General features: G+C 68.4%; 418 protein-coding genes and 6 tRNA genes (2 of these 424 running past the window's edge). 191 read left to right on the forward strand and 233 right to left on the reverse strand.

The features are described 5' to 3' along the window. From AncyloWKF20_RS14140 to AncyloWKF20_RS14170, 7 genes are all read right to left on the reverse strand, one after another. Window positions 1-548, reverse strand: the beginning of a protein-coding gene (locus AncyloWKF20_RS14140) for an amino acid adenylation domain-containing protein (RefSeq protein ID WP_279314657.1). 3361 nt of this gene lie to the left of the window's left edge; only the first 548 of its 3909 coding nucleotides appear in the window; it begins with the start codon at window positions 546-548; its stop codon lies beyond the left edge, outside the window. Window positions 549-550: 2 nt separating this feature from the next. Next, window positions 551-835, reverse strand: coding sequence for a phosphopantetheine-binding protein (locus AncyloWKF20_RS14145; protein WP_279314658.1), 285 nt, complete (start codon window positions 833-835; stop codon window positions 551-553). Continuing rightward, window positions 835-1479 (reverse strand): isochorismatase family protein, encoded by a 645-nt coding sequence (locus AncyloWKF20_RS14150; protein WP_279314659.1) that lies wholly within the window; start codon window positions 1477-1479, stop codon window positions 835-837. Before AncyloWKF20_RS14150 ends, AncyloWKF20_RS14145 begins: the two co-directional genes overlap by 1 nt. Continuing rightward, window positions 1476-3113 (reverse strand): AMP-binding protein, encoded by a 1638-nt coding sequence (locus tag AncyloWKF20_RS14155; protein WP_279314660.1) that lies wholly within the window; start codon window positions 3111-3113, stop codon window positions 1476-1478. Before AncyloWKF20_RS14155 ends, AncyloWKF20_RS14150 begins: the two co-directional genes overlap by 4 nt. A 21-nt stretch (window positions 3114-3134) precedes the next feature. After that, the gene (locus AncyloWKF20_RS14160; protein WP_279314661.1) at window positions 3135-4397 is read right to left on the reverse strand and encodes an isochorismate synthase; all 1263 of its coding nucleotides are present in this window, start codon (window positions 4395-4397) and stop codon (window positions 3135-3137) included. A 31-nt stretch (window positions 4398-4428) separates the two neighbouring features. Next, window positions 4429-5679 carry a YncE family protein gene (locus tag AncyloWKF20_RS14165; protein WP_279314662.1) on the reverse strand — a complete coding sequence of 417 codons (1251 nt, stop codon included), beginning with the start codon at window positions 5677-5679 and terminating at the stop codon, window positions 4429-4431. Between the two features lie 62 nt (window positions 5680-5741). Next, window positions 5742-6890 (reverse strand): ABC transporter substrate-binding protein, encoded by a 1149-nt coding sequence (locus AncyloWKF20_RS14170; protein WP_279314663.1) that lies wholly within the window; start codon window positions 6888-6890, stop codon window positions 5742-5744. Between the two features lie 360 nt (window positions 6891-7250). On the opposite strand from AncyloWKF20_RS14170, the gene AncyloWKF20_RS14175 reads away from it, so the two are divergent. Further along, window positions 7251-8573, forward strand: coding sequence for a UDP-glucose/GDP-mannose dehydrogenase family protein (locus AncyloWKF20_RS14175; RefSeq protein ID WP_279314664.1), 1323 nt, complete (start codon window positions 7251-7253; stop codon window positions 8571-8573). 21 nt (window positions 8574-8594) lie between these two features. Here the strand turns inward: AncyloWKF20_RS14175 and AncyloWKF20_RS14180 are convergent, their stop codons facing one another. From AncyloWKF20_RS14180 to AncyloWKF20_RS14235, 12 genes are all read right to left on the reverse strand, one after another. Next, window positions 8595-9890, reverse strand: a complete 1296-nt coding sequence (locus tag AncyloWKF20_RS14180; protein ID WP_279314665.1) for an O-antigen ligase family protein — start codon at window positions 9888-9890, stop codon at window positions 8595-8597. Between the two features lie 12 nt (window positions 9891-9902). After that, entirely contained in the window at window positions 9903-10997 is a 1095-nt protein-coding gene (locus tag AncyloWKF20_RS14185; RefSeq protein WP_279314667.1) for an acyltransferase, read from the reverse strand. Next, window positions 10994-12085, reverse strand: coding sequence for a glycosyltransferase family 1 protein (locus AncyloWKF20_RS14190; protein WP_279314668.1), 1092 nt, complete (start codon window positions 12083-12085; stop codon window positions 10994-10996). Before AncyloWKF20_RS14190 ends, AncyloWKF20_RS14185 begins: the two co-directional genes overlap by 4 nt. Further along, the gene (locus tag AncyloWKF20_RS14195) at window positions 12082-13221 is read right to left on the reverse strand and encodes a glycosyltransferase (protein ID WP_279314669.1); all 1140 of its coding nucleotides are present in this window, start codon (window positions 13219-13221) and stop codon (window positions 12082-12084) included. The genes AncyloWKF20_RS14190 and AncyloWKF20_RS14195 overlap by 4 nt, the downstream gene beginning before the upstream one ends. A gap of 48 nt (window positions 13222-13269) precedes the next feature. Then, window positions 13270-14262 carry an NAD-dependent epimerase/dehydratase family protein gene (locus AncyloWKF20_RS14200; protein WP_279314670.1) on the reverse strand — a complete coding sequence of 331 codons (993 nt, stop codon included), beginning with the start codon at window positions 14260-14262 and terminating at the stop codon, window positions 13270-13272. Between the two features lie 205 nt (window positions 14263-14467). Continuing rightward, on the reverse strand, window positions 14468-15640 hold the full coding sequence (locus tag AncyloWKF20_RS14205; protein ID WP_279314671.1) for a hypothetical protein: 1173 nt from the start codon (window positions 15638-15640) through the stop codon (window positions 14468-14470). Between the two features lie 799 nt (window positions 15641-16439). After that, entirely contained in the window at window positions 16440-18125 is a 1686-nt protein-coding gene (locus AncyloWKF20_RS14210; protein ID WP_279314672.1) for a hypothetical protein, read from the reverse strand. A 428-nt stretch (window positions 18126-18553) separates the two neighbouring features. Continuing rightward, window positions 18554-20038, reverse strand: coding sequence for a hypothetical protein (locus tag AncyloWKF20_RS14215; RefSeq protein WP_279314673.1), 1485 nt, complete (start codon window positions 20036-20038; stop codon window positions 18554-18556). A 628-nt stretch (window positions 20039-20666) separates the two neighbouring features. After that, window positions 20667-21398 (reverse strand): Rha family transcriptional regulator, encoded by a 732-nt coding sequence (locus tag AncyloWKF20_RS14220; protein ID WP_279314674.1) that lies wholly within the window; start codon window positions 21396-21398, stop codon window positions 20667-20669. A gap of 259 nt (window positions 21399-21657) precedes the next feature. Continuing rightward, window positions 21658-21858: a hypothetical protein gene (locus AncyloWKF20_RS14225; RefSeq protein ID WP_279314675.1), complete on the reverse strand. Its 201-nt coding sequence runs from the start codon at window positions 21856-21858 to the stop codon at window positions 21658-21660. Between the two features lie 51 nt (window positions 21859-21909). Next, window positions 21910-22905, reverse strand: a complete 996-nt coding sequence (locus tag AncyloWKF20_RS14230; RefSeq protein WP_279314677.1) for a site-specific integrase — start codon at window positions 22903-22905, stop codon at window positions 21910-21912. A 105-nt stretch (window positions 22906-23010) separates the two neighbouring features. Next, window positions 23011-23086, reverse strand: a tRNA-Ala gene (locus tag AncyloWKF20_RS14235). Between the two features lie 266 nt (window positions 23087-23352). Here AncyloWKF20_RS14235 and AncyloWKF20_RS14240 point away from each other — a divergent pair. Both AncyloWKF20_RS14240 and AncyloWKF20_RS14245 read left to right on the forward strand, forming a co-directional pair. Next, window positions 23353-23631, forward strand: coding sequence for a YggT family protein (locus AncyloWKF20_RS14240; RefSeq protein WP_279314678.1), 279 nt, complete (start codon window positions 23353-23355; stop codon window positions 23629-23631). A 16-nt stretch (window positions 23632-23647) separates the two neighbouring features. Beyond that, window positions 23648-23974 (forward strand): DUF167 family protein, encoded by a 327-nt coding sequence (locus AncyloWKF20_RS14245; protein ID WP_279314679.1) that lies wholly within the window; start codon window positions 23648-23650, stop codon window positions 23972-23974. A 258-nt stretch (window positions 23975-24232) separates the two neighbouring features. On the opposite strand, the gene AncyloWKF20_RS14250 is transcribed toward AncyloWKF20_RS14245, so the two are convergent. The 3 genes from AncyloWKF20_RS14250 to AncyloWKF20_RS14260 all read right to left on the reverse strand — a co-directional run bounded on the left by AncyloWKF20_RS14250 (window position 24233) and on the right by AncyloWKF20_RS14260 (window position 27063). After that, window positions 24233-24742, reverse strand: coding sequence for a GNAT family N-acetyltransferase (locus tag AncyloWKF20_RS14250; protein WP_279314680.1), 510 nt, complete (start codon window positions 24740-24742; stop codon window positions 24233-24235). A gap of 124 nt (window positions 24743-24866) precedes the next feature. After that, window positions 24867-26696 (reverse strand): translational GTPase TypA, encoded by a 1830-nt coding sequence (gene typA, locus AncyloWKF20_RS14255; protein ID WP_279314681.1) that lies wholly within the window; start codon window positions 26694-26696, stop codon window positions 24867-24869. Between the two features lie 133 nt (window positions 26697-26829). Then, entirely contained in the window at window positions 26830-27063 is a 234-nt protein-coding gene (locus tag AncyloWKF20_RS14260; RefSeq protein ID WP_279314682.1) for a hypothetical protein, read from the reverse strand. A 211-nt stretch (window positions 27064-27274) separates the two neighbouring features. Between AncyloWKF20_RS14260 and AncyloWKF20_RS14265 the strand changes: the two genes are divergently transcribed. Next, window positions 27275-27589: a hypothetical protein gene (locus AncyloWKF20_RS14265; protein ID WP_279314683.1), complete on the forward strand. Its 315-nt coding sequence runs from the start codon at window positions 27275-27277 to the stop codon at window positions 27587-27589. 18 nt (window positions 27590-27607) lie between these two features. Here AncyloWKF20_RS14265 and AncyloWKF20_RS14270 read toward each other — a convergent pair whose 3' ends face one another. Next, window positions 27608-28720 (reverse strand): site-2 protease family protein, encoded by a 1113-nt coding sequence (locus AncyloWKF20_RS14270; protein WP_279314684.1) that lies wholly within the window; start codon window positions 28718-28720, stop codon window positions 27608-27610. A 136-nt stretch (window positions 28721-28856) separates the two neighbouring features. Between AncyloWKF20_RS14270 and AncyloWKF20_RS14275 the strand changes: the two genes are divergently transcribed. The 4 genes from AncyloWKF20_RS14275 (at window position 28857) to AncyloWKF20_RS14290 (ending at window position 37776) form a co-directional block, all read left to right on the forward strand. After that, on the forward strand, window positions 28857-29360 hold the full coding sequence (locus AncyloWKF20_RS14275) for a pyridoxamine 5'-phosphate oxidase family protein (protein ID WP_279314685.1): 504 nt from the start codon (window positions 28857-28859) through the stop codon (window positions 29358-29360). Window positions 29361-29717: 357 nt separating this feature from the next. Beyond that, the gene (locus AncyloWKF20_RS14280) at window positions 29718-30164 is read left to right on the forward strand and encodes a MarR family transcriptional regulator (protein WP_279314686.1); all 447 of its coding nucleotides are present in this window, start codon (window positions 29718-29720) and stop codon (window positions 30162-30164) included. Then, window positions 30161-31483 carry a multidrug effflux MFS transporter gene (locus AncyloWKF20_RS14285; RefSeq protein WP_279314687.1) on the forward strand — a complete coding sequence of 441 codons (1323 nt, stop codon included), beginning with the start codon at window positions 30161-30163 and terminating at the stop codon, window positions 31481-31483. Before AncyloWKF20_RS14280 ends, AncyloWKF20_RS14285 begins: the two co-directional genes overlap by 4 nt. 230 nt (window positions 31484-31713) lie before the next feature. Continuing rightward, a complete protein-coding gene (locus tag AncyloWKF20_RS14290) occupies window positions 31714-37776 on the forward strand; it encodes an autotransporter domain-containing protein (RefSeq protein WP_279314688.1) in 6063 nt (2020 codons plus the stop codon). A gap of 135 nt (window positions 37777-37911) precedes the next feature. On the opposite strand, the gene AncyloWKF20_RS14295 is transcribed toward AncyloWKF20_RS14290, so the two are convergent. The 4 genes from AncyloWKF20_RS14295 to AncyloWKF20_RS14310 all read right to left on the reverse strand — a co-directional run bounded on the left by AncyloWKF20_RS14295 (window position 37912) and on the right by AncyloWKF20_RS14310 (window position 41995). Further along, window positions 37912-39138 carry an argininosuccinate synthase gene (locus AncyloWKF20_RS14295; RefSeq protein ID WP_279314689.1) on the reverse strand — a complete coding sequence of 409 codons (1227 nt, stop codon included), beginning with the start codon at window positions 39136-39138 and terminating at the stop codon, window positions 37912-37914. Window positions 39139-39261: 123 nt separating this feature from the next. Beyond that, the gene (locus AncyloWKF20_RS14300) at window positions 39262-39777 is read right to left on the reverse strand and encodes a hypothetical protein (protein WP_279314691.1); all 516 of its coding nucleotides are present in this window, start codon (window positions 39775-39777) and stop codon (window positions 39262-39264) included. Between the two features lie 8 nt (window positions 39778-39785). Then, window positions 39786-41024 carry a 23S rRNA (adenine(2503)-C(2))-methyltransferase RlmN gene (gene rlmN / locus AncyloWKF20_RS14305; protein ID WP_279314692.1) on the reverse strand — a complete coding sequence of 413 codons (1239 nt, stop codon included), beginning with the start codon at window positions 41022-41024 and terminating at the stop codon, window positions 39786-39788. 227 nt (window positions 41025-41251) lie between these two features. Next, window positions 41252-41995, reverse strand: a complete 744-nt coding sequence (locus AncyloWKF20_RS14310; protein WP_279314693.1) for a GyrI-like domain-containing protein — start codon at window positions 41993-41995, stop codon at window positions 41252-41254. Window positions 41996-42202: 207 nt separating this feature from the next. Between AncyloWKF20_RS14310 and dapF the strand changes: the two genes are divergently transcribed. The 4 genes from dapF to AncyloWKF20_RS14330 all read left to right on the forward strand — a co-directional run bounded on the left by dapF (window position 42203) and on the right by AncyloWKF20_RS14330 (window position 46527). After that, window positions 42203-43069 carry a diaminopimelate epimerase gene (gene dapF / locus AncyloWKF20_RS14315; protein ID WP_279314694.1) on the forward strand — a complete coding sequence of 289 codons (867 nt, stop codon included), beginning with the start codon at window positions 42203-42205 and terminating at the stop codon, window positions 43067-43069. Window positions 43070-43082: 13 nt separating this feature from the next. Continuing rightward, window positions 43083-44357, forward strand: coding sequence for a tRNA (N(6)-L-threonylcarbamoyladenosine(37)-C(2))-methylthiotransferase MtaB (mtaB, locus tag AncyloWKF20_RS14320; protein ID WP_279314695.1), 1275 nt, complete (start codon window positions 43083-43085; stop codon window positions 44355-44357). Beyond that, window positions 44354-45307, forward strand: a complete 954-nt coding sequence (ftsY, locus tag AncyloWKF20_RS14325) for a signal recognition particle-docking protein FtsY (protein ID WP_279314696.1) — start codon at window positions 44354-44356, stop codon at window positions 45305-45307. The genes mtaB and ftsY overlap by 4 nt, the downstream gene beginning before the upstream one ends. Before the next feature lie 179 nt (window positions 45308-45486). Further along, window positions 45487-46527, forward strand: coding sequence for a hypothetical protein (locus AncyloWKF20_RS14330; RefSeq protein WP_279314697.1), 1041 nt, complete (start codon window positions 45487-45489; stop codon window positions 46525-46527). A gap of 34 nt (window positions 46528-46561) precedes the next feature. Here AncyloWKF20_RS14330 and rpe read toward each other — a convergent pair whose 3' ends face one another. The 8 genes from rpe to AncyloWKF20_RS14370 all read right to left on the reverse strand — a co-directional run bounded on the left by rpe (window position 46562) and on the right by AncyloWKF20_RS14370 (window position 55828). Beyond that, window positions 46562-47233 carry a ribulose-phosphate 3-epimerase gene (gene rpe / locus AncyloWKF20_RS14335; protein WP_279314698.1) on the reverse strand — a complete coding sequence of 224 codons (672 nt, stop codon included), beginning with the start codon at window positions 47231-47233 and terminating at the stop codon, window positions 46562-46564. Window positions 47234-47387: 154 nt separating this feature from the next. Next, window positions 47388-48335 (reverse strand): CbbX protein, encoded by a 948-nt coding sequence (gene cbbX / locus AncyloWKF20_RS14340; protein WP_279314699.1) that lies wholly within the window; start codon window positions 48333-48335, stop codon window positions 47388-47390. Between the two features lie 309 nt (window positions 48336-48644). Beyond that, a complete protein-coding gene (locus AncyloWKF20_RS14345; RefSeq protein ID WP_279314700.1) occupies window positions 48645-49064 on the reverse strand; it encodes a ribulose bisphosphate carboxylase small subunit in 420 nt (139 codons plus the stop codon). 147 nt (window positions 49065-49211) lie between these two features. Further along, window positions 49212-50681, reverse strand: coding sequence for a form I ribulose bisphosphate carboxylase large subunit (locus AncyloWKF20_RS14350; protein WP_279314701.1), 1470 nt, complete (start codon window positions 50679-50681; stop codon window positions 49212-49214). A 104-nt stretch (window positions 50682-50785) separates the two neighbouring features. After that, a complete protein-coding gene (gene fba / locus AncyloWKF20_RS14355) occupies window positions 50786-51871 on the reverse strand; it encodes a class II fructose-bisphosphate aldolase (protein ID WP_279314702.1) in 1086 nt (361 codons plus the stop codon). Between the two features lie 14 nt (window positions 51872-51885). Then, window positions 51886-53901 carry a transketolase gene (tkt, locus tag AncyloWKF20_RS14360; protein WP_279314703.1) on the reverse strand — a complete coding sequence of 672 codons (2016 nt, stop codon included), beginning with the start codon at window positions 53899-53901 and terminating at the stop codon, window positions 51886-51888. Between the two features lie 14 nt (window positions 53902-53915). After that, window positions 53916-54791 carry a phosphoribulokinase gene (locus AncyloWKF20_RS14365; RefSeq protein WP_279314704.1) on the reverse strand — a complete coding sequence of 292 codons (876 nt, stop codon included), beginning with the start codon at window positions 54789-54791 and terminating at the stop codon, window positions 53916-53918. A gap of 11 nt (window positions 54792-54802) precedes the next feature. Continuing rightward, window positions 54803-55828, reverse strand: a complete 1026-nt coding sequence (locus AncyloWKF20_RS14370; protein ID WP_279314705.1) for a class 1 fructose-bisphosphatase — start codon at window positions 55826-55828, stop codon at window positions 54803-54805. A gap of 182 nt (window positions 55829-56010) precedes the next feature. On the opposite strand from AncyloWKF20_RS14370, the gene AncyloWKF20_RS14375 reads away from it, so the two are divergent. Beyond that, window positions 56011-56925, forward strand: a complete 915-nt coding sequence (locus AncyloWKF20_RS14375; RefSeq protein WP_279314706.1) for a LysR family transcriptional regulator — start codon at window positions 56011-56013, stop codon at window positions 56923-56925. On the opposite strand, the gene AncyloWKF20_RS14380 is transcribed toward AncyloWKF20_RS14375, so the two are convergent. Continuing rightward, on the reverse strand, window positions 56881-57900 hold the full coding sequence (locus tag AncyloWKF20_RS14380) for an NAD-dependent epimerase/dehydratase family protein (protein WP_279314707.1): 1020 nt from the start codon (window positions 57898-57900) through the stop codon (window positions 56881-56883). The genes AncyloWKF20_RS14375 and AncyloWKF20_RS14380 overlap by 45 nt on opposite strands. Before the next feature lie 92 nt (window positions 57901-57992). Between AncyloWKF20_RS14380 and AncyloWKF20_RS14385 the strand changes: the two genes are divergently transcribed. After that, window positions 57993-58883: a LysR family transcriptional regulator gene (locus AncyloWKF20_RS14385; protein ID WP_279314709.1), complete on the forward strand. Its 891-nt coding sequence runs from the start codon at window positions 57993-57995 to the stop codon at window positions 58881-58883. Between the two features lie 124 nt (window positions 58884-59007). On the opposite strand, the gene AncyloWKF20_RS14390 is transcribed toward AncyloWKF20_RS14385, so the two are convergent. The 3 genes from AncyloWKF20_RS14390 to AncyloWKF20_RS14400 form a co-directional block, all read right to left on the reverse strand. Then, window positions 59008-61227: a xanthine dehydrogenase family protein molybdopterin-binding subunit gene (locus tag AncyloWKF20_RS14390; RefSeq protein ID WP_279314710.1), complete on the reverse strand. Its 2220-nt coding sequence runs from the start codon at window positions 61225-61227 to the stop codon at window positions 59008-59010. A gap of 5 nt (window positions 61228-61232) precedes the next feature. Further along, window positions 61233-61685: a 2Fe-2S iron-sulfur cluster-binding protein gene (locus tag AncyloWKF20_RS14395; RefSeq protein ID WP_279314711.1), complete on the reverse strand. Its 453-nt coding sequence runs from the start codon at window positions 61683-61685 to the stop codon at window positions 61233-61235. 138 nt (window positions 61686-61823) lie between these two features. Then, window positions 61824-62486 (reverse strand): TetR/AcrR family transcriptional regulator, encoded by a 663-nt coding sequence (locus tag AncyloWKF20_RS14400; RefSeq protein WP_279314712.1) that lies wholly within the window; start codon window positions 62484-62486, stop codon window positions 61824-61826. Between the two features lie 145 nt (window positions 62487-62631). Here AncyloWKF20_RS14400 and AncyloWKF20_RS14405 point away from each other — a divergent pair, with 145 nt between their 5' ends. The 13 genes from AncyloWKF20_RS14405 (at window position 62632) to AncyloWKF20_RS14465 (ending at window position 76845) form a co-directional block, all read left to right on the forward strand. Continuing rightward, window positions 62632-63714, forward strand: a complete 1083-nt coding sequence (locus AncyloWKF20_RS14405) for a putative urea ABC transporter substrate-binding protein (RefSeq protein ID WP_279314713.1) — start codon at window positions 62632-62634, stop codon at window positions 63712-63714. Between the two features lie 276 nt (window positions 63715-63990). Continuing rightward, window positions 63991-64809 carry an ABC transporter permease gene (locus AncyloWKF20_RS14410; RefSeq protein ID WP_279314714.1) on the forward strand — a complete coding sequence of 273 codons (819 nt, stop codon included), beginning with the start codon at window positions 63991-63993 and terminating at the stop codon, window positions 64807-64809. Window positions 64810-64812: 3 nt separating this feature from the next. After that, window positions 64813-65682: an ABC transporter ATP-binding protein gene (locus AncyloWKF20_RS14415; protein WP_279314715.1), complete on the forward strand. Its 870-nt coding sequence runs from the start codon at window positions 64813-64815 to the stop codon at window positions 65680-65682. Next, on the forward strand, window positions 65669-67009 hold the full coding sequence (locus AncyloWKF20_RS14420; RefSeq protein WP_279314716.1) for an NtaA/DmoA family FMN-dependent monooxygenase: 1341 nt from the start codon (window positions 65669-65671) through the stop codon (window positions 67007-67009). The genes AncyloWKF20_RS14415 and AncyloWKF20_RS14420 overlap by 14 nt, the downstream gene beginning before the upstream one ends. 182 nt (window positions 67010-67191) lie before the next feature. Continuing rightward, window positions 67192-67653 carry a flavin reductase gene (locus AncyloWKF20_RS14425; RefSeq protein ID WP_279317981.1) on the forward strand — a complete coding sequence of 154 codons (462 nt, stop codon included), beginning with the start codon at window positions 67192-67194 and terminating at the stop codon, window positions 67651-67653. 408 nt (window positions 67654-68061) lie between these two features. Next, window positions 68062-69048, forward strand: coding sequence for an ABC transporter substrate-binding protein (locus tag AncyloWKF20_RS14430; RefSeq protein ID WP_279314717.1), 987 nt, complete (start codon window positions 68062-68064; stop codon window positions 69046-69048). A gap of 79 nt (window positions 69049-69127) precedes the next feature. Then, window positions 69128-69931, forward strand: coding sequence for an ABC transporter permease (locus AncyloWKF20_RS14435; protein WP_279314718.1), 804 nt, complete (start codon window positions 69128-69130; stop codon window positions 69929-69931). A 34-nt stretch (window positions 69932-69965) separates the two neighbouring features. Beyond that, complete coding sequence (locus AncyloWKF20_RS14440) at window positions 69966-70820, forward strand: ABC transporter ATP-binding protein (RefSeq protein ID WP_279314719.1); 855 nt, start codon at window positions 69966-69968, stop codon at window positions 70818-70820. A 274-nt stretch (window positions 70821-71094) separates the two neighbouring features. Then, window positions 71095-71874 carry a glucose 1-dehydrogenase gene (locus tag AncyloWKF20_RS14445; RefSeq protein WP_279314720.1) on the forward strand — a complete coding sequence of 260 codons (780 nt, stop codon included), beginning with the start codon at window positions 71095-71097 and terminating at the stop codon, window positions 71872-71874. 122 nt (window positions 71875-71996) lie between these two features. Next, entirely contained in the window at window positions 71997-73325 is a 1329-nt protein-coding gene (hisD, locus tag AncyloWKF20_RS14450; RefSeq protein ID WP_279314721.1) for a histidinol dehydrogenase, read from the forward strand. Window positions 73326-73328: 3 nt separating this feature from the next. Continuing rightward, the gene (locus tag AncyloWKF20_RS14455; RefSeq protein WP_279314722.1) at window positions 73329-74348 is read left to right on the forward strand and encodes an alcohol dehydrogenase catalytic domain-containing protein; all 1020 of its coding nucleotides are present in this window, start codon (window positions 73329-73331) and stop codon (window positions 74346-74348) included. Continuing rightward, window positions 74345-75655 (forward strand): hypothetical protein, encoded by a 1311-nt coding sequence (locus AncyloWKF20_RS14460; protein ID WP_279314723.1) that lies wholly within the window; start codon window positions 74345-74347, stop codon window positions 75653-75655. Before AncyloWKF20_RS14455 ends, AncyloWKF20_RS14460 begins: the two co-directional genes overlap by 4 nt. Window positions 75656-75702: 47 nt before the next feature. Then, window positions 75703-76845, forward strand: coding sequence for an alpha-hydroxy acid oxidase (locus AncyloWKF20_RS14465; RefSeq protein WP_279314724.1), 1143 nt, complete (start codon window positions 75703-75705; stop codon window positions 76843-76845). Here the strand turns inward: AncyloWKF20_RS14465 and uraD are convergent. The 5 genes from uraD to pucL are packed head-to-tail and all read right to left on the reverse strand — an operon-like array spanning window position 76842 to window position 83439. Next, entirely contained in the window at window positions 76842-77729 is an 888-nt protein-coding gene (uraD, locus tag AncyloWKF20_RS14470; RefSeq protein WP_279314725.1) for a 2-oxo-4-hydroxy-4-carboxy-5-ureidoimidazoline decarboxylase, read from the reverse strand. The two genes, AncyloWKF20_RS14465 and uraD, sit on opposite strands and share 4 nt — an antisense overlap. Before the next feature lie 9 nt (window positions 77730-77738). Next, window positions 77739-79085: a guanine deaminase gene (guaD, locus tag AncyloWKF20_RS14475; RefSeq protein ID WP_279314726.1), complete on the reverse strand. Its 1347-nt coding sequence runs from the start codon at window positions 79083-79085 to the stop codon at window positions 77739-77741. Next, a complete protein-coding gene (locus AncyloWKF20_RS14480) occupies window positions 79082-81778 on the reverse strand; it encodes a molybdopterin cofactor-binding domain-containing protein (protein ID WP_279314727.1) in 2697 nt (898 codons plus the stop codon). The genes guaD and AncyloWKF20_RS14480 overlap by 4 nt, the downstream gene beginning before the upstream one ends. Next, a complete protein-coding gene (locus AncyloWKF20_RS14485; RefSeq protein WP_279314728.1) occupies window positions 81775-82593 on the reverse strand; it encodes an FAD binding domain-containing protein in 819 nt (272 codons plus the stop codon). Before AncyloWKF20_RS14485 ends, AncyloWKF20_RS14480 begins: the two co-directional genes overlap by 4 nt. Before the next feature lie 6 nt (window positions 82594-82599). Further along, the gene (pucL, locus tag AncyloWKF20_RS14490; protein WP_279314729.1) at window positions 82600-83439 is read right to left on the reverse strand and encodes a factor-independent urate hydroxylase; all 840 of its coding nucleotides are present in this window, start codon (window positions 83437-83439) and stop codon (window positions 82600-82602) included. A gap of 217 nt (window positions 83440-83656) precedes the next feature. Between pucL and AncyloWKF20_RS14495 the strand changes: the two genes are divergently transcribed. From AncyloWKF20_RS14495 to AncyloWKF20_RS14540, 10 genes are all read left to right on the forward strand, one after another. Next, the gene (locus AncyloWKF20_RS14495; protein ID WP_279314730.1) at window positions 83657-84433 is read left to right on the forward strand and encodes an SDR family oxidoreductase; all 777 of its coding nucleotides are present in this window, start codon (window positions 83657-83659) and stop codon (window positions 84431-84433) included. Window positions 84434-84533: 100 nt separating this feature from the next. After that, entirely contained in the window at window positions 84534-85178 is a 645-nt protein-coding gene (locus AncyloWKF20_RS14500; protein ID WP_279314731.1) for a TenA family protein, read from the forward strand. Between the two features lie 353 nt (window positions 85179-85531). Next, window positions 85532-85990 carry a MucR family transcriptional regulator gene (locus AncyloWKF20_RS14505; protein ID WP_267584763.1) on the forward strand — a complete coding sequence of 153 codons (459 nt, stop codon included), beginning with the start codon at window positions 85532-85534 and terminating at the stop codon, window positions 85988-85990. 291 nt (window positions 85991-86281) lie between these two features. Next, window positions 86282-87478 carry a glycosyltransferase family 4 protein gene (locus AncyloWKF20_RS14510; protein ID WP_279314732.1) on the forward strand — a complete coding sequence of 399 codons (1197 nt, stop codon included), beginning with the start codon at window positions 86282-86284 and terminating at the stop codon, window positions 87476-87478. A gap of 64 nt (window positions 87479-87542) precedes the next feature. Next, on the forward strand, window positions 87543-88265 hold the full coding sequence (locus tag AncyloWKF20_RS14515) for an inositol monophosphatase family protein (protein ID WP_279314733.1): 723 nt from the start codon (window positions 87543-87545) through the stop codon (window positions 88263-88265). Then, the gene (locus AncyloWKF20_RS14520) at window positions 88189-89727 is read left to right on the forward strand and encodes an N-acetylneuraminate synthase family protein (protein WP_279314737.1); all 1539 of its coding nucleotides are present in this window, start codon (window positions 88189-88191) and stop codon (window positions 89725-89727) included. The genes AncyloWKF20_RS14515 and AncyloWKF20_RS14520 overlap by 77 nt, the downstream gene beginning before the upstream one ends. A 27-nt stretch (window positions 89728-89754) precedes the next feature. Further along, window positions 89755-90486 (forward strand): acylneuraminate cytidylyltransferase family protein, encoded by a 732-nt coding sequence (locus AncyloWKF20_RS14525; protein ID WP_279314738.1) that lies wholly within the window; start codon window positions 89755-89757, stop codon window positions 90484-90486. Window positions 90487-90567: 81 nt separating this feature from the next. Further along, the gene (locus AncyloWKF20_RS14530) at window positions 90568-93327 is read left to right on the forward strand and encodes a hypothetical protein (protein WP_279314739.1); all 2760 of its coding nucleotides are present in this window, start codon (window positions 90568-90570) and stop codon (window positions 93325-93327) included. Window positions 93328-93341: 14 nt separating this feature from the next. Then, window positions 93342-95183, forward strand: a complete 1842-nt coding sequence (locus tag AncyloWKF20_RS14535; RefSeq protein WP_279314740.1) for an ABC transporter ATP-binding protein — start codon at window positions 93342-93344, stop codon at window positions 95181-95183. Window positions 95184-95248: 65 nt separating this feature from the next. Further along, complete coding sequence (locus AncyloWKF20_RS14540) at window positions 95249-96316, forward strand: hypothetical protein (protein ID WP_279314741.1); 1068 nt, start codon at window positions 95249-95251, stop codon at window positions 96314-96316. Between the two features lie 134 nt (window positions 96317-96450). On the opposite strand, the gene AncyloWKF20_RS14545 is transcribed toward AncyloWKF20_RS14540, so the two are convergent. From AncyloWKF20_RS14545 to AncyloWKF20_RS14570, 6 genes are all read right to left on the reverse strand, one after another. Beyond that, window positions 96451-97197 carry a glutamine amidotransferase gene (locus tag AncyloWKF20_RS14545; protein ID WP_279314742.1) on the reverse strand — a complete coding sequence of 249 codons (747 nt, stop codon included), beginning with the start codon at window positions 97195-97197 and terminating at the stop codon, window positions 96451-96453. 132 nt (window positions 97198-97329) lie between these two features. Beyond that, complete coding sequence (locus AncyloWKF20_RS14550) at window positions 97330-97794, reverse strand: TerB family tellurite resistance protein (protein ID WP_279314743.1); 465 nt, start codon at window positions 97792-97794, stop codon at window positions 97330-97332. 422 nt (window positions 97795-98216) lie between these two features. Continuing rightward, the gene (locus AncyloWKF20_RS14555; RefSeq protein WP_267584750.1) at window positions 98217-98948 is read right to left on the reverse strand and encodes a GntR family transcriptional regulator; all 732 of its coding nucleotides are present in this window, start codon (window positions 98946-98948) and stop codon (window positions 98217-98219) included. Between the two features lie 338 nt (window positions 98949-99286). Then, window positions 99287-100798, reverse strand: a complete 1512-nt coding sequence (locus AncyloWKF20_RS14560; RefSeq protein ID WP_279314744.1) for a tripartite tricarboxylate transporter permease — start codon at window positions 100796-100798, stop codon at window positions 99287-99289. Window positions 100799-100848: 50 nt separating this feature from the next. After that, the gene (locus tag AncyloWKF20_RS14565; RefSeq protein ID WP_279314745.1) at window positions 100849-101352 is read right to left on the reverse strand and encodes a tripartite tricarboxylate transporter TctB family protein; all 504 of its coding nucleotides are present in this window, start codon (window positions 101350-101352) and stop codon (window positions 100849-100851) included. Window positions 101353-101599: 247 nt separating this feature from the next. Then, the gene (locus tag AncyloWKF20_RS14570) at window positions 101600-102610 is read right to left on the reverse strand and encodes a tripartite tricarboxylate transporter substrate binding protein (protein ID WP_279314746.1); all 1011 of its coding nucleotides are present in this window, start codon (window positions 102608-102610) and stop codon (window positions 101600-101602) included. Between the two features lie 762 nt (window positions 102611-103372). Here AncyloWKF20_RS14570 and zwf (AncyloWKF20_RS14575) point away from each other — a divergent pair. The 3 genes from zwf (AncyloWKF20_RS14575) to edd all read left to right on the forward strand — a co-directional run bounded on the left by zwf (AncyloWKF20_RS14575) (window position 103373) and on the right by edd (window position 107697). Then, complete coding sequence (gene zwf / locus AncyloWKF20_RS14575; protein WP_279314747.1) at window positions 103373-104848, forward strand: glucose-6-phosphate dehydrogenase; 1476 nt, start codon at window positions 103373-103375, stop codon at window positions 104846-104848. 234 nt (window positions 104849-105082) lie between these two features. After that, window positions 105083-105781 (forward strand): 6-phosphogluconolactonase, encoded by a 699-nt coding sequence (gene pgl / locus AncyloWKF20_RS14580; RefSeq protein ID WP_279314748.1) that lies wholly within the window; start codon window positions 105083-105085, stop codon window positions 105779-105781. 77 nt (window positions 105782-105858) lie between these two features. Beyond that, complete coding sequence (gene edd, locus AncyloWKF20_RS14585) at window positions 105859-107697, forward strand: phosphogluconate dehydratase (protein ID WP_279314749.1); 1839 nt, start codon at window positions 105859-105861, stop codon at window positions 107695-107697. 16 nt (window positions 107698-107713) lie between these two features. On the opposite strand, the gene AncyloWKF20_RS14590 is transcribed toward edd, so the two are convergent. Beyond that, window positions 107714-108772: a DUF2125 domain-containing protein gene (locus AncyloWKF20_RS14590; protein ID WP_279314750.1), complete on the reverse strand. Its 1059-nt coding sequence runs from the start codon at window positions 108770-108772 to the stop codon at window positions 107714-107716. A gap of 223 nt (window positions 108773-108995) precedes the next feature. Here AncyloWKF20_RS14590 and AncyloWKF20_RS14595 point away from each other — a divergent pair, with 223 nt between their 5' ends. Further along, on the forward strand, window positions 108996-109532 hold the full coding sequence (locus tag AncyloWKF20_RS14595; protein WP_279314751.1) for a gamma-glutamylcyclotransferase: 537 nt from the start codon (window positions 108996-108998) through the stop codon (window positions 109530-109532). A gap of 23 nt (window positions 109533-109555) precedes the next feature. Here AncyloWKF20_RS14595 and AncyloWKF20_RS14600 read toward each other — a convergent pair whose 3' ends face one another. From AncyloWKF20_RS14600 to ftsE, 4 genes are all read right to left on the reverse strand, one after another. Next, on the reverse strand, window positions 109556-109882 hold the full coding sequence (locus tag AncyloWKF20_RS14600; RefSeq protein ID WP_279314752.1) for a hypothetical protein: 327 nt from the start codon (window positions 109880-109882) through the stop codon (window positions 109556-109558). Between the two features lie 206 nt (window positions 109883-110088). After that, window positions 110089-110778 (reverse strand): YdcF family protein, encoded by a 690-nt coding sequence (locus tag AncyloWKF20_RS14605; RefSeq protein WP_279314753.1) that lies wholly within the window; start codon window positions 110776-110778, stop codon window positions 110089-110091. 113 nt (window positions 110779-110891) lie between these two features. After that, window positions 110892-111893, reverse strand: a complete 1002-nt coding sequence (locus AncyloWKF20_RS14610) for an ABC transporter permease (protein ID WP_279314754.1) — start codon at window positions 111891-111893, stop codon at window positions 110892-110894. Further along, complete coding sequence (gene ftsE, locus AncyloWKF20_RS14615; protein ID WP_267584738.1) at window positions 111886-112545, reverse strand: cell division ATP-binding protein FtsE; 660 nt, start codon at window positions 112543-112545, stop codon at window positions 111886-111888. The genes AncyloWKF20_RS14610 and ftsE overlap by 8 nt, the downstream gene beginning before the upstream one ends. Window positions 112546-112778: 233 nt before the next feature. Here ftsE and hpt point away from each other — a divergent pair, with 233 nt between their 5' ends. Continuing rightward, window positions 112779-113372, forward strand: a complete 594-nt coding sequence (gene hpt / locus AncyloWKF20_RS14620) for a hypoxanthine phosphoribosyltransferase (protein ID WP_279314755.1) — start codon at window positions 112779-112781, stop codon at window positions 113370-113372. 951 nt (window positions 113373-114323) lie between these two features. Here the strand turns inward: hpt and AncyloWKF20_RS14625 are convergent. The 11 genes from AncyloWKF20_RS14625 to AncyloWKF20_RS14675 all read right to left on the reverse strand — a co-directional run bounded on the left by AncyloWKF20_RS14625 (window position 114324) and on the right by AncyloWKF20_RS14675 (window position 128422). After that, window positions 114324-117080: a TIGR02302 family protein gene (locus AncyloWKF20_RS14625; RefSeq protein ID WP_279314756.1), complete on the reverse strand. Its 2757-nt coding sequence runs from the start codon at window positions 117078-117080 to the stop codon at window positions 114324-114326. A 152-nt stretch (window positions 117081-117232) separates the two neighbouring features. Next, on the reverse strand, window positions 117233-118501 hold the full coding sequence (gene lysA / locus AncyloWKF20_RS14630) for a diaminopimelate decarboxylase (RefSeq protein WP_279314757.1): 1269 nt from the start codon (window positions 118499-118501) through the stop codon (window positions 117233-117235). Window positions 118502-118558: 57 nt separating this feature from the next. Next, window positions 118559-118816, reverse strand: a complete 258-nt coding sequence (locus tag AncyloWKF20_RS14635; RefSeq protein ID WP_347710377.1) for a lipoprotein — start codon at window positions 118814-118816, stop codon at window positions 118559-118561. Window positions 118817-118855: 39 nt separating this feature from the next. Beyond that, entirely contained in the window at window positions 118856-119350 is a 495-nt protein-coding gene (locus AncyloWKF20_RS14640; RefSeq protein WP_279314759.1) for a hypothetical protein, read from the reverse strand. 50 nt (window positions 119351-119400) lie between these two features. Next, a complete protein-coding gene (locus AncyloWKF20_RS14645) occupies window positions 119401-120219 on the reverse strand; it encodes an exodeoxyribonuclease III (protein ID WP_279314760.1) in 819 nt (272 codons plus the stop codon). A 135-nt stretch (window positions 120220-120354) separates the two neighbouring features. Continuing rightward, window positions 120355-121059 (reverse strand): outer-membrane lipoprotein carrier protein LolA, encoded by a 705-nt coding sequence (locus AncyloWKF20_RS14650; protein ID WP_279314761.1) that lies wholly within the window; start codon window positions 121057-121059, stop codon window positions 120355-120357. 113 nt (window positions 121060-121172) lie between these two features. Then, window positions 121173-123788 carry a DNA translocase FtsK gene (locus AncyloWKF20_RS14655; RefSeq protein WP_279314762.1) on the reverse strand — a complete coding sequence of 872 codons (2616 nt, stop codon included), beginning with the start codon at window positions 123786-123788 and terminating at the stop codon, window positions 121173-121175. 48 nt (window positions 123789-123836) lie between these two features. Next, complete coding sequence (locus AncyloWKF20_RS14660; RefSeq protein ID WP_279317982.1) at window positions 123837-125120, reverse strand: aminotransferase class I/II-fold pyridoxal phosphate-dependent enzyme; 1284 nt, start codon at window positions 125118-125120, stop codon at window positions 123837-123839. 220 nt (window positions 125121-125340) lie between these two features. Then, the gene (locus AncyloWKF20_RS14665) at window positions 125341-126813 is read right to left on the reverse strand and encodes an ammonium transporter (protein ID WP_279314763.1); all 1473 of its coding nucleotides are present in this window, start codon (window positions 126811-126813) and stop codon (window positions 125341-125343) included. 51 nt (window positions 126814-126864) lie between these two features. Beyond that, window positions 126865-127203 carry a P-II family nitrogen regulator gene (locus tag AncyloWKF20_RS14670; RefSeq protein WP_267584729.1) on the reverse strand — a complete coding sequence of 113 codons (339 nt, stop codon included), beginning with the start codon at window positions 127201-127203 and terminating at the stop codon, window positions 126865-126867. A 316-nt stretch (window positions 127204-127519) separates the two neighbouring features. Beyond that, window positions 127520-128422 carry an acyl-CoA thioesterase II gene (locus AncyloWKF20_RS14675; RefSeq protein WP_279314764.1) on the reverse strand — a complete coding sequence of 301 codons (903 nt, stop codon included), beginning with the start codon at window positions 128420-128422 and terminating at the stop codon, window positions 127520-127522. Window positions 128423-128636: 214 nt separating this feature from the next. Here AncyloWKF20_RS14675 and AncyloWKF20_RS14680 point away from each other — a divergent pair, with 214 nt between their 5' ends. After that, entirely contained in the window at window positions 128637-129869 is a 1233-nt protein-coding gene (locus AncyloWKF20_RS14680; protein WP_279314765.1) for a ubiquinone biosynthesis hydroxylase, read from the forward strand. Between the two features lie 25 nt (window positions 129870-129894). Here the strand turns inward: AncyloWKF20_RS14680 and AncyloWKF20_RS14685 are convergent, their stop codons facing one another. Continuing rightward, window positions 129895-130134 (reverse strand): Trm112 family protein, encoded by a 240-nt coding sequence (locus tag AncyloWKF20_RS14685; RefSeq protein ID WP_267584726.1) that lies wholly within the window; start codon window positions 130132-130134, stop codon window positions 129895-129897. A 137-nt stretch (window positions 130135-130271) separates the two neighbouring features. Between AncyloWKF20_RS14685 and AncyloWKF20_RS14690 the strand changes: the two genes are divergently transcribed. After that, on the forward strand, window positions 130272-130946 hold the full coding sequence (locus AncyloWKF20_RS14690) for a GntR family transcriptional regulator (RefSeq protein ID WP_279314766.1): 675 nt from the start codon (window positions 130272-130274) through the stop codon (window positions 130944-130946). A 108-nt stretch (window positions 130947-131054) separates the two neighbouring features. On the opposite strand, the gene AncyloWKF20_RS14695 is transcribed toward AncyloWKF20_RS14690, so the two are convergent. Further along, entirely contained in the window at window positions 131055-131858 is an 804-nt protein-coding gene (locus AncyloWKF20_RS14695) for a gamma-glutamyl-gamma-aminobutyrate hydrolase family protein (protein ID WP_279314767.1), read from the reverse strand. 245 nt (window positions 131859-132103) lie between these two features. On the opposite strand from AncyloWKF20_RS14695, the gene AncyloWKF20_RS14700 reads away from it, so the two are divergent. The 3 genes from AncyloWKF20_RS14700 (at window position 132104) to AncyloWKF20_RS14710 (ending at window position 134388) form a co-directional block, all read left to right on the forward strand. Further along, window positions 132104-132652: a prolyl-tRNA synthetase associated domain-containing protein gene (locus AncyloWKF20_RS14700; protein ID WP_279314768.1), complete on the forward strand. Its 549-nt coding sequence runs from the start codon at window positions 132104-132106 to the stop codon at window positions 132650-132652. 102 nt (window positions 132653-132754) lie between these two features. Then, on the forward strand, window positions 132755-133678 hold the full coding sequence (trxA, locus tag AncyloWKF20_RS14705; RefSeq protein ID WP_279314769.1) for a thioredoxin: 924 nt from the start codon (window positions 132755-132757) through the stop codon (window positions 133676-133678). A gap of 29 nt (window positions 133679-133707) precedes the next feature. After that, window positions 133708-134388 (forward strand): LON peptidase substrate-binding domain-containing protein, encoded by a 681-nt coding sequence (locus AncyloWKF20_RS14710; RefSeq protein WP_279314770.1) that lies wholly within the window; start codon window positions 133708-133710, stop codon window positions 134386-134388. A 50-nt stretch (window positions 134389-134438) separates the two neighbouring features. Here the strand turns inward: AncyloWKF20_RS14710 and AncyloWKF20_RS14715 are convergent, their stop codons facing one another. The 12 genes from AncyloWKF20_RS14715 to AncyloWKF20_RS14770 form a co-directional block, all read right to left on the reverse strand. Continuing rightward, on the reverse strand, window positions 134439-137600 hold the full coding sequence (locus tag AncyloWKF20_RS14715; protein ID WP_279314771.1) for an efflux RND transporter permease subunit: 3162 nt from the start codon (window positions 137598-137600) through the stop codon (window positions 134439-134441). Then, window positions 137600-138859, reverse strand: coding sequence for an efflux RND transporter periplasmic adaptor subunit (locus AncyloWKF20_RS14720; RefSeq protein ID WP_279314772.1), 1260 nt, complete (start codon window positions 138857-138859; stop codon window positions 137600-137602). The genes AncyloWKF20_RS14715 and AncyloWKF20_RS14720 overlap by 1 nt, the downstream gene beginning before the upstream one ends. Beyond that, window positions 138856-139440 carry a TetR/AcrR family transcriptional regulator gene (locus tag AncyloWKF20_RS14725; protein WP_279314773.1) on the reverse strand — a complete coding sequence of 195 codons (585 nt, stop codon included), beginning with the start codon at window positions 139438-139440 and terminating at the stop codon, window positions 138856-138858. The genes AncyloWKF20_RS14720 and AncyloWKF20_RS14725 overlap by 4 nt, the downstream gene beginning before the upstream one ends. Before the next feature lie 310 nt (window positions 139441-139750). Next, on the reverse strand, window positions 139751-140260 hold the full coding sequence (locus tag AncyloWKF20_RS14730) for an RNA pyrophosphohydrolase (RefSeq protein ID WP_279317983.1): 510 nt from the start codon (window positions 140258-140260) through the stop codon (window positions 139751-139753). Window positions 140261-140367: 107 nt separating this feature from the next. Continuing rightward, a complete protein-coding gene (locus tag AncyloWKF20_RS14735; protein ID WP_279314774.1) occupies window positions 140368-140775 on the reverse strand; it encodes a hypothetical protein in 408 nt (135 codons plus the stop codon). 148 nt (window positions 140776-140923) lie between these two features. Further along, the gene (locus AncyloWKF20_RS14740; RefSeq protein WP_279314775.1) at window positions 140924-142273 is read right to left on the reverse strand and encodes a S41 family peptidase; all 1350 of its coding nucleotides are present in this window, start codon (window positions 142271-142273) and stop codon (window positions 140924-140926) included. Beyond that, window positions 142270-143607, reverse strand: coding sequence for a peptidoglycan DD-metalloendopeptidase family protein (locus tag AncyloWKF20_RS14745; RefSeq protein ID WP_279314776.1), 1338 nt, complete (start codon window positions 143605-143607; stop codon window positions 142270-142272). The genes AncyloWKF20_RS14740 and AncyloWKF20_RS14745 overlap by 4 nt, the downstream gene beginning before the upstream one ends. A gap of 144 nt (window positions 143608-143751) precedes the next feature. Further along, a complete protein-coding gene (rlmH, locus tag AncyloWKF20_RS14750; protein ID WP_279314777.1) occupies window positions 143752-144234 on the reverse strand; it encodes a 23S rRNA (pseudouridine(1915)-N(3))-methyltransferase RlmH in 483 nt (160 codons plus the stop codon). Window positions 144235-144243: 9 nt separating this feature from the next. Beyond that, a complete protein-coding gene (rsfS, locus tag AncyloWKF20_RS14755; RefSeq protein ID WP_267585615.1) occupies window positions 144244-144681 on the reverse strand; it encodes a ribosome silencing factor in 438 nt (145 codons plus the stop codon). Window positions 144682-144776: 95 nt separating this feature from the next. After that, a complete protein-coding gene (locus tag AncyloWKF20_RS14760) occupies window positions 144777-145445 on the reverse strand; it encodes a nicotinate-nucleotide adenylyltransferase (protein WP_279314778.1) in 669 nt (222 codons plus the stop codon). A 55-nt stretch (window positions 145446-145500) separates the two neighbouring features. Next, window positions 145501-148854, reverse strand: coding sequence for a helicase-related protein (locus tag AncyloWKF20_RS14765; protein WP_279314779.1), 3354 nt, complete (start codon window positions 148852-148854; stop codon window positions 145501-145503). A gap of 148 nt (window positions 148855-149002) precedes the next feature. After that, window positions 149003-149845, reverse strand: a complete 843-nt coding sequence (locus AncyloWKF20_RS14770) for a DUF3108 domain-containing protein (RefSeq protein WP_279314780.1) — start codon at window positions 149843-149845, stop codon at window positions 149003-149005. 293 nt (window positions 149846-150138) lie between these two features. Between AncyloWKF20_RS14770 and rpmB the strand changes: the two genes are divergently transcribed. Continuing rightward, window positions 150139-150432: a 50S ribosomal protein L28 gene (gene rpmB / locus AncyloWKF20_RS14775; RefSeq protein WP_267584710.1), complete on the forward strand. Its 294-nt coding sequence runs from the start codon at window positions 150139-150141 to the stop codon at window positions 150430-150432. A gap of 62 nt (window positions 150433-150494) precedes the next feature. Continuing rightward, a complete protein-coding gene (locus AncyloWKF20_RS14780) occupies window positions 150495-151067 on the forward strand; it encodes a queuosine precursor transporter (RefSeq protein WP_279317984.1) in 573 nt (190 codons plus the stop codon). Between the two features lie 15 nt (window positions 151068-151082). Here the strand turns inward: AncyloWKF20_RS14780 and AncyloWKF20_RS14785 are convergent, their stop codons facing one another. Both AncyloWKF20_RS14785 and AncyloWKF20_RS14790 read right to left on the reverse strand, forming a co-directional pair. Continuing rightward, window positions 151083-152084: an esterase-like activity of phytase family protein gene (locus AncyloWKF20_RS14785; protein WP_279314781.1), complete on the reverse strand. Its 1002-nt coding sequence runs from the start codon at window positions 152082-152084 to the stop codon at window positions 151083-151085. A 14-nt stretch (window positions 152085-152098) separates the two neighbouring features. Beyond that, window positions 152099-152581 (reverse strand): cytochrome b, encoded by a 483-nt coding sequence (locus tag AncyloWKF20_RS14790; RefSeq protein WP_279314782.1) that lies wholly within the window; start codon window positions 152579-152581, stop codon window positions 152099-152101. Between the two features lie 123 nt (window positions 152582-152704). Between AncyloWKF20_RS14790 and rutR the strand changes: the two genes are divergently transcribed. After that, window positions 152705-153457, forward strand: a complete 753-nt coding sequence (gene rutR / locus AncyloWKF20_RS14795; protein ID WP_347710378.1) for an HTH-type transcriptional regulator RutR — start codon at window positions 152705-152707, stop codon at window positions 153455-153457. A 25-nt stretch (window positions 153458-153482) separates the two neighbouring features. Beyond that, entirely contained in the window at window positions 153483-154133 is a 651-nt protein-coding gene (locus AncyloWKF20_RS14800) for a DsbA family protein (protein WP_279314783.1), read from the forward strand. Window positions 154134-154197: 64 nt separating this feature from the next. Here the strand turns inward: AncyloWKF20_RS14800 and AncyloWKF20_RS14805 are convergent, their stop codons facing one another. From AncyloWKF20_RS14805 to AncyloWKF20_RS14815, 3 genes are all read right to left on the reverse strand, one after another. Then, window positions 154198-155640, reverse strand: a complete 1443-nt coding sequence (locus AncyloWKF20_RS14805) for an NAD-dependent succinate-semialdehyde dehydrogenase (RefSeq protein WP_279314784.1) — start codon at window positions 155638-155640, stop codon at window positions 154198-154200. Between the two features lie 157 nt (window positions 155641-155797). Then, entirely contained in the window at window positions 155798-156178 is a 381-nt protein-coding gene (locus tag AncyloWKF20_RS14810; RefSeq protein ID WP_279314785.1) for a DUF1428 domain-containing protein, read from the reverse strand. 31 nt (window positions 156179-156209) lie between these two features. After that, the gene (locus AncyloWKF20_RS14815; RefSeq protein WP_279314786.1) at window positions 156210-156635 is read right to left on the reverse strand and encodes a VOC family protein; all 426 of its coding nucleotides are present in this window, start codon (window positions 156633-156635) and stop codon (window positions 156210-156212) included. An 80-nt stretch (window positions 156636-156715) separates the two neighbouring features. On the opposite strand from AncyloWKF20_RS14815, the gene AncyloWKF20_RS14820 reads away from it, so the two are divergent. Beyond that, a complete protein-coding gene (locus AncyloWKF20_RS14820; RefSeq protein ID WP_279314787.1) occupies window positions 156716-157417 on the forward strand; it encodes a winged helix-turn-helix transcriptional regulator in 702 nt (233 codons plus the stop codon). Window positions 157418-157502: 85 nt separating this feature from the next. Beyond that, window positions 157503-157769 (forward strand): hypothetical protein, encoded by a 267-nt coding sequence (locus AncyloWKF20_RS14825; protein ID WP_279314788.1) that lies wholly within the window; start codon window positions 157503-157505, stop codon window positions 157767-157769. An 81-nt stretch (window positions 157770-157850) separates the two neighbouring features. Here AncyloWKF20_RS14825 and AncyloWKF20_RS14830 read toward each other — a convergent pair whose 3' ends face one another. From AncyloWKF20_RS14830 to AncyloWKF20_RS14840, 3 genes are all read right to left on the reverse strand, one after another. Further along, entirely contained in the window at window positions 157851-158636 is a 786-nt protein-coding gene (locus AncyloWKF20_RS14830; RefSeq protein WP_267584700.1) for a Bax inhibitor-1/YccA family protein, read from the reverse strand. Window positions 158637-158785: 149 nt separating this feature from the next. After that, on the reverse strand, window positions 158786-161386 hold the full coding sequence (locus AncyloWKF20_RS14835; protein ID WP_279314789.1) for an FtsX-like permease family protein: 2601 nt from the start codon (window positions 161384-161386) through the stop codon (window positions 158786-158788). Next, the gene (locus tag AncyloWKF20_RS14840; RefSeq protein ID WP_279314790.1) at window positions 161383-162111 is read right to left on the reverse strand and encodes an ABC transporter ATP-binding protein; all 729 of its coding nucleotides are present in this window, start codon (window positions 162109-162111) and stop codon (window positions 161383-161385) included. The genes AncyloWKF20_RS14835 and AncyloWKF20_RS14840 overlap by 4 nt, the downstream gene beginning before the upstream one ends. Before the next feature lie 148 nt (window positions 162112-162259). Between AncyloWKF20_RS14840 and AncyloWKF20_RS14845 the strand changes: the two genes are divergently transcribed. The 3 genes from AncyloWKF20_RS14845 (at window position 162260) to AncyloWKF20_RS14855 (ending at window position 164425) form a co-directional block, all read left to right on the forward strand. Further along, on the forward strand, window positions 162260-162853 hold the full coding sequence (locus AncyloWKF20_RS14845; RefSeq protein WP_279317986.1) for an arylesterase: 594 nt from the start codon (window positions 162260-162262) through the stop codon (window positions 162851-162853). Then, the gene (locus AncyloWKF20_RS14850) at window positions 162850-163296 is read left to right on the forward strand and encodes a DUF2267 domain-containing protein (RefSeq protein WP_279314791.1); all 447 of its coding nucleotides are present in this window, start codon (window positions 162850-162852) and stop codon (window positions 163294-163296) included. The genes AncyloWKF20_RS14845 and AncyloWKF20_RS14850 overlap by 4 nt, the downstream gene beginning before the upstream one ends. Before the next feature lie 82 nt (window positions 163297-163378). After that, window positions 163379-164425, forward strand: coding sequence for an aldo/keto reductase (locus AncyloWKF20_RS14855; RefSeq protein WP_279314792.1), 1047 nt, complete (start codon window positions 163379-163381; stop codon window positions 164423-164425). A 44-nt stretch (window positions 164426-164469) separates the two neighbouring features. On the opposite strand, the gene AncyloWKF20_RS14860 is transcribed toward AncyloWKF20_RS14855, so the two are convergent. Next, a complete protein-coding gene (locus AncyloWKF20_RS14860; protein ID WP_279314793.1) occupies window positions 164470-165069 on the reverse strand; it encodes a septation protein A in 600 nt (199 codons plus the stop codon). A 5-nt stretch (window positions 165070-165074) separates the two neighbouring features. Beyond that, entirely contained in the window at window positions 165075-166463 is a 1389-nt protein-coding gene (gene argH, locus AncyloWKF20_RS14865) for an argininosuccinate lyase (protein WP_279314794.1), read from the reverse strand. A 27-nt stretch (window positions 166464-166490) separates the two neighbouring features. Between argH and AncyloWKF20_RS14870 the strand changes: the two genes are divergently transcribed. Next, on the forward strand, window positions 166491-167318 hold the full coding sequence (locus tag AncyloWKF20_RS14870; protein ID WP_279314795.1) for a TlpA disulfide reductase family protein: 828 nt from the start codon (window positions 166491-166493) through the stop codon (window positions 167316-167318). A gap of 200 nt (window positions 167319-167518) precedes the next feature. Next, the gene (locus AncyloWKF20_RS14875; RefSeq protein ID WP_279317987.1) at window positions 167519-168418 is read left to right on the forward strand and encodes a DMT family transporter; all 900 of its coding nucleotides are present in this window, start codon (window positions 167519-167521) and stop codon (window positions 168416-168418) included. 582 nt (window positions 168419-169000) lie between these two features. On the opposite strand, the gene AncyloWKF20_RS14880 is transcribed toward AncyloWKF20_RS14875, so the two are convergent. The 10 genes from AncyloWKF20_RS14880 to AncyloWKF20_RS14925 form a co-directional block, all read right to left on the reverse strand. Then, entirely contained in the window at window positions 169001-169882 is an 882-nt protein-coding gene (locus AncyloWKF20_RS14880) for a 3-hydroxybutyryl-CoA dehydrogenase (RefSeq protein WP_267584691.1), read from the reverse strand. Between the two features lie 46 nt (window positions 169883-169928). Next, window positions 169929-170876: an FAD-binding protein gene (locus tag AncyloWKF20_RS14885; RefSeq protein ID WP_279314796.1), complete on the reverse strand. Its 948-nt coding sequence runs from the start codon at window positions 170874-170876 to the stop codon at window positions 169929-169931. A gap of 2 nt (window positions 170877-170878) precedes the next feature. Further along, window positions 170879-171628: an electron transfer flavoprotein subunit beta/FixA family protein gene (locus AncyloWKF20_RS14890; RefSeq protein WP_279314797.1), complete on the reverse strand. Its 750-nt coding sequence runs from the start codon at window positions 171626-171628 to the stop codon at window positions 170879-170881. A gap of 178 nt (window positions 171629-171806) precedes the next feature. Beyond that, window positions 171807-172526, reverse strand: coding sequence for a rhomboid family intramembrane serine protease (locus AncyloWKF20_RS14895; RefSeq protein ID WP_279314798.1), 720 nt, complete (start codon window positions 172524-172526; stop codon window positions 171807-171809). A gap of 90 nt (window positions 172527-172616) precedes the next feature. Then, window positions 172617-173243, reverse strand: a complete 627-nt coding sequence (locus AncyloWKF20_RS14900; RefSeq protein WP_279314799.1) for a glutathione S-transferase family protein — start codon at window positions 173241-173243, stop codon at window positions 172617-172619. Between the two features lie 5 nt (window positions 173244-173248). After that, window positions 173249-173842, reverse strand: coding sequence for a cob(I)yrinic acid a,c-diamide adenosyltransferase (locus AncyloWKF20_RS14905; RefSeq protein WP_279314800.1), 594 nt, complete (start codon window positions 173840-173842; stop codon window positions 173249-173251). A gap of 72 nt (window positions 173843-173914) precedes the next feature. Next, the gene (locus AncyloWKF20_RS14910) at window positions 173915-174118 is read right to left on the reverse strand and encodes a twin transmembrane helix small protein (RefSeq protein ID WP_279314801.1); all 204 of its coding nucleotides are present in this window, start codon (window positions 174116-174118) and stop codon (window positions 173915-173917) included. A gap of 55 nt (window positions 174119-174173) precedes the next feature. After that, a complete protein-coding gene (locus AncyloWKF20_RS14915; protein WP_279314802.1) occupies window positions 174174-174650 on the reverse strand; it encodes a tryptophan-rich sensory protein in 477 nt (158 codons plus the stop codon). A 151-nt stretch (window positions 174651-174801) separates the two neighbouring features. Then, window positions 174802-175260 carry a host attachment family protein gene (locus tag AncyloWKF20_RS14920; protein ID WP_279314803.1) on the reverse strand — a complete coding sequence of 153 codons (459 nt, stop codon included), beginning with the start codon at window positions 175258-175260 and terminating at the stop codon, window positions 174802-174804. Window positions 175261-175363: 103 nt separating this feature from the next. Next, window positions 175364-176194 carry a YihY/virulence factor BrkB family protein gene (locus AncyloWKF20_RS14925; protein ID WP_279314804.1) on the reverse strand — a complete coding sequence of 277 codons (831 nt, stop codon included), beginning with the start codon at window positions 176192-176194 and terminating at the stop codon, window positions 175364-175366. A gap of 328 nt (window positions 176195-176522) precedes the next feature. Between AncyloWKF20_RS14925 and AncyloWKF20_RS14930 the strand changes: the two genes are divergently transcribed. The 4 genes from AncyloWKF20_RS14930 (at window position 176523) to AncyloWKF20_RS14945 (ending at window position 180585) form a co-directional block, all read left to right on the forward strand. After that, window positions 176523-177764: a glutamate-5-semialdehyde dehydrogenase gene (locus AncyloWKF20_RS14930; RefSeq protein WP_279317988.1), complete on the forward strand. Its 1242-nt coding sequence runs from the start codon at window positions 176523-176525 to the stop codon at window positions 177762-177764. Between the two features lie 162 nt (window positions 177765-177926). Further along, window positions 177927-178262, forward strand: a complete 336-nt coding sequence (fdxA, locus tag AncyloWKF20_RS14935) for a ferredoxin FdxA (RefSeq protein ID WP_279314805.1) — start codon at window positions 177927-177929, stop codon at window positions 178260-178262. A 419-nt stretch (window positions 178263-178681) separates the two neighbouring features. Further along, window positions 178682-179281, forward strand: a complete 600-nt coding sequence (locus AncyloWKF20_RS14940; protein ID WP_279314806.1) for a CarD family transcriptional regulator — start codon at window positions 178682-178684, stop codon at window positions 179279-179281. A 434-nt stretch (window positions 179282-179715) separates the two neighbouring features. Continuing rightward, window positions 179716-180585, forward strand: a complete 870-nt coding sequence (locus tag AncyloWKF20_RS14945) for an RNA polymerase factor sigma-32 (RefSeq protein WP_279314807.1) — start codon at window positions 179716-179718, stop codon at window positions 180583-180585. A gap of 20 nt (window positions 180586-180605) precedes the next feature. Here the strand turns inward: AncyloWKF20_RS14945 and AncyloWKF20_RS14950 are convergent, their stop codons facing one another. Together AncyloWKF20_RS14950 and AncyloWKF20_RS14955 are read right to left on the reverse strand one after the other, a co-directional pair. Continuing rightward, on the reverse strand, window positions 180606-182090 hold the full coding sequence (locus tag AncyloWKF20_RS14950) for a M48 family metalloprotease (RefSeq protein ID WP_279314808.1): 1485 nt from the start codon (window positions 182088-182090) through the stop codon (window positions 180606-180608). Window positions 182091-182125: 35 nt separating this feature from the next. After that, window positions 182126-182944 carry a thermonuclease family protein gene (locus AncyloWKF20_RS14955; RefSeq protein ID WP_279314809.1) on the reverse strand — a complete coding sequence of 273 codons (819 nt, stop codon included), beginning with the start codon at window positions 182942-182944 and terminating at the stop codon, window positions 182126-182128. Window positions 182945-183255: 311 nt separating this feature from the next. On the opposite strand from AncyloWKF20_RS14955, the gene AncyloWKF20_RS14960 reads away from it, so the two are divergent. Both AncyloWKF20_RS14960 and AncyloWKF20_RS14965 read left to right on the forward strand, forming a co-directional pair. Continuing rightward, window positions 183256-183332: transfer RNA gene (locus AncyloWKF20_RS14960), tRNA-Arg, on the forward strand. Between the two features lie 227 nt (window positions 183333-183559). Then, window positions 183560-184246 (forward strand): DedA family protein, encoded by a 687-nt coding sequence (locus tag AncyloWKF20_RS14965; protein WP_279314810.1) that lies wholly within the window; start codon window positions 183560-183562, stop codon window positions 184244-184246. A gap of 18 nt (window positions 184247-184264) precedes the next feature. On the opposite strand, the gene AncyloWKF20_RS14970 is transcribed toward AncyloWKF20_RS14965, so the two are convergent. From AncyloWKF20_RS14970 to AncyloWKF20_RS14980, 3 genes are all read right to left on the reverse strand, one after another. Then, the gene (locus AncyloWKF20_RS14970; RefSeq protein ID WP_279314811.1) at window positions 184265-185236 is read right to left on the reverse strand and encodes a sodium-dependent bicarbonate transport family permease; all 972 of its coding nucleotides are present in this window, start codon (window positions 185234-185236) and stop codon (window positions 184265-184267) included. Window positions 185237-185650: 414 nt separating this feature from the next. Continuing rightward, on the reverse strand, window positions 185651-186652 hold the full coding sequence (locus AncyloWKF20_RS14975) for a TerC family protein (RefSeq protein WP_279314812.1): 1002 nt from the start codon (window positions 186650-186652) through the stop codon (window positions 185651-185653). Between the two features lie 209 nt (window positions 186653-186861). Further along, window positions 186862-187098, reverse strand: coding sequence for a hypothetical protein (locus AncyloWKF20_RS14980; protein ID WP_279314813.1), 237 nt, complete (start codon window positions 187096-187098; stop codon window positions 186862-186864). A gap of 93 nt (window positions 187099-187191) precedes the next feature. Here AncyloWKF20_RS14980 and AncyloWKF20_RS14985 point away from each other — a divergent pair, with 93 nt between their 5' ends. From AncyloWKF20_RS14985 to AncyloWKF20_RS14995, 3 genes are all read left to right on the forward strand, one after another. Further along, window positions 187192-188112: a hydrogen peroxide-inducible genes activator gene (locus AncyloWKF20_RS14985; protein ID WP_279314814.1), complete on the forward strand. Its 921-nt coding sequence runs from the start codon at window positions 187192-187194 to the stop codon at window positions 188110-188112. A 130-nt stretch (window positions 188113-188242) separates the two neighbouring features. Further along, entirely contained in the window at window positions 188243-189382 is a 1140-nt protein-coding gene (locus tag AncyloWKF20_RS14990; RefSeq protein WP_279314815.1) for a TRAP transporter substrate-binding protein, read from the forward strand. Then, window positions 189382-192144 carry an EAL domain-containing protein gene (locus AncyloWKF20_RS14995; RefSeq protein ID WP_279314816.1) on the forward strand — a complete coding sequence of 921 codons (2763 nt, stop codon included), beginning with the start codon at window positions 189382-189384 and terminating at the stop codon, window positions 192142-192144. Before AncyloWKF20_RS14990 ends, AncyloWKF20_RS14995 begins: the two co-directional genes overlap by 1 nt. A 22-nt stretch (window positions 192145-192166) precedes the next feature. On the opposite strand, the gene AncyloWKF20_RS15000 is transcribed toward AncyloWKF20_RS14995, so the two are convergent. Beyond that, the gene (locus AncyloWKF20_RS15000) at window positions 192167-193456 is read right to left on the reverse strand and encodes an MFS transporter (protein ID WP_279314817.1); all 1290 of its coding nucleotides are present in this window, start codon (window positions 193454-193456) and stop codon (window positions 192167-192169) included. Between the two features lie 169 nt (window positions 193457-193625). Beyond that, complete coding sequence (locus tag AncyloWKF20_RS15005; protein WP_279314818.1) at window positions 193626-194519, reverse strand: hypothetical protein; 894 nt, start codon at window positions 194517-194519, stop codon at window positions 193626-193628. A 205-nt stretch (window positions 194520-194724) separates the two neighbouring features. Between AncyloWKF20_RS15005 and AncyloWKF20_RS15010 the strand changes: the two genes are divergently transcribed. Then, entirely contained in the window at window positions 194725-195423 is a 699-nt protein-coding gene (locus AncyloWKF20_RS15010; RefSeq protein ID WP_279314819.1) for an SDR family NAD(P)-dependent oxidoreductase, read from the forward strand. 19 nt (window positions 195424-195442) lie between these two features. Then, window positions 195443-195622, forward strand: coding sequence for a DUF2256 domain-containing protein (locus AncyloWKF20_RS15015; protein WP_279314820.1), 180 nt, complete (start codon window positions 195443-195445; stop codon window positions 195620-195622). On the opposite strand, the gene AncyloWKF20_RS15020 is transcribed toward AncyloWKF20_RS15015, so the two are convergent. Continuing rightward, entirely contained in the window at window positions 195607-196173 is a 567-nt protein-coding gene (locus tag AncyloWKF20_RS15020; protein WP_279317989.1) for a tyrosine-protein phosphatase, read from the reverse strand. The genes AncyloWKF20_RS15015 and AncyloWKF20_RS15020 overlap by 16 nt on opposite strands. Window positions 196174-196366: 193 nt before the next feature. Between AncyloWKF20_RS15020 and AncyloWKF20_RS15025 the strand changes: the two genes are divergently transcribed. The 4 genes from AncyloWKF20_RS15025 to AncyloWKF20_RS15040 are packed head-to-tail and all read left to right on the forward strand — an operon-like array spanning window position 196367 to window position 199320. Continuing rightward, window positions 196367-196651 (forward strand): PepSY domain-containing protein, encoded by a 285-nt coding sequence (locus AncyloWKF20_RS15025; protein ID WP_279314821.1) that lies wholly within the window; start codon window positions 196367-196369, stop codon window positions 196649-196651. Continuing rightward, window positions 196651-197235: a cytochrome b/b6 domain-containing protein gene (locus tag AncyloWKF20_RS15030; protein WP_279314822.1), complete on the forward strand. Its 585-nt coding sequence runs from the start codon at window positions 196651-196653 to the stop codon at window positions 197233-197235. Before AncyloWKF20_RS15025 ends, AncyloWKF20_RS15030 begins: the two co-directional genes overlap by 1 nt. Window positions 197236-197257: 22 nt before the next feature. Beyond that, complete coding sequence (locus AncyloWKF20_RS15035) at window positions 197258-197932, forward strand: response regulator transcription factor (protein ID WP_279314823.1); 675 nt, start codon at window positions 197258-197260, stop codon at window positions 197930-197932. Continuing rightward, window positions 197929-199320 carry an ATP-binding protein gene (locus tag AncyloWKF20_RS15040; RefSeq protein WP_279314824.1) on the forward strand — a complete coding sequence of 464 codons (1392 nt, stop codon included), beginning with the start codon at window positions 197929-197931 and terminating at the stop codon, window positions 199318-199320. Before AncyloWKF20_RS15035 ends, AncyloWKF20_RS15040 begins: the two co-directional genes overlap by 4 nt. 3 nt (window positions 199321-199323) lie before the next feature. Here the strand turns inward: AncyloWKF20_RS15040 and AncyloWKF20_RS15045 are convergent, their stop codons facing one another. From AncyloWKF20_RS15045 to AncyloWKF20_RS15065, 5 genes are all read right to left on the reverse strand, one after another. After that, window positions 199324-200886: a glycosyltransferase family 39 protein gene (locus AncyloWKF20_RS15045; RefSeq protein ID WP_279314825.1), complete on the reverse strand. Its 1563-nt coding sequence runs from the start codon at window positions 200884-200886 to the stop codon at window positions 199324-199326. Beyond that, window positions 200870-201160, reverse strand: a complete 291-nt coding sequence (locus AncyloWKF20_RS15050; RefSeq protein WP_279314826.1) for a lipid-A-disaccharide synthase N-terminal domain-containing protein — start codon at window positions 201158-201160, stop codon at window positions 200870-200872. Before AncyloWKF20_RS15050 ends, AncyloWKF20_RS15045 begins: the two co-directional genes overlap by 17 nt. Continuing rightward, on the reverse strand, window positions 201157-201888 hold the full coding sequence (locus tag AncyloWKF20_RS15055; RefSeq protein ID WP_279317990.1) for a glycosyltransferase family 2 protein: 732 nt from the start codon (window positions 201886-201888) through the stop codon (window positions 201157-201159). The genes AncyloWKF20_RS15050 and AncyloWKF20_RS15055 overlap by 4 nt, the downstream gene beginning before the upstream one ends. A 107-nt stretch (window positions 201889-201995) precedes the next feature. Then, window positions 201996-202511, reverse strand: a complete 516-nt coding sequence (locus tag AncyloWKF20_RS15060) for a hypothetical protein (protein ID WP_279314827.1) — start codon at window positions 202509-202511, stop codon at window positions 201996-201998. A 24-nt stretch (window positions 202512-202535) separates the two neighbouring features. Further along, window positions 202536-204446, reverse strand: coding sequence for a heavy metal translocating P-type ATPase (locus AncyloWKF20_RS15065; protein ID WP_279314828.1), 1911 nt, complete (start codon window positions 204444-204446; stop codon window positions 202536-202538). A gap of 232 nt (window positions 204447-204678) precedes the next feature. On the opposite strand from AncyloWKF20_RS15065, the gene AncyloWKF20_RS15070 reads away from it, so the two are divergent. After that, window positions 204679-205128 (forward strand): Rrf2 family transcriptional regulator, encoded by a 450-nt coding sequence (locus tag AncyloWKF20_RS15070; RefSeq protein ID WP_279314829.1) that lies wholly within the window; start codon window positions 204679-204681, stop codon window positions 205126-205128. Between the two features lie 122 nt (window positions 205129-205250). Beyond that, the gene (locus AncyloWKF20_RS15075; RefSeq protein WP_279314830.1) at window positions 205251-206354 is read left to right on the forward strand and encodes a lytic transglycosylase domain-containing protein; all 1104 of its coding nucleotides are present in this window, start codon (window positions 205251-205253) and stop codon (window positions 206352-206354) included. A 7-nt stretch (window positions 206355-206361) separates the two neighbouring features. Here the strand turns inward: AncyloWKF20_RS15075 and AncyloWKF20_RS15080 are convergent, their stop codons facing one another. Genes AncyloWKF20_RS15080 through AncyloWKF20_RS15095 form a run of 4 tightly spaced genes read right to left on the reverse strand, consistent with a single transcriptional unit; the run spans window position 206362 to window position 209669 of the window. Next, on the reverse strand, window positions 206362-207318 hold the full coding sequence (locus tag AncyloWKF20_RS15080; RefSeq protein ID WP_279314831.1) for a sulfonate ABC transporter substrate-binding protein: 957 nt from the start codon (window positions 207316-207318) through the stop codon (window positions 206362-206364). Between the two features lie 13 nt (window positions 207319-207331). Then, complete coding sequence (locus AncyloWKF20_RS15085) at window positions 207332-208144, reverse strand: ATP-binding cassette domain-containing protein (RefSeq protein WP_279314832.1); 813 nt, start codon at window positions 208142-208144, stop codon at window positions 207332-207334. Window positions 208145-208158: 14 nt separating this feature from the next. After that, window positions 208159-209031, reverse strand: a complete 873-nt coding sequence (locus tag AncyloWKF20_RS15090; protein ID WP_279314833.1) for an ABC transporter permease subunit — start codon at window positions 209029-209031, stop codon at window positions 208159-208161. Next, window positions 209031-209669: an NAD(P)H-dependent oxidoreductase gene (locus AncyloWKF20_RS15095; protein ID WP_279314834.1), complete on the reverse strand. Its 639-nt coding sequence runs from the start codon at window positions 209667-209669 to the stop codon at window positions 209031-209033. Before AncyloWKF20_RS15095 ends, AncyloWKF20_RS15090 begins: the two co-directional genes overlap by 1 nt. Window positions 209670-209824: 155 nt before the next feature. Here AncyloWKF20_RS15095 and AncyloWKF20_RS15100 point away from each other — a divergent pair, with 155 nt between their 5' ends. The 9 genes from AncyloWKF20_RS15100 to AncyloWKF20_RS15140 all read left to right on the forward strand — a co-directional run bounded on the left by AncyloWKF20_RS15100 (window position 209825) and on the right by AncyloWKF20_RS15140 (window position 219182). Beyond that, window positions 209825-210808 carry an aliphatic sulfonate ABC transporter substrate-binding protein gene (locus tag AncyloWKF20_RS15100; protein ID WP_279314835.1) on the forward strand — a complete coding sequence of 328 codons (984 nt, stop codon included), beginning with the start codon at window positions 209825-209827 and terminating at the stop codon, window positions 210806-210808. A gap of 1 nt (window position 210809) precedes the next feature. Beyond that, window positions 210810-211667: an ABC transporter permease gene (locus tag AncyloWKF20_RS15105; RefSeq protein WP_279314836.1), complete on the forward strand. Its 858-nt coding sequence runs from the start codon at window positions 210810-210812 to the stop codon at window positions 211665-211667. Between the two features lie 4 nt (window positions 211668-211671). Then, window positions 211672-212445 carry an ABC transporter ATP-binding protein gene (locus AncyloWKF20_RS15110; RefSeq protein ID WP_279314837.1) on the forward strand — a complete coding sequence of 258 codons (774 nt, stop codon included), beginning with the start codon at window positions 211672-211674 and terminating at the stop codon, window positions 212443-212445. A gap of 13 nt (window positions 212446-212458) precedes the next feature. Continuing rightward, on the forward strand, window positions 212459-213637 hold the full coding sequence (ssuD, locus tag AncyloWKF20_RS15115) for an FMNH2-dependent alkanesulfonate monooxygenase (protein WP_279314838.1): 1179 nt from the start codon (window positions 212459-212461) through the stop codon (window positions 213635-213637). After that, on the forward strand, window positions 213634-215175 hold the full coding sequence (locus tag AncyloWKF20_RS15120) for an FAD/NAD(P)-binding protein (protein ID WP_279314839.1): 1542 nt from the start codon (window positions 213634-213636) through the stop codon (window positions 215173-215175). The genes ssuD and AncyloWKF20_RS15120 overlap by 4 nt, the downstream gene beginning before the upstream one ends. 305 nt (window positions 215176-215480) lie before the next feature. Continuing rightward, window positions 215481-216500: a taurine ABC transporter substrate-binding protein gene (tauA, locus tag AncyloWKF20_RS15125; protein WP_279314840.1), complete on the forward strand. Its 1020-nt coding sequence runs from the start codon at window positions 215481-215483 to the stop codon at window positions 216498-216500. A gap of 206 nt (window positions 216501-216706) precedes the next feature. After that, a complete protein-coding gene (locus tag AncyloWKF20_RS15130) occupies window positions 216707-217480 on the forward strand; it encodes an ABC transporter ATP-binding protein (RefSeq protein WP_279314841.1) in 774 nt (257 codons plus the stop codon). Then, entirely contained in the window at window positions 217477-218376 is a 900-nt protein-coding gene (locus AncyloWKF20_RS15135; protein WP_279314842.1) for an ABC transporter permease subunit, read from the forward strand. Before AncyloWKF20_RS15130 ends, AncyloWKF20_RS15135 begins: the two co-directional genes overlap by 4 nt. An 80-nt stretch (window positions 218377-218456) precedes the next feature. Continuing rightward, window positions 218457-219182, forward strand: coding sequence for a DUF2161 family putative PD-(D/E)XK-type phosphodiesterase (locus tag AncyloWKF20_RS15140; RefSeq protein WP_279314843.1), 726 nt, complete (start codon window positions 218457-218459; stop codon window positions 219180-219182). On the opposite strand, the gene AncyloWKF20_RS15145 is transcribed toward AncyloWKF20_RS15140, so the two are convergent. Genes AncyloWKF20_RS15145 through AncyloWKF20_RS15180 form a run of 8 tightly spaced genes read right to left on the reverse strand, consistent with a single transcriptional unit; the run spans window position 219149 to window position 226521 of the window. Further along, window positions 219149-220078 carry an acyltransferase domain-containing protein gene (locus tag AncyloWKF20_RS15145; RefSeq protein ID WP_279314844.1) on the reverse strand — a complete coding sequence of 310 codons (930 nt, stop codon included), beginning with the start codon at window positions 220076-220078 and terminating at the stop codon, window positions 219149-219151. The two genes, AncyloWKF20_RS15140 and AncyloWKF20_RS15145, sit on opposite strands and share 34 nt — an antisense overlap. 10 nt (window positions 220079-220088) lie before the next feature. Continuing rightward, on the reverse strand, window positions 220089-220730 hold the full coding sequence (locus AncyloWKF20_RS15150; RefSeq protein ID WP_279314845.1) for a malonate decarboxylase holo-ACP synthase: 642 nt from the start codon (window positions 220728-220730) through the stop codon (window positions 220089-220091). Next, window positions 220721-221527: a biotin-independent malonate decarboxylase subunit gamma gene (gene mdcE / locus AncyloWKF20_RS15155; protein ID WP_279314846.1), complete on the reverse strand. Its 807-nt coding sequence runs from the start codon at window positions 221525-221527 to the stop codon at window positions 220721-220723. The genes AncyloWKF20_RS15150 and mdcE overlap by 10 nt, the downstream gene beginning before the upstream one ends. Then, a complete protein-coding gene (locus AncyloWKF20_RS15160) occupies window positions 221527-222369 on the reverse strand; it encodes a biotin-independent malonate decarboxylase subunit beta (RefSeq protein WP_279314847.1) in 843 nt (280 codons plus the stop codon). The genes mdcE and AncyloWKF20_RS15160 overlap by 1 nt, the downstream gene beginning before the upstream one ends. Further along, window positions 222366-222653 (reverse strand): malonate decarboxylase subunit delta, encoded by a 288-nt coding sequence (locus tag AncyloWKF20_RS15165; protein ID WP_279314848.1) that lies wholly within the window; start codon window positions 222651-222653, stop codon window positions 222366-222368. The genes AncyloWKF20_RS15160 and AncyloWKF20_RS15165 overlap by 4 nt, the downstream gene beginning before the upstream one ends. A 3-nt stretch (window positions 222654-222656) precedes the next feature. After that, the gene (locus AncyloWKF20_RS15170; RefSeq protein WP_279314849.1) at window positions 222657-223505 is read right to left on the reverse strand and encodes a triphosphoribosyl-dephospho-CoA synthase; all 849 of its coding nucleotides are present in this window, start codon (window positions 223503-223505) and stop codon (window positions 222657-222659) included. A 3-nt stretch (window positions 223506-223508) separates the two neighbouring features. Beyond that, window positions 223509-225167 (reverse strand): malonate decarboxylase subunit alpha, encoded by a 1659-nt coding sequence (gene mdcA / locus AncyloWKF20_RS15175; RefSeq protein ID WP_279314850.1) that lies wholly within the window; start codon window positions 225165-225167, stop codon window positions 223509-223511. Between the two features lie 10 nt (window positions 225168-225177). After that, window positions 225178-226521, reverse strand: coding sequence for an SLC13 family permease (locus AncyloWKF20_RS15180; RefSeq protein WP_279314851.1), 1344 nt, complete (start codon window positions 226519-226521; stop codon window positions 225178-225180). Window positions 226522-226869: 348 nt separating this feature from the next. On the opposite strand from AncyloWKF20_RS15180, the gene AncyloWKF20_RS15185 reads away from it, so the two are divergent. Together AncyloWKF20_RS15185 and AncyloWKF20_RS15190 are read left to right on the forward strand one after the other, a co-directional pair. Then, entirely contained in the window at window positions 226870-227571 is a 702-nt protein-coding gene (locus AncyloWKF20_RS15185; RefSeq protein ID WP_279314852.1) for a GntR family transcriptional regulator, read from the forward strand. A 700-nt stretch (window positions 227572-228271) separates the two neighbouring features. Then, a complete protein-coding gene (locus tag AncyloWKF20_RS15190; RefSeq protein WP_279314853.1) occupies window positions 228272-236827 on the forward strand; it encodes a glucoamylase family protein in 8556 nt (2851 codons plus the stop codon). Between the two features lie 276 nt (window positions 236828-237103). Here AncyloWKF20_RS15190 and AncyloWKF20_RS15195 read toward each other — a convergent pair. Next, a tRNA-Ser gene (locus AncyloWKF20_RS15195) sits at window positions 237104-237193 on the reverse strand. A 146-nt stretch (window positions 237194-237339) separates the two neighbouring features. Beyond that, window positions 237340-237666, reverse strand: a complete 327-nt coding sequence (locus tag AncyloWKF20_RS15200; RefSeq protein WP_279314854.1) for a CsbD family protein — start codon at window positions 237664-237666, stop codon at window positions 237340-237342. 294 nt (window positions 237667-237960) lie between these two features. Here AncyloWKF20_RS15200 and rplU point away from each other — a divergent pair, with 294 nt between their 5' ends. The 5 genes from rplU (at window position 237961) to proB (ending at window position 242186) form a co-directional block, all read left to right on the forward strand. Beyond that, complete coding sequence (gene rplU / locus AncyloWKF20_RS15205) at window positions 237961-238266, forward strand: 50S ribosomal protein L21 (RefSeq protein ID WP_267584641.1); 306 nt, start codon at window positions 237961-237963, stop codon at window positions 238264-238266. 33 nt (window positions 238267-238299) lie between these two features. After that, the gene (gene rpmA / locus AncyloWKF20_RS15210; RefSeq protein ID WP_267584640.1) at window positions 238300-238569 is read left to right on the forward strand and encodes a 50S ribosomal protein L27; all 270 of its coding nucleotides are present in this window, start codon (window positions 238300-238302) and stop codon (window positions 238567-238569) included. Between the two features lie 146 nt (window positions 238570-238715). Continuing rightward, a complete protein-coding gene (locus AncyloWKF20_RS15215; RefSeq protein WP_279314855.1) occupies window positions 238716-239384 on the forward strand; it encodes a GNAT family N-acetyltransferase in 669 nt (222 codons plus the stop codon). A 69-nt stretch (window positions 239385-239453) separates the two neighbouring features. Then, window positions 239454-240488, forward strand: coding sequence for a GTPase ObgE (obgE, locus tag AncyloWKF20_RS15220; RefSeq protein WP_267584638.1), 1035 nt, complete (start codon window positions 239454-239456; stop codon window positions 240486-240488). 465 nt (window positions 240489-240953) lie between these two features. Next, window positions 240954-242186, forward strand: a complete 1233-nt coding sequence (gene proB, locus AncyloWKF20_RS15225; protein ID WP_279314856.1) for a glutamate 5-kinase — start codon at window positions 240954-240956, stop codon at window positions 242184-242186. A 31-nt stretch (window positions 242187-242217) separates the two neighbouring features. On the opposite strand, the gene AncyloWKF20_RS15230 is transcribed toward proB, so the two are convergent. After that, window positions 242218-243159 (reverse strand): hypothetical protein, encoded by a 942-nt coding sequence (locus tag AncyloWKF20_RS15230; RefSeq protein ID WP_279314857.1) that lies wholly within the window; start codon window positions 243157-243159, stop codon window positions 242218-242220. A 266-nt stretch (window positions 243160-243425) separates the two neighbouring features. On the opposite strand from AncyloWKF20_RS15230, the gene AncyloWKF20_RS15235 reads away from it, so the two are divergent. The 20 genes from AncyloWKF20_RS15235 (at window position 243426) to AncyloWKF20_RS15330 (ending at window position 265529) form a co-directional block, all read left to right on the forward strand. Beyond that, window positions 243426-244472, forward strand: coding sequence for a serine hydrolase (locus AncyloWKF20_RS15235; protein WP_279314858.1), 1047 nt, complete (start codon window positions 243426-243428; stop codon window positions 244470-244472). A 280-nt stretch (window positions 244473-244752) separates the two neighbouring features. Beyond that, window positions 244753-245928, forward strand: coding sequence for an extracellular solute-binding protein (locus AncyloWKF20_RS15240; protein ID WP_279314859.1), 1176 nt, complete (start codon window positions 244753-244755; stop codon window positions 245926-245928). Window positions 245929-246147: 219 nt separating this feature from the next. Further along, window positions 246148-247230 carry an ABC transporter ATP-binding protein gene (locus tag AncyloWKF20_RS15245; protein WP_279314860.1) on the forward strand — a complete coding sequence of 361 codons (1083 nt, stop codon included), beginning with the start codon at window positions 246148-246150 and terminating at the stop codon, window positions 247228-247230. After that, a complete protein-coding gene (locus AncyloWKF20_RS15250) occupies window positions 247227-248243 on the forward strand; it encodes an ABC transporter permease (protein ID WP_279314861.1) in 1017 nt (338 codons plus the stop codon). The genes AncyloWKF20_RS15245 and AncyloWKF20_RS15250 overlap by 4 nt, the downstream gene beginning before the upstream one ends. Then, window positions 248240-249121, forward strand: coding sequence for an ABC transporter permease (locus tag AncyloWKF20_RS15255; RefSeq protein ID WP_279314862.1), 882 nt, complete (start codon window positions 248240-248242; stop codon window positions 249119-249121). Before AncyloWKF20_RS15250 ends, AncyloWKF20_RS15255 begins: the two co-directional genes overlap by 4 nt. Before the next feature lie 218 nt (window positions 249122-249339). Beyond that, window positions 249340-250227 carry an MBL fold metallo-hydrolase gene (locus tag AncyloWKF20_RS15260; protein ID WP_279314863.1) on the forward strand — a complete coding sequence of 296 codons (888 nt, stop codon included), beginning with the start codon at window positions 249340-249342 and terminating at the stop codon, window positions 250225-250227. A gap of 10 nt (window positions 250228-250237) precedes the next feature. Beyond that, window positions 250238-250573 (forward strand): metalloregulator ArsR/SmtB family transcription factor, encoded by a 336-nt coding sequence (locus tag AncyloWKF20_RS15265; RefSeq protein WP_279314864.1) that lies wholly within the window; start codon window positions 250238-250240, stop codon window positions 250571-250573. Then, entirely contained in the window at window positions 250570-251013 is a 444-nt protein-coding gene (locus tag AncyloWKF20_RS15270) for a YeeE/YedE thiosulfate transporter family protein (protein ID WP_279314865.1), read from the forward strand. The genes AncyloWKF20_RS15265 and AncyloWKF20_RS15270 overlap by 4 nt, the downstream gene beginning before the upstream one ends. A 15-nt stretch (window positions 251014-251028) precedes the next feature. Next, on the forward strand, window positions 251029-251442 hold the full coding sequence (locus AncyloWKF20_RS15275) for a DUF6691 family protein (protein ID WP_279317991.1): 414 nt from the start codon (window positions 251029-251031) through the stop codon (window positions 251440-251442). Window positions 251443-251676: 234 nt separating this feature from the next. Next, window positions 251677-253329, forward strand: coding sequence for a thiol reductant ABC exporter subunit CydD (gene cydD / locus AncyloWKF20_RS15280; protein ID WP_279314866.1), 1653 nt, complete (start codon window positions 251677-251679; stop codon window positions 253327-253329). Further along, window positions 253326-255038, forward strand: coding sequence for an ATP-binding cassette domain-containing protein (locus AncyloWKF20_RS15285; protein WP_279314867.1), 1713 nt, complete (start codon window positions 253326-253328; stop codon window positions 255036-255038). The genes cydD and AncyloWKF20_RS15285 overlap by 4 nt, the downstream gene beginning before the upstream one ends. Window positions 255039-255145: 107 nt before the next feature. After that, entirely contained in the window at window positions 255146-256126 is a 981-nt protein-coding gene (gene tehA, locus AncyloWKF20_RS15290) for a dicarboxylate transporter/tellurite-resistance protein TehA (RefSeq protein WP_279314868.1), read from the forward strand. Window positions 256127-256177: 51 nt separating this feature from the next. Beyond that, on the forward strand, window positions 256178-257116 hold the full coding sequence (locus tag AncyloWKF20_RS15295) for an alpha/beta hydrolase (protein ID WP_279314869.1): 939 nt from the start codon (window positions 256178-256180) through the stop codon (window positions 257114-257116). Between the two features lie 91 nt (window positions 257117-257207). Further along, window positions 257208-258821 (forward strand): methyl-accepting chemotaxis protein, encoded by a 1614-nt coding sequence (locus AncyloWKF20_RS15300; RefSeq protein WP_279314870.1) that lies wholly within the window; start codon window positions 257208-257210, stop codon window positions 258819-258821. Window positions 258822-258835: 14 nt separating this feature from the next. Next, a complete protein-coding gene (locus tag AncyloWKF20_RS15305; RefSeq protein WP_279314871.1) occupies window positions 258836-259315 on the forward strand; it encodes a chemotaxis protein CheW in 480 nt (159 codons plus the stop codon). After that, window positions 259312-260613: a protein-glutamate O-methyltransferase CheR gene (locus AncyloWKF20_RS15310; RefSeq protein WP_279314872.1), complete on the forward strand. Its 1302-nt coding sequence runs from the start codon at window positions 259312-259314 to the stop codon at window positions 260611-260613. The genes AncyloWKF20_RS15305 and AncyloWKF20_RS15310 overlap by 4 nt, the downstream gene beginning before the upstream one ends. After that, a complete protein-coding gene (locus AncyloWKF20_RS15315; RefSeq protein ID WP_279314873.1) occupies window positions 260613-261227 on the forward strand; it encodes a chemotaxis protein CheW in 615 nt (204 codons plus the stop codon). Before AncyloWKF20_RS15310 ends, AncyloWKF20_RS15315 begins: the two co-directional genes overlap by 1 nt. Beyond that, window positions 261224-263473 (forward strand): hybrid sensor histidine kinase/response regulator, encoded by a 2250-nt coding sequence (locus AncyloWKF20_RS15320; protein WP_279314874.1) that lies wholly within the window; start codon window positions 261224-261226, stop codon window positions 263471-263473. Before AncyloWKF20_RS15315 ends, AncyloWKF20_RS15320 begins: the two co-directional genes overlap by 4 nt. Window positions 263474-263487: 14 nt before the next feature. Then, entirely contained in the window at window positions 263488-264513 is a 1026-nt protein-coding gene (cheB, locus tag AncyloWKF20_RS15325) for a chemotaxis-specific protein-glutamate methyltransferase CheB (protein ID WP_279314875.1), read from the forward strand. Beyond that, on the forward strand, window positions 264510-265529 hold the full coding sequence (locus AncyloWKF20_RS15330) for a diguanylate cyclase (protein WP_279314876.1): 1020 nt from the start codon (window positions 264510-264512) through the stop codon (window positions 265527-265529). Before cheB ends, AncyloWKF20_RS15330 begins: the two co-directional genes overlap by 4 nt. Window positions 265530-265543: 14 nt before the next feature. Here the strand turns inward: AncyloWKF20_RS15330 and AncyloWKF20_RS15335 are convergent, their stop codons facing one another. The 10 genes from AncyloWKF20_RS15335 to AncyloWKF20_RS15380 all read right to left on the reverse strand — a co-directional run bounded on the left by AncyloWKF20_RS15335 (window position 265544) and on the right by AncyloWKF20_RS15380 (window position 275047). Beyond that, complete coding sequence (locus AncyloWKF20_RS15335; RefSeq protein ID WP_279314877.1) at window positions 265544-266890, reverse strand: MATE family efflux transporter; 1347 nt, start codon at window positions 266888-266890, stop codon at window positions 265544-265546. Beyond that, window positions 266891-267493: a peroxidase-related enzyme gene (locus AncyloWKF20_RS15340; protein ID WP_279314878.1), complete on the reverse strand. Its 603-nt coding sequence runs from the start codon at window positions 267491-267493 to the stop codon at window positions 266891-266893. It abuts the gene before it with no gap. A 2-nt stretch (window positions 267494-267495) separates the two neighbouring features. Further along, on the reverse strand, window positions 267496-268011 hold the full coding sequence (locus AncyloWKF20_RS15345; RefSeq protein ID WP_279314879.1) for a CMD domain protein: 516 nt from the start codon (window positions 268009-268011) through the stop codon (window positions 267496-267498). A 3-nt stretch (window positions 268012-268014) separates the two neighbouring features. Next, window positions 268015-268605 carry a 2-hydroxychromene-2-carboxylate isomerase gene (locus tag AncyloWKF20_RS15350; protein WP_279314880.1) on the reverse strand — a complete coding sequence of 197 codons (591 nt, stop codon included), beginning with the start codon at window positions 268603-268605 and terminating at the stop codon, window positions 268015-268017. A 5-nt stretch (window positions 268606-268610) separates the two neighbouring features. Further along, window positions 268611-270083 (reverse strand): NAD(P)/FAD-dependent oxidoreductase, encoded by a 1473-nt coding sequence (locus AncyloWKF20_RS15355; protein ID WP_279314881.1) that lies wholly within the window; start codon window positions 270081-270083, stop codon window positions 268611-268613. Window positions 270084-270163: 80 nt separating this feature from the next. Continuing rightward, window positions 270164-271234 (reverse strand): ABC transporter ATP-binding protein, encoded by a 1071-nt coding sequence (locus tag AncyloWKF20_RS15360; RefSeq protein ID WP_279314882.1) that lies wholly within the window; start codon window positions 271232-271234, stop codon window positions 270164-270166. A gap of 3 nt (window positions 271235-271237) precedes the next feature. Next, window positions 271238-272041: an ABC transporter permease gene (locus AncyloWKF20_RS15365; RefSeq protein ID WP_279314883.1), complete on the reverse strand. Its 804-nt coding sequence runs from the start codon at window positions 272039-272041 to the stop codon at window positions 271238-271240. A gap of 10 nt (window positions 272042-272051) precedes the next feature. Next, a complete protein-coding gene (locus AncyloWKF20_RS15370; RefSeq protein WP_279314884.1) occupies window positions 272052-273017 on the reverse strand; it encodes an ABC transporter permease in 966 nt (321 codons plus the stop codon). 129 nt (window positions 273018-273146) lie between these two features. Next, entirely contained in the window at window positions 273147-274247 is a 1101-nt protein-coding gene (locus tag AncyloWKF20_RS15375) for an extracellular solute-binding protein (RefSeq protein ID WP_279314885.1), read from the reverse strand. 62 nt (window positions 274248-274309) lie between these two features. Further along, window positions 274310-275047, reverse strand: coding sequence for an aspartate/glutamate racemase family protein (locus tag AncyloWKF20_RS15380; RefSeq protein ID WP_279317992.1), 738 nt, complete (start codon window positions 275045-275047; stop codon window positions 274310-274312). A 334-nt stretch (window positions 275048-275381) separates the two neighbouring features. Here AncyloWKF20_RS15380 and AncyloWKF20_RS15385 point away from each other — a divergent pair, with 334 nt between their 5' ends. Beyond that, window positions 275382-275843: an Lrp/AsnC family transcriptional regulator gene (locus AncyloWKF20_RS15385; protein WP_279314886.1), complete on the forward strand. Its 462-nt coding sequence runs from the start codon at window positions 275382-275384 to the stop codon at window positions 275841-275843. Window positions 275844-275933: 90 nt separating this feature from the next. Then, on the forward strand, window positions 275934-277034 hold the full coding sequence (locus tag AncyloWKF20_RS15390; RefSeq protein WP_279314887.1) for an NAD/NADP-dependent octopine/nopaline dehydrogenase family protein: 1101 nt from the start codon (window positions 275934-275936) through the stop codon (window positions 277032-277034). A gap of 3 nt (window positions 277035-277037) precedes the next feature. Here AncyloWKF20_RS15390 and AncyloWKF20_RS15395 read toward each other — a convergent pair whose 3' ends face one another. From AncyloWKF20_RS15395 to AncyloWKF20_RS15440, 10 genes are all read right to left on the reverse strand, one after another. Beyond that, window positions 277038-278642: an FGGY-family carbohydrate kinase gene (locus AncyloWKF20_RS15395; protein ID WP_279314888.1), complete on the reverse strand. Its 1605-nt coding sequence runs from the start codon at window positions 278640-278642 to the stop codon at window positions 277038-277040. 2 nt (window positions 278643-278644) lie between these two features. Next, window positions 278645-279373, reverse strand: a complete 729-nt coding sequence (locus AncyloWKF20_RS15400; RefSeq protein WP_279314889.1) for an SDR family oxidoreductase — start codon at window positions 279371-279373, stop codon at window positions 278645-278647. Window positions 279374-279459: 86 nt separating this feature from the next. Beyond that, window positions 279460-280494 carry an NAD(P)-dependent alcohol dehydrogenase gene (locus AncyloWKF20_RS15405; protein ID WP_279314890.1) on the reverse strand — a complete coding sequence of 345 codons (1035 nt, stop codon included), beginning with the start codon at window positions 280492-280494 and terminating at the stop codon, window positions 279460-279462. A 30-nt stretch (window positions 280495-280524) separates the two neighbouring features. After that, window positions 280525-281607 (reverse strand): sn-glycerol-3-phosphate ABC transporter ATP-binding protein UgpC, encoded by a 1083-nt coding sequence (gene ugpC, locus AncyloWKF20_RS15410; RefSeq protein ID WP_279314891.1) that lies wholly within the window; start codon window positions 281605-281607, stop codon window positions 280525-280527. 49 nt (window positions 281608-281656) lie between these two features. Continuing rightward, window positions 281657-282628, reverse strand: coding sequence for a sugar-binding domain-containing protein (locus AncyloWKF20_RS15415; protein WP_279314892.1), 972 nt, complete (start codon window positions 282626-282628; stop codon window positions 281657-281659). Window positions 282629-282638: 10 nt separating this feature from the next. Next, window positions 282639-283565, reverse strand: a complete 927-nt coding sequence (locus AncyloWKF20_RS15420; RefSeq protein ID WP_279314893.1) for a TIM barrel protein — start codon at window positions 283563-283565, stop codon at window positions 282639-282641. Then, the gene (locus AncyloWKF20_RS15425; RefSeq protein ID WP_279314894.1) at window positions 283562-284374 is read right to left on the reverse strand and encodes a carbohydrate ABC transporter permease; all 813 of its coding nucleotides are present in this window, start codon (window positions 284372-284374) and stop codon (window positions 283562-283564) included. Before AncyloWKF20_RS15425 ends, AncyloWKF20_RS15420 begins: the two co-directional genes overlap by 4 nt. After that, the gene (locus AncyloWKF20_RS15430) at window positions 284374-285276 is read right to left on the reverse strand and encodes a sugar ABC transporter permease (RefSeq protein WP_279314895.1); all 903 of its coding nucleotides are present in this window, start codon (window positions 285274-285276) and stop codon (window positions 284374-284376) included. The genes AncyloWKF20_RS15425 and AncyloWKF20_RS15430 overlap by 1 nt, the downstream gene beginning before the upstream one ends. Window positions 285277-285384: 108 nt before the next feature. Next, the gene (locus AncyloWKF20_RS15435; RefSeq protein ID WP_279314896.1) at window positions 285385-285939 is read right to left on the reverse strand and encodes an SIS domain-containing protein; all 555 of its coding nucleotides are present in this window, start codon (window positions 285937-285939) and stop codon (window positions 285385-285387) included. A gap of 120 nt (window positions 285940-286059) precedes the next feature. After that, a complete protein-coding gene (locus AncyloWKF20_RS15440; protein ID WP_279314897.1) occupies window positions 286060-287409 on the reverse strand; it encodes a sugar ABC transporter substrate-binding protein in 1350 nt (449 codons plus the stop codon). A 314-nt stretch (window positions 287410-287723) separates the two neighbouring features. On the opposite strand from AncyloWKF20_RS15440, the gene AncyloWKF20_RS15445 reads away from it, so the two are divergent. Then, window positions 287724-288548, forward strand: a complete 825-nt coding sequence (locus AncyloWKF20_RS15445; protein ID WP_279314898.1) for an inositol monophosphatase — start codon at window positions 287724-287726, stop codon at window positions 288546-288548. Window positions 288549-288572: 24 nt separating this feature from the next. On the opposite strand, the gene AncyloWKF20_RS15450 is transcribed toward AncyloWKF20_RS15445, so the two are convergent. The 8 genes from AncyloWKF20_RS15450 to AncyloWKF20_RS15485 form a co-directional block, all read right to left on the reverse strand. Beyond that, a complete protein-coding gene (locus tag AncyloWKF20_RS15450) occupies window positions 288573-288881 on the reverse strand; it encodes a hypothetical protein (protein ID WP_279314899.1) in 309 nt (102 codons plus the stop codon). A 127-nt stretch (window positions 288882-289008) separates the two neighbouring features. Further along, window positions 289009-289266 (reverse strand): hypothetical protein, encoded by a 258-nt coding sequence (locus AncyloWKF20_RS15455; RefSeq protein WP_267584593.1) that lies wholly within the window; start codon window positions 289264-289266, stop codon window positions 289009-289011. A 9-nt stretch (window positions 289267-289275) separates the two neighbouring features. Beyond that, a complete protein-coding gene (locus AncyloWKF20_RS15460) occupies window positions 289276-289401 on the reverse strand; it encodes a hypothetical protein (protein ID WP_267584592.1) in 126 nt (41 codons plus the stop codon). Window positions 289402-289571: 170 nt separating this feature from the next. Beyond that, entirely contained in the window at window positions 289572-289784 is a 213-nt protein-coding gene (locus tag AncyloWKF20_RS15465) for a cold-shock protein (RefSeq protein WP_279314900.1), read from the reverse strand. A 240-nt stretch (window positions 289785-290024) separates the two neighbouring features. Next, window positions 290025-290837: a transglutaminase family protein gene (locus AncyloWKF20_RS15470; protein ID WP_279314901.1), complete on the reverse strand. Its 813-nt coding sequence runs from the start codon at window positions 290835-290837 to the stop codon at window positions 290025-290027. Window positions 290838-290864: 27 nt separating this feature from the next. Next, window positions 290865-291137, reverse strand: coding sequence for a DUF1488 family protein (locus tag AncyloWKF20_RS15475; protein ID WP_267584590.1), 273 nt, complete (start codon window positions 291135-291137; stop codon window positions 290865-290867). Further along, window positions 291134-291394, reverse strand: coding sequence for a hypothetical protein (locus AncyloWKF20_RS15480; RefSeq protein WP_279314902.1), 261 nt, complete (start codon window positions 291392-291394; stop codon window positions 291134-291136). The genes AncyloWKF20_RS15475 and AncyloWKF20_RS15480 overlap by 4 nt, the downstream gene beginning before the upstream one ends. 34 nt (window positions 291395-291428) lie before the next feature. Then, window positions 291429-291731 carry a hypothetical protein gene (locus AncyloWKF20_RS15485; protein WP_279314903.1) on the reverse strand — a complete coding sequence of 101 codons (303 nt, stop codon included), beginning with the start codon at window positions 291729-291731 and terminating at the stop codon, window positions 291429-291431. Between the two features lie 560 nt (window positions 291732-292291). Between AncyloWKF20_RS15485 and AncyloWKF20_RS15490 the strand changes: the two genes are divergently transcribed. Both AncyloWKF20_RS15490 and AncyloWKF20_RS15495 read left to right on the forward strand, forming a co-directional pair. Beyond that, on the forward strand, window positions 292292-293218 hold the full coding sequence (locus AncyloWKF20_RS15490) for a hypothetical protein (RefSeq protein ID WP_279314904.1): 927 nt from the start codon (window positions 292292-292294) through the stop codon (window positions 293216-293218). Between the two features lie 168 nt (window positions 293219-293386). After that, complete coding sequence (locus AncyloWKF20_RS15495) at window positions 293387-294562, forward strand: PHB depolymerase family esterase (protein WP_279314905.1); 1176 nt, start codon at window positions 293387-293389, stop codon at window positions 294560-294562. A 210-nt stretch (window positions 294563-294772) separates the two neighbouring features. Here the strand turns inward: AncyloWKF20_RS15495 and AncyloWKF20_RS15500 are convergent, their stop codons facing one another. Beyond that, window positions 294773-295414: a helix-turn-helix domain containing protein gene (locus tag AncyloWKF20_RS15500; RefSeq protein WP_279314906.1), complete on the reverse strand. Its 642-nt coding sequence runs from the start codon at window positions 295412-295414 to the stop codon at window positions 294773-294775. A 94-nt stretch (window positions 295415-295508) separates the two neighbouring features. Between AncyloWKF20_RS15500 and AncyloWKF20_RS15505 the strand changes: the two genes are divergently transcribed. Genes AncyloWKF20_RS15505 through AncyloWKF20_RS15515 form a run of 3 tightly spaced genes read left to right on the forward strand, consistent with a single transcriptional unit; the run spans window position 295509 to window position 300768 of the window. Beyond that, window positions 295509-296588 (forward strand): efflux RND transporter periplasmic adaptor subunit, encoded by a 1080-nt coding sequence (locus AncyloWKF20_RS15505; protein WP_279314907.1) that lies wholly within the window; start codon window positions 295509-295511, stop codon window positions 296586-296588. Then, window positions 296585-297673, forward strand: a complete 1089-nt coding sequence (locus tag AncyloWKF20_RS15510; RefSeq protein WP_279314908.1) for an efflux RND transporter periplasmic adaptor subunit — start codon at window positions 296585-296587, stop codon at window positions 297671-297673. Before AncyloWKF20_RS15505 ends, AncyloWKF20_RS15510 begins: the two co-directional genes overlap by 4 nt. Next, a complete protein-coding gene (locus AncyloWKF20_RS15515; RefSeq protein WP_279314909.1) occupies window positions 297670-300768 on the forward strand; it encodes an efflux RND transporter permease subunit in 3099 nt (1032 codons plus the stop codon). Before AncyloWKF20_RS15510 ends, AncyloWKF20_RS15515 begins: the two co-directional genes overlap by 4 nt. A gap of 78 nt (window positions 300769-300846) precedes the next feature. On the opposite strand, the gene AncyloWKF20_RS15520 is transcribed toward AncyloWKF20_RS15515, so the two are convergent. Together AncyloWKF20_RS15520 and AncyloWKF20_RS15525 are read right to left on the reverse strand one after the other, a co-directional pair. Further along, entirely contained in the window at window positions 300847-301239 is a 393-nt protein-coding gene (locus tag AncyloWKF20_RS15520; RefSeq protein WP_279314910.1) for a DoxX family protein, read from the reverse strand. Window positions 301240-301287: 48 nt separating this feature from the next. Continuing rightward, complete coding sequence (locus AncyloWKF20_RS15525) at window positions 301288-301896, reverse strand: NAD(P)H-dependent oxidoreductase (RefSeq protein ID WP_279314911.1); 609 nt, start codon at window positions 301894-301896, stop codon at window positions 301288-301290. A gap of 210 nt (window positions 301897-302106) precedes the next feature. On the opposite strand from AncyloWKF20_RS15525, the gene AncyloWKF20_RS15530 reads away from it, so the two are divergent. After that, a complete protein-coding gene (locus tag AncyloWKF20_RS15530; protein WP_279314912.1) occupies window positions 302107-303048 on the forward strand; it encodes a LysR family transcriptional regulator in 942 nt (313 codons plus the stop codon). A 74-nt stretch (window positions 303049-303122) separates the two neighbouring features. Here AncyloWKF20_RS15530 and AncyloWKF20_RS15535 read toward each other — a convergent pair whose 3' ends face one another. From AncyloWKF20_RS15535 to AncyloWKF20_RS15555, 5 genes are all read right to left on the reverse strand, one after another. Continuing rightward, on the reverse strand, window positions 303123-303491 hold the full coding sequence (locus tag AncyloWKF20_RS15535; RefSeq protein WP_279317993.1) for a cupin domain-containing protein: 369 nt from the start codon (window positions 303489-303491) through the stop codon (window positions 303123-303125). A gap of 207 nt (window positions 303492-303698) precedes the next feature. Beyond that, the gene (locus AncyloWKF20_RS15540) at window positions 303699-304082 is read right to left on the reverse strand and encodes a c-type cytochrome (RefSeq protein WP_279314913.1); all 384 of its coding nucleotides are present in this window, start codon (window positions 304080-304082) and stop codon (window positions 303699-303701) included. 135 nt (window positions 304083-304217) lie between these two features. Next, window positions 304218-305462 carry an NAD(P)/FAD-dependent oxidoreductase gene (locus tag AncyloWKF20_RS15545; protein WP_279314914.1) on the reverse strand — a complete coding sequence of 415 codons (1245 nt, stop codon included), beginning with the start codon at window positions 305460-305462 and terminating at the stop codon, window positions 304218-304220. 112 nt (window positions 305463-305574) lie between these two features. Then, a complete protein-coding gene (locus AncyloWKF20_RS15550) occupies window positions 305575-306270 on the reverse strand; it encodes a RibD family protein (protein WP_279314915.1) in 696 nt (231 codons plus the stop codon). Between the two features lie 60 nt (window positions 306271-306330). Continuing rightward, complete coding sequence (locus AncyloWKF20_RS15555; RefSeq protein ID WP_279314916.1) at window positions 306331-307398, reverse strand: NAD(P)-dependent alcohol dehydrogenase; 1068 nt, start codon at window positions 307396-307398, stop codon at window positions 306331-306333. A gap of 359 nt (window positions 307399-307757) precedes the next feature. On the opposite strand from AncyloWKF20_RS15555, the gene AncyloWKF20_RS15560 reads away from it, so the two are divergent. Continuing rightward, the gene (locus tag AncyloWKF20_RS15560; protein ID WP_279317994.1) at window positions 307758-308933 is read left to right on the forward strand and encodes an MFS transporter; all 1176 of its coding nucleotides are present in this window, start codon (window positions 307758-307760) and stop codon (window positions 308931-308933) included. 112 nt (window positions 308934-309045) lie between these two features. On the opposite strand, the gene AncyloWKF20_RS15565 is transcribed toward AncyloWKF20_RS15560, so the two are convergent. The 4 genes from AncyloWKF20_RS15565 to AncyloWKF20_RS15580 form a co-directional block, all read right to left on the reverse strand. Next, the gene (locus AncyloWKF20_RS15565; protein ID WP_279314917.1) at window positions 309046-311283 is read right to left on the reverse strand and encodes a xanthine dehydrogenase family protein molybdopterin-binding subunit; all 2238 of its coding nucleotides are present in this window, start codon (window positions 311281-311283) and stop codon (window positions 309046-309048) included. 11 nt (window positions 311284-311294) lie between these two features. After that, window positions 311295-311741: a 2Fe-2S iron-sulfur cluster-binding protein gene (locus tag AncyloWKF20_RS15570; RefSeq protein WP_279314918.1), complete on the reverse strand. Its 447-nt coding sequence runs from the start codon at window positions 311739-311741 to the stop codon at window positions 311295-311297. 181 nt (window positions 311742-311922) lie between these two features. Beyond that, window positions 311923-312225, reverse strand: coding sequence for a hypothetical protein (locus tag AncyloWKF20_RS15575; RefSeq protein WP_279314919.1), 303 nt, complete (start codon window positions 312223-312225; stop codon window positions 311923-311925). A gap of 112 nt (window positions 312226-312337) precedes the next feature. After that, the gene (locus AncyloWKF20_RS15580) at window positions 312338-312688 is read right to left on the reverse strand and encodes a cyclophilin-like fold protein (protein WP_347710379.1); all 351 of its coding nucleotides are present in this window, start codon (window positions 312686-312688) and stop codon (window positions 312338-312340) included. Window positions 312689-313076: 388 nt separating this feature from the next. On the opposite strand from AncyloWKF20_RS15580, the gene AncyloWKF20_RS15585 reads away from it, so the two are divergent. From AncyloWKF20_RS15585 to AncyloWKF20_RS15595, 3 genes are all read left to right on the forward strand, one after another. Beyond that, window positions 313077-313970, forward strand: a complete 894-nt coding sequence (locus AncyloWKF20_RS15585; RefSeq protein ID WP_279314920.1) for a LysR family transcriptional regulator — start codon at window positions 313077-313079, stop codon at window positions 313968-313970. A gap of 293 nt (window positions 313971-314263) precedes the next feature. Further along, on the forward strand, window positions 314264-315382 hold the full coding sequence (locus tag AncyloWKF20_RS15590; protein ID WP_279314921.1) for an alpha/beta hydrolase: 1119 nt from the start codon (window positions 314264-314266) through the stop codon (window positions 315380-315382). A gap of 231 nt (window positions 315383-315613) precedes the next feature. Continuing rightward, the gene (locus AncyloWKF20_RS15595; RefSeq protein WP_279314922.1) at window positions 315614-316171 is read left to right on the forward strand and encodes a flavodoxin family protein; all 558 of its coding nucleotides are present in this window, start codon (window positions 315614-315616) and stop codon (window positions 316169-316171) included. A gap of 137 nt (window positions 316172-316308) precedes the next feature. Here the strand turns inward: AncyloWKF20_RS15595 and AncyloWKF20_RS15600 are convergent. The 10 genes from AncyloWKF20_RS15600 to AncyloWKF20_RS15645 form a co-directional block, all read right to left on the reverse strand. Continuing rightward, a tRNA-Gly gene (locus AncyloWKF20_RS15600) sits at window positions 316309-316383 on the reverse strand. 143 nt (window positions 316384-316526) lie between these two features. Continuing rightward, window positions 316527-317414, reverse strand: coding sequence for a Pnap_2097 family protein (locus AncyloWKF20_RS15605; RefSeq protein ID WP_279314923.1), 888 nt, complete (start codon window positions 317412-317414; stop codon window positions 316527-316529). Continuing rightward, window positions 317411-318676 (reverse strand): MSMEG_0569 family flavin-dependent oxidoreductase, encoded by a 1266-nt coding sequence (locus tag AncyloWKF20_RS15610; RefSeq protein WP_279314924.1) that lies wholly within the window; start codon window positions 318674-318676, stop codon window positions 317411-317413. Before AncyloWKF20_RS15610 ends, AncyloWKF20_RS15605 begins: the two co-directional genes overlap by 4 nt. A gap of 24 nt (window positions 318677-318700) precedes the next feature. Then, on the reverse strand, window positions 318701-318988 hold the full coding sequence (locus tag AncyloWKF20_RS15615) for an MSMEG_0570 family nitrogen starvation response protein (protein WP_279314925.1): 288 nt from the start codon (window positions 318986-318988) through the stop codon (window positions 318701-318703). Continuing rightward, window positions 318981-320159, reverse strand: a complete 1179-nt coding sequence (locus AncyloWKF20_RS15620) for an MSMEG_0565 family glycosyltransferase (RefSeq protein WP_279314926.1) — start codon at window positions 320157-320159, stop codon at window positions 318981-318983. Before AncyloWKF20_RS15620 ends, AncyloWKF20_RS15615 begins: the two co-directional genes overlap by 8 nt. Beyond that, on the reverse strand, window positions 320156-321169 hold the full coding sequence (locus tag AncyloWKF20_RS15625; RefSeq protein WP_279314927.1) for a sll0787 family AIR synthase-like protein: 1014 nt from the start codon (window positions 321167-321169) through the stop codon (window positions 320156-320158). The genes AncyloWKF20_RS15620 and AncyloWKF20_RS15625 overlap by 4 nt, the downstream gene beginning before the upstream one ends. Next, window positions 321166-321723 (reverse strand): MSMEG_0567/Sll0786 family nitrogen starvation N-acetyltransferase, encoded by a 558-nt coding sequence (locus AncyloWKF20_RS15630; RefSeq protein ID WP_279314928.1) that lies wholly within the window; start codon window positions 321721-321723, stop codon window positions 321166-321168. The genes AncyloWKF20_RS15625 and AncyloWKF20_RS15630 overlap by 4 nt, the downstream gene beginning before the upstream one ends. Beyond that, window positions 321720-322871: an MSMEG_0568 family radical SAM protein gene (locus AncyloWKF20_RS15635; protein WP_279317996.1), complete on the reverse strand. Its 1152-nt coding sequence runs from the start codon at window positions 322869-322871 to the stop codon at window positions 321720-321722. Before AncyloWKF20_RS15635 ends, AncyloWKF20_RS15630 begins: the two co-directional genes overlap by 4 nt. After that, complete coding sequence (locus AncyloWKF20_RS15640) at window positions 322789-323862, reverse strand: Nit6803 family nitrilase (protein WP_279314929.1); 1074 nt, start codon at window positions 323860-323862, stop codon at window positions 322789-322791. The genes AncyloWKF20_RS15635 and AncyloWKF20_RS15640 overlap by 83 nt, the downstream gene beginning before the upstream one ends. A gap of 127 nt (window positions 323863-323989) precedes the next feature. Further along, window positions 323990-324472, reverse strand: a complete 483-nt coding sequence (locus AncyloWKF20_RS15645) for an MSMEG_0572/Sll0783 family nitrogen starvation response protein (protein ID WP_279314930.1) — start codon at window positions 324470-324472, stop codon at window positions 323990-323992. Between the two features lie 353 nt (window positions 324473-324825). Between AncyloWKF20_RS15645 and AncyloWKF20_RS15650 the strand changes: the two genes are divergently transcribed. Continuing rightward, complete coding sequence (locus AncyloWKF20_RS15650) at window positions 324826-326211, forward strand: PLP-dependent aminotransferase family protein (RefSeq protein ID WP_279314931.1); 1386 nt, start codon at window positions 324826-324828, stop codon at window positions 326209-326211. Between the two features lie 192 nt (window positions 326212-326403). On the opposite strand, the gene AncyloWKF20_RS15655 is transcribed toward AncyloWKF20_RS15650, so the two are convergent. Next, window positions 326404-327456, reverse strand: coding sequence for a low specificity L-threonine aldolase (locus tag AncyloWKF20_RS15655; protein WP_279314932.1), 1053 nt, complete (start codon window positions 327454-327456; stop codon window positions 326404-326406). A 186-nt stretch (window positions 327457-327642) separates the two neighbouring features. Here AncyloWKF20_RS15655 and AncyloWKF20_RS15660 point away from each other — a divergent pair, with 186 nt between their 5' ends. Next, a complete protein-coding gene (locus tag AncyloWKF20_RS15660; RefSeq protein WP_279314933.1) occupies window positions 327643-329202 on the forward strand; it encodes a bifunctional aminoglycoside phosphotransferase/ATP-binding protein in 1560 nt (519 codons plus the stop codon). Here the strand turns inward: AncyloWKF20_RS15660 and AncyloWKF20_RS15665 are convergent. Beyond that, a complete protein-coding gene (locus AncyloWKF20_RS15665; RefSeq protein WP_279314934.1) occupies window positions 329199-331487 on the reverse strand; it encodes a heavy metal translocating P-type ATPase in 2289 nt (762 codons plus the stop codon). The genes AncyloWKF20_RS15660 and AncyloWKF20_RS15665 overlap by 4 nt on opposite strands. A 76-nt stretch (window positions 331488-331563) precedes the next feature. Here AncyloWKF20_RS15665 and AncyloWKF20_RS15670 point away from each other — a divergent pair, with 76 nt between their 5' ends. From AncyloWKF20_RS15670 to AncyloWKF20_RS15680, 3 genes are all read left to right on the forward strand, one after another. After that, complete coding sequence (locus AncyloWKF20_RS15670; RefSeq protein WP_279314935.1) at window positions 331564-332028, forward strand: helix-turn-helix domain-containing protein; 465 nt, start codon at window positions 331564-331566, stop codon at window positions 332026-332028. Between the two features lie 65 nt (window positions 332029-332093). Further along, entirely contained in the window at window positions 332094-333140 is a 1047-nt protein-coding gene (locus AncyloWKF20_RS15675) for a galactose mutarotase (RefSeq protein WP_279314936.1), read from the forward strand. A 150-nt stretch (window positions 333141-333290) separates the two neighbouring features. Next, window positions 333291-334223, forward strand: a complete 933-nt coding sequence (locus tag AncyloWKF20_RS15680; protein ID WP_279314937.1) for a tripartite tricarboxylate transporter substrate-binding protein — start codon at window positions 333291-333293, stop codon at window positions 334221-334223. A gap of 14 nt (window positions 334224-334237) precedes the next feature. Here the strand turns inward: AncyloWKF20_RS15680 and AncyloWKF20_RS15685 are convergent, their stop codons facing one another. Then, on the reverse strand, window positions 334238-335149 hold the full coding sequence (locus AncyloWKF20_RS15685; protein WP_279314938.1) for a LysR family transcriptional regulator: 912 nt from the start codon (window positions 335147-335149) through the stop codon (window positions 334238-334240). Between the two features lie 128 nt (window positions 335150-335277). Here AncyloWKF20_RS15685 and AncyloWKF20_RS15690 point away from each other — a divergent pair, with 128 nt between their 5' ends. Next, window positions 335278-336768: a CoA-acylating methylmalonate-semialdehyde dehydrogenase gene (locus tag AncyloWKF20_RS15690; protein WP_279314939.1), complete on the forward strand. Its 1491-nt coding sequence runs from the start codon at window positions 335278-335280 to the stop codon at window positions 336766-336768. 656 nt (window positions 336769-337424) lie between these two features. On the opposite strand, the gene AncyloWKF20_RS15695 is transcribed toward AncyloWKF20_RS15690, so the two are convergent. Genes AncyloWKF20_RS15695 through AncyloWKF20_RS15705 form a run of 3 tightly spaced genes read right to left on the reverse strand, consistent with a single transcriptional unit; the run spans window position 337425 to window position 340452 of the window. Further along, a complete protein-coding gene (locus AncyloWKF20_RS15695) occupies window positions 337425-338360 on the reverse strand; it encodes a prephenate/arogenate dehydrogenase family protein (protein ID WP_279314940.1) in 936 nt (311 codons plus the stop codon). Next, window positions 338350-339468: a histidinol-phosphate transaminase gene (gene hisC / locus AncyloWKF20_RS15700; RefSeq protein ID WP_279314941.1), complete on the reverse strand. Its 1119-nt coding sequence runs from the start codon at window positions 339466-339468 to the stop codon at window positions 338350-338352. The genes AncyloWKF20_RS15695 and hisC overlap by 11 nt, the downstream gene beginning before the upstream one ends. Window positions 339469-339519: 51 nt before the next feature. Continuing rightward, complete coding sequence (locus tag AncyloWKF20_RS15705) at window positions 339520-340452, reverse strand: chorismate mutase (RefSeq protein ID WP_279314942.1); 933 nt, start codon at window positions 340450-340452, stop codon at window positions 339520-339522. 172 nt (window positions 340453-340624) lie between these two features. Between AncyloWKF20_RS15705 and AncyloWKF20_RS15710 the strand changes: the two genes are divergently transcribed. Then, window positions 340625-341794, forward strand: coding sequence for a homoserine O-acetyltransferase (locus AncyloWKF20_RS15710; RefSeq protein ID WP_279314943.1), 1170 nt, complete (start codon window positions 340625-340627; stop codon window positions 341792-341794). Between the two features lie 50 nt (window positions 341795-341844). Beyond that, window positions 341845-342477 carry a methionine biosynthesis protein MetW gene (metW, locus tag AncyloWKF20_RS15715; RefSeq protein ID WP_267585601.1) on the forward strand — a complete coding sequence of 211 codons (633 nt, stop codon included), beginning with the start codon at window positions 341845-341847 and terminating at the stop codon, window positions 342475-342477. Window positions 342478-342490: 13 nt separating this feature from the next. Here the strand turns inward: metW and AncyloWKF20_RS15720 are convergent, their stop codons facing one another. From AncyloWKF20_RS15720 to AncyloWKF20_RS15730, 3 genes are all read right to left on the reverse strand, one after another. Next, window positions 342491-342814 (reverse strand): type II toxin-antitoxin system RelE/ParE family toxin, encoded by a 324-nt coding sequence (locus tag AncyloWKF20_RS15720; protein ID WP_279314944.1) that lies wholly within the window; start codon window positions 342812-342814, stop codon window positions 342491-342493. 15 nt (window positions 342815-342829) lie between these two features. Next, window positions 342830-343102, reverse strand: coding sequence for a type II toxin-antitoxin system Phd/YefM family antitoxin (locus AncyloWKF20_RS15725; protein WP_213755292.1), 273 nt, complete (start codon window positions 343100-343102; stop codon window positions 342830-342832). Window positions 343103-343182: 80 nt separating this feature from the next. Continuing rightward, window positions 343183-343944, reverse strand: a complete 762-nt coding sequence (locus AncyloWKF20_RS15730) for a class I SAM-dependent methyltransferase (RefSeq protein ID WP_279314945.1) — start codon at window positions 343942-343944, stop codon at window positions 343183-343185. 243 nt (window positions 343945-344187) lie between these two features. Here AncyloWKF20_RS15730 and AncyloWKF20_RS15735 point away from each other — a divergent pair, with 243 nt between their 5' ends. Beyond that, window positions 344188-345651 (forward strand): DEAD/DEAH box helicase, encoded by a 1464-nt coding sequence (locus AncyloWKF20_RS15735; RefSeq protein ID WP_279314946.1) that lies wholly within the window; start codon window positions 344188-344190, stop codon window positions 345649-345651. A 138-nt stretch (window positions 345652-345789) separates the two neighbouring features. Continuing rightward, window positions 345790-346071, forward strand: coding sequence for a translation initiation factor IF-1 (infA, locus tag AncyloWKF20_RS15740; RefSeq protein ID WP_183188718.1), 282 nt, complete (start codon window positions 345790-345792; stop codon window positions 346069-346071). A gap of 98 nt (window positions 346072-346169) precedes the next feature. Here the strand turns inward: infA and AncyloWKF20_RS15745 are convergent, their stop codons facing one another. From AncyloWKF20_RS15745 to ccmA, 9 genes are all read right to left on the reverse strand, one after another. Then, window positions 346170-346895: a GntR family transcriptional regulator gene (locus tag AncyloWKF20_RS15745; RefSeq protein WP_279314947.1), complete on the reverse strand. Its 726-nt coding sequence runs from the start codon at window positions 346893-346895 to the stop codon at window positions 346170-346172. Between the two features lie 101 nt (window positions 346896-346996). Further along, complete coding sequence (gene tenA / locus AncyloWKF20_RS15750) at window positions 346997-347677, reverse strand: thiaminase II (protein ID WP_279314948.1); 681 nt, start codon at window positions 347675-347677, stop codon at window positions 346997-346999. An 82-nt stretch (window positions 347678-347759) separates the two neighbouring features. Continuing rightward, the gene (locus AncyloWKF20_RS15755) at window positions 347760-348176 is read right to left on the reverse strand and encodes a F0F1 ATP synthase subunit epsilon (protein WP_279314949.1); all 417 of its coding nucleotides are present in this window, start codon (window positions 348174-348176) and stop codon (window positions 347760-347762) included. A 71-nt stretch (window positions 348177-348247) separates the two neighbouring features. Then, window positions 348248-349681 carry a F0F1 ATP synthase subunit beta gene (gene atpD, locus AncyloWKF20_RS15760; protein WP_279314950.1) on the reverse strand — a complete coding sequence of 478 codons (1434 nt, stop codon included), beginning with the start codon at window positions 349679-349681 and terminating at the stop codon, window positions 348248-348250. A gap of 32 nt (window positions 349682-349713) precedes the next feature. Continuing rightward, complete coding sequence (locus AncyloWKF20_RS15765) at window positions 349714-350595, reverse strand: F0F1 ATP synthase subunit gamma (RefSeq protein ID WP_279314951.1); 882 nt, start codon at window positions 350593-350595, stop codon at window positions 349714-349716. 26 nt (window positions 350596-350621) lie between these two features. After that, window positions 350622-352154: a F0F1 ATP synthase subunit alpha gene (gene atpA / locus AncyloWKF20_RS15770; RefSeq protein WP_279314952.1), complete on the reverse strand. Its 1533-nt coding sequence runs from the start codon at window positions 352152-352154 to the stop codon at window positions 350622-350624. Beyond that, a complete protein-coding gene (locus AncyloWKF20_RS15775; protein ID WP_279314953.1) occupies window positions 352154-352708 on the reverse strand; it encodes a F0F1 ATP synthase subunit delta in 555 nt (184 codons plus the stop codon). The genes atpA and AncyloWKF20_RS15775 overlap by 1 nt, the downstream gene beginning before the upstream one ends. A 398-nt stretch (window positions 352709-353106) precedes the next feature. Then, the gene (ccmB, locus tag AncyloWKF20_RS15780; protein WP_267585598.1) at window positions 353107-353778 is read right to left on the reverse strand and encodes a heme exporter protein CcmB; all 672 of its coding nucleotides are present in this window, start codon (window positions 353776-353778) and stop codon (window positions 353107-353109) included. Then, a complete protein-coding gene (gene ccmA / locus AncyloWKF20_RS15785; RefSeq protein WP_279314954.1) occupies window positions 353778-354425 on the reverse strand; it encodes a heme ABC exporter ATP-binding protein CcmA in 648 nt (215 codons plus the stop codon). Before ccmA ends, ccmB begins: the two co-directional genes overlap by 1 nt. Before the next feature lie 216 nt (window positions 354426-354641). On the opposite strand from ccmA, the gene acnA reads away from it, so the two are divergent. Further along, the gene (gene acnA / locus AncyloWKF20_RS15790) at window positions 354642-357326 is read left to right on the forward strand and encodes an aconitate hydratase AcnA (RefSeq protein ID WP_279314955.1); all 2685 of its coding nucleotides are present in this window, start codon (window positions 354642-354644) and stop codon (window positions 357324-357326) included. Between the two features lie 263 nt (window positions 357327-357589). Then, window positions 357590-358531, forward strand: coding sequence for a DUF1223 domain-containing protein (locus tag AncyloWKF20_RS15795; RefSeq protein ID WP_279314956.1), 942 nt, complete (start codon window positions 357590-357592; stop codon window positions 358529-358531). Between the two features lie 620 nt (window positions 358532-359151). Here the strand turns inward: AncyloWKF20_RS15795 and AncyloWKF20_RS15800 are convergent. Then, entirely contained in the window at window positions 359152-359955 is an 804-nt protein-coding gene (locus AncyloWKF20_RS15800; RefSeq protein ID WP_279314957.1) for a pyrroline-5-carboxylate reductase dimerization domain-containing protein, read from the reverse strand. 805 nt (window positions 359956-360760) lie between these two features. On the opposite strand from AncyloWKF20_RS15800, the gene AncyloWKF20_RS15805 reads away from it, so the two are divergent. The 5 genes from AncyloWKF20_RS15805 to aguA all read left to right on the forward strand — a co-directional run bounded on the left by AncyloWKF20_RS15805 (window position 360761) and on the right by aguA (window position 365432). Beyond that, a complete protein-coding gene (locus tag AncyloWKF20_RS15805) occupies window positions 360761-361465 on the forward strand; it encodes a glutathione S-transferase N-terminal domain-containing protein (protein WP_279314958.1) in 705 nt (234 codons plus the stop codon). Between the two features lie 122 nt (window positions 361466-361587). Beyond that, window positions 361588-362676 (forward strand): ferrochelatase, encoded by a 1089-nt coding sequence (gene hemH, locus AncyloWKF20_RS15810; RefSeq protein ID WP_279314959.1) that lies wholly within the window; start codon window positions 361588-361590, stop codon window positions 362674-362676. A 394-nt stretch (window positions 362677-363070) separates the two neighbouring features. Continuing rightward, window positions 363071-363409: a DUF2794 domain-containing protein gene (locus AncyloWKF20_RS15815; protein WP_267584541.1), complete on the forward strand. Its 339-nt coding sequence runs from the start codon at window positions 363071-363073 to the stop codon at window positions 363407-363409. Window positions 363410-363446: 37 nt separating this feature from the next. Further along, window positions 363447-364337 carry an N-carbamoylputrescine amidase gene (aguB, locus tag AncyloWKF20_RS15820; protein WP_279314960.1) on the forward strand — a complete coding sequence of 297 codons (891 nt, stop codon included), beginning with the start codon at window positions 363447-363449 and terminating at the stop codon, window positions 364335-364337. A 3-nt stretch (window positions 364338-364340) separates the two neighbouring features. Next, window positions 364341-365432, forward strand: a complete 1092-nt coding sequence (gene aguA / locus AncyloWKF20_RS15825; protein ID WP_279314961.1) for an agmatine deiminase — start codon at window positions 364341-364343, stop codon at window positions 365430-365432. 15 nt (window positions 365433-365447) lie between these two features. Here aguA and AncyloWKF20_RS15830 read toward each other — a convergent pair whose 3' ends face one another. Further along, a complete protein-coding gene (locus AncyloWKF20_RS15830) occupies window positions 365448-366488 on the reverse strand; it encodes an aldehyde reductase (protein WP_279314962.1) in 1041 nt (346 codons plus the stop codon). Between the two features lie 152 nt (window positions 366489-366640). Continuing rightward, on the reverse strand, window positions 366641-367336 hold the full coding sequence (locus tag AncyloWKF20_RS15835) for a GntR family transcriptional regulator (RefSeq protein ID WP_267584537.1): 696 nt from the start codon (window positions 367334-367336) through the stop codon (window positions 366641-366643). Between the two features lie 147 nt (window positions 367337-367483). Between AncyloWKF20_RS15835 and AncyloWKF20_RS15840 the strand changes: the two genes are divergently transcribed. From AncyloWKF20_RS15840 to AncyloWKF20_RS15880, 9 genes are all read left to right on the forward strand, one after another. Beyond that, on the forward strand, window positions 367484-368089 hold the full coding sequence (locus tag AncyloWKF20_RS15840; RefSeq protein ID WP_279314963.1) for an amino acid synthesis family protein: 606 nt from the start codon (window positions 367484-367486) through the stop codon (window positions 368087-368089). After that, the gene (locus tag AncyloWKF20_RS15845) at window positions 368082-369872 is read left to right on the forward strand and encodes an alpha/beta fold hydrolase (protein ID WP_279314964.1); all 1791 of its coding nucleotides are present in this window, start codon (window positions 368082-368084) and stop codon (window positions 369870-369872) included. The genes AncyloWKF20_RS15840 and AncyloWKF20_RS15845 overlap by 8 nt, the downstream gene beginning before the upstream one ends. Window positions 369873-369893: 21 nt before the next feature. After that, window positions 369894-370952: an LLM class flavin-dependent oxidoreductase gene (locus AncyloWKF20_RS15850; RefSeq protein WP_279314965.1), complete on the forward strand. Its 1059-nt coding sequence runs from the start codon at window positions 369894-369896 to the stop codon at window positions 370950-370952. A gap of 10 nt (window positions 370953-370962) precedes the next feature. Next, window positions 370963-372444: an aldehyde dehydrogenase gene (locus AncyloWKF20_RS15855; protein WP_279314966.1), complete on the forward strand. Its 1482-nt coding sequence runs from the start codon at window positions 370963-370965 to the stop codon at window positions 372442-372444. Window positions 372445-372451: 7 nt separating this feature from the next. Continuing rightward, window positions 372452-372781, forward strand: coding sequence for an NIPSNAP family protein (locus AncyloWKF20_RS15860; RefSeq protein ID WP_279314967.1), 330 nt, complete (start codon window positions 372452-372454; stop codon window positions 372779-372781). Between the two features lie 131 nt (window positions 372782-372912). Then, entirely contained in the window at window positions 372913-373941 is a 1029-nt protein-coding gene (locus tag AncyloWKF20_RS15865; protein WP_279314968.1) for an ABC transporter substrate-binding protein, read from the forward strand. A 212-nt stretch (window positions 373942-374153) separates the two neighbouring features. Next, the gene (locus tag AncyloWKF20_RS15870) at window positions 374154-375032 is read left to right on the forward strand and encodes an ABC transporter permease (protein ID WP_279317997.1); all 879 of its coding nucleotides are present in this window, start codon (window positions 374154-374156) and stop codon (window positions 375030-375032) included. Window positions 375033-375038: 6 nt separating this feature from the next. Beyond that, a complete protein-coding gene (locus tag AncyloWKF20_RS15875; RefSeq protein ID WP_267584530.1) occupies window positions 375039-375839 on the forward strand; it encodes an ABC transporter permease in 801 nt (266 codons plus the stop codon). Next, complete coding sequence (locus AncyloWKF20_RS15880) at window positions 375836-376909, forward strand: ABC transporter ATP-binding protein (protein WP_279314969.1); 1074 nt, start codon at window positions 375836-375838, stop codon at window positions 376907-376909. Before AncyloWKF20_RS15875 ends, AncyloWKF20_RS15880 begins: the two co-directional genes overlap by 4 nt. 52 nt (window positions 376910-376961) lie before the next feature. On the opposite strand, the gene AncyloWKF20_RS15885 is transcribed toward AncyloWKF20_RS15880, so the two are convergent. From AncyloWKF20_RS15885 to AncyloWKF20_RS15895, 3 genes are all read right to left on the reverse strand, one after another. Continuing rightward, window positions 376962-377048 (reverse strand) — tRNA-Leu (locus AncyloWKF20_RS15885). A gap of 71 nt (window positions 377049-377119) precedes the next feature. Next, on the reverse strand, window positions 377120-377590 hold the full coding sequence (locus AncyloWKF20_RS15890; protein ID WP_279314970.1) for a hypothetical protein: 471 nt from the start codon (window positions 377588-377590) through the stop codon (window positions 377120-377122). Window positions 377591-377629: 39 nt separating this feature from the next. Then, on the reverse strand, window positions 377630-377905 hold the full coding sequence (locus tag AncyloWKF20_RS15895; RefSeq protein WP_279314971.1) for a hypothetical protein: 276 nt from the start codon (window positions 377903-377905) through the stop codon (window positions 377630-377632). Window positions 377906-378073: 168 nt separating this feature from the next. On the opposite strand from AncyloWKF20_RS15895, the gene AncyloWKF20_RS15900 reads away from it, so the two are divergent. Both AncyloWKF20_RS15900 and AncyloWKF20_RS15905 read left to right on the forward strand, forming a co-directional pair. Continuing rightward, a complete protein-coding gene (locus tag AncyloWKF20_RS15900; protein ID WP_279314972.1) occupies window positions 378074-378994 on the forward strand; it encodes a sensor domain-containing diguanylate cyclase in 921 nt (306 codons plus the stop codon). Between the two features lie 132 nt (window positions 378995-379126). Continuing rightward, window positions 379127-379480 (forward strand): hypothetical protein, encoded by a 354-nt coding sequence (locus tag AncyloWKF20_RS15905; protein WP_279314973.1) that lies wholly within the window; start codon window positions 379127-379129, stop codon window positions 379478-379480. Between the two features lie 110 nt (window positions 379481-379590). Here AncyloWKF20_RS15905 and AncyloWKF20_RS15910 read toward each other — a convergent pair. Beyond that, a tRNA-Thr gene (locus AncyloWKF20_RS15910) sits at window positions 379591-379666 on the reverse strand. Window positions 379667-379802: 136 nt separating this feature from the next. Next, a complete protein-coding gene (gene htpX, locus AncyloWKF20_RS15915) occupies window positions 379803-380801 on the reverse strand; it encodes a zinc metalloprotease HtpX (protein ID WP_279314974.1) in 999 nt (332 codons plus the stop codon). 168 nt (window positions 380802-380969) lie between these two features. Between htpX and AncyloWKF20_RS15920 the strand changes: the two genes are divergently transcribed. Further along, complete coding sequence (locus tag AncyloWKF20_RS15920) at window positions 380970-381194, forward strand: DUF1674 domain-containing protein (protein WP_279314975.1); 225 nt, start codon at window positions 380970-380972, stop codon at window positions 381192-381194. Between the two features lie 261 nt (window positions 381195-381455). On the opposite strand, the gene arfB is transcribed toward AncyloWKF20_RS15920, so the two are convergent. The 3 genes from arfB to AncyloWKF20_RS15935 form a co-directional block, all read right to left on the reverse strand. Continuing rightward, the gene (arfB, locus tag AncyloWKF20_RS15925; RefSeq protein WP_279314976.1) at window positions 381456-381887 is read right to left on the reverse strand and encodes an alternative ribosome rescue aminoacyl-tRNA hydrolase ArfB; all 432 of its coding nucleotides are present in this window, start codon (window positions 381885-381887) and stop codon (window positions 381456-381458) included. Window positions 381888-381907: 20 nt separating this feature from the next. After that, window positions 381908-382399: a cyclic nucleotide-binding domain-containing protein gene (locus AncyloWKF20_RS15930; protein WP_279314977.1), complete on the reverse strand. Its 492-nt coding sequence runs from the start codon at window positions 382397-382399 to the stop codon at window positions 381908-381910. Window positions 382400-382468: 69 nt separating this feature from the next. Continuing rightward, window positions 382469-383155, reverse strand: a complete 687-nt coding sequence (locus AncyloWKF20_RS15935; RefSeq protein WP_279314978.1) for a response regulator transcription factor — start codon at window positions 383153-383155, stop codon at window positions 382469-382471. A gap of 181 nt (window positions 383156-383336) precedes the next feature. On the opposite strand from AncyloWKF20_RS15935, the gene AncyloWKF20_RS15940 reads away from it, so the two are divergent. Next, window positions 383337-383903, forward strand: coding sequence for a L,D-transpeptidase family protein (locus AncyloWKF20_RS15940; RefSeq protein WP_279314979.1), 567 nt, complete (start codon window positions 383337-383339; stop codon window positions 383901-383903). A gap of 3 nt (window positions 383904-383906) precedes the next feature. Here AncyloWKF20_RS15940 and AncyloWKF20_RS15945 read toward each other — a convergent pair whose 3' ends face one another. Beyond that, window positions 383907-384587 carry a YggS family pyridoxal phosphate-dependent enzyme gene (locus AncyloWKF20_RS15945; protein ID WP_279314980.1) on the reverse strand — a complete coding sequence of 227 codons (681 nt, stop codon included), beginning with the start codon at window positions 384585-384587 and terminating at the stop codon, window positions 383907-383909. Window positions 384588-384743: 156 nt separating this feature from the next. Between AncyloWKF20_RS15945 and AncyloWKF20_RS15950 the strand changes: the two genes are divergently transcribed. From AncyloWKF20_RS15950 to holA, 4 genes are all read left to right on the forward strand, one after another. Then, window positions 384744-386531, forward strand: a complete 1788-nt coding sequence (locus AncyloWKF20_RS15950) for a diguanylate cyclase (RefSeq protein WP_279314981.1) — start codon at window positions 384744-384746, stop codon at window positions 386529-386531. 135 nt (window positions 386532-386666) lie between these two features. Further along, complete coding sequence (leuS, locus tag AncyloWKF20_RS15955) at window positions 386667-389279, forward strand: leucine--tRNA ligase (RefSeq protein WP_279314982.1); 2613 nt, start codon at window positions 386667-386669, stop codon at window positions 389277-389279. Beyond that, window positions 389266-389841, forward strand: a complete 576-nt coding sequence (locus AncyloWKF20_RS15960; RefSeq protein ID WP_279314983.1) for an LPS assembly lipoprotein LptE — start codon at window positions 389266-389268, stop codon at window positions 389839-389841. The genes leuS and AncyloWKF20_RS15960 overlap by 14 nt, the downstream gene beginning before the upstream one ends. Before the next feature lie 4 nt (window positions 389842-389845). Continuing rightward, window positions 389846-390871, forward strand: a complete 1026-nt coding sequence (gene holA / locus AncyloWKF20_RS15965) for a DNA polymerase III subunit delta (protein WP_279314984.1) — start codon at window positions 389846-389848, stop codon at window positions 390869-390871. 24 nt (window positions 390872-390895) lie between these two features. Here the strand turns inward: holA and AncyloWKF20_RS15970 are convergent, their stop codons facing one another. The 5 genes from AncyloWKF20_RS15970 to mnmE all read right to left on the reverse strand — a co-directional run bounded on the left by AncyloWKF20_RS15970 (window position 390896) and on the right by mnmE (window position 396843). Continuing rightward, window positions 390896-391813 (reverse strand): ParB/RepB/Spo0J family partition protein, encoded by a 918-nt coding sequence (locus AncyloWKF20_RS15970; protein ID WP_279314985.1) that lies wholly within the window; start codon window positions 391811-391813, stop codon window positions 390896-390898. A gap of 12 nt (window positions 391814-391825) precedes the next feature. Next, window positions 391826-392683 (reverse strand): ParA family protein, encoded by an 858-nt coding sequence (locus AncyloWKF20_RS15975; RefSeq protein ID WP_279314986.1) that lies wholly within the window; start codon window positions 392681-392683, stop codon window positions 391826-391828. A gap of 31 nt (window positions 392684-392714) precedes the next feature. Then, a complete protein-coding gene (gene rsmG, locus AncyloWKF20_RS15980) occupies window positions 392715-393368 on the reverse strand; it encodes a 16S rRNA (guanine(527)-N(7))-methyltransferase RsmG (RefSeq protein WP_279314987.1) in 654 nt (217 codons plus the stop codon). Between the two features lie 47 nt (window positions 393369-393415). Then, the gene (gene mnmG / locus AncyloWKF20_RS15985) at window positions 393416-395272 is read right to left on the reverse strand and encodes a tRNA uridine-5-carboxymethylaminomethyl(34) synthesis enzyme MnmG (protein ID WP_279314988.1); all 1857 of its coding nucleotides are present in this window, start codon (window positions 395270-395272) and stop codon (window positions 393416-393418) included. 200 nt (window positions 395273-395472) lie between these two features. After that, window positions 395473-396843, reverse strand: a complete 1371-nt coding sequence (gene mnmE, locus AncyloWKF20_RS15990) for a tRNA uridine-5-carboxymethylaminomethyl(34) synthesis GTPase MnmE (protein ID WP_279314989.1) — start codon at window positions 396841-396843, stop codon at window positions 395473-395475. Window positions 396844-396916: 73 nt separating this feature from the next. On the opposite strand from mnmE, the gene AncyloWKF20_RS15995 reads away from it, so the two are divergent. After that, window positions 396917-398935 (forward strand): thioredoxin domain-containing protein, encoded by a 2019-nt coding sequence (locus AncyloWKF20_RS15995; protein ID WP_279314990.1) that lies wholly within the window; start codon window positions 396917-396919, stop codon window positions 398933-398935. Between the two features lie 331 nt (window positions 398936-399266). On the opposite strand, the gene AncyloWKF20_RS16000 is transcribed toward AncyloWKF20_RS15995, so the two are convergent. The 4 genes from AncyloWKF20_RS16000 to hemE form a co-directional block, all read right to left on the reverse strand. Further along, window positions 399267-399731 (reverse strand): hypothetical protein, encoded by a 465-nt coding sequence (locus AncyloWKF20_RS16000; protein ID WP_279314991.1) that lies wholly within the window; start codon window positions 399729-399731, stop codon window positions 399267-399269. A gap of 58 nt (window positions 399732-399789) precedes the next feature. Further along, on the reverse strand, window positions 399790-401055 hold the full coding sequence (gene rho / locus AncyloWKF20_RS16005) for a transcription termination factor Rho (protein ID WP_267584506.1): 1266 nt from the start codon (window positions 401053-401055) through the stop codon (window positions 399790-399792). Between the two features lie 249 nt (window positions 401056-401304). After that, a complete protein-coding gene (gene hemJ, locus AncyloWKF20_RS16010; protein ID WP_279314992.1) occupies window positions 401305-401730 on the reverse strand; it encodes a protoporphyrinogen oxidase HemJ in 426 nt (141 codons plus the stop codon). Window positions 401731-401772: 42 nt separating this feature from the next. Further along, window positions 401773-402801 (reverse strand): uroporphyrinogen decarboxylase, encoded by a 1029-nt coding sequence (gene hemE / locus AncyloWKF20_RS16015; protein ID WP_279314993.1) that lies wholly within the window; start codon window positions 402799-402801, stop codon window positions 401773-401775. Window positions 402802-403123: 322 nt separating this feature from the next. Between hemE and AncyloWKF20_RS16020 the strand changes: the two genes are divergently transcribed. Genes AncyloWKF20_RS16020 through dnaQ form a run of 5 tightly spaced genes read left to right on the forward strand, consistent with a single transcriptional unit; the run spans window position 403124 to window position 406777 of the window. Continuing rightward, entirely contained in the window at window positions 403124-403993 is an 870-nt protein-coding gene (locus AncyloWKF20_RS16020; RefSeq protein ID WP_279314994.1) for a kinase/pyrophosphorylase, read from the forward strand. After that, the gene (locus AncyloWKF20_RS16025) at window positions 403986-404618 is read left to right on the forward strand and encodes a Maf family protein (protein ID WP_279314995.1); all 633 of its coding nucleotides are present in this window, start codon (window positions 403986-403988) and stop codon (window positions 404616-404618) included. Before AncyloWKF20_RS16020 ends, AncyloWKF20_RS16025 begins: the two co-directional genes overlap by 8 nt. Then, entirely contained in the window at window positions 404615-405460 is an 846-nt protein-coding gene (locus AncyloWKF20_RS16030; protein ID WP_279314996.1) for a shikimate dehydrogenase, read from the forward strand. The genes AncyloWKF20_RS16025 and AncyloWKF20_RS16030 overlap by 4 nt, the downstream gene beginning before the upstream one ends. Beyond that, complete coding sequence (gene coaE, locus AncyloWKF20_RS16035; RefSeq protein WP_279314997.1) at window positions 405457-406068, forward strand: dephospho-CoA kinase; 612 nt, start codon at window positions 405457-405459, stop codon at window positions 406066-406068. The genes AncyloWKF20_RS16030 and coaE overlap by 4 nt, the downstream gene beginning before the upstream one ends. Continuing rightward, window positions 406061-406777, forward strand: a complete 717-nt coding sequence (dnaQ, locus tag AncyloWKF20_RS16040) for a DNA polymerase III subunit epsilon (RefSeq protein ID WP_279314998.1) — start codon at window positions 406061-406063, stop codon at window positions 406775-406777. The genes coaE and dnaQ overlap by 8 nt, the downstream gene beginning before the upstream one ends. Window positions 406778-406784: 7 nt before the next feature. On the opposite strand, the gene secB is transcribed toward dnaQ, so the two are convergent. Then, window positions 406785-407252: a protein-export chaperone SecB gene (gene secB / locus AncyloWKF20_RS16045; RefSeq protein WP_267584498.1), complete on the reverse strand. Its 468-nt coding sequence runs from the start codon at window positions 407250-407252 to the stop codon at window positions 406785-406787. A 373-nt stretch (window positions 407253-407625) separates the two neighbouring features. On the opposite strand from secB, the gene AncyloWKF20_RS16050 reads away from it, so the two are divergent. From AncyloWKF20_RS16050 to AncyloWKF20_RS16065, 4 genes are read left to right on the forward strand one after another with little or no spacing between them, the layout of a single operon-like run. Beyond that, window positions 407626-408348: a Tim44/TimA family putative adaptor protein gene (locus AncyloWKF20_RS16050; protein WP_279314999.1), complete on the forward strand. Its 723-nt coding sequence runs from the start codon at window positions 407626-407628 to the stop codon at window positions 408346-408348. A 12-nt stretch (window positions 408349-408360) separates the two neighbouring features. Further along, window positions 408361-409638: an MltA domain-containing protein gene (locus tag AncyloWKF20_RS16055; RefSeq protein ID WP_279315000.1), complete on the forward strand. Its 1278-nt coding sequence runs from the start codon at window positions 408361-408363 to the stop codon at window positions 409636-409638. Beyond that, window positions 409635-410285, forward strand: a complete 651-nt coding sequence (locus AncyloWKF20_RS16060) for a Smr/MutS family protein (RefSeq protein WP_279315001.1) — start codon at window positions 409635-409637, stop codon at window positions 410283-410285. Before AncyloWKF20_RS16055 ends, AncyloWKF20_RS16060 begins: the two co-directional genes overlap by 4 nt. Beyond that, window positions 410282-410647: a helix-turn-helix domain-containing protein gene (locus AncyloWKF20_RS16065; protein WP_279315002.1), complete on the forward strand. Its 366-nt coding sequence runs from the start codon at window positions 410282-410284 to the stop codon at window positions 410645-410647. The genes AncyloWKF20_RS16060 and AncyloWKF20_RS16065 overlap by 4 nt, the downstream gene beginning before the upstream one ends. A gap of 69 nt (window positions 410648-410716) precedes the next feature. Here the strand turns inward: AncyloWKF20_RS16065 and hslU are convergent, their stop codons facing one another. The 3 genes from hslU to AncyloWKF20_RS16080 form a co-directional block, all read right to left on the reverse strand. Then, entirely contained in the window at window positions 410717-412027 is a 1311-nt protein-coding gene (gene hslU, locus AncyloWKF20_RS16070; RefSeq protein ID WP_279315003.1) for an ATP-dependent protease ATPase subunit HslU, read from the reverse strand. 47 nt (window positions 412028-412074) lie between these two features. Beyond that, window positions 412075-412623: an ATP-dependent protease subunit HslV gene (gene hslV, locus AncyloWKF20_RS16075; RefSeq protein ID WP_267584492.1), complete on the reverse strand. Its 549-nt coding sequence runs from the start codon at window positions 412621-412623 to the stop codon at window positions 412075-412077. 104 nt (window positions 412624-412727) lie between these two features. After that, window positions 412728-413924 (reverse strand): MFS transporter, encoded by a 1197-nt coding sequence (locus AncyloWKF20_RS16080; protein ID WP_279315004.1) that lies wholly within the window; start codon window positions 413922-413924, stop codon window positions 412728-412730. Window positions 413925-414085: 161 nt separating this feature from the next. Between AncyloWKF20_RS16080 and hisB the strand changes: the two genes are divergently transcribed. The 9 genes from hisB (at window position 414086) to AncyloWKF20_RS16125 (ending at window position 420516) form a co-directional block, all read left to right on the forward strand. Then, window positions 414086-414679 carry an imidazoleglycerol-phosphate dehydratase HisB gene (gene hisB, locus AncyloWKF20_RS16085; protein WP_279315005.1) on the forward strand — a complete coding sequence of 198 codons (594 nt, stop codon included), beginning with the start codon at window positions 414086-414088 and terminating at the stop codon, window positions 414677-414679. 2 nt (window positions 414680-414681) lie between these two features. Then, entirely contained in the window at window positions 414682-415164 is a 483-nt protein-coding gene (locus AncyloWKF20_RS16090) for a DUF2628 domain-containing protein (protein WP_279315006.1), read from the forward strand. Further along, window positions 415164-415823 (forward strand): imidazole glycerol phosphate synthase subunit HisH, encoded by a 660-nt coding sequence (gene hisH / locus AncyloWKF20_RS16095; RefSeq protein ID WP_279315007.1) that lies wholly within the window; start codon window positions 415164-415166, stop codon window positions 415821-415823. The genes AncyloWKF20_RS16090 and hisH overlap by 1 nt, the downstream gene beginning before the upstream one ends. Next, window positions 415820-416554, forward strand: coding sequence for a 1-(5-phosphoribosyl)-5-[(5-phosphoribosylamino)methylideneamino]imidazole-4-carboxamide isomerase (hisA, locus tag AncyloWKF20_RS16100; RefSeq protein WP_279315008.1), 735 nt, complete (start codon window positions 415820-415822; stop codon window positions 416552-416554). Before hisH ends, hisA begins: the two co-directional genes overlap by 4 nt. Window positions 416555-416580: 26 nt before the next feature. Then, complete coding sequence (gene hisF / locus AncyloWKF20_RS16105) at window positions 416581-417375, forward strand: imidazole glycerol phosphate synthase subunit HisF (RefSeq protein ID WP_279317998.1); 795 nt, start codon at window positions 416581-416583, stop codon at window positions 417373-417375. Continuing rightward, window positions 417372-417707, forward strand: coding sequence for a phosphoribosyl-ATP diphosphatase (locus AncyloWKF20_RS16110; protein WP_279315009.1), 336 nt, complete (start codon window positions 417372-417374; stop codon window positions 417705-417707). The genes hisF and AncyloWKF20_RS16110 overlap by 4 nt, the downstream gene beginning before the upstream one ends. 132 nt (window positions 417708-417839) lie before the next feature. Further along, entirely contained in the window at window positions 417840-418799 is a 960-nt protein-coding gene (gene coaA / locus AncyloWKF20_RS16115) for a type I pantothenate kinase (RefSeq protein WP_279315010.1), read from the forward strand. A 1-nt stretch (window position 418800) separates the two neighbouring features. Further along, a complete protein-coding gene (locus AncyloWKF20_RS16120; RefSeq protein WP_279315011.1) occupies window positions 418801-419445 on the forward strand; it encodes an alpha-ketoglutarate-dependent dioxygenase AlkB in 645 nt (214 codons plus the stop codon). A gap of 108 nt (window positions 419446-419553) precedes the next feature. After that, entirely contained in the window at window positions 419554-420516 is a 963-nt protein-coding gene (locus AncyloWKF20_RS16125; protein WP_279315012.1) for a hypothetical protein, read from the forward strand. A gap of 7 nt (window positions 420517-420523) precedes the next feature. Here AncyloWKF20_RS16125 and grpE read toward each other — a convergent pair whose 3' ends face one another. Both grpE and hrcA read right to left on the reverse strand, forming a co-directional pair. Next, a complete protein-coding gene (gene grpE, locus AncyloWKF20_RS16130; protein ID WP_279317999.1) occupies window positions 420524-421132 on the reverse strand; it encodes a nucleotide exchange factor GrpE in 609 nt (202 codons plus the stop codon). Between the two features lie 79 nt (window positions 421133-421211). After that, window positions 421212-422312: a heat-inducible transcriptional repressor HrcA gene (gene hrcA, locus AncyloWKF20_RS16135; protein WP_279315013.1), complete on the reverse strand. Its 1101-nt coding sequence runs from the start codon at window positions 422310-422312 to the stop codon at window positions 421212-421214. A gap of 148 nt (window positions 422313-422460) precedes the next feature. Between hrcA and rph the strand changes: the two genes are divergently transcribed. Genes rph through hemW form a run of 3 tightly spaced genes read left to right on the forward strand, consistent with a single transcriptional unit; the run spans window position 422461 to window position 424995 of the window. Beyond that, window positions 422461-423174, forward strand: coding sequence for a ribonuclease PH (gene rph, locus AncyloWKF20_RS16140; RefSeq protein ID WP_279315014.1), 714 nt, complete (start codon window positions 422461-422463; stop codon window positions 423172-423174). A 2-nt stretch (window positions 423175-423176) separates the two neighbouring features. Next, window positions 423177-423827, forward strand: a complete 651-nt coding sequence (gene rdgB / locus AncyloWKF20_RS16145; protein WP_279315015.1) for an RdgB/HAM1 family non-canonical purine NTP pyrophosphatase — start codon at window positions 423177-423179, stop codon at window positions 423825-423827. After that, on the forward strand, window positions 423820-424995 hold the full coding sequence (gene hemW, locus AncyloWKF20_RS16150) for a radical SAM family heme chaperone HemW (protein WP_279315016.1): 1176 nt from the start codon (window positions 423820-423822) through the stop codon (window positions 424993-424995). The genes rdgB and hemW overlap by 8 nt, the downstream gene beginning before the upstream one ends. 23 nt (window positions 424996-425018) lie before the next feature. On the opposite strand, the gene AncyloWKF20_RS16155 is transcribed toward hemW, so the two are convergent. Then, window positions 425019-426269 carry a penicillin-binding protein activator gene (locus tag AncyloWKF20_RS16155; protein ID WP_279315017.1) on the reverse strand — a complete coding sequence of 417 codons (1251 nt, stop codon included), beginning with the start codon at window positions 426267-426269 and terminating at the stop codon, window positions 425019-425021. Window positions 426270-426436: 167 nt separating this feature from the next. Here AncyloWKF20_RS16155 and rsmI point away from each other — a divergent pair, with 167 nt between their 5' ends. The 3 genes from rsmI (at window position 426437) to gshB (ending at window position 428752) form a co-directional block, all read left to right on the forward strand. Then, on the forward strand, window positions 426437-427339 hold the full coding sequence (gene rsmI / locus AncyloWKF20_RS16160) for a 16S rRNA (cytidine(1402)-2'-O)-methyltransferase (protein WP_279315018.1): 903 nt from the start codon (window positions 426437-426439) through the stop codon (window positions 427337-427339). Continuing rightward, the gene (locus AncyloWKF20_RS16165) at window positions 427305-427706 is read left to right on the forward strand and encodes a YraN family protein (protein ID WP_279315019.1); all 402 of its coding nucleotides are present in this window, start codon (window positions 427305-427307) and stop codon (window positions 427704-427706) included. The genes rsmI and AncyloWKF20_RS16165 overlap by 35 nt, the downstream gene beginning before the upstream one ends. 104 nt (window positions 427707-427810) lie before the next feature. Beyond that, window positions 427811-428752: a glutathione synthase gene (gene gshB / locus AncyloWKF20_RS16170; protein WP_279315020.1), complete on the forward strand. Its 942-nt coding sequence runs from the start codon at window positions 427811-427813 to the stop codon at window positions 428750-428752. Window positions 428753-428864: 112 nt separating this feature from the next. Here the strand turns inward: gshB and AncyloWKF20_RS16175 are convergent, their stop codons facing one another. The 4 genes from AncyloWKF20_RS16175 to AncyloWKF20_RS16190 all read right to left on the reverse strand — a co-directional run bounded on the left by AncyloWKF20_RS16175 (window position 428865) and on the right by AncyloWKF20_RS16190 (window position 433588). Beyond that, on the reverse strand, window positions 428865-429149 hold the full coding sequence (locus AncyloWKF20_RS16175) for a DUF1150 domain-containing protein (protein ID WP_279315021.1): 285 nt from the start codon (window positions 429147-429149) through the stop codon (window positions 428865-428867). 47 nt (window positions 429150-429196) lie between these two features. After that, window positions 429197-429619, reverse strand: a complete 423-nt coding sequence (locus tag AncyloWKF20_RS16180) for an Hsp20 family protein (RefSeq protein WP_267584475.1) — start codon at window positions 429617-429619, stop codon at window positions 429197-429199. Window positions 429620-429791: 172 nt separating this feature from the next. Continuing rightward, window positions 429792-430880: a GNAT family N-acyltransferase gene (locus tag AncyloWKF20_RS16185; protein WP_279315022.1), complete on the reverse strand. Its 1089-nt coding sequence runs from the start codon at window positions 430878-430880 to the stop codon at window positions 429792-429794. 1175 nt (window positions 430881-432055) lie between these two features. Further along, window positions 432056-433588, reverse strand: a complete 1533-nt coding sequence (locus AncyloWKF20_RS16190; protein WP_279315023.1) for a YifB family Mg chelatase-like AAA ATPase — start codon at window positions 433586-433588, stop codon at window positions 432056-432058. Between the two features lie 238 nt (window positions 433589-433826). On the opposite strand from AncyloWKF20_RS16190, the gene AncyloWKF20_RS16195 reads away from it, so the two are divergent. From AncyloWKF20_RS16195 to AncyloWKF20_RS16220, 6 genes are all read left to right on the forward strand, one after another. Then, on the forward strand, window positions 433827-434300 hold the full coding sequence (locus AncyloWKF20_RS16195) for a formate dehydrogenase subunit gamma (protein ID WP_267584472.1): 474 nt from the start codon (window positions 433827-433829) through the stop codon (window positions 434298-434300). After that, window positions 434297-435853 (forward strand): NADH-quinone oxidoreductase subunit NuoF, encoded by a 1557-nt coding sequence (locus tag AncyloWKF20_RS16200; RefSeq protein WP_279315024.1) that lies wholly within the window; start codon window positions 434297-434299, stop codon window positions 435851-435853. Before AncyloWKF20_RS16195 ends, AncyloWKF20_RS16200 begins: the two co-directional genes overlap by 4 nt. An 11-nt stretch (window positions 435854-435864) precedes the next feature. Further along, a complete protein-coding gene (gene fdhF, locus AncyloWKF20_RS16205) occupies window positions 435865-438720 on the forward strand; it encodes a formate dehydrogenase subunit alpha (protein ID WP_279315025.1) in 2856 nt (951 codons plus the stop codon). A 13-nt stretch (window positions 438721-438733) separates the two neighbouring features. After that, window positions 438734-439582 (forward strand): formate dehydrogenase accessory sulfurtransferase FdhD, encoded by an 849-nt coding sequence (gene fdhD / locus AncyloWKF20_RS16210; RefSeq protein WP_279315026.1) that lies wholly within the window; start codon window positions 438734-438736, stop codon window positions 439580-439582. Then, window positions 439572-439862 carry a formate dehydrogenase subunit delta gene (locus AncyloWKF20_RS16215; RefSeq protein ID WP_279315027.1) on the forward strand — a complete coding sequence of 97 codons (291 nt, stop codon included), beginning with the start codon at window positions 439572-439574 and terminating at the stop codon, window positions 439860-439862. The genes fdhD and AncyloWKF20_RS16215 overlap by 11 nt, the downstream gene beginning before the upstream one ends. Window positions 439863-440136: 274 nt before the next feature. Continuing rightward, window positions 440137-441972, forward strand: a complete 1836-nt coding sequence (locus tag AncyloWKF20_RS16220; protein ID WP_279315028.1) for a monovalent cation:proton antiporter-2 (CPA2) family protein — start codon at window positions 440137-440139, stop codon at window positions 441970-441972. Between the two features lie 69 nt (window positions 441973-442041). Here the strand turns inward: AncyloWKF20_RS16220 and AncyloWKF20_RS16225 are convergent, their stop codons facing one another. The 3 genes from AncyloWKF20_RS16225 to gnd are packed head-to-tail and all read right to left on the reverse strand — an operon-like array spanning window position 442042 to window position 445416. Beyond that, entirely contained in the window at window positions 442042-442884 is an 843-nt protein-coding gene (locus AncyloWKF20_RS16225) for a Cof-type HAD-IIB family hydrolase (protein ID WP_279315029.1), read from the reverse strand. After that, a complete protein-coding gene (zwf, locus tag AncyloWKF20_RS16230) occupies window positions 442881-444422 on the reverse strand; it encodes a glucose-6-phosphate dehydrogenase (RefSeq protein WP_267584465.1) in 1542 nt (513 codons plus the stop codon). The genes AncyloWKF20_RS16225 and zwf (AncyloWKF20_RS16230) overlap by 4 nt, the downstream gene beginning before the upstream one ends. A 13-nt stretch (window positions 444423-444435) precedes the next feature. After that, window positions 444436-445416, reverse strand: coding sequence for a phosphogluconate dehydrogenase (NAD(+)-dependent, decarboxylating) (gene gnd, locus AncyloWKF20_RS16235; protein WP_279315030.1), 981 nt, complete (start codon window positions 445414-445416; stop codon window positions 444436-444438). 225 nt (window positions 445417-445641) lie between these two features. Here gnd and AncyloWKF20_RS16240 point away from each other — a divergent pair, with 225 nt between their 5' ends. Next, complete coding sequence (locus tag AncyloWKF20_RS16240; protein WP_279315031.1) at window positions 445642-445860, forward strand: hypothetical protein; 219 nt, start codon at window positions 445642-445644, stop codon at window positions 445858-445860. A gap of 149 nt (window positions 445861-446009) precedes the next feature. Further along, window positions 446010-449696, forward strand: a complete 3687-nt coding sequence (locus AncyloWKF20_RS16245; RefSeq protein WP_279315032.1) for an autotransporter domain-containing protein — start codon at window positions 446010-446012, stop codon at window positions 449694-449696. A gap of 42 nt (window positions 449697-449738) precedes the next feature. On the opposite strand, the gene AncyloWKF20_RS16250 is transcribed toward AncyloWKF20_RS16245, so the two are convergent. Then, window positions 449739-450956, reverse strand: coding sequence for a cyclopropane-fatty-acyl-phospholipid synthase (locus AncyloWKF20_RS16250; protein ID WP_279318000.1), 1218 nt, complete (start codon window positions 450954-450956; stop codon window positions 449739-449741). Then, window positions 450949-450968, reverse strand: partial view of a DUF1365 family protein gene (locus AncyloWKF20_RS16255; RefSeq protein WP_279315033.1) — the end only. It continues 886 nt past the right edge of the window; the window shows 20 of its 906 coding nt (coding positions 887-906); its start codon lies beyond the right edge, outside the window; it ends in the stop codon at window positions 450949-450951. The genes AncyloWKF20_RS16250 and AncyloWKF20_RS16255 overlap by 8 nt, the downstream gene beginning before the upstream one ends.

Below are 450968 nucleotides of genomic sequence, written 5' to 3' on the forward strand. Positions count from 1 at the left end.
TCCTCATCAAGCGCCACACGCACGGAGGGCGGGGGATTGCCGGGGGCGTTCCCGGCGCAAGCGGCGTTGTAGAGCTCCGCGACGCGCTGGGTGAGCAGGATCATGCCATAGCCGTCAATGGCGAGATGGTGGACGCGCTGCTGCCAGATATGACGGTCAGGACCGAGCACGAACAGCCGCTCGGCGGCGAGCCTGTCGCGCACCGGGTCGACCGGGGTCGCCATGTCGCGGGCGATGTCGGCCGTCGCCGCGGCGAAGGGATCGGGGGCGGCGGAGAGGTCGATCACCTCCAGCACGGGGCGGCGGGCGGGGTCGATCATCTGGTGCGGGCCGGCGGGATCGTCGATCAGCGCCAAAGCGAGCGCATCCGCCTCGACGACCGCCTGCGCCAGCGCGGCCTCAAAGGCGGCGCGGTCGAGCGGGCCGGTCAGTTCGATGTACTGGCCGGTGTTGAACAGCGGATTGGCCGGGTCGAGCCGCTGCGCGTACCACAGCCCCGCCTGCGCCTCGGCGAGCGGGAAGGTCTCGCCCTCGGTGCTCCCGCTCATGCTCAGGCCCGAGCCGCCTGTTTCGCGTCGACCAGCGCCCACCAGCCGTTGAGCGTCGGGGTTTCCGCGAAATCGGAGAATTCCAGCTCCAGCCCGCCCTCGCTCCAGGCCAGCACGAGATTCATCGCCCGCATGGAATCGAGGCCGAGATCCATCAGGCTGTCATCGCCGCCGATCTCGTCCGGGTCTTCATGCAGCATGCGGGCAATGTCGGCGCGCATCCGCTCGCGGGTGATCGGGGCCGCGGGGGTGACGATGCGGCGGATATCGCCGGGCTCGATGGCCATCACAGAACCTCCAGAACATCCGCGCTCATCAGCGGCACCGCGCACACATCCGCCGCATAGGCGAGGGCGAGGTCGTGCTTGGCGCGGGAGAAATCGGCGAGCGCGTCGGCCACCAGGAAGGGCTCGATGTCGCGCATGAAGGCATCCGCCGCGGTCAGCGTGCAGCCAATATGGGCGTAGACGCCGCAGATGATCAGCTGGTCGCGCCCGCGCGCGCGCATCAGCGTCTCCAGATTCGAGCGCTGGAAGGCGCTGTAGCGGTGCTTCACCAGGACGAAGTCGCCGGGCTGGGGCGCCAGCGCGGGATGGACCGGCTGATGCTCGGGCGCCGCGCTCATGCCGGGGCCCCACAGATCAGCCTGAAGCCCGCGGTCGCGCCGGTCCTGATTGCCCTCCTGCGCGGTGTAGAACACCGGCACGCCCGCCGCTCGCGCCGCCTGCGCCAGCTGCGCGATATGGGCGATCACCGGCACGAGCGGGGAGGCGTCGGGAGCGAAGACGCGCAGGAAATAGTTCTGCATGTCGTGGATCAGCAGCGCCGCGCGGTCGCGCTCCAGCGTCCACGGCCCGCGCGGGGTGGGCAGTTCCTCGCGGCGCGGCAGGTCGTAGGCGGGAATGGTGGGAAGACCGGGTTTCGCGCTCATCGGGCGGCCTCCTGTTCGAGGAAGCGGCGCCGCAGGCTCGCGCGCAGTTCCTTGCGCGAGACCTTGCCGACCGCCGTGGTCTCGAAGGCATCAACGAAGACGATCTGGTCCGGCACCTTGAAATCGGCGAGTCCGCGCGTGCGCATCCACGCCTTCAGCGCCGCAGCTTTCGGCTTCTCGCCGGAGGCGATGATGAAGGCGCAGGAGCGTTCGCCCAAAAACGCGTCTGGCAGCGACACCACCGCCGCGTCGAACACGCTGGGATGGCCGAGCAGATGGTCCTCGATCTCCTCGGCGGAAATCTTCTCGCCGGCGCGGTTGATGTGGTCGCTGGCGCGGCCCTGCACCACGAGATAGCCCTCAGGCGTGCGCTTCACCACATCGCCGGTGCGGTAATAGCCGTCGGGCGTGAAGGAGCGGGCATTCGCCCCGTCGTTGTTGTGGTAGGCGCGGATCGTGTAGGGCCCGCGCGTGAGCAAATTGCCAGCCTCGCCCTCGGGCACGGGATGGCCGGCATCGTCGAGGATCAGTACCTCGTCGGCGGCGCTGATCGGCCGGCCCTGCGTGTCGGTGATGATGTCTTCCGGGTCGTCGAGGCGGGTGTAGTTCACCAGCCCCTCGGCCATGCCGAACACCTGCTGCAGCGTGCAGCCGAGCACCGGGCGCACGCGGCGGGCCGATTCCGGCAGGAACTTCGCCCCGCCGACCTGCAGCACCTCCAGGGACGACAGGTCGTGCGCGGTCCCCGGTGCCGCCTGCAGCCAGAGCAAAGCGAGCGGCGGCACGAGGCCGGTGATGGTCACGCGCTCGCGGGCGATCAGCGGAAAGGCGACTTCCGGGCTCGGCGAGGGGGCGAGCACGACGCGCGATCCCGCATGGAGCGCGCCGAACACGCCGGGCGAGCTCATGGGGAAATTATGCGCGACGGGCAGCGCCGCGAGATAGACGCTGTCGGGCGTCAGGCCGCAGATCTCGGCGCTCGCCCGGAACGAATAGATGTAGTCGTCATGGGTGCGCGGAATGAGCTTGGAGAGCCCCGTCGAGCCGCCGGAAATCTGCAGGAAGGCAACCTCCGAGGGGTCGGCATCCTCGGGGAGCACCACACCTTCACCGGAGGGCAGCGAGGCGAGCGAGGGGAACTCACCGCCCTCCCCGCCCTCCCCGACCACCACGACATGTTCCACGGCCGGCACCTCGGCGACGACCTGCGCGGCCAATGCGCGGTAGTCGAAGCCGTCATGGCTGGCGGCGATGAGGTAGCCGCGCGCCTCGGCCGTGCGGGCGAAATGGGTGATCTCAACATGGCGATGGGCCGGCAGCGCATAGACCGGGACCAGCCGGGCGCGAAACAGGCCGAACACGACGGACAGGAATTCCGGGATGTTGGGGATCTGCACCACCACCCGGTCGCCGGGTTGAAACCCGATCGCCAGCAGGCCACGGGCGATGCGCTCGGCGCGGGCTTCCAGCTCGGCGAAGCTCCAGCGCTGGTCGCCGCCGACCACGGCGATATGCGCGGGCATCTCCCATACGCGCTGGCGCAGGAAGGAGGTGAAGGTTTCCCCGCGCCAATAGCCGGCGGCGCGGTAGCGCGCGGCAAATTCCGGCGGCCAGACCTGTCGAAGCGGGATCACGCGAAACTCTCCCAAACGCCCTTACGCGCCCGCGTCCAGCGGGCGGCCATCCTCGTCGATGCCGAAAGCCTGCAGCAGCGCGGCGAATTTGGCGGAGGTCTCCTCCCCCTCGGCGGCCGGATCGGAGCCCGGCACGATTCCGGCCCCGGCATAAAGCCGGGCTTCGCCGCCGGCAATGCGCGCGCAGCGAATGGCGACGTGCCAGGCGCCGTCGCCCGCCGCGTCACACCAGCCGACCGCGCCGGCATAAAAGCCCCGGTCATAGCCTTCGAGCGCGGGAATGGCGCGGGCCGCCACCGCGCGCGGCGCGCCGCAGACGGCGGGCGTCGGGTGCAGCAGCGCGGCGAGTTCGAGGCTCGACATGGCGGGATCGCGCAACCGGCCGGCGATGCGCGTGCCGAGGTGCCACATGGTGGCGGTGGAGGTGATCTGCGTGCCCTCCGGCGTGCCAAGCTCGGCGCAATAGGGCGCGAGCTGATCGAGGATGGCCTCCACCACGGCGCGGTGCTCCCGCCCGTCCTTCTCGGAGACGGCGAGCGCCTCAGCCGCCGCGCGGTCATCGCCCGCATCGGCACGGCGGCGGGCCGAGCCGGCGAGCGGGTGGGAGAGAAGGGCCGCGCCGGTCTTGGATATCAGCAGTTCCGGCGTCGCGCCGATGAACACGCCGCCCTCCTCCGTGCCGGCCAGCGGCACGCAGAAGGTGGTGACGCTTTCATCGCGGGCGAGCGCCTGAAGCAGCGCCCCGGCGTCGATCGGCCGGTCGGCGGCAAGCCGCAGGCTGCGCGAGAGCACGATCTTGCGCAGACGCTCGCCGCTCGCATCCGTCTGGCCGCGCGCCATGGCGTCGAGCGCGGCCGTCACCGCCGCGCGATAGGCGGGCAGCGTCGGCTCGGCCATGACCCGCCATTGCGGAGCGCCGGCCGGCGCCAGCGGGCGCGGACCGCTTGCGCGCGGCAGCAGCCCGGACAGGTCCGGACGGCCGGCCTGGCGCGTGAGTTCCGCCGGCTGCAACAGATGGGCCGGCGCGTCCATGTCATAGGGCAGCGCGCCGACCAGCAGGCGCGGACCTTCCGGCCGCGCGGCGAAGTAAGCGCGCACCCGCGCCTCGACCGGCGCCGGGCCTGCCTCCAGCCGCCCAAGGCAGCCCTGCCCGATCAGCGTGTCCTCCCGGCCTGCCAGCACGAAGGGCAGGGCCGGGGCGGACATCGCCGCCGGGCGGATCGCAGATGCCACGCGCTCAGGCCGCGCGGCATCGGTGAGACGGGCATTCATCGGCAGACCCATTGACGGTCCATCCATGCGAGGTGGGCGCCGCTCAGGGCTTGATGAGGGTGACGGTGTCGCCGAAGGGATCGACCATCGGCACCGGACGGCCACGCTCGCCGCCGGGACCACCCGCAGGCGGCGCACCAGCCGGAGCACCTGCCGGAGCACCTGCCGGGGAAGCACCGGCCGGCGCGGCGGCAACCGGCGTCGCACCCGCCGGGGGAGCACCCGCCGGAGGAGCGCCCGCCGGCGCGGCGGCGCCCTCGGGCGGACGCGGACGCGGCACGCTCTTCACCTTGTTCGACACATAGACATTGCCGCTCTCGGCATCGACCGCGATGGTCTGCGGCATGGAGCCGGTGACGACATTGGCGATGGGGTCGAGCGTCTTGGTGTCGATCAGGCTGACGAAACCGCCGGTGCGGTTGGCGACATAGAGGATGCTGCGCTTGGCATCGAGCGCCACGCTCAGCGCGCCGCCGCCGGTCGGGATTTCCTTGATCAGCTTGCCGTCCTTGGCGTCGAGCACGGTGACTTCGCCCGAGCCCTGATTGGCGACGAAGACCTGATCGCCGCTGGCGTCATAGACGAGGTTGATCGCGCCCTCGCCGCCGGTGGGGTAGCGGTTCGTCACCTTCTTGCTGGCGAGATCGACCACCACGACCTCATTGGCCTGCAGCGCGGAGAGGAACAGGCGGTTGTTCTTGGCATCAAGCGCGATGCCGGCAATGCCGCCGGTGAGGTCGTCAATGCTGTCGACGATCTTGTTGGTGGCGCCGTCGATGATCCACACGGCGCTCGGCGTGTCGCGCATGCCGAGGACGGTGACATAGGCGCGGTTCTTGGCCTCGTCGACCGCGACCTCGCGCACATGCGCCTTCTCGCCCTTGGCAAGCTTGGCGACGACCTTGCCGCTGGCGAGGTCGATCACGCCGACCGAGCCGTCGCGGGTCTGCGTGCCGTAGAGCGTCTTGGTCTTGGTGTTGATGCCGAGCCCGAACATAGGGTCATCGCCGGTGGGAATGGTCTCGCGGGTTTCCAGCGTCGCCGGATCGAGCGCCAGAACGCTGGTCTCGGTGGCGCCGCGCGCGCCGGCGGCGGCGACATAGACGCGGTTGGTCGAAGCGCCGAACACGATCTCGTAGAGGCCCTGGCCGGGCTTCACCTGCTTGACGAATTCCGGGTCCGCGAGCGCCGCGCCACCGAGCGCCACCAGCGCCGTGGCGGAAAGCAGGGCCGAGCCCAGAAGGCGGAAGGACAGGCGGGCTTTAGGCCGGGAGGGCGTCGCGTCGATGGTCATGGCGGTACTCCGTTGAGGATGTCGTTGGCGGCGTGCGAAGCTCCCGGCGAGCGACGCAGGTTTCAGTCGAGCGCAACCCAGTTCGGGCCCTCGATGGGCACGGCAAGGAAGCGGGCATTGACCTCGGCGACGGTGGCGTCGACATCGAGGGCGCCGAAGCGCTCGGGGTGGATCCATTTGGCGAGGATTTCGACCGCGAACAGGTCGAGCGCGGAATTCAGCATCTGGTGCGACAGGCCGTAGACCCGCTTGTCGCGCACCGCCGCCAGCCCTGCGAATCCCGGCCGGGCGATGACGCGGGCCAGCGTCTCGCGGGCGCGCTCCGCGGTGTATTCCGGCCCGATCAGCAGCCCGCCCGTGCCTTCCATATGGCTGCCGCCGGTCGCGATATAAACCTGCGGATCCTGGGCGATGACATATTCGAGGTTGAGCTTGCCGAAGGCGCGGGGAATGACCGCCGCGCCGATATTGGCGCCGCCCACCAGGTCGATGATCTCGCCGACATTGCCGCGCCCCGGCGAATTGCAGCAATCCGCCGTCATCGCCGCGTGCGGCTCGAGGAAGACGCGCGGGCGCTCGGCGGGGGACAGGTTGGCGAGTTTGCTGGTCACCGCCTCGAGATGGGCGCGGCGATAGGCCAGGAAGGCCTCGGCCTTCTCGGAGGCGCCGGTGGCGGCGCCGAGAAGGCGCAGGCTCGGCTCGGTATTGGTCAGCGGGTGGGTGAAGAAGTCGATCACCACCACCGGGATGCCGGCGGCCTCGATGCGGGCGCGCTCCTCCTCGCTCGGCTGGGAGCCGAGGGAGAACACGGCGAGGTCCGGGCGGGCGGCCACCACCTGCTCGACCGAGAGCGAGCCGGCCGAGCTCGCGACCTTGGCCAGCGTCTCGATGGCGGGGAATTTCGCCCGATAGGCGTCATAGGTGTTCTTGCCCAGCCGGTTGATGTCGCGCGGCCAGGCCGCCAGCACGCTCACCGGATCGGGCTGGATGAGGGCAAGGGCGACGAGGAAGCGGCCATCGTCGATCAGCAGGCGTTTGGCGGGGGCGGTGAGCGTCACCTGCCGGCCGGTGAGGTCGGTCAGCTGCACCTCCGCCCGCGACGGCAGCACCAGCGTCGTCCATGCCAGCAGGCCGGTCACCAGCGCGACCAGCAGCCGGGCGGGAGCGAGGCGCGGGCGGCGCGCCGGAAGGGCCGGAAGAGTGAAAGCCATCGCGAGGTCTGCTTGGATCAACGGGCATCGGATGCTGGCGTCATCCGCCTCGGGGACAGACGTGTCAACTAAACAATTTGTAACAGCTTGTTTTTAATTACTCTAAATAAGAATAAATACGGTAATTGTCGCGATACTTCCGAAACTATACGCGACATTACTGCCCCTGCGTCATCACGAGTGGGTCAACCGCGCGCGCTTCTCGGCAGGCTTGGCACGCCCGTCCAAAATGCCGCAGTGCAACCAGAAACGGTATCAGATGGGTGTGCCGCTCTCGCCGCCCGGCAGCGAATTTGCTAGGTACGCCACGCGCCGCCCTGCGGGGCCGGTGCTTCGGCATCTGGGGGATGGGATCACTTCATGCGCGTTGCAATGATCGGTACCGGCTATGTCGGCCTTGTTTCCGGTACGTGCTTTTCGGACTTCGGCCATCACGTGACCTGCATCGACAAGGATGCCGGCAAGATCGAGCGGCTGAACCGCGGCGAGATTCCGATCTATGAGCCGGGCCTCGACGATCTGGTGCGCCGCAATGTCGAGGCCGGCCGGCTCGACTTCGCCACCGACCTCACCCAGGCGGTGAAGGAAGCCGAGGTGGTGTTCATCGCCGTCGGCACGCCCTCGCGCCGCGGCGACGGCCATGCCGACCTGTCCTATGTCCACGCCGCCGCGCGCGAGATCGCGCAGGTCGCGGAAGGCTTCACCGTCGTCGTCACCAAGTCGACCGTCCCGGTCGGCACCGGCACCGACCTCGAGCACATCATCCGCGAGGCGGCGCCCGAGGCGGACATCGCCGTGGTGTCGAACCCGGAATTCCTGCGCGAGGGCGCGGCGATCGAGGACTTCAAGCGCCCCGACCGCGTGGTGATCGGCACCAGCGACCCGCGCGCCCGCGAGGTCATGGCCGCGCTCTACCGCCCACTCTCGCTCAACGCCGCGCCGATCCTGTTCACCGAGCGCAACACCTCCGAGCTGATCAAATACGCCAGCAACGCCTTCCTCGCGATGAAGATAACCTTCATCAACGAGATGGCGGACCTGTGCGAGAAGGTCGGTGGCAATGTGCAGGAAGTCGCGCGCGGCATCGGACTCGACGGGCGCATCGGCTCGAAGTTCCTGCACGCCGGCCCCGGCTATGGCGGCTCCTGCTTCCCGAAGGACACGCTGGCGCTGATGCGCACGGCGCAGGAGGCCGGCTCCCCGGTGCGCCTCATCGAGACCGTCACCACGGTCAACGAGACGCGCAAGGCCGCCATGGGCCGCAAGGTGCTGGAAGCGCTGGAAGTGGCGCCGCGCGGGGCCACCGTCGCCGTGCTCGGCCTCACCTTCAAGCCGAACACCGACGACATGCGCGACAGCCCGGCGATCAACATCGTGCAGTCGCTGGTCGATCGCGGCGTCACCGTGCGCGCCTATGACCCGGAAGGGATGCACGAGGCCCGCAAGGTGCTGCCGCCCAGCGTAGTCTACACCGCCGGCGCCTATGAATGCGCCGAGGGCGCGGACTGCCTGGTCATCGTCACCGAATGGGACGCCTTCCGCGCCCTCGACCTCGACCGGCTGAAGGCCGTGCTCAAGAGCCCGATCGTCGTCGACCTGCGCAACATCTACCCGCCCGTCGACCTCCTCAGCCGCGGCTTCAAATACACCGGCATCGGCCGGGGGAATGTCGTTCAGGAGTGAGGAAGGCGGATGCGGTGCTTGTTACTTGGAACGAGCAACAGGCACCGCATTACGATACCTAACAGGCATCGGAGCCGCCGGGCGGACGCGAACCGGCGGCTGTGACGGCTGAGCCAGGAGAGCAAATCCTCCGGCGGCGGACAGCCAGAAGATCGGCGCGGTGGCGAGACCGAACGAGTCGCTCATCTGGTTGAGGATTATGTAGAGCGCCGCACTCAGAAAGAGCCCAAGAGCGACAATCGACCCGCCCGTTGGCCGCAGCCAGAAACGTATCGCCGCGCTGACCAGACCTGTCAGAACACAAAGAAAAACGCCCGTAATACCGATGACTCCCCAGAGCCCCATCCCCCGCGCATAATCAAGAAAGACATTATGCGAGTGGGTAAGCCCGTCGACCATCGACCCAGCACCTACGCCTGTGAGGGGATGCTCTAAGAAAAGCTCAATCGAAATGTCCCACACCACCATTCGAGACTCGACCGATTGATACTCAGCAATATCGGTTGCAAAAAGAATTGCATTAATCTTATCGTAGAGTAGAGGATTCCAGCTATCCAGCGAATTGTACACATACAATACAACAAAAAACGCAACAACAGACATACCAAAAATCTTAACTACAGCAATAGCCCCATCGCGACGTAGTAGCACAAAACAAAAAAGAGCAAAAGAAACAACCGGCGCAACACCAAGCGCGAATTTTCCGCCGCTAGCTAACAGCGAATACATCAAACCAAAAACGCCTAGGGCAGTAATTAGCTTACTCCCGGATTTTATATCGTTTTTTGCAAGTAACAGACTAACCAAAAATGGCACCGGCGTAGCCGACAGGATCGCCATCTGGATCGGTCCATCGAGAAATCCTTTGAACCGATACGATCCGTAAAACATAGCTGCGATCTGGGAACTAAGCTGCGAACCGATGATCAAGGCCATATTTATGGCCACGCCGATGAGCACCACGCGCCGTACAAACATGATGCAAAAAATGCTTCCATAGAGGCGCTGGGCAACGAAGAAAAACGGAACAAGCACGAGGCCAAAAGCCTGCGCCAGAACGACGCGAAATATTCGAAACGGCTCAGGTGACTCGATCAGCGAGATCACAGCAGCTAGCACCACGAAGCTCGACGCAAACAGCGCGACGAGCGGCAGAACCGGCATGCCGTCAGCCAGGATATGGCGCCCATTATAGCGCATTAGCAAAATCGGCGCCGCCATGAGAGGCAGGCAGATGACCATAAACGGAGCGGGGCCGACCTGGAGAAGGCCAGACATCCACAGCAGTGGCCCGAGAATGAATGCCAAAGCCGACACGGCGCCCCCCCCTTATCTGCCAGCGCGCGAGGCGCGGTCCGAACGCCGGAACCACCTCAGCAACGGCCGCTCAAGGAGAAGATATACCACATGACCAGCCGAGATCGCCGCGATCACAGCGCACCCCGCATACGCCCAGCCAACCCAACTAGCGGAAGGCAGAAAATGCGTGAAGGCGATCTGCAGTGGACGCTGAACGAAGCGATGCGACAGATACAGCGAGTACGAACTATTTCCGAGTTCAACGAGTATGCCGGGCAACCGCTCTTCACGATCCGCTGGCCACAAGAGCACGCCCGCTCCAACAATCAGTAAGGCCGGCAGGCCAGCGGTGATGAAGCGACTCAAGTCGAAGGGCAAAGGGGGAGTATTCAGCCACAGGAGAAGCCCGATACCCACGGCGAAACAGCCTAGCGCCATACCGACATTGGCAAACGACTTCCCGACCCGCTGGTAAACCATTGCCAACGCAACGCCCATGCCAAACTCGATGATGATGCTATTCGTGATAAAATGCAGGGGGCTCGTCGGATCCGGGTCAATAATCTGACCGATCACAGACACTGAGACCAAAGCTCCAATAACGGAAGCGCCGAGATACCGCGGCGGCACCGCGACAAGAAGAATACCGAAAAGCAGATAAAACTGCATTTCATAGTTCAGCGTCCACCCCAGCGCCAACAAAGGAGCCAAGGCGCCCTCAGGGTTCGGATATGGAACGAATAAGTACGATGATATTATATGAGCTACACCATTAACCCCCTTATTGAGGGTTTTAGGAGAAATAATTGCAGTAAACAAATATATTGTCGTAAAAATATAGTACAGAGGAACAACTCTTACAATGCGCAGATAAGCAAACCTGCGCACACCTAAGAGATACTGACCACGAGAAACGCTGGAATAGTATATAATAAATCCACTTATTACAAAAAAGATATCAACCCCCTTGCCGAGGGCGACAAGACTGATGGGCAGGGCGAGGTGAAAAACCGATATCGCTTCCTCAAAGCCATGCGCGATTGTTACCATAATGGCGGCCAAGGCTCTGAGGCATTGAACCGAAAGAAGTTGCTTGCTTGGCATCGGAAGATCGCGGCTTTTCATAAGACGAATATCTGGCACAGGGTGCCCGCGCCCTGACGCCAACTGAAGCCAGCGTTCCGCGCGAGGCCCTTGTCGACCAAAGACTCGCGCGCCACGCTGCCCGACAGAAAGCGCCGGATCTGCGCCGCGCAATCCCCCTCATCGTCGCTGCGAAAATACAGCGCCGCGTCGCCGAGCACTTCCGGCATGGCGGAGGAGTCGGAGGACAGCACCGGGCAGCCCAGCGCCATGGCTTCCAGCGGGGGGACGCCGAACCCCTCATAGCGCGAGGGAAAGAGGAACAGCCCGGCATTCTCGTAGAGCGCGCGCAGTTCGCCATCGCTCACCCGGCCGAGACGGGCGACGGAGGGGTGATCCTCCACCACGCCACCGGCGAAGATCCGGTCCGAGCCGCCGCCGGCCACGGCGAGGCGCCAGCCTTCGGGAGCGGCGCGCACGAAGGCGCGGATGGCGAGGGCGATGTTCTTGTTCGGCGTCTGGTTGCCGACGGTGAGGCCGTACTGGCCGGGCGTCAGCCCATGCCGGGCAAGGATCGAGGCGTCCGGCTCGACCGAGAGGATGTGCTCGGCGCTGTCGGGAATGATGGTGAAGGCGCTCTCCGGCACGCCGCAATAGCGCGCCAGCTCCCGGCGGGAGAATTCCGAGATGGTCACGAGCCGGCGCGCCCGGCGCGCGAGGCGCGGGCGCAGGAAGCGGTGCAGCGCGCGATAGGCGCGCGAGAAATGCTCGGGATGGGCGAACACCGCCGCGTCGTGCATCACCAAGATGGACCGGGAATGAGCCAGCGGGCCGGCGGAGATGAGGTTCAGCAGCACCCCGCCCCGCGCGGCGAGGGCGAGCTCGATCTGCTCCCAGGCATGGCCCTTGAGCCGGCCAACCTCGCGCACCGGGATATGCCGCCAGCCCGGCGCGCGCCGTTCGCCCGGCGGCACGAGGGCGACGGGGCGCAGCCGGGCGCGCAGCTCCGGCTCCGCGTCGAGCTTGGCGTCGAGCGCCCCCACCAGCTCCTGCGCATAGCGCTGCATGCCCGACAGCGGCTGCGTCAGGAAGCGGCCATTGATGAAGACGGGAAGACTGCCCGCGCTCATGCCGCAAGCTGCCGATAGACGCGCTCGATGCCGGCGCACATGTTCTCGACCTGCCAGCTGCTCATGTCGGAGGCACGCGCCCCCTCGGTCAGCCGGGCGAGCAGCGCCTTGTCCTCGATCAGCCGGATCGCGGCCTCAGCGGCGCCCACCATGTCGTCGGCGCCGGTGACGATGCCGTTGCGCCCGTCCTGCACCACCTCGTCGAGACCGGGAATATCAGAGACGATGCAGGCGCGCCCCGCGGCGAGATACTGCATGACGACGCGCGGCAGCCCCTCGCGGGTGGAGGTGAGCATGCAGAAATCGGCGAGCGCGATGAGCTTTTCCGGGTCGGTGCGGTAGCCGAGCAAGAGGGCATTACGGCCAAGGCCGAGCGCCGCGATCTTCGCCTCGACCTCGGCCCGGTGCGGCCCCTCGCCGGGCATGAGCAGGCGCACCTGCGGGAAGCGCGCGACCACGGCAGGGAAGGCTTCGAGGAACTCGCAATGGCGCTTGCGCGGCTCCAGCGCCGCCATCATCACGATGACCGGCGGCTTCTCCTCCTCCGGCCCGATGCCGAGGAGCGCGCGCCAGTCCTCCGGCGGCTCGCCGCCGGCGAAGCGCTTGAGGTCGAAGCCGGAATGGATGACGTGGTGCTGGTCGGGTCGGCCGACCTTGGCCTCGACGCAGACATCGCGCATGCCGCGCGAGACGTCGATGAAGGCATCCGTCACCCGCGCCGCCGCGCGCTCGGCGGCCAGATAGATCAGCCGCTGGGCTTTGCCGACATTGATGAAGGGCACGATGTGCACGCCATGCACGATATGCTTCACCCCGGCCGCGCTGGCGGCGAACCGCCCGACAATGCCCGCCTTGCTCTGATGGGTATGGACGATGTCCGGCCGGATGGTACGGAAAAAGCGGCGCATCGCGGCGAAGGCCTTGGCGTCGGCGACAGGATCGAGCGGATGCACCAGCGAGTCGATCTTCACCAGCTCAAGGCCCGGCATCGGCGCCGCGTAATAGCGCGGGTCGAAATCCCGGCCGTGCACGAGATAGACCTGATGCCCGGCCTCGATCTGCCCGCGGCAGGAGGCCAGCGTGTTCTCCTCGGAGCCCGCGCGCAGCAGGCGTGTCAGAACGTGAACGATGCGCATGCCGCCCCCCTTACCCCAACCGAACCATGTCATTCCCTGGCAGCGGGCTCATGTAAAACGCCCTTCGCTCGCCTGCTTCCAGGCGACCAGCGCGCTCTCAATGTCGGTCTGGTAGGTGTAGCCGGCCTCCACCAGCGCGGTCGGCAGGATGTTAGTGGAGCGCACCAGCTTCCAGACCCGCTCGCGGTTGATCGAGGTCTTGAAGCCGAACTTGCCGAGCACCTCGAAGCCGAAGCCGGCGAGTAGCATCAGCTTCAGCGGCACCACGCGCGTCGGCGCGGCAAAGCCCGCCACCTTGGCGAAGGCCTGACAAATGGTCTCGGAGGTCGTGCGCTCGGGATAGGAGAGATTATAGGTGAACTCCCGGCGGCCGAGGCCACGGGCGAACTCCATCGAATTCACCAGCTCGCCGACATAGCCGCACGACTTGATGGTGTCCTTGCGGCCCGGATAGACGAAACGCTTCTTGGCGAGCAGACCCGCGAGGCGGGTGAAATTGCCCCCCTCCCCCGGCCCGAAGATGACGGCGGGACGGACGATGACCAGCCGGCGGTCGGCGCCGTTCTCCAGCCAGCTCCGATGGATGCCTTCTGCCTGGAACTTGGAGCGGCCATAGGCCGAGACCGGGGCGGGCGGGGTGCGCTCGTCCACCGGCTCCTCGGTCGGGCCATAGACCGAGATCGAGGCGGTGAAGAGCAGGAATGAGGTGCCGATACGGCTGGCGAAATCGCACACATGGGTGGCGCCCAGCACATTGGTCCAGAAATATTCCCAGTCCTCATGGCCCGGCGTCGTGTGCACCGCGGCGAGATTGTAGATTTCCGCGCCCGCCAGCTCACCCGCCAGACGGATCGGCTCGCGCACGTCGCCGATTATGTAGTCCACTCCGGCAACCGGGCGCTGCGGCGCGCGGATATCGTAGGAGATGAGCCGGCTATAGCGGCTGGTGGCTTTGAGATGGGCCAGCAGATGCGTGCCGATAAAGCCCGCACCGCCAAAAACAATGGCACAAAGACCATGACCATGAACGTCAGTAGGCACTCAATTGCCCTCGAAAAAGTCAGCGCAACGCTGAAGGATTAAGGTGGGGAAGGCCGCGATATCTTTGGATTCCGGTTGAAAGCCGAACATCCGTCACTCCGATGACAGAGCCGAGACGGCATCCGGGCGAGCCAATCCATGCGACTCATCGAACACCCTCCTTCGATGGGCATTTTAGCCACCTGTGAAAACGAATTGGCAACATTCATGCCAGCCGCGTTGAACGCGGCCGTTCCGGGGCGCTTCCCCCGCGCGGCAGGTTCAGGGCGTCGGTGATCATGTCCCGCACCTGCGTCCAGCGGGGCGGGGGCGCCACAGGCTGGGTCGCGAGATCCATCTCGAACGCAGTAGCGTAGGCCGCCGCGATGGAGGCCTCATCGTCGGGATCATAGGGGATGATGTGCGCCATCCCGGCCCGTTGCTGGATGTGGCGTGGCGCGATGATCTTCTTGCCGAAGTAAGTATACTGGATGATCTTGTTGCTTGTTTCCGCCAGATATTCACTGCCGATACGCGGAATATAGGGCGCCAGGGCGATGTCGCAAAATGCCGAATAGGCGGCCGCCTGCTTAAACGGCAATTCTCCATGATAGATGATGTTGGCCAGCGCCACCCGGCTGGCGGCGCCGACATCGCCAATGACATGGAAATCCAGATCGGGGCGCACCTTCGCCGAGATGTGGATGAAGTTCGCATCGAACAGCGTCGATCCCACGGACACCATCTTGGGGCGGGCCCGATCCGGGAAGGGATCCTGGAAGACGCCATCCGCAATCGCGCCGGGAATACCGTGACGGTGATGGCGCGCCTGCGGGAAGGCGGAAAAGCGCCCCTGAAGCATGATGTTGGAGGGCAGGCTGATCAGATCGAAGCGGGAAATGATCCGGTCTTCCTGCCGACGGATGACATCGCTGACGGGAATGACGCGCAGATCATCGGATACGCGGTAAACGGTTTTCGCCGCCGGGGCGATCTTCCTGACGCGATCGAAGAACATCAGCGCCGCGCTCGATTCGAAGATCACGACATCGGCGCGTGCAAGGGTTTCCTCGACATCCTGGCTGAGACGCCGCCCATAGGATGCAAAGGCAATCGGCTCGAAAGCGGCCAGCTTGGGATGCGTCCGCACCGGGTGAACCAGCGGCATGAAAATGTGCGAGCGCACGCCATCGGCGCAGACCGTCGTGCGGTTGAGGTCCTCCTGCGCGACACCCAGGAGGCGGCGGTCGCGGCGCAGCTTCGACAGCCAGCTCAGCCCGGTGGTGACGAATGTCACCTGCCAGCCGCCCTGCACGAAGGCGTCGGCAAGTTCATGGAACCCAGCACGCCGCCGGCTGGTGTAGAGCTGGTTCGATAGGAATACGACTTCGCCCGCCATCGTGCCCTTCCAGCCCCCCGACCTGAGCGCGAATGGTGGCGCGTCGAGACCGTGAACGTTGAATGCACGAGATGCAGGGTCGTCGCAACCGGCTACCGCCCGACCGCTCCGAGCGACACTCTTACCGCCCTGTCGAAGTTTGGTTATGTTGCGAACGGGCAACTAGCCACCGCGATGAGGGGTGGGCTTACCCCCCCCGAGGACGCCCGCGGGCAGCGCGCGCGTGCGTTCAGGATAGCAAGCATGGCCGGACGGTCGACATCGCCGGCGGCGACGCGGCTTTCCCGCTCGCGGTGACGCGGCTGGAATGATCGGACGGAGAGAAAAGCCAGCGCGGTGGGATGGTGGAGCCGAGGGGATTTGAACCCCTGACCTCTGCAGTGCGATTGCAGCGCTCTCCCAACTGAGCTACCGAACGCTAAGCAGAAGGGTCGACCACCCGAAGACCAACTAAACCCTGTCAAACCAACGGTTTACGCCGTGTATATAGCGCCGGCCGGCCGGTGTGACAAGACTGTTTCCGCTTCCGCTTTCGTCCCCGGCACCCGCCCCGGTGTGACCAGAGTGTGACAAGAGCGGCATGGGGGCACCCCCGGCTTCATTCAATAGGCGGCGGGAGGGGCACGGGGGGACACCAGTGAGGGCGGTCTAGAGATTGGGCCTCTCAGATTTTTTCGCCAAATTTGGACGGCGCAGACGCGGATATCCGACACGTCGTTCATTGCGCTTTTCCGCAGGTCTCCGCATACGCCGGCAACGGCTGCAGGCGTGTCGTTCGTAATTGCCTACTCAGGCGGCCTCAAGCCTCATCATCTGCCGAGAGCCATCGATCTCGAATCCTTGTAATTTCCCGCTGATAAAAGTCCCGTACCGCTTCGCTTGTTCGCCGTGCCTCCTGCCCAGAAGCATCGCCGGAGTCCGCCAAGTTCCACAGCTTCGATGCTCGCGTCAGTTCGGCAAGAATACGTTGAGGGACAGGCTCTGGGGTCACCCGTAAGCGCTGAGGATATACACCCGTGATAACGTAAGGACGGCGGTTGCTGTTACCGTATACAGCGGACTGTGCAGCCCAAAGGGCGTGCGGCATCATTTTGCCGAACTGTTTTCCGAGTAGCTGAACGGCAACCGCTTCAGCTTCTGCATCTGTGACGGGGAACAACGTACCGACATATACCCGAGCACCGGCAAAAGTCAGCCGTTGGGCCAATTCATGCCAAGAGACGCAGGCATTATTAATGATAATAGGGGTGCCTGTTGAAGCTAAGGAGCGATGCAATGCCAAATAATTATGGTCCGCCATACGCATAGCCGCTGAACCAACTACGCGTGAAACGCTATCCTTTCTGACGGGTTTAATTGCGTCCGCCTCTATAAGAGACATGAAGTCGACTATAGCATTACCAACGTTGTAATTTTTCTTGGCTTCAGAATCAGTCCAATCTATGCCATCTAGAGAGTGAAACCGCATGAACTGATGAACTTTGACAATATTTGTTTCGTCCGTGTCAGACAAGCCTATAGCGATATCAACAACTAGCTCTCGCTCATATCCATCACTATCTTGAAAATTATAGGTCCATCTATGGCCACTAGCATCCCCACAGTGCGTAGAAATAATTAGTATATCGTACGGAAAATATTCAACCATGTCGCTAATGTTACGCACTGTCGCTACTTGACCACTATATCCTCGCACGAATATTCGCCGGCCTGATAGTAACGTCGCCGCCGTTTTGATTTCTGGTGCGCTGACCTGCTCTGGGTCCACCAAGACCGCAATATTGGTACCTCTAGCCCCTTCCCGCTCTGCGGCAAAGCCATTTGCGATACTAACCCCTAGGGCCGGGTAGCTAAAAAGGTGCGTCGATGGCAACTCAGGGAACGCGACACCAAATGGAAGCGACCTGCTGATGAAGGTAAGTGAACCACCCGCCGGCAATTCAACGTCTCCGCACATCTCCCTTAGCCGAGAGCCCAGCCGTGATCTAAGTTCAGTAGGGTTCTTGTTAGGATCGTCAATGCTATAATACGCCTCCAACATTTCTTCGCACTCGGCATCATCCACTTTATTTATGATGTGAAGGCCCGCGCCAAGTGAGAACGCGTAATTAGCGGCTATTATCTCTGAAAGCGGCTCGCCAGCCTCGCATATAACAAGGTGATTTGACTTCGGCTTCACACTATAACTTGGCGAAACCTTATCAGTGAAGTCAATAATTTCCTTCTCATAGAGCGCTTTTAGCAGACCAACTCCAATATTGTCTCGACCCCATACTAGCTTTCTTCTTGATTTATCATTGTTCGACATAAATAAACTTGGAATATCTCCTCGCGAGACATGCCGCACTCGCCTATTGGGGAGAGCTTCAACTAAGGCGTTGCGCCCATCAGCATCCAGTTCTCCGATAATTATTTCTTGAACATTTGAGCGAACGATCGCATTGCGCCTCTGCACAACCTCGCTGACGTGGTCTTGGCGTGTCATGCGTGGGCCGTCGAATATTGGTAGATAAACCCCGCGTTGGGCTAGGGCGCATGAAAGGCCTGCAGCAAGCCACTCGCTGTCTGTAACGATGGCAACACTTGCTATGGCTGGACAGCGAAGCTTCATGTTCACAAAAACCGCAGGTGCTTAAGATCCGGGATAGAGTGATATATTCCGCATGGTACGGATTATTTAGGTCAGGTTGAGGGGCTGGCCGTGTTTTTCACCGCAAGAATTACAGCCCTCGACAAATTGCATCTCCGATTCGTCTCCATGCCTCATTGACTTGCAGGGATGAGCCGGGCCGCACCGTGCTCCCCGAAGGCATGACATTGCGTTTCCGCCTGTGAGCGGATTTGCATGGCGATGGGGTGTGTCGGGGGAGGCCCGGCGTTCCGGGGGGTCTCAGGGATAGAAGCTAAAGGGCGTCAGAAGTCGTAAGGGTCGGGGGCAACCGCTTCGCTCGCGGCAAGGGCGAACTCCTGCATCACCTCGTCGAACAGCATCGCCGGAGACACCCAGCGACCATGCTCTGATGGCTCGCTCGGCAGATAGTAAACTGGGCCGGTGTCATCCTCTGCCAATGACGGCTCTTGGAAAGCATCGGGATCAGCCTCAGGCGGCGCCTCAGGGGCCAAGCTGATGTGGGGCGTGAGGTGGTCAGCCGTTGGCGCCTTAGCCGCAGGGGCTGATCTGGCTGCCTCCCTGCGCTGGATCATTTCCGCCGCGCTCGCGCAGTCGAGCCACTCTTCAAGCAGCCCCCGCATCCGCTCTGAAGGGAGAAGCAGATTGATGGGCAAACCGTCCCTGATCCGGCTGCGCCAAATCCACTGCAGCATTTCGGAGAGGGCAAAGAGGTCTCCGTGCAGGGATATACCCTTATCCTCAAAGTAGCCTGCAATGTAAGGGTTGTAGTGTATGTTACACATATACGCTAAGGAGGCCTTGTGCTTGTGGTCATTCGTGGCCTTAGCGTTGCACGGTATGAACCCCTTAGCGTAGCCGGCACCACTTAGTTTCGGCCTATAGTCCTTGTATGTGGTCCATGCGTTTAGCTTAGCCTCTGTCTTAGCGTGTTTTTTAAACCAGTTTTGGATTGTTGCTCTAATTGCCTTTAATTCTTCGTCAGTTTGACGCTTGTACCAAGCCGATGACAGCGGCTGTTCCTTGCTGGCGATGCGGCCGATATTGTTAGCACTACCCTTATAGACATTAATGAGTGACCTCAGTTGTTTTTTGTATTCGAGCTCATTGCTAAATAGGTGCCAGTTCTTAATCTCCCCCTCATGGATCGTCAGTAGCTGATAATTGACACCCTTAGACTTGAAATAGGCCGCCATAGGTTGACCCTCAAACATGTAGGTCAGGACATAAGCATCACCTAGGATTCGAAAGAAATCTGGGGGTAGTGTCCAAAGTATGGTCTTGTTTCGATACATGAAGAGATTGCCGTTATCGCAAAACGACTTGATGTCAGCTAGCCGACCTCGATAATCCTCACCCTCAGTAGCTGCCCAGCGTAGACGCTTAGACTCATCATCAACGCATAAGATGCCGCGCTCGATGAGCATCGTACGGTCACGTTTGGTCAGGCCTTCGAATATTCGGACACATTCCATAGCCTCATCAATGATGACCACATACCCCTTCTTCCGAATAGAAAGCAGTGTCTCTGTGGTGATGGCCTCAAACAAGACGTGGGTAGTTGCTATGTTCTGCCCCTCATCAACAAGAGCTTTGAAATGGTTAGCCTTAGACCGTATCACCTTAGGTAGACGAAAATGGAGGTCGGGGCAGGCTTCAGCGATACGATCAGCTTCAGACAATAGCGGCGTAACGAATATGAAGCGGGGAGGTTGGACCTCAGGCTGGCTGAAAGATTGACCAACATAGTTAGTGTACGCGTCATTCATCAGTTTAATGATAGCATTAGTCTTTCCTGACCCCATGACAGAGTCGATAACCTTTATACACATCGTTTAACCTTGTTGTTGCTTGTGTTGGTGATACCTCCCCCTGTGAGACCTAGCCGTCTGGCGACTATGGGGTGTGACCGTCAGGCTTGACGCTATGTGCCACACACCATCCACCCTATCCTCTCTCTAAGGGAGGAGGCTAGAAACCTAGGTTTTACAAAGGCTTGCGGAGGGTTTGGTCCAATTTTTCTGGCTCTGGATTTGGACCCGAGCGACTAACCACCGGCTTCTCGGACCTGAAGCGGACGGGGTAGATGGAGTGTCTGAGGAGCCAAGGGGCTCAGGTAGGGTCTCAGCAGTTGGTGTTACAAGGCGTCACCCCGAAGGGTTAGGCGTGAAGGCCTCTGACCCAATCGCGTCACTCTAGGTGGGGGCCTTAAAGCTGTGTCACGTTCGGCTGTTTGATCGCGTCACGCAGCGGATCGGATGTGAATGATTACCGCACTAGCTAGGATAGCACTACCTTAGTCCATAAGCAGTTGTGGCCCGATACTAAGTCAGCTTAGGAGGATGTCGCGACCTCTGTTATTGGTGCACTTTTTTCGACGATTAGCTGTTTGCTTAGTCATCGGGTTCCCGCCTCTTCCATAGTGGGAGCCATAACGCATGGATGAGACCTGCTTGTCGGTGGCCTTACCCTGCTTACGCATAGGGGAGCTGGAAGCCGTGACGCTGTCGTTCTTAGTGGGGCACTTTTTTCTAGGCTGATTGCAGGGCACCACTTGTGGGGCGTGTCATGAGCGAACTGAAAGGTGAGGCGACTGCTCATGATCGCTAGGATGGTCGCTAGGGCCGCTTTCTGTTGTCTGACCCAAGAACCCAGCCTGACGAGTGCCGGGCGCTGGCGGGCTCTGTGGGATGCTGAAAACGATGATGTTTGCCAGTCGAAGAGCGCAGGCTTGGCCGGGGCCTTAAGCCGGGCCTCCATCCGGTTGAACTGGTCGATGTAGCGGACCTTGAAGGCGAGCGCGGTCTTCCCGGCGAGACCCATGGCAAGCAGCGTGAAGCCATCGCGGGTCATTTCGTAGGCGGGGAGTGTGCGGCCGGTGCTGTCCTGATATTCACTCGATCCAAAATTGGATGCAGTGGACGGGGCGTCCGCGATTAGCGCTCGGATGTCGCGGAGGACGTGGGTGTGCTGCTTCCCGAAGAACGCCGCAACGTCCCGGCTGGAAGCGAACACGGTGCCATCCCGTGAGTAGACGCGGATAACGTCGGCCCGAACCTGCTTTGCCCATTCGGTGCGGGACAGGAGACACACCAGCAAAGCCTGTTCCTCATTGAGGTAGTAGGCCATGCCGGGGCGTCCCCGCTTCCCGGTATTAATCTGGCGGCGGCAGACTATTCCGAACGCTTCCAACTCGCCCATGTTCGGGCGGATCACATGGGTACGGATGTTTTACGGCTTTGCCATCCCGAGCTTTTCGGCAAGGTCCGTGTCCAGAACGCGGGGTTCATCGTCAATCTGGGTGATAGTGAGGGCGCTGGAAAGGCTGAAGCCTAGCATCAGCTAAGACCCCAGCCCGTCATGAACGTATCCCCAGCCTTCACCTGACTTACTGCATGTTTTTCAGCAGGTTTAACGCCTCCACATCAACAGTTGTCTCATCAATAAGCTCAGCTATAAGCTCATTGGCTCGCTCACGGCTCGCCTCAATGATCTCAGACAGGGTGTTGATGAGCTGCACCTTGGTAAGGCCGTGGTTCGGATCGACGTGAATCCGCTGACCGTCGAAGCTAAACATCAGCTTGGACATGAGTTTTTACTCTCAGTTCTAAGGGGTAATGGCGTGGTGGGTGATAGTGGGTTAGCCGGTAATGGCCTGCGCCAGCTTCTCAGCCACTCTCTCAGGGCGAAGATGGGTGTACCGGCTCAGCATCCGGGTATCGCGATGGCCACTGATCAGGGCGACCTCAGGCACGGATAAGCCGTACTCAAAGAAGCGGGACACGGCTTCATGCCTCAGGTCATGCATCCGCAGACCCTCAAGCCCAGCACGTTTCCTCAGCCGAACCCATGCAAGCCGGACCGCATTGGGAGAGATTGAAAATACCCGCTCACACGAACGATCAAGTGTGGCGAGCAACTCAACCGCCTTGGGTGTCAGCGGGATCGTGCGGGGGTATCCGTTCTTGGTCTTGGCGATGTGGATCGTACGTGCCTTGAGGTCCACGTCCTTCCACCGAATTGACAGCAGTTCCCCCCGGCGCATACCCGTCTCGATCAGCAGCAGCACGAAAGGACGCAGATAGGCCGTAGCTGGGGTTGTCATGGCGTTCAGTAGGGATGCCCCGTCTCCGTCCTCCAAGCGCCTATCCCGGCCCTTCGAATCAGGTGGCATCGTGACCTGCTTAATCGGGTTGGTCTTGAGAGAGACACCCCATTCCTTCATGGCGGTATCGAAGCAATGGCGCAGGATGCTGAACTCGCGCCGGATGGTCGCGCCCCTCACCCGCTTAAGGCGTTCATCACGATAGGCGGCAAACTCGGCTGTGGTCGCCTTGGACAAAACCAGCTGACTAAGCCTGTGCCTCAGGAAAGCCCCAAGCACCAAAGCCTCAATGTGGCCGCCCCGCTTCCTCGGGACAATCTCCGCGATATAGCGCTGAACGATGTCGGCAACCGTCGTCTGATTCGCCACCTTGGCATTGACCGGCAAATCGCCTCGGTCAGCTTCTAGCTCAACCTGCCGTGCCCATGCTTGGGCGTCTGACTTCTGGATGAATGAACGGGCAAGGGGCGGGCATCCTTTACGTCGGACTTGGACCTGCCATTTCGCACCGCGTTTGCGGATAGTGGCCATCTCGCGAACCTCGACTGTGACCAGTGAGTGACGAGTTGGTCTGCAACGGCTTTGGATGGTGCCCGACGAACTAGGCTAAGCCTTTGAGCTTAAACCTGTTCTGAATGGTGGAGCCGAGGGGATTTGAACCCCTGACCTCTGCAGTGCGATTGCAGCGCTCTCCCAACTGAGCTACGGCCCCACGCGTCAGGCCGCGCCTTGTACGGTTGCCGCCGCCCCGCTGTCAAGGCGCCCCGCCAAGGATCGTCACGAAGCTGTGCGACGACCGGCCGGGCTGTTGAAAACCCCGGTCAGACGCGCCCCGGCGAGCCGTCGCCCCACGCCGGGCGCACGCGCGCGGGCCCGCGTCACTGGATGGGGTTGCCGCCGGGCGGCGGCGCCTTTAAGCATCGTGCGACACGTATCGTCCCGACACGTCCTGCCCTGCGCCCCGCTTCGAGGCTCGCGATGTATTCGCTTCTCTGGCTTTTCGACACGATCATCACGCTTTACGTCTGGATTCTCATCGCCTCGGCCATCCTGTCCTGGCTGGTGGCGTTCAACGTCGTCAACCCGCACAACCAGGTCGTGCGCAGCATCGGCGAGTTCCTGTGGCGCGCCACCGAGCCGGTGCTGGCGCCGCTGCGCCGTATCCTGCCCAATCTCGGCGGCATCGACATCTCGCCGGTGGTGCTGATCATCGGCCTCTATTTCATCCGCAATCTGGTGTTCGAGCTGTTCGTCTGAACGGCCGGCACGCCCCGTGAGCGCCGGATCGCCATCCGCCTGGTCGGTGGCGGCGGATGGCCTCCTCGTGACCGTGCGGGCAACCCCGCGCGGCGGGCGCGACGCCATTGACGGGCTAGTGGACCTCGCTGACGGGCGGCGGGCGCTGAAGGCCCGCGTCAGCGTCGCGGCGGAGGACGGCAAGGCCAATGCGGCGCTTGCCCGGCTGCTCGCCAAGGGCGCGGGCATCGCTCCTTCCAGCGTCGAACTGGTGAGCGGCGCGACGGCGCGGCTGAAGACCTTCCGGCTCAAGGGCGACCCCGCCACCCTCACCGCCCGGCTTCAGGCTCTAGTCGGGGCGTGAGGGGCGGCTTGCCGCGTCTCCGCCGCCGCACAACGTCATCCCGGACGGCCGAAGGCCGATCCGGGATCGCATCCCATTCGACGACGCCCCTCTGCCACAACGGCCGACGATCCCGGCTCTCCGCTACGCTACGGCCGGGATGACGGGAGGGGTGCCGGGAAGCATTGGGGCGGCGTGCCGTGTTTGCGAAAACGGCGCTGGGATGACGTCAGCGATGCCCCCTCGGCGGGGCCGTCGTCAGCGCGAGAAAATAAAGCCTCAGCCGTTCCAGCCGAAGGCGAGCTTTTCCAGCGTGCGGCCGCCGAAACTCTCGGACGAGCGGGCCACCCGCATGCCGCCCAGTGCCTTGTAGAAGCCGAGCGCGGGCTCGTTGTCGGCAAGCGCCCAGACGGCGAGCCCATCAAAGCCGGCGCTCACCAGCTCCTTGCGCGCATCCTCGAACAGGCGCCGGCCGAAGCCCAGCCCCTGATATTCCGGCCGCAGATAGAGCTCGTAGATCTCGCCCTCATAGGGCAGGCCGCGCGCGCGGTTGCGCCCGACATTGGCATAGCCCGCCACCGCGTCGCCGAAGGTCAGCACCAGCACGCGCGAGCCGCGCTTGATCGCGGTCTCCCACCAGAGCGGGCCACGGCGCTGGACCATCTTCTCCAGCTCCATGCCCGGTATCAGGCCGCGATAGGTCGCGCGCCACGCCGCATCATGGATATCGGCGATGTCCGCGGCGTGGGCCGGGCGCGCCCGGCGGGTCTCGATAAGGAGCGTGCTCATCCCCCCGATGGGAGCAAAACCGCTCCTCCGGATCAAGGGGCTTGACGCGTGAATGCACGAAGCATTTGCGTGAGCGTGGCGCGGGCGCCACGCCGGCACCGCCGGAGCGGGGAAAGAGAGGGCGTCAGACGCCCTCGGCCTCCTTGCGGCGCTCCTCGCGCTTGCGCTCGTTCGGGTCGAGGAAGCGCTTGCGGATGCGGATCGACTTCGGCGTCACCTCGACCAGCTCGTCGTCCTGAATCCAGGCCAGCGAGCGCTCCAGCGTCATGCGGATCGGCGGGGTGAGGCGCACGGCCTCGTCCTTCGAGGTGGTGCGGATGTTGGTGAGCTTCTTGCCCTTGAGCACGTTCACCTCGAGGTCGTTCTCGCGGTTGTGCTCGCCGATGATCATGCCCTGATAGACCTTCCAGCCCGGCTCGATCATCATCGGGCCGCGATCCTCGAGGTTCCACAGCGCATAGGCCACCGCCTCGCCCGCCTCGTTCGAGATCAGCACGCCGTTGCGGCGGCCGGGGATCTCGCCGCGGTGCGGCTGATAGGCGTGGAACAGGCGGTTCATGATCGCCGTGCCGCGCGTGTCGGTCATCAGCTCGCCCTGATAGCCGATGAGGCCACGGGTCGGGGCGTAGAAGACGAGACGCTGGCGGCTGCCGCCCGACGGCTTCATCTCCACCATCTCGGCGCGGCGCTCGCTCATCTTCTGAACGACCACGCCGGAATATTCCTCGTCGACGTCGATCAGCACTTCCTCGATCGGCTCGAGGATCTCGCCGGTCGCCTCGTCCTTGCTGAACACGACGCGCGGGCGCGAGACGGCGATCTCGAAGCCTTCGCGGCGCATGGTCTCGATCAGCACGGCGAGCTGGAGTTCACCGCGGCCGGACACGAAGAACGAGTCCTTGTCGCTGGATTCCTCGATCTTCAGCGCGACATTGCCCTCGGCCTCGCGCAGCAGGCGGTCGCGGATGACGCGGCTGGTGACCTTGTCGCCCTCGGTGCCGGCAAGCGGCGAATCGTTGACGATGAAGGACATGGTGACGGTCGGCGGGTCGATCGGCTGGGCCTTGAGCGGCGCATCGACCGAGAGGTCGCAGAAGGTGTCGGCGACGGTGCCCTTGGAGAGGCCGGCAATGGCGATGATGTCGCCCTGCACGCCTTCCTCGATCGGCTGGCGCTCGATGCCGCGGAAGGCGAGGATCTTGGACACGCGGCCCTGCTCGACCAGCGAGCCGTCCTGCGCGAGGACCTTGATCGACTGGTTCGGCTTGATCGAGCCGGAGGTGATGCGCCCGGTGATCATGCGGCCGAGGAAGGGGTTGGCTTCCAGCAGCGTGCCGATCATGCGGAACGGGCCGTCATCGACGGTGGGCTCGGGAACGTGCTTGAGCACGAGGTCGAACAGCGGGGCCATGCCCTCGTCCTGCGGGCCCTCGGGCGAATGCGCCATCCAGCCATTGCGGCCCGACCCGTAGAGGATCGGGAAGTCGAGCTGCTCGTCGCTCGCGTCGAGCGCGGCGAAGAGGTCGAACACCTCGTTGATGACTTCCTGCGCGCGGGCGTCGGAACGATCGACCTTGTTGATCGCAACGATCGGGCGCAGCCCGACCTTGAGCGCCTTGCCGACCACGAACTTGGTCTGCGGCATCGGGCCCTCGGCGGCGTCGACCAGCACGATGGCGCCGTCCACCATGTTCAGGATGCGCTCGACCTCGCCGCCGAAATCGGCGTGGCCGGGGGTGTCGACGATGTTGATCCGGGTATCCTTCCAGACCACCGAGGTGGCCTTGGCGAGGATGGTGATGCCGCGCTCCTTTTCGAGGTCGTTCGAATCCATCACACGCTCGGCGACGCGCTGGTTCTCACGATAGGAGCCGGACTGCTTCAGCAGCTCGTCCACCAGCGTGGTCTTGCCGTGGTCGACGTGGGCGATGATGGCGATGTTGCGCAGCTTCATGAATAACACCAAAAAGCGGGCCCGAAGGCAGTTCGGACCCGCGCCAGAATTTTGCGGCGCACTATACTCAGAACCGCCCGGATATCAATGTCGCTGGGCCAAACGGCCCGCGAAGGGCCGCGCGGACGCGAGGTCAGCCCGCCGCGCGCAGCTCCCACAGGCGCCGAATCTGCGGCAGCTTCAATATGTTGCCCTCGCTGTCGCGCAGCCAGGCGAGTTCGCGATCGGCCGGCGACTGGGTCATCGCGAAGGCCACCGCGTCTTCCACGCTGTCGAATTCATAGCTGTCGGGCCACGGGTCGGGCGCATCCACGGTGCGGGACGGCGGCCAGTACTGCAAGCGGACGGGTTCCTGATCGGGGGTCATCAGCCTACCTCCTCGGTTGCGGGACGGTTGACCGGCCTTCGCGACCGGTCGGAACCGGCGCGCCGCGCGCGCTTGGCGCGGCGTGTGCGGGGTAACGCCGACGCAACGTTACCGGTTCCCACCGTGCGAAACGCGGAGCTCGGCGCCTCGGCGGCTTGAACCCGGAGGCAGGTTGCCCAGTTGTCTCGGTACAGATGAGGGAGATTGCACGATGAGCCATCCGCGCGACGGCGAGCCACGCCCCGCCCCGGCCTCCAACCCGAGGCCGGGCGAGAGCACCGATTATTCCGACCGCGAGGTCGACACGACCATTGAGGACACCTTCCCGGCGAGCGACCCGCCCTCCTTCAGCGGCACCACGGGGGATGTCCCGCCCTCCGATGGCGGCGTGCCCGGCGGCACGCAGGTGATCCGGCCGGGAGAATCTCAGCCGAATGAGGCGGATGTCGACGAGGCGCTCGATGAGAGCTTCCCCGCCAGCGACCCGCCTGCCTTCACCCGGGTTACCGGCGTCCGGGAGAGCTGACCTGCCCTCCCTTCCGCCTCAAGCCGTGGGCTTGCGGGCCCACGGGCCGAAGCGGCCCTCCGGTTGGGCGGCGCGCAGCATCATCATCTCGCCGACATTCTCCGGCGAGAGCAGCCCCGCGAGCCGCCCCTCGCCATCGACCACACCCACCAGCGGCGCGCCGCTCTGGGTGATGAGCTTCAGCGCCCGGTCGAGCGGGGCGCGCATCGGCACGGTCGGCACTTCGCCCATCGCCTCCAGCACGGAGGAAGCCGGCCCCTTCGCCTGCAGCGCCCGTATCATCGCGTCGCGCGTAAGCACGCCGCGAAGATGCCCGGCGCCATCGACGATGGGGAATTCCTTCTGCGTGGTGCGGATCAGCGCCTCGGCGGCGTCCCCGACGCTCGATTGCGGGCCCAGCGTCTCGAACTGGGTGATCATCGCGTCCTGCACCAGAAGGCCCTGCGCCACCTGCTTCATCTGCACCTGCCCGGCCTCGCCCGAAGCGGCGAGGAAGACGAAGACGGCGATGATGATCAGCATCGGGTTGCCGAAGATGCCGAGCAGGCCGAGGCCGACCGCCAGCGCCTGACCGATCGAGGCGGCCGCCTGCGTCGCCTGGGCATGGCCCATCTTCATGGCGAGCAGCGCGCGCAGCACCCGCCCGCCATCCATCGGAAAGGCGGGGATGAGATTGAACACGACGAGGAAGATGTTGGCGGCGGCGAGCTTGGCCATCAGGCTCGACTGCGGGTTCTCGATCTTCTCGATGTGCTCCATGCCGACATCGCCGCCGAGCAGCACCAGCAGCACCAGCGCGATCACCACATTCACCGCCGGCCCGGCGAGCGCCACCACCAGTTCCTCGGACGGCTTCTCCGGGATGCGCTCCAGCCGGGCGATGCCGCCGAACGGCCAAAGCGTCACTTCCGGCGTCTTCACGCCGTAGCGCCGCGCCGCAAAGATGTGGCCGAACTCGTGCAGCAGCACGCAGAGGAAGAGCAGCGCGACGAAGGCAACGCCGTTCCACGCCGCCCCAACCCCGCCCTGCTGGTAATAGGCGGCCCAGATCCAGATCAGGAACAGCAGGAAGGTGACGTGGATACGCACGGCCGTGCCATAGACATAGCCGACGGTAAGCGACCAGGGCATGCGGGAACTCCTCCAAGTATTGCCCCAACAATAGCCGGGCCGTGCCAGAACACCATGACATCGCGCAGCGATGACTGGCTCCGGCCGGAACCCTCGCCCCCGCCACGGGTTGCCTCTTCCGAAACAGGAGGCATTCATGGACCACAGCGACAAGACGACATCGGAAGCCATCGACACCGTCTGGGCGATGATGACGGAGATCCGCACCTGCATGCTGGTGACGAAGCAGGGCCTGACCCTGCGCGGCCGGCCGATGCACGCCTTCCCCTCGCGCGAGGAAGGCTGCATCTGGTTCCTCACCGACCGGCGCGGCCATGTCGATGACGAGCTGGCGCGCGACCCGCAGGGTTGCCTGAGCTTCGCCAAATCGTCGAGCGCCGACTTCCTCTCGGTCTCCGGCGAATGCGAGGTGCTCGACGATCGCGCCAAGGTGGATGAGCTGTGGAACGACGCCGCCCGCGCCTATTGGCCCGACGGGAAGGACGACCCGAACATCCGCGTGCTGCGCTTCCTGCCCTCCGACGCGGAATATTGGGACGGCACCGGCTCCTCGATCCTCATCACTATCAAGATGCTCGCCGCCCGCATGACCGGCGAGCGCGCCAATCTCGGCGAGAACCGCAAGGTGCCGCTGGACTGAGGACGACGGGGAGGCCCTCCCCGCCCCTCCCTCCGGCCCCTTACGCGTCATGGCCGGGCTTGGCCCGGCCATCCACGCCTTCCCTCACGCCGCGCGCCCAAAGTCGTGGATCCCCGGGCACGCCCGGGAATGACGTGGCTCTGGGAGGTAACAGCGCTCCCCTCGCGTCATCCCGGCCGAAGCGTAGCGGAGAGCCGGGATCGTCTGCGACAGCGGCCGAGGCGCGACGTAGGACGGGACACGATCCCGGATCGGCCTTTGGCCGTCCGGGATGACGCACTCGCCCTAACGCGAACACCTCCCACACCAAAAGTCGCAGTTGATAGTAAGCCTACCTTACTATATGTCCGACTTATCATGATGGACATTCCTCTCGGCTTCATCCTCGTCGACGCCGCCCGACTCTACCGGGCGCGCATGGACCGCGCCTTCACCGACGCCGGTCTCGGCATCACGGCGGGCGAGGCGCGCACGCTGCTCCACCTCAAGATCAATCCCGGCCTGCGCCAGGGGGCGCTGGCCGAGCGCATGAGCATCGAGCCGATGACCATGGTCGGCTATCTCGACCGGCTGGAAGCGCTGGGCGTGATCGCCCGCGATCCCGACCCGAGCGACCGGCGGGCCAAGATCGTGCGGCTCACGCCCGACGCCGCGCCCTTGCTGGAGCGCATCCTTGCCGCCGCGGCGACCGCGCGCGAAGAAGCGCTGGACGGCGTCGCCCCCTCCGCGCGCGACGCGCTGCGCCACGCGCTCCAGCTCATCCGCGCCAATCTCTGCGCGCCCGGTCGGGGAGAAAGCGCATGAACGCCCCCCTTCGCCCCGAGGCCGTGCCGGTGATGAGCGAACGGCGCACCGCCATTATCGGCGCGCTCATCATCGTCATTGGCCCCTTGAGCATGTCGCTCTACACCCCGGCCATGCCGGAGCTGGTGACCGCCTTTGGCAGCACCGCCTCGACATTGAAGCTGACACTCTCCGTCTATTTCGGCGCCTTCGCCTTGGCCCAGCTGCTGTGCGGGCCGCTGTCCGACGCCTATGGGCGACGCCCCGCCGCCATCGGCTTCTTCACCCTCTATGTCGCCGGCAGCCTGATCGCCGCCACGGCGCCCAGCGTCGGCTGGCTGATCGCCGGGCGCGTCCTACAAGGCATCGGCGTCGCCGCCGGGCCGGCCATCGCCCGCGCCATCGTGCGCGACCAGTTCATCGGCCAGCCCTCGGCGCGCATCCTCAACCTCATCGGCACCATGCTGGCGGTCGGCCCCGCGGTCGCACCGACGCTGGGCGGGGCAATCCTCGTGGCCTTCGGCTGGCAGCCCATTTTCTACGTGATGGTGCTCTATGGCCTCGCCGCGCTCGGCCTCATCCTGCTCGCCGTGCCGGAGACCAACCCGCAGCCCGACCCGGCGCAGGCGCGTCCCCGGCGCATCCTCGGCAATTACGCCACGCTGCTGCGCAACGCCGGCTTCATGCGGGCGAGCCTGACCATCGGCTTCTCGGTCGGCGGCATCTACGCGCTCGGCGCCATCCTGCCCTTCGTGCTGATCGACGCGGTCGGCCTCACGCCCACCCAGTTCGGCCTCGCCATGATCTGCCAGACCGGCGCCTATATGGGCGGCACGATCCTCGCGGGGCAGGCGATGAAGCGCATCGACGCCAACCGGCTCATCCCCATCGGGCTTGGCATGGTGACACTGGCCGGCGCGGCGATGGCGCTGTTCCCGCTCGTGCTGCCACTCTCCTTCGCCACGGTGATGGGGCCGGTCGCGGTCTGGGCCTGCGGCATGGCGCTGGTGATGCCGGGCGCGACCACGGCGGCGCTCTCCGGTTCGCCGGCCATTGCCGGTTCGGCGGCGGCGCTGATGGGCTGCCTGCAGATCGGCGGCGGCTTTGCCGGCTCGGCGGCCGCGAGCCTCTTTCCCTCGCCGACACTGGCGATGAGCGTGGTGATGCCCGGCATGGCGCTGATCGCGCTCGCCGCGCAGCTGCTGATGCGCCCGGCGCCGCGCCTGAACGCGCCTGCCGCCATCGACGAGACCGACCTCGAACTCGCCAACGACCCCGCCGGCATCATCGGCGCGGCGGGCGACGAGATCGAGGTGGGGGTCTTCAGAAAGTCGGCGTGAGGCCGTTCGGATCGCTCCAGCGCCTTATCGGGCCGGCGCTTTCCGGCCTCTGGCTCCGCCTCACCAAAACCCTGCCACCAAGGGATTTTACGGTGGATCGCGAGGCTGCGTGCGCAGGGGGGCGGAGGACAATCCAACCAAAAATCGACACCTGGGTACCATAAATATGGCACCCACGGTTTGCGGCCCCGCTGCTAGGTGTAACCAGTGGTAATACCTGGGGGATTGGCGTGAGTCTGGGGCATCGCATCGGGGGCGAAAGCTCTCTCATTCTGTCGTGCAACCTTAGCACTCCGGGCGGCCGGCGCCGCGCCGCGCTCCTTGGCTCCCTCGCCGGCACGCTGGTTGTCGCCGCGCTGCTCGCGCCCCTCGCCCCCGCCCGCGCGGCGGATGGCGATGGTGGTGCGGGTGGCGTCTCGGTTTGGGTCGGCGCGGGCGTCGGCGGTTCGTCCAGCAGCACCGCGACGGGCGGCGATGGCGCCGCCGGATCGGATGCGCAACAGACCACCGGCGGCGGTGGCGGCGGTAGCGGCATGTTCGGTGGTGACGGCGGCGCCGCCTCGCCGGGCGGCGGCGCTGGCGGCGGCGGTGGCGAGTGGGAAGGCGCCGGCGGTAACGACGGCGAGTCCGGCGGCGACAACAATTCCGGCGGCGGCGGCGGTGGCGGTGCGCATGGCTTCGTCGGCTTAATTGGCGACCTGACCAATTCCGTCACCGGCGGCAATGGCGGCAATGGCGGCGAGGCCGGCTTTGCCGGGGCGGGTGGCGGTGGCGGCGGCGGCGGCTTCGGCGCGGTGATCACCGGCCTCACCGGGACGACGGCCACGATCGACGCGGCCAATGTCAGCGCGATCACGGGCGGCACTGGCGGCAACTATGGCTGGGCGGCAACAGGCGGCAATGGCGGCAGCGGCCTCGTCATCTATCAGCCGACGGGCGACAACACGCTCACCATCGGCGCGGCGCTGGCCGGCGGTAATGGCGGCTCCGGTATTGGCAGCGCCTCGAATCAGGGCGGCAACGGCGCGAGCGGCTTTGTGCTCAACGGCGCCACGGGCGACAACAGCGTCATTTTTGAAGGCACAGTGACCGGTGGCGCGGCTGGTGCGGGCGACTTTATTGGTGCGAATGGCGGCGCGGCCATCCTCCTGACCGGCACCAGTGGCGATACCACGCTGGTCATCAAAGCCTCCGTCACCGGCGGGTCGGCCACGGACGGCTTTTTCACCGGCGGCATCGGCGGTGCCGGCATCGACGCCACGGGCAGCACGGGGGCGACGACGATCCTCGTCCAGTCCTCCATCACCGGCGGCGCGAGCGGCACGGGGGCGAATCCGCAAGGGGGCGCCGGCATCACCGGCGCCAACCTCGGCATCATCCTCGACGGCGCTGCGGGCTCCATCATCGGCGGCACGCAGGGTTCGGGTAACGGGGCAGCCATCGCCTTCACCGGCGGCACCAATGTGCTGGAAATGCGGGCCGACAGCTCCGGCGACCTCGGCACGATTACCGGCGCCATCACCGGCGCCGACGGCAATGACATCCTGGTGCTCGCCGGCAGCAACAACGCCTCGGTGGACTTCACCGGCGCGCACGGCACCATCGCCGCCAGCGGCTTCGGCACGCTGGAGAAGGCGGGCACCTCGACCTGGACCGTCACCGCTGGCGATGTCGGCAACGGCATGTCGGTCCTCGTCAGCGAGGGCACGCTGGCCCTGACCGGCGGTGCCTCACTGGCGGGCGCCACCCGCGTCACGGTGAACGACACGCTGGACCTGTCCGGCCTCACCAGCGGCACGACGCTTAACAACCTCTCCGGCGCCATGAGCGCGACCATCGACGCCGGCGCGACCGATCTCACCCTCAACCAGGCGACGGCCGGCACTTACACCGGCAGTATCACCGGCACCGGCACGCTGACCAAGACCGGCAGCGCCACGCTGACGCTGGGCACCGACCTCGGCTACACCGGCGGTGTCGTCATCAGCGAGGGCACGCTGAAGGTGACCAAGGCGACCACGCTCGCCGACGCCTCCAGCGTCACCGTGAACGGAACCTTGGGTCTCGACACCAATGGTGAGAATGTGACGATCGCCAACCTGTCGGGAACCTCGACCGACGCGGTGATCGACTATTACGGCGTCTTGACGGTCGCTCAGTCCGTCGACGGCACCTATGCCGGCGGGTTCAGCGGCTACGTCCAGCTGACCAAGACCGGCAGCGCCGAGCTGACGCTCACAGGCGACCTCACCAGCGTCAGCTATGTCTCCGTGCGCGAGGGCGAGCTTGCCGTGCGCTCCAGCGCGAATGCCGCCGATGGCACCGGCATCGGAACAAACGGGGCGACGGCCACGCTGACGGTCGGTCTGCCCGAGGGCGCCACCGCCGGCGATACCGTGACCTATTCGACCTACTCCATGAGTATGGATGGGAACGGCGCCACGAACACGGTCAACATCGAGGCCGGCGCCACGTTCGAGGTCGAGGATACGTTCTACCTGGACGGAAATGGCTCGACCCGCCATGTCTTCAACATCAGCGGCGATGCAACCTATGGCAGCGGCGTGCTGGAGACGGCGGGCCTCGCTGTTTTCGGCGGCGTCGCCACGATGAATCTCGACGGCGGCACCCTTCGCGCCCGCGCCGACACCGAGGGTTTCCTGTACGGCTTCGGCACCGGCAGCGTCACGCTCGGCACCGGCGGCGGCACGATCGACACCAATGGCTTCAACATTGGCATTGACGGCGTGTTCACCGGCAGCGGCGCGCTGGTGAAGGATGGCGCGGGTACGCTCACCCTCTCCGGCACCAACAGCTACACCGGCGGCACCGTGATCGAGGCGGGCACGCTGGCCATCGCCGAGGCCACGGCGCTGCCCTCCTCGGGTTCGGTGGCGCTGAACGGCGAGACGGCGGTGCTCGATATCTCCGGCGTTCCCGGAACGCCGGCGTCGGTTGCGTTCGGCTCGCTGTCCGGCACGGCGTCCGGCGCGGTGGTGACGACGGGTCTCACCAATTTCACCGTCAACCAGAGCACCAACGCCACCTATGCCGGCAGCTTCTCGGGCGAGGGCGATTTCAACAAGGCGGGCAGCGGCACGCTGACGCTCACCGGCACCTTCGACTATGACGGCTATCTCGTCTCGAGCGGCGGCGGCATTGAGATCCGCACCACGGACGGCATCTCCTTCAAGGGCATTTCCCTTGGTGCCACCAGCGGCGTCGCGTCGCTGACCGTCGGCTCCAAGGACGGCGGCAACGTGGTGTCCGAGCTCAGCACCAGCTTTGCCGGCATTGATGTCGGACTCAACGGTGCGGGGTCGCTGACCATCGAAAAAGGCGGCCTTGTCACCACCTCGGCGGTCGTCGTCACGTCCTTCGAGACGGATACCGGCACGCTCACCCTTGAGGGCAACGCGACGGACGGCCGCGGCGTGCTGGCGACAGGCATGCTGATGGGCGGTGACGGCACGATGAACGTCACCTTCAACGGCGGCGTGCTGCGCGCCACGCGCAGCGAAGATTATTTCATCTATCTGTTCGACGCCGACAGCATCACCCTGGCAGCGGGGGGCGGCTATATTGACAGCAATGGCTACGACATCGGCACCACCGGCGTGTTCACCGGCGTTGGCGCGCTGGTGAAGCAGGGCGAGGGCACGCTTACCCTCTCCGGCGCCAACAGCCATTCCGGCGGCACGGAAGTCGCCGGCGGGACGCTGGAGGTGACCGATGGCGGCGCCCTCGGCACCGGCGCGGTGAACCTCTCCGCCAGCACGGCGGTGCTGGAGCTGAACAATGTCGCGACCGACATTTACGGCCTCAACGGCGTCGCGGGCAGCGAGGTCTCGCTGGTGCTGGCCGGGTCGATCCACCTGATGGCGGACAGCGGCACCTATGACTTTGCCGGCTCGATCACCGGCGGCGGCGGGCTGAGCCTGCTCGGCTCGGTGCTGCAGATGGGGACGGGCACGCAGATCCTCAGCGGCGTCAACAACTTCACCGGCTATATCGGCGTGACCGCCGGCACGCTGGTGCTGGCCAATGATGCCGCCGCCACGGCCAATAATCTGGTCATCCTTGCGACGGGCACGCAGCTGACCATCGACAATGTCGACGTCACCATCGCCGGTCTCCAGGGTGACGGGGACGGCTTCGCCAACGTGCTGATCGATGGCGGCAGCCTGACGCTGGGCGGCGCGGGGCCGGCGGTCTTCGCCGGCACGATCACCGGCACCGGCGCGCTCATTGTCGATAGCACGACGACGCAGACCCTCACCGGGGTGAGCGACTATACGGGCGGCACGACCATCCTCGCCGGCACCCTGGCTCTCGCCGGCAATGGCGCGCTCGCCAGCAGCGGCGCGCTGGCCCTCAACGGCGACACCGCCGTGTTCGACATCGCCAACGCCGCAAATCCCGTCACCATCGGCGCGCTCTCCGGCACCGCCACCGGCGCGACACTCGCCCTCGGCAACCAGATCCTCACCACCACGGTGGATGTGGCCAGCGTCTATGCCGGCGCCATCACCGGCACGGGCAGCTTCACCAAGCAGGGCGACGCCACGCTGACGCTGAACGGCATCTCCAGCTTCGACGGCCTCGTCACCGTGGCCGCCGGCAAGCTGGTGGTCGGCGATGCCAGCCATGCCGATGCGAGCATCGCCGGCGCGGTCTTCGTCGCCGACGGCGCGACGCTCGGCGGCATCGGCACCACCGGTGCGGTCACCGTCGCCAGCGGCGGCACGCTGTCGCCCGGCAACTCCATCGGCACCATTCACGTCACCGGCGACGTCACCTTCCTGACCGGCTCGACCTATCAGGTGGAGCTGGCGGGCGACGGGACGAGCGACCTGATTGCCGCCACGGGCCAGATCGCCATCAATGGGGCGACGCTGAACCTCGTCGCGCTCGACCCGGAGGTGAGCTATGTCGCCGGCCAGAGCTACACCATTCTGGAAGCCACCGGAGGCGTGACCGGCTCCTTCGCGGCGGTGACCACAGACTCCCTCTTCCTGCGGGCGCAGGCCGAGGACTTCGCCACCGGGGTGAATGTCGTCATCGCCGTGGCCTCGCCCGATGCCTTCACCAGCGTCGCGGTGACGCCGAACCAGATCGCCACCTCGGCGGCGCTGGGCACGCTGCCGCAGACCGGGGCGTCGCTCGCGCTGTACAACTCGGTGCTGTTCCTCACCTCGGCCGGCGAGGCGCAGTGGGCCTATGACCAGCTCTCGGGCGAGGTGCATGCCTCGACGCAGAGCCTGTTCATGGAACAGTCCTCGCTCATTCGCGGCGCGCTGAATGACCGCCTGCGGGCGGCGCAGGGCGGCGTCGGGGCCTCCGCCGGTACGGTGGTCAATGTGGTCGAGACGTCATCGGGGGCGCTCGCCTATGCGGCGCCCTCGCCCGTGAAGGTGGCGGCGGATCTCAGCATCCCCGTCAAGGCGGCCCCCGCTCTGGCCCCGGTCGAGCGCTTCGCGCTGTGGTCGACCGCCTTCGGCAATTGGGGCGACATGGACGGCAACTCGAACGCTGCCGGCGTCTCCGATTCCACCGGCGGCTTCCTGATCGGCGCGGACACATTGGTGGGTGACGGCTGGCGCGTGGGTGTGGCCGGTGGCTACAGCTACACCGACTTCTCGATCTCGGGCCGCAACTCCTCCGGCTCGAGCGACAACTGGCATATCGGCGTCTATGGCGGCAACGCATGGGGCCCGCTCGCGCTGCGCACCGGCCTGGCCTATACGTGGCAGGACATCTCGACCAACCGGAGCGTGGCCTTCACCGGCTACACGGACAGCCTGTCGGCCGATTATGACGCCGGCACGGTGCAGGCCTTCGGCGAACTCGGTTACCGCATTGACGCGGCCGGCATCGCCTTCGAGCCCTTCGCCAACCTCTCTTATGTCAGCCTGCACCAGGACGGCTACACGGAAGAGGGCGGCGCGGCGGCGCTGACGGGCGACTCGCAGACCATGGACACGACCTTCACCACGCTGGGCGTGCGCCTCGCCAAGGAGGTGGCGTTCGGCTCGGTGGACGCCACGCTGCGCGGCGCGCTGGGCTGGCGGCATGCCTTCGGCGACATCGACCCGACGGTGACGCAGGCCTTTGCGGGCTCCGACGCCTTCACCGTCACCGGCGCGCCGATCGCCGAGGACGCGGCGGTGGTCGAGGCCGGGCTCGACGTGCTGATCAGCGCCACCGCGACGCTCGGCATCGCCTATACCGGGCAGTATGGCGACGGGGTCAGCGAGAACGGTTTCAATGCGCGGCTGAGCGTCAGGTTCTGAGCATCCGGTTCTGAGGGGAGGGCCTGTCGCCCTCCCCTCACCGTCCCGCACAAACGAAAACCGCCCCGCATCGCTGCGGGGCGGTTTGTTTTTAGGTGACGCTGAGGCCGAGCGATCAGCCGGCGCGCCCGGATCTCAGCGGCCGACCTTGCGGTCGCGATTGGCGAGGGTGCGCAGGCGGAGCGCGTTGAGCTTGATGAAGCCCGCCGCGTCGCGGTGGTCATAGGCGACCGCGCCTTCCTCGAACGTCACGAGATCCTGATTGTAGAGCGAATAGGGGCTCTCGCGGCCGACGACGGTGACATTGCCCTTGTAGAGCTTCAGCCGCACCCGGCCGGTGACCAGCTCCTGGCTCTTGTCGATCAGCGCCTGCAGCATCTCGCGCTCGGGCGAGAACCAGAAGCCGTTATAGATCAGCTCCGAATAGCGCGGCATCAGTTCGTCCTTGAGATGCGCCGCGCCGCGGTCGAGCGTGATGCTCTCAATGCCGCGATGGGCCGCGATCAGGATGGTGCCGCCGGGGGTCTCGTAGACGCCGCGCGATTTCATGCCGACGAAGCGGTTCTCGACGAGGTCGAGCCGGCCAATGCCGTTCTCCTTGCCGAGCGCGTTGAGCCGCGTCAGCAGGCTGGCCGGAGACAGCGCCTCGCCGTCAATGGCGACGGCATCGCCCTTCTCGAAGTCGATGGTGATGTAGGTCGCCTTGTCCGGCGCGTCCTCGGGCGCGATGGTGCGCATATAGACCATCTCGGGCGCCTCAAGCGCCGGGTCTTCCAGCACCTTGCCCTCGGAGGAGGAGTGCAGCAGGTTCGCGTCGACCGAGAACGGCGCTTCGCCGCGCTTGTCCTTGGCGATCGGGATCTGGTGGCTCTCGGCGAAGGCGATGAGCTGCTCGCGCGAGCGCAGATCCCATTCGCGCCACGGCGCGATGATCTTGATCTCCGGCTCCAGCGCGTAATAGCTCAGCTCGAAGCGCACCTGGTCGTTGCCCTTGCCGGTGGCGCCGTGGGACACGGCATCGCCGCCGACCTTGCGGGCGATCTCGATCTGCTTCTTGGCGATCAGCGGGCGGGCGATGGAGGTGCCCAGCAGATACTGGCCCTCATAGAGCGCGTTGGCCCGGAACATCGGGAACACGTAGTCGCGCACGAATTCCTCGCGCACATCCTCGATGAAGATGTGCTCGGGCTTGATGCCGAGCATCTCCGCCTTCTTGCGCGCCGGCTCCAGCTCCTCGCCCTGGCCGAGATCGGCGGTGAAGGTCACCACCTCGCAGCCATAGGTGGTCTGCAGCCATTTCAGGATCACCGAGGTGTCGAGACCGCCCGAATAGGCGAGGACCACGCGCTTGACGTCAGCCATGTCGAAGGATTCCGCACGAGAGAGAGGCATGAGCTTTAAAGGCGCGCGGACTATAGGCATGGCGCGCCCGCGCGCAAGTACCGCGCGCCGTGACCGGTGGCCTGGCAGGGCAAGCCGCCGGGCTCAGTCCTGCGGCGGGATGCGCGGCGGCGGGGCACCGGAAATGTCGTGCGGCGAGGCCACGGGATAGGCGCGCCCGATCGGCTTCCAGAAACCGGCGCTCCAGCCTGCCACCGCCCAATAGGCAAGGCCGCCGGCCAGCCCCGCGCCGACAATGTAGAGCAGGCCGTCAAACGGCACCGGCGTATCGGGGAAGGGCGGGAAGATCTGCGAAGCGATCCAGGCCGAGAGCGCGCCATTGGCGGTATGGAAGATCCACGAGCGCACCGCGAAGGCTTCGGCGAACAGGATGCCGATCAACGCGATGCCGCCCATCACCAGCACCACCGCCATCATCACGAAGGCGGCGGCAGAGAGAGCCTCCATCAGCGCGAGGAACTCCACCTCGGGCGAACCGGAGAGCACATCGCCCAGCTGCCAGTAGCCGACCATGATGACGATCAGCGCCGCCGTCATGCCGACAACACCGCCGAGCGGCACGAGGACGAGGCGCAGCAGGAGCCGCAGCAACGAATCCATGCGCCCGCCTATTCCGCCGCCGCCGCCATCGCCCTAAGGGCAAGGCGCTCACGGGCGGTGAGCTTCTCGGTCTCGCTCTTGAGCTGGCCGCAGGCGGCGAGGATGTCGCGCCCGCGCGGCGTGCGCACGGGGCTGGAATAGCCGGCGCGGAACACGATGTCGGAGAAGGTCTCGATCGTCTCCCAGTCCGAGCACTCATATTTGGTGCCCGGCCACGGGTTGAACGGGATCAGGTTGATCTTGGCGGGGATGCCGGCGAGCAGCTTCACCAGCGCCTTGGCGTCGGCCGGTGAATCGTTCACGCCCTTGAGCATGACGTATTCGAAGGTGATGCGCTTGGCGTTGGAGGCCGGCGGATAGGTCCGGCAGGCCTCCAGCAGCTCCTTCAGCGGGTACTTCTTGTTGATCGGCACCAGCACGTCGCGCAGTTCATCATGCACCGCGTGCAGCGAGATGGCGAGCATCGGCCCGACCTCGCGGCCGAGCTTTTCAATTTCCGGCACCACACCGGAGGTGGAGACGGTGATGCGGCGCTTGCCAATGCCGAGGCCCTCGCCATCGGCCAGCACCTCAATGGAGGTCGCCACCGAGTCATAGGCATAGAGCGGCTCGCCCATGCCCATGAAGACGATATTGGTCACCAGCCGGTCGCCCTCGGTCGGCAGGCCGGGGCCGACCGCGCGGGCCATGCCGGGATAGTCGCCAAGCCGGTCGCGCGCCACCATGACCTGCGCGATGATCTCGGCCGCCGTGAGGTTGCGCACCAGGCGCTGCGTGCCGGTATGGCAGAAGGAGCAGTTCAGCGTGCAGCCGACCTGAGAGGAGACGCACAGCGTGCCGCGGTCGCTCTCGGGGATATAGACCATCTCGACATCATGCGGCTTGTCGCCGGCGATGTCGGGGGGCAGGCGCAGCAGCCATTTGCGGGTGCCGTCATTCGACACCTGCTCGACCACCACTTCCGGCCGGGCCAGCGTGAAGGCGTCGGCGAGCTGGGTGCGCAGGCCCTTGCCGACATTGGTCATATCGTCGAACGAGGTGACGCCGCGCAGATAGATCCAGTGCCAGAGCTGGGCGACGCGCATCTTGCGCTCGCGCTCGGGCACGCCGATCTCGGCCAACGCCGCGCCAAGGCCGGCGCGGTCGAGCCCGGCGAGGGAGCGCTTGGCAAGCGGGCGGTCGGCGGGAGCCGTCGTCGCGATGCCGGCCCCGGCGGCAGCGGCCGCTGTGGTATCGATCAGGTTCATGGCTTTATCGAAGGTGTCCGTTTGCGCGCCTCATAGCACAGGGGAGCCGGCATGGCGACTGCGCCCCGCGCGGGGTGGCTGTGCAGCGATGGCGGCGAGCGTCATCCCGGCCGAAGCGCAGCGCAGAGCCGGGATCGCTGACCCGTATCGCCGTACGCGATCCCGGATATGGCCTGCCGGCCATTCCGGGATGACGATCTCCGCGGAGCAACGATCTCGTCAGATCCTCACTTCAGCGGCACCCAGATGTCGATCACCAGATCGTCCGGCGGTGTCGTGCGGGGGTCGGAGCGGTATTCCTCGACATAGAGATCCTGCGCTTCCAGATCCTTGGCGTCGAGCAGGTTGGCGATCTGCTCATAGGTCGGGTCCATCGCGTCATAGGGTCCGCGATGGGTGAAGCGCAGCGCCTTGCCGGCGGGCGAGGCGGAGAACACCACGCCATTGCCGGGCTTTTCCGTCGTCGCCCCGGCGAAGGGTACGGCAACCTCGTAGTCGAAGCTCTCCTCGCCGGTCGCGGTGTAGATGACGAAGGGCGCGCCGTTCGGCTTCAGGCCGAGCCGCGTCACTTCCGCGTCCACCTGCTTGAGCGTCGCGACAATGCTGGTGAAGGCGTCGTCCCAGCCGCTCTTGGAAGCCTTCATCAGCACCGGCACGGGCTTGAGCTCGGCGACGTCGCCAAAGCCATCCGGGCGCTTCAGCGGATCGTCCGCCGGGACGACGGCCTGCGTCTCCACCGATTTGGGATCGATCACCGGCGGGGCCACCATGTCGTCATCGTCGAGCGGCGCGCTGTCGGTCCCGCCGGTCGCCGGCGGGGTCGCGGGAGCGGCCGGCGGAGTGGAGGGCGCGGGGCTTTGCGCCTGCAGCGGTGCGAGGGGCGCGGCGGCCAGAATGAGCACCAGCAGCACCGCCAGCATCGAGACGAGCCGGCACGGCCGGGCGCGGGCGGAGAGAGGCGAGAACGTCATCGGATCACCGGGGCGCGAGAGCCCCTCCTTCTAGCATCCCCGCCCCCGCTTCGCGACGGGCGCAACGGCGCCGAGCGCATGTCGCACGCAAACGTGGCCGTTTCGCCGCACCGGCCCGCGCGCCCCGATGCGGGCATTGCCGCTGGCCATTTCCCGGCGCTTCGCCATATAAGAGCGGCACTCCGTCCACAGACGCTGACCAGCCCCATGCCCGCGCTCGACAACCGCCCCTTCGTGAAGATGAACGGCCTCGGCAACGAGATCGTGGTGCTGGACCTGCGCGACGCGCCGGTCGCGGTGCCACCGGAGGAAGCGCGCGCCATCGCCCGGCCGGAGGTGGTGCCGTTCGACCAGATGATGGCGCTCTACCCGCCGAAGACGCCGGGCACGAGCGCCTTCGTGCGCATCATCAATTCGGACGGCTCGGAATCCGGCGCCTGCGGCAATGGCACGCGCTGCATCGCGCTCTATGAGGCGGGCCGCACCGGGGTGGACCATCTCGTCTTCGAGAGCGTGGTCGGCCCGCTCGACTGCCGCGTGAGCGGGGCGACGGTGACCGTCGATATGGGCGTGCCGCGCTTCGGCTGGCACGATATTCCGCTCGCCGGCCCGGTGGACGACACCCGCGCCATCGAGCTTCAGGCCGGCCCGCCTGAAGCACCCGTGCTGCGCGGCCCTTCCGTCGCCAATGTCGGCAACCCGCACGCGATCTTCTGGGTCGAGGACATCGACGCCATCGACCTCAGCCATTACGGGCCGGAGCTGGAACATCACCCGATCTTCCCCGAGCGCGCCAACATCTCGGTGGCGCAGCTTGTCGGACCCGATCACATCCGCCTCAAGGTCTGGGAGCGCGGCGTCGGCCTCACCCGCGCCTGCGGCACCGCCGCCTGCGCCACCGCGGTCGCCGCCGCCCGCAGCGGCATTACCGGCCGGCGCGTCACCATCACGCTCCCCGGTGGCGATCTCGTCATCGACTGGCGCGCCGACGACCATATGCTGATGACCGGCCCGGCCGAATTCGAGTTCGAGGGCCGTCTCACCGCCGCCATGCTGGGCGCGACCGCCGGGTGAGGCGGGTGCGATCATGACGCTGGACGTCGTCTCCTTCGGCTGCCGCCTCAACGCGCTGGATGCCGCCACGGTGAAGGCCCTCGCCCGCGACGCGGGGGTCGAGCGCGCCGTGGTGGTGAACACCTGCGCTGTCACCAGCGAAGCGGTGAGCCAGGCGCGCCAGACCATCCGCCGCCTGAAGCGCGAAGATCCGGCCCGCCGCATCCTCGTCACCGGCTGCGCGGCGCAGACCAGCCCGGCCGACTTCACCGCCATGGCGGAAGTCGACCGCGTGCTCGGCAATGAGGAAAAGCTGTCGCCAGCCGCCTGGGAGGCTACCCGCGCGGCGCTGGATTTCGGACTCAGCGAAAGCCCCAAGGCGCTGGTCGGCGACATTATGAGCGTGCGCGAAATGGCGCCGCACCTTCTCGACGGCGCGGGCGAGAGCGTCGAGGGCCATAGCCGCGCCTTCGTGCAGGTGCAGACCGGCTGCGACCACCGCTGCACCTTCTGCATCATCCCCTATGGACGGGGAAACTCCCGCTCCGTGCCGATGGGCGCGGTGGTGGAGCGTGTGCGGGGGCTGGTGCAACAGGGTTTCGGCGAAGTCGTGCTGACCGGCGTCGATCTCACCTCCTATGGCGCGGACCTGCCCGGCGCGCCGCGCCTCGGGGCTCTGGTGCGCGCGCTGCTCCGCCACATACCGGACCTGCCCCGGCTGCGGCTTTCCTCCATCGATTCCATTGAGGCCGATGGCGACCTCATCCGCGCCTTTGCTGAGGAAGAGCGGCTGATGCCGCATCTGCACCTCTCGCTTCAGGCCGGCGACGACCTCATCCTCAAGCGCATGAAGCGCCGGCATTTGCGGGCAGACGCCATCCGCTTCTGCGGCGAGATGCGCCGGCTGCGGCCGGACATGGTATTCGGCGCCGATCTCATCGCCGGCTTCCCGACCGAGACCGAAACGCAGTTCCGTGCCTCGCTCGATCTCGTCGACGAATGCGGGCTGACGCATCTGCACGTCTTCCCCTACTCGCCCCGTCCGGGCACGCCGGCCGCGCGCATGCCGCAAGTGGCCGGCCCGCTGATACGCGAGCGCGCCGGCCGGCTGCGCGCCAAGGGCGCGGATGCGCTGCGCCGTCACCTCGCCGGCGAGATCGGTACGCTGCGCGACGTGCTCGCCGAGCGCGGCGGCATCGCCCGCACCCCCGGCTTCACCCCCGTGCGGCTCGCCCGCCCCCTCGCTCCCGGCGCGCGCGCCCTCGTGCGCATCGCCGGCCATGACGGAACAAGGCTGCTCGCCGCATGAACGACACCCCTGACGACACGACGGGCTCCAGGCCCGGCTTCTGGAAGCGGCTGACGCAGGGGCTCACCCGCACCGCGTCCAGCCTCTCCACGGGGATCACCGACCTCTTCACCAAGCGCAAGCTCGACGCGACGACGCTGGAGGATCTCGAAGACATCCTCATCCGCGCCGATCTGGGCGTGGAGACCAGCGCCCGCATCGCCGAGGCGGTCGGCAAGGGCCGCTATGAGAAGGGGATTGACCCGGAAGAGGTGCGCGCCCTCGTCGCCGCCGAGATCGAGGCGGTGCTGACGCCCATCGCCACGCCGCTGAGCTTCGAGACGGCCAGCAAGCCCTTCGTGCTGCTGATGGTCGGCGTCAACGGCTCGGGCAAGACCACCACCATCGGCAAGCTCGCCTCGACGCTGCGCGCGCAGGGCAAGAAGGTCGTGCTGGCGGCGGGCGACACCTTCCGCGCCGCCGCCATCGAGCAGCTCAAGGTCTGGGCCGACCGCACCGGCGCCACCATCGTGTCGCGCGAGCCGGGCGCGGATGCCGCCGGCGTCGCCTTTGACGGCCTTGCCAAGGCCCGTGCGGACGGGGCCGACGTGCTCATCATCGACACCGCCGGGCGGCTGCAGAACCGCGCCGAGCTGATGGCGGAGCTGGAAAAGGTGGTGCGCGTCATCAAGAAGCAGGAGCCGGGCGCACCCCATGCGGTGGTGCTGACGCTCGACGCCACGGTCGGCCAGAACGCGCTGTCGCAGGTCGAGGCGTTCACCCGCGTCGCCGGCGTCACCGGCCTCGTCATGACCAAGCTCGACGGCACGGCGCGCGGCGGCATTCTGGTGGCGATCGCCGCCAAGCACCGCCTGCCGGTGCATCTGATCGGCGTCGGCGAGGGCATTGACGACCTCCAGCCCTTCGCCGCGCGCGACTTCGCCCGCGCCATTGTCGGGCTCGACAGCTAGGATCACGGACGGGGTCAGCCGGCGGGCGTTAACCGGAACGAGGGAAAATGACCCCGACGCCGCCGCCGCAAGCCCCGCACGCCGCCGGACTGCCTTATATTTTCCCTCGGCACGCCCCGCGTGAGGGTGCAGGGTCATCCGGCCGGACCATCGGACGGGCCGCGTCTCGGGAGTGAAGCATGGACAAGCGCGAACCTTCATTGGACGAGGCTCGGGACAATGCGCGGCCGGCGGACGCCCCGACCGAGGGGCGCGAGGGCGCGGCCCCGGAGGTGCGGCACAACCCGGCCGGTCCCTCCGCCCCGCCCCGCGCACCGGCCGCCTCGCCCCAGCCGGCCGCCGCCGCTCCCGCCGCACGCGCCAAGGGGCCGCCGGCTGATCCGGTCGAATTCGAGCGCTGGCTCGGCATCGAGCAGCTCAAGGTCAACATGCGCCGGCTCGAGGTGGAAAGCCGCCGGCTGGAGCTGGAGAACCGCCGCGCCGCCGGTGCCGTCGAGCCGCCCGGCCCGACCGCCGCCGCGCCGGAAGCACCCGCCCGCGCCAGCGCCGGGCGCCTGATGACCATCATCGTCGGCATTCTCGCGCTGGTTCTCGGCGCGCTCGCCGGCATCAGCGCGCAGCAGACCGCCGCCCAGCGCACCGAGGTCGCGGCGCTGCGCGGCGAAGTGACGACCTTGCGCAGCGCGCTCGCCTCGCTGGAGAACCGCGTGGCGGATGCCGAGACGCGCGCCGCCGAGCTGGCCGCCGCCCCGCCCGCCGCGCCGCAGCCCGCCCCGGCGGCACCCGCGCCCGAAGCGCCCGCCGCCGCGCCGGCCGACCCCTCGGCGGCGAGCGCGCCCGCGCCGGTCAATGGCACGACGCCCGCACCGGAGACCGCCGCCGGGCCGGAAGCGCCGGCCCGCCCGGCGCTGATGGGCAGCGGTTACACGGTCCGCCTGTTCGCGCCGGTGAAGAACCTGCCGGCGGCGCGGATCGACGCGATCACCAATATTCTCAAGGGCGCGGGCTTCGAGGTGATGGTGTCCGACACCGGCATCGCCGCGCCGACCTCCAACACGCTGTCCTATCACGCGGCGAGCACGGACGAGGCGAACAAGCTGGCGAGCCTCATCCAGTCCAAGCGCCCCTCGCTCGACATCGAGCTGCGCGCCTCGCCCTCCATTCCCGCCGCCGCGCGGCAGGTGCTGATCCTGAACCTGACCGAGGACGCGCTGCGCTGATCGCGCCGCAAGTCTAGGCCGCCGCCCGGGAGTCTTACGCCGCTGCGCGCACGTGCGCGCAGGCGCTGCGGATCGCCTGGATATTGGCGCGGTAGCCTTCCACGCCGCCCTTGAACACGGCGGAACCGGCAACCAATACATTGGCGCCCACCGCCACGCATTGCGCGCCGGTCTGCGGGTTCACCCCGCCGTCGATCTCGAGGTGAATGGGCCGCTCGCCGATCATGGCGCGCAGCCGCGCCACCTTGGGCAGCACGTCGGGGATGAAGCTCTGCCCGCCAAAGCCGGGATTGACCGTCATGGCGCAGATCAGGTCGCATTTGTCGAGCACATAGGCGACCGTGCTCTCGGGCGTCGCCGGGTTCAGCGCCACGCCCGCCTTCTTGCCGAGCGAGCGGATGAGCTGGAGGCAGCGGTCGAGATGGCGGGTGGCCTCCGCCTGCACGGTGATGACATCGGCGCCCGCCTTGGCGAAGGCCTCGATATAGGGCTCCACCGGCTCGATCATCAGATGCACGTCGAACACCTTGTCGGTGTAGGGGCGGATCGCCTTGATGATGTCCGGCCCGAAGGTGAGGTTCGGCACGAAGTGCCCGTCCATCACGTCGAGATGGATCCAGTCGGCACCCGCGCTCACCACATCGCGCACCTCCTCGCCGAAGCGGGCGAAGTCCGAGGCCAGCATGGAGGGGGCGATGACGGGCATGGGAGGTCTCCTTGCTAAAGATCGGTGGGTCCTGGCAGGCCACTTGGCGCGCCGTCATCCCCGGGCTTGGCCCGGGGATCCACGACTTTTGTGTGTGCCCGGCCAAGACGTGGATGGCCGGGCCAAGCCCGGCCATGACGGGCGCTTCTAGCTGTCACCGCGCCGGCAGCGGCGGGTAGCTGTCGATGCCGCCGGAGAACACCCGGCTCGCCAGAATGTCCTCGGCCTCGATGGTGCTGAGGTCATCAGCCGTCACCGGCTTGTCCCCGGCGAAGAGCCGGTTGGCCTGGCGCAGGCGGGCGCGGTCGAGCGCGTTGCGCACCGAGCGACCATTGGCGAAATGCGGCTGCACCATGCGCAGCGCGACATAGCGGTGGAACGCCTCCTGCGCCGCTGGGCTCAGGCGGTAATTCATCTGGCCGAGAATGCGTCCGCCAATCGCTTCCAGCTCGCCGCCGGAATAGTCAGGGAAGTCGATGTGATGGGCAACGCGCGAGCGGAAGCCGGGATTGGCGGTGAAGAAGCGCTCCATCCGGTCGGCATAGCCGGCGAGGATGACGACGAGATCGTCGCGCTGGTTCTCCATCACCTGCAGCAGGATCTCGATGGCCTCCTGCCCGTAATCGCGCTCGTTCTCCGGCCGGTAGAGATAATAGGCCTCGTCGATGAACAGCACGCCGCCCATCGCCTTTTTGAGGATTTCCTTGGTCTTCGGCGCGGTGTGGCCGATGTACTGGCCGACCAGATCGTCGCGGGTGACGGTGACGAGATGGCCTTTGCGGACATAGCCGAGCCGGTGGAGGATCTGCGCCATGCGCAGCGCCACCGTGGTCTTGCCGGTGCCGGGGTTGCCGGTGAAGCTCATATGCAGGGTCGGGCTCACCGCCTGAAGCCCGAAGCGGGCGCGGGCGCGGTCGACCAGCAGCAGCGCGCCGATCTCACGCAGGCGGCCCTTCACCGGGCCAAGGCCGACAAGATCGGTGTCGAGCTCGTCCAGCACCTCGGCGAGGCCGCTGGTGACGAATTCGGCGCGCAGATCAATGGCCTCGGGCGGCGCGAGCGGGGGCGCGGCGGCAAGAGGTTCGTCGGTCATGGCATCCATGAGGCCCTCCATTCATTCGTCATCCCGGAGGCGGCACAGCCGCCATCCGGGATCGCGGAAAAGTCCACCTGGCGGCTTGCTATCCCGGATCACGCCGTCGGCGTGTCCGGGATGACGACCCGAAGGGTGGAGAGAAAGGAAAGGGGACCGGTTCCGGGCGCGGCATTCCGGAACCGGTCCCTCGCGGCCGGGGAGGAAACCGAGGCGGCCGCGATAGTTCCGTCGGGGGAGTAGTAGGGAGACCGACGGATGGGGGTGCGCCAGCGGCGGGAGGATGTCAGGAGGCGGCCGCCGCCGGCGCGAAAGGCATCAGTAGCGCGCGCCCTCCGGGCGGTTCGCCGCATAGGCGCGCGTGGTGTAGCGCACCGAGCGCCCGTCGATTTCCTGACGCTCCAGCGTGAAGCCGGGCTCGTCCGCGGGGCGGTCGGTGATGAAGGACAGGCGCAGCGATTCCCACGTATGGGTCGCGTCGAAGGCGCTGATGCGGATGTAGTGCCGGCCCGCATAGGCCTTGCGGCACTCGTTCAGCTCGAACAGTACGCCGGCGGCGTCCTTCACGTCGAACATCGGCATGCCCCACATCTCCCAATAGGTGTTGCGGGGGTGCGGATCGTCGGTGAACTCGATGTTCACCGCCCAGCCCTTGTCGATGCAGTACTGCACCTGGCTGGCGATCTGCGCATCGGTGAGGTCGGGCAGGAAGGAGAAGGCTCCCTGGGTCAGGCGCATGGTGGTGTCTCTCTCTTCGTCATCCCGGACGGCCGAAGGCCGAGCCGGGATCGGGTCCAGAAGGAGGGCGCCCCTGTCGGCTTGCGATCCCGGATCACGCCGCTAGCGTGTCCGGGATGACGCCCTTGATTGGGTTCAGCCTTCAGTTCACTCCGCCGCGGTGGCCTGCGGCACGAAGTCGGGCGTGTCGGTGGAGGAGTAGTTGAAGGTCACGTCCTTCCACGTCTCCAGCGCCTGCTTGAGCGGCAGGCAATGCCGGGCGGCCGCCTTCAGGATTTCCGGCCCTTCATGAACGATGTCGCGGCCCTCATTGCGGGCGAAGATCATCGCTTCCAGCGCCACGCGGTTGGCGGTCGCGCCGGCCTGGATGCCCATGGGGTGGCCGATCGTGCCGCCGCCGAACTGCAGGACGACATCCTCGCCGAGCAGGTCGATGAGCTGGTGCATCTGGCCGGCATGGATGCCGCCCGAGGCGACCGGCATCAGCTTGCGGGTCGAGGCCCAGGGCTGGTCGAAGAAGATGCCGTGGGCGAGGTTCTGCGGCACGAAATCCTCGCGGCACAGGTCGTAATAGCCCTTGGTGGTGTGGGGGTCGCCCTCCAGCTTGCCCACCACCGTGCCGGCATGGATGTGGTCGACGCCGGCGAGGCGCATCCACTTGGTGATGACGCGGAACGACACGCCATGCGACTTCTGCCGCGTGTAGGTCGAGTGACCGGCGCGGTGCAGATGCAGGATCATGTCGTTGCGGCGCGCCCACTTGGCCATGGACTGGATCGCCGTGTAGCCGATGATCAGGTCGATCATGATGATCGAGGAACCGAGGTTCTTGGCGAACTCGGCGCGCTCATACATGTCTTCCATGGTCGCGGCGGTCACGTTGAGATAGGTGCCCTTGATCTCGCCGGTCTGCGCCTGCGCCTTGTTCACCGCCTCCATGCAGTAGAGGAAGCGGTCGCGCCAATGCATGAAGGGCTGCGAGTTGATATTCTCGTCGTCCTTGGTGAAGTCGAGACCGCCCTTCAGCGCCTCATAGACCACGCGACCATAATTGCGGCCGGACAGGCCGAGCTTGGGCTTCACGGTCGCGCCCAGCAGCGGGCGGCCGAACTTGTCGAGCCGCTCGCGCTCCACCACGATGCCGGTGGCCGGGCCGTCGAAGGTCTTGATGTAGGCGACCGGCATCCGCATGTCCTCAAGGCGCAGCGCCTTGAGCGGCTTGAAGCCGAACACATTGCCGATGATCGAGGCCGACAGGTTGGCGATGGAGCCCGGCTCGAACAGGTCGAGGTCATAGGCGATATAGGCGAACCAGGAGCCGGGCGTGTTCGGCACCGGATCGACGCGGTAGCACTTCGCCCGGTACTTGTCGCAGGCGGTCAGCCGGTCGGTCCACACGACCGTCCAGGTGGCCGTCGAGCTTTCGCCCGCCACGGCGGCGGAGGCCTCGATCGGGTCCACGCCATCCTGCGGGGTGACGCGGAACAGGGCGATGACGTCCGTGTCCTTCGGCTCGTAATCGGGCTGCCAGTAGCCCATCTTGCGATATTCCATGACGCCCGCGCTGTAGCGGTCGCGCGTCTTCTCGCCGGTGGTGGTCTTGTCGATGGCGTTCATCGCTCGCTCCTGTGGCGTTGCCGGGGGACGCGCCGCGCATTCGGCGCGCGCCGGTCGAGTTCCCTCTGGGTTGTTTCCTGTTCCCGCGACCCGCGCGGGTTGGTTCATTCCGCCGCTGCGCGGGCGCCGCCGATCACCGGATCGAGCGCGCCGGAGGCGTAGCGCTTGGCCATGGCCGCGAGCGGCAGGACCTTGATCTTGGAGGCCTGGCCGGCCGTGCCGAACTCTTCGAAGCGTTCGCGGCAGAGGTCGCGCATCGCGTCCATGGCCGGCTTGAGGAATTTGCGCGGATCGAATTCCGACTTGTTCGCCTGCGCCACCTTGCGGAACTGCGCGGTCATGGCGAGGCGGCAATCGGTGTCGATATTGACCTTGCGCACGCCGTGACGGATGCCGCGGACGATCTCCTCCACCGGCACGCCCCAGGTTTGGGGCATCTCGCCGCCCGAGGCGTTGAACAGATCCTGCAACGCCTGCGGCACCGAGGAGGAGCCGTGCATCACCAGATGCACGTTCGGTAGCCGGCGATGGATCTCCTCGATGATGGTCATGGCGAGGATGTCGCCGTCCGGCTTGCGCGAGAATTTATAGGCGCCGTGCGAGGTGCCCATGGCGATGGCGAGCGCGTCGACCTTGGTACGGGCGACGAAATCCACCGCCTGGTCGGGGTCGGTGAGCAGCTGGTCGTGGCTCAGCGCGCCTTCCGCGCCGTGCCCGTCCTCCTGCTCGCCGGCGCCATGCTCGAGCGAGCCGAGCACGCCGAGCTCGCCCTCCACCGACGCCCCCACCCAATGCGCGGCATCGACCACGCGGCGGGTGATGGTGACGTTGTAGTCGTAATCGGCGGGGGTCTTGGCGTCCTCCTTCAGCGAGCCGTCCATCATCACCGAGGTGAAGCCGTGCTGGATCGCCGAGAGGCAGGTCGCCTCGTTGTTCCCGTGGTCCTGATGCATGCAGAGCGGGATGTGCGGGTACATCTCCGCCAGCGCCTCGATCATCTTGGCGAGCATGATGTCGTTGGCGTAGGAGCGCGCGCCGCGGCTTGCCTGCATGATGACAGGCGCGTCCACCGCATGGGCGGCCTCCATGATGGCGAGGCCCTGCTCCATATTGTTGATGTTGAAGGCGGGGACGCCGTAGCCCTGCTCGGCCGCATGGTCGAGGAGCTGGCGAAGGGTGATGCGGGCCATGATCGCTCTCCGGCTCAGGCGCAGGTCAGAAGCTCGCAGGTCGCATCGACCACGGCTTCCGGTGTGATGTTGAACTGCTCGTAAAGGGCGGACGCCGGCGCGGAGGCGCCGAAGCCGGTCATCCCGACGAAGCGGCCACGCTCGCCGATCCAGCGGTCCCAGCCGAGCCGGGCGGCGGCCTCGATAGCCACGCGCGGGGCGGTGCCGAGCACGGCGCGGCGATAGTCCGGGCTCTGCTTCTCGAACAGCTCCCAGCAGGGCATGGAGACGATGGCAGCATCGACCCCGCGCGCTTCCAGCAGCGCCGCCGCCTTGAAGGCGATCTCGACCTCCGAGCCGGTGGCGAGCAGCGTCACGTCGCGCCGGCGCTTCGGCTTCTTCGCCACATAGGCGCCGTAACCGGTGAGGTTCTCTTGCGCGTGCTCGGTGCGGAAGGTCGGCAGGTTCTGGCGGGACAGAGCGAGCACCGAGGGCGTGCCCTCCGCATGCAAAGCGAGCTGCCAGGCTTCCAGCGTCTCGACCGCGTCGGCGGGGCGGAACACGTTGAGGTTCGGCGTCGCCCTGAGCATGGCGAGATGCTCGACCGGCTGGTGCGTCGGCCCGTCCTCGCCAAGGCCGATGGAGTCGTGGGTCAGCACATAGACCACACGCTGGCCCATCAGCGCCGAGAGCCGCATCGCCCCGCGGGCATAGTCGGAGAACACCATGAAGGTGCCGCCATAGGGGATGAAGCCGCGATGCAGAGCGAGGCCGTTCATCACTGCGGCCATGGCGTGCTCGCGGATGCCGTAATGCAAATAGCGGCCGGCATAGTTGCCGGGGCTCACGGAGACCAGACCCTTGGTATGGGTCAGGTTGGAGTGGGTGAGGTCGGCCGAGCCGCCGAGGGTGAGGTCGGTCGCGGCATTCACCACGCCCAGCACCATTTCGGAGGCCTTGCGGCTGGCGACGCTCGGGGCGGTGTCGCTCAGCTCCTTCTTGTAGGCGACCAGCTTCTCGTCGAAATCGGCCGGCAGTTCGCCGTCGATGGCGACCTCGAAGGCGCGGCGCTGGGGCGAGGCGGCAAGCCGTGCTTCCCAGGCCTCGCGGGCAGCGCGGCCACGCTGGGCGACGCTTGCCCAGGCGGCGCGCACGGTCTCCGGCACCTCGAAGGGCGGGTGGTTCCAGCCGAGCCGGGCGCGGGCGCCCTCGATCTCCGCGGCGCCGAGCGGGGCACCATGCACGGCTTCCGTGCCCGCCTTGGTCGGCGCGCCGAAGCCGATGGTGGTGCGGCAGGCGATCAGAACGGGACGCTCGCTCTCCCGCGCCTCGGCAATGGCGTCGATCACCGCATGGGGCGCGTGGCCGTCCACCGCGAGCGCGTCCCAGCCGGCGGCGCGGAAGCGGGCGAGCTGGTCGGTCGAGGTCGAGAGCGTGGTGCGCCCGTCGATGGAGATGCCGTTATCGTCCCACAGCACGATGAGCTTCGACAGCTTCAGGTGCCCGGCGAGGTCGATCGCCTCCTGCGAGATGCCTTCCATCAGGCAGCCATCGCCGGCGATCACATAGGTGTAGTGATCGACCAGTTCGTCGCCGAAGCGGGCATTCATCATGCGCTCGGCGAGCGCCATGCCGACCGCCGTGGTGAGCCCCTGGCCGAGCGGGCCGGTGGTGGTCTCCACCCCCAGCGTGTGGCCATGTTCGGGATGACCGGCGGTGATGGCGCCGAGCTGGCGGAAGCTGCGGATCTGCTCGATCGGCATGTCCGCATAGCCGAGCAGGTGATGCATGGCGTAGAGCAGCATCGAGCCATGGCCGGCCGAGAGAATGAAGCGGTCACGGTCGGGCCAGTCGGGCCGGCTCGGGTCGATGGTCATGAAGCGGCTGAACAGCGCGGTCGCGACATCGGCCATGCCCATGGGCATGCCGGGATGGCCGGACTTGGCCTTCTCCACCGCATCCATGGAGAGGGCGCGCAGGGCGTTGGCCATCTCGTGCAGCGGGGTCTCGCCGAGCGCGTCGGGCGTGGTCTGGGTCTGGCTGGTGAGCATGGTGTCCTCCCGGATCAGGCGGCGCGCCGCTTCTTCTCGACGAGGTTGAGGATCATCGGGGTGAGGATGAGCTGCATCGCGATGTCGAGCTTGCCGCCGGGGATCACGATGGAATTCGCCCGGCTCATCCACGAGCCCTGGATCATCGAGAGCAGGTACGGGAAGTCGATGCCGCGCGGGCTCCTGAAGCGGATGACGACGATGGATTCGTCCGCCGTCGGGATCCACCGCGCGATGAACGGGTTGGAGGTGTCCACCGTCGGCACGCGCTGGAAGTTGATGTCGGTGTGGGCGAATTGCGGGCAGATGTAGTTCACGTAATCCGGCATGCGGCGCAGGATCGTGTCCGTCACCGCCTCGGTCGAATAGCCCCGGTGCGAGCGGTCGCGGTGGATCTTCTGGATCCATTCGAGATTGATCACCGGCACGACGCCGATCTTCAGGTCGGCATAGCGGGCGACGTCGATATTGCCGCTCACCACCGCGCCGTGCAGGCCCTCATAGAACAAGAGGTCCGTCGGCTTCGGGATCGCCTCCCATTCGGTGAAGGTGCCGGGCGCGCTGCCATATTCCTCGGCTTCCTTGTCGTCGTGAATATAGTGGCGGGACTTGCCGGTGCCGGTCTTGGAATAGGAGCGGAAGGTCTCCTCCAGCTCCTCGAACAGGTTCGAATCGGGGCCGAAATGGCTGTAATGGTGGTTGCCCCGCCCGGCCTCCTCGGCCATGACGCGCCGCATCTCGAAGCGGTCATAGCGGTGGAAGGCGTCGCCCTCGATATAGGCGGCGGTGACGTTCTCGCGCCGGAAGATCTGCTCGAAGATGCGGCGGACCGAGGTTGTGCCCGCGCCCGAGGAGCCGGTGACGGAGATGATCGGGTGATGGATCGACATGCCCGTCTCCTTCAGGCGCGCAAGAGGCCGCGGCGCCCGAACAGCGGCGAGCGTTCGGGCATGGCGGATGCGTTGTGGTGATAGCGGGCGATGCACTCGACCTCGCTGCGCGAGCCAAACACAAGCGGCACGCGCTGGTGCAGATGGGTCGGCTGAAGCGCGAGGATCGGATCGTGACCGTCGGTCGCCGCGCCCCGGGCCTGCTCCAGCAGGAAGGCGACGGGGTTCGCTTCATAAACGAGGCGCAGCCGGCCGGTGTGGTAGCCCTGGCGCGCATCGCCCGGATAGAGATAGACGCCGCCGCGCACGAGGATGCGGTAGACATCGGCCACCATGGAGGCGACCCAGCGGGTGTTGAAATCCTTCGCCCGCGGACCGTCGGCGCCCGCCCGGCAATCATCGACATAGGAACGGATCGCCGGATCCCAGTGCCGCTCATTCGAGCCGTTGACCGCGTACTCGCCGGTCTCGGGCGCGACCTGCGCCTGCGGCTCGGCCAGCAGGAACTCCCCGCTCGCCCGCTCCAGCACGAAGATCTGCGTGCCCGCGCCCACGGTGAGCACCAGCGAGGTCTGCGGCCCGTAGATCAGGAAGCCAGCGGCGAGCTGGGCGCTGCCGGGCTGCAGCAGCGCGTCCGGGCCGACATGCGGCAGGATCGAGAAGATCGTGCCAACGGTCATGTTGGCGTCGATGTTGGAGGAGCCGTCCAGCGGATCGACCGCGACGGCCAGCGTGCCGGCCTCGTTCAGCGGCTCGGCCGCCTCGGCCTCCTCGGAACCGTATAGCGCCACCGGCGCGGCGCGCAGCGCCTCGCGCACCAGATCGTCGGCGATGACGTCGAGTTCCTTCTGGCTGTCACCGTCCTCGTGATAGCCGCGCACGGTCGCAAGCTGCCCCGCGAGGGGACCGGCGGCGAGAAGCTCGGAAATTCGGATACCAGCGCCGGCAAGGGCGCGGATCGCGGCCGCGACGTCGCGGCGCAGGGCGTTCGTCTGCGACCACCCCTCAAGGTGGTCGTGCAACGTCGGGCGTGTCATTGGCGTTTCCCCAGTGTTGTGAGGGCTTTTTGCCCTTTGGCGTGTCGTTTCCGTTGAGCCTTCGAGTGGGGGACCCGAAGCGGCGGACGCCTCTTGTTGCTGACACACTGCCCGAGTTGCTGGGCTAAGGAAATTCGAATATTCTTTGATGTCTTTTCAATTTAGCTGAAGTGTAATGTTGCATGCGTAATGCCACGCTCAAGCAGCTTCGCGCCCTCGCCGCCATCGTCGAGACCGGCACGGTCACCGGCGCGGCGCGCAAGCTCAATGTCACGCCACCGGCGGTGACCATGCAGGTGCAGCAGCTCGAGGAGCATCTCGGCCTGCCGCTGCTTGACCGCGCGGGCGACCGCTTCCAGCCCAGCGCCGCCGGGCGCGAGGTGCTGGCCGCCGTGTCGCGCATCGAGGCGGCGATGTCCGATTGCGGCGCCGCGCTCGACGCCATGAAGGGGCTGCGCTCCGGCCGCGTCTCCGTCGGGCTGGTGTCGACGGCCAAGTATTTCGTGCCGAGCGCGCTCGGCGCCTTCGCCCGGCTGCACCCCGGCATCGACGTTGTGCTCAGCGTCGGCAATCGCGAGGAGATCATCGCGGCGCTACGCGGCGATGCCATCGACCTCGCCATCACCGGCCGTCCGCCGGTCGATATGGAGGTCGACAAATACCCGATCGGCGAGCACCCGCATGTCATCATCGCCCCGACCGACCACCCGCTGCTCGGCCGGCGCATCGCCCCGGCGGCGCTCGCCAGCGCCAGCTTTCTGGTGCGCGAGCCGGGTTCGGGCACGCGCGGGCTGATGGAGCGGTTCTTTCAGGATGCCGGCATCGAGCCGCGCATCGCCATGGAGATCGGCTCCAACGAGACCATCAAGCAGGCGGTGATGGCGGGGCTCGGCCTCGCCTTCCTCTCTGCCCACACCATTGCCGCCGAGATCGCCGACCACCGGCTGGCGACACTCGACGTCGAGGGGCTGCCGGTGGTGCGGCAATGGTTCGTGGTGAAGCGCACCGCCAAGCGGCAGACCCCGCCGGCGGCCGCGCTCACCGAGTTCCTGTCACGGCGCGGTGCCGAGTTCCTCCCCGACGCCGGCACGGCCTGAGACCTGCGGCGCCGTGAGGCAGCCAAGGCCGATGAGGCTCGCCCGCACCGCCGGATCGAGCGGGGTGTGCGGCTCCGTCCCCAGCGTGGCGCGCAGCCGGGCATTGTCCAGCCGGACCGGCTCCTGCCAGAGATAGCGCATCTCCATCAGCTCGCGGAACAGCGGCACCACGGGCGAGGCGAGGCGCGCCAGCATCCAGGGGAACGCCGTCACCGGCAGATCCGGCACACGGAGCACCCGGCGGATGGCGCCGATCATCTGCGTGCCGTCCCCGTCCCAGTGCCCGTCCATGTGGAAGCGCGCGAAATCGGGCAGGTCGTCGCGCTCGACCAGCTGCGCCATGGTCTGCGCGACATCGGGGAGATAGGCCCATTGATGACCGATCCCGGCGCGGCCGGGATACTGGATCGCGCGCGGGGCCTGCCCGGCCTTCACCAGCACCTGGCTGAACCAGTTATTGGCGGCGCGCGGGCCGAAATAATCGCCGGCCCGCACGATCAGCGCCCGGCACGCGCCGCGCGCCGCCGCCTGCTCCATCTGCCACTCCAACGCCACGCGAATCCGCCCCTTGCGGGTCAGCGGGGCCTGCGGCGCGTCCTCATCAATCGAAGGCTGGCCGGGAGCGACGACGTCCGGTCCGTAATTATAGACCGTTCCCGGCAGCAGGACCCGCGCCCCGCCCGCCGCCTGCGCCGCCGCGAGCGTGTTTGCCATCATCGGCACGACCAGCTTGTCCCAGTGGCGATAGCGGGGCGGGTTCACGGCATGGACGATGACCGACACGCCCTCCGCCGCGTGCCGCACGGATGGCCCGTCCATCGCATCGCCGCGCACCCACTCGATCCCCGCGCGCAGACCGGTCGGCCCCGAGCGGGTGAGCGCGCGCACCTGCCAGCCGCGGGCGAGCAGCGTGCGCGCCATTTCCCCGCCAATCCCGCCCGTCGCCCCCAGCACCAGAACCATCTTCGCCGCCATCGCGACCTCCTCTTGGCTTGATGGGGCGATGATCGGCCGGCAAAGAGCTCAACGGAATTGTCGAAATCCGTGGCGGTGCTATACGTAAATCTATGACTGACGAGCCGGGCTGGGATCTCTATCGCTCCTTCCTCGCCGCGCTGGAGGCGGGCTCGCTCTCCGGCGCCGCCCGCCGGCTCGGGCTGACGCAGCCAACCCTCGCCCGCCATCTCGACGCGCTGGAACAGGCGCTGGGCGCGCAGCTTTTCCTGCGCTCGCCACGCGGGCTCATCCCGACCGACCTGGCCCGTGAGCTCGGCCCCCATGCCCGCGCCCTCGCCGCGCAGGCCGCCGCGCTGCGGCGCGCCGCGACGGGGGCGGCCGGGGAGATACGCGGCACGGTGCGGATCAGCGCCTCGGAAGTGGTCGGCGCCATCCATCTGCCGCCGGTGCTGGCGGGCTTGCGGGCGCGCCATCCCCGCCTCGTCCTCGAGCTGGTGTTGACCAATGCGGTGGAGAATGTGCTGGAGCGCGCCGCCGATATCGCCGTGCGCATGGCCCCGCCGGCGCAGCAGGCGCTGCTCGCCCGCCGCCTGCCGCCGCTGCGCGTCGGGCTGCATGCCCACCGCGCCTATGTCGCGCGCAAGGGCCTGCCGGCGACGCTCGACGACCTCGCCGGGCATGATCTGATCGGCTTCGACACGGAGACGCCGGCGATCCGCGCGGTGCTGGCGCGCTTTCCCATGCTGGGGCGCGCCGCCTTCGCGCTGCGCACCGACAGCGACCTCGCGCAGTTGGCGGCCATCCGCGCGGGTCTCGGCATCGGCTTCTGCCAGGCGGTGATCGCCGCGCGCGAGCCGGACCTCGTGCCGGTGCTGGCCGACGCCTTCGCGCTCGACCTGCCGGTGGCGATCGTCATGCATGAGGATCTAAAAGCCAGCGCGCCGCACCGGGCGGTGTTCGACGCGCTGGTCGAGGGCATGCGGGCGGTGGCGGGGGGCTGACCGCCACAACCCATCCCGTCGTCATCCCGGACGGTCCACAGGACCGATCCGGGATCGCGCCGTACGGAGGGCGCTCCCGGATCGCCGCTTTGCGGCGTCCGGGATGACGAGGGTGCCGGCGTGGCTACGCCTTGAAGTCTTCGAGCTTGAAGGGCAGCGAGCGCAGCCGCTGGCCGGTGGCGTCGAAGATGGCGTTGGACAGCGCCGGGGCGACGCCCGGCACGCCCGGCTCGCCAATGCCGGTGGGGGCGTTCGCGGAGGGCAGGATATGCACCTCGACCTTCGGCATTTCCGACATGCGCAGCGGGATATAGGTGTCGAAATTGGCCTGCTCGACCACGCCCTTGTCGAGCGTGATCTCGTCATGCAGCGCCGCGCCGAGGCCGAAGCCGACGCCGCCCTCGATCTGCGCCGCCACCACATCCGGGTTGATGGCGATGCCGCAATCGACCGCGCAGATCACGCGCTCGACCTTGATCTGGCCGTTCACCACCGAGACGTCGATGACGCTGCCGACCACCGAGTTGAAGCTCTCGTGGAGGGCGATGCCGCGCCCCTTGCCCTGCCCGGCCTTCGGCCCCCAATTCGCCTTCTCGGCGAGGAGCTTGAGCACGGCGGTATGGCGCGGCTTGTCCTTCAGCAGCTCCAGCCGGAACTCCACCGGGTCGCGCCCCGCCGCATGGGCGAGGTCGTCGATCATCACCTCCACCACATGGGCGGTGTGGGTGTGGCCGACCGAGCGCCACCAGAGCGTCGGCACTTTCACCTTCGGCGTGTGCAGATCGACCGCGAAGTTGCCGATGGCGTAGTTGGTGTCCGCGGCGCCCTCCACCGAGGTGCCGTCCACCCCTTCCTTCACCATGAACGCCTCGAAGGGCGTGTCGATGATGAAGGACTGGCCGACGATCCGCTGTTCCCAGCCGGCGATCTTGCCGTCGGCGGTCACGCCGGCGCGCACCGTGTGCAGGAACATCGGCCGGTAGAAGCCGCCCTTGATGTCATCCTCGCGGGTCCAGACGAGATGCACCGGGGCACGCCCGTCCGTCGCCTTGAGGATGGTCGCGGCCTCGGCGATGTAGTCGGCGGGGATGTTGGCGCGCCGGCCGAAGGAGCCGCCGGCCCACACCGTCTCGATCTTCACCTGTTCGGGCTTGAGGCCGAGAATGGCCGCCGTCACGCCCTGCTCGATGGTCTGGAACTGCGAGCCGGTGGTGATGGTCACGCCATCCGCCGTCTTCTCGATGACGCAGTTGAGCGGCTCCATCGGCGCATGGGCGAGATAGGGGAAGGCGAACTCGGCCTCGATGGTCTTGGCCGCGCCGGCCAGCCCCTTGGCCGCGTCGCCCCGGCGCGACGCCGGCTTGCCGGGCGTCTTGGCAAGGGCGCGGTACTCCGCGAGCAGCTCCGTGGTGCCGCGTGTCTCCGCAGTGGCCTCATCCCAGACGATGCCGGTCAGCGCCTCGCGGCCCTGCATCGCCGCCCAGGTATTGGTGGCGAGCACGGCGATGCCGCTCGGCACCGCCACCACATCGACGACGCCCGGCACCTTCTTCGCCGCCGCGGCGTCGAAGCTCTTTACCGTGGCGCCGAAGCGGTCCGGGCGGCGCACCACGGCGGTGAGCATGCCCGGCCGGCGCACATCGAGCGCGTAGATCGCGGTGCCGTCGGTCTTGGCGACGGAATCGAGGCGCGGCAGCTTGGTGCCGATGAGCTTGAAGTCCTTCGGGTCCTTCAGCGTTACCTCGGTCGGCACCGGCCGCTTGGCGGCGGCCTCGGCGAACTCGCCGAAGGAGCCGGACCGGTTGCCGCTCTTCAGCACACCCTTCTCGATGGTGATGCTGGAGGCCGGCACGCCCCATTTCTCGGCGGCGGCGGCGATCAGCATCTGGCGGGCGGCGGCGCCGGCCTTGCGCAGCTGCTCCCAGCTATTGGCGGTCGAGGTCGAGCCGCCCGTGCCCTGGATCGGGCCGAACAGCAGGTTGTTATAGACCTGCGGATTGGCCGGGGCGAAGGCCGCGCGCACCTGGCTCCAATCGGCGTCGAGTTCCTCGGCGACGATGGTGGCAAGGCCGGTGGTGACGCCCTGGCCCATGTCGAGATGCTTGACGAGAACCGTCACCGTGCTGTCGGGCGCGATGCGCACGAAGGCATTCGGCGCCGGCGGGATGGCCGGCGCGGCGGCGGTGGTGTTGGCGAAGGCCTTGCCGGCCTGGAAATGCACGCCGATCACCAGCGCGCCGCCGGCGGCGGCGAGACCCTTGATGAAGTTGCGGCGCGAGGGAACCGTCGCCGGCGCGAGGCTCGCCAGCATCTGGCGGTATTGATCCGGTGTGATGAGGTGCATGGCGCTCACGCGAGGTTGGAGGCAGCGTCGTGAATGGCGGCCCGGATGCGCTGATAGGTGGCGCAGCGGCACACATTGCCATCCATCGCGGCGTCGATATCGGCATCGCTCGGCTTGCGGTTCTCGCTGAGCAGGCCGATGGCGGACATGATCTGGCCGGACTGGCAGTAGCCGCACTGCACGACGTCGAGCTTGCGCCAGGCGGCAACCACCGCCGTGCCGACCTCGCCGCCCACGCCCTCGATGGTGGTGACGCTCTTGCCTTCGACATCCGCCAGCGAGGTCTGGCAGGAACGGACGGGCGCCCCGTCCACATGCACGGTGCAGGCGCCGCACAGCGCCGCGCCGCAGCCGAATTTGGTGCCGGTGAGACCGACAATGTCGCGGATCGCCCAAAGCAGCGGCATGTCGCCCGCCGCCTCGATCGTCCGCTCGGTTCCATTGAGTGTAAATTTCATGTCGCCCTCTCCTTGGGGGATGAGGACGCAGCAAGGGGGAGCCGTCGGGCATCCCGGCCCGCGGCGACTCCCGAATGTGCGCTCCCGTGCGGAAGCTAGGATATGATGACAGCCATCATCTAATCACCGTTCGGTGAGCTATATCCGAGCGTTTACAAGACCTTCCGCATTCGCACGCACCGGCACCGTTATCGGCGCGACGCCCAGCATGACCGGCACGAAATCGGCGAGATCGCGCACATCCTCGATGATGCGGTCATCGCCGCGGCTGGCCGAAGCGAAAAAGATACCGTCGAGCACGAGGCCGATGCGCCGCGCGGTCTTGGCCGTGTCGAGCGGGGGAAAGGCGCCGCTGGCGACGCCGCGCTCCAGCGCGTCCTCAAGCAGGATTTTCTCGCGCGCATAAAAGCCGGCGATCAGCGTATCGAGCTCCGGGTCGCGCAGGCCGGAGGTGGCGTAGTCGGCCATCAGCTTCACCATGCGGGTGATGGTGGGGGTGATGGCGGCGTGCGTTTCCACCCAGGCGAGGATCTGCGCCAGCGGCTCGCCGCTCGCCAGCCGGCGTGCCTCATAGCCCGCCACCAGCTCGTCAATGGCGTGGGCAAGGGCGCGGCGGACGAGGTCCTCCTTGTTGTCGAAATAGTGGTAGAGCAGCCCAACATTGATGCCGCAGACCTGCGCGATGTCGCGCACCGCCACCGTCGCGAAATGGCGCTCGGCGAACAGCCGCAACGCTTCGTCGAGGATCATGGCGCGCCGTTCGCTCGGCTGGAGGCGCTTGCGCGCGGCCTTGGCGGTCATGCTCTCTCCCTCCGTAATTCTACGGAATTTTTTGCCTCGCCCATATGCTAGGCGTGCTCAATTGTTAGGCTTGCAGGCCTAATTAAGTCAACGTTTAATAACCTGGTCCCGCCCGCCCCGCCTAGAGCGACCAGGAGCCGTCCCCATGAAGCGCATGTTTAGGGCCGCCGTGCTGTTCGCCGGCCTGACCGCCGCCCTCACCGGCGCCGCCCAGACCCCGGCCGACGCCGCCCCCAAGAAGAGTTTCAAGGTCGCCTACACCGTCTATATCGGCTTCATGCCCTTCGCCTACATGAAGCAGTCGGGCATCATGAAGAAGTGGGCCGACAAATACGGCATCGAGGTCGATCTGCTGCAGACCAATGATTATGTCGGCGGCGTCAACCAGTTCATCGCCGGCGATATCGACGCGGTCGGCGTCGCCTCGATGGACGGCCTGACCATGCCGGCGGCCGGCGGGGTGGACACCTCGGTGTTCCTCATCACCGATTATTCCAACGGCAATGACCTCATCGTCTCCAAGACCGCCAAGGACGTGAAGGAACTCGCCGGGCAGGACGTGTACCTGCTGCAATATTCCGTCTCGCACTACCTCCTCAACCGCGCGCTGCAGAAGGCCGGCATCGAGGATCCGGCCGCCGCCAAGGCGATCAACATTTCCGACGCCGAGATCGCCGCCGCCTTCATCTCGCAGGACGCGATGAAGCACGCCGTCTCGTGGAAGCCGCTCACCGAGGACATGCTGAAGGTGAAGGGCGCCACCAAGCTCTTCGACAGCGCGCAGATTCCCGGCGAGATCATGGACGTGTTCATCGGCAAGACCGATGTGCTGAAGGACAACCCGGACTTCGCCAAGGCGGTGATCGGCGCCTGGTATGAGGCGCTCGGCATCCTCAAGGCCGGCGGCGCCAAGGGCGAGGAGATGCGCTCGGTGATGACCAGCGCCATGGGCACCGATGCCGGCGGCCTGCAGGCGCAGCTCGACACCACCCATTTCTTCTACACCCCGGCGGAAGCCTATGACTTCCTGACCGCGGCCGAGAACGCCAAGATCTGGGACAGCATCCGGACCTTCTGCTTCCAGCAGGGCCTGTTCGGCCAGGGCGCGACCAGCGTCGATTCCATCGGCATCGAGGTCGCCAGCGGCGCCGTGCTCGGCGACAAGGGCAATATCAAGATGCGCATCAACCCGAGCTTCACCAAGCTGGCGGTCGACGGGAAGCTGTGAGCTGGCCGGCGGCACGCCGTGCCGCCCGCGCCCCGGACAAGCGACGCGCAGCGGAGCGATGATCCGGGGCCCAGGGTAAAGCTCGGCGAAGCCGGCAATCCCGGAGCGTGACGGCCTGATCCACCGCCAGAGGCTTTGCCGAAGAATTTTACGCTGGATCCCGGCTCGGCGCTCCGGCTTCGCCTCCGCTGGGCCGGGACACGAAAGCAGCCCCCTCACCGACCCGCTTCGCGGGCCACCTCTCCCCGTCGGGGAGAGGGAAGTAGAGGCCACACCATGCGTCGCATCATCAATTACGCACCCCGGCCCGGCGTGAAGCTGATCCTCGCGGCCCTGCCCTTCGTGGCGGTGATCGCGATCTATCTCATCGCCTCGAACGCCCGGCTCGCCATCGAGCCGAACGACAAGCTGATGCCGGGCTTCGCCTCCTTCTATGCGGCGATGCTGCGGCTGGCGACGACGCTGGATATCGCCACCAAGCAGTATTTGCTGTGGTGGGACACCTGGCTCTCGCTCTGGCGGCTGTTTGTCGGGCTCGGCATCGCCGCCGTGCTCGGGCTGGTGCTCGGCGTCACCGTCGGCTTCGTCCCTTACCTCCGGGCGATGTTCGAGCCGTTCTTCGCCGCCTTCTCGCTCATCCCCCCGCTCGCCGTGCTGCCGATCCTGTTCATCATCTTCGGCCTGGGCGAAGCCTCGAAGATCGTGCTGATCGTCTTCGGCATCGCGCCCTTCATTATTCGCGACGTGATGCTGCGCGTTGCCGCCATCCCGACCGAGCAGATCATCAAGGCGCAGACGCTGGGCGCCTCGACCTGGCAGATGGTGACGGGCGTGGTGCTGCCGCAGGTCATGCCACGCCTCATCGATTCCGTGCGGCTCTCGCTCGGCGCGGCCTGGCTGTTCGTCATCGCCGCCGAGGCGATCACGGCGGAGGGCGGGCTCGGCTACCGCATCTTCCTGGTGCGCCGCTATCTCGCGATGGACGTGATCCTGCCCTATGTCGTCTGGATCACGCTGCTCGCCTTCCTGATGGATTGGGGCCTGCGCAAGCTCGCGGCCGCCGCCTATCCCTGGGACCGGATCAAGGCGGCCTGACCCATGACCACGATCCTCTTCGACAATGTCTGGAAGGAATATGACGAGCGCATCGTGCTCGAGCAGGTCAACCTGTCGCTCGACGACCACGAATTCCTCGTCATCATCGGCCCCTCGGGCGTCGGCAAGACCACGCTGCTGCGCCTCCTGCTCTCCCAGGAAGTGCCCACGCGTGGAAGAATCCTGATCGACGGCGAGCCGATCGCCGCCGAGCCGACCGCCGATCGCGGCGTGGTGTTCCAGCGCTACTCGGTGTTCCCGCACAAGACCGTCTTGGAAAACGTGATGCTCGGCCCGCAATGGGCGGGGTCGCCGATCCTCGGCCGGTTCTTCGGCGCGAGGCGCCGGACGCTGGAGGCGCAGGCCATGGCACTCCTTACCCGCGTCGGCCTTGGCGAGCACGCCGACAAATACCCCGCCCAGCTCTCCGGCGGCCAGCAGCAGCGGCTTGCCTTGGCGCAGGCGCTCATCATGAAGCCCAAGGTGCTGCTGCTCGACGAGCCCTTCGGCGCGCTCGACCCCGGCACCCGCAAGTCGATGCATCAGCTGGTCAGCGAGCTCTGGGAAGAGAACCGCATGACCATCGTCATGGTCACGCATGATCTGCCCGAGGCCTTCCTGCTCGGCACCCGCGTCATCGCGGTGGACCGCCCACGCAAGGACCCGCAGGCGCCGGAGCGCTTCGGCGCCACCATCGTCTCCGATTACGAGGCGAAGTGCCGGATCGTGCGCGAATCCCGCGAATTCGAGGCCGAGCGCGAACGCGTGCGCCTCACCCTCGTTTCCTCCACCCCCACTCCCGCGTCACCGATCCCGTGCCGCCCCCGCGCCGGCGCGGCTTCTCGTGAAGGACTGAACGATGTCTGCCTCTGACACGGCCCCCATCCCCGCCCCCAAGCCTTTCCACCTCGCCTGGTTCATGAACTTCACGCCCGACGAGTGGCGCGAACCCTTCGGCCAGGGCGGCAATCCGTGGGACGGCCAGTTCTATATCGAGATGGCCCAGGCCATGGAGCGCGCCTGCTTCGATCTCATCATGATCGAGGACAAGCTGATGGTGCCGGAGACCTATGGCGGCTCGCGCGACATTTCGCTCAAGCACGCCATGATGGTGCCGAAGGCCGATCCCGCCCCGCTCGCGGTCGCCATGGGCATGGCCACCAAGCATCTCGGCGTGGTCGCCACCATGTCCACCATGGCCTACCCGCCCTTCATGCTGGCGCGGCTGTCCTCCACGATCGACAGCCTGACCAAGGGCCGTTTCGGCTGGAACGTCGTCACCTCGGCCGAAGACCTGATGGCGAAGAATTTCGGCATGGACAAGCTGCCTCAGCGCGAGGACCGCTACGCCATGGCCGAGGAGTATCTGGAAGTCTGCGACAAGCTGTTCAACAGCTGGGAGCCGGACGCCGTGGTGCTCGACCGCAAGAACGGCATCTATGCCGACGGCTCCAAGGTCCACACCATCGACCACAAGGGCACCTATTATCAGGTGCGCGGCCCGCTCAACACCGTGCCCTCGCCGCAGCGCCGCCCGGTCTACCTCCAGGCCGGCGCCTCCCCGCGCGGGCGTGACTTCGCCGCGCGCTATGCCGACGCCATCGTCTCGGTCGCCAATGGCGTCGAGGGCATGAAGGCGTTCCGCTCGGACATCCGCGCCCGCGCCGAGAAGCTCGGCCGCAACCCTGACGACATCAAGGTGTTCTTCTGCATCTGCCCGAGCCTCGGCGAGACCGAGGAGGAGGCCCATGCCCGCTACCGCAACGTCACCATGTCGGACAATTTCGTCACCGACGTGCTGATCTCGATTTCCGCCATCACCGAGATCGACTTCTCGCAATACCCGCTCGACAAGCCGCTGCCGGAAAAGCTCGTCACCAACGGCGAATCCGGCACGCTCGACAAGTTCCAGCAATGGGGGTCGGGCAAGACGCTGCGCGAGCTGGCGGCGGCGGGCGGCGGCGGCCTCGTCTCCTCCATGGAGCTGATCGGCACCCCCGCGCAGGTCGCCGAGAAGATGGGCGCCGCCATGGCCGAGGTCGGCGGCGACGGCTTCCTCATCACCACGCCGGTGCTGCGCGTCTCGCGCCGCTACATCACTGAAATCTGCGACGGGCTGGTGCCGGAGCTGCAGGCCCGCGGCCTGACCCGCAAGGAATACAAGCACCAGCTCCTGCGCGACAATCTGCGCGAATTCTGAGCCGCGTCGCGATTCAAGGGAGGGACGGCACCGCCGCCCCTCCTTAGTCGGCTTACAACCCATAATGCCGAAGGAGGCGCTTCATGGGACAGTGGCAGCCGGCGGGCTCCGCCGAGACGATCATTCCGGTTCCCGCAGCGGAACCGGCCCCCGCGGTGACGCGGCAGGAGTACCGCGACGCCATGGCACGCCTCGGCGCCGCCGTGAACATCGTCACCACCGACGGCCCGGCCGGGCGGCACGGCTTCACCGCCTCGGCGGTGTGCTCGGTCACCGACCAGCCGCCGACGCTGCTGGTGTGCCTCAACAAGGGCTCCTCGGCGAGCGCCGTGGTCCACGCCAATGGCGTCATCTGCGTCAACACGCTGGCGCCGGGCCATGAGACGCTCTCCAACATGTTCGGCGGCGGCAAGCCGGTCGAGGAACGCTTCGCCGCCGGCGAGTGGCGCACCTCCGCCACCGGCGCGCCGATGCTGGTAGGCGCGCTCACCGCCTTCGACTGCCGCATCACCCGCACCGTCGAGGTCGGCACCCATGACGTGCTGTTCTGCGAGGTGGTGGGCCTCGCCCATGGCGACGCGCGCGAGGGGCTGATCTATTTCAGCCGCCGCTACCACGCCATCAACGGCGCGAGCCCGGACTAGGCGCGCGCCGGCGGGCTGAACCGGCGCTCGCTTTGCGTGCATCCGGCGAGGCGCGCCGCGCGCGGACCGCAGGGCGCAGGTGACGCGGATCGCGCGCGACCAAAGCAAAGGCGCGGGGATTCATGGCCCAACGCCTTACCTGCGGCGCCCGGGCGCTGATACAGAAACAGGCGCACGCCGCCCAAAACATAGGCGTGCCTAAGAAAGCGTTTCGGCATAGCGTTTTTGCCACTTCCCTAAGCTGGCGAATGCCGTCTCACGGAAGCTAACTGTTTGCCGCTAGGCCGGTTTCGCGGTGCTAAAGATAGACACTCCCGATCCCGACCCAGCCGAGTTCACCACCGGGTGCCGCCAGCCTCATGGCCCGGCGTCGGCCCCGGAGAGTACCGGATCCACAGGGAGACCATCATGCTGACCACTGCCTTCCGCCGGTGCCTTGCCGGCGCCGTCACCGGAGCCGTTCTCGCGGTTGCCGCCGCCCAGCCGGCTGCGGCCGGCAAGATCTCCATCGGCCACACGGTGTGGGTCGGCTACGGCCCGCTCTACCTCGCCAAGGAGCTCGGCTTCTTCAAGGAGAACGGCGTCGACGTCGAGCTTCAGGTGGTCGACGATTCCGCCCTCGCCATGGCCGCCCAGGCCGCCGGCAAGCTCGACGGCACCGCCACCACGCTGGACGAGATCCTGAAGTACCGCTCGGAGAACTTCTGCTTCAAGGCGGTCGCCCTGTTCGACGAGAGCCATGGCGGCGACGGCATGGTCTCGCTCAAGGAGATCAACTCGCTGGCCGACCTCAAGGGCAAGACGGTGGCGCTGAACGAGGGCTCGACCTCGCAGTTCTGGTTCTCCTACCTGATGAAGAAGCAGGGCCTGCCGCTCAAGGATGTCGAGGTGCTCAACATGAGCGCCGACGCCGCCGCCGCCGCCTTCATCGCCGGCCAGGTGCCCGCCGCCGTCACCTGGGAGCCGAACCTCACCCTGGTGAAGACCAAGAATGTCGGCAAGGTGCTGACCGACAGCGCCGCCACGCCCGGCGTCATCGTCGACGTGCTGGAAATCTCCTGCTCGGTCATCAAGGACCGCCCGAAGGACGTGAAGGGCTTCGTGGTCGGCCTGCAGAAGGCGGTCGACTACATCAAGACCAACCCGGAAAAGGCCTATGCCATCATGGCCAAGGGCGTGGGCGGCTATCTTTCCGAGCCCAAGGACTTCGCCGACGCCGCCTCGGGCGTGAAGTTCTACGACAAGGCGATGACCATTGATTACCTCGGCACGCCCGACAAGCCCGGCAAGGTCACGGAAGTGATCGCCCTCGGCAACGAGATCTGGACCGACCTCGGCAAGATCAAGAAGCCGATCACCTATGCCGAGATCATCGACCCGTCCTTCACCCAGTGATGCCCGAGGGGGCGCCCCCTGAGGGCGCCCCTTCCTCCGCCCGCGTCCCCGACCGTTCGAGACAGCCTGAGACAGCCCTATGGCCCGCAAGCGTTCCACCCTTGATCTCTGCCTCACCCCCAAGGAGGAGGTGCCGGCGGGGCTGCGCTATCTCGTCTCGACGCTGGTCTGGATCGTGGTCATCGGCCTGTGGTCGTTCGCCACCTATGGCGGCTTCATGCAGGAGATCTTCCTGCCCTCGCCCACCGCCGTGGTCAGCGCCTTCTTCCGCCTGCTGGATGACGGCACGCTCGCCCAGCACATCTGGGCCAGCCTTCAGGTCGTCGTCATCGGCTTCCTCGTCTCGTCCGTCCTCGCCGTGCCGCTCGGCCTGCTCATGGGCACCTTCCGCGTGGTGCAGGCGGGCCTCGAGCCGCTGGTCAACTTCATCCGCTACCTGCCGGTGACATCCTTCGTGCCGCTGTTCATCCTGTGGATCGGCATCGGCATCGAGCAGCGCATCATGGTCATCTTCTTCGGCACCTTCTTCCAGCAGCTGGTGATGATCGCCGATGTCTCGCGCGGCGTGCAGAAGGACCTGCTCAACGCCTCCTACACGCTCGGCGCCTCGCGCCGCGACGCGCTGCTGCATGTGCTCACCCCCGCCGCCCTGCCCGGCATCGTCGATACGCTGCGCATCACCATGGGCTGGGCCTGGACCTATCTCGTCGTCGCCGAGCTCGTCGCCGCCTCCTCCGGCCTCGGCTACATCTCGATGAAGGCGATGCGCGGCTTCCAGGTCGATGTGATCTTCCTCGCCATCGCCGTCATCGGCCTGCTCGGCCTGTTCACCGACACGGTGTTCCGCCTCATCCGCCTGCGCCTCGTGCCGTGGGCGAGCTGAGCAACCGGGCCAACTGAGAACGAAAGGGCCTCCCATGAGCGCCGCCGAAATCCTGCGCGTTCCCGCGCCCGCCACTCCCGCCGAAGCCTCTCCCGCCGAGGCCTCCCCAGCCGTGGAGCCGAGCCTGCGCATCAAGGATGTGCGGCTGGAATATTCCACCCGCGGCAAGACCGTGGTGGCGATCGACAACATCTCCATCGACGTGCCGGACAACCAGTTCGCCGTCATCGTCGGCCCGTCCGGCTGCGGCAAGTCGAGCCTGCTCTATCTCGTCGCCGGCCTGGCCCAGCCGACCTCGGGCGAGATCCTGCTCGGCGAGGAGGAAGTGGACGGTCCCGGCCCCGATCGCGGCATGGTGTTCCAGTCCTACACCCTGTTCCCCTGGCTCACCGTGCGCGAGAATGTCGAATTCGGGCTGAAGCGCCGCAAGGTGCCGGCGGCCGAGCGCGAGGAGATCGTCAACCGCTACCTCAACGAGACGGGTCTGGCCGCCTTCCACGACGCCTACCCCAAGCAGCTCTCCGGCGGCATGATGCAGCGCGTGGCCATCGCCCGCGCCCTCGCCAACGACCCGAAGATCCTGCTGATGGACGAGCCCTTCGGCGCGCTGGACAGCCAGACCCGCAACACCATGCAGAAGCTCCTGCTGCGGGTGTGGGAGGAGAACCGCAAGACCGTCCTCTTCGTCACCCACGACATTGACGAGGCGATCCTGCTCGGTGACCGCATCTATGTGATGACCGCCCGCCCCGGCCGGCTGAAGGAGGAGATCATAGTCCCCATCGCCCGCCCGCGCTCCATGGACATGGTGATGGACCCGGCCTTCATCGCGGTGAAGCGGCAGATCCTCGAGCTCCTGAAGAACGAGATCAAGGACGACGAGCACTGAGGGGCGGGGTCAAGGAGGCTGCGTGCTTCGAGGCCGTCATCCCGGCCGAAGCGAAGCGGAGAGCCGGGATCGTGACGTGTTTCACGTCGGGATCCGATCCCGGATCGGCCTTTGGCCGTCCGGGATGACGGCCTTTGAGGGGTCGCGCGCGACGCTCCGAAACGCCATCATCCCGTCATCCCCGGATCAAGTCCGGGGATGACGGTGTTCTTTGGGCTGACCGCAGCCCAGAATGACGCTTCCTTGCGACAACGCCGACCCGAGTGAACCACCGATGACCCAGCCCCTGTTCGACCTCACCGGCCGCACCGCCCTCGTCACCGGCGCCAGCCGGGGGATCGGCGCGGCGTTGGCGACCGCGCTGGCTTCCGCCGGGGCGGATGTGGCGATCACCGCGCGTGACACCGCCGCGCTCGCCGCAACCACGGCCGCCATCGAAGCCCTCGGCCGGCGCGCCATCCCGCTGGCGCTCGACGTCACCGATGTCGCCGGCATCCGCTCAACCGTCGCGGCGGCGGCCACCGCGCTGGGCGGGCTTGATATCCTCGTCAACAATGCCGGCATGGAACAGGTCTGCCCGGCGCTGGAGGTGGAGGAGGCGCTGTGGGACGCCATTCTCGACACCAATCTCAAGGGCGCCTTCTTCTGCGCGCAGGCGGCCGCCAAGGCGATGCGCGCGGGCGGCGCAGGCAAAGGCGGCGGCGCCATCATCAATCTCTGCTCGCTCACCTCCGAGGTCGGCATTCCCACCGCCGTGCCCTATGGTTCGTCCAAGACCGGACTGCTCGGCATGACGCGGGCGCTGGCGACGGAATGGGCGCCGCTCGGCATCCGCGTCAACGCCATCGCGCCCGGCTATTTCCGCACGGCGATGACGGAAGTGTTCTACGCCGATCCGGCCTGGCAGGCGGCCATGCTGCCGAAAATCCCGCTCGGCCGCTTTGGTGAGCTCGGCGATCTCGCCGGCCTCACCATCTTCCTCGCCAGCGACGCCTCCGGCTACATCACCGGCCAGTGTTTTCCGGTCGATGGCGGCTTCCTGGCTTCCATCTGAACCCAACCGGCGGCCCCACCCGCCCGCGAATTGGGCAGGTGGCGCGAAAATTTTGGTCTCACGGGCGAGCTAATATGTATGTACATATTGCCCCGCGACACGTGATGTTGAGGGCCTGAACCATGGCGGATTCCATCTGCAACCTTCACGAGCTGGCGACGCTGGACGCGGCCGGCCGCGCCGCCCTGCTCCGCCGCTCGGAGACCGATCTGTCGGGCTTCATCGACAAGGTGCGCCCGATCATCGAGGCGGTGCGCACCGAGGGTGATGCGGCGCTGGCTCGTTTCGCCCGCGATTTCGACAAGGCCGATCTGTCGCCCGACCGCATCAAGGCAACCGAGGCCGAGTTCGACGAGGCCTTCACCAAGGTCGCCCCCGAGGTGATCGACAGCATCCGCTTCGGCATCTCCAACATCCGCACCTTCCATGAGGAGCAGGCGCCCGAGCCGATGTGGCTGAAGGAGGTGCGCCCCGGCGCCTTCGCCGGCGACCGCTGGACGCCGATTTCCTCCGTCGCGCTCTATGTGCCGCGCGGCAAGGGCGCCTTTCCCTCGGTCACCATGATGACCGCCGTGCCGGCCACCGTCGCCAAGGTGCCGAACATTGCCATCGTGACTCCCCCGACTGAGGATGGCGGCGTGGATGCGGCGACCCTGGTCGCCGCCCGGCTCGCCGGTGTCGAGACGGTCTATAAATGCGGCGGCGCGCAGGCCGTGGCGGCGGTCGCCCATGGCACGCAGACCGTCGGCAAGGCGATCAAGATCGTCGGCCCCGGCTCGCCCTGGCTGGTGGCGGCCAAGCGGCTGCTCTCCGACATCATCGACACCGGCCTGCCCGCCGGACCGTCGGAGGCCATCATCTTTGCCGACGGCACGGTGAATGGCGCGGTGGCCGCGCTGGACCTGCTGATCGAGGCCGAGCACGGGCCGGATTCCTCCGCCTATCTCGTCACCCATTCGCGCGAGGTGGTGGAACAGGCGCTGAAAGCCCTGCCCGAGCATTGGGGGCGGATGACCGAGCAGCGCGTGGCCTTCTCCAAGGCCGTGCTCACCGGCAAGTGCGGCGGCATCGTGCTGACCTCGTCGGTCGAGGAGAGCATCGACTTCATCAACGCCTATGCCCCCGAGCATCTGGAAATCCTCTCCACCGACCCCTTCGCCCATCTCGGCCGCATCACCGAGGCGGCGGAAGTGCTGATGGGGCCGCACACGCCAGTCACCATCGCCAATTTCGTGCTTGGCCCCAACGCCGTGCTGCCGACCAGCCGCTGGGCCCGCACCTATGGCCCGCTCTCGGTGACGGATTTCCTCAAGCGCTCCTCCATCGGCTACGTCACCGGCGGCGCCCACCCGGAATTCGCCGCCCATGCCCGCCGCCTCGCCCGCTATGAGGGTTTTTCCAGCCACGAGAACGCGGTGTCGGAAATCCGCGACGAATTGCTGAAGGGGTGAGCGGTGAAGGCCGTCCGCCTCCATGCCGCCGGTGATCTGCGCGTGGAAGACATCCCCGCCCCCGGCACGCCCGCGCCCGGCTGGGTGCGGCTCACCGTGACCGCGGCCGGCATTTGCGGCTCGGACCTGCATAATTTCCGCACCGGGCAATGGATCACCCGCGCGCCCTCCGTCGCCGGCCATGAACTTACCGGCATCGTCGCGGAGCTGGGCGAGGGCGTTGAGGGGCTGGGCGTCGGCCAGAGCGTCGTCGCCGATTCCCGCTTCTGGTGCGGGGCGTGCACGGCCTGCCTCGGCCAGCGCCATCATCTGTGCGAAAAACTCGGCTTTGTCGGCGAGGCCTGCGATGGCGGCTTCGCCGAACAGGTGAACCTGCCCGCGCGTCTGCTGCTGCCCGTCGATCCCGCCATCGACCCGGCGGTCGCCGCCATGGCCGAGCCGCTGGCGGTGGCCCTGCACACGCTGCGCCGCCTCGCTCTCCAGCCCGGCGAGCCGGTGCTGGTGCTGGGCTGCGGCACCATTGGCGGGCTCTGCGCCCTCTTGCTCGCCCGCCAGCATGACGGGCCCCTGCTGGTCGCTGACCGCAACGCCGCCCGCGCCCAAAGGGTGGCTGAGGTGACCGGGGCGACCATCGTCCCGCTGGAGGCGGAAGCGATCCGTGCCGTGCTCAAGGGCGGCCTGCCCATGGCCGCGATCGAGGCGACGGGCAGTACGGCGGCGCTCGCCCATCTGCTCGGCTGCCTGGAGGGCGGCGGGAGGATCGGCCTCGTCGGCATCTTCCATGGCCGGCTCGACATCGACCCCAATCATCTGGTCGAACGCGAGGTGAGCCTGATCGGCTGCCACGCCTTCACCGATGAACTCCCCACTGCACTCACTGCACTGACCGTCCACCACACTGCACTGAACGGCCTCGTGGATCAGCAGGTGGAATTGGACGCCGTGCCTGCCGCCTATGCCCGGCTTCTCGCCGGCGAGGCGACCGGATTGAAGACGATCCTGCGCCCGCAAGGGGTATCATGACACCCCAGAACCCGACGCCGAGCCGCACCGCCCATATCCGCGCTCTGGCGCTGCGCGATCCCGCGGCGGCGGAGGCACCGCTGGCCGCGCTGCTGGCCGATCTCTTCGCCATCAAGCCTTTGAATCTCAATATCAATCTCGACCAGTACAGCCTCAATTCGCTGAACGGCTTTTTCGACACGCCGGATGGTGCCTTCTTCTTCAAGTTCCATCAGGAGGAAGGCGAGGAAGGCATGGCCGGCGAATATTACCGCGCCGATATCCTCGCCCGCGCCGGCCTGCCGGTGGACCAGCCGGTGCTGATGTCCACCTTGCCGGGCGAGCAGATCCTGATCTATCGCCGCCGCGATGAGCCGCGCTTTTCCGACGTGCTGCGCACCCTCGACCTCGCCGACGACACGGCCCAGCGCGCCATCGCCGTGGCAGCGGAACGCCAGCTTTCTCAAAGACTTAGCGCCACCTATCGCGACACGCTGCACCCGATTTCACCCGAACAGGCCGCCGCCGAGCCGATCCACCGCCTGTTCCATGAGCGGCTGATCGACCGCGCCCCCTACGCCTTCCCCGGCGGGCGCTACCGCGACTTCTATGTGGGCCAGCGCTTCCCCCTGCCCGGTCATGTGCTTGAGTGGGCAGACCTTTCCACCCGCCGCTTCACCGTGAACGGCGCCACCTATGCAAGCACGCTGGGCGAACTCTTCACCGCCGCCGAAGAGCGCCTGCGCCCGGAGCATCTCGCGGATGCCGGCGGGGTGGTTGCCCATGGCGACGCGCACAATGCCAATGTCTGGTTCAGCCGGGAAGGCGACGGGGCGCGGCTCTCCTATTTCGATCCGGCCTTTGCCGGCGAGCATGTGCCGAGCCTGCTGGCGGAGATAAAGACCAGCTTTCACAACATCTTCGCCCATCCGTTCTGGCTCTATGAGCCGGCGCTGGCGAGCGAGTGGTTCAGCGCCGAAATGGCGCTGGAGCCCGGCCGCCTCATTGTCGAAACCGACTGGCGGCTCTCGCCCATCCGCGCCGAACTCCTCGCCGTGAAGGCGCGCGAGGTCTGGCGCCCGCTGCTGGCCGATCTCAAGAGCCGCAACATGTTACCGCCGGACTGGCGGCAGGTGATCCGCCTCGGCCTGTTCCTGTGCCCGACGCTGGTGATGAACCTGCGCGCCGGCGTACGCGCGCACACGGAAATCTCTTCGCTGATAGGGCTTTGCGTGGCGGTGATGGTCGGCTCCGCGCCGGTGGAGGGCGATGATACCGTCACCCGCTTCCTTGAGGCCATCGACCCCGACCGCCGGCCGGGTCTATAGGACAGCGCCCCGCCGCCGTGAGATTCTGCCGCCGTGAGACCCCGCCCATGATCGTCAATGTCGAGGATGCCCGCGCCGCCGCCAAGGCCCGTCTGCCGCGCATCTTCTTCGATTATGTCGATGGCGGCGCCTTCGGCGAGGAGACGTTGGCGGCCAACCGGGCCGATTTCGCCCGCTGGACGCTGGTGCAGCGCGTGCTGAACGATGTCTCCGCGCGCGACCTCACCACGCACTATCTCGGCGCCTCCCACCCCCTGCCCTTCATGCTCGGACCCGTTGGTTTCCTTGGGCTTTATGCCGGCAAGGGCGAGATCGCGGCGGCCCGCGCCGCCCATGCGGCCGGGGTGCCGCTGTGCCTGTCCACCTTCTCCATCGCCTCGCTGGGCCAGCTGCGCGCCGCCACCGCCGGCCCGCTCGCCTTCCAGCTCTATGTGCTCTCCGACCGCGCCATTGGCGACGAATTGCTGGCGCAGGCGGAAGAGGCGGGCGTGGAGACGCTGTTCCTCACCGTCGACACCGCCATCACCTCGGTGCGCGAGCGCGATGTGCGCAACGGTTTTCGCGCGCTCACCCGTATATCCCCCGCGCTCGGCCTGCGCCTGCTCACCCGCCCCGCCTGGTGCCTCGACATGCTGCGGGCGGGCATGCCGGAGGTGGGCGCCGTCGCGCACCGCCCGGAATTCGGAAAAGGCGTGCTGGAACAGGCCAGTAACCTCTCCCGGCGGATCGACACGCGCCTCTCCTGGGCAGATGTCGAGCGCCTGCGCGCCCGCTGGAAGGGGCGCCTCGTGCTCAAGGGCATCCTCTCGCCGGAGGATGCGCGCCTCGCCCAAACGGCGGGGGCGGACGGCATCGTCGTCTCCAACCATGGCGGCCGCCAGCTCGATGGCGCCGCCTCCACCATCGCCGCTTTGCCCGGCATCGCGGAGGCGGTTGATGGCGGTATAGAAATACTGTTCGACGGTGGGATAAGGCGCGGCGCCGACATCATCAAGGCGCTGGCGCTCGGCGCCTCCGGCGTGCTGCTCGGCCGCGCCTATGTCTATGGCCTCGCGGCCGCCGGCGAGGCGGGCGTCGCCCGCATCATCGCCCATCTCACCGAGGAGGTGAGCCTGACGTTGGGCCTGATGGGGCTGACCTCCATCGACCAGCTCAAGAAGCTCGGCCCGGCGGCACTCCGTCCCCGCTAACTCCCGCGATAAGTCGAGTAACTCCAGGGGGTTGCGACCAGCGGCACATGGTAGTGCCCTTCCGGCTCGCTGATGGAGAAGCGGATCGGCACCTCATCGAGGAACGGCTTTGCCGGCAGGTCGAGCCCGCGCGCGGCGAAATAGGCGCCGATCCCGAACACGATCTCATAGGTGCCGATGCGCAGCGGCGCGCCGCCGATCAGCGGCTCATCGGTGCGCCCATCCGCATTGGTGACGGCCTCCTTGAGCCGCGCCCGCCCGGAGGCGCCGACCTCATAGAGCGTGACGGCAACCCCTTGCGCCGGCGCGCCCTTGTGGGTGTCGAGCACATGGGTGGAGAGCCGCCCCGTAGTCTTCGGCACGCCGGCGCCGGTCACCCGCTCCACCAGCCGGAGACGGGTGATATGGCCGATCTCATCAAGCGCCATCGCCAGTTCGGCGGAGCGATCATGGGCCAGCCGGGCCTCGAAGGCATCGAGAATGGCGTCCCGCGTCTGGCGCCGCACGCAGATCACGAAGGGAAAGCCGAAGCGCGCGCGATAGGCGGCGTTCAGCCGCTCGAACCGCTCGAACTCCGCGTCGGGCAGCCGGTCGAGCCCGAGCCCCGCCTGTTCGGAGACGGAAGCTGGTGCAATATTACCCGCACGCGCCGCCTTGCCGGCAAGGTCCGGATGGGCGGCAACGAAGGCGACGCGCTCCTCCTCCGGCCGCGCCAGCACCGCCTGCATCAGCGCCTCGTGCAGCGCCGTCACGGTAGTGAAGGGGCGCCGGGCAGAGGCCCCCGCCGCCACCCAGGGCGCGTGCTCGAAAATGCCGTCCAGTGCGGCGATGAAGCCGGCCTCGTCGAGCGCGTTAAGCTGTTGCAGCGAAAGGGTTTCGGTCACGTGGCCTCCTCACGCCTCGGCAAAGACGCGAAACGGATCGCCCGCCCGCGCGCGGTCATAGACAGGGGCGCCCGCGACATAGGTCGCCCGCACCGCCCGGTCATCGCCCAGCGTCATCAGCATGAACAGCAATTCCTCGATGGAGGCGCAATAGCCGGCGCGGAAATCCATCAGCGGCGTGGCGTGCGGGTCGAGCACGCAAATATCCGCCTCGCGGCCCGGTGCCAAAATACCGATGCGGTCATCCAGATGCAGCGCCCGCGCCCCGCCGAGCGTCGCCAGATAGAAGGCCTGCACCGCGTCGAGCTTGTGCCCGGCCATGGCTGCGACCTTGTAGGCCTCGTTCAGCGTCTGCAATTGCGAGAGGCTGGTGCCGCCGCCGACATCCGTCCCAAGCCCGACCTTGACCGGCCGGCGCGGGTCAACCGCTTGAAACAACGGAAACAAACCGCTGCCGAGAAAGAGGTTGGAGGTCGGGCAATGGGCGAGGCCCGCCCCGCTCTGGTGGCAGGTGCAGAAATCGCCCTCATGCATATGGATGGCGTGGCCGAACATGGCGCGCGGGCGCACCAGCCCGGCATGGGCGTAGACGTCGAGATAGCTCTGCCGCGCCGGGAAAAGCTCGCGCACCCAGGCGATCTCGTCGGTATTCTCGCACAGATGGGTCTGGAGAAAGAGGTCGTCGCGGGTCTTGAGCAGAGCGCCCGCCGCCTCCAGCTGGGCGTCGGTCGAGGTCGGGGCGAAGCGCGGGGTGACGCAATAGAGCTGCCGCCCGCGCCCGTGCCACCGTTCGATCAAGGCGAGGCTCTCATCATAGCCGCGCTGGGCGGTGTCGAGCAGCGCCGCCGGGGCGTGCCGGTCCATCAGCACCTTGCCGGCGATCATGCGGGTGTTGAAGCGCTCGGATTCGGCAAAGAACGCCTCCACCGATTGCGGATGCACGGTGCAATAGACCATCGCCGTCGTCGTGCCCGCCCGCAGCAATTCGCGCAGGAACAGCTTGGCGACACGGGCAGCATGGCCTTCATCGGCGAAGCCCTGCTCGGCCGGGAAGGTGTAGGTGGTCAGCCAGTCCAGCAACTGTGTGCCATAGGCGCCGATCACCTGAAGCTGCGGGTAATGCACATGCGCGTCGATGAAGCCGGGCACGATGAGGTGGTGCGGGTAATGCACCGGCTCCAGCCCGTCCGGCAGGCTTGGAGCCAGCTCGGCATAGGGGCCGAAGGCGCGGATGATGCCATCCTCGATCAGCACCAGCGCGTCCTCGTGATAGGCGAGGCAGGCGCGCGAGGGCTTGTCGAAGGGATCGTCCGTCAGCGTCGCGGCGGGCCCGCGCAGGGCGGTGAGCGCGCTCATGCCGGCTCCTTCTCGATGAGAAACCTGTAGAGCCGGTCGGCGGTGAAGGGCGTCGCCCGCAGCCGCACGCCGGTGGCATTGAAGATCGCGTTGGCAAGCGCGGGCGCCACCGGGTTGAACGGGCTCTCGCTCATCGACTTGGCGCCGAGCGGGCCGATGCGGTCATGGGTGTCGGCGAAGAACACCTGCGTCACCGGAACATCGGCGAAGGCGGGGATATGGTAGCCGCGAAAGCTCGGATTGCTCACCGCTCCCTGCCCGTCCATGCGCAGCTCCTCATAGAGCGTCGCGCCGATGGCCTGGGCGACGCCGCCCTCCACCTGCCCGCGGCACTGCATGGGGTTGATGACGGTGCCGGCATCCGCGCCATGCACCGAGCGCAGGATGCGGATCTCGCCCGTGCGCCGGTGCACCGCGACCTCGAAGCCCTGCACGTTGAAGGCGACCGAGCGCGGGGTGCCATTCGCCTCGCCCACCGCCTCGAGCGGCGCGAGATCGCTGAGTGGCAGGCGCACCTCGCCCGCGATCACCTGATCGCCCGCGATCCGGCACGCCTCCACTGGCACGCCGAGCCGGGCGGCTGCCGCCTGCCGGATCATCAGGGCGAGCGCCTGAGCCGCCCTCAGCGTCGCGGCGCCCGCCACCACCGCGCCGGTCGAGCCATAGGCGCCGGTGTCATGCGTCACATGGTCGGTGTCGGACTGGCGGATGCTGATCTGACTGAGCGCTGCGTTCAGCGCACCGGCGGCAATCTGCGCGTGGACGGTGGTGGTGCCATTGCCGAATTCCGCCGTGCCGGTGGCAAGTTCGTACCGCCCCTCATGGGTGAGGCGCAACCGGGTCTGCCCGACATGGCCGCGCGGGGGAATGGTGTCGATCATCGCCGCTGCCATGCCGCGCCCCACCGCCCAGTGCGGGCCGAGCGCGGGAAGCGGCCCGCGCAAGCCCGCTTCGACGGCATCAAGGCACTGGTCGAGCCCATAGCTGCCGATCTCCACATCATCATGCCCCGTGTGGTCATCGGGGGTGATGACGTTCAGCCGGCGCAGCGCGAACGGGTCGATGCTGAGCCTGTGCGCCAGCTCGTCCAGCGCCGATTCCACCGCGAAGATGGTCTGGCTCAGCCCATAGCCGCGAAAGGCGCCGCTCGGCAGGCTGTTGGTATAGACGCTGCGCCCGTCCACTCGCTTGTTCGGGCAGCGATAGAGCGCGACGCACTCGCCCGCGCCATGGAACAGCACGCCCACCGCGTGATTGCCGTAAGCCCCGGTGTTCAGGAGCATGTCGAGCTGGATGGCGGTCAGCCGCCCGTCCCGCGTCGCGCCGAGCTTCACCGTGACCCGCATCGGGTGGCGGCTGGTGGAGGCGGCGAACTGCTCGGCGCGGCTATATTCCAGCTTCACAGGCCGGCCGGTCTTCATGACGGCGAGTGCGACGATGTCCTCGACCAGCATTTCCTGCTTGCCGCCGAAGCCGCCGCCGACGCGGGCGGCGAAAACCCGCACTTTCTCGCGCGGCAAACCCATCAAATCCGCGAGGGCGTCGCGGGTCAGGAACGGCGTCTGGGTGGAACTGCGGAGCGTGAGGCGCCCGTCGCCATCCAGCCAGCCAATGGCGCCATGGGTTTCCAGATGCGCATGCTGGAGGCGCTGGCTCTGATAGCTCGCCTCGTGGATGACATCGGCCGACGCGAAGCCCGCCGCGACATCGCCGGTCTCGCTGGAGAGCCGGGCGACGATGTTGCGGGCGGGGTCGGCAATGCGTGATTGCGGCCCCTTCTCGCCATGCAGCGCCGGCGCGCCCTGTTCCATAGCGAGCTCGGGGTCGAACACCGCCGGCAGCGGCTCGTAATCGACACGGATCAGCCCGCAGGCCGCTTCCGCCACCGCCTCGCTTTCCGCCACCACGGCGGCGACGCGCTGGCCGATATGGCGGATGACCGGATCGAGCACGCGGGTGTCGTCCACATCGTCGGTCGGGTGATGATGGCGCGCGGTGGAGAACAGGCGCTCAGGCGCGTCCTCATGGGTGAGCACGGCGACGACGCCCGGCAGCGCCCGCGCCGCCGCCGCGTCAATCGCGCGGATGCGGGCATGAGGCACCTCCGCGCGCAGGATCTTCATGTGCAGCAGCCCGGCGAGTTCCCCCTCCGGCGCGACATCCATGGTGTAGCGCGCCGCACCGGTCACGATGGCCGGCCCGGCGGGGGCGGGCACGTTGCGCCCGACCGCGCCACCCGCCGCGTCCGCATGGCAATGAGCGACGCCCGCCACCGCATCGGCGATAGCGCGGTAGCCGGTGCAGCGGCACAGATTGCCCTTCAGCGCACTGGCGAGATCATGCGTCTGGCTCTGGTCGAGCGCGGCGGCGGTCATCACCATGCCGGCCGTGCAGAAGCCGCACTGGAAACCCTGCGCGTCGAGAAAGGCCTGCTGCATCGGGTGCAGGCCGGGTTCGGGCGCAAGATCGGCCAGCCCCTCAATGGTCGTCACCGCCGCGTCCTCGGCCCGGAAGGCCGGGTAGAGGCAGCTATGCACCGGCGCACCGTCGACATGCACGGTGCAGGCGCCGCAATCGCCGGCGTCGCAGCCCTTCTTCACCCCGAACCAGCCGAGCTCGCGCAACAGCGTGCGCAGGCACTGGCCGGGACGCGGCGCGGCCTCGAACGGGCGGCCATTGACGGTGAGCTTCATGGCGCGGCTCCCGCCAGTTCGTCGCGGATTTCCTGCGCGAACAGAAAGGTCATGTGCCGCCGCCAGTCGGGCCGGCCATGGATGTCATCATAATAGAGCGCGTCGGGGATCGCCGAGCCGAGCCGAGCCGCGAGTTCGTCCCAGCCCGGCAGGTGATCGAAAGCCAGCACCACCGGGTGGCGCGTCGATGCGGTGATGGTAATATGAAACCCCTCCGCATCCCGCGTACCGATCAGCAGCACGCCCGAGCGGCCGAGCGGGGTAAGCGAGGCCCGGCGGAAGGCGGCGGCCCGGCGCAGCGCGCGGGCGGGAATGTCGATGGCCCGCAGCACCTCGCCCGGCGCCAGCGCGACATCGAGCGGCCCGCGCACGAAAGCGGCGACCGGCATCCGCCGCTCCGCCCCGTCCGGTCCCCAGATCAGCGCCTCGCCCTCCAACGCGCTGGCGAGCGAGGTCATCGGCCCGGCGGGCAGGCCGAGGCAGATATTGCCGCCCACCGTCGCCATGTTCCAGATCTTGAAGGAGGCAAGAAAGGCCCGGCAGCATTCACGCACCAGCCACCCCGCCCGCCAGTCGGCCGGGAGTTCCAACGCATCGAGCCTTGCTACCGTGGAGGTCGCGGCGATGGTGAGGCCCGCCTCGGTCAGTTCCAGCGGCGTCCAGCCGAGGCGCGTGAGGTCGATAAGGCGCCGCGCCGCCGGCTGCGGCTCAGAGAACAGCCAGGTGCCGCCGGCGAGACACACATCGCCCGGCGCCGGCGCGAGTTCATCGCGCGCGCGGGGCTTTAGAACCGCCTGTACCGCGTTGAGATCCACCCGCGCTCAGCCCCGCCCCACCGTGCATTCGATCTGGCCATGCGGCTCGTCGGTGGGCGTGAACACCTGCCCGTCGAAAGAGCGGCCAAAGGGCGAGAGGTCGATCGGCAGATAGTGCTTGTTCGGGCAGGCGAGCGAGATTTCCGCGATCTCCGGCACGGCGGCGAGTGCCGCCTGTCCCATCAGATACATGGTGTTCTGCACGCCGGGGCTGTAGGTGGTGGCGAAGACCTTGAGCGCCGCCGCGATGATGGCCGCATTGGCCGCCTCATAAGAAGCCGGCACGCCCGCCCAGAGCCAGCCCGCCTCCATGGCGGTGGCGAAAAGCCGGTCGGCGGTCGGCTTCAGCGTGGTCGCCTCGTCGAACCAGTAATCCTCCCAGCCCGATTCCGTGGTCTTCAGAAAGGTGAAGCCGCTGACGCCGGAGGTGAGCGTGCGGGCTTCGCGGGTGGCGGCGAGCTTAACAAAGGGCCGGCCATTGCCGTCGAGGGTAAAGGCGTGGTCATGGGCGGCCCCGTCGACGAGGATGCGGCTCCACTTCGTCTCGCTCGCGCTCACCTCGACGCCCGACACATGGTCGTAGCGCGCGAGGAAATGATCGGCGATGACGCCGGCGAACACCTCATTCTCCGCCCCGACATGGTCGCGGGCGAGGAAGTTGACGATGTTCTTGACCGAATCCGTGGCGACGACGGAGCGGTTGTCGCCTTCGGTATAGGCGGCATCAAAAGCACCGGTGAGCATGACCTGCACATTCAGCTCGCGCACCTCGTGCCGCGCGCTGTCGCGCTTCACCCGCATCACCCTCACGCGGCCCTTGCCATAGCTGTTGCGGATCAGCGTCATGCTCGTCTCCCCTCGGGCTCACCGCCCGCCCCTGTCCGGCCGTACCATGCGAAAGCGATGCCAGCGCCCCGGCACCGTCCCCGGCTGGCGTCGGCGCGCCCTTTGCGCCATTAGGCATGAAGCGCCGGGACGAGAAAAGCGGCCCCATTCCGAAAGCGGGTGGCGCCGCCCCCGCCGGCGCGGCACGATGCGTCCTCACCCCCCAAGGAGCTGCCCGATGTCAGACGCCCCCCGCCTCTTCGCCCTCGATGGCCGTGTCGCACTGGTGACCGGCGCCGGGCGCGGGCTGGGCTTCGAGATCGCCAAGGCGCTGGCGCAGGCCGGGGCAACCGTCATCATCAATGGCCGCGACGCCGGGCGGCTCGATACGGCCGCCGCCGCGCTCCGGGACGCGACGGGCGGCGTGGTGGAAACCTCCGCCTTCGACGTTGCCGACAGCGACGCCGGGCGCGCCGCCATCGGCGAGCTCGACCGCCGCTTCGGCCGGCTCGACATTCTCGTCAACAATGTCGGCATGCGCGACCGCCGCCCGCTGAAGGATTTCACCGACACCGAGATGCAGGCGCTGTTCGGCGCCAATCTCGTCGCCCCGGCCCTTCTGGCGCGCGAGGCGGCGGAGCTGATGGCGCGCCACCGCCATGGGCGCATCATCAACGTCTCCTCCATCGCCGCCGACGTGGTCTATGGCCATGACCCGGTCTACAGCACCGCCAAGGCCGGGCTGAACGGGCTGACGCGGGCGCTCGCCATCGACTATGCCCGCGCCGGCATCACGACCAACGCCATCGCGCCGGGCATGTTCGCCACCGAGACCAACGCCGCGATGGTCGCCAATCCCGAGATCACCGCCTTCGTCGACCTGCGCATTCCCATCGGCCGCTGGGGCCGCCCGCAGGAGCTGGGCCCCGCGGCGGTGTTCCTCGCCTCGGATGAAGCGTCCTTCGTCAACGGCCATGTGCTGGTGGTCGATGGCGGGCAGACCGTGCGGATGTAAAGGCGACGTCGAAAAAGCCAGCACCGTTTCGGAACGGAAAGTCCAAGAAGTTTGTCGCGAAATGCTCTAGAGCGGTCCCCGCCAGACCAGGGAGGACCGGATGAGCTTCAGCGAGGCACTGCGCGAGACCAACGCGGACGATTGGGACGCGGCCAAAAATCACCGTTTTGTCGACGATATCTTCGCCGGCGCGGTGCCGGAAGCGGTGATGCGCCGCTATCTCGTGCAGGACTACCAGTTCATCGACCGTTTCGTCGCCCTGCTCGGCACCGCCATCGCCACCGCTGACCGGTTCGAGGCGCGGGTGCGCTTCACCCAATTCGCCGCGATGATCACCAGCGACGAGAACACCTATTTCCTGCGCGCCTTCGACGCGCTCGGTGTGCCCGAGGCCGAACGGCACGCCCCCACCATCACCACGGCGACGGCCGGCCTGCAGGCGCTGATGCAGGAGGCGGCCGCCAGCCGCGACTATGCCAACGCCCTCGCCGTGCTCACCGTCGCCGAATGGCTGTATCTCGACTGGGCCGACCGCCCCGGTGCGGCGCTGCCCCCCAGCTTCGTCCATGCCGAGTGGATCACCCTGCATAATAATGATGGTTTTCGCAGCTTCGTTACCTGGCTGCGCGGCGAACTCGACCGTGTCGGCGCGGCGAGCGATCCCCTGCGCCGCGAATCAGCGGCGGATTTCTTCTCGCGCGCCGTGGTATTTGAGCGCGCCTTCTTCGATCACATCTACGCCTGAGGGGCGTTTTTGAACGCCGGCCACGCATCCCAAGGGTGGCCGGCGTATTCAGTCATCGCTACCTCTGGATGCAGTAGTTCAGCTTTGGACATAATTCGCCACTGCATCCGTTTTTTTTATGCTTAGCGGCGAGCGCCGCCCGGACCCGCTGGAAAAGCAAGGCGGCTCAAGGCTTCTGCGACGAGGTGTCCTCGCGGAAACCGGCGATGGAGCGAATGAGCACAGTTTCGAAGGGGATCTTGTATGCCAGGCACGATGTTTTTATCTTGACCGCGACAACTATTTTTTTTGATTACTTATTGACCTGCGCCGCGATGGTGTTACACCGATGACGTTCGCGATGGAGGAAATATATGTCGGAACAGGAAAGCTCGTCGGTCGACTATCTCGGCCTTACCGCTGATGTGGTTGCCGCCTTTGTCGGCAACAATAGCGTCCCGGCGACAGAGCTCCCCGATCTCATCGCCAAGGTGCATGGCGCTCTGCTTCGCCTCACGGCCCCGGCGCCGGCAGCGGTGGAAGAAGTGCTGAAGCCCGCGATCCCGGTCAAGAAGTCGGTGACGCCGGAATATATCATCTGTCTCGAGGACGGCCTGAAGTTCAAGTCGCTGAAGCGCCATCTGCGCACGAAGTACAACATGACGCCCGAGGAATACCGGGCGAAGTGGGGCCTTCCCAACGACTATCCGATGGTCGCGCCGAGCTATGCGGAAGCGCGCTCCAACCTCGCCAAGAAGATGGGCCTCGGCCAGCAGCGCAAGAAGCCCGTCGCCCCGGCGCCGAAGCCCCGCACCCGCAAGAAGGCCGCCTGATCGGGCGACGCCCCGTCCGGCGCCTCAAGACCCATAAAAAAGCCCCGACAGGTCCGCCTGCCGGGGCTTTTATGTTTGGGCGGCACACGCGGCGCGGCCGGCGTTACTATGATTTTCGCGGCGCTGTGGCCGCGCCATGTTCCCAAACAGCACATTCCCCGCTAACAGTCGCACTCTACCTTCCTACCTCGCACGGGCGGGCCACGGCCGCATTCGCGGCGTCGACCCGCGCGCTTCGCGGCTCCCGACCACGCGCCGCCGCCCGCCTGCGACGTCCAACGGATACGCGCCATGAAGATCCTGATGGTGTCCCCGACTCCCGCCTGCCCGCCCACGGCTGGCAACCGGGCGCGCATCCTCGCTTTGGCGCGCGCCGTGCGCGAACTCGGCCATGACCTGCATTTCGCCTATCTCGCCCCCCGCGGCGCGGACCCCGTCACCCGCGCGGCGCATATGGCGGAGTTTGGCGCGGACCATTTCCATTCGCTCGATCTCGACGGCAGGGACGCGCTCCAGCGCCGCCTGCAGGAGAAATGGCGTGCCGTGCGCCGACGCCTGCGTATCGGCGATCCGCACCTCTATCGGCTCGATGAGTGGTATTTTCGCAGCTACCATGTCGCGCTGCAGCAGCTCGACGCCGTGCATGGCTTCGATGCCGTCATCTGCGAATATGTGTTCATGTCCCGCGCCCTTGAGGCCTTCGACCCCCGGGCCCTGAAGATCCTCGACACCCATGACGCCTTCGGCGACCGCCACCTCGAATTCCTCAAGGTTGGCCGCCCCCCGCAATGGTACTCCACCTCGAAGGCTGAGGAACTGCGCGGCTTCCGGCGCGCCAATGCCGTCATCGCCATCCAGCCGAGCGAAGCCGAGAGGTTCGCCCGCGACCTCGGCAGTGCGCCGCCGACATTGCACACGGTCAGCCACTTCCTGGATCTCTCCCGGCGTGCCCCCGCGAGCGCAGCCCCGGCGGCCGCCTTCGTCGGGTCGGGGAACGACATCAACATCAGCGCACTCGATCATTTGCGCCGCAACATCCTGCCGCGCATCCTGGCGCGGCGACCGGACTTCCGGCTCGTGGTGGCCGGCAGCATCTGCGAGCGCGTCATGGACCAGCCGGAGATCCTACGGCTCGGCCGTATCGACCACATATCCGACGCCTTCGCGCAGGCGCCGATCGCCCTCAACCCGACGCTGTTCGGCACGGGCATCAACATCAAGCAGCTCGACGCCATGGCCGCCGGCGTGCCAAGCGTCAGCACCGAGACCGGCAGCAGGGGCTTTGCGGCGCCTGAACGCGACGGCTATATCGCCACCGTCCCCGACGAGGATCCGCAGGCTTTCGCCGATGCGGTGGTCGACCTCCTCGGCCAGCCTGACCGACGCGCCGCCATGGCCGACAACGCCTTCAGCGCCGCGCAGGCCTGGAATGCCCGCCAGACCGATGCGCTGAAGTCACTGCTGCTTTCAAAATCTGTGGTGAATTAACTTCACATCCTTCTCGTCACACGGTTTCGTGTAGAGGTGCGATGTTGCGGTGCAGTGAGACAACATGACCAACGTCCGAGACCTGCTGGCGAACGTGTATGAGATGGTCCGGCTGGACCTGCCGACCATCCTCTCCATGCGCCAGAACATCACATGGAAGGACGATGGCAGCCCGGTCACGGAGGCGGATCTGCGCGTGGAGAAGAACGTCCACGCCTATCTCGCCCAGCATTTGCCCGACCTCACCTTCATCTGCGAGGAAAGCTACACGCCCGGCGCGGAGGGCGAGGCGGCCGAGACTGCTGCGGGCTGGACCGCCGTGCTCGACCCGATCGACGGCACCGAGAATTTCTGCTCCGGCTTCAAGGAATGGGGCGTCTCGCTCTCCATCTGGCGCGACGGGGCGCATCAGGGCAGCGCGATCTTCCTGCCGGAGCTTGGGGACCGGCTGATGAGTGGGGAGGCCATTCCCTATCAGCGCTCGCGCATCATCGGCTTCTCCTCCTCGATCACCGACGAGTTGGCCGCGCGCGTGGCGCGGGCCGGCGAAGCGCGGATCATGGGCTGCGCGGCCTATAATCTGTTCAACGTCACGCGCGGGGCGCTGGCGGGGTTCTCAAATCCGGCTGGCGCCAAGAGCTGGGACATTCTTGCAGGTCTCATGCTGGCGCGCGAGCACGGCTGTGACATCGACGTGGAGGGGGCAAGCTATGGCGGACACTATCTCCGACCTGATCGCAAATATCGCTTCGACATACGCCACCGATACGATCTTCATCCTCGGTAAGGGGCCCTCGGCCGACCTGATCGACCCGCAGGTGTTTTCCTCGGCGCTGGTCATCGCGCTGAACGATGCCGAACAGATCGCCCCGGCCGACATCACTGTCTTCCATGCCGGCTGGGCCAAGGCGGGCATCGCCGCCAATGGCTACCGCTCGCGCGCCTATCTCACCTCGGCCGACTTCACCGCGCCGCAGCGCGAGGTGGCTTATGTCGAGCATGTGCCGCTGACGCAGGAATCCACCGATCTGATGATGCAGCGCTTCCAGGCGGGCGTGCTGAAGATCGAGGACGTGCTGTTCATGACCGCGCTGCAGGTGGCCCGCAAGGTCGCCGCCATTCGCGGGCGCCGGCAAACCGTCTACATGGTCGGCTTCGATTTCAACTTCGAGGCCGGGCACACCTATAGCGAGCGGGTGGAGCGTGACTTCACCGGGGCGACCGATGCCGACAAACGCCTCGTCTTCACCATGCAGGAATTCTTCTTCATCAACGCGCTCTACATCCTCAAGGGATCGGAGCTGGAGGTGAAGCATGTCGGCGCCAAGCCGTTCAGCGTGCTCTCCCCGACCGAGCTGAACCACATGTTCGGCCGGCAGCTGGAGCCGGCCAATGACGGGCGCCCGAACAAGGTCTCGGTGGTCGCCGAGCTGACCACCAACCATTTCGGTGATCGGCTGCGGCTGGAGCGGATGATCCGCTCCTCCAAGGCGTCGGGGGCGGACTACATCAAGCTGCAGAAGCGCGATGTCGCCAGCTTCTATGCGCCCGAGCAGCTCTCGGCCCCCTATGTCTCGCCCTTCGGCAAGACCTTCGGCGAGTATCGCCAGCAGCTCGAACTCTCGCGCGACGATTTCGCCTTCGTCGACAAGCTGTGCCGCGACCTCAATATCGGCTGGTTCGTCTCGGTTCTGGACCAGCCCTCCTTCGAGTTCCTGCGGGAATTCGACCCGCCGATCATCAAGCTGCCCTCGACCATTTCCGAGCACCGCGACTATCTCGACCATGTCTCGAAGAATTACCGCCGCACGGTGGTGCTCTCGACCGGCATGACCGACGACGCCTATGAGCGCTGGGTGCTGGAGACCTTCACCGCCTGCGAGAAGCTGGTGCTGATGCAGGCGAACTCGGCCTATCCCACGCCGCTGGAAGATTGCGGCGTCGGCATCGTCCGGCACTATCACGAGCTGTCCAAGCAGTACCCGCACCTCATGCCGGCCTATTCGAGCCATGATTTCGGCTGGCTCGGCTCGGCGCTGGCGGTGGCGGCGGGCGCGCGCATGGTCGAGAAGCATGTGAAGCTCGGCAACACCGAGTGGGCGCACTTCGACGCCGTCGCCGTCGACCTCACCACGCCGGCCTTCAAGGAGTATGTCGACCGCATCCGCGAGGCAGAGCGCATCGTCGGCGAGGAAGAAAAGAAGGTCAATTCAAGCGAGCACCACAAATACCGCCGCAAGGCGGGGTGAGTGCGGGGGCATTAGCAGGAGCGAAACGTGACTGAGTCTCTGGCGAATAATGGGCGGCGTGTCTGGGCGGTGGTCGCCGCGCGTTCGGGGTCGAAGGGACTGTCCAACAAAAATATCCGGTCTCTGGCGGGCACACCGCTTATCAGCCACTCCATCCGTTTCGCACTCAAGACCGGCTTCTTTGAGCGTGTCATGCTCACGACCGACTCAGCGGAGTACGCGGCGATCGGAGAGCAGCATGGGGCGTGGGTGCCCTTTCTGCGCAGTCCTGAGGCTGCCGCCGACACCAGCATGGAGGAGCATATCCTCGAAGACATGGACCGCCAGCTTGCGCAGCATGGGATCACCCCGCCTGACGCCATCGTCTGGTTCCGTCCGACCTTCCCGTTTCGGGCCATAGCAGATCTACGGACGGCACTCGATCTTCTGGACGATGACGTGGATGCAGTACGTCTGGTCGTCGAGGGCGAGCCAAGGCTCTACACGCTGACCGACGGCTACCTGAACCCGACATTTGATGATGGCGGCCGTTCGATGATCCGGCGCCAAGAATTCAAACCGGTTTATAAGGTCTTTCACACAGACATATTTTGGTACCGCAACATAAAATTGGGCGTGAAGTTTCTCGGAGATCGCGTGCGCGGTGTTCCTGTGCACAAGATCTGCGGCATTGACGTTGATTCAATCGAAGATTTCGAACTCGCCGAGGCAATTATCCAAGCAGGAGCCACGTCAGCCCAGCGTTACATAAACCCGTAATACAGCTGACTTTGGCATTGAGTGTGCCTCCGCCCTGTTCCCGCCGCACGCGCAGGCACACCATCCGCTGAAAGATAGAGAATGGCCACGATACTCCTCTCGACGCTGCTGCAGCCTGCTGACCGGACCGCCGCGTTCTTCAGCAGCCTGATCGGCGCGCTCGAGACGAAGGGCCATCAGGTTTGGCTCTGGGCGCCGGGTCCGCTGGCGGGTTTCGAGGCCCGATGCCTGCCCATGCCCTATGCCATCCGCGATTGGCTGCGTCACTATCCGGTCGCGCCCTCGCCGGTTCGCGACGCCGAGACCGCCAAATGGATCGCGCGCCTCAAGGTGCTCACCCGTCAGGGCTGCCCGGCCTCGCTGGCGCCCCAGCTCTACGAGATCGTCCGTGGCGTCAGCGAGCATGTGCTGGCGACCGTCCAACCGGACCTGTTCGTCGCGTGGAACCCCTATGAGGTCCGCGTCGGTGTGACCTATGATCTGTGCCGCGAGCGTGGCATCGCCACGGCAACGCTGGAGCGGGCGCCGCTGCCGAATACCTGGCACCTCGACAGCCAGGACCATCTGGCCGGCTCACGCCTGCGCGCGCTTTCCTATGAGGACATCGCCGCCGATGACGCACAGGCGGAGCTTTGCCGGCAGACGACGGCGGCGCTTTTCGCAAAATTTCCGCTGGAGGGGCTCGACCGCTACCGGCAGCAGGGCGGCGGGACGGACCTGCCGCATTCCCGCAAGCGGATCGTGTTCCTGACCACCGACGACATGACCGTCGGCATCCACCCCACGGACCACCCCGACCGCCGCATGCTGCTTCCGGGGTTCCTCAGCTCCTTCGACGCCGCGCGGGCCGTTGCCGAGGCGCATCCCGACAAGGATGTATTGCTCAAGGTCCATCCCAACGCGCTGCATCTGGTGGATGAGCAGGACTATCCCGGCAATGTCAGCATCGTCGACGGGCCACCGGCCCCGCTGCTGAAGACGGCGGATGTCGTCGTCTCGATGGGGGGATCGCTGACGGCCATGGCCATCGGGCTCGGCAAGCCGGTCGTCCATCTCGTCCACGATGCCTATCACGGCAAGGGCATCTTCTTCGAGATCGCGCAGCCCGATGAACTGGGGCGCGCCATCGATGCGGCGATGACCGCCAGCCCGGACGAGCTGGCCCGACGGCGGGCACGGTTCGATATCGTGTCCGGGTACATGCTCAGGTCCTATGTCGTCTCCCATCCCGCCGAGGTCGAGGGACTGTATGGCGTGGCGCAAGCGGTGGAGATGATCGACCGACATCTCGCCCAACGCGTCACGGCGCCGACGGCGGCCGCCGAGCTTCCCGCCGCGCCGGCGGCGGACGCGGCCCACGGGTTCCACCCCGCTGCGCCCTCCCCCGACGAGGTGCGCGCCGCCCTCACCGGGCCGTCCGAGCGCACCGTGTTCCTCGATTTCGACCACACGCTATTCGCCGGCAACACCACCGAGGAATATCTGCGGCAGGCCCGCCCGGCGCTGCTGGTCAGCCTCATCCTCGCCTTCGTGCGCGGCTTCCTGCCGTGGCGCAAATTCTTCGGCAGACACTGGTTCCGCTTCCGCGACTATGCCGCCGTGGTCGCGGTGACGCTGCTGCTGCCGTGGAACCTCGCCCGCTGGCGCCGCAATGCCCCCGCGCTGTTCGCCGCGCGCGGCACGCATGAGCTGGCGCAGGCGCTCAAGGTCGTGCCGGCCGAGCGCACCGTCATCGTCTCCTTCGGCTTCGACATGCTGATCGGCCCGCTCGTCAAGGGCACGCATTGGGAGAGCTGCCGGCGCGCCTGCGTGCCGTTCCAGTTGCACCCACGCGTGCTGAAGACGCTGCGGCACGGCAAGGCGCGGCTCATTGGCGGGCTGTTCCCGCCGCGCGTCGTCGCCACCGCCGCGCTGGTGACCGATTCCGAGGACGACCGCGACCTGCTCGACCGGGTGAAAGTCCCCCTGCTCGTCGAGCCGGTCGGCGAGAAGAGCGCGGCGGAAGAATCCTTCTATCTGCCGATGCGCTACACGGCGCTGGCGAAATACAACGCCCATTATGTGCGCAAGCAGACGCTGTTCGTCGAGCTGCCCTTGCTGCTGCTCGCGACCCTGCCGCTCGCCGGCGCACCCTGGCTTTGGCTGGGCGCGGCGCTCGCGCTGTTCGTCTCCATGCTCGCCGTCTACGAGATCGGCTATTTCGAGAACGATCAAGTCGCCGCCGCGCGCGAGGCGAACCCGACGCTGACGCCGATGGCCGCGCGCTTCCGCGATTTCCCGCTCGCCCGCCATGCGTGGAGCTGGGCCATCGCGCTCGGGCTTGTCGGCGCGTTGCTGGCGAGCCTGCGCCTCACCGGGGGGGTGTTCGACAGCGACCTTTTCGCCATTTTGGCCGGTGTGTGGATCGTGGTGCTACTCGTGGTGCGGGGGCTGTTCGCGGCCTATAATCGCCTGCCCGAGGCGCGCCGGATCTTCGTCTACCCGCTGCTGCAGGCCGCCAAGCTGCTGGCCCCGCTGCTCCTCATCCCCGGCCTCGCGCTCGGCGCCGCTCTGCTATTGGCCCAGACCGTCGCGATGTGGATGACCTATGCAGTCTACCGCGCAGGTGGCGACAAGGCCATGGTTCCGCGAGAGACCGTCCGTCTGACCGCCTTCCTCGCTCTCGCGGCCGGAACGCTCCTTGCATCGCCGTCCGGCACGCTGCACACCGAAGCCGTGGCGGGTGTCCTGATCCTAGCCTGGCTGCTGCGTGAGCGCTGGGTAGGCGTCATCCGCCGACCGCTGGTGGCCGCAGCCAAGACGTTGAAGACCCGGCTCGCCCACCGCTTCGCCTCGCGCTGAGAATGTAGGAACGCATGAAGATCGACGGCATTTCCGAATTCTGGAGCCTTCTGTCCCGCACGCGGCGACGCGAGTTTATCGTGCTGCTGGGCTTCCAGTTCGTACTGAGCGTCCTCGAGTTCATCGCGGTCGGCGCGGTTCCTGCCTATGTGCTGCTAATGAGCCGCTCGCAGGAGGCGATGGCTCTCCCACAGTTGCGGCCGTGGCTCGACTGGGTCGGTATCCACGACTCCGTCACCCTTATCTACGCGGGCGGCGTGGGCGTCATCGCGTTGTTCCTGCTGCGGGGCGCTTTCAACCTCGTGGTGTTGAAGGTGCAGGCCCGGTTCATGGCCGCGCTCGGCGGTGATCTCTCGCTGCGGCTTTTCACGGCCTATCTGCACGCGCCCTACCTGTTCCATCTCACCCAGAACACCGCCCATTTCATCCATGTTGTCATGGGCGAGACTGGGCGCATGGGCGGCAATTTCCTTCAGCCACTGCTCACGGCCGCCCAGGCAATCTTCATCCTGGGGGCACTGACCACACTAGTCGTCGTGTCGGACCCCTTCCTCGCGCTGATGCTCGGCATCACCGCGGGCGGATCCTGCTTCCTCTTCATGCGGCTGAATCGGGAAAAGCTGCATCGCGTCGGCCTCGAGTTCAGCCGCCGGAACCGTCAGATCACACAGACTCTGAATGAGGGCCTCGGCTCCTATAAGCACACGCGGCTGCGGGGGCTTGAGGGGGATATCCGCGGCGAGTTCCAGCAGCATGCGCAGGTGCGCGAGGAGACCCAGCGGACGATGCGGTTCAATCAGGGCCTCTCGAAGCCGGTCTTCGAGACGGTGGGCCTGACGGCGCTCATCCTGCTGGTCTTCGTCATGCTGCTCCAGGGGCGCTCTCCGGACCTCGTGGTGCCCACACTGGCCATGCTCGGCGCCGTAGCCGTGCGCATGCTGCCGACGCTGAACCAGCTCGCGGTCGCGCTCAGCACCATGCGCTCGAACCTTTCGGCGGTTCACAGCCTTGTCGACGAGTACCGCGCCCTCGGCATCGGCCCGGACGAGCCGACGTTCGACACAGCGGGGACCGCCAAGCCATTAGCCATGGGCGACATCGTCTTCAGCGACGTGACCTATCGCTACCCTGGCCAGAACCACGACGCGCTGCAGAATCTCTCGCTCACCATCCCGGCCGGCAGCTCCGTGGCATTTGTCGGCCCGACCGGCTCCGGCAAGACCACCGCTGTCGACGTGATGCTCGGCTTCCTCGCCTATAGCGGCGGCGACATCACGGTGGGTGGGCGCTCCATCGGCGAGAACCTGGCGGGCTGGCAGCGGCTCATCGGCTATATTCCGCAGGCCATCTACCTCACCGATGCCTCGATCCGCCGCAACGTCGCGCTCGGCGTGCCCGAGAGCGAGATCGACGATGCCGCGGTCTGGCGCGCGCTGGAGGCGGCGCAGCTCACCGATTATGTCCGTGGCCTGCCGGAAGGGTTGCAGACCAATGTCGGCGAGCGCGGCGTGCGCCTCTCCGGCGGCCAGCGCCAGCGCATCGGCATCGCCCGCGCGCTGTATTATTCCCCCGAAGTACTGGTGCTCGACGAAGCCACCGCCGCGCTCGACAACGCCACCGAGCGTCGCCTGATGGCGGCGATCGAGGAGGCCAAGAGCGGCCGCACGCTGGTGATGATCGCTCACCGCCTGTCGACCGTGCGCAATTGCGACCGCATCTTCTTCATCAAGGCCGGCCGCGTCGCCGCTTCCGGCACCTATGACGAGCTGATCGCCACCTGCGCCGAATTCCGCGAACTGGCGCAGGTGCCGCAGATCGAGGATGCACCGCCCCTCGACCAGAGCGCTCAGGCCTGACCCCTGGCCGGCCTGATCCCTCGCTCGCCGTACTGCCCGATGGCTCTCCTTCCTGCGGAATACCGATGAACCAGGCCCCCTCGCGCGCCCCTATAGATCCGCCTGCCCCGGCGCGCGCCGGCGCGCCCCTGAACATCACGGTGCGGCCGGGTTGGAACAGCCAGAACCCGTTCACCATCATGTTCGCCGAGGCACTCGCCGCGCAGGGCAACACGGTGGGGGACCGGATCGGTGGGGTGCGCTTCTATCCGTTCGGGGCGGATGTGATCGTGCTGCACTGGCCGGACGAGTATTTCTTCGTCCGCTCACTCAAGGCGACGGCGCGGGCTTTTCTGTTCCTGCTGGCGAAGTGGCTGCTGGGCGCCAAGCTCATCTGGGTGGTCCACAACATCGAGCCGCACGACAAGGACAAGCCGCCTTTCCCGACCGGTCGGCGGGCCCTGTTCGCCGCGATCGACGGGCTGGTCTTTCTGTCGGAAACCTCGCGCACGTTGCTCTATCAGCGCTGGCCGGAGCTGAAGGCAAAGCCCTTCACCGTGGTCTCGCACGGCCATTACAAGGGCCGCGCCATCGCGCCGATGACCGCGCCGCGGGCGGTGAGCGAGCCGGTACGCCTCGCCTATATCGGCCAACTGCGTCCCTACAAATCCGCCGACACGCTGATCGAGCTGGTGCGCGCTTTGCCGCCGGAATCGGTGACGCTGAAGGTCGGCGGCAACTGCCCGGATAAAGGCTTTGCCCAGCGCCTGCGCCAGTTCGCCGAGGGCGCGCCCAATGTCGCGCTCTCCCTGGGCTTGCTGTCGGACAGCGAAATCGAGCAGCAGGTGGATGGCGCGGATGCGGTCATTCTGCCTTATCGCGACATCCTCAACAGCGGCTCGGCGATCTATGCCCTCTCGCGCGCGCGGCCCGTGCTGGCGCCCCGGCTCGGCAGCCTGATCGAGCTGCAGCAGCAGGTCGGCGCCAACTGGCTCTATCTCTATGAGGGCGAGTTCAACGCCGAGGTGCTGGCGAGCTTCATCGCCTGGCTGAAGGCCCCGGGCCGCGAGGGGGAGCCGGATCTCAGCAGCCATGAATGGGAACCGATCGGCCGGCAGCTCGACGGCTTCTTCCGGCAGCTGAAGGCCCGCTAGAGCATTTTCGAGCGAAGTGGATTCCGGTCCGCGTGAAGAAGAAGTGGATTCCGGTTCGCGTGAAGAAAATGCGCCGGAACAATGAGTTAGAGCTTTTCCGGTGAATGGGAGTTCACCGGAAAAGCTCTAGCCCCTCACTCCGCCGCCGCGGGCTGGCCGCTGGCGAGCCAGCGGTCGAGGAAGGCGTCGAGCCAGAGGCGGATGCGGCCGTCATGCTGGAGGCGGTCGACGAAATGGGCGCGCGGCGGGCGGGCGCCGGGCAAATGGAAGCTGTCGGCCCCGGTCACCGTCCAGCGGCACATCATGTGGTGCGTCACTTCCGGGTGGAACTGGATGCCGAGCGCCGCCGGACCGTAGCGGAAGGCCTGGTTGGGGAAGGCCTCGCCTTCCGCCAGCAATTCCGCCCCCGCCGGCAGGGCGAAGCCCTCATTGTGCCAGTGATAGACATGCTCGGGCCAGGCGATCTCGGCCACTCCGCCCTCGCCCACTCCGCCCTCGGCCAGCAGCGCGGCACCGGCCTGCGTCGCGCGGATCGGGTAATAGCCGATCTCCACCAACCCCTCCGGGTGGCGGGCGACCGGCGCGCCGAGGTGACGGGCGAGCATCTGCGCGCCGAGGCAGATGCCGAGATAGGGCTTGCCCTCGGCGAGCGGCACGCCGATCCAGTCGATCTCCGAGCGGACATAGGCGTGGCAGTCATTGGCGCTCTGCGGCCCGCCGAAGATGATCGCGCCGCTATGTTCGGCCAGCGTCGCCGGCAGCGCATCGCCGAGGCAGGGGCGACGAATATCCAGCCGATAGCCACGCTCGGTCAGCAGGCGTCCGATTCGTCCGGGTGAGGAATGCTCCTGATGGAGCACGATCAGCACGGGATGCGGCATGGTCTCCAGGCGCCGGGCGGGCGTCGCATGGTTCGGGGGACACGAAGCGCGGGCGTTGCCGACCGCAGCTCAACAGGTCACAGGCAAGGATGGCGCCAGTTGGGCACCGGCATCAAGCCGCCCGTATCGTGCTCAACTCTCGGCGTCGAAGCTGGCGCGAACCTGTTTGCGGATCTGCACCCGGTCGCGCGAGGCGACGTTCAGCAGCTCGGCGGCGCGCCAGACCAGATTGTCCTCGAACTCGGTGAGCCCGCCATCGGCATAGGCGACCTCGAACATCATGGCGACGACGCGCTTGCGGCCCTCATCATCCATGGCGCGGTTGAGCACGCTGGTGAAGGCGTAGAGGTCGACCGCCTCGGCATCGCGGGCGATGGCGGCCTCCAGCAGGCGCTCGGCCTCCGCCGCGTCGAGGTTGAAATGCGCCCCGAGAATGCCGCGCAGCTTGGCCATTTCCTCGGCGCCGATCACCCCGTCAATGGTGACGACATGCACCAGCAGCGCGGCGGCGGCGAGCCGGTAATCATTCTCGGCAAAGGCCACCTCGCGCGTGCCGCCGGCGATCTCGGCGATGAAATCGGTCAGGCTGCGCAGCATGCTGGCGGGCTCTCAACGAGGGACGCGGGGGATGGCAGGGCGACCCGCCTCGCGGCGGCCGGCCTTACCGGAATGGTTCTAGGTGATTGTGCGTAGCCGAATCACCGCCCCCGCGCAACGGGCGGGGCGGGAAGGCGTTGTGGGACAAGACGGCACGCACCGTCATGGCGCACCGTCATGGCCGGGCTTGGCCCGGCCATCCACGACTCTCCGCCGTCGCACGCGACCAAAGACGTGGATCCCCGGGTCAAGCCCGGGGATGACGGTGTGACGGAGATCTGGCGAGAGCATTCTGACGGGTGAGCCAGGCCTCGGGTTCGCGCCCCCCCCCAAAAAAAGCCGGCGGGGTCGAGGAACCCGCCGGGGAGAGGTAGAGCGGTGGCGCGGCCGGTTGCTTCCGGCCGGCGCCGATGGGTGATCGCCTATTCCAGATAGTCGGCGAAGCGCGCGACATGGTCGGCAAGGCCGAGCGCGTGGTTGCGCACCAGCACCTCGGCAAGGTCGGTGTCGCGAGCCTCCAGCGCCTGGATGATGGCGAGGTGATCCTGGATCGAGCGGTCGGCCCGGTCCTCCTCGCCGATCGTCTTGCGGCGGATCATGCGCATATGGGTGAACAGGTTCTCGGCGAGATTCACCAGAATGCCATTGCCGCCCATGGCGATGATGGTCTGGTGGAACTGGATGTTCACCTCGGAATATTCGTCGAGCTTGGCGTGCGGGGCGCCATTGGGATCGTCGAACGAGGCGAACATTTCCCGCAGCCGGCCGATCTCGTCATCGGTGGCGTGCTGGGTGATGAGCCGGGCGGCGAGGCTTTCCAGCGCCGCCCAGACCTGGATCATCTCGATGACCTCGCGCTTGGTCTTGCGCACCACATAGATGCCGCGGCGCGGCACCGAGTGGACGAAGCCCTCGCGCTCCAGCTGCGCCATCGCCTCGCGCACCGGGGTACGGCTGACCCCGAGGCTCTGGGCGAGCTGGCGCTCGTCGAGCCGCACTTCCTGGGTCTGGTCGTAGATATTGAGCGAGACGATGACTTCCTTGAGCGCGGTATAGGCGCGGTTCTTGAAAGTGGACGTGTCCTCCAGCGGCGCCACGGAGAGCTTCGCAGCCCCGCCATTCACCCGGCGAATGGTGCTTTCGATGCTCATCATGCAGCGTCCGTCCCGGGGTCCGTGGCCGACCGGGCGCCGGCCGGACGGAGATGATGAAGCCTGGTGTGGGCACAGAACATTGGCGTTGCCTCCCGAACCCCCCGATACCTCGGTCCGCCAGCGCGCCTCCATCGAGCTTCTATGGCTCGTCTGCGGGGCGGGTTCCTGCGGCGGCCGTGTGTTGCCCGATCTCCCTCTCCGGGGGCGAGGGATTCGGCGGAAGAGCGATTTGCCCCGCTCTTCGCCTGGGCGCCGACCGGACCTAACGCTGCGTCAGGTTCCGTTCGGCCCAAAAGCCCGCCGCGCGGTGAGCGCGGCGGGCCTTGTCATTGTCGTCCTCAGGCCGGCTGGGCGGACGTGCCGCGCAGCTTGCCGAACAGGTGGCCGAGGACCGGCCAGATGCCGGCGAGGACACCAAGGCCCATGATCGAGGCCACGAGGCCGTTCGACCAGAACACCGAGATCGAACCGCCCGAGCCAAGCAGGGACTGGCGGAAGGATTCTTCGGCGGCGTCGCCGAGGACGATCGCGAGCACCAGCGGCGCCAGCGGGTAGTTGGTCTTCTTCAGCAGATAGCCGAGGACACCGAAGACCATCATCATCAGCACGTCGAACACGTTGTTGTTCACCGTGTAGGCACCGATGGCGCAGACCACCAGGATCACCGGGGCGATGATCGAGAAGGGGATGCGCAGGATCGAGGCGAACAGCGGCACCGTGGTCAGCACGAGGATGAGGCCGACAATGTTGCCGAGATACATGGAGGCGATGAGGCCCCACACGAACTCAGCCTGCTCGACGAACAGCATCGGACCGGGCTGCAGACCCCAGATCAGCAGGCCGCCGAGCAGAACCGCGGCGGTCGGCGAACCGGGGACGCCCAGCGCCAGCATGGGCAGCATGGCGGCCGTGCCGGCGGCGTGGGCGGCGGTCTCGGGGGCGATGACGCCCTCGATCTCGCCATTGCCGAAGTTCTTGCCGTTCTTCGACACGCGCTTGGCGATGCCATAGGCCATGAAGGAGGCCGGAGTGGCGCCGGCCGGGGTGATACCCATCCAGCAGCCGATGACGATGGAGCGCAGCGACGTCATCCAGTAACGGGGCAGCGTCAGCCAGGTCTTCCACACCACCTTGGGGTCGATCTTCGCCGACTTGCCGCGGAATTCGAGGCCCTCTTCCATGGTCAGCAGGATCTCGCCGATGCCGAAGAGACCGATGACCGCGATGAGGAAGTCGAAGCCGTTGAGCAGTTCGGTGACGCCGAAGGTCAGGCGGAGCTGACCGGTGACCATGTCGAGGCCGACCGCCGCGAGGGCAAAGCCGATCATCATGGACACGATGGTCTTGGCCGGCGGCTCCTTGCTCATGCCGACGAAGGAGGCAAAGGCGAGGAAGTAGACCGCGAATTTCTCGGCTGGACCAAACTGCAGCGCGAACTGGGCGACCAGCGGCGCGATGAGGGTGATCATCACCACCGCGAAGAAGGCGCCGATGAAGGACGAGGTGAAGGCCGCGGTGAGCGCTTCACCGGCTCGTCCTGATCGGGCCATTGGATGCCCGTCAAAGGTTGTGGCCACCGACCAGGGTTCACCGGGGATGTTGAACAGCACCGAGGTGATGGCGCCGCCGAACAGGGCGCCCCAGTAAATACAGGTCAGCAGGATGATCGCCGAGGTCGGCGACATGGAGAAGGTGAGCGGCAGCAGGATGGCGACGCCATTGGCGCCGCCGAGTCCCGGCAGCACGCCGATGATGACGCCGAGCAGGATGCCGATGGCCATCAGGAGGATGTTGAACGGGTCGGATGCGATACCGAACCCGTGGTAGAGATAGGTGAAATTCTCAAGCATGGGCGTTTCCCTGGCAGGCGGCTCGCGGTGCCCGCCTTATCTGTCGGTGGTCACAGTCCGAGCATCGCCTCGATCGGCCCCTTGGGGAGCGGAATCATGAACCAGCGCTCGAGCGTCATGTAGAAGAAGACCGGCACGCAGACCGCCACGGTGAGCGACAGCGGCAGCTTGTATTTGCCGATCCACATCATGAAGCCGAGGATCAGCGCGACAGAGGGGACGTAGATGCCGAGGAACGGCACAAGCGCGACATAGACGCAGGCCGGGATGAGCACCCGGAGCACCTGGCCGAGCTGGCTCCATTCCGCGAAGAGCGGCTCGGAGCTCTCGCGCATGCCATGCACGAGGTTGATCAGGCTGCACCCGCAGATGATGAGCCCGACATAGAACGGAAAGAACCCGGCTTGCGGGCCGTCCGAACCCCAGCCGACCCCGACCAGGTAGCTGCCATAGATAACGATGAGGCCGAACAGCAGGGTCAGCAGTGCGGTGCCGATCTCGACGGTGCGCTGCTTAGGGCCTCCCCCGCCCGCCCCATGGTGAGCCTGTTCCATAGATTGTCTCCGAAAAATCCGCGCAAAGGAGTGTCCGGCGAGGGCGACCCGCCAGAGGCACGTTCGACGTCAGCTTGCTCTAACGTTCGTTCTTGCTGTTTCCCGGCGCCCGGGATGCGTGCGGCCGGAACGGTGCCGGCGGCAGTGCCGCTGTCCGCAGCGGCGCTCGGTCGAAAACGTCAAGGGGCTCCCCGCGGGAAGCCCGGCTCCAACCGGGCCGGCAAGGCCGGCCCGGGGAGCGAGGTCGTCAGTTACCGGCGATGAAGCCGGCTTCCTGCATCAGGGTCTTGTGCTTGGCTTCAGCCTGGTCGAGCCAGCCCTTGAACTCGGCGCCGGTCATGAAGGTCGGGTTGAAGGCGCCGTCCTTCATCAGCTGCTGCCACTCGGGGGTCTCGCGGACCTTCTTGAACAGGTCGACGAAGTAGGCGACCTGCTCGTCGGTCACGCCCGGGGGCATGAAGATGCCGCGCAGCATGAGATATTCGACGTTGAGGCCGGCCGAGATGCAGGTCGGGATCGAGGACCAGGAAGCGTCACCGAGGATCTTGTCGGTGTAGGGCAGCTGCTTGGAGTCGAACACGCAGAGCGGGCGCACCTTGTCGCCGCGCCACTGCGAGACGGCCTCGATCGGGTTGTTCACGGTCGAGTTGACGTGACCGCCGACCAGCTGCACCGCGACCTCGCCACCGCCCTTATAGGGGATGTAGGTCAGCTTCTTGCCGAGCGCCTTCTCGATGGCGACGGTGATGATCTGGTCTTCCTGCTTGGAACCGGTGCCGCCCATCTTGAAGGTGCCGTCCGGCGCCGCCTTGATAGCCGCCTCATATTCCTGCGCGGTCTTGTAGGGCTCCTGGGCGTTCACCCACAGGACGAACTCGTCCAGCGCCAGCATGGCGACGGGGGTGAGGTCCTTCCAGTTGAAGGGAATGCCGGTCGCCAGCGGGGTGGTGAACAGGTTCGACAGCGAGATGACGATCTTGTGGGGGTTGCCCTTGTTGCTCTTGACGTCGAGGAAGCCCTCGCCGCCGGCGCCGCCCGACTTGTTGATGACGACGAGCTGCGTCGACATCAGATTGTGCTTGGCAATGATGCCCTGGAGCGTGCGCGCCATCTGGTCGGCGCCACCACCCGTACCGGCCGGCACGATGAACTCCACCGGCTTGGTCGGCGCCCAGGCGGCCGAGGCCGGCAGCATGGAGAGCGCCGTCATGCCGAGGGCGGTAATGGCGCCCAGACCAAGAGCATGGAAATGTTTCATTTGGCGTTTTCCTTCCCAAAAGGATTCTGGCGTTCAACCGATCTTTGGTCGGTCTTGTTTTTGCGTTCCGCTTCGCGATGCCGGAGCGGATCCGTGATAGCCGGCAGGCCGATTGCTTCGTCTCTCCGCCGGATACTCCGTGTAATAAGTTGTACCAAGATTAGAACAAAGCCAAGAGCTAATTCTAAAGTTCAATGGTGCGACGCAAGGTCAGTTTGTATTACGTATTATAGGAATTTTGTATGTGGCATACAGACTTTGGCATACTTAATATTGCATAATGTGCGTAGGCATACCTTATTAAGTAAGCCGTTGAGCTGGCTCGCAATTCCCTCCCAGCACGAGCAATAGCAACGCGCCGCGCCGCTCACCGCACCTCTCCGCGCGCGCCGGCCGCCGCATCGCCGGCATCGTTACGGCAGCTCCGGCGAATACTTGCGAACCCCGCTCGCCGCCCGAATTCGCCCGCTCAAATCCCTTTTTTGCGCCATAATGCTGCAATGCAGCGTCGAAAGGCTCGACGGCCGCGCGCAAGGCTGTGATCATCGCCGCGTCGCGTGAGGCGGCTAGACCGCCTCCGTGCTACCGGGAGGACGTTCCGGCACGGACTCGTTTTTGCTAGGCAGAGCCCGGCGCAGGAACGTGAGGCCGGGCGCCACCGCAATGCCGCCGGAATGGTGAGGCTAGCCTTGCCGCCGGCATTACCCGTGCCGTGTCCGCGGCGGGCCCGACGGCCTGCCGAGCCCTGAGGAGAGTTCGTCCATGACCAGCCGCCTGATTCCGGTTCCGCCCTTCGTGCTGACGGTGTTCGGAGCCACCGGCGACCTCTCCCGGCGCAAATTGATCCCGGCCCTGTTCCACCGCGACGCGGACGGCCAGATTCCCGAAGAGGCCCTCATCATCGGCGTGTCGCGCCGGGCGATGACCGATGCCGAGTTCCGCGCCTTCGCACATCAGGCGCTGACCGATCACATCCCCGCCGCGGAGCTGAAGGAGCCGGAGCTCGAGCGCTTCCTCGGCCGCCTCTCCTATGTCGCGGCCGATGCCGATGCCGAGCCCGGCTGGTCGGAACTCGCCACCCGCGTGGCGAATGCCGGCGACATGATCCCGGTCTATTATCTCGCCACCGCGCCGCATCTGTTCGGGCCGATCTGCGAGCGCCTCGGCAAGTACGGCCTCGCCGAGAAGGGCCGAGTCGTCATCGAGAAGCCGATCGGCAAGGATCTGAGCTCGGCGGTGGCGCTGAACGAGCAGGTCGGCCGCATCTTCCCGGAAGAGCGTGTCTACCGTATCGACCATTATCTCGGAAAGGAGACGGTGCAGAATCTGATGGCGCTGCGCTTCGCCAACGCCCTGTTCGAGCCGCTGTGGAACAACGCCCATATCGACCATGTGCAGATCACGGTGGCCGAGGCGCTCGGCGTCGAGGAGCGGGCCGGCTATTACGACACCGCCGGCGCCATGCGCGACATGGTGCAGAACCACATGCTCCAGCTGCTCTGCCTCGTGGCGATGGAGCCGCCCGCCTCGCTCGACGCCGACGCGGTGCGCGACGAGAAGCTGAAGGTGCTGCGCGCGCTCAAGCCCATCGCCGACCACAACATGGCCCAGCTCACCGTGCGCGGGCAGTACCGCGCCGGCGCCTCGGCCGGCGGCGCCGTGCCCGGCTATCTGGAGGAGCTCGGCTCCACCCGCAGCGAGACCGAGACCTTCGTCGCGGTGAAGGCGGAGCTGGAAAACTGGCGCTGGGCCGGCGTGCCCTTCTATCTGCGCACCGGCAAGCGCCTCGCCTCGCGCGTCTCCGAGATCGTCATCGGCTTCCGCCATGTGCCGCATTCGGTGTTCGGCGATGCGGTCGGCGCCATCGAGCCCAACCGCCTCGTTATCCGCCTGCAGCCGGATGAGGGCGTGAAGCTGTGGCTGATGATCAAGGATCCCGGCCCGGGCGGCATCCGCCTCACCCATGTGCCGCTCGACATGAGCTTTGCCAAGGCGTTCAAGGTGCGCAACCCGGACGCCTATGAGCGGCTGATTCTCGACGTGGTGCGCGGCAACCAGACGCTGTTCATGCGCCGCGACGAGGTCGAGGCGGCCTGGAAATGGGTCGACCCGATCCTGCAGGCCTGGCGCGGCGCCAAGGAGCCGCCCCGCCCCTACACGGCGGGCACCTGGGGCCCGTCGGCCTCCATCGCCCTCATCGAGCGCGATGGCCGCACGTGGTTGGAAGACGGCGCCTGACCGGCGCCTATGGGCTGGAAGACGGCGCCTGATCGGCGCCTATCGGCTGGAAGACGGCGCCTCACCGGCGTCTCGTCCTGGACGACGGCGCGGAAGCGCGCCGGCCCCGCGTGACGCGCTCGTGTAGCGCGCGGTTTGCGGGGCAACGCTAGACTCGCGGGCGGCGCCGGGCCGCGAGCGAAGCTGGCGACAGACAGGCCCGCCGGCACCAGCCGGCGGCACAGTGAGGGGAGCGTGAGCGTGCCGAATTTCCAGGAGTTTGCCGACAGCGCGGCAGTGGCGCATGCGCTGGCCGATTATGTGGCGGCTGCCTTGGGCGCGCGCGTGCAGCGCGACGGGCTGGCGAGCCTTGCCGTCTCCGGCGGGCGCACCCCCACCCGCTTCTTCGACGAGCTCTCCACCCGCGACCTGCCCTGGGACAAGATCCTCGTCACCCTCGTCGATGAACGCTGGGTGCGCGAGACCTCGGAGCGCTCCAATGCCCGGCTGGTCCGCCAGCACCTCCTGACCAACAAGGCCGCCAGCGCCCGCTTCGTGGCGCTCGCCAATGACGCGCCCACCCCCGAGGCGGGCCTTTTCGCCGTCAACGAGGCGCTGGAGGACCTGCCCTGGCCGCTCGCGGCCGCCGTGCTCGGCATGGGCGACGATGGCCACACCGCCTCCTTCTTTCCGGGCGGCGACCACCTTGAGGAGGCCATCGACCCCGATGGCGCGCTCGGCCTCCTGCCGATGCACGCCCCCGCCGCCGGCGAACCGCGCATCACCCTGACCCTGCCTGTGCTGCTCGCCGCCGATGCGCTGGCGCTGCATATCGAGGGCGCGGCCAAGCGCCCGGTGCTGGATGCCGCGCTGGGCGAGGGCCCCGCCACCGACATGCCGATCCGCGCCGTGCTGCGCGCGCGCCCGGCGCTCGACATCTTCTGGTGCCCGTGACCCGACACGCCCACCCCATTTGAGCGACGACGCGGCCGGCGTCCTTTCCGGCCGTTGACCACCTGAAGGAGAGCCGCATGGCAACCGCCATCCCGTCCAGCGTGAACGCCCGTATCGGCGAGGTCACGGAGCGCATCGTGAAGCGCTCGCATGACGCCCGCACGCGCTATCTGGAGCGGATCGCCGCCGCCGCCGAGCGCGGCCCGAGCCGCGCCAAGCTCGGCTGCGCCAACCAGGCGCACGGCTTCGCCGCCTGCGGCCCCTCCGACAAGGCGATGCTGCGCGCCGGCGCCGGCGCCAACCTCGCCATCGTCACCGCCTATAACGACATGCTCTCCGCTCACCAGCCCTATGAGAACTACCCGGAGCTGATCCGCGCCGCCGCGCGCGCCGCCGGCGGCGTGGCGCAGGTCGCGGGCGGGGTGCCCGCCATGTGCGACGGCATCACCCAGGGCGAGGCCGGCATGGAGCTCTCGCTGTTCTCGCGCGACGTCATCGCCCTGGCCACGGCGGTTGCCCTGTCGCACCAGACCTTCGACGCGGCGGTGTTCCTCGGCATCTGCGACAAGATCGTGCCCGGCCTCGTCATCGGCGCGCTGTCCTTCGGCCATCTGCCGGCGGTGTTCATCCCGGCCGGGCCGATGACCTCAGGGCTGCCCAACGACGAGAAGGCGAAGATCCGTCAGCTTTTCGCGGAAGGAAAGGTCGGCCGCGAGGCGCTGCTGGAGGCCGAGAGCCAGTCCTATCACGGGCCGGGCACCTGCACCTTCTACGGCACCGCCAACACCAACCAGATGATGATGGAGATCATGGGCCTGCATCTGCCCGGCGCCTCCTTCGTCAACCCGAACACCCCGCTGCGCGAGGCGCTGACCACCGCCGCCGCCGAGCGCGCCATGGCGATCACCGCACTGGGTAACGACTACACACCGGTCGGCCGGATGCTCGACGAGAAGGCCTTCGTCAACGGCATTGTCGGCCTGCACGCCACCGGCGGCTCCACCAACCACACGCTGCACATCGTCGCCATGGCGGCGGCGGCCGGCATAAGGCTGACCTGGGACGATTTCTCGGACCTCGCCGATGTCACCCCCCTGCTCTGTCGCGTCTACCCGAACGGCAAGGCCGACGTGAACCATTTCCACGCCGCCGGCGGCATGGCCTTCGTCATCCGCTCGCTGCTCGGCGAGGGACTGCTGCACCGGGATGTCGAGACCGTCTGGGGCGGCGATCTCGGCGTCTACACCAAGGAGCCCGTGCTGGCCGAGGACGGTACGCTCGCCTGGCGCGACGGCACGTCGATGAGCGGCGACGAGGCGGTGCTGCGCGGCGCGGACGCACCCTTCCAGGCCACCGGCGGCCTCAAGCTGCTGGCGGGCGATCTCGGCAAGGCGGTGATCAAGACCTCCGCCATCGCCCCCGAGCGCCACATCATCGAGGCGCCGGCCCGCGTGTTCCACAGCCAGGAGGAGCTTCAGGCGGCCTTCAAGGCGGGCTCGCTCACCGGCGATTTCGTCGCCGTGGTGCGCTATCAGGGTCCGAAGGCCAATGGCATGCCGGAACTGCACAAGCTGATGCCGCCGCTCGGCGTGTTGCAGGACCGGGGCCACAAGGTCGCGCTGGTGACGGATGGCCGCCTGTCGGGTGCCTCCGGCAAGGTGCCGGCCGCCATCCATGTCACGCCGGAAGCCGCCGATGGCGGGCCGATCGCCCGCATCAAGAACGGCGACATCGTCCGCGTCGACGCGGTCGCCGGCACGCTCACCGTGCTGATCGACGCCGAGACCTGGGCCGAGCGAGCGCCGGTCCCGGCCGACCTGTCGGCCTCGCATGTCGGCGTCGGGCGCGAGCTGTTCACCGCCTTCCGCGCCGCCGTGGGCACGGCGGACACGGGCGCGAGCATCTTCGCGGTGTGAGCCTAATAGGCCGGGCCTAGTAGGCCGGCCCGATCTTGCCGAGCGGCAGCATGCCGAGCGAGATCCGCCCATCGCGGAAGGTGAAGGGGAAGGTGCTGGCCGGCGCGCCGTCGAGCGTGCCGGGCATGCCGACCACCGACAGCGCCGGGGCGAGGTTCACCATGAAGGCCGGCATCAGCCCGGCGGCGGAGAGCGCCGACATCAGCGCCGGCGCATTCGCCATGGTGAGGTTGATCGTGCCGTTCGGGCGACGCTCAGTGTCGAGGCCGATCTCGCCGGTGGCGTTCATCGCCCCGCCGCCGCCGCTGAGCCGGGCCTCGAGCAGCTTCACCCGCCCGCCCGCCGCCTGCCAGGCCTGAAGCCGCGCGGCCGGCGCGAGCACGGCGCGCCACTCCGGCACCTGCGTCGCGGTCATCTCCAGCGCGCCGTCGATCGGGGCGGCATTGGCGGCGGCGGTCGTCACCCCGGTCGCGCCCTTCACCCCGGCGGCGATGTCCAGCGTCGCGGCATCGGCGCCCGGCGTGTGGCGGACATGGAACTCGGCATGGCGCGCGCCGAAGAACACGGTGCCGCCCTGCGTCAGCGCGTAATCATCGGCGGCGACGGAGAGCCGGTCGAGATCATTGCCGCGCCCGACGCCGCTCACCTGCAGCAGCGACCAGTTGGCGATGATCTCGCCGGCCTGCGGGCTGCTGATTACGCCCGGTCCCTGGAACTCGGCGATGATGTGCCGGGGGTTCCACACCTGCGCCACCGCATGGGCGCGCGCCGCCTTGGCCGAGCCGCCGGCGGGGCCGGTGAAGGTCACGGTCGGCTCGGTGCAGATCAGCTCGAAGCGGAAGGGGAAGCCGCCGAACTGCCGGTCGGCGCAGCTCCAGCTGCGTCCCCTCTCCGCCTCGGCAGCCATCCAGCGGTCGATTTCCTGCACCGCGCGGCCGGAGGCGTAGAACCAGGCGGCGGTCCAGCCCGTCCCGGCCAGCACCAGCGCCGTCACCAGGCCGAGCAGCAGCCAGGGCCGCCGGCGCACGACCGGGGCGGGAGACGGGGCGGCTGCCGGGGTGTCGGGCAAGCTCATGCGGGCAACTCCTGTGCGGAACGGGGCGGCACGTTCTTCCGCCGGTGCGGCGGGGATAAGGCGGGCGCCGTGTCCGCGAGGCGGGCGGCGGCGCGGTCCTTTCTACGTCGGAAGCGCGATTGTCCAAAGCTCTGCCCGCCGGACGTCTTAACGCCCGCCCTCCCGCGCCCTAGTCTCGCCCGACAAGCCGCGCTGATTCCCTTACCTCCCCTCGGGTGCCCCGATGAGTGCCGTCCCTTCGCCCGCCGAGCTCTGGGTCTTCGGCTATGGCTCGCTGATGTGGAATCCGGGCTTCGATTATGAGGAGCGCGTCGCGGCCAAGCTGATCGGCGCGCACCGCTCCTTCTGCGTGAAATCGGTGCACTGGCGCGGCACGCCGGAAAAGCCCGGACTCGTGCTGGGCCTCGACCAGGGCGGCGCCTGCATCGGCATCGCCTTCCGCATCGCGCCCGAGCGGGCGCAGGCGACGCTGGATTATCTGCGCGCGCGCGAGCAGGTGACGAACATCTACCGCGAAGCGGTGCGCCGGGTCTGGCTGAAGGATGGCAGCGCGCGCGCCGTCGCCGCCGTGACCTTCCTGGTCGACCGGGGCCACAGCCAATATGCCGGCAAGCTCTCGCGCGAGGAGCGCCTGCATCTGATCCGCCAGGGCCATGGCGTGGGTGGCCCGAACGTCGATTATGTCACCGCCACCGCGAACCATCTGGTGGAACTCGGCATCCGCGATGCCGAACTGCGCTGGCTGGTGGAGCGGCTCTAGGCCCGCCCTGTCAGCGTGGCGCGTCAGCTCGGCGCGAGCGCGCCGCTGTCGGTCTCCGGCAGGATGCGCAGATGGATTTCCTGCGCGCCCATGGCGTAACAGGCGGCCCGCGCCCGCGCGCCGGCCGGCCCGCTCCACAGCGCCACGCGCCGCCCGCCCTCGGTGCGGACCGCCATGGCGACCGCGTCCGGGTAGTCGGGCGCCTCGTCGACGCCATAGACCGAATAGACCTGACGCCGGCCGTCGGGCCCGCGCCAGAGACGGAAACGGCGCGCCAGCAGCGCATCTGCGGCGCTCAACGGGCCATCATCGGTCAGCGAATCGCTGGACTTCACATTGTGTGTCAGCATGAGAACAAATCTAGAACATCCATTGGCATCGTCAACATGTCTCGCAGCGTGAATCCGCGAGCGTGCCAGAATGTTCCCGCGCCCCGCCTTGTCGTCATCCCCGGGCTTGACCCGGGGATCCATGATGTTCGCCGCGCCGTGGCCGGCTCAAAGACGTGGATGGCCGGGTCAAGCCCGGCCATGACGGCATAGATGAGGCGCCGGGCTTACGGCGCCGGGCTGGTGATGCCCTCGCCGACCTCGGCGGTGACGGCGGGCCAGGGGCCGATGCCGACATAGGCGGCGACGAACTTCACATATTCCACGAAGAGCAGCCGCGCGCTCGCCAGCCCGCCGCGCCAGCCCGTGTCGCGCGGCAGGCGCGCCACCACCGGATAGGGCAGCAGCGCGATGTCCGGCATGGCGCGGGAGAGCTCCACCAGCGCGCGCGGCATGTGCCAGGCGGAAGTCACAACGATCAGCGAGCGGAAATCGTGCGCGCGCGCCCAGACCGCCGTCTCGATGGCGTTGCCGCGCGTGTTGAGCGCCGAGCGCCCAAGCTCGACGCAGCATTCCAGCTGATCCTGCGTCGCCGGCACGGTGCGGCTGATCTCGGCCAGCGTCGTGTCGGGATGCACGCCGGTGATAAGCAGGCGCTTGCCGCGCCGCTCGGTCAGCAAGGCCGTTGCCTCGGTGATGCGGTCGGCCCCGCCGGTCAGCACCACAATGCCGTCGGCGGCGGGCGCCTGCGGCGTCGCCTCGCGTTCCAGCGCGAAGAGAAAGGCGGCGAAGCCCGCCAGCACCAGCACGGCCCCGGCCGCGCAGAACAGGAAGCCGGCGCGCAGGACACGCAGCAGCGCGCTGGGGCGCCGCGGGCGCGGGTCAGAAGCGGAAGAGGGCAAAGCGCGGCGCGTCACGGTCGTCAGCCTAGAGCAATTCCCGCAAAAGTGCGTAGCGGTTTTGCGGGAGGAATTGCGTGAAATCAGAGAGCTAGAGCTTTTCCGGCGAACGGGCTTTCTCGGCAAAAGCCCTAGCTGATCCGGCGCAGGGTGCGATAGACGGTGATGCGCGAGGTGATCGCCGTCACCAGCGCCACCAGCACCGATACGCCGAGAATGCCGCCATAGCCGCGCACATCGAGCGCCACCGCGCCGATCAGCGTATCGGCCCGGCTGGTCAGGCCGAGCCAGCCCGGCAGCGTGGCGCCGAGGAAGAACAGCGCCATCGCCGCCCCGCCGCCGATCAGCCCGCCCTTGAGCCCGACCCAGAGGAAATGGTGCTGGAACGCGGCGGCGATGAAATTGTCGCGGGCGCCGACGAAATGCAGCACCTCGACGATCGCCCGCGCCGCATCCACCGCCGCGCGGGTGGCAAACACCACCGAGAGCACCGTCGCCGCCCCGACCAGCGCCAGCACCGCAAGGCCGATCAGCACCACCATGCGGGCCGTGGCGATCAGCCGGTCGGACCATTGGCGGTGATCGTCGAACGTTGCCGAGGGCACCTGCGCGGCGAGCCCGGCGCGCAGCGCCAGCAGCGTCTGCGGCCCGGCCTCCGGCCCGAGCTTGACGATGACGAGGCGCGGCACCGGCAGGCTGGAAAGATCGAGCCCCGAGCCGAGCCAGGGCTCCAGCAGCGCCGCTGTCTCGGCGTCGCCCAGCGCCCGCGCATCGGCCACGCCCGGCGTGTCCTTCGCCACCGTCACCGCCGCGTCGAGCGCCGCCTTGATGTCGAGCCCGTCGCCCGGCTTGATCTGGATGGTGGTCTCGCGGGCGATCTGCGAGGTCCAGTCCGCCGCCACGGTGCGCACCGCCGCGACGCTGCCAATAGTGAGGCCGGCGAGAAAGGTCATGATGGCGACCACCGCGACCAGCGCGCTGCCGGTGATGGTGGCGCCGGGCACGATGGAATGCGGCTGCCCCCGCCCGTGGCGCGGGTCGTGATGGGCGTCCGTGCCCTCCTCCGTCGCGGCGGCGCGGCCGCGCAGGCGCGAGAACAGGGCAAAGGGGTGGCGGGTGCGCGTCTCAGTCATAGACCGTCAGCCGCCCCTGGTTGATGACGAGGCGGCGGGCATCGAACTGGTCCATCAGCCCGATATCATGGGTGGCGATCAGCACCGAGGTGCCGGTCTTGTGCAGTTCGAGAAACAGCCGCATCAGCCGGCGCGCCAGGCCGGGATCGACATTGCCGGTCGGCTCGTCGGCCAGCAAAATCTCCGGGCGACTGATGAGGGCGCGGGCGATGGCGGCGCGCTGCTTCTCGCCGCCGGAGAGCACGGGCGGCAGCACATGCATGCGCTCGCCCAGCCCCACCCAGTTCAGCAGTTCGCGCACCTCGGCGCGGTAGCTCGCCTCTTCCTTCTCCTGTACGCGCAGCGGCAGGGCGACATTCTCATAGGTCGTGAGATGGTCGAGCAAGCGGAAGTCCTGGAACACGATGCCGATGCGCTGGCGCAGCGCCGCGGTTTCATCGGGCCCGAGTTTGGCCGCATCGCGGCCGAAGATGTTGATCAGCCCGCGCGTCGGGCGCAGCGAGAGGAACAGCAGGCGCAGCAGCGTCGTCTTGCCGGCGCCCGAGGGGCCGGTCAGGAACTGGAACGAGTGCGGCGGTATGCCGAAGGTGACGTCCCGCAGCACTTCCGGCCCCATGCCGTAGCGCAGGCCGACATTTTCGAATCGGACCAAGTTCTTCCCTCGACGAGCTCTTGCCGACGCTCCGCCCGGGGCGGATGATTCTGGTGCGCAGCACTCCTAGCACAGAGCGCGCGGCCATGGGCGCACCCCGGCGCCCAAAGGCGCGGCGCGGTATCGAATTGCCGGCGCCGCCCCGCGCCAACTGGACGGCGCGCGTGGAGGCGTCCATGGTGGCGGCTGAGCAAAGGGATGGCCCAGAAGGGCCGCCACGCATGAGGACACGCATGACCGAGCCGACCGAGACCCGCGCCGCGGGCGCCCCCAGCGACACTCCCGAGAAGCCGGCGCCGCATATCGAGGTGCTCTATGACGCCGGCACCATCGCCGCGCGCAACCGCGAGCTGGTGAACGAGATCGTCGGGCAGAAGCCGGAAAAGCTCGTCGTCATCGCCGTGCTCAAGGGCAGCTTCGTCTTCGCCGCCGACCTCATCCGCGCCATGCATGAGGCGGGGCTGGCGCCGGAGGTGGAGTTCATCACCCTGTCGAGCTACCGCGACGCGCGGGTCTCCTCCGGCCATGTCACCGTGCTCCGGGACATCGAGACCGAGGTGCGCGGGCGCGACGTGCTGCTGGTCGACGACATCCTCGAATCCGGCCGCACCCTCGCCTTCGCCAAGGACCTGCTGGCGGCGCGCGGCGCCAACCGGGTGATGGTCTGCGTGCTCCTGGAGAAGCCGCACAAGCGCGCGGTGCAGATCGACGCCGATTTCGTCGGCTTCAAATGCCCGGACTATTTCGTCGTCGGCTACGGCATGGACGTCTCGCACGCCTACCGCCAGCTCCCCTTCATCGGCTACATCCCCGACGCCGAGGGGTGAGGCGGGGGGCGTAGGCGGCGGAGGGCTGGGCGGTCCCCCGGAGAGGACAGAGACCACGTCGCTGCTGGTCCTGCTGCCGACATTACCGCTCACACACCGTCATGGCCGGGCTTGACCCGGCCATCCACGTCTTTCCTGCGTGGCAGGGACGGTCGAGGAAGTCGTGGATCCCCGGGCCAAGCCCGGGGATGACGTCCCGACATTAGCCACAGTCCGGCGCCGAGGGCTGACGGGCGTGGGCGAAGGCACGGCCCAGTGCCCTTAGAGGATGGGCGTGGCGCGGACGGCCTTGGGCCCGGAGAGGACCGACGCCACATCGCTGCTGGTCCTACTTCCGACGTTGACCGCTCACTCGCCGTCATGGCCGGGCTCGACCCGGCTATCCACGTCTTCGCTGCGTGGCACGGGGTGAAGGGGCTGGAGGGACAGGCGCCACATCGCTGCTGGCCCTGCTACCGGCGTTACCGCTCACTCACCGTCATGGCCGGGCTTGACCCGGCCATCCACGCCTCTCCCTGCGTGGCGGGGACGGTCGGGGAAGTCGTGGATCCCCGGGCCAAGCCCGGGGATGACGCCCCAGCATCGGCCACGTCCCCGACACCGAAGGTTGACGGGCGGAGGTACGGAGCTCCCCGGAGGCGACAGGCACCACGTCTCTGGTTGTCCTGCTTCCGACATTACCGCTCAAATACCGTCATGGCCCGGCTTGGCCCGGCCATCCACGTCTTCTCTGCGTGGCGCGGGCGGAGGGGAAGTCGTGGATCCCCGGGCCATGCCCGGGGATGACGTGCCTTCATCGTGGGGGGCGCGGCGAGCGTTTCGTGCGATCCGCACGGACCGGCCACGCGTCTCGGCCAGATCGGCCTCATCGGCCTGATCGTTCACCTGACTGCACTCATCGGTCACGCCGAAATCGCCCATTTTGGGCGAGATGCGCGCAGCCCGCGCGGTTCAGAAATCGCGCAGCAGGCGCTCCAGATAATCGAGCTCGAGGCGCGGCCGGTCGGGCTCGCCGAAGCGACGGCGCAGCTCCTCGAGCACGCGGCGGGCGCGCTGCATGTCCATCTCGTCCGGCACCTTGACCGTTGTATCGTCACCATAATCGCGCGAGCGCAGGGGCCGGCCGAGCGGGTCGGTGCGCTCGGCCTGCTGGCCCGAGGGCCCGCCAGGCTGCTCGCCGCCGGGGCCGCCTTCCTGCTGCTGCATCGCCTCGGCCATCTGCTGGGCGCCGCGGCGCAGCGCCTGCAAGGCTTCGCTCTGGGCGTCGACCGCGCCTGTGCCATCGCCCTGCCCCAGCGCCTGCTCCGCCTCCCGCATCGCCTGCTCGGCCTCGCCGAGCCCGCCATCGCCGGGCGTACCGCCTTGCCCTTGCTGGCCTTTTTGACCTTGCTGACCCTGTTGCCCCTGACCCTGCTGCCCCTCCTGGCCTTGCTCGCCCTGCTGGCCTTGCTGCCGCCCACGCTGGGCCTGCTGCATCCGCTCGCGGAGCTGGCGGAGCTGCTCGCGCAGCTGCTCCTGGTTCTGGCGCAGCTCGTTGAAGGACTGATCCTGCCCGTCCTTCTGGCCGGGCTGACCCTGCTGCCCCTGCTGGCCGTCCTCGCGCCCCTCGCGGAAGGTGCGGTCGCGCAGCTGCTGCTGGCGGCGGATCATGTCGCCGAGCTGATCCAGCGCCTGGGACATCTGGCTCTGCCCCTGCTGGCGGCGCTGCTGCTGCCGACCCGCCTGCAACCCATTGAGCATGTTCTGCAATTCGCTCAGCATCTGGCGGGCGGCGTCGCGGGCACCGTTGCGCGCCATGTCCTCGATGCGGTCGAGCATCTTCTGCAGATCCTGCGGACGGACCGTGCGGGTGTTGGGATCCATCGGCTGATTATTGTCGCCGCGCTGGGCGTTGCGCTGCGCCTCCTCGGCCAGCGCCTGCATGAACTTCTCCATCGCCTCGCGCAGTTCCTGCGTCAGGCGCTGGATTTCCTCGTCGCTGGCGCCGTTCTCCAGCGCGTTCTGCAAGGCCTGCTGCGCGTCGCGGAGCTGCTTCTCGACATCCGAGAGGTCGCCATCCTCGATCCGGACCGCGATGTCCCAGAGATAGTCGACAACCCCGCGCAGATCCTCGTCGCTGCGCGCATTGGCAAGCCGCCAATAGGCCGAGCGCAGGCCCATATATTGGGACGGATCGGGCGTGAAACGCTCCGGCGCGATGGCCAGTGCGTCAAGCGCCACCTGCACGCGCTCGCGCTGATTGGCGTCAAGCGCCAGCACCTGCCGCTGCTCGATCAGCGCGCGGGCGAGCGGATTGGCGAAGACGCGGGCGGGCAGGACGAAGCTGCGTGGCGACGAACGGCCCTCCTGACCCGCCTCATCACGCGCGGTGAGCACCATGGACACGCGCGTCCCGGCCCAGGGGCTCTCGGTGAGATCCTTGACGGTCTGGCCGGTGGCCGCTTTCCCGCGCGCGCCGCTGAGCGGCAGCGGGAAATCGGGCGCCTCGACAAGCGGACGAGCCGGGGGCTTCGGCGCGGCGTTCTTCAGCGCATGGAGCGGCGCGGGCGGCGGCAGCGGGGTGAACGTCGCCTGCGCGCTGACAATGCCGTAATCGTCCTGCGCCTTGTAGTTCAGCGCCAATGCCGTGCGCCCGGAGGCCTGCGGCTCCTTGGTGAGCTCGATCGTCGGCGGCTGGTCCGGCAGGGCCCGGAAATGCCAGGCGACGCTTCGCCCGTCCGGCCCTTCGATGCGCGCGGAGCCGTCGGCGGCGATGACAAAGCGGCGCTCTTCGCCGGGCGTGGCATTGGGGGCCGGCGGATTTGCCGGAGCGGGAGAGGCGCCACCCTCGGCGACGGGTTCGGGCTTGGGCGGCGCGAGGCCACCCGCCACCGACAGCGGAGCTTCCTTGAGGCCGGTGATGCGCACAACGAGTTCCGAGCCCGCCGGGACGGTGAGCGCGGTCGCCTCAAAATCCTGTGGCACACGGTCATCGGCCGCTGCGGCGGTCTGGGTCGGCTCCTGCGAGCGCAGGCCCGGCAGCATCACGGGCGGGCGGCCAGTATATCCAGGCGGCGTTACCCAGGCGTCGATCCGGTAAGGCGGTGGCGGGCTGAACACCGACCAGTCAAAGGCCGCACCCATGCGGCGCAAATGGTCGCCCGGCGCCATGAAGAAGGTCGCGACGACACCGAGAAGAACGAGCGCCCGCAACGCCTTGCGATCGACCGCCGCGAGGCGCGGCGAGGGAAGGCCGACGCGCAGGCTGCCGAGCTGGGCCGTCATGCGGGTGATGTGCGCGCGCCAGAGGGCGGCGGCCACCGGGTCGTCTGGGCGGGTCGCGAGATGGTCAGACAGCGCGGTCGCGGGCCGGTGCGGCAGGCGGCTCTCGCTGTCGAGCCGCGACAGCGCCTCGCCGGAACTCGGCGCGCGGATGCGCAGGGCGGGAATGAGAGCGACGACGAGAAGCGCAGCAAAGAGGGCGAGGCCGATCATCCGCCCATAGGGCGGAAGGGCCAGCCATAGGCCGAGCCAAGACACGATGAGGAACAACCCGACCGCCGCGCCGACGGCGACCATGGCCGGCCATACGCGCTCCCAGAGCAGGGCGGCCCAGGCGCGCTGCAGGGCGCTGGTCAGCTGCCGCTCCGCGGGCAGGGCACGCGTATAATTGGCCTCGGAACGAGCGTCCGCGCCCTTGTCCGACTGTCCTTCCGGTGTCGCCGTCACGCGATCGAACCTCCGACGCCTGCGCCCCACACCAGCCCCAACGTCACCTTAACATGAGGTCCGGCACGCGCCAGCCCTGCCGCGGAAACGGGCGGGCCCAAGACATCATCAGATCGTGAGCCCGGGAGGCGCCGGGAATATGGCGGGCCTGTTCAGGCCAGCCAGGCCGGCACGCGGTCGAGCGCGATGAGCTGCTCGACCTCGACGCGCGGGCGCACCACCGCGAAATCCCCGCCCTTCACCAGCACTTCCGGCACCAGCGCGCGCGTGTTGTAGGTCGAGGCCTGCACAGCGCCATAGGCGCCGGCGGTCATGACGGCGACGAGATCGCCTGCCCGGAGTGACGGCAGGCGCCGCCCGAGCGCCAGGAAATCGCCGGTTTCACACACCGGCCCGACGACATCCGCCACCATCGAGCTACCGTCGGACGACGCTTCGCGGATGGGCAAAATTTCGTGATGAGCGTCGTACAGCGTCGGCCGGATCAGATCGTTCATCGCGGCATCGACGATGACGAAGTGCTTGCCCGCGCCTTCCTTCACATAGATCACGCGCGTGACCAGGATGCCGGCATTCGCCACCAGCATCCGGCCAACCTCGAAGACGAGGCCAAGTCCGAGATTATGCGTGTGGCGCTTCACCAACGCGGCATAGGCGGAGGGCAGCGGCGGCTCGGCCTCGCCGGCCACATAAGGCACGCCCAGCCCGCCGCCGAGATCGAGATGGGTCAGCCGGTGGCCATCCGCCATCAGGTCGCGGGCCAGCTCGGCCAGCAGTGCCGTGGCGTTGTCGAAGGGTTCGAGATCGGTGATCTGGCTGCCGATATGCATGTCGACGCCAGTGATGCGCAGGCCCGGCAGCGCGCTCGCATGGGCATAGACCTCGCGGGCGCGCGACACCGGGATGCCGAACTTGTTCTCCGACTTGCCGGTCGAGATCTTGGCGTGGGTCTTGGCGTCGACATCCGGGTTGACGCGGATCGAGATCGGCGCGGCGACGCCATGACTCACCGCGACCTCGGACAGCGTCAGCAGCTCCGGCTCGCTCTCCACATTGAAGCACATGATGCCGGCATCGAGCGCCGCCGCCATCTCCTCACGCGTCTTGCCGACGCCGGAGAACACGATCTTGTGCGGATCGACGCCCGCCGCCAGCGCGCGCTTGAGCTCGCCGCCCGAGACGATGTCCGCGCCGGCGCCGAGCTTGGCGAGGGTGCGGATAACCGCTTGGTTGGAATTGGCCTTCAGCGCGTAGCAGAGCGTGGTGCGCGTATCGGCGAAGGCCTGCGTGAACACCCGGTGGTGCCGCTCCAGCGTCGCCGTGGAATAGACATAGAAGGGCGTGCCGACGTCCCGCGCGATGTCGAGAAGGTTGGCGTCCTCCGCATGGAGAACACCGTCGCGATAGGCGAAATGATGCATCGTTTTGGCTCGGGAGCGCGGGGTCGGGCGCGAGATCGGCGCAGAAAGGCGGTCGGCTCAGAGAAGCGGGTCGAGGATGAACGGTTTGTTCGGCTTCACCGGGCCGGTGTCCTTCGGCATCTTGCCATCCGGGCCGGGCTGGCCGAGCGCGGAATCCGGCGGCGGCTCCAGCGGCCCTCGCACGCCGCAGCCCGCGAGCGCCAGGGCTCCCCCCATCAGAACGGCGATACCGGCAACGCGGAGAAAAGAGCGTGGACGAGACAAGGGCGACCTCGGTTCGGCAGGAAACGGCGTGGGTAGCGAACAGCGGCGCAACCTATAACGCAGTGCCGCGAAAGGCGAGAAAGGAGACGGTCAGTCTGGCAATTTAGCAAGATCCGCTTCGATGACGCTATAAGTCGTCTTAACGTCTAGCTTCTGGTCTGTATTCCGCCGAACTATCTCCTCAATCAGCAAATTGGCAAATGCGGCACCAGACCCCAAGACCACCCAAAGCGGGATCGCGACCGCAGTACCGAGGGCGGCCAAACCAGCATTTTGTCCTCCAAAGACCGCCAATCCGATGCCCGAGGCAGCAAACATAGCGCGTGCTGTTCGGCTACGTTGATCCCAACCCAGCTGCTTGGTCTTTCTGGCAGCCATCTTGACGGCTGGCCAAACAATCTCGCTCGCGAGGGTCAAGGAAAGAGCCGCCCAAGCCTTTTTCGTCCGAGAGACATCAGATCGCCCAACGTCAACAAGACCGACTGCCCATGAGTGGACAGCAACCCTTTCCTTAAAAGAGAGACCCTCAACCAAGTCGGCCACGAGCTTCCGGTGCGACTGACTTACCTGCAGTTCGTTTGCCATAACGCCTTATAGCAGGATGTCAGCATACACGCTGGAAACTAATGCCCGACTCACGCGTCGAAGGTCACGACCACCGGAACGTGATCGGAAGGCCGCTCCCAGCTGCGCGCCTCGCGCACCACGGTCATCGCGCGCGCAGACGGGGCGAGCGCGGGGGTCGCCCACACATGATCGAGCCGACGGCCGCGATTGGAGGCCTCCCAATCGGCGGCGCGGTAGCTCCACCACGTGTAGAGCTTCTCCTGCGGCGGGACGAAATTGCGCATCACGTCCACCCAGTTGCCCGCCCCCTGCAGGCGACCCAGCTTCTCGACCTCGATCGGCGTATGGCTGACCACGTCGAGGAGCTGCTTGTGGCTCCACACATCCGCTTCCAGCGGTGCGATGTTGAGATCGCCCACCAGCACCGAGCGGGCGTCCGGCGCCGTCGGGTGGAGCGCCTCCCAGGCGGTGGCCTCATCCAGAAAGGCGAGCTTGTGCCGGAACTTGTCGTTCACCTCCGGGTCGGGAATGTCGCCGCCCGCCGGAATGTAGAAATTGTGGATGGTCAGCGGCGCGGCAAGCCCCGCCTCAGCGCCCAGCACCACCGAGATGTGGCGGGCATCGCCCATGTCGCAGAAGCCCTGCCGGGTCACCGCCTGGAAGGGGCGCTTCGAGAGGATGGCGACGCCGTGATAGCCCTTCTGGCCGTGGATCGCCGCATGCGGGTAGCCGAACCGGGCCGCGTCCTTGAGCGGGAAGCGGTCATCCGGCGTCTTGGTCTCCTGCAGGCAGATGACATCCGGCTGGTGTTCGGCCGCAAGCTTGGCGACGAGCTCGATGCGCAGGCGCACCGAATTGATGTTCCAGGTAGCGATGGTCAGCGGCACGGGCGGGACGTCCTCGAATAAAGCGCGCGCGACCCTAGAGCATTTTGCGCGAAAGCGCCTGCCCTTCGCTCATCCAAAATGCCGGCTTCCAACAGTCCGAACGACGCTGCGTCGCGCGCCCGATGGCGCGTCTCGTCAATCGCGGTTGATGACGAACAACATCGGGTCGGGCCGCTCGCTGGTGTTGAGGTTCGAGACCGCCACCGTGGTGTCGTAGCCCTGCGGGTCCGTCACCGTCCACTGCTTGAGCTGCATGGTCTTGGCGTCGAACATGATCATCAGCCGGTACGTGCCCACCATTGGCTGCTTCTCCTCGATCACCACGGTCGCGAAGATGTCGTCCTGGTAGACGCCGGTGACATTGGCGTTGCGGGCGAGGTCAAAATTCTCCGCCAGCAGGAAGCGCAGCGGCGTGGCCGAGAGCGGGGTGATGTCCTGCGTCTTCAGCCGCTTGTCACGCACCGCGACGGAACGGCCATCGGCCACCAGCTCGATCGGGCTCGGCGCGGCGTATTCGAACAGCACGCGGCCGGGCTTCAGAATGTAGAACTCGCCCTCGCGCCGCGTCCCGTCCGGGTCCACCTGCACGAAATTGCCGCTCATCGCCCGGAAGCTGTTGAAGTAGTCGTTGATTCGCTGAACCGTGACGGCGGCGGCCTGCTGGCCGGCATTCGCCGACATCTGGATGTTCGGATCCTCCGCCGGCTTCGTTGCCGTCGCGGCGGGGGCGGCCGGCTTCTTCGCGGGCGCGAAGGGCGGAGCCGGCACCTGCGCGAGCGCGCTGCCGACGGTCAGCGCGGCAAGGAGGGAGGCGACGCTAAGCACGGTGAGATGGCGCATGATGCCTCGCTGCGGTCGCGCGGCGCGACGCGGTTGACGGTAGGTCGCAGGGTTAGAACCCCGCTGTGGCGATCCTGTGGCCCTGCCGCGGGGCGGGGCGCCCCGACGCCCGGTCAATAACTGTCGCCCTCGCCCGGTTCGATCAAGATCTCGCGCTTGCCGGCATGGTTGGACGGGCCGACAAGGCCCTCGCGCTCCATGCGCTCGACGAGGGAAGCGGCACGATTATACCCGATCTGCAGCCGGCGCTGGATGTAGGAGGTGGAGCACTTCTTGTCGCGCATCACCACCGCGACCGCCTGCGAGTAGAGGTCGCCGCCCTCCTCCGCCGCCATCCCCCCCTTGTCGAACACCGCACCATCCTCGCCCTCCTCGTCGGGGTCGGCGGTAACGGCATCGAGATAATCGGGCGCCCCCTGCGCCTTGAGGTGCTCGACGATGCGCTCGACTTCCTGGTCGGAGACGAAGGGCCCGTGGACGCGCGAGATACGCCCGCCGCCGGCCATGTAGAGCATGTCGCCTTGTCCCAGCAGCTGCTCGGCACCCATCTCGCCGAGAATGGTGCGGCTATCGATCTTCGAAGTCACCTGGAAGGAGATGCGGGTCGGGAAGTTCGCCTTGATGGTGCCGGTGATGACATCGACCGACGGGCGCTGGGTCGCCATGATCAGGTGGATACCGGCGGCACGGGCCATCTGGGCGAGGCGCTGGATCGCGCCTTCAATGTCCTTGCCAGCCACCATCATCAGATCCGCCATCTCGTCGACGACGATGACGATGTAGGGGATGGGCGAGAGGTCCATCTCCTCGCGCTCATAGATCGCCTCGCCGGTTTCGCGGTCGAAGCCGGTCTGGACGGTGCGGACGATCTGTTCACCCTTGGCGATGGCCTCGGCGACGCGGGCGTTGAAGCCGTCAATGTTGCGCACGCCGACCTTGGACATCTTCTTGTAGCGCTCCTCCATCTCGCGCACCGCCCATTTGAGGGCGACCACCGCCTTCTTGGGATCGGTGACGACGGGAGAGAGGAGGTGCGGGATACCGTCATAGACGGACAGTTCCAGCATTTTCGGGTCGATCATGATGAGGCGGCACTGCTCGGGCCGGTGGCGGTAGAGCAGCGACAGGATCATGGTGTTGATGGCGACCGACTTGCCCGAGCCGGTGGTGCCGGCGACCAAGAGATGCGGCATACGGGCGAGATCGACGATCACCGGCTCGCCACCAATGGTCTTGCCGAGCGCGATGGCGAGCTTGTGTGCGGCCTCGCCGAAATCCTTGGCGCCGACGATCTCGCGCAGCAAGACCTTGTCGCGCTTGGGGTTTGGCAGCTCGATGCCGATGGCGTTCTTGCCGGGGATCACCGCGACGCGGGCCGAGACGGCGCTCATGGAGCGGGCAATGTCGTCGGCGAGACCGATGACACGGCTCGATTTGATGCCGGGTGCCGGTTCCAGCTCGTACAATGTTACCACAGGACCGGGGCGCGCATTGACGATGGCGCCGCGCACGCCGAAATCCTCCAGCACGCCCTCGAGATCGCGGGCGTTCTGGTCGAGCATCTCGCGCGACAAAGCGGGCCCGCTGCGGGCGGCGGCGGGCGTCAAAAGATCAAGCGGGGGAAGCATATAGCGCCGGCGCTGTTCCTCCAGCGCGGCACGCCCGCCTCGGATCGAGCGCAGCGGCGGGCGGCGACCAGGAGCTGCCGCTGGCGCAGCGATGGGAGCGGGTGGCGTCTCGAAAGGCTCGTCATCCAGCGGCCCGAGATCGCTGGCAAAGCCCGCCGTATCAATGCCCGGCAGTTCGACGCGGTCGTGGAAATTTGGCTCGAGCCGCGCGGAGGGTCGGTAATTTTCTACCTCCTCCGCGCCGATGCCCAGCAGGCGCGCGAGCAAGTTGCGCTTGGGGCGCTCGCGGGTAGACCGGCGGTTGCGGCTGGAGAACCGGGCCCTCAGATTGAGGAACCCATGGGTTGCCATGCCGATCAGGAAGGCCAGCCGGCCGGGCTCGTCATCCTCGAACTCGTTCGATTCGTTATAGTCGTCAGATACTTGCGCCGAACGCAGGCCCATGCCGAGGGCGATGGGCAGGGTCAGCACCATGCCGAACAGGCAGAGCGCGCCGACCACGGCATAGTCGAAGGTGCCGAGCCAGTTGGAGCGCAGCGCATCGGGGATGGCGAGCACGCCCTCGCCCAGCACGCCGCCGAGCCCGATCGGCAGCGGCCAGGCCCCGAAACGGGGCAGGCAACCGGCGAAGCCGCTGGCGAAGACCAGGCCGGCAATCCAGCAAAAGAAGCGAGGACGCAAGCGGTTAGGCCGCCGGTGCGTGAGGGAGAGCCACCCCCAGATACCGATCGGCAGAACAAAGGCGAGGGCGGCCAGACCGAAGAGCTGGATGATGAGATCGGCCATCACGGCGCCGGGCAGGCCTAGCAGATTGGCCGGCGCGGCGGCGCTGGAACGGCTCAGACTCGGGTCGTCGGCGGACCAGCTAATGAGTGCAGTGAGGAGGACGATCGCGCCAATCAGGAGCGTCAGACCGATCAGTTCCTCGGCCCGGCGACCCAGGACACCCTTCACCTCCTCGGGCAGGAAACCGCCGACTTTCTGCCGGCGGCGGGGCGCGCGCGTGGGCGCCGCCGGCGGAGCGGAGGCCGCGCCGCCACCGCCCTTGCGGGGGGCGCGGGCGGCGCGAGGCGCCTCCGGTTCGAGGCGCGGCGCCCGCATCGTCGTCTGTGTCCGGCCCATGCTCTCGCCCGCCCTTTCGATGGCCCGTCAGCCCAGCCCGGCGAGAAGGCGCGCGAGCGCCGCCTCGGTCGTGGCGAGGTCGTGAACGAGCGCGATGCGCAGATAGGTCTCGCCCGGGTTGCGCCCGTCCGCCTCGCTGCGGCACAGATAGCCGCCGGGCACGGTGCGCAGCCCCTCCCGCTGCCAGAGCCGGCGGCAGGCCGCCTCGCCGCCCCCGAGCTCGGCCACGTCGAGCCAGAGGAAGAAGCCGCCATCGGGCCGCTGATAGCCGAAGCGTCCGGCGAGCAGCCGGTCGGCCACGTCGAATTTGGCGGCGTAGAGGGCGCGGCTGGCGCTCACATGCGCCTCGTCCGCCAGCGCGGCGATGCCGACATGCTGCAGGGGCTCGGGCACCTGCGGCGCCGCCACATTGCGGAAATCGCCGAAGGCTTCCAGGAAGCGGCCATCACCGGCGCAGAAGCCGAGCCGCAGCCCGGGCAGGCTGGAGCGCTTCGACAGCGAATTGAAGGCGACGACGCCGGCATAATCGGGTCCGGCGACCTCAAGGATGCCGGTCGGCGGCGCCTCGCCCAGCCAGATCTCCGAATAACACTCGTCGGCGAAGACCATCACCTCGTGCCGGCGGCACAGCGCGACCAGCCGCTCCAGATAGGCACGCGGGGCGATGGTGCCCTGCGGGTTGGCGGGCGAGGCGAAATAGATGGCGATGGCGCGGTCGAGCACAGCGGGGTCGAGCGCGTCGAGATCGGGCAGCCAGCCCCCGCCCGGCGGCAGCGGCAGCGAGACGCTCTCGCAGCCGGCGGCCTCGGCGCCCGCGCCATAGGCGGCGTAGAACGGGTTGGGCAACAGCACCACTGGGGCGGCGTCGGCAAGCTGTGCCTGCTTGCGCGGCGAGGCGAGGCGGCGCGCCATCAGGGCGGCGAAGAACAGGCCCTCGCGCGACCCGTTGAGCACCAGCACCTCACGCTCGGCATCGAGCGGACGCGGCAGCGTGTAACGACGGGCGAACCAGTCGGCGGCCGCGCGGCGGAACTCGGGCAGGCCCTTGCCGGCGGGGTAGCGGCCGAAACCGTCGAGATGGCGGGCGAGCACCTCGCCGACGAAACCGGGCATGGCGTGGCGCGGCTCGCCGACGGCAAGGCTGAGCGGCGTCTTGCCGGGCGTGATGTCGGCCAGCAATTCGTTGAGGCGGATGAAGGGCGAGCGCGCGGTCGGGCCGGCATCGCTCGCCGGGGAGGCGCCAGCCGGCGACGAGGCCGCCGGTGAATCGGCAGCCGAGGGAGAGGGGTGGCGGGCGTCGCCATGGCGCACAGGGTCGGTCACGAAACGGTTCCGGCACGCCCGCGGAATGCGGGGTCTTCCCGTCAGGATAGCGCGCCCGCGGTAAAGGCGTTCTTAACCATGCGCATGGATTTGGCCGGGGATGCGGCACGCGACGCGCCGATCCAACGAAAAACCCCGGCGCGTGAGCGCCGGGGTTCGAGCCGCGTGAGAAGCGGGAGGCGCCCGGCGCGGGAGCGCCGGAGCCCGATCAGCTGTGATAGGCGCGCTCGCCGTGATCGACGATGTCGAGACCCTCGCGCTCCTTCTCCACCGACGGACGCAGGCCGACGATGATGTTGACGATCCAGAACAGGATCGCGGAGCCGACGCCCGACCACACCAGCGTGACCAGCACGCCCTTGATCTGCGCCGTGACCTGGGTGGCCATGTCGTAGGGAGCAACCGCGCCGGCGACGTAGTCATAGATGCCGGTGCCGCCGAGGGCGGGGCTGACCAGGATGCCGGTGCCGATGGCGCCGACGATGCCGCCCACGCCATGGACGCCGAACACGTCGAGGCTGTCGTCATAGCCCAGCGCGTTCTTCACCGTGGTGCAGAAGAAGAAGCAGATGATGCCGGTGACGAAGCCGAGCACGATGGAGCCCATCGGGCCGGCGAAGCCCGCCGCCGGGGTGACGGCCACGAGGCCGGCGACGACGCCCGAGGCGAGACCGAGCAGGCTCGGCTTGCCCTTGGCCAGCCACTCGACCAGCGCCCAGCCCAGAGCCGCCGCGGCCGGAGCCACGAAGGTGTTGAGCACGGCGAGGACGGTGAGCGGGGCGGCTTCGAGGTTGGAGCCGGCGTTGAAGCCGAACCAGCCGACCCACAGAAGGGCGGTGCCGACCAGCGCGAAGGGCAGCGAGTGGGGAGGCATCAGCTCCTTGCCGTAGCCGGTGCGCTTGCCGATGATCAGGGCGCCGACGAGACCGGCAATACCCGCATTGATGTGAACGACGGTGCCGCCGGCGAAGTCGATGGCGCCGAAGGAGAAGATCAGGCCGGTATCGGCGAGGATGGCGTCGAGGGCGGCCTGCGCGGCCTCCTTGGCGGCCGGATCGGTCGCGGCGGCAACAGCCTTGGCAGCGGCATCAATCGCATCCGGGCCGGCCCAGTACCAAACCATGTGGGCCATCGGGAAGTAGATCAAGGTCACCCAGAGCGGGATGAACAGCACGATGGCCGAGAACTTGATGCGCTCGGCGAAGGCGCCAATGATCAGCGCCGGGGTGATGGCGGCGAAGGTCAGCTGGAAGACGACGAACACCAGCTCGGGGATCGCCACGCCGACCGAGAAGGTCGCGCCGAGCGATTCCAGCGTCACGCCGTGCAGGAAGGCCTTGGAGAAGCCGCCGATGAAGGACGAGCCGCCGGTGAAGGCGAGGCTGTAGCCATAGGCGAACCAGATGATCGTGACGATGCAGACCGAATAGAAGACCTGCGCGATCACCGAGAGGAAGTTCTTGGCGCGCACCAGGCCGCCATAGAACAGGGCGAGGCCGGGAACGGCCATCATCAGCACGAGGATGGTGCTAAGCAGCATCCAGGTCGTATCGGCCTTGTTGATGGTCGGCGCCGCCGGCGCCGCGGCAACCGCCGCGTCCTGGGCGAAAGCGGCGGCCGAAGCCAGCGCCGTCACCGCCAGCGCGGGAAGACCCGCGCTCATCCACTTCTTCGTCGTCATGGGTTCAATGCTCCGTCGCAATCGGAAAAGATCGGGATCAATGGCGCTGGCTCAGAGCGCGTCGGCGTCGGTCTCGCCGGTGCGGATGCGAACGGCCTGGTCGATCGCGTAGACGAAGATCTTTCCGTCGCCGATCTGGCCGGTCTTCGCCGAGGTGGTGATGGCGTCGATGACCTTGGACACGTTCTCCGAGGCCACGGCGACCTCGATCTTGAGCTTCGGAAGGAAGCTCACCGCATATTCGGCGCCACGGTAGATTTCGGTGTGGCCCTTCTGGCGGCCATATCCCTTCACTTCCGTGACGGTCAGTCCGTGCACACCGATACCAGTGAGCGCATCCCGGACTTCCTCAAGCTTGAAAGGCTTGATGATAGCCATGACGATCTTCATGGTTCCTGTCCCCGCTTGGCCCCGGACCCATGCACATCAGGTCCCGGGCGTTTCATGTCGGACTCGGCCAGGCGGGCTTACTCCCGACCCTTTCGGTCAATCCGGGGAGAGGGAATCAATTCGCGTGCCAACCGAGGCAGGACAACCCTTTGATGCCTTGCGAGGGGCGTGCGGAGGCCGCGCAGGCAGGGGCGGCGCCCCGATTCAGCCCGGCATGGGCGGTGCCACGGTGCACAATTCTTGATCGGCGGCGATTCATGCCCTAAGGCGGCGCCCAGAAATTGACACACGGCGCCGCATTTTTAGGCAGAGCGCGTCAGCCGGCCTGACCAACCGGGCGGATAAGCCCTTCCTGCGCCACGGAAGCGATGAGCCGCCCGGCCCGGTCGTAGATCAATCCGCGCGCCAATCCCCGCGCGCCGGAGGCGCTCGGGCTGTCCTGGACATAGAGCAGCCAGCCATCGGCGCGGAACGGGCGGTGCAGCCACAAGGCGTGGTCGAGGCTGGCGGCCTGGATGCCCGCGCCCAGCACGCTGGTGCCGTGAACGACGGTGGTGGCCTCGAGCAGCGTCATGTCGGTGGCATAGGCCAGCACGGCCCGGTGCAGCGCCGGATCGTCCGGCAGCGCCTGCGCGGCGCGGAACCAAACCATGCGGCGCGGCACGCTGCGCCGCTCGCCAAGGCCGATGGGCTTGAGCTCGATCGGGCGCGGGCGCAACCAATAGGCGCGCACCGGCTCCGGCAGGCCAGCCAGCACGCTTTCGGGAAGGTCGTGAATGCCGGGCACGCCCTCCGGCCCCGGCACCTCGCCCTCGAGATCGAGCTGATGGTCGAGGCCGGGCTCCTCGCGGTGGAACGACACCGACATGATGAAGATCGGCCGCCCGTGCTGGATCGCCACGGTGCGCCGTGTGGCGAAGGAGCGCCCGTCGCGCACGCGCTCGACCTCGTAGAGGATCGGCGCCGCCGGATCGCCGGCCAGCAGAAAATAGGCGTGCAGCGAATGGGCCGCGAGGTCGACCGTGCGCTGGGCGGCGACCAGCGCCTGCGCCAGAACCTGCCCGCCAAACACCCGCGTGCGGAACGGCCAGGATTCCGGCGGGTTGCTGCCGCGGAACAGATTGACCTCAAGGGTTTCGAGATCGAGCAGGTCGACGAGTTCGGCAGTGCTGGACCCGGTGGGGCCGGAAGCGGGCGACGTGGCGTCGGACGGACTCATGGCGGCGGCTCCGGCTGTGGCGGCGGAGGGACAAGCGGTGGCGCATTGTCCCCTCCCCGTAGCTAAGGCATAGGAGGGGCGGCGCACAATGCACCGCGCATGGGGCCATCGGCGGCACCGGTCCGGGCTCCGGGCTCCTGCGTAGTGAAGCGTGGGGCGCGGGGCGGTAGAACCGGTTGCATCGGCCGGGATGATGGCGCGAAGGAGAAGGACCATGGAGCAGACGCAGGCTTACGACGCGGTGATCGCCGGCGGCGGGCTCGCCGGGCTCACCCTCGCCCTCGCGCTGCGCCAGGGGCTGGGCGACAGCGCCCGGCTCGCCGTTGTCGACCCGGTGTTCGCCCGCGCACAGGTGAAGAGCAGCGACATGCGCGCCTCCGCCTTCGCCGCCGGGGCGCGGCGCCTGTTCGAGACTCTGGGCGTGTGGGAGGCAATCGCCGGGCAGGCGCAGCCCATGCTCGCCATGGAGATCACCGATTCCAAGCTCACCGACGCGGCGCGTCCGGTGTTCCTGTCCTTCGACGGCGAGGTCGCGCCGGGCGAGCCCTTCGCCCATATGGTGCCGAACGCGGTGCTGCAGGACGCCATGACCGAGCTCGCCCGCGCGCGCGGTATCGCCCTCATCCCCGCCGGCATCGCCGCCTATGCGGCGCGGCCGGGCGCGGTGGATGTGACGCTGTCGGACGGCGCGGGCGCCCGCGCGGCGCTGCTCGCCGCCTGCGATGGCGGGCGCTCGAAGCTCCGGGCCATGGCCGGCATCGGCGTGGTCGGCTGGTCCTACAAGCAGTCGGCCATCGTGCTGACGGTCGGCCATGAGCGCCCGCATGAGGGCAAGGCGATCGAGCATTTCCTGCCGGCCGGCCCCTTCGCCATCCTGCCGCTCACCGGCAACCGCTCCTCCATCGTCTGGACCGAGACCACCGAGACCGCGCAGAGCCTGCTGCGCCTGCCGCGCATCCTGCTGCTCGACGAGCTGGAGCGGCGCTTCGGGCTGGAATGGGGCGCGCTGGAGATCCTTGACGAGCCCAAGGCCTTCCCGCTCGGCTTCCAGATGGCGCGGCACTTCGTCGCCGAGCGCCTCGCGCTGGTGGGCGACGCCGCGCACACCATCCACCCCATCGCCGGGCAGGGCATCAATATGGGCTTGCGCGACGTCGCCGCCCTCGCCGAGACGGTGACGGACGCCGCGCGGCTCGGCCTCGATATTGGCGGACCGGACGTGCTGGAGCGCTACCAGCGCTGGCGGCGTTTCGACACGCTGACCATGGGCGTGGCGACCGACGGGCTGAACCGGCTGTTCGGCCAGCGCAACGACATTGCCCGGCTGGTGCGCGATGTCGGGCTGGGCGTGGTCGAGCGCCTGCCGCGGCTGAAGGACTTCTTCATCCGCGACGCCGCCGGCATTGTCGGCCAGGCCCCGCGTCTGCTGCGCGGCGAAGCGCTCTGAAGGCAGGGCGAAGCGCGGGGGCCGCTCAGGCGCCCCAGCGGCGCTCGGCTTCGTCCTCGGTCAGCGAGCGGGCCTCGTCCGCCAGCATGATCGGGATGCCATCGCGGATCGGGTAGGCGAGGCGCGCCGGCCGGGAGATCAGCTCGCGCGACTCGCGGTCATAATCCAGCGGCGCCTTGGTGACCGGGCACACCAGGATCTCCAGAAGCTTGGGATCGAGCTCATAGCCGGCGCGGCCGGTCGGCTGGAGGTCGGTATCGGCCATGGATGTTCTCCCCGTGTCGGTTCGGCGTGCGGGACGCCTCAACTGCGCTATATAACGCAGCCGGCTGACATTCTCACGTCACCCGCCGCTCACCTCACCCGCGCCACCCTCCTTGCCCTGCCCTTCCGCGAGCCGCCATGGACACGTCCCCGCTCGATCTCGTCTTTGAGCCGCGCCTGCATGGCGAGACGGTGCAGCAATGGGTGTTCCGCCGGCTGCGCCGCTCGGTGATGAGCGGGCGCTTCCCGCCCGGCCAGGCGGTGACGATCCGTGGCCTCGCCGAGGCGCTAGGCGTCTCCGCCATGCCGGTGCGCGAGGCGCTGCGCCGGCTGGTGGCCGAGCGGGCGCTGGTGCTGCTCGACAATCGCCGGGTGCGCGTGCCGGAAATGACCGCCCGCCGCTTCGAGGAACTGGTGGCGACCCGCACGTTGCTGGAATGCGAGGCGGCCGCGCGCGCCGTGCCCGTGGCGGACAAGATCTTCATGCGCCGCCTGCACGCGCTCAACCGGGATTCCGACGCGGCGGTCGAGGCGAACGACGTCGAGGCGATGATCGAGACCAACCTCGCCTTCCACGGCGCGCTTTATGGCGGGCGGCCGGACAATGTTCTGCTGCCGCTGATCGAATCGGTGTGGCTGCAGATCGGCCCGTTCATGCGCCTCGCGCTGGAGGATCTGGAGACGCATTACCCGGTCGACCGCCACGTGCAGGCACTGACCGCGCTGGAGGCGAAGGACGAGGCCGAGCTACGCCGGGCCATCGAGGCCGACATCCGCGACGGCATCGGCCATCTCATGGCGCGGCTGGGGTAGAGCCCTCGTCATCCCGGCCGAGCGCAGCGAGAGCCGGGATCGCTCCCAATTCGTGAAGCGATCCCGGATCGGCCTTTCGGCCGTCCGGGATGACAGCCTTCAGAACTCTCAGCCCGTCGCCTTCAGCTTCGGGTTGCCGCGGCGCTCCTCGGCATAGAGCCGGGCGGCAGCGCCGAAGGCGGTGAAGACGCCGGTGGAGAGCTTGTCCTCCCAGAAGCGCCATTCCGGGTGCCACTGGATGGCGAGGTTGAAGCCCGGCGTATTGGGCACGCGGAACGCCTCGATGGTGCCGTCCGGCGCCTTGGCCTCGACATCGAGACCGGGCGCCAGCGTCGCAACGCCCTGGCCGTGCAGCGAGTTCACCCGCCATGTCTCCGCGCCGGCCAGACCCGCCAGCAGGCCGCCGGGGGTGAGCGCGACATCGTGCACCGGCGCGTACTGGCCGTTCAGGTCCAGGGTGGAATCCTCGCGATGGTCAAAGCGGCCTTCCTGCTCATAGAGCTTCTGGAACAGCGTGCCGCCGAACGCGACATTCATCTCCTGAAAGCCCCGGCACACGCCGAACAGCGGCACGCCGCGCTTCAGCGCCGCGGTGATGAGCGGCAGCGAGATGTCGTCGCGGTGGGGATCGGCCGGCAGCGGCGGATCGTGCGGGCGGTCGCCATAATGATGCGGGCCGACATTGGACGGGCTGCCCGGCAGGAAGATGCCGTCGACGAGATCGAGGATCTCCTCGATCACCACGCGCTCGGGCGCCATGGCGGCGTCGACCGCCGAAATGGTGCCGGGAATGAGCACCGGCATGGCCTGCGCGCCGCGCGCGACCGCGTAGATGTACTTTTCCGTGACCCCGTGCGTGACCTGACCATTGATGGTCTTCACGTCGCTGATCACGCCGATGACTGGACGCATGATGCTCGATCCTGACTTACCGACCTCGTGCCGGCGGCGCGGGCTTTGCCCTGCCGTCCCCCGATGTGGGATCGGCGCACCGCGCCTGTCAACCGGCAGCCGCAGGTCGAGCCATGCAATCGGCGCCGTTCTGGTAAGGAGCCGGCCCAGCGCAGCGGGCCGCGGCACAGTGGGCGTGCGGTTCCCCTTGCCGGCCGGGCGTCGGCGGCTCTAGAAGCGGGGCACGCACCCCGCCGGAAGCTGCCATGACCGAACCTCTGACCGCCGCACCGCTGACCGCCGCCGACCTGTTCGCCCGCCTCGCCGATCTCGGCATCGCCACGCGCACGGTGGAGCATCCCCCGCTCTACACGGTGGAGGATTCGCAGGCGCTGCGCGGCGACATTGCCGGCGGGCACACCAAGAACCTGTTCCTGAAGGACAAGAAGGGCAATCTCTTCCTCGTCGTGGTGGAGGAGGAGGCGCGGGTCGACCTCAAGAGCCTGCACGGCCCGCTCGGCGCGGCGAGCCGGCTCTCCTTCGGCAGCGCAGAGCTGCTGGAAGAGGTGCTGGGCGTGAAGCCCGGCGCGGTGACCGCTTTCGGCCCGGTGAACGATACGGCCGGCCGCGTCACCGTCGTGCTCGATGCCGCGCTGATGGAGCACGCCGAGATCAACTGCCACCCGCTGATCAACACCGCCACGACGACCATCGCGCGCGAGGATCTGGTGCGCTTCCTGCGCGCCACCGGCCATGAGCCGCTCATCCTCGCCGTGCCGCGCCGGGCGGAGGAGGCCGAGGGCGACCCGGCCTGATCGCGCCTCTCGAAACGGTTGCATTCATGCACCGACCAACCATGTTAGAGCGGCGCCGGAACCCGCGCTGAGCCGGCGACAAGGATTGCGAGGACGACACCCATGCTGCTGAACCAGCCCGCCAACCCGGCCGAGAACGGGGCCACGCCGGCCGGCGACGATGTCGTGATCGATGTCACGACCCGGAGCTTCATGAAGGACGTGGTCGAGGAATCCCGCACCCGCCCGGTGCTGGTCGATTTCTGGGCGCCTTGGTGCGGGCCGTGCCGCCAGCTCACCCCGATCATCGAGAAGGTGGTGCGTGCGGCCAAGGGCAAGGTGCGCCTCGCCAAGATGAACACGGACGAGCACCCCGCCGTCGCCCAGCAGCTCGGCATCCAGTCGCTGCCCACCGTCTATGCCTTCGTCAACGGCCAGCCGGTCGATGGCTTCATGGGGGCGCAGCCGGAAACCCAGATCAAGGCGCTGGTCGACCGTCTCGTGCAGGGCGCGGGCGGCGGCGACATCGCCGACGTGCTGGCCTCCGCCGAGGCGGCGCTGGCGGAGGGCGACCTCGTCGGCGCGGCCGAGATCTTCGCCGCCGTGCTGGCCGAGGAGCCCGCCAACCTCAAGGCGCTCGCCGGCCTCGCCAAGACCCAGCTCACCGCTGGCAATCTCGATCAGGCCAAGGCGACGCTGGCGCTGGCGCCCGAGACCGCCGCCAATGATTCGGGCCTTGCCGCCGTGCGCGCCGCCATCGAGCTGGAAGAGGCTGCCGCCGCGCTCGGCGATGTGCGTGAGCTGGAAGCCAAGGTCGCGGCCAATCCGCTCGACCATCAGGCCCGCTTCGACCTCGCCGTGGCGCTGAACGCGCGTGGCAAGCGCGAGGAAGCGGCCGACCACCTGCTCTCCATTGTCCGCAAGGACCGGACCTGGAACGACGACGGCGCGCGCAAGCAGCTGGTGCAGTTCTTCGAGGCCTGGGGCCCGACGGACGAGCACACCATTGCCGGGCGCCGGCGCCTCTCCTCGATCCTGTTCGCCTGATCCTTCCACACCCGCTTCAAGGAGCCCCGATGGCGATCAACAAGCCTTATGGCGGCCCCGAGGAGCTGCCGCGCATCATCCCGCTCTTTCCGCTGGAAGGGGCGCTGCTGCTGCCGCGCTGCCAGCTTCCGCTCAACATCTTCGAGCCGCGCTATGTGGCCATGGTGGACGCGGCGCTGGCGGGAAGCCGGCTGATCGGCATGATCCAGCCCGCTTTTGACCCGACCGGCCGGCCGATGGCCGGCGGGGCGGCGCTCGCCAGCATTGGCTGCGTCGGCCGCATCACCGAGATCGCCGAGAGCGGCGACGGGCGCTACATCCTCAACCTCTCCGGCATCGCGCGCTTCCGCCTGCTGGCGGAGATCGAGGCGGACACTCCGTTCCGCCAGGGCGAGGTGGATTTCGCCACCTTCGCCGACGATTTCAAGCCGGGTGCCGGGGGCGACGCGGTGGATCGCGGCGCGCTGCTGCGCACGCTCGCCGAGTATCTCGACGCCAACCAGCTCGAGGCCGACTGGGAGAGCATCAAGGACGCGCCGAACGAGGCGCTGGTGAACGCGCTCGCCATGATGTCGCCCTTCGGCCCGCGCGAGAAGCAGGCCCTTCTGGAGGCGGCGACGCTCGCCAATCGGGCGGAGATGCTGATCGCCGTCACCCAGATGGCGATGGCCCGCACCGCCGGCGGCGACGGCGACAACTCGCTTCAGTAATCCGATCAAGATGCCCCCGGCGCGCACGGCGCCGGGAGACCTGCCTTACCTCACTCCGCCGCCATGGGTGGGCGCGGCATGACATGCACCGTCGGCAGCGCCGCTGGGGTCGCGTGCTCATCAGGCTCGTCGCGCGCGCCGACGAAGCGGCCAAACACCCGGCCAAAGACATGGCCGAGATCGTCCATCAGCGTGAACACGGCCGGCACGAAGACCAGCGACAGCGCGGTCGAGGCCAGCAGACCGCCGATCACCGCGATCGCCATGGGCGAGCGGAAAGAGCCGCCCTCCCCGAGCCCGAGCGCCGAAGGCACCATGCCCGCCGCCATGGCGATGGTGGTCATGACGATGGGCTGGGCGCGCTTGCGGCCCGCCTCGATCAGCGCCGTGGTGCGGTCCGTGCCCGAATGGACGGCCTCAATGGCGAAATCGACCAGCAGAATGGCGTTCTTGGTCACGATGCCCATCAGCATGAGGAAGCCGATGACCACAGGCAGCGTCATCGCGTTGCCGGTGATGAGCAGAGCGATGAAGGCGCCGCCCACCGAAAGCGGCAGGGCAATGAGGATGGTGATCGGCTGGAGCACATTGGCGAAGAGCAGCACCAGCACCGCCAGCACCATCATCACGCCGGCGCCCATGGCGGTGGCAAAGCCGCCGAACACCTCGCCCATGATCTCCGCGTCACCGCTCTCCTTGAGCGTGACGCCCGCCGGCAGGTTCTTCGCCGCCGGCAGGGCGTAGACCTCCGCCAGCGCCTCGCCGAGCTGCGTCGTGCCGGCAAGGTCGCCCTCGATGGCGACGCGGCGGGCGCGGTCATAACGGTCGAGGCTGGTCGGGCCGGTGCCGAAGGAGATGTCGGCCACCGCCGAGAGCGGCACAGAGGCGCCGGCGGCGGTACGCACCTTCAGCGTCTCGAAGGTCGAGAGGTCCGCCCGCGCCGCCTCGTCGAGCTGCACGCGGATCGGCACCTGCCGGTCGCCGGCGGAGAATTTGGCGAGGTTCTGCGACACGTCGCCAATGGTGGCGATGCGCACGGTCTGCGCGATGTCGGCGACGGAGACGCCGAGCTCGGCGGCCTCGGCAAGCTTCGGCATCACCCGCAGCTCCGGCCGGTCCAGCGCCGCCGTGCTGACGACATTGGTCAGGCCCTTCACATCGGCGCGGATCTCGCGCTCCAGCTCTAGCGCTGCCTTCTCCACCGCCGCGCCATCCGAGCCGGAGACGATGACGGTGAATTCGCGCTGGCCGGGCCCGGCGCCGCCGGAGGAACCGAAGCTGAAGCGCAGATCCGGGATGCGGGCGATTTTGGCCTGCATCTGCGTCTCGAACTGCTTCTGCGTCAGCTTCCGGTCGGCGCGCGGCACGAGATTGATGATGAGCGTCGCCTTGCGCACCTCGCCCGAACCGTTGGCCGGCCCGTCGGTGGAGCCGGAGCCGGCCGTGGCGAAGACGCTGGTCACCTCGGGCTGCGCCTTCATCTCGTCGGAGATCTCGTCCACCACCTGCTGCGTCGAGGCGAGCGTCGCGCCGGGCGGCAATTCGACCGACAGAACCGAGCGCGACACGTCGGAATTGGGGATGAAGCCCGAGGGCAGCAGGGTGGAGAGCCACATCGAGCCGATGAACAGCAGGATGCCCGCCGCCACGGTGACGAAGCGGTGGCGGATGGAGGCGTGCAGCAGGCGGACGTAACCGCGCATCAGCGCGCTGTCCGGCTTCTCCCGGTGGCCGGTGTCGCGCATGAAATAAGCCGCGAGCATCGGGGTGAGCAGGCGCGCCACCAGAAGCGAGAACAGCACGGCGACCGCGACGGTGATGCCGAACTGGCGGAAATACTGGCCGGCAATGCCGCCCATGAAGCTGACGGGCAGGAACACCGCGACGATGGTGAGCGTGGTCGCCACCACGGCGAGGCCGATCTCGTCCGCCGCCTCGATGGAGGCGCGATAGGCGGATTTGCCCATGCGCATATGGCGCACGATGTTCTCGATCTCGACGATGGCGTCGTCGACGAGAATGCCGGTGACCAGCGTCACCGCGAGCAGGCTCACCCCGTTCAGCGAGAAGCCGAGCAGGTCCATCACCCAGAAGGTCGGCAGGATGGAGAGCGGGATGGCGAGCGCCGAGACGATGGTGGCACGCCAGTCGCGCAGGAACAGCATGACCACGATGATGGCGAGGATGGCGCCCTCGATCAGCGTGTGCATGGCCGATTCATAATCCGCCTGCGTGTACTTCACGGTGGAGTCGATGAGGGTGATGCGCACGTCAGGATGCGCCGCCTCGAGCTTCTTCAGGTCTTCCGCCACGCGGTCGGCGACAACGACGTCGGAGAAGCCCTTGGCGCGGTAGATGCCGAAGGCGACCACCGGCTTGCCGTCCAGCCGGGCGAAGATGCGCGGCTCGGCCGCGCCATCGGTGACGGTGCCGAGATCGGCGAGGCGCACATGCCGCCCGCCAGGCAGGGAAATACGGGTCTGGGCCAGTTCCTCGACCGTGGTGGCCCCGCCCAGCGTGCGGACGGACTGCTCCTGCGTGCCGATCTCGCCGCGGCCGCCGGCAAGGTCCACATTGGTGGCGGCAAGCTGGCGGTTCACGTCGGCGGCGGTGACGCCGAGCGCGGCCAGCCGGTCGGGGTCGAGCGAGATTCGGATCTCGCGGTCGACGCCTCCCTCGCGCTTCACCTGCGCCACGCCGCGCACGCCCTGAAGCGCGCGAATGACCGTGTCATCGACGAACCAGGAGAGTTCCTCGGGCGTCATGGACGGGGCGGAGGCGGCATAGGTGACAATGGCCATGCCCTCGACATCAATGCGCTGGATCAGCGGCTCCTCGATGTCCTGCGGCAGGTCGGAGCGGATATTGGTCACCGCGTCGCGCACGTCGTTCACCGCGCGGTCGACCTGCGTCTCCAGCTGGAACTCCACCGTGGTGATGGACGAGCCTTCGGTGATGGAGGAGGTGATGTGCTTCACCCCCTGCACGCCGGCGACCGCCGTTTCGACGCGCTTGGTGACCTGCGTTTCCAGCTCGCTCGGCGCGGCGCCCGGCTGGGTGACCACCACCGAGACAATGGGAACGTCGATATTCGGCATGCGCGTGATCGGCAGCCGGTCGAAGGTGAACAGGCCGATCGCGGTCAGCACCACGAACAGGACGATGGAGGGGACCGGCTTGCGGATCGCCCAGGCGGAGATGTTCAGCGCCATCACGAACTTCCCTTAGCCGCCGTGGCGAGCGGCACCGGCGTGACCAGATCGCCGTCGCGCAGGAAGCCGCCGGCGCGGGCGACCACGCTCTCGCCTTCCTTCACGCCATCGAGGATTTCGACATAGCCGTCGCCCTTGAGGCCGGTCTTGACCTTGCGCAGGCTGACCGTGCCGTTCTCGACCACCTGGATCTGCGCGCCCTCGGGGCCGAACTGCACGGCCGATTGCGGCAAGGCGAGGCCCTCATGGCGGGCGAGTTCAATCAGGCCGCGCCCATAGGCACCCGGCCGCAGCCGCTCGTCAAAAGGCAGCGCCACGGCGACGCGGGCAAGGCGCGTGGCGTTGTCGACCTTGGCGCCGACAAGGCGCACCTTGCCCTCCAGCGGGGCCGTGAAGCCGGCCGGCGTCACGGCGACGGGCAGGCCGACGCGCACGCGCGGCAGGGCGGATTCCGGCACCTCGGCATCGAGGTCGATGGCCCCGTCCTTCACGATGCGGAACAGCGGTTCGGTATTGGCGGAGAGCACGATGGCGCCGATGCGCGCGGCGCGGGAGGAGACGATGCCGGCCTCCGGCGCCTTGATGTCGGTGCGGGCAAGGCGCACCGCGAGCTCGTCGCGATTGGCGGCGATCTGCGCGACATCAGCCTCGGCGGCAACGACGGCTTCCTCATTGGCGGTGACCTGCGCGGCGGCGACCTTGGCCGCGCGCTCGCGCTGGTCCAGCACCTCCTGCGAAGTGGCGCCGGTCTTGATGAGGGTGCGCGCACGCTCCACCGCCGCATCCGCCTCGGTCTGCTGGGCGAGGGCCTGCTGAAGCTGCGCCTTCTGCTGGGCGATGGCGGCGCGGGCGCGGGCGGCATTGGCCGCGTTCTGCGCCAACAGCGTCTCCAGCGTGTCGCGCGAAAGGCGGGCAAGAACCTGCCCCTTCTCCACCCGATCGCCTTCCTCGACGAGGATGTCCTCGATCCGCAGCCCGTCGATCTCCGGCCCGACCATGATCTCCTCGCGGGCGACCAGCGTGCCGGTGACGGACAACGTCTCGACGACCTCGCGGGACGCGACGGGGACGACGGAGATGGTGATGCCGGCGACCTTGGCGGGTTCGGGCGTCACGATTTCGGCCTGCGCCGGCTCGCTGATGCCCAGCCCGGCGGCGACGCGGTCGCGGAAGGCATAGCCGGCGACGCCGACCACCACCGCGGTCATGGTGAGGGCGAGCGCGACGCGCCCGCTGACAGAGGATCGTTCGGCAGTCATGGGGTCTCATCCATGGCGAGTGTCGGCACGGCGCGCGGCGCGAGCATACGGCCAATCAATTGGGCAATTCCGGGCATCATACGGTCGAGCGGCGCGTCGGGATCGAAGCGGTTGCGCAGCACGAGTCCATCGCCAATGGCTCCGAGCAGCAGCATGACCGTGTCGGCATCAAGGTCGGGATCGACCTCGCCCTTGGCCTGCGCCGCGCGGAAGCAGCGCAGAATGGCCTCGTTCATCTCGGTCTCGACCGCATCAAAGGTCGGCTTGAGCGCGGGATTGCGCGCGGTCTCGGCATAGATTTCCGGGCCGAGTTCGAGGCAGACCGCCGGCGCCTCGCGGGAGAACAGCGCCGCGCCCATGCGGGCAATGCCCTCCACGAAGCTTGGGGCGGTTTCCAGCACGTCGATCAGCGTGGCCCGGGCCGCGCTCTCCTCCTCGATGATGGCGAGGATGATGGATTCCTTGGACGGGAAATAGCGGTAGAGCCCGCCGGGGCTCATCGCGGCCTCGGCGCAGATCTGCTGCATCGAGGTGCCGTGGAAGCCGGAGCGGGTGAAGCAGATGATGGCGGCATCGAGCACGCGCCGGCGCGGGTCCGGCCGACGGGCAGACGCCGACTTTGCAGACGCTGGCTTGGCAGAGACCGGCTCGGAGGGGGCCGGCTTGGCGGGGGCAACGGGAGGCGTGGCCCGTGGGAGCCTGACCCGAGACGGCTTGGCGGACGGGGCCCGGACAGGGGCTGCGGTCATGCAAGTATCCGATCAAGAGCGAACGTTCGTTCGCATCTAGGGCGACGTCACGGCAGGAGTCAAGAACGAACGTTCGTTCGCATTCTGAGAAGGCTCCGCCGGCGCGACGCGATGGGCCGTCCGGCAGGCTCGGCTTTAAGGCTCAGACGCCGGCCAGCAGGGGCTGGAAGGTGCTCACCACCCGGTCATAGACCGGCCGCTTGAAGGGAATGATGAGCTGCGGCGTATTCTCCAGCCGTTCCCAGCGCCAGCCGAGGAATTCCGGCTTGTGCTTCCCGCCGCCTGGCCGGCGGACGTCGATCTCGCTGTCCTCGCCGGTGAAGCGCAGGGCGATCCATTTCTGTGTCTGGCCGCGGTAGCGTCCCTTCCAGGCCTCGCGGGCGATCGGCTCGGGCAGGTCATAGGCGAACCAGTCCGGCGCCTCGGCAAGCGGCTCGACGGAGGAGACATTGGTCTCCTCATAGAGCTCGCGCAGCGCCGCCTCGGCCGGGCTCTCGCCCTCATCGATGCCGCCCTGCGGCATCTGCCAGGAATGATGCGCGTCGACATGCTCGGCCCCGCCGGTCCGCTGGCCGAGGAACACCAGTCCCTCCCGGTTGACCAGGACGATGCCGACGCAGGGGCGGTAGGGAAGCTGCTCGAAGGGGATCATGAACAAGCCGGGGCTGGAGGCGCGGGCGGTACGTGCCGCCATCATAGGCGAGCCGCACCCTCACCGTTAAGACAGCGGCGGCATCTGACTTGCGGTTAGGTAAACGCTCAGCGGGTGAGCGAGGCCGGCTCGGTACTCGGAACGACGCCGGTGACATGGGCAGCGTCGGCGGTATCGAGTTCATCGCCGCCGAGCGTCTCGCTGCGGCCGGTCGCGGCGTCATAGACGGTGATGCGGGGATCGCCCGCCGACAGGCTCGGGCGCAGCATGGGCTGGTCCACCGCCACGCCTTGCGGGGCGAAGCTGCCCATATCCGGCGCGTCATGGAAGGACCAGACCGGCTCGTGGCCGTTCCAGGCGTAACAACTGACGCCGACGGCGATCACCGCCACGCAGGCGAGACCCACAATGGCAAAAGCCGCCATGTTGCGGGCGCTGTCCTGGCCGGCATCGCGGCCCAGCGGCGCCTCATCGATCGTGTCATGGCCGGAAGGCCGAAGCGGTTCGATACGCATGCGAATCTTCTCGGCCCGGACCTTGGCGGGATCGGGGCGGAAAAAGGCGCGCGGCGCGGCGCCGGAAAAAACAAAGCCCCGCTCTCGCGAAAGAGCGGGGCTGTTGCCGTGATGTCACACCCGGTTCATTGGGCGCTGTAGGCGACGGTCAGTTCGGGACCGCGGCCTTCGGGTCGGCCGGGTAGGCCGCGTTCTTCTGCACGCCATGCATCAGGTCGATGGCCAGCTTGAGCTGGGTATCGTCCTTCGGATCCGGCGGGACATAGGCCGGCGAGCCGGTCTTCTCGTCCTCGCCATTCTTCAGGTGACCCTTGAGCGAGGCCTCGCCGCGCGTGGTCTCGACGCCCGCCGCCTCGGCCTTCTCCTTGACGTCCTGGGGAACGTCCTGAACCAGCTCGATATCCGGCGAGATGCCCTTGGCCTGGATCGAGCGGCCCGACGGCGTGTAGTAGCGCGCCGTGGTCAGCTTGATCGCGGCATTGCCCGACACCGGGATGACGGTCTGCACCGAGCCCTTGCCGAAGGAGAGCGAGCCGAGGATGGTGGCGCGCTTGTGATCCTGCAGTGCGCCGGCGACAATTTCGGAAGCCGAGGCCGAGCCACCATTGACCAGCACGATCACCGGCTTGCCCTTGGCGAGATCGCCCGGACGCGCGTTGCGCCGCTCGGTCTCGTCGGCATTGCGGCCGCGGGTGGAGACGATCTCGCCGCGATCGAGGAAGGCGTCGGAGACGTCGATCGCCTGGTCGAGCAGGCCGCCGGGATTGTTGCGCAGGTCGAGAATGAAGCCCTTGAGCTTGTCCTCGCCGATCTGCTTGGTCAGATCCTCGATCGCCTTCTTGAGGCCCTCGCCGGTCTGCTCGCTGAAGGAGGTGATGCGGATATAGCCGATGTCACCATCCTCGACGCGCGAACGCACCGACTTGATGTTGATGATGTCGCGGGTCAGCGTCAGCTCGAGCGGCTTGTCCTGACCCTTGCGGACGATGGTGAGCCGGATCGGGGTGGCCACAGCGCCGCGCATCTTGTCGACCGCCTGCTGCAGGGTCATGCCCTTCACCTCGTCATCGTCGAGCTTGACGATGAGATCGCCCGCCTGCACGCCAGCCTTGGCCGCCGGGGTGTCGTCGATCGGGGTGACGACCTTCACGAGGCCGTCTTCCATGGTGACCTCGATGCCGAGACCGCCGAACTGGCCGCGCGTCTGCACCTGCATGTCGCGAAATTCCTTCGCGTCCATATAGGTGGAGTGCGGGTCCAGCGAGGACAGCATGCCATTGATGGCCGCCTCGACGAGCTTGGCATCGTCGGGCTTCTCGACATAGTCGGCACGCACGCGCTCGAACACGTCACCGAACAGGTTGAGCTGCCGGTAGGTGTCGGAGGCCGCGGCCATCGCCTGCGTCGGCGAGAGAAGAAGCCGCGGCTGCGACGCGCCGACGGCGACCAGCGCGCCGACCGCCGCGCCAAACAGAAATACTGACGTCTTACGCATCATCCGCGTGCCTTTTCGCTCTCGCTCGTCGCCCACCAGGGCGTTGGATCGATCGAGTTACCATCCTTGCGGAACTCGACATAGAGAATGGGTTGGGCGGTTCCAAGGCCGACCGATGACACAAGCTGCGGTCCTTGACCCATTACCGCCACCGGTTCGCCCGAGAGGACGAACTGTCCCAGACCCACGGTTATCTTATCCATTCCCGCCAGAAGAATATGGTATCCGCCGCCGGCATTGATGATCAAGAGTTGCCCATAAGAGCGGAAAGGGCCCGCATAGACCACCCAGCCATCCGCCGGAGCCGAGACTTGCGCCTCCACGCGGGTGCCGAAGGAGATGCCCTTCTCCTGCCCACCATAGCCGTCCTCGGTGCCGAACGCCTTGAGAATCGCTCCGCCCGCCGGCAGCGGCAGCAGGCCCTTGGCCGTATCGAACGGGATGCCTGGCGAGAGCCGCGCGGGGTTCTGCAGCGCCGCGAGCCGGGCCGCCGGGCCTTGATTCGTCTCGGTCGGCGCAGCTTTCGCCGCGTCAGCCGCCTTGCGCGCGGCAGCGATTTCCTTCTCCACGCGGTCGACCAGCTCGCGCACATTGCCGGCCTCGGCGGCGAGGGCGGCGGCGCGCTGCTGCTCCGAACGCAGCGCCGCCTCGCCCGCTTCCAGCGAGGCCTGGCGCTCATCCACCAGCGCCGCCGTGCGCCGGCGCTCCTCCGCCAGCGAGACCTTCAATTCTGCGAGAGCGTCCCGCTCGCGGGCGGTTTCCTGCCGCACGCGCTCCTGCGCGGCGAGTTCGCTGGCCAGTAATTCCGTCTCGGCCTTCAATTCCGGCAGCACCGCGCCGAGCAGAATGGCCGAGCGGACCGATTGCAGCGCGTCATCCGGGCGCACCAGCAGCGCCGGTGGCGGACGCTGGCCGAGCCGGGAGAGACCGCCGAGCACATCGGCCAGCGTGTCGCGCCGGGCGTCCAGCGATTCGCGGATGTCGTCCGCCTCGCGGCCGAGCTGGATGAGGCGCTGCTCGCTGGCGTCGAGTTTTCCCTCCACGTCGCGTACCTTGAGCGCGGTGTCGATCAGCGCGCTGTTGAGCTTGGCCCGGTCACCCTTGATCGCGGCGATCTCGGTGGCGAGGCGCTCCTGCTCGGCGGCGCTGCCCTTGATGTCGGTGTCGAGCTGCTCCATCCGCTGGCGCGGATCGGCCGACGTGTCCGGCGCGTCCGGGGAGGATGGCGCATCCGCCGTCTGGGCGAGCGCCGGGACGACAATCGCCGGAGCACCGAGCGGCACGGCAAGGGTGAGCGCAAGCGACAGCGCGACGCCCCGCTTCAGCCAGCCATCCATCAAGACGCGTCCATGCGCACCGCACCCGGTGGAGGCGGCGGGGGACGGGTAAGTGAGTCGGCGTCTCTCGGGCATCGGCTGAGGGAACGTGCGCGTGGTTAATGTTGCGTTACCGCCGCATCACCGGGCTGCCGTCCTCCCGCTTCATGCCTTGTGGTAGGGGTGGCCGGCGAGGATGGTGGTGGCGCGGTAAAGCTGCTCGGCCATCATGACGCGAACAAGCTGGTGTGGGAACGTCGCTCGTCCGAAAGCGATGAGGCGGTCGGCCCGCCCCCGCGCCGCCGGGCTCAGCCCGTCCGCGCCGCCAATCAGGAAGGACAGCGCACGCACCCCGCGATCGCGCAAGGCGGCGATATCGGCGGCGAGCTGTTCGCTGGAAAGTTCGGCCCCGCGCGGGTCGAGCCCCATCACCGCCGTCTCAGCCGCGAGCGCGCCGATGATGCCGGCGCCCTCCTCGGCCATGCGGTCCTCGGGACGGCGGGCCTGGCTTTCGCTGATCTCAAGCACATCCGGGCCCGACAGGCCGAGCGCACGCCCGCCCTTTGCGGTCCGGTCAATGTAGCGCGCGCACAGCTCCCGCTCGGGACCGGCCTTGAGCCGGCCCACGGCAACGATCACCAGTCGCACGCGCGCCGCTCAGCCGTGCGGCGTGCTGGGCAGGGCCGCGGCCACACCCTTGGTCGCGCCGCCCGGGTGGGCGCCCGACCACATCTTCTCGATGTTGTAGAAGCCGCGGACTTCCGGCTGGAAGACATGGACGATGATATCGTTCGCATCGATCAGCACCCAGTCGCAGGACGGCATGCCCTCGACCCGGATGCCCTTGACGCCGCGCTCCTTGAGCGCCTCGACAAGGTGATCGGCGATGGCGCCGACATGGCGCTGGGAACGGCCGGACGCCACCACCATATAGTCGGCGATGGTGGTCTTGCCGCGCAGTTCAATGGAAACGATATCCTCGGCCTTGTCGTCGTCAAGACGGGCCAGGGCCAGGGCAAGAATCTCCTCGGCGTCGTAACGCGGTTCGGAGACGGGCGCAGTCGCCGGGCTGGAGGCGGCTGCTGAGAGCGCCATGATGGACAGGGGTCCGGATCCTCTCGTCAATTCGGCAACGGACACGGCGCAGACCTCCACGCCGTTAATGCCGGCTTAAAATAGTCTCAAAGGGCTCATTTTTCAACCAGCGCGGCCGTCGGACCGCCGCTGGCGCTTCCCAGGCCCTGCCGCCGCAGCGCGGTGGAGGACAAGGGCGACTTCAAACCATGCAGGAAGACCCAGGCGGGTGCCGCCCGATCCGCCAGTGTGGCCGCTTCCGCCTCATTGATGCGGAAGCGCCCGAGCGCGCCCGCCGCCGGCGAGGCGGTGGCCTTGAGCGAGCAGCCCGCACGGTCGATCACCGCGATGGGCAGCAGCTCCGCCAGATCCTTCCAGCGCTGCCAGCGATGGAAGGAGGTGAGATTGTCCGCCCCCATCAGCCACACGAACCGCACCTGCGGATAGCGCCGCACCAGCGTGGCCACCGTGTCATAGGTGAAGCGGGTGCCGAGCCCCGCCTCCAGCCCGGTGGGGATGAGAGCCGGGTGATCCGCCATGGACCGCGCCTGCGCCAGACGCTCATCGAGCGGGGGCAGGCCGTGATTGTCCTTCAGCGGATTTCCCGGCGTCACCAGCCACCACACCCGGTCGAGCCGCAGGCGCTTCAGCGCCAGGAGGCTCACCGCGCGATGGGCGGCATGAGGCGGGTTGAAGCTGCCGCCGTAAAGCCCGATCCGCATCCCCGGCGTGAGCGGGGGAATACGGGTCGTGGCCGCGAGCGGCGCCGGCCCTGTGGTCGGCATGGCTGCATCCGTGCCGATGGCACCGCCCTCCGCTCAGCGGCGGAAGGCGACGGGGTCAGCCGCCATTCTTCTCCGCCTCCATGCGCGCCTTGAGCGCGAGCAGCTTGGCGAAGGGCGAATCGGGATCGACCGGCTTGTCGCGACGCGCATCCTGGCGGGGCTCGTGGCGCGGCTCCTGCCGGGCATCCGACCGCTGGTCCTGCCGGCCACCGAAACGCTCGCCCTGCGGGCGCGGCCCACGGCCAGCGCCGGGACGCTCGTCACGCCGGCCTTCCCCGCGCTCGCCGCGATTCTCATCACGGCGCGGCGGACGGCCGGAACGCGGGGCTTCCGCGCCCTCGGGACGCGGGGGGCGCGCCTCGGGACGGCGGTCGTCGCGGAACGGACGACGCCCACCCTCGCCACGGCCAGCCTCGCCCTCGCGAGCAGGAGTCGCCGCGCCGGCCGACGCACCCGCCTGAGCCTCGCCGCGGCCCGAGCGGGCGGGGCCGCCCTTACCGCGATGGCCCGGACGATTCTGCCCCGGCGGACGGCCGGGACGCCAGATCTCGATCATAGCCGGCTCGGCCGGCGCTTCGGCAGCGACATCAGCCGCGACAGGCTCGGCCGAGGCTTCCGCCGGCGTCTCACCATCGGTCTCGGCGGACGCCTCCAGAGCCGGCTCGACGGTCTGGTCGAACACCGGATCGGTGAAGACCTCGCCGCTGACGGCGGTGACATCGGCGGTGATCTCGGCCGGCTCGGCGGCAACGGGGGCAAGCGCCTCGGCGACGGCCTCCGGTTCCAGCGCGGGCTCGACCGTCTGGTCGAAGGCGACATCGGTGCCAACCGGCACCTCAGCGGGCGCCTCGGACGTGTGCGACGCCACCTCGACCGCAACCGGCTCGACCGGAGCAGCCTCGACGGGCGCCGCCTCGACCGGGGCGGGGCGGCGCTCCATGCGGTAGCCGAGCGAGCGCAGGATCGAGGCGAAATCCTCGCCCGCGCAGCCGGCCAGAGACGTCATGGCAACGGTCGCGAGGAAGCCCGAGCCGTCAAAGGCGCCGGCCGGCTTCTCGCCGGAAGCCCCCGGCCGCCAGGCGAGCGCCGGGCGGATGAGATCGGCAAGACGCTCGAGAATATCGACGCGCACCGCCCGCTCGCCCGCCACGCGGAAGCCGACAGCGCGGTAGAGACCCTTCTGGATCTCCGGATCGACCGGGATCGAGGTGCGGCCCGAGGCGGCGAGGTGCGGGAGCTCGTCCAGCCCCTTCTGCTGCAGACCGCCATGCTTGAGCGCCCAGAGCTGGGCGGCCAGCGCACGCGGCGCCGGCTTCAGCAGCGCCGGCAGATAGATGTGATGGGCGCCGAAGCGCACGCCATGGCCGCGCAGCACCGCGCGAGCCTCCTGCGCGAGGCTCTTCATTTCCTCGGCGACCTTGTGGCGCTCCAGCACGCCGAGCGACTCGACGAGCTGGAAGGCGATGCCACGGCCGATGCCGGTGATGTCCTCGGCCTTGCCGAGCGCCAGCAGCGGGCCGAGCAGCTTCTCGATATGCGACTTGAGCCACAAATCGAGGCGCGCCTGCACCGCATCGCGCGCGGGGCCGGTCAGATGCTCGTCGGCAATGATCTTGAGGCGCGGCGTCAGCACCTCCTCGCCGGGGATCAGTTTGGCGACCGGATCGCCGATCCAGCGCAGCGTGCCGTCGGCGGAGAGCACGAACGCATCGTCCGCCGCCTCCGCGAGCTTCGCCGCGCGTGCCTCGATCTCGCCGGAAAGCGCCTTCTGGGCGGTGGAGCGCAGGGCTTTCGCCTCGGGCCCACCGGCCGACGCATCGGCTGCGAACTGGAAGCCGAGCAGATGGCCGATCACATGGCCTTCCACAATGACGTCGCCGGTCTTGGTGATTTCAGTTTCGAGCATCGCATTCTCTCGCAGGCGCCGCATCAGCACGCTGGTCCGTCGATCCACGAAACGGTGGGCCAACCGTTCGTGAAGCGCATCGGAAAGCCTATCTTCCACACGCCGTGTGACACCCCGCCAATGGTCCGGGTCGTCGAGCCAGTCCGGCCGGTTTGCCGCGAAGGTCCAGGTACGAACCTGCGCAATGCGCCCCGACAGCGTGTCTATGTCACCTTCCGTCCGGTCCGCCAAGGCCACTTGTTTCGCGAACCAGTCCGTCGAGATGCGTCCGAGGCGCATCAGATCGTCATAGACGGTCGAGACAAGGTCGGAATGGGAGGCCGGAGATACCTTCCGGTAGTCCGGCAACTGGCAGGCCTCCCACAGCCTTTCGACCGCGTTCGCGCCCTGCGCGTGGCGGCGAATGGCGGGATCGCGGGCCATCGCCTCCAGAACCAGCACATCCTCGGCGGTGGGCGCGCGGGTGAGCCCCTCCTCGCGCGGCACCACGCTCAGCGAGCGGTGCAAAGCCTCGATGGAGCCGAAATCGAGCGCGCTGTTGCGCCACTGCAGAACGCGGTGGGGCTCGAAGGCATGGGCCTCCAGCCGTTCTACCAGCTCGGCATCGAAGGGCTCGCAGCGCCCGGTGGTGCCGAAAGTGCCGTCGCGCTGGGCGCGCCCGGCCCGGCCGGCGATCTGGGCGATCTCGCCGGGATTGAGCCGACGGAACTGCCAGCCGTCATATTTCACATTGCCGGCGAAGGCGACGTGATCGACATTGAGGTTCAGGCCCATGCCGATCGCGTCGGTGGCGACGAGATAATCGACATCGCCATTCTGGTAGAGCTCGACCTGCGCGTTGCGGGTGCGCGGGGAGAGCGCGCCGAGCACCACCGCCGCCCCGCCGCGCTGGCGGCGGATCAGCTCGGCGATGGCGTAGACCTCGTCCGCCGAGAAGGCGACGATGGCCGAGCGGCGCGGCAGACGCGTCAGCTTCTTCTCGCCGGCGAAGGTGAGCTGGGAGAGGCGCGGGCGCACCAGAATATTCACGCCCGGCAGCAGCTTCTCCACCAGCGGGCGCATGGTGGCGGCGCCGAGCAGCAGCGTCTCCTCCCGCCCGCGCCGGTTCAGCAGGCGGTCGGTGAAGACATGGCCACGGTCGAGATCGGCGGAAATCTGGATTTCGTCCAGCGCGACGAAGGCGACGTCGAGATCGCGCGGCATCGCCTCGACGGTGGACACCCAGAAGCGCGGATTGGCCGGCTTGATGCGCTCCTCGCCGGTGATGAGCGCCACCTGCCCTTCGCCAGCGCGCTCGACCAGGCGCTGATAGACCTCGCGGGCGAGCAGGCGCAGCGGCAGGCCGATGAGGCCGGAGGAATGGCCGAGCATCCGCTCGATGGCGAGGCTGGTCTTGCCGGTATTGGTCGGGCCGAGCACGGCGGTCACGCCCCGCGCGCGCAGCGAGGGCGGCAGCGCCTGGATGCGGGGGTAAGGGGCCTTGCCCGGCGGGGCGATGTTCATGGGGCTTGTTGTCCGTCGGGCCGGCGGGAGGGCCCTTGTAGCACGAGGCCGGAAGGATGAGCGACACGCCTCGCGCAGCGGCAGTCACAATGCCGCGCGACCATCCGCACCCGGAACATGGGCGCTGGACAGGCGCCCCGCCAGAGGCTCAGGGAACCTGCGCGCGGGTCGGCTTGGCGCCCCGGCCGACCATCGGCTCGCTGACGAAGCTTTCCGCCTGGATCTGCGCGACACCGATGGCGGTGTTCACGCTGGCGCGGAACGGCACGAGCATCCGCGTGCCGGCGATCGGCGCCAGCCAGACGAACATTTCCTTGTTGTTCATCATGTATTTGACGCCGGCGCGGTTCGGCTTGTGGCCGGCGACCGGGCGATAGGCGATGCGGCAGACGACGCTCGGGCCGGCATAGCCGCCCTTCTCCGCCTTCACATCCTCCATCCTCTCATAGGAGAGCTGGAGGTCGTAACGCTGGCGCCCGTCAAAGATCGACAGCACGCGGTCGCAGGCCTTTTCAGACAGTGCGTCATCGCCGCCGGGCACCATGATGAGGGCGGCGGACATCGGGTCGAGAATGCCCTTCTTGTCCTTGTCGGTCACCGGCACGCGGTCGGGCGACTCCGTGACCGGCGGCTCGACGCGCATCTCGGTGACGGTATCGCGGCTCATGACGAGGCGGATCGCCTCGGCCTTGCGGTCGGATTCGGCTTCCATGGCGAAAGCGCGCGGCTCCAGTTCGCCCCGCGCGATAGCCCCGCGCGCGCCCGCCGTACCTTTGCCCGACGAGACGGCTTGCGCCATGCCGGTCAGCCGAGCGCTGCCCGACGCCGTGTAGGACCGCTCATCGACTTCCAGCAGCAACGCCGCCTTGCCGAGTTCCAACCCTGCCAGGGACAGCGTGTAACGCGCCTCTAGACGCCCATCCGCGTGAGCGGATGCCGCCACGCCGGAACCGGCGAGCGCGAGAAGCGCCGTGAGGCCAAAGCGATGCATGAAGACACGGATCCCGAAACACAGGGCGAATCGTCACCGATCGCGCCAGACTGTCATTTATCCCGGATTCGGATGGCGGCGGAAGGCGGCGGAACTGTGACTCGCCCGCTCACGAACGCGGCACGCGCGACCCGTGCGAGCGCTCCATCCGGCTTAACCGGCAGGCCGGCCTTGACGGCGCCGGGGGGCTTCCTTATAGGAGCGCACCTCTAATTCACCGATGCCGTATGCGGGATCGTCAGGCTTTTGTCATAGCCTGCGGCGCAGCGGCTGCGAACTTAAGGAAGTCCACGATGTCCCGTCGGTGCGAACTTACCGGGAAGGCGGTTCTGACCGGCAATCTCGTGAGCCACTCTAACCGCAAGACCCGTCGCCGGTTTCTCCCGAACCTGGTGAACGTGACGCTCACCAGCGACGTGCTGAAGCGTTCGGTCAAGCTGCGCGTGAGTGCCAACGCTCTCAAGACTGTCGATCATCGCGGCGGCCTCGATGCGTTCCTCGCCAAGGCTTCGATCGACGAGCTGTCGCCGAAGGCTGCCGAGCTGAAGCGCGCCGTGGCCAAGGCCTCGGTCGCCGCCGCGGCCTGAGTGCGATGAAGATCGCCGGCACTGAGGTTGCGGCCACGCGCCTCGCCATCCCCGTCGCCGCCATGATGGCGGTGGTGGCGGCCTCGAATGTGCTGGTTCAGCACCCCGTGGAGTATCTCGGCCTCGCCGAGGTGCTCACCTGGGGTGCTTTTACGTATCCGCTCGCCTTCCTCGTCAATGACCTGACCAATCGCCGCTTCGGCCCAGCCGTGGCGCGGCAGGTGGTCTATGCCGGTTTTGCGCTGGCGGTCGTGCTGTCGATCTGGCTGGCGACGCCGCGCATCGCGCTGGCCTCGGGCTCGGCCTTCCTGGTCGGCCAGCTTCTCGACATCGGCGTGTTCAACCGCCTGCGTCGCCTCTCCTGGTGGCACGCCCCGCTCGCCGGCAGCCTGCTCGGCTCGGCCATCGACACGGTACTGTTCTTCTCGCTCGCCTTCGCGGGCGATGTCGATATGTCCGGCCCGGTGACCTATGCCACCACCGGCATCACCGTCCCGCTCTGGGTCGGCCTCGCCTTCTTCGACTTCCTCGTGAAGGTCGGCTGCGCGCTGCTCGCGCTCATCCCCTATGGCGCGCTGATGGGCTGGCTCAAGCCCTGGAACGGCCCGCAGGTTCGCGGCACCCTCGCCCGCTGAGCTCTCTTCCCGCCCCTATTCGACGACCGCGAAGCGCAGCAGCAGCGTGCGCTGGAGCGGCGAGAAATTGTCGTCCGACATCAGCGTGATGATCAGTTCGCCCGCCGCGTTGCGGTGCAGGGCGATGGCTTCCATATTGTCGATGGACGCCGCGCGGTTGGCCTGCAGCAGCGTCTGGCCGGTGATGACCGCGCCCTCACGGATCTCCGCCAGCGGAAAGCGCCGCAGCCTCAGGGCGACGCCGCGCAGCGCATCATAGCGCCGCTCCAGCAGATAGACCTGCCCATCATCGGAGATCGCCGCGTCGGTGGCGGAGAATTCGTCGACGCGCGTGATGGTGAAACGCCCGATCAACGCCGGCTTGGCGGCCGGATCGAACAGGAAGCCCGGCAGCACGGCAGGATCGGACGGACTCTGCTCCCCGATGACGATGATGGGCGCCGGCGTGGCGCCCGGCGGCGCCAGCAGCGCCTCGGGGCCTTCATTATTGCCGAGGGCCATGAGGGCCGGATCGGCGATGAGCCGCTTGCCAGGCGCGGTCAGCGGTCCGGCGGGGAAGCTCCAGACCTCCTGCCGCCGCTCGATCCCGACGACATAGCCCGTCGGCGTGCGGGCGAGCGATTCCACGTCGCCGCGCTTGTCGCGGGCGAAGGAGCGGTCCTTGGCGGCCAGCATCGGCGCCATTTGCGCGCCGCTGATGCCGGTCGGCCGGTCGCCCTCCGCTTCGATACGCCCGGCGAGCCACATGCCCTTGTCGGTGATCGCGCGGAAATCCGCCCCGTCGGGCTGGACGACCAGCCCGGAAATACCGCCGAAATTCGCCGAGGGTGAGGAGAGCACCAGCCCGCCGCGAAACTCCAGCGGGCCGAAGCGGCGCGCCCCGCCGGGCTCGAAACGGTCGACGGGGATTGGCGTGGCGTTCACCTCGATGGGGGCGACCTGGGCCTGCGCGCCACCGGCCCAGAGGAGCAGAAGCCCGGTAATCACCGCGCGTGAAACACCCGCTGAATAAAGCATCCTCGTCCCCATCCTCAGCGTCGCGCCGGCAGCATGCGCAGGATCAGCCCGTCACGCCGCACGAAATGGTGCCACAGCGCGGCGCCGATATGCACAACCACCAACGCCGCGATGCCATAGGCGAGCGCCACATGGATGCGCCCAATGCCGAGGCCCTTGCCGAAGGCGGTGGTGGTCACCGCCCCGAGGATCGGCTGGATGAGGATGGCGAGGTAGAGAACGCCATGGGTGGCATGGGCGAGGATGTGCTGCCAGCGCGGCATACCGGTGGGCAGTGGCGGCGCCGGGTGCGTCAATCTCCAGACGATGCGCAGCACGACCAGCCCAAGCACCGCATAGCCCGAGAACAGATGCAGCCGGAACAGATAGAAGCGCGAGTCCGTTCCCCGTTCGAAAAAGCCCCAGCTCCAGCCGGTGGCGAACTGCACGAGGATGAGGACCGCGACCGTCCAGTGCAGCAGGCGGGCAACGCGATCATAGGTGGCAGCAATCGGCATCTCGGCATCCGAATCGGGGGTGACGCTCCGGCGCCATATTGCGATGCGAAGGATTTCCGTGCCATGTCAGACGGACATGGTCGGCGATGACCCGTTTCAGGCATGATGCATAGGGAGGCAGGTTTGGCAGGCGCCACTCGATCACTGCGCGCGCCGACGCCGCTCCGCACCGACGATACCACCGCCCCTGCCCCGGAGGCGCCAGAGCCCGCCCGCCCGGTGCGCCGCAGCTCACGCTCGGCCGAGCCGCGCACCCCGCGCCGGCGCAAGCGCATCGAGGCCAAGCGCACGGCCATCCTCGACGCGGCGCTGATGCTGTTCTCCCGGCACGGCCTGCACGGCACGACGGTGGAGCAGATCGCCGAACAGGCGCAGGTGTCGAAGACCAACCTGTTCTACTATTTCGGCTCCAAGGACGAGGTCTATGTCGCCGCGCTGAGCCGTCTGCTCGACCAGTGGCTCGATCCGTTGCGCAGCCTCGATCTCGACAGCGACCCGGTGGCCGGCATCGGCGAGTACATACGCCGCAAGATCCTGTTCTCGCGCACGCATCCGGAAGCCTCGCGGCTGTTCTGTTTCGAGATCGTGCAGGGCGCCCCGCTGCTGCGCCGAGAGCTGGAGACCTCGCTCAAGGAGCTGGTCGACGCCAAGGCCGAGGTGATCCGCGCCTGGACCGCGGCAGGACGGCTCGCCCCGGTCGACCCCCACCATCTGATCTTCTCCATCTGGGCGACCACGCAGCATTATGCGGACTTCGCGGTGCAGATCGACGCGCTGCTCAATACGGGGCTGGACGACGAGGCCTTTGCGGAGGAGGCTGCACGCAACATACAACGCATCATTCTCGATGGCGTGCGCGTGCGAACGGGCGGCTGATATCGGGAAGCTCCAGGGAGCCGCCATGCCGTCCCGGCCACTGCACCGCCGCCAGCTCCTGCGTTCGGGAGCCCTGGCCACGCTCGGCACGCTGTTCGCCGCGCCCTTCGTGAGCAGCGGCGTGCTTTCCACCAAGACGCTGGATGTCGATGCGCTGCTGTTCGACCCCGAGGTGCCGGTGGGCGGCAACCCGAAGGGCGACGTCACCATCGTCACCTTCTTCGACTATAATTGCGGCTATTGCCGCAAGGCCGCACCGGCGCTGGCCAAGCTGGTGGCCGACGACGGCCATGTGCGCCTCGTCTACAAGGATTGGCCGATCCTTTCGGAAAGCTCGGTCGTCGCCGCGCAATATGCCCTCGCCGCCAAATATCAAGGCCGCTATGAGCGCGCGCACGAGACTCTGATGACCGCGTCCCTGCGCGGCGATACGGACCGCCTCCCGGCGTTGCTGGAGAAGGCCGGCATCGACCGCAAGCGCCTTTCCGCCGATCTCAAGGCGCACGGCCAGGCCATCGGCGCCTTGTTGAAGCGCAACAATGAGCAGGCCGAGGCGCTGCAGCTTCCGGGCACCCCGGTCTATCTCGTCGGCCCCTACAAGGTCGCCGCCGCGCTGGACTATGAGGGTTTCGCCAGCGTGGTGAACGACGCCCGCACCCGCGCGAAGACGAAATAGGCTGGGGCGAACGCCACAAACAAAAAGGGCGCGCCGTGGCGCGCCCTTGCTGTGTCAGCCGGCCTCAGAGGGCGAGGCAGACATATTTCATGTCGAGATATTCCTCGATGCCGTACTTCGAGCCCTCGCGGCCGACGCCGGATTCCTTCACGCCACCGAAGGGCGCGACTTCCGTGGTGATGACGCCGGCATTCACACCCACCTGCCCGTAGCGCAGCGCCTCGGTGACGCGGAAGGCGCGGGAGAGGTCGCGGGTGTAGAAATAGCAGGCGAGACCGAACTCGGTATCGTTGGCGAGGCGGACCGCCTCCTCCTCGGTCTCGAAGCGGAACACCGGCGCGACGGGCCCGAAGATCTCGTCGCGGGCGAAGTTCATCTCCGAGGTGGCGTTGGCGATGACGGTCGGCTGGAAGAACTGGCCGCCGAGCGCGTGGCGCCCGCCGCCGGTGACGACCTTGCCGCCCTTGGCCACAGCATCGGCGACGAAGCTCTCGGTCTTCTCCACCGCCTTGGCGTCGATCAGCGGGCCCTGCACCACGCCTTCCTCCAGGCCGGAGCCGACCTTGAGCTTGGCGGAGGCGGCGGCGAACTTCTCGACGAAGGCGTCATAGATGCCGGCCTGGGCGTAGAAGCGGTTGGCGCAGACGCAGGTCTGGCCGGAGTTGCGGTACTTGGAGGCGAGCGCCCCCTCCACCGCCTTGTCGAGATCGGCATCGTCGAAAATGAGGAAGGGCGCATTGCCGCCCAGTTCCATCGAGACGCGCTTCACCGTGTCGGCGGCCTGCTTCATCAGCACCTTGCCGACCGGGGTCGAGCCGGTGAAGGTGATCTTGCGCACGATCGGGCTCGACGTCATCTCGCCGCCGATCTGCGAGGCGGAGCCGGTGAGAATGTTGACGACGCCAGCGGGATAGCCGACCTGCTCGGCCAGCACGCCCCAGGCGAGCGCCGAATAGGGGGTCTGCGTCGCCGGCTTCACCACCGAGGTGCAGCCGGTCGCCAGCGCCGGGCCGATCTTGCGGGCAAGCATGGAGGACGGGAAGTTCCACGGGGTGATCGCCGCCACCACGCCGACAGCCTGCTTGGTGACGAGGATGCGCCGGTCGCCCCAGGGCGAGGGGATCGTGTCGCCATAGACCCGGCGGGCTTCCTCCGAGAACCAGAGGATATAGGCGGCGGACATCCCGACCTCGCCCATCGACTCGGCCAGCGGCTTGCCCTGCTCGATGGTGAGGAGTTCGGCGAGCGCGCGCTGGTTGTCCATGATGGCGGCATAGAGCTTGCGCAGCATCTTGGCGCGCTCATCCGCCGTGGTGCGCGAGAAGCTCGCAAAGGCCTTGTCGGCCGCGGCGATGGCGCGCTTCGTCTCCGCCGTGCCGGCATTCGGCACGGTGCCGATCACCTCGCCGGTCGCGGGGTTGGTGACGTCGATGGTGGCGCCGCTATCGGCGGGCACCCACGCTCCATCGATGAAATTCGCCTCGCGCTTGAAATCCGCCCAGTTCATGGGTCTTGCCCTCCGGTTCGGCAGCGCCCTCATGGCGCTCCCGCCTGAGGGCTATCTAGCGCCACGGGGACCGGCGGACAATCGGCCTTGTGATCACAAGCCTTGTGCAGCTTCAGGCGCCGCGCGCGGGCGGGCCGCGCGCGTGCTCGCTGTCAGCTCACGGCCGCGCCTCATGCAGGAGCGGGGCGAAACCGCCGAAGATCATGCGCTTGCCGTCAAAGGGCATGTCGGTCATGTCCTTGAGGCGCGGGTCTTCCATGAAGCGCTTCATCCCCGTGTCCCGCGCTTCCTTCGAGGGCCACACCACCCAGGAAAAGACGACCGTCTCGTCCGGCTCCGCCTTCACCGCCCTGTAGAAGTCGGTGAGCTGGCCGTGCGGGACATCGTCGCCCCAGTTTTCCGCCAGATAGAGCGCGCCATGATCGAAGAAGATCGGCGCCGCCTGCTCCGCCATCCGGCGGTAAGCGTCCTTTTTGGCGGTGGGCACGGCGAGCAGGAAGCCGTCGACATAGCCGACAGCGGGGCTGGTAGTGCTCATAGCGTTTCCTCGGTGTGATGTGTGGGATTGGTCAGGAGGCCGGCGCCATCTCGGCGGGCAGCGCGGCCATATCCATGAAGAAGGGCTCCCAGACATGCCCGTCCGGATCCTCGAAGCTGCGCGAGTACATGAAGCCGAGATCCTGCGGCGCGCGCGGATCGGCCTTGCCGCCCCCGGCAGCAGCCTTAGCCACGACAGCGTCGACACCGGCGCGGCTTTCTTCGGTGAGCGCGAACAGCGCGCTCGTGGTCGCATGGCTGTCGGCGATGGGGCGTGGGGAAAACTGCGCGAATTTCGGGTGCGTGAGCAGCATCAGGTGAATGACATCCGAGACAACCATGCAGGCGGCGGTATCATCGGAAAACTGCGGGTTCTTCCGCGCGCCGATGGCCTCGTAAAAGGCGATGGCACGGTCGAGGTCGTGGACGGGAAGGTTGATGAAGATGAGCGTGGGCACGGCGTCCTCCTGAAGTTGAAAAGCTTCCGCAAGGGCACGTCCTTGACCAGGAATAGAGGACATGGTTAGTCATAGCAACCGTGGAGTTAACAAAAATAACTGATGAATCCATCAAAAATCGTCGTCGGTACGACGATGCCTGCGGCGCCGCCCATGCGCTCGACCTGATCGGCGAGCGCTGGTCGCTCCTCGTCATGCGCGAGCTGATGCTGGGGCCGAAGCGGTTCGGTGACATCAAGGCCGGCCTGCCGGGGATCAGCGCCAACATTCTGACCCAGCGGCTGGAAGCGCTGGAGGCGGCGGGCATCCTCACCCATACGCGCCTGCCCCCGCCCCATTCCGTGCCGGTCTATGAGCTCACACCGTGGGGCTATGAGGCCGAGCCGATCCTGCAGGTGCTCGGGCGCTGGGCCTCGCGCTCCCCGGCGCATGACCCCACCCTGCCCTTCGGTGCGGTCTCCCTGCTGCTCTCGCTGCGCACCATGTTCGCGCCCGCGCGGGCGGGCGACATGCGCGCGATCATCGGGCTCGAACTCGATGGCGAGACCTTCACCCTGCGCATCCGGGACGGGGCGTTCGAGGCCGAGCGTGGCGCTGCCAAGACGCCGGACGTGGTGTTTGTCGGCGCCGCCCGGATGGTGGCAGCGGCGATCTATGGCGGGCAGGCGCTCGACACGCTGGAAGCCGCCGGCGCGCTGGCCCTGCGTGGCGACAGGGCGGTCGCGGCGCGCTTCGTCACGCTGTTCCCGCTGCCGCCCAAGGCCGAGCGGCCACCGGTATGAGATTGCAGAGTTGAGCCGGCATTCCGCCACCATCTGGCATATGCCGTGCATCGTAGAATGAGACCAACCACCTGCCGGAGGGGCCATGGCCGTCTTCATCGTGTCGTTCGAACTTGCCGCGCCCGAGAACACCGCCGCGATGATCGAGGCGATCCGGCAGATGTCGTGGACCCAACTGGGGCCGACGACCTTCGCCGTCACGACCGAGGAGACGGACGAGGCGCTGTTCTACCGGCTACGCGAGTTCACGCAGGACAAGGACAGCCTCTACATCGTGCTGGCCCGCAAGCCCTATCGCGGCATGGGCTTTCGCGAGGTGAACTACTGGCTGGAGGATAATCTGCGCTGGTGAACCGACGAGCGCGCAGCTAACCGCCCAACAAAAAAGCCCCGGCTCGCACCGGGGCTTTTGCATGTGGCGGCAGCGCCGCGATCAGTTGCTGTTCCGGTTGCCGAAGAGCTGGAGCAGCATGATGAAGAGGTTGATGAAGTCGAGATAGAGCGTCAGCGCGCCCATGATCGCCTTGCGCCCGGCCACCACGTCGTCATCGCCGGCGAAGTACATTTCCTTGATGCGCTGCGTGTCCCAGGCGGTCAGGCCGGCGAAGATCAGCACGCCCGCCACCGAGATGACGAACTGCAGCATCGACGAGGCGAGGAAGATGTTCACCACCATGGCGATGATCAGGCCGAAAAGGCCCATCACCAGGAAGGAGCCCATCGCCGAGAGGCTGCGCGAGGTGCTGTAGCCATAGAGGCTCAGAGCACCGAACGCCGCCGCGGTGATGAAGAACACCCGCACGATGCTGTCATGGGTGTAGACGAGGAAGATCGAAGCCAGAGAGACGCCGACCAGCGCCGCATAGAGCCAGAAGATGCTCTGTGCCGCGCCGACGCTGAGCCGGTCGACCCGGAAGTTCAGGAACAGGATGGCCGCGAGCGGGGCGAAGATCACCACCCAGCGCAGCGGGCTGAGGAACAGCGCGACGCCGAGATCGGTGAGGTAGATGTTCGGCGCGATGGCCGCGGCGGTCGGCACGTCGGAGACGGCGAGCATGTAGATGCCCAGCGCCGCTGCACCGGTGATGGCGAGGCCGAGCGTCATGTAATTGTAGACGCGCAGCATATAGGCGCGCAGGCCCTGGTCGATCTCGGCCTGCGTCCGCGCCGCCGTCGCCCCGAAGCGCGGCACGGAGACGTTGCGGTTGTAGTCGGACATGGTCGGATCCTCTCCCGTCGGTGGCGCGCCAGCGTGCCGAGACGGCCCTGACGCAGTGTTACCGGGAATATGAGGTCCGCACCCGCCTGCCGCAAGTTAAGTTTGCGACAGGCTTAACGCGCCCGCACGGCCGACCGGGGCGCTGAGCGTCACAGATTGCGCAGGATGCGCGCCGGCTTCTGCCCCAGCGCCCGCCAGGTGCCGATGAGACCGAAGCCGACGGTGAGCACCAGCGCGATGCCGACCGCGCTGAGCGCCGCGCTGCCCGACCAGGCAAAGGCGACCTTCATCACCTGCGTGGTTACCAGATAGGCGGCGGCCGAGCCGGCCCCGAGCGCGACCACCGCCGTCACAAGGCCGAGCGCGGCATATTCCAGCACATAGGCGAGCACGAGCCGGGCGCGGGTGGCACCTAACGTCTTCAGGATCACCGCGTCATAGACCCGGTGATGCTGGCCCGCCGCCAGCGCGCCGGCGAGCACGAGGACGCTTGCCACCAGCGTGACGAGGCTCGCGCCACGGATCGCCAGCAGCAGGTTCGCGACGATCTCGCCGATCTGGCTCAGCGCCTCCTTCACCCGCACCGCCGTGACGGCCGGGAAGTCCCGCGCCACCGCGCGCGACACGCCGCTCTCCACCCCTGCCTCGCCACCGCCGGGCAAGGTGAGTGTGGCAATGGAGGTGTGCGGGGCGCCGCGGAAGGTGTTGGGTGAGAACACCATGACGAAGTTGATGGCGAGCCGCTCCCACTCGACCTGCCGGAGATTGGCGATGCGGGCGGTGATCGGCCGTCCCAGCACGTTCACCGTCACGCTGTCGCCGATCTTCAGCCCGAAGGCATCGGCGATCTCCTTCTCGAAGGACACCAGCGGCGGCCCGGCATAGTCGGCGCCCCACCACTCGCCCGCGACGAGGCGCGAGCCCTCCGGCAACGCGTCGGCATAGGTGATGCCGCGATCGGAGGAGAGCACCCAGGCGAATTCCGGCGGCGGGGTGATGCTCTCCGCCGGGCGGTCGCCGAGGGTGATGAGCCGCCCGCGCAGCATCGGCACGAGTTCCACCGTCCCGGCCGGCGCCTGCTGCTGCAGGAAACTGGCGAAGCGGTCCGTTTCGGTGTTCTGGATGTCGAGGAAGAAGAAGCTCGGTGCCTGCTCGGGCAGGCGTGACGTCAGCTCGCGCGTGAGGCTGCGGTCGATCAGCGACAGCGTGACGAGCAGCGTCAGCCCCAGCCCCAGCGACAGCACGATGGTCGGGGTCAGCGCCGCCGGGCGGTGGATATTGGCGAGCGCCAGCCGGGCCTCGGTGAGGCGCGGGCGCGGCAGGCGGCGGGCGAGCGCCATGATGCCGGTGCCGACGAGGCGCAGCATCACCAGCACGCTCGCCGAGGCGATCAGGTAATAGACCGCGATGCGCCGCTCCTCGGAAGCCGCAACTGCCAGCGCGGCAAGCGCGGCAATGGCGAGCACGGTGAGGATCACATAGGAGCGCCGGGGCCGGCGGCCGCGCGTCTCCACCTCGTCGCGGAACAGCGCCGAGACCGGGACGTCATGCGACAGACCCAGCGGCCACAGCGCGAAGGCGAGCGCGATCAGCGCGCCATAGGCCACCGCCAGCAGCAACGCCGCCGGTTGCAGGCTCGGCTCGATGGCAATGGGCAGCAGATGGCCGAAGGCCGCGTTAACCGCGAAGGGCAGCGCCGCGCCCACGACAAGGCCGATGGCGATGCCGATGGCGGCGATGAGGCCGACCTCGACCAGATAGATGGTAAACACCGTGCCGCCCGGCGCACCCAGGCTCTTGAAGGTGGCGATGACGCCGCGCTTGGCGTCGAGATGGCTCTTCACTGCATTGGCGACGCCGACGCCGCCGACCAGCAGGGCGGTGAGCCCAACCAGCGTCAGATATTCGGTGAAGCGGCGGACATTGTTCTCAAGGCGCGGGGCGGCGGCATCGCGCGTGCGCACCTCGAAGCCCGCCTGCGGCACGCCTTCCTGGACGCGCTCGACGAAGCCGGTCAGCGCGGAAGGATCCGCCATTTTCACCCGGTAGTGCCAGCGCACGAGGCTGCCGGGCTGGAGAAGCTGCGAGGCGCGCAGCGCGTCAAGCGACACCATGAGGCGAGGCCCGAAGCCGATGCCGGTGGAGAGCGCGTCAGGTTCGCGGGTGATGAGGCCGGTGAGGCGCAGCGTCGCCTCGCCGAGCTGGAAGGCATCGCCGACCTTGATGCCGAGCCGCTCGGCCAGCGCCGGATCGGCCAGCGCGCCGAAGCGGCCATCGGTCGACGCGAGGGCGCGGTCGATGGGCTGCGGCGGGTCCAATTCCATGGCACCGACCATGGGATAGGCGCCATCCACCGCCTTGGCCTCGACCAGCGTGGAATTGAGGCTGTCGCCTTCGCCCGCCCGCGCCATGGCGCGCAGCGTGGCGATGGTCGAGACGTTGCCGCCGGCGCGGATCAGCGCCAATTCCTCGGGGCTCGCCTCGCGCTGGACGAGGGTGAACGCCGCGTCGCCGCCGAGCAGCGTCGTGCCCTCGCGGGCGAGGCCGTCGGTCAGGGCGCGCGAGAAAGAACCGACGCCAGTGATAGCGGCGACGCCGAGCGCCAGACAGGCGAGGAATACGCCGAAGCCGCGCACGCCACCGCGCAGTTCGCGCAGGGCAAAGCGCAGGGCGAGCGAGGAGCGGGCGCGCATGCCGAGCGGAGACGGGCGGCCGGCTTCGGCGCGCGACGACAGGGCGGAGAGGCTCATGCCGGCACCCCGGCACTGAGCGCCGTCGCGGCGACTTCGTCGCCCTCGATCTGGCCGGAGCGCAGGCGGATGGTGCGGTCGCAGCGGCGCGCAAGCGCGAGGTCATGGGTGACGATCACCAGCGTCGCCCCGCGCCGGGTCTGCGCGGCGAAGAGCAGGTCCATGATCTGACGGCCGGTCGCCTCGTCGAGATTTCCGGTCGGCTCGTCAGCGACAAGGATGCGCGACTCCGGTGCCAGCGCGCGGGCCACCGCCACGCGCTGCTGCTCGCCGCCCGAGAGCTGCGAGGGGTAATGGTCGAGCCGGTGGCCGAGGCCGACCGAGGCCAGCTCCGCCGCCGCCCGCTCGAAGGCATCCGCCCGCCCGGCGAGTTCCAGCGGCACGGCCACGTTCTCGATGGCGGTCATGGTCGGGATGAGATGGAAGGCCTGGAACACGATGCCGACATGCCGGCCGCGAAAGCGCGCCAGCGCATCCTCGTCGAGCCGGGTCAGCTCCTCGCCCGCCACCGTCACCGTGCCGGAGTTCGCCTGCTCCAGCCCCGCCAGCACCATCAGCAGGCTTGATTTGCCGGAACCCGACGGCCCGACGAGGCCGACCGCCTCACCCTGCCCTATATTGAGCGACACACCTTTGAGGATATGAACGCGCGCCGCGCCGTAGCCGAGGGAGAGTTCGACCTTGTCGAGGGTGATGGCGGGCTTGGATGAGGAGTTCGGCTGCATGTGGTCCTGGGCGTTCGTCGGCGGGAGGCGCGCCGGAGCGGCGCGCTGCGGTGCGGTAGGTTCGGCAGGATATGGCGCCTTGTTTACGTCGCGAAAGGGACGGTGGACGCTGAACGTCGCTCTCCCGGTGCTCGCTCTCGCGGGATTGATGATGGCCATGACCCCGCTGCACGCCGAACCGCTCCGTCTGGTGGCCTTTGGCGACAGCCTGACGGCCGGTCTCGGCCTGCCCGCCAAGGACGCTTTTCCCGCGAAACTTCAGGCGGCGCTCAAGGCGAAGGGTCACGATGTGGTGATCGAGAATGCCGGTGTGTCCGGTGACACGACCACCGCTGGCCTCGCGCGGCTCGACTGGTCGATCCCGGACGGGACGCAGGGCGTCATCCTGGAACTCGGCGCCAATGACGCGCTGCGCGGGCTCGATCCCGCCATCGCGGAAAAGTCGCTCGACGCCATTCTGGCGCGGCTGAAGGAGCGCAAGATTCCCGTGCTGCTCGCCGGCATGGTCGCCCCGCCAAATCTCGGCGGCGGTTATGCCGAACGGTTCAACGCGATCTATCCGCGCCTTGCGGCGAAATATGACGTGCCGCTCTACCCGTTCTTCCTCGACGGCGTGGCCGGGCAGGGCAAGCTCAACCAGCCCGACGGTATCCACCCGACAGCGGCGGGCGTCGATGTCATCGTCGAGCGCATCACCCCGGCGGTGGAACGCTGGCTCGCCACGCTCAAGAGCGCGCCATGACCGTGCCGATGGCCTATCGCCGGGCCAGCGAGGCGTTCGACGCGTTCCTGGCCGAGGTGGCGGACACGGCGCAGCTCTCCAGCCGCCATCAGGCTTATACGGTGGTCGATGCGGTGTTCCGCGCCTTTCGCCGGCGGCTGGCGCCGGGCGAGGTGCTGGTCTTCGCCGCCGCGCTGCCGCCGCTACTCGGCGCGCTGTTCATCGAGAACTGGCGCGCCGAGGGGATCGGCGCCGCCTCCTGGGCGGCGGAGGAGGTGCTGCGCGACGTCAGGAGCCTGCGCGCGCACCATAACCTCGCGAGCGATCAGGCGGTGGCGCAGGTCGGCGCGGTGCTGCGGCGCCATGTCGACGTGGCCGTCTTCAGGCAGGCGTTGCGGCGCCTGCCGCTGGAAGCGGCGCACTTCTGGGGGATCGAACCGGCGGCCACCCCGGCGGCGTCCTGACCCTCCCTTGCGGCAGCTTGTACCACTGGGTTGGCGCTCCTATCATCAGGCACCCCCTTCCTGACGAATCCCGGACATTGCCATGCAGTACCGCCCGCTCGGCCGCACCGGCCTCGAGGTCAGCGCCATTTGCCTGGGCACCATGACCTATGGTGAGCAGAACACCGAGGCCGAAGGCCACGCGCAGATGGACTACGCCCTCGATCGGGGCATCAATTTCTTCGACACCGCCGAGCTTTACTCGATCCCGCCCAAGCCGGACACGCAGGGCTCGACCGAGCGCGTGATCGGCTCCTGGTTCAAGGCGCGCGGCAACCGCGACAAGGTGATCCTCGCCACCAAGGTGTGCGGTCTCTCGGAGATGACATGGTTCCGCGACGACGGCTCCCCGGCCCGCCCGACGCGCGGCCAGATCCGCGAAGCGGTTGAGAAAAGCCTCACCCGGCTGCAGACCGACTATATCGACCTGTACCAGCTCCATTGGCCGGGCCGGCCGATCGCCTATTTCGGCTCCAACCCGACGCGCTGGAAGTCTGTGGCGGGCGACGAGACGCCGATCGCCGAGACGCTGGACGCCTTTGCCGAGCTGGTGAAGGAGGGCAAGGTGCGCCATATCGGCCTCTCCAATGAGAGTGCCTGGGGCACGATGCGCTTTCTCGACGAGGCCGGGCGCACGGGGGGCCCGCGCGCGGCCTCGGTGCAGAACGCCTATCACCTGCTCAACCGCACCTATGAGACGGCGCTTGCCGAGGTGAGCCTGCGCGAGGATGTGGGGCTGCTCGCCTATTCCCCGCTGGCGCAGGGCTATCTCACCGGCAAGTACCAGAACGGCGCCCGCCCGGCGGGTGCCCGCTCCACGCTGTTCAACCGTGGCCAGCGCTACCAGACACCCGGCGCGGAAGCGGCGATCGACGACTATCTTGCCATCGCCCGGGAAGCCGGCATCGACCCGGCGCAGTTCGCCATCGCCTTCTGCCTGTCGCGCGAGTTCATGACCTCGGTCATCATTGGCGCGACCACGATGGAGCAGCTGACGAACGACATCGACGCGATCAATGTCGCCTTCACGCCGGAGCTGGAAGCCAAGGTCGACGCGGTCCACCAGCTGCGCGGCAATCCCTGCCCGTAAGGCCGGTTTGACGCGGGCGGGGCGTGATGGCCCCGCCTGTGTTCCTACGTGCCGTCCGTCGGCTTTGCCGGGTCGTTGGCGGCATGGGCGGTCATCAGCGGCACCTGCGCCATGGCGAAGACCAGCGTCAGCGGCAGATAGCCGAAGGTCTTGAAGGCCACCCAGGTATCGGTCGAGACCGAGCGCCAGACCACCTCGTTCAGCACCGCCATGACGAGGAAGAACACGCCCCAGCGTATGGTCAGCTTGTGCCAGCCTTCCGGCGTGAGCTGGAACACGTCGCCCAGCACATAGGGCAGAAGCGGCTTGCGGAAGATGAGCCCGCCCAGCAGCAGGCCGCCGAACAGCGCGTTGACGATGGTCGGCTTCATCTTGATGAAATGGTCGTCCTGCAGCCAGAGCGTGAGCGTGCCGAACACCAGCACCACCACGGCCGAGACCAGCGGCATGACCGCGATCTTGCGGGCGATCAGCCACATCACCAGCAGCGCCGCGAAGGTCGCCACCATGAAGGCGCCGGTGGCGACATAGATGCCGGCGCGGCCATTGGCGATGAAGAACACCACCAGCGGCCCCAGCTCCAGCGCGAATTTCAGCGCCGGGTGCATCTTGCGCAGCGGCGTCGGGCCCGTGGTGTCGGCCATGCGGATCAGCCTTCCTTGGCGAGTTGCTTGAGCCAGCGCTTGGCCTGCGCGCGCACATTCTTCGGCGCCGTGCCGCCATAGGAGACGCGGCTCGCCACCGACTTCGACACGGAGAGCACGCCGAACACCTCCTTGGTAATGCGCGGCTCAACGCTTTGCATTTCCTCAAGTTTCAGCTTGTGCAGAGCGATCCCCTGCCCGCTCGCCAGCGAGACGATGCGGCCGGTGACGTGATGCGCCTCGCGGAAGGGCAGGCCGAGCACGCGCACCAGCCAGTCGGCGAGATCGGTCGCGGTGGAATAGCCCGAGCCCGCCGCGTCCTTCATCTTCTTCTCGTCCGGCACCATGTCGCGGACCATGCCAGCGGTCGCCGCGATCATCAGCGAGAGGGTGGAGAAGGCATCGAACGCGCCCTCCTTGTCCTCCTGCATGTCCTTGGCATAGGCCAGCGCCAGGCCCTTCATGACCATCAGCAAGCCATTGAAAGCACCGGCAATTCGGCCGATCTTGGCGCGCACCAGCTCGGCCGCGTCGGGGTTGCGCTTCTGCGGCATGATCGACGAGCCGGTGGTGAAGCGGTCAGACAGCTTGATCAGGCCGACCAGCGGCGAGGTCCAGATCACGATCTCTTCGGCGAAGCGGGAGAGGTGCATGGCGCAGATCGAGGCCGCCGCCAGCGTCTCCAGCACGAAGTCGCGGTCGGAGACGGAATCCAGCGAATTGGCCGTGGGCCTATCAAATCCAAGGCTCGTTGCGGTAGCGAAACGATCGATCGGGAACGACGTGCCAGCCAGCGCGGCGGCGCCGAGCGGGCACTCGTTGAGCCGCGCGCGGGCATCGCGCAGCCGCCCGCGGTCGCGCCCGAGCATCTCGACATAGGCCATGAGATGGTGGCCGAAGGTCACCGGCTGGGCGGTCTGGAGATGCGTGAAGCCCGGCATCACGGTGCCGGAATATTGCAGCGCCTTCTCCGTAAGTGCCTTCTGCAAATCACGAATCTGCACATCCAGCGTGTCCAGCGTGTCGCGCACATAGAGCCGGAAATCGGTCGCCACCTGGTCGTTGCGGGAGCGGGCGGTGTGGAGGCGGCCGGCGGATGTGCCGATCAGGGCGGCGAGGCGGGACTCCACATTCATATGGATGTCCTCCAGCGCCCGCTGGAAGGTGAACTGGCCGCCCTCGATCTCTGACAGGATCGTGTCTAGACCCGCCACGATCTTTTCGGCATCTGCCTTGTCGATGATGCCTTTGGCCGCCAGCATAGCGGCGTGCGCCTTCGAGCCGGCAATGTCCTGCGCGTAGAGGCGCTGGTCGAAACCGATGGAGACGTTTATTTCCTCCATGATCGCGTCGGGGCCGGTCTCGAAGCGGCCACCCCACATCTTGTTGCTCATGCTCAACTTTTCTCCGCGAGGACGGTCATGACCGAACGACCCGAGACGCCGACGGGCGACGAAGGCACACACGCGGCGCGCCCCGGGCGGCGCCGCCTGCTGATCGTGGCCGCGGCGCTCCTGCTCGGCGGCGCCGCCGTGCTGGCAGGCGTATACGGGATCGGGGGTGATCCGCGCAACGCCATTGCCACGAACGGCGCGGGAACGGTGACCAGTCAGGCCAGTGGGGTGAACGATCAGGCCAATCAGGTGGCCAGTCAGGCCAGTGTGTCCGGCAAGGACCCCGCCTGTCAGGCGGCGAGCGACACCGCCCGCCGCATCGCGGATCTCGCCAAGGGGGAGCTTGCCGCCTTCGCCCCGACGCTCACCCCCACCCGCATCCCCGACCTCGCCTTTCTCGGTCCCGACGGCACGCCGCTGACGCTCGCCAAGGTCGGCGGCGACGGGCTGAAGCTCGTCAACATCTGGGCGACCTGGTGCGTGCCCTGCCGCAAGGAGATGCCGGCGCTCGACGAGCTTCAGGCCAAGCTCGGCACCGGGGACGGCACCGGGACGAGCCCGCAGGCCCCCGCCTTCAACGTCGTCGCCCTCAACATCGACACGCGCGACCCCGACAAGCCCAAGCGCTTCCTGGAGGAGACCGGCATCAAGGAGCTGGCGCTCTACACCGACCCCAAGGCCAAGGCGTTCCAGGATCTGCGCACGGTGGGGCGCGGCTTCGGCCTGCCGACCACCATGCTCATCGACGCGCAGGGTTGCGAGATCGGCCACATCGCCGGCCCGGCGGAATGGGCGAGCCCGGATGCGCTCGCGCTCATTCGCGCCGCGCTGGGCACCGCCCCTTCCCAGCCCTGAGCCGGCCTATCCCCGTACCCGTCCCGTGAAATCGGGTGGCGCGGGGCGCGGCGATGGAGTAGAGCGCGCGTCTTGAGGGCGCCCGCCGCGCCCGCGTTGCAGGAGCCGGCCCCATGTCGCACCCCGAGCCCGCCCCCGCCCAAGGGCTCGCGACCCCCGCTCCGGCATCCTCCACGCCCGCCCACACCGGCCCGCACCCGATGGCGGCCGGCGACTGGGGCGCGCTGGTGCTGCTCTCGCTGATCTGGGGCGGCTCGTTCTTCTTCGGCAAGGTCGCCATCGCCGAGATCCCGCCGCTCACCATGGTGTTCGCGCGCGTGACCATCGGCGCCGGCGCGCTCTATGTCATCGCCCGCCTCGCCGGGGTGCGGCTGCCGCTCAACCGCCGGCTGATGGCGGAATTCGCTTTGCTCGCGCTCATCGCCAACATCATCCCCTTCGGGCTGATCGCCTGGTCGCAGCAGCATATCCCGAGCGGCCTGTCCTCGATCCTCAACGCCGCGACCCCGCTCTTCACCGTGCTGGTGGCGCAGGCCTTCACGCGGGACGAGAAATTCACCGCCGGCAAGCTGGTGGGGGTGAGCCTCGGCTTTGCCGGCGTGGCGGTGATGATGGGCCCGGCGCTGCTCGGCCAGCTCGGCGGCCACAACCTCGCCGCCCAGCTCGCCGCCATCGGCGCGACCGTCTCCTATGGCTTCGCCAGCGTCTATGGCCGCCGCTTCCGCGCTTTGCCCCCGCTCGGCGTCGCCATGACCCAGCTCGCCTTCTCCAGCCTGATGCTGCTGCCGGTCATCGCCGTGCTGGACGCGCCCTGGCAGCTCCCGATGCCCTCGCTCAAGGTGGTCGGCGCGCTGGCCGGGCTCGGCGTGCTCTCCACCGGCATCGCCTACATCCTGTATTTCCGCATCCTCGCGCGGAACGGGGCGACCAACATCTCGCTGGTCACCTTCCTCGTGCCGGTCAGCGCGATCCTGCTCGGCGCGCTGGTGCTCGGCGAGGCGCTGGAACCCCGCGAATTCGCCGGCTTCGCCATCATCGCTTTGGGGCTGGCGGCGATTGACGGGCGCCCGTGGCGGTGGGCGCGGGGGATCGGGCGGTAGGGCGGCGGCGGCTCCCAGAAGCCGTCATCCCGGACGGCCAAGCGCCGATCCGGGATCGGTCGCCCTGGCCCCGAGTGAGACAGTGCCACCCAAACGACGTCATGCCCGGGCTTGGCCCGGGCATCCATGACTTCTTAGGGCACATCCGTCGGCAAGACGTGGATGGCCGGGTCAAGCCCGGCCATGACCGCGTGAGGGGTGGAAACGCGTTCCGTCATCCGGCGCCGTCAGCCACCGCCGTCATCCCGGACGGCCGAAGGTCGATCCGGGATCGCGAGCCTTACTTGAATGGGGAACCGATCCCGGCTCTCCGCCACGCTGCGGCCGGGATGACGGGCGGGACGGGAGTGGTTGACCGGCCTCGCCCTCTCTCACCACGTCATGCCCGGGCTTGACCCGGGCATCGATGACTTGCGGGGCGACAGAGCGCTGCCGGAAGCTGTGCAACGTCCATCCAGCGGGAAGTCGTGGATGGCCGGGCCAAGCCCGGCCATGACGGTGCAAGAGGTGGCGGGGTTGCAATCATCTCAGGCCCCGAACGGCACCCGATGCCCCCCCTCAGCGTGCCGGCGTGCCCCGCTTCTAACGGGTCGGCACCGGCTTTTCGCCGCGGTAGTCGTAGAAGCCGCGCTGGGTCTTGCGGCCCAGCCAGCCGGCTTCGACGTACTTCACCAGCAGCGGGCAGGGGCGGTACTTGGAATCGGCCAGACCCTCATGCAGCACCTGCATGATGGACAGGCACGTATCCAGCCCGATGAAATCGGCGAGCTGGAGCGGGCCCATCGGGTGGTTGGCGCCGAGGCGCATGGCGGTGTCGATGGCGTCGACCGAGCCCACGCCCTCATAGAGCGTGTAGATCGCCTCGTTGATCATCGGCAGCAGGATGCGGTTGACCATGAAGGCGGGGAAATCCTCCGCCACCGCATAGGTCTTGCCGAGCCGGGTGACGAAGCCCTTGGAGAGCTCGAAGGTCTCGTCCTCGGTGGCGATGCCGCGCACCAGCTCGACCAGCTGCATCAGCGGCACCGGATTCATGAAGTGAATGCCGATGAAGCGCTCCGGCCGGTCGGTCGAGGCGGCGAGCCGGGTGATGGAGATGGACGAGGTGTTGGTGGCGAGGATCGCCTCGGGCTTCAGGAACGGGCAGACCGAGGAGAAGATCTTGCGCTTGATCTCCTCCTTCTCCACCGCCGCCTCGATCAGCAGGTCGACATCGCCGAGATCGGACGCCTGGTCGGTGCCGTGGATGCGGCCGAGCGCGGCCTGCTTGGTCTCGTCGGAATACAGGCCCTTGGAGACCTGCCGGGCCATGTTGCCATTGATGGTGGCGAGGCCCGACTTGACGCGGTCCTTTTCGAGGTCGTTCAGCACGACGTCATAGCCGGCCAGCGCGCAGACATGCGCAATGCCGTTGCCCATCTGCCCCGCGCCGATGATGCCGACGGTCTTGATCTCGAAAGCCATGGTTCGTCCTGTCCGCCCTGCCCTTTGGATCCAGTATAGAGACCCGTCAGGCTTTTGCCTTAGCTATTTCGGCGGTGAGCTCCGGCACGATCTGGAACAGGTCGCCCACCAGCCCGTAATCCGCCACCTGGAAGATCGGCGCGTCCTCGTCCTTGTTGACGGCGACGATGACCTTGCTGTCCTTCATGCCGGCGAGATGCTGGATGGCGCCGGAAATGCCGATGGCGACGTAAAGCTCGGGCGCCACCACCTTGCCGGTCTGGCCGACCTGCCAGTCATTGGGGGCATAGCCCGCATCGACCGCCGCGCGCGAGGCGCCGACCGCCGCACTGAGGCTGTCCGCCAGCGGCTCGATCAGCGCGTGGAAGTTCTCCGCCGAGCCGACGGCACGCCCGCCGGAGACGATGGCCCGCGCCGCGGTGAGTTCGGGACGGGCGCTGTGGGCGACTTCCTCAGCCAGGAACCGGGTCTGCGCGGGCGCCTCGGTCGGGCCGACGGCGCGGATCGGCGCGGCACCGCCCTCGCCCGCCGGGGCGAAGGACGCGGTGCGGATGGTCAGCACGCGGGTCCCGTCGGTCGCGCGCACGCGCTGGATGGCGTTGCCGGCATAGATCGGCCGGTCGAACGTGTCGGGGCTGACCACCGCGATCACGTCGGAGACCTGCATCACGTCGATCAGCGCGGCAAAGCGCGGCAGCACGCTCTTGCCGAAGGCGGTCGAGGGGGCGACGACGGCGCTGTAATCGCCCGCCAGCGCCACCAGGAGCGCGCTCACCGGCTCGGCGAGGCGGTGGGCGTAGACGGGCGCGTCGGCGACCAGCACCTCGGCCACGCCATCGAGCTTGGCCGCAGCCTCGGCGGCGGGGGCGCAACCGCTGCCGACCACCAGCACATGCACCGGCGCGCCGAGCGCCAGCGCGGCGGTCAGGGCGCGGGCGGTGACGGGGTTGAGGCTCGAATCGTCATGTTCGGCGAGAAGAAGCGTCGCGGCCATGGTCAGAGCACTCCCGCCGTCTTGAGATGGCCGACCAGCTCGGCGGCCGAGGAAACCTTGATGCCGGCGCTGCGCCCGCTCGGCTCGGTGGTCGAGATCACCTGCAGGCGCGGGGCGAGGTCGACGCCGAGATCGGCCGGGGCCTTCTCCTCGATCGGCTTCTTCTTCGCCTTCATGATGTTGGGCAGCGAGGCATAGCGCGGCTCGTTGAGGCGCAGATCGGTGGTCAGCACCGCCGGCAGATCGAGGCTCAGCGTCTGCAGGCCGCCATCGATCTCGCGGGTCACATCCACCGTGCCCTCGCCGATCACGACCTTGGAGGCGAAGGTCGCCTGCGGCCAGCCGAGCAGCGCGGCGAGCATCTGGCCGGTCTGGTTGCAATCGTCGTCGATCGCCTGCTTGCCGAGGATGACGAGGCCGGGGGCTTCCTGCGCGACGATGGCCTTGAGCAGCTTGGCCACCGCCAGCGGCTCGACGCCGACCTCCTCCGTCTTCACCCAGATGCCGCGATCCGCGCCCATGGCGAGCGCGGTGCGGATGGTCTCGTCGGTCTTCACCGGGCCGATGGAGACGGCGATCACCTCGGTCGCCTTGCCGGCTTCCTTGAGCCGCAGCGCCTCCTCGACGGCGATCTCGTCGAAGGGGTTCATCGACATCTTGATGTTGGCGAGCTCGACCCCTGAGCCGTCCGCCTTGACGCGGATCTTGACGTTGTAGTCGACCACCCGCTTCACGGGCACAAGGATCTTCATCTCACATCTCCCGCCCGGCGGGAGAGGCCCGCCCCGGCAGCCGCAATGGGGGGAAGGCGACGCAGCGGAACCGGGAGGGGAGGAAAAGGCCGACCCGGCGCGGCATCAGCCCGCGGAAAGCCGGGCGAAACTATGGACCCGCCAAGGGTGTGTCAACGTGGCGAAAGGGCGTTTGTGATCACACCGGGGGATGCCCGTCCGGTGTCCCGTCCCGCGTCAGCACCCAGAGCGGGACACCTTTGCGGCGCATGACGACGATGAGCGCCGCCCCGGCGATCAGCCCGCCCATATGCGCCCACCAGGCGGTCTCCTCGTCGCCCGCCGCGATGAGGTTCCAGAGCTGGAAGGCGATCCACGCCCCGAGCGGCCAGATGGCGGGAATGCGCAGCGGGATGCGCAGGAACACCAGCACCCAGATGCGCACATTGGGGTGCAGCATGAGATAGGCGCCGACCAGACCCGACACCCCCGCCGAGGCGCCGATCAGCGGCGCCGGCGATTCCGGCACGGCGAATGCGTGGGCGAGGCCCCCGGCGATGCCGCAGAGCAGGTAGAAAGCGAGGAAGCGGGCATGGCCGAGCGCATCCTCCACATTGTCGCCGAACACCCAGAGGAAGGCCATGTTGCCGATGAGGTGCAGCCAGCCGCCATGCAGGAACATGTAGGAGACCAGCGTCAGCTCCGAGGGCAGGCGGACATATTCGTCCGGCAGCACGGCGGCATGGGTGACGACGGCGGGAATGGCGCCGTAGCCGAAAGCCGAGGCGATGTCGATCTCCGGCCGGTAGCCATGCTGCACCAGCAGGAACACGACGACATTCGCCGCGATCAGCGCCCAGGTGACATAGGCGTGGGTGATGCCTTCGAGCGGGTTGTCGTCATTGATCGGCAGCAGCATGGGCGTGGGACGGCAGCTCGGGCGATGATTCGCGGGACAACGCGGCGACGGGCGCCGCATGACAATGCCGCGTCGCGGGCAAAAACACCATCAAACCGGTGCCTGCGCCCTGCCCGCCATGCGCTCCCACCAGCGGGCAAGGCCGGGATGGGCCGCGATAAGCGCCGCCCCTTCCGGCGCGCGGCGGAAATAGTCGATCATCGGTGCGAGATGAAGGTCGGCGAGGCTCAGCCGCGCGCCGGCGAGGAAGGGCCTCTCGCCCATCAGCGCCGTGATGGCGGACAGGCAGGTGCCGGCCTCGACCAGCGCCGCGGCAAGCCGGGCCTCGTCGCAGACCCTGCCGGAAGCGGGCTTCTCCACCCGCTCGACATAAACGCCCCAGACCAAGGGGCGATACGCATAGGCGTCGGCGATGCCGATGAGCTGGTTCATGCGCGCCCGCTCCCGCGCGCCGGCCGGCTGAAGCGAGGGGCCGGGGAAAGCGTCGTCGACATAGCGGGTGATCGCAGCGGTCTCGTAGAGCCAGAAACCCTCATGCTCCAGGGCCGGGATACGGCCGAAAGGGTGGTGCCGCAGATAGCTGGCCGGCGGCCCGCCGGGGGCGAAGGGGTCGACCGGCACCAGCTCATGGGCCACGCCCTTCTCAGCGAGGGCCAGCCGCGCGATCCGCACATAGACGCTGTCGCTCGTGCCGTAGAGACGCGGCGCAGCCATCACGCCCCTCACCCCTCGCGGCCGGCCGCCGGCACCCAGAGCACGTCGCCGCTCGCCCGGTGATTGGCGGCGCGGCTCATGACGAAGAGCAGGTCGGAGAGGCGGTTGAGATAGCGCACCGCCGGTTCCGAGACGATCTCGCCCGGCGTCTGGGAGAGCTCGACCACGAGGCGTTCGGCGCGCCGGCAGACGGTGCGGGCGACATGCAGATGCGTCGCAGCGGGAGTGCCGGCGGGCAGCACGAAGGAACGCAGCGGTTTCAGCGGCGCGTTCAAAAGGTCGATGTCGCGCTCCAGCTTGTCGACCTGCGTGCCGACGATGCGCAGCGGCTCCCAGCCGCGATCCACCCCGTCATCGGGGGTGGCGAGATCGGCGCCGAGGTCGAACAGATCGTTCTGGACGCGCGCCAGCACCGCGTCGAAATCGCCAAAGGCGCTGTCCGGCCCGGTATGGAGGCGCACCACGCCGAGGGCAGCGTTGGTCTCGTCCACCGTGCCATAGGCGGTCACGCGCAGATCATATTTCGGCCGGCGCTCGCCGGTGCCGAGCGCGGTGGTGCCGTCGTCGCCGGTGCGGGTGTAGATGCGGTTCAGCACGACCATGGGGGCGCCGGGCTCCTTGTGATGGGACGTCGGGGCGGCGCGCGACGGGCGGCGCCGGCGGGTGGAAAGGCGTCAGCTCTGGCTCATGAGAAAGATGGTGGCGAGCACAAAGCACAGCGCCACCGCCTGCAAGAGCACGCGCCATTGCATGAGCTTCTGCGAGCGCTGCGGCGAGCCGCCGCGCGCCAGATTGGCGAGGCCGAGGATCAGCACCACCGCCACCGCGCCGAGCGCGACCGGCAGGAGGAGGAATTTGGCGAAGAACAGCATGTCCATGGACTTTCCGGGGCGCTTGCGGGCTTCCAGCCCGCGTGGCGGGAGGCGCGGCGGCTCAGTTGAGCGCCACGATGGCTGCGTTCAGGCTGGTCGCATAGGAGACCCAGAGAATATAGGGCACCAGCAGCCCGGCCGCGATGCGGTCGATTTTCGCCGCCGCCCAGATCGTCGCGGCGATGGCGAGCCAGAGCGCGATGACGACGGCGAGTGCCGCGCCGGGCGCTTCCATGCCGAAGAACACCGGCGACCAGGCGGCGTTGAGGGCGAGTTGCAGGCACCACAGCAGGATGGCGCGGCGCCGCGCGGGCGAGGGTGCGTGAAGCTGCCAGAGCCGCCACAGCGCCACGGCCATCAGCACGTAGAGCGTCGTCCAGGCGATGGGGAAGGCCCAGTTCGGCGGGTTCCAGGCCGGCTTCACCAGGCCCGCATACCAGGTCGGGATCTGCGGCGTGGTGACGAGCGAGCCGATGGCGCCGACCCCGAGGCAGAGCCCCACGGCGACGACAAGGCGGAAGAAGGAAAGGGTCTTCATGCGGTCCATCCCCGTGCTGGCCGCCCCGCCGATTCGGGCGCGTCCTCGCACAGTAGCCGCTTCTTACGCGCGGCGCCCCGGATGGGATGACCGGACGATGAAAGAGCGCCGGCGCCACATGGGCGCCGGCGTTTTGGTGAAGGGACCGGCCTCAGGCCGCCAGATGCTTCTCGATCTCGTAGACCGGCAGCTTGACCATGTCGCGGTCGACCTCGCTGGTCAGGGCATCGCTGAGCGCCCGCGAATAGAACGGCCGGATCATGCCGAGCGCGCGCGGGGCGGCGACGATGATGAGCGCGCTGACCTCGCCGGCCGCCACCGCCTTGTCGAGCCGCTGGGCGATCTGGCGCAGGAAGTCGCGCTCGCCCTCATCCTGCCAGTCGGTGGTCTCGACCGCCGAACGCGCGGTGCCAGCCGACTGATGCACGCGGCCGGGCGAATCCGTGCCCTGCTCGCGGGTCGGCGGGTTGTCCTGCTCATGCACCTCGTGGGTGCGCAGATTGGGAAAGGCGGCGTCGCCCTTGTTGCACAGGATCAACGCCTTGCGGCCGTCGCACACGACGACCCAGGCGCCGGCCTCGATCCGCATCTTGTCATAGCTGGTGCTCATGGCATGCCTCCTTTTGACGCTGTCATTGGGCGCATGCCGGCCGGGCATGCGCCTTGAGCAAGGTCAAGCGGGGCGGAAGCGATCGGTTCCCTGTCGGGAAGGCTCAGAGCCGGCCTTCGCGGAAGCGGCGGATCGCGGCGTTGAGTTCGCCGCCATACACGAAGATCGAGGCGGTGGTGTAGAGGAACACCAGCGCGATCATCACCGAGGCGAGGCCCGCATAGGTGGTGACGTAGTTGTTGGCGAATTCCGCGAGATAGCGCCCGAAAGCGGCACCCGCCGCCAGCCACAGGGCGAGCGTGACCAGGATGCCCGGCGCGACATCCGCCAGCGAGCGCTTGCCGGCCGGCAGCCACATATGCGCCACCACCAGCGCGACGATCAGGATCGCCGAGGTCGCGGCATAGCGCAGAAAAGTGATCACCCAGCCGAAGGGCGCGAGCGCCGGCACCCAGCGCACCGCGGTCAGCCACAGCACCGGGCCGAGCACGACGAGGAAAGACAGGGCCAGAAGCCCGGCCGCGCCGACCACGACATAGCCGATGGATTCAAGGCGCAGCCAGTACCATGAACGCTGCTCGCGCACGCCATAGGCGCGGTTCAGCCCGATACGCAGGCTCTCAATGCCGTTCGACGAGAAGTAGATGGCCAGCACCACACCGATGGTCAGCACATCGGTGCGGACCTGGGTGAGCACGTTCTTGATCTCGCGGCCAATGGGGTCGGCGACCTGCGAGGGCCACGCCTCCAGCATGAGCTGCACCGTCTCGTCGGCCAGATTCTTGAAATCGAAGAAGGCGGCGAGCGCGGTGACGAAGATCAGGAAGGGAAACAGCGACATCAACGCCGACAGCGCGATATGGCTGGAGATCGCCCAGCCATCATCCTCGACGAAGCGCCAGAAGGCGTCCCACGCGATGTCGAAGGCACGCATCAAGACGCCCAGTCTCCTCATTGGCACGACGGCAGCACGTGACATCGGACACCGCAGGCCAAATGGCAAGGGCAGGCCATCGCGGCAGATGCGCCGGGTGGGGGACAGCGCGGAATGGGCGGGCGCCTGTCGCACGCGATACGTGCTTTGCCGCCCCCGGCCGGTTTGTGATAGACAAAGCGCCCCTTGATGGCCGCGCACACCCGCGCGGCCGGCTTTGCGAGTGACAATCATGTCCGCCTCCGCCGCCCGCGCCGTTTCCGCCTCCGACACCGGCCGCCTCGCGCCGGCGCCGGCGGGTGCGGCGCCGGGCGAGGTCGAGACGCTGATGCGCGCCATGGGCCGGCGCGCCCGCGCCGCCGCCCGCGCCCTGGCTCTGGCCTCGGCGGAAACCAAGACCGCGGCGCTGAACGGCGCCGCCGCGGCGATCCGTGCCCGGGCGGGCGAGATCCTCAGCGCCAATGCCGAGGATGTCGCCGCCGCCCGCGCCGCCGGTATCGCCGAGTCGATGATCGACCGCCTCACCCTGACGCCCGCCCGGCTCGAGGGCGTCGCCAGCGCCGTCGCCGAAATCGCCGCCCTGCCCGATCCCGTCGGCGCGGTGACGGAGAGCTGGGAGCGGCCGAACGGCCTGCGTCTCGAGCGCGTGCGCACCCCGCTCGGCGTCATCGGCGTGATCTATGAGAGTCGCCCCAATGTGACGGCGGACGCCGGCAGCCTGTGCCTCAAGGCCGGCAATGCGGTGATCCTGCGCGGCGGCTCGGACAGCTTCCATTCCAGCCGCGCCATCCATGCGGCGATGGTTGAGGGCATCACCGCGGCCGGCCTGCCCGCCGACGCCATCCAGCTGGTGCCGACCCGCGACCGCGCGGCGGTGGGCGCCATGCTCGCCGGCCTCGACGGTACGCTTGACGTGATCGTGCCGCGCGGCGGCAAGAGCCTCGTCGCCCGCGTGCAGGCGGAGGCGCGCGTGCCGGTCTTCGCCCATCTGGAAGGCATCGTTCACGTCTATGTCGACCAGGCCGCCGACCTCGCCAAGGCGCTGACCATCGTCAAGAACGCCAAGCTGCGGCGCACCAGCGTGTGCGGCGCGGCGGAGACGCTGCTGGTGGATTCGCGCGCCGCCGACACGCTGCTCAGCCCGCTCGTGACCATGCTGCTCGACGCGGGCTGCGCGGTGCGCGGCGATGAGGCCGCGCTGGCGGTCGACCCGCGCGTCACCCCGGCGAGCGAGGAGGACTGGCGCACCGAATATCTCGACGCGGTGATCGCGGTGAAGCTGGTGGACGGGCTGGATGCCGCCATCGACCATATCGAGACGCATGGCTCCCATCACACGGACGCAATCCTCACCGAGGATGCCGCCGCCGCCGAGCGCTTCCTCGCCGAGGTGGATTCGGCCATCGTCGTTCACAATGCCTCGACCCAGTTCGCCGATGGCGGCGAGTTCGGTTTCGGCGGCGAGATCGGCATCGCCACGGGGCGGATGCACGCGCGCGGGCCGGTGGGCGCCGAACAGCTCACCTCCTTCAAGTACCGGGTGCGCGGCACCGGGCAGATCCGCCCCTGAGCCGGCGGCGACCCGCCTGGGCGCGCGATTCAGCGCCCATGCGGGTTTTCACGGGCTTTCGGCGTTCAATATGCTTCCAAACAGCTTCCTTGCGCCCCCCAAAAGGGTGCGCTAGGGGAGAGCCGCGGGCCAAACCACATGCCTCGCGCGGAGACCGGATGAATGACCTACGTCGTCACGGACAATTGCATCAAGTGCAAGTACACCGACTGCGTCTCGGTGTGTCCCGTCGACTGTTTCTATGAGGGCGAGAACTTCCTCGTCATCCATCCGGACGAGTGCATCGATTGCGGCGTGTGCGAGCCGGAATGCCCGGCCGAGGCGATCAAGCCGGACACTGAGCCGGGCCTTGAGAAGTGGCTCACGCTCAACGCCGACTATTCCAAGGTCTGGCCGAACATCACCGAGCGCAAGGATCCGCTGCCCGAGGCGAAGGAATGGGATGGTGTAGCCGACAAGCTACAGTATCTCTCGCCCGAACCGGGTAAGCAGGACTGACGACGCACCGTTGCGGCACCCGTTCCGGGAATGCCGACGTCGCCATGTAGCGCCTGTCCTGGCGCCTGACACGCCGCCGCTGCCCTCGCGCCGCGAGCGAATCCGCGTGCGCGCTGCATTGCGGCAGTATTTTGATTTCCACCGGATTTGTGTTACAAGGCTGCTCGTGCAGTCGAATGGATTTGCCATGGTGCAACGCTCCCGAACCGGAGCGATCTTCCCGGAATTCATGTCGGGTTCTCGTCCAGCGCGCCTCCGCGCGCCGGGACTTCCTGAATTTTCCGTCGACGGCTGAAGTACGGCTGCGGCATCCGCCACAGCCGGGGTGTTTCTTGACCTCGCGGGCTGCCGCGCGCGGGGGCGACGCGCGTCGAGGGCGGCGTGGCGCCGAAGAACCGAGACCCAGGAGCAGGCACAGCATGACGTCGACGACGAAGAAGCCGTCCACCAACATCCGCCAGGGTTTCAAGACGGGCGAGCACATCGTCTATCCCTCGCATGGCGTGGGACGCATCACGGCGATCGAGGAACAGGAAGTCGCGGGTTTCAAGCTTGAACTTTTCGTCATTCATTTCGAAAAGGACAAGATGACGCTGCGCGTACCGGTGCCGAAGATCGCCACCGTCGGCATGCGCAAGCTTTCGGACGCCACCGTGATGAAGAAGGCGCTGGAGACCCTCAAGGGCCGCGCCCGCGTGAAGCGCACCATGTGGAGCCGCCGCGCGCAGGAATATGAGGCGAAGATCAATTCCGGCGATCTCGTCGCGATCTCCGAAGTGGTCCGCGACCTCTACCGCTCCGACGCCCAGCCCGAGCAGTCCTATTCCGAGCGCCAGCTCTACGAGGCCGCGCTCGACCGCATGGCCCGCGAACTCGCGGCGGTTGAGAACCTGACCGAGACCGAGGCGATCAAGCAGATCGAGCAGAACCTGCTCAAGGGCCCGCGCCGCACCGGCAAGGGCGAGGCGGAAGCCGAGGCCGAAGTGGCCGAGGACGACCCCGAGGAAGCCGCCGCCTGAGCGGCACGCCTTCCGATCGTTTCAGGAAAAGCCCGGCCTCGCGCCGGGCTTTTTCGTTGGGGGGCGTGGCAGGACCGTTCCCCCCTTGCACCCTCACGGCCGGGCTTGACCCGCCCGTCCGCGTCGTACCCCCGCAGCGCCCGCCTCGGCGGCATGCCGGCGCCAGTCCTCCAAACCTTCGTCATCCCGGCCGGAGCGCAGCGAAGAGCCGGGATCGTCCATTGGGCCAAGCTGTGTCAGCGATCCCGGCTCGGCCTTCGGCCGTCCGGGATGACGGTGGGAAGGGGATAACGGTGGGGGGGCCGGCGGGCATAAGGGAAGGCCGCGTTGCCTCCCCGGGAACCTTCGGCGCCTCCCGGCGTTCACTTGCGGTTGGTCCTGTCCGGCGCGCCCGGCGCGTGCGGGGTCATGACCGGAGCCGTGGGGAGACGCGCATGAGCGATCCGGGCGAGCGCCACAGCCGGCTGGCGCGTGAAGCGATGAAGGCACCCCTGCTTGGCCGCGAGCAGGAATATGAACTCGCCCGCCGCTGGAGCGAGGCGCGCGACGAGCAGGCGCTGCATGCCCTCATTCGCGCCCATATGCGCCTTGCCATCGCCATTGCCCGGCGCTTCCGCAATTACGGCCTGCCCATGTCCGACCTCGTCCAGGAAGGCCATATCGGCCTGATGGAGGCCGCCGCCCGCTTCGAGACGGCGCATGAGGTGCGCTTCTCCACCTACGCGACCTGGTGGATCCGCGCCGCCATTCAGGACTATGTGCTGCGCAACTGGTCCATCGTGCGCGGCGGCACCTCCTCCGGCCAGAAGGCGCTGTTCTTCAACCTGCGCCGCATGCGCGCCAAGCTTGAGCGCGCCGACAGCACCGCGACGCGCGAGGAGATGCACCTCTCCATCGCCCGCAATCTCGGCGTGAACCCGGTCGAGGTCGCCCGCATGGACGCCCGGCTGAACGTTCCCGACCTGTCGCTCAACGCCCCGCTGGCCTCGGACGACGAGAATGGCGCCGAGCGCATGGACCAGCTCATCGCCACCGACCCGCTGCCCGACGAGCAGGTGTCGCAGCAGATCGACGGCGCCCGCCGTCGGCGCTGGCTGCACCGGGCGCTGACCGCGCTGAACGAGCGCGAAATCCGCATCATCAAGGCGCGGCGGCTGAGCGAGGAAAGCGAAACGCTGGAGACGCTCGGCGCGCGGCTCGGCATCTCCAAGGAGCGGGTGCGGCAGATCGAGAGCCGCGCCATCGAGAAGCTGCGCGTCGCCCTCACCCAGGGCGAGGGCGTGCCGCGCGGCGCCTTCGGCTGATTTAGCTCCGTCCCGCCCGGCTATTCCGCGACGATCTTGTACTGCTCGCCATAGACGAGCTTGTCGCCGCGATCGAGGCCGTTGAGGATCAGGAAACGCTCCAGCGCCTTGTCCTGCGTGTCCATCTTCGCCGCCATCTTTTCCGGCGTGTCGGTGATGCCGGCGGTGACGATGCGGATGCGCAGCGGTTTCACATTCTCCGCCTCCTCGATGGAGACGCGCCGGAAGGTCTCCGCCGCCGCGCGGAAGGATTGGTCGAGCTCCGGGGTCAGTTCGCGCGCGGCGAAGATCAGCCGGTAGACATCGCTGCCGAAGCGGATGGCGAACATGCGGAACGACCACTGGTCGCCGCGCGCCACGGCGGTCGCCGCCGGGAAGCCGTTCAGCACCAGGCTCTCCACCGAGGAGACCTCGACACCCTCGATCCAGCCGGACGACAAATACTGCGCCAGCGACTGGTCGCCGGGCACGCGGACCGCGTCGAGCCGCAGCGCCTCGCGGCCCGACGCAGAGGCGCCCAGCACGGCCTGCGAGGTGTTCTCCAGCGCGAAGCCTTCCGGCGCGCTGAAGGTGAAGCCGAGCTTGGGGTGGAAGAAGCGGCGGCCGCGAATGAAGCCTTCCTTCGGGTCGTCGCCATAGACGAGGCCGTCAATGGCGCCGAGATACTCGCCCCGGTCGCGCTCGCCCGGCTTGTTGGGCGAGGCATATTCGCGGGCATTGGCCATGACGATGGAGATGCGCTCGGGCGTCGCCGGATGGGTGGCGAGGAAGTCCGCCTGCTCACCGCTGCCGGTCTGGCCCATGGTCGAGGCGGTCTTCAGCGAGGCCTGCTTGCCCATGGTGGTGAGGAAGCGCTCGGCGCCATAGGGATCGAAGCCGGCGCGCGCGCTGATGCCGACGCCGATGGCGTCCGCCTCCAGCTCCTGCGCCCGCGAGAAGCTCGCCAGCGAGATGCGGCTCTTGGCCAGCGCCAGCGCGCCGAGATCGGGATCGTTCACCACATCGGAGATGACGCGCGAGACGAGCACCGCCTGCTTCATCTGGTCCTCGCGCGTCGCCGCGTGGTTGGCGATGACATGCGCCATCTCATGCGCCAGCACCGAGGCGATCTCGGCATTGTCGGAGGCGAGCGCGAGCAGGCCGCGCGTCACATAGAGCGAGCCGTTCGGCAAAGCGAAGGCGTTGATGGCCGGCGAATTGAGGATGGTGACGCGGTATTTCTGGTCCGGCCGCTCGGAGGCGGCGACCAGCCGGGTGACGATCTGCTGCACCTCGGCCTGGAGCTTGGGGTCGTTATAGGCGCCGCCATAGGAGGCGACGAGGCGCTCATGCTCGCGGCGCTGCGCGGGCGTCATCATGTCGTCGAAGCCGGGAGCGGCCTGCGGGGTCGGCGCCTGCGCCTGCCGGGCGGGCTCCAGCCCCGCGCAGCCGGCCAGCACGAGGCCGAGCGCGAACAGGCCGGCAAGCGCCAGCGCGCGGGCCATGCGCGGCGCCGCGCCCGTCATGCCCCGTCCGGCCGTTGCCTTCTGCTGTGGCGCCCTCACCACGTCCCCGCCCGCTTCCCGTCCCATTCATCCAGCCGCGCGATCTGCCCGGCCTCCTCGACCGTGATCGCCGGGCCGCCGGCGGTATGAACCACCCCGCGCGCCAGTATCAACGCACCGGCGAGCCCGTCAGGGCTCGTCCCGGCCGCCTCCAGCGCGGCGCGCGCCGGCTTTGTCAGCCGCACCGTAGCGTCATTACGCCAAACCGGGCCGAAATTGAGGTAATCCACCGCGCGGCCCTTTCCAACCGAAAGCACACGCCCTGCCAGTATTGTGAAGCGCCCCTCCTGGGCGCTGAGGCGCGCCACGTCGCGGGCGGGAACCGGCAGATCCGCCCAGAGGCCGCGCCTCGCCTGCCGCGCCGGCGCCTCGGCCGCGAGCAGCGTGGGCAAACAGGCCCCGAGCCCGGGTTCCGGGCGCACGACGGCGAGACCTTGTGAAAGCAGGCGCTCATTGATGCTGGTTACTGGGAGGCTGGCCGCCGCCTCATCCGCGCCCGCCACCGCCAGCCGGACGGCGAGCCGCCCAAAGCGGTCCGGCCGCGCGCCGATCACCGCGAGACGCGGCGCCTGCCCGACCAGCTTCGCGAGCGCGGCGCGGTAGGCGGCCTCACCCGCACCCAGCGCATCCGCCGGCACGGCGAGGCCGGCCAGGCGCAGCACGCGGCCATCCTCCAGAACGAGGTCGCCAAACCCATCGACCGCCGCGACGCGCCCCGCAGGCTGCGCGGGGGACGGGCAGTCCTGCGCCGCGAGCGGCGCCGTCCCGGTGAGAAGGAGCGCGCCCATGAGCGCGGCAAAGCGGGCGACGGACAAGCCGGCCTTGGGATGGACGCACGCGCCTGCGCGCGGCGCCGGCCGCGCGGGTGGTCCTGTCTGCTCGTCCCGGCCCGTTCCGGAAACCCGGCCTCTGGGCATGTGCGATCCGATGGTTCGACGGCGCTTGGCCCACAGCATAACGCAGCCGCGCCTATTCCCCTAGGTCTGCACGGGTGGATCTGCGGGCGGACCTATCTGCGCGCGGCCCATGAGCCAACGGCCCGAACCGACGCCGCCAGCCCCCAACCGCCCAAGCCGCCCCGCCCCCTTGATTGCGACCGGCGTTTCGGTTCATCTACGCGCGGTCTCTCCCGGTAGCTCAGCAGGATAGAGCACAGGTTTCCTAAACCTGGGGTCAGGGGTTCGATTCCCTTCCGGGAGGCCACCGTCATCGGGGCGCCTCCTGCCGCGGGAGGCGCTGGCCGAGGCGGACGGCCAGCCGCTGTTGCTGAACGACGACGTCCATCACGCCGGCTTGACCCGCGACCAAAGCGCCCTGCCTTACCTTTCGGCAGCGTGGTGTCTTGCCCTTGCCATGATCGCTTCCAAGATGGGGGCCGTCGGCGTCCTGCGCCGGCCGCCCGTTTCTCAGAGAGGTCTTTCTGCGAGGTCATGGAGAGCATCACCGCCGATCTGGCTCAGCTCATGCAGAGCCACAGCTATCTGGTTCCCGTCGTCGTCGGCATCATCGCCTTCGGCGAGTCACTGGTGCTTCTGGGCCTCGTCATTCCCGCCACCGCGCTGATGCTGGCGATTGGCGGGCTGGTCGGCTCCGGCATTGTCGAGCCGGTGCCGGTGGTGGGCGGCGCGATCGCCGGCGCCATTCTCGGCGACATCGCCTCCTACTGGCTCGGCCGCTGGGTCGGCCCGCGCGTCGTGCATCGCTGGCCGCTGCAGGGCTACCGCCACCAGGTGGCGCAGGCGCGGCTGTTCTTCCGCCGCTTCGGTTTCGCCTCGGTGTTCATCGGCCGGTTCTTCGGCCCGGTCCGCTGCACCATGCCGATGGTCGCCGGCATGATGCGGATGGAGCAGCGCCGCTTCCAGCTCGCCAATGTCTCCTCCGCCTTCGTCTGGGCGCCGGTGATGCTGGCGCCCGGCTGGTTCGCGGCGGAGAGCGCCGAGGCGCTGGGCGGCGGCAGCACGGAAGGCTGGGCGCTCTCCATGGTCGGCATCACCGTGGTGATGCTCGTTGTCACCACGGTCGTGCTCAAGGTGATCAAGAACCGCATCGCCCCGCGCCGCCGGCAGCGCCGCACCCCGGTCAGCACGGGTCTCGCCGAACCGGCGGGCCCGCTCTGAGCCGGCCCGCTGTGAGGCTCAGCGGTAGAGGAACCCCGCCGCCGCCGCGTAGAGCGGAATGCCCAGCACCACATTGAACGGGAAGGTGATGGCGAGCGAGGCGGCCAGCGAATAGGCCGCGTTCGCTTCCGGCAGAGCGAGCCGCACCGCCGCCGGCGCGGCGATGTAGGAAGCGCTCGCCGCCAGCGTTGCCAGCACCACCGCCCCGCCTTCCGACAGGCCGGCCGCATGGCCGGCGGCGAGGCCGAGCGCGCCATTCACCAGCGGGGCGAGAAGCGCGAAGGCGAAGAGCCGCCCGCCCGCCTTCCACGCCGCGTCCGCCTTCTCCGCCGCGACGATGCCGAGTTCCAGCAGGAACAGGCAGAGGAAGCCGAGGAAGAGGTCGCCGAAGAAGGGCCGTACCGGGGCCAGCCCCGCCTTGCCGATCACCCCGCCAATGACCAGGCCGCCGACCAGCAGCAGGAAGCTCTTGGCCGAGATCACCTCATGCAGCGCCGGCCCGAGCGAGCGGGCGCCGCCGCCCTCCCCGCCCGCTCCCGCGAGCCGGGCCAGCACCAGCGCGACGACGATGGCGGGCGCCTCCATCAGCGCGAGGATCGCGGTCATGAAGCCCTCATGCGGCGTGCCGGCGCGCTCCAGATAGCTGACCACCGCGATGAAGGTGACGGCGGAGACCGAGCCGTAATGGGCGGCGAGCGAGGCGGCGTCCGCCACGCTGAAGCCGGCGACGCGCCGCAGCGCGGCGTAGCACCAGAGCGGGATCAGAATGCCGAGCCCGAGGGCGGCGGCGGCCGGACCGGCAAAGTCCGCCCAGCGCGTCTCCGCCAGTTCCGCCCCGCCCTTCAGACCGATCGCCAGCAGCAGATAGATCGACACCGCCTCGAACACCGGCGCCGGCACGCGCAGATTGCTGCGCAGCGCGCAGGCGAGCGCGCCAAGGCCGAAGCACAGGACCGGTGGGGAGAGAAGGGCGGCGCTGGCGAGCGACATGGCAGATCTCCGGGTGGGTGGCGGGCAGTTGATCCGTGGTGGATGTGACGACGGGTGGTTCAGACGTGGTGAAGCCGGACACGGCCCCGCATCAGCGGCAGCCGGCCCGGCCCCAGAGGCACTCCCGCCTCCCCGCATGGCGGAGGCGGTGGTTGTGACGCGGCCGGCGCAAGGCCGCGCCGCCTGTTCCTGAAACGGCCAGCCCGAGGGCCGCGCCGCGGTTCTCGTGAGACGGCCAGCCCGTGGGGCCGCGCCGTGGTTCTCGTAAAACGGCCGGCCCGTGGGGCCGCGCCGCGGTTCTCGTGAGACGGCCGGCCCATAAGGCCGCGCCGTGGTTCTCGTAAAACGGCCGGCCCATGGGGCCGGCCGTCCTTGGCGGGAGAGGTTGCCGGCGGCGAACCGCCGGCCACCGGATCAGTGGGCGCTGGTCTTGTGGGCGCCGGTCTCGGACTGGCGGGTCTTCCACAGCGAGAAGAGGATGCCGCCGAAGATCATGGCCAGCGTCACGCCAAGCGAGATGGCGGGGTCAAGCTTGCCGTAGAAGTAGTTCCAGAAGATCTTGCCGCCGATGAACACCAGAACCAGCGCCAGGGCGTATTTCAGGTATTCGAAGCGGTGGACCATCGCGGCCAGCGCGAAGTAGAGGGCGCGCAGGCCAAGGATCGCCATGATGTTCGCGGTGAAGACGATGTAGGTGTCCGTGGTGATGGCGAAGATCGCCGGCACCGAGTCGACCGCGAAGACGAGGTCGGCGATGTTGATGACCACCAGCGCCAGGAAGAGAGGCGTCACCCAGAGCACGATCTTGCCGGTCACCGGATGGGGCTGGCGCACGAAGAAGCGCTGGCCGTGCAGCTGGGGCGTCACCCGCAGGAAGCGGGAGAGCAGGCGCACCACCGGGTTCTTCGAGACGTCCGCCTCGCCTTCCTTGACGATGAGCATCTTGATGCCGGTGGCGACCAGGAAGGCGCCGAACAGCAGCAGCACCCAGTCATATTCCTGCACCAGCGCCGCACCGACGCCGATCATGATGCCGCGCAGCACCAGCACCGCGATGATACCCCAGACCAGGGCCCGGTACTGGTACATGCGCGGGATGGCGAAGTAGGTGAAGATCAGCGAGATGACGAAGACATTGTCGATCGAGAGCGCCTTCTCGATCGCGTAACCAGTGAAGTACTGCATGCTGGCGTCCGGACCCATCGAGTACCAGATCCAGCCGCCGAACACGATGGCGACAGCGATGTAGAAGGCGGAGAGCTTGAGGCTCTCGGCGATGCCGAGTTCCTTGTCGCCCTTGTTCAGCACACCAAGGTCGAAGGCCAGCAGGATGAAGACGATGGTCAGGAAGCTCAACCAGAGCCAGACCGGCTTACCGACGAAGTCGGCGGTCATCAGCGAAATCAGAGTGTCCATAAAGTCCTCGGGTCAGGGACCAGTGGCGCACGCGCGGTGAACGGCCCGCAGCGCTGGGGCAAGCGCCGCGAACCGTCCGTTCCGGGCGTCCGCACTGGACGGTCGGTGGGGAGAGGACCGACATGGCGGCGCAACGCCGTCAGAGGGGCCCGGACCTCGGGCAAGTATGGGGATAAGGCTAGGCGTAACCGCTCAACGGGGCGGCGACCTTACCGGATGGGCTTCAGCCGGAGATCGGTGAAGCGGCGGGGCTTGCGCACCACCATCACCTCGGTGATCTGGCGTCCTTCGCGGCGGATATAGTCGATCTGCGCGCCAAGCTGGCGCTTGATCCGCTTCAGCGCCACCAGGCGCTCGCCATCAGGGTCCAGACGCCGGCGCTCGGCATCCATCTCGGCATCGAGCATCTTGCTGCGGGTCGTCAGCGACTTGAGGAACTGGTCCACGTCAACCTCCTTTCAATGGGAGGAACATGGCGTGGACGAACTCATAGTTCCAATGCATAGTCTTAATAGTCTCGATTGAGTGAAGCTATCGCCATGGCCTTCCGCCCCACCCATCGCCAGCTCGAATATGCCGTCGCGCTGGCCGAGACCGGCCATTTCGGCGCGGCGGCGCGGCGCTGCCATGTCTCGCAACCGACGCTCTCGGTGCAGATCGCCCAGCTCGAGGCCCAGCTCGGCGCCACCCTGTTCGAGCGCACGCCCGGCCGCGTCCAGCCGACGCCGGTGGGGCTCCACGTGATCGAGGCGGCGCGGCAGGTGCTGCTGACGCTGGACGACATCGTCGCGGCGGCGGCGAGCAGCACGCGCAATCTCGGCGGGCTGATCCGGCTCGGCGTCGCCCCGACCTTCGGGCCCTATTTCCTGCCCAATCTGCTGCCGGCGCTGCACGCCAAATACCCGGCGCTGCAGATCTACATCAAGGAAGAGCGCCCGGCGGTGATCCTGCGCGAGGTGATTTCCGGCGCGCTGGATTGCGGGCTCGGCCCGGCGCCCGATTCGGACCATGCGGTGACCTTCCGCCGGCTGTGCCGCGAGACGATCTTTCTCGGCGTGCCGAAGGACCACCGGCTGGCCCCGGTCGGCCATGTCGACCCCAAGGCGCTGCGCGGCGAGCGGCTGCTCACGCTGGGGCGCGGCCATCATCTGTTCGAACGGGTGCGCGAGCTCGCCACCGCCTGCGGCGCCGACATGCGCGAGGACTATGAGGGCACCAGCCTCGACGCGCTGCGCCAGATGGTGGTCATGGGCATGGGCATGTCGCTGTTCCCCGAACTCTATGCCCGCTCGGAGTTTCGCATGGAGGACGACATCGCCCTGCTCACCCTCGACGGCTGGCCCGCGAGCCGCGACATGGGCTATTTCTGGCGCGCCGGCAGCGGGCGGGCGGTTCAGTTCGAGCAACTGGCACGCGAAAGCGAGACGACCTGCGCGGCGCTCGGGCTTGAAGCGGTCTAAGTCCATGACTTAGCGTCATGTGGTTCTGAAATACCGCCGCTATCGTCGCTAAATTACCAATATATTTGGGCATTTGCCGAAAGGCTGTTCGTGCCTATTCTGGTGCCCGGGGATGCGGATGAAGGTAGCCATGGCGGGTCAACGGGTGGGGCGTGACACGGGCAGGCACAGGCGCGCGCGGCAGCTCTGCCGCGCCGGCGGCCTCGTCCTTGCCGCGCTGCTGGGCTTTGCCCCCCTGTATGCCGCGGCCTCCCACACCAACACCGCGCCGCCGCCGGCGACCGGCGACCCGGCGACCACGGTCAACCTGCAGATCGTCGGGGGCCTCGCGGGCGTCACCCAGTACACCAATTACGAGCAGCCCTTCTGGGAGAAGGAGATCACCGAGCGTTCCGGCGGGCGAATCAAGGCGACCATCCGCCCGCTCGACGCCGGCGGCCTGCGGGCCGAGGAGACGCTCCAGCTCATGCGGCTCGGCGTCGTGCCCTTCGGTTCGGCGAGCCTCTCGCGCGTGTCGAGCGACGACCCGGAGCTCAACGCCTTCGACCTGCCGGTGCTGAACCCGGACATGGGCACGCTGCGCCGCACCGTGGGCGCCACGCGCCAGCACCTCGCGGACTATCTGCTGCAGCGCTACGACATCGTGCTGCTCGCCGTCTATGCCTACCCGGCGCAGGTGATCTTCTGCACCAAGCCGTTCAGCGGCCTCGACGATCTCGCCGGCCGCAAGGTGCGCACCTCCTCGGTTGGCCAGGCCGAGCTGATGGCCGGGCTCGGGGCGGTGCCGGTGCTGCTGCCCTTCGCGGAAATCGTGCCGGCGCTGAAATCCGGCGTCGCCGAATGCGCCATCACCGGCACGCTGAGCGGCTATGAGATCGGCCTGCCGGGCATCGCCACCCATGTGCATTCCATGGCGATCAGCTGGGGACTCTCCTTCTTCGGCGCCAACCGCGCCGCCTGGGACGCCCTCCCGCCGGATCTGCAGGAAGTGATTCGCACCGGCGTCGCCGATCTCGAGCGCCGCGTCTGGATCCAGGCCGACACCGACACCCAGCGCGGCCTCGCCTGCAACAGCGGCGGCGCCACCTGCGGCGAGACCATCGGCGACATGACGCTGGTGCCCACCTCGCCCAAGGACGCCGCCCGGCGCGAGCGCCTGCTGCAAGAGGTGGTGATCCCCCGCTGGATCCTGCGCTGCGGGCCGAGCTGCGCCACCGCCTGGAACACCTATCTGGCGCCGGTTCACGGCATTCACGCGGATCGGGAGTGATGCCTCATGCGTTGCGGCACCGTGCGGTGATGCTCTGGCCGCGGCTCAAAATGGTCGTCGCCGCCGGCACAGGGATAATCCTGCTGACCGTCGCCGCGGGCACGGCCCTTCTGATCGACCGCGGCGAGCGGGCCGCCATGGCGGCGGCGGCCACCGGCCTCGAACGCTCCGCCCAGGCGGTGGAAAACGCGCTGAACCGCCAGCTCCTGCAGGTGCATGGCGCCCTTGCCAGCCTGCCGAGCCTGTTCGCCGCCGCCAAGGCGACCCCGCAAAGCTCCGGTCTCGCGGCCGAGCTGCTCGGCAGCCTCAACTTCCAGACCCTGGCCTATCGCGACCTCATGCTGGTGGCGCCGGACGGCGCCGTCATCGCCACGGCGCGCCCGCATGGCGGCCAGCGCGAGCTGCCCTTCACCGCCGACCGGCTGCACGGCGCGCCGCTCGCTTTGCTCGGGCCGCTGCGTAACAAGATCTCCGGCGACTGGTCGCTCTACCTCGCCCGCACCGTGCCGCAATGGGGCGGGGTGACGCCGGTGGCGGAAGTCCCGCTGCTCACTTTGATGAAGCTGCTGGCCGAGACCGGCGTCGACCCGCAGGTGCGCATCACGCTCCAGCGCCCGGACGGCCAGCTCATCGCCACCCTGCCGCATGACGAGCTGCGCACCGGCGAACTTGTCGCCAGCGGTCCCGCGACCCCGACGCCGGACGGCACGGCCTATCTCCTGCCCGCCGCCGGGCCGGACGGGCAGACCCTCTCGGTCGCCCGCGCCTCGCTCTACAATGATGTGCGCGTCGTGCTCAGCGCGCCGCGCCAGGTGCTGCTCGCCAACTGGCTGCGCGACCGCGACCGCATGCTGGTCTCGGTCGCCATCGGCATGCTGCTGGTCGGCGCCTTCGGCACGGTGATGATCGTCGCGCTCGGCCAGCGCGAGCGCATGGAAGCCGAGCGCAGCCGCGCCGCCTCGGTGCTCGTCAACGCCATCGAGGCCATGTCCGACGGCTTCGTGATGTGGGATCAGGACGACCGGCTCGTCACCTGCAACCAGCGTTTCCGCGACATCTACGCGCTCAGCGCGCCCTTCATGATCCCCGGCGCCCGCTTCGAGGACATCGTGCGGCAAGCGGTGGCGGCGGGCCAGTACGACGTGCCCGAGCACGAGCGCGGCGCGCTGGTCGACGAGATGATCGCCATGCATCGCGATGCCTCGGGCTCGGCCGAGCGCCAGCTTTCCGACGGGCGCTGGATCCTCATCCGCGAGCGCCGCACCGCCGATGGCGGCATGGTCGGCATCCGCGCCGACATTACCGCGCTGAAATCCGCCCATGAGGAACTTGCCGAGGCCAATGCCCGCGCCAACGCCGCCGCCGCCGAGGCACGCCGGCAGAACGCCGCGCTGATCGAGCGCGAGGGCCAGATCCGCTTCCTCGCCCATCATGACGACCTGACCCGCCTGCCCAACCGCGTGCTGTTCCGCAGCCGAATCGATGCGGCGCTACAGGCCGCCGCCGAGCGCGGCGAGCGGCTCGCGCTGCTCTATCTCGACCTCGACCGCTTCAAGGATGTGAACGACACGCTCGGCCATCCCGTGGGCGACGCGCTGCTGCGCGCCGCCGCCGCCCGGCTTGGCCACAGCGTGGCCGATGATGAACGGGTCGCCCGGCTCGGCGGCGACGAATTCGCCATCATCAGCCTCGCCTCGAACCAGCCGGAAACGGCACAGGCGCTGAGCGAGCGCATCATCGCCGAGTTGAGCACGCCCTACAGCATCCTCGGCCACACCATCGCGGCGAGCGCCAGCGTCGGCATCGCCATTTCCGACGGCACCGAGCTCGACGCCGACGCCCTGCTCAAGCAGGCCGACCTCGCGCTCTATCACGCCAAGGCGAAGGGGCGCGGCACCTATTGCGTCTTCACGCCCGACATGGACGCGCATCTGCGCGGCCGCATCGAACTGGAGACGGACCTGCGCGCCGCGCTGGATGGCGACCAGTTCCACCTCGTCTACCAGCCGATCTTCGATCTCGCCGACAACGCCCTCACCGGCTTCGAGGCGCTGCTGCGCTGGCAGCACCCCGAGCGCGGGCTGGTGAGCCCGGCCACCTTCATCCCGCTGGCGGAGGAGACGCGGCTCATCGTCGAGATCGGCGCCTGGGCGCTGGGCCGGGCCTGCGCCGACATCGCCGACCTGCCGGGCGGGCCACGGCTCTCAGTCAATCTCTCGCCGGTGCAGCTCGCGGTGGGCGACATCATCGGCGTGGTCAGCCAGGTGCTGGAGCGCACCGGCTTCGAGGCCTCGCGGCTGGAACTGGAGATCACCGAGACCGCGCTGTTCGACAACAATGCCCGTAACCTCGAGGCGCTGCGCGAGCTCAAGGCGCTCGGCGTCGGCATCGTGCTCGATGATTTCGGCACCGGCTATTCGAGCCTCAGCCATTTGCGGCTGTTCCCGCTCGACACGATCAAGATCGACCGCTCCTTCGTACGCGAAATGGTGATCCGGCCCGACAGCGCCGCCATCGTCGACACCATCGCCGATCTCGCCGGCCGGCTCGGCATGACGACGACGGCCGAAGGGATCGAGACCGCCGAACAGCAGGACGTCGCGCGCCGCGCCGGCTGCACCCATGGGCAGGGCTTCTTCCTCGGCCGACCGCAGCCGCTGGAGCAGGCCCGCGCCCTCGCCGCCTCGCTCGGCAGCCGGCCCCGCCATGGCGCGCGGCGCGGCGTGCGCGCCGGCCACCGTCCGGGCGACCTGACCGGCTGATCCTGCCCTTCGCTCACATCCTTCAGGCGCCGGCGGCGGCGAGCCGTGCGTGCGCGCGGTGCTCGGTGAGGCGGAGCGCGGCCAGGAGGCCGACGAGATTCACCGCCGGCAGCAGCCAGATGGCCGCGCGGAAGGCTTCCGGGCTCGGGTCGGCGCGGGTGGAGAACAGGTCCAGCAACGCGCCGAAGCCCCATTCGCCGAGGCCGCCCAGCAGCATGATCATCATGTTGGTGGCGGCAATCGCCGTGCCGGTGACGCGGGCCGGGTTATGCTCCACGGCGGAGGCGAAGCACACGACCTGCGAGGTCGAGGCAAGGCCGAGCAGCAGAAGCAGCGCATACATCCCCGTCAGCGACGCGGAGGGCAGCAGGGCGATGACGACGGTCACCGCAACCGTGGCGATACTCGCGCCGACCAGCAGCGGCCGGCGCGTGCCGAAACGGTCGGAAACGAAGCCGGCAAGCGGGCCGCCGATCATCCAGCCGACATACATCATCGAGACCGCGCCGGAAGCGCCGATCTTGTCGGCACCGGTCAGCGCGGCGATGTAGCTCTCGCCCCAGAGGGCGCCGAGGATCGAGAGGGGCATGTAGAGGCTGGCGCCGACAATGCCGATGTACCAGCTCTGCGGGTTGGCATAGACCACGCGCAGCGCCGCGACGATGCCCGCCCGCTCCGCCGGCGGCTCACCGACCTCGGGCACCGGCCCGGCGCTGCCGCCGGCCGGAATGATCAGGGCGATCAGCAGGCCGATGAGGATGCCCAGCGCGCCGGTGATGAGCAGCGCGGTCTGCCAGCCCAGCGTATCGACAAGCCGCGCCACGCCGGCATTGCCGATGATCGCCCCGGCCATGCCGAGCGAGGTCGTCAGCCCCGACAGGAGCGCCAGCATGGAGCGCGGGAACCAGGCCGCCGCGAGATACATGGTGCCGACGAAGGCGAAGGCCGAGCCCATGCCCTGGCAGAAGCGGGCGGCGACCAGAAAGGCCGAATTCGAGCCGGCCACCTCGATGAACACGCCGAAGGTGCAGATCGCAACCGAGACCAGCAGCACGCGCTTGGCCCCGAACCGGTCGATCATCGTGCCGGAGACGAGCTGCATCGGCGAGTAGATGAAGTAATAGGCCCCCGCCGCGGCCCCGAGCGCCGCCGCCGTGAGGCCGAAATGCGCCTGGAGTTCCTCTTCCATCGCCGCCGGCGCAACCCGGACGAAGAACTCATAGAGATAGAACAGCGCCGCCGTGCCCCAGATCAGCCAGCCGCGCGCCGAGGCGCTGGTGACGGCGCTGCCCGCGCGCTCCTCGATGATCATCCGTCCCCCCCTCGCGCGCGATTCGCGTCTCGTTTCCCGGTAGGATGATAACAGAGACATGACGTTGCGGAGGGACGGCGGATGCGCCGCTTGGGCGGTTTCCGCTCCGGCATGCACCGCCCCGAAAAGCGCCCCTGCCTGAGGACAGGCGCGGTTTAACGCGGGGACGTCAGGCCGCGCGATGGCGCCGGGCGCGGCGCCACTGCCGCCACCACTGGCGCAAGCCGGCATAGCCGGCGCTGTGCGTCGCCGCCGGCCGGTGCATGGTCGCCGGCGTGTTGATGGCAGCCGCCTGATGGGCCATGCGCGCGCTCATCTCCTCCAGCTGCGCCTGCGTCTGCGCCAATTGCCGGCGCGCAGCCTGAAGCTCACGGGCGATGGCGAGCCGGTCCGCATCGGCATTGGACAGGGCGCCGCCGGCCCGCACCTCACGGCCGGTGCGCACCAGCGAGGGGTCGGACAGCGCCGCATGCGCCGCCATCGCCCGCTCGCGCTGCAAGGGCAGCACGGCGGAGAGCTTGGCGGCGAGATACTCGCCATCCTCGATGAAGCGGGGAAAATCGAGGAACACCACCGGGATGTCCTTCTGCACCGCGTAATGCACCAGCGTGTGGAAGCCGACGGCGAGGATGCGCGCCTGATCCACCGCGTTCAGCGCATGCACCATGCCGCCGGGGGTTTCGCCCCACTGATGGAAGCTTTCCGGCAGGTCGGCCATCCACGGCGCCGCGCGATGGATCGCGGTGCGCTCGACGAGCACGCGGCTCGCCGCCGCCTCCTCCAACGCCCGCACCGGCACGATGAAGGCGTCGACGGTGACTTCCGGCGGAATGGCGCTCGCCGGATCGAAGGCGATCCAGGGCGACTTCACCACATAGGGCAGATCATCGAGCTGGCCGGGCAGCAGGAGATCCTCCAGCCCGGCATTGGCCGCGTCGTCGAGCTGGGCGTCCGGGTGGCGCCCGAGATGGGTATCGAAGCCATTGGCGTGGAGATACTGCACGAGAAAGCTCGTGCCCGCCCGCCCCGTCCCGGTGATGACGAGATGCTTGTGGTGAGACATGGCCGATCCATTTTTGAATCGTTCTTATGAGCCTTACGTTAGATCATCTCTCCGGCCCGTCGCGCAACCCAAAGAATCGTGGTGCGACCCTCCTGCAACCACAGAGAACGTTGCCCAGCGCCGCGCCGGGTCATCCGGCGGGTGGCCGGCCACGTAGTGCCCGCATGACCCACGCGCGTCTCCCTCTCTTGCCCGCAGGTGCCCGATGACCACCGAACCCCGCAGCTGCGCCGTCGTCTTCGGTGCCACCGGCGGCATCGGCGCCGCCCTCGTGGCGGCGCTCCAGTCGTCCGGCCGGTATGACGCCGTGCTGGCCTTCGGGCGGCGCACGCCGGTCGCGATTGACCTGACCGACGAGGCGAGCCTTGAGCGCGCGGTCGCCCATGCCGCCGGGCACGGCGAGATCCGCCTCGCCATCGACGCCACCGGCATGCTGCACACGGGAGACTACCGGCCGGAAAAGAGCTGGCGCGAGCTCGATGCCGGCCATCTCGCCGAGAGCTTCGCCATCAACGCCATCGGCCCCGCTCTTTTGATGAAGCACCTGCTGCCGGCCCTGCCGCGCAGCGGGCGCGCGGTCTTCGCCACCCTGTCGGCGCGGGTCGGCTCGATCGGCGACAACCGGCTCGGCGGCTGGTACGGCTACCGGGCGGCGAAGGCGGCGCTGAACCAGTTCGTCCGCACCGCCGCGATCGAGCTGGCCCGCCGCGCGCCGGAGGCGATCTGCGTCGCGCTGCATCCCGGTTCGGTCGCGACCCCGCTCTCCGCGCCCTTCGCCCGGCCCGACCACCCGGCGCAGACACCGGCGGAGGCGGCGGCGCATCTTCTGGCGGTCATTGACGGGCTCGCCCCCGCGCAAAGCGGCGGCTTTGTCGACTGGCAGGGCGAGACCATTCCGTGGTGAGCATCGGAGTGGCGCAGCCATGAGCCGGATGCGCCGCAAGGCGGAACTGCCGACCAAGCCCTGCGCGGCCTGCGGGCGACCTTTCGCCTGGCGCCGCAAATGGGCGCGGGACTGGGAGGCGGTGCGCTTCTGCTCCGAGCGCTGCCGGCGTACGCGGCGTCCGACCGAGACTTCGCCCCGCGATCAGCTGTCGAAATAGCCGAGGCTGGGCTCCAGCCGCTCGAATGTCTCGTCCATGGCGTAGAAGGGCGTGAACGGCAGGGCGATATGGCCGAACCACAGCGAGAGCTGGCTCTCGGCGGTTTCCTCGTCCGAACGCTTGATGGCGGCGAGGTAGAGCGCGGCGGCAAGGCCCGTGCGGTCGGCGCCGGAACGGCAATGGATGAGGATGGGACGCGGCGCGTCCTTGAGGCGCGCCATGAAATCGGCGACCTCCGCATCGGTCAGTTCCCGGCGCGCGGACCAGGGCAGGTCGATCAGCGTCGCGCCATGGGCGTCGGCGAGGCGCACCTCCTCGCGATACCAGCCCTGATCGGGCGAGGCGCCGCGCAGATTGACGATGGTGCGGATGTTGAGACCGCTCAGCGTCGCCTCGAGCTGCGGGCCGGACAGCGTGGCGGAGCGGTAGAGCTCGCCGGGGATCACCGCGTGAAGATTGCCCTGCGCCACGGTGACGCCGGCATAGAGCGCGGCGGCGCCGCAGATCGCCATCACCAGCCAGGCCGCGCCGCGCCCGATCCGCCCCCACATCCCCCGCACGCGTAGTCTCCCCCGGACACTTGATCGGGGGATGTGTCGCGGGTTTTTCCTGTCGGGAAGCTGTCAGAAACGTCCAATCGAGCCGCTCCCATTTCTTGGCGAGGGCGACAGTTCACCGACAGGTTTACGCTGCGAAGTCTCTCGCCGTCGGCAGGTCGCCGATGTTGCTTGAGGACTTACCCCGATGCGCCTTATCGCCGCCAGCCTCACCGCCGCCTTCCTGATCGCCCCGGTCGTCGCCCCGATCGCCGCCTATGCCGGCCCGGCCTGCACGACCGAAGCCAAGGACAAGTGGATGACCGAAGACGCCATGAAGGCGAAGGTCGCCGAGATGGGCTATCAGAAGATCAAGACCTTCAAGGTCTCCGGCAGCTGCTACGAGATCTACGGCTACACCAAGGACGGCAAGAAGGCCGAGGTCTATTTCAACCCGGTCTCCGGCGCGGTCGTGAAGTCCGAGATCGACTGATGACCGCCCCCACCCCCGGTGCCGGTGCCGCCACGCGCGGCCCGGCCAGCGCCTCATCCACGGCCTCGCCCGAGGTCGTGGTGTGGGATCCGGTGGTCCGCATCTTCCACTGGACCGTGGTCGCCGGGTGCCTCTTGAACCTCTTCGTCGTCGAGGACGGCGAAGCGCTCCACCAGATCATCGGCTATGTCGTGGCCGCGGTTCTGGTGGTGCGGGTGATCTGGGGCTTCATCGGCACGCATTATGCGCGCTTCGCGCAGTTCGTTCCCGGCCCGCGTCGGCTCGGGCGGTATCTCTCCGCTCTTGCCAAGGGCCGCGAGCCGCGCATGCTGGGGCATAATCCCGCCGGTGCGGTGATGATGCTCGCGCTGATGGCCCTGCTCGCCGCCACCTGCGTCAGCGGGTGGATGATGGGGCTCGACGCCTTCTGGGGCGAGGACTGGCTGGAGGAGACGCACGAATGGCTCGCCAATTCCATCCTGGTCCTGGCGCTGCTGCACGCGCTGGCGGCGCTCGTCGAGAGCCATCGCCACCGCGAGAACCTCGTTCTGTCGATGATCACCGGGCGCAAGCGCCGCGCCTGAACGATGCGAGGGGGAGCCGGCCATGAGGCTCCTCCTGGTGGAAGACAGCCCGCGGCTGCGCGAGCTGGTCAGCGAGACGATCCGCCAGGCCGGCTGGCGGATCGATACGGTGGGCTCGCTGGAAGAGGCCGAGGCCGCCGTCGACACCAATGCCTACGACCTCGTGCTGCTCGACCTTGGCCTGCCCGATGGCGACGGGCTCGATTTCCTGCGCGCCATCCGCCGCAAGCGCAGCACCATTCCCGTCCTCGTGCTGACCGCGCGGGGCGCGATCGACGAGCGCATCGCCGGGCTCGATGCCGGCGCCGACGACTATCTGACCAAACCGTTCAACAATGGCGAACTGCTCGCCCGCTCCCGCGCCTTGCTGCGCCGGGCGCCGACCATGGCGCCGGTGCTGGAGGCCGGGCGGCTGCGCTTCGACCTCTCCCGGCTGGAGGTGAGCTGCGGCGAGGAGATCCTGCCACTCACCCCGCGCGAGCGCGCGGTACTGGAAATCCTCATGCGCGATTTCGGCAAGGTCACGCCCAAGCGCGTGCTGGAGCACAAGCTCTCCGATTTCGACGAGGACATCTCCGCCAACGCCATCGACCTGCATCTCTCGCGCCTGCGCAAGAAGATCGCCGCCCATGACGCCGGCATCGCCATCGAGACGGTGCGGGGCGTCGGCTATCTGCTGCGCGAGACCGAGGCATGAGCCCGGGCAAGGGCTTGAGCGCCACCCCGCGCCGCACGGATATCCGCACCGGTCGACGCGCGCTCGGCGTGCTGGTGGCCCAGCGCATCGTGCTGTTCACGCTGCTCGCCATGCTCGCCCAGCTCGTGGCGGTGGTGGCCGAATATGCCGCCGATCCCGACAATCTCTCCCGCCTGCTGCTGGAGCGCGAGACGCAGGCGCTGGCCGAGGGCTTCTCGCTCAACGGTTCGGCGCTGCGCTACGAGCTGCCGGAAGACCTCGCCAGCCGCTACGACGTGGAAGGCTCCGGCTATGTGGCGCGGGTACGCACGCCCTCCGGCGTCATCCTGTTCTCGCACTGTGACGAATCCTGCACCGAGCATTTCCTCCCGCTCGATCTCAACCCGCCGAGCTTCTGGATGCGCATCCTGCGCGACGGGTATCCCCTCACTTTCGCTGGCGGCCATACGGTGGAGATCGGCGGGTACCATGCCTTTATCGAGGTGGCGATCGACGGCGATCCGCAGGGCGCGCTCTGGGGCGTGTTCGCGGATGAAGTGACCGAGCACATGCTGGTGCCGATGAGCATGACGCTGATCTTCGTGCTCGGCGCCAGCCTCTATTCCATCCACACCGCGCTCAAACCCGTGCGCGCCGCCGCCCTCGCCGCCGAACAGCTCGACCCGATGAAGCCCGATAGCGGCCTGCCGACCGACGGCATGCCGCGCGAGATCGCCCAGCTCGCCGGGGCGGTGAACCGGTCCTATGAACGGGTGCGCGCGCTGGTCGCCGGGCAGAAGCTGTTCACCTCGGCCATCGCGCACGAAATCCGCACCCCGCTCGCCGTGGTGCGGCTGGAGCTGGAGCGCATCGACCACCCGCGCGCCCGCCAGGCGCTCCACGAGGTGGATGAGCTCTCGCGCTTCCTCGAGCAGATGGTCGCGCTGGCGCGGCTGGAGGCGGCGGACAAGCGCGGCTTCGCCCCAGTCCATGTCGACCGCCTGCTGGAGGAAGTGGTCGGCTCCACCGCGGCCTTCGTCTATGGCGCCGGGGCCTCCATCGGCTTCGAGGCCTCGACCGATCCGGTGGTCGCCGGCTACGCGCCACTGCTGCGCGACGCGGTGCGCAACCTCATCGAGAACGCGGTGCGCCATGGCGGGCGCGGCGTCGCCATCCGCGTCGCCTCCACGCCCGATGGTGGCATCGAGGTGGCCGATGACGGCATCGGCTTTGGCGGCGTGACGCGCGAGGACGCGCCGGGCTTCTACAAGCCGGCCGGCGGGCTCGGCATCGGGCTGGAAATCGTGCGCCGCATTTGCGAGCTGCACGGCGCCCGCTTCGAGATCGGCCGGGCGCCGGAGCGCGGCACGCTGGCCCGCATCCGCTTCCCCGCCACCGAGGCCGCGTGAGGCTCAACGCGCCGGGTTTGCCGGCCACACAGCGAGCCGTTCCTTGACGAAGGGCTGCTCCCAGAGCGGCGGCTCGGCGAGCGGCGCCGTCCCCGGCTTGAAGCGGGCGATGATCTGACCATCAGGATGGGCGGCGCGCCAGGCCGGCAGCTCGGCCAGCGTCGGCAGGTCGACCGGGCGGGTGAGCCGCGCGAGATAGCCGATCTCGCCCTCATAGATGCCGACCACCGCGATCGGCCGCGCCGTATCAAGCCGGGCGACCAGCGGCGCGAGATCGAAGGCCGGCACGCGCCCCATTCCCGCTTCGAGGAAGCCGGCGAGCAGCAGCGCGCCCGTCACCAGGGCCCCGGCGCTCCAGCGCCGCTGGCGCAGCGCCCAGATCGGTACGGCGAGCGCGATCAGCAGCAGCCCCGGCCACACCCCCAGCGGCGGCAGAAGCTGCGGGTAGCGCGGCGCCAGCAGCGCGCTCACCACCAGCGCCAGACCCGCGACCAGCACGGCGAGCGCCGGCCCGGTCTCGCTGCGGCGCGGGGCGTCGCCGATCAGCCGGGCGAGGATCAGCGCCGCCGCCGGCAGCGCGGGCAGCAGGTAATGCAGCTGCTTGCTGGAGATCGCCGACATGATGAGGAAGGTGCCGGCGGCCATGATGACCGGCAGCCGCCACGCCCGCTCGCGCCACAGCGGGGCGAGCGCCGCCCGGTTCCAGAAACCGGAGACGCACCACCAGGGGAACAGCAGCAGCGGCAGCAGCGGCAGATAGAACCAGAACGGCCGGCGATGGGCGAAGGCCTCGACCATGCGGCCCGCCGTCTGGTGCCACAGCAGCGTGCCGGCGAATTCCCCGCCGCCCGCACCACCCGCCGCCAGCGCCCAGGCGAGCACGGGAATGCCGGCGAGGAGCGCCGTGCCCACCGTCAGCCCATACCAGCGCCGCCAGTTCATCGCGCCCTCGACCCAGAGCGGGGCGAGCAGCGCGGCCGGCAGCACATGCACCAGCATCACCGGACCCTTGGCGAGCAGGCCGAACGCGAGGGAGACACCGAACACCGCCCAGCCGCCCGCCTGATGACGCGCGGCGCGCAACAGGCCGATCAGCGCGGTGATGGTGGCCAGCGTCAGCATGGCGTCGAACATCACCGAGGCGGCGAGCGCCGCGTAGACCGTGAAGCCCGCCAGCATCAGCGCCGCGCGCGCGCCCAACACCGGGCCGGCGAGATCGCGGCCGAGCCGGTAGGTCGCCAGCACGCTGAGCGGCAGGAACAGCGCCGGCATCAGCCGGGCGCTCCATTCCTGCGGGCCAGTGACGTGCCAGGCGAGGTTGATCAGCCAGAACAGCAGCGGCGGCTTGTGGCTGTAGGGCTCGCCATTGAGATGCAGCAGCACCGCGTCGCCGGAGTTCCACATCTCCCAGGCGACGGTGAGATAGCGCGTCTCGTCGACGGGATAGGCCCCGCGCAGCGTCAGCGTCAGCGCGACGGTGGCAAAGGACAGCGCAAGGGCCAGCGCGAGCGGGCCGGCGACACTTTTGGCAGGGGGAGGGACGGAGCCCTCAGGCGGCGTTTTCAACCAGCGCCTCCGGCGCCCGGCTCTGACGGCGGATCAGGCGGATGTTGCGCATGTAGATGGCGAGGCCCGCGCCCTGGCCGATGATGAACACCGGGTCGCGCTGGTAGATCGCGTAGGCGACGAGGCTCAGCGAGCCGGCGATGCTCAGATACCAGAAGCTGTGCGGGATGACGCTGCGCCCCTCGCGCTCGCTCGCCCACCACTGGACGAGGAAGCGCGCCGAGAACATGGCCTGCCCGACGAGGCCGATACCGAGCCAGAGACCCGCGATCATGAATGCACCTCCGGCCGGCTCATGCGCGACTTCAGCCACATCACCCCGGCGAGATCGATGAGGCCGACCCAGAGCCGGTTCCACGTGCCGTATTTGGAGCGGCCGGCGGAGCGCGGGCGGTGGTTCACCGGGTGAGTCAATACCACGCCGCCTTCGCGCTGCACCAGAGCCGGGAGGAAGCGGTGCATGTGGTCGAAATAGGGAAGCCGCAGATAGGTGGCGCGGTCGAACACCTTGAGCCCGCAGCCGGTATCGGCGATGCCGTCGCCGAGCAGCGCGCCGCGCACGCGGTTGGCGATGCGCGAGGACAGGCGCTTGACGACGCTGTCATTGCGCCGCCGCCGCTGGCCGGCGACCATGCGCACATCCGGCCCATGGGCGGCGTCGCGGTAGAGCGCGAGCAGGGCGGGAATATCGGCCGGGTCGTTCTGCCCGTCGGCGTCGAGGGTGACGATGATCCAGCCGAGCGCCGCGTCCACCCCCGAGCGGATGGCCGCGCTCTGCCCATGCGAGCGGCGATGGCGCAGCAGCGTCAGTTCCGGCTGCACGGCCGCGACCTCGCTGATGACGGCGGCCGTGGCGTCGGCCGAGCCGTCATCCACCACGATGATCTCATAATGTTCGCCCGCCAGCGCGGCGGCGATCTCGGCCAGCAGCGGCGCGATGGCGCCGGCCTCGTCGCGCGCGGGAATGACCACGGAAATGTCCGGCAGGCCCGGCGCCGGCATCGCCCCCGGGAGCGCCCATGCGGCGGCAAAGGGCGCGCGCGCCTCCGCCATTGCGGTCGCGGGGGCAGCCTTGGACGGGTGGAGGCTCTCCATGTCGACCGCCACCGTCATCGCGCACCGAGGGGCAAAGTCGGCACCGTCGGCGCGGACGCGGGAAGGCGGGCGAGCCGCAGCTGCACGGCGCCGGCAAGGCCCAGCGGGGCGCAGAGCAGCGCCAGAAGGGCCATGCGGCCATGCAGGGTGGCGGCGCTTGCCACATCCAGTTCCGGCGCCACCGCCAGATGCACCCCGCTCATCACCGCGCCGGCGAGGCTGACCACCGACAGCGCGGTCAGCAGCAGCGGCAGGGCGGGAAGGCGCAGGCCGGGCCGGCCACCGGCGTGGTCGGCCGCCCAGAACAGGCCGGCGATCACCAGCGCGGCGCCGATGCCGCCGGCGATGATATGAGCGGCAGAGCCGCCCGGCGCCAACAGGCTGGTGATGGCGACGCAGGCCGCGGCGGCGCCGTTGATAAGGCAGAGCGGGGTGAAACAGACGCCGGCCTGACGGATAAGGCGTCGGGCGAAAGCGAGGTGTCGCGCGGCACGGCGATGGACGCCCATGGTTTCAGCACGGTCCGGCACCCGGCCCTCCCCTGTCGGCTGGTTCTATCCCGGCGTAACGGGGCCAACCTGTCGAACATCTGTCGGCGGTGTCACCCGGCCCGCCCCACCGGGCGGCATCAGACGCAGCGCCCGCAGCGCGTTGAGGATGACGGCGACGTCGATCGCCTCCTGCAGCAGCGCGCCCTGCACCGGGGCGAGATAGCCGAACGCCGCCGCCACCATGCCGAGCACCGACAGGCCAATGCCTACCGCCACGCTCTGCAGCGCGATGGCGCGCGCCCCGCGCGCGATGGCAAGGCCCGCCACCAGCGGGTCGATGCGGTCGACCAGCAGCACGACATCGGCGGCCTCGGCGCTGGCGGCGGCGCCGCGCGCGCCCATGGCGACGCCGACATCGGCCGCCGCGAGTGCCGGGGCGTCGTTCACCCCGTCGCCGACCATCATCACCGGGCCATGCCGGCGCTCGGCGCGCACCAGCGCGACCTTCTGGTCCGGGGTGAGCCCGCTGTGCAGGGCGTCGAGCCCAAGCCCGCCGGCGATGCGCGCGGTGACCTCGGCCCGGTCGCCGGTCGCCAGCAGCAGGCGGGCGATCCCCTGCTCCCGCAGCCCCGCCAGCACGGTGCCGACGCCCTCCCGCAGCGGATCGGCCATGATGATGTACCCGGCCAGCGCCCCGTCGAGCGCGATGGCGACGAGCACGGAACCCGCCATGTGCGATGGCGGGGCGGGCAGCGTGGTGGCGAGGCGCGCGGCGATATAGGCAGGCCCGCCCACCGCGACGCCTCGCCCCTCCACCGTGCCGGCAAGCCCCTCGCCCGGCTGTTCCTCCACCGCCTCGGGCAAAGCGAGGGTGAGATCGCGCGCCCGCGCGCTCGCCACCAGCGCCCGCGCCATCGGGTGCTGCGAGGCCTGTTCCAGCCCGGCGGCGAGGCGCAGCATCTCGTCGCCCGCCCCGCCAGCCACCGGGGCGAGGGTGACGATCTCCGGCCGGCCCTGCGTGAGCGTGCCGGTCTTGTCGAGGATGAGCGTGCGCACGCGCGCCATCGCTTCCAGCGGCGCGCCGCCCTTGATGAGCACGCCGAACTGCGCGGCGCGCGACAGGCCGGCGACCAGCGCCACCGGCACGGCGAGGATGAGCGGGCAGGGCGTCGCCACCACCAGCACGGCCACGGCGCGGATCGGGTCGCCGGTCGCGGCATAGGCCGCCGTCGCCAGCGCGACCGTGACGGCGAGGAAGCCGAGCGACCAGCGGTCGGCGAGCCGGGCCATCGGTGCCTTGGAGCGCTGCGCCTGCTCGACCAGCCGGACGATGCCGGCATAGGTGCTCTCCTGCGCCCGCCGCGTGGCGAGGAGATCGAAGGCTTCGCCCGCATTGGTCGCCCCGCTCAGCGCCTCGGCGCCGCGCGCCAGCCGCTGGGGCAGCGACTCGCCGGTGAGCGCGGCGGTGTCGAGAAAGGCGGAAGGCGTCGCCACCGTGCCGTCCACCGGCACGACATCGCCCTGGCGGATCAGCAGCCGGTCGCCGGGGGCGATGGCGTCGAGCGGCACCTCGGTGAGCCCGCCCGCGCCATAACGCGTCGCGGTGCGCGGCACGCGGGCGAGCAGAGCGTGCATCTCCCGGCGAGCCCGGCCCTCGGCGAAGCTCTCCAGAAAGCTGCCGCCGGAATACATCAGCGCGACCACGGCGGCGGCGAGCGTTTCCCCCGCCACCAGCGCGGCACCCATGGCGAGGGCGGCGACGATATCGAGCCCCACCTCGCCGCGCCGCAGGCTGCCGATGATCTCCACCACCAGCCCCGCCAGCACCGGCAGCACGCCGAGCCGCCAGATGAGGGTCGCGCCGGCTGGCAGCCCACCGACATGGAGGGCGAGGCCGAGGACGAGCCCGCCCGCCGCGAGGGCGAGCAATAGCGTGCGTATCCGGCCCTGACGGTCGGTGCTTGCCGGCTGCATGGCCGCGCTCCCCGCGCGCGGCGCCCCGCCCCGGCGGCGAGGACGCGCGCGCCGGTTGATCATGCGCCGGGGGACACAACCCGTCGAGGGCGCGCCGGGTCGGTAGGAAACCTCATGGGCGATATATTATACGGGGATGGCCAGTTGATTGGGCGCCGCGAGACTGGCACATGATGAACGGGGCCCCCACATTGGCGGAGCCTTCCCATCATCGGCCTAGGACCGACCGCACATGCTGACCAACAGGGGCAAGTATGGCCTCAAGGCGATGCTGTACCTTGCCCGTCAACCGGAAGGGAAGAGTTCGCTCGGGCAGGAGATCGCCACGGCGAACAACATCCCGAAGAAGTTTCTCGACGCCATCCTGCTCGACCTGCGCAATGCCGGCATGCTGCGCTCCCGCAAGGGGCCGGGCGGCGGCTATGCGCTCTCACGCTCCATCACCGATATCCGCGTCGGCCACATCATCCGCGTGCTGGATGGCCCGCTGGCGCCGATCGGCTGCGCCAGCAAGAGCGCCTATGTGCCGTGCCAGGACTGCCGCGACCTCGGCACCTGCGCCGTGCGCATCACCATGACCAAGGTGCGCGATGCCATGTCGGACATTCTCGACCGCATGTCGCTCAAGGACATGCTGGCCTTTTCCGACAATGCCGACATCGACCTGATGTACCACATCTGACCCGTCGGGAGCCGCGGGTGACCCTGCGGCATGGCGGCAACGTTTCGACACGCGGCGAACTGTGCTAGTCAGCACGCGTGAAACAGCGAACGACATATCGGCGGACCGGCGGACGGTCCCCTGTGCTCACCGCCGTCGCGCTCGCGGCCGCCGGCCTTGTCGCCACGGTGCCCGGCACCGCAGGGGCAACCGATTCGCGCCCAAACCAGGGCACCGGCGGCCCGCTCGTCGCTCCCGCGGGCAACACGGTGACGCTGGCGCTGCTGGTTCCCGGCGCTGGCCCGGCCATGGTCGCCCCGTCCTATGGCGACTGGCTCGTCGAGCCTCCCGCCGCAAGCCTGCCGACCGAGCATTTCGTCGCCCGCCCGCCCGCGCCGGGCACCGCCACCCATTTCCAGAAGTCGGCAGCGCCGGCAGCGGCGATGGCAGCCGCTCCCGCCCCCGCCATGGCGGCCGCCATTGTGGCGACGCCGGCACCCGTGCTCGCCGTGGTGCCGCTGCCGCCCAAGCGCCTGGCGGAGAAGCGCATCGTTCTCGCCTCCATCGCGCCCCTGCCGCCGCCGCGCGCCGCCGAGCCTGAGGCGAGTGAACCCCCGACCACCGAATCTCTCGCCTTCGCCCCGCCGCCGCCCGCCGCCGGCATGACCCTGCTGCGCCCGCCCAAGACCGAAGCCGCGCCGGAAGCCGAAGCCGCGCCCGAGGACGAGCCGGCCGGAGCGGAACAGGAAGACGCCGCCCGCCCGATCGACGACACGCCGGAGCCTGCCGCGACCCGCGCCACGGCCGACCGCGCGCCCCCGCATATCGAGGCGCTGATCGAGCGGCACGCGGCGCGCTACGATGTGCCGACCTGGCTGGTGCGCCGTGTGGCGTGGCGCGAGAGCAAGTTCGAGCCGACCCGGCGCAACGGGCCCTATTGGGGGCTGATGCAGATCCGCGTCGACACCGCCCGCGCCCTCGGCTTTCGCGGCGAGCCGAAAGACCTGCTCGATGCCGACACCAACATGACCTATGCGGTGGCCTATCTCGCCAACGCCTACCGCACCGCCGGGCGCGACGAGACGCGCGCCGTGGTGCTCTATTCCAAGGGCTATTACTACGAGGCCAAGCGCAAGCGCCTGCTCGCCTCGCTGATCCGCACCGCCTCCACCGAGACGGCCAAACCCGCCGCCGAGGGCGAGGCGGCGAGCGACGGGGCGACGGACGCCGCCCCGCCGGTCCAGTAAGCCCGGCTCAGCCGCCGGTACGGATCACCGCGTCGGCCACCACGATCTTCTTCGGCAGCAGGCCGAGCTCGAAGAAGGTGTCGGCCACGAGCTGCTGGTCGGCGATCACCTTGTCGGTCAGCGGCGCGACGCCGAAGCTCTGCCGGCCCACGGCGACGGACAGGATCGGCGCGGGAATGCCGGTGGACGGCGCGAGTTCCGCCACCGCCGCCGCCGGGTCCTTCTGGATCCAGTCATCGATCTCGCGGATGGCGTCGATCAGCGTCGCGATCACCTTGGGGTTCGCCTGCGCGAAGCTGCGGGCGCCGAGATAGAACTGGTAGTTCGGCACGATCCCCTCGGCGGTGGTGAGGGTGCGCGCCTTGATCGACACCTCGGCGGCGGCCTGGAACGGATCCCAGATCGCCCAGGCGTCGATCGCGCCCTTCTCGAAGGCGGCGCGCGCATCGGCCGGCGGCAGGAACTTGGTGGTGATGGCCGAATAGGGCACGCCGGCCTTCTCCAGCGCCTTCACCAGCAGGAAATGCACGTTCGAGCCCTTGTTGAGGCCGACCGTCTTGCCCTTGAGCTCCGCCACCGAGGTGATCGGGCTGTCCTTCGGCACAAGGATCGCCTCGCCCTTCGGGGCCGGCGGCTCATTGGCGAGATAGACGAGATTGTCGCTCGCCGCCTGCGCGAAGATCGGCGGCGCCTCGCCGGTCTGGCCGATGTCGATGGCGCCGGCGTTCAGCGCCTCCAGAAGCTGCGGCCCGGCGGCGAACTCCGCCCATTTCACGGTGATGCCGAGCGGCTCCAGCTTCTTCTCGAGGATGCCGCGGCCCTTCAACAGCACCAGCGTGCCGTATTTCTGGAAGCCAACGCGCACCTCGCCGGCGGCACGCGCCGGGCGCAGCGCGGGGGCGGAGAAGGTGGCGGCAAGGCCGGCGGCGCCGGCCAGCACGGTACGACGGGTCAAACGGGTCATGGAGTGTCCTTTGTCAGCCGGCAAACAGATGGGAGAGGAGGCGCTCTTCCAGCGCCGCGAGTTCGGCCGAGCCACGCCGGCGCGGGCGCGGCAGCGGCACGTCGAGATCGAAGGTGATGCGCCCCTGGTCGATCAGGATCACCCGGTCGGCCAGCGCCAGCGCCTCGGCGACGTCATGGGTGACGAGGATCGCGGTGAAGCGCTGCTCCAGCCAGATGCGCTCGATCAGCCCCTGCATCTCGATGCGGGTCAGCGCGTCGAGCGCGCCGAGCGGCTCATCCAGCGCCAGCAGGCGCGGACGGGAGGCCAGCGCGCGGGCGAGCGCCACGCGCTGCTTCTGCCCGCCCGACAGCACCGCCGGCCATTCGCCCGCCCGGTCGGCAAGGCCGACCTCACTGAGGATGGCGCGGGCGAGCTTGTCCCGCTCGGCGGCCGGCGTGCGCTGGGGCAGACCGACCTCGACATTGGCGCCCACGCGCTGCCAGGGCAGCAGGCGCGGCTCCTGGAACATCAGGCGGATCGCCTCGCGGTCGGCATCGCCCTCAAAGGAGATGCCGCCGCTCGAGGGCTCGTCCAGCCCGCCAATGAGCCGCAGCAAAGTGGACTTGCCGCAGCCGCTCTTGCCGATGACGGCGACGAACTGGCCGGCGGGAATGCTGAGATCCAGCCGCTCCAGCACCCGTTTCTCGCCGAAGCGGCGCGACAGGCGCTCGACATGCACGCCGAGCCCATGCGGGGGAAGGGACGATGCCGCTTCCGTCGACGGAGTGGCAGCAGAAGTGGCGCGCGCGACGGGCGCGACAACGGAGACGGGGGCAGCGGTCATGAGGGGCGCTCCCGTCAGCTCTTCGGCGTGTGGAAGGCGGGGTGCCATTGCAGGCACAGGTGCTCGAGCGCGCCAGTCAGCACATCCGCCAGCTTGCCGAGCAGGGCGTAGATGAGGATGGCCAGCACCACGACATCCACCAGCAGGAATTCGCGCGCCTGCATCGCCATGTAGCCGAGGCCGGACGAGGCCGCGATGGTCTCGGCGACGATCAGCGTCAGCCACATGATGCCGAGCGCGAAGCGCAGGCCGACGAAGATGGAGGGCAGCGCGCCCGGCAGGATCACCTTCCAGAACAGCGTGGCGGGGCCCATGCCATAGACCCGGCCCATCTCGATGAGCTGCGGATCGACCGTGCGCACGCCATGCAGCGTGTTGATGTAGATCGGGAAGAACACGCCGAGCGCGACGAGGAAGAGCTTGGCCTCCTCGTCAATGCCGAACCACAGGATGACCAGCGGGATGAGCGCCAGGTGCGGCACGTTGCGCACCATTTGCAGCGTGGTGTCTGTGTAGCGGCGCGACAGGCTGGACAGGCCGTTGGCGATGCCGAAGACGAGCCCGATCAGCCCGCCGACCAGAAGCCCGGTCAACGCGCGGGCGGTGCTGACCGCCATGTGGTGGACAAGCTCGCCCGATTTCAGCGCCTGCCAGCCGGCCAGCGCAATGGCGGAGGGCGCGGGCAGCACGTTCGGCGCGATGTAGCCCCAGCGCGCCAGCACTTCCCAGGCCGCGACCAGCAGCGCCGGCAGAAGCCATCCGGCCAGCCGGGCTTCAAGGCGCAGCAGACGCGCGCGGGAGCTGCCCGGCGCGACGGTTCGGGCGGCGCTGCTCTTCGTGCCGAAACCGGCGGTGCGCGGGCGGGTCGAACGTTCCACCAGCGACATCAGGCGGCCTTTCCGAGCGCGCCGTGATGCGCCTTGTGACGCGCCGCGAGGGCATGGACGGCCTCCTCGACCAGCCGATCGAAACGCTGCTCGGCGGCTCCCGGCGTGACAACACCCTCGGCGAAATCGCGTTCGGTGAAGAAGGCGCCGGTGCCCAGCGGGTGGGCCTGGAAGAAGGCGAAGAGCGGGCGCAGCTGATGCTCGATCACCAACGCGTGGCGTTCGCTGCCGCCGGTGGCGAGCAGCGCGACCGGCAGGCCGATCAGCCCGCGATAGTCGAGGAAATCGACGAAATGCTTGAACAGGCCGGAATAAGACCCCTTGTAGACCGGCGAGCCGACAACGAGGAAATCCGCCCCCTCCACCGTCTGGAACGCCGCCTCCACATCATCCGGCGCCGGGCGCGTGCGCAGCGCCCCGATGCCCTCCAGCGCCGCGATGTCGACGAGCTGGGTGGTGGTCGAAAGCCCCGCCGCCTCGGCGCCGCCGGCAATGCGCCCCAGCGCATGCTGCACCAGCGCGAGGGTTCGCGAGGGTGAGGACAGACCGCCGCTCAGGCCGACGATCTTCAGCGGGCGGTGGGACACGGGGGCCGTCGGCAGGCCGGAATTCTGCGGGCTCAAATGCTGCGTGCTCATGCGCACCTTCCTCAGTCGCTGCACCCTGTGAGCGGGGCGGCCTCGCGCCGGGCGGCGGGGCCGCGGCCGTCACAGCGGCTCGTGGTTGACATAGGTCTTGCACGGTCGGGGCCATTAGTCTATCGAATTTATATACCTTGTAATCGGAGCCGCTCATGTCCCTCGCCATCACCCGGCGCTCCTTCGCCGCCCTCGCGGGTGCCGCCCTGGCGCTGGCCGGTCTCGCCGGCGCGCCGGCGCTGGCCGCCCCGCCCACCGAGATCCGCGTCGACTGGGCGACCTACAGCCCGGTGTCGATCGTGCTGAAGGACAAGAAGTTCCTCGAGGAGGAATTCGCCAAGGACGGCATCGCCATTCGCTGGGTGCAGTCCGCCGGCTCCAACAAGGCGCTGGAATTCCTCAATGCCGGTTCGCTCGACTTCGGCTCCACCGCCGGTGCGGCGGCGCTGGTCGGGCGCATCAACGGCAACCCGATCAAGTCGATCTATGTCTATTCGCGGCCCGAATGGACCGCGCTGGTGACGCGCAAGGACAGCGGCATCACCAAGGTGTCCGACCTCAAGGGCAAGAGCGTCGCCGTCACGCGCGGCACCGACCCGCACATCTTCCTCATCCGCGCTTTGGCCGCCAACGGCCTGACCGACAAGGATGTACGCTTCGTGCTGCTCCAGCACGCCGATGGCCGCCTCGCGCTGACCCGCGGCGATGTCGATGCCTGGGCCGGGCTCGACCCAATCATGGCCTCGGCCGAGCTGGAAGACGGCGCGGTGCTGTTCTTCCGCGATCCGGCCGCCAATAGCTGGGGCGTGCTGAATGTGCGCGAGGCCTTCGCGCAGGAGAACCCGGAGATCGTCAAGCGCGTGCTCGCCGCCTATGAGAAGGCGCGCAAATGGGCGGTCGAGAACCCGAAGGAGCTGGCGGTGCTGCTGGAAGGCGCGACCAAGCTCCCCGCCCCGGTCATCGCCCGCCAGCTCGAGCGCACGGGCCTCACCTATGGCCCGATCGGCGACGCGCAGAAGGACACCATCATCGCCGCCGGCAAGGCGCTGCAGGACGCCGGCGTCGTCGCCGCGACCGTCGACGTGCCCGCCACGGTGAATGTGCTGATCGATTCCCGCTACCTGCCGCCGGGATCCTGACATGAGCGCGGCGGACGGCATCATCGAGACTCCCCTCGCCGCCCCCACCGGGGCGACGCGGCGGGGCGCGGGCGGCTTGCGGGGCTGGCAGCGGGCGCTGCTGGGTCTCGTCCTGCCGCTCGGCGCCGCGCTGGCGTGGGAGCTCGCCGTCCGCTTCGGCCTCGCGCAGGGGCGGCTGCTGCCGGCCCCCAGCACCATCCTCGCCACGCTCGCCGAGCTGGCCCGCAATGGTGATCTCGGCCTCCACATTCGCGCCACGCTGGCCCGCGTCGCCGCCGGTTTCGCGCTGGGTGTCGCCGCCGGCACCCTGCTCGGCGCGCTGGCCGGGGCCTCGGGGCTTGCCCGCGCGCTGCTCGACCCCACGCTTCAGGGCCTGCGCGCCATTCCGTCCATCGCCTGGGTGCCGCTGTTCATCCTGTGGCTCGGCATTTTCGAGGCCTCCAAGGTCACGCTGATCGCGGTGGGCGTCGCCTTCCCGGTCTATCTCGGCACGCTCGGCGCCATTCTCTCGGTCGACCGCAAGATCATCGAGGTCGGCCGCAGCTTCCGCCTGACCCGCCTCCAGCTCGCCCGCCGCATCCTGCTGCCCGCCGTGCCGCCGCATTACATTGTGGCGCTGCGCTCGGGTCTCGGGCTCGGCTGGATGTTCGTTGTCGCCGCCGAGTTCATGGGTGCCTCCGAAGGGCTCGGCTATCTGCTGGTCGACGGCCAGCAGCTCGGCAAGCCCCAGCAGATCGTTGCCGCCATCGTCGTCTTCGCCATTCTCGGCAAGCTGACCGACGCCGCACTGGTCGCCGCCACCGCGCCGCTGCTGCGCTGGGAAGACACCGCCCAGCGCGCCGCGCAAGGCGAGGGCTGACGCCATGCTGCGCCTCGATCACATCGCCAAGACCTACCCGAACACGACCTACCCGACCGGCACGCAGGCCCTCGCCCAGCTGACCCTCAGCGTGGAGGCGGGCGAGATCCTCGCGATTGTCGGCGGCTCGGGCTGCGGCAAGAGCACGCTGCTGCGCCTCATCGCCGGGCTGGACCGGCCGAGCGCCGGGCGCGTCGAGGTCGATGGCGAGACCATCACCGCCCCGCACCCGGCGGTCGGCATCGTGTTCCAGGAGCCGCGCCTGCTGGCCTGGCTCACCGTCGCGCAGAATATCGGCTTCGGCCTCGCCCATCTGCCGCGCGCCGAGCGGGACGCGCGGGTGGCGGCGGCGCTGGAGCGCATCGGCCTGCCCGGCCACGGCAAGCGCTGGCCGCGCGAGCTCTCCGGCGGGCAGGCGCAGCGCGTCGCGCTCGCCCGGGCGCTGGTCACCCGCCCCCGCGTGCTGCTGCTCGACGAGCCGTTCTCCGCGCTCGACGCCTTCACCCGCGCCGACCTACAGGAGCATCTGCTTGCCCTGTGGGAGGACACCCGCCCGACCTTGGTGCTGGTCACCCACGACATTGACGAGGCGCTGACCCTCGCCGACCGCATCGTCGTCATGCAGCCTCACCCCGGCCGCATCGCCGCGATCGTGAATGTCGCACTGGCGCGCCCGCGCCAGCCCGGCTCCCCCGATGTCGAGGCGCTGAAGCGCCAGATCCTCAGTGTTTTGGGACCGACGCGCCGTCACGCGGCGCTGCCGGCCGCCGCAGAATAGGAAAAAAACCATCATGTCTCACCCCGCCCCTTCCAGCGACGGCCTCAACGTCCTGTGGTTCCTGCCCACCCATGGCGACGGGCGCTATCTCGGCACCGGCCTCGGCGCGCGGGAGGTCGATATCGACTATCTCCGCCAGGTCGCGCAGGCCGCCGACCGGCTGGGCTATTACGGCGTGCTGATCCCGACGGGAAAGAGCTGCGAGGACAGCTGGCTGGTCGCCTCGGCGCTGGCCCCGGTCACCAAGAACCTGCGCTACCTCGTGGCGGTGCGGCCGGGCCTTGCCTCGCCGACCCTTTATGCCCGCATGACGGCGACGCTCGACCGCATCTCCAACGGGCGCCTGCTCATCAACATCGTCACCGGCGGCGACCCGGTGGAGAATGCCGGCGACGGCATCTTCCTCAACCATGACGAACGCTACGAGGTCACCGACGAGTTCCTTACCGTCTATCGCCGCCTGCTGGCCGGCGAGCGCGTGACCTATTACGGCAAGCACATCAAGGTCGAGGACGGCCATCTGCTGTTCCCGCCGCAGCAGGCGGACGGTCCGGCGCTGTATTTCGGCGGCTCCTCCGCCTCCGCCAACAAGGTGGCGGCCGAGCATGTCGACAAGTACCTGACCTGGGGCGAGCCGCCGGCGGCGGTCGAGGCCAAGATCAAGGAGGTGCGCAAGCTCGCCGAGGCCGAGGGCCGCAAGGTTTCCTTCGGCATCCGCCTGCATGTCATCGCCCGCGAGACCGACGCCAAGGCGTGGGAAGCGGCGGAAGACCTCATCCGCTATCTCGACGACGATACCATCGCCGCCGCGCAGAAGGTGTTCTCGCGCCTCGATTCGGTCGGCCAGGCCCGCATGTCCGCCCTGCATGGCGGCCGGCGCGACAAGCTGGAAGTGAGCCCGAACCTGTGGGCCGGCGTCGGCCTGGTGCGCGGCGGCGCCGGCACGGCGCTGGTCGGCTCGGGCGAGACGGTCGCCCAGCGCATCCGCGAATATGCCGATCTCGGCATCGACAGCTTCATCTTCTCGGGTTACCCCCATCTGGAGGAAGCCTACCGCGTGGCCGAGCTGGTTCTGCCGCGCCTCAAGCTCAACCACTCCATTGCGCAGGCGAGCGGCAAGGTGAACACCGGCCCCTTCGGCGAGACCATCGCCAATGACTACCGCCCGCCGGTGCGTGCGGCGCAGTCGTGAGCGCCCCCGCGCCGGGCGCCCAGCCCCTCCGCCCGGCGGCTGACGCCGGGCCGGTCGGCGCGCCGCGCGTGATCGAGACGCCCGTGGCGATCATCGGCGGCGGCTTTTCCGGCGCCGCTGTCGCCTGGCACCTGCTGCGCCAGCGGCCGGACCTCGCGGAAATCGTCATCGTCGAGCCGCGCGCGGTCATCGGGCGCGGCCTCGCCTATAGCGCCGCCGACCCGCAGCACCGCATCAACGTGCCGGCGACGCGCATGTCGCTGATCCCCGACGCGCCTGACCATTTCAACGACTGGCTGGAAGCCTCCGGCGCGCTGGAGGCGGACCCCACCGCCCGCATCGACACGCGCAATTTCCCGTCCCGCGCGGTGTTCGGCGCCTATGTCGCTGAGGCCATCGCCGCGCTGGGCGCGCGCGTGCGCCATGTGCAGGCCCGCGCCGAGGATATCGCGCCCGACGGCGCGACCTATCTCATCACCGCCTCGGACGGCACGCGCATCCGCGCTGGCATCGTCGTGCTAGCGGTGGCCCATGCCGCGCCCGCCGCGCCGCGCGCGGTCGAAGAGGCGCTGGCCGGCCATCCGCGCTATGTGCGCGACCCCTGGCAGGACGGCGCCTTCGACGCGATCCGCGCGACCGACCGCGTGCTGATCGTCGGCACCGGCCTCACCATGGCCGACATCGTGGCGAGCCTTGAGGCGCGCGGCCATCACGGCGAGATCCTCGCCATCTCCCGCCGCGGCCTGCGCTCGCGCGGCCACCCCGCCGCGCTGCACGACCCGTTCGGCGATTTCACCAGCCCGCCCATCCGCACCGCCGGCGACCTGGTGCGCCGCATCCGCGCGACGGTGAGCGAGGCCGTAGAGGCCGGTAAGAGCTGGCACTGCGTGCTCGATCAGGTGCGCCTGCAGGGCAGCGCGATCTGGCGCGCCTTGCCGCTGCCTGAGCGGGCGCGCCTTCTGCGCCATCTGCGCCCGTTCTGGGACGTCCACCGCTTCCGCATTGCCCCGCAGGTGGAACAGGTGCTGGACCGGCGCATCGCCGACGGCACGCTTGCCATCCGCCCCGCCTCGCTCAAGGCCATCACGCGGGACGGCGACACGATCCGCGCCAGCCTGCGCGAGCGCCGCCGCGGCGGCCGCGAGGAAAGGGCCTTCGACGCGGTGATCGTCGCCACCGGCCCGGCGCATGGCTCGGTCTTCGCCTCCAACCCGGCGCTGGCCGCCCTTGAGGCCCATGGCCTCGCCCGTCCGGACCCGCTGCGGCTCGGCATCGACGTGACGCTGGAGGGCGCGGCCATCGGCACGGAGGGCACGGCGCGCGGCACGCTGCTGGTCGCCGGCCCGCTGGCGCGCGGCACGATCGGCGAGCTGATGGGCCTGCCGGATGTGACCAACCACGCCATCCGCATCGCCGGCGCGGTGGCGCAGGCGCTCGGCGAACCGGCCGTGCGCGACCGCGCAACCACGTCTCGCGAGCCATCCCTTGAGGCGTCCATAGCGGCGCCGGCCACCGCACGCCGGGTGGGGGCGAAATAACTCTACTATTTTAGTAGATTTATGTTGACGCTGCCGGCGCGCTCTGCTCAACTGGTCATCAGCGGCGGATGAGACCGGCGCGACGCCTTCGCGGCCCGCCGCTCTTGGTTGCCACGGTATTTTTTGATGTCGCTCTCGGGGGAGCGCGTTTCATGACCTGGATCTGTCGACGCGGCTGAGCCGCCCTTCCATCACGGCCCCCTGTGCGCAGCGCGCGGTCCGGCCCCCTTTTTCCTGTCCCGATCTGGTTGCTGGCGTCGCCTCAAGCCGCGCGCCACCCGATCCTGCCTGAGTGGATGAACCCTATGTCCCGTCTGTCCCGCCGCGGCGTCTTCGCCGCCACGGCCGCGCTCGGCCTGCTGATCGCCGCGCCCGCCTTCGTCGCCCCCGCCTTCGCTGCCGACGTCACCATTGGCTACCAGACCGGCGCCGACCCGGCGAAGGTTGCCCAGGCCGGCGGCGCCTATGAGACCGCCACCAAGTCCAGCATCGACTGGCGCAAATTCGACTCGGGCGCCGACGTGATCGCCGCCATCGCCTCCGGCGCCATCCAGATCGGCTATGTCGGGTCTTCCCCGCTCGCCGCCGCCGCCAGCCGCGAAGTGCCGATCGAGACCATCTATGTCGCCGCGCTGCTCGGCGACGCCGAGGCTCTGGTGGTGCGCAACGGCGCCGGCATCGAGAAGCCCGCCGACTTCAAGGGCAAGAAGGTCGCCGTGCCCTTCGTCTCGACCACGCATTACTCGCTGCTCGCCGCCTTCAAGCATTGGGGCGTCGATCCCAAGAGCGTCGAGATCCTGAACCTGCGCCCGCCGGAGATCGCCGCCGCCTTCACCCGTGGCGACATCGACGCCGCCTATGTCTGGGATCCGGCGCTTGGCAAGATCAAGGAGACCGGCAAGGTCTTCACCTCCTCGGCCGAGGTCGCCAAGTGGGGCGCCCCGACCTTCGACGCCTGGATCGTGCGCAAGGACTTCGCCAAGGCGCACCCGGAAATCGTCGCCCAGTTCGTCAAGGTGACCGCCGATTCCTACGCCGACTACGCCAAGAACGGCGCGAGCTGGACCGTGGGTTCCCCGCAGGTCGCCGCCATCGCCAAGCTGACCGGCGCCAAGCCCGAGGAAATCCCCGAGCTGCTCAAGGGCAACAAGTTCCCGCTGCTGGCCGACCAGCTCTCCGAGGGCCTTCTCGGTGGCGGCACGGTCGAGGCGGTCACCCAGACCGCCGCCTTCCTGAAGGAGCAGGGCCGCATCGACGCCGTGCTCAAGGATTACGGCCCCTATGTCAGCCGCGTGCCGGCCGAGCAGGCCGCCAAGCTCAACTGAGCGTGCCCGATTGATCCCCGCCGGCCGTGCGCCGGCACCTGCCTCGGCTGATCCGCCTCCTCCCGGCTGATCCTCCCTTTCCCGAGCGTCGTGGTTGGTGAGACCCGCGACGAACTTAAGGCCCGGCATCTGCCCCTACCAAGGTGCCGATGTCGGGCCCTTTTCTTTTGGCACACACCGGCCACATCGGCCTGACTGGTCACCTCATGAAACTGACCATCCACCGTCTCGGCGTCCGTTTTCCACAACCACAGGGTGGTGAGACGCAGGTGCTCGGCGGCATCGACCTCGCGGTCGCCGCCGGTGAACTCGTGGTGCTGCTCGGCGCCTCCGGCTGCGGAAAATCCACGCTTCTCAACGCGATCGCCGGCTTCGCGCCGCCGACCGAGGGCGAGATCTGGGTCGACCAGCGGCGCATCACCGGCCCCGGCGCCGATCGCGGCGTGGTGCTGCAGACCGACGCGCTCTATCCCTGGCTGAACGCCCGCGACAACGTCGCCTTCGGCCTGCGCCTGCGCTCCATCCCCTTGAAGGAACGGCACAATCGGGCGGAAGAGGCGCTGGCTCTGGTCGGGCTCAACGGCAAGGGCGACCATGCGACGTGGCAGCTCTCCGGCGGCCAGCGCCAGCGTGTCAGCCTCGCCCGCGCGCTCATCGCCGATCCCGATATTCTCCTGATGGATGAACCGCTTGGCGCCCTCGACGCGCTGACCCGCGAGCAGATGCAGGACCTCGTCCTGGAAGTCTGGCAGCGGACGGGAAAGACCATCGTCTTCGTCACCCACAGCCTCGACGAGGCGCTCTATCTCGGCACGCGGCTGGTGGTTCTCGCCGGCCAGCCGGGCCGCATCGTGCTGGACGAGGCGATCCCCTTCGCCCGCCAGGCGCTGGAAATCGGCAGCAAAGTCAAATCATTGGCTGAATTCACCGCGGCGCGCGACCGGCTGCGCGGGGTGATCTTCTCGAGAGCGCCGTCATGACCGCACCGCAGGCCCGCCTGATCAGCCCCGTGCCGGTCCCCGACATCGCGCTGCCGCTGCTGCTTCCCTCGGAGGGCGTGCCCTACGGGGCGGACGAGGCCGCCACGCGCCCGGCCCTGACGCTGCGCGCCATTCCCCCGCGCGTCGCCATCTCGCTGGCCACCCTTATCGGCTTCGTCGCGCTGTGGGCGCTCGCCACCGGCTTCAACCTCGTCCCCGCGCTGTTCCTGCCCTCGCCGCTGACCGTGGCGGAGCGGCTTGTCCGCCTTGTCAATGAAGGCTTTGTCGACGCGACGCTGGCCCAGCATCTGGGCGCGAGCCTGCTGCGCGTCTTCGCCGCCTTGGCCTGCGCATTGGTGATCGGCGTGCCCGCCGGCCTCGCCATCGGGCTCTCGACGCTGGGCCGCGGCATCCTCGATCCCATCGTCGAATTCCTTCGCCCCATCCCCCCGCTCGCCTATCTGCCGCTGGTCATCATCTGGGCCGGCATCGGCGAGGCGGCCAAGGTGCTGGTGATCGGCCTCGCCATGCTGCCGCCGGTCATCATCGCCACGGCGGCTGGCGTGCGCTCGGTGGATCGCCACCGGATCAACGTCGCCCGCGCGCTCGGCGCCACGCCGGGCCAGGTCCTGCGCCTTGTGGTTGTACCCTCGACGCTCCCCTCCATCCTCACCGGCACCCGCATCGCCCTCGGCGCCGGCTGGTCCACCCTCGTCGCTGCCGAACTTGTGGCGGCCACGCGCGGCGTCGGCTTCATGATCCAGTCCGCCGCCAACTTCCTCGCCACCGATGTGGTGATCGCCGGCATCCTCGTCATCGCCGCCGTCGCCTTCCTGTTCGAGCTGATCGTGCGGCTGGCCGAGAAGCTGCTAACCGGCTGGAATCGCACGATTTAAGAGACGGCGGCGTAGCCAGCCACCGCAAAAACCTCCCGGTCCGCGCCGGAATCATGCTAGGCGCGGGTGGCGAGGTGACCGTGGAAACCGCTCTTTATGAACCCGTGAAGCGCTTCCTTGAGGCGCTCGGCTACAGCGTCAAGGGCGAGATCGGCCCCTGCGATGTCGTCGGCCTGCGCCCCGACGAGCCGCCCGTGGTCGTCATCGGCGAGCTGAAGCTGACCTTCAATCTTGAACTGGTGCTGCAGGGCGTCGACCGGCTGGCGATCGGCGACGAGGTGTGGCTCGCGGCGAAACTCTCCGCGCGCGGCAAGGGGCGCGAGAGCGATCCGCGCTTTCGCAATCTGTGCCGCCGCCTCGGGCTCGGCCTGCTCGGCATCACCGCCGACGGACGGGTCGAGATTCTCATCTCGCCCAGCGCAGCCCTGCCGCGCAAGGATCCGCGCCGCCGCTCCCGGCTGGTCGAGGAACATAAGCGCCGGCAGGGCGATCCGGTCGCCGGGGGCGGTACGCGCAAGCCGGTGATGACCGCCTATCGCCAGCAGGCGCTCGCCTGCGCGGCGGCGCTGGAGGCCGCCCCGCGCCGCCCGCGCGATCTGCGCCCCGCCCTGCCGGACGCGCAGAAGATCCTGCACCGCAATGTCTATGGCTGGTTCGAGCGCGCCGAACGCGGCGTCTACGCGCTGACCGAGGCCGGGCGCGGCGCCCTGGCGGCGTGGCTGGCGGATGCGCCGCCCCTGGATGCGCCACCCTTGGATGCGCCGCAGGCGCCTCAGCCGGACCTTCCTTCGCCCCGCGCCAGATAGAGCGCGGAATCGAGCGACAAACCGTCAAGCGCGACGCTGCGCAGGGCGGGATGGGCCTCGCTCACCAGATCACTCAGCACGGTGCCGGGCGGGGCCTGCAGGAAAAGCTCGACGCCGCGCTCTACCAGAAGGCCGGCAGCGTCGTGCCAGCGTACCGGCTCGGCGACATTCGCCGCGAGGTCTTCGGCGATGGCGGCCGGATCGCTGATGAGCCGCGCCCGGCTGGCGCTGGCATAGGCGATGCGCGGCGGCTGGAGGGCGATCCCGTGCAGGATCCCCCGCAACTCCTCCGCCACCGGCGCCAGCAAGCGGCAGTGTGAGGGGGTGGCGACCTGCAACCGCTCCACCTTGCGCGCCCCCGCCGCGAGCGCCGCTTCCGCGGCCAGAGCGAGCGCAGCGTCATAGCCGGAAATAACGGTCTGCAGCGGGCCGTTATAGTTCGACACGTAGAGAGGGCCGACAGCGGCGCCCTCCGTCACGATCTCCGCCACCCGGCTGGCTCGCAGCCCGACAATAGCCACCATGCCGAAGCCGCTCGGGTAGAGCCCCGCCATATGGCTGGCCCGCCCGCGCACCAGCGTGAGCGCGTCGGCAAAGCTCAGGCAACCCGCCGCCACCGCCGCCGGGAAAGCGCCGACCGACTGGCCAAGCACGACATCAATGGCCGCCCCTTCCGCCGCCAGCAGGCGCGCGGTGGCGACGCCGGCGATGAGCAAGGCGAGCTGCGCGGCGCGCGCGCCGGCCAGCGCGTCATTGCTCTCCAGCTCACGCCAGTCCTGCCCGAGCACCTCAGCAGCCTCGGCGCGCGTCGTATGGACGGCGGCATGGTCCGGCAGCGCCGAGAGCATCCCGGCGCGCTGGGCACCCTGGCCGGGGAAGATGAGGGCCGTACGCATCAGCGAAGCCTCATGGCGCGACACCGGCCCGCAGGCTCGCGCGAGCCACCAACCGCGCGCCGTCCGGCCGGCGCAGCAGGAGTGTGTCGGACGTGCCCACAAATTCCGCCAGCGAGAAGCCGCCGGCCGGCGTTTCCACCAGAACGTCGATCCGGCAGGCGGCCTCTCCCGTCAGTGCCGCGAAGGCTGTGAGCACCGTCTCGGGAAGCGGCGGCGCGCCGCGCAGGATCAGGTCGAGATCGCTGGAATCGCTGAGGACCGGCATCCCGGTCGCCAGCTCGAACCCGGCGCCGCCGGCAATGCCCCAGACGAGGCCCGTGGCGGTGAACGCCGGCGCGCGGCGGGCGAGTTCCACCAGCACCGGATGGGCACGGCGCGGCGCCTCCTCCCACGCCGCGCGGGCCACCAGATCCTCCGGCGCGACGCGCTGCCGGATATGGACGGGGTCGAGATAGGCCGCGCAGCGCTGGTCCCGCGTCGCACCGCGTATCCCGACAGCGACCCGGCCGTTACGGGACGGGGCGCGGCGCACCACCACCCAGGGCGCGGCCGCCAGCGTCCCGGCAAGCCACAAAGGCGGGTCCACGACCTCCACCGCATCCGGGGAAGGAACGTGCAGCAGGTCGTGGACCCGAAGCTCGATCAGTCCCATTCGGCCGCGAGCCCCGCGCGCACGGCGATGGAGGCGGCACGGTTCTGCTGCGCCGCCGCCGAACGGCGCCGGCTGGAGAGATCGGGCGGCCCCTGCCGCGCATCGGCGATGGCGGCGACAATGCGCTCCCGCACCCGCGCCACATCGGCGGGCGAGGGCGCATCCGCATCCACCCCGCCGATCAGCTCATGCAGCAGGCCAAGCTTGGCGAAGGAGGCGACGTCATAGGCGAGCGGAAGGATCTCCTGCCCCAGTCGCTCCAGATCGGCGACGCTGCGGCGCGTGACGCGCGCGGCCGCCGCCTTGCCCATGGCATGGATCGACACGTGCGGGTCATCGAGCGCGATCACCCGGTTGGCCTGGTAGCCATGAGCGAGGAAGGCGCCGGACAGCGCGTTGCCGACCACCAGCGACACCACGGGATGGCCGGCAAGCCGGGCTGTGGCATAGGCGTCAACCGCAGCGGCGCAGGCGAGATGGATGCCGAGAAGCTCCTCCATCCGGCCATAGGCCTGGCTCGGCACATCGACCACCGCAAGGATGGGCCGACCGCTGCCGTCGATCGCCTCCCGCACGCGCCGGGCGATGGCCCAGCCTTCGTCAATGCCGATCTCGCCCTGACGCGCCCGCGGCAACCGGTTCGTTGGATCCGGCACCACGGCGATGACGCGCGCCCTGTCCGATCCGAGCGGGATATCGGCGGCGAGAACCGAGGGAATGCCGCCGGGGAGCGGCGACACACCGTCCGTGAGCGCCTCGAACCAGTGCCTGCCGCGCAGGCTCGCGCTGTCGCCCATCACTCGTCTCCCGCCCAAAGGGTCCGCAGCGCCGCGCCATCCGCGCTGGCTGGCAATTGCGCCAATCGGGCTTGCCAGAACGCGACGCGCGAGCTGTTGGGCTCGGCCGGTGCGCCCGCCGCGAAGGCGGCCCGCACCTCATCCGCAATGGCCTGCGCGTCGTCCTCGACCAGCACGTCGGCAAAGCCGGTGGCGACCCGTATCTCGCCACCCGTGAGGCTCCAGATCAGCGGTTTGTTGCGGCTATCCAGCTCGGCAATGCCAGCATTCTGCTCGATGACCTCCGGCCCGTTCAGGCCGAGACGGCCCTGCCGGGTCATGATGAGGCGGCTGACGAGGCCCGCCGTGATCGACATGCCGCCAAAGCAGCCGACCATGCCGGCGATGACGCCAACCACCGGCACATGCTGGCGCAGCGCAATCAGCGCCGCGTGAATGTCGGCCATGGCGGCAAGACCGAGATTGGCCTCCTGCAGCCGCACGCCGCCGGTCTCGAACAGCAGCACCGGGCGGATGGTCTTGCCGGCCTCCGCATCGCGCAGCGCGAGTTCAAGGGCGCCGGCGATCTTGGCGCCGGAGACCTCACCCGTGCTGCCGCCCTGAAACGCGCCCTCGATGGCAAGGACCACCGCCGGCACGCCGCCCAACGTGCCACGGGCGACCACGACGCCGTCATCACTCTGCGGCACCACGCCCTGACGCTGCAGCCAGGGCGATTCCAGCCCCTCGAAGGGGCCAAGCAGTTCGCGGAACGTGCCGGCATCGAGCAGGCTGCGGGCGCGCTCGCGCGCATTCATCTCGACGAAGCTGGCGCGGGTTAGCAGATCGGCGACACGGGTCATGACTCGGTCTCCTCAAGCGCCTGCGCCAGACGCAGCCCCACGACGCCCGGCGTGGCGCCGGCATCGTTGATCTCCACGCGGACCGCCACCGGGTAGCGGGCGAAGAAGCGGGCGAGGGTCTCACGCCACACCGCGCCGAAGCCATCGACGCTGGTCCGCACCCGCACCGTCGTGGTCTCCGCCGGCCAGAGCAGCACTTCGAGATCGCCCGAGGCGACGACGCCGACATGGGCGCGCCGGGTAACGGGTCGGGTGCCGGGAAAGGTGAGGTCGAGGGTCTCCATCGCTCAGCCCTCCCGATCGAGGCGGTCGAGGAAAAGCGCGGCGGCCAGCATATCGGCGGCTCCGCCGGGAGAGGCGTTCAGCGCCAGCAGGCGGCGGTCCAGCGCCAGCAGCGCGGTACGTCCGGTCGGGGCCCCGGCGCCGCCCGCCGCGAGCACAGCGCGCGCGCCGAGCCGGGCGACGCGCAGGGCGCGCCGGCCGCCACGGTGCAACAGGCAGGTATCGTCCAGCCGGGCCATCACCGCCATCAGCGCATCGAGCCGCGCGGCGCCCTCCTCCACGCCGGCGGCGCGGCGTTCACGCAGCGTGGCGAGCGCCAGCCGTGCATGGGGAAAGCCCTGCCAGGCCTCGCCGCGCGCGCCAGCGACCTTGTAGGCCCGGCAGGCCCGCGCGCCATTGGTGGCAACGTCCGGGGCGAGGCGATCCGGAAAGCGGGCGATCGCCCCGGCCCGGGCGCAGACCGCATCCGGGCTCGTCTCGTCCGGCCGCAATGCAGCGGCAGCCACCATCAGGCCGAGCGCCCAGATGGCGCCGCGATGGGTATTGGCGCCGCCGGTCACGCGGTACATCGCCGCTTCGCCCGCGCGACCGATGCGCGCCAGCTCCTCGCGCAACATCGGCGACGGCGCCTGCCCGCAGGCCGCGCGCGCAAGATCTCGAAAGCACCCGCGCAAAGCCTCGGCCGAAGCGAGCAGCGTCGCGAGCTCAATGTCGGCATGGGCGCCAGGGCCACGGGCGTCGACAAGGCCCGGCTTCGGCGTCAACTCGGCCTCGGCGATGAGAGCCGCCACGGCGAGATCGGCGAGCCTGTCGGCCGGGTGCAGCCGAACCGGCAATTGGAGGGCATGGACCATGGCTCAATAGCTCCTGAAACGCGCGGGCGGCTGGTAGAGCCCGCCCGACCAGGTCACCAGATCGTCGATGCTCCGCGCCGCCAGCAGCGAGCGCTTGGCGTCGGTCGGGCGCACGCCGAGATCCTCCGGATAGGCCACAAGTCCCCGGCGCCGTAGGTCCTGCGTGCGGGAGGCATCATGCTTCAGACCGATGGGGCTCACCCCCGCCACGGCGGCGAGCGCGGCGCGGCGCTCCTCCTCGTCGCGGGCGAGGTAGAGATAGGCCACGCCCTCCTCGGTCACGACATGCGAGACATCCGTGCCGTAGATCATCACCGGCGCGATGGGCATTCCCGCGGCTCGCCCGACAGCGACCGCGTCCAGCTCCTCAACGAAGGTGGGCACCCCGCCGGCCTGGAACGTCTCGGCCATCTGCACCACCAGCTTGTGACCCCGCGCGGTCGGGCGCGGGTCGGTCTTCATGGCGAGCCAGGCCGCACTGGCATGGCGCCGCCCGCCGGGGTCATGCCCCATATTGGGCGCCCCGCCAAAGCCGGCGAGACGGCCGGTGGTGACGGTCGATGAGTTGGCGTCGCCGTCGATCTGCAGCGTCGCGCCGATGAACATGTCGACGGCGTATTGGCCGGCGAGCTGGCACAGCACCCGGTTGGAACGCAGCGAGCCGTCGGGGCCGGTGAAGAACACATCGGAGCGCGCCTCGATATAGCGCTCCATGCCGACCTCGCCGCCGAAGCAGTGCACGCTCTCCACCCAGCCGCTCTCGATGGCCGGGATGAGGGTCGGGTGCGGATTGAGCGTCCAGTGGCGGCAGATCTTGCCCTTGAGGCCGAGCTGCGCGCCATAGGTCGGGAGCAGCAGCTCGATGGCCCCGGTATTGAAGCCGATGCCGTGATTGAGCGAGACCACGCCGTGGCGCTCATAGATGCCGCGTATCGCCAGCATCGCCATCAATATGTGCTGCTCGGTGATGAGGCGCGGGTCGCGGGTGAACAGCGGTTCGATGGCGGCCGGCGTGTCGGCCTTGACGATGAAATCCACCCAGGAGCCGGGAATGTCCACGCGCGGCAGGGTGTCGACGATCTCGTTGACCTGCGCGATGACGATGCCGCCGCCAAAGGCCGTCGCCTCGACGATGGTGGGCGTGTCCTCGGTGTTGGCGCCGGTATAGAGGTTGCCGTGCCGGTCGCCCTTCTCGGCCGCCACCAGCGCCACGCGCGGCGTCAGGTCGACGAACATGCGGGCATAGAGCTCGACATAGGTATGGATGGCACCGACCTCGAGCTTGCCGTCCTCCAGCAGCTGCGCCACCCGCAGGCTCTGTGGCCCGGCATAGGCGAAGTCGATGCGCCGGGCGATGCCGGTCTCGAAGATGTCGATCTGCTCGGGGCGCGAGATGCTGGAGACCAGCATGTGCAGATCGTGCACCTTGGCCGGATCGACCTTGGCGAGCGAGCGCGACAGGAAGTCCGCCTGCTTCTGGTTGTCCCCTTCCAGGGCGACGCGGTCGCCGGAGGCGAGAACCGCCTCCAGCGCCGCGACGATGTCCCCGGTCTTCAGGACGCGACCATCCGCGAAGGGCGCGACGCGCGTGAGCCGCCGCTCCTTGTCCTCCCGCCGGCTCGACCATGAGCGAGCGGGCTTCTCCGCGCCCGGTTGCGTCATCGGCATGTCCTCACAATACGACGAACAGGAACCACACCACGAAAGGTGCGATGACGGTGACGAGCGCCCCGTAGCCGAGCAACTGCTTGAAGAAGCCGTCACGCGAGGCTTCCGGCGAGTTGGCCAGCACCAGCGCGCCATTTGTGGAAAAGGGGCTCACATCGACGATGGTCGAGGACACCGCCATTGCGGCGATAAAGCCGATGGCGTCGACGCCCGTGCCGGCATGAAGGAACGGCACGGCCAGCGGGATCAGCGAGCCCAGCACCGCCGTTGATGAGGCAAAGGCCGAGACCACCGCGCCGATGAGGCACAGGACAAGGGCGGCCATGAGCGGCGAAGCAAGGCCTGCGACGCTGTTGGCGGCATAGCTGATGGTGCCCATCGCCTCCATGACGCCGACATAGGTCGAGACGCCGGTGATCAGCACGATCTCCGGCCAGGTGACCTGCGCCACCGCCTTGCGCTGGAGCGTCGGCGCCATCAGCGACAGGACGAGGCCGATGGAGATGGCGCAGAAGCCGATATCGAGCTTGTAGACGAGGGTGAGGACCGCGAGGAGGATCAGTCCGGCCAGCGTGGTGAGCTGGTAGAACCGGTTATTCGCCATCGGGTCGTTGCTGGAGACGCCGCCCTCGGCGATACGCCGCTCCAGTGTGATGGCCTCGGTTTCCGCGTCACCGTAGCGCGGCGGGGTGGCGGCCGGGTAGCCGGCCCCAGCGGGTGCGCCCGCCATATGCGCCTGCCGGCCGAGAAGCTTCATCCCGCCGAGGGCGAAGAACAGCAGCACCGCGACGCCGCCATTGACGGCAAAGCTCGCGAGAAAGGTGACAATCGGGTCGAGGGGAAGCCCCGCCTTCGCCACCACGCCATTGGTGATGCCACCATAGATGCTGATCGGCGAGAACCCGCCGGCCTGCGCGCCATGGATCACCATCAGGCCCATGAGCAGCGGGCTGATGCCGTATTTCACGGCGAAGCCGAGCGCGATCGGGGCAATGATCGCGACCGCGCCGGGGCTCACCGCGCCCACCGATGTCAGCGCCGCCGCCACCAGGAACATCACCCACGGGATCGCGATCACATGGCCGCGCACCGCCCGCACGGCGAGGCGCACGAGCCAGTCGATGGTGCCGTTGTTCTGGGCGATGGCGAAGAGATAGGTGATGCCGACCAGCGTCAGGAACAGGCCGGACGGAAAGAAGGACAGGATCTTCGCCGTCGTCAGCCCGGCGAGGACGGTGCCCACGAGAAACGCGCCGGCAAAGGCGAGGACACCCATATTGACCGGCAGGATGGTCGCCACCACGAACATCGCGGCGAGGCCGAGGATCGACAGGATCTCATGCGACATGGCCGACCTCCCGGATGCGAAGCCCCGCGACACATCGGACGTGGTTCATCCGGCCCCGCCCGCATCCGCGGACGGTCTCCCGCTCTCTCGTCATTGGCGTTTCCCCATTGCAGGCGTTGTGTTGATCCCTGCTGACGGGGATCATGAACTCTGCGCATATCCTGTCAACGTTTTTGTATACAAGAATACTCGCCACGTATTCGTAAAAGCCTCCCGAATGAACGAAACGCTCAGCGCTGCATCCGCCCATCATTGACAAAGCGCAGGGCGGCCCGTTGACTCGCCGCCGACCTCGCCTGCCCGGCCCAGCCAGGGGCGAGCCGTCGCGCAGGCCGGTTGGGAAGACGCATGACAACGGAACAGATGGAGCCGGAGACCGGGCGTACACGGCACGCGGACCGGCTGCGGCAGGCGATCGAGACCGACATCGTCACGGGTGTGTTCCGGCCGGGCGAGCGTCTGGACGAGCAGAGCCTCGCCGACCGCTTCGGCGTGTCGCGCACGCCGCTGCGCGAGGCGCTGGTTCAGCTCGCCGCCAATGGCCTGATCAAGCTGCTGCCGCGCCGCGGCGCCTTCGTCGTCTCACTGAGCTTTCAGGAAATCGTCGAGCGCTTCGAGATGATGGCAGCGCTGGAGGGGATGTGCGCGGCGCTGGCGGCGCGGCGGTTCAACGACCAGGACCGCGCGGCGCTGCTCGCCTCGCTGGCGGAGTGCGAGCACGAGGCGCGGCAGGGTGACAGCGACAGCTATTATCTGGCCAATGAGCGATTCCATCAGCTGATCTACACAGCCTCGCGCAACGGCTTCCTTGCCGAGCAGGCGCGCCAGCTTCAGACCCGCCTGCAACCCTACCGGCGCCTCCAGCTCCGGGCTGGCCGCCGCATCGCCAGCTCCTTCGCCGAACATCAGCGTATCGTCGAGGCGATATTGGCGGGCGACGGCGAGCGGGCTGCTAACGAGATTCGCGACCACGTGCTCATCCAGGGCGACCGCCTGCGCGACTTCTTCGCCAGCCTGGCCCATGCCGACGGTATAGCTGGCGCAGGCTAGGCTCATCGAACCTGCCGGACGGCGTGAGCATCATTTGCGCAGGCAAAGTTGGCGGGTCGCCGAGCGATACGAAAATAACAGACAGAACACGGACGATCGCATTGTCCTCGAGGCGCGCGACGGTTCGCCCTCGAACATCACATGAGCGACGGGTGTAGGCTGGGTGCGCATGGCGCGCGAGAGACGCGGCAGTGACGGACGGTCACGGCGGTGCGAGCGCCTCGTTGAAGGCCTCCCCTGGAGCACCGCCCAAATTCCGATCTACATGCCTTTAAAGGGCTGACAACCTTGTAATGTTGCCGCTGCGCGCACATATCATCTAGCGCCCAATATCTGTTTTCGCTCCATGTCGAACCAATAAACAACTACGTTCCGAACCAATTTTTGGTTATATTTTCCGTTTTATTTTCCGTCGAATTCTATGAATTTCGGTAAAATAAGTCCCGATTGAGCGGCGAATGTCGCCTGGCGACGGAGATTATTAAACGGTCCAAGCTGGAAAGGCTTTGGATCCGTCGCCTGAACACGCCGAAGCCGAGGCAGGGCTCCGTCTAGCGCGATCCACCGGGTTGCGGCGACGGGAACGGCGGTCGTTGCGCGCTCGCCAAGCCGGCGGCCCGCCGCAGGCCGTGCCATGACGCCGTTTTGAGCCTTGTAAGCCCACGCCTCTCGAGCCACCCCGGACCGGAAGGCCCCCACAATGCCGTTCCTCGCGCTTCGCCGTCATTATGGCCTCCAACTCGCCGCATGGAGGAATCGCGGACAGCGCGGCACCGTCTGGGACGATGCCTCGCCGATCCGCGAGGAAATGTTCGGCCCCGAGCGGCTGGAGCAGCATGCCCGAAGCCTCGCCACAGCCCAGCCCATCGCGTCGCGACCGCGCGCCGTTCCCGCCCTCCATGCCCGGCTCGAAAGCAATGCCGGCGTCCTGCTCACGGCCTATCGGGCCACGGCCGCCGATGCGGAGGCCGGACGGCCCGTCGTGCCCGCAGCCGAATGGCTGCTCGACAATTATCATCTCGTCGAGGAACAGATCCGCGAGATCCGCGACGATCTGCCGGTCGGCTATTATCGGCAGCTGCCGAAGCTGGCGGACGGCCCCTTTGCCGGCTATCCGCGGGTACTGGGCCTCGCCTGGGCCTATGTCGCGCATACCGACAGCCATTTCGATCCCGAAATGCTGCGCCGCTTCATCGCCGCCTACCAGCAGGTTCAGCCGCTGACGATCGGCGAGCTGTGGGCGGTAGCCATCACCCTGCGCATCGTGCTGATCGAGAATCTTCGCCGCCTGGCGGACCAGATCACCGATGGGCGCCGATCGCGCCGCGACGCCGATCTGCTCGCCGACCGGCTGCTGGCATCGGGGGAGGCGCGCGCCGCGCTCGATGCGGACATCTTGATCCGCTCGCCCGAGCCACTGAACGAGGTGTTCGCGGCGCAACTGGTTAAGCGGCTCCGGGATCAGGACCCCCTGATCACGCCGGCGCTCGGCTGGATCGAAGCCCGGCTCAACGCCCAAGGCGCCTCGGTCGACGACGCGGTGCAGCACGCCCAGCAACGGCTCGGCGCCTCCAACGTGACCGTGCGCAACGTCATCACCAGCATGCGGCTGATCTCCGATATCGACTGGGCCGAGCTGTTTGAAAGCGTCAGTCTGGTCGATGCCCGGTTGCGGACGGGCAGCGACTTCGATGCCATGGATTTCCCCACCCGCAACCTCTACCGCAGCGCCATCGAGCAGCTCGCGCGCGGGGCACCGGTGCCGGAGCTCGCCATCGCCGACCTCGTGCTGGAGGCGACCGCCGCGGAGCTGCCGGAAGGAACGGACGACACCCGGCCCGTGCCGAGCCGTGACCCCGGCTATCATCTCATCGGCGAGGGGCGCGGCGCCTTCGAGCGGACCATCCGGTTCCGCCCGCCGGCCCGGCTGCGCCTCAGTCGCCTCAGCATTCGGCTCGGCATTGGCGGCTATATCGGCACCATCCTCGGCGTCACGCTCGCCCTCATGGCGCTGGCGCTCTGGGCTCTGGGTGCCACCGGGCTCTCCGTCGGAGGGCTGACCGCGTTCGCCCTGCTGGGCTTCCTTCCCGCCAACGAGGTGGCGACCGCCTTGGTCAATCGCGGTGTCGCCTGGATGTTCGGCGCGACCATTCTGCCGGGCCTTGAACTCGCCGGCGGCGTGCCGGTCTCGCTGCGCACCCTCATTGCCGTACCGACCCTTCTCACTAGCGAAGCCGATCTCCTGGAGCAGGTGGAGGGGCTGGAGATTCACTTCCTGTCCGGCTCCGGCGGCGATCTCACTTTCGCGCTGCTTTCCGACGGCATGGACGCCGATGCCGAAGTCATGCCGGACGACGCCCGCTTGCTGGAGCGCGGCGTCGCGGCGATCGACGAGCTGAACCGTCGCCACGGTCCCGGTCCGGCCGGCGACCGCTTCCTGCTGCTGCACCGCCATCGCCGCTTCAATCCGGGCGAGGGCAAATGGATGGGATGGGAGCGCAAGCGCGGCAAGCTGCACGAACTCAATCGCCTGCTGCGCGGCGCGGACGACACCTCCTTCATGCCCCTTGCCGGGCGGGCGCCATGGGTGCCGGCGGATGTGCGCTATGTGATCACGCTCGATGTGGATACCCGCCTGCCGCGCGACGCCGCGCTCCGGCTGGTCGGCAAGATGGCGCACCCGCTGAACCGGCCGAATTTCGACGCGGCCGCCCAGCGCGTGGTTGGCGGCTACGGCATTCTCCAGCCACGGGTGACACCCTCGCTGCCGATCGGTCGCGAAGGCTCGTTCTACCAGCGGGTGATCTCCGGCGGCGGCGGGATGGACCCCTATGCGGCGGCGGTGTCCGACGTCTATCAGGATCTGTTCGGCGAGGGCTCCTACACCGGCAAGGGCATCTACGACATCGACGCCTTCGAGGCGGCCCTGGCCGGGCGCATTCCCGACAACACGCTCCTCAGCCACGATCTTTTCGAGGGCGTGTTCGCCCGCGCCGGCCTCGCCTCGGACATCGAGGTGGTCGAGGAGTTTCCCTCGCGCTATGAGGTGGTCGCCAAGCGGCAGCACCGCTGGATGCGCGGCGACTGGCAGTTGCTGCCCTGGATGCTCGGCGCCGGCGCGCGGCAGAATGGCGTCACCCCGGTCGGTCGGGGCAAGATGCTGGACAATCTGCGCCGCTCCACGCTGGGACCGCTGACCCTTCTCGCGCTCTGTCTGTCCGGACTGCTCCCCTTGCCCGCCGCTCTGGTCGGCGCACTGCTGGTCCTTGCAACGATCGCGGTGCCCGCCTTTCTGCCGATCGTCTTCGCCATACTGCCCCGCCGGCCGGACATCCGCCTGCGCAGCCATCTCGCGCAGGTGCTGGCGGATCTTCGGCTGGCGACCGCCCAAAGCGCGTTGTCGCTGGTCTTCCTGCCCGACCAGGCCTGGCGCGCCGGCGATGCCGCGCTGCGCACCCTGCTGCGGCTCGGTGTGACCCACCGCCATTTGCTGGCATGGACCTCGGCAGCGACCTCCTCGACCGCGCCGCGACTCGACGCCCTCGGCTTCTACCGGCAGATGGCCGGCAGTACCGCGCTGGCCCTTGGCCTTGTGGCGGCTGTGCTTACCCTCACCCCCGCGTCCTGGCCGCTGATGCTGCCCCTCGGCCTTCTCTGGCTCCTGGCCCCGGCGATCGCGCACGCGGTGAGCCGGTCCCCCAAGGCGCCACCGCGCCTGCATCTCGACGCGGCAGAGGGCCGGGAACTGCGGCTCATCGCCCGCCGCACCTGGCGCTTCTTCGAGACCTTCGTCACGCCGGCTGAGAACATGCTGCCGCCGGACAATTTCCAGGAAGTGCCCAGGCCGGTCGTGGCGCACCGGACCTCGCCGACCAATATCGGCCTCTATCTGCTCTCGGCGGTCGCCGCGCGTGACTTTGGCTGGGCCGGCACGCTGGAAACCATCGAGCGGCTGGAGGCGACCTTTGCCACGCTGAAGCGGATGTCGCGCTTCCGCGGCCATTTCTTCAACTGGTACGGCACGCAGGACCTCGCGCCTCTGCCGCCCGACTATGTCTCCTCGGTCGACAGCGGCAATCTCGCCGGTCATCTCATCGCGCTAGCCAATGCCTGCGAGGAGTGGACGGGCCGCGAGGCGATAGCCGCTCGCGCCGGCCTCGCGGATTGTCTCGCGCTCGCCCGCGAGGCGCTCGCCACCCTATCCGGGCTCGACAGCGCGCGCGGGCAGGCGCTGGCGGCGACGCTGGACGAGATCGACGCCCAGCTGAACAGCGTGCTGGCGCTGGACGCCATCACCCCGGTGCTGAAGCGGCTGGTGGACAAGGCGGCGCGCAGCGCGGCGGATCTGCTCCCCGCGGCCGGTGACGACGCTTCCCCGGACATCACCTATTGGATCGAGACGCTCGGCAGGACAGTGAACGCGCATGAGCGCGATCGCCTCATCATGGCCGCCGCGCCGGCCGCCACGCAGCAAAGGCTCGGCGTGCTGGCGGAGACGGCGCGGGCGATGGCGATGGAGATGGACTTCGCCTTCCTGCTCGATCCGGAGCGGAAGCTGCTGTCGATCGGCTATTCGCTCACCGATAACGGCCTCGATCCCAGTTGCTACGATCTCCTCGCCTCCGAGGCGCGGCTCGCCAGCCTGTTCGCGATCGCCAAGGGCGATGCGCCGACCCGTCACTGGTTCCGCCTTGGCCGGCTGTCCACGCCGGTCGGCAACGGCTCGGCGTTGATCTCCTGGTCGGGCTCGATGTTCGAGTATCTCATGCCCTCGCTGGTGATGCGCGCGCCGGCCGGCAGCGTGCTCGAACAGACCAGCCGCCTCGTCGTGGAGCGCCAGCAATCCTATGCGCGGACCCTTGGCGTTCCCTGGGGCATGTCGGAATCCGCCTATAACGCCCGCGACATCGAGTTTACCTATCAGTACGGCAATTTCGGCGTGCCGGGCCTCGGGCTGAAGCGCGGCCTGTCGGAAAACACCGTGATCGCCCCCTACGCGACCGGCCTTGCCGCCATGGTGTATCCCGAGAGCGCGCGGCAGAACTTTGCCCGCCTTGCCGCCCTCGGCGCCCTCGGCCGCTATGGCTTCTACGAGGCGCTCGACTTCACCCGCGCGCGCGTGCCGGAACACCAGGACGCCGCCATCGTCCGCAGCTTCATGGCGCATCACCAGGGCATGACCATCGTCGCCATTGCCAACACGCTGATGCAGGGTGAGATGCGGGCCCGCTTCCATCGCGAGCCGATGATCCGCGCCAGCGAGCTTCTCCTGCAGGAACGCTCGCCGCGCGATGTCGTGGTGGCGCGACCGCGCGCCGAGGAAGTACGGGCTGCAGCCCTCGACGCGCGCGCCGACGGGGTGACCGTCCGCCATCTCTCCGCCCCGACGCGTGGGGCACCCGTCACGCACCTGCTCTCCAATGGCAGCTACGCGGTGATGATGACGGCGAATGGCGGCGGCTACAGCCGCTGGCGAGACATCGCGGTGACCCGCTGGCGCGAGGATTCAACCCGCGACGACGGGGGCTCCTTCATCTTCCTTCGCGACCGCCGGAGCGGCAGCGTCTGGTCAGCCACGCCCCACCCGATGGCCGGCGACGCGGGCGAGAGTGACGTCGTGTTCGGCGAGGATCATGCCGAGTTCATCCGCCGCGATCCCGGCCTGACCACCGCGCTCGAAGTCATCGTGTCCGGCGAGCACAATGGCGAGGTCCGGCGGGTCTGCCTGACCAATAGCGGGCGGCGGGCACGGGAGATCGAGCTCACCTCCTATGCGGAGCTGGTGCTCACCACCACCGCCGCCGATATGGCCCACCCGGCCTTCGCCAAGATGTTTGTCGTCACCGAGCATCTGCCGGAGTTCGGTGCCCTGATCGCGACGCGGCGGCTGCGCGCGCCGGGCGAGTCGCAGATATGGGCCGCGCATTTCGCGGTGGTCGAGGGCGAACTGGCCGCCGACCCGCAATATGAGACGGCCCGCGCCCACTTCATCGGTCGCGGGCGCCACATGGGGATGGCCGAGGCGATGCGGGACGGCCAGCCGCTGTCCAACACGGTCGGCACGGTGCTCGATCCGGTTTTCTCGCTGCGCCAGAGCGTGCGCATCGCGCCGGGCAAGATGGCCCGCGTCGCCTTCTGGACCTTGGTCGCGTCGTCCCGCGAGGAACTGCTCGACCTCATCGATACCCATCACGACCGCAATGCCTTCGAGCGCGCCCGGACGCTGGCCTGGACGCAGGCACAGGTCCAGCTCCGGCACATCGCGGTGGAACTGGAGGAAGCCGCCGATTTCCAGCGGCTCGCCGCCCCGATCCTGTATGCCGACCGGCGCTTCCGACCGGCCTCCGACGTCATCCTTCGCGGCGCCGGTCCCCAATCGGGCCTCTGGCAGCATGCGATTTCCGGCGACCTGCCGATCGTGCTGCTGCGCATCGACGACATCGACGACATCGCCCAGGTCCGCCAGTTGCTGCGCGCGCGCGAATACTGGCGGATGAAGCGCCTCGCCGTGGACCTTGTCATCATCAATGAGCGCGCTTCCTCCTATGTGCAGGATCTGCAGATCGCCATCGAGGCGGCGGTACGCACCAGCGCCTCCCGCCCGCTGCTGGGCGAGGAGCCCGCCATGGGCACGGTCAAGGTGCTGCGCGCCGATCTCATGAGCATGGAATCCCGCGCGCTGCTGCACTCGGTCGCCCGCGTCGTGTTGCTGGCACGCCGCGGCACACTGGCCAGCCAACTGGCGCGCATTGACCGGCGGGGACCTCAAACGGCGACGCCGCGCCTCCTCGCGCGTGCCGTACCCGCACCGTCGAGCCCGGCGCCAGCACCGGCGCTCCCGGAGCTCGAATTCTTCAACGGCCTCGGCGGCTTCGACAAAAACGGGCGGGAATATGTGATCGTCCTCGGGCCCGAGCGCACCACGCCGGCCCCCTGGATCAACGTCGTCGCCAATGCCGGCTTCGGCTTTCAGGTGTCCGCCGAGGGAAGCGGCTATAGCTGGGCGCAGAACAGCCGCGAAAACCAGCTCACCCCCTGGTCGAACGACGCCGTCGTCGATCCGGCCGGCGAGGCGATCTATGTGCGGGACGAGGTGAGCGGCGAGCTGTGGAGCCCGACCGCGCAGCCGATCCGCGACGGCGGCACCTATGTCGCCCGGCACGGCTTCGGCTATAGCCGGTTCGAGCATGAGGCCAACGGCATCGGGCTGGACCTGCTCCAGTTCGTGCCGCTCGACGACCCGATCAAGATTTCCCGCCTGGTGCTGACCAATCGGTCCGGGCGGCCGCGCCGGCTCTCCGTCACCACCTATGCCGAATGGGTGCTCGGCACCGCGCGCGGGGCGTCCGCCCCGTTCCTCACCACCGAAAGGGATGAGGACACGGGAGCGCTCCTCGCCCGCAACCCCTGGAGCTCGTCCTTCGGCTCCTGCGTGGCTTTTGCCGATCTCGGCGGGCGGCAGAGCGCCTGGACGGCGGACCGCACCGAATTCCTCGGCCGCAACGGCGCGCTCGACGCTCCCCACGCCCTCACCGGCCGGGCGCCGCTGTCCGGTGCTACCGGCGCGGGGCTCGACCCCTGCGCCGCGCTGCAGAGCGTGGTCGAACTCGGTATTGGCGAGAGCGTCGAGCTGGTAGCACTCCTTGGCCAAAGCGCGTCCGTAGTGGAAGCCCGCGCGCTGATCGCCCGCTATCGCCGCGCCGATCTGGACGCGGTGCTGGCGGCGGTGACGGCGCATTGGGACACGGTGCTCGGCACCGTCCAGGTGAAGACACCGGACCGGGCGATGGACATCATGCTGAATGGCTGGCTGCTCTATCAGACGCTTGCCTGCCGTATCACCGCGCGCTCCGCCTTCTATCAGGCGAGCGGAGCCTATGGCTTCCGCGACCAGCTTCAGGATGGCATGGCGCTGACCCTCGCCCTGCCGGCGGAAACGCGCGGCCACATCCTGCGCGCGGCCGGCCGGCAGTTCGTCGAGGGCGACGTGCAGCATTGGTGGCTGCCGCAGTCCGGGCAGGGCGTGCGCACCCGCATCTCCGATGACGTGGTCTGGCTCGCCTACGCCACCGCGACCTATATCGAGAACACGGGCGATGCCGCGATCCTTGACGAAAGCGTGCCCTATCTCGACGGCCCCCAGTTGGCGCCGGGCGAGCACGATCAGTTCTTCCAGCCGATGCCGGCGGACGAGACCGGCCCGCTATTCGAGCATTGCGCCCGCGGCCTCGACCTCGCCATGGCCCGTACCGGCGCGCTCGGGCTGCCGCTCATGGGCACCGGCGACTGGAACGACGGGATGAACCGCGTGGGCGAGGGTGGCCGGGGCGAGAGCGTCTGGCTCGGCTGGCTGCTCATCCGCACGATCGAGATGTTCGCGCCGCTGGCGGAGGCGCGCGATCCTGAACGTGCACGCCAGTGGCGCGCTCATGCCGCGTCGGTGCGGCGGGCCATTGAGCGCTCGGCCTGGGACGGCGCGTGGTATCGCCGGGCGACCTTCGACGACGGCACCTGGCTCGGCGCGAAAGACAGCGAGGAGTGTCGCATCGACTCCATCGCCCAGTCCTGGGCGGTGCTGTCGGGCGCCGCCGACAGCCTGCGCGCATCCACGGCCATGGCCTCGCTCGAACGCCATCTGCTCCGCCCGGACGACAAGCTCGCGCTGCTGTTCACGCCGCCCTTCGACCGGACGCCGCACGATCCCGGCTATATCAAGGGCTACCCGCCCGGCCTGCGCGAGAATGGCGGGCAGTACAGCCACGCCGCCATGTGGGCCGTGCTGGCCTTCGCGCGTCTCGGTGATGGTGACAGGGCGCACGCTTTGTTCGCCCGGCTCAACCCGATCAACCACGCCCGCACACCGGACGAGGCCGAGCGCTACAAGACGGAGCCCTATGTCGTGGCTGCCGACGTCTACTCGGTCGCCCCCCATGACGGGCGCGGCGGCTGGTCCTGGTACACGGGCTCGGCCGGCTGGATGCACCGGGCGGGGGTCGAGGGCATTCTCGGCATTCGCCCGCAGGGCGACATTCTCTTCGTCGAACCGACGCTGCCCGCAAGCTGGCCCGGCTTCGAGGCGACGGTGACACTGGGGGCGACGGTCTGCCGTATTGAGGTCTGCACCCTTGGCGCGGAGGACGAGACCGAGCCGCGCTGGCAGCTCGACGAGACCGCCCCCGCCACGCCGGGAGAACCAGCCCATATCCCCCTCGATGGCCACCCTCACACCCTGCGCCTGTGCCTGCGACGGCGCTGACATAAGCGGGCCGTCGCGCTGACGCGCTCTGAGGCAGAAGAGCGTCGCCGATCAGGGGGAGCGCCGATGGGGCATGCGCTGCTTACCACGCGTGGCGACGTCCGGCGGCGAAGCTTTCGAGCGCGCGCCGGCATCCCCGCACGAACGCCGCATGTCGGCTCGCTTTAATTGACCCAAGGATTGCTCGGCTGGCGTTTGGTTGTCATCAAGGCCAATGCGGCCAACGCCGGAAACCCAGCGGATAACGTGATAAATCAATGAATTGATGGAAATTTTTGGCGGAGAGGGTGGGATTCGAACCCACGGTACGCTTGCACGCACAACGGTTTTCGAGACCGTCCCGATCGACCACTCCGGCACCTCTCCGCGCACGGGGCGCAGATCAGGTCCGCGCCGTGGAGCGGGGGCTCAATAGCCGAGGCCGGCGCGCCTTGCAAGGGAAGACGCGCCGGAAGCCGGGAGAGGCTGTGGGTGCCGCTTCAGAGGGCGCCGCAAAGCCGCGATTTCCTCGCTCAGCGGCGACGGCTGGAGCTGAACAGCCAGGCCAGCGCCGCGCCGGTGAGACCGGCCGCGAGGACGACGGCGAGGGGGTGGGCGCGGGTCTGCTGTGCAAGGGCGCGCACGCCCCTATCATAATACTCCTGGCCCATGTCATAGGCGCCATCGGCGAGACGCACCGCCTGCTCGCGGGCATCGCCCGCCAGACGCTGGCCGCGGCCGAGCGCTTCCTCATAGACACCCTCGCCCCTCAGCGCCGCGTCGTGCGACACCTGGCCGGCGACGTTCCGCAGGCGTCCGCCGATCTGACGGGCGGCACCGGTGATCTGGTGGCTGTTCATGATAGGCCTCTCGATCTGGAGCGCGTCGCCATCTGCGACGCCATTGCCGCTGACAACGCGACGCCCGCCGGAAGGTTCACGGCCGGTATCGAAAGACCCGTCAAAGCCAGCGCGCGCCATGGCCGGCGGGTCATTTGCGCGCCTTCCATTCCTTGACAGGACGGGCGCCCGCGGTTAAGAGGCAGCGCGCATGAAAAGGGCAATCCGGCCCATGCGCATCCCGCAACCGACCGAAAGAAGCCGATCCCGCGCCGCTTGCGGCGAGGAGTTCGGGCTCGAACGAAAGGACATAACATGTTCGCGGTCATCAAGACGGGTGGCAAGCAGTACCGCGTTGCCGCCGAACAACTCGTCACTGTCGGCAAGATCGACGCCGAGCCCGGCACTGCCGTGACCCTGCCGGTCCTCATGCTCGGTGGCGACAGCCCGAAGGTCGGCGCTCCGCTCGTCGACGGCGCTTCCGTGACCCTCGAGGTCGTGAAGCACACCCGCGGCGCCAAGGTTATTGCTTTCAAGAAGCGTCGCCGTCAGAATTCCCGCCGCAAGATCGGTCATCGCCAGGACTTCACTGTCGTGCGCGTGACCTCGATCGCCGGCTGACGTAGACCGCACAGAGAGAAACAGGAGAGCATCATGGCTCATAAGAAGGCTGGCGGTTCTTCCCGCAACGGTCGCGATTCCGACGGCCGTCGCCTCGGCGTCAAGAAGTTCGGCAGCGAGCAGGTCGTGGCCGGCAACATCATCGTTCGTCAGCGTGGGACGCAGTGGCATCCCGGCGTGAACGTCGGCATGGGCAAAGATCACACCCTCTTTGCGCTGACCGAAGGCCGAGTCGAGTTCCGCACCAAAGCCAATTCCCGCACTTACGTATCCGTCATTCCGGCCGCCCAGGCCGCCGAATAAAGCCAGTGAGGTTCTTGAAATCCCACTGGTCTCGCCCGACCGGTAGGATTTCCCGAACGTCCTGAGAGGACATCCCGGGGTGCCCGACAGGGGAGGCGAGGAAACCGCCTCCCCTTCGTCGTTCCAGGCCCCCCAGGAGACCTCCCATGACCATCGTCGAAGCGACCTTCGGGTCACCCCTCGCGGAAAGCTGTACCTCCGTCCTCGAAACCGGCCGCCTCGTGCTGCGCGCGCCGCGGATCGAGGACATGGCATGGATCGCGGAGCTCGCCGACAACCGAAAAGTCGCCGAGATGACCGCGAACATTCCCCATCCCTACGGTATGGCGGATGCGGCGGCGTTCATCGCCAAGCTGCCGGGTGGGCCGAAGGCGGCGACGTTTGCGATCTTCCTGAAGAACGAGGCGGCGTTGCGGGGGGCGGACCAGTCCAATTTCGGTCCCCCGATACCGGTCGGCATGTGCGGCTTCGTCCAGCGCGACGAGGATGCGCCGGAGATCGGCTACTGGCTCGGCGAGCCCTATTGGGATCGCGGGATCGGCACCGAGGCGGTCCGGGCGCTGATCGACCATGCCTTTGCCGATCGCGGGCTCGAGGCCATCGTCGCCTCCGCCCGCGTCGTCAATCCGGCCTCGCGCCGGGTGCTGGAGAAGTGCGGCTTCCAGTGGACCGGCGTCGGGCTGACGCGGGTCCGGGCGCTCGGTGCCTCGGTGCCGGTCGACCGGTTCCGGCTGGAGAAGCGTCTGTGGAGTTCGCTGCGGGCCTGGGGGGCCAGCGCGCATCCGACGCTTCACGCCATCGACACCCGGCATTGAGCCGGAGATTCTGCTAGGTTGAGGGGCCTCCGCACGCGGGGGCCCCGCCCCACATTTTGAGCATCCACGATGAAATTCCTTGACCAGGCAAAGATTTACGTCCGCTCCGGCGATGGTGGGGCGGGCTGTCTGTCGTTCCGGCGGGAGAAGTTCATCGAGTTCGGCGGCCCCGATGGCGGCGACGGCGGGCGGGGCGGCGATGTGTGGATCGAATGCGTCGACGGGCTCAACACCCTCATTGATTACCGCTTCCAGCAGCACTTCAAGGCCAAGAAGGGCGGCTTCGGCATGGGCAAGAACCGCGCCGGCGGCAAGGGCGACGACGCTGTGCTGAAGGTGCCGGCCGGGACCGAAGTGCTTGATGAAGATGGCGAAACCATCCTCGCCGACCTCACCGAGATCGGCCAGCGGGTGCGCCTCTTGAAGGGTGGCAATGGCGGCTTCGGCAATGCCCATTTCCAGACCTCGACCAACCAGGCGCCGCGCCGCGCCAATCCCGGCCAGGAGGGCGAGGAACGCTGGATCATCCTGCGGCTGAAACTCATTGCCGATGCGGGACTTGTCGGCCTTCCCAATGCGGGCAAATCCACCTTCCTCGCCGCCACGACGGCCGCGAAGCCCAAGGTGGCGGACTACCCATTTACCACTCTACACCCTGGCCTCGGCGTGGTGCAGGTGGATGGCCGCGAATTCGTGCTGGCGGACATTCCCGGCCTGATCGAGGGCGCGCATGAGGGCGTGGGCCTCGGCGACCGCTTCCTCGCCCATATCGAGCGCTGCCGCGTGCTGCTGCACCTCGTCGACGGCACCTCGGAACACGCCGGCAAGGTCTACAAGACCGTGCGCGCCGAGCTCGACGCCTATGGCCAGGGCCTTGAGGATAAACCGGAAATCGTCGCGCTCACCAAGACCGACGCGCTCGATCCCGAGACGCTGAAGAGCCAGCTCGCCCGGCTCCAGCGCGCGGCGAAGAAGAAGCCGCTGGCGCTCTCGGCCCAGTCCGGCCAGGGCGTACGCGAGGCGCTGCGCGCGCTCGCCTATGTCATCGACGAGGGCCGCGCCGAGGAACTGGCGCGCGAGCCGGCCGAACCCTGGCGCCCCTGATCGGTGTTTTTATACCTCCGCGCTGCCGTCCGGTTTCGCCGTGACCAGTCAGTGCAGTGAGGTGGACGATGTGTGCACGGTGGGTGACCGATCCGGCCAGTGTGGGTGACACCGCCGGCCGCTCGCCGGCGCGCCGCCGGCTTCAATTCCCTCTCCGTCGTGGTCCCTCCCGGCCATTCCCTCCCCTCCTCCGTCGTCATCCCGGCCGAAGCGAAGCGCAGAGCCGGGATCGGGTGCCTGTCGGGGCGCGATGTCCGCGCTCAATAGCGGGGCGCGATCCCGGATCGGCCTGCGGCCGTCCGGGATGACGTGAAGGGGGGTACCGTCCGGCATGACGGCGTATTGGGTGGTTGCTCCCCTCCCCCGCAAAAATCCGCGCGACTTTTGGCGAAAGCGCGTATGAGACGGCATCCCCTTCTTCGGCGCGGCCCGGTGACCGGCGCGCCCTTGCCGTGAAGCCGCCCGATGACCCGCCGCCCCGCTGCCCAAACCTCCGACGCGAAGACCTCCGAGACCACCTCCGCCGCCTCCCTTGAGCCGGCGGCGGCTGCCGCGCTTGCCACGGGCGGGGCGGCGGTGCCGCAGATTTCCGCCTTCCGCCGGGTGGTGGTGAAGGTCGGCTCGGCGCTGCTGGTGGATTCCGCGCGCGGGGCGCTGCGCCATGCCTGGCTCGCGGCGCTGGCGGAGGATGTCGCCCAGCTGCACCGCGAGGGCAAGGAGGTGCTGGTGGTTTCCTCCGGCGCCATCGCCCTCGGCCGCAATGTGCTGAAGCTCCCCAAGCGCCCGCTGAAGCTGGAGGAGAGCCAGGCCGCCGCCGCGGTCGGGCAGATCGCGCTGGCGCGGGCCTGGTCGGAGGCGCTGGCGCATGAAGGGGTCAATGCCGGGCAGATCCTCATCACGCTCGGCGATACCGAGGAGCGCCGGCGCTACCTCAATGCGCGCTCGACACTGGCCAAGCTCCTCGATCTCAAAGTGGTGCCGGTCATCAACGAGAACGACACGGTGGCGACCTCGGAAATCCGCTATGGGGACAATGACCGGCTCGCCGCGCGCGTCGCCGGCATGGCGAGCGCGGACCTGCTCGTGCTGCTCTCCGATATTGACGGGCTCTACACCGCCCCGCCCAATGACGACCCGAACGCCGAGTTCCTGCCCGTGGTGCCGCGCATCACCGCCGAGATCGAGGCGATGGCCGGCGGCGCGGGCACGGAACTGTCACGCGGCGGCATGAAGACCAAGATCGAGGCCGGCAAGATCGCCACCACGGCGGGCGCGCATATGGTCATCGCCTCCGGCAAGGGGAAGAACCCGATCCGCGCCATCGCCGAGGGCGCGCGCTGCACCTGGTTCCTCGCCCCCACCAACCCCGTCGCTTCGCGCAAGCGCTGGATCGCCGGCTCGCTGGAGCCGCGCGGCGTGCTGCATCTCGACGCTGGCGCGGTCGCCGCCCTGCGCCGGGGCTCCTCGCTGCTGCCGGCCGGCGTGAAGCGCGTGGAAGGCGAGTTCCAGCGCGGCGACGCCGTGGTGCTGCGCGGCCCCGACGGCGCCGAAGTCGGCCGCGGGCTGGTGGCCTATGACCACGACTACGCCGACCGCATCCGCGGCCGCTCATCGGACGAGATCGCGACGATCACGGGTTTCGAGGGCCGCGCGGCGATGGTGCACCGGGATGATCTTGTGTTGGGGGGCGGGGGGTGAGGGATGTTCAATGGTGGTTTAAAATCACGAGCTAAAGAGACCAGGAAAATGCCAATTCATTTGTGCGACTGCAGTGTGTGCAGCGAAATGAATCGGTCAGAATAATTCGCGCTAAATTATGTTTTGTTATCTTGATAGGCCTGCTGCATGAGAAACAACGTATAATTGGACCCAAAATCTCTGTGAATGCACTTATTAACGTCACCTGACGAATGTTATCAGATAATAAATAGTACCCATATCTGGAACGAGTTATAAATGCTCGCTTGGATAAGCTGTCCATACTCTTCATTTTGTCAAAAAGTTCGACTATTATTCCAGACATGAAAAGCATCATATATGGAATATATCTGTATATTTCTTCATAAATATCATCATCTGATGGATTCTTGAATATAAAATTGAAATTTTCTGTACTAGTTTTTAATTGAATTCGATCTACAGTTATCAAATGAACTGCGTGCTGAAAAATACGGTACATTCCATTTGGATTATTTGAATCAAATGTCCACTCATGAACTGTTTCAGCATCTATTAAGTCTGATACTCCGGACTTTTCTATTGACAACCGAAATATTTCTAATCTTCTGTTGCCGATTTTTCGAGGAGTAAGCGAATCTGGTGAACTTTCTCTAAATTTTATGAAAAAATCATCCTCATCTCCCAATATCCACGAAAGATAGACAGACGAATCTAGCATTGGCTTCCGAAGAAGATTGCATGCTACGATATATTTTCTTTTCTCTAGACACTTTAATGCTTCAAATATATGATGTAAAAAGTCAGATACCATCGCCATAATCACTGTATTAATTATGACTTTTCTCGCTTCGGCCTCATAACCCAATTTCCTAAGTGACTCTATTGCGTCTATATTCTGTAATGACATTTTTGAGAATGAATTTGCGTCGGATTTATTTCTAAAAGTTATAATTTCCTTATGAGCGCCTGAATTTTCATATTCAACCAACATGCGAGTAATCTGATCGTGCAAGAAAAATGAATACTCGTGGGCCAAATGCAGATGCCTTGGTATCCACCGAAGTCTGTTCCGTGGAATTAGGCGCCCAGTCCTCGTCATGGCTTAGCACTTCACCGATCATCATGGGTCGCGTATCGTGATAAAATCAACCTAGCCTCCTGATGTCGAGCCTATATCGGCTAAGCGATAGACCACTCTGATTCACACTCCCCCCATCGTGACCACCGCTCCCCCGCATCCGCCCTATCTTCCCCCGGATGCACCGTCGTTCGCTGATTGCCGCTCCGCTGCTGCTTCTCGCCTCCCGCGCGCTCGCGCAGGGTGAGAGCGGCACGCCCGCCCCTTCCCCCGCCTCCCCCGCCCCGCCCGTTGACCCGGCGGCGGGGCTCGCGCCGATCCTCGACCGCGCCGCCGCGCTGGAGCCTTTGCGCACCGTGCTGGTGGCGAAGGAGGGCGAGCGGCTGGTCGCGCGCGGCTATCGGGGCGGGCGGGTGGACCGGCCGAGCAATATCAAGAGCGCGTCGAAGAGCATCGTCTCCGCCCTTGTCGGCATCGCCATCGACAAGGGCGTGCTGGAGGGCGCCGACCAGACGGTCGCCCCGCTGCTGCGCGCGGATCTGCCGGATGATCCCGACCCGCGCCTCGATGAGATCACCATCGGCAATTTGCTTTCCATGCAGGCGGGGCTGGAGCGCACCTCCGGGCCCTATTATGGTGAGTGGATCGCCAGCCGGAACTGGGTGCGCGCGGCGCTGAACCGGCGCTTCGTCGATGAGCCGGGCGGGTTGATGCTCTATTCCACCGGCTCGACGCATCTTCTCTCCGCCATCCTCACCCGCGCCAGCGGGCGCTCGACGCTCGCCTTAGCGCGCGACTGGCTGGGCGATGTCGAGGGCTTTGCCATCACCGATTGGGAGCGCGACCCGCAGGGCATCTATTTCGGCGGCAACCAGATGGCGATGCGCCCGACCTCGCTGCTCGCCTTCGCCGAGCTCTACCGGCGCGGCGGGCGGAATGCTGAGGGCGCGCAGATCATCCCGGAGGCGTGGATTGCGGAGAGCTGGCGGGTGCGCACCGCCTCGCGCTTCACCGGGGACGGTTACGGCTATGGCTGGTTCACCCGCGAAATGGCGGGCACGCCGGTGCATTATGGCTGGGGCTATGGCGGGCAGATGCTCTATGTCGCCCCCGCGCGCGGTGTTTCCATGGTCGTGACCTCGACGGTGGACGCGCCATCGGGGCGCACCGGCCACCGCGACGATCTGCACGCTCTGGCGGCGGAGATCCTCGCGACGCTCGGTTAAGGCGCGGGATAAGCCGAAGCGAAAGTGCGGGGGTTTCGTTCCCGGTGGTATCTGCGCCCGTTCCGCGTGCAGCCCCGCGCGGGAGTTGCATAAAAGCGAGGCAACCGCCCGCCTGACGTAGCGACGGGTGACGCGGGGCCACGCGCGGGCGCCCGCCCTGTCGGCTGAATGCAAATCCCCTGTCGCGTTTGTTCAACGCTCCCCGCCTCTGGCACGCTTCGTGCTGAACAGGCCCCAGCCATCCGCCCCCGCACAGGGGCGACCAGAGGGGACCAGCGACGTGACCAAGAAGCCGGATGCCACCAATTCAACGACCGAAACGCTGCTCGCGGCGCGCAGCTTCAACCGCCGCGTGCTGTTCAAGGGCGCGCTTGCCGCCGGCACCATCGCCGCGACCGGCCCGTGGATCGTCAAGGACGCCTTCTCCTCCTCGGGCGAGCTGAGCCTGCTGAACTGGGACGACGAACTGCCCGCCCCGGTCATCCCGAACTTCGAGAAGAAGACCGGCATCAAGGTGAAGACCACGCCGTTCTCGCAGAACGAGGAGCAGATCAACAAGCTGCAGGCCACCGGCGGCGAGGGCTTCGACCTCTGCGCCCCGACGCGCGACCGCGCCCCGCAGTTCAAGGAGCTCGACGTCCTCGCGCCCTACGACACCTCCAAGCTCAAGCTCGACAACCTGCTCCCCTCCATGCTGGAAGCCTCGACCAGCGTGTGGACCTGGGACGGCAAGCTCTACCACGTGCCGCATTGCTGGGGCTCGGAAGCCATTGCCTGGCGCACCGACCTGGCGCCCGGCCTGACCTATGACAAGCTGTCCTACGGCACGCTCTGGGCCCCCGAGTTCAAGGGCAAGATGCAGGGCCGCCCGCACTCGCTGCTGCTGGGCATCGGCCTGTGGTGGGACAAGACCGGCAAGCTGCCGTCCAACCGCATGCTCGACGCCTTCAAGGACGAAGCGTCGATGCGCAAGATCTACGACCCGATCCTCGCCTTCGCCATCGAGAACAAGGCGCAGGTCAAGCAGTTCTGGGATTCGGCTGACAACACCAAGTCCGGCTTCATGGAAAATGGCTGCGTCATCGGCCAGACCTGGGACGGCCCGCCGCTCTCGCTGAAGAAGCAGGGCAAGCCGGTCACCTATATGGCCCCGCAGGAAGGCGCCATCACCTGGGTCGATGGCTGGGCGCTGACCAAGGGCGCGAAGAACATCGCGCAGGCCTATGAGTTCATCAACTACATCCACACCCCGGAAGCCTCCGCCGCCGTCGCCGACGGCTCGGGCTACAACCCGGTGGTGAAGGGCGCGGACGCCTTCCTCTCCGACATCGCCAAGAAGAACTTCGCCGAGGCCTATCCGGGCAACGCGCTCGACAACCTGTGGAGCCGCCCGCCGGAGCCGTCGTGGTTCGCCGAGCTGCGCACGCAGTACGCCGAGAAGTTCAAGGCGGCGTGAGCCAAAGGCGGCGGGGTGGCCTTCGGGCCACCTTTCCCCGTCATCCCGGACGCGCCACCGGCGCGATCCGGGATCGCCGCCCGGATGGTGGGCGATCCCGGCTCTGCGGCTTCGCCTTGGCCGGGATGACGACGAAGCGAGGGCGCCCGGGTACGGCGCTCTGAGTTGGGCGGCGCACGGCGCGCCGCTCCTGTCACGTGCGAATTGAACGGAACATTTATGGCCGCTGCCGTCGAGCTAGAGGGCGTGAACGTCACCTTCGGGGACTTCGTCGCCGTGCGGGACGCCAACCTCACCATCGAACCAGGCGAGTTCTTCTCCTTCCTCGGCCCGTCCGGCTGCGGCAAGACCACGCTCTTGCGCACCATTTCCGGCTTCATCGAGCCGACGCGCGGCAGCGTGCGCATCGGCGGGCAGGACATGAAGGGCATCGGCCCGAACAAGCGGCCGACCGCGCTGATCTTCCAGAACCTCGCCCTGTTCCCGATGATGACGGTGGCGGAGAATATCGGCTACGGCCTGCGCGTGCGCGGCGTGCCACGCCATGAGCGCGACGAGAAGGTGAAGAACCTGCTGATCCAGGTTGCGCTGTCCGAGCATGGCCACAAGCGCGTCTCGGAGCTCTCCGGTGGCCAGAAGCAGCGCGTGGCGATCGCCCGCGCGCTGGCGGTGGAGCCCTCCGTGCTGCTGCTCGACGAGCCGCTCTCGGCGCTCGACCTCAAGCTGCGCCAGCATATGCGCACCGAGCTGCGCGCCATCCAGAAGCGGGTGGGCATCACCTTCATCTACATCACCCATGACCAGGGCGAGGCCCTGACCATGTCCGACCGCATCGCGGTGATGAATGCCGGCGTGATCGAGCAGGTGGGCGACGGGCGCTCCGTCTATGCCGAGCCGCGCACGCCCTTCGTCGCCTCCTTCGTCGGCGAGAACAACCAGATCCGCGGCCGCATCAGCGCCGTCACGGACGGGCAGGCCACGCTGGAGACCCCGCTCGGCACGCTGAAGGGTCGCAACCCGGTCGGCCTCAAGGCCGGCGAGGAGGCGCTGATCTTCGTGCGCCCCGAGCAGCTCAGGCTGCACCCGCAGGCCAGCAACGCCTCCACTCTCGGTTTCGAGGGCGAGGCGCTCGATGTCGCCTATGAGGGCAGCGTGACCCATGTGACGCTGCGCGTGCGCACCGGCCAGAAGATCACCGCCACGCTCAGCGCGGCGACCGCCCTGCCGACGCCGGGCGAGACGCTGCATATCGGCTTCCAGCCCGAGGACGGGCTGCTGCTGGCACGCCCGGAGCGCGCATGACCGGCACCGGCGGCCTCACCCTCGCCTTCGGCCTGCCGCTCGCGGTGGCGCTGATCCTGTTCGCGCTCGCCGCCTATGAGCGGCGGGCGGGCCTCGCCAGCGGGCCGGGCTTCTTCCAGCGCAACGGCCTGGCGGTCGGGCTCTACCTCGTCATCGCGGTGGGGTTCTGGGCGTTCTTCGTCATCGTGCTGCCGCAGCTCGCCATGGTGGACATGTCGTTCCGCCCGAAGCTGCCGCCCTCGCAGATGGGCGGGCCGAAGGATCTCTACACGCTGGAGAATTACCGCTACTTCCTGTTCGGCTCGACCACCTCCACGGCCGAATGGAACTGGCTGCACATCAAGGCCTTCCTGCTCACCATCGGGGTGAGCATCGCCATCACCCTGCTCAACTTCGCCATCTGCTACCCGATCGCCTTCCACATGGCGCAGTCGGCGAGCGTCGGGCGGCTGCGCATCCTGCTGCTGCTGCTGATCCTGCCCTATTGGGTGAACGAGATCCTGCGCGCCTTCGCCTTCCGCGTGCTGCTCTCCTCCGGCGGCATCATCAACCAGGCGCTGCTGGGGTCGGGCCTCACTTCCGAGCCGATCGACTTCCTCGCCGCCGATGTCGGGCTCTATATGGGCCTCAGCTATGCCTACCTCTTGATGATGGTGTTTCCGCTCTACAACGCCATTGAGAGCCTCGACAAAAACCAGATCGAGGCGGCGCGCGACCTTGGCGCGCCCTGGTGGCACATCCACGCCTTCATCGTCATGCCGCACGCCAAGCCGGGCATCGCCTCGGGCTGCACGCTGGTGTTCATGCTCTGCGCCGGTGCGCTCGCCGCGCCGCTGGTGCTGGGCGGACCGCGCACGCTGTGGTTCACGCCCATCGTCTATGACCGCTTCTATCAGGCCTTCAACTGGCCGCAGGGCGCGGCCTATGCCTTCGTGCTGCTGGTCACCTGCATCCTGTTCGTGCTGCTGGTGCTGAAGGCCTTCCGCCTGAGCCTCGGGGAGATCACGCGATGAGCGGGGGGCCTTTCCAGCGCATCATGTTCGCGCTCTACATCGCGATCTTCTTCCTCTATCTGCTCGGGCCGCTGGCGGTGATGGGGGTCTCGGCCTTCAACACCCCGCAATACCCGCAGGTCTGGCCGATCGAGGGGCTGACGCTCGACTGGTTCGGCCTGCTGCTGGCCGATGCCGACATGATGTACGGGCTGAAGACCTCGATCTGGATCGGGCTGCTCGTGGTCTGCATCTCCGTGCCGGTCGGGCTCGCCGGCGCCATCGTGATGACGCAGATCAGCGCGCGGTTGCGCTCGACCTATTACCTGATCGTGGTCTCGCCGGTACTGACGCCGGGCATCATCATCGGCATCTCCACCGTGGTGTTCTGGCGCCAGTTCACCGCCGATACCGGCACGCGCTTCCTCTATGACGGCATCATCCTGACCGTGCTCGGCCAGTCGAGCTTCATCTCGGCCTATTGCATGCTGATCATCCTCGCCCGGCTGCAACGCTTCGACCGGGTGCAGGAAGAGGCGGCGCTGGACCTCGGCGCCTCCTACCCGCAGGTGTTCCGCCACATCCTCTTGCCCTTCCTCAAGCCCGCTCTGGCCTCCGCGGCGGTGCTGGCCTTCCTGTCCTCCTTCGAGAACTACAACACCACCACCTTCTCGATCCTCTCGGACAAGACGCTGACCACGGTGCTTGCCGGGCGCGTGCGCCAGGGCACCACGCCCGCCATCAGCGCGCTCGCCGTGCTGATCGTCGGCGTGACCATCATCGGCGCCATCGCCTATGAGATCTGGAAGCGCCGGGCGGATGCCGCCGCGGCACGCCGCCAGCGCGCGGCCATCGCCGCCGAGGAAGCGGAACTCGCCGGCGAACCCATTCCGGCGTAATATGGGTTGTGTTTCCCCGGGGGGCGGGGAAGCGGCGCGGCCGGTCGGCTCCGAGGGGGTAGCCGACTGGCCGCCCGCACGCCCCCGGCTCCCTCCGCTTGCCATTCGTCGCGCCTCGATCGAAGTCTCGTCATCTGCGATCTTTTGATTGCGATCTTTTGATTGCATTTTTTTGCAATCGTTATAGGCTCCGCGTGATCCTTCGTGGAGACCGCGCCATGACCGCCCCTGTCCGTCTCAAGCCTGAGGTGACCGGCTTCTTCGATCCCCGCACCGGGTCGGTGCAATATGTCGTCGCCGATCCCGCGAGCGGGCGCTGCGCCATCATCGACCCCGTGCATGATTTCGACGAGAAGTCCGGCCAGACCGCGACCCACAATGCCGACCGCCTGCTCGCCTTCATCGCGGCGCGCGGCTACACGGTGGAGTGGATCCTCGACACCCACCCCCATGCCGACCATTTCTCCGCCGCCCGCTATCTGAAGGCCCGCACCGGCGCCCCCACCGCCATTGGCGCCGGGGTGCGCGACGTGCAGCTTCTGTGGAAGGGCTATTACAACTGGCCCGATTTCCCGGCCGATGGCTCGCAATGGGACCGGCTGTTCGCGGATGGCGAGACCTTCTCCATCGGCGGCATTCCGGCACGGGTGATGTTCTCGCCCGGCCATACGCTGGCTTCCGTCACCTATGTCATCGGCGATGCCGCCTTCGTGCACGACACGCTGTTCATGCCCGACAGCGGCACCGCCCGCGCCGATTTTCCCGGCGGCAGCGCCCAGGCGTTGTGGCGCTCGATCCAGGCCATTCTCGCTCTGCCGGACGAGACGCGGCTGTTCACCGGCCATGACTACCAGCCGGGCGGGCGGGCGCCGCAATGGGAATCCACCGTCGCCGAGCAGAGGGCGCGCAACATCCATCTCGACCAGGACGAGGACGGCTTCGTCGCCATCCGCGAGGCCCGCGACCGCACCCTTCCCATGCCGAAGCTGATCCTGCATTCCCTGCAGATCAACACCAATGGCGGGCGGCTGCCGGAAGCGGAGGCTAACGGGATGCGCTATCTGAAAATCCCGCTCGACCTGCTCACCGGCGCCCCCTGGGACTGAGACCCGCATCATGACCGACATGCTCCCGCCCGAGGCCGCGCAGATGAAGGCGCGCGTCGAGGAAGCCAGCGCCTTCCTCAAGACGCTGGCCAATCCCGACCGGCTGCTCATCGCCTGCGCGCTGGTGGGCGGCGAGCGCTCGGTCGGCGAGCTGGAGGCGCTGCTCGACCTGCGCCAGCCCGCGCTGTCCCAGCAGATCGCGGGCCTGCGCGCGGCGGGGCTGATTACCGGGCGCAAGGAGGGCAAGCAGGTGTTCTACCGGCTCGCCGATCCGCGCGTTCAGACCTTCATCACCACCATGCACGGCCTGTTCTGCGCCGCGCCGGGCACCGGGACCCCATCATGACCCAGTTCCCGATCACCGATTTCACCCCCTATGCCTCCTTCACTGGGGGCGTGCTGATCGGGCTGTCCGCCGTGCTCCTGCTGCTCGTCGAGGGCCGCATCGCCGGCATCAGCGGCATCGCCAGCCGGCTTTTGCCGCCCACGCGCGACGGAGGAAATGGCGGGCGGCTCGCCTTCCTCGCCGGCCTCGTCGCCGCACCCTTTCTGGTGAGCGCGCTCACCGGCGAGGCGGTGGCGCAGACCGTCTCCGGCAACGCCCTGTTGATGGGCGCCGCCGGGCTTCTGGTCGGCTTCGGTTCGGTCTGGGGCTCGGGCTGCACCTCCGGCCATGGCGTGTGCGGCCTCGCCCGCCTTTCCCCGCGCTCACTGGTCGCAACCGGCGTGTTCATGGCGGCGGGCTTTCTCACCGTCTTCGTTACCCGCCATCTGATCGGGGGCTGAGCCATGCGCGCGGCGCTGTCCGTCCTCGTCCATCTCGGCATCGGTCTTCTGTTCGGCGTCGGCCTCGTCATCTCCGGCATGGCGAACCCGGCCAAGGTGCTGAATTTCCTCGATCTCGCCGGCGCCTTCGACCCGTCTCTCGCCTTCGTCATGGGCGGGGCCGTGCTGGTGGCGTTTGTCGGCTTCCGGCTCGCGCTGACCCGCCCCGCGCCGTTGCTCGCCGCCCGCTTCCACCTGCCGACACGGCGCGACATTGACGCGCGGCTGATCGTCGGGCCGGTGGTGTTCGGCATCGGCTGGGGGCTCGGCGGCTTCTGCCCCGGCCCGGCCTTCACGGCGATCGGCCTTGCCGCGCCGGGCACCCTCGTCTTCGTGCCGGCCATGCTGATCGGCATGGCGGCGGCGCGGGCACTGCAGGAGCGCGTTTGAACCCGGCGCAGCTAAGCCGGCGCGCATAACTGGGGCCCGGACGGGCTGGGACACAATGTCCCCGCTCACAGCCGCGCGATCCGGCAAGCCACCGATAGGCCGCCCGCCCGACCCGGCCTATAGAGGAACCGGATGAAACGGGAGTGCCGCTGATGCCACCTCGCCGGCCGGACGGAGCCGCCTGACATGCCCGCCGCGACCGTGGCGGCGCCTGTGCCGCGCGTGAAAACCAGAGTGCGCACAGCCGCCCGCCGCGCCGAACGCGCGGGACTGATGCTCCAGCTCGCCGCCCCGCTGGTCTGGATCCCGCAGGCCGGCCTTCTCGCCTTCGCCGTGGGCGCCATTGCCGACAGCCAGCCGGCAAGCGCCGCGCTATTGCCCGCGCTCGGCATCGCGCTGCTCGGTTTTCTCCGCGCCGGCCTCGACGCCGCCGGCGCCCGGCTGAGCTTTCGCGCCGCGCGGGCGGAACTCACCCGGCTGCGGGCCGAGGCGGCGCGCGCCCTCGCCACACGCTCCCCGCTCGCCATCGACCGGCCAGCCTCGGGCCTTGCCGCCAGCGTGCTGACCGAGCAGGCGGAAGCGGTGGTGCCTTATCTCGCCCGCTTCGCCCCGGCGCGGATGAAGGCGAGCGTCATTCCGCTGGTGCTGCTCGCCTGCGTCCTGCCGATCTCCTGGGCCGCCGGCCTGCTTCTGCTGCTCACCGCGCCGCTGATCCCGCTCTTCATGGCGCTGATCGGCCTGCAGGCGAAGGCGGCGAGCGAGGCGCAGCTTGTGGAGATGGGCAGCCTCAACGGCTTCCTGCTCGACCGGCTGCGCGGGCTTGCCACCATCCGTTCGCTCGGCGCGGTGGACGCCACCGCGCGCCGGCTGCGCGAGGATGCCGACAGCCTCGCCCGCCGCACCATGGTGGTGCTGCGCATCGCCTTTCTCTCCTCGGCGGTGCTGGAGCTGTTCTCCGCCGTCGGCGTGGCGCTGGTCGCCGCCTATATCGGGCTGCATCTCCTGGGCGCGCTGGAGTTCGGCAGCTGGGGCCGCGATTTCGGCCTCGCGCAGGGCCTGTTCATGCTGCTTCTGGCGCCCGCCGTGTTCGAGCCGCTGCGCGAGCTCGCCAGCGCCTGGCACGACCGCGCCGCCGGGCAGGCGGCGCTCGCGGCGCTGGAGCGGCTCGCCGCGCCGGGGGCCGGCATTGTCGGCGACGACGCGCCGGGACGGGTGGTGGCGCAAGGCGCGCCCGCCGTGCGGCTGGAAGCGCTCGGCTTCCGCCATGGCGACGGCGCGGCGGTGTTCGACGGCTTCACGCTCGATATCGCGCCGGGCGAGCATGTCGCGCTGTTCGCCCCGAGCGGCGCCGGCAAATCGACGCTGCTGGCGCTCATCGCCGGCCTTGCCGCGCCGGATGGCGGGCGGGTGCTGATCGACGACGAGGCGCTCACCGAGGCGAGCGCGGCGCGGCTGCGCGCCCGCATGGCCCATATCGGCCAGCGCCCGCACATCTTTGCCGGCACGCTGAACGCCAATGTCAGCCTCGGCCGCGAGGGCGTGGACGCGCCCGCCATCGCGGCGGCGCTGATAGCGGCGCGGCTCGACACGGTCGCGGCCCGGCGCGGGCCCGCTCCTATCGGCGAGGCCGGGCGCGGCCTTTCCGGCGGCGAGGCGCTGCGCCTTGCTCTGGCGCGCCTCGCCGCGACACCGCAGGCGGGCCTTATCCTCGCCGACGAGCCGACGGCCCATCTCGACGCCACCACCAGCGCCGAAGTGACGGAGGGGCTGCTCGCGCTCGCGCAGGGGCGCACGCTGATCCTCGCCACCCATGATCCCGCGCTCGCCGCGCGCATGGACCGTGTCATCACCCTCGCCCCCGGCGCGACAGCGGGAGAGGCGGCATGAGCCAGCACGCCCCCGGCCGCGCCCGCGCGCTCCTCGCCATTCTCCGGCTGTTCTTCGCGCAGAAGCCGCTGGCGCTCACCGCCGGCATCGGCCTCGCCGTGGTCACGCTGGTGGCAGGCATCGCCCTCCTCGGCACGGCCGGCTGGTTCATCACCGCCACCGCCATTGCCGGCCTCAGCACGGCGACGGCGCTGGCCTTCGACCTGTTCGCCCCCTCCGCCGTGATCCGCCTGCTGGCGCTTCTGCGCACCGCCGGGCGCTATGGTGAGCGGCTGGTGACGCATGATGCTGCCCTCAGTGTGCTCGCCGGGCTGCGCGAGCGGCTGTTTCGCGGCTGGGCGGCGCCGGAGGCGGCCGGACGGCTGGCGGACCGGCCCTCGCGCCTGCTGTTCCGCCTGACGCTCGACATTGACGCGCTGGATTCGCTCTATCTGCGCGTTGCGCTGCCCGTCGCGGCGGCGCTCCTCGTGGCGGCGGGGCTGATCGGCGCCATCACTGTCATCGACGGGACGACCGCGCTCATTTTCGCCGCGCTGCTGCTCGGTGTCGGCATCGGCGTGCCGCTTGTCGCGCTGAAGGCCGCGCGCAAGCCGGCGCGCCGGCGGGCACATGTGCTGGAGGTGCTGCGCGCTCGCGCGGTGGATATGCTCGCCGGCCAGACGGATCTCGTCATGGCCGGCCGGCTTGGCGCACAGCGGGCGGCGCTCGCTACCGCCGATGCCCGCCTCACGCAGGCCGACGACGCGCTGAACCGGGTGGAGACGCGCATTGGCGCGAGTTTCACCGCGGCCTCCGGCGTGCTGCTGGCGGTGATGCTGGTGCTGGTCGCCGGGCTCGCGCAGGGCGGCACCATCGACGCGCCCATCGGGGCGCTGGTGCTGCTGGTTGTGCTCGCCGCCTTCGACCCCTTCGCGGCGCTACGGCGGGGCGTGATCGAGGCGGAACGCGCGCTCATCGCCGCTACCCGGCTCGCCCCGCGCCTGCGGCCCGCCGCGCCGCCCCCGGCACCCGCCGCACCGCCGCCGGGGCTGGCGATCCGCCTCGCCGATGTGACGCTCGGCCATGACGCGCTCAAACTTGGCGGCGTGCCGGTGCTGAGCGCGCTCACACTCGACGTGCCGCGCGGGGCGCGCACCGCCTTTCTCGGCACCAGCGGTGCCGGCAAGTCGACCCTGCTCGCGGCGCTGGCGGGCGAACTCACGCCCCACGCCGGCGCGCTCGCCACCCTGCCATCGAGCCTGCTTACCCAGCGCACCGAGCTGTTCCAGGACAGCCTCGCCGGCAATCTGCGCCTCGCCAAACCTTCCGCCAGCGAGGGTGAGCTCTGCGCCGCGCTGGCGCAGGCCGGCCTTGCCGATGTGGTGGAGGCGCTGCCGGAGCGATTGGAAAGCCGGCTCGGTGAAGGCGGCATCGGGCTGTCCGGCGGCCAGCAGCGCCGCCTCGCGCTCGCCCGGCTGATCCTGCGCGGCGCCCCGCTCTGGCTGCTCGACGAGCCGACCGATGGGCTCGACGGCGCCACCGCCCGCGCGGTGATGGCCCAGCTCACCGCCTGCGCCGGGGAGCGCACGCTGGTGCTGGCGACCCATCTGCGGCGCGAGGCGGCGATCGCCGATACGCTCGTCCTGCTCGCGGAGGGTCGCCTCCACACCGTCGCGCGGCGCGGCGAGCCCGCCTATGATGCGCTGCTCGCTCGCCTGCGGGACGACTGACCGGACCATCCGCCCGGCATCCCTGAAAGACCCGCCCTGAAAGACCCGCGCGCCGGCGCGTGCGAGACACTGGCACGGGGCGATGCCGCGCGCCGAAGGAGAGAGCCGTGCCGCAACCGCGACTGCCCATCGTCCCCGTCTCCTTCTTCGGCATGGTGCTGGGGCTGGTCGGCCTCGGCGGCAGCTGGCGCGCCGCCCATCATGTCTGGGATACGCCCGCTCTCATCGGCGAGGCGATCATGGCGGTGGGCTCCCTCGTCTGGGCCGTGGTGCTCGCGCTCTACGCGCTGAAATGGCTCCTCGCCCGGCCCGCCGCGCTGGCGGAAATGAGCCATCCCGTGCAATCGGGCTTTGTCGGCCTCGCCGGCGTCGCGACGCTGCTGGTGAGCATCGCCGCCGCGCCCTATTCCCGCGATCTGGCGATCCTGCTGCTGCTGGCGGGCGCCGCCTTCACCCTCGGCTTCGGCGTCTGGCGCTCCGGCGCGCTGCTCCATGGCGAGCGCGACCCGGCGCTGGCGACGCCGGTGCTCTATCTGCCGACCGTCGCCGGCTGCTACGTCACCGGCACCGCCTGCGGCGTGCTGGGCTATCCCGACTGGGGCCAGCTCGCCTTCGGGGCGGGGCTGTTCTCCTGGCTCGCCATGGAATCCGTGCTGCTCTACCGCTTCCAGCACGGCGCCGCGCTCGCCCCGGCGCTGCGCCCGACGCTCGGCATCCAGCTCGCCCCGCCCGTGGTCGGCGCGGTGACCTATCTCGCCGTCACCAGCGGCCCGCCGGACATCTTCGAGCGTGCGCTGATCGGCTATGGCCTGCTGCAACTCCTGCTGCTGGCGCGGCTGCTGCCGTGGATCCTCAAACAGTCGCTCTCCCCGGCCTATTGGGCCTTCACCTTCGGCCTCACCGCGCTGGCCACCGCCAGCATCCAGTTGATCGGGCGCGGCGAGACCGGGGCGCTGGCGCTGCTCGCCCCCGCCCTGCTCGCTCTGGCGACGGCGGTGGTGGCGATCACCTCCGGCCATTCGCTCTGGCTGCTGCTTACCGGCCGGCTGGTGCCCGCGCCCGCCCCACCCGCCTCGACGCCGGCCTGATCGACAGGCGCGGGCCGGCGCGTCATGCTCGGGGCCGAGAGGTGCCGCCGCGTGACGACCCCCGTGATCCCCTACCCTCCCGGCCTGCCCGTCCGCTTTCCCGCCGCCGACGGCTATGAGCTCGGTGGCACGCTGTGGCGTCATGAGGATGGGGCGCCGCAACAGGCGAGCGTGGTCATCGCCTGCGCGACGTCGGTGCGGGCGCGCTATTACGCCCGCTTCGCCGGCTGGCTGCATGGCCATGGCTTCAACGTGCTCAGCTTCGACTATCGCGGCATTGGCGCGAGCCGGCCCGTGCGGCTGCGCGGCTTTGAAGCCGACTGGACCGACTGGGGCGAGAAGGATCTGGACGGCGCGCTCGCCTTCATGCGCCAAGGCTTCCCCGGCGACGCGCTCGACCTCGTGGCGCATTCCTTCGGCGGCGTCGCCCTCGGCCTCGCGCCATCCAATGCGCAGGTTCGGCGGGCGGTGACCGTCGGCGCGCAATACGCCCATTGGCGCGACTACGCCCCCCGCTCCCGCGCCGGCATGGTGCTGAAATGGCATGTCGCCATGCCCGCGCTCAGCTGGATGGCCGGCTATTTTCCCGGCGGCCGCCTCGGCTGGATGGAGGACACGCCGGCGGGCGTCGCGCGCGACTGGGCGGGCATGGGCCCGCATTACCCCTCAAGCGTGCGCCGGCACCGTCCCGGGGAGGCCGAGCGTCTCGTCGCGCGCTTCGCCACCGCCCGCGCGGCGCTGCTCGCCATCGGGCTGGAGGACGATCCCTATGGCACGGTGCCGGCGCTGGAGCGGGCGCTCGGCCATTTCACCGGCGCGGCGCGCACCCATCTGCGGATCGCGCCCGCCGACATCGGCGTGGCCGAAATAGGCCATTTCGCCTTCTTCCATGCGCGCTTTCAGGACACGCTGTGGCCCATCCCGCTCGCCTGGCTGACGCAGGGCAAACTGCCGGCATCCACGCCCGGACGCAGGGTTATCTTACCCTGATACCTTCACCATCAAGGATTTGAGCAATATTGTGGCAATATCTGCCTGCTACCTTGCGGCCTCTACATTTCGCTTGCGATGAAAGCTGGTCATGACCCGACTGACGATCCGCCACCGCATTCTTGCGAGTTTCCTGGCGGTGCTGCTGGTGCTGAGCGCGGTGACGGCGGTGAGCTATCGCTGGTTCCGCCAGGCCGAGCAGGAAGCGCTGACCATCGAGACCAGCACCGTCCCCGCGCTGATCGCCAGCCTCAAGATGCGCGAGGCCTGGGCCCGCGCGCAGGGGCTTCTGACCTCCGTCGCGCTGGAGACCGACAGCAACGGCCGCGCGACGGTGCTGGAGCAGCTAAAGGCGAACCGGACCACGATCACGCAGGGTCTCGCGGCCTATGAGGCAACGCTGGACTCCCCGGAGGACCGGCGCAATTACGAGGCGCTGCACGCCGCGGCGAACGGCTTCTGGCCGGCGGAAGATGCCGCGCTCACCCTTCCGGCCGACGCGCTGCACGCGGCGATCCGCACCGATCTGATGCCGCGCCTCGCCTCCATCGACAAGGTGCTGGACGAGGCGGTGGCGCTCAATCAGGCCGCGGAGGAAGCCTCGACCGATCATATCGTCGCGGTGATCCGCAACGCCGAGATCGGGCTCTATCTCGGCTTCATCGTGGCCGCCGCGCTGTCGCTGCTGAGCGGCTGGCTGCTGTTCCGCGCCATCACCGTGCCGCTCGGCACGCTGGTGGGCGCGGTCGGCGTGATGCGCACCGGCGATTTCAGCACCCGGCTCACGCTGGCGCGGCGCGACGAGTTCGCCACGCTGGCCGATGGCTTCAACGCCATGGCGGACGAGCTCACCGCGCTGATCGGGCAGGTGCAGAAGTCGAGCATCCAGGTCAACACCTCGATCACCGAGCTCGCCGCCACCTCCAAGGAGCAGCAGGCGACCTCCAGCGAGATCGCCGCCACCACCACCGAGATCGGCGCCACCGCCAAGGAGATTTCCGCCACCTCGAACGAGCTGGTGCGCACCATGACCGAGGTGTCGCATGTCGCCGAGGAGACGGCGACGCTGGCCGGCGGCGGCCAGGCCGGCCTTGCCCGCATGGAAGCGACGATGCGCCATGTGATGGAGGCGGCGGGCGCCATCAACGGCAAGCTGGCCGTGCTCAGCGAGAAGGCCGGCAACATCAACCAGATGGTGACCACCATCACCAAGGTGGCCGACCAGACCAACCTGCTCTCGCTCAACGCCGCCATCGAGGCGGAGAAGGCCGGGCAGTACGGGCGCGGCTTCGCCGTGGTGGCGACCGAGATCCGCCGCCTCGCCGACCAGACGGCGACCTCGACCTATGACATCGAGCAGATGGTGCGCGACATCCAGTCGGCGGTCGCCGCCGGCGTGATGGGCATGGACAAGTTCTCCGAGGAGGTCCGCCGCGGCATGACGGAGGTGCAGGAAGTCGGCGGCCAGCTCACGGCGATCATCCAGCAGGTGCAGGGCCTCGTGCCGCGCTTCGAGATCGCCAATGAGGGCATGCAGGCCCAGGCCACCGGCGCCGAGCAGATCAGCGACGCGCTCGGCCAGCTCAGCGAGGCGGCGCAGCAGACGGTGGAATCGCTGCACCAGTCGACGCTTGCCATTGACGAGCTGAGCCAGGTGTCCGGCGGCTTGCGCAGTTCGATCGCGCGGTTCAGGCTCAGGGCCTGAGCCCGGGGGCGACGGTGCTGTTCCTCACATTCCGCATCGGCAAGGACCGCTACGTGCTCGATGCGCGGCAGGTCGAGGAGGTGCTGCCGCTCGTCGCCGCCAAGGCGCTGCCCGGCGCGCCGGCGGGGATCGCCGGCCTCATCAGCTATCACGGCCAGCCCGTGCCGCTGCTCGACCTCGCGCTCCTCGCCACCGGGCAGCCCGTGGCGGAGGTGATGAGCTCGCGCATCATCCTGCTGCGCTACCCGGAAGCGGGCGAGGGCGCCGCGCTTCTGGCGCTCGCCGCCGAGGAGGTAATCGCCACGGTGCAGCGCGCGCCGTCCGATTTCGTGCCGACGGGCGTGGAGGCCGGCATGCCGGCCTATCTCGGCCCGGTCGCCGCCGATGCGGACGGGCTGCTGCAATGGGTCAAGGCACCGGCTTTGCTGACCGACGACATCCGCGCCATCCTGTTCCGCCCCGCAGACACGGCGAGCGGCGAGGTGCGGCCATGAGCGCGGCGGCAAGCCACAGGACGGAGCACGGCCCCATTGAGAGCCTGCTGCGCGGCACGATCGGGCTCGATGCCGGAACGCTCGGCGCCCATACGATCACCTATGCCGTGCGCCAGCGCCTCGCGGCCACCGGCATCGCCGACGAGACCGCCTATGCCCGCCATGCTGCCGCCGACCCGGCCGAGCTTCAGGAGCTGGTCAACGCCATCGTCGTGCCGGAGACCTGGTTCTTCCGCGATCCCCGCGCCTTCGCGGCCATGACGCAGCACCTCACCGGGCGGGCGGGCAATACCGGTCCGCTGCGGCTGCTCAGCCTGCCCTGCTCGACCGGCGAGGAACCCTATTCCATGGCCATGGCGCTGCTCGATGCCGGCATTCCCGCCGATGGCTTTGTGATCGACGCGGTGGACGTCTCCACCCGCAACATCGTCGAGGCCCGGCGCGCCCTCTATGGGCGCAATTCGTTTCGCGGCCGCGACCTCGCCTTCCGCGAGCGCTATTTCGAGGCGGTGGACGGGGGCTACCGTCCCCACGCGGCCGTGCGCGCGCCGGTGCGGCTGCGCACCGGCAATCTGTTCGATCCCGGCCTGCTGCTGGGCGAGCCGGCCTATGACGTCATCTTCTGCCGCAACCTGCTGATCTATTTCGACCGCGCCGACCAGATCCGGGCGCTGGAGCGGCTCGGCGCGCGGCTGGCGCCGGACGGGCTGCTGCTGGTGGGGCCGGCGGAATCCGGCCTGCCGCTGCTCAATGGCTATGCCTCGCTGCGCAGCCCGATGGCCTTTGCCTTCACCCGTGTGGCGCCGACGCCGCGCCCTGCTCCGCGCCCGGCGGCCCCGGCGCGCCGCCCATCACCGAAGCCGGAGGCGCGCCCCGTCGCCCGGCCGGCAACCCACGCCCCGGCTACCGCCCCGCCCCGCCTCGTCGCGCCGCGCGGGCCGGTCTCGCCGTCCCCGGCGGCGCCATCCGCCAGCGGCGACGCGGCAGCAACGAGCCTTGCCGCGATCGAGGGCGCGGCCAATGCCGGGCGTCTTGCCGAGGCCAAGGTGGCGGCACAGCGGCACATCGCCGCCTTCGGGCCCTCGGCCGGTGTGTTCTATCTGCTGGGGCTTGCCTGCGACGCCGGCGACGACGCGGCCGGCGCCGCCGAGCAGTACCGCAAGGCGCTCTATCTCGCGCCGGACCACCGCGAGGCGCTGGCCCATCTCGCCCTTCTTCTGCGGCGCAATGGCGACGAGGCCGGGGCGGCCCGGCTGCGCGCGCGGCTGGAGCGGCTCGGCCCGCAGGGTGACGTCTGATGGCGGCGCCCGACGACGATATCAAGCCGGACGCCCCTGCGGCGGGCACGAGTGCCGGCGCCGGCGGCCTGCTCGCCCGCCCGCTGCCGGAGGGCTACCGTGCCGAATGGGCCCGCCACATCGCCGCGCCGCGCCGCGAGACCGAGGCGGCGCAGGCCAGCGCGGCGAAGGTGCTGATCTTCCGCCTCGGCCGCGAATGGCTCGCCCTGCCCGCCGGGCTGGTGACGGAGATCACCGAGCCCCGGCGCAGCCACAGCCTGCCGCACCGGCGCGACCGTCTGGTGCGCGGCATCGTCAATGTGCGCGGCGAATTGCTGGTGAAGGTCGCGCTTGGCGAACTCCTCGGCACCGCCGAGGCCAGCGATGGAGAGCGCGGCACCGGTTTCGCCCGGCTCGTGGTGATCGGCGATGCCGAACGCCGCCGCGTCGCCTTCGAGGCCGACGAGGTGCATGGCCTGCACCGGTGCATGGAAGCCGAACTGCGCCCGCTCCCCGCCACCGTCGAGCGGGCAGGGTCGCGCTTCACCGACGCACTGATCGACTGGCAGGGCCACGCCGTCGGCCGTCTCGACGGGCCGGCGCTGCTCGACGCGCTCGGGCGGGGGCTGGCATGAGCACCTCCGGCACCCCCGATCTCAGCCAGTTCTCCATGCTCGACCTGTTCCGCGCCGAGCTGGAGACGCAGTCGCAGGCGCTCACGCAGGCATTGCTGACGCTGGAGCGTGAGCCGACCTCGGCGCCGCATCTGGAAGCGGCGATGCGGGCGGCGCATTCGCTCAAGGGTTCGGCACGCATCGTCGAGCTGATGCCGGCGGTGCGGGTGGCGCACGCCATGGAGGAATGCCTCGTCGCCGCCCAGCACGGCACGCTGCGGCTGAGCCGCGCCCCGATCGACGCGCTGCTGCGCGGCGTGGACCTGCTGGCGCTGGTCGCCGACCCGGCGACGGAGGGCGCCGAGGACGGCCCGGTCGCGGCGCAGATCGACGGCTTCCTCGCCGCGCTGGCGCAGGCGGCCGCGCCGGATCACGCTGCACCACCCCCTGCGCCCCCGGTGGCGCCGGAACCGGCGCGCCTGGCCCCGCCATCTGCGCCCGAGCCCGTCAGCGAGAGCGGCGAGCGGATGATCCGCATCACCGCCACGAGCATGACGCGCCTGCTCGGCCTCGCCGGCGAATCGCTGATCGAGGCGCGGCGGCTGCGCCCCTTTGCCGACAGCCTCACCCGGCTGCGCCGCGAGCACACCGCTCTCGCCCGCGCGCTCGATAGCGTGCGCGCCACCCTGCCGCCCGGCACGGAGGACGGCCCGACCGCGCAGGCGCTGATGCTGGCGCGCGGCGCGCTGGAGGATGGCCGGCAGGCGCTGGAGGCGCGGCTGGCCGAACTCGACGCGCTCGACCGGCGCAGCACCGATCTCGCCAACCGGCTCTATAACGAGACGCTGGCGAGCCGGATGCGCCCCTTCGAGGACGGCGTGCGCGCCTATTCCCGCACCGTGCGCGACCTCGCCCATGCGCTCGGCAAAAGCGCGCGGCTGGAGATCATCGGCGGCTCGACCGGCATCGACCGCGACATTCTCGACCAGCTCGACGCCCCGCTCGGTCACCTTCTGCGCAACGCCATCGACCACGGGCTGGAGACGCCGGAGCAGCGTCGCGCCGCCGGCAAGCCGGAGGAAGGCGTGATCCGCCTCGAGGCGCGCCACCATGCCGGGCTGCTGCAGATCCTCATCGTTGACGACGGCGCCGGCATCGACCTCGCCGCCCTGCGCCACGCCGTGGTCACCCGCCGGCTGATCGGCGCCGACGCGGCGGCGGGGTTGAGCGAGGGGGAACTGCTCGACTTCCTGTTCCTGCCGGGCTTCTCGATGAAGGAGGCGGTGAGCGACGTTTCCGGGCGCGGCGTCGGGCTCGACGCGGTGCAGACCATGGTGCGGCAGGTGCGCGGCAAGGTACGCGTGACCACGCAGCCGGGCGCGGGCACCACCTTCCTGCTGGAGCTGCCGCTCACCCTTTCGGTCATCCGCACTTTGCTGGTGGAGATTGCCGGCGAACCCTATGCGCTGCCGCTGGCCGGGCTCACCCGCACGCTGCGGGTGCCGCGCGAGGCGGTGCAGCTTCTGGAAGGGCGCCCGCATATCGGCCTCGACGGCCAGCGCATCGGCCTTGTCACCGCCCATGAGCTGCTCGGCCTGGGCGACGCGGAGGCGAACGGGGACGATCTCGCCGTGGTGGTGATCGGCAGCGGCGCCGGCGCCTATGGGCTGGTGGTCGACGCCTTTCGCGGCGAGCGCGAGCTGGTGGTGCGCCCGCTCGATCCGCGCCTCGGCAAGATCAAGGACATCGCCGCCGCCGCGCTGATGGAGGACGGGGCCCCAGTGCTGATCGTCGACATGGACGACCTGCTGCGCTCGGCCGACAAGCTGGCCGCCGCCGGCAGCCTGCGCGGCATTGCCGGGCCGCGCGGCAGCGCCCCCGCGCAGCGGCGCAAGCGCGTGCTGGTGGTCGACGATTCGCTGACCGTGCGCGAGCTGGAGCGCAAGCTGCTCGACCATCACGGCTATGAGGTCGAGGTGGCCGTCGACGGCATGGATGGCTGGAACGTCGTGCGCTCGGAGAGCTTCGACCTCGTGGTGACCGATGTCGACATGCCGCGCATGGACGGTATCGAGCTGGTGACGCTGATGCGCCGCGACCCCCGCCTGCGCAACCTGCCGGTGATGATCGTCTCCTACAAGGACCGCGAGGAGGACCGGCGCCGTGGCCTCGACGCCGGCGCGGACTATTATCTGACCAAGGGCAGCTTCCATGACGAGACGCTGATCCAGGCGGTGACCGATCTCATCGGGCCAGCCGTCGGATGAGCGGGAGCAGGGGCATGAGGATCGGCATCGTCAACGACCTGCCAATGGCCGCCGAGCTGCTGCGCCGGATCATCGTCGCCGCGCCGGAGCATCAGGTCGCCTGGATCGCCGCCGACGGGCGCGAGGCGGTGGCGGCCTGCGCGCGCGACCTGCCCGATCTCGTGCTGATGGACATCACCATGCCGCACATGGACGGCGTGGAGGCGACCCGCCGCATCATGGCGGCGACGCCCTGCCCGATCCTGCTGGTCACCGCCAGCATCGATGCCAACGTCTCGGGCGTCTATGAGGCGATGGGCCATGGCGCGCTCGACGCGGTCGACATCCCGACCGCGCGCGGCGACGACCCGGTGGCGCCGGCCGCCACGCTGCTCGCCAAGATCGCCACCATCGGCAAGCTGGTCGGCGACGGACGCACGCCGCGCCCGGCCCCGGCGATGCCGGAAACGCGCGGCCCGCGCACGCTCATTGCCATCGGCGCCTCGGCGGGCGGACCGGCGGCGGTGGCGGCGGTGCTCTCGCGGCTTCCCGCCGGCTTTCCCGCCGCGCTGGTGCTGGTGCAGCATGTCGACCCGAAATTCGTGCCGGGCCTCGCGAGCTGGCTCGCCCAGCAGGCACGCCTGTCGGTACGCCCGGCGGCGAGCGGCGACCGGCCGGAAGCCGGGACGCTGCTGATCGCCGCCACCGCCGACCATATGGTGCTGACCGCCGCCGGCGATCTCGCCTACACCGCCGAACCGGTGAGCTATCCCTACCGGCCCTCGGTCGATGTGTTCTTCGAGAGCGCCGCCCGCCACTGGCGGGGTCCGCTTCTGGGCGTGCTGCTCACCGGCATGGGGCGCGACGGCGCCCAGGGCCTGCTGAGCCTTCGCAAGGCGGGCCATCTCACCATCGCGCAGGATCAGGCGAGTTCGGCCGTCTATGGCATGCCCAAGGCCGCCGCCGCGCTCGGCGCGGCCGCCGAGATATTGCCGCTCGCTCTCATCGCCGACCGCCTCACCGAGGTGATCGGCCGCCCGTCAGACGAGGTAGTTCCATGACACGCGACACGGACCTTGATCCGCACGGGGCCCAACTTCCGCCGGGGGCGGAGAAGTACCTCTCCATGGTGCTGCTGGTGGACGACCAGGTGCTCATCTGCGAGGCCGTGCGCCGCGCCTTATCCACCGAGTCGGATCTCGATTTCCACTATTGCACCGACCCGCTGGAAGCGCTGCGCATCGCCGAGGAGGTGAAGCCGACCGTCATCCTGCAGGATCTCGTCATGCCCGGCATGGATGGGCTCGACCTCGTGCGCCGCTACCGCGACACGCCGGCGACCCATGCCGTGCCGGTGATCGTGCTCTCGGCCAAGGACGAGCCAGCGGTGAAGAGCGCCGCCTTCCAGGCCGGGGCGAATGACTATCTGGTCAAGCTGCCGGACCGCATCGAGCTCATCGCGCGCATCCGCTACCATACCCGCGCCTATCTCGATCACGTCCAGCGCGACGCGGCCTATGCGGCGCTGCGCGAGAGCCAGCGCCAGCTCATGCAGGCCAATCTGGAGCTGGAGCGCCTCACCCGCATCGACGGGCTGACCGGGCTCGGCAACCGGCGCTATTTCGACGAGTACATGCTCGCCGAATGGCGCCGCGCGCTGCGCACCCGCGCGCCCATCGCCCTGCTGATGATCGATGTCGACAATTTCAAGCGCTACAATGACAGCCATGGCCATCTGGCCGGCGACGACGTGCTGCGCAAGGTCGCCGATGCCATTCAGGAGGGGGTCGGGCGCTCGGGCGATCTGGCGGCGCGGTTCGGCGGCGAGGAATTCGTCGTGGTTCTGCTCAACACCGAGCTCGCCGGCGCGCAGGCCGTGGCCGATCAGATCATGGGCCGCATCCACGCGCTCGACATTCCCGCCGAGGGCGGCCATGTCACCATCAGCATCGGCGCCGCCGCCATGGTGCCAGCCGACGGGGTGAGCCCGGAAGACCTCATCAAGGCCGCCGACCTCGCGCTGTTCCGCGCCAAGTCGAATGGCCGCGACCGGGTGGAGGTCGAGCTCATCGCCTGAGGGGCGGGTGAGGCTCAGGCCGAGGCCGGGCCCATGGTGCGGGTGGCGAGGCGCGGCAGCATCCAGCGGAAGGCAATGCTGCGCGCGCACTGGAACAGGCCGAGCGCGATCCACAGCCCGTGATTGCCGAGGAGCGGCTGGAGCACGGCGCAGGCGGCGACATAGAGCACCAGCGAGGCCAGCATGAGGTTGCGCATCTCGCGCGACCAGGTGGCGCCGATATAGACGCCGTCCATCTGGAAGGCGATGACGCCGATGATCGGCAGCGCCACCGCATAGGGCAGATAGAGATAAGCGAGCCGGGCGACCTCCGGTCCCGGCGCGGCGAGCGCGATCACCGTGCCGGACAGGGCGAGGAAGCCGAGCGACACCAGCACCGCGAAGACGAAGCCCCACAGCGTGGTGAGCGCGATCACCCGGTCGAAGGCCGGGCGGTAGCGCGCGCCCACCGCCCGCCCGGCAAGCTGCTCGGCGGCAGTGGCGACGCCATCCAGAAACGCGACGCCGAAGAAGTAGAAGCGCAGCAGGATGGTGTTGGCGGCGAGGATGTGGATGCCCAGCGTGCCGCTCTGCCGGGTGAAGAAGGAGAGCCCGAGCAGCAGCGCGAAGGAGCGGATCATCATGTCGGAATTGACCGAGAACAGCCGCTTCAGCTCCGGCAGGCTCGGCAGGGTCCAGAGCCGCCGATCGGTACGGACGGCGATCAGCACCAGCCCGGCCAGCGTCGTCACCGCCTCCGCCGCCAGACTGGCGAGAGCGAGACCTGCCAGCCCCCAGCCGAGACCGAGCACCCACCACAGGCTCAAGGCGAGGTTGAGCCCGTTCAGCAGGGTTTGCAGCACCATGGCGCTGACCGAACGGCCGAGGCCGATGACCCAGCCGAAAATGACGAAATTCACCAGCGCAAAGGGCGCCGACCAGATGCGCCAGCCGAAATAGACGCGCGCCGCCTGCGCCACCTCGCCCTCCGCCCCGAGCACGGCGAGGCTGAGCCGGCCGAGCGGGGCATGGACGGCGAGGATGAGCAGCCCGCCGGCGAGCGCGATCAGCAGCCCGCTCAGCAGCATGCGCTGCTCGGCCACCCGGTCGCCGGCCCCGAGCGACTGGGCGGTGAAGCCGGCAGTGGCGGCGCGCAGGAAGTTGAACGAGACGAAGATGACGTCGAAGATCACCGCGGCCAGCGCCACGCCGCCGATCAGCGCCTCCTCGCCGAGCTGGCCGACCACCATGGTCGCCACCAGCCCGACCAGCGGCGTCGAGAGGTACGCCGCCATCATCGGCACGGCGATGCGCAGCACATCGCCATGGCCGACCGTGAAGGGCCGGACCGCGGGGCTGGCGGAAGGGGCGTGCGGGTCCACTCAGGCCTTTCGCAGCGGTTCGCCGAGCGTGTGCATCAGCCGGTTGGCCCAGCCGAAAATGGCCACCGAATGGATGAGGTCGAGGATTTCCAGATCGGACAGCCCGCTATTGCGCAGGTGATAGAGATGGTAGCCGCCGACATCGCCGGGATTCGCGGTCAGGTCCACCGCGAAGTCGAACAGCGCCTGCTCGGGGGCCGGCAGGTCCGCCTTGGTCTCGCGGGTGTAGATCTCCTCCACCACCTCCGGCTTCTTCTCGAGCTGGATGTAGCGGGCGGCATGGACGGCCGCGCAATAGACGCAGCGATTGACCACGGAGGCGCCGAGCGCGCCGAGCTCGCGCCCGCCGCGCGACAGGCCGCCCTCGCTGTACATGATGTCGTTGAACAAAGGCGTGCGCTCGCGCAGCGCCTCCGGCTCATGGGCGAGCACCAGCACATAGGGCGAGATGCCCTTGTTGGAGGGCGTCATGCTCAGCGCCTCGCGCTGGGCGTCCGTGGCGCTGTCATAGTCGACCATGCCGACATAAGGGCGCCAGTCCAGCGCTTCGGTCGTGAAGGCGTGGACGGGTTCGCGGGTGTCGGTCGAGGGAGCGTCGCTCATGGTCAATGATCCCGCAGCATCTTCAGGCCGGCGACGAGCAGCACCTGATAATTCACGAAGGCGATGAGACCGGCGAGGGCAACGATGTCGCGATCATCCAGCCCGGCGGCCTTCAGCGCCTCGATATTCGCGCGGGTCGCCGCCTTGGGGCTCAGCGTGACGAGGTCGACATGGCGCAGCAGCACGGCGAGCGGGCTCGCCGCGTCGTCCGGCCGGAAGGCGGGATCGGCGATGCGGACGTCCTCAGCGTCGCCACCCTCGGCCGCCAGCGCGGCGGTGTAATGGGCGTTGAGCTCCGTCGCCTTCCACGCCGCCGCCATGCGCGCGGCGAGCGCGGCGCGGCGGGCATAGGAGAAGTTGCGGGGGTCGGCGGGGCGCAGCGCGGCGAGGTAGCTGGTCTGGGTCAGCTGCTTGAGCCTCTCCCGCTGCTGGCGCAGCGCCAGCGTCGGCGACGACCCATCGAGGCCAAGAACCGTGTCGATGACATCCGGCAGCGGTGCGGTTGCGCTGTCGCTCATCGCTCAATCCTCCGACAGCGCTTCATCGAGGAAGCTCAGCCGGTCCTGGCCCCAATAGAGCACGTCCTTGTAGATCCAGGTCGGGGTGCCGAACACGCCGCGCCGCGTCGCTTCCTCGTGGCTGTCGAGCCAGGCCTGCATGATCGCCGGCTCGTCCTCCATCGCCTGAAGCTTTTCGCCATCGAGGCCGAGGGCATTGGCCACCGCGATGCGTACGGCCGGGTCGGTCACGTCCTTCTCCTCGCTCCACAGCGCGCGCAGCAAGGCATGGCTCAGCTCCAGCGCCGGCAGGCCGAGCCGGTCGGCGGCGATGACCATGCGGGCGGAGAACTCGTTATTGGTCGGGTAGTGAGCCGGCTTCAGAACCAGCGGCATGTTCAGCCGCTTGCGCCAGCGATCGAGCTCCACCGCGTGATAGTCCTGCCGCGGCTGCGGGCGCGAGCGCAGCGGCACGCCGCCATTCTCCGGCACGATGCGGGTCGGGCGCACCACCACGTCGAGATCATGCTTCTCGATAAGCGCCTTGAACTGCGGCCAGCCGAGATAGGCCCAGGGCGAGGACAGAGCGTGGTAGTAATAGACGGTCTTGCGCATGGCTCTCACGCTGTCTTCTGCTGGGGAATGGAGGCGGCAACGGGCGCATCGGCATCGGTCCATTCCGAGCCGTCGAGTTCGGGCTTGGCGTAGGCGAGCAGCGCCTGCCAGTGCGCGTCGATGTCGCGGATGAACAGCCCGCCGGCGATGCCCTGCGCCAGCCAGTGCGCGCCCTCGCTGATGGCGGGGATGTCGCCCGAGACCTTGCCGAGGCTCATCGTCGCCCCGTAATTGAAGCAGTGGATATTGGCGAGCCAGGGCGCGGTGCCCGGCACCTTCTCGGTGAAGGAGAAGTCCTCCGCCAGCCAGGGGAAGCGGCCAAGGCCCGGATTGGCTTCCTCCGGCGGCGGGGTGAAGCGGTCCTCCCAGCAGGCGATGGCGTCCCGGTAGTCGGCGAGTTCCTCGCGCGCCACCGGGTCGATGGAAAAGCCGGTGCCGAGGATGAGGAAATCGGTGCGGAACTCGCGGCCCTTCACCGTGGTGATGACGACTTCCCCGTTCTCCTCGCGCACCGCGCCGATGCCGCAGTCGAAATGGAAGAAGGCGTTGGGGTGGCGGCTGACGCGCAGGGTGGAATTATGCGGCGCGGGGGTCTGCTGCTTGGTGGAATAGTCCATCATCCGCCAGCGCCATTCCGGCGCAATGCGCGGGAAGCCAGCGGTGACGCCATAGGAGCCGATGCCCATCAGCTTGTTGATGGTGGGCATGGTCGGGCGCCGGGCGAGCAGGCGCACCTCGGCGGCTCCCGCCTCCAGCGCCTCCGCCGCATTGTCCACCGCCGAGGCACCGACGCCGATCACCACCACGCGCTTGCCGGCGAGCCTGGCGAAATCCACCGGATCGGCCGAATGCGCCCAGAGCCGGTGACGCTCGATCGGGGCGACGAAATCGGGAATGGTCGGCTCGCCCAGCCCGTCGCGGCCGGTGGCCATCACCACCTTGCGGGTGAGGATGCCCGGCCCGCCGGCGATCTCCAGCTCCATCAGCCCGTCGGCGCGCGGCAGGATGCGAGAGACCGGCGTGTCGTTCTCGACGGGGATAGCGAGCACGTCACGGTACCAGTTGAGATAGTCCATCCACATCGGCCGGGGGATGCGGAACAGCTCCTCCCACGCGCTCTCGCCGAAGCGGGTGGTGAACCACATGCGGAAGGTGAGCGAGGCCATGCCGAGCGCCGGGCCGAGCAGGATCTTCGGCGAGCGCAGCGTCTCCATGCGGGCATAGGTCACCCACGGGCCTTCCTTGCCCTTGGGCGCCTTGTCGATGATGCGGATATTGCGCACCCCGGCGCGGGTGAGCGCGAACCACGCCACCAGCCCGCACATGCCGCCGCCGATGATGACGACATCGCTGACCGGGCGGCCGTCCGGCGAGGGCGCCGGCACCGACCAGTTGGCCGGCGGATAGTTGAGGCAGGCGAGGTCATGCCGCACACGGCGGTTGAGCTCATCGAGCGCCTCGATCCCCTGACTGGTCATGGTCGTTCCTTTCCAAGCGGTCTCAAGCCCATGCGGCCGGCGCGCGGGCATGTGTGCGTCAGGTCGGTGGCGGGCCGGTTTCAGTCCGCCAGCAGCACCGCGTTTTCCCAGCGCCAGCCAACGAGCACCTCGTCGCCGGCAAGGCGTGCCAGCGCCTCCGGGTCAAGCTCGGCGGTCACGCTCTGGCGGCCCGCCAGCTCGATCTCCACCGTGGTGTGGCTGCCCTTGAAGATGCGGCGCACCACGCGGCCGGGCACGGCGAAGGCGTCGCCCGGCGTCTGGCCGAGGCAGTAGATCGATTCCGGCCGCACGATGAAGGCGACGCGCGCGCCGATGGCCGGGCTGGTGCCGTTGCGCCGGGCGCGCACGGTCTGGCCCGCCCAGGAGAGCACGGCCATCTCGCCCTCAAGGCCCAGCACCTGCGCCTCGAACAGATTGCTCTGGCCGATGAAATTGGCCACGAAGCGGCTGCGCGGCGAGGCGTAGAGCGTGTGCGGGTCACCCATCTGCTCGATGCGCCCGCCATTCATCACCACCACCACGTCGGACATGGTGAGTGCCTCCTCCTGGTCGTGGGTCACGAACAGGAAGGTCTTGCCGGTGCGCTGCTGGATGGATTTCAGCTCGATCTGCATCTGCTCGCGCAGCTTGGCGTCGAGCGCGCTCAGCGGCTCGTCGAGCAGCAGCACGTCCGGGTCCGGGGCGAGCGCCCGCATCAGCGCGACGCGCTGGCGCTGGCCGCCGGAGAGCTGCGAGGGCATCCGGTCGGCGAAATCGCCGAGCTGCACCAGCGCCAGCAATTCCATGGTGCGCCGGTGGATGACGTCGGAAGACAGCCCCTTCAGCTCCAGCCCGAAGGCGACGTTGCGCCCGACGGTGAGGTGCGGGAACAGCGCGTAGTCCTGGAACACGATGTTCACATTGCGCTTGTTGGGCGGCAGGCGGGTGATGTCCAGCCCGTCCAGCAGGATCTCGCCGGAGGTTGGCAGCTCGAAGCCGCCGAGCATGCGCAGCGTCGTCGACTTGCCGCAGCCGGAGGGGCCGAGCAGGGTGACGAACTGGCCGGGCGCGATGGACAGATCGAGATCGGCGACCGCGGGTGTCGCGCCATAGAGCTTGTTGACGTTGCGGAACTGGACGACAGGCTGCATCGGTCAGGCCTTGGAACGACGGGTGAAATGTTCGGCGTAGAGGCCGACGGCGGCGGTGACGATCAGCACGATCGTCGCCATGGCGTTGATTTCCGGCGACATGCCGCCCTGCACCTTGGCGAAGATCAGCATGGGCAAGGTCGGCTGGTAGCCGCCGAGGAAGAAGGTGCGCACGAAGTCGTCAATGCTGCTCAGCACGCAGAAGATGGCGCTGCCGGCCAGCGCCGGGGCGAGGTACGGCACCGTCACCCGCAGGAAGGCGACGAAATTGTCGGCCCCGAGATCGCGCGCGGCATCCGTCAGGCTGTGCGGCATGGAGCGCAGGCGGGTGAGCACCATCACCACCACGAAGGGCACGGCATGGACGGTGTGGCCGAGGATGATGGCGCCGGTGCCGGTCGGAATATCCAGCACGCGGATGAAGATGCGCATCGAGATGGCATTGATCAGGCCCGGCACCACCGCCGGCAGGCAGGCCAGCGCGAAGATGATGGCCCGGCCCCAGATGCCCTCCGCCGCGACCAGGAGCGCGATCCACACGCCGATGACGAGCGCGACCGCCGTCGTCGCCAGCGCGATGAAGATGGAGTAGCCGACCGCGCCGAGAAACTGCTGGTCCTGCAACACCTTGGCGTACCAGTCGAGCGTCCAGTTCTGGATCGGGAAGGCGATGAAGCTCGCCTCCTTGAAGCTCATCGCCATCATCAGGCTGAGCGGCAGCAGGAGGTAGATCACGAAGATCCAGTAGGAGGCCGACAGCGCCGTCTTCGGCAGATCGGTGAAATAGCGGCTGGCGAAGCTGGTCATGTGCGCGCCCTCAGGATAGCCGCACCGACCGCCCGCCAACGACCTTCATGAACAGGCCGACGGTGGAGAGCGAGACGATGAGCATCAGGATGGAGAAGGCCGAGCCCGCCGGCCATTTGTCGTTCGAGGCGTGGAACAGCGCGGCGATGATCTCGGGGAAGATCACCGTGTTCGGGCCGCCCAGCAGCAGCGGCGCGGTGAAGACACCGATGGAGATGAGGTAGACGAGGCTGCAGCCGGAGACGATGCCGTCCTTCGACAGCGGCAGGATCACCCGCTTGAACCGCTCGAACGGCCCGGCGCCGAGATCGGCAGCAGCATCAATGAGTTGCGGCGGGATTTTTTCGATCGCCGAGTAGAGCGGCAGCAGCATGTAGAGGGCGATCAGGTAGACCACGCCGAAGCTGAGCGAGAAATAGGTGTAGAGCATGGGGATGGGCCGGTCGATCAGCCCGAGCTCGCGCAGCGCGTAGTTCAGCGCACCGCGATTGGCCAGCAGCATGATGACCGAGAAGGTGCGGATAATCTCGCCCGCCCAGAACGGCACCAGAAGCAGCAGCAGCGCGCGCTTGCGGTTCTGCGGGCGGATGACCTTCGCCACGTAATAGGCGACCGGGTAGACCACGAGCAGCGTCACCACCGTCACCACCGCCGCGAAGATCAGGCTGCGGATGAACGGCATGAAATAGAGCGGCTCGCGGAAGAAAAGCCTGTAATTGTCGAGCGTTAGGATCGCCCCGCTCTCCGGGGCCGGGTAGGTCTGCATCAGACTGATGCGGCCCATCTGGTAGATCGGGCCGATGTTGAAGGTGACGATCCAGGCCAGCGGCACGACGATCAGCAGGATCAGCCGGGCGCGCGGGCTGGCCGCGAGCGCGCCGAGCGTGGCGCCATAAAGCGGCGAGCGGATGAGCCGGCCGATCCAGCCGCGGTAACGCGGACCGGCCTCGCGGCGGTCGGTTCGGGTATCCGTCATGCTGCTCTCGACCATGGCGTCGTCATCGGCTCCAGTGTGCCGGATCGCCCGGAAAAGGGCGACCCGGCCTGTCTCGTGCGTGCAGTCTTGTCAGTGCAGTGAGGTGGACGATCAGGCCGATGAGGCCGATCAGGCCGCCTTGATCTCGGCGGTGGCCTTGTCGATCATGTCGTTCTTCATCTTGCGGTTGATCGGGCTGAAGAACTGGATCCGCTCGATCTCTTCCTGCGGCAGGGCCAGCGCCGCCCGCTCACGGTCGTTCAGCAGCTTGTCGACGCCGCCGAAGGCCGAGCTGAAGCCGGACTGCCGGGTCATCGCCGCACCGATCTCGGGCGAGGCGAGGATGGCGTTCAGGAAGGTGTAGGCGGCGTCCGCGTTCGGCGCGTTGTTGACGATGTTGAAGGAGTAGAGGAAGCCATAGGTGCCCTCCTTCGGGATCGACAGCGCGATCGGATGGCCGTCCATGATCAGCTTGGCGGCCGGGCCCGACCAGGTCTGGGCGAGGTGGATGTCCTCGTTGAGGAACATCTGCTGCACCTCGGAGCCGGCGTCGTAGTACTTGCGCACCTTGTCCTTGTTGGCGATCAGGAAGTCGCGCGCCTTGTTGGTCGCCGCCTGGGCGATCTCGGGCTTGCCCTCATAGGTGACGAAGTCGCCGTCATTGCCCTGGTACTTCATCACGATCGCGATGAAGTCGGAGATGATGTAGGAGGTCAGCCCCTTGAACTCACCCTCGAACATGTAGCCCCAGGTGTCGGTGGGCTTGGTGTACTGGGTGTTGCGGGCGAGGCCCTCGAAGCCGGCGAGCAGCGGCACGCCATAGACCTTGCCGTCGATGGTGAGCTGCGGCGCGCCCTTATAGGCGCTCGCGAGGTTGCCGAAATTGCCGATGCGGCCGACATCGAGCGGCACGATCAGCTTGGACGCCAGGAACTGCGACAGGCGGTGGCCGGTGACGGTGACGATGTCGGTGGTCGGCGCGCCGCCCTCGGCGGTGAGCAGATTGTACTGCTTGCCCTGATCGTCGGTCAGGCGGACGCGGACCTCGATGCCGGTGTCCTTCTGGAACTGGTCGATGAAGGACTGCGGCACGAACTTGTCATAGGTCGTGATGTTCACGACCTTGCTCTGGGCGCGGGCGGGGCGGATGACATAGGGCGCGGCGACGAGGCCGGCGCCGGCTCCCAGGAGCTTCAGCGTCGAGCGGCGGGTCAGGTCAAATCGGTTCATGGCATCCTCTGGCGGTTGTCGGTGGACCTATCGCGACCCGGAGCTCGCGCGGCGGCCGGGCGTCAATGCATGAGTGGGGCCAGCGCGGCAGGCGCCATGGCCCCGCCCTCCCCCAGCGACAGCCGCACGGCGGCATCGGCGTGGATCAGGGTGGAATCGAAGGTCGGGAAGGCGAAATCCTCCGCGCTCACCAGAAGGCCGATCTCGGTGCAGCCGAGGATGACGCTGTCGGCCCCGGCCGCGCGCCCCTTCTCGACAATGTCGAGATAGCGCTGCTTGGAGTCCGGGCGAATGATGCCGCAGCACAATTCCGAGAAAATGACCTCGTGCACCTCCCGGCGCTCCTCGGCTTCCGGCACCAGAACGTCGAGGCCGAAGCGCTCTTCCATGCGGTGGCGGTAGAATTCCTTTTCCATCGTGTACTGCGTCGCCAGCAGGAGCGGGCGGCGGCACTCGGCGGCGCGCACCGCCGCGCCGGTGACATCGGCGATGTGGATCAGCGGAATGCCGACGCTGGCCTGCACCTGGTCGGCGAGCAAATGCATGGTGTTGGTGCAGATCAGCACCATCTCGGCTCCCGCCTGCTCCAGCTCGCGCGCCACCTGGCCGAGCGCCTGCGCGGCGGCATCCCAGTCGCCCGCCTTCTGCAACGCAACGATGTCGCTGAAATTCACCGAGCGCAGCACGATATCGGCCGAGCTCAGCCCGCCCAGCGCCTCACGCACCTGCTCGTTGAGCCGCCGGTAATAGACGGCCGTGCTTTCCCAGCTCATGCCGCCGATCAGGCCAATCCGCTTCATCATCAAACCCACACTTCCACAGAACGTGGGAGGGCATGATAAGGGTGTCGCTCGGGAATGCATTGCGTTGTTTTACGCCAAGCGCCTGCAGTTTAGGATATTATCCTACCATTTAGCTGGAATTTAGGATGATGTCACGCCCCTTTCGAAGTGGCTACGCGGCGCTCACCAAACGCCCATTTTTTCGCCAAGAATCATCCACCGGCGATGTAGAAGGGCGAGCCTGCGGTAATATCCTTTCCTTTCGCACCGCGACCTTCACGTATATTGACGTTTTCGACGAACAACGTTCTGCTGAACTACAACCGAATAAAAGGACGGCAGGGGGATAGACGTGTTCGACCAGATCGACCGCAAGATAATCGACATCCTGCAACAGGACGCCGGCAAGTCAGTGGTCGAGATCGCCGAGGCGGTGGGGCTGTCGCACACGCCGTGCTGGCGGCGCATCAAGCGGATGGAGGAGATGGGCCTCATCCGCAACCGGGTCGTGCTGATCGACCAGCGCAAGGCCAATGTGCCGATGACCATCTTCATCTCGGTCAAGGTGCCCCGTCACACCACCGCCTGGCTCGACACCTTCCGCAAGGAGATCCGCGACATCCCCGAGATCATGGAAGCCTACCGCCTCACCGGCGAGACGGACTATCTACTGCGCGTCGTCGTGCCGAACATCGACGTGTACGACCAGGTCTACAAGAACCTGATCAGCCGCGTGGAGTTCTCCGACCTGTCCTCCTCCATCGCCATGGAGGAGATGAAATTCACCACGGCGCTGCCGACCAAATATATCTGAGCGCCCTATCGGCTCCCCTGGCCCGCCGGTTCGCCGGCGCCGCGCGCCTTGCTCCGCGCGCCTCGACCTCTCCCGACGAAGGAAATTCCCATGCGTGTCTCGATCCTCGGCGCCGGCTCCATCGCCTTTGGCGTCGCCGGCTTCCTCGCCGCCGCCGGCCATGAGCCCGTGCTGTGGTCGCCCTCCGGCCGCGCGACGCAGGCGCTCGCCAGTGGCGCGCCGCTGAAGGCGTTCGGCGCGCTTGAGTTCGAGGGCAAGGTCGCGACCGCCGCCAGCGCCGCCGAGGCCGTTGCGACCGGCGACGTGCTGTTCGTCGCCCTGCCCGGCTATGGCCACCGCGCCGCCTATGACGCGGTGATCCCGTATATCCGGCCCGGCCAGCCCATCATCATCTCCTCGCACTCCTCCTTCGGCGCGCTCTACCTCGCGCGGGCGTTGGCGGCGCGGGGCGTGAGCGCGCCCATCATCGTCTGGGGCACGACGCTGCTCACCGCCCGCGTGCAGTCGCCGGTCGGCGCCGACACCGCGCCGGACAGTGTGAAGGTGAACACGGTGCGCCAGAAGATCGACGTCGCCACCCTGCCCAAGGAGGCGATCGAGGAGGGGCACGCGCTCTGCACCACCCTCTTCGGCGACCGCTTCGTGCGCCGCGACGGGCTGCTCGCCATCGCGCTCAGCAACCTCAACCCGCAGAACCATCTCGGCATCGCCCTGCTCAACCTCACCCGCATGGAAAAGGGCGAGACCTGGGGCCAGGGGGAGCATGTGACGCCCGCCGTCGGGCGCGTCATCGAGGCGCTGGACGCCGAACGCCTCGCCATCGCCGAGAGCTTCGGCCTGTCGGTCCGCACGGTGCGCGAGCATTTCTCGCTGTCCTTCCACGTGCCGATGGCCAGCGTGTCGGAGATGAACCAGCAGATGCACGCGGAAGGGCGCGGCGGCTTCGGCCCGACCAGCTTCGATAGCCGCTACATCTTCGAGGATGTGCCCTTCGGGCTCGTGCCGACCGTGCTGCTCGGCCAGCTCACCGGCCGGCCGGCGACGCTGCACGCGGCGGGCGTGGCGCTGCTCTCGGCCGCCGCCGGGCGCGATCTCGCCGCCGACAACAATCTGCTGCCGGCGCTCGGCCTCGACACGCTGTCGGTGGACGCGCTCGCCGCCCTCTGCGCGACCGGGTATCCGGTCGCGTGAGGCTCAGCCACGCGCGGCGCGATAGGCGGCCTGGAACGCCTCGAACGCGGTGAAGCGGCGGTCATGCCAAGCGCGGAGCGCCGGATCGGGCTCATAGACCGCCTCGATCTCCGACATGGCCGACATGGCGGCGGCGAAGCTCTCATAGCGGCCCGCCGCCACCGCGCCGAGCACGGCGGAACCCAGCAGCACCGGCTCGGGCGAGGTGGTCGCGGCGATGCGGGTACCGCCGGCATCAGCCAGCACCTGCCGCACCAGCGGGCTCTGCCCGGCGCCGCCGCTGATGACGATGAGATCGGTGCGCGCGCCCTTGGCGTGCTGCGCGTCGAGGATCTGGCGCAGGCCATAGCCGATGCCGGCAAGGCCCGCCATATAGAGGCCGACAAGGCTCTCCACGCTCTCATCCATGCCGAGGCCGGCGACAATGCCGCGCGCCAGATGGTCGGCGAAGGGGGCGCGGTTGCCGAGGAATTCCGGCACCACATGCAGCGTGCCGGCAAGCTTGGCGATCGCCGCCGCCCCACCCGCCGCTTCCGCCTGCGCGGCGAGCCACATGCTGAGATTCTTGCCCTCGGCGCGGGCGATGGTCTCGGCCTGCGGCGCCGCCGGGTGCATCCGCACGAGACGGTCAATGGCCGCGCCGGCGGCGGACTGGCCGCCCTCGTTCAGCCAGAGGTCCGGCACCATGGCGGAGAAATACGGGCCCCACACGCCCGGCACGAAGGCGGGGTCGGCGGTGGTGAGCAGCGTGCAGGCGGAGGTGCCGAACACATAGGCCATGCGGTTCAGCGCATCCCCCGCGCCGCCGCGCGCGCCGACCGTGCCGATGCCGCCGGCATGGGCGTCGATCAGCCCGGCCGCGACCGCCGTGCCCGGCGCAAGGCCGAGCTCGTCCGCTGCCCGCACGGTCAGCCCGGTGCCGAGCGGCGTGCCGGCGGCGACGATGTCGGTGCCGATGCGGGCAAAGCCTTTCTCCGCCAGCGCGCCGAGGCCCACTTTACGGAAATAGTCGGCGTCCCAGCGGCGCTCATGCGCCAGATAGGTCCATTTGCAGGTGACGGTGCAGACCGAGCGGGCGAGGCTGTCGGTCGCCTTCCAGGTGAGGAAATCGGCCAGATCGAGAAACTGCCAGGCGGCGTTGAAGGTCGCGGGCAGTTCTTCGGCGAGCCAGAGAAGCTTCGGCGTCTCCATCTCCGGCGAGATGATGCCGCCGACATAATCCAGCACCGGGCTGCCGAGCGTGTTGATGCGGTCGGCCTGCCCGGTGGCGCGGTGGTCCATCCACACGATGATGTCGCGGGCCGCATCGCCATGGCGCCCGACGGGCAGGGACGCCCCGCCCTCGCCCAGCACCACCAGCGAACAGGTGGCGTCGAAGCCGATGCCCTTGATGTCGGCGGGCGCGATGCCGGCTTTCGCCACCGCCTCGCGCACGCTGGCGCAGACGCCCGCCCAGATGTCGGCGCTGGACTGCTCGACGATGTCGCCGGGCTCCTTCCACATGCGGATGTCGCGCTTGGCCGAGGCGATGAGCGTGCCCGCCGCATCGAAAATGCCGGCGCGGACGCTGCCCGTGCCGACATCAATCCCCGCGAAACATCCTTCCATGGTCACAGATCCGTTCCGTTCGGCAGAATCACCAGGTCGCGAATGGTCACGTTACGCGGACGGGTCAGCATGAAGATGACCGAATCGGCCACTTCTTTCGGCTCCATCAGCGCGCCGGCGGCCAGCGCCTCGTCGAGCTTGGCCTGCGGCCAGTCCTTGATCAGGGCGGTCACCACCGGGCCGGGCAGCACCGCCCCCACCCGCACGCCATGCTTGGCGACCTGCCGGCGCACGGTGTGGACGAAGGCCTGCACGGCGAATTTCGAGGCGGTATAGACCGGCTCCCACACGACGGGAACCACCCCGGCGATCGACGAGGTGAAGATGATGTCGCCGGTGCCGCGCTCCACCATGTGCGGCAGCACGGCATGGACGGTGCGGAAGGCGGCGTTGACGTTGAGGTTGAGCACGCGGTCCCACACATCGGGATCGCCCTCCACGACGTCGCCGCCAATATAGGCGCCGGCATTGGCGTGGAAGATGTCGAGCGGGCCGCAACGGTCGAGGATCTGCGGCAGCATGGTCGCGACGCTCACCGGATCGAGCAGATCGACCACCACCGGCACGGCCTTGGGGCCGAGCTCGGCGCAGATCGATTCCAGCGCATCGGCGGCACGGTCGACGAGTGCGACGCTCGCGCCTTCCTCGATCATGGCGTGGGCGCATTCCAGCCCGATGCCCGACGCCGCGCCGGTGATGGCGGCAACCTTGCCCTGAAGCCGTAAGGCCATGTGAAACTCCGGTGGTTCGGTTCTGTGGTGGTCGTCCCTCTCCCGGACGGGGAGAGGGAGTGCGCCGCGCCCTCAGCGTCGGGCGTTCACGGCATGCGGATCTGCAGCTTCACGTCGGTCGGCAGGCCCTTGGCGGCGCGGTCGAAGGCCTCGATGCTGGCGGCGAAGTCGAAGGTCTCGGAGATCAGCGGCTTGAGATCGACCTTGCCGGAGGCGATGAGGTTCACCGCGCGGTCGAAATTGTTGGCGTAGCGGAACACGGTCTCGAGCCGCGCTTCCTTGATGATGGCGGCGGCAACATCGAACTTCACCGTCTCCACCGGCATGCCGATCAGCACCAGCGTGCCGCCCGGCCGCACCACGTCGAACAGCCCCTCATAGGCGCGCGGCGAGCCGCTGGCCTCGAACACCACATCGGCGCCCCAGCCCTCGGTTTCCTCGGCGATCACATCCTTCAGCGCCCGCTCGGTGATGTTGACCGGGTGAATGCCCGGATACTGGCCGGCGATGGCGAGCTTGGGGGCGGAGAGGTCGGAGATGTAGACGCGCGAGCAGCCGCCAGCGAGGGCGGCGAGCGCGGTCATGATGCCGATCGGGCCGCAGCCGATCACCACCGCCACATCGCCGGGGGTGATGCGCGCGCGCGTCGCCGCCTGCAGGCCGACCGCGAAGGGCTCGACCATGGCCCCTTCCGCGAAGGAGACGTTCTCCGGCAGCTTGTAGGTGAAGGCGGCCGGGTGGACGACCTCAGGGGTGAGCACGCCATGGATCGGCGGCGTCGCCCAGAAGCGCACGTCCGGGTCGACATTGTAGATGCCGAGCTTGGTGGCGCGCGAGTTCATGTTCGGCACGCCCGGTTCCATGCAGACCCGGTCGCCGACCTTGAGGTTCTTCACATGGGCGCCGACCGCCGTGATGGTGCCGGCGGCCTCATGGCCGAGCACCATGGGCTCGCGCACCACGAAGGAGCCGATGGCGCCATGCGTGTAGTAGTGCACGTCGCTGCCGCAGACGCCGACGGTGTGGATGGCGATCTTCACGTCATCGGGGCCGACCTCGAGGGGGAGGTCGATGTCCCTCAGCGCGAGTTCGCCCTTCTTTTCCAGAACGAGTGCTTTCACGGGAATGGTCCTGTCCGGTGACGGGTCGGCTCAGAGGGCGAGGCCGGCGGCGTCGAAGAGATAGATGTGGCGGGGGTCGATGCCGAGCTTCAGCGCGTCGCCCGGCTGGAGGGCGGGGCGGCCGGCGGTGAGCACGATGATCGGCTCGCCCTCGCCACGGGCATAGAGCTGCGTCGAGCCGCCAAGGCTCTCGGCGAAATCGAGGGTGAGGGCCAGCACCGGCTGGGCGGGCTCGACGGTGAGATGTTCGGGGCGCAGGCCGACGGTGAGGGTGTCGCCCACCTTCGCCTTGCCCGCGGAGGGGGTCTCGACCGTCAGCGTGCCGCCGACGAAGGCCGTGCCTTCCAGCACCAGCGCGGACGGGCCGGTAGCGCGGACCTTGGCGGTGATGAAGTTCATCTTGGGCGAGCCGATGAAGCCGGCGACAAAGGTGTTGGCCGGCTTGTCATAAAGCTCGGTCGGCGATCCGATCTGCTCGACGAGGCCGGCGCGCAGCACGACGATGCGGTCGGCCAGCGTCATCGCCTCGATCTGGTCGTGGGTGACATAGACCATGGTGGCGCCGAGGCTGCGGTGCAGCTTGGCGATCTCCACGCGCATCTGCGAGCGCAGCTCGGCGTCGAGGTTGGAGAGCGGCTCGTCGAACAGGAAGAGTTTCGGGTGCCGCACGATGGAGCGGCCAATGGCGACGCGCTGGCGCTGGCCGCCGGAGAGGGCGCGCGGCTTGCGGTCGAGCAGGTGTTCGAGCTGGAGGATGCGGGCGGCCTCGGCCACCTGCGCCTTGATCTCGGCTTCCGGCTTCTTGGCCATGCGCAGGCCGAAGGCCATGTTCTCGAACACGCTCATATGCGGGTAGAGCGCGTAGGACTGGAACACCATGGAGACCTCGCGCTTGGCGGGCTCCTCATAGGTCACGTCGCGCCCGTCAATATGCAGCTGGCCCTCGCTGACATCCTCAAGGCCGGCGATCATGCGCAGCAGCGTGGACTTGCCGCAGCCCGAGGGGCCGACGAACACCACGAACTCGCCCTTCGCCGCCGAGAAGCTGACGCCCTTGATGACGGAGACGTCGCCATAATTCTTTTTGATGTTGTCCAGTCGCAGGAAGGTCATCGGCTCAAAACTCCAGATCGGGGCGGGCGCGGGCGCGCGCCGCCCGTCGTCAGCTCTCCAGCAGCGCGGCGGCGCAGCGCTCGTCGGTCACCAGTCGTTTCACATAGCCGGCGCGCAGGATCGCCCGCACGATCGGCACCTTGTAGAGGCCGCCCGAGGCAAGGATCGAGTAGCGCGCCGAGGCCACTTCATGCGGCGCCAGCGACAGCACGCGCTCATTGAGCGGGTGGTCGACCGGGCGGCCATCGGCATCGAGGAACACGCCGAGCAGATCGCCCACGGCGCCGGCGGCGCGCAGGCCCTCGAGATTTTCCGAGACGGTCTGCGTCTGCACCAGCAGCGAGCGGGTCGTCATGTCGCCGCAGGACAGCAGCGCCACATCCACCGCGCGGGCGCGGCGCATGGTTTCGCTGATGCCGTGATGGGAGAGCAGCATGGTGCGGCTCTCGGGCGTGGGGAAATAGAGCGGAGCGGCGAGGTAGTAGCACTCGGCCGAGATGGTGCGGGCATAGCCGGTCGCCACCTCGAAGGTGCTCGATCCCGAGCCGCGGGTGAGCCCGCCCATGACGGAGGTGACGTAGCATTGCGAGAGCGGGCGAGCGGTGACGCGCTTCAGCCCGGCGGCCAGCGTCTTGCCCCAGCCGACGCCGAGGCCCATGCCGTTCTCCAGCAGCCGGTCGAGCTCGGCGCCGGCGGCCTCGCCGATGACGCGCTGCTGCTCGCCCTCATCCGGCAGCGCCGGCACGACGCTCGCCGCCTCCAGCCCATAGCGCGCCATCAGCTTGCGCTCGGCGTCGATGCAGTCGGCCATGGGCAGGCGGATGTCGATCTGCACCGAGCCGTCGGAGCGGACCTGGCCGAGGATCTTGTTGGTGCGCAGGCGCGTGAGGCCAAGCTGGTCGGCGATCTCCTGCTGGGTCAGGCCGCCGACGAAATACAGCCAGGCGACGCGGGCGCGGATCTGCGCCGCCTCGATCTCCTGAGCTTCCACCAGCTTGCGTTCGCGCCCGACCATGTTCATGCCATCCCCCCTAGGCGAAGGCCTGCCGCAGCCGGGCGGAGGTGATCTCCAGCGCCGACAGGATCGACAGGTCGTCCTTCTCGAAGGGATAGAATACTTCGAGGAACACCGGCGCGGGGGCGATGCCGGTGCGACGCAGCAGCGCCGCCGCATCCACAGGATCGACGCGGCCGGGCTCGGTGAAGTCCCAGTGGCGGTCGAGCTGGAAGTCGGTCTGCTGGATATGGACGGCGGTGATGAAGGGCTTCAGCTCGCGGAACCACGGCTCCATCGCGCCATGGTCGGGCCCGTAGAGCGGCTCATGCGTGCCATGGCCCCAATCGACGCAGTAGCGCCACGGGACAGCGCTCCCGGCGACGTCGGCCATCATCTGCTTGGCCTGCGCGATGGTCCACGGCCATTCCCGGCGCATCGGGGTCGGCTCGACATAGAGCTCGCTCAGCCCCTCAGCTGCCGCGCGCTCACCGAGGCGATGCATGCGGGCGATGAGGTCGGCATAGTCGGCCGCGTCCAGCGCGTCCGGCTCCACGCCGTCAACGCGCGAGGCGATGGCGCCGAGCGGGCCGCCGACGCGGGTGATGCCGGCCATGGCCGCCACGCGATAGGCGCGGGCGAACCATTGTTCCGCATAGTCGCGCACGTCCCGGTCGGGGTGGAGCAGCTGGTTATAGGTGTAGTGGGCGAGGCCGATGAAGGCGCTGTGAATGGTCACGCCCGCCTGCGCCGTGCGCGTGCGCAGCTCGGCGGCGTGACGCTCGAGGATGGCGTCCGGCCACATCGGGTCGATCAGGTCGAAGGAGAGCTGGACGAGGTTCAGCCCCAGCCGCTCGCTGACGATCTGCGTCCATAGTTCCGGCGTCACCCAGCGCTTCACGCAGAAGGACAGGTTGATGCCGAACGGGATGGGGGTCTGGGCCACGCTCAGGTTGTCGCTCACTTGGTCGCTCCCATGGTGAGGCCGCGCACCATGTGGCGGGAGACGATGAGCGCGAAGATGGTGACGGGCAGCACGATCACCGTGCCGGTCGCCATGATCTTGCCCCAGGGCAGCTCATAGCCGGACATGAAGGAGGTCGCGACCACGGGCGCGGTCTGCGCGGCGCGGCGGGTCAGCACCAGCGCGTAGAGCAGCTCGTTCCACGAGAAGATGAAGGAGAAGATGGCGGACACCGCGATGCCGGGCGCGCCGAGCGGCAGATAGATCTTGCGGAAGATGGTGAACTGGTCGGCGCCGTCGAGCCGCGCGGCCTGTTCCAGATCCGGCGGGATCGACTTGAACTGGTCGGTGACGATCCACACCACGATCGGGATGTTGAAGGTGAGATAGACCAGCACCAGCACCAGATGGGTGTCGAGCAGGTTCATGTACATGGCGAGCAGATAGACCGGCAGCGCCAGCACGATCGGGCTCGTCATGCGGTTGGAGATGAACCAAAACCACAAATCCGACTTGCCGCGGAAATCATAGCGCGCCAGCGCGAAGGCGGCCGGCGTGCCCAGCACCACCGAGAGCAGCGTGGCGAAGGCCGCGACGATCAGCGAATTGATGATCGCGCCGGAGACCTTGGTGTCGGAAAAGATCTGCGCGTAATTGTCGAGCGTCGGGGTGAAGAACCACACCGGCGGCGAGGCGAGGATGTCCGCCTGGCTCTTGAAGCTCGCCGCCACCATCCAGAAGAACGGGAACAGCGAGAAGATGACGACGGCGGCGAGGCCGAGCGCGTGGAGGATTTTGCCGGTACGCATCAGTTGACCTCCCGGTACAGCACGCGGATGTAGAGCCGGCTAATGATGATGGTGAGGATGAGCAGCAGGATCGCCTGCGCCGATGCCGTGCCGAGATCGAAGATGCGGAAGCCGACGCGCTGGATGTAGATCGAGATGAGGTCGGTGGCCGAACCCGGCCCGCCGCGCGTCATCACGAACACCATGTCGAACAGCTTCAGCACGTCGGCCGAGCGCAGGATCATCACGGCGGTGAGGCCGGGCAGAAGATAGGGCAGCTGCACATGGCGCAGCAGCGCGAGCTTTGAGGAGGTCTCCAGCCGCGCCGCCTCCTCGATCTCGCCGGGGACCATGGACAGGCCGGCGAGGAAGATCAGCGCGCAGAACGGCGTCCACTGCCAGACATCCATGATAACGATGGCGGCGAAGGCGCCGTTCGGGGTCGACAGCCAGTCCACCGGGCCGAAGCCCAGCACGGACAGGAACTGGTTGGCCACGCCGAAATCGCGGTTGAAGATCAGCCGGCCGATGAGGCCGACCACCGCATAGGTGGTGGCGAGCGGCACGACGAGGGTGACGCGGGCAAGCGACTTCAACAGCCCCATGCCCGGCTTGTGCAGCAGCAGCGCGACGATGAGGCCGAGCACGACCTGGATCGGCAGCGCGGTCAGGTAGAATTGCGCGGTGAGGCCGAGCGAGGACCAGAAAGTACTGTCGGTCAGCACCGCCACGTAGTTCTCGAAGCCGACGAAGGGAAAACCGTCGCGCGGGCGGGCGATGTTGTAACGCCGGAACGAGGTGACCAGCGCGAACAGCGTCGGGTAGATGCCGATGGCGAAGAGGGTCAGGACGGCCGGGGCGAGGAACCACAGCGGCGTCCAGCGGCCGTAACCGCGATTGGGCTTGGTCTGGGTTGCGCTCATCTCTTCAATTCCCGCATGTCTTCACTTCCCGAAGGCGCCGGCGGCGCGGGCCGCTGGCGTGTCGCGGTGGCCGTTGCGGAGGAGGCGGGGGAGCCTCATCCCGCGGCCTCATTCCAGATTGGTGTGGTTCGCCCGCATCGCGGCCGGCGTGATGGCGAGCCGGTCGCGCAGCTTCAGGATCAGGATCTCGAACAGCACATAGAGCGCGCCTTCATAGAGCGAGCCCATGGGCAGCACCGAGGTGGCGGCCGCGCCCTGGTCGCGCGCCATGGTCTGGGCGGGCACCACGAGCACCGTGTCGGCGCGCGCGGCGGCGGCCCCGGTGGGCTCGGCGGTGACCAGCAGGGTGCGCGCGCCAGCGTGGCGGGCGACGCCCATCAGCGCGGCAACGGTGGAGAAATCGCCCGGCCCGGCGGAGACGACGAGCAGGTCGCCCTCCCCCACCGGCGGGGTGGTCATGTCGCCGACCACCGCGGCTTTCAGGCCGAGATGGAACAGGCGCATGGCGAGGCCCTTGATCTGCAGGCCCTCGCGTCCGACGCCATAGAGCGCGATGCGGTTGGCGCCGGCCAGCGCCGCGACCGCGGCGTCGATGTCGGCGCCGCTCACCTGGTCGAGGCAGGCGCGGATCTCGTCCAGCGCACGGGCATGAAGCGTGGTCATGGAACAATCCCGGGACAGTATCAGGAAAAAGGGGGCGGGCGCCGGGTCGCGGGCTCCGGCACCCGCCCGCAGGAGCCGGCACGCAGGGGGCGGAACCCCGCGCGTGCCGCGCTCAAGCCGTCACTGGAGGAGCTTCTTCTTCCCGTCGTAGTAGCCTTCCTTCTGCAGGATGGCTTCCATGCGGGTGCCGATCTCCTTGGAGCCGGCCTCCACCGAGACTTCGCCCAGCTCCATCTTGGAGCCCCATTCGGCGACGATCTCGGAGATCGCCGGCCAGGCCGGGAAGCGCGGGCGATATTCCGGCACGCCGGCCTGCCAGGAGGCGACCATCGGCGCGACGAACTTGTACTTCGCCTTGATCGCCGGATCCTCATAGACCGCCATGCGGCCCGACACGCCGCCGGCCTCGACATAGGCCTTGGCGATGGCTTCCGAAGTCGCCCACTGGATGAACAGCCAGGTCGCCTTCTGCTGCTCGGGGGTCGCCTGCGCGGCGACGGCGAGCGAGAAGCCACCCAGAGCGGGCAGGCGGCCGGCCGGGCCGGCGGGCTCCGGCGCCACGGCGAGGCAGTCGCCGAGCTTGGAGGTCGCGGGGTCGGCGAGGGTCGAGTAGAAGGCCGACCATTCGGTGATCATCGCCACCTGGCCCTGGGCCAGCGCGTTCACCGCTTCCGCGTGATCGAAGCTGACGACGCCGGGCGGCTGGTACTTGAGCAGTTCCTGGCGGAACTTCAGGCCGTCCTGGCTGCCCTGGCTGAGAAGGTTCGACTTGAACTCCTTGTTCAGCAGCGAGCCGCCGAAGGGCCAGAGGAAGCGCATGAAGGCGTCAGCTGACTGCGTCTCGCCGCGGCGCGACTGCAGGGCATAGGCGTACTGGTTCTTCGAGGGGTCCGTGAGCTTGGGCCCATAGACGTCCTTCAGCTCGGCCCAGGTCGCCGGCGGCTTGTCGAAGCCCGCTTCCTTGAGCTTGCAGGAATTGTAGAACAGCAGGCCGGAATAATTGTCGAAGGGCAGGCCGTAGACCGTGCCGCCCCAGCTGCCGAAGGCGTCGAGCAGCAGCGGGAAGAAGCCCTTGAGGTTCAGGTTCGGGTCGGTGATCGCCTTGTCCTTGGCGAGGTCGTCGACCGGCACCAGCCAGCCATTCTCGGCGAACTCGCCGATCCAGACGAGATCGACCAGCGCCATGGTGAGGTCACCGCGCGAGGTGAAGTTCAGCACTTCCTTCTCGCGGGCGTTCTCATAGGGAACGATCTCGTAATTGACCTTGATGCCGGTCTTCTTCTCGAATTCCGGCAGCAGCTTGATGATGGCGCGGTAACCGGGACGGTCGAGGAAGATGCCGTTGACCTCGGTTCCCTTGAGAGGCTTGGCGGCCTCTTCGAGCCAGTCGGCCATGGCCGCGACCGGCATCGCCGCCGTGGCGGCGGCGAGCGCCACCACGCTGGCGCAGATTCTCAATGCACGCTTCATGTCTTTCCTCCTGAGATGGCGTGGCGCCGCCGGGCAGCGGGCCGCAGGGACGGCTGGGCCGTCTCGTCTTGTTGGCTCGGGAGGCTTCCCGCCCGTTTCCTCATGATCGCCGAACTCCCGGAACCGCCCGCGCGAGGCCGGGGAAAGCTGTTCAGCAAGGCTCGCGGGGCGAGCCGATCAGGAACCTGGATGGGACGCTTCCGTCGCGTCGTGCGAAATTCGATACATTTGTAATCTGGATTATGCAATAGCATGGCGTCAACATAGCCCGCGAATTGCAGGGCCAGACAAGACGCCAGGAAGGGGAGAGACGCATGGTGGCTGCCGGGGACAGGACGCAAGGCGAAGCGCAACAGGGGCAGCCGGTGGACGCCCTCGCCGCCCGCGTCGCGCTGGCGCAGAAGCTGGCCCGAACCGCCGGCAGCAAGGCGCGGCGTTTCTTCCTGAGGCCCGAGGCGCTGCACCCCGAGCTGAAATCCTCGTCACAGGATCTGGTCAGCGAGGCCGACCGCACGGTCGAGACCTGGCTGCGCGCCGCCATCGGCCGGCACTTCCCGCAGGACGGCATCGTCGGCGAGGAGGAGGCGGCCACACGCGGCACGTCCGGCTATGTCTGGGTGGTCGATCCGATCGACGGCACCATGCCCTTCCTCGTCGGCCAGCCGAACTGGTGCGTCTCGATCGGCCTCGCCCATGAAGGGCGCCCGGTCGGCGGCGCCATCTACGCGCCGATGCTGCGGGAGCTGTACTGGGCGATGGAGGGCGCCGGCGCCTATCTCAACGGGCGGCGCCTCGTCATGAACCCGGACTGGACGCTCGCCTCCACCACCATCGGCTTCGGCGCCACGCAGAAGGCGACGCCGGAAGAGGTCGGGGAATTCGTCGAGGGGCTGTATCGCGAGGGCGGGGTGCTGTTCCGAATCGGTTCGGGCGCGCTGATGCTGGCCTATGTCGCGGCCAACCGCATCGCCGGCTATTACGACCCGATGCTCTATTGCTGGGATTGCTGGGCGGGCGCGGCACTGATCCGCGAGGCGGGGGGCGAAGCGAGCTTCGCCGGCGATCTCGCCAATCCCGGTCCGATCTGGGCCGGCAATGCCCGCGTGCACGCCGATCTGAAGCGGCTCAGCGGCGCCTGAGGCGCGCGGATTATCGCAGGGCGTTCAGCGGCGGCGCCATTCGGCGGCGGCCGGCAGGTCGCCGATGATATCGACATGAGCGGCCGCCTCGCCGCTGGACAGGCGCTTCTCGGAAAAGCGCAGGCGCAGCAGGCGCCCGCCGGCGGTGCGCAGGCGCAGATCGGCGCGGCCGAACACCTGCCGCAGCGCGGCGGAGGCAAGACGGATCTCGCCGCAGCTCGTCACCTGGCCGGAATTGGAGAGATAGCCGTCGAAATCATAGGTCGTCGGCACCGCCGCTCCCGAACCGCACAGGAGCAGGCCGTCGCCGCGCATTCCACCGAGATAGTCCATGCGGATGTCCTCCTGGGGACGCGCCACGAGCTATTGCGGTGAAATCCGGTTCACCGCAATAGCTCTAAATTATTGTTCGGACGCATTTTCTTCACGCGAACCGGAATCCACTTCGCTCGAAAATGCTCTAGCGAATCTGGTCGGCGTCGAGCGCCTTGGCCAGTTCATCGGCGTTGACGGTGAAAACCTGGACACTGCCAGAGCCGGCGACTGCCGGCGTGTGCAGCATCGTCGCCGCCCGGCGAAAGGCGAGGAAGGTGATGTCGGGGATCTCTTCCTCGTCGATGACGACGCGGTAGGTTCCCGCCGGCTGGGGACGGTCAAAGGCGCTCAGCGTGAAGGGATGCCGGAAGGTGACCGTGGTTTCCCGTGTCCGGCTGAGCATGAACGTGCCTCAGACCTTCTTCTTGGCGCCGAGGGTGACGGGGGCGCCCTTCAGCAGGGTCGGGGCCGCGACGGGCGGCTTCACCTTCTTCGGCTTCTTGGCTTCACGGGTGCCGCGTAGCTGTCCTTTAGCCATGGGATGGCCTCCACCTGATGATTGTCGCTGCCGCACAAGGCGCCGTCACACAAATCCCCGCGACCTCGGAGAGGCGCGGGGCTGAAGGCGCGAAGCGCCCTGCGGAGGCCCTGGGGGCCTCGTATCCTGACGGATCGGCGACCGCCGAAGCGGTCCGCCGGGGTCCGTTCTCAGCTCAGCGATTCAAGCTTGTCGGCCGTCATCTTGCCGCTGCGCTGATCCGGCACGAGCGTGAAGCCGACCTTCTGGCCCTCGCGCAAATCGCTGAGACCGGCACGCTCCAAAGCGCTGATGTGAACGAATGCATCACTGCCGCCGTCATCCGGCGCGATGAATCCGAAGCCCTTCTGGGCGTTAAACCATTTCACGGTTCCCGTGGCCATGGGAAGCTCTTTCATCTTGTATTCTGGCTTGCCCGCAGACATTGCGGGCCGTCGAAATCGCATTTTCAGGAAAATGAACATAGTGGCGCGAAACTATTTTCCGCGCGAAGTGACGTTCAGTTCGCCGTTTATCGACATGATTAATATGTGCCTGACGGGGTATTATTTCAAGGGAAATGATTTTCTAAATTCCCCATCGGCGTTTTACTATGACAAAAACCCCGTCTTTCGGACACACAGCTAGACCGGGCCGGGCACCTCATAGGTCCACACCCGGAACGATTTCAGCAGATGCGGGCCGAAGGAATTGATCAGCGGAATGTCGGCGGCGTCCCGCCCGCGCGCGATGAGGATGCGGCCGATGCGCGGCACGTTGTTGCGCGGGTCGAAGGTGTGCCACTGGCCGTCCAGGAACACCTCGATCCAGGCGCTGAAGTCCATCGGATCGACCACCGGCACGCCGATATCGCCGAGATGGCCGTTCACATAGCGCGCGGGAATGTTGAGGCAGCGGCACAGCGCGACCGCCAGATGGGCGAAGTCGCGGCACACGCCGACGCGCTCATGGAAGGCCTCGAAGGCCGAGCGGGTGGAGCGCGCCTGCTGGTAGTCGAAGCGGATGTGGTTGTGGACGAAATCGCACACCGCCTGCACCCGGCCCCAGCCCGGCGCCACCGTGCCGAACATGTCCCAGGCGATCTGGCTCAGCCGGTCGGTCTCGCAATAGCGGCTGCCCAGCAGATAGACGAGGCAATCGTCCGGCAGCTCCGGCACCGCCATCTCGCGCGCGTTCGGCAGCACAGGGTCGAGCTGGCCATCATCCTCGATGGTGGCGTCGCCCCAGATCATCAGATCGCCCGCGGGCGCCACCAGCCGTCGGCAGCGATTGCCGAACAGGTCGCGATAGGTCGTGCTGGGCACGTCGGGCGCGGTGAAGAAGCTCTCCGGCGCGCGAATATCGGCGGCGCGGTCCTCATGGACGGAGAGCAGGCAGACCAGCGCCGTCGGCTGCTGGCAGGTCAGGGTGATCTCGTAGCCGTAGCGTATGTGCATCTAGGGTTCCCGGAGGCGTGGATCCGCCTACCGGACATCGGCGGCAGTCAGGACATAGGGGGAGCGCCGCCCGTCGGCATAGGCCTTGGAGGCGGCGGCGTAGACCGAGCCGCGCAGCCGGTCGAAACCGGACAGGCAGGCCGCCTCGATCCGTTCGGGCACGCGGTCGGCGGTGGAACTCACCAGCGCGGCGATCTCGACGAGGAAGGACACCTCGAACATACCGTCATAGCCGGTGAACCGAACCACGTTGCGCGACGCATCGAAGCTGCGGCTTGGATTGGGGAAGGCCAGCGTCATGGCGAGCGCCTCTCGGTTGGCGGCAACAGGGCGTCATCGAAGGCAAGTTCATGCAGGGTCGTCCCGTCGGCATCGCGGATGACCAGCGCGTCGGGCCGCTGCGGCATGAGCGCGGGCGAGTCGGCAAGGGCCTGAGCCCGCAGACCCGCCAGCGCGATCGCGGCGGCGAGATCGGCCACCTCCGCGCTCTCGCGACCGAGCAGCGCGTGGGCGTCGTCCTGGGCGCGGGTGCGGTAGAACTCGATGACGATCCGCATCACGCCCTCACGCGCCGATGGCCGGCGGGGGCGCTCAGCGCGCGAAGGTCCGGTCGCGCAGCGCGTTCGCCTCGGTCGGCGCCTCGACGCGCACCATTTCCAGGCTGTTCTCGGTCGCGACCCGCTCATAGTGCTGGCGCTCATGGCGCAGGCGGTACTGCAGCGAGTTGCCGGTCGGCGGCAGCGTGCCGATGACGCGGTAGATCTCATCGATGCGCGAGCTGGGAATGCCGTAGCCGCCCTTGAGCCGCACGGCCTGGCCGACGGTGAACATATGCGTCGTCGGCTCACTCTGCGTCGGGCGGGTGCCGGGCTGCGGGGTGGGTTGAATGCTCATAGAAGGTGGTCCTTGAAGAAGAGGGCGGAGCGATCGACGCCAGCGCCCTGACACCGGCCGAAGGCCACCGTCAGGAGAGGGCGAAGGCGTCGCTCACCGGCCGAGATCGAGAATCCGCCACGCGCAAACGGCAAGGATCGGGGAACGGGCCGCGCGGGGCGTGGCCAGTCCAGGATCATGTCGAACTCAGGCGGGGCGGCATCGAACGCCGAACGGCGCGATGCATTCACGTCGACGATCCTGCGGCACATGCGGAACCCAACGGACACCGCGCCAGCCAAATCAGCTCGTCGACTTTATTGATGTAGTCCCTACCGGTCATTACGGCAAGGCGAAAACAGGAAAGCGGAAATATTTCTTGCCGAGATATTTGCCAGATCAAAATAAATGAGGCCCTGCATAACGGGCGTTCGGGTGATTTATCGGAACTTTTGCTTGCGGCGATGGATTGACGGCGAGCCCCCTCACGACGGTGTGAGACGCGGCATTGTGCTCCGTGGGTTCGGCATTCCCCGTCCCCTCCGCCCCCCGGCTCGCGCGTGTCGCCAGGAGATCTTCCAATGGCATCCACCTATCCGGCGACCGGCGTCGCCCTACCCGCCGCAGCCTCCACCTCCACCTCGGCCGTGAGCTGGGGACCGATCGTCGCCGGCGCCCTCGCCGCCGCCGCCCTCACCTTCGTGCTGATGCTGCTCGGCTCGGGGCTCGGCCTCACCATGGTTTCGCCCTGGGCCAATGAGAGCGCCAGCGTCACCACCTTCGCGGTCTCCACCGCCATCTGGCTGGTGGTGGTGCAATGGCTCTCCTCCGGCGTCGGCGGCTATCTCGCCGGCCGGCTGCGCTCGAAATGGACCGGCATCGCCACGCAGGAGAGCTTCTTCCGCGATACCGCGCATGGCTTCATGAGCTGGGCGCTGGCCACGCTGCTGGTGGTGACCCTGCTGGGCTCGGCGCTGACCGGGGCGATCGGCACCGGCATGCAGGCGGCCTCCACCGTCGCCTCCGGGGCCGCTCTCGGCGCCTCGGCCGGGGCGAGCGCCAATGCGGATTCGGATGACGGCTCGCAGATGAGTTCCTATTTCGTCGACGCGCTGTTCCGCCCGAGTGATGCCGCCCAGCTCGCCACCAATGACGCGCAGGGCAATGGCGCCGCCGCCGCGCAGGCGACGCGTATCCTTGCCGCCAGCGCGATGGCGGGGCAGGTCTCGCCGGACGACAAGGCCTATCTCGGCCAGCTCGTCGCCGCCCGCACCGGCCTCTCGCCGGCCGACGCGACAGCGCGGGTCGATGCCGTGCTCGCCCGCGTCAATGAGGCGAAAACCCAGGCGCAGCAGGCGGCCGAGACCGCCCGCAAGGCCGGCGCGACCTTCGCCCTGCTCGGCACGCTGTCGCTGATGATCGGCGCCTTCATCGCCTGCGTCGCCGCCGCCATTGGTGGACGCCAGCGCGACGATGACGAACTGAACGCACGCGGCCTCCGCAGCTGAGCGTTCCAAGGGTCGGCCCCCCGCGCGGGGGCCGGCAGCTCCGCAACAGGTGATGGGGTCAGGGTATCGCCCTCACTTCACCTCTTATTGTGCAGCGCAACAAATCCATTGCCGACGCGTTGGCTTCGTGGCACTCGATACTCAGGGGGCCGTAACAAGGATATTTCCGTGCGGACCCTCTCGGACAATTTCGCCGCCTTTGGCGGTTTTCGCGGCCTCCACGGCCTCTCGTCCACCACACAGGCTCCGGCCGGTCATCTCGCCACCCTCACCGATTTCGGCAGCAATCCCGGTCATCTCGCGGGGCGGTTTCATGTGCCCGCCGGGCTGGCCGATCAGGCGCCGCTGGTTGTCGTGTTGCATGGCTGCACCCAGAACGCGGCGGGCTATGATCATCACGCCGGCTGGTCGCAGCTTGCCGACGAGGCGGGATTCGCCCTGCTCTTTCCCGAGCAGCACTCCGGCAACAACCCCAATCTGTGCTTCAACTGGTTCCGCCCCGGCGATACACGGCGCGATGCCGGGGAGGCGCTGTCGATCCGGCAGATGATCGATGCCATGGTCATCGCCCATGGCATCGACCGGGAGCGCATCTTCATCACCGGGCTGTCGGCCGGCGGCGCCATGGCCTCGGTGATGCTCGCCACCTATCCCGAGCTGTTCGCCGGCGGGGCGATCATCGCCGGGCTCGCCTATGGCCGGGCCAGCTCGGTGCCGGAAGCCTTCGACTGCATGCGCGGGCAGCGCCTGGCCTCGGACGAGGAGCTGTGGGCGCTGCTGCGCGCCGCCTCCGCCCATGACGGGCCGTGGCCGCGCATCACCATCTGGCAGGGAACGGCCGACCACACGGTGGCGCCGTCCAATGCCGAGGACATCGCGGCGCAATGGCGCAGCGTCCATGGTCTCGACACGGCGCCGACGCAGAGCGAGACGCTCGGCCCGCGCGTGCGCCGCCGCTGGAGCAATGCGGACGGCGACATCCTGATCGAGGTGAACACGCTGGCGCGCATGGGCCATGGCACGCCGGTCGGCGAGGATCTCGGCACGGCCGGCCCCTATATGCTGGATGTCGGCGTCTCCTCGACCCGCGAGATCGCCGGCTTCTGGGGGATCTGCCCGGCGCGCGACGCCGACGCGCAGACCGCACCCCCGCGCCGGACGACAAAGGCCAATTCTCCGAGGGGCGCCAATGCTCCGGCGAAGGCCAATTCTCCGGCGACACGGCTGGCCGCGCCGGAGGCCGGCCGCACCCCGGCCGCCCCGCGCGGGCGCCCCCAGCCCGAGCGGTCCAGCGTGCAGAAGACCATCGAGGACGCGCTGCGCGCCGCCGGCCTGATGCGCTGACGCGCGCCAGCGCCGCCGCGACCTGCGCGCTGCCGAACCCATGAGATGACCGCCCGCGCCCGCTGCGCCCTCCCGCGTGGCGGGCGTTTCGGCAGCCCATGGCATCTTCGCGCAAGCCAGCCTTGCTAATGCCGGAAGCGTTGGCAGGCGCCGTGCCCTGCGCGGTCCGAATAGGCGCTGGACATGATCGCGGTGACGCGCCCTCGACGATCAGGCCGCGTGCGCGACAGGGCGCAGGGCGCGCCGCACCAGTTCCAGATGCGCCTCGATGAAGGCCGCCTCGTCGAGCGGGCGCTGCCCCATGAACAGGGAGCGCCACAGGCTCAGATGCAGGATGGAGCTGCCGACCACGTCCGGCATCGTCGCCACGGCCGCCCCTTCCAACTCGCCGGCGCGCACACCGTCCTCGACCACGGTGCGGATGGCGGTGACCAGCGGCGCGATGAATTCGTCGTGGTGGCGCAGCACCATCTCCGGGAAGCGGATGCCATCGGCGAGGGAAAGCCGCAGCAGGTCGCGCACCCGCCGGTCATCGGCCAGCATGCGGTAGCCGAGACGGAGCACGTTCTGCAGGCGGTCGGCATAGCCGCCATCGAGCCGCTCGATCTCCCGGCGCAGATCGGCGAACACCGCCGCGACATGGCGGAAGGCCTCCTCGAACAGGATCTCCTTGGTCGGGAAGTAGACATAGACCGTGCCCTTGGTCACGCCGATGCGGGCGGCCACGTCCTCGACGCGGGTGGCCGCGAAGCCCTTCTCCGCGAATTCGTCGAACGCCGCCTCGAGAATTTCCCCCGGCCGTCGCGCCTTCTGCTCCGCCCGCGAGAGCTTCGGCCGCTTCTGGATCGCCATCCCCTGCCTCCTGCTTGCCATGTCCGGAATCTTTTCATTGACTGACTTGAAAGTCAATGAAACAAGGCGACACGTGATTACCTATGGAGCGTCCATGCGACTGTTTCCGCTCGTCCTGATCTTCGGCGCGTTCCTGCCCCTTGCCGGGGCCGCACGCGCCGGCGAACCCGCGCCCCGTGCCGTGTCTGCGGCGCCACGGGACGTGCGGGCGGTGACGGCCGCCCTCACCGACTACCAGCCCTCCATCGACATCACCGGGTCGATCGCGGCGCGGATCCAGTCGGACCTATCCTTCCGCACCAGCGGCCGCGTCACCGACTTGCTGGCGGATGTCGGCGACCATGTGCGCAAGGGCGACGTACTCGCCCGCATCGACAACACCGAGCAGCGGGCGGAGGTGGACATCTCCCGCGCCAAGCTGCAATCGGCGCAGGCCACTCGCGTCCAGAAGCAGCTTGCCTTCGACCGCTACAAGACCCTGCTCCAGTCGAAGGCGGTGTCGCAGGCCACCTTCGATCAGGCGAAGGAGGATCTCGTCACCGCGCAGGGCTCGGAGGAGACCGCCAAGGCCAACCTCGCCACCTCCGAGGACGAGCTCGCCTATACCGAACTGAAGGCGGATGCGGACGGCATCATCACCGCCCGCAACATCGAGGTCGGGCAGGTCGTCTCCGCCGCGCAAGCCGCGCTGACCCTCGCCCATGACGGGCCGCGCGACGCCGAGTTCAACGTGTTCGAGGCCATGTTCCTCGACGGCCCGCCGATCCCGGATGTCGATGTCGCCCCGATCGACTCGACCGCACGGGTCCGCACCCGCGTGCGCGAGGTCTCGCCGGCGCTCGACACCAGCACCGGGACGATCCGGGTGAAGGTGACGCTGCCCGACAGCGCGCAATGGTCCCTCGGCACGCCGGTGAAGGGCGAGTTCCGCGCCGCGCCCCGCAGCGGCGTCGTCGTGCCCTGGAGCGCCCTGACCTCCGAGCGCGGCCAGCCGGCGGTGTGGATCATCGATCCGCAGACCAAGCTGGTGGCGCTGCGGCGGGTCAAGGTCGCGCTCTACCGCACCGGCGAGGTGGTGATCGCCGACGGCGTGAAGCCGGCCGAACTCGTGGTCACGCAAGGGGGCCAGTTCCTGCGCGACGGCCAGCCGGTTACCTGGGAGAACCTGCCATGACCCTCACCCGCTGGATGCAGGGGGCCGCGCTGATCGGCGCCCTCGCCGTGCTCGCCGGGTGCGATTCCCCGCCCCCCGCGCAGGAAACCGCCGTCCGCCCGGTGAAATCCATGGTGGTGAAGACCGAGGCTTTCACCGGCGCCGGCTATGCCGGCACAGTGCAGCCGCGCGTCGAGACCGATCTGGCGTTCCGCACGCTGGGCCGCATCATCGCGCGCGACGTCGACACCGGCGACCTCGTCACCAAGGGCCAGCTCATCGGCGAGCTCGACCCGCTCGCGCTGAAGATGGCTGTGACCAGCGCCGAGGCCGACCTGCGCAACGCGCAGGCCACGCTCGAGAACGCCACCGTCAATGAGCAGCGCAAAAAGACGCTCGCCGCCACAAATGCCGGCAGTGCCGCCGATTTCGATCTCGCCGAGCAGGAGCTGAAGACCGCGCAGGCCAATCAGGCCCAGACGCAGGCCAGCCTCGACAAGGCCCGCGAGCAGCTCGGCTATGCCAAGCTGCTGGCCGAGTTCGACGGCATCGTCACCGCAACCTCCGCGGAAGTCGGCCAGGTGGTGACCGCCGGCCAGGCCGTGGTACGCGTCGCCCGCCTCGCCGACCGCGACGTGGTGATCGACGTGTCCGAGGCCCGGCACGGCGCGCTCAAGCTCGGCCAGCCCTGGACCATCGCCCTGCAACTCGACCCCTCGGTCAAGGCGCATGGCGTGCTGCGCGAGATCGCCCCGCAGGCCGATTCTAACACCCGCAGCTACCGGGTGAAGATCGCCCTCGACACCCCGCCGGACGCCTTCCGCTTCGGCTCCGTCGTCACGGCCTGGCCCGACGAGGCGGCGAGCGCCGGCATCAGCGTGCCCGCGCGCGCCGTGCTGACGCAGGACGGCGCCACCTATGTCTGGGTGGTCGACAGAACCAGCCAGAGCGTGGAGCGGCGCCCCGTACAGCTCCAGCCCGAGGCGGCGACCGGCAATTTCCGGGTGCTGACCGGCCTCACCGACGGTGACGAAGTGGTCCTGGCCGGCGTGCACCAGCTCGCCGACGGACAGAAGATCAGGCTCAGCCAGGAGACGACCCGGTGAAGACCTTCAACCTTTCGGACTGGGCGCTCGAGCACCGTTCGCTCGTCTGGTACTTCATGATCGTCTTCGCCCTGGCGGGAACCTTCGCCTATCTCAGCCTCGGCCGGGAGGAAGATCCCGACTTCACCATCAAGACGATGATCATCCAGGCGAGCTGGCCGGGCGCCTCGGCGCAGGAGGTCACCGAGCAGGTGACCGACCGCATCGAGAAGAAGCTGCAGGAGCTCGAATCGCTGGAGCACACCCGCAGCCTGACCACGGCCGGCCAGACGATCATCTTCGTCGACCTGCTGCCGACCACCAAGGCCAAGGATGTGCCGGCGATCTGGATGCGCGTGCGCAACATGGTGGCCGATGTCGAGGGCAATTTTCCCTCCGGCGTGGTCGGCCCGTTCTTCAACGACAACTTCGGCGACGTCTATGGCAACATCTTCGCCTTCACCAGCGACGGGCTGAGCCAGCGCGAGCTGCGCGATCTCGTCGAGGACGCCCGCACCAAGGTGCTGACCGTGCCGAATGTCGGCAAGGTCGACATCGTCGGGGCGCAGGACGAGGCGATCTATCTCGAATTCTCCACCCGCAAGACCGCCGCGCTCGGCATCGACCAGTCGGCGATCCTGACCACGCTGCAGGAGCAGAACAACGTCACGCAGTCCGGCGTCATCCAGGCCGGGCCCGAGCGCATCGCCATCCGCGTCGGCGGCCGCTTCACCTCGGAGGAAAGCCTGCGGGCGATCAATCTGCGGGTGAATGACCGGTTCTTCCCGCTCACCGATGTCGCCACTATCAGGCGCGGCTATGCCGACCCGCCGAGCACGTTGTTCCGCTTCAACGGCCAGCCGGCCATCGGCCTCGCGGTGGGCATGAAGACCGGCAGCAACCTGCTGGCCTTCGGCACCGCGCTCGATGAGACCATGGCGCGCGTCGTCAACGACCTGCCGATCGGCGTCACCGTCGAGCGCGTCTCCGACCAGCCGGCCGTGGTGGACGAAGCCGTCTCCGGCTTCACCCGCGCGCTGTTCGAGGCCATCGTCATCGTGCTGGCGATCTCCTTCATCAGCCTGGGCTTCCGGGCCGGCCTCGTCGTCGCCATTTCCATTCCGCTGGTGCTCGCCATCACCTTCCTGGTGATGGCCTATTCGGGCATCTCGCTCCAGCGCATCTCGCTCGGCGCGCTCATCATCGCCCTCGGCCTGCTGGTGGACGACGCGATGATCGCGGTGGAGATGATGGTGGCGCGGCTGGAGGTGGGCGACAGCCTGCGCAAGGCCGCCACCCATGTCTACACCTCCACCGCCTTCCCCATGCTCACCGGCACGCTGGTGACGGTGGCGAGCTTCATCCCCGTCGGCCTCAACAGCAGCGCCGCCGGTGAATTCACCTTCACGCTGTTCGTCGTCATCGCCGTCTCGCTCATCGTCTCCTGGGTGGTGGCCGTGCTGTTCACCCCGCTGCTCGGCGTGACCATCCTGCCGGCCACGATGAAGAAGCATGCCGAGCACAAGGGCTGGTTCACCCGGGGCTTCGCAAACCTGCTCCGGCTCTGCCTGAGATGGCGCTGGGTGACGATCATCCTCACCGTCCTCGCCTTTGTCGCCTCGGTGGCCGGCATGTCGCTGGTGCAGCAGCAGTTCTTCCCGAGCTCGGACCGCCCGGAGCTGATCGTCGACTGGAACCTGCCGCAGAACAGCTCGATCCAGGAAACCGACCGGCAGATGGCGCAGTTCGAGAAGGACATGCTCGTGGGCAATCCCGCCATCGAGCACTGGTCGACCTATGTCGGCCGGGGCGCGCCGCGCTTCATCCTGTCCTTCGACGTGCAGCCCGACGACATCGCCTTCGGCGAAATGGTCATCCTGACCAAGAACCTCGAAGCCCGGGACAAGCTCAAGGGCGAGCTGCAGGCCTATCTGCAGAAGACGTTTCCGGGCACCGACGCCTATGTGAAGCTGCTCGACATCGGTCCGCCGGTCGGCAAGCCGGTGCAGTACCGGATCTCCGGCCCGGACCTGCAGACAGTGCGCGACCTCGCGCAGAAGTTCAGCGCCATCATGGGCAGCGATCCGCGGCTGCGGAACATGTCGATGAACTGGAACGAGCCGGCGCGCGTGGTGAAGGTGGAGGTGCTGCAGGACAAGGCGCGCCAGCTCGGCGTGTCCTCGCAGGACATCGCCACCGCGCTTAACAGCATCGTCGAGGGCTCCTCCGCCACGCAGGTGCGCGACGACATCTACCTGATCGACGTGATCGGCCGGGCCCAGGCGACGGAGCGCGGGTCCATCGACACGCTGCTCAACCTCCAGCTTCCCAGCACCAGCGGGGAGGCGGTGCCGCTGTCCTCGCTCGCCACCTTCCATTACGAGCTCGAGCAGCCCACCATCTGGCGGCGCGACCGCATCCCGACCATCACCATCAAGGCCGGCATCACCGACGCGACGCAGCCCGCCACCATCGTCGACGCCCTCGCCCCGCAGGTCGAGGCGTTCCGCAAGAGCCTGCCGGTCGGCTACCACGTGCAGGTCGGCGGCGCGGTGGAGGAAAGCGCCAAGTCGCAGGGCCCGATCGCCGCCGTGGCGCCGATCATGCTCTTCGTCATGGCGACCCTGCTGATGATCCAGCTCCAGAGCTTCCACCGGCTGTTCCTGGTGTTCTCGGTGGCGCCGCTGGCGCTGATCGGCGTGGTCATCGCCCTGCTCGCCAGCAATGCCCCGCTCGGCTTCGTCGCCCTGCTCGGCGTGCTCGCCCTGATCGGCATCCTGATCCGCAACTCGGTCATCCTGGTCGTGCAGATCGAGGAGATGCGCAGCACCGGCGTGGCGCCCTGGGAGGCGGTGATCGAGGCGACCGAGCACCGGATGCGGCCCATCCTGCTCACCGCCGCCGCCGCGACGCTGGCGCTGATCCCGATCTCGCGCGAGGTGTTCTGGGGCCCGATGGCCTACGCCATGATGGGCGGCATCGTGGTCGGCACGGTTCTCACCCTGCTGTTCCTGCCGGCGCTCTATGTGACGTGGTTCCGCATCCGCCGGGATACCCCGCCCTCCACGCCGGCCGCGCCGCTGGCGGCAGACACCGCGCCGACCCCCGCCGGCTGACAAAAAAGCCTCCCCGCCCGGGTCGGGGCGGGGAGGCCTTGGGAAGATCGCGAAAAGTGCGGGCGACGCCCGCGGCGATCAGCGGCGCTGGCGCCAGCCATCGAGGCTGAAGCCGCCGGCGCCGAACGCCGTCACCTGCAGAAGACCGCCGATGATCGCGATGTTCTTCATGAAGTGGATCATCTGGTTCTGGTCGGCGAGGTTGTTGTGGAAGAACACCGCCGCCGCCAGGGTGAAGGCGGCAACCGCGAGGCTGCTGATCCGGGCGTGGTAGCCGAGCAGAACGGCGATGCCGCCGCCGAGCTCGACGATGACCGCCACCAGATAGGAGATCAGCGGCAGCGGCAGCCCGGCCGAGGCGATATAGGCCTGCGTCGCCTCGGGAGCGGCGATCTTGCTCGCCCCGCTGGCGATGAAGATGAGCGCGATCAGCACACGGCCGACGGCCGCGAGCAGGTTGGTCTGAGACATGATGGATCCGGCCTTGGTTTCGGGAAAAGGGGATGAAGCGATTGGGGGTCAGGCGGCCAGCGCGTCGATCTGCGCCTTGGCGCCGGCCAGCGCCGCCTTGGCCTCGTCGCCCAGCGCCAGACCTTCGGCGCGGATGATCGTCACGTCGGTGAGGCCGATAAAGCCGAGTGCCGCGAGCAGGTAGGATTCCTGATGGTCGAGCGCCGCCAGCGGGCTCTGGCCGCTGTAGACGCCGCCGCGCGCGGAGGCGATGAACACCTTCTTGCCGGTCACCAGCCCCTCGGGGCCGTTCGGGCCATATTTGAAGCTGCGGCCGGCGACGGCGACGCGGTCGATCCAGCCCTTGAGCTGCGAGGGGATGGAGAAATTGTACATCGGCGCGCCGATGACGACGATGTCGGCGGCAAACAGCTCGTCCAGATAGGCGCCGCCAGTGGCGAGGTCCTGGCCGAGATGCGGATCGGACACCGGCGCGCCCTGAAACACCGCCATATGCGCGTCCGACAGATGCAGCGCCGCATCGGCGACGAGGTCGCGCCGGACGATCCGTGCGCCGGGATGCAGCGCCTGCTGCTTGGCGACGATGTCCGCCGTCAGCGCGCGGGTCGCGGAATAGCCGCCGAGAATGCTGGAATCGATGTGCAGGATACTGTTCATGGGGTGATCCTCCAGCTGTCCTGGCGTCGGGACCTTGGCCGCGCGTGAGAACAGCTTTTTGAGCGTGGTGAGCATGGAGGATGGGTGCCACGCGCCGATATGCCGGGGAAGCCGGTATAAAGTGATGTAATCCATCGACTGCCCCGATGGTAAGATCGACAAAGGCCCGCGCGAGAGTATCCTTGGGCCTGCTCACCGGGAGAACCCCCCATGCTCGACGGCGTCTCGCTCGACCAGTTGCGGACTTTCCTCGCGGCCGCCGATGAGGGCAGCTTCTCGGCCGCCGCCCGGCGGCTGCGGCGCACCCAGTCGGCCGTCAGCGAAGCCATCGCGACGCTCGAGGCTCAGCTCGCCGTGACGCTGTTCGACCGGAGCGCCCGCTACCCGCGTCTGACGCGGGAAGGCACGGTGCTGCTTGCCGATGCGCGGGGCATCGTTGCCGGCGTCGACGGCATGAAGGCGCGTGCCCGCGGCATTTCCGGCGGGCTGGAGGCGGAGCTCGCGGCAGTGATCGACGTGTTCTTCCCGATCAGCGTGATCGCCGAGGTCGCCCGCGACTTCCGCGACCAGTTTCCGGCGACACCGCTGCGGCTCTATGTCGAGGCGCTCGGCGGCACGGTGCAACCGCTCATCGAAGGGCGGGCGAGCTTCAGCCTCGTCGTGTCGCTGCCCACCCTTCCCGCCGGGCTGGTGGCCGAACGGGTGACCAGCGTCGATTTCGTCATGGTCGCCAGCGCCGACCATCCGCTCGCCGCCCATGCCGGCCCGATTCCGCGCGAGGAACTGGCGCGCCACGTCCAGCTCGTGCTGACCGACCGGACCAGCCATTCGCAGGGCCGCGAATTTGGCGTCATGTCGCCCTCGACCTGGCGGCTCGCCGACCTGTTCGCCAAGCACGCCTTCCTCATCAGCGGGCTCGGCTGGGGCGGGATGCCGCTCCATGCCGTGGCCAAGGACATCGCCGAGGGGCGGCTGGTGCGGCTCACCATCGAGGACGCGCCGCTTGAGGGACTGAAACTGCCGATGTCCGCCGTCTACCGCAGCGCCGCCCCACCCGGCCCCGCCGGGCGCTGGATGATCGACCGCATGAAGCGGTGCCCGAGCGAGGGGCGGAGCGTGGCGCTCATCGAGCCTACGCTCGGGGTGGTCTAACCTCGGGCCGGCCCCCGTCCCGGCCGGCGGCGCCGCTCATGCGGGGAAGGGAGGCGCGTCGGCGCCACCGCCCCTCAATGGCCGAGATACTGGGCGTCCGAGACCTGCTCCATCCAGGTGACCACCTTGCCATCGAGCTCCTCGGCAAAGGCGAAGTGCGACATGGCCTCGGTCGCGCGCGCCCCGTGCCAGTGGCGCAGGTTCGGCGGAATCCAGACGACATCCCCCGCCGCGATCTCCTCGACTGGCCCGCCTTCCTTCTGCACCCACCCCCGGCCGGAGATGATGAACAGCGTCTGGCCGAGCGGATGGGTGTGCCAGGCGGTGCGTGCGCCGGGCGCGAAGCTGACCGTCGCGCCGCTGATGCGCGAGGGAGCATCGCCACGGAAATGGCCGGAGATGCGGACATTGCCAGTGAAGAACTCCGCCGGACCCGGCGCCATCGGGGAATCCTTGGCGCGGACGATCCTCAGATCCGCACCCGGCGCGGGTGCCGGCTCCGCGACGCTGGCGGTCGCGAGAGCCGAGAGGGCGATGCCGGTGGCGATCTTCTTCATGGTGCGCCTCTTTCAGAGGAAACCAACCCCGATTCACGGGACCGGATGACGGGTGGGCCGGCGTGGAGCGACGCCGGCGCAGTGACGGAAGGGTCAGTTGCTCGGCGGTTGGCCTTGCAGATAGGCGATGATCGCCGCGCGATCCGCCGCGTTCGTGACCGCGACGGTCATGGTCGTGCCCTTCACCATGGCGCGGGGATTGGCAAGGAAGCTGTTGAGCTGGGCGGCATCCCAGGTGATCCCGAGATCGCGCAGGCCCTGCGAGTAGCGCGCGCCCTCAAGGCTGCCGGCCTTGCGACCGACGATGCCGCTGAGGCTCGGGCCGATGCGGTTCTGGCCGGGCTCCAGGGAGTGACAGGAGGCGCAGCGGGTGCGGAACAGCCGGTCACCATTGGCCTCCTGCGCGCCGGCCGCAGGGGCGAGCACCAGCAGGGCAAGGAACGGGACGGCGGATAAAGCGCGGAATCGGGCGGACATGCGGTCTCCGGCAAGGCTCACGGGCGTCGGGTCCGTGCGGCCGGCGGCCGGGCACGGGGTTTCCGTGGCAAGCTAGGTAGGGGGAGACGGCGGGATTAGCCCGCCTCCCCCGCATGGCGCTATGCGGGAGATTCATCAATCCGCGGGGCGACGCAGCGCCGTCAGGGCCTCGTCGGCGGCGCGCATCCCGGACATCAGCGCGCCATGGGCGGTCGAAAAGTCGGTCGGATGCGTGGCCTCGCCGGCGAAGAACAGCCGCTCATCGACAGGACGGGCGAGGCGGTCGCGCGCGGCGCGGTGACCGGGCAAGGCATGGCTGTAGCCGCCGCCGATCTCCGGCGTCGCGCCCCAGGCGGAGGCGCGCGCCGGGCGCAGCACGCGCCGCACATCCGCGCCGAAGAGGGCCGCGAGCTGGTCGGTGGCATGGGCGAAGGCGGCGTCGGTTCCCTCGTCACGCGCGCGGCGGGCGCCGGCGCCGCCGAGGAAGCACTCGATAACGGGCCGGTCGAGGGGCCGGATGTAATAGGTGCCCGACGCCGGATCGTGGAAGTCGCCGTGCACATGGGTCTCCGCCTCGAAGGGCGAGGGACCGACGATCTCCAGAAACAGCTTCTCGTTGCAGCCGAGCGGCAGATGCGCCGCCGCCGCGCGCCAGGGGTCGAGCGCGGCCGGCCAGCGGATCGCGTCGCCGGCGAGCACATGGGTGGAGACGGTGAGGATCGCCGCCCGGCAGCGCAGCGTGCCGCGCGAGGTGACGAGTTCGATGGCCGGTCCGTTGAGGTCGAGCCGTTCCAGCGGCGTCGCCAGATGCAGCGCCACATCGGCAGGGAAGCGGGAGGCGATCAGCGTGCCGTAGCCCGCCGGCAGGCGCCAGTTGAGCCCGGTCGAGGCGCTGTCATAGGCGGCATAGTCGGCGGCCGAGATGCGCTCCAGTTCGTCGCCGCTGATATAGCCGCTCAAGGCCTGGAGATAGGCGAGCCAGCGCTCGCCGGGCGCCACCGCGTCAAGGGCCCGGTCGCTGGGCGGCGGATCCGCGAGGAGCCGCCGGCTCCAGGCGTCGAACGCGTTGCCGGCCGCTTCCCACTCCGCCGGGAGCGCGCCGAGATCGCCGAATTGCTGGTCCCAGGCGCTGCGCCGCCGGTCCACGACGAAGCCGGCCGCCTCGGCGATCCGTGTCCACGGGTTGCGGTCGGCCGAATGCAGCCAGCCGCAGCCGAGATCGAGCGGCAGGCCGCGCATCAGGACGGTCGAGGCGCGCCCGCCAAGACGCGGCAGGGCCTCCAGCACGGCAACCGACAGGCCGCGACCGGCCAGCCGCCGGGCGGCGCCGATGCCGGCCGCTCCGGCCCCGATGATGGCGATGTCGCAGGCGTGGGTCATGCGTGGATGCTAGAGCATTTTCCAGCGACGTGGATTTCTGTTCGCGACAGGAAAATGCGTCAGGCCAATAATTTAGAGCCCTGTTGGTGAGCTGGAGTTCACCCGGAAAGCTCTAGGCCGGTTTCACCTTATAGCGAAGATGCACCACGCCGTGATCGAGCGTCTCGGCACTGAGGAACGACAGCGTCACCTTGCCGGCGAGCCCGTCCGGGCCGGCATCGACGATGGCCTCGCTGCCCGGCCGGGCATCAAGCGCGGGGGTGACGAGCACGCTGAACTCATCGACGAGGCCAGCGGCGAAGAAGGCGCCATTGGCGCGCGCGCCGCCCTCCACCGCAAGGCGCTGAATGCCGAACTCCCGCGCCAGAATCTCAAGCGCGGCCGCGAGGTCGATCTCAGCGTCCTCGGCGACGATGTAGGAAACGCCATCGGCCGCGAGTTCGGCGAGGTGGCTGTCCGGCACATCCCGGCCGAGCAGGGCGATGGCGTGATCACCGCCGACGCTCGATCCCTTGAAGTGCACCTTGCCGGAGGGATCGAGCGCGATGGCGTAGCTCGCCGCACGCGTCGCGACATGGAGAGGGCGCGCGACCGCGCCGGGCGTCGCCGGCGGATGCGGCACGCCCTTGGCCATCTCGGCCATCGTCACCCGCCCGACCAGCCAGGCATCGGCTTTCAGCGTGCCGTGGACCTGCTCATAGAGCCGGCCCCAATCGGCGCGACCACCCTGCGGGCTGGCGGTGAACCGGCTCGGGTGCAGGCGCCCGTCGAGCGAAGTTTCCATCAGGCAGATGACATGGGGCTTCATGGGGCGCACCTCGGACGAAGGACCGCCGGCGATGGCCCGCCGACGGTCAGGGAAGGGATTTCAGGCCGCCTCAGGAAGCGGAAGCGAGGCCATGTCGATGACGAAACGATAGCGCACATCGGCCTTTTCCAGCCGCTCGAACGCCGCGTTGATGTCCTCCATGCGGATCATCTCGACATCGGGCAGAACGCCGGCCTTGGCGCAGAAGTTCAGCATCTCCTGCGTTTCCGCGATACCGCCAATTGGCGAGCCGGCGATGCGGCGCCGGCCGAGCAGCAGTGGCACGGTGCTCGGCTCGGCCAGCGGGCCGATCTGGCCGACCAGCACTAGCGTCGCGTCGACATCGAGCAGCGGCACATAGGGGTTGATGTCGTGCTTCACCGGCACGGTGTCGATGATGAGATCGAAGCTGCTGGCGGCCTGCGCCATGGCCTGCGCGTCGCTCGACACCAGCAGGCGGTCGGCGCCCAGCGCCAGCGCGTCGGCTTCCTTGTCCCTGGTGCGGCTGAGCACCGTGACGTCCGCGCCCATGGCGGTGGCGAGCTTGACCGCCATATGGCCGAGCCCGCCGAGACCGACCACGCCGACGCGGCTACCCGGCCCGACATTCCAAGTGCGCAGCGGCGAATAGGTGGTGATGCCGGCGCAGAGCAGCGGCGCGGCCTTGGAAAGGTCCAGCCCTTCCGGCACGCGCAGCACGAATTCCTCGCGCGTCACCAGATGCTTGGAATAGCCGCCCTGGGTCGGCGCGGTCGGCTCGCAGGAAAAGCGGTCAGTGTCGCTATAGGTCTGCACCGGCCCCTTGCGGCAGAGCTGCTCGAGGCCTTTCCGGCACTGGTCGCAGCTCTGGCAGGAATCGACGAGGCAGCCCACCGCCACATGGTCGCCGACCGCGTAACGCTTGACCTCATTTCCGACGGCGGTCACGCGGCCGATGATCTCGTGGCCGGGCACCAGCGGGTAGCGGCTCCAGCCCCAGTCATTGCGCGCCTGATGCAGGTCCGAATGGCAAACGCCACAGAACAGCACCTCCATCGCCACATCGTTGGGCCGGAGTTCACGCCGCTCGAAATCATAGGAACTGAGCGGGGTCGTCTCCGAGCGCGCCGCATAGCCAACGGTCTTCATGGGCTTCTCCTGTGCTGTGCCGGGCCGCGCCGCCGCAGAGGCGCGGCGCCGGGATACCGCACCTGAATTAGGGCGCGCCGCCCGTCACGAGTAGAGCCGCCGCGACGCTAGCTCTCATGAAGGGCGTTCATCAATGGAAGCCGCGCATGCGAGTTTGCGCGCGATGGCCGGCGATTGATGAGGCTCCCTCATCACGCCATGCGCCCTCCGGCCGGTAGTCCCCGGCCCGGCTGCCCCCTAGCCTCGATCCATCCCGCAGGCCGCGCCTCCCGCCACGCTGTTGCTCCGTGGCGACTGGCGCGCGCGCCCACTTCACTGGAATCATCATGCTGACCCACGATACGCCTGTCGCCGACGGCATGGCGGAGGCGACGGTCTCCCCTGCCGCGAACTGGGGCGCGGTCTTCGCGCTCTCGCTCTGCGTCTTCACGCTCATCGCCTCCGAATTCATGCCGGTGAGCCTGCTCACCCCCATCGCCACCGAACTGCGCGTCACCGAAGGGCAGGCCGGGCAGGCCATCGCCGTTTCCGGCGCCTTCGCCGTGGTGACGAGCCTGTTCATCACCGCCATCGCCGGCGGGCTGGACCGCAAGATCCTCCTACTGATCCTCACCGGCCTGATGATCCTCTCCGGCATCATCGTCGCCACCGCCCCGACCTACACCGTGCTGATGATCGGGCGCGCGCTGATCGGCATCGTCATTGGCGGCTTCTGGTCGATGTCGGCGGCGACCGCGATGCGGCTCGTGCCCAGCCCTCAGCTGCCGCGCGCGCTGGCCATCCTCAATGGCGGCAACGCGCTGGCGACCGTGGTCGCGGCGCCGCTCGGGAGCTTCCTCGGTGGGGTCATCGGCTGGCGCGGGGCGTTCTTCTGCGTCGTGCCGATCGCCGCGCTGGTGTTTTTCTGGCAGGCCGCCAGCCTGCCCACGATGCGGGTCGCACCGTCACCGGGTTCCGGGCACGTCTTCCGCCTGCTGCGCCGGCCGGTCGTCGCCTATGGCATGGCGGCGATGAGCCTGTTCTTCATGGGGCAGTTCACCCTGTTCACCTATCTGCGGCCGTTCCTCGAAACGGTGACGCGAGCGGACCTCACGACCCTCTCGCTCCTGCTGCTGCTGATCGGGGTCACCGGCGTCATCGGCACGCTGCTGATCGAGCGCTTCGTGAAGACGGGGCTCTACCGCACGCTCATCGTCATTCCCGCGATGATGGCCCTCATCGCGGCGGCGCTGATCGGGTTCGGCACGTCGTTGATCGCTACCGCCGGCCTGCTCGGTGTCTGGGGCCTGCTCGCCACCTCGGCGCCGGTCGGCTGGTGGACCTGGCTGGCGCGGACGCTGCCGCGCGATGCGGAGGCCGGCGGCGGGCTGATGGTTGCCATGGTCCAGTTCGCCATCACGCTGGGCGCCACGCTCGGCGGCCTGCTGTTCGACACGAGCGGCTATGCAGCGACCTTCGGTGCCGCCGCCGGGATTTTGCTGATCGCCGCCGTGCTGGCCCTGCTCACCGGCCGACGCGCCTCGGCCACGAGCTGAGCGCCTCGGCCGGGGTGACCAAAAAGCGGCAGCCGCCCTCGTAGCGACGGGGGCGGCTGCATCTTCCGGTGCCGATGTTCGCGGGGCTTTGGCACCGAAAGCCGGAGAGAGCTCAGCCCGCAGTTCCCGTGAGCTTGGCGCGCGAGAGCGGCAGGCTGCGGATGCGTTGGCCGGTGAGCACCGAGGCCGCGTTCACCACCGCCGGCGGCACCCCCGGCAGGCCCGGTTCGCCAATGCCGCCCATGGGCGCGCCGCTCTCGAGGATGCGGACATGCACCTTCGGCATCCGGTCGGGCGACAGGATCGGGTAGCCGTCATAGTTGCGGGCACGCGGCACGCCATTCTCGTAGATCACCTCTTCGAGCAGGGCGGAGGAGAGCCCGAGCGCCACCGCCGAATTCACCTGCGCCTCGATGATTGCCGGATTGACGATGCTGCCCGGGTCGATCGCCACCCAGACATGGTGGACGACGACCTCGCCGTCCCTCAGCGACACCTCGGCGATGGTCGCGACCTCGCTGCCGAAGGGCGAGGCCATGGCGACGCCGCGCGCCCGGCGCGTGCCGTCCTCGGCGGTGAAGGGACCACGCTTCCAGCCGCCGGAAAGCGCCGCCACTGCCTCAATGAGGTTGCGATGGCGCGGGCTGTCCGCCAGCAGGCGCCGGCGCAGCTCATAGGGATCCTGCTTGCCGGCATCGGCCATCTCGTCGAAGAACGTCTCGTAGAAGAAGTCGTTCATCGAATGCCCGACCGAGCGCCAGAAGCCGATGATGGTGGGATCATCGACATGGATATGGCCGACACGGCGGTTCGGGATCGCGTAGACCTTGCCGGCGATGCCTTCCACGGCCGAACTGTCGACCTTGTCGGCCGCGCGACCGAACCAGCGGCCGGTGGCGCCCTCGCCGACAGCCACCGCGCTCAACGCGACCGGCAGGCCGCTGGCGTCGAGGCCGGCGCGGAAGCGGGCGACGCTCATCGGCCGGAACGCATCGCGCAGGAACTCCTCCTCGCGCGACCAGATCACCTTGACCGGCCGTCCCGTGGCTTTCGCCAGCCGGATCGCCTGCTGGTAGGGATTGGCGGTCTGGTAGAGGAAGTGCCGGCCGAAGAAGCCGCCGAGGATCGGCGAGTGGATGATGACCTTTTCGGGCGGAAGACCGGCGACCTTGGCCGCATCGGCCTGAAACATCTCCGGCGCCTGGTTGGGCGCCCAGACCTCAAGCGCTCCATCCGCGTTGAACCGGGCAATGGCCGAGGGCGGCTCGAGCTGCGCATGGGAAAGATGCGGCGCATCGAAGCTGGCCTCGACGATGCGGGCAGCGCCTGCCAGTGCCGGGCCGATATCGCCGTGGGTCTCGAAGGCAAGACCCTCGCCCCTGCGCGACTGGAGATCGGCGCGGTGCTTTTGCGAGGAATAGTCCGCCGGCATGACGCGGGCCGAGCTGTCGGGCTTCGCCTCGTCCCAGCTCACCTGAAGCGCCTCGACCGCGCGGCGGGCGCGCCACCAGCTGGAGGCGAGCACCGCGACCGCCCCTGGCAGACGGTGAACCGAGTGGACGCCGGGCATCGCCCTGACCTCGGCCTCATTAGCGAGGGCAGCGGGCTCCTGGCCGAGCCGCGGCGCATGCTGGACGACAGCCTGCAGCATGCCCTCGACCTTCAGGTCGATGGCGTAGGTCGCCTTGCCGGTCGACTTGTCGCGGATGTCGATCCGGGCCACCGGCTTGCCGATCCAGCGGAAATCGGCGCGGGACCGCAGCGGGACATCCGCCGGCACCGGGAGCGCCGCGGCGGCGGTGGCGAGATCGCCATAGGGGATCGAGCGGTTGGACGCGGTGTGAATCACCAGGCCGGGCTGCGTCGAGAGCTCCGCCATCGGCACGCCGAGCTGGGTGGCGGCGGCCTGCAGCAGCATCCGGCGCGCGGCGGCGCCAAGCTTGCGCATCGTCTCATAGCTCATGCGCACCGACATGCTGCCGCCGGTGAAGCGGTAGCCGCCGATCAGCGTGTAGTCGGGACCGGGCGGCGCGCCTTCCACCACGAATTGCGCGGGATCGACATCGAGCTCCTCGCCGACGATCTGCGCCATGGCGGTGAAGATGCCCTGCCCGCCCTCGATGAAGGCGCTGCGGAACAGCACCGTGCTGTCCGGGCGGATCTGGATATAGGCGTTGACCCGCGTGCCCGGCACGATGGCGGGCGCTTCCTGGGCGACGGCACGTCCGCCCGCCGGCAGGGCGACGCCCAGCACCAGCGCGCCGAGCGAGGCACCCAGAAAGCTGCGCCGCGACAGGTTGAGCGGCACGGCTTCCGGCGGGACGGTGGGGAGGGGGCTCATCTCGTTCATCGCGCCGCTCCTCACGCCTGCGCCGCGTGCCGGACGGCGGCGGCGATCGCGTTATAGGTGCCGCAGCGGCACAGATTGACCATGGCGGCGGCGATATCCTCGTCGCTGGGCTTTGGGGTCTGCTTGAGCAGCCCGGTCGCCGCCATCACCTGGCCAGACTGGCAATAGCCGCATTGCGCGACCTGCTGCGACACCCAGGCTTCAACGACCTTCTGCCCCACCGGATCCTGCGTCACCGCCTCGATGGTCATGATCTGGCTGCCCGCGACCGCGTCGACCGGCGTCACGCAGGAGCGGGTCGGCTGGCCATCCACCAGCACGGTGCAGGCACCACACTGAGCGAGGCCGCAGCCATATTTGGTGCCGGTAAGCCCGAGTTCATCGCGCAGCACCCAGAGCAGCGGCGTATCGGGCTCGCTGTCGAGGCGGTGCGTCTGTCCATTGATGGTGAGGTCCACCGTCAGTCTCCGTGCAAGAGGGCGCAAGACCGTCCGTGCGGCGCGGCCTGCGCGAGGCCAACACCCACGCGATCGCCGTCATGGCTTCCGTTTGGTCTGGTTCCAAATCTACGCGGTGACTGGCCGGCGCATTAGAGGCCCGCCTTGCTTGTCGCGATGAGCCACGCTCATGAATGGGCGGTCAGAGCGGGCTGACAACCACGCGCTCCACCGCCCCGGCGCAGAGGGTCGTCCTGGCGCGGTTCATGCCGGAGCCGGACATATCCTCGTCCGCCGCGAGACCGGCGGCCACCGACGCATCGTCATCGTGGCGGCCGGGCGCGACGACCACGACGGGGGCGCCGACATCCTGCGCCACGCGGTCGCCCGCCGCGCTGTTGGGGAAGCACTGGACGAAAACGGCCGCGAGCACGATGGCCGCGAGCAGATAGCTCGTGCCGATGCGCCGGCCGTCGATGACATAGCGGTCGGGTTCATAGGACATGGTTTTTCTCATCCGTGGTGAGTGGCCCCCCAGCCGAAAATGTCGATCCCGCCCATCTACGTATGCGCGGCGGCGTTCGCACGCCGCTCGCCGAGATGTGAGCGGGTGGCGCTCAGCGCCGCGCCGTGGCGGTCAGCGGGAAGCGCCCGCGTGTCAGCAGCGGCGTCACCCCGCCCTCAAGCCGCCCCAGCCGGATCAGGCCGGGGGAATAGCGATAGCCGGCGTAATAAAAGACGAGATTGCCCCAGGGCGCGTAATAGGCGAGGTCGCCGGGCGCCTCTTCGGCGAACGGCCCACTCCCGGCCTCGGTGAGCTTGCACGGCAGATAGGCGATCTTCTCATTGGTCGCGTAGTCGTCGATCACCAGATCGAGCGGCAGCATCGCGGCGAACTCACGCGCCGCCGGCGTGTCGAACAGCGTCGCGGTGAAGGCGTGTTGGTCAAAGGCGAAGTCGACTTTCATGAACGCTCTCTCCGCGACCTGGCCAAGCGCGGGGCGTGCGCCGGCCGCAAGCGGCATGGCGACACCCATGGCAACCAGCCCCAACGCTCGCCGGCGCGTCATCACCCTCGTCACGGTTTGCCTCTCCACGGCACGACCGCCCCTGCGCAGCGGGGACGGCCAGCCTCCCGGTTGTTCCGACCCTCAATCTAACGGCGGAGGCGGCGCTGGATTAGAGGCTGGCTTCGGCATGGAGATATGAGCGCCGGTCATCAATCGAGCCCCGCGTCATCCGCCATGACGGGTAATAGGCTCGTGACCGCCGGATCATCGCCAACGCCCGCGACGCCGCTTCCTACCTTGCATTCATGAGGTACAATAGACCCTCTCTTATGATGAGGGTTCATGGATGGCGCGCGAGAACATCAATGACCTGCTGGCCTTCATCGCCGTGGCGCGGGAGCGCAGCTTCACGCGCGCCGCCGCGCGCATGGGCGTCTCGCAATCGGCGCTGAGCCACACCATCCGCCAGCTCGAGGCGCGCCTCGGCGTTCGCCTGCTGACGCGCACCACCCGGGCCGTCTCGCCCACGGAGGCCGGCGAGCGCCTGCTGGAGGGCATCGGGCCACATTTCGACGAGATCGAAGCCCAAGTCGACGCGCTGAATGCGCTGCGCGACAAGCCCGCCGGCACCATCCGCATCAGCGCCTCGGATTACGCCATCAGCAGCGTTCTCTGGCCGAAAATCCAGAGCTTCCTGCCCCGATTTCCCGACATCAAAGTCGAACTCACCCTCGATAACGGGCTGACCGATATCGTGACGGAACGCTTCGATGCCGGTGTGCGCATGGGCGAGCAACTCGCCAAGGACATGATCTCCGCCCGCATCGGGCCGGATTTTCGTTTCACCGTCGTGGGTTCGCCCGGCTATTTCGCCGCGCATCCGCGGCCCTCGCACCCCGAGGAACTCGTCCAGCACCGCTGCATCAATTACCGCTTCCAGACCTCAGGCGGCCTCTGGGCCTGGGAGTTCGAGAAGGACGGCCGAGAGCTCAAGATCCGCGTGGACGGCCAAGTGGCCTTCAGCAACATCTTCCACGTGCTGGACGCGGCCCTTGGCGGCGCCGGCCTTGGCTTTGTGCCGGAGGAGATCGCGCGCGATCACATCAGCGCCGGTAGGCTCATTCCCGTGCTGGAGGATTGGTGCGCCTATTGGGACGGCTTCTATCTCTACTACCCCAGCCGCCGCCAATCCTCGCCGGCCTTCGTGGCGCTTGTCGAAGCCCTGCGCCACCGCACGTGAGGCGCGCCGTCTCTGGCTTGATGACGTGCCCGTCTTTCTCGACGCAGTCGATACCGGCCGCGTCGCGCATGCACTGCTCGGCGCAGCCTGACGCTGGCGATCGCCTGAACGTCTACGCTCTCGGCCCACCATAGGGCGGAAATGGAGCGGGCCTCAGACCACCATGTCGGCGAATGACCGATGCAATTGATGAGAGGAGCTCATAACGACGCGCGTTATCGAACGACTAGTGGCACGGGGCCACCCTCCTCACACTCCATCCCACGCCAGGTTCAACGTGATGGAGACACGCCATGACTACCTCCACTGATAAAGCGCCGACCGCCCCTACGCCTCGGGATGACAGCCTTGATCGCCGCACGATGCTGAAGGTCGCCGGTGCTGGCCTCGCCGCCGTCGGTCTCACCTCCCTGCTGGATACCACCGAGGCGACCGCGCAGGACATGTCGCGCGGCGCGGCGAATTTCTACACCAGCGACAGGGTCACGCTGCAAAAAGTTATCTTCAAGAGCCAGTACCGGATGGATGTCGCCGGCAACCTGATCGTGCCGAAGGACATCAACCGCAGCGCCCGCAACCCCGCGATCATCGTTGGCCATCCTATGGGGGCGGTGAAGGAACAGAGCGCGACGCTCTACGCGACGAAGATGGCCGAACAGGGCTTCGTGACTCTCGCCATCGACCTGCCCTTCTGGGGCGAGAGCGCCGGCGAGCCGCGCAACATGGTCTCGCCGGATCTCTATGCCGAGGCGTTCAGCGCCGCTACCGACTATCTCGGCACCCAAGCCTTCGTCGACCGCAACCGCATCGGCGTCATCGGCATCTGCGGTTCGGGCAGCTTCGCCATCAGCGCCGCGAAAATCGACCCGCGGCTCCGCGCGGTCGCGACCGTCTCGATGTACGACATGGGCGCCGCCAACCGGAACGCGCTGAACCATTCGCTGACCCTGGAGCAGCGCAAGGCCATCATCGCCGCCGCCGCCGATCAGCGCTATGCGGAGTTCGAAGGCGGGGAGGTCGCGGTCGCCGGCGGCACCGATCTCGTGCTCACCGCTGACACCCACCCGATCCAGCGCGAGTTCTACGATTTTTACCGCACGCCGCGCGGCGAGGTCACCCCGGCCGGCGCGTCCCCGCTTCGGACGACGAAGCCGACGGTGACCAGCAATGTGAAGTTCATGAATTTCTATCCCTTCAACGACATCGAAACGATCTCCCCGCGTCCGATGCTGTTCATCAGCGGCGACCAAGCGCATTCGCGCGAGTTCAGCGAAGATGCCTACAGGCGGGCCGCCGAACCGAAGGAACTGATCTGGGTGGCCGGTGCCGGTCACGTCGATCTGTACGACCGCGTGGATCTCATCCCCTTCGACAAGCTGACGAGCTTCTTCAGCCAGCATCTGTCCGCCTGAGCGGGACGCTCGCATCAGGGACAGCTCTCGGCGGCGCGCCTCCGGGCGCCTCTCGGGCCGATCGCTCCATCAGTTCATCGGACGGGAGCGCGGCATCTGCCATCGTCCGATGACGAATACGACGCTCCGGGCTGTGCGACGGCGCTCCCGCACGACGCCGCAGCAGACCGTAATCCGCCGCCGTCGCCAAGCTGCGAACCGCGGTCGCGTTTCAACGAAAGACCCGTCTCAATGAACATCGCCATCGTGTTTGATAGTGGCTATGGCCACACCGCCAAGCTCGCCCGCCATGTGGCGGAGGGCGTCGCCCGGGTGCCTGGGGCCAAGGCAACCCTTTTCGCCGTGGCCGACGGCCCCGTCGACTGGGCCGCGCTGGCCGCCAGCGACGCCATCATCTTCGGATCGCCGACCTATAACGGCCTCATCTCCGCGCGCCTGAAGAGGTTCATGGAAGATTCAACTGGCACCGCCTGGATGCCACAGGCCTGGCGCAACAAGATCGCTGCCGGCTTCACAAATTCCGGTGCCGTTCACGGCGACAAGCTCAACGCCCTGGTGTCTCTGGCGCTTTTCGCCGCCCAGCACGGCATGATCTGGGTCGGCCTCGATATCTTTCCCGGCAAGACCCAGAACGACCTGAACCGTCTCGGTAGTTGGCTCGGTGCGATGGCGCAGTCGGACGACGCGCCGGCAGAGCTGACCCCCATCGACAGCGACCTGCGGACCGCGGCCTATCTCGGCCAGCGTGTCGCCGAGGTCACGGCGCAGTTCCTTAAGGGCAGGGCCTGATCGCCCCATCGGGAAATTCCACGCCGGACGCGGCCGGATGAGAGCGCCGATCACATCCGGCCGCGGCTCGCGGACGAACCAACGCAGAAAGCGCCCCGAGGGGCGCTTGCTATACGTCTGATTTTCTTTTGGAAAATTGGAGCGGGCGATGGGATTCGAACCCACGACCCCAACCTTGGCAAGGTTGTGCTCTACCCCTGAGCTACACCCGCTCGCTCCGTGTTCTGAAGCTCCGGTCTTGCCGGCGCCCCCGAACGGGCCGTCTCTATGCCCCAGCCTCGGGCGGATTGCAACGGGGTTTTTCAGCTTTTCTCACCGGCCGATGACGGCCGGTGGAAAACTCCCCGCGGGTCGCTCACACCGCCCGCTCGGTGAAGGCGTCGGCAAGGCGCGCCCCGTCGCTTGCCCGCTCCAGCCGGCAGCGATGCACCAGAACGCCCTCCCCGCGCCGCGCCGCGAGCCAGCGCACGAGGATCCGCTCACCGGGATCGACATTGCCGTGAAAGAACACCTCGCGTCGACGCGTGACGGCACGCGGCGCGCGGCGGCCGTCGAGATGCCACTCCGCCCGGTCGAGAAAACCGACGAAGCTGGAGAAGTAGAGAAAGCCCGCGCCGTTGAAATCCTGCGCCGGGCAGGGGTCGATCTCGAATCGGCCCTCCCCTTCCAGGCTCGCGAGATCAAAGCCGAAATGCGTGCCCAGCCGGCCCGCCCGCAGATCCGCCGCGCGGGTGGCAAGCTCGTTCGGTGCGTCGATCACGGGCGGGAAGCCGTCCAGCGCCACGCGGGCGACGGCATGGTTGCTCCCGCCGCTGCCGCGCCGGACGAAGACCGAGACCAGTTCGATCTCGCCGAGACAGACGCCCTGCCGCAGCAGGCGGTGTCGGCTGGCGCATTGGGTGCGGGAGATGCGCCGCAGGCTGGAGCGGATGACCAGACGGTCATTCTCCCCCAGCGCATCGAAGGCGGCCTGGGCGACCGACAGCGCGCAGAAGGCGGCATAGACCGGCGCCCCGTCGCCATCGCGGAAATCCGGCACGGCGCGCCCGGCCATCTCCGCCAGCAGCATCCAGTGGCGATGGCCGAGCTCCTTGAGCAGCCAGCTCTCCGAGAGGCCGGCCAGCGAGAGCTGCGGCATGCCGAGGATGAGCGAGACCTCGCCCGTCACCTCACGCGCGAGGTGGCCTGGGGCGGCGGCAGGGATGGCCTCGTCGAGCTCCAGCGGCCCCAGTGGTCGGTTCATGCCGCGCTGTCCTGCCCGGCGCGGGCGAGCTGCGCGGCGATATGATCGACGAGGAAGGCCGCGTCGCGTCCCACGCTGCCGAAGCGGCCGGAACCCCAGGTGTGCAGCCAGGGCAGGCCAAGGAAGTAGAGCCCCTCGCGCGCCGTCACGCCGCGCCGGTGCTGCGGGTGGCCCGCGCCGTTGAAGACGGGCGCGTCCAGCCAGCGGAAATCCGGGCGGAAGCCGATGCACCAGACAATGGCGGTGATCCCCGAGCCGGCGAGATCGAGCGTGCCGCGCTCGGCCGGCGGCTCCCACACCGGCGTGTAGACGCTGGGCGGCGGCGCCGCGATGGCGTTGTCAGTGATGTGCTTGTCGATGGCGGCGTTGATGCCGTTATAGGTGCGGTCGGCATCATCCAAGGCCTGCCGGAGGTTTTCCTCGAACAGCAGCGAACCGCCGTCGAAATCGCGCAGCACGCCATACAGCTCCATGCCCTCGCGCGCGAATTTGCGCAGGTCGATGTCGCGCCCGCCATCGCGGCCGGTGACGTAATGGTTGGTGTTGTCGCGCACGCCCTCGCGCAGCGGGTGCTTCTCCACTGGCATGTCGTAATAGCCCATATCCGCGAGCCAGGTGACGACGTCCCGGCCTCGGTAGAAGCGGGCGCAGCGCGGCGCGTCCCCCACCGCCAGATGCACCTTGCGGCCGGCGAGGTGGAGATCCTCGGCGATCTGCGCGCCGGACTGACCGGAACCGACCACCAGCACCGCGCCGGGCGGCAGCTGGTCGGCGTTGCGGTACTGCGCCGAGTGGATCTGGGCGATGGAGGCGGGCAGGCGCTCGGCCATGCGCGGAATGATCGGCTCGTGATAGCCGCCGGACGCCGCAATCACATGATCGGCGCTGAAGTCGCCGGCGCTGGTTGAGATGAGGAAGCCGCCCTCGGCGCGCGGCGCGACGCGGCGCACGCTCACCCCCTCGCGGATCGGCGGGTCAACCTTGGCGCGGAAGCCGGCGAGATAGGCGCGGATCTCATCCTTCTTCATGAAGCCGTCCGGCTCCGGCCCATCATAGGGATGGCCGGGCAGGTCGCATTGCCAGTTGGGCGTCACCAGACAGAAATTGTCCCAGCGCTGGCTCTCCCAGGCGTGCATCGCCCGGTTCTTCTCCAGCACGAGATGACCGATGCCGCGCTGGCGCAGATGATAGGAGGCCGACAGCCCCGCCTGGCCGCCGCCGACGATGACGACCGGATGATGCTCGATGCGGTTCTCATTCATGCGGGTGTCTCCGCGAGGCGGCGCTCACGCGTCGAAGGATTCGACGGCGACGCGGGCCTCCGATTGCGTGGAAAAAGAGCGGCCGGCGTTTTCCAGCCGGGCGAGCTGCCCGAGGGCGCGTGAGCAGGGGAAGCCGTATTTCGCCTCCACCCGCTCGCTGGCGATCATCAGCGCCGTGCGGGAGCGGGCGAGGAAATCGTCGAGCGCATAGGTCTCGCCCGGCGTCAGATAGTCCTTGATGATGAGCGAAGGCGAGTAGCACGGCTCGCGCGTGCCATCGGGCCAGCGGATGGTGAAGGTCATCTCAGGCATGGTGAAGCTCCGCAGGGGCAGCCGCAGCGAGGGCGCGGTAGGCGGGAAGGTGGGCGCGGGCGACGGTGAGCCAGTCATGCCGGGCCGCCGCGCGCGGACCCTGCGCGGCGAGACGGTTGGCGAGTTCCGGGCTCAAGGCGGCGGCCAGCGCATTGGCGATGGAGGCGGGGCTCTTCGGGTCGCACCAGACCGTCTCGTCCTCGCCGATATGCTCGGTGAAGGGCGCGATGCGCGAGACGACGGTGGGGACGCCGCAGGCCATCGCCTCCAGGGCGACGAGGCCGAAGCCTTCATTGAGCGAGGCGAAGGCCAGCACATCGGCGAGGCGGTAGAGGGCGGGCATGTCGGCCTGCGCCAGCGCGCCGGTGCGGATCACCGCGTCACCGGGCAGGCCGGAGGCGGCAAGGCGCGCGGCGAATTCCGCCTGATAGGCGTGATGGTCCAGTACGCTCGCGCCGCCGGCGATGACGAACTGCGCGCGCGGGTGGAGTGCGCGCAGCTGGATGAAGCCCTCCAGCATGGCGAGCGTGTTCTTGCGCTCCTCCACGCCGCCGACGCTGAGGATGATGGGACCGCCGCCGAGGCCGAGCGTGCGGGCGAGCCCCGCCTCCCGGCCATCCGGCAGCGGAGTGAAGCGCGCCGTGTCGATGCCGTTGCCGACGAGATCGGGCGCCAGGCCGAACAGGACGGCGAGCTTGTCCTGCCAGAGATGGCTCACCGCGAAATGTCGGTCCGCCGTGACGATGGCGCGGCGCTGAAGCTCGGCCAGCGCCGGGTCGCGGAAGCTGTCGACGTGATGCACCGTGCGGGCGAAACCGGGGATGAGGCCGCGCTCCGTCAGCGTCGCCAGCGCATTGCCGGAAATGCCGTCCTGCGCGTGGAAGACATCGAACCGCCGGTGCGCGGGGGCCTCGAAATGGCGGATGTAATCGGCCATGCGGATGCGCACCATCTCCGTCACATCCGCGCCAACCGGCGAGGCGGGCACGCTGACCGTTCCACACAGCGTCGGGCGGAAGAAGCCGGCGCCCTTGGCATCCGGCGCGTGGACCACCGCCTCATGGCCGAGCCGGGTCAGCGCGTCGCCCAGCTCCAGCGCATGGACGACGCCGCCGCGCGGGTTGGTGGAATGGGCGAGGATGGCGATGCGCAGCGGGCGGGAGGCACTCATGCCGCATCCTCCGCGCGGGGTGCCAGGGGACCGCAGCCGATGAGCGGGCGGGCGGCGAAATCCCAGATGGTCTCGCGCGCCGCGCCGTTCAACACGGTGACGCGCCGATCCGCGGTGACCCGGCCAATAGCTACAGCGGCGATGCCGCGCGCCTGAAAGGCCTGACAAATAGCCGGCTCATTATCGGGGGTGGCGGTGAGTAGGTAACCGTAGCTCGGGAAGCTCATCAGCCAACGCGCCGGGTCCACCCCCTCCGGCGCCGGCACGCGGGCAAGGTCGATCTCGATCCCCACGCCCGAGGCTTCCGCCAGCATAGCGCTGGTGCCGACCACGCCGCCCTGGCTGATGTCCTTGGCGGCGCGGGAGAGGCCGGCCTCGGCGATCTCGGGCAGCAAAGCGAGGTCGCCGCGCAGCCGCTCGGCCGGAGCGTCGGTGGCGGCTTCCCAGTTGGAGAACGGTTCGCGGTAGCGCCCGCGCAGATCGATGGCGGCGATCAGCGTCTCGCCCGGCTGCGCGTCGAAGGAAGTCAGCAGGCGCTTCGCCCGCCCGAGAATGGCAACGGAGAGCTGGCCGCGATCGGTCTTGAGATTGGTGTGGCCGCCGACGACGGGGACGCCGAAGCGCTCCGACGCCGCGCGCAGGCCCGCCAGAACCGGCGACGCCTCCTCCTCGCCCTTCGCCCATACCGCATCGACCACGGCGAGCGGGCGCCCGCCCATGGCGGCGATGTCGGAGAGGTTGACCATCACCCCGCACCAGCCGGCGAACCACGGATCGCCGGCGACGAACTCGTTCATGAAGCCTTCAATGGCGAGAAGCAGCCAGCCCTCGCCATCGGGAATGGCGGCACAGTCGTCGCCCACCCGTATGTCACTCGTGCCGCCGATCCCCAGCCGCGCGGCGGCGAGCGCGATATCGGCCTTGGCCGCCATGCCGGCCGACGCCCGCAACTTGGCGACGATGCCGGCAAAGGCATCCGGGCCGAGCGGCAAGCCCCCGCGCGCGCTCATGCCGCCCTCCGCACGCTGCCTGCCCGCGCCAGCGCGTGGAAGCCGGTCTCGGCATCGAGGATCGGCGGATAATGAGCGAGGTCCGCCTGCATGAGCAGATGCGGGCGGCCATGGAGCTCCTTCTCCTCGACGATGTTCCAGTGCAGCCGGCGGAACAGCAGGCCGTTCTGGCTCTGCACATGGGCAAGGAAGCGGGTACAGCCGCGCGCATGGGCGGAGGACACGGCAAGCCGGATCAGCGCCGCGCCGAGCGGCCCGACCTTGCGATAGCCTTCCGCCACGGCGAGGCGCGAGCCCCACCACAGGCCGGGCTCGGCTTCATGGATGCGCACCGTGCCGACCACATCGTCGGCCACCAGCCCGAGCATGGAAACGGCGACGATGGGAATGGCGACGGCGTCGATGGCGTCACGGTCGTCGCCCGCGAACAGGCCCTGCTCCTCGCAGAACACTTCATGGCGCAGACGCGCGGCGCCGCGCTTCTCCCAGGTGGCGGTGGCGAACTTCACCTGGAAATCGGCGGCGCGGAAGGCGTCGAAGGGCCCATACATCATGCGCAGCCCCCCATCGCGCCGGCCATACTGCCCCGGCGCTCATAGGTGGAGAGCGCCGAGCATGCGCCGCATTTGGCGCAGCCGGCCTTGGCGTCGATGGATTTCAGCCCGGTCGCCAGCAGCATGCCCGAGAGCGGGCCGAGGATGGAATTCATGAAGGCCGGCGTGGGCGTCGGGTGGCTTTCCAGCGGCGTGCCGGAAATCGGCACGAAGGGCACGACGAAGGGATAGACGCCGATCTTGGTCAGCCGGTCGCAGATGGCGAGGATCTCCTCGCGCGTGTCGCCGAGCCCGGCGAGGATATAGGTCGAGACCTGCCCGCGCCCGAACACCGGCACGGCGGCGGCGAACGCCTCAAAGTAGCGTTCCACCGACACCTGCGCCTTGCCGGGCATGATCGTCTGCCGCACCGGCTCGCTCACCGCTTCCAGATGCATGCCGAGCGCGTCCGCCCCCGCCGCGAACATCCGGCCGAACCAGGCATCGTCATCGGGCGGCTCGCACTGCACCTGGATCGGCAGGTCCACCGCCGCCTTCACCGCCGCGACGCTCTCGGTGAGGATCGCCGCGCCACGGTCCTTGCCCGGCGGGGTGCCGGTGGTCATCACCATGTGCTTGACGCCATCAAGCTCCACCGCCGCCTTGGCGACTTCCGCGAGCTGGGCGGGGGTCTTGCGCTCGATGGTGCGGCCGGCCGCCAGCGACTGGCCGATGGCGCAGAACTGGCAGGTCTTGGTGCGGCTCTGATAGCGGATGCAGCTTTGCAGCACCGTGGTCGCCAGCACGTCGCGCCCATGCAGCACGGCGATCTTGGAATAGGGAATGCCATCGGCGGTGGAGAGGCCGTAGAATTTCGGCTGAAGCGGGAACGACACCTCGCCCAGCACCAGCCCGTCGCGGCTGATGCGCGAGCGACCATAGGCGTCGGGCCGCTCCACCAGATAGGGGCTCTCGAAGGCCGGCGCGGTGTGGACGGGGACCATGACGGTCATGCCGTCAATGGTCATCGCCTTATGGTCGGACGGTCCAGCACCACCCCGGCGCGACTCGGCGCCGGCACGGGGATCAACCAGCCGCACCCCGTAGGACTGCAACTCGTTGATCAGGTGCTCCGTCGGCATCGGCTGGAGATCGGTCGCGGGATCCATCGGCTTCATCGAACGCACTCCCGGTGCTGGCGAGGAAGGGCGCGGCCTGCCGGTGCAGCGGCACGGCGGGCCGGTCGTCGAGATTGAGGCTGAGCAGTTCCGGCCGGGCGTAATGGCCGACCGAATCCATCATCCGCTTGCGCTTGGTGATGAGCGCCATGTCGAGATCGGCGATGAGAATGCCCTCGCCGGAGATGAGCGGGGGCACGACATGGCTGCCCTCGGGCGAGATGATCGCCGTCATGCAGCCGCCGATGAGCGCCTTGCGCAGCCGCTCATCCGGCGAGATGCGGGTGATCTGGTCCTCGGTCAGCCAGCCGGTGGCATTGACCACGAAGCAGCCCGATTCCAGCGCGTGGTGACGGATCGTCACCTCGATCTGCTCGGCGAAGATCGGCCCGACCAGCGAGCCGGGGAACTGCGCGACGTGGATTTCCTCGTGCTGGGCCATCAGCGCGTAGCGGGCGAGCGGGTTGTAATGCTCCCAGCAGGCCAGCGCGCCGACGCGTCCCACAGCCGTGTCGGCCACCTTGAGGCCGGCGCCGTCGCCCTGCCCCCAGATCATCCGCTCATGGAAGGTCGGCGTGATCTTGCGGCGCTTGAGCTTCAGGCTGCCATCGGCGTCGAAGATGAGCTGGGTGTTGTAGAGCGAGCCATGGTCGCGCTCATTCACCCCCAGCACGACCACGACACCGAGGCGGCGGGCGGAGGCCGCCACCGCCTCGGTCACCGGGCCGGGCACGAGCACCGCCTGCTCATAGAGCCGCAGATGCTCCGCCCCGGTCAGCACCGGGGGCAGCACGAAGGAGAAATAGGGATACCAGGGCAGGAAGGTCTCCGGGAACACGACAAGCCGCGCCCCCTTGCCTGCTGCCTCCTCCAGCGCGGCGAGCACGCGGGTGAGCGTGCCCTCCAGGCTGTCGAGGTCCGGCGCGATCTGCACCGCGGCGGCGCGGACGATGCGCTTTGCCGGGGCTGTCATGTCTGCCATTGCGGCCTCCTCTGGCCTTGGCCGTCGTCCCGGACGGCGGCAGGGCCGCCGTTCCGGGATCGCACTGTCATCGGCATCCGATCCCGGCTCTCGGCCGGGATCACGGGAACCCGTCAGAGCGTCCGGATCACAGCGTCCACGTGTGGAGCATGAAGGCGTTGTCGCGCCGGTGGACGAGGATGATGTCGAGCACGTCGAGCGGGCTGATCGGGATGACGCCGGGGATCAGCGCGCCTTCGCCATGGCCGTAGAGCGCCTGCAGGGCGAAGCGGCAGGCATAGACCTTGCCGCCGTCATTGATGATCTTCTCGATGCGGCCGTTGAAGTTGAGATGGCCGGGAAACGCCTCGTCGCCGAGCTTGGGGAAGCCGCGCTGCACGCCGAGCGTGACGCCCGGCCCATAGAGCAGCACCGAGGTCTCGAAGCCCTTCTGGATCAGGCGCGAGGCCTGCAGCAGGTTGACGAGGCCGATCGAGCCCTCAAACGCCACGGTGTGGAAGGTGACGAGCGCCTTCTCGCCGGGGGCGGCTTTGACGTCCTCGAACTTCTTGTCCTCATAGTCGACCAGAACATCGCCCTTCTGGTGGGCCGGAACGGTAATGGTGGCCATGTCGCTCTCCTCAGGTGAACAGGGGACCGGCGCTTGCCGGCTCACAGCCGAAGAATTGCAATCAATGTGCCAATTGATGGTTTGAACAAAGAATCAGCAAAACAATCAATTTACATTCAATAATACATACAATCGAAACCCGGCCGGCTCTTTCTACCTGTTGAAAAAAGCGGCGGACGCTTAACGAAAAGGCCCGGCTTTGCACGATTCCAGCGCAGGCGCCCGTGCGGCTTACGGGCAACTACCTATGCAGCAAGTTGTGGACCAGAGGTGACAGAGACCGGATGCAACATTATACAGTCAATTCAGAACCGCATGGATTCGGCGCTCACGGGCGCCTGACGGATTGACCGATGGCCGACTGGATTCCCGACCTTTCCCGCTCCGACAAGCCGCGCTATCTGGCCATCGCGGACCTGATCGCCGACGACATCCGCGCCGGCCGCCTCGCCATTGGCGACCGTCTGCCGCCGCAGCGCAAGCTCGCGGCAAAGCTCGACATCGACTTCACCACGGTGGCGCGCGGCTATGTCGAGGCGCAGAAGCGCGGCCTGGTGGAATCACGCGTGGGCCAGGGCACCTTCGTCACCGGCCTGCCCCGCCCCAAGGCCCGCCCCGCCTCGCCCGCGCGGCCCTCCAGCGTCGACCTGTCGATGAACCTGCCGCCCGAGCCGGACGATCCGGCGCTGATCGCGCGGATGCAGGAAGGCCTTGCCGAGGTCGGGCGCGATCTGGTAGCGCTGCTGCGCTATCAGGGCTTCGGGGGCACGCGGTCGGACAAGGACGCCGCCTCGGCCTGGCTCGGCCGGCGCGCGCTGGTGCCCTCGCAGGAGCGCATCTTCGTCACGCCCGGCGCACATCCGGCGCTGCTCGGCATTCTCGGTTTGCTGGCCAAGCCCGGCGACACGGTGCTGTGCGAGGCCGTCACCTATCCCGGCGCGCGGGCGATTTCCGCCCAGCTCGGGCTGCGCCTTGTCGGCTTGCCGATGGATGCGGAGGGCATCGACCCCGATGCTTTCGCGCAGGCCTGCCGTGAGCAGGCCCCGAAGGCGCTCTACCTCAATCCGACCCTGCACAACCCGACCACGCTGACCATTCCCGAATCGCGGCGCACCGCCATCGCTCAGGTCGCCCGGCGCTTCGGCGTGCCGATCGTCGAGGATGACGCCTATGGCTTCATCCCCGCCCATGGCCCGGCCCCGCTCGCCGCCATCGCGCCCGACCTCACCTGGCATGTGGCGGGCCTTGCCAAATGCATCGGCGCCGGGCTGCGCACCGCCTATGTCGTGGTGCCGGAGGCGCGGGCCGGCTACCCCTTCGCGGCGGCGCTGCGCACGGCCAATGTCATGAGCTCCCCGCTCACCGCTGCGCTGGCGACGCGCTGGATCGAGGACGGCACGGCCGACACGCTGCTGCGCTTCATCCGCGCGGAGACGCAGGCCCGGCAGGCACTGGCAAGCGAGATCCTGCCCGCCGGCTCGTTCCGCGCCGACCCGCTCGCCTTCAATCTCTGGATCGACCTGCCCGAACCCTGGACCCGCTCGGCCTTTGTCGGCCACATGCGCACCACCGGTATCGGCGTGGTGGCGAGCGACGCCTTCACGGTCGGCGGCACGGCAAGCGAGGCGGTCCGCGTCTGCCTCGGCGGCCCGGCGAGCCGCGCGCAGATCCGCTCCGCGCTCGACTTCATGGCCCACGCGCTGGAGGAATCGCCGGAGGTCGTGTCGGCGGTGATGTGAGGGCCTATCAAGGGGCCAGCGCCACCAGGCCACCGTCATGGCCGGGCTTGGCCCGGCCATCCACGCCTTCATTGCGTGAGAACGACATCTGACGAGCAAGTCGTGGATCCCCGGGCCAAGCCCGGGGATGACAAGGCGGGCAATGCTCGTCTGAGGTGCCCCCGCCGGGTGGCCTCGAAGCACGCAGCCCCTTCACACCGCCGCGCGCACGCCGGCGACGAACGCCTCCACATCCTCGCCCTTGGTGGCGAAGGAGGTGACGAGGCGGATGACGCCCGGGCCCCAGCGGTCCGAGTAGAAGCGGAAGCCCCGCGCCAGCAGCGCGTCGATGGTCGCCTGCGGCAGGCGCACGAACAGCATGTTGGCTTCCGCCGGCTCGATGATCTCGATGCCGGCGATGGCGCGCAGCCCCGCCTCCAGCCGCCCGGCCATGGCGTTGGCGTGGCGGGCATTGGTGAGCCAGAGATCGTTCTCCAGATAGGCGTCCATCTGCGCCGCGAGGAAGCGCATCTTGGACGTGAGGTGCCCCGCCCGCTTGCGGCGGAAGGCCATTTCCTGCGCCTTCGCCGGATCGAACAGCACGACAGCCTCGACGCCCATCGCGCCATTCTTGGTGGCGCCGAAGGAGAGCACGTCCACCCCCGCCTTCCACGTCATCTCGGCCGGCGTGATGCCGAGCGCCACCAGCGCATTGGCGAAGCGCGCGCCATCCATATGCAGCGTCAGCCCGGCGGCACGGGCAACAGTGCCGATCTCGTTCAGATGATCGCGTGAATAGAGCGTGCCGAGCTCGCTCGCCTGGGTGATCGACACGCAGGCCGGCTGGACCCCATGCACGTCGCCCTTGTTCATCTGCGCGGCAGAAGCGAGCGCCTGCGGATCGAGGAGGCCGCGCGCGCCGGCCACATGCACAAGGCGCGCGCCGGCGCCGAAGAACTCCACCGCGCCGCACTCATCCTTCTCGATATGTGCGTCGCCATGGCAGAGCACCGCGCCCCAGGGCGGGGTGAAGGTGGCGAGCGACAGCGCATTGGCCGCCGTGCCGGTGGACACAAGGAACACCGCCACCTCGCGCTCGAAGACCTCGCTCAGCCGTTGCTCGACGCGGGCGGAGATCGCATCGGCGCCATAGGAATACATGGCTCCGACATTGGCGGCGGACAAAGCGGCGAGGATGTCGGGCGAGACGCCCACGCCATTGTCGCTGGCGAAATAGGGCGGGGCGGCGGAGGACGTATCGGACACGGGGGGAACCTGAGGGCTGGACGGGGCTGGCGCATTCCTAATCCCGCGCACCCGCGCCGCCCATTCAATTTTGAGCATTTTCGAGCGAAGTGGGTACCGGTTCGCGTGAAGAAAATGCGTGAGGGCAAAAGCTCCAGCCGCAACCTTACCGATGGCGGGGCAGCAGCCGGGAGCTAGACTGGCGCCATGAGCACGCCCGCCGTTTCCCCCGCCCATGTCGTCGCCGATCAGGAGCCGGTTTTCGCCCTGCTGGCCGATCCGGCAACGCATGGGCTCGCTGACACCGTGTCCCGGATCGACACCCATGGCGCGGCCGTCTTCCTCGCGGGCCATGACGTCTACAAGGTGAAGCGCGCCGTGCGTTTCCCCTTCATGGACCTGTCGACACTGGACAAGCGCCACGCCGCCTGCGCGCGCGAGCTGGAGGTGAACCGGGCGACCGCGCCCGGCCTCTATCTCGACCTGGTGCCGATCCGCCGCGACGGGGCCGGGCTGCGGCTCGGTGGCGACAAGGGCACCATTGTCGAATGGGCGGTGCATATGCGCCGCTTCGACGAGCACGCGACGCTGGATCGTCTACCCGCCGACGCCCTCACGCCGGCGCTGATCGACGCGCTGGCGCGAGCCGTCCATGCCGCTCATGAGCGGGCGCCCCGCCATGTCGAGGTCGATTCAGCCGGCGAACTCGCCAAGGTCGCGAGCGGCATCGTCGCCGGGCTGCGCGAGAGCCCGGATATCTTCGCCCCGCCCCGCGTGGCGGCGCTTGCGACGGCGTTCACCGACCGTCTGGCGCGCCTGTCCCCTCGGCTTGACCGACGCGCCCGCGCGGGCGAGGTGCGGCGCGGCCATGGCGATCTGCATCTGCGCAACATCGCGCTGATCAATGGGGCGCCGGTGCTGTTCGACGCGCTGGAATTCGACGAGGCGCTGGCCACCACCGACCGGCTCTATGACCTCGCCTTCCTGCTGATGGATCTCGGCCAGCGCGGGCTGACCCTTCCGGCCAATCGGCTGCTCAACCGCTATCTCGCCGCCGGCGGTGACGCCCCGCCCTATGACGGGCTGGCCGCCCTGCCGCTGTTCCTCGCCTTGCGCGCCGGTATCCGCGCGCAGGTGACGGCGGCGGCGCTGGCGCTGCGCGACGGCCCGGCGAAACGGGCGGCCGAAGCCGAGGCCCTCGCCTATCTCGGCCATGCCGAGACGGCGCTGGCGCCCCGCCCCGCCCGGCTGGTCGCGGTCGGTGGCCTCTCCGGCACGGGAAAGAGTACACTCGCCACCCGGCTCGCCCCCGCCATTGGCCCGCTGCCCGGCGCGGTGCATTTGCGCAGCGATGTCGAGCGCAAGCGCCTCGCCGGGGTGGGGGAACTCGACCGCCTGCCGCCGGATGCTTATACGCGGGAGGTGACCGAGGCGGTCTATGCAACGCTGCGCGAGCGCGCCCGTGCGGTGCTGGCCGCCGGCCATGGCGTGATCGTCGATGCCGTCCACCAGCGCGACGACGAACGCGCCGCCATCGAAGACGTGGCGCGCGAGGCGGGCGCGGCCTTTACTGGCCTGTGGCTCGAGGCGCCGCTCGACACGCTCACCGCCCGCGTCGAGGGGCGGCGGGGCGATGCGTCGGACGCCACGGCCGCCGTGATGGCGCAGCAGGCGGCGCGCGATTGCGGCAGCGTCCGCTGGCACCGCCTCTCCACTGCCGGTGGCAAGGAGGCGACGCTGGTCGAGGCCCGGCGCCTGTTGCCCTAGCCGGCGCCATTCCCCTTCCAGCCGAGCAGCCGCAGGGCGTTCGCGGTCACCAGCACGGTCGCGCCGGTATCGGCGAGAATGGCCGGCCACAGCCCGGTGACGCCGATAATGGTGGTCACCAGGAACACCGCCTTCAGCCCGAGGGCGAGGGTGATGTTCTCATGGATGTTGCGCATGGTCTGGCGCGACAGGGCGATCATCGCCGCGACGTCGCCGACGCGCCCATGCAGCACCGCCGCTTCCGCCGTCTCCAGCGCCACATCCGTGCCCCCGCCCATGGCGATGCCGACATCGGCGGCGGCAATAGCGGGCGCGTCATTGATGCCGTCACCGACCTTGGCGACGGTAAATCCCTCGCGCTTCAGCTCGCCGACGATGCGCTGCTTGTCGGCCGGCATCAGCCCGGCGCGGACCTCGATACCGAGGTCGGTGCCCACCGCCTGCGCGGTGCGCTCATTGTCCCCGGTCAGCATCACCGTGCGGATGCCCGCGGCCTTGAGCGCCGCAAGGCCCGACGCCGCATCCGCGCGCGGCTCGTCGCGCAGGGCGAGAAGGCCCGCCACCGCGCCATCCGCCACCAGCACGGCGACGGTCTTGCCGGCCGCGTTCAGGCGGGAAATAGACGCCTGCTGATCGGCCGTCAGCGGGGCCCGCGCGGCGGCCGCCTTGGGCGAGCCAAGGAACAGCGCCGCGCCCTCCACCGTGCCGCTCACACCCTCGCCCCCCAGCGCCGCCGCCCCGCCGACCTGCGGGATCGACAGGCCGCGCGCGGCGGCCTCATTGAGGATGGCGCTCGCCAGCGGGTGGCTGGAGCCCGCCTCCAGCGCGGCGGCGCGGGCGACGAGTGCCGCCTCATCCCCGGCAAAGGCGATGACGTCCGTCACCTTCGGCTTGCCCTCGGTCAGCGTGCCGGTCTTGTCGAGCGCCACCGCATTGACGAGGCGCAGCCGCTCCAGCACCGCGCCGCCCTTGATCAGCAGGCCGCGCCGCGCCCCGGCGGCGAGACCGGCGGCAATGGCAGCCGGGGTGGAGATCACCAGCGCGCAGGGGCAACCGATGAGCAATATGGCGAGGCCCTTATAGATCCACTCATCCCACGCCGCGCCAGCGAGCAGCGGCGGCATCACGGCGACGAGCGCGGCGAGCAGCACCACGAAGGGCGTGTACCAGCGGGCGAAACGGTCGATGAAGCGCTCGGTCGGCGCCTTGCTCTCCTGCGCCTCCTCCACCAGCCGCACCACGCGGGCAATGGTGTTGTCGGAGGGCTCGGTCGTGGCACGTATGGTCAGCGCCGCCTCACCATTCACCGTGCCGGCGAACACGGCGTCACCGACCGCCTTGGAGACGGGAACGCTCTCGCCGGTAACGGGCGCCTCGTTCACGGAACTCACGCCTTCGGTCACCAGGCCGTCGGCCGGGATGCGCTCGCCGGGCCGCACGAGGATCAGCGCGCCGATGGTGAGGCTCTCGGCCGGCACCTCGCGCGTCGTGCCGTTCTCGATCAGCCGCGCGGTCTTCGGCACCAGCGCGGTCAGCGCGCGGATGCTGGCGCGGGCGCGGCCGGCGGCGACGCCCTCCAGCAATTCGCCGATGAGGAACAGCACCACCACGGCGGCGGCTTCCTCGGTGGCGCCGATGATGACCGCGCCCACAGCGGCGATGGTCATCAGCATCTCGATGGAGAAGGGCGTGCCAGCGAGCGCCGCCATCACCGCGCGGCGGGCGACCGGCAGCACGCCGACCAGCAGCGCGGCGATGAAGAACAGATGCGCATAGGCCGGGATCAGGTGGCCAAGGCCATAGGCGAGACCCAGCGCGAGGGCGCAGGCCAGCGTCAGCCGCGCCTTGCCGCTCTGCCACCACAGCCGGTCGGTCGGCAGGTGATTATGGGCGTGGCCGGGCGCCTCAAGAGCGGGCACGGTGGTGGTGCTCACATGTCCGGCATGGTCGTGGCCGCCACCATGGGCATGGTCGTGGCCGTCGTGGTCATGACCTGCGTGGTCATGATGCTCATGATCGTGCCCGGCGCATCCGGCGTCGGCGGACGGCGCGGGCTCCGCCGTCGGGGCGCCCGCGAGCGGCACGATGCCATAGCCGAGGCCGGCGACGCGCTTTTCCAGCACGGCAAGGTCGGCCCCGTCATGCTCGACGGTCAGCGTGCCGGCGGTCACCGAGACCGACACCTCCGCCACTTCCGGCAGCCGGCGCACCGCCGTGTCGATCTTGGTGGCGCAGGACGCGCAGTCCATGCCGTCGATACGGTAGCGGGTTTTCAGCAGGGCCATGGCATCACCTCTCGCCTCTTGTGCTGCGATGGGCGGCACCCTAATTCCTCTAGTGACTAGAGGAGCAAGTGGGAAAATGAGGACAGGCGAGGACGGTCCCTTCACCATTGGCGAGGCAGCGCGGGTGAGCGGGGTGAAGGTGCCGACCATCCGCTATTACGAGTCCATCGGCCTCTTGCCCCGCCCGCCGCGCACCGAAGGCGGCCGGCGGGCCTATGACGGGGCGGATCTGCGCCGCCTCGCCTTCATCCGCCATTCGCGCGAGCTGGGCTTCGAGATCGAGGCGATCCGCACGCTGCTGCATCTACAGGACGATCCCGACCAGTCCTGCGCCGCCGCCGACGCCATTGCCCGCCACCGGCTGGAGGAGGTGGAGCGGCGCATCGCCGGCCTCAAGGCCCTGAAGACCGAATTGGAGCGGATGATCGAAGGCTGCGCCCATGGACGGGTCGACCAGTGCCGGGTGATCGAGACGCTGGCGGATCACGATCTTTGCCGCCACGATCATCACGCCCCCGCAACGGCGGTGCCCACGCACTGACGGGCGCGGCATACTGCGCGGGCGAATCGCCCGCCCGCGCGGCCGGGCCAGCACGGATGAGCGCCATGAACGCGTCGATCACACAGGTAGCCACCAGCCCCGAGGGCGAGGCGATCGAGGAAGTCACGCTGCACGGGCCGGATGGCACGCGGGCGCGGGTGCTGAGCTGGGGCGCGACGCTGCGCGATCTGGAAGTCCCGCTGATCGACGGGCGGCTGCGCCGTGTCGTGCTCGGTTTCGAGGACGCGGCGAGCTACATCGCCAACCCGCCCTATCTCGGCGCCACCTGCGGGCGCGTCGCCAACCGCATCCGCGACGGGCGCTTCACCCTCGACGGCACCACCTACGATGTCGGCCGCAACGAGGCGGGGCGCACCCATCTGCATGGCGGCGCGCGCGGCTTCTCGCACCGGAACTGGCGGATCGAGATGGCAAGCGCCGACGCGGTGACGCTGGTGCGCCGCTCGCCCGATGGCGAGGAAGGCTATCCGGGCACGCTGGATCTACGCTGCACCTATCGGCTCGAGGCCCCCGCGACGCTCGCCATTACGATGACCGCGACCACCGACGCGCCGACGCCGGTAAACCTCGCCCACCACTCCTATTTCACGCTCGATCCGGCCGGCTCGGTGCGTGAACTGGAGGTCGAGATCGCCGCGCAGCATTACACACCGGTCGATGCCGATCTCATTCCGACCGGCGACATCGCCCCCGTGGCGGGCACGCCCTTCGACTTCACCACGCCACAGCGCCTCGACGCGCGCGGCACCTTTTACGACATTAATTACGCGCTGGACGGCGCCACGGGTGGCGCGCCGCGTTTCGCCGCCCGCGCGGTGAGCGCCCGGTCGGGCTTGCAGCTTGAAGTGTTCACCGACGCACCGGGGCTTCAGCTCTATGACGGCTTCCACCTCAAGCCGACACGGCATGGACTTGGCGGCCACCGCCACGGGCCCCATGCCGGGCTGTGCTTCGAGGCGCAGACCTTCCCCGATGCGGTGCATCAGCCGGGCTTCCCCTCCCCCTGGCTGAAGCCCGGCGAGACCTATAGCCAGGCGACGCAATACCGCTTCGGCGGGCGGAACCTGCGGCCAAGCGACGGGGAGAGGTAAATAAGTAGCGAGCGGCGCGTCTGACCTTCCACCACCCGGCGCGACGCGCTATGCAAGTCATGCGAGCAGCAGGTGCAAGCTGCTACCGGGCGGCATTCCATGAACCGACGCGGCTTTCTCGCCGGACTGACAGCCGGCCTGACGGGTAGCATGGTCGCGAGGGGCGCCGCGCGCGCGCAGACAGCCGCCTCCTCGCCCGCGCTGGAAAGGCTGACGCTCTTCGTGCCCACCTCCCTTGGCGGCGGCGCGGCCCGCTGCGCCACCGCGATCGGGGACGCACTACGCGCGGAAGGCCTCGTGCGTCAGCTCGACACCGTCTATGCTCCAACGGAAATCAGCGCCGCGCTGGCACGCTTCCTCGAGCTCGGGCGTGGGCCGGACGATGTGATCATGGTGATGGGCGCGAGCCTCATCGGCGCCGGCATCCTGCAACGCGCGCCGCTGGAACTGGTGCTGCGCACGCCGATCGCCCGCCTCGCCTTCGAGCACCTCGTCCTCGCCGTGGCGTGGAACTCGGACATCGACACGCTGAAGGAACTGACCATCGGTCTCAAGCTGGAGCCCGCCACCATCCGCTTCGTCGGTGGAGCGCGGGGGGGTGTGGAACACTTGCTGGTGGCTGATCTGGCCAGTCAGTCCGGCGTCGAGCCGCAGCGGCTCGCCTATGAGCCGCGACCACCGGGCGAGACCTCCGGCGCGCAGATCTTCAGCGGGCAGGCGAGCTGCGCGGTGGGCGGGCTCAGCGAGCTTCAGCTCGACATCAGCCTCGGCCGGCTGCGTGGGCTGGCCATCTCCTCCTCGCAGCGCCTGCCGGGGGTGAACATTCCCACCTTCGGCGAGATGGGCGTGGACATACGCTTGGATAATTGGCGGGGGATCTTCGCCCCGCCGGAAGCCCCGCCGGAGCAGCGGCAGCGGCTTGCGGGGCTGATCGCCCGGCTGATCCAGACGCCAAGCTGGCGGGCAACGCTGTTCCAGCACAACTGGATGAGCGCCTATCTGCCGATGCCGGCCTTTGGCGACTTCGTCACCGCGACCCTCGCCCAGACCCGCCGGCAGCTCGCCGAGTTCGGCCTGAGCTGAGCCTTATCAAGGGCTTAGGCCGTGGCGATGGCCGGCGCGGGGCCCATGACGAAGCTGCCGCGTGCCTCGCGCACCGCGCCGGCGATGAAATCCTCGACCTCGCGGATGCGCCTGAGCTCATGGATGTCGGCATGGGTGACGAGCCAGTAGGCGCGGCGAAAACTCACTTCCGGCAATAGCCTGACCAGCTCGGGATGGGCCCGCGCGGCATAGTCGTGGAGGATGCCGACACCGGCGCCGGCCCGCACCGCCTCCATCTGCCCGACCACGCTGGCGCATTCCAGCCGCCGCGCCTCGATCTCGCGAAACGCCTCGAAATAGTCGAGCGCCGGCGAGTAGACGAGGTCCGGCACATAGGTCACCAAGAGGCAGCCAGTCAGTGCAGTGAGGTGGACGATCGGGCCAGTGCGATCAAGATAGTCGCGCGTGGCGTACACGCCCAGGCTGTAGTCGGTGAGCTTGCGCGCCACCAGCCGCCCCTCGGTCGGGCGCTGCAGGGTGACCGCGACATCCACCTCGCGCTTGGGCAGCGAGAAGCTGCGCGGCAGGGGCGCGAGCTGGATGGTCATGCCGGGATGCTCGTCGGCCAGCTTGCCGAGGCGCGGGGCGAGGAAATAGGTGCCGAAGCCGTCCGGCGCGCCGATGCGCACCGTGCCGGCGAGCGCGAGGTCGACATTGCCCAGCGCCGCCTGCGCCTGCAGCATCTCGGTCTCGATCCGCTCGGCATGGGCGAGCAGGCGCTCGCCGGCGGGGGTGAGCGCGCTTCCCGTGGTGCGCCGCTCGATCAGCTTGGAGCCGAGGCCGGCCTCCAGCGCGCCGAGCCGGCGCCCGACGGTGGCATGGTCGAGCCCGAGCTGGCGCGCCGCCGCCAGCATCTGCCCGGCCCGCGCCACGGCGAGGAAGATGCGCAGGTGATCCCAGTCCAAACCCGCCCCCTTGAGTTCTCTTGAGCCCATGCCCGCACAACGGATGATGAAACATCGTCGTTGAAGTGCGCTCATTCCACAAGCACAACCATCGTCACAGGCAACAGACAAACCGAAGGGAAAACGCCATGGCGGTTATCGGCCATTACATCGGCGGCAAGGTCGTGAACACGGCGGGGCGCACCGCCCCGGTCTTCGATCCCTCGACCGGCGCGCAGTCCGGCGAGGTGCTGCTGGCCTCCACCGCCACGGTGGGCGAGGCGGTAGCGAACGCCGCCAAGGCCTTCCCGGCCTGGGCCGACACCCCGCCGCTGACCCGCGCGCGCATCATGTTCAAGTTCAAGGCGCTGCTGGAGCGCGACATCGACGCGCTCGCCACCGCCATCACCAAGGAACATGGCAAGACCTTCGAGGACGCCAAGGGCGAAGTCACCCGCGGCATCGAAGTGGTCGAGTTCGCCTGCGGCATCCCGCATCTGATGCGCGGCGACTTCACCGAGCAGGTGGCGCGCGGCGTCGACGTGTTCTCGGCCCGCCATCCCCTCGGCGTGGTCGCCGGCATCACCCCGTTCAACTTCCCGGCCATGGTGCCGATGTGGATGTTCCCGGTGGCGCTCGCCTGCGGCAACGCCTTCGTGCTCAAGCCCTCCGAGAAGGACCCGTCCGCCTCGCTGCTGCTGGCCGAGCTGCTCTCGGAAGCCGGCCTGCCGGCCGGCGTGTTCAACGTGGTGCAGGGCGACAAGGAAGCGGTCGACGCGCTGCTCACCCACCCGGACATCGCCGCGGTGAGCTTCGTCGGCTCCACCGCCATCGGCGAATATGTCTACAAGACCGCCTGCGCGGCTGGTAAGCGGGCGCAGGCGCTGTGCGGCGCCAAGAACCACCTCGTGGTGATGCCCGACGCCGATCTCGACAAGACCGTCGACGCGCTGATGGGCGCCGGCTACGGCTCGGCCGGCGAGCGCTGCATGGCGGTCTCGGTCGCCGTGGCGGTGGGCGGCGTCGGCGACGCGCTGCTCGAAAAGCTCGTGCCGAAGGTGCGCGCGCTGAAGGTCGGCCCCGGCCTCGACCCGGACAGCGAGATGGGCCCGCTCGTCACCAAGGAGCACCTCGCCAAGGTGCGCGGCTATATTGACGACGGCGTCGCCGCCGGCGCCAAGCTCGTGGTCGACGGGCGCGATCTCAAGCTGCAGGGCTATGAGAACGGCTATTTCCTCGGCGGCACGCTGTTCGACAACGTGACCCCGGAGATGAAGATCTACAAGGAAGAGATCTTCGGCCCGGTGCTCTCGGTGGTGCGCGTCGACCGCTATGACGAGGCGCTGAAGCTGGTCAACGACCACGAATATGGCAATGGCGCCGCCATCTTCACCCGCGACGGCGATAGCGCCCGCGCCTTCGACCGCGACGCCAAGGCCGGCATGATCGGCATCAACGTGCCGATCCCGGTGCCGGTGGCGTTCCACTCCTTCGGTGGCTGGAAGCGGTCGATCTTCGGGGATCGCAACGTCTACGGCATGGAAGGCGTGGGCTTCTACACCAAGATGAAGACCACCACCGCCCGCTGGCCCACCGGCATCCGCGAAGGCGCCCAGTTCGTCATGCCGACGACGGGCTGAGGGAGGCTTTTCCCGCCTACACGGGAGCCCGCTCTCTTAACCTCTCCCCGTTGGGGAGAGGGAGTTTGCCGCACGGCGCGGCCGTCATCCCCGGGCTTGGCCCGGGGATCCATGACTTCTTGCGTTCAGCGCCAAAGACGTGGATGGCCGGGCCAAGCCCGGCCATGACGGCGTTCTGGGAAGGTCGCTCCCCCGCACGGCGTCATCCCGGACGGCCGCAGGCCGATCCGGGATCGTGCGCCGCTTTTCAGCGCCACTAGAGCGCGCCGCTCCGCAGCCGATCCCGGCTCTTCGCTTCGCTCCGGCCGGGATGACGATCTTTTATTGAGCCGTCCCCGCCATGACGGCGTTTCACGAGGATTGGGCGCGCCAATCGGGCTGTCGGCCTCCTGCACCTCTCCCCGATGGGGAGAGGGAGTATGCCCCACCACACGACGTCATCCCCGGACTTGATCCGGGGATCCACGACTTCGACCGCGCGCGCGGCGCCAAAGACGTGGATGGCCGGGCCAAGCCCGGCCATGACGGCGTTCTGGGAAGTTCGCTCCCCCGCACGGCGTCATCCCGGACGGCCGCAGGCCGATCCGGGATCGGTTTCGTCAATCGGGCTCCACGACCCCTTAACCTCTCCCCGTCGGGGACAGGGAGCGTTCCCCTCACTCCGGCTCGCGGCCGAAGTTCGGCGCTGCCGTCTCCTGGCCGATCTCGATGATCGAGCGGCGGATGGCGCGGGTGCGGGTGAACAGGTTGAACAGCGTCTCGCCCTGCTCCCACCTGATCGCCCGCTGAAGCGCGATCAGGTCCTCGGTGAAACGGCCGAGCACCTCGATCACCGCCTCGCGGTTGTTGAGAAACACGTCGCGCCACATGGTCGGGTCGGAGGCGGCGATGCGGGTGAAGTCGCGGAAGCCGCCGGCGGAGAACTTGATGACCTCGGACTGGGTGATCTTCTCCAGATCCGCCGCCGTGCCGACGATGTTGTAGGCGATGAGATGGGGCACATGCGAGGTGATGGCGAGCACCAGATCATGATGCTCAGGGCTCATCACCTCGACATTGGCGCCCATCGCCGCCCAGAACGCGGTAAGCCGCGCCACCGCGTCCTCATCCGCCCCCTCGGGCGGGGTGAGGATCGACCAGCGGTTCTTGAACAGCGTGGCAAAGCCCGCATCGGGGCCGGAATATTCCGTGCCCGCCACCGGATGGCCGGGGATGATATGCACCCGCTCGCCGATATGGGCGCGCAGCGCGGTGAGCACCGAACCCTTGACCGAGCCGACATCCGAGACGATGGCGCCCGGCTTCAGATGCGGGGCAATGGCCTCAGCCACCGCGCCCATGGCGCCGACCGGCACGCAGAGAATGACCAGATCGGCATCGCTTACCGCCTCGGCCGGCGAGGCGGCGACCTCGTCGGCAATGCCGAGCTCGGCGACGCGGGCGCGCACCTCGGGCGCCGCGTCGTAAGCGACGCTTACTTCCGCGAGCTGGCGCACATCGACCGCGCGCAGGATCGACGAGCCGATCAGCCCGAGGCCGATGATGGTGAGCCGGCCGACCAGCGGGCGCGGCAGCGGCGGATCAAGCACCATGGCCGGCGCTCCCCAGAAACTCGGTCAGCGTGGCGACCAGCAGCTCATTGGCCTCCTGCGTGCCGATGGTGAGGCGCAGCGCGCCCGGCAGGCCGTAGGAATCCATGCGCCGCAGGATCAGCCCGCGCTCCATCAGAAAGGCGTCGGCGTCGCGTGCGGTCTTGCCGGGCGTCTCGGGGAAATGCACCAGCACGAAATTGGTCACGCTCGGCGTCACGGTGAGGCCGAGGCCGGTCAGCGCCGCCGTCATCCAGGGCAGCCACTGCTCATTATGCGCGACGGCGCGCTCGACATGCGAGGCATCCTCGATCGCCGCCACCGCCGCGGCGATGCCGGGCGCGGAGACGTTGAAGGCGCCGCGAATGCGGTTGATGGCGTCGATCACCTCGGCCGGGCCGTACATCCAGCCGACGCGCAGCGCGGCAAGGCCGTGGATCTTCGAGAAGGTGCGCAGCATCACCACATTGGGCGAGGTGGCGACCAGCTCGATGCCGGCCTCATAGTCGTTGCGCCGGACATATTCGGCATAGGCCGCGTCGAGCGCCAGCAGCACATGCGGCGGCAGGCCCTTCTGCAGGCGCTTGATCTCGTCGAAGGGCAGATAGGTGCCGGTCGGGTTATTCGGATTGGCGAGGAAGACCACGCGCGTCTTCTCGGTCACCGCCGCCAGCAGAGCGTCGACATCGCTGGTGAGGTTGGTCTCCGGCGCGATCACCGGCGTCGCGCCGGCCGCCAGCGCGGCGATGCGGTAGACCAGGAAGCCGTATTGCGAATAGAGCACCTCGTCGCCCGGGCCGGCAAAGGCCAGCGCGGTGAGCATCAACAGCTCATCCGAGCCGGTGCCGCAGACGATGCGCGCGGGATCGAGCCCATAGGCCGCGCCAATGGCGGCGCGCAGCTTCGTCGACGAGCCATCGGGATAAAGCTCCAGCGCGCCCGCGTCGCGGAAGGCCTCAATTGCCTTCGGACTGGCGCCGAGCGGGTTCTCGTTCGCCGAGAGCTTATGCACCTTCACGCCGGCCCCCGCCTGCGCCTTGCCGGGCACATAGGCCTCGATCGCCTGCACACCGGGGCGCGGGACGGGACGGCTGGGAGAGGTGGCGGACATGACAGGCTCCGGGAGCGGCGGGCGGGAGGGAGGTCGGTCGAAGGCGGCAGATCAGCGTTGCGCGGGATGCTGCGGCGAATGGGTATAGCGGCTCGCATGGGAGCCGACGAGGGCAGCGGCGCGCACCGAGGCGCCGGCAGCGCGCAGCGCGGCGAGCACCGTGTCGAGCCCGACCGCCCCGCCCACGGGAATGGAGGCGAGCAGCGCCGCCCCGTCGAGCCCCCGGTCGGGCACCGCGATCACTTCGGCGAGCGGGGCGAGCGCGCGGGCGGCATGGGCGGTCCAGCCGGCGACATGCAGGCTCCAGGTCTCCACCTCCGTCACCGCGCCATCGGTCACCGGATGAGCGATACAGAACACCGGCAGGCCGGCGGGGTGGTCGGCACGCTCCACGAAAGGCAGCCGCGCGATGATCTTCGGCGCGTGCTCGCCCTCGAGCGCGGTCCACCACGCCCCGGCGCCGGGCGCGGCAAAGGCCGGCACGAGGCCGAGATCGCCCTTGGAACCGGCGACCGCCGCGACGACGCCCATCGCCCCCATATGGGCGACGAAGGGCACGGTGAAGCCGAAATGAAAGCGCGCGCTGTCGCGCATCGCCGCTTCGCCCGAGGCGAGGTCGGCATGCACGGCATAGGGCGCCTGGACATAGGTGAAGGTGGAGATGATGACGCGCCAGATGCCCTCGACCGTATCCAGCGGGAGAATGCCGCGATGCCGGTCGACGATCATCCGCATCATCGAGGCCTCGCGCGCCGGGCGGAAAGCCGAGCCGCCCTCGGCCGCGCGCGAGCGCTTCACCGCCACCAGCCGGTCGATGATCTCGCTGCGCTCGATCAAAAGCGCGTGCATCCCCGCGTCGATGCGGTCGATCTCCGCCCGCAGCACGGCGAGGTCCACGCCGGGCACGGCCGGCGTGCCATCCGGCACGGCGGCGGGTGCCGGGTCCAGCGGTTGCGGCGCGGGGCTTTTGGGCATCTCGTTCATCGGCCGCACTCCTACCCCCGCGCGTGCGCGGTGCAAAACAAATTTTGCCGCCGGATTTATGCTATGCCGGCCGCCCGCCACCATATTGACAAGCGGCGTCTGTGGCTTCATCGGATCGTCCGGTATAACGAACCATTCGTCCGGTTGGACGATTGCTTGAGTTGAGGGTGGTATGCTGGAGAGGACCATCGTCGAAGCGGCCCGCGCCGAGGCGGACCAGCCGCACTCGCCCGTGGCGCATTTCGGCCCGGACAAGCCGCTCAAGCTCGATGCCGGCGGCGAGCTCAGCCCGTTCCAGATCGCCTACCAGACCTATGGCACGCTGAACGCGGCGCGCTCCAACGCCATCCTGATCTGCCACGCGCTTTCCGGCGACCAGCACGCGGCGAATGTCCATCCCGTCACCGGCAAGCCCGGCTGGTGGGAGACGCTGATCGGGCCGGGCAAGCCGATCGACACCGACCGCTTCTTCGTCATCGCCTCCAATGTGCTGGGCGGCTGTCTCGGCACCACCGGCCCGTCCTCCACCAACCCGGCCACCGGCCAGCCCTATGGGCTCGATCTGCCGGTCGTCACCATTGGCGACATGGTGCGGGCGCAGGCCATGCTGATCGACCATCTCGGCATTGAGCGCCTGCTCGCCGTGGTCGGTGGCTCGATGGGCGGCATGCAGGTGCTGCAATGGGCGGCGAGCTACCCCGAGCGCGTCTTCGCCGCCATGCCCATCGCCACCGCCGCGCGCCATTCGGCGCAGAACATCGCCTTCCACGAGGTCGGCCGCCAGGCGGTGATGGCCGATCCGGACTGGCGCGGCGGGCGCTATCTCGCGGAGGGCACCAGCCCGCGCCGGGGCCTCTCGGTCGCGCGCATGGCCGCGCACATCACCTATATGTCCGACTCATCGCTGCACCGGAAGTTCGGCCGGCGCCTGCAGGACCGCGCCGGGCGCACCTTCTCCTTCGACGCGGACTTCCAGGTGGAATCCTATCTGCGCTACCAGGGCGAATCCTTCGTCGACCGCTTCGACGCCAATTCCTATCTCTATGTCACCCGCGCCATGGATTATTTCGACCTCGCGGCGGATTATGGCGGCGTGCTGGCCAATGCCTTCAAGGGCGCGAAGACCCGCTTCTGCTTGGTCTCCTTCACCTCCGACTGGCTGTTCACCACGGCGGATTCGCGCGCCATCGTGCACGCGCTCAATGCGTCCGGCGCGCAGGTCTCGTTTGCCGAGATCGACAGCGACAAGGGCCATGACGCCTTCCTGCTCGACGAGCCGGAATTCTTCGCCATCACCCGCGGCTTCATCGACGCCGCCGCCCGCGCCGTGGGGGTGAGCTGATGTCGCCGCGCGAGACCGCCCTGAAGGAGCTGAAGAACCGCGACCTCACCATGCGCGAGGCCGCACGCGCCGCCTCCGGCAAGCGTATCGACCTGCTGCTGATCGCCGACATGGTGAAGCCCGGCTCGCGCGTGCTGGATGTCGGCTCCGGCGACGGCGAATTGCTGGAACTGCTCGCCACCACGCGCGGCTGCGACGCGCGCGGCATCGAATTGTCGCGCGAGGGCGTCAATGCCGGCGTCGCGCGCGGCCTGCCGATCATCCAGGGCGACGCCGATGTCGACCTGGCCGACTACCCCGACAACGCCTTCGACTATGTGATCCTGTCGCAGACCATCCAGGCGACGCGCCGGCCGAAATGGGTGCTGGAGCAGATGCTGCGCGTCGGCACGCGGGCCATCGTCTCCTTCCCCAATTTCGGCTTCTGGCGGATGCGGCTCGACCTCCTGATCAACGGCCGGATGCCGAGCACGGACAACCTGCCTTATAGCTGGCACGACACGCCCAACATCCATTTCTGCACCATCCGCGACTTCGTCGATCTGGTGGAGGAGGTGGGCGCGAAGATCGAGACCGCGACCGCGCTCGACGCCTCCGGCCACCCGGTGCGGGTCAATCTGCCCTGGGCGGTGTGGAACCTGCTCGGCGAGCAGGCGGTGTTCCTGCTCTCGCGGAAGGGCTGAGGGGGGCGGCGCTTCAGCGCGCAAGGCGCCGCTGCAGGAAGGCCTGCATGTCGCGCCGGCCATCGGTAATGGCGACGATGAAAACCGTAGGGCCTTGGACCGCATAGATCATGCGGTAGGCCTGATGGTGCAGTTCGCGGAACTCGGTAGCGCCGAAGATCGCCAATTCCTTGGGCGCGTTGCCGCGCAACGGCATCTCCGCGAGGGTGGCGAGCTTCTGCTGAAGCACCGTCAGTACCTCTTCCGCGCGGGCCGCGGATTCACTCGCTGTGATGAACTGGCGGATTTCGTTGAGATCGCGCGCCGCCGGGCGGGTTAGTTCCACCTCATACCGCATCAACGGCGCCTCGGCTCAGTCCAGCGAGCCGTCGCGAACGCGCCGCATCGCCTCCTCAAGGGGTATCGTGTTACCCTCGCGAATATCCTTCTGACCCATCTGGACGATCCGCAGCATCGCGATCGCCTCCTGCATCTCCTCATAGGAATCGATGTCCTGCAGCACCGCCTTGGCCTCGCCGTTCACGGTGATGATCATCGGCTGCTGGTGCTCGGCGAGCTTGGCGATGACCTCGGCGGCGTTGGCCTTGAGGTAGCTGATCGGCTTGATGCGTTCGGACAGCTTCATGGCGGCCTCGCGGGAGGAAACAGGGATCGGACGATATAAGGACCGAATATAGTCCTTTTCCGGTCCGCCCTCCAGCGCCGTCAGAACCCTTCGGGCGTCACCCGTCCGGCCGGGCGCGGGGAGAGCACCGGCTCCAGCACCGGCTGAAGCACCTGCAGCCGGCTCGCCCGTCGCTTCAGCGGCACCGGCTTGTAGACCTGCTTGGTCGCCTCGACGATGTGGACGGCGGCGAAGGGCAGAGCGAGGCTCGCCCCGGCCCGCTCCCATGCCACAGCGCCGCGCAGGAACCAGTTGCGCTGCACCGGCGGGATATATAGCGCCTCGCTCCACGCCACCGGCGTGAACAGGGCGCCGCGCAGCAGATCGGTGATCTGGGTGCGCGAGAAAGGCCGCCCATGGCCGAACGGGTTGTTGTCGACCCGCGCCCAGACGCCGCGCCGGTTCGGCACCACGCAGAGCAGCCGCCCGCCCGGCGCCAGCACGCGCCAGACCTCGCGCAGCACGTCTTCCGCGTCCGGCGTCATCTCCAGGAGATGCACGGCGATGACGCGGTCGATCATGCCGTCGCGCAGCGGCAGCTCGGTCTCATGCACCAGCGCGGCGAGCGTCGGCGCGGCGGAGGGCCAGCGGGTAACGCCCTGCGCCCCCGGCATGAAGGCGAGCGCCCGCTCGCACTCCTCGCGAAACACGCCGAGATAGGGCGTCGCATAGCCGATGCCGAGCACGGAGAGCCCGCGCACATTGTCGAAGCGCCCGCGAATGGCGCGGCCGATCAGCCGGCGGGTGACCACGCCGAGGGGCTGGGCATAGAAACTGCGGAGGTCGACGACATCGGGGAACATGTCCCAAGCTTATATCCCAGCGCATGACGCCTTGAAATCACCACGCATTTGCGCCACATAGGCGTCGCATACGAATGATGTTCGTATCGGGGCCGCGTTGCTCGACGTCCGCCGGGGTTAAACCGCGGCAGTCTTCAGCCCCTCATCATCACATATCGCCGACGTCCCAGGCTGCGCGGGGTGTCTCACTGACCCCCGTGATTCGTGCACCGCCGGCACCCTGCCGCGCGGGCGGGATCGTCCATGAAAGAATCCTACTTGACCACCTTTTCCGAGCTCGGCCTCGCCGAGCCTATTCTGAAGGCCCTCGCGGAAGCGAACCACTCCACCCCCACGCCGATCCAGGCCCAGGCCGTTCCGCTGGTTCTCGCCGGCCATGATCTCATCGGCATCGCCCAGACCGGCACCGGCAAGACCGCAGCCTTCGCGCTGCCGATCCTCAACCATCTGGTCACCGAGCGCCGCCGCCCCGAGCGCCGCGCCTGCCGCGCGCTGGTGCTGAGCCCGACCCGCGAGCTCTCCGGCCAGATCCTCGAAAGCTTCCGCCTGTACGGCAAGCATGTGCGCCCCTCGACCGCGCTCGCCATTGGCGGCGTGCCGCTCGGGCGGCAGGCCCGCTCGATCGCCGGTGGCATCGACGTGCTGGTGGCCACCCCCGGCCGCCTCGTCGACCTGATGGAAAACGGCGCGGTGCGTCTCGACCAGGTCGAGGTGTTCGTGCTCGACGAAGCCGACCAGATGCTGGACATGGGCTTCATCCACGCCATCCGTTCCATCGTCGCCAAGCTGCCGGCCAAGCGCCGCAACCTGTTCTTCTCGGCCACCATGCCGCGCGAGATCGAGAAGCTGGCCGACGCGCTGCTGACCGATCCGGTCCGCGTCGCGGTGACCCCGGTCGCCAAGACCGCCGACAAGATCGCCCAGAAGGTGTTCCTCACCGACCGCGCCGGCAAGCCGGACCTGCTGGTCGAGGTGCTCGGCCATGAAGGGCTCGACCGCGCGCTGGTGTTCTCGCGCACCAAGCACGGCGCCGACCGCATCGTGAAGGGCCTGTCCGCCGCCGGCATCGAGTCCGAAGCCATTCACGGCAACAAGTCGCAGCCGCAGCGCGAGCGGGCGCTCGCCGCCTTCCGCGATGGCAAGGTCAAGGTGCTCGTGGCCACCGACATCGCCGCGCGCGGCATCGACGTGCCGGGCGTCAGCCATGTCATCAATTACGACCTGCCGAACGTGCCGGAGAGCTATGTCCACCGCATCGGCCGCACCGCGCGCGCCGGCGCCGAGGGCATCGCCATCTCCTTCTGCGACGGCGAGGAGCGCGCCTTCCTGCGCGACATCGAGCGGCTGATCCGCCTGACCATCCCGTCCGAGGATCGCCGCGGCGAGAGCCGCCGCAGCGAGCCGCGCGAGGGCTTCTCCGACCGTGGCCCGCGCGAGGCGCGCGGTGGCCGTCCGTCGAACAGCCCGCGCGCCCCGCGCGAGGGCGACCGTTCGGCGCGTCCCTTCGCCCGTGGCCCGCGTCCCGAATACCGGGGCGAGGCGTCCGGCGAGGTTCGCGCGGCCGGCCCGCGTCCTGACGGCGCCCGCCATGAGCGCCCGCGTCACGAGGGGCCCCGCCCCGAGCGCGCCCGCACCGAAGGGGCGCGCCCCGAGGGTGGCCGCGTGAACGAGCAGCGCGGCCCGCGCACCTCGTTCCGTCCGCGCTGACGCCCATCCCGGGAGCCTGATCCGCCGGTCCGATGCATTGAATCGGCCCGGATCGCGCTCAAAGCGAGACAAAGCGATGCCGTCGGGTTATGTGCCTGACGGCACGCTGTGCGTAAGCCTGTACGAGGAGAGCCAGGAATGGCGAAAGAGGAACTGCTCGAGTTCGACGGCACCGTCACCGAGGTGCTGCCCGACGGAAATTTCCGCGTCAAACTCGATAATGACCACGAAATTCTCGCCTATGCGGCGGGCAAGATGAAGAAGAACCGCATCCGCACCATCGTCGGTGACCGGGTCGTGGTGGAAATGTCGCCCTACGATCTCGAGCGCGGACGCATCAACTTCCGCCACAAGACCGGTGGCCCGACCCCGCCGATCGGTTCCGGCCAGCGCCGTCCCCCGCCGGGCCGTCGTCGCTGAGCGGATTGCGGGTCACGCCACAGAGCGCGTGACGCCGCCGGGCGCCGCCGCCTCACGCGGCACGCCGTCTCTGTTTCCCCTGATCGGGTTCTAGAACGTCAGCGCTCCTCGCCCGCCGGGGCGAGGCCGAGCGCTTGCGCGAGTCCTGTCGGCCGGCTCGCCGGTTCGCGCAGATCGAGATCCTCGGCGACATGGGCGATGTGCTCGCGCATGCGCCGCGCCGCCAGCTCCGCATCCCCCGCCGCGATCGCCGCGACGATGTCCGCATGTTCGCTCGGCGGGCAGGCGGAATGGTCGCCGCGGGCATAGAGCAGGATCGACAGCGAGCTCAGCGCCTGCAACTCCGTCAGCAGCCGCACGAAGACCGGGTTTCCCGCCTCCTCCGCCATCGCCACATGAAATTGCCCGGTGAGCCGCACCAGCGTGCCGGCATCGCCCGCCGCGCGCGCCGCGTCCTCGGTCGCCAGATGATGGCGCAGCCGGGCAAGCCCCGCCGCCGAGCAGCCGCAGGCGACGCTGCGCGCCACTTCCGGCTCCACCACGGCACGGGCCGCCAGCACATGGCGCGCCTCGTCGCGCGTGGGTGCGGTGACATAGGCGCCGCGATTGGGCCGCTGTTCGATGATGCCGTCCTGCGCGAGCCGCGCCAGCGCCTGCCGGACCACGGTCCGGCTCACCCCGAACAGGGTGGCGAGGCGGTCCTCGGTCAGCTTCTCGCCGGGCGGCAGGCGGCGCTCGAAGATCGCCTGGAGGATCCGGGCCCGGATCGGCGCTTCGGACGAACCCCGGCTGCGGGCGGGGAGATCGGGCGTGACGTGGTTCATCGGGCTCCCGAGGGCTGCTGCGTGAGTTTAACCACGTCGCGGCGCCCGGCGCCATTCGCGGCGCGCAGGACAGACCGCGCGCCGGAGCGGGTCACGCCCGTTCAGACCGGCCAGTCGGCTTCGCGCCAGGCCGAATCCCAGAACATCCATTCGAGCTGGCAGGCGCGCTTATACGCCTCGTGCATGCGCGCCAGCACGTCGGGCGAGGCCTTGGCGGCGGCGCGGTCGGTGGTGGCGATCACCGCGCGCACCGCCTCGTGGAACTCCTCGCCGGCATAGGTGTCGATCCAGGCATCATAGGGATTCGGGCGCACGGCGCGGCCGAGAATATCGCGGCCGATCTCGGCATAGATCCAGAAGCAGGGCAGCAGCGCTGCCAGCACGACGGGATAGGGCTCGGCATGGGCCGTGCCGACAAGGAAGCTGGTGTAGTGGTGGCACACCGGCGACATTTCGGTCCGGGCGAAATCGTCCGGGCTGATGCCGAAGCTCTGGAAGAAGTCGGCATGCAGCGAGCGCTCGACCACCACGGCGACCTTGGCGGCCTCGGCGAACTGCACCAGCCCGTCCGGGTCGTCCGCCTTGGCGGCGGCGATGGCGAGGCCCCGGCCGAAGGCGATGAGGTAATGCGCGTCCTGCACCATGTAGTGGCGGAAGCGCTCCAGCGAGAGCGTGCCATCGGCCAGCGCGTTGTTGAACGGCATGGTGCGGATGGCGTCATAGATCGGCTGGTTGCGGCCCCAGGCATGGGCGCTGAAGGTCGAACCGCTGAAATCACTCATGGGAGCCTCCGGGTGAGGGCCAAATGAAAAGGGCCGCTGTCGAGGCGGCCCGGTTCACAGTCATCTTGTCGCGGGCGAGGCCTCAATGCGCGGTGCGCGCATCGGCCTCGATGGCAGTCGCGGCGGACTTCAGCGCCTCCAGGAAGGCGAGGCGGCGCTGGCGGGTCGCCTCGTCGCGGGCGTCCTCGACGTCTTCCTGCGCGTCCTTGATCATCTGCGCCAGGCGGTCGGCCTTGATCTCCTCAAGCGGGATCGCGGTCTCGGCCAGCACGGTCAGCCCCTGCGGGTTGGCCTCGGCGAAGCCACCACGGACGAAGAGCTTCTTCGTCCCGGCGTCGCCCTTGATGGTCAGGATGCCCGGCTTCAGCGTCGAGACGAAGGGCGAATGGCCGGCGAGGATGCCGAACTCGCCCTCGGTGCCCGGCACGATCACTTCGCTGACCGAGCCGGAATAGACGAGGCGCTCGGGGGAGACGAGCTCGAAGGGAAAGTTGGCCATGTGTCCTCCAGCGGGTGCGTCAGCTCAAAGGCGGGGCCCCGCGCCCCCGAGGGGGCGCCGGGCGGTCAGCCTCACGCGGCTTCGGCAGCCAGCTTCTTGCCCTTCTCGATCGCCTCTTCGATGGTGCCGACCATGTAGAAGGCCTGCTCCGGGAGGTGATCATACTTGCCTTCCACCAGGCCCTTGAAGCCCTTGATGGTGTCGGCGAGGTCGACGAGCTTGCCCGGCGAACCGGTGAAGACTTCGGCGACGTGGAAGGGCTGCGACAGGAAGCGCTCGATCTTGCGGGCGCGGGCGACGGTGAGCTTGTCCTCTTCCGAGAGCTCGTCCATGCCCAGGATCGCGATGATGTCCTGCAGGGCCTTGTAGCGCTGCAGGGTCTGCTGCACCGCGCGGGCCACGTTGTAGTGCTCCTCGCCGATGACCAGCGGCGACAGGATGCGCGAGGTCGAGTCGAGCGGGTCCACGGCCGGGTAGATGCCCTTTTCCGCGATCGAGCGCGAGAGCACGGTCGTGGCGTCGAGATGGGCGAAGGAGGCGGCAGGCGCCGGGTCGGTCAGATCGTCGGCCGGCACGTAAATGGCCTGCACCGAGGTGATCGAACCCTTGGTCGTGGTGGTGATGCGCTCCTGCAGCGCGCCCATGTCGGTGGCGAGCGTCGGCTGATAGCCCACCGCCGAGGGGATGCGGCCGAGCAGCGCCGACACTTCCGAACCCGCCTGGGTGAAGCGGAAGATGTTGTCGACGAAGAACAGCACGTCCTGGCCCTGGTCGCGGAAGTGCTCGGCGACGGTGAGGCCGGTCAGGGCGACGCGGGCGCGGGCGCCCGGGGGCTCGTTCATCTGGCCATAGACCAGGGCGCACTTGGAGCCGGCGGCCGAGCCATTGTGCTCGTGCGGGTCCACGTTCACCTTGGACTCGATCATCTCGTGATAGAGATCGTTGCCCTCACGGGTGCGCTCACCGACGCCGGCGAACACGGAGTAACCGCCGTGCGCCTTCGCGACGTTGTTGATCAGCTCCATGATGAGCACGGTCTTGCCGACGCCGGCGCCGCCGAACAGGCCGATCTTGCCGCCCTTGGAGTAGGGCGCCAGCAGGTCGACGACCTTGATGCCGGTGACCAGGATCTCGGACTCGGTCGACTGCTCGGCATAGGACGGGGCCGGCTGGTGGATGGCGCGGCGGGTCTCGCCGACCACCGGGCCGAGTTCGTCCACCGGCTCGCCGATGACGTTCATGATGCGGCCGAGCGTGGCGTCGCCCACCGGCACCAGGATCGGCGCGCCGGTATCGGTGACGACCGCGCCACGCACCAGACCCTCGGTGGAGTCCATCGCGATGGTGCGCACAGTGTTCTCGCCCAGGTGCTGGGCAACTTCGAGCACGAGGCGCGCGCCGTTATTGGTGGTTTCGAGCGCGTTCAGGATCTCCGGGAGATGATCCTCGAACTGCACGTCCACGACGGCGCCGATGACCTGCGTGATGCGTCCGACATTAGCCATGTTCGTCGTCCTTCCGGTGCCTGGTCCTTGCCTCACAGCGCCTCGGCACCGGAGATGATCTCGATAAGTTCCTTCGTGATCATCGCCTGGCGGGTGCGGTTGTAGGTCAAAGTCTGCTTCTTGATCATGTCACCCGCGTTGCGGGTCGCGTTGTCCATCGCGCTCATGCGGGCGCCCTGTTCGGACGCACCGTTCTCGAGCAGCGCCTTGAAGATCTGAACCGCGAGGTTGCGCGGCAGCAGGTCGGCAAGGATCTCCGCCCCGTCGGGCTCGTAATCATAGGTCGCGGCCGCCCCGCTCGCCGCCGGCGCGACTTCGGGGAAGGTGGCCGGGATCAGCTGCTGACCGGTCGGCACCTGCGAGATGACCGACTGGAAACGGCTGAAGAACTGGGTCGCGATGTCGAACTCGCCGGCGGCGAACATGTCCGAGATCTTCTCGGCAATGGCCCGCGCGTCGGCGAAGGTGACGCCCTTGTTCGAGCGCAGTTCGACAACTTCGACGATCTGCTTGCCGAACTGGCGGCGCAGCGCCTCGTTGCCCTTGCGGCCGACGCAGAAGATCTTGACCGTCTTGCCCTGGTTCATCAGCGCGACGGCGCGGTCGCGGGCGAGGCGGGTGATCGACGAGTTGAACGCGCCGCACAGGCCGCGCTCGGCGGTCAGCACGACGAGAAGATGCGTCTGGTCCTTGCCGGTGCCGGTCAGCAGCAGCGGCACGTCGGGGCCGCTGGAGATCGAGCCGGCGATGTTGCCCAGCACGCTTTCCATGCGCACGGCGTAGGGGCGCGCAGCCTCGGCGGCGAGTTGGGCGCGCCGCAGCTTTGCGGCGGCGACCATCTGCATCGCCTTGGTGATCTTCTGCGTCGCCTTCACCGAAGCGATGCGATTGCGCAGCTCCTTGAGGCTGGCCATGTGCCCTGTTGCTCCGCTCTACCGGCTCAGGCGAAGGACTTGGCGTAGGCGTCGAGCGCCGCCGTCAGCTTCGCCGTGGTCTCCTTGGAAAGCTCCTTGGAGGTGCGGATGGTCTCGAGGATGTCGGCGTGCTTGGTGCGCAGGAGCAGCAGCAGCCCGTCCTCATAGGCGCGAACCTTCGCGACCGGGAGGTTGTCGAGATAGCCGTTGGTGCCGGCATAGATCACGACCACCTGCTCCTCGACCTTGAGCGGCGAGAACTGCGGCTGCTTGAGCAGCTCGGTCAGGCGCGCGCCTCGGTTGAGCAGCTTCTGGGTGGAGGCGTCGAGGTCGGAACCGAACTGGGCGAAGGCGGCCAGCTCGCGGTACTGGGCGAGCTCGCCCTTGATCTTGCCGGCGACCTGCTTCATCGCCTTGATCTGCGCCGAGGAGCCGACGCGCGACACCGAGAGGCCGACGTTCACCGCCGGGCGGATGCCCTGGAAGAACAGGTCGGACTCGAGGAAGATCTGGCCGTCGGTGATCGAGATGACGTTGGTCGGGATGTAGGCCGACACGTCGTTTGCCTGGGTCTCGATGACCGGAAGGGCGGTCAGCGAACCGGCGCCGTTCTCGTCATTGAGCTTGGCGGCGCGCTCGAGCAGGCGCGAGTGGAGATAGAACACGTCGCCCGGATAGGCTTCGCGGCCCGGCGGGCGGCGCAGCAGCAGCGACATCTGGCGGTAGGCCACGGCCTGCTTGGACAGGTCGTCATGGATGATGAGCGCGTGCATCGCGTTGTCGCGGAAATACTCGCCCATCGCGGTGCCGGCGAACGGCGCCAGGAACTGCATCGGCGCGGCGTCCGAGGCGGTCGCGGCGATGACGATGGAGTATTCCAGCGCGCCCTGCTCCTCGAGCACCTTCACGAACTGGGCGACGGTGGAGCGCTTCTGGCCGACGGCGACGTAGACGCAGTAGAGCTTCTGGCTCTCCGGGGCGCCCGCCACGTTCAGCGGCTTCTGGTTCAGGATGGTGTCGAGCGCGATGGCGGTCTTGCCGGTCTGGCGGTCGCCGATGATCAGCTCGCGCTGGCCACGGCCGACCGGGATCAGCGCGTCGATCGCCTTGAGGCCGGTCTGCATCGGCTCGTGCACGGACTTGCGCGGGATGATGCCCGGCGCCTTCACGTCGACGCGGCGGCGCTCGGTGGACTCGATCGGGCCCTTGCCGTCGATCGGGTTGCCGAGGGCGTCGACGACGCGGCCGAGCAGGCCACGGCCGACCGGCACGTCGACGATGGCGCCGGTGCGCTTGACGGTCTGGCCTTCCTTGATCTCGCGGTCGGAGCCGAAAATGACGACGCCGACATTGTCGATTTCGAGGTTCAGCGCCATGCCGCGCGTGCCGTTTTCGAACTCGACCATCTCGCCCGCCTGGACGTTGTCGAGACCGTAGACGCGGGCGATGCCGTCACCGACGGAGAGAACCTGACCGACCTCGGAGACTTCGGCTTCCTGGCCGAAATTCTTGATCTGCTCCTTGAGGATCGCGGAAATTTCAGCGGCGCGGATATCCATCAGCGAACCTCTTTCATCGCAGTGCGGATCGAATTGAGCTTGGTCTTGAGCGAGGCGTCGATGAGCTTCGAGCCGAGCTTGACCTTGAGGCCACCGAGCAGCGCGGGGTCGACCACGACGGCGAGCTTGACGTGCTTGCCGGTCATCTGGTCGAGCGCCTGCTTGAGGGTGGCGGCGTGGGTTTCGGAAAGCGGCTGGGCGACCGTGACCTCGGCCACGACTTCGCCCTTCTCGGCGGCGACGAGCTGGTCGTAGCCGCGCATGATCGCCTCGACGGCGAACAGGCGGCGATTGGCCGCCACGGTCTTGAAGAAATTGCCGGCGAGACCGCCGATCCCGGCCTTGGTCAGGATGGCGACGATCGCCTTTTCCTGTTCCTCGGCAGAGAAGACCGGGCTGCGCACGAGGCGCTTGAGGTCGTCGCTCTCGGCAATCAGGGCGCCGAACCTGTCGAGGTCGGCCTTCACCGCATCGATGACACCGGCGTCACGCGCGAGCTCGAACAGAGCCGTCGCGTAGCGTCCTGCCACTCCGGATACGTAGGTCTCGGCCACAGTGCCTCTCTCGGGACTTTCCGGAAGGGAGCACCTGCCGCCATGGCGCGGCCCCGGCCTCCGGACTGGAAGGGTTCCAACTCAAGGCCGGATATGGAATTTCCCCCACCCGCCCATGAAGTCGGCGGTTCCCTAACACGCCTCTTTGCGTGCTGCAACACGAGGACGTGAGGGATTGCGGGGGGCAAATGACGTAGCGGCCCGGAAACCGAGCAAAGCGGCGCCGATCCCGGCGTCTCAAGGCTTTGTGAGGAGTGCGGCGCTTTGCTGCACCGCGCCGTTTGAGTCGAGATGAGCGCCCGCGCCCGGCTTTCCGCCCACCTGCGGGCGGATGTCGCGCCCGCTCTGGCATTCAAAATACCTAACGAGTCGCGAAAAACGTGGCGCGCGACTGGATCTCAGCCGCGCGTCACCCGCAGCGCGGCGGCCGCCGCAATGGGTCCGAGCACCAGGCAGGCCAGCGACAGCCCGGCGAGGATGCGGAACGGCGTGCCGAACGGTACCGTGCCGCCGATCGCCGTGCCGGTCGCCGCCACCGCGAAGATCAGCACCGGAATGGTCAGCGGCATCACCAGCACCGCGACCAGCAGCCCGCCGCGCCGGAAGGCGGCGGCGAAGGCCGCGCCGATCAGCCCGAGAAAGGTGATGGCCGGCGTGCCGACCAGCAGCGTCAGCGTCAGCGCGCCGATCGAGGCCGGCGACAGGTTCAGCAGAAGCGACAGGATCGGCGCGGCGATTACCAGTGGCAGGCCGGTGGCGATCCAGTGCGCCAGCCCCTTGGCGGCGGCGATGAGTTCCAGCGGCAGTTCCAGCATCGCCATCACGTCGAGCGAGCCGTCCTCGGCATCGGCGGCGAACAGCCGGTCGAGCCCGATCAGCGAGGCCAGCAGCGCGCCGATCCACAAAATGGCGGGACCGATTCGCGCCAGCAAGGCGAGGTCCGGGCCGATGGCGAAGGGCGTCACCACCACCACGGCGAGGAAGAACACGACGCCGAGACCTGCGCCGCCACCGGCGCGCAGGGCGAGCTGGAGGTCGCGCCGCAGAAGGGCGAGAAAGGCGCGCGCCATCATTCCGGCTCCGAACCGATCTCGGCCGCGACCATGGCCCGCGTCGGGCGATAGGCACCGAGATCGAGCCGCGCGGCGGGAAAATCCAGCGGCGCATGGGTGGCGGCGATCAGCAGCCCGCCGCCGGCGACATGGGCGCGGGCGATCTCGCCGAAGCGCGCCTGCGCCTCCACATCGAGCGCGGTCGTCGGCTCGTCGAGCAGCCAGAGCGGGCGATGCGCCACCAGAAGGCGGGCGAGCGCGAGGCGCCGCTTCTGCCCGGCCGAGAGCACCGCGACCGGCAGGCTCCCGAGCCCGCCGAGGCCGACTTCCTCCAGCGCCGCGCTCACCGAAAGGCCGGGACGGCCGAGCATGGCGCGCCAGAAATCGAGATTTTCCCGCGCGCTGAGCGAGGCTTTGTGAGCGTCGAGATGGCCGAGATAATGCGCCTCCTCGGTGAAGTGCTCCGGCTCGCGCGCGCCCTCCAGCCGGATGCGCCCGGCCTCGGGACGGGCGAGGCCCGCCAAAAGTCTAAGCAGCGAGGATTTGCCGGTGCCGTTCGGCCCGGTGACCACCAGCGCGCCGCCGGACTCGACGGTAAAATCGAGGCGCTGGAACAGCTGGCGGGCACCGCGCCGGCAGCCGAGCCCTTCAGCGACCAGCCGCATCGGGCGCCCTCCCGCCGCTGGGGAAGCTGACGCAACGCACAAATTTTCGATGCATCGCGTCGTGCCTCTAGGATCGGTGTTTGAAATGGCTCTATATAGAAAACTGAACGATGCGCCGTCGCCCTTGGCCTGGGCCGCGCGAGCTATAGCCCGCCAGGCCTCATCCCTCCAAGGCCCTCTCGCATCCGTGCCACAATCAGCGGGGATCAGTCTGCCGTGACGTCGCTCGACAGCTTCAAAAGCCGGAAAACTCTCACCGTCGGAAACCGGACTTACGTCTATTACAGCCTTCCGGACGCCGAAAAGAACGGCCTGGATGGCGTTTCCGCCCTCCCCTTCTCGATGAAGGTCCTGCTGGAGAATCTGCTGCGCTTCGAGGACGGCCGCTCCGTCACGAAGAACGACATCATCTCCATCAAGGACTGGCTCATCAACCGCGGCAAGGACGAGCGCGAGATCGCCTATCGTCCCTCGCGCGTGCTGATGCAGGACTTCACCGGCGTTCCCGCCGTGGTCGACCTCGCCGCCATGCGTGACGCGATGGTCAATCTCGGTGGCGACCCCAAGCGCATCAACCCGCTGGTGCCGGTCGACCTCGTCATCGACCATTCGGTGATCGTCAACTTCTTCGGCTCGAAGGACGCCTTCGGCAAGAATGTCGAGGAAGAGTACAAGCAGAACCAGGAGCGCTACCGCTTCCTGAAATGGGGCCAGTCGGCCTTCGACAATTTCCGCGTGGTCCCGCCCGGCACCGGCATCTGCCACCAGGTGAACCTCGAATATCTCGCCCAGACCGTGTGGACCAAGGATGAGGACGGCGCGACCGTCGCCTATCCGGACACCTGCGTCGGCACCGATTCGCACACCACCATGGTCAACGGCCTCGGCGTGCTCGGCTGGGGCGTGGGCGGCATCGAGGCAGAGGCGGCCATGCTCGGCCAGCCGGTCTCCATGCTCATTCCCGAAGTGATCGGCTTCAAGCTCACCGGCGAGCTGACCGAGGGCATCACCGCCACCGACCTCGTGCTCACCGTCACCCAGATGCTGCGCAAGAAGGGCGTCGTCGGCAAGTTCGTCGAGTTCTTCGGCCCCGGTCTCGAGCACCTCTCGCTCGCCGACCGCGCCACCATCGGCAACATGGCGCCGGAATATGGCGCGACCTGCGGCTTCTTCCCGGTCGATTCCGAGACCATCGCCTATCTCGACGAGACCGGCCGCACCGATGACCGCATCGCGCTCGTTGAGGCCTATTCCAAGGCGCAGGGCATGTGGCGCGAGGCCGGCACCGCCGACCCGGTGTTCACCGATGTGCTGGAACTCGACCTCACCACCGTGCTGCCCTCCCTCGCCGGGCCGAAGCGCCCGCAGGACCGCGTGCTGCTCTCCGGCACCAAGCAGGGCTTCCTCGCCGCGCTCGAAGGCGAGTTCAAGAAGGCCGGCGAAGCGGCGAAGCGCGTGCCGGTGGAAGGCACCGACTACACGCTCGGCCATGGCGACGTGACGATCGCCGCCATCACCTCCTGCACCAACACCTCGAACCCCTCGGTGCTGATCGCCGCCGGCCTGCTCGCCCGCAACGCGGCGGCCAAGGGCCTCACCTCCAAGCCCTGGGTGAAGACTTCGCTGGCGCCCGGGAGCCAAGTGGTCGAAGGCTATTTGAACGCGGCCGGTCTCCAGAAGGATCTCGACGCGCTCGGCTTCAACCTGGTCGGCTTCGGCTGCACCACCTGCATCGGCAATTCCGGCCCGCTGCCGGAGCCAATCTCCGAAGCCATCAACAAGAACGACCTCGTCGCCGGCGCCGTGATCTCCGGCAACCGCAATTTCGAGGGCCGCGTGAACCCGGACGTGAAGGCGAACTACCTCGCCTCCCCGCCGCTCGTGGTCGCCTATGCCATCGCCGGCTCGCTGCAGGTGGACCTCACCACCGAGCCGCTCGGCACGGGCTCGGACGGCCAGCCGGTCTATCTCAAGGACATCTGGCCCTCGAACCAGGAAATCGCGAAATTCATCCGCGAGAACGTCACCAAGAAGATGTTCCAGGAGAAGTACGCGGACGTGTTCAAGGGTGACGAGAACTGGCAGAAGATCGCCATTCCCACCGGCGAGACCTATGCCTGGGACGACCGTTCCACCTATGTGCAGAACCCGCCCTATTTCGAGGGCATGAAGATGGAGCCCGAGCCGGTCACCGACATCCTGTCGGCGCGGGTGATGGGCCTGTTCCTCGACTCGATCACCACCGACCACATCTCCCCGGCCGGCTCGATCAAGGAAGCCAGCCCCGCCGGCCATTATCTGCGCGACCATCAGGTGCGCCCGGCCGACTTCAACCAGTACGGCACGCGGCGCGGCAATCACCAGGTGATGATGCGCGGCACCTTCGCCAATATCCGCATCAAGAACCAGATGCTGGACGGCAAGGAAGGCGGCTTCACCAAGCACTGGCCCGACGGCACCGTCATGCCGATCTACGACGCCGCCATGCTCTACAAGAGCGAAGGCGTGCCCACCGTCGTCTTCGCCGGCAAGGAATACGGCACCGGCTCCTCGCGCGACTGGGCGGCCAAGGGCACCAAGCTGCTCGGCATCCGCGCCGTTGTCGCCCAGAGCTTCGAGCGCATCCACCGCTCGAACCTGGTCGGCATGGGCATCGTGCCGCTGGTGTTCCAGAACGATGAGAGCTGGCAGTCGCTCGGCATCAAGGGCGACGAGATCGTCACGCTGAAGGGCATTGAGGGCGACCTCAAGCCGCGCCAGACGCTGATCGCCGAAATCACCTTCGCCGACGGCACGATCAAGAACGTCCCGCTCACCTGCCGCATCGATACGCTGGACGAGCTGGACTACTTCCGCAATGGCGGCATCCTGCCTTACGTGCTGCGCAATCTCGCGGCCTGAGCGGACCGCCTGATCCCGACCTGAAAAGGCCGGCCCGGAGCGATCCGGCGCCGGCCTTTTTGTTGCGGCGCTGTTTGCTGCCCCCTGTCCATGGCAGGGGCAGGCGGCGGGCGCCGTGTTATGGGCTGGCGCGGTATCTGCTTGGTCGCCTTCACCTTTGCGTGCGGCGGCGACAAACGAATGTGACTGGTGCCGGCGCGCCCGCCGTCCTATTGCCTTGAACCGCTCCTGCCGGAGGAGCGCAGAAGGACAGCCCCCGCGACATGCCCCTTTCCGCCGCCCCGCTCCGCCTTTTTGCCGCCGCGCCCCTGCGCGCCGACGGGTACGGGCCGGAATGCCGGCGGGCGGGCGCGGCACGCTTTGGCGCCCCTCTGCGCCGGGCGCTCACCGGCATCGCCGCCACGTTTCTCGCCCCGACGCTTCTCGTCTCCGCCCTGCTGGTCGCCCCCGCCGGGGCGCAGGAGGCCGCGCCGGTCGCCGCTCCCGCCGCCGCGCCGCAAGCCCCCGTCCCCGTCCCCGCGCGCGCCATTCCCGCGCCCAAGGCGGTGATCGAGCTGTTCACCAGCCAGGGCTGCTCCTCCTGCCCGCCCGCCGACAAGCTGCTCGGCGAACTCGCCGACAAGCGGCCGGACGTGCTCGTGCTCTCACTCGCGGTCGATTACTGGGATTATCTCGGCTGGAAGGACACGCTGGCCAAGCACGGCCATTCGCTGCGCCAGAAGGCCTATGCCAAGCAGCGCGGCGACGGCAAGATGTTCACGCCCCAGGTGGTGGTGAACGGCACCGCGATGGCGATCGGCTCCGACCATGCCGGCATCGAGCGGGCGCTGGGCAGAGCGCCCGGCCCCACCGTGCCGCTCACCGTGGAGAACCGTGGCGGCACGCTGCATGTCACCGTCGACAAGGCGCCGGGCGGCCTGACGCCGGAGGGCCTTGGCCCGGCCGAGGTCTGGCTTTGCCCGGTGGCGAGCCGCATGGATGTCGAGATCGGCCGCGGCGAGAATGAGGGCAGCCACGTCACCTACCACAATGTGGTGCGCGGCTGGGTGAAGCTCGGCGACTGGGACGGCACGCGCATGAGCTATGAGGCGCCGCTGAAGATCCCGCCCGAGTTCAAGGCCGACCAGGTGGCGGTGATCGTGCAGGCCGGCAGCTTCAACGAGCCCGGCCCCATCCTCAGCGCGGCCCTCGCCCCGCTGAAATAGCGCGCCGGGCGCGCCGCCTCGTCGCCGGACATCCATCGACCAAAAGAAAAGGGCCGGCGCGAGCCAGCCCTGAGAGCAATTCGGGGATTGAACCTAGAACATAACGTCAGGCCGGTCCGCATCACGCCGCGGGGGGCTGGGGGGCTGGGAAACCGATGCGCTCTGCGAACCGGCCCGACGCTATGATGTGAATATGGAGAGGCCGCTTGGCACCGCCACGGCCGAATTCGGGCGGGCTTGTGTTTTCGGTTAACGACCCCGTGATCGTTCATTGCCGCATATTGCCGATAGGTGACGGCCGGACGACGCCCCCCGCCCAAGCCTCCCGCCCGACGCGCCGTCATGGCCGGGCTTGGCCCGGCCATCCACGACTTCCCTTCGACGCACCCGGCCAAGTCGTGGATCCCCGGGCCGAGCCCGGGGATGACGGCGTGAGGGCTGGAAGCCCCCATCCCGAACGGCGCCCAACGTTTCAACCGTCATCCCGGCCGAGCGCAGCGAGAGCCGGGATCGTCGGCCGATCATGAGCCGGGACGCGATCCCGGCTCGGCCTTCGGCCGTCCGGGATGACGGGATGATTGCGGGCGGGCGTGATGGGCAAGAACAATGCAGCGCCGCCCTCACGCCTCCGCGATGGTGAGGCAGCGGCGGCGGGCGGCGTCCAGGCCCTCGGCGATGGCGGCGCGCAGAGGGGAGGCTTCCATCGCCGTGAGACCCGCTGCGGTGGTGCCGGCATAATCCAGCATCTCCCGCACGAAGGTAGCGGGTGGATCGGCGCTCTCCGCCAGCATCGCCCCGCCGGCGCGAAAAAGCTGGGCGACGGCGCGGCGGGCGACCTCGGGCGCGATGCCCTGCGCCTGCGCATAATCCTGCACGCAGGCGGCGAAATAGGCGACGAAGCCCGGCACCGGGCCGGTCACCGCCGTGAACACATCGATATGGCTCTCCTGCGGCACTTCGTCGGTCAGGCCGCAGGCCTTGAGGAGCGCGCACACCGTGGCGATGTCCGCCGCGCTGAGACCCGGCGCATAAAACGGCGAATAGGCCATGCCGATCTCGGCCGCCGGGTTCGACATGGCACGCGCCAGCCTTTCCGTCCCGGTGATGGCGCGCAGCTGCTCACGGCTAATGCCGGCCATGACGGAGACGACGAGGCAGCTCACCGCCCGCAGGCGCAGGGTCTGCCCCGCATGCGGCGGCAAAGCGAGCAGCAGCGTGTCGCAGCACCCGGCCGCCTCCTGCGGATCGGTGGTCCATTCGACGCCCGCGATCCCCGCCAGCGCGCCGGTGGGGCCGGAACGGTTGCAGACGATCAGCCGCTCGGGCGTCACCGTGCCCGCCCGCAGCACCGCCCCGGCGATCGCCCCGCCCAGCTGGCCGCAGCCAATAAGCCCGAGCCGCCCCGGCCCCGTGTCGTCCGCCATCGTCCGCCCTCCCGCTGGCCGCGCCGCGTCTCCATCCATACAACGTCATCCCGGCCGAGCGCAGCGAGAGCCGGGATCGGTGTCCGGCATAAGACGCGGCGCCCGATCCCGGCTCGGCCTTCGGCCGTCCGGGATGACGGCCTCCGCTCACGCGCCGTCATGGCCGGGCTTGGCCCGACCATCCACGACTTCCCTCCGACGCGCCCGGCCAAGACGTGGATCCCCGGGCCTAGCCCGGGGATGACGGCGTAAGGGCTGGAAGCCCCATCCCGAACGGCGCCCAACATTTCAGCCGTCATCCCGGCCGAGCGGAGCGAGAGCCGGGATCGGTGTCCGGCATAAGACGCGGCGTCATGGCCGGGCTTGGCCCGGCCATCCACGACTTCCCTTCGACGCACCCGGCCAAGTCGTGGATCCCCGGGCCTAGCCTGGGGATGACGGCGTGAGGGCTGGAAGCCCCATCCCGAACGGCGCCCAACATTTCAGCCGTCATCCCGGCCGAGCGCAGCGAGAGCCGGGATCGGTGTCCGGCATAAGACGCGGCGCCCGATCCCGGCTCGGCCTTCGGCCGTCCGGGATGACGGCCTCCGCTCACGCGCCGTCATGGCCGGGCTTGGCCCGGCCATCCACGACTTCCCTCCGACGCACCCGGCGAAGACGTGGATCCCCGGGTCAAGCCCGGGGATGACGGTGTGAGGGGAGTTGAGGGCGCGCGCCTTTGGGCGGGGATGGCGCCGCCCGCTCTGGCGTCCGGCGCGGGGGTGCCTAGATAAGGCCCGACCCTTCCTCGCACCGGAGCTTCCGCGTGACCGATCTTTCCGCCTTCCCCATCGCCGCCCGCTGGCCTGCGCAGCACCCGGATCGGCTCCAGCTCTATTCCTTCCCCACGCCGAACGGCGTGAAGATCTCCATCCTGCTGGAGGAAACCGGCCTGCCCTATGAGGCGCACACCATCAATATCGGCAAGGACGAGACCTGGACGCCGGAATTCCTCGCGCTGAACCCCAATGGCAAGATCCCGGCGATCCTCGATCCGAACGGACCGGGCGGAAAGCCGCTCGCTTTGTTCGAGAGCGGGGCGATCCTCATCTATCTCGCCGAGAAGACCGGCCAGTTCCTGCCGACCGACCCGGCCGCGCGCTACGAGACCATCCAGTGGGTGATGTGGCAGATGGCCGGGCTCGGGCCGATGTTCGGCCAGCTCGGCTTCTTCCACAAATTCGCCGGCGCGGCCTATGAGGACAAGCGCCCGCGCGAACGCTACGCCAAGGAGAGCGCCCGCCTCATCCGCGTGCTGGAGGACCGGCTCGCGGGCCGCGACTGGATCATGGGCGCGGACTACACCATCGCCGACATGGCGTGCCTCGGCTGGGTGCGCAACCTCATCGGCTTCTACGGCGCGGCCGATCTCGTCGCCTATCAGGAACTGACGAACGTGCCGGCCTGGCTGGAGCGCGGCCTTGCCCGCCCCGCCGTGCAGCGCGGTCTGGAAATCCCCCCGCGGCCCTGAGCCGTAGAAGGCGCGGGGATGGCGGATGCTCGCCGGGCCGTGATGGCCAGACGGGCGTTTTCGCCTATAAGCTCGGGACACGCGGCCGGCGCGCGCCGGCCGCCGCGAGGAAGGGTCAGCCGATGAACAAGATCGTCCCGGTGCCGGGTGGCACCGTCACCCCTGCGGCGGGCGCAGGCACGCACCTTCCCGCCGGCCATCCGCCGGTGAAGGTCGGCAAGATCGGCGTGCTCATCGTCAATCTCGGCACGCCGGATGGCACCGACTACTGGTCGATGCGCCGCTACCTCAAGGAGTTCCTCTCCGACCGGCGGGTGATCGAGGTCAACCGCGTGCTGTGGTGGTTCATCCTCAACGTCATCATCCTGTCGATCCGCCCGCAGGCCAAGGGCAAGGACTACGCGACGATCTGGAACAATGAGCGCAATGAGGGCCCGCTGCGCACCATCACCCGTTCGCAGGCCGAGCAGCTCGCGGCCCGCATCGGCCCGCTGGACGGGCGCCTCGTGGTCGATTGGGCGATGCGCTACGGCAATCCCTCCATCGCCTCGCGCATCGAGGCGCTGCAGCAGCAGGGCTGCGACAAGCTGCTGCTCGTGCCGCTCTACCCGCAATATGCCGCCGCCACTTCCGCCACCGTCTGTGATGCGGCCTTCGATGCGCTGAAAGCCATGCGCTGGCAGCCGGTACTGCGCGTCGCCGCGCCCTGGCCGGACGAGCCCGCCTATATCGAGGCGCTCGCCAATTCCATCACCACGGAACTCGCCGGGCTGGACTGGGAGCCGGAGCTGGTCATCGCCTCGTTCCACGGCATTCCGAAGGAATATTTCGACAAGGGTGACCCCTATCACTGCTACTGCTACAAGACCGCCCGCCTCGTGCGCGAGAAGCTCGGCTGGCCCGAGGGCAAGCTGAAGGTCACCTTCCAGTCGCGCTTCGGCAAGGCGGAATGGCTGCAGCCCTATACCGACAAGACCATTGAGGCGCTGGCGCAATCCGGCGTGAAGAAGATCGCCGTCATCACTCCCGGCTTCGTCGCCGACTGCCTGGAGACTCTGGAAGAGATCGCCGGCGAGAATGCCGAGATCTTCCACCATGCCGGCGGCGAGAAGTTCCACTTCATCCCCTGCCTGAATGATTCGGACGGCGGCATGAACACGCTGGAAGCCGTGGTGAAGCGCGAACTGCGCGGCTGGGCGGAGATCGGCTGAGGCGGGGGCTAAGGAACCCTGACGGCGCCCAACATTTCAGCCGTCATCCCGGCCGAAGCGCAGCGCAGAGCCGGGATCGTCACACGGTGACAGGGCGGCCCGCGATCCCGGCTCGGCCTTCGGCCGTCCGGGATGACGACCTCTCTCCCCACGCACCGTCATGGCCGGGCTTGACCCGGCCATCCACGACTTGCCGCACGCGCACCCGGTCGACGTCGTGGATCCCCGGATCAAGTCCGGGGATGACGTCGTGAGAGCTGGAAGCGTCATCCCTCGCCCCCCACGCCCGCAAAATCCCTGCGGCCGGCTTGAACCGCGCCGCTGGCGGGGTGATCATGACAGGTGGATGAATGACGCGCGGGTGCCGCTTCGCGCGCGAACCGGGAGGACGCCCGTGGCGGACACCGATCCCATAAGCCTGCCGGTCGGGCGTGATGTGCGCGTGACCTTCGACCGGCGCGAGCTCGACCGCATTCTCGACCTCTATGGCCGCATGGTCGCCATTGGCGAATGGCGCGACTACGCCATCGACTTCGGCCGCGACCGGGCGGTGTTCTCCATTTTCCGCCGGGCCGCCGAGGTGCCGATCTACCGCATCGAGAAAGACCCGCGCCTTGCCCGCAAGCAGGGCGCCTACACAGTGGTGTCGCAGACCGGCCTCATCCTCAAGCGCGGGCACGAGCTTGCGCGCGTGCTGCAGGTGTTGGAAAAACCCCTGCGCGTGGTCAACTGACCTACGCCCGCCCCGCGTCGCTCCCCCGGAGAAAAGAATGCGCAGCCTGACCGTCGCCGCCACCCAGATGCGTTGCAGCTGGGAGATCGAGGCCAATATCGCCCGCGCCGAGGCGTTGGTGCGTGAGGCCGCCGGACGCGGGGCGACGCTGATCTTGCTCCAGGAGCTGTTCGAGACCCCCTATTTCTGCCAGGACCAGCTGCACGAATTCCTCGCCCTCGCCCAGCCGCTGGAGGGCAACCGGCTCATCGGCCATTTCCAGAAGCTGGCCAAGGAGCTCGGCGTCGTGCTGCCGGTGAGCTTCTTCGAGCGCGCCGGCCAGGCGCTGTTCAACTCCATCGCCATCGTCGATGCCGATGGCGCGGTGCTCGGCGTCTACCGCAAGAGCCACATCCCGGACGGGCCGGGCTACACCGAGAAGTTCTATTTCTCGCCGGGCGATACCGGCTTCAAGGTGTGGGACACGGCGGCCGGGCGCATCGGCGTCGGCATCTGCTGGGACCAGTGGTTCCCGGAGTGCGCCCGCTCCATGGCGCTGCTCGGCGCCGAGGTGCTGCTCTATCCCACCGCCATCGGCTCCGAGCCGCAGGACCCGAACCTTGATTCGGCCGCGCACTGGCAGCGGGTGATGCAGGGCCATGCCGGGGCGAACCTCATGCCGCTCATCGCCTCCAACCGCGTCGGCACCGAGCCCGGCCGGAACGGCACCGAGATCACCTTCTACGGCTCCTCCTTCATCGCCGATCCGACCGGGGCCAAGGTGGCGGAGGCCGGGCGGACAGAAGAGGGCGTCATCACCGCCACCTTCGATCTCGACGCCATCGCCCAGCAGCGCCGCAGTTGGGGCGTGTTCCGCGACCGCCGGCCGGAGCTCTATGCACCGGTGCTGACGCTGGACGGGCGCACCACCGCGCGCGGGGCGGCCTGAGCCATGGCCGAGATCCTCACCAGCCTGCCCGCCGCCGACGGCTTCCGCATGCCCGCCGAATGGGAACCCCATGCCGGCACCTGGATGATCTGGCCCGAGCGGCCGGACAATTGGCGCCAGGGTGCCGCGCCGGCGCAGGACGCCTTCGTCGCGGTCGCCAGCGCCATTGCCCGCTTCGAGCCGGTGACCATGCTGACCTCCGCCGGGCAATGGGCCCGCGCCCGCGCCGCGCTCCCGGCCAATGTGCGGGTGGTCGAGGCCTCCTCGGACGATTCCTGGTGCCGCGATTCCGGCGCCACTTTCGTCACCGACGCCGCCGGGCGCGTGCGCGCGGTGAACTGGCGGTTCAATGCCTGGGGCGGCCTCTATGCGCCCTGCGACCAGGACGAGCTCATCGCCGCCAAGATGGCGGAGATCGAGGGCACGCCGCGCTATGACGCGCCGCTGGTGCTGGAAGGCGGCTCGATCCATGTCGATGGCGAAGGCACGGTGCTCACCACCGAGGAATGCCTGCTCAACCCGAACCGCAACCCCTCGCTGACCCGTGAGGAGATCGAGCGCCATCTGCGCGACTATCTCGGCGCCTCCAAGGTCATCTGGCTCGGCGCCGGCCTCGTCGATGACGAGACCTCCGGCCATATCGACAACCTCGCCTGCTTCGTGCGGCCGGGCGTGGTCGCGCTGACCTGGTGCGACGACCCGGCGGACCCGCAGCACGCCATCTCGGTCGATGCCTATGAGCGCCTCTCCGGACGGACGGATGCGTGCGGGCGCGGCATCGAGATCGTCAAGCTGCCGCTGCCCGGCCCGCTCTACCGCGCGCCGGACGAGGCGATCGAGGACGCCGCGGCCGACAATGCCTATCAGCGCTACGCGCAGGAACGGCTCGGCGCCTCCTACGCCAATTTCTATCTCGGCAATGGCTTCGTGCTGATGCCGCTGCTCGACCCGCGCACGGATGAGAAAGCCCGCGCCATCCTCGCCGGCCTGTTCCCGGAGCGCGAGGTGATCGGCCTGCCGACGCGCGAGATCGTGCTCGGCGGCGGCAATATCCACTGCATCACCCAGCAGCAGCCGGCCGGCAAAGCGGGCTAGTCGCGGGCGGACGTGCTAGCGGGGCGTCACCAGCCCTAGCTCGATCAGGCTCTGCGCCGTGGCGAGGATGGCTTCCTCCGCCGGGCGCGGGGTCCAGCCGAGCACGCGATGCGCCTTCGCGTAGCTGCCCTCGCGCTTGCGGCCGAGTTGCGGCACCGCCGCGCGCGCCATGGGCACCGCCAGCGCGGCGAGGCGCACCAGCACGTCCGGCAATTCCACACGCGGCACGCGCCCGGCGGAGGCGCCGAGTTCACGCCGCAGCAGCCGGGCAATGGCGGCGATGGAGAGGCTGCCACCTGCCGTGGCGAGAAAGCGCTCTCCCGCCGCCGCAGGGTCCAGCATCGCCTTGAAATGCAGGTCGGCGACATCGCGCACATCGACCACGCCGAAATGAATGCGCGGCATGGCGGGAATGCGCCCTTCCAGCAGCGCCTTGATCAGCGCCAGCGAGGTGGAGAGGTCCGGCCCCAGCGCCGGGCCGAACACGCCGACGGGATTGACCACAGCCAGCTCCATCGTCCCGCCGTCACGTTCCATGAACTCCCAGGCGGCACGCTCGGCCAGCGTCTTCGAGGCCATATAGGGCTGCACGTCCGGCGCGTCCGGCACGGTCCAGTCGCTCTCGTCATAGAGCGCCTTGTCGGGGCCGCGCCCTTCATGGCCATAGCCGATGGCGGCAAAAGAGGAGGTGACGACCACCCGCTTCACCCCCGCCTCGCGCGCCGCGCGCAGCACCCGCCGCGTGCCCTCGCGGGCCGGGCGGATCAGCTCGTCCGGGTCATCGGGCACGCCGGCGGGAAAGGGCGAGGCGACATGCAGCACATGGTCGATGCCCTCCATGGCGGGGGCCCAGCCGGCATCCTCGGTGAGGTCCGCGACGGCAAAGGTCAGCGCATCGCCGGGACCGCCGCCGCCCTGGCGGATCATGGCCAGCACCTCGGCGGCGCGGCGCCGATCGCGCAGGCTCGCGCGCACCTGATGCCCCTCGGCCAGCAGCCGCAGGATGACATGACCGGCGATGAAGCCGGAGCCGCCGGTAACCAGAACGCTCGCCATGCCGCCTCGGCCCTCCCGTGATTCGCCCGGCGCGGCGCCTGTCGGCACCGCGTCGCGCTAGGCTACGGGCCAAATGGGGCGGCGAGGGAGCGCTGGACACCTCACAAGAGCGCGACGGGCCGGAAAAGCCGACGGCGGGGAAGGCGACCGGCTCAGAGCGTGCCGAGAATGGCGTTGGCGAGGCGGGCCACCGTCGCCACATGGGCGCGGCTCGCCGCATAGGCGGCCTCGCCGTCGCGGCGAAGAAGCGCCGCGTGCAGCGCCCGCATCTCGGCGATGGCGTCGGCATGGCGGCCTTCCGCCGCGATGGTCATGGAGCGCAGATGGTTGATGCGCGCATTGAGCGAGCGCACCACATCCCACGCCACTTCCTTGCCGGCGGCGACGAATAGCTTCTCGTAGAATTCGGTCGTGCGGCGCAGCACCTCGCGCGGGCTGCCGGTCTGGAAGGCGGTGTCGATCTCGTCGATCACCGCGCCGAGCGCGGCGATGTCGGCCTCGCTCGCGGTGAGGGCGCAGGCCCGCGCCGCCTCGCTCTCCAGCAAGCCACGGATTTCATAGATCTGCGCCGCCTGCTTCGGGTCGGGCCGCGTCACCGCCGGGCCCTGATGGGGAATGGTCTCGACCAGCCCCTCGGCCTCCAGATGGCGCAGCACCTCGCGCACCACGCTGCGGCTCACCCCCAGCCGCTCGCACAGCGTGCGCTCGACCAGCCGCTCGCCGGGCTTGAAGCGGAAGTCGAGAATGGCGTCGCGCATCTTTTCCAGCGTCAGGCTGCGCAGCGTGGTGACGCTGCGCTCGACCTTCATTTCCTCGCCCGCGCCGTTCGCGTCCACGATGCCCGCCATGGATGTCTCCGTTCCCACACCTCTTGTCGCCCGAGTGGCGCGGGATGACAATTGACTCGATGATCTTATGGTATACCATCATATGAAACGCAAGGCGCCGGCCCGCTCCGAGGCGCCGGCCGACCCCGCTTCTGACTGGGAACACCGATGCCGCTGCAGCTTCGCAAGGTCGTCACCTACACTGAGACCACGTTGATCGAGGGCGGCCGCGCGGCCCCGACGCCGCTGCGCCTGTTCGCGGCGGCGGCCGTGCTGACCAACCCGTGGGCCGGGCGCGGCTTCGTCGAGGATCTCCGCCCGGAGATTCACGACGTCGCCCCCCAGCTCGGCGCGCTGCTGACCGAGGAAGTGCTGAAGCTCACCGGCGGCGGCGAGGTGGTCGAGGGCTATGGCAAGGCGGCGATCGTCGGCACGTCGGGCGAGGTCGAGCACGCCTCGGCGCTCATCCACACGCTGCGTTTCGGCAATCACTACCGCAAGGCGGTCGGCGCCAAGAGCTATCTCGCCTTCACCAATACGCGCGGCGGACCGAACACGCCGGTGGTCATCCCGCTGATGGACAAGCTGGATGAGGGCCGCCGCTCGCATTACCTCACCATCCAGTTCTCCATTCTCGACGCCCCGGCGCCGGACGAGATCGTCGTCGCACTCGGCGCCTCGATTGGCGGGCGCCCGCATCACCGCATCGGCAACCGTTATCTCGATCTGGAAGAGCTCGGCTCCACGCAGGGTGTGGAAGTGCGAAATGGCTGAGGTGCGCACCCTCGCCTATGCCGGCCGGGACGGGCGCCCGTCGCAGGTGCATTTCCGCCGCGAGGGCGTGGCCGGCGCCCTGCCCATCGTGCTGATCCATGGCGTCGGGCTGTCGCTCGCCGCCTGGGGTCCGCAGATCAAGGCGCTCGCCGCCCGTTATGACGTGATCGCCCTCGACATGCCCGGCCATGGCGGCTCCTCGCTGCCGCCGGAGGATGCGCGGCTCTCCGATTACGCTGCCCATGTCGTCGCCCTGCTCGACGCGCTCGCCCTTCCCGCCGCCGTGGTGATCGGCCATTCCATGGGCGCGCTGGTGGCGCTGGAGACCGCGCTCGCCTACCCGTCCCGCGTGCTCGGCGTCGCCGCGCTCAACGCCGTGTTCTGCCGCAGCGAGGAACAGCGCGCCGCCGTGCTCGCCCGCGCGGAAAGCCTCAGCGACGGCGACACCGGCGCCTCGCATGAGGCGGCGGTCGCCCGCTGGTTCGGCACGCCGGTGCCGGTGGAGCTGGAAGCCTCGGCGCATCTCGTCTCCGCCCTGCTCGCCGGCTGCGATCCGGTTGGCTATGCCCGCACCTATGGGCTGTTCGCCGCCTCCGACGCCGCCCATCGCGAGCGCCTCGCCGGGCTCGCTTTGCCCGCTCTGTTCATGACCGCCGAGGGCGACCCGAACTCGACGCCGGACATGTCCCGCGCCATGGCCCGCCTCGCCCCGCAGGGCCGCGCCGAGGTGCTGCCCGGCGCCCGGCACATGATGAACCTCACCCACCCCGACACGGTGAATGCCCGGCTCCTCGCCTTCATCGACGAGGTGGAACGCGCCCGCGCCGCCGTGCCGGCCTTCGACGTGAAGGCGTTCCGGCAGGCGCTCGGCAGCTTCCTCACCGGCGTCACCGTGGTGACCACGCGCAACGCGTCCGGGGAGATGCGCGGCTTCACCGCCAATTCCTTCTCCTCCGTCTCGCTCGACCCGCCGCTGATCCTCGTCTGCATCGCCAGGACCGCGTCGAGCTACCCGGTGTTTTCCGCCGCCGACAATTTCGCCGTCTCCATCCTCGGCGCGGCGCAGAAGGATGTGTCGGCGCTGTTCGCCTCGAAGTCGCCCGACAAATTCGCCGGCGCCGACTGGCATCTCGGCCCGGCCGGCAGCCCGGTGATCTCCGGCGCGGCGGCGTGGTTCGACTGCACCCGCCACGAGGTGGTGGAAGCCGGCGACCATGTGATCCTGATCGGCCGCGTCGAGGGCTTCGGCAGCACCGACGCGCCCCCGCTCGGCTATTGCCGCGGCGCTTATGTCGATTTCGCGCTTGGGCAACAGGCGCTCGCCAAGCGCGACGAGCCGGCCCGCGTCGGCGCCCTGCTCGAATCGGGCGACGCGCTCCTGCTCGTCGAGGATGCGCAGGGGCGCCTCACGCTGCCCACCGGTACCTGCCTCGAGCCGGCGTCGAACCCGAAAAGCCTGCGCGGCGCGCTGGCCAAGCTCGGCGTCGAGGGGCACCTCTCCTTCCTCTTCGCGGTGTTCGAGACCCCGGCCGCGACGGCGGACGCCCCGCCCACCGTGTCGATCTATTATCGCGGCGCCCTTGCCGGCGCTCCCCACACCGAGACCGGCGCGCGGCTGGTGCCGCTCACCGCTATCGACTTCGCCCGCCTGCCGGACGAGGCGACCCGTGCCATGGTGGCGCGCTATGTGCGCGAGCGGCGCGAGGACGCGTTCGGCATTTATGTCGGCGACGCCGAGCACGGCCGCATCCATCCGCTCGCCCGCTCTCTCGACCACGCCTGAACCAGCACCGGGATCCCCGCCATGAAGTTCTCCCTCTTCGTCCATATGGAGCGCCTCGATCCCGCCATCCCGCACCGCCAGCTCTTCGACGAGCTGGAGGAGCTGGCGCTGATCGCCGAGGCCGCCGGCTTCGAGACGGTGTGGATCGGCGAGCACCACGCGATGGAATTCACCATCGCGCCGAACCCGTTCATCCAGCTCGCCCATCTCGCGGCCAAGACCTCCACCATCCGCCTCGGCACCGGCAATGTGATCGCGCCGTTCTGGCACCCGGTGCGGCTCGCCGGCGAGGCGGCGATGATGGATGTCGCCTGCGAGGGCCGGCTCGATCTCGGCGTGGCGCGCGGCGCCTATATGTTCGAATATGAGCGCCTGCTGCCCGGCCTCGACGCCATGGGCGCGGGCCTGCGCATGCGCGAACTGGTGCCGGCGGTGCAGAAGCTCTGGGAAGGCGACTACGCCCATGAGGGCCAGTTCTGGAGCTTCCCCACCTCCACCGCCTCGCCGAAGCCCGTGCAGGCCGGCGGCCCGCCGGTGTGGATCGCTGCGCGCGACCCGAACAGCCATGATTTCGCGGTGGCCAATGGCTGCAATGTGCAGGTGACGCCGCTCGCCTCCGGCGATGGCGAGGTGGCGAGCCTGATGGAGCGCTTCTCCACGGCGGTCGGCAACCACCCCGAAGTGCCGCGCCCGAAGATCATGCTGCTGCAGCATGCTTTTGTGGCCGACAGCGAGGCGGAAGCCGAGCAACTCGCCGACGATCTCTCTGCCTGGTACGGCCTGTTCGGCGCCTGGTTCGCCAATAAGCGCCCGATCCATCAGGCGATCATGGCCCCGCTCACCCCGGAGGAGCGCGCCGCCTACCCGCAATACGCCCCCGATGTGGTGCGCAAGAACCTCGTCATCGGCCAGGCCGACGAGGTGATCAGCCGGCTGAAAGGCTATGAGGCGCTGGGATTCGACCAGTTCTCCATCTGGATCGACGCCGGCATCAGCCATGCGCGCAAGAAGAAGTCGCTGGACCTGTTCATCCGCGAGGTGATGCCCGCCTTCGCGCCAGCCGCCTCCGTGGCGGCGTGAGGAAGCCCCGATGACCGCCCTGCGCGACGACTTCCGGCTCTATATCGACGGCGCCTTCGTGCCGGGCGGGGCGAGTTTCGAGAGCCTTGACCCGGCGACCGGCCAGCCCTGGGCGGTGATGCCAGCGGCCACGGCTGAGGACGTGAACCGCGCCGTCGCGGCCGCCCACCGCGCGTTCGACGCGCCGGCATGGGCGAACCTCACCGCCACCCAGCGCGGCAAGCTGCTATTCAAGCTCGGCGATCTCGTCGCCGCCCATGCGCAGGAGCTGGCGGAGCTTGAGACCCGCGACACCGGCAAGATCATCCGCGAGACGCGGGCGCAGATCGGCTATGTCGCGGAGTATTACCGCTATTTCGGCGGACTCGCCGACAAGGTGGAAGGCGCGCATCTGCCCGTCGACAAGCCGGACATGGAAGCCTGGCTGCGCCGCGAGCCGATCGGCGTCGTCGCCGCCGTGGTGCCGTGGAACTCGCAGCTTTTCCTGTCCGCGGTGAAGCTCGGCCCGGCGCTGGCGGCGGGCTGCACGGTCGTGCTGAAAGCGTCCGAGGAAGGTCCCGCGCCACTGCTCGCCTTCGCCCGGCTGGTGCATGAGGCGGGCTTCCCGCCCGGCGTCGTCAACATCCTCACCGGCTTCGGCGAGGAATGCGGGCGAACGCTCACCGCCCATAAGCTCGTCTCCCGCGTCGCCTTCACCGGCGGGCCCTCCACCGCGCGCCATGTGGTGCGCAACACGGCGGAGAACCTCGCCTATACGACGCTGGAGCTCGGCGGCAAGTCGCCGGTGCTGGTCTTCGCCGATGCCGATCTGGACAGCGCGGCCAATGCCATCGTCGCCGGCATCTTCGCCGCCTCCGGCCAGAGCTGCGTCGCCGGCTCGCGCCTCTTCGTCGAGCAGAGCGTGCGCGACAAGCTCATCGCCATCCTCACCGAGAAAGCCCGCCGCATCCGCATCGGCGATCCGCAGGATCCGGCAACCGAGATGGGCCCGCTCGCCACCGCCCGCCAGCTCGCCCATATCGAGGAGGTCGTCGCCGCGAGCCTTGAAGCCGGCGCCACGCTCGTCACCGGTGGCACCCGTGCGGACGGGTTCTTAGCCGGCAATTATTACGCGCCGACCATCCTCGCCTGCGCCGGCAATGAAGTGCCCTGCGCGGCGCAGGAGCTGTTCGGCCCGGTGCTCAGCGTCATCGGCTTCACCGATGAGGCGGACGCCATCGCCAAAGCCAATGACAGCCCGTTCGGCCTCGCCTCCGGTGTCTTCACCCGCGATCTCACCCGCGCCCACCGGCTGATCCGCAAGCTGCGGGCCGGCATCGTCTGGGTGAACACCTACCGCGCCGTCTCCCCCATCGTGCCCTTTGGCGGCTATGGCCAGTCGGGCCTCGGGCGCGAGGGCGGGGCGGAATCGATCCGCGACTACACCCGCACCAAGTCGGTCTGGCTGCGCACCTCCGACGCGCCGATCGACGATCCCTTCGTCATGCGTTGAGGCTCCCATGCTCTATGAGATGCGCACCTACCGGCTGAAGACGGGCGCGGTGCCGGCCTATGTGAAGCTGGTCGCGGACGAAGGCATCGCCCTGCAGAAAAGCTATCTCGGCAACCTCGTCGGCTATTTCACCAGCGAGATCGGCCCGCTCAACGAGATCGTCCATATCTGGGCCTATGAGAGCCTCGATGACCGCGCGGCCCGCCGCGCGCGGCTGAACGCCGATCCCGCCTGGCAGGTCTTCCTGCCGAAGATCCAGGCGCTGATCGAGACCATGGAGAACAAGATTCTCCTGCCGACGTCCTTTTCGCCCACAGCCTTCTCGCCGCTCGACTGAGCCGCGCTGCCCTCACGGCGCCGGGCCGAGGCCCGTCGCCCCATTGACCAAGACCCGAACCAACGACCCGAACCAACGACCCGAGCGCGCCAAGCGCCGCCTTCCACATGTCGAAACCCAAGGGGAATATGATGTCACGCCACTCCCGCGCCGGCTGGATCGCCGGCCTCGCCCTCACGGCCGGCCTTGCCGGCGCCGCGCTCGCCCAGTCCGGCTCCATCGTCTTCACCAGCTGGGGCGGCACCACGCAGGACGCCCAGAAGAAGAGCTGGGCCGTGCCCTTCACCAAGGAAACCGGCATCACCGTCAAGCAGGACGGCCCGACCGATTACGGCAAGCTGAAAGCCATGGTCGAGAGCGGCAATGTCTCCTGGGACGTGGTCGACGTGGAGGCCGATTTCGCCGCCGCCGCCGCCAAGGACGGGCTGATCGAGCCGATCGACTTCGCCATCGTCAAGCGGGCCGATCTCGACCCGCGCTTCGTCACCGACCATGCGGTGGGCAGCTTCTATTATTCCTTCGTGCTCGGCTTCAATCCGGCGAGCCTCGGCGGCAAGGCGCCGAAGGGCTGGGCCGACGTGTTCGACACCAAGGCCTTCCCCGGCAAGCGCACCTTCTACAAATGGGCCGCGCCCGGCGTGCTGGAAATCGCCCTGCTGGCCGACGGCGTGCCGGCCGACAAGCTCTACCCGCTCGATCTCGACCGCGCCTTCAAGAAGCTCGACAGCATCAAGAAGGACATCGTCTGGTGGGGCACCGGCGCGCAATCGCAGCAGCTTCTCGCCTCGGGCGAGGCGCCGATCGGCCAGTTCTGGAACGGGCGCATCTTCGCGCTCCAGCAGAGCGGTGAGAAGGTCGGCCTGTCCTGGGAGCAGAACCTGACCGCCGCCGACATGCTGGTGGTGCCGAAGGGGTCGAAGAACAAGGAAGCGGCGATGAAGTTCATCGCCGAGGCGACCAGCCCCGAGGGGCAGGCGAGCTTCGCCACGGAGAGCGGCTATGCCCCGGTCAATGTGAAGTCCGCCGCGCTGATGCCGAAGGACGTCGCCGCCAACCTGCCCGACAAGCACACCGGCTCGCAGATCAATCTCGACATGGGCTACTGGGCCGCCCATCGCGACGAGATCGGCAAGCGCTGGTACGCGTGGCAGGCCCAGTGATCCGGCAGGCGCAGTGATCTGGCAGGCGCCGGAAGCGGCGCCCCGAGGAACGTGAACGGAGACCGGCCCCGCCCAAGGCGGAGCCGGTCCTCGTGCCCGGAACGATCCTGTCGCGACTGGTCACCCACGCCACACGCATTGGCCACATCGGCCTGATCGTCCACCTGACTGCACTCATCGAACCGCCTTTGAGCGAGCCTGATCGAGCCCTGATGACCGTGACCGACCTGACGGCGACCGAACGGCCTCATACTACCTCCAGCGCGCCCCGCCGGCGCGGCCGGGGGCTCGCGCCCGTGCTGCCTGCGCTGGTTCTGGTTTCCTTCGTCTTCGTCATTCCCGTGCTGGCGCTGCTGCTGCGCAGCGTGCTGGAGCCGGAGCCGGGCCTGCAGAACTACGCCGCCTTCTTCGCCTCCACGACCTATCTGAAGGTGCTCGGCAACACCTTCCTGGTCGCCGGCACGGTCACCGTTGTGACGGTTCTGCTAGGTTTTCCCGTGGCTTGGTTCCTGGCCATCGCGCCGAGCGTCTGGTCGCGGCTCCTCTTCGCCATCGTCATCCTGTCGATGTGGACCAATCTTCTGGCCCGCACCTATGCCTGGATGGTGCTGCTGCAGCGCACCGGCATCATCAACCGCACGCTGATGAATCTCGGCCTCATTTCCGAGCCGCTGCCGCTGATCAACAACCTCGTCGGCGTCACCATCGGCATGACCTATATCATGTTACCTTTCATGATCCTGCCGCTGCACGCCACCATCAAGGCCATGGACCCCGCCATCTTCCAGGCCGCTGCCCTGTGCGGCGCGAGCCGCTGGCAGGCCTTCACCCGCGTGATGCTGCCGCTCACCGGCTCGGGCATCGCCGCCGGCGCTCTGATGGTGTTCGTCATGTCGCTTGGGTATTTTATTACCCCCGCGCTGCTTGGCGGCACCGCCAACATGATGCTGGCGGAGTTGATCGCCCAGCTTGTGCAGTCCCTGCTCGACTGGGGGCTGGCGGGCGCGGCGGCGCTGGTGCTGCTCGTCATCACGCTGGCCATCTATATGATCCAGCTTCGCTTTTTCGGCTTCGGCGAGACGAGGAGCTAGGCCGCCATGCTGCTCGATTTCGCCCGTCTCGGCGCCTGGCGCGTCGCCCTCATCCTGATTGCGGGGCTGGTCGGCGCCTATCTGCTGCTGCCGATCCTGCTCATAGTCGCGCTGTCCTTCGGCTCCTCGCAATGGCTGCAATTCCCCCCGCCGGGCTGGACGCTGCGCTGGTATGAGGCGCTGTTCGACGATCCCGACTGGCTCGCCTCCTTCCTCACCAGCTTCCAGATCGCCGCCGTGGTGACGGTGCTCTCGGTGCTGATCGGCCTTATGGCCTCCTTCGGCCTCACCCGCGGTACCTTCCGCGGCCGCGCGGCGCTGCGCGCGCTGTTCCTCACGCCGATGATCCTGCCCGTGGTGGTGCTGGCGGTAGCATTATACGCCTTCTTCCTGCGCCTGCACCTCAACGGCACGTTTCTGGGCTTCGTCCTCGCCCATCTGGTCATCGCCCTGCCCTTCTCCATCATCGCGATTTCCAATGCGCTGGAACGGTTTGACCGCGATATCGAGACCGCCGCCATCGTCTGCGGCGCGAGCCCGCTGGAGGCCAAGATCCGCGTGACGCTGCCCGGCATCCGCCTCGGCCTCATCAGCGCGGCGATCTTCTCCTTCCTCGCCTCCTGGGACGAGGTGGTGATCGCCATCTTCATGGCGAGCCCGGATTTGCAGACCCTGCCGGTGCGCATTTTCGGCACGCTGCGCCAGGATCTCTCCCCGGTCATCGCCGCTGTGTCGACGCTGCTGATCGCGCTCACCGCCGGCCTCATGGCGCTTGCCGCCTTTTTCCGCAAGGACGCCCGCTCATGACCTTTCTGGAAATCGCTCATATTTCCAAGACGTTCGGCAACGTCACCGCCGTCGATGACGTCTCGCTGGAGATCGCGCGCGGCGAGTTCGTCACCTTTCTCGGGCCGTCCGGCTCGGGCAAGAGCACGACGCTCTACATGATCGCCGGCTTCTTCGAGCCGACGCGCGGCGATGTGCGGCTGGAGGGGCGCAGCATCCTCACTGAACCCTCGAACAAGCGGAACATCGGCATGGTGTTCCAGCGCTACACGCTGTTCCCGCACCTCACCGTGGCCGAGAACGTCGCCTTTCCCTTGCGCGTGCGGCGCCGGCCGGCGGCGGAAATCGCCCGCAAGGTCGAGGAGATGCTGGCTCTGGTACGGCTGGAAAACTTCGCCGGGCGCCTGCCCGCGCAGATGTCCGGCGGCCAGCAGCAGCGCGTCGCGCTCGCCCGCGCGCTCGCCTATGACCCGCCGCTGCTCTTGATGGACGAGCCGCTCTCCGCGCTGGACAAGAAGCTGCGCGAGGAGATCCAGGGCGAGATCCGCCGCATCCACCGCGAGACCGGTGTCACCATACTCTACGTGACGCACGATCAGGAGGAGGCGCTCAGCCTTTCCGACCGCATCGCCTTGTTCAACCATGGCCGCATCGAGCAGATCGGCAAGGGCCGCGAGCTCTATGAGCGGCCGGAAAGCCGCTTCGTGGCTGGATTTGTCGGCCATTCCAACTTTCTGGAAGGCAAGCTCGCCGCCCGCGACGGCACGCGGGCGGAGATCGTCTTCCCCGATGGCAGCCGCATCGCCGGCCAGCCGCTGCACGGCACGCCGGCGCCCGGCCATGATGCGGCGCTGATGATCCGGCCGGACCGGCTACGCTTCGCCGAGGCCGGCGCGCCGGGCATCGACGGCGTGCTGGCGGACGCAACCTTCATCGGCGAGACGTTCCACTTCACGGTGGCGACCGGCTGGGGCGCAAGCGTCAATCTGCGCCTGCCGGCCGCCAGCGCGGCGCTGCCGCAGACGCCGGAAATCGGCGCGAGGGTGCGCCTCGCCTGGGACGCAACGGATGCGCGCCTGTTCGTCAATTGAGGAGAGAACAGGCCGCAGCCTGAGGGGGCGACCATCCCTGATGTCGAAGGGATGGTGCGGGTGGTCGGACTCGAACCGACACTCTGTCACCAGAAACGGATTTTGAGTCCGCCGCGTCTACCGGTTCCGCCACACCCGCCAAAACCGGCGCGGACTATAGTCACCCGCGCCGCCGGAGCAAGCACCTTGCACGACGGTATTTTATAACCGTCAGGGCGCCGGCTTGCAGGTGCCGAAGGAGGTCATGACCTTTTCGTTGGACACGATCGTCAGCGACACATCCGGATCGGTGCGCGAGAGCTGCATCACCCAGCCGACCAGCCCGTCCATGCCCTGAAGTGTGATGTTGTCACCGGCGCTGGAGGCCGTGACGATCTCGCTGACATGCGGAAGCCCGTCATCGGAAACGCTGGCGATGATGCGCTTGGGATAATGCACCAGCACGCGCGCCGGCAGATCGACCGTACCGAGTTCCTTGTCCGGGCCGCAGCCACCCGTCTGGCAGACGAATACCTTGGTGAAGGTGCAGTCAGCCGGCGGCGGCAGGTCGGGCACCACCGAGTCCGCGGGCGCGCTGCTCGCCGGGGTCTCGGCCGCCGGGGCGGGGCTCTGCGCCAGCGCGGCGCCGCCACAAGCGAGCAGCGACAGGGCGGTGAAGGCGGCGAATGTGGCAGTGCGCATGGATCAAGGCCCTGTCGCGTCAGCGGAACGAGGAAAGTCTCAGTAGACCGGCGTGCGGCAGGGCGGGTAAGGCGGCGCACCGCAATAGCCCGGACCATAGACCGGGGCGGGGCGGTACACCGGGGGCGGGGGCGGCGGCGGCGGATAGTAATAGCGCGGCGGCGGTGGCGGGCGGGTCGCGGCGGTGAGGGCGGAGCCGAGGATGGCGCCGCCCACCAGCCCGCCGATGAAGGCGCCGGTATTGTTGGCATGGGCCGGCGGGGCCGCAACCACCAGCGCGGGCGCCAGAACAGCCAGCGCCAAAGCGACTTTCACGAGCGGAGCAATCCTGACCATGGCCGACCTCTCACAGAGTTGGCGGACTATCGCGCACCGCCTGATTCGGCACAAGCGTCCGTAACGGTAACCCGCCATGGCCGCTCAAGCCTCGCTGGCCTATGATCGCCGCCAACAGACCGCACTCGCAGCAAGGCACCACGGCACATGATCGACAGGTTGAACCGGCCAATAATCGAGGGGCACGAGGATCTCCACCTCATCCTCGACGCCGTTCCAACCCCGCTTTCCTGGGCGACGATGCCGGACGGACGCATCCGCTTCGTCAACCGGGCCTTCACGAAGACCTTCGGCTATCACCAGGACGCCTTCGCCACGGTGGATGACTGGATTGATGTCGCCTACCCGGAAGAGGAGAAACGCTGCCGGGCGCGGATGCGCTGGCGCGAGATCTGGAATCGGGCCCAGCACGGCACCACCGAGGTTCCGCCGGAAGAGATCGACGTCCTCTGCGCCGACGGCAAGACGCTTACCGTGCAGCATCGCGGCATCCTGCTGCACGAGGCGGGCGTCGCCATCGCCACCTTCGAGGACATCTCGGCGCGCAAGCTGGCGGAGGATGCGCTGCGGCGCATCGCCTTCGAGGATCCGCTCACCGGCCTGCCGAACCGGCGCGCGCTTCAGGCGCGCTGGACCGAGGCAATGGCGCGGCAGCCCACGGATCTCGCCCTGATGATACTCGATCTCGACCGCTTCAAGCCGGTGAACGACCGATTCGGTCACGAGATCGGCGACATGGTGCTCTCGATGGTGGCGCGGCGGCTGGAAGGCGCGACCGCGCCGGCTTTCGTGTGCCGGCTGGGCGGCGATGAGTTCGCCATCCTTATCGAGCATGAGGATGCGGCGGGCGAGGCCGAGCGGGTCTGCGCGGCGATCGCGGCCGCCTTTGCGTCCCCCTTCACGGTGGGCGAAGATACGACCCCGCTTGGTGCCGCCATCGGCATCAGCCACTACCGGGCGGACGCCGACAACCTGTCCGACCTGCTCCGCCATGCCGACGAGGCGCTGTACAGGCTCAAGCGGGCCGGCCGCTCCGGCCATGAATGGTACGCGCCGCAGCTCGTCTGATCTCGGGTGTGATCTCCCCGCTGCACACGCCCGGTGGAACCGCGCGCCCACCTTCCACGTTGAGGCTGCGGTCGGCAGAACCGTCCCTTGGGGACGGTATGTTGGGAGTATGATGTGGACAGACGTGGTTTTATGATGGGTCTGGCCGGCCTCGTCGGCGCCGGCGCGACCCTTGGCTTGGCCTTGACGCCCGCGCGGGCGACGCCGCTGAGCCAACTCAAGGATATCGAGGCCGGGGCCGCGCCGGCCGACGCGATCGGGCCCGACGCGGACATTCTCGATGTCGTCGCCGAGGCGCCGGATGGCACCCCGATCGATCAGGCGCAGTGGGGTCCGCCTGGACCTCCCGGTCCCCCGCGGGGTCGCCCGCCCGGCCCGCCGCCGGGCTATTACCGCCGCCGTCGCCGGCGTCGCGAGCGGGTGTGCGGCTGGCGCCGTGACCGCTGGGGTCGCCGTTATCGCGACTGCTGGTATGTCTGGCGCTGATCGCTAGGCTGACGGCCTGTTCACAAGGCGCGGATCGCTTCGGTCCGCGCCTTTTTTGCGCGCGGGCGCATGGCTCTCACGGGCATCGAAGGCAGATTGTCAGGGGGAGGTGGTGCCGCTTGTCAGACTCGAACTGACGACCTCCGCATTACGAATGCGATGCTCTACCAACTGAGCTAAAGCGGCGCGCGGCTTCTGATAGCCGCGAAGCCCCGCTTTTTCAAGCGTCGTGGCGCAGAGCGGCCAGCTTCACTCCAGCCTTGTCGCCCGCAGCGGCGGCATGATGGGGAAAACCCCGCCGCCGGAAGCATCGCGGGAGGCCTCAACCCCAGGGCCGGCGTGGCGAGGAGCCCGACGAACGGCGCCCCCACGGTCCGCGCGCCGGGGTGCTGGGCTGCGCCCCGCCCCACGGGCCACCCGGCGCCGCAGGGGAGGACGCTGCGGCGGCAGCGGCCGGCGCGAAACCACCGCCGCCCATCTGCTGCGCCAGCGCCTGCAAGGCAGCGATGCGGTTCTCCGTCGCCGGATGGGTGGAGAACAGGTTGTCCATGCGCTCGCCCGAGAGCGGGTTGATGATGAACATGTGCGCGGTGGCCGGATTGTGCTCGGCCGGCATGTTCGGCACGCGGTGGGCGGCATTGGCGATCTTGGCGAGCGCCGAGGCGAGCCAGAGCGGCTGGCCGCAGATCTCCGCGCCGATCCGATCCGCCTCATATTCGCGCGAGCGCGACACCGCCATCTGCACCACCATCGCGGCGAGCGGGGCGAGGATCATCATGGCGATGGTGCCGATCACGCCGAACGGGCTGTTATTGTTCTCGCGATTGCCGCCGAAGAACATGGCGAAGTTGGCGAGCATGGAGACGGCGCCGGCCAGCGTCGCGGTGATCGTCATGGTCAGCGTGTCGTAATGCTTGATGTGCGCCAGCTCATGCGCCATCACGCCCGCCACTTCCTCACGCGACAGCGCATCGAGCAGGCCGGTCGTCGCCGCCACCGCGGCGTTTTGCGGGTTGCGGCCGGTGGCGAAGGCGTTGGGCTGCGGGTTGTCGATGATGTAGACGCGCGGCATGGGCAGCTGCGCCCGCGCCGCCAGCTCCTCCACCATGCCGTAGAACTCCGGCGCGTTGGTCCGGTCGACCTCGCGCGCGCCGTACATGGAGAGCACCATGCGGTCGGAATTCCAGTAGCTGAAGAGGTTCATGCCGGCGGCGACCACCAGCGCGATCATCATGCCGCCGCGCCCGCCGATCATGAAGCCGACGGCCATGAAGAGCGCGGTCATGCCGGCCAGCAGGATGGCGGTACGGAAATAGTTCATCGGTTCCTCTCATGCGCCGCGCCGAAGCGGGACCGCCCCGCGCGACTTTCCCTATGAGGATGGGAAGCGATCATGGCGGACGCAAGATCGCGTGAGGGCGCGGGTGCCGCTGCGACAGGCGCGTCCCGATGCTTGACGCCTCCGGCCTCGCGATGGTTCCAATGGGTCATGCCCGAGGACACAACCCCACCCCCTTCGCCGACCGCGTCACCCAGTGAAGCCGCGTCGCGCCGCCCGCTCTCCCCGGCCGCCGAGCGGGCGCTGGCGGAAGCGGCTGCCCGCCGCGCCGCGCAGGCGCCGCTCGATCTGCCGCGCGAGATCGACGGGCGCGAAGGGCCCGAGCCCGTGCGCTATGGCGACTGGGAGAACAAGGGCATCGCCTCGGATTTCTGATGCGCCCCTTTCGACATGCCACCCCCGTCCTTTCGTCATCCCGGCCGAAGCGGAGCGCAGAGCCGGGATCGCGGGCCGAAGGCGCTCATCGAGCGCATCATCACCACCTGCACACCGTCATGGCCGGGCTTGACCCGGCCATCCACGTCTTGCCTCGCCGCGCCCTGCCAAAGTCGTGGATCCCCGGGTCAAGCCCGGGGATGACGGCGTGAGGGTGGGAGCCGTGTGAAGAACGCGGCTCGCTAGGCCTCACGCCGGGGTTCAGTCGTCCCCGCCCATGCTGAGCTTGTCGCGCCGGCCAGCCTTGATGCCGGAGCGCTTGGCCTTGCCTTCCAGCCGGCGCAGCTTCGAGCCGAGCGTCGGGCGGGTTGGACGGCGGGTGATCGGCACCACCGCCGCCTCGCGGATCATCTCCACCAGGCGGGCGACCGCGTCCTCGCGGTTGCGCTCCTGCGTGCGGAAGCGCTGGGCCACGATGATGATCACCCCGTCATTGGTGAGCCGGCGGCCGGCGATGCGGGCGAGCCGCTCCTTCACCGCCTCCGGCAGCGAGCCGGAGTTGCGCATATCGAAGCGGAGCTGGACGGCGGTCGAGACCTTGTTGACGTTCTGCCCACCCGGCCCGGACGCGCGGATGAAGCTCTCCTCCAGCTCGGACTCGTCGAGCGAAATGCGGGGCGTGACGGGGATCATCGACCTGCAGCGCTCATCGCTCAGCGCGGCCGGCGGGGCGCCGGCTCCAGCGCGTCGAGCCGCCGGCGCACCGCGTCGAGTTCGGCCAGCGTGTCCTGCACCCGGTTGGTCAGCGCCTGCGTGAGCCGCACCGCGACATCGGGATAGCCCTCAATGGTGCGCATGAAGATGACGCGGGGAATGCGCAGCACGGTCGAGGGCTCCACCGCCATCGCCGTCGCCGGCCGCTTGGTCTCGGTCAGCAGCGCCATCTCGCCGAGCAGCGCCCCGCGCCCGACCTGGATGGTCTGGCCGGGCCGCCGCGCCAGATTGGCGTCTTCCCGCGCCACACTCAGCGTGCCGCTCGCCACGACGAAGGCGGCTTCGGCGAACTGGCCCTCGCGAAACAGGATCTCGCCGCGGTTCAGCGGCCGGTTATCGGCGCTGATGGCAATCGCCCGCAAGGCATCGCGACCGAGCATGTTCAGCATCGGCACGGTCTCAAGCAGGGCGATGTCGTCCTCGATGGACATGCGGGCGCGTTCGACTCCGGCCAGACGATGAACTCGGTCCGGCGCGGCGAATCGCTCCGCCGCCCCGGCTCACGGCAGCAATTTGTAGCCGCCCGCCTCCGTGGCGAGCAGGTTGGGGTGGGACGGATCCTTCTCGATCTTCTGCCGCAGGCGGTAGATGTGGGTTTCCAGCGTGTGCGTGGTCACGCCGGAATTGTAGCCCCACACTTCCTGCAGCAGAATCTCGCGCGCCACCGGCTTCTTCCCCGCGCGGTAGAGATAGCGCAGGATCGCCGTCTCCTTTTCCGTGAGGCGGATCTTGGAGTTGCGCTCCGTGACCAGCATCTTCGCGCCCGGCCGGAAGGTGTACGGGCCGATGGTGAAAACCGCGTCCTCGCTCGCCTCATGCGAGCGCATCTGGGCGCGGATGCGGGCGAGCAGCACGGCGAAGCGGAACGGCTTGGTGACGTAGTCGTTCGCCCCGGCTTCCAGCCCCATGATGGTGTCGCTGTCGGTATCGTGGCCAGTCAGCATGATGACCGGCGCCTTGAAGCCGCCCTGGCGCATCTTGCGCACCGCTTCGCGCCCGTCCATGTCCGGCAGGCCGACATCCATCAGCACCAGATCAATGCGATTGGCCTCGACGGCAGTGATCGCACCCTGCGCGGTTTCCTCGGCAACGATCTCGAATTCGTCGTAGAGCGAGAGCTGTTCTACCAGCGCGTCCCGCAGATCCTTGTCGTCCTCGACCACCAGGACTCGATGCGCATTCGCCATGTCCGCTTCCCCGAACCTCTTGTTCGCGCCGCGCCGGCCGGCCAAGCTGGACCACACGGGCGGCGTCGGATGGATTGCCGTTCAGTCCCCGAGTAGGCAGGCCGGAGGCATTCGGCAAGAGTCGGTGGACCCCTGCCCGAGAGGGCAGCGGGCACGTGACGTGATCGTGAACGGAAATGGCGTGAATAAGAAGGCCCTTCGCCGCGAAAACCTGTCGAAATCCACCTCGAAGACGCGGGTGATACGCGTCGTGCCCCGTCCGGGAGCCCCGACGCGCGGCTGGCTGCTCGTCGGCGCCATCCGGATACCGGTCGCGCTCGGACGTAGCGGAATCCACGCGTTGAAGCGCGAGGGTGACGGCGTGACGCCCGCCGGCATCTGGCATGCGCGCGAAGTGCGCTACCGCGCCGATCACGGCGTGCGCCCCTCGACCGCCCTGCCCGTGCGGCGGACCCGTCCGGAGGATGGCTGGTGCGATGACCCCGCCGACGGGCGCTATAACCGCCCCGTGCGCCTTCCCTTCGCCGCCTCGCATGAGGAGATGTGGCGCCCCGACGGGCTCTATGACCTCGTCGTGGTGCTCGACCACAATGAGCGCCCGCGCAAGACGCGCGGCGGTTCGGCGGTGTTCCTGCATCTCGCCCGGCCGGGATTCGAGCCCACCGCCGGCTGCGTCGCCTTCCGACGCAAGGATCTGCGCTGGCTGCTGGCGCGGATCACCCCGCGCACCGCGATCAAGGTCGGCTGAGGCTCAGCGACCGCCGAAAATCGCGCTGCCCACCCGCACATGGGTAGCGCCCAGCATGATGGCGGTCTCGAAATCCCCGCTCATCCCCATGGAGAGCATATCGACCCCGTTGCGCGCCGCGATCTTGGCGAGCAGGGCGAAATGCGGCGCGGCCGGCTCGTGGGCGGGCGGGATGCACATCAGCCCGCTGACCGTGAGCCCATGCTCCTCCCGGCAAGCGGCGATGAAGGCATCCGCTTCCTGCGGGGGAATGCCGGCCTTTTGCGGCTCCTCGCCAGTGTTGACCTGCACCAGCAGGCGCGGGGCAGGCCCTTCCAGCCGCGCGATCTCCTTGGCGAGCGCCTGCGCCAGCGAGGGACGGTCCAGCGTGTGGATCACGTCGAACAGGCCGAGCGCCTCGCGTACCTTGTTGGTCTGCAAGGGGCCGATGAGATGCAGCTCGATATCCGGCGTCGCCGCGCGCAGCGCCGGCCACTTCCCCTTGGCCTCCTGCACGCGGTTCTCGCCGAACAGGCGCTGGCCGGCTTCCAGCGCGGGCGCCATATGCTCGGCGCCGAAGGTCTTGGAGACGGCGATCAGCTTCACGCTCTCCGGCGCCCGCCCGGCATCGGCGCAGGCCTGCGCGATCCGCGCCCGGACCTCGGCGAGCCGCGCCGTCACACCCGATGCCTGCCCGCTATCCATGCTGTCCTCCCCGGCTGTCCGCCCGGAATGGGCAGCCGCGTCGCCCGTGTCAATACATACGCCGCCCGGCAAGACGAGCGGGCCTTCCTTGTCGCGGCGCGGTTGTCGCCCTAGATTCCCTTTATTCTCAGGCCCGACGCCGGACGTGACCTCATCGTGGACCAGCCACTGGACCGCGCCGCCTCCCCGGCGGAGCCGGTCTCCCTTGCATCACCTTCTGTAACCGCCACACCGGCGCGCCGGCGCACGCGCTCGGTAAGCCTGCGGCTGCGGCTCGCCGCCATCGCGCTGGGCGCCATGCTGCTGGTGATCGCCGAGCGCACGGTCAGCATCGTCCAGCTCCACGCCGACAACCTCGCCGCCGCCGAGGGGCGCGTGCTCGACATGCTGGACCGTGGCATGGCGCAGTACAACCAGACGCTCGCCTCGGCGCGGGCGGTGCTCGCCACCCTCTCCGCCGATCCCTGGCTGCTGCCGGTCGACCTGCGCCGCTCGACCGACGATGACCGGCCACAGGACAATCCCGGCTTTGGCGGACCGCAGGACTGCGCGCTGCTGGATCGCATCGTCCAGGTGGCGCCGATGCTTGAAGCACTGGCCATCGTCAATGGAAGCGGCATCGTCCGGTGCGCCACAAACCCCGGCGGGGTCGGGCTCGACGTGTCCGGCCGCAGCTATTACCGCCTCGCAAGCCAGGGGCTCTATTCGATCGAGGCGATCGAGCGCAACTATGTCATCGGCGCCCCGAGCGTGCTCGCCGCCCAGCCTGTCCATACGACGGACGGTTCGATGGCCGGCATGTTTCTCGGCCGCGTCGGCATGAGCGAACTGTTTCCCCACAGCGTGCTCACCGATCTCGGCGTCGGCTCGCAGGCGATCGTGGTGAACCCGTCGGGCCGGGCCATGCTTACCTATCCCGACGAGGCGGCGCAGATCGGGGCGAACCTGATCGGCATGCCGGCGGTGGCGCGGGCTTTGTCCTCCACGCGCGGCACGCTGGTCGCCGATGGGCCGGACGGTGTGCGCCGCGTCTATGCCTATGCGCGGCTCGCCGAGACCAACATGCATCTTATCGTCGGCATGGATCAGGCGACCATCATGGGCCCGGTCGAACAGGCGACCTGGCGCGCCGGCCTCGCCATGCTGGCGGTGAGCACGCTCATGCTCATCAGCCTGTGGCTCGCCGGCTCGCATCTCATCGTCCGCCCGGTACAGGTGCTGGCCGAGCGGTTGATCCGCTTCGGCCGGGGCGAGCAGGACGAGACGCGCAGCGACACCCGCATCGTCGAGCTCCAGCCGCTGGTCACCGCCTTCGAGGCGATGAGCGGCGAACTCACCCGCCGCGAGGGCGCGCTGCGCAACGCCAACCGCCGGCTGAACTCGCTCGCCAGCCTCGATCCGCTGACCGGCATCGCCAACCGGCGCAGCTTCGACACGGTGTTCGCGCTGCAATGGAACGCGCAGCAGCCGCTGGCCATCCTGCTGATCGACATCGACAGCTTCAAGTCCTTCAATGACCGCTACGGCCATCGCGAGGGCGATGGCTGCATCCGCGCCGTCGCGCAATTGCTGGCGGGCGGGGTGCGTGCCACCGATGTCGCGGCCCGCATCGGCGGCGAGGAATTCGCGGTGCTGATGCCCGGCAGCGGGCTGGCGGCGGCCAGTGATCTCGCCGAGCGGCTGCGCATGGCGGTGGAGAGCCTCGCCATCCCCCATGCCGGCCTGCCCGGCGGCTGGGTCACGGTAAGCGTCGGCGCGGCGGCCTGCACACCGGGAGCCGATCTCGCCCGCGCCGACCTGTTCGTCGCGGCGGACATGGCGCTCTATGAAGCCAAGCATGGTGGCCGCAACCGGGTGCGGCTGGCGGAGAAGGTCGAGCCCGGCATGGCGGCGCGCGCGCCCGGCAGCGCGCGGCGCGGCGGCGGACTTCGGCCGGGCAGCTGACGCCCCGGGGCGCCTGACACGCCGGGCGGTTGACCCGGCGGCCCAGTTCGTGCCTAGTCCCCGGCCATCGGTTTCACGCCGATCCGCCCCTTTCCCGAGCCTGCGCCCCTAAAGCCTGCCCCATAGAAGCCGATCATGAGCACCGAGCGTTACAATGCCCGCGAGGCCGAGCCCCGCTGGCAGAAGATCTGGGACGAACGCGGCATCTACCGCACCCGCAATGACGACCCGCGCCCCAAATATTACGTGCTCGAGATGTTCCCCTACCCGTCGGGGCGCATCCATATCGGCCATGGCCGCAACTATGTGATGGGCGACGTGGTGGCCCGCTTCAAGCGGATGAAGGGCTTCAACGTCCTGCATCCCATGGGGTGGGACGCTTTCGGCCTGCCGGCGGAGAACGCCGCGATCGAGCGCAACACCCATCCGGGCAAGTGGACCTACGAGAACATCGCCACCATGCGCGAGCAGCTGAAGCTGCTCGGCCTGTCGCTCGACTGGTCGCGCGAGATCGCCACCTGCGATCCCGACTATTATGGCGAGCAGCAGCGCATCTTCCTTGAGTTCCTCAAGGGCGGCCATGTCTACCGCCGCGAGAGCGAGGTGAACTGGGATCCGGTCGACAACACCGTGCTCGCCAATGAGCAGGTGATCGACGGGCGCGGCTGGCGCTCGGGCGCGCTGGTCGAACGACGCAAGCTCGCCCAGTGGTTCTTCCGCATCTCCGACGCCGCCGAGGAACTGCTCGCCGGGCTCGACACGCTGGAGCGCTGGCCCGACAAGGTGCGCCTCATGCAGCGCAACTGGATCGGCCGCTCGGAAGGCCTGCATGTGCGCTTCGTCATCGAGAACGCGCCGGAGGCTCTCCCGAAGGAGATCAAGGTCTACACGACCCGCCCGGACACGCTGTTCGGCGCCTCCTTCCTCGCCCTCTCGCCCGGCCATCCGCTGACCGAACAGCTCGCCGCCGGCAATCCGGCGCTCGCTTCCTTCGTCGAGGAATGCCGGCGCGGCGGCACCTCGACCGCCGAGATCGAGACGCAGGAGAAGATGGGCTTCGACACCGGCCTCACTGTCGCTCACCCGCTGGGCGGGGCGCCGGTGCCGGTTTACGTCGCCAATTTCGTGCTGATGGAATACGGCACCGGCGCCATTTTCGGCTGCCCGGCGCATGACCAGCGCGACCACGACTTCGCCCGCAAATATGGCCTGCCGATCACTCCGGTCGTGCTGCCGCCCGGCACCGACCCGGCGCAGTTCTCCGTGGCGGACGCGCCCTATGACGGCGACGGCACGCTGTTCAATTCCGGCTTCCTCGACGGCCTCTCGGTGCCCGAGGCGAAGGAGAAGGTGGCGCTGAAGCTGGAGAACCAGATTCTCGGCAATGCGCCGGTGGGCGAGCGCGCGGTGAATTACCGCCTGCGCGACTGGGGCATTTCGCGCCAGCGCTACTGGGGCTGCCCGATCCCGATCATCCATTGCGACAGCTGCGGCCCGGTGCCGGTGCCCGCCGACCAGCTTCCCGTGCGCCTGCCGGAGGATGTGACCTTCGACCAGCCGGGCAACCCGCTGGACCGGCACCCGACCTGGAAGCATGTCGCCTGCCCGCATTGCGGCGAGCCGGCCCGGCGCGAGACGGACACGATGGACACCTTCGTGGATTCGTCCTGGTACTTCGCCCGCTTCGCCGCCGAGCCCGGCACGGCGCCGCTCCAGAAGGGCGCGGCCGACCACTGGCTGCCGGTCGACCAGTATATTGGCGGCATCGAGCACGCGATCCTGCACTTGCTCTATTCCCGCTTCTTCGTGCGCACGCTGAAGAAGATCGGCCGGGTCTCCATCGAGGAACCGTTCGCCGGCCTGTTCACGCAGGGCATGATCGTCCACGAGACCTATAAGGACGGCGCCGGCAAGTGGCTGTTCCCCGAGGAGGTCGAGAAGCGGGCGGACGGCACGGCGGTGAAGGTCGGGACTGACGAGCCGGTCACGGTCGGCGCGCCCGAGAAGATGTCGAAGTCGAAGAAGAACGTGGTCCCGCCGGAGATCGTCGCCGACACCTATGGCGTCGATTGCGCGCGCTGGTTCATGCTCTCCGACACCCCGCCCGAGCGCGATAGCGAATGGACCAGCGCCGGCATCGAGGGCGCCTGGCGCTTCGTGCAGCGCATCTGGCGCCTCGTCGGCGACGCGGTGGAGCTCGCCGAGGGCGTTCGCGAGGCCACGCCGGAAAGTTTCGGCACCGAATCGGTAGATCTGCGCCGCGCATCTCACCGTCTGGCGGCGCAGGTCGAGGAAGACGTGGAGCGTCTGCGCTTCAACGTCGCCGTCGCCCGCGTGCACAGCTTCGCCAATGTGTTCGGCGATGCCATCGTCAGCGCCCGCAAGGGCGGCATCACCCCGGATCTCGGCTTCGCCCTGCGCGAGGCGGCGGAATTCCTGGTGGCGGTGGTCGCCCCAATGGTGCCGCATCTGGCGGAAGAATGCTGGACGGTGCTCGGCCGGGACGGTCTCGCCGCGACGGCCGGCTGGCCAGCGGTGGAGCCGGCCTTGCTGGTGGACGATACCGTTACGCTTCCGATTCAAATCAACGGCAAGCGTCGCGGGGAGATCACCGTGCCCAAGGACGCCGCGCCGGCCGAGGTCGAGAAGGCCGTGCTGGCGCTCGACCTTATCGCTCAAGCTCTCGACGGGCGCCCGCCGAAGCGTATCATCGTGGTTCCTCAGAGGATCGTGAATGTCGTCGCTTGACCGGACCCGCCTGCCCTCCCGCCGCCGCCTGCTGGGCCTTGCCTGCGCCGGGCTGCTCGCGCTTTCCACCGCCGGGTGCTTCCGGCCGATGTATGCCGAGGACACCGGCGACGGCAGCAAATTGTCCGACAAGTTCGGGCAGATCGAGATCGTGTTCGCGCCCGGCCGCGTCGGCAACGAGGTGCGCAACGACCTGATCTTCGACCTGACCGGCGGTGCCGGCAACCCGGCCGGAGCGCCCTACCAGCTCATCCTCCAGGTCAATGACAGCTCGGTTGCGGCGGTGGTCGATCCCTATACCGGCCTGCCGGAAGTCGAGCTGGTGTCGGTCGATGTCAACTGGCAGCTCATCGACACCACCAAGCCGGTGAAGGCGGGCGCCAAGCCCACGCCGGTGACCACGGGCACCGCCTTCGGCAAGGCCTCGATCGATTCCGGCTACCAGCGCTTCGCCCGCGAGCGGGCCCTGCGCGACGCGCAGAACCGCGCCTCCCGCGTGGCGGCCGAGATGATCCGCGGCCAGCTCGCCTCCTACTTCATCGCCCCGCCGCCGAAGAGCTGACCGGATGGTTGCCGTCCGCCCGGCCGACGTCGAGGCGACGCTCTCGCGCATCGACACGGTGCGCCCGGTGCTGCTGCTGTTCGGGCCCGATAGCGGCCTGGTCCGCGAGCGCGCCCGCGCCTATCTCGCCAAGGCCATGGACGGCTCGACCGATCCGTTCGGCCTGATCCGGCTCGATGGCGACGAGATTTCCGGCGATCCCGGTCGGCTGGTGGATGAAGCCGGCACCGTGGCGCTGTTCGGCGGGCGGCGGGTGATCTCGCTGCGCGCTGGCAGCCGCAACATCGTCCCGGCCGTCGAGGCGCTGCTGGCGGCGCCGATTTCCGACGCCGTGGTGGTGATCGAGGCCGGCGATCTCAAGCGCGGCGCGGGCCTGCGTGCGCTGTGCGAAGGCTCGCCGCGCGCCAATGCCATCGTCTGCTACGCCGATAGCGACCGCGACCTCTCCCGCCTCATCGACACCATGACGGCCGAGGCCAACATTCCCATCGACCGCGACGCCCGCGCCGAGCTGATGGGGCTGCTCGGCGGCGACCGCATGGCCTCGCGCGGCGAGATTTCCAAGCTGCTGCTCTATGCCGCCGGCGAACCGCGCATCACCACCGAGCATGTGCGCGCCATTGTCGGCGACGCCTCGAGCCTTGCGCTGGACGAGATCGCCGACAGCGCCTTTGCCGGCCAGCCGGCGGAGATGAGCACGGCCTTCGCCAAGGCGACGCATGAGGGAATGCGAGCCGACATCATTCTCGGCTCCGTGTGCCGGGCCGGCCAGTCGCTGCATCAGATGCGGCTCTCCATCGAGCAGGGCGGCAGCCCGGAGCGCGCGGTCGAATCCGCCCGCCCGGCCATCCATTTCCGCCGCAAGCCGCTGGTCGAGAAGGCGCTGCGCAGCTGGACCGTGCCGCGCCTTGTCACCGCCCTGCTGTCGCTGGACGATGCGCTGCTGGCCGCCCGCCGCCATGCCGGGCTTGGGCCATCCATCGCCGAGCGCGCGCTGTTGCAGCTCGCGACGCAGGCCCGCCGGGGCTAGACCCGGCCCTCAGCCCATAGCACGTCAGCCGTTCGCGAGGCGCCGGCAGACCTCGTCGAGCTGGTCGAGCGAGGCGTAGCGGATGCGGATTTCGCCCGCCTCGCCATCATGGCGCAGCGTGACCTGGAGGCCGAGCTCGTCGGAGAGCCGGCGCTGCAGCGCCGCCGTATCGGCATCGAGTGCCGGGGGCGTGCGCGGCTTGCGCGTCGGCTTGCCGGCGGCTTCCGCCTTGGCCTCGTTCAGCTCCTGCGCCAGCGCCTCGATGGCGCGCACATTCATGCCGCGCTCGACGATCTCGCGCGCCAGCGTCTCCGGGTCGTCCTGCGTCAGCAGCGCGCGGGCATGGCCGGCGGAGAGGCGGCCATCGGCCAGATAGGCCTTCACGCTCTCCGGCAGGCGCAGGAGGCGCATCGTGTTGGCCACATGCGAGCGGCTCTTGCCGATCACCTTGGCGAGGTCGTTCTGCGAATAGCCGAACTGGTCGGCGAGCGACTGATAGCCTGCCGCCTCTTCCAGCGGGTTGAGGTCGGCGCGCTGGACGTTCTCGATGATGGCGATTTCCAGCGCCTGCCGGTCATCCACCTCGATGACGACGATCGGCACCTCGTGCAGGCCGGCGCGCTGCGAGGCGCGCCAGCGCCGCTCACCGGCGACGATCTCGTAATGCTCGCGATTGGCCGGATCGGCCCGCACCACGATGGGCTGGATGATGCCGCGCTCGCGGATCGAGGCGGCGAGATCCTCCAGATCCTCCTCGGCGAAGGTCCGGCGCGGGTTGTGCGGGTTCGGCTTGATGAAGGCGACCGGCACGCGCCGCGCGCCTCCCGCCGGCGCGGAACGGGCCCGCTCGCCGCCGAGATCGCTCATATCGGCCATATCGCCGATCAGGGCCGCAAGACCCCGCCCGAGCCGGTTGCGCCCGCCATCCTCGGCCATCGCCATCGCCGCCTCCCCTTACGCCGCCGTCGCGCGCAGAGCGCGCTCGCGTTGAATTATTTCGGATGCGAGACGAAGATAGGCCTGCGACCCGACGCATTTGAGATCATAGAGCAGCACCGGCTTGCCATAGGACGGCGCCTCGGAGACCCGCACATTGCGCGGGATGATCGTCTCATAGACCTTGTCGCCCATGAACTGGCGCACATCCTCCACCACCTGGTTGGAGAGGTTATTGCGCGCATCGAACATGGTCAGCACGATGCCGTGGATGGAAAGCCCCGGATTCAGCGTGGTGCGCACCTGCTCCACCGTCTTCAGCAGCTGCGACAGGCCCTCCAGCGCGAAGAACTCGCATTGCAGCGGCACGAGGATCGCGTTCGCCGCCGCCATGGCGTTGACCGTGATGAGGTTCAGCGAGGGCGGGCAGTCGATCAGCACATAGCTGTAGGCGGGTTCGTTCCGCTCACGAATCGAGTCGTCGTCGTTGAGCGTGCGAATGGCGTCGCGCAGCCGGAAGGCGCGGTCACGCCGGTCCGCCAGTTCCAGCTCGAGGCCGGAGAGATCCATGGTCGAGGGCGCGATATGCAGGCGCGGCACCGCGGTTGGCAGCACCGCCTCGCGCAGGGAGGCGTCGCCGGTCAGCACGTCATAGGTCGAGACGCGGCGGCTGCGCCGGTCGATGCCAAGACCGGTCGAGGCGTTGCCCTGCGGGTCGAGATCGACCACCAGCACGCTCTCGCCGATGGCGGCGAGCGCCGTGCCGAGATTGATGGCGGTCGTGGTCTTGCCCACCCCGCCCTTCTGGTTCGCGAGCGCGAGCACGCGCGGGTGCGCGCGCGGGACGGCGGGAACAAGCGGAATCTCGTCGGTCATGTCTGCGATCCCGGTGACGCGGCTTGAAAGGTCAATGCGTCGGCTTCAGCGGCTCGGCCGCCTCGACGATCACGATGCGCCCGCTTTTGTCGGTCAGGCTTTCTGTGATCTTAGCGTCGATTCTCCAAGATTTAGCTGACTCGGTCAATTCGTTATCAACATCTTGTCCCTTCAGGAACAGGCCGCGCGCGCCCTGTGCAAGGAAAGGGTGCGCCAGCTCCAGCAAACGCGGCAATGGCGCAAGCGCGCGGGCCGAAACGACCTCCACACCGGCGGCGATCTGCGGCGCGATCTGCTCGATGCGCGCCGGCAGCACCGTCGCCGGCAGCTCGGCAATGCGCGCCGCCTCGCGCAGGAAGGCCGCCTTGCGTGTGTCGCTCTCGACCAGGGTCACATCCACCCCGTCGCGCTCGGCCAGAACGGCCGCAACGACGAGACCGGGAAAGCCGCCGCCGGAGCCGAGATCGACCCAGCGCCGAACCCCCTCACCCGCCAGCGGCACAAGCTGAAGCGAGTCGGCCACATGCCGCGTCCAGATCGTCGGCAGCGTCGCCGGGGCGATGAGGTTGATGGTGCGCTGCCACTTCTCCAGCAGCGCGACAATGGCGACGAGGCGGTCCTCTGTTTCACGTGAAACAGGGGTGAGGCGCAGGGCGCGGGCGCGGTCCGAATCGGTCGAGTTCATGGCCCCAACCCTAGCAGATACCGCCAAGATACGCTTGGACCCGCGCCTCAGCGGGCGCGGCGCGCATGGGCCGCCAGCAGCGCCAGCGCCGCCGGCGTCATGCCGTCAATGCGGCTGGCGTGGCCAATGGTACGGGGCCGAATCGATTCCAGCTTGGCCTTGATCTCATTGGAGAGACCGCCCAGCGCGGCATAGTCCAGCTCCGGCAGCTCGGCCTGTTCCTCGCGGCGGAAGGCGGCGATGTCCGCTTCCTGCCGGTGGAGATAGACCGCGTATTTCGCGTCGATCTCCACCTGCTCGCCAATCGCCGCCGCCTCCCCCGCCGCCTCCGGCCAGATGCGGCAAATGTCGGCCCAAGCGATGGTCGGGTAGGACAGAAGATCGAAGGCGCTGCGCCGCTGACCGTCGCGGTTGAGGGAGAGGCCGTGCTTGTCCCCCTCCCCCGGTGTGATCGAGACCGAGCGCGCCCAATCGCGCACCCGCGCCAGCGCCGCCTGCTTCTCGGTGAAATGAGCCCGGCGCTCCGTGCCCACCAGCCCGAGCGTATCGCCCCGCGCGGTGAGCCGCTGGTCGGCATTGTCGGCCCGCAGCGACAGGCGGTATTCCGCGCGCGAGGTGAACATACGATAGGGCTCGCTTACGCCCCGCGTCACCAGATCGTCGATCATCACGCCGATATACGCCTCGGCCCGATCGAAGGTCACGCCATCGAGACCCGAGGCGCGACGCGACGCATTGAGGCCAGCGACCAGCCCCTGCGCGGCGGCTTCCTCATAGCCGGTGGTCCCATTGATCTGCCCGGCGAGGAAAAGCCCCTGCGCCTTGCGAGTCTCCAGCGTCGGCTCCAGCTCGCGGGGGTCGACATGGTCATACTCGATGGCGTAGCCCGGCCGGACCATCACCACCTGCTCGAGGCCGGGAATGGTGGCGAGGATGGCGCGCTGCACCTCGGCCGGCAGCGAGGTGGAAATGCCGTTCGGGTAGACGGTGGGGTCGTCCAGCCCCTCCGGCTCCAGGAAGATCTGGTGTCCTTCCCGCTCGCCAAAGCGGACGATCTTGTCCTCGATGGACGGGCAGTAGCGCGGTCCGACGCTCTGGATGTTGCCGGAGTACATGGCCGAGCGGGCGATGTTGTCGCGGATCACCTGATGCGTCGCCGCCGTGGTGCGGGTGATGCCGCACGCCACTTGCGGGTTGGTGATGGCGCTCGTGAGCATCGAGAAAGGTTCGGCCGGGTCATCACCCGCCTGCATCTCCAGCGATGCCCAGTCGATGGTGCGCCCATCAAGGCGCGGCGGCGTGCCGGTCTTCAGCCGGCCGAGCGTCAGGCCGATCCGCGCCAGCGAGCCGGAGAGCCCGCGCGCCGGCGCCTCGCCCATCCGCCCGGCCGGGGTCTGCTCGTCGCCAATATGGATGAGGCCATTGAGAAAGGTGCCGGTGGTGATGACGACGGCGCCCGCCGCGATGGCCCGGCCATCCGCCAAGACGAGGCCGGTGACGCGCGTGCCGTTGAGAGTCAGACTGTCCGCCTCCCCCTCCACCACGAATAGGTTCGGCTGCGAATCGATCGCCCGCTGCATCGCCTGGGCGTAAAGCTTGCGGTCGGCCTGGGCGCGCGGGCCGCGCACCGCCGGGCCCTTGCGTCGGTTCAGCACGCGGAACTGGATGCCGCCCTGATCGGCCACCCGGCCCATCAGCCCGTCCAGCGCATCGACCTCGCGCACGAGATGCCCCTTGCCGAGGCCGCCAATCGCCGGGTTGCAGGACATGGCGCCGATGGTGGCGCGGTTATGCGTGATGAGCGCCGTGCAGGCGCCCGCCCGCGCGGCGGCAGCGGCCGCCTCAGCACCGGCATGGCCACCACCAACGACCACGACATCAAAGGAAAGATCGGCCTCGCTCATCGGGCATGGCTCACGCGGCAGGAAATGGGATGGCGCTAGAAGCCCTGCTTCGCCGGCCCCGTCAAGCGAGGGCACGCGGGGGACGGCCCCGCAAAAGCTGGGGAGGCTGATTCACGTGAAACATTTCGCTAACGAATCGTCCGGCGGCGCGCGCCTGTTTCACGTGAAACGGGGTCGACAGTCCGCCTCCGACGATCCCGTCACTTGCCGATGCAGAACTCGCGGAACACCACGTCGAGCAGATCTTCCGTGCCGATGGCGCCGGTGATGCGGCCCAGCGCGCGGGCGGCAAGGCGCAGCTCCTCCGCCAGCAATTCCTCGCTGAGATCGTCCCAGCCCGCGAGCGCCAGATCGAGATGACCGAGCGCCTCCTGCGCGCCGGCGCGGTGCCGCTCGCGCACCAGCATGGGGTGCTCCGCCCCTTCCGCGCGCGCCGCGACGAAGGCGCTGAGGGCGGCGATGAGATCGGGGAGCCCCTCCCCCGTCGTCGCCGCGACGGTGAAGCTGCGCGCCGCCCAGTCGGGCGAGGCGAGCGGCGCTGGCGCGAGGTCGGCCTTGTTGGCGAGTAGCCAGCGCGCTGCGCCCTCGCCAGCGGGAGCATCGGGGATGTCGGTGGGCGCCGGCCCGTCCGTGGCATCATGCACCCAGAGAACGAGGTCGGCCTCACCGATGCGGGCGCGGGCGCGGCGAATGCCTTCCGCTTCCACCTTGCCGGTCGCCTCGCGCAGGCCGGCGGTGTCGAGCAGCGTGACCTTGTGGCCGGCGAGATCGAGCGCGACTTCCAGCACGTCGCGCGTGGTGCCGGGCTCATCGGAGACGATGGCGACATCGCGCGCCGCGAGCGCGTTCATCAGCGAGGACTTGCCGGCATTGGGACGCCCGGCGAGCGCGATCACCGCCCCCTCGCGCAGCAGCGCCCCGCGCCGATCCGCCAGGGCGGCGCGCAGTTCCCCCGCCAGCGCGACGATGGGCGGGTGGGCCAGGGCGCGGGTCTCGGCGGGAACATCGGCCTCGTCCGAGAAGTCGATGCCGGCCTCGACCAGCGCCATGGCCTGGATGAGCTGGCGCCGCCACGCCTCGACCCGCGCGCCGAGATGACCAAAGGCATGGGCGAGCGCGAGCCGGCGCTGGCCTTCCGTCTCCGCCGCGATGAGGTCGGCGAGGCCCTCGGCGCTGGCAAGGTCCATCCGCCCATTGAGGAAGGCGCGCCGGGTGAACTCGCCCGCTTCCGCCGGCCGCAGGCCTGGCAAGGCGAAGAGCGCGCCGAGCACGGCGGCGATTACCGCCCTCCCGCCATGGATCTGCAGCTCCGCCATGTCCTCGCCGGTGGCGCTGCGCGGGCCAGGGAACCAGAGGGCCAGCCCCTCATCCAGACGTTCGCCGCTGACCGGATCGCGCAGGATGGCGAGGCTGGCGCGGCGTGGCTCCGGCAGGCGGCCGCACAGCGCGCGCACCGCCTCCCCTGCCAAAGGGCCTGAGAGGCGGATCACCGCCACCGCGCCGCCCGTGCCCGAGGACACGGCGGCGATGGTGTCGCGCGCGAGACTGTCGCCTTCGATTCCGCTTTTCACTGTCTCGCTCCCACGCTACGCCCTATCTCTCTCACACAAACGCGAACCGAAGCGCCGCCGCCGGAGACCGCCCGTGAACCGCCTCAAGGACGCCGCCAGCCCCTATCTCATCCAGCACAAGGACAACCCGGTCGACTGGTGGCAATGGGAGCCGGCCGCCTTTGCGGAGGCGCGGGCGACCAACCGGCCGATCCTGCTCTCCATCGGCTATGCCGCCTGCCACTGGTGCCACGTCATGGCGCATGAGAGCTTCGAGGATACGGCGACGGCGGCCGTGATGAACGAGCTTTTCGTGAACATCAAGGTCGACCGCGAGGAACGCCCCGAGGTCGACCAGATCTACATGTCGGCCTTGCAGCAGCTCGGCGTCCAGGGCGGCTGGCCGATGACGATGTTCCTCGACGCGGAAGGCGCGCCCTTCTGGGGCGGCACCTATTTCCCCAAGGAAGCGAAATACGGCCAGCCGGCCTTCACCGATGTGCTGAAGACCATGGCCAACGCCTATCGCTCCGGCGATCCCCGCATCGCGCAGAACCGCGAGGCGCTGCTGCACCGGCTGCGCGAGAAAGCGCGGCCCGCCGGCGCGGTGACGATCGGCCTCAACGAGCTCGACGATGTCGCCGGCCGCATTCTCGGCGTCATGGACCCCGTGCATGGCGGCCTCCAGGGCTCGCCCAAATTCCCCAACACGCCCTTCCTCGAATTGCTCTGGCGCGGCTATGAGCGCTCCGGCCGGCAGAAGCTGCGCGACGCGGCGCTGCACGCGCTGGACGGGATGAGCGAGGGCGGCATCTACGACCATATCGGCGGCGGCTATTCGCGCTACTCGGTCGATGACCACTGGCTGGTGCCGCATTTCGAGAAGATGCTCTACGACAACGCGCAGATCCTCGACCTGCTCGGCCTCGCTTATGCCGAGACGACCGCCGATCTGTTCCGCGCCCGCGCCGAGGAGACGGTCGGCTGGCTGGAGCGTGAGATGCTCACCGAGGGCGGCGCCTTCTCCGCCAGCCTCGACGCGGATTCCGAAGGGCATGAGGGCAAATATTACGTCTGGACCCTCAAGCAGGTGCTCGACGCGCTCGGCGCGGCGGATGCCGAGTTCTTCGCCAAGCATTATGACATCGCCCCCTTCGGCAATTGGGAAGGCGTTTCGATCCCGAATCGTCTGAAGGAAGTCGAGCGTTCCCCCGCCGACGAGATCCGCTTGGCCATGCTGCGCGACAAGCTGCTGGAGGTGCGGGCGCGCCGCATTCCGCCGGGGCGCGACGACAAGGTGCTAGCGGACTGGAACGGCCTGATGATCGCCGCGCTCGCCAACACCGCGCCGCGCTTTGGCCGACCGGAATGGGTGGAGCTCGCCGCCCGCGCCTTTCGTTTCATTGCCGAATCGATGGTGCGCGATGGGCGCCTCGGCCATAGCTGGCGCACCGACAAGCTGGTTTTCCCCGGCCTCTCCGCCGACTATGCGGCGATGATCGGGGCGGCGCTCGCTCTGCATCAGGCGACCGGGGAGGCGGCCTATCTCGATCAGGCCGTTGCCTGGCAGGGGGCGCTGGAAGCCCATCATGCGGCGGAGGATGGCGGCTATTATCTCACGGCGGACGATGCCGAGGGGCTGCTGGTGCGCCCGCAGGCGACAGCGGACGATGCCGTCACCAACCCGCAGGCACTGATCGCCCGCAACCTCGTGCAGCTCGCCACCCTCACCGGCGATGCCGGTTATCTCGCCCGCGCCGACCAGCTCTTCGCCGGCCTTCTGCCGCGCGCGGCGCCGCAGCTCTATGGCCATGCCGGCCTGCTCAACGCGCTCGACACCCGCCTGCGGGGGCCGCAGATCGTCATCGTCGGCGACGGGCCGCAGGCCGAGGCGCTGTTCGAGGCCGCGCGCCGCCTGCCACGCACCGACATGGTGATCCAGCGCGTCACCGACGCTGGCGCCCTCCCCGCCACTCATCCGGCGCAGGCCAAGGCGGCGGCGGTGAGCGAGCCGGCCGCCTTCATCTGCGTCGGCACGGTGTGCTCGCTGCCGGTGACGGAGCCGAATCAATTGGCCGAGGTCATCACCGTCAGCGGCACGATCCCGGCCTGACGGCCGAGCCTTGAGCATTTGCGGCGGGCATCAGGGATCGCGCGCCGCCAATTCTTCCACGGAAGGGCGGGACAAGAGGCACCGACGCGATCAGAGCGTGCGCGCGCAGCCTGTGCGCGACCTTGTGAGCACCTTGTGGGTAGGCCTGTGGATAAGTTGGGGAGAAATCGGCCCCATCCTACTCAACGGCTCAGAATTGACCGCTGGCGGGCATCTCGCCTTTTGCGAAGGATGTATCGGACGACCCCGCAAATGGGCGTCCTGAGTCAATTCTGAAGGTCATCATTTCGGAACCGAAACACCTACTTAGGGGCGTTACGGACCGCTCGTTTCAACCAAAGCGCGAACCGGGACGGCGCGGGCGCTCTTCCTTCCGCGTGAAGCGGATATTGGCGAACATCAGCGGCACCACCAGCAGCAGCGCGCCGGCAAGGTCCGCCTCGAGAATATAGAGGACGCCCAGCTCCTCGCGCACCGCCGGGCCGATGACGGGATCGGCGAAGTCGGCGATGAGGCTGGAGATGAACAGCGCCGATGGGACCCAGATCGCCAGCGGCAGCCACCAGCGCCGGCAGGCCATCACCCAGCTCAGTGCGGCAGCGCCGATCACCAGAAGCCACAGCACGGGCACGGGAGGCTCGCGCTCGGCCATGCCGGCCAGCGCGATGGAGGGCGCCGCGAGCCAGAACGTCGCGGCCAGCGCAAGGCTCGCCGCGACGGAGCCATGGGAGAGGGTGGGACAAAGCCGAGAGGGCAGCCGGTGCTGCCGAAGCCGCATGCCGCGAAGCCCGCTCATCAAATCCCCCTCCATCCTTCCGCCCGTTGCCGGGCCGGAAGACGGGGCCCCCGCCCCGTCAGGTGTTCATGGAATCGAAGAAGTCGCCATTGGTCTTGGTCTGGCGCAGCTTGTCCAAGAGGAACTCGATGGCATCGACCGTGCCCATCGGGTTCAGGATACGCCGCAGGACGTACATCTTCTTCAGAACGTCCGCCGGCACAAGCAGTTCTTCCTTGCGGGTGCCCGAACGGGTGATGTCGATCGCCGGGAAGACGCGCTTGTCGGACACCTTGCGGTCGAGAATGACCTCGGAATTGCCGGTGCCCTTGAACTCTTCGAAGATCACCTCGTCCATGCGCGAGCCGGTATCGACCAGCGCCGTGGCGATGATGGTGAGCGAGCCACCTTCTTCGATGTTGCGCGCCGCGCCGAAGAAGCGCTTGGGGCGCTGCAGGGCGTTGGCGTCGACACCGCCGGTCAGCACCTTGCCCGAGGACGGCACGACCGTGTTGTAGGCGCGGCCGAGACGGGTGATGGAGTCGAGTAGGATCACGACGTCGCGCTTGTGCTCGACGAGGCGCTTGGCCTTCTCGATGACCATTTCCGCGACCTGGACGTGGCGGGCGGCCGGTTCGTCGAAGGTGGAGGAGACCACCTCGCCCTTCACCGAGCGCTGCATGTCGGTCACTTCCTCCGGCCGCTCGTCGATGAGCAGCACGATGAGGTAGCAATCGGGATGGTTGGTGGTGATCGACTGGGCGATGTTCTGCAAGAGAACCGTCTTACCCGTGCGCGGCGGCGCGACGATGAGCGCGCGCTGGCCTTTGCCGATCGGCGCCACGACATCGATGATGCGGGCGGAGAAATCCTTGCGCGTCGGATCCTCGATTTCGAGCTTGAAACGCTCGTCGGGATAGAGCGGCGTCAGATTGTCGAAATTGATCTTGTGGCGGATGTTCTCAGGGTCTTCGAAATTGATCGTGTTGACCTTGAGCAGCGCGAAATAGCGCTCGCCATCCTTGGGGCCGCGGATCTGGCCCTCGACCGTGTCACCGGTGCGCAGGCCGAAGCGGCGGATCTGGCTCGGCGAGACATAGATGTCATCGGGACCGGGCAGATAATTGGCGTCCGGCGAGCGCAGGAAGGCGAAGCCGTCGGAGAGGATCTCGACGACGCCCTCGCCAATGATGTCCGTCTCGCGGGCGGCAAGCTGCTTGAGGATGGCGAACATCAGCTCCTGCTTGCGCAGCGTGCTGGCGTTCTCGACCTCGAGCTCCTCCGCAAAAGCGAGAAGTTCGGCCGGATTTTTGGACTTGAGGTCCTGGAGCTTCATTTCCCCCATGGGAAAAGGCCTCGGAAGTTGGATTGACCCCGGCAAAGGCGGAAGACACTGGCCGGGATAAAGCAGGAAAGGAAGGCGCTGGTCCGTGGACGCGGCCGGCAATGAGCCGGCCTCTCATCCGATACCCCGTCCGGCATCGGGGAGATACCGGTCAGTAATGGAGCATCAGCCAGCTTAGCGGAAGCGAGGGGCACCATAGGCAAAGCGGCGATTCGGTGCAACCCCCGCACGAGGACGGCAGAAGCGCGCTCAAAAAGGCTTAACGATGACCAGAATGACGATGCCGATCATCAATAGCGTCGGCACCTCGTTGGCGATGCGGAAATAGCGCCCGGCCTTTGTGTTGCGATCCTCGGCGAAATCGCGCACCCAGCCCACGCAGCGCCCGTGAAACGCGCTCATCGCCAGCACCAGCGCGAATTTCGCGTGCATCCACGGCGCGACATACCAGCCGCCCGCCCAGACCAGATAAAGCCCGGCGAGCCAGGTGACGATCATGGCGGGGTTCATGATCGCCTTGAGCAGGCGCCGCTCCATGATCTTGAAGGTCTCGGACTGCACCGAGCCGGGCGCCGCGTCGCAGTGATAGACCATGAGGCGCGGCAAATAGAACAGCCCGGCCATCCAGGAGATGACCGCCATCACATGCAGCGCCTTGATCCAGTCATAGGCCATAGCGCCACCCCCTCACCCGGGCATCTCTCAGCCGCGCAATCTTCAACCGCGTAGACGTCGGATCATCTGCTCGACATGGGCAATCGGCGTTTCCGGCCGGATACCGTGCCCCAGATTGAAAATATGCGCCGCGCCGCGAAAATCCGCCATCAGCGTGTCGATGGCCCGGTCGAGCGCCGCCCCGCCGGCGATCAGCGCCAGCGGGTCGAGATTGCCCTGAAGGGCGAAGCGCCCGCCGAGGGCTCCGCGCACCGCCCGCCGGTCCGCCGTCCAGTCGAGCCCGACGCCGTTCACCCCGCTCGCCAGCGCCATCGAGGTGAGCCCGGCCTGCGTCGCGCCCTTCGGGAAGGCGATGATGCGGGCTTCGGGAATTTCTGCTCTCACTGCACTGACAATCCGCCTGATCGGCCTGACTGACCACTGCTCAAACGCTTCCGGATCGAGCACCCCAGCCCAGGAATCGAAGATCTGGACCGCGTCCACCCCGGCCCGGAACTGGCCGATGAGATAGGTCGCGGACGCCTCCACCAGCTTGTCGATCAGCGCCGCGAAGAAGGCGGGATCGCGCATGGAGGCAAGGCGCGCGGGGGCCTGATCGGGCGTTCCCCGGCCCGCGATCATATAGGTCGCGAGCGTCCAGGGGGCGCCGCAGAAGCCGAGCAGCGTCGTCTCATCGGGCAGCCGAGCGCGGATTTCAGTGACCGCCTCATAGACCCGGTCGATCTTCGAGGCGTCGAGCTCAGTGCTCAAAGCATTGAGTTCATTGAGGTTCGTCACGGTGCTCAGCCGCGGGCCTTCGCCCTGCTCGAAGGTGAGGTCGCAGCCCAACGCGTGCGGGACGACGAGAATATCGGAAAACAGGATCGCCGCGTCGAAGCCGAAGCGGCGAATCGGCTGGAGCGTCACCTCGATCGCATGCTCGGGCGTGTAGCAGAGGGTGAGGAAATCGCCGGCGGTTGCCCGCACCGCCCGGTACTCCGGCAGATAGCGTCCAGCCTGGCGCATCATCCAGATCGGCGTGCGGCTGGCGACATGACCGTCCAGCACCGCTTTCACCACCCGCTCAGCCATTCTGTCCCCTGCCCTTCTGACTTAAGGAATCTTATTTAAATGAGAGTCGTAGGTGTTTAGGCGTGGGCATTAGACGCGTTCCGGGCTCGCCACAACAAGCCCCCAGCCAAGCTCTCAGACAGGCCGCGGCCGCGTTGGACAAACGCTTTCCGATTCAAGAGCTTGCGCGGCTGCGGCAGATTATCCCCATAACTCAGGAAGACGACCTTGATTTGACTCACAGGCGGCGCGGCTGTGGACGGAAACGAGCGTCGTCAACAGGCCGGGGCTTGCTAACGTCAGCAACCCATGGCTTGTTCCCAGCCTATGCACAGCCCTGTGGATGAATGGTGTGACTGATCCGGGCCGTCAGGCGGAAAGCTATTACCACCTGCACCTCGTCTCGGATTCCACCGGCGAGACGCTGATCAGCGTCGGTCGTGCGGCGGCGGCGCAGTACAGCGTGAAGCCGATCGAGCACATCTACCCGCTCGTGCGCACCCACCGGCAGCTCGACAAGGCTATTCAGGCGATTGAGGAATTCCCCGGCATCGTGCTCTACACGCTGACCGACCCGGAACTGCGCAATCGGCTGAAAATCTACTGTCAGAACAATGGCGTGCCGGTTCTCTCCGTTCTCGCCCCGGTGGTCCGGCTGTTCCAGGCCTATCTCGGCGGCGTGCCCGAGCCGCGCGTCGGCGGCCAGCACCAGCTCGATGGCGAGTATTTCCGCCGCATCGACGCGATGAACTTCACCGTCATGCATGACGACGGCCAGCACACGGACGGGCTTGAAGCCGCCGATGTCGTGCTGCTCGGCATCTCCCGCTCGTCCAAGACACCGACCAGCATCTATCTCGCCAATCGTGGCATCAAGACCGCCAATATCCCGCTGGTGCCGAACATTCCGATTCCGCCGGGACTTCCCCATCTCAAGCGGCCGCTGGTGGTGGGCCTCGTCGCCAGCGCGGAACGCGTGGTGGAGATCCGCCGCAACCGACTGCTCGGGCTTAATGCCACGTCGTCGTCGCAGGATTCCTATGTGGACCGCGATGCCGTGGCCGAGGAGATCGCCTTTTCTCGCCGTCTCTGCGCCCGACATGGCTGGCCCGTGATCGACGTAACGCGCCGCTCCATCGAAGAAACGGCCGCCGCCATTATCGGGCTGCTGCAGGAACATCGTCGCAAGAGCTCTGAGGCCACAGGTGCCTGATTTGACGTTGGAAAATCCGCTCTGGCAGGGCGCCGCCCCGCTCATCCTCGCCTCCAAGAGCACCGCGCGCCGCGCTCTTCTCACCGCCGCCAGGCTTCCGCATGAAGCGTTCACGGTTGCCGTGGATGAGCGCGCGCTTGAGGATGCCGCGGTCCGCACGGGTGCCGATCCTGCCGAGGTGGCTGTGCAGCTGGCCCGCGCCAAGGCACTGGCCGGCAGCGCGTTTCTGCCCGGACGGCTGGTGATCGGCGCCGATCAAACGCTGGCGCTGGGGATCGAGGCATTTCACAAGGCGCCGGACATGGCGGCCGCCCGCCGCCAATTGGCGCGGCTGGCCGGCAACACCCATAGTCTGCACGCCGCCGTCGCGGTGGCAAAGGACGGTGACGTGCTGTTCGAGACGGTTCAGTCGGCCCATCTCACCATGCGCGCCTTGAGTGATGCAACGCTCGATGCCTATCTCGCGGCCGCAGGTGACGCGGTGCTATCGAGCGTGGGCGGTTATCAGCTCGAGGGTCTCGGCATCCATCTGTTCGAGCGCATCGAGGGCGATCATTCCGTCATTCTCGGCCTGCCGCTGCTGCCGCTTCTTGCCTTTCTGCGTTCCCGTGGAGACCTGCTGTGACCCGCCGCGCGGCCATTATCGGCCATCCCGTCGCCCATTCCCGCTCGCCGCTGATCCACGGCTACTGGTTGGCGCAGCACGGGATTGACGGCGAGTATGGGCGGTGTGACGTCGCGCCTGACGCCATTGACGGGTTTCTCGCGGATTTCGCCGCGAGCGGGCTCATCGGTGCCAATGTCACCGTGCCGCACAAGGAAGCGGCCTTCCGCGCCGCCGCGGAACTTGATTCCGTCGCCGCCGCGCTCGGCGCGGTCAACACGCTCTGGCTCGAGAATGGCCGCCTGCATGGCGCCAACACCGACGTGCCGGGCTTTCTCGCCAATCTCGATGCCGCCGAGCCGGACTGGGCGCGGGCACTCGGGGAGGCCGTCGTTCTCGGTGCCGGCGGCGCCTCACGTGCTGTCGTCTACGGCCTGCTTGAGCGCGGCATCGATCGGGTCGTGGTGGCAAACCGCACGCTAGCGCGGGCGCAGGCTCTGCGCGACCAGTTCGGCCCGCGCGTGCTTCCGGTGGAATGGCGCGACCTTGCCGGCCGGCTCAATGGCTGCCGTTTGCTCGTCAACACCACCTCGCTCGGCATGAAGGGCCAGCCGCCGCTCGACATCGACCTCTCCGCGCTGTCGCCCGATGCCGTGGTCACCGATATCGTCTATGTGCCTCTGGAGACACCACTTCTCGCCGTCGCCAAGGCGCGCGGATTGAAGACGGTGGACGGGCTCGGCATGCTGCTGCACCAGGCCGTGCCCGGCTTCGAGCGCTGGTTCGGTGTGCGCCCGGAGGTGACGGCCGAGCTGCGCGCACTCGCCATTGCCGACCTCGCCGCCAAGGGTCAGTTGCGATGAGCGCCAAGGGTCCGTTCCGCCTGGGTCTCACCGGCTCCATCGGCATGGGCAAGACCACGACGGCTGCCTTCTTCCGCGAGTTTGGCGTTCCCGTGCACGACGCGGATGCCGCGGTTCATGCGCTCTATGGCGCGGAAGGCGTCGCCCCCGTCGAGGCGGCTTTTCCCGGCGTGACGGTGGATGGGCGGATCGACCGCGCCCTGCTGGGCGCCCGCGTTCTCGGCGACGACGCGGCCATGCACCGGCTGGAAGCCATCGTTCACCCGCTGGTGCGCGCCCGCGAGGCGGCTTTTCTCAGCGAGGCGGCGCAGGCCGGCGCTCGTCTCGCCGTGCTCGACATTCCCCTGTTGTTCGAAACCGGCGCGCGGGAGCGGACCGACGCGGTTCTCGTCGTCACCGCGCCGGAAGCTGTGCAGCGCGCCCGCGTGATGGCACGCCCGGACATGACAGAGGAGAAATTTGCGTCGATCCTGAAGCGGCAGATGCCGGATGCGGAGAAGCGGCGCCGGGCCGATTATCTGCTCGACACCGGCCCCGGCCTCGACCATGCCCGCGCCGAAGTCGCGGCGCTGATCGCGCGCCTGAGCGAAGGAGACCACCTTGCGTGAGATCGTTCTCGATACCGAGACCACCGGCCTCAACCCGCTGACGGGCGACCGTCTGGTCGAGATCGGCTGTGTGGAGATCTACAACCGCATCCCGACGGGGCAGGTCTATCATGTCTATCTGAACCCGCAGCGGGACATGCCGATCGAGGCGTTCAACGTCCATGGGCTGTCGTCGGAGTTTCTGTCCGACAAGCCGCTCTTCGCCGATGTGGTGGACGAGTTCCTGGCTTTTATCGCGGACGCGCCGCTGGTCATTCACAACGCGGCGTTCGATATCGGCTTCATCAACGCCGAACTCGCCAAGGTCGGGCGCCCGCCGATCAGTTTCGACCGGGTTATCGACACGCTGATGCTCGCGCGCCGGCGCCATCCCGGCGCATCGAACCGCCTCGACGACCTGATGTCGCGCTATGGCATCGACGGCTCGCGCCGCACCAAGCATGGCGCTCTGCTCGATTCTGAGCTTCTGGCGGATGTTTATGCGGAGCTGTGCGGGGGCCGGCAGACCGCGCTCGGCCTCACCGTGGCGGAAACCCGCGAAGAGACCACCGAACTCGTCATCGGCGCCCCGCGGGAGCGTCCGCGCCCTCTGCCCGCCCGCCTCGATCCGGCACAGGTGGCGGCGCATGCGGCCTTCGTGGCGAGCCTGGGCGATGCGGCGATCTGGAAGGATTACGCGGCCGGCAGCGATTCCGCCCCGGCCGCGTGAATCGACGTCAGGAGGCGAGCACGCCGCTCGGCTGCTGCTTGGCCATGCGCTGACGGTAGAGGGTCACGAAGTCGACCGGGTCGATCATCAGCGGGGGGAAGCCGCCATTGCGCACCGTGTCGGCGACGATCTGCCGCGCGAAGGGAAACAGCATGCGCGGGCATTCGATCATGATGAAGGGGTGGATGGTCTCCTGCGCCACGTTCTGAGCGCGGAAGATGCCGGCATAGGCGAGTTCGAGCGCGAACAGCGTCTTGCCCTTCAGCTCGGCCTTGGCTTCGATCTTCAGCTCGACCTCGAACTCCGAACCCTCGCGCACGGGCTTGGCGTCCACCTTGATCTGGATGCCGATCTGCGGCTGGCCGCCCACCGCCAGCGATTCCGGCGCGCCCGGGTTCTCGAAGGAGAGATCCTTCGTATACTGGGTCAGCACCTGCAGGGTCGGCATCGATACGGCGTTTTCGGTCTCGGCCATCAGGAATCTCCGTGTCGCCGGCGGGAGGCGCATCGCCGGCCAATGTGCCGCGCGGCCGGTCGTGCCGCCGCATCGGTCTTAGGTAAAGGGCGCGTGTCGCTAACACGGTTGCCGCGTGCTCACAAGGCGAGCGAAGGCCGGGGACCAGCAGGGTTGGCGCGCTGCCCGCGCTTCGACTAGTCTAGGCGCGCATGTCGACAAAAGACCGTGTTCGCGGTGGAATGGATGACCTTGCGGCATCCGCAACACTGGCGAAATCGGTTGGACGTCGTACATAGACGGGAACGGGCAAGGCGCTGATGCGCCGGGCCAACTTCACTCCGGAGCCCGCCGGCCTCCCGCCGGTGCAGCGAAATCAACGGCGGCGTGTAACGTGTTCGACATCTATACGATCATCTTCCTGGCCCTCGCCGTGTTCATTTTCATACGGCTGCGCAGCGTGCTGGGACAGAGGACCGGGCGCGAACGGCCGCCCTACGACCCCTATTCGCGCCGCGACCCCGCCAAGGCGCCCGCGGGCGCCTCCGACAAGATCGTCAATTTTCCCGGCACGGCCGAGCCGGCCAATGTGCCGGAGCCGGTCGAGCCCGAGGAAGCACCGAGCTCCCCGCGCCGCTGGGCCGGGGTGGCCGAGCTTGGTTCGGCGGTCGCCAATGGTCTCGACGCCATCGCCGCGCAGGAGCGCGGCTTCGATGTGCAGCACTTCCTGACCGGCGCGCGCGCGGCCTATGAGATGATCGTGGTCTCCTTCGCCCAGGGTGATCGCGGCACGCTGAAGGAGCTTCTGGCGCGCGAGGTCTATGACGGATTCGCCGCGGCCATCCAGGAGCGCGAGCAGCGCGGCGAGAAGATGGAGACGCAGTTCGTCGGCATCGAAAAGGCCGAGATCATCGAGGCGAGCGTGAAGGGCCGCACCGCCCAGATCACCGTGCGCTTCCTCTCCCAGCTCATCTCGGCGACGCGCGACCGCGCCGGCACGGTGATCGACGGCGATGCCGAGCTGGTGGCGGATGTCACCGATGTATGGACCTTCGCCCGCGATCTCGGCGCGCGCGATCCCAACTGGAAGCTGGTCGCCACCGAAGCCGCTTCGTGAGAAGATGGTCGCGTGCGTGCGACCCTTCCGGCCTTCACCCTTCTTCTGGCGCTGATTGCCGCCCTGCTGTCCTTTCCCGGAAAGGCTCGGGCGGCGTCGAGCGTTGACGCGCCGCCGGCGCTCTTCCCTCAAGCCGTGCTGGAGCCCGTCACCTTCGCCGCGATTCCCGGCTGGGACGCCGATCCCGTCGCGCCGGCCTTCACCGCCTTCCGCCAGAGCTGCGGGATGATCCGCAAGACGACGGAAGGCGCGGCGCCGGCCCGGCCGGTGTTTCTGGCGCTGCGGGCGACCTGCGCCCGCGCGCTGCGGCTCCCGCCGCATCCGCGCGAGCACACGGCCCGCGCCTTCTTCCGCCGGGAATTCGTGCCCTTCCGCATCGCCCCGCTGGAGCAGCCGCAGGGCTTCCTTACCGGCTATTACGAGCCTGAGGTCGAGGGTTCGCGCACGCAGACGGCGGACTATGCGACGCCGCTCTACCGTCGCCCGCCCGATCTCATCGTGGAAGCTCCCCCCAAGGACGGCGCGCCGGCCAACAAGGGCAAGGCCTTTCGCCGCGACGCGGACGGCACGCTCGTGCCCTATCACGACCGCGGCGCGATCGAGGACGGGGCGTTGGCGGGAAAAGGGCTGGAAGTCGCCTGGATCAAAGACCCCGCCGACGCCTTCTTCGCCCATATACAGGGCTCGGTGCGGGTGAAGCTGCCGGATGGAGCCGTGCTCCGGCTGAATTATGACGGCCATAACGGCCAGCCCTACACGCCGGTCGGCCGGCTGCTCATCGAGCGTAATCTCGTGCCGCGCGAGAAGATGTCCATGGACGCCATCCGCGCCTATATAGCCGCGCACCCGGAGGAGGGGCGCGAGCTGATGCGGCAGAACCGGTCCTATGTCTTCTTCCGCGAGGCGACCGAGCTGAAGCCGGGCGATGGCGCGGTCGGCGCCCAGGGGCTGCCGCTCACGGCGGGACGTTCCATCGCGGTCGACCGCAACATTCATGTCTATGGCACGCCCTTCTTCATCGCCGCCGACCTCCCGACGGGCCCTGACGGGCAGATCGAGCCGTTCCGCCACCTGATGGTCGCGCAGGACACCGGTTCCGCCATCATCGGCCCGGCGCGGGCGGACATCTTCTTCGGGGCGGGCAAGGAGGCCGGCAGGATCGCTGGGCGCATCCAGCATCCCGGGCAATTCGTCATCCTGCTGCCGCGCGCGCTCGATCCCACACGCATGAAGGTGCCGCGTCCCAAGCCCCGCCCGGCCATCCCGCAGACCGCGACGGTCGCGCCATGAGCCGCAAGAAGACCGGAAGCCCGCCATCCGGCGGCGCCACTGCCGAGCCTGACGCGGCGCCGCCGCTGCGCCCGCGCCGCCGGCGGGGTCTACGCCCGGAGGAGCAGGCGCTGTGGGAGCATGTCGCGCGCTCGGTCAATCCGCTGCGCCCGAAACTGCCCGTCGTCGTGCCGGAGGCGCTGCCCGCGCCGGTGATGCCGGAGCCGGAACTCGCGCCGCCACCAGCCCGCAAACCCGCTTCCGCGCCGGCCTACCGCCCGAGCCCACCCGCTCCGCCGCCGATCACGCCCCTCGCGCCGCTCGAACCCAAACTGCGCCGCCGTCTTGGACGCGGCGCGGAGGTCGATGCGCGGCTCGATCTGCACGGTCTCACCCAGGCGGCCGCCCATGGCCGGCTCATCAGCTTCCTGCGCGGGGCGCAGCTCTCCGGCCACGCACTGGTGCTCGTCATCACCGGCAAGGGCGACGGCATGCATGTGCTGGCGGGCGAGGGGGGACGCGGCGTGCTGCGCCGGCTGGTGCCGCAATGGCTGGCGGCGCCGGAGCTGCGCGGCGTGGTGCTCGGCTTCGAGACCGCGGCGCGCGGCCATGGCGGGGAAGGCGCACTTTACGTGCGCGTGCGCCGGGCGCGGGAGGGACGGCGATGACCCCTTTCGGCCGCCGTATGCGGGAGATGCGCGCCGAGCGCGGCGTGACGCTGTCGCAGATGGCGCAGGCGATCGGCGTCTCGGCCGCCTATCTCTCCGCGCTCGAGCATGGCAAGCGCGGCCAGCCGACCTTCATGATGCTTCAGCGCATCATGGCCTATTTCAACGTGATCTGGGACGAAGCGGAGGCGCTGCGCCTGCTGGCGGACATCTCCGATCCGCGCGTCGTGGTCGACACGTCCGGCCTCTCGCCGGAAGCGACGGAACTGGCCAATCTGTTGGCCCGCGAAATCGCTACCTTGCCACCGGAGGCAGTGGCGGAACTCCTCGGCCGGCTGAAGATCCTCAGCCGGCCGGGCTGATGGGCTCACCCCGTTTCACGTGAAACGGGTGCTCGGTTAACCGCCGTTACGCTTCCGAATCGACGTGCGTCAGAGGATGTAGCGGCTGAGATCGGCATTGCCGGCGAGGTCTGCGACGCGCTCGCGCACATAGGCGCCGTCAACCGTCACGGATTCCCCGGACTTGTCCGGAGCGTTGAACGATAGCTCGTCCAGCACCCGCTCGATCACCGTCTGAAGCCGCCGTGCGCCGATATTCTCGACCGTCGAATTCACCTGCACCGCGACATCGGCGATGGCCTCGACCGCGTCCTCGGTGATGGTGAGGGTTACGCCTTCCGTGCTCATCAGCGCCACGGACTGCTTGACGAGGCTCGCCTCGGTCTCGGTGAGGATGCGCTTGAAGTCCTCGCGGCTCAGCGCTTCCAGCTCGACCCGGATCGGCAGGCGACCCTGAAGCTCGGGGAGAAGGTCCGACGGCTTCGATACATGGAACGCGCCCGAGGCGATGAACAGGATGTGGTCAGTCTTCACCGGGCCGTGCTTGGTCGAGACGGTCGTACCCTCGATCAGCGGCAGCAGGTCGCGCTGCACGCCCTCGCGCGAGACATCCGCCCCGCCGCGCCGTTCGGAGCCGGCGATCTTGTCGATTTCGTCGAGGAAGACGATGCCGTTTTCCTCCACCGTGCGGATCGCTTCCTGCACGATGGCGTCCTGGTCGATCAGCTTGTCGGCCTCTTCCGACAGCAGCAGCGGATGAGCGTCGCGCACGGTGACGCGGCGCGGCTTGGAGCGCCCGCCAAAGGCCTTGCCGAGCATGTCGCCAATGGAGATGGCGCCCATCTGCGCGCCGGGCATGCCGGGGATCTCGAACATCGGCATGCCCTGACCGCCGCCGGAGGCGATCTCGACCTCGATCTCCTTGTCGTCCATCAGCCCGTCGCGCAGCTTCTTGCGGAAGCTCTCGCGCGTGCCGGGCGAGGCGGTGGCGCCGACCAGCGCGTCGAGCACCCGCTCCTCGGCGGCCAGATGCGCCTTGGCCTCGACACCCTTGCGCCGCACCTCGCGCACCAGGCCGATGCCGATCTCGACGAGATCGCGGATGATCTGCTCGACGTCGCGGCCGACATAGCCGACCTCGGTGAACTTCGTCGCCTCGACCTTGAGGAAGGGCGCCCCCGCGAGCTTGGCGAGGCGGCGGGAAATCTCCGTCTTGCCGACCCCGGTGGGGCCGATCATCAGGATGTTCTTCGGCATCACCTCCTCGCGCAGATGGCCTTCCAGCTGCTGGCGGCGCCAGCGGTTGCGCAGGGCGATGGCGACGGCGCGCTTCGCCTTGTGCTGGCCGACAATGTAGCGGTCGAGCTCGGAGACGATTTCACGGGGGGAGAAACTGGTCATGACGTCCGGTCTTGTGAGGGATCGTGCGTGAAGGAGGCCTTCGCGCTCTAGCCGATGGTTTCCACCACCAGATTGCCGTTAGTGTAGATGCAGATCTCGGCGGCGATGCCGAGGCTCTTGCGCACGATAGCTTCCGGCTCCTGCCCGCTGTCGGCGAGCGCCCGCGCGGCGGCGAGCGCAAAGCCGCCGCCCGAGCCGATGGCGGCGATGCCGTTCTCCGGCTCCAGCACGTCGCCGGTTCCGGTCAGCACCAGCGTGATGTTGGCATCCGCGACGATCATCATCGCTTCCAGACGGCGCAGATAGCGGTCGGTGCGCCAGTCCTTGGCGAGCTCGACCGCGGCGCGCTGGAGCTGGCCGGGATACTGCTCGAGCTTGGCTTCCAGCCGCTCGAACAGGGTGAAGGCATCCGCCGTCGCGCCGGCAAAGCCACCGATCACGTCACCCTTGCCGAGGCGGCGGACCTTGCGCGCATTCGACTTCATCACCGTGTTGCCGAGCGTCACCTGCCCATCGCCGCCAATGGCAACGCGCCCGCCGGAGCGGACGGAGACGATGGTGGTGCCGTAGATCGTGTCGGGAGAATGGGTCGTCATGCGGGGCTCCGATCGAGAGCCCTTACTTAGTCAGCCCCCGCCGGATCGCAACAACCGTTATCGCGCGCTGGCTCCTGCCATTCCCGCGTCAGGCCATTCCCGCGTCAGGCCATGCGCGCACGCAGGGCGGGAAGCAGCCCGGCGAGGATCAGCAGCCCGGCCAGCGCGAGAAAGGTGTCTGGTGGCAAAAGGCTGAGCAGGCTGGTCAGAAGGCCGGCCAGGAACACCGAGAGCGCCACGCCGGCATTGGCGACACCGAGCGCCCAGCCGCGCTCGCTCTCGTCCACCGCTGAGGAGATCGCCGCCATCAGCGTGATATAGGCGATGATGTTGCCCATGGCGGCGGTAAAGGCGAGCGCGACCTGCGCCCAGGCGGGCAGAGGCAGGGCGGTGGCGGCGACCAGCAGGCCGCAGCCGGCGAGGCCCAGCAGCGCGACGGGCCGGTCGCTGCCGAGCGCCGCCCGCAGCGGCGCGAACAGCTTCGCCGAGGTCAGCGCCGCGCCAAGCCCGATAGCCGCCGAGAACAGGCCGAGGTCGAAGGTCGAGAAGCCGTAGGACCGCTGCATCTCGATAAGGATGAAGGTGTAGTAGATGAGATAGCCGAACTGGAACAGCAGGAAGGCCGTGCCCGGCGCGATCACCGCCGGCCGTGCCACGATCCGCGCCAGCAGGCGAAAAGGCTGCTTCCAGTCCAGCCTCAACGGCCGCCGGGCCTGATCGGCGGCGAAGTCGGCGCCGCGCAGCAAGGCGAGCGTGAGCAGGCACAGGGCAAGCGCCAGCATCAGCGGCAGGCGGAAGCTCCAATGGCCGAGAATGCCGCCGAGCGCCGGGCCGGCCACCATGCCGAGCGTGCTCACCAGCACCACCTGCGCCATGGCCGCGCTGCGCTGGTCCTCCGGCGCGGCATCGACCACCGAGGCCTGGGCGATCGGCGCGGTGCCGGCCATCAGCCCGCAGCCGAGCCGCCCGAGGAAGAACAGCCAGAGATGCCCGGTCTCCAGTGCCGCCCACATCAGGCCGTAGCCGGCGGCGAGACCGCTCATGCAGATCATCAAAGTGCGCCGCCGTCCCAGAGCGTCGGACAGATCGCCAAGCAGAGACGCGCCGAAGAACATGCCCACCGGGAACAGCGCGAAGGCCAGCGACAGCAGAAGGTCGCGCGTTGGTTCGGGATAGGCCTGCGCCACCCATCCGCCGGCGAACAGTGCAACGATCAGCGGATACATCAGCCCGAACGAGAAGATGTCGATGAACACGGCAAGAAAGAGCGGAGCGCGGGCACGCAGCGCGGCAACGTCCATATCGAGACCGAGATGAGCTGGATGGTGATCGTTCCGCGGGGACTGTGTCGCAAAGCCCGGTCGCGTGCTAGGCCGGGCTCGCAATTTACCCCGCGATAGCCCGCCGATGTGGCGCCGCTACGGCTTAGCTGCTAAGACGCCGGCTCTTTCGGAGCCCCATCATGCGTCAGGCCAGCATCACCCGCGCCACCAAGGAAACGCAGATCCGCCTCGCCGTCGATCTCGACGGCACTGGCAAGGCATCTGTGGCCACCGGCGTCGGCTTCTTCGATCACATGCTGGACCTGCTCGCCCGCCATTCGCGCATCGACATGCAGATCGAGGCGACGGGGGATCTTCATATCGACTTCCACCACACAGTGGAGGATGTCGGCATCGCCCTTGGCCAGGCAGTGCGTCAGGCACTCGGCGACATGCGCGGCATCACGCGCTACGCCAGCCTGCACCTGCCGATGGACGAGACGCTGACCCGCGTCGCGCTCGACATTTCCGGCCGACCCTACCTCGTCTTCCGCACCGAATTCGCGGTGGCGAAGATCGGCGAGTTCGACACCGAGCTGGTGCGCGAGTTCTTCCAGGCTTTCGCCATCAATGCGGGTCTGACCCTGCATGTCGAGACGCTCTATGGCTCGAACGCGCACCACATCGCCGAGAGCTGCTTCAAGGGGCTGGCGCGCGCGCTGCGCATGGCCGTGGCGATCGATCCGGCGGCGGCGGGGGAAATCCCCTCGACCAAGGGCAGCCTCGGAGGCTGAGCATGGCAGTCTGGACGGTTTTCGAGCCGGAAGAGCTTGAGGAAGCCCGCACCGGCGACTGGGCGGAGGCGGTGGTCTTCGTGCCCGAGCGCTTCGCCTGGAGCGCGCTGCTGCTCGCCCCGCTCGTGCTGCTGCGGCACGGTCTCTGGCTGGCGCTGATCGGTTATGTCGCGATCCAGGCGGCCCTTGGCGCCGCTCTGCATGTCCTCGATGTCGATGACGGGCTGGCGCTGCTCATCATCGTCAATCTCGCCGTCGCCGTGCTGCTGCCGGGCCTGCGCCGGGCCAAGCTGCTCCGCACCGGCCATGAGGAGGTCGGCGCCGTGGTCGCGCCGAATTTTGAAGCGGCCGAGCAGCGCTATTTCGCCGCTCGCATGGGCAGCGCTTCCACCCTCTCTGCCACGTTCCTGCCGCGCCGGACGGACCCGCCCTCCCGCGCCGACCGGGCGCCCATTCTTGGACTTTTCCCGGAGGCAAGCCGTTGATGCCGCCCGCCCCCGTCGCTCTGATCGATTATGGATCGGGCAATCTGCACTCCGCCGCCAAGGCGCTGGAACGCGCCGCCCGTGAGAGCGGCAGCAACGCGACCGTGCTGGTGACCGCCGACCCGGACGTGATCCGCACCGCTGACCGCATCGTGCTGCCCGGCGTCGGCGCCTATGCCGATTGCCGGCGTGGGCTCGATCATGTGCCGGGGCTTGTCGAGGCGCTGAGCGAAGCGGTGATCGACAAAGGGCGCCCCTTCCTCGGGATCTGCGTCGGCCTCCAGCTCATGGCCTCGCGTGGTCATGAGCATGGGGTGACGGAGGGGCTCGGCTGGATCGAGGGCGATGTGGTGAAGATCACCCCAGCCGATCCCGCGCTGAAGATCCCGCATATGGGCTGGAACTCACTCGAGCTCGCCCGGCCCCATCCCATCCTGGCGGGCATCCCGACCGGGCCGCAGGGGCTCGACGCCTATTTCGTCCACTCCTACCACCTCACCGTGGCGCGACCGGACGACCTCATCGCCACCAGCGACTATGCCGGCAAGATCACCGCGGTGGTCGGCCGTGACAACATCGCCGGCACGCAGTTCCATCCCGAGAAGAGCCAGCGCCTCGGCCTCGCCCTTCTCGCCAATTTCCTGAAGTGGGCGCCGTGATCCTCTTTCCCGCCATCGATCTCAAGGACGGCAAGTGCGTGCGCCTGCAGCAGGGCGACATGGCGCGCGCCACCATCTTCAACCATGACCCCGCCCAGCAGGCGGCGCAGTTCGAGGAGCAGGGGTTCCGCTACCTGCATATCGTCGATCTCGACGGTGCCTTCGCCGGCAAGGCGGTGAACGCGCAGGCGGTGGAGCGCATCCTCGAGACCATCGCCATGCCGGTGCAGCTCGGCGGCGGCATCCGTGATCTCGCGGCGGTGGAAGGCTGGCTGTCCAAGGGTATCACCCGCGTGATCCTCGGCACCGCCGCCGTCCGCGACCCGGCTTTCGTGAAGGAGGCCGCCCGCCTCTATCCCGGCCGCGTCGCCGTGGGCCTCGACGCCAAGGACGGGCGCGTCGCGGTGGAAGGCTGGGCCGAGACCTCCGACCTCACCGCGCTGGAACTCGCCCAGCGTTTCGAGGATGCCGGCGTCACCGCGATCATCTACACCGACATCGCCCGCGATGGCCTGCTCAAGGGCCTCAACCTCGACGCCACCATCGCGCTGGCCGATGCCATCTCCATTCCCGTCATCGCCTCGGGCGGCCTCGCCTCGCTGGACGATGTGAAGGCGCTGCTGGAGCCGCGGGCACACAAGCTCGAGGGCGCCATCACCGGCCGTGCGCTCTATGATGGACGGCTCGATCCCAGCGCCGCGCTGGCGCTGGTGGCGGGGCTGCCGGCATGAGCGACGCAAGGTCCAGCGGGGATTCCATGCTCAAGGTTCGCGTCATCCCCTGCCTCGACGTGAAGGACGGGCGCGTCGTCAAGGGCGTGAAATTCGTCGATCTGCGTGACGCCGGCGATCCTGTCGAGGCCGCCAAGGCCTATGACGCGGCGGGCGCGGATGAACTCTGTTTCCTCGACATCACCGCAAGCGTCGAGGCGCGCAGCACGCTGATCGACGTGGTGAGCCGCACCGCCGAGCAGTGCTTCATGCCCCTCACCGTCGGCGGCGGCGTGCGCACGGTGGAGGATATCCGCGCGCTGCTCAACGCCGGCGCCGACAAGGTGTCGATCAACACGGCCGCCGTGAACCGGCGCGACTTCGTGCGCGAGGCGGCGGAGAAGTTCGGCGAGCAGTGCATCGTTGTCGCCATCGACGCGAAGAAGGTGTCGGCCGAGGGCGAGCTCGACCGTTGGGAGATCTTCACCCATGGCGGGCGCAACCGCACCGGTATCGACGCGGTGGAGTACGCGAAGGAAGTCGTCGCGCTCGGCGCTGGCGAAATTCTCCTCACCTCCATGGACCGCGACGGCACCGGCGAGGGCTTCGACCTGAAGCTCACCCGCGCCATCTCCGATGCCGTGCCGGTCCCGGTGATCGCCTCCGGCGGCGTCGGCACGCTCGACCATCTCGTTGACGGCATCCGCGAGGGCGGGGCGTCGGCCGTGCTCGCCGCCTCCATCTTCCATTTCGGCACCTTCACCATTGGTGCCGCCAAGCAGCGCCTGGCGCAGGCCGGCCTGCCGGTCCGCGATGCCGCGGGTTCCGAGGGTGAGCCATGACCGAGACGAGCCCGCGCGTGAGCCTTGAAGACCTCGCCGCCATCGTCGCGCAGCGCGCGGCGGCATCGACGGAAACGTCCTATACGCGCTCCCTTCTCGCCAAGGGCGTCGCCAAATGCGCGCAGAAGCTTGGCGAGGAAGCGGTCGAGACCGCGTTGGCGGCGGTATCCGACGATACCAAAGCCGTCGTTTCCGAAGCGGCGGATCTTCTCTATCATCTCGCCGTTCTCTTGCAGGCGCGCGGCGTGCCACTGGACGACGTTTATGCGGAATTGGGTCGCCGGACCGGCCAGTCCGGGCTGGAGGAGAAAGCCTCCCGCCCGAAGGGCTGACGGCATCATGCTGGCGGCAGCGGGCGTTTCGTCCGTCGGCCGACGCGGTATCACCGGCCGCTTGTTTCTGGTATACGGTCCACCAACGCCCGGCGGCCAAAATGTCCGGGTGAACGACCGGGAAACGCGCCAATGGACATGAAGCTCGACGAGGGGGGCCTGTCCCCCTTCCGCAATTTTTCGCGTGCCGAATGGGCAGCGCTACGCGCCGACACGCCCCAGCCGCTGAAGCCCGAGGAAATCGCCCGGCTTCAGGGCCTCAATGACCGGCTGTCGATCGCCGAGATCGAGGAAATCTACCTGCCGCTCTCGCGCCTGCTGTCCATGTATGTGGGCGCCGCGCAGAAGCTGTTCCGCGCCATGCAGAAGTTCCTCGGCCCGGAAGAGAACGGCAAGATGCCCTATATCATCGGCGTCGCCGGTTCGGTCGCGGTGGGCAAGTCCACTACCTCCCGCGTGCTGCAGGCGCTGCTGGCGCGCTGGCCGAACACGCCGAAGGTCGCCCTCGTCACCACCGACGGTTTCCTTCTGCCCAATGCCGTCCTCCAGGAAGAGGGGCTGATGGGCCGTAAGGGCTTTCCCGAAAGCTACGACCTGCCGGCGCTGCTGCACTTCCTGTCGGACATCAAGGCGGGCCGGCGTCCCGTGCGTGCGCCGCTCTACAGCCACTTCCACTATGACGTGAAGCCCAATGAGATGGTCGAGGTCGACCAGCCGGACATCCTCATCGTCGAGGGGCTGAACGTGTTGCAGACCAGCCGCCCGCCGAAGGATGGCAAGGGCATCCCCTTCGTCTCCGATTTCTTCGACTTCAAGATCTATATCGACGCCGACGAGGCGATCCTCGAACGCTGGTATGTCCAGCGCTTCATGCGGCTGCGCGAGACCGCCTTTCGCGACCCGGCGGCCTATTTCCACCGCTATGCCGGGATTTCGGACGCCGAGGCCGATGCGACGGCGCGCGGCATCTGGCGCACCATCAATCTGGTGAACCTGCGCGACAACATCCTGCCGACCCGCCAGCGCGCCGATCTCATCCTGCGCAAGGGCGGCGACCATGAGGTCGAAGCGGTCGCGCTGAGGAAGCTCTAGCGTGGCGGTGCCGGTCGAAATCGCACCGGGCTGCCTGTGGTGGTCCGGCTGGCTCGACCGGCCCGGTCAGGAAGCGCTGGCGGAGGAGCTGCGGGAGCTGCTTGTCCGGGCGCCGCTGTTCACCCCCCGCATGCCGCGTACCGGGACGCCCTTTTCGGTGCGGATGTCCAATTGCGGGCCGCTCGGCTGGGTCTCGGACGAGACCGGCTATCGCTACCAGCCGACGCATCCCGAGACCTCTGAGCCCTGGCCGGCGATGCCGGATGTGCTCACCCGCGCCTGGGCGGAGCTGGCCGGTACGGCGCTCGCGCCCGAGGCCTGCCTGATCAACTGGTACGCCCCCGGCGCCCGCATGGGGCTGCACCAGGATCGCGATGAGCGCGAGTTTACCGCGCCGGTGCTGTCGCTCTCGCTGGGGGATACGGCGGTGTTCCGCATTGGCGGCACATCGCGCAAGGAGGCGACGCGCTCCATCCGCCTCGAATCGGGCGACGCTTTGGTTCTCGCCGGGCCGAGCCGCCTCGCCTTTCACGGTATTGATCGGGTTATCGCCGGCACGTCGACGCTGCTGAAGCAGCCCGGCCGGATCAATCTGACGTTACGGCGCGTGAATCCCGGCGATGCCGGCGAAATTCCGCCGCCTTGACGCTGGAACAGGGATAAAAGCAACGTCATCCTCCCCACCCTTGCCGGCCCCGTCCTTTCTGGGGCCGCGATCGGGCGGTCCGAGCCGCCATCAGCCGAAGGATACCGAATGCGCCGTCTGCTCTGCGCCCTTGCCGGAAGCCTGTTGCTTCTTTTCGCCCCCGTCGCGGCCATGGCTCAGGTCGTGTTTCCCAATCAGGGTCTGATCGGCATCGCCCCACCTCCCGGCATGAGCGAGATTCCCGGTGTGGCCGGCCTTGAGGACCGCGAGGCCAAGGCGGCGATCCTGATGCTCGAAATGCCTCCGGCCGCCTATGCCGACATCATACGGACCTTCGAGCCCGAGGCCTTGCAGAGCAAGGGGGTGACCATTGAGCAGCGCAAGGACGTAGCGTTGCCCGGCGGCGAGAAGGGTCTGCTGCTCGTCGGTTTCCAGAGCGTCGGGCCGGTGGCGCTGAAGAAGTGGATCCTGCTCGTTGGGGGCAAGGATCTCACCGCCATGGTGACGGTGCAGTTCCCCGAAACGGCCTCCGCCAAATATCCCGACGCGGTGATCGAGGCGGCGCTGAAGACTGTGACCCTGCGCGTTCCCCCGAGCCAGGAGGAGCTTCTGGCCCGCTTGCCTTTCACCATCGGCGATCTTGAGGGCTATCGCGTGCTCAAGGTGCTCGGTGGCACCGCCGTGCTGCTCGCAAAGGTCAAGGGCGGCGAGGGCGCCGACAGCAAGGCCGTGGACGTTGCCGGCCAGCCCTTCTTCATCATTTCCGCTGTGCGCGGCGAGATCCGCGAGGACGACCGCGAGAGCCTCGCCAAGCGGGCGATCTCGTCAGTGCCGGGCGTGAAGGAATTGCGGGTGGAGCGCGGTGGGCCGCTGCGTATTGGCGGCCAGCCCGGTTTTGAGCTCGTGGGCAAGGCGCTCGACCAGCAGTCGGGCAAGCCGGTGAAGGTGGCGCAATGGCTGCGGTTCGGCCGCACCGGCTATCTGCGCATGGTGGGCGTGGCCCCGGAGGCCATGTTCGGCAGCGAGTTCGATGCCATGCGCGCCCTGCGCGACGGCATCGAACTGCGCTGATCGGCTATCAGCCTTCGCTGGCGGGGGCGGCCTTCGGGCCGCCCTTGGCCACGCCGACCATGGCCGGGCGCAGCACGCGCCCGCCGATCGTGTAGCCGGGCTGCACCACCTGCACGACTGTGCCCGAGGGCACGTCCGGGTTCGGCACTTCGAACATGGCCTGATGCAGATTCGGGTCGAACTTCGTACCCTCCGCCTCGATGCGGGCGACGCCATGCTTTGTGAGGGCATGGTTGAGGGCGCGGGAGGTCAGCTCGATGCCGTCGAGCAGGGTCTTCAGCGTGCCGTCCGCCTGCTCGCGGGCCTGCGGATCGATGGCGCCGAGCGCGCGCTCGAAATCATCCGCCACGTTCAGCAGGTCGCGGGCAAAGCCGGTGATGCCATAGACCTTGGCGTCGGCGACCTCGCGCTCGGCGCGGCGGCGCACATTGTCGGCCTCGGCGAAGGCGCGCAGGAACTTGTCCTTCAGGCTCGCGACCTCGCCTTCAAGGCGCTCATTTTCGGCTGCGAGCTGGGCGGCGATATCTTCCGGCGCACCCGGCGCGTCGCTCGCCTCGGGAGGAACGCTCGCCAGGGTCTCGGGCTGTTCCGCCGGATTGCGGGTGTCTTCGCTCATCGGTACCTCGTCGGAAATGTCGGGCGGGCGCAGACAGGCGCCATCGTCGCCCGCCATATCGGGTTCCGGGCCGCAAAAATCAAGCCGCGTCAAACCCCGAACGGCTGAGCACGCGACCCACCACCCGCGCGGTAAAGTCCACCATCGGGACGATCCGGGCATAGTTGAGCCGCGTCGGGCCGATGACGCCGAGCACGCCGAGCACACGGCCCTGCCCGTCGCGATAGGGGGCGACGATGGTGGAGGAGCCGGAGAGCGAGAACAGCTTATTCTCCGAGCCGATGAAGATGCGTAGGCCCTGCGCCTCCTCAGCCCGGCCGAGCAGATCAACCACCTCCTGCTTGGATTCGAGGTCGTCGAACAGCAGCCGGATGCGTTCCAGATCCTCGATCGCCCTGAGATCGTGCAGCAGACGGGTCTGGCCGCGCACGATGAGCTGCCGGTCGGCCCGGTCGCCGCCGGACCAGCTCGCGAGCCCCGTTTCCACCAGGCGCGCGGTGAGCTCGTCGAGCTCGGCGCGCCGGGCGGCGAGGGTGCGCTCCACTTCGCTGCGCAGCTCGGCGAGGGTGCGCCCGCGGGTGCGGGCGTTGAGGAAGTTCGTCGCCTCGACCAGCGCCGAGGAAGGCAGGCCGGCGGGCAGGGGCACCAGGCGGTTCTCGACCTCGCCGTCTTCCGACACCAGGATCAGCAGCGCCCGCGCCGGATCGAGTGGCACGAACTCGATATGCTTCAGCCGCCCGTCGCTCTTGGTGCTGGTCACCACGCCGGCGCCGCGGGTGAGGCCGGAGAGCAGGTTCGAGGCTTCCGCCAGCACCCCGTCCACCGTCTGTCCCTGCGCCGCCGCGCGCACCTGTGTCTCGATCGAGTTGCGCTCCTCCTCGGAGACGTCGCCGATCTCGAGCAGTGCATCGACGAAGAAGCGCAGCCCCAGCTCGGTCGGCAGGCGCCCGGCGCTGGTGTGGGGGGCGTAGATGAGCCCGGCCGCTTCCAGATCCGCCATGACATTGCGCACCGAGGCCGGCGACAGCGTCATCGGAATGAGGCGCGAAATGTTGCGCGAGCCCGCCGGCTCGCCGGTGGCGAGATAGGTCTCGACGATCTGGCGGAAGATCTCCCGCGAGCGCTCGTCGAGACGGGCGAGCTGCGGGGCGGAAGCGGAGAGCAGGGAATCGAGGGCCATCACGCTGCCTGTTGAGAGATGCGGACACCATATTTCGGCAATCGGGGCCGGCATTCAAGGCGCCGGGCCTAGATGGTTGGAGGGGCGGTCATTGCGCGGCCTGTTCCGCCCCCGTAAAAGGGCGCCACAACGCCAAGGAGAGTTTCCCATGCGCCCTTCCCGCCGCTCGTCCGACGAGATGCGTGCCGTCAGCTTCGAGCGCGGCGTGCTGCGTCACGCGGAAGGCTCCTGCCTCGTGAAGTTCGGCGAGACCCATGTGCTGGTCGCCGCGACGCTGGAAGAGCGCCTGCCGCCCTGGCTGAAGGGGCAGGGTCGTGGCTGGGTGACGGCCGAATACGGAATGCTGCCGCGCGCCACCCATGACCGCACCCGCCGCGAAGCCGCGACCGGAAAGCAGTCTGGCCGCACGCAGGAGATCCAGCGCCTGATTGGCCGCTCGCTGCGCGCCGTGGTGGACCTCGAAAAGCTCGGCGAGCGCCAGATCACCGTCGATTGCGACGTGATCCAGGCCGATGGCGGCACCCGCACCGCCTCCATCACCGGCGCGTGGATCGCGCTGCATGATTGCCTGAGCTGGATGAAGTCGCGCAGCATGATCCCGACCATTCCGCTGCGCGATCATGTGGCGGCGGTGTCCTGCGGCATCGTCGATGGCGATCCGCGCCTCGATCTCGACTATGCCGAGGATTCGCAGGCCGATACGGACGTGAATTTCGTGATGACCGGCACCGGCGGCTTCGTCGAGGTGCAGGGCACGGCCGAGAAGACCCCCTTCACGGAAGACGAGTTCAACGCCATGCTCGGCCTCGCCCGCAAGGGCATCGGCAAGCTCGTGGACCTGCAGAAGCTGGCGGTCGCCTGACCATGGAACCCCGTCCCCGTCGCCTCACCGGCCGCGTCGTCATCGCCACGCATAATTCCGGCAAGCTGGAAGAGATGCGCGGCCTGCTCGCGCCCTATGGCATCGAGTGCGTCTCGGCCGGCGATCTCAACCTGCCGGAGCCGGATGAGACGGGCCTCACCTTCGCGGAGAACGCGCGGATCAAGGCGATCTCCGCCACCAAGGCGACCGGGCTGCCCGCCTTCGCCGATGATTCCGGCCTGTGTGTCGATGCCCTCGGCGGCGCGCCCGGCCTTTACACCGCCCGCTGGGCGGGGCCGGAAAAGGACTTCTACGCGGCGATGAGCCGGGTCGAGGACGAGCTGCGGGACGCCGGCGCCAACCTGCCGGATATGCGGCGCGCCTATTTCATCTCGGCCCTTTGCCTCGCCTGGCCCGACGGGCATGTCGAGGATTTCGAGGGCGTGGTCGAGGGCACGCTGGTCTGGCCGCCGCGCGGGCCCGCCGGCTTCGGCTATGACCCGATGTTCCAGCCGGACGGCCATGACCGCACCTTCGGCGAGATGAGCGGCGCCGAGAAGCATGGCCTGCCGCCGCTCGGCCGGGGCCTGTCGCACCGCGCCCGTGCCTTCATCTCGCTCGCCAAGGCCTGCCTCGGGGCGACGTTTGACTGAGACCGGGCAATCGCCGCCGCCGGTCGATCCCGGCTTCGGCGTCTATGTGCATTGGCCGTTCTGCAAGGCCAAATGCCCGTATTGCGACTTCAATTCGCATGTGCGCCATGCCCCGCCCGATCAGGCGCGCTTCGTCGCCGCCTTTCGCGCGGAGATCGCCCATATGCGCGCGGCGACCGGCCAGCGCCGCACGCAGAGCGTGTTCTTCGGCGGTGGCACGCCCTCGCTGATGGAGCCGTCGACCGTCGAGGCGATCCTTGCCGCCATCGATGCTGCCTGGCCGCTCGATGCGCGGGCCGAGGTGACGCTTGAGGCGAACCCGACCAGCGTCGAGGCCGGGCGTTTCCGAGGCTACCGCGCGGCGGGCGTCAACCGCGTCTCGCTGGGGGTGCAGGCGCTGGACGATACCTCACTCAAGGCGCTCGGCCGGATGCACACGGCGGATGAGGCGCTCAAGGCGGTGGCGGTGGCCCGCGCCGCCTTCGAGCGTGTCTCGTTCGATCTCATCTATGCCCGCCCGAACCAGACGCCGGAGGCGTGGAGCGCGGAACTCCGCCGCGCCATCAATGAGGGCTGCGAGCATCTCTCGCTCTATCAGCTCACCATCGAGGAGGGCACGCCCTTCGCCGCCCTTCATGCCGCCGGCAAGCTGACCATTCCCGATGGCGATCTCGCCCGCGCCTTGTGGGACGCGACGCAGGAGACCACCACGGCCGCGGGGCTGCCGGCCTATGAGATTTCCAACCACGCCCGCCCGGGCGCGGAGAGCCGGCACAATCTGCTCTATTGGCGCTATGGCGAATATGCCGGTGTCGGCCCCGGCGCTCATGGCCGGCTCGACACGCCGGAGGGTCGGCTCGCCACCTCCACCCTGCGCGGCCCCGAGGACTGGGCGGCGCGTGTCGAGGCACAGGGCCATGCCATCGTCAGCGAAGAGGCATTGTCCTTGCCCGAGCAGGCGGATGAATTGCTGCTGATGGGGCTTCGGCTCAAGGAAGGCATCGACCGCCAGCGCTATGCGCGCCTCGCCGGGCGCGACCTCGATCCCGCCCGCATCGCGGCGCTGGTCGAGGAGGGCATGGTCGAGGAAATGCCGGGCGACCGGCTGCGCGTGACGCCGCTCGGCTTTCCCGTGCTCGACGCCATCGTCGCCGATCTCGCGGCGTGAGGCCGACTTAGCCCGGTGACGTCTCAGCTCGCCTGCGCGAAGCTGCGTGGGGCCGGGCTGACGATCTGGGTGGTACCGCCGCCGATCTGCATCACCGCGAGGCCGCGCTGGTTGGTGCCGTCGGCGCGGAAGCGGAAGATGCCGTCCACGCCGGTGAAGCCCGAGGGGTTCTGGATCGCCGTATCGGTGATGCCCGCCTCGCCCTGCGACGCGACCAGCGCCGCCATGAGCGAGACCGCGTCATGCGCCAGCGTCGCCGTGCGCACCGGCTCGCGGCCATAGCGCGCCTGATAGCGCTGGGAAAAGGCGCGGAAGCCGGCCGGGTCCGGCGCGGCGAAGATGCCGCCCGCGAGCGAGGGCGCGGCGAAGAGCTTGCGGTCGTCCCACAGGCCGGTGCCGATGAGCTGCTTGCCGGAGAGGTTCACCCCGGCCGCGTCGAGCGCCTGGATTATCTGCGGCACGGCGTCCGCCGCATCGGGAAGGAACAGCGCGTCGGCCTGCGCCGCCGAGCCGGCGAGCCGCCGGGCGGCTTCCGCATAGCCATTGCCGCCGGTGGCGTAACGCTCCAGCCCGATCACCCGCCCGCCGACCACCGGAACGGTCTCGCGGAAGGCGGCCTCGACCACCGAGCCATAGGCGTTGTCCGGCACGAGGCCGGCGAAGCTGCGCCGGCCGGTGGAGGCGGCGTAGCGCACGGCGCGGTCGACATCGGTCTGCGGCAGGAAGCTCAGCAGATAGACGCCCTGCGTCGCCACATTGGTGTCGGTGGAGAAGCCGACCAGCGGCACGCCGCGCTGGCGCGCCACCTGCCCGGCGGCGGCGACGGTGTGGGCGAAGACCGGACCGATGATGGCACGGGCGCCCTCGTCGATCGCCTGCTGCGCTGCGGCCTGTGCGCCCGGGCCGGTGCCGCCATCATCCTTGACGATGAGCTGGATATTGGCGCCGGTGAATTCGGCGATGGCCATTTCCGCCGCGTTGCGCAGCGACTGCGCGGCCACGGCCGCATTGCCGCTGGCGCCGAGTGGCAGGATGAGGCCGATCTTGGTGGTGCCAGTGCCCAGCACATTGGCCGGAAGCGGCGGCGCGGCCGGCTCCACCGGAGCCAGGCTTGCCTGCGGCGGCGCCGTATCGCGCATCGAGCCGCAACCGGCGAGGACGGCGCTGGCCGCGCCGAGAAGGACGGCGCGCCGGCTGGTGCCCCGGGTGAAAAGGCCGCCGCGGCGCCCTGTGCTCTCGTCCTGCATGCCTGTGCTGTGCCCGGCCCTGCTCATGGCCCGCCTGATGCGGCCCGTGCGCTGTTGTAAGGCGAGGGGCGCTTGCCTGTCACCTCATGCGGGCCGGCGCGGGAATCAAATGGCGACATATCCACCCTCCGCACCGGCGAAAAACCGCCACGCCCTTGCTTTTCCGCCGGGAAGGCCGGCTCTACACTCCCCGCATGGATACTCCCGCTCCCGTCGAACGTTCCCGCGTCTTCCGCCTTGCCGGCCAGAGCCTTCCCGCGCCGCGCCCGCAGCCCGGCCTGCATATCGTGGCGACGCCGATCGGCAATCTCGGCGACATCACCCTGCGGGGGCTGGAGACGCTCGCCGCCGCCGACCTCATCGCCTGCGAGGACACGCGGGTGACGCGGCGCCTGCTGGATCGTTACGGCATCGAAACGCCCTTGGTCGCCTATCACGATCACAATGCCGAGCAGATGCGCCCGCGCATTCTCGCCCGGCTTGAGGCGGGCGGCATGGTGGCGCTGGTGTCGGATGCCGGCACGCCGCTGGTCTCCGATCCCGGCTACAAGCTGGTCGCGGCCGCCATTGCCGGCAATCATCGCGTTGTGCCGCTGCCGGGCGCCTCGGCGAGCCTGGCCGCGCTGGTGGCGGCGGGGCTGCCGACCGACCGCTTCTTCTTCGAGGGCTTCCTGCCGCCCAAGAGCGGGGCGCGGCAGACCCGCATCGCCGAGCTCAAGACGCTGCCGGCGACGCTGGTGATCTATGAGAGCGGCCCGCGCCTGCCGGAGAGCCTCGCTGATCTCGCCGCCGGGCTTGGCCCCCGCCCCGGGGCCGTCTGCCGGGAGCTCACCAAGACCTTCGAGGAGGTGCGCCGCGCCCCGCTCGACACGCTCGCCGGCCATTACGCCGAGGTCGGGGCGCCGAAGGGCGAGATCGTGCTGGTCATCGGCCCGCCGCTGGCGGAGGAAGCCTCAGAGGCCGATATCGATGCCGCGCTGCGCCGGGCGCTGGCGACGCTCTCGGTGAAGGACGCGGCGGCGTCCGTCGCGGTCGCGACCGGCCTGCCGCGCCGCGCCGTCTATGCCCGCGCGCTCGCTCTCCAGCAGGACGACTAGGGTGGCCTCACCGGCCCGACAGGCGGCTTTCGCGCGCGGCATGGCCGCCGAGGCAGCGGCGGCCAGCCTATTGGAAGCTCAAGGTTTTTCCGTTGTTGCGCGGCGGGTGAAAACGGCGCGCGGGGAGATCGACCTGATCGTCCGCCGCCACGATCTCCTCGTCTTCGTCGAGGTGAAAGCCCGCCGCACGCTGGCGGGCGCGGCGGAGTCGCTGCTCGCGCGCCAGCGCCGGCGTATCGCCGGTGCGGCGGAGATTTTCCTCGCCGACCATCCCGAATTCGCCGGCTTCGACATGCGGCTGGACGTCGTGCTGGTGGCGCCCGGCCGGCCGCCGGAACATATCGCCGGCGCCTTCGAGGCGGAGTGACCCGGCCCTCCCGTGCCTGCAATGCCGTGGCGCATCGTCCCGCGAGGGGCTACATCAGGAGCCGACCCGGCGCCACGCGCCCTTGATCCTGAAGCGGATTTTCCATGAGCTTGAACGTCGCCATCCAGACGGACCCGATCGACCGCCTCAACATCGCCGGCGATTCCGGCTTCGCGCTGATGCTGGAAGCGCAGGCGCGCGGCCATCGCCTCGCCTATTACACCACCGACCGCCTCGCCATGCGCGACGGCGTGCCCTTCGCGACGGTGAACCCGGTGGAGGTGCGCGATGTGAAGGGCGACCATTTCACCCTTGGCGAGGCTGAGCGGGTGCCGCTCGACAGCTTCGACGTGATCCTGATGCGGCAGGATCCGCCCTTCGACCTCAACTACATCACCGCCACCCATATGCTGGAGCGGGTGCATCCGCGCACGCTGGTGGTGAACGACCCCGCCCATGTGCGCAACGCGCCGGAAAAGATCTTCGTCACCGAATTCCCGGACCTGATGCCGCCGACGCTGATCACGCGCGATCTCAATGAAATCAAGGCTTTCCGCGAGGAGTTCGGCGATATCGTCGCCAAGCCGCTCTATGGCCATGGCGGTTCCTCGGTGTTCCGCCTCACCCGCGACGACCTGAATTTCGGCTCGCTCTACGACATGTTCGCGCAGGTCTTCCGCGAGCCCTGGGTGATTCAGCAGTTTCTTCCGGCGGTTAGCGCCGGCGACAAGCGCATCATCCTGATCGACGGCGTGTTCGCCGGGGCGGTGAACCGGGTGCCGAGCGCGGGCGACCTGCGCTCCAATATGGTGCGCGGCGGCGCGGCGAAGGAGACGGACCTTACCCCCCGCGAGCGCGAGATCTGCGAGCGGCTCGGCCCCTCGCTGCGGGAAAAAGGCTTGCTGCTCACGGGGATAGACGTGATCGGCGGCTATCTCACCGAGATCAACGTGACCGCCCCGACCGGGCTGCGCGCCATTGAGCGGCTGGGTGGCGGCAACCTCGCGGCCAAGGTGTGGGACGCGATCGAGGCCCGGCGCGGCTGACAAACAAAACGGCCGGCCGCGGGGTTTTTCCCCTCGGCCGGCCGTGGATTGTCAGTGCAGTCGGGTGGACGATCAGGCCGATGAGGCCGATCCGTCCAGCTCAACTGACCGATCAGTGCAGGCTCAGCGTTACCAGCTCGTTCTGCTGCGCGGAGGCGATCGCCGCCTCGCGGCTGTCGGTCAGCATGATCGGCGTGCCGTCGGCGGCATTCAGCGTGTAGAGCTGCAGCCCCGGCGCGAGGCGCGCCTGCGGAAACATCTCCGCCGCCTGTTCCGAACGGATGGGTTTCACATAGGCGATATGCCCGTCGCCGAGATTGGCGAAGGCTTCGGGGGACAGCGCCCCGGCCATGGCCTCGCCAACCGAGGCCGCATCAATCTGGAAGTCATTGGTCATGGTCCGCGACTCCTTTCGTAGCTGTCGAGACCGGATTTCGGGCACCCTCACTCGTCGGTCGCTATGGTGATACGTCGGACGACGCGTTCCGGTTCCGGTCGGACGAGATCGACCGACAGGAGACCGTTCTTCAGCTCGGCGCCGAGAACCCGCATGCCATCGGCCAGCACGAAGGTGCGCTGGAACTGGCGGGCGGCGATGCCGCGATGAAGATAGACACGCTCGGTCTCGTCGACCTGGCGGCCGCGGATCACGAGTTCCTTCTCCTCGACGGTGACGTCGAGCTGCTCGCGGGTGAAACCGGCGACGGCCAGCGTGATGCGCAGGCGGTCCGGCTCCCCGGTGAGGCAGACCCGCTCCACATTATAGGGCGGATAGCCGTCCGAGCCTTTCATGACGCGGTCGAGCGCCCGCTCGACCTCATCAAAGCCGAGCAGGAAGGGGCTCGACAGCGAGGGAATACGCGACATGCTCCCAAAGTCCTTGTCTGAAGCGACTTTGCGTGATGGGACCCGGTGACGGCGTCCCGTTGCGCTCAGATATGGGAGAGGGCGGCGTGGCGCGCAAGATCATTGGCGCCGGGCCTGCGCGAAAAGGCCGCGCGCGATGCATCGCCGGCGGGATCGCCGATCCGTCCGCCGTTCAGGCGGCGTGGCGCTCGCCATTGACGCCGAAATGATCGAGATAGCGCGGGCTGATGCGCTCGACCGGCAGCACGATCAGCACATCCGTCGTGCCGAACTGGTGATCGACCACGGCGCCGCGGCCGATCTGCGCGCCGAGCCGCAGATAGCCCTTGATGAGCGGCGGCAGTTCGTTCAGCGCCGCCTTGGCGTCGAGCCCCTCGACCGGCACGAGGTCCATGCGCGCGGCGTGGCGGGGCAGGGCGTCGGCCGACCATTCCGGATCGACCGGGGCGAAATGATGCAGGAAGGCGAGCGGGCGGGCGAGCGCCGCCGGATTAGTGCCTTCCAGGCTGGCGCAGCCGAACATCACATCAATGCCGTGCTGGCGGACATAGGCCCAGATGCCGTGCCAGAGCAGCTCCACTGTGCGCTTGGTGCGGTAGGGGCGCAGCACGCAGGAGCGGCCGAGCTCCAGGAAGCGCCGGCCGGGATGGCGGGCGAGCAGCGGGGCGATGTCGAACTCGCCCGCCGTGTAGAAGCCGCCATGGCGCTGGGCGATCTCCTGCCGCAGCAGCCGGTAGGTGCCGACCACGCGCGGCACGGCGCGGCCGCGCACCATGCGGCAATTGTCATGGTCGAGCACCAGAAGGTGGTCGCAAATGGCGTCGAACGCGTCGACATCGCGCCGGGCGAGGCGGGCGGCGGCGGCGGGGATCGCCGACATCTCCTCATAGAACACCTCGTAGCGCAGGCGCTGGGCGCGGCGCACATCGGCCGCCGTCACCGCGAGGCGCACTTCCAGCGCGCCGATGCGCCCGAGCACCACCGGCCCGCCGGGCGAGCGGCTCTCGCGGTGGCGCAGGCCCGAATAGGAACGCAGCGCCGGCATGAAGCGGGAGGGGTCGAGCGCCGCCGGCACGAGGCGCAGCGGGGCGGGGGTCGACGGGGTGGAGGTTGAAGCGGCACGAGCGGGGCGCAGCGGCCGCAGCAGCGCCGGGGCGAGCACGGAGGGGCGGAGGAAAGCGGGCTTCAGCAGCGCCCGCAGGACCGAGGCGGCGGTGGCAGGCGCCGTTTCGACAGTCGCGTCGGCCAGCATCTCGGTCATCACAATCCCCCGGCTCCGGTCGATTATATCGATCCCCCGAGAAGAATCACATCTCTAGGACGCGCATGTGACAGGCGGCGGGCGTGGCGGGTCGGCCTGGCACCGTCCGCCCCGGGCCATTCCCGCCAGATGTCCGCCGCCTCCCCCTCCGCAGGCGTCATCCCGGCCGGAGCGAAGCGGAGAGCCGGGATCGTCGGGGGGCTTTCGCGGCGCGCGATCCCGGCTCGGCCTTCGGCCGTCCGGGATGACGTTTGAGTTTCAGTACGCCGTCATCCCCGGGCTTGACCCGGGGATCCACGTCTTTGGCGGCGTGCGGCGGCGGGGAGTCGTGGATGGCCGGGTCAAGCCCGGCCATGACGTCGTTAGGGTTGGGCGCCGCGTGGCTTGTCCGGGAAACGGTTTGGCCGCGCCCTTCTGCCGCGCCCGGCACGACGCAGGCCGTCGAGCTACCCCCTCCGCAGGCAGTCATCCCGGCCGCAGCGAAGCGGAGAGCCGGGATCGTTGGGGCATAGGTGGGGCACGATTCTGGCTCGGCGCGCGATCCCGTACCTGCGAGCGATCCCGGCTCGGCCGTTGGCCGTCCGGGATGACGTTGACCTTCAGCACGCCGTCATCCCCGGGCTTGACCCGGGGATCCACGTCTTTGGCGGCGTGCGGCGGGGAGTCGTGGATGGCCGGGTCAAGCCCGGCCATGACGTCGTTAGGGTGGGCGCCGCGTGGCTTGTCCGGGAAACGGTTTGGCCGCGCCCTTCTGCCGCGACCGGCACGATGCTGGCCGGCCATGTGCCTCTGCCGCGCCCGGCAGGACGCAGGCCGTCGAGCTACCCGTCCGCAGGTCGTCATCCCGGCCGGAGCGAAGCGGAGAGCCGGGATCGTTCGGGGGCTTCGGCGGGACACGATCCCGGCTCGGCGCGCGATCCCGTACCTGCGAGCGATCCCGGCTCGGCCGTTGGCCGTCCGGGATGACGCCTTTGCCCCTCACGCGTCCCTCCACATTCGCGCCCGTCATCCCCGGGCTTAACCCGGGGATCCACGTCTTTTCGATGCGTGCGGCGGCCGGGAGTCGTGGATGGCCGGGTCAAGCCCGGCCATGACGTCGTTAAGGTGTGTCGCGACCTCCGCTTTCTCGAAGCGTGGGTGCCACAACCCCGTCGGTTCGCCAGCCCCCCGCCCCCTCACGCCGCCGCGGCGGCGCGGTCGGCGGCGGAGCGGTAGGCGAGGGCTTCGGCGATCTGGGTGCGCCCGACGCTCTCGGCGCCGGCGAGGTCGGCCAGCGTGCGGGCGACGCGCAGCACGCGGTGATAGCCGCGCGCCGAGAGCCGCATCAGCCGGGCGGCGTCCGCCAGCAAAGCCGCGCCCGCCTCGTCCGGGGCGGCGATCTCCTCGAGGATCGGCCCGCTCGCCTCGGCATTGGTCGACAGGTCCGGGCGGCCGAGCGCGCGGAAGCGGGCGCGCTGGGCCTGCCGCGCCGCGCTCACGCGGGCGGCGACCGCCGCGCTCGGCTCGGAAGGGCCCGGCCGCACCAGATCAATCGCCGCCACGGCGGGCACGTCGAGATGCAGGTCGATGCGGTCGAGGAAGGGGCCGGAGAGCCGGTCCTGATACTCGCTGGCGCAGCGCGGCCCGCGCCGGCAGGTATGGCCGGGCTCGCCCGCGCGCCCGCAGCGGCAGGGATTCATCGCGGCGATGAGCTGGAAGCGGGCGGGATAGGCGATGCGGTGATTGGCGCGGGCGATCACCGCCTCGCCGGTCTCCAGCGGCTGGCGCAGCGAATCCAGCACGACGGGGGCGAATTCCGGCAGCTCGTCGAGGAACAGCACGCCATTATGGGCAAGCGAGACCTCGCCCGGCCGCGCCCGCATGCCGCCGCCCACCATGGCGGCCATGCTGGCGGAATGATGCGGGGCGCGGAACGGGCGGCGATTGGTGAGCGCGCCGCCCTGCAGGGCGCCGGCCACCGAGGCGATCATCGAGACCTCCAGCAGCTCGGCCGGGCCGAGCGGGGGCAGGATGGAGGGCAGGCGCTGCGCCAGCATCGACTTGCCGGCGCCCGGCGGGCCGCAGAGCAGGAGATTGTGCCGGCCGGCGGCGGCGATCTCGAGCGCCCGCTTGGCGGTTTCCTGCCCCTTCACCTCGGCGAGGTCCGGCAGCGCGGCGTTGCCGCCCTCAAGCCGGGGCTCGGGCCGGCCGAGCAGCTGGCGGCCGCTGAAATGATTGACCAGCTGCATGAGCGAGGCCGGCGCCAGCACCGGCATGTCCGGGCTCGCCCAGGCGGCTTCCGCCCCGCAGGCTTCCGGGCAGATGAGGCCGTGGCCGCGCGCATTGGCGCCGATGGCGGCGGGCAGCACGCCGGCGACCGGGGCGATGCGGCCATCGAGCGCGAGCTCGCCGACCACGGTAAAGCCGTCCAGCGCGTCGGTGCCGATGGCGCCGATGGCGGCCATGAGGCCGAGCGCGATGGGCAGGTCGTAATGGCTGCCTTCCTTCGGCAAGTCGGCTGGGGCGAGGTTCACCGTGATGCGCCGGGCGGGCAGGGCGAGGCCCGAGGCGATGAGCGCGGCGCGCACCCGCTCCTTGGCTTCGGTCACTGCCTTGTCGGCCAGACCGACCAGATTAAAGGCCGGCAGGCCGGGGCTCACCTGAACTTGAACATCGACCGGGCGCGCCTCGACGCCTTCGAAAGCCACCGTCGCCACGCGCTGGACCATGCCGCGCCCCCGTCGCCCTTGCGCCGTTTTGAGGCGCCCCAAGGGAAATCTAGCGGTTTTACCCTACCGGTCAAGAACATTTAGGGAACACGTTATGGCGCCCATGAGGCGGGTGCGGCGTGTGATCGTGCCTTAGTGATAGAAAAATTCTATCAAGGCACGGAACACCCGAATTGATTTCGTTTCAACGACATAGGAATGTCTGTTTGGAAAATTCTAAAAGAAGGCCCGGGAGAAGATGCCGCATTACGAACCCTGGAGCGAGGAGCGCGCCCGCACGGTGATCGAGGAGTTCTCGCACCTCGAAGGTCCCCTCATGCCCATGCTTCATGCGGTGCAGGAGACGTTTGGCCATGTGCCGGACGCCATCGTGCCCATGCTCGCCGAGAAGCTCAACGTCTCGCGCGCCGAAGTGCACGGCGTCGTGACGTTCTACCATGATTTCCGCCATGAGCCGGCCGGTCGCCACGTGCTGAAGATCTGCCGCGCCGAGGCGTGCCAGGCCGCCGGCGGCGACGCGCTCACCGCCCATGCCGAGCACAAGCTCGGCTGCAAGCTCGGCGAGACCACGGCCGATGGCCGCGTCACCGTCGAGCCCATCTATTGCCTCGGCCTGTGCGCCACGGCTCCCTCGGCCATGCTGGACGGCAAGATCGTCGCGCGGCTGAACGAGCGCCGGCTCGATGCCCTGATCCTGGAGGCGCAGTCGTGACCCTTCGCATCTACGTTCCCAAGGACGCCTGCGCCATCGCCTGCGGCGCCGACGAGGTGGTCGAGGCCATCCAGGCCGCGGCGCTCGCCCGCCGCCAGCCGGTCGAGATAATCCGCAATGGCTCGCGCGGCATGCTGTGGCTGGAGCCGCTGGTCGAGGTGGTGACCCCGGAAGGCCGCATCGGCTACGGCCCGGTCGGCGCCGAGGATGTCGAGAGCCTGTTCGCCGCCGGCTTCCAGGAAGGCGGCGCGCATGCGCTGCGCATCGGCAAGCCGGAAGAGCACCCCTTCATGGCCAAGCAGACGCGCCTCACCTTCGCGCGCTGCGGCATCATCGACCCGGCCTCCTACAGCGATTACCGCGCCCATGGCGGCTATAAGGGCCTCGAGCGCGCTCTGGCCCTCGGCCCGGTGGAGATCATCGAGGAAGTCAAGAAGTCGGGCCTGCGCGGGCGCGGCGGCGCGGGCTTTCCGACCGCCATCAAGTGGAAGACCGTGGCGGACGCCAAGGCCGACCGCAAGTACATCGTCTGCAACGCCGACGAGGGCGATTCCGGCACCTTCGCCGACCGCATGATCATGGAAGGCGACCCCTTCGAGCTGATCGAGGGCATGACAATCGCCGGCATCGCGGTGGGCGCCACCAAGGGCTATGTCTACACCCGCTCGGAATATCCCCACGCCATCTGGGCGATGGAGAAGGCGATCGCCGCCGCCCGCGCCCATGGCATGCTCGGCGTGAACATCGCCGGCTCGCAGTACAGCTTCGACATGGAAGTGCGCATGGGCGCCGGCGCCTATGTGTGCGGCGAGGAGACGGCGCTGCTCGACAGCCTGGAAGGCAAGCGCGGCACGGTGCGCGCCAAGCCCCCGCTGCCGGCGCATAAGGGCCTGTTCCAGAAGCCGACCGTCATCAACAACGTGCTCTCGCTGACCGCCGTGCCGCATATCCTGGCCGATGGCGGCGAGTTCTACGCCAATTTCGGCATGGGCCGCTCGCGCGGCACGATGCCGATCCAGATCGCCGGCAACATCAAGTATGGCGGCCTGTTCGAGACCGCCTTCGGCATTCCGCTCGGCGAGCTGATCAACGACATCGGCGGCGGCACCGCGACCGGCAAGCCGGTCAAGGCGGCGCAGGTCGGTGGCCCGCTCGGCGCCTATGTGCCGACCTGGCAGTTCGACCTGCCCTTCGATTACGAGGCCTTCGCCGCGAAGGACGCGCTGATCGGCCATGGCGGCATCGTCGTGTTCGACGAGGATGCCGACATGAAGAAGATGGCGCGCTTCGCCATGGAGTTCTGCTCCGTGGAGAGCTGCGGCAAGTGCACCCCCTGCCGCATCGGCTCGACGCGCGGCGTCGAACTGATGGACCGCATCATTGCCGGCGAGCGCGTCGAGGCCAACCTCGCGACGCTCACCGATCTCTGCCAGACCATGAAGCTTGGATCGCTTTGCGCCCTTGGCGGGTTTACCCCGTATCCGGTGCTGAGCGCGATGACCCATTTCCCCGAGGAATTTGGCGCCCCGCGCCGCCTCGAAGCCGCTGAATGAGGACGCTGCACATGTCACTCGTCCATGAGATCGACTACGGTACGCCCGCCCCCAAGACCGACAAGATGGTCACGCTGACCATTGACGGGATGGAAGTGACGGTGCCGGAAGGCACCTCCATCATGCGCGCGGCGATGGAAATGGGGACGCAGATCCCCAAGCTCTGCGCCACCGACTCGCTGGAGGCCTTCGGCTCCTGCCGCCTCTGCCTGATCGAGATCGAGGGCCGCAACGGCACCCCGGCCTCCTGCACCACGCCGGTGGCGCCGGGCATCAAGGTCCACACCCAGACCCCGCGCCTCGCGCAGCTGCGCAAGGGCGTGATGGAGCTGTACATCTCCGACCACCCGCTGGACTGCCTGACCTGCGCCGCCAATGGCGACTGCGAGCTGCAGGACATGGCCGGCGCGGTCGGCCTGCGCGAGGTGCGCTACGGCATGGAGGGCAAGAACCACTTCGCCCCCACCTCCGAGCTCGTCATGCCGAAGGACGAGTCGAACCCGTACTTCACCTATGACCCGGCCAAGTGCATCGTCTGCAATCGCTGCGTGCGCGCCTGCGAGGAAGTTCAGGGCACCTTCGCGCTGACCATTTCCGGCCGTGGCTTCGACAGCCGCGTGTCGCCCGGCCAGTCGGAAGCGTTCCTCACCTCCGAGTGCGTGTCCTGCGGCGCCTGCGTGCAGGCCTGCCCGACCGCCACCCTCTCCGAGAAGCGCCTGATCGATATCGGCACGCCCGAGCATTCGGTGGTGACGACCTGCGCCTATTGCGGCGTCGGCTGCACCTTCAAGGCGGAAATGCGCGGCCAGGAAGTGGTCCGCATGGTGCCCTGGAAGGACGGCAAGGCCAATCGCGGCCATAGCTGCGTCAAGGGCCGCTTCGCCTGGGGTTACGCGACCCATCAGGACCGCATCCTGAAGCCGATGATCCGCGCCAAGGTCACCGACCCGTGGCGTGAAGTCTCGTGGGAAGAGGCGATCTCCCACACCGCCTCCGAGCTGAAGCGCATCCAGGACGCCTATGGCCGCAAGTCGGTCGGCGGCATCACCTCCTCGCGCTGCACCAATGAGGAAGCCTATCTCGTCCAGAAGATCATCCGCGCCGGCTTCGGCACCAACAATGTCGACACCTGCGCCCGCGTCTGCCACTCGCCGACCGGCTATGGCCTGAATCAGGCGTTCGGCACCTCGGCAGGCACGCAGGACTTCGACTCGGTCGAGGATTCCGACGTCATCCTCGTGATCGGCGCCAACCCGACCGACGGCCACCCGGTGTTCGGCTCGCGCATGAAGAAGCGCCTGCGCCAGGGTGCCAAGCTGATCGTCGTCGATCCGCGCCGCATCGACCTGGTGCGCTCGCCCCACATCACCGCCGACTTCCACCTGCCGCTGCAGCCGGGCACCAACGTCGCCGTCGTCACCTCGCTCGCCCATGTCGTGGTGACCGAGGGCCTGGTGAACGAGGAATATGTCCGCCAGTTCTGCGACTGGGAGGAATTCCAGGATTGGGCCGAGTTCGTCGCCGACAAGCGCCACTCGCCCGAGGAAGTCGAGAAGCTCTCCGGCGTTCCGGCCGAGCTGATCCGCGGCGCGGCCCGGCTCTACGCCACCGGCGGCAATGCGGCGATCTATTACGGCCTCGGCGTCACCGAGCACTCGCAGGGCTCGACCACCGTCATGGCCATCGCGAACCTCGCCATGGCGACCGGCAATATCGGCCGTCGCGGCGTCGGCGTGAACCCGCTGCGCGGCCAGAACAACGTGCAGGGCTCGTGCGACATGGGCTCGTTCCCGCATGAGCTGCCGGGCTACCGCCACATCTCCGACGACGCGACCCGCGCCACCTTCGAGGCGATGTGGGGCCGTCCGCTCGACGCCGAGCCGGGCCTGCGCATCCCGAACATGCTGGACGCCGCCGTCGACGGCACCTTCAAGGCGATCTACATCCAGGGCGAGGACATCCTCCAGTCCGACCCGGACACCCACCACGTCGCCTCGGGCCTCGCGGCCATGGAGCTGGTGATCGTGCAGGACCTGTTCCTGAACGAGACCGCCAACTACGCCCATGTCTTCCTGCCGGGCTGCACCTTCCTCGAGAAGGACGGCACCTTCACCAATGCCGAGCGCCGCATCCAGCTCGTGCGCAAGGTGATGGCGCCGAAGAATGGCTATGGCGACTGGGAAGTGACGCAGATGCTGGCCAAGGCCATCGGCCTTGACTGGAACTACACCCATCCCTCGCAGATCATGGACGAGATCGCCGCGCTGACCCCGACCTTCGCCGGTGTCTCCTTCAAGCGCCTCGACGAGATGGGCTCGGTCCAGTGGCCGTGCAACGACGCCAACCCCGAGGGCATGCCGATCATGCACATCAACGGGTTCGCGCGCGGCAAGGGCAAGTTCGTCGTCACCGAATATGTGCCGACCGACGAGCGCACCGGCGCCCGCTTCCCGCTGCTGCTCACCACGGGCCGCATCCTCAGCCACTACAATGTCGGCGCGCAGACCCGCCGCACGGAGAACGTGGCGTGGCACCCGGAAGACGTGCTGGAAATCCACCCGCACGATGCCGAGCAGCGCGGCGTGCGCCAGGGCGACTGGGTCCGCATCGACAGCCGTGCCGGTGGCACCACGCTGCGCGCGGAGATCACCGACCGCGTGGCGCCGGGCGTCGTCTACACCACCTTCCACCACCCGACGACGCAGGCCAACGTCGTGACCACGGACTTCTCGGACTGGGCGACCAACTGCCCCGAGTTCAAGGTCACCGCCGTGCAGATCTCGCGCTCGAACGGGCCGTCCGAGTGGCAGGAGGATTACGACGCCTTCGCCCGCCAGAGCCGCCGCATCGCCGTCGCGGCGGAGTGAGCGGGATCCGGTCATGATCCCGCCGGTCCTGCGCGTTTCCCGCCTCGCCTGCGGCCCCCAGGGGGCGCAGGAAGGGGAACGCGCGATACCGGAGGAGACCCCGGTCGCCATCGTCCATAACGGCTCCACCTATGCCGTGATGATGGCGACGCCGGCCGACATCGAGGATTTCGGCTACGGCTTCAGCCTCACCGAGGGCGTCATCGACGACCTCGGTGATGTCGATTCCATCGAGACGCTGGAATTCGACGAGGCCGATGGCGCGGTTGGCATCGAGGTGCGCCTCTGGCTCAACGACGAGCGGGCGCGCCAGATGGTGGCGCGCCGCCGGCAGATTGCCGGCCCCACCGGCTGCGGCCTGTGCGGCGTGGAGAGCCTCGAACTGGCGGTGAGGCCGGCGCGCCTGGTGACCGCGGATCGGCGGTTCACGGCGAAGGAGATTTCCCGCGCCATCGCGGCGCTGCCGCCGGCGCAGGTGCTGAACCGGCAGACGCGGGCGGTTCATGCGGCGGCCTTCTGGCAGCCGGAGGACGGGCTGGTCGCGGTGCGCGAGGATGTCGGGCGCCACAACGCGCTCGACAAGCTGGTCGGCCATCTGGTCCGGCAGGGGCGTGACGCCAGCGCGGGCATCGTGCTGCTGACCAGCCGCGTGTCGATCGAGATGGTGCAGAAGACCGCCAGGCTCGGGGCGGGCGTGCTGGTGGCGGTCTCCGCCCCGACCGCGCTCGCCGTGCGCACGGCGGAGAAGGCCGGCATCACGCTCGCGGCAATCGCCCGCGACGACGGATTTGAAGTGTTTACCCACCCCCATCGCATCGCGGTCGGCGGGGCAGAACAGGAGCGTATCGCCCATGTCGGCTAATACGATGGAACGTCTCGTCTACATGGCGAACCAGATCGGCAAGTTCTTCGAGGTGCAGAAGCACGACCGGGCGGTGCCCGGCATCGCCAAGCACATCAAGGATTTCTGGGACCCGCGCATGCGCGCCCGGATGGAAGACCATCTGGCGGCGGGTGGCGAGGGGCTCTCCCCGCTGGTGTTCGAGGCGCTGAAGACGCTGCCGCCGGTGAGCCGCGACACGATTCCGGCCGCGCACCCGACGCAGGACGTCCCCGGTCCGACCGCGCACGCCCATCACTGAGTCGCGCCTCCTATATAGATCCCCGAATCCAGCGCCCGGCCCCGTGCCGGGCGTTGTCGTATCGGTAACCGGCGACCGTCGCGCTGCCGGCCGCTATCGGCTTCGCCCGCCGCTGGCGCCGGGATGTTGGCGCCGGGATTTCCCTGCCGCGCGAAAGATGCTCCCATGAAGGGCGCGCGATTGAGGTGAAGCCTTCCGAAAGCACCATGCTTCTGCCATCCGGCGGCGGCATGGCTGGTCCGTTGGGTGGGGCGGCGCGGCGGGAGCGGCTTGGATGCACGGTGAAGGCCAGGGTTTTCTGATCGGGGCGCTGATCTTTCTCGCCACCGCCGTCGTCGCCGTGCCGATCGCCAAGCGCCTCGGCCTGTCGCCCATCGTCGGTTACCTGATCGCCGGCGTCGCCATCGGCCCCTCGGGCCTCGGCGCCTTCCACGACCCCGAGCGGATCCTCACCGTGGCCGAAGTCGGCGTGGTGCTGCTGCTCTTCGTCATCGGGCTGGAACTGCAGGTCAGCCGGCTGCTCGCCATGCGCAAGGCGATCTTCGGCGTCGGCGCGGCGCAGCTCGTCTTCACCGGCATCGCCATCGCCTTCCTCACCCGCTTCGGCGGCGACGGCTTTGACTGGCGGGCCGCGGTGGTCGCCGGCCTCTCGCTCGCGCTCTCGGCGACGACGATCGCGCTGCAATTGCTGGAGGACAAGGGCGGCCTCGCCCAGCCCTATGGCCAGCGCACCTTCGCGGTGCTGCTGTTCCAGGATATGGCGGTGGTGCCGCTCATCGCCTTCATGCCGCTGCTCACCCCCGGCGACCATGAGGCGCAGAGCTTCACCCAGTCGGTCGGCCATGTGCTGGTGGTGATCGCGGCGATCGCCATCGTCATCGGCACCGGGCGCTATCTGCTCACCCCGCTGTTCCGCATCCTCGCCCGCTCCGGCGCGCGCGAGGTGATGACGGCGGCGGCGCTGCTGGTCGTGCTCGGCGCGGGCGCGCTGATGGCCTCGGTCGGCATGTCCATGGCGATGGGCGCCTTCCTCGCCGGCGTCATGCTCTCCGAATCGAGCTTCCGCCATGAGCTGGAGGCCAATGTCGACGCCTTTCGCGGACTGCTGGTGGCGCTGTTCTTCATGGGCGTGGGCATGTCGATGAATCTCGACGTGGTTCTCGCCAATGCCCCGCTGCTGATCATCGGCACGCTGCTGGTCACGCTGGTGAAGGCGGTGTCGGTCTGGACGGTGTTCCGCGTCTCCGAGGGCTCCGAGGCCGACGCGGTGCGCTCGGCGACGCTGCTCACCCCGGCGGGCGAGTTCTCCTTCGTGCTGTTCCCGCTGGCGCTCGGGCTCGGGCTCATCACCGCCCGGCAGGGCGACATGCTCGCCGCCTGCGCCGCCATGACCATGCTGCTCGGCCCGCCCGTGGCGATGATCGGCGAGCGCCTCGCCCAGCGCATCGAAGCGCGCCAGCGCCATGACGAGCCGCCGGAGGCGGATTTCAGCGAGGCGCACGGCTCGGTGCTGGTGGTCGGCTTCGGCCGCTTCGGCCAGATCGCCTCGCAATGCCTGCTGGCGCAGGGACTTGAGGTCACCATCATCGACAATGATGTCGAGATGATCCAGAGCGCCGGCCGCTTCGGCTTCCGCATCTATTATGGCGACGGCACGCGGCTCGACGTTCTGCGGGCGGCGGGCGTCGAGCGGGCGCGGGTGGTGGCGATCTGCGTCGACCGGCGCGAGATCGCCGACCGCATCGTCGACATTCTGCAGGCCAATGTGCCGGCGGTGCGCCTGCATGTGCGCGCCTATGACCGCACCCACGCCATTTCGCTGCGCGACAAGGGCGTGGATTTCGAGATGCGCGAGACCTTTGAATCCGCGCTCGCCTTTGGCGAGGCGACGCTGAGGGCGAGCGGCATCGACGCCGAGACGGCGCAGGCGACGGTGGTGGATGTGCGCCAGCGCGATCAGGAGCGGCTGCTGCGCCAGCGCCTGATGGTCACCGCCGACGGCCATATCGGGGTCGAGCCGGAGCCGCTGGTCGCGCCCGAGCGCCTTGCCCAGCCGCTCAACTCCGAGGCCGAGGACGTGCTCAAGCACGAGACCGAGTTTTCCGGCTGATGGCGATGCGCGGCGGGCGCCCCAGCAAGCGCCCCCCTGTGCCCAAGCGCCCGCCGGCGCGCGCCGCTCTCAGCCCGCCGCGCGCGGCAGCACGAACTGCTCGATGGCGTGAGCGACGCCGTCTTCCTCATTGGTGAGGGTCACGAGGTCGGCCTGCGCCTTCACCTCCGGCGCGCCATTGCCCATGGCGATGGCAAGGCCGGCGGTGCCGAACATCGGCAGGTCATTGGCCATGTCGCCGATCACCGCAACCTCCTCCACCGCCACCCCGTAATGCCGGGCGAAGGCGCGCACGGCATAGCCCTTGTCGGTGCCGGGCGGGGTGAGGTCGAGATATTTCGCCTGCGAGCGGCGGGCCGTGGCGCCGGCGCCAACCAGCGCCTGCAGCTCGGGCTCGCTCGCCGCCAGCATCTCGAAATCGGTCGAGGAGAACACGATCTTGCCGGCCCGCGTGACATGGTCGCCAAAGTCGCTCACCAGCGTCGGCGGGAAGGCGACGGTGCGGGTCTCGCCGGCGACATAAGGATTGTCGGGGTCGGTGAGATACCACTCATTGTCGGCGAACACCCAGACCGAGGCGCCGCGCGGCACCATCATGTCGAGGCCCTTCTGCACGGCGGCCGGGTCGATCAGCGTCTCCTCGACCAGGCTGTAATCGCCGCGCAGGATGGTGCCGCCATTGAAGCCGCCGAAAATGTCGAGGCCGAGGGCCTCGTTCAAGAGCCGCATGCCGCGCGGCGGGCGGGCGGAGACGGCGGCGAAGGCGACGCCGGCCGCGCGCAGGCGGCGCACCGCCTCCACCGTGGCGGGGGTGACCTCCTTGGCGCGGTTCACCAGCGTGCCGTCGACATCCGACACCATGAGGCGGATGCGCGAGGGCAGAGGCCGCTTGTCGGCACGTAAATCGGTCATCGCGCGCGGTCCCTTTCGAGCGGCAGCCACTGGAAGCCATCCTGCGCCAGCATCACGTCCGACATGGCCGGGCCGTCGCTGCCGGCGGCATAAAACTGCACGTCGTTCTCGCCGCCGGCTACCGCTTCGAGGATCGGCTCCACAGCTTCCCAGCCGGCCTCGATGGTGTCGGCACGCTGGAACAGCGTGGGATCGCCGCACAGGCAGTCATAGATCAGCGTCTCATAGCCGGTGCTGGGCGCCGCCTTGAAGTAGTCGGTGTATTTGAAATCCATCTGCACGTCGGAAAGCCGCACCTTGCGGCCGGGCACCTTGGCGGCGAAGCGCAGCGACACGCCCTCGTCCGGCTGCACATGGATCACCATCATGTTCGGCTTCAGCGCGGTCGGCAGATGGCTGAACAGCACGCCCGGCGCGCGCTTGAACTGGATGGCGATCTCGGTGCGGCGCTTGGCCAGCGCCTTGCCGGTGCGCACATAGAACGGCACGCCGTTCCAGCGCCAGGAATCGACGAAGCATTTCAGCGCCAGATAGGTCTCCGTCCGGCTGTCCGGGTCGACATCCTTCTCGGCGCGATAATCCTTCACCGGCTGGCCGTTGACGAAGCCGGCGCGGTACTGGCCGCGCACCGCCGCGCCGATCGCCTCGCTCGGGCGCATGTGGCGGATGGCCTCGATCACCTTGGTCTTCTCGGTGCGCACCGCGTCGGCGTCGAACGAGTTCGGCGGCTCCATGGCGGTCATGGCGAGGAGCTGGAACATGTGATTCGGCACCATATCGCGCAGCGCGCCGGTGGTGTCGTAGAAGCCGCCGCGCTGCTCCACCGTCACCGTCTCGGCGGCGGTGATCTGCACGTGGTCGATATATTCCTTGGTCCAGATGGGCTCGAAGATGCCGTTGCCGAAGCGCAGCGCCATCATGTTCTGGACCGTTTCCTTGCCGAGGAAATGGTCGATCCGGTAGATCTGCCGCTCATTGGCGATGGACAGCAGCCGCCGGTTGAGCGCGCGGGCCGAGGGCAGGTCGGTGCCGAAGGGCTTTTCCACCACGATATGGCGGAAGCCGCGCTCCTCCTTCAAAAGGCCGGCCGCGCCGAGCTGCTCGGCAATGGTGGCGAAGAAGCGCGGGGCCACCGCCAGATAGAACACCGCGTTGCAGGTGAGCTGGGCGCGCCCGTCCAGCCGCTCGCGGATGCGCCCATAGGTGGCGGGATCCTCGAAATCGCCGGCCATGTAGCCGATGCGGTTCATCAGCCAGCGCCAGGTCTCGCCGCTGGTGTCGCAGGAGCCCGGCAGCTTGGCGATCTCCTCGGTGAGGAAGGCGCGGTACTCCTCCTCGCTGCGCTCGACATGATCGACGCCGATGATGGCGAAGTCGTCGGCGAGCACGCCCTCATTGGCGAGGTTGTAGAGCGAGGGCAGCAGCAGGCGCTTGGTGAGGTCACCCGAGGCGCCGAAGATGAAGAAGGTGGAGGCCGGTGCCGGCGCCGCATCGGGCGCGAGAACCTTCTGGCCGAGAACGACGGTCTCGCTTCCCATGGCTGTCACGCGGTCACTTGGACTTGAATTCGGAGTGGCCGCCGAACTGGAAGCGCATGGCCGACAGCAGCTTCTCGCCAAAGGTGTGGTCCTGGCGCGAGCGGAAGCGGGCGAACAGCGCGGCGGTGAGCACCTCGGCCGAGACCGCCTCCTCGACGGCGGCTTCCACCGTCCAGCGGCCCTCGCCGGAATCGGCGACCGCGCCGGAATAATCCGTCAGCTTCTCGTCGCTGGTCAGCGCGATGGCGGTGAGGTCGAGCAGCCAGGAGGAGACGACCGAGCCACGGCGCCAGACCTCGGCGATGTCGGCCATGTCCAGCGTGAAGCGCTCGTGCTCGGGCAGCTCGGCCGAGGCCTTGTTCTTGAGGATGTCGAATCCCTCGGCATAGGCCTGCATCAGCCCGTACTCGATGCCGTTATGGATCATCTTGACGAAATGGCCGGAGCCGGCCGGGCCGGTGTGGATGTAGCCCTGCTCGACGCGGGGGTCGCGCGCCTCGCGGCCGGGGGTGCGGGGAATGTCGCCGAGACCCGGGGCGAGGGCGGCGAAGATCGGGTCGAGCCGGTCGACCGCTTCCTTCTCGCCGCCGATCATCATGCAATAGCCGCGCTCGAGGCCCCAGACGCCGCCGGAGGTGCCGACATCGATATAGACGATGCCGCTCTCGCGCAGGCTGGCGGCGCGGCGGATGTCGTCCTTGTAGAAGCTGTTGCCGCCGTCGATGATGACGTCGCCGGCGCTCAGCAGCCCGGCGAGCTCGTTGATGGTGCTCTCCGTCGGGCCGCCCGCCGGCAGCATGACCCACACCGCGCGCGGGGCATCGAGCTTGGCGACGACATCGGCGAGGCTGGTCGCGCCGGTGCTGCCCTCGCTCGCGAGGCCCTCGACCGCGGCGCTGTTGCGATCCCACACGACGCAGGAATGGCCAGCCTTGGTGAGACGGCGCGCGATGTTCCCACCCATGCGGCCAAGACCGACGATACCGAGCTGCATAGACCTGCCTCCGACTGTTGACATTGCCGGCCATGCCGGCACCGCTGCTGACGCCGGCATTGCCGGCCGAGCGCACCCTAAGCCGCCCGTGCGACAATTGAAATGTCGCCCCTGCGCGCTTGGCTGAACATATCGTGGACGCCCGAGCGCGCGCAGCCTCAGAAACGGGGGGCTTACTGTCCAGTAGTGGACGTTCGCGCCGCGGCGTCTGCGCTATTGAGCGACATGCACAAGACCGAAGAAACCGCCCGTGCCATCTGCGCCCTCGATCTGCGCGCCCGCGGCGTCAGCGACGCGGAGCTGCCGGCGCTGGTCGACCGGTTCTGGCCGGTGCTCGCCAACGAGATCCGCCAGGGCATCATGGAGGGCAGCTGGCCCTTCAGCGCGCAGGAAATCGAGGCGCTGACGCAGGATTACCGGCGCGTGCTGAAGCAGCGGCGCTAGGCCGCGCGCGCGGGTGATCGGCATAAGACCCGCCTATCCCATGTGATTTTAGGTCACATTTTACCTTTCCCACCTGTTGGCTGCTCGATAGAGTTGCCGCGAGCGCCAGGAAACCCATCAAGGGCCGGCGTGCGGCAACGGGGCAGGGCATGACGGTAAAGGCGGGGAATGGCGCGCGCATCGATGTGCGGCGTGGGGATGTTTTTGCGCGCGCGGCGTCGGCCCGCTTGCGCCAGGGGCTGCTGGCGGGTGCCGCGCTGATCCCGATGCTCATGGGCGGTGGCGCTGCGCAGGCGGCACCCATGCCCAGTGCCTGCACGGTCACCGGAACGACGATGCTGACCGGCTGCGACGGCACTTATGCCAGCGTCGACATGACGCCCGGCACCGGCTCGCTGACCGTCGACAGTCTCGTCACGGTCTCCGTCATCTATCCGTCGCCGCTCACGCTGGGGATCTACAACCAGACCGTCACGCTGACCGGCACGACGGTGCTGGACAACCCGGACTACAGCGCGCTGATCATGCAGTTCGGCACCGATCACGACGCTCACGTCATAGCCGTCACGGTCAACGCCACGGTCAACATCGGCAGCAACGTCGTGGCGACCGCGGAAGACGGTTTCGGCACCATCTGGGTGCGCAATGATTATGGCGGGTCGGTCACCATCGACAATGCCGGCACGATCACCTACACGGCGACGAACGACGGAGACCTGGTTGCCGCGATCAGCGGCGTGACCAATTTCGGGCCGGTGACGATAACCAATAGCGGCGCGGTCACCTCCAACAATGCCTGGGGCATCTATGCCGACGGCAATTACCGCGGCCCGACCGACGGCCAGCGGGAGACGGTGTCCGTCACCAACACCGAGAGCGGCGTCGTCACCGCCTACACCGCCGGTATCCGCGTCATCGACTATTACGGGCTGGCGGAGCTGACCAATGAGGGCACTGTCACCTCGACGCTTCGGCAGGCGCTGGTGGCCTGGTCGAACAATGGCGATACCACCATCACCAATTCTGGCACCGCAACATCCCAAAATGACAATGCCGTCTATGCGATGACGGAGATCGGCAAGGTCACCGTCACCAATAGTGGCACGGTGACGGCCTATGGCGACCCGACGCTCGACGCGGCTCATATCGCGCTGACCGAAACCCTCTCCGGCTTCAATGGCCTGCGCGGCACGGCCTACACGTCGGGCGATATCGAGATCACCAACGAGGCCACCGGCATCGTCAGTGCCGTTCGCGACGCCGCCATCCTCGCCGAAACGCCGGTCGGCGACATCACGATCACCAATGCCGGCCAGCTCACCGGCAAATATGGCATCGTCGCCAATAGCGGCTTCGCCACCGGCGGCAGCTCGGCCACGGTGCCGACCACGCAGGGCGACATCGACGTTACCAATAGCGGCCAAATCACCGCGACCGACCTTGCCGTGTCGCTCGATGCCACCACCAACCGGCTGGACAATAGCGGGACCATCGAGACCTCCGGCACGACAGCGGTTGAGACCGGCAATGGCAACAGCACGGTCATCAACAGCGGCACCATCGCCGCCGCGACCGCCAGCGACATCGCGGTCAGCATGGGCACGGGCAGCAACCGCTTCGTGCTCGCCGACACCGCGACGGTGACCGGCATCGTCACCAATGCGAGCAGCGGCAACACGCTGGAGCTGACCGGCAGCGCCTCGGGCACGTTCAACCTCGACAGCGTCAATGACACCGGCGCCTATCGCGGCTTCGGTAATCTTGAAAAGTCCGGCACCGGCACCTGGGTGCTCACCGGCGAGAGCCCGACGCTGACCGGCACGGTCACCGTCTCGGCCGGCACGCTGCAGGTCGGCAATGGCGGCACGTCAGGAACCATCGCTGCCAATGTGTCGATCGCCAGTGGCGCCACGCTCACCATCAACCGGTCGGACGATCTCGTCTTCGCCAATGTCATTTCCGGCACCGGCTCGCTGGTGAAGGACGGGGCGAACACGCTGACCCTGACCGGCGAGAACACCTTCTCCGGCGTCGTCACCATCAATGCCGGCACGCTGCAGATCGGCAATGGCGGCGCGACCGGTTCGATTGCCGGCGACATCGTCAATAATGCCGCGCTCGTGTTCAACCGCACCGGCACCTACGACTTCCCCGGCACCATCACCGGCAGCGGCTCCGTCACCATTCTCTCCGGCACGGTGAACTTCATCGGCGCCTCCGGCTATACCGGGCCGATCGACGTGGCCGGCGCTGACCTCGTGCTGACGGAAGGCTCGACCTCCAGCTCCACCTTCACCGTCACCGGCGGTGGCGTGCTGAGCGGCGAGGGCACCATTGCCGGCCTCTCGGTGGGCAATGGCGGCAGCGTCGCGCCGGGCTATTCGCCGGGCACGCTCACCGTCGCCGGCAATGTCGATTTCGGCGGCGGCTCGACCTATGTCGTCGACATCGCCGCCGACGGCACGCACGATCTGATCCTCGCGACCGGCACGGCGACGCTGAGCGGCGGCACGGTGCAGGTGGTGGCGGAGGCCGGCTATGTCACGCCGCTCGCGACCTACACCATCCTCACGGCGGGCGGCGGGCTCACCGGCACCTTCGACACGGTGAGCAGCAATTTCGCCTTCCTCACGCCGATCCTCGGCTATGACGCCAGCAACGTCTATCTGACGCTGGCGCGCAACGACATCAGCTTCGCCAGCGTCGGCCAGACGGCGAACCAGCAGGCGACCGGCGCGGGCGTGGAAACCCTCGGCCTCGGCAACCCGGTCTATGACGCGGTGCTGTCGATCTCGACCACCAACGCTCCCATCGCCTTCGACGCCCTGTCGGGTGAGGCCTATGCGACGGTGACGACCATCTTCGCCCAGCAGTCGAGCTATCTGCGCGAGGCGGTGGGCGGGCGCGTGCGCCAGGGCTTCGCCGAGGACGCGGCGGCGAGCGGCCCGCAGACCGCGGCGCTGACGCCCGGCTCGGGCGCGGTGCTGTGGGCGCAGGGCTATGGCGCCTGGGGCAACAATTCCAGCAATGGCAACGCCGCGAGCGCCGACAGCACTGTGGGCGGCTTCTTCGCCGGCGCCGACATCCCGCTCGGCGACAGCTGGCGGTTCGGCGTGCTGACCGGCTACAGCCGCTCGACCATCGACGTGGATGATCGCGGCTCCTCGGCCGACAGCGACAATTACGATCTCGGCCTGTATGGCGGCGCGCGCTATGGCGCGCTCGGCGTGCTGCTCGGCGCCTCCTACACCTGGCACGACGTGTCGATGAGCCGGAGCATCGCCTTCCCCGGCTATGCCGGGGCGGCGTCCTCCAGCTACGACGCCGCCACCGCCCAGCTCTTCGGCGAGCTGAGCTGGCGCGTGCCGGTGGCGCAGGCGCTGCCCGGCCTGCCGAGCACGGGCACGGGCGCCTATGTCGAGCCCTTTGCCGGCCTTGCCTATGTGAGCCTCACCTCGGACGACTTCACCGAGACCGGCTCCACGGCGGCGCTGACCGGCTCGGCGGCCGATGAGAACGTGTTCTACTCGACGCTGGGCATTCGCGCTGCGACCGAGGTGGAGCTGAAGGGTGGGGTGAAGGCGCGGCCCTATCTCAGCCTCGGCTGGCAATATGCCTTCGGTGATGTGGATCCGACGGCGACCCTCGCCTTCGCCTCGGGCAGCGCCGCCTTCCAGGTGTCGGGCCTGCCGATCGCCCAGAACACCGCGCTGGTCGGCCTCGGCCTTGATGTCGCGCTGTCGGACACGGTGCGGGCGGGCGTGAGCTATGGCGGCCAGTTCGCTTCGGATGCCAGCGACAACACCTTCAAGGGCTCGCTGAACATCCGCTTCTGACCCTCGCGCCGCCCGGTCCCATCGGGGCCGGCCGGGCGGGTATCAGCCGCGCAGCTTGTAGAGGCCGACGTCGATGACGCCGGCCCGGAAGCCGCCCTCGCAATAGGCGAGGTAATAGTCCCACAGCCGGCGAAACGATTCGCTGAAGCCGAGGCGCTGCACGTCCGGCCAGGACGCGTGGAAGCGCCGGCGCCACTCCGCCAGCGTCAGCGCATAGCCCATGCCGAAATGGTCGGCCCGCTCCAGCGTCAGCCCGGCATCCGCCGCCAGCCCGTCAATGGCGCTCTTGGTCGGCAGCATCCCGCCGGGGAAGATGTGGCGCTGGATGAAGTCCGGGTCGCGACGGTAGGAGTCGAACTTGTCCTCGGCGATGGTGATGACCTGAAGCACGGCGATGCCGCCTTCCTTCAGCCGCTCGCGCAGCGCGCCGAAATAGACCGGCCAGTAGGTCTCGCCGACCGCCTCCATCATCTCGATGGAGACGATGCGGTCATAGCGACCATCGGCGTCGCGGTAGTCCTGAAGGCGCAGATCCACCTGATCGGACAGGCCGCGCTCGACCATGAGCTGCTCGGCATGGGCCAACTGCTCGCGCGACAGGGTAAGCCCGGTGACGCGCGCGCCGGCGTCGCCCATGGCGCCCGCAAGGCCGCCCCAGCCGCAGCCGATTTCCAGCACGCTGTCGCCCGCCTCAAGCTCCAGCAGATCGAGGATGCGGGCGATCTTGGCCTGCTGCGCGGCCTCCAGCGATTGGGTGCGGTCCTCGAACAGCGCCGAGGAATAGGTCATGGAGGGGTCGAGCCAGAGCCGGTAGAAATCATTGCCGAGGTCGTAATGGAACGCGATGTTGCGGCGGCTTCCGCGCTTGGAATTGGCGTTCAGCGCATGGCTCAGCCGGTTCCACAGCCGCAGCGGCAGCATGGCGGCGATGGTGCGGGTCATCTGCGCCTGGTTGAGCGCGGCGAGCTCGATCAGGGCGGCGAGGTCCGGGCTGGTCCAGTCGCCGTCAATATAGGCGTCGGAGAAGCCGATATCGCCGCCGGCGAGCAGGCGGCGTATGGCGCGCCAGCGGTGCAGCACCAGCGTCGCCTCGGGGCCCGCCTCGGCGCCGCGCCCGCTCAGGCGCTGGCCGCCGGGAAGCACCACGTGCAGCCGGCCCAGCGTCACGGTGGCGAGCAGGCGCGCGACCACCAGACGGCCGATGAACGAATCGCTGCGCGCCGGTTCGGCGGTGGCCGTAACGTGGTCGCTTTCAGTCAGCATGCACGATCC

The organism is Ancylobacter sp. WKF20, assembly GCF_029760895.1.
Classification (GTDB): Bacteria; Pseudomonadota; Alphaproteobacteria; order Rhizobiales; family Xanthobacteraceae; genus Ancylobacter.

Coding starts and splice junctions, on each gene's coding strand:
- AncyloWKF20_RS14145 (WP_279314658.1), bottom strand. CDS start 835: ATGGCCATCGAGCCCGGCGATATCCGCCGCATCGTCACCCCCGCGGCC.
- AncyloWKF20_RS14150 (WP_279314659.1), bottom strand. CDS start 1,479: ATGAGCGCGAAACCCGGTCTTCCCACCATTCCCGCCTACGACCTGCCG.
- AncyloWKF20_RS14160 (WP_279314661.1), bottom strand. CDS start 4,397: ATGGGTCTGCCGATGAATGCCCGTCTCACCGATGCCGCGCGGCCTGAG.
- AncyloWKF20_RS14165 (WP_279314662.1), bottom strand. CDS start 5,679: ATGACCATCGACGCGACGCCCTCCCGGCCTAAAGCCCGCCTGTCCTTC.
- AncyloWKF20_RS14170 (WP_279314663.1), bottom strand. CDS start 6,890: ATGGCTTTCACTCTTCCGGCCCTTCCGGCGCGCCGCCCGCGCCTCGCT.
- AncyloWKF20_RS14175 (WP_279314664.1), top strand. CDS start 7,251: ATGCGCGTTGCAATGATCGGTACCGGCTATGTCGGCCTTGTTTCCGGT.
- AncyloWKF20_RS14185 (WP_279314667.1), bottom strand. CDS start 10,997: ATGAAAAGCCGCGATCTTCCGATGCCAAGCAAGCAACTTCTTTCGGTT.
- AncyloWKF20_RS14190 (WP_279314668.1), bottom strand. CDS start 12,085: ATGAGCGCGGGCAGTCTTCCCGTCTTCATCAATGGCCGCTTCCTGACG.
- AncyloWKF20_RS14195 (WP_279314669.1), bottom strand. CDS start 13,221: ATGCGCATCGTTCACGTTCTGACACGCCTGCTGCGCGCGGGCTCCGAG.
- AncyloWKF20_RS14205 (WP_279314671.1), bottom strand. CDS start 15,640: ATGGCGGGCGAAGTCGTATTCCTATCGAACCAGCTCTACACCAGCCGG.
- AncyloWKF20_RS14210 (WP_279314672.1), bottom strand. CDS start 18,125: ATGACACGCCAAGACCACGTCAGCGAGGTTGTGCAGAGGCGCAATGCG.
- AncyloWKF20_RS14215 (WP_279314673.1), bottom strand. CDS start 20,038: ATGAATGACGCGTACACTAACTATGTTGGTCAATCTTTCAGCCAGCCT.
- AncyloWKF20_RS14220 (WP_279314674.1), bottom strand. CDS start 21,398: ATGGCCTACTACCTCAATGAGGAACAGGCTTTGCTGGTGTGTCTCCTG.
- AncyloWKF20_RS14225 (WP_279314675.1), bottom strand. CDS start 21,858: ATGTCCAAGCTGATGTTTAGCTTCGACGGTCAGCGGATTCACGTCGAT.
- AncyloWKF20_RS14230 (WP_279314677.1), bottom strand. CDS start 22,905: ATGGCCACTATCCGCAAACGCGGTGCGAAATGGCAGGTCCAAGTCCGA.
- AncyloWKF20_RS14240 (WP_279314678.1), top strand. CDS start 23,353: ATGTATTCGCTTCTCTGGCTTTTCGACACGATCATCACGCTTTACGTC.
- AncyloWKF20_RS14250 (WP_279314680.1), bottom strand. CDS start 24,742: ATGAGCACGCTCCTTATCGAGACCCGCCGGGCGCGCCCGGCCCACGCC.
- typA (WP_279314681.1), bottom strand. CDS start 26,696: ATGAAGCTGCGCAACATCGCCATCATCGCCCACGTCGACCACGGCAAG.
- AncyloWKF20_RS14260 (WP_279314682.1), bottom strand. CDS start 27,063: ATGACCCCCGATCAGGAACCCGTCCGCTTGCAGTACTGGCCGCCGTCC.
- AncyloWKF20_RS14265 (WP_279314683.1), top strand. CDS start 27,275: ATGAGCCATCCGCGCGACGGCGAGCCACGCCCCGCCCCGGCCTCCAAC.
- AncyloWKF20_RS14270 (WP_279314684.1), bottom strand. CDS start 28,720: ATGCCCTGGTCGCTTACCGTCGGCTATGTCTATGGCACGGCCGTGCGT.
- AncyloWKF20_RS14275 (WP_279314685.1), top strand. CDS start 28,857: ATGGACCACAGCGACAAGACGACATCGGAAGCCATCGACACCGTCTGG.
- AncyloWKF20_RS14280 (WP_279314686.1), top strand. CDS start 29,718: ATGATGGACATTCCTCTCGGCTTCATCCTCGTCGACGCCGCCCGACTC.
- AncyloWKF20_RS14285 (WP_279314687.1), top strand. CDS start 30,161: ATGAACGCCCCCCTTCGCCCCGAGGCCGTGCCGGTGATGAGCGAACGG.
- AncyloWKF20_RS14295 (WP_279314689.1), bottom strand. CDS start 39,138: ATGGCTGACGTCAAGCGCGTGGTCCTCGCCTATTCGGGCGGTCTCGAC.
- AncyloWKF20_RS14300 (WP_279314691.1), bottom strand. CDS start 39,777: ATGGATTCGTTGCTGCGGCTCCTGCTGCGCCTCGTCCTCGTGCCGCTC.
- rlmN (WP_279314692.1), bottom strand. CDS start 41,024: ATGAACCTGATCGATACCACAGCGGCCGCTGCCGCCGGGGCCGGCATC.
- AncyloWKF20_RS14310 (WP_279314693.1), bottom strand. CDS start 41,995: ATGACGTTCTCGCCTCTCTCCGCCCGCGCCCGGCCGTGCCGGCTCGTC.
- dapF (WP_279314694.1), top strand. CDS start 42,203: ATGCCCGCGCTCGACAACCGCCCCTTCGTGAAGATGAACGGCCTCGGC.
- mtaB (WP_279314695.1), top strand. CDS start 43,083: ATGACGCTGGACGTCGTCTCCTTCGGCTGCCGCCTCAACGCGCTGGAT.
- ftsY (WP_279314696.1), top strand. CDS start 44,354: ATGAACGACACCCCTGACGACACGACGGGCTCCAGGCCCGGCTTCTGG.
- AncyloWKF20_RS14330 (WP_279314697.1), top strand. CDS start 45,487: ATGGACAAGCGCGAACCTTCATTGGACGAGGCTCGGGACAATGCGCGG.
- rpe (WP_279314698.1), bottom strand. CDS start 47,233: ATGCCCGTCATCGCCCCCTCCATGCTGGCCTCGGACTTCGCCCGCTTC.
- cbbX (WP_279314699.1), bottom strand. CDS start 48,335: ATGGATGCCATGACCGACGAACCTCTTGCCGCCGCGCCCCCGCTCGCG.
- AncyloWKF20_RS14345 (WP_279314700.1), bottom strand. CDS start 49,064: ATGCGCCTGACCCAGGGAGCCTTCTCCTTCCTGCCCGACCTCACCGAT.
- AncyloWKF20_RS14350 (WP_279314701.1), bottom strand. CDS start 50,681: ATGAACGCCATCGACAAGACCACCACCGGCGAGAAGACGCGCGACCGC.
- fba (WP_279314702.1), bottom strand. CDS start 51,871: ATGGCCCGCATCACCCTTCGCCAGCTCCTCGACCATGCGGCCGAGCAG.
- tkt (WP_279314703.1), bottom strand. CDS start 53,901: ATGCTCACCAGCCAGACCCAGACCACGCCCGACGCGCTCGGCGAGACC.
- AncyloWKF20_RS14365 (WP_279314704.1), bottom strand. CDS start 54,791: ATGTCGATCCATCACCCGATCATCTCCGTCACCGGCTCCTCGGGCGCG.
- AncyloWKF20_RS14370 (WP_279314705.1), bottom strand. CDS start 55,828: ATGACACGCCCGACGTTGCACGACCACCTTGAGGGGTGGTCGCAGACG.
- AncyloWKF20_RS14375 (WP_279314706.1), top strand. CDS start 56,011: ATGCGTAATGCCACGCTCAAGCAGCTTCGCGCCCTCGCCGCCATCGTC.
- AncyloWKF20_RS14380 (WP_279314707.1), bottom strand. CDS start 57,900: ATGGCGGCGAAGATGGTTCTGGTGCTGGGGGCGACGGGCGGGATTGGC.
- AncyloWKF20_RS14385 (WP_279314709.1), top strand. CDS start 57,993: ATGACTGACGAGCCGGGCTGGGATCTCTATCGCTCCTTCCTCGCCGCG.
- AncyloWKF20_RS14390 (WP_279314710.1), bottom strand. CDS start 61,227: ATGCACCTCATCACACCGGATCAATACCGCCAGATGCTGGCGAGCCTC.
- AncyloWKF20_RS14395 (WP_279314711.1), bottom strand. CDS start 61,685: ATGAAATTTACACTCAATGGAACCGAGCGGACGATCGAGGCGGCGGGC.
- AncyloWKF20_RS14400 (WP_279314712.1), bottom strand. CDS start 62,486: ATGACCGCCAAGGCCGCGCGCAAGCGCCTCCAGCCGAGCGAACGGCGC.
- AncyloWKF20_RS14405 (WP_279314713.1), top strand. CDS start 62,632: ATGAAGCGCATGTTTAGGGCCGCCGTGCTGTTCGCCGGCCTGACCGCC.
- AncyloWKF20_RS14410 (WP_279314714.1), top strand. CDS start 63,991: ATGCGTCGCATCATCAATTACGCACCCCGGCCCGGCGTGAAGCTGATC.
- AncyloWKF20_RS14415 (WP_279314715.1), top strand. CDS start 64,813: ATGACCACGATCCTCTTCGACAATGTCTGGAAGGAATATGACGAGCGC.
- AncyloWKF20_RS14420 (WP_279314716.1), top strand. CDS start 65,669: ATGTCTGCCTCTGACACGGCCCCCATCCCCGCCCCCAAGCCTTTCCAC.
- AncyloWKF20_RS14425 (WP_279317981.1), top strand. CDS start 67,192: ATGGCACGCCTCGGCGCCGCCGTGAACATCGTCACCACCGACGGCCCG.
- AncyloWKF20_RS14430 (WP_279314717.1), top strand. CDS start 68,062: ATGCTGACCACTGCCTTCCGCCGGTGCCTTGCCGGCGCCGTCACCGGA.
- AncyloWKF20_RS14435 (WP_279314718.1), top strand. CDS start 69,128: ATGGCCCGCAAGCGTTCCACCCTTGATCTCTGCCTCACCCCCAAGGAG.
- AncyloWKF20_RS14440 (WP_279314719.1), top strand. CDS start 69,966: ATGAGCGCCGCCGAAATCCTGCGCGTTCCCGCGCCCGCCACTCCCGCC.
- AncyloWKF20_RS14445 (WP_279314720.1), top strand. CDS start 71,095: ATGACCCAGCCCCTGTTCGACCTCACCGGCCGCACCGCCCTCGTCACC.
- hisD (WP_279314721.1), top strand. CDS start 71,997: ATGGCGGATTCCATCTGCAACCTTCACGAGCTGGCGACGCTGGACGCG.
- AncyloWKF20_RS14460 (WP_279314723.1), top strand. CDS start 74,345: ATGACACCCCAGAACCCGACGCCGAGCCGCACCGCCCATATCCGCGCT.
- AncyloWKF20_RS14465 (WP_279314724.1), top strand. CDS start 75,703: ATGATCGTCAATGTCGAGGATGCCCGCGCCGCCGCCAAGGCCCGTCTG.
- guaD (WP_279314726.1), bottom strand. CDS start 79,085: ATGAGCGCGCTCACCGCCCTGCGCGGGCCCGCCGCGACGCTGACGGAC.
- AncyloWKF20_RS14480 (WP_279314727.1), bottom strand. CDS start 81,778: ATGAAGCTCACCGTCAATGGCCGCCCGTTCGAGGCCGCGCCGCGTCCC.
- pucL (WP_279314729.1), bottom strand. CDS start 83,439: ATGACGCTGATCCGCAACAGCTATGGCAAGGGCCGCGTGAGGGTGATG.
- AncyloWKF20_RS14495 (WP_279314730.1), top strand. CDS start 83,657: ATGTCAGACGCCCCCCGCCTCTTCGCCCTCGATGGCCGTGTCGCACTG.
- AncyloWKF20_RS14500 (WP_279314731.1), top strand. CDS start 84,534: ATGAGCTTCAGCGAGGCACTGCGCGAGACCAACGCGGACGATTGGGAC.
- AncyloWKF20_RS14505 (WP_267584763.1), top strand. CDS start 85,532: ATGTCGGAACAGGAAAGCTCGTCGGTCGACTATCTCGGCCTTACCGCT.
- AncyloWKF20_RS14510 (WP_279314732.1), top strand. CDS start 86,282: ATGAAGATCCTGATGGTGTCCCCGACTCCCGCCTGCCCGCCCACGGCT.
- AncyloWKF20_RS14515 (WP_279314733.1), top strand. CDS start 87,543: ATGACCAACGTCCGAGACCTGCTGGCGAACGTGTATGAGATGGTCCGG.
- AncyloWKF20_RS14520 (WP_279314737.1), top strand. CDS start 88,189: ATGGCGGACACTATCTCCGACCTGATCGCAAATATCGCTTCGACATAC.
- AncyloWKF20_RS14530 (WP_279314739.1), top strand. CDS start 90,568: ATGGCCACGATACTCCTCTCGACGCTGCTGCAGCCTGCTGACCGGACC.
- AncyloWKF20_RS14535 (WP_279314740.1), top strand. CDS start 93,342: ATGAAGATCGACGGCATTTCCGAATTCTGGAGCCTTCTGTCCCGCACG.
- AncyloWKF20_RS14540 (WP_279314741.1), top strand. CDS start 95,249: ATGAACCAGGCCCCCTCGCGCGCCCCTATAGATCCGCCTGCCCCGGCG.
- AncyloWKF20_RS14545 (WP_279314742.1), bottom strand. CDS start 97,197: ATGCCGCATCCCGTGCTGATCGTGCTCCATCAGGAGCATTCCTCACCC.
- AncyloWKF20_RS14550 (WP_279314743.1), bottom strand. CDS start 97,794: ATGCTGCGCAGCCTGACCGATTTCATCGCCGAGATCGCCGGCGGCACG.
- AncyloWKF20_RS14555 (WP_267584750.1), bottom strand. CDS start 98,948: ATGATGAGCATCGAAAGCACCATTCGCCGGGTGAATGGCGGGGCTGCG.
- AncyloWKF20_RS14560 (WP_279314744.1), bottom strand. CDS start 100,798: ATGCTTGAGAATTTCACCTATCTCTACCACGGGTTCGGTATCGCATCC.
- AncyloWKF20_RS14565 (WP_279314745.1), bottom strand. CDS start 101,352: ATGGAACAGGCTCACCATGGGGCGGGCGGGGGAGGCCCTAAGCAGCGC.
- AncyloWKF20_RS14570 (WP_279314746.1), bottom strand. CDS start 102,610: ATGAAACATTTCCATGCTCTTGGTCTGGGCGCCATTACCGCCCTCGGC.
- zwf (WP_279314747.1), top strand. CDS start 103,373: ATGACCAGCCGCCTGATTCCGGTTCCGCCCTTCGTGCTGACGGTGTTC.
- edd (WP_279314749.1), top strand. CDS start 105,859: ATGGCAACCGCCATCCCGTCCAGCGTGAACGCCCGTATCGGCGAGGTC.
- AncyloWKF20_RS14590 (WP_279314750.1), bottom strand. CDS start 108,772: ATGAGCTTGCCCGACACCCCGGCAGCCGCCCCGTCTCCCGCCCCGGTC.
- AncyloWKF20_RS14595 (WP_279314751.1), top strand. CDS start 108,996: ATGAGTGCCGTCCCTTCGCCCGCCGAGCTCTGGGTCTTCGGCTATGGC.
- AncyloWKF20_RS14600 (WP_279314752.1), bottom strand. CDS start 109,882: ATGCTGACACACAATGTGAAGTCCAGCGATTCGCTGACCGATGATGGC.
- AncyloWKF20_RS14610 (WP_279314754.1), bottom strand. CDS start 111,893: ATGACTGAGACGCGCACCCGCCACCCCTTTGCCCTGTTCTCGCGCCTG.
- hpt (WP_279314755.1), top strand. CDS start 112,779: ATGACCGAGCCGACCGAGACCCGCGCCGCGGGCGCCCCCAGCGACACT.
- lysA (WP_279314757.1), bottom strand. CDS start 118,501: ATGCATCATTTCGCCTATCGCGACGGTGTTCTCCATGCGGAGGACGCC.
- AncyloWKF20_RS14640 (WP_279314759.1), bottom strand. CDS start 119,350: ATGGCAAACGAACTGCAGGTAAGTCAGTCGCACCGGAAGCTCGTGGCC.
- AncyloWKF20_RS14650 (WP_279314761.1), bottom strand. CDS start 121,059: ATGCGCCATCTCACCGTGCTTAGCGTCGCCTCCCTCCTTGCCGCGCTG.
- AncyloWKF20_RS14655 (WP_279314762.1), bottom strand. CDS start 123,788: ATGCGGGCGCCGCGCCTCGAACCGGAGGCGCCTCGCGCCGCCCGCGCC.
- AncyloWKF20_RS14665 (WP_279314763.1), bottom strand. CDS start 126,813: ATGACGACGAAGAAGTGGATGAGCGCGGGTCTTCCCGCGCTGGCGGTG.
- AncyloWKF20_RS14670 (WP_267584729.1), bottom strand. CDS start 127,203: ATGAAGATCGTCATGGCTATCATCAAGCCTTTCAAGCTTGAGGAAGTC.
- AncyloWKF20_RS14675 (WP_279314764.1), bottom strand. CDS start 128,422: ATGAGTCCGTCCGACGCCACGTCGCCCGCTTCCGGCCCCACCGGGTCC.
- AncyloWKF20_RS14680 (WP_279314765.1), top strand. CDS start 128,637: ATGGAGCAGACGCAGGCTTACGACGCGGTGATCGCCGGCGGCGGGCTC.
- AncyloWKF20_RS14685 (WP_267584726.1), bottom strand. CDS start 130,134: ATGGCCGATACCGACCTCCAGCCGACCGGCCGCGCCGGCTATGAGCTC.
- AncyloWKF20_RS14690 (WP_279314766.1), top strand. CDS start 130,272: ATGGACACGTCCCCGCTCGATCTCGTCTTTGAGCCGCGCCTGCATGGC.
- AncyloWKF20_RS14695 (WP_279314767.1), bottom strand. CDS start 131,858: ATGCGTCCAGTCATCGGCGTGATCAGCGACGTGAAGACCATCAATGGT.
- AncyloWKF20_RS14700 (WP_279314768.1), top strand. CDS start 132,104: ATGACCGAACCTCTGACCGCCGCACCGCTGACCGCCGCCGACCTGTTC.
- trxA (WP_279314769.1), top strand. CDS start 132,755: ATGCTGCTGAACCAGCCCGCCAACCCGGCCGAGAACGGGGCCACGCCG.
- AncyloWKF20_RS14710 (WP_279314770.1), top strand. CDS start 133,708: ATGGCGATCAACAAGCCTTATGGCGGCCCCGAGGAGCTGCCGCGCATC.
- AncyloWKF20_RS14715 (WP_279314771.1), bottom strand. CDS start 137,600: ATGGCGCTGAACATCTCCGCCTGGGCGATCCGCAAGCCGGTCCCCTCC.
- AncyloWKF20_RS14720 (WP_279314772.1), bottom strand. CDS start 138,859: ATGACTGCCGAACGATCCTCTGTCAGCGGGCGCGTCGCGCTCGCCCTC.
- AncyloWKF20_RS14730 (WP_279317983.1), bottom strand. CDS start 140,260: ATGATCCCCTTCGAGCAGCTTCCCTACCGCCCCTGCGTCGGCATCGTC.
- AncyloWKF20_RS14735 (WP_279314774.1), bottom strand. CDS start 140,775: ATGCGTATCGAACCGCTTCGGCCTTCCGGCCATGACACGATCGATGAG.
- AncyloWKF20_RS14740 (WP_279314775.1), bottom strand. CDS start 142,273: ATGATGCGTAAGACGTCAGTATTTCTGTTTGGCGCGGCGGTCGGCGCG.
- AncyloWKF20_RS14745 (WP_279314776.1), bottom strand. CDS start 143,607: ATGGATGGCTGGCTGAAGCGGGGCGTCGCGCTGTCGCTTGCGCTCACC.
- rsfS (WP_267585615.1), bottom strand. CDS start 144,681: ATGGCGCTCTCAGCAGCCGCCTCCAGCCCGGCGACTGCGCCCGTCTCC.
- AncyloWKF20_RS14760 (WP_279314778.1), bottom strand. CDS start 145,445: ATGCCGACCACAGGGCCGGCGCCGCTCGCGGCCACGACCCGTATTCCC.
- AncyloWKF20_RS14765 (WP_279314779.1), bottom strand. CDS start 148,854: ATGAACATCGCCCCGCCGGGCAAGGCCCCTTACCCCCGCATCCAGGCG.
- AncyloWKF20_RS14770 (WP_279314780.1), bottom strand. CDS start 149,845: ATGCATCGCTTTGGCCTCACGGCGCTTCTCGCGCTCGCCGGTTCCGGC.
- rpmB (WP_267584710.1), top strand. CDS start 150,139: ATGTCCCGTCGGTGCGAACTTACCGGGAAGGCGGTTCTGACCGGCAAT.
- AncyloWKF20_RS14780 (WP_279317984.1), top strand. CDS start 150,495: ATGATGGCGGTGGTGGCGGCCTCGAATGTGCTGGTTCAGCACCCCGTG.
- AncyloWKF20_RS14785 (WP_279314781.1), bottom strand. CDS start 152,084: ATGCTTTATTCAGCGGGTGTTTCACGCGCGGTGATTACCGGGCTTCTG.
- AncyloWKF20_RS14790 (WP_279314782.1), bottom strand. CDS start 152,581: ATGCCGATTGCTGCCACCTATGATCGCGTTGCCCGCCTGCTGCACTGG.
- AncyloWKF20_RS14800 (WP_279314783.1), top strand. CDS start 153,483: ATGCCGTCCCGGCCACTGCACCGCCGCCAGCTCCTGCGTTCGGGAGCC.
- AncyloWKF20_RS14805 (WP_279314784.1), bottom strand. CDS start 155,640: ATGAACTGGGCGGATTTCAAGCGCGAGGCGAATTTCATCGATGGAGCG.
- AncyloWKF20_RS14810 (WP_279314785.1), bottom strand. CDS start 156,178: ATGAGCACTACCAGCCCCGCTGTCGGCTATGTCGACGGCTTCCTGCTC.
- AncyloWKF20_RS14825 (WP_279314788.1), top strand. CDS start 157,503: ATGGCCGTCTTCATCGTGTCGTTCGAACTTGCCGCGCCCGAGAACACC.
- AncyloWKF20_RS14830 (WP_267584700.1), bottom strand. CDS start 158,636: ATGTCCGACTACAACCGCAACGTCTCCGTGCCGCGCTTCGGGGCGACG.
- AncyloWKF20_RS14835 (WP_279314789.1), bottom strand. CDS start 161,386: ATGAGCCTCTCCGCCCTGTCGTCGCGCGCCGAAGCCGGCCGCCCGTCT.
- AncyloWKF20_RS14840 (WP_279314790.1), bottom strand. CDS start 162,111: ATGCAGCCGAACTCCTCATCCAAGCCCGCCATCACCCTCGACAAGGTC.
- AncyloWKF20_RS14845 (WP_279317986.1), top strand. CDS start 162,260: ATGATGGCCATGACCCCGCTGCACGCCGAACCGCTCCGTCTGGTGGCC.
- AncyloWKF20_RS14850 (WP_279314791.1), top strand. CDS start 162,850: ATGACCGTGCCGATGGCCTATCGCCGGGCCAGCGAGGCGTTCGACGCG.
- AncyloWKF20_RS14855 (WP_279314792.1), top strand. CDS start 163,379: ATGCAGTACCGCCCGCTCGGCCGCACCGGCCTCGAGGTCAGCGCCATT.
- AncyloWKF20_RS14860 (WP_279314793.1), bottom strand. CDS start 165,069: ATGGCCGACACCACGGGCCCGACGCCGCTGCGCAAGATGCACCCGGCG.
- argH (WP_279314794.1), bottom strand. CDS start 166,463: ATGAGCAACAAGATGTGGGGTGGCCGCTTCGAGACCGGCCCCGACGCG.
- AncyloWKF20_RS14870 (WP_279314795.1), top strand. CDS start 166,491: ATGACCGAACGACCCGAGACGCCGACGGGCGACGAAGGCACACACGCG.
- AncyloWKF20_RS14875 (WP_279317987.1), top strand. CDS start 167,519: ATGGCGGCCGGCGACTGGGGCGCGCTGGTGCTGCTCTCGCTGATCTGG.
- AncyloWKF20_RS14880 (WP_267584691.1), bottom strand. CDS start 169,882: ATGGCTTTCGAGATCAAGACCGTCGGCATCATCGGCGCGGGGCAGATG.
- AncyloWKF20_RS14885 (WP_279314796.1), bottom strand. CDS start 170,876: ATGGCCGCGACGCTTCTTCTCGCCGAACATGACGATTCGAGCCTCAAC.
- AncyloWKF20_RS14890 (WP_279314797.1), bottom strand. CDS start 171,628: ATGAAGATCCTTGTGCCCGTGAAGCGGGTGGTCGACTACAACGTCAAG.
- AncyloWKF20_RS14895 (WP_279314798.1), bottom strand. CDS start 172,526: ATGCTGCTGCCGATCAATGACGACAACCCGCTCGAAGGCATCACCCAC.
- AncyloWKF20_RS14905 (WP_279314800.1), bottom strand. CDS start 173,842: ATGGTCGTGCTGAACCGCATCTACACCCGCACCGGCGACGACGGCACC.
- AncyloWKF20_RS14910 (WP_279314801.1), bottom strand. CDS start 174,118: ATGGACATGCTGTTCTTCGCCAAATTCCTCCTCCTGCCGGTCGCGCTC.
- AncyloWKF20_RS14915 (WP_279314802.1), bottom strand. CDS start 174,650: ATGAAGACCCTTTCCTTCTTCCGCCTTGTCGTCGCCGTGGGGCTCTGC.
- AncyloWKF20_RS14920 (WP_279314803.1), bottom strand. CDS start 175,260: ATGAGCACCAGCTATGACAAGATGCGGATCGAGGCCGGCGCCTGGGTC.
- AncyloWKF20_RS14925 (WP_279314804.1), bottom strand. CDS start 176,194: ATGCGTGCCTTCGACATCGCGTGGGACGCCTTCTGGCGCTTCGTCGAG.
- AncyloWKF20_RS14930 (WP_279317988.1), top strand. CDS start 176,523: ATGCGCGCCATGGGCCGGCGCGCCCGCGCCGCCGCCCGCGCCCTGGCT.
- fdxA (WP_279314805.1), top strand. CDS start 177,927: ATGACCTACGTCGTCACGGACAATTGCATCAAGTGCAAGTACACCGAC.
- AncyloWKF20_RS14940 (WP_279314806.1), top strand. CDS start 178,682: ATGACGTCGACGACGAAGAAGCCGTCCACCAACATCCGCCAGGGTTTC.
- AncyloWKF20_RS14945 (WP_279314807.1), top strand. CDS start 179,716: ATGAGCGATCCGGGCGAGCGCCACAGCCGGCTGGCGCGTGAAGCGATG.
- AncyloWKF20_RS14950 (WP_279314808.1), bottom strand. CDS start 182,090: ATGACGGGCGCGGCGCCGCGCATGGCCCGCGCGCTGGCGCTTGCCGGC.
- AncyloWKF20_RS14965 (WP_279314810.1), top strand. CDS start 183,560: ATGGAGAGCATCACCGCCGATCTGGCTCAGCTCATGCAGAGCCACAGC.
- AncyloWKF20_RS14970 (WP_279314811.1), bottom strand. CDS start 185,236: ATGTCGCTCGCCAGCGCCGCCCTTCTCTCCCCACCGGTCCTGTGCTTC.
- AncyloWKF20_RS14975 (WP_279314812.1), bottom strand. CDS start 186,652: ATGGACACTCTGATTTCGCTGATGACCGCCGACTTCGTCGGTAAGCCG.
- AncyloWKF20_RS14985 (WP_279314814.1), top strand. CDS start 187,192: ATGGCCTTCCGCCCCACCCATCGCCAGCTCGAATATGCCGTCGCGCTG.
- AncyloWKF20_RS14990 (WP_279314815.1), top strand. CDS start 188,243: ATGGCGGGTCAACGGGTGGGGCGTGACACGGGCAGGCACAGGCGCGCG.
- AncyloWKF20_RS14995 (WP_279314816.1), top strand. CDS start 189,382: ATGCCTCATGCGTTGCGGCACCGTGCGGTGATGCTCTGGCCGCGGCTC.
- AncyloWKF20_RS15000 (WP_279314817.1), bottom strand. CDS start 193,456: ATGATCATCGAGGAGCGCGCGGGCAGCGCCGTCACCAGCGCCTCGGCG.
- AncyloWKF20_RS15005 (WP_279314818.1), bottom strand. CDS start 194,519: ATGTCTCACCACAAGCATCTCGTCATCACCGGGACGGGGCGGGCGGGC.
- AncyloWKF20_RS15010 (WP_279314819.1), top strand. CDS start 194,725: ATGACCACCGAACCCCGCAGCTGCGCCGTCGTCTTCGGTGCCACCGGC.
- AncyloWKF20_RS15015 (WP_279314820.1), top strand. CDS start 195,443: ATGAGCCGGATGCGCCGCAAGGCGGAACTGCCGACCAAGCCCTGCGCG.
- AncyloWKF20_RS15020 (WP_279317989.1), bottom strand. CDS start 196,173: ATGTGGGGGCGGATCGGGCGCGGCGCGGCCTGGCTGGTGATGGCGATC.
- AncyloWKF20_RS15025 (WP_279314821.1), top strand. CDS start 196,367: ATGCGCCTTATCGCCGCCAGCCTCACCGCCGCCTTCCTGATCGCCCCG.
- AncyloWKF20_RS15030 (WP_279314822.1), top strand. CDS start 196,651: ATGACCGCCCCCACCCCCGGTGCCGGTGCCGCCACGCGCGGCCCGGCC.
- AncyloWKF20_RS15035 (WP_279314823.1), top strand. CDS start 197,258: ATGAGGCTCCTCCTGGTGGAAGACAGCCCGCGGCTGCGCGAGCTGGTC.
- AncyloWKF20_RS15040 (WP_279314824.1), top strand. CDS start 197,929: ATGAGCCCGGGCAAGGGCTTGAGCGCCACCCCGCGCCGCACGGATATC.
- AncyloWKF20_RS15050 (WP_279314826.1), bottom strand. CDS start 201,160: ATGATCGCGGGTCTCTGGCTCGGTATCGGCCTCGTCGGGCAGGCCATG.
- AncyloWKF20_RS15055 (WP_279317990.1), bottom strand. CDS start 201,888: ATGCCGGCGCCGGGCCTGCCGGACATTTCCGTGGTCATTCCCGCGCGC.
- AncyloWKF20_RS15065 (WP_279314828.1), bottom strand. CDS start 204,446: ATGCAGCCGGCAAGCACCGACCGTCAGGGCCGGATACGCACGCTATTG.
- AncyloWKF20_RS15070 (WP_279314829.1), top strand. CDS start 204,679: ATGCTGACCAACAGGGGCAAGTATGGCCTCAAGGCGATGCTGTACCTT.
- AncyloWKF20_RS15080 (WP_279314831.1), bottom strand. CDS start 207,318: ATGACCCGTTTGACCCGTCGTACCGTGCTGGCCGGCGCCGCCGGCCTT.
- AncyloWKF20_RS15085 (WP_279314832.1), bottom strand. CDS start 208,144: ATGACCGCTGCCCCCGTCTCCGTTGTCGCGCCCGTCGCGCGCGCCACT.
- AncyloWKF20_RS15090 (WP_279314833.1), bottom strand. CDS start 209,031: ATGTCGCTGGTGGAACGTTCGACCCGCCCGCGCACCGCCGGTTTCGGC.
- AncyloWKF20_RS15095 (WP_279314834.1), bottom strand. CDS start 209,669: ATGAGCACGCAGCATTTGAGCCCGCAGAATTCCGGCCTGCCGACGGCC.
- AncyloWKF20_RS15100 (WP_279314835.1), top strand. CDS start 209,825: ATGTCCCTCGCCATCACCCGGCGCTCCTTCGCCGCCCTCGCGGGTGCC.
- AncyloWKF20_RS15105 (WP_279314836.1), top strand. CDS start 210,810: ATGAGCGCGGCGGACGGCATCATCGAGACTCCCCTCGCCGCCCCCACC.
- AncyloWKF20_RS15110 (WP_279314837.1), top strand. CDS start 211,672: ATGCTGCGCCTCGATCACATCGCCAAGACCTACCCGAACACGACCTAC.
- ssuD (WP_279314838.1), top strand. CDS start 212,459: ATGTCTCACCCCGCCCCTTCCAGCGACGGCCTCAACGTCCTGTGGTTC.
- tauA (WP_279314840.1), top strand. CDS start 215,481: ATGTCCCGTCTGTCCCGCCGCGGCGTCTTCGCCGCCACGGCCGCGCTC.
- AncyloWKF20_RS15130 (WP_279314841.1), top strand. CDS start 216,707: ATGAAACTGACCATCCACCGTCTCGGCGTCCGTTTTCCACAACCACAG.
- AncyloWKF20_RS15135 (WP_279314842.1), top strand. CDS start 217,477: ATGACCGCACCGCAGGCCCGCCTGATCAGCCCCGTGCCGGTCCCCGAC.
- AncyloWKF20_RS15145 (WP_279314844.1), bottom strand. CDS start 220,078: ATGCGTACGGCCCTCATCTTCCCCGGCCAGGGTGCCCAGCGCGCCGGG.
- AncyloWKF20_RS15150 (WP_279314845.1), bottom strand. CDS start 220,730: ATGGGACTGATCGAGCTTCGGGTCCACGACCTGCTGCACGTTCCTTCC.
- mdcE (WP_279314846.1), bottom strand. CDS start 221,527: ATGGGCGACAGCGCGAGCCTGCGCGGCAGGCACTGGTTCGAGGCGCTC.
- AncyloWKF20_RS15160 (WP_279314847.1), bottom strand. CDS start 222,369: ATGACCCGTGTCGCCGATCTGCTAACCCGCGCCAGCTTCGTCGAGATG.
- AncyloWKF20_RS15165 (WP_279314848.1), bottom strand. CDS start 222,653: ATGGAGACCCTCGACCTCACCTTTCCCGGCACCCGACCCGTTACCCGG.
- AncyloWKF20_RS15170 (WP_279314849.1), bottom strand. CDS start 223,505: ATGGTCCATGCCCTCCAATTGCCGGTTCGGCTGCACCCGGCCGACAGG.
- mdcA (WP_279314850.1), bottom strand. CDS start 225,167: ATGACGCAACCGGGCGCGGAGAAGCCCGCTCGCTCATGGTCGAGCCGG.
- AncyloWKF20_RS15180 (WP_279314851.1), bottom strand. CDS start 226,521: ATGTCGCATGAGATCCTGTCGATCCTCGGCCTCGCCGCGATGTTCGTG.
- AncyloWKF20_RS15185 (WP_279314852.1), top strand. CDS start 226,870: ATGACAACGGAACAGATGGAGCCGGAGACCGGGCGTACACGGCACGCG.
- AncyloWKF20_RS15190 (WP_279314853.1), top strand. CDS start 228,272: ATGCCGTTCCTCGCGCTTCGCCGTCATTATGGCCTCCAACTCGCCGCA.
- AncyloWKF20_RS15200 (WP_279314854.1), bottom strand. CDS start 237,666: ATGAACAGCCACCAGATCACCGGTGCCGCCCGTCAGATCGGCGGACGC.
- rplU (WP_267584641.1), top strand. CDS start 237,961: ATGTTCGCGGTCATCAAGACGGGTGGCAAGCAGTACCGCGTTGCCGCC.
- rpmA (WP_267584640.1), top strand. CDS start 238,300: ATGGCTCATAAGAAGGCTGGCGGTTCTTCCCGCAACGGTCGCGATTCC.
- AncyloWKF20_RS15215 (WP_279314855.1), top strand. CDS start 238,716: ATGACCATCGTCGAAGCGACCTTCGGGTCACCCCTCGCGGAAAGCTGT.
- obgE (WP_267584638.1), top strand. CDS start 239,454: ATGAAATTCCTTGACCAGGCAAAGATTTACGTCCGCTCCGGCGATGGT.
- proB (WP_279314856.1), top strand. CDS start 240,954: ATGACCCGCCGCCCCGCTGCCCAAACCTCCGACGCGAAGACCTCCGAG.
- AncyloWKF20_RS15230 (WP_279314857.1), bottom strand. CDS start 243,159: ATGTTGGTTGAATATGAAAATTCAGGCGCTCATAAGGAAATTATAACT.
- AncyloWKF20_RS15235 (WP_279314858.1), top strand. CDS start 243,426: ATGCACCGTCGTTCGCTGATTGCCGCTCCGCTGCTGCTTCTCGCCTCC.
- AncyloWKF20_RS15245 (WP_279314860.1), top strand. CDS start 246,148: ATGGCCGCTGCCGTCGAGCTAGAGGGCGTGAACGTCACCTTCGGGGAC.
- AncyloWKF20_RS15250 (WP_279314861.1), top strand. CDS start 247,227: ATGACCGGCACCGGCGGCCTCACCCTCGCCTTCGGCCTGCCGCTCGCG.
- AncyloWKF20_RS15255 (WP_279314862.1), top strand. CDS start 248,240: ATGAGCGGGGGGCCTTTCCAGCGCATCATGTTCGCGCTCTACATCGCG.
- AncyloWKF20_RS15260 (WP_279314863.1), top strand. CDS start 249,340: ATGACCGCCCCTGTCCGTCTCAAGCCTGAGGTGACCGGCTTCTTCGAT.
- AncyloWKF20_RS15265 (WP_279314864.1), top strand. CDS start 250,238: ATGACCGACATGCTCCCGCCCGAGGCCGCGCAGATGAAGGCGCGCGTC.
- AncyloWKF20_RS15270 (WP_279314865.1), top strand. CDS start 250,570: ATGACCCAGTTCCCGATCACCGATTTCACCCCCTATGCCTCCTTCACT.
- AncyloWKF20_RS15285 (WP_279314867.1), top strand. CDS start 253,326: ATGAGCCAGCACGCCCCCGGCCGCGCCCGCGCGCTCCTCGCCATTCTC.
- AncyloWKF20_RS15300 (WP_279314870.1), top strand. CDS start 257,208: ATGACCCGACTGACGATCCGCCACCGCATTCTTGCGAGTTTCCTGGCG.
- AncyloWKF20_RS15310 (WP_279314872.1), top strand. CDS start 259,312: ATGAGCGCGGCGGCAAGCCACAGGACGGAGCACGGCCCCATTGAGAGC.
- AncyloWKF20_RS15315 (WP_279314873.1), top strand. CDS start 260,613: ATGGCGGCGCCCGACGACGATATCAAGCCGGACGCCCCTGCGGCGGGC.
- AncyloWKF20_RS15320 (WP_279314874.1), top strand. CDS start 261,224: ATGAGCACCTCCGGCACCCCCGATCTCAGCCAGTTCTCCATGCTCGAC.
- cheB (WP_279314875.1), top strand. CDS start 263,488: ATGAGGATCGGCATCGTCAACGACCTGCCAATGGCCGCCGAGCTGCTG.
- AncyloWKF20_RS15330 (WP_279314876.1), top strand. CDS start 264,510: ATGACACGCGACACGGACCTTGATCCGCACGGGGCCCAACTTCCGCCG.
- AncyloWKF20_RS15340 (WP_279314878.1), bottom strand. CDS start 267,493: ATGAGCGACGCTCCCTCGACCGACACCCGCGAACCCGTCCACGCCTTC.
- AncyloWKF20_RS15345 (WP_279314879.1), bottom strand. CDS start 268,011: ATGAGCGACAGCGCAACCGCACCGCTGCCGGATGTCATCGACACGGTT.
- AncyloWKF20_RS15350 (WP_279314880.1), bottom strand. CDS start 268,605: ATGCGCAAGACCGTCTATTACTACCACGCTCTGTCCTCGCCCTGGGCC.
- AncyloWKF20_RS15355 (WP_279314881.1), bottom strand. CDS start 270,083: ATGACCAGTCAGGGGATCGAGGCGCTCGATGAGCTCAACCGCCGTGTG.
- AncyloWKF20_RS15360 (WP_279314882.1), bottom strand. CDS start 271,234: ATGCAGCCTGTCGTCCAGTTCCGCAACGTCAACAAGCTCTATGGCGCG.
- AncyloWKF20_RS15365 (WP_279314883.1), bottom strand. CDS start 272,041: ATGACCAGCTTCGCCAGCCGCTATTTCACCGATCTGCCGAAGACGGCG.
- AncyloWKF20_RS15370 (WP_279314884.1), bottom strand. CDS start 273,017: ATGACGGATACCCGAACCGACCGCCGCGAGGCCGGTCCGCGTTACCGC.
- AncyloWKF20_RS15375 (WP_279314885.1), bottom strand. CDS start 274,247: ATGAACCGATTTGACCTGACCCGCCGCTCGACGCTGAAGCTCCTGGGA.
- AncyloWKF20_RS15380 (WP_279317992.1), bottom strand. CDS start 275,047: ATGAAGCGGATTGGCCTGATCGGCGGCATGAGCTGGGAAAGCACGGCC.
- AncyloWKF20_RS15390 (WP_279314887.1), top strand. CDS start 275,934: ATGCGTGTCTCGATCCTCGGCGCCGGCTCCATCGCCTTTGGCGTCGCC.
- AncyloWKF20_RS15395 (WP_279314888.1), bottom strand. CDS start 278,642: ATGGAAGGATGTTTCGCGGGGATTGATGTCGGCACGGGCAGCGTCCGC.
- AncyloWKF20_RS15400 (WP_279314889.1), bottom strand. CDS start 279,373: ATGGCCTTACGGCTTCAGGGCAAGGTTGCCGCCATCACCGGCGCGGCG.
- ugpC (WP_279314891.1), bottom strand. CDS start 281,607: ATGACCTTCCTGCGACTGGACAACATCAAAAAGAATTATGGCGACGTC.
- AncyloWKF20_RS15415 (WP_279314892.1), bottom strand. CDS start 282,628: ATGAACATGGTCGGGCGCGAACGCAAGCTGGTGGAAGCTCAGGAGATC.
- AncyloWKF20_RS15425 (WP_279314894.1), bottom strand. CDS start 284,374: ATGCGTACCGGCAAAATCCTCCACGCGCTCGGCCTCGCCGCCGTCGTC.
- AncyloWKF20_RS15430 (WP_279314895.1), bottom strand. CDS start 285,276: ATGAGCGCAACCCAGACCAAGCCCAATCGCGGTTACGGCCGCTGGACG.
- AncyloWKF20_RS15435 (WP_279314896.1), bottom strand. CDS start 285,939: ATGACCACGCTTCATGCCCGTGCGCTGGACGAGATCCGCGCCTGCCTC.
- AncyloWKF20_RS15440 (WP_279314897.1), bottom strand. CDS start 287,409: ATGAAGCGTGCATTGAGAATCTGCGCCAGCGTGGTGGCGCTCGCCGCC.
- AncyloWKF20_RS15445 (WP_279314898.1), top strand. CDS start 287,724: ATGGTGGCTGCCGGGGACAGGACGCAAGGCGAAGCGCAACAGGGGCAG.
- AncyloWKF20_RS15450 (WP_279314899.1), bottom strand. CDS start 288,881: ATGGACTATCTCGGTGGAATGCGCGGCGACGGCCTGCTCCTGTGCGGT.
- AncyloWKF20_RS15455 (WP_267584593.1), bottom strand. CDS start 289,266: ATGCTCAGCCGGACACGGGAAACCACGGTCACCTTCCGGCATCCCTTC.
- AncyloWKF20_RS15460 (WP_267584592.1), bottom strand. CDS start 289,401: ATGGCTAAAGGACAGCTACGCGGCACCCGTGAAGCCAAGAAGCCGAAG.
- AncyloWKF20_RS15465 (WP_279314900.1), bottom strand. CDS start 289,784: ATGGCCACGGGAACCGTGAAATGGTTTAACGCCCAGAAGGGCTTCGGA.
- AncyloWKF20_RS15470 (WP_279314901.1), bottom strand. CDS start 290,837: ATGCACATACGCTACGGCTACGAGATCACCCTGACCTGCCAGCAGCCG.
- AncyloWKF20_RS15475 (WP_267584590.1), bottom strand. CDS start 291,137: ATGACGCTGGCCTTCCCCAATCCAAGCCGCAGCTTCGATGCGTCGCGC.
- AncyloWKF20_RS15480 (WP_279314902.1), bottom strand. CDS start 291,394: ATGCGGATCGTCATCGAGTTCTACCGCACCCGCGCCCAGGACGACGCC.
- AncyloWKF20_RS15485 (WP_279314903.1), bottom strand. CDS start 291,731: ATGAGCATTCAACCCACCCCGCAGCCCGGCACCCGCCCGACGCAGAGT.
- AncyloWKF20_RS15490 (WP_279314904.1), top strand. CDS start 292,292: ATGGCATCCACCTATCCGGCGACCGGCGTCGCCCTACCCGCCGCAGCC.
- AncyloWKF20_RS15500 (WP_279314906.1), bottom strand. CDS start 295,414: ATGGCGATCCAGAAGCGGCCGAAGCTCTCGCGGGCGGAGCAGAAGGCG.
- AncyloWKF20_RS15505 (WP_279314907.1), top strand. CDS start 295,509: ATGCGACTGTTTCCGCTCGTCCTGATCTTCGGCGCGTTCCTGCCCCTT.
- AncyloWKF20_RS15510 (WP_279314908.1), top strand. CDS start 296,585: ATGACCCTCACCCGCTGGATGCAGGGGGCCGCGCTGATCGGCGCCCTC.
- AncyloWKF20_RS15520 (WP_279314910.1), bottom strand. CDS start 301,239: ATGTCTCAGACCAACCTGCTCGCGGCCGTCGGCCGTGTGCTGATCGCG.
- AncyloWKF20_RS15525 (WP_279314911.1), bottom strand. CDS start 301,896: ATGAACAGTATCCTGCACATCGATTCCAGCATTCTCGGCGGCTATTCC.
- AncyloWKF20_RS15530 (WP_279314912.1), top strand. CDS start 302,107: ATGCTCGACGGCGTCTCGCTCGACCAGTTGCGGACTTTCCTCGCGGCC.
- AncyloWKF20_RS15535 (WP_279317993.1), bottom strand. CDS start 303,491: ATGGCGCCGGGTCCGGCGGAGTTCTTCACTGGCAATGTCCGCATCTCC.
- AncyloWKF20_RS15540 (WP_279314913.1), bottom strand. CDS start 304,082: ATGTCCGCCCGATTCCGCGCTTTATCCGCCGTCCCGTTCCTTGCCCTG.
- AncyloWKF20_RS15545 (WP_279314914.1), bottom strand. CDS start 305,462: ATGACCCACGCCTGCGACATCGCCATCATCGGGGCCGGAGCGGCCGGC.
- AncyloWKF20_RS15550 (WP_279314915.1), bottom strand. CDS start 306,270: ATGAAGCCCCATGTCATCTGCCTGATGGAAACTTCGCTCGACGGGCGC.
- AncyloWKF20_RS15555 (WP_279314916.1), bottom strand. CDS start 307,398: ATGAAGACCGTTGGCTATGCGGCGCGCTCGGAGACGACCCCGCTCAGT.
- AncyloWKF20_RS15560 (WP_279317994.1), top strand. CDS start 307,758: ATGGCGGAGGCGACGGTCTCCCCTGCCGCGAACTGGGGCGCGGTCTTC.
- AncyloWKF20_RS15565 (WP_279314917.1), bottom strand. CDS start 311,283: ATGAACGAGATGAGCCCCCTCCCCACCGTCCCGCCGGAAGCCGTGCCG.
- AncyloWKF20_RS15575 (WP_279314919.1), bottom strand. CDS start 312,225: ATGTCCTATGAACCCGACCGCTATGTCATCGACGGCCGGCGCATCGGC.
- AncyloWKF20_RS15580 (WP_347710379.1), bottom strand. CDS start 312,688: ATGAAAGTCGACTTCGCCTTTGACCAACACGCCTTCACCGCGACGCTG.
- AncyloWKF20_RS15585 (WP_279314920.1), top strand. CDS start 313,077: ATGGCGCGCGAGAACATCAATGACCTGCTGGCCTTCATCGCCGTGGCG.
- AncyloWKF20_RS15590 (WP_279314921.1), top strand. CDS start 314,264: ATGACTACCTCCACTGATAAAGCGCCGACCGCCCCTACGCCTCGGGAT.
- AncyloWKF20_RS15595 (WP_279314922.1), top strand. CDS start 315,614: ATGAACATCGCCATCGTGTTTGATAGTGGCTATGGCCACACCGCCAAG.
- AncyloWKF20_RS15605 (WP_279314923.1), bottom strand. CDS start 317,414: ATGAACCGACCACTGGGGCCGCTGGAGCTCGACGAGGCCATCCCTGCC.
- AncyloWKF20_RS15610 (WP_279314924.1), bottom strand. CDS start 318,676: ATGAATGAGAACCGCATCGAGCATCATCCGGTCGTCATCGTCGGCGGC.
- AncyloWKF20_RS15615 (WP_279314925.1), bottom strand. CDS start 318,988: ATGCCTGAGATGACCTTCACCATCCGCTGGCCCGATGGCACGCGCGAG.
- AncyloWKF20_RS15620 (WP_279314926.1), bottom strand. CDS start 320,159: ATGAGTGCCTCCCGCCCGCTGCGCATCGCCATCCTCGCCCATTCCACC.
- AncyloWKF20_RS15625 (WP_279314927.1), bottom strand. CDS start 321,169: ATGAGCGCGCGCGGGGGCTTGCCGCTCGGCCCGGATGCCTTTGCCGGC.
- AncyloWKF20_RS15630 (WP_279314928.1), bottom strand. CDS start 321,723: ATGATGTATGGGCCCTTCGACGCCTTCCGCGCCGCCGATTTCCAGGTG.
- AncyloWKF20_RS15635 (WP_279317996.1), bottom strand. CDS start 322,871: ATGGATCCCGCGACCGATCTCCAGCCGATGCCGACGGAGCACCTGATC.
- AncyloWKF20_RS15640 (WP_279314929.1), bottom strand. CDS start 323,862: ATGGCAGACATGACAGCCCCGGCAAAGCGCATCGTCCGCGCCGCCGCG.
- AncyloWKF20_RS15645 (WP_279314930.1), bottom strand. CDS start 324,472: ATGGCCACCATTACCGTTCCGGCCCACCAGAAGGGCGATGTTCTGGTC.
- AncyloWKF20_RS15650 (WP_279314931.1), top strand. CDS start 324,826: ATGGCCGACTGGATTCCCGACCTTTCCCGCTCCGACAAGCCGCGCTAT.
- AncyloWKF20_RS15660 (WP_279314933.1), top strand. CDS start 327,643: ATGAGCACGCCCGCCGTTTCCCCCGCCCATGTCGTCGCCGATCAGGAG.
- AncyloWKF20_RS15665 (WP_279314934.1), bottom strand. CDS start 331,487: ATGGCCCTGCTGAAAACCCGCTACCGTATCGACGGCATGGACTGCGCG.
- AncyloWKF20_RS15670 (WP_279314935.1), top strand. CDS start 331,564: ATGAGGACAGGCGAGGACGGTCCCTTCACCATTGGCGAGGCAGCGCGG.
- AncyloWKF20_RS15675 (WP_279314936.1), top strand. CDS start 332,094: ATGAACGCGTCGATCACACAGGTAGCCACCAGCCCCGAGGGCGAGGCG.
- AncyloWKF20_RS15680 (WP_279314937.1), top strand. CDS start 333,291: ATGGTCGCGAGGGGCGCCGCGCGCGCGCAGACAGCCGCCTCCTCGCCC.
- AncyloWKF20_RS15690 (WP_279314939.1), top strand. CDS start 335,278: ATGGCGGTTATCGGCCATTACATCGGCGGCAAGGTCGTGAACACGGCG.
- AncyloWKF20_RS15695 (WP_279314940.1), bottom strand. CDS start 338,360: ATGGTGCTTGATCCGCCGCTGCCGCGCCCGCTGGTCGGCCGGCTCACC.
- hisC (WP_279314941.1), bottom strand. CDS start 339,468: ATGTCCGCCACCTCTCCCAGCCGTCCCGTCCCGCGCCCCGGTGTGCAG.
- AncyloWKF20_RS15705 (WP_279314942.1), bottom strand. CDS start 340,452: ATGAACGAGATGCCCAAAAGCCCCGCGCCGCAACCGCTGGACCCGGCA.
- AncyloWKF20_RS15710 (WP_279314943.1), top strand. CDS start 340,625: ATGCTGGAGAGGACCATCGTCGAAGCGGCCCGCGCCGAGGCGGACCAG.
- metW (WP_267585601.1), top strand. CDS start 341,845: ATGCGCGAGGCCGCACGCGCCGCCTCCGGCAAGCGTATCGACCTGCTG.
- AncyloWKF20_RS15720 (WP_279314944.1), bottom strand. CDS start 342,814: ATGCGGTATGAGGTGGAACTAACCCGCCCGGCGGCGCGCGATCTCAAC.
- AncyloWKF20_RS15725 (WP_213755292.1), bottom strand. CDS start 343,102: ATGAAGCTGTCCGAACGCATCAAGCCGATCAGCTACCTCAAGGCCAAC.
- AncyloWKF20_RS15730 (WP_279314945.1), bottom strand. CDS start 343,944: ATGTTCCCCGATGTCGTCGACCTCCGCAGTTTCTATGCCCAGCCCCTC.
- AncyloWKF20_RS15735 (WP_279314946.1), top strand. CDS start 344,188: ATGAAAGAATCCTACTTGACCACCTTTTCCGAGCTCGGCCTCGCCGAG.
- infA (WP_183188718.1), top strand. CDS start 345,790: ATGGCGAAAGAGGAACTGCTCGAGTTCGACGGCACCGTCACCGAGGTG.
- AncyloWKF20_RS15745 (WP_279314947.1), bottom strand. CDS start 346,895: ATGAACCACGTCACGCCCGATCTCCCCGCCCGCAGCCGGGGTTCGTCC.
- tenA (WP_279314948.1), bottom strand. CDS start 347,677: ATGAGTGATTTCAGCGGTTCGACCTTCAGCGCCCATGCCTGGGGCCGC.
- AncyloWKF20_RS15755 (WP_279314949.1), bottom strand. CDS start 348,176: ATGGCCAACTTTCCCTTCGAGCTCGTCTCCCCCGAGCGCCTCGTCTAT.
- atpD (WP_279314950.1), bottom strand. CDS start 349,681: ATGGCTAATGTCGGACGCATCACGCAGGTCATCGGCGCCGTCGTGGAC.
- AncyloWKF20_RS15765 (WP_279314951.1), bottom strand. CDS start 350,595: ATGGCCAGCCTCAAGGAGCTGCGCAATCGCATCGCTTCGGTGAAGGCG.
- atpA (WP_279314952.1), bottom strand. CDS start 352,154: ATGGATATCCGCGCCGCTGAAATTTCCGCGATCCTCAAGGAGCAGATC.
- ccmB (WP_267585598.1), bottom strand. CDS start 353,778: ATGGCGCGCGCCTTTCTCGCCCTTCTGCGGCGCGACCTCCAGCTCGCC.
- ccmA (WP_279314954.1), bottom strand. CDS start 354,425: ATGCGGCTGGTCGCTGAAGGGCTCGGCTGCCGGCGCGGTGCCCGCCAG.
- AncyloWKF20_RS15795 (WP_279314956.1), top strand. CDS start 357,590: ATGCCCCTTTCCGCCGCCCCGCTCCGCCTTTTTGCCGCCGCGCCCCTG.
- AncyloWKF20_RS15800 (WP_279314957.1), bottom strand. CDS start 359,955: ATGGCGGACGACACGGGGCCGGGGCGGCTCGGGCTTATTGGCTGCGGC.
- hemH (WP_279314959.1), top strand. CDS start 361,588: ATGAACAAGATCGTCCCGGTGCCGGGTGGCACCGTCACCCCTGCGGCG.
- aguB (WP_279314960.1), top strand. CDS start 363,447: ATGCGCAGCCTGACCGTCGCCGCCACCCAGATGCGTTGCAGCTGGGAG.
- aguA (WP_279314961.1), top strand. CDS start 364,341: ATGGCCGAGATCCTCACCAGCCTGCCCGCCGCCGACGGCTTCCGCATG.
- AncyloWKF20_RS15830 (WP_279314962.1), bottom strand. CDS start 366,488: ATGGCGAGCGTTCTGGTTACCGGCGGCTCCGGCTTCATCGCCGGTCAT.
- AncyloWKF20_RS15835 (WP_267584537.1), bottom strand. CDS start 367,336: ATGGCGGGCATCGTGGACGCGAACGGCGCGGGCGAGGAAATGAAGGTC.
- AncyloWKF20_RS15840 (WP_279314963.1), top strand. CDS start 367,484: ATGCCGCTGCAGCTTCGCAAGGTCGTCACCTACACTGAGACCACGTTG.
- AncyloWKF20_RS15845 (WP_279314964.1), top strand. CDS start 368,082: ATGGCTGAGGTGCGCACCCTCGCCTATGCCGGCCGGGACGGGCGCCCG.
- AncyloWKF20_RS15850 (WP_279314965.1), top strand. CDS start 369,894: ATGAAGTTCTCCCTCTTCGTCCATATGGAGCGCCTCGATCCCGCCATC.
- AncyloWKF20_RS15855 (WP_279314966.1), top strand. CDS start 370,963: ATGACCGCCCTGCGCGACGACTTCCGGCTCTATATCGACGGCGCCTTC.
- AncyloWKF20_RS15860 (WP_279314967.1), top strand. CDS start 372,452: ATGCTCTATGAGATGCGCACCTACCGGCTGAAGACGGGCGCGGTGCCG.
- AncyloWKF20_RS15865 (WP_279314968.1), top strand. CDS start 372,913: ATGTCACGCCACTCCCGCGCCGGCTGGATCGCCGGCCTCGCCCTCACG.
- AncyloWKF20_RS15870 (WP_279317997.1), top strand. CDS start 374,154: ATGACCGTGACCGACCTGACGGCGACCGAACGGCCTCATACTACCTCC.
- AncyloWKF20_RS15875 (WP_267584530.1), top strand. CDS start 375,039: ATGCTGCTCGATTTCGCCCGTCTCGGCGCCTGGCGCGTCGCCCTCATC.
- AncyloWKF20_RS15880 (WP_279314969.1), top strand. CDS start 375,836: ATGACCTTTCTGGAAATCGCTCATATTTCCAAGACGTTCGGCAACGTC.
- AncyloWKF20_RS15890 (WP_279314970.1), bottom strand. CDS start 377,590: ATGCGCACTGCCACATTCGCCGCCTTCACCGCCCTGTCGCTGCTCGCT.
- AncyloWKF20_RS15900 (WP_279314972.1), top strand. CDS start 378,074: ATGATCGACAGGTTGAACCGGCCAATAATCGAGGGGCACGAGGATCTC.
- AncyloWKF20_RS15905 (WP_279314973.1), top strand. CDS start 379,127: ATGATGGGTCTGGCCGGCCTCGTCGGCGCCGGCGCGACCCTTGGCTTG.
- htpX (WP_279314974.1), bottom strand. CDS start 380,801: ATGAACTATTTCCGTACCGCCATCCTGCTGGCCGGCATGACCGCGCTC.
- AncyloWKF20_RS15920 (WP_279314975.1), top strand. CDS start 380,970: ATGCCCGAGGACACAACCCCACCCCCTTCGCCGACCGCGTCACCCAGT.
- arfB (WP_279314976.1), bottom strand. CDS start 381,887: ATGATCCCCGTCACGCCCCGCATTTCGCTCGACGAGTCCGAGCTGGAG.
- AncyloWKF20_RS15930 (WP_279314977.1), bottom strand. CDS start 382,399: ATGTCCATCGAGGACGACATCGCCCTGCTTGAGACCGTGCCGATGCTG.
- AncyloWKF20_RS15935 (WP_279314978.1), bottom strand. CDS start 383,155: ATGGCGAATGCGCATCGAGTCCTGGTGGTCGAGGACGACAAGGATCTG.
- AncyloWKF20_RS15945 (WP_279314980.1), bottom strand. CDS start 384,587: ATGGATAGCGGGCAGGCATCGGGTGTGACGGCGCGGCTCGCCGAGGTC.
- leuS (WP_279314982.1), top strand. CDS start 386,667: ATGAGCACCGAGCGTTACAATGCCCGCGAGGCCGAGCCCCGCTGGCAG.
- AncyloWKF20_RS15960 (WP_279314983.1), top strand. CDS start 389,266: ATGTCGTCGCTTGACCGGACCCGCCTGCCCTCCCGCCGCCGCCTGCTG.
- holA (WP_279314984.1), top strand. CDS start 389,846: ATGGTTGCCGTCCGCCCGGCCGACGTCGAGGCGACGCTCTCGCGCATC.
- AncyloWKF20_RS15970 (WP_279314985.1), bottom strand. CDS start 391,813: ATGGCGATGGCCGAGGATGGCGGGCGCAACCGGCTCGGGCGGGGTCTT.
- AncyloWKF20_RS15975 (WP_279314986.1), bottom strand. CDS start 392,683: ATGACCGACGAGATTCCGCTTGTTCCCGCCGTCCCGCGCGCGCACCCG.
- rsmG (WP_279314987.1), bottom strand. CDS start 393,368: ATGAACTCGACCGATTCGGACCGCGCCCGCGCCCTGCGCCTCACCCCT.
- mnmG (WP_279314988.1), bottom strand. CDS start 395,272: ATGAGCGAGGCCGATCTTTCCTTTGATGTCGTGGTCGTTGGTGGTGGC.
- AncyloWKF20_RS16000 (WP_279314991.1), bottom strand. CDS start 399,731: ATGAGCGGGCTTCGCGGCATGCGGCTTCGGCAGCACCGGCTGCCCTCT.
- rho (WP_267584506.1), bottom strand. CDS start 401,055: ATGGGGGAAATGAAGCTCCAGGACCTCAAGTCCAAAAATCCGGCCGAA.
- hemJ (WP_279314992.1), bottom strand. CDS start 401,730: ATGGCCTATGACTGGATCAAGGCGCTGCATGTGATGGCGGTCATCTCC.
- hemE (WP_279314993.1), bottom strand. CDS start 402,801: ATGGCTGAGCGGGTGGTGAAAGCGGTGCTGGACGGTCATGTCGCCAGC.
- AncyloWKF20_RS16020 (WP_279314994.1), top strand. CDS start 403,124: ATGAATGGTGTGACTGATCCGGGCCGTCAGGCGGAAAGCTATTACCAC.
- coaE (WP_279314997.1), top strand. CDS start 405,457: ATGAGCGCCAAGGGTCCGTTCCGCCTGGGTCTCACCGGCTCCATCGGC.
- secB (WP_267584498.1), bottom strand. CDS start 407,252: ATGGCCGAGACCGAAAACGCCGTATCGATGCCGACCCTGCAGGTGCTG.
- AncyloWKF20_RS16060 (WP_279315001.1), top strand. CDS start 409,635: ATGAGCCGCAAGAAGACCGGAAGCCCGCCATCCGGCGGCGCCACTGCC.
- AncyloWKF20_RS16065 (WP_279315002.1), top strand. CDS start 410,282: ATGACCCCTTTCGGCCGCCGTATGCGGGAGATGCGCGCCGAGCGCGGC.
- hslU (WP_279315003.1), bottom strand. CDS start 412,027: ATGACCAGTTTCTCCCCCCGTGAAATCGTCTCCGAGCTCGACCGCTAC.
- hslV (WP_267584492.1), bottom strand. CDS start 412,623: ATGACGACCCATTCTCCCGACACGATCTACGGCACCACCATCGTCTCC.
- AncyloWKF20_RS16080 (WP_279315004.1), bottom strand. CDS start 413,924: ATGGACGTTGCCGCGCTGCGTGCCCGCGCTCCGCTCTTTCTTGCCGTG.
- hisB (WP_279315005.1), top strand. CDS start 414,086: ATGCGTCAGGCCAGCATCACCCGCGCCACCAAGGAAACGCAGATCCGC.
- AncyloWKF20_RS16090 (WP_279315006.1), top strand. CDS start 414,682: ATGGCAGTCTGGACGGTTTTCGAGCCGGAAGAGCTTGAGGAAGCCCGC.
- hisH (WP_279315007.1), top strand. CDS start 415,164: ATGCCGCCCGCCCCCGTCGCTCTGATCGATTATGGATCGGGCAATCTG.
- hisF (WP_279317998.1), top strand. CDS start 416,581: ATGCTCAAGGTTCGCGTCATCCCCTGCCTCGACGTGAAGGACGGGCGC.
- AncyloWKF20_RS16110 (WP_279315009.1), top strand. CDS start 417,372: ATGACCGAGACGAGCCCGCGCGTGAGCCTTGAAGACCTCGCCGCCATC.
- coaA (WP_279315010.1), top strand. CDS start 417,840: ATGGACATGAAGCTCGACGAGGGGGGCCTGTCCCCCTTCCGCAATTTT.
- AncyloWKF20_RS16125 (WP_279315012.1), top strand. CDS start 419,554: ATGCGCCGTCTGCTCTGCGCCCTTGCCGGAAGCCTGTTGCTTCTTTTC.
- grpE (WP_279317999.1), bottom strand. CDS start 421,132: ATGAGCGAAGACACCCGCAATCCGGCGGAACAGCCCGAGACCCTGGCG.
- hrcA (WP_279315013.1), bottom strand. CDS start 422,312: ATGGCCCTCGATTCCCTGCTCTCCGCTTCCGCCCCGCAGCTCGCCCGT.
- rph (WP_279315014.1), top strand. CDS start 422,461: ATGCGCCCTTCCCGCCGCTCGTCCGACGAGATGCGTGCCGTCAGCTTC.
- rdgB (WP_279315015.1), top strand. CDS start 423,177: ATGGAACCCCGTCCCCGTCGCCTCACCGGCCGCGTCGTCATCGCCACG.
- AncyloWKF20_RS16155 (WP_279315017.1), bottom strand. CDS start 426,269: ATGAGCAGGGCCGGGCACAGCACAGGCATGCAGGACGAGAGCACAGGG.
- rsmI (WP_279315018.1), top strand. CDS start 426,437: ATGGATACTCCCGCTCCCGTCGAACGTTCCCGCGTCTTCCGCCTTGCC.
- AncyloWKF20_RS16165 (WP_279315019.1), top strand. CDS start 427,305: ATGCCCGCGCGCTCGCTCTCCAGCAGGACGACTAGGGTGGCCTCACCG.
- gshB (WP_279315020.1), top strand. CDS start 427,811: ATGAGCTTGAACGTCGCCATCCAGACGGACCCGATCGACCGCCTCAAC.
- AncyloWKF20_RS16175 (WP_279315021.1), bottom strand. CDS start 429,149: ATGACCAATGACTTCCAGATTGATGCGGCCTCGGTTGGCGAGGCCATG.
- AncyloWKF20_RS16180 (WP_267584475.1), bottom strand. CDS start 429,619: ATGTCGCGTATTCCCTCGCTGTCGAGCCCCTTCCTGCTCGGCTTTGAT.
- AncyloWKF20_RS16185 (WP_279315022.1), bottom strand. CDS start 430,880: ATGACCGAGATGCTGGCCGACGCGACTGTCGAAACGGCGCCTGCCACC.
- AncyloWKF20_RS16190 (WP_279315023.1), bottom strand. CDS start 433,588: ATGGTCCAGCGCGTGGCGACGGTGGCTTTCGAAGGCGTCGAGGCGCGC.
- AncyloWKF20_RS16195 (WP_267584472.1), top strand. CDS start 433,827: ATGCCGCATTACGAACCCTGGAGCGAGGAGCGCGCCCGCACGGTGATC.
- fdhF (WP_279315025.1), top strand. CDS start 435,865: ATGTCACTCGTCCATGAGATCGACTACGGTACGCCCGCCCCCAAGACC.
- fdhD (WP_279315026.1), top strand. CDS start 438,734: ATGATCCCGCCGGTCCTGCGCGTTTCCCGCCTCGCCTGCGGCCCCCAG.
- AncyloWKF20_RS16215 (WP_279315027.1), top strand. CDS start 439,572: ATGTCGGCTAATACGATGGAACGTCTCGTCTACATGGCGAACCAGATC.
- AncyloWKF20_RS16220 (WP_279315028.1), top strand. CDS start 440,137: ATGCACGGTGAAGGCCAGGGTTTTCTGATCGGGGCGCTGATCTTTCTC.
- AncyloWKF20_RS16225 (WP_279315029.1), bottom strand. CDS start 442,884: ATGACCGATTTACGTGCCGACAAGCGGCCTCTGCCCTCGCGCATCCGC.
- zwf (WP_267584465.1), bottom strand. CDS start 444,422: ATGGGAAGCGAGACCGTCGTTCTCGGCCAGAAGGTTCTCGCGCCCGAT.
- gnd (WP_279315030.1), bottom strand. CDS start 445,416: ATGCAGCTCGGTATCGTCGGTCTTGGCCGCATGGGTGGGAACATCGCG.
- AncyloWKF20_RS16240 (WP_279315031.1), top strand. CDS start 445,642: ATGCACAAGACCGAAGAAACCGCCCGTGCCATCTGCGCCCTCGATCTG.
- AncyloWKF20_RS16245 (WP_279315032.1), top strand. CDS start 446,010: ATGACGGTAAAGGCGGGGAATGGCGCGCGCATCGATGTGCGGCGTGGG.